This window comes from Pseudomonas azotoformans, from assembly GCF_001579805.1.
Taxonomy (GTDB): domain Bacteria; phylum Pseudomonadota; class Gammaproteobacteria; order Pseudomonadales; family Pseudomonadaceae; genus Aquipseudomonas; species Aquipseudomonas azotoformans_A.
On sequence record NZ_CP014546.1, the window covers coordinates 5881260 to 6338908 of the forward strand.

Here is a 457649-nt window from a genome sequence, read left to right on the forward strand (position 1 = left end):
CATCTGGGAGTCCGGCCCGCGCACGACAAATGTGATCTGCAAGGACGACTACAACCATGGCCGTGAAGAGGTGTATTTCTACGTCAACCCGGCCAACGTGAGTATCGGCACCGGTATCCGCGTGGGCATCCGCTACAACAACCAGCCGATCACCCAGAGCACCGGCAAGGTCGGCACCGGGTTCTTTTCCGACCGGGGCTGCACCGCCAACTGTGTGGGCTGGGACAAGGCGCGCTTTACCCTCAACTTCAGTGTCTTCATCGAGAAATACGACCCTACGCCACCCAGTGGCCAGGCCAGTACGCTGACCTCCTATCGCGTGTTCCAGCTGGACGGCGTGCGTGGCCTCAACTCACGGCCCAACAGCAATTTCAACTACGTGGTGACGGGCATGAACGGCATCCGATTCGTGCCCTGTACGCCGGAGCTGACCATCACCCCCAGCGTGGTCAACTTCCCGACGCCTTCGCGCAAAGCGGCGATCGGTGAAGTCGCCAGCACCGCGAACTTCAGCCTGAACCTGCGCAAGGGTTGCGACACGCCCTACACCGTCAGTGCGCGCTTCGCGACCACGCCGGGCGGTGGCGCAGTGGTCAATGGCCTGCTGGTACCGGACAACAACAACTCCGTGGGCATCGCATTATCCCGCGCGGAGAGCCAGCAACAGCTGCCTTTCAACAACTGGTTTACGTTGCAGGAACTGATGGGGCTGGGCCAGAGCCACGATGAATTCCGTGCCGACCTGAAATGGCGCACCCTGCCGATCCCCGGCGCGTTTGACGCCGCCGTGGTGGTCGATATGTATTACAAATAGCTGACTTTTAAGGATCGTCTTATGCCATCGGTGTCGGCCGGCACTTAAAGTCTGCCGATGCGATTGAAAAGTTATCTGCTCCAGATCAACCCCGTCCTCTCCCGACCCGAAGCTGCCAGAAGGCTGCTGCGTATTTTTGCGACTGTGCTGCTGATCGGCATATTGAGCGGGGTCTACACTTTTCTGCTGTCCACCTTCAACAATGATATTTCCCAGCGCCGCGGCTACATGAGCAGTGCCATCGCCGAGGCCCACACCTTTTTCACCAACCGCGAGGCCTTGCTCGAAAGCCTTAGCCTGTCGGCGGTACGGCGGCCCTCGAAAACACCGGTCTACACCTTCTCTCCGGAAGAACAGCACCTGCAACTCGGCGATTCGCCGGACAACCAGTGGAGCATCTGGCTGACCACGCGGATGCGTGAGTACCTCAAGGCCAAACAGCTCAACTTGTTGTACGTGAACGCGGGGCCCACGCCGCAGGTGACGCGGCTGTACGATGCCACCACCCAGGTGCTGCCAATCTCCAAGTGCCTGCTCAACCGCCTCAAGGCCGTGCAACACGGCGATCCCAGCACACTCAATGAGTTATGGCTGAGTGACAGGACCGAGGGCCATTCGCACCTGTACATCTTTATCCGCCTGGATGAACGCGACCCTGAATCCGGCTGGCTCGGCATGGAGATGGAAAGCCGCGAAGTGTCCTCCGCCCTCAGCGACAAAAGTGCCGGCGAGTTCATGATGCTCAGTTCCCAAGGCATGCTGGTGTTCACCAACAGTGACAACGCACAGCTCAGCCAGCAACGCCTGAGGCCGGGAGAGGACAGCTTTTTCGGGTTTGTCGGCAACGGCTGGTTGCCCGATCACTTGGTGATCCGCAAGCACTTGAAGTCCTCGGACTGGCAATTGATGTACTCCATCGACCTGCGCGCGGTGGTCAGTGGCCTATGGAAGCAGTTGCTAGGCTCGCTGCTGTTCTGCTTGTTCAGCGTGACGCTGATTTGGCTGGTGATGCGCCGGGTTGACCAACGCTTCATCATCCCCTCGATCCATCGCATCCAGGCCTTGATCGAAAGCGAAGCGTTCGGCCGCGATGTGATCCAGACCGCGCCTGTCGCGCTGTGTGTCTTGCGCCGTACCGACGGCCAGGTGGTGTTGGAAAACACCTTGGCGCAGCAATGGCTGGGGGCCGGTCCGGAGCGCGAAGCCTTGCGCGACGGCTGGATCGAGCAAGCCTTCGCGAACGGACCGTCCGAACGCAGCGACTACTTTGAAACCATCGACGGTCGTCACCTCTACCTCAGCAGTGCGCCCACTCGCTACAAAGGCGAAGACGTGTTGTTTTGCGCCTTCAGCGACATCAGCGCACGCAAGCAGGTCGAAGCGGCGCTGGAAGAAGCCCGGCAATCGGCCGATGCCGCCAACGCGGCGAAAACCCTGTTTCTGGCGACCATGAGCCACGAGATCCGCACGCCGTTGTATGGCGTGCTCGGCACCCTCGAACTGCTGGCGCGCACCCAACTGGACACCCAGCAGAAAGACTACCTGCACGCAATCGAAGGCTCCTCCTCGACCTTGTTGCAACTGATCTGCGATGTGCTGGATGTGTCGAAGATCGAAGCCGGGCAACTGGCCCTGGAGTTGAGCGAATTCTCGCCGCTGGACCTGGTACACGAAATCATCCAGGGCTACGCGGCAGCCGCCCAGGGCAAAGGCCTGCAACTCTATGCCTGCTTCGACCCCAAGCTACCGGAACGCTTGATCGGCGACGTGACCCGCATCCGCCAGATCCTGAACAACCTGCTCAATAACGCCGTGAAGTTCACCGACTACGGACGCGTGGTGCTGCGCGTCAAAGTCCTGGGGCGCGACGGCGAGCGTTCCAGCCTGCTGTGGCAGGTCTCGGACACCGGCAAAGGCATCGCCCAGGAAGACCAGGCGCTGATTTTCGAGCCGTTCTACCAGAGCGAAGGCAACACCAACGTGGTCGCCGGCACCGGCCTGGGCCTGCCGATCTGCCAGCGCCTCACCGAGTTGATGAACGGCAATATCCGCATGGTCAGCGAATTGGGCCTGGGCAGCAGCTTCAGCCTGACCTTGCCCCTGGAAGAAGCCCCCACCCCACCCTTGCCAGCCCTGCTGGCCGAAACCATTTACATCGCCTCGCCCATCCCGGAACTGGCGAACGCGATCAGCGGCTGGCTACGCCGCTGGGGCGCACGCGCGCAGACCGCCCTGCCGGCGCAGACCGACGGGCACCTGCTGTTGCAACTGCACCCCGGCAACGTTGACCCGTTGCTGGTCGCCGACTGGGCGGGCCCGGTCATCCATGCCAGCAGCAACGCCAGCAGCCCCCCGCCGGATGAGGCCGGCGCATGGCACGTCAACCTCAACCACCTGAGTGCGATCCATCAAGCGGTCAGCCAGGCACAGGGGTTGTGGGTGGCACGCGCCGACGAACAGACACGCCAGCGCGACCTGAAAAAACTCAACCTGCACCTGCTAGTGGCCGAAGACAACATCATCAACCAGCTGATATTGCGCGACCAACTGGAAGAACTCGGCTGCACCGTGGAGTTGGCCGCCGATGGTCATGAAGCGTTGCAGCTCTACACCGCCGGCACCTTCGACGTGGTGCTGACCGATGTAAACATGCCCCACATCAACGGCTACGAACTGGCGCGGGAACTGCGGCGCCAGGGCTGCCCGTTGCCGATTATCGGGGCCACCGCCAACGCGATGCGCGGCGAGGCAGACCTGTGCCTGGCCGCCGGCATGAACCATTGCCTGGTCAAGCCTTTCGCGTTGCGGGCGCTCTTCAATTCCCTGGCGCCTTATGCACGGATCATTCATGAAGCCCCTTAGTATTTTGATCGTCGAGGACCATCCTCTGCAGCACATCTACTTGCAGCACCTGCTCAGTGAGTTGGGGGATTTCATGCTCGAAGCCGCCCAGGATGGCAAAGAAGCGCTGGAACGTCTTCGCCAACGGGACTTCGACCTGGTGCTCACCGACCTGCTGATGCCCGGCATGGACGGTGTGCAATTCATTCAAAGCCTGGCCAGCCTGCGCTGCAAGCCGGCACTGGCAATCATGAGCGTGGCGTCGCGGCGTATGTTGATGGCCGCCAGCCTGGTGGCCAAGAACCTGGACGTGGAAGTGATCGGGCTGATCTCCAAACCGGTGGCTGCCGACGCCCTGCGTAGCCTGGTCGAGCAACTCAGGCACAAGATGCGCACGCCCTCTCCTCTGCCGACCAAACACCTCGACATCGACCGTCACACGCTGATCCAGGCCATGGGCAACGGCCAGTTGCAAGCCTGGTTCCAACCCAAGAAGTCCCTGGCCAACGGTCGCATCGTCGCCGCCGAAGCACTGGTGCGCTGGATGCACCCCGAGCAAGGCGTGATGTTGCCCGGCGCCTTTCTGGAGGCGATCAAAGCCTTCGAACTGGAAGAGCGCCTGTTGTGGCTGGTACTCAAGCAAGCAATCTACGCGCAAAAACAATGGTGCCTGCGCGGCTATGACATCCCGGTGTCGATCAACCTGCCGACCCATTTACTCAACAGCCATGATCTGGCCGACCGTTTGCTGGAGTTCGTGCTGCTGCACGACGGCATCCCCGGCATGATCTGTTTCGAGCTGATGGAGTGCTCGGTGCCCCAGGACATCAGCAACTTCTACGCCGGTGCCTGCCGCCTGCGGATCAAGGGATTTGGCTTGTCCCAGGATGATTTCGGCAAAGGCTACAGCTCGTACCTCAACCTGGTCTCCACGCCGTTTACCGAACTCAAGATCGACCAGGCGCTGGTCCAGGGCTGCCACGACAACGAAGGCATGGCATCGGCCCTGGCGAGCATCATCAGCCTGGGCCGCAAGCTGGGCCTGACCGTGGTCGCCGAAGGGGTGGAAACCCCACAACAACTGGCCCTGCTGCGCAAGATCGACTGCAACCAGGTGCAGGGGTTCTTGATCTCCCACGCGGTATCTTCCGAACAATTTCAACAACTTCTGAACAATGATGGCCCCGCGACATCTCATTAGGCGCCAGGCACGGATCTTTTGTTGCAGAGAGGGGCTAAGCTCCATCCAGTGCCGATTTTTTCTCCGCCTGCGGACGTCCTTGATGAAGCACAACAACGCGATCCTCGAAGCCTTCACCCGAAGCTCATTGCGCTTGAACAAAGGCCTGATGCTGATGTTCGGGGTCGCGTTGCTGCTGGCCCTCACCAACTACTGGTCGCTGCAACGCGGCGTCGATATCCGCTATGGCGCCATGCGGTTTCACTTCGCCCGACTGATGGAAAACCTGGCGCAGCAGGAAGCGTTCCTCAAGAACTTGGCGCATCCCGGCATCCAGGCCGAATTGTTGCGCGCCACCAACGTCCAAGTCAGCCTCAAAAGCCGTATGGTCGACACTCGTCGCACCTTGTACGAGGGCCAGAAGTACTCATTCTCAGTGCCATTCAGCGTGGCGTTCGATGAGCAGCGCGTGGGTGTCAGCGCCCGGCCGCGGATATTCGCGTTGGGCGCTCATCTCACCAGTTACTACAGTGCCTTTTGGTCCTCCTCGCCGTACGGGGCGCCACAGACGTTCGTGTTCAACCGCCAGGCGAATTACGCCATTGATATCCCCGCCGTGGACTCGCCGCCGGGGCGGGTCAACGCGGTGCAGGAAGCCCTGGCGCAGACGCCGCCGGGCCTGGAACCCGAGCGCGTGTACTGGCAGGCCGGGCCCGCGCCTGAGCATTTGCTGGCCTATATGGGTATTGCGCTCGACGGCCCGGACTCGGCTGTGGTCGGCACGCTGCTGGACCTGGCCCAGGCCGACGACGTACAGCGCGCGCTGGAGCGCTCTGCGTTTGATCGCATCACGTTGATTGCCCCTGACGGTCATCGGCTGATCGGACCGGAAGTCGTTGGAGCGCCGCTCAGCGACGGCGTGCACTTCACCTCGAACGGTTTCGAATTCAAGATTTCCCAAACCGGTGACCAGCCCTGGAGCGCGATCTATGGCTTGAGTTACGCACGTTATTTCCACTACGCCGTGTGGCCGCTGAGCAGCCTGGCCTTGTTCCTGGGCAGCCTGCTGGCGCTGGGATGGGCTGGCAGCCGCTGGTATCGGCGCCAAGTGATTGCACCGGCACGCCTGGCCCACGAGCACATTGCCGAAAGCGTGGCGTTCAGCCGCGTGATCATCGACACCGCCCCCACCGGGCTATGCGTGGTGCGCCGCAGCGACGGCGAAGTGTTGATCGAGAACCAGCGCGCCCAGCAATGGCCGGGCACCGCACGCCTGGTCGCGGCCATGGCCGGCGCCCACGACAGTGCCGAGAGCGGCGAGACACACCTGGAGATCGAAGGCCGTCACCTGCAGATCGGTTTCGTGTCCACACGTTATCAGGCGCAGGACGTGCGCCTGTATGCGTTCAATGACATCACCCGGCACATCGAGGATGCTTCGGCGCTGGAAGACGCACGCCGCGTCGCCGACGCAGCCAACGAAGCCAAGACCCTGTTCCTGGCGACCATGAGCCATGAAATCCGCACGCCTCTGTATGGCGTGCTTGGCACCTTGGAGTTGTTGGGCCTGACCGACCTGGACCCGCATCAGAAAACCTACCTGCACACCATCCAGCGCTCGTCCGCCACGCTGTTCCAGCTGATCAGCGATGTGTTGGATGTGTCGAAAATCGAGTCCGGGCAAATGGCGATCGAGGCCGTGGAATTCTGCCCGCTGGACATGCTCGAAGACACCCTGCACACCTACGCCGCCTTCGCCCAGCGCAAGGGCCTGCAACTCTACAGTTGCATCGACCCGCAGCTGCCGGACAGCGTCATGGGCGACCCGCTGCGTATCCGCCAGATCTTGAACAACCTGGTGAGCAATGCGATCAAGTTCACCGACATCGGCCGCGTGGTGATCCGTGCCAGGGTGCGCGCGCACGACGCTGAGCAGGTGGAGCTGGAATGGCAGGTGACCGACTCCGGCGTGGGCATCGCGCAGGCACAGCAGGCCAAACTGTTCGATCTCTTTTACCAGGCTCCGGACACCGCAGGTGAAGGCGGTGCGGGCTTGGGGCTGCCCATCTGCCGGTGGCTGGCGCAGATGATGGACGGCCAGATCAAGGTCGTCAGCGAGCCCGGACTGGGCAGCAGCTTTACCTTGAAAATCCGCTTGCCGGTGTGTGCCGCTGCGCTGACGAATCTGCCCCTGGTGGAACCCAGCACGACGCCGGTGTATGTGCAGGCGCCGGTGCGTGAATTGGCGCAATCGATGTGCGACTGGCTCAACCGCTTGGGCATTGCAGCCGCCGTGGCTGCGCCGACCCAGGAACCGGTGGCCCATTGCGCCGTGCTGGTGGATATGTTGCCCGATCAACCTGCGCGACCCTGGATCGGCCAACGCGTCATCTGCCTGCCGGGCGCCCACAGCCCACCCTTGCCGACTGAGCAGGGATGGGTGGTCGACATGCACGATGTGCGGGCCATTGCCGCCACCGTATCCCTGGCGCAGCACGGCAAGCACGAACCACCACCGGCGGCCCAGCCACAGAGCGCCGGACGCTTGGGGCTGCGCATCCTTGTGGCCGAAGACAACCCGATCAACCAGGCCATCATCAAGGAGCAACTGGAAGCACTCGGCTGCTCGGTGAGCCTGGCCTCGAACGGCGAACAGGCCTTGCATCTGTGGCAACCGCAGGCCTTCGACCTGGTGCTGACCGACGTGAACATGCCCTTGATGAACGGCTACGAACTCGCCAGGACCCTGCGCGAACACGCGCCCCGCTTGCCGATCATCGGCGTCACGGCCAATGCCATGCGCGAAGAAGGCGTGCGCTGCCTGGCTGTCGGCATGAATGCCTGGCTGGTCAAGCCCCTGAGCCTGCAAACCCTGCGCGCGCAGTTGATCAAGCTGTGCAAGGTAGCACCGCCCACCGAAACCTTTGACGACACCGTGCACCTCTCGGACAAGATGCGCCCGCTGTTTATCAGCAGTGTGCAACAGGACCTGCTGCATATTGGCGAAGCGCTGGAACAGCGCGATGCCCACCGCCTCGGCCAACGCCTGCATTCAGTCGCCGGTGCCCTGGGCGCGGTGCAGGCCAACAGCCTGGCCCAGGCCTGTATCGAACTGGAAAGCGCACTTAACCGTGGCAGCCTCGACACTGCGCTGACGCTCAAGGTGAAGACGGTCATGCAACGCCTCTCGGCCGTCCTGGATACGCTCCAGCCCGGGCCCACTCCCCTCACTTGAACTGGCACTACGGACGGCCCCTTATGAAAACATTCAACGTGGTTATCGCGGACGATCACCCGATCGTGCTGCTCGGGGTGCGCGAACTGGTAGAGCGCGACACGCGCTTCCAGGTCGTGGGCGAAGCCGTCTGTTCGGCCGGCCCTGATCGAGTTGCTGCAGCGCCAGGGTGCCGACATCGTGATCACCGACTACAACATGCCGGGCGACTCGCCCTACGGCGATGGCCTGAAGCTGGTGGAGTACCTGAAACGGCATTTCCCACAGGTGCAGATCCTGATCCTGACGATGATCTCCAACCACCTGATCCTCACCCGTCTGCAGGAACTGGGGGTGGTCGGCATCATCCAGAAAAGCCAGCTGCACACCGAGATCCAGCTGGCACTCAAGGCCATCGCCCAGCAAAGCGCCTATCGCAGCCTGGAACCGCCCAAGACGTCGGTGATCGAGACCCTCACCGCCATCGACGAACGCTTCTCGACGTTGTCACCCAAGGAGTTCGAAATCCTGCGTTTGTTTATCTCGGGCATGAGTGTCAGTGATATTGCGCGCAGCCAGAACCGAAGTTCCAAGACCATCAGCGCACAAAAAATATCGGCCATGCGCAAACTTGAAGTCAGCAGCGATCAAGACCTTCTGGCGTATTGCCTGGCGCGCAACATCTTCAACTAAGCAATCACTTTAAAGCCATTCAAGGACAATGGCTTCCCCCTTTATCTACTGGCCTTGACCTTTCCATAAGTGCAACTAACCCTGCCTCTTCGGCGCTTATAAGAATCGTCTTATTTGCCCGCCCGCCCTCGCCTCTTACTATTTCCCGGCAGTTCAGAAACCGCACTTTCCAACTCACACTTATGGACATCATCATGAAGAAGTTCTCCCTGGCTGTTATCACTTCGGCCATTCTTTGCGCCTCCGGCAGCGCATTCGCCGAAGAGCCGGTTGTACCGAAGCCAACCCTCGGCGGCAGCGGCAAAATCACCTTCACCGGCGTGATCAACAACGACGCTTGCTCGGTGGACGGCGCCAACTCCGACCGCACCATTTCGGTAGACATGGGCAACGTCTCGATCAAGGACATGGGCACTGCCGAGAACCCAACTGCCGGCCGTGTGACCGCCAAAGACTTCAACCTGAACGTCAACTGCAACCAGGGCACCAAAGTCGCGATGATTTTTGACGCCAACAACGGTGGTTCGGGCCTGGTGACGGGCAAGAACGTGCTGGCACTGAACCCAGGTTCGGCCACCGCGCAAAACGTCGGCATCGCCCTGCTCGACAGCAAGGGCACGTTGATCGACCTCAGCTCCCCGGCCACCGCACGTATCGAAAGCACCATGCATGGCCAGGGCACCGAAGGCGGCGACGCCACCCTGAGCTTTGCCGCCGCCTACGTCACCACCGGTGCCGCCGGCGCATCGACGGCCGGTCGCGGTGACGCCACCCTGCCGTTCATCCTGCAATACGAATAACCCCGGCGCCCGAGCACCGAACGCGCGAGGCCCTGCGGCCTCGCCATTCTTTTTCTGATGACACCGGATAACCCTCATGCTGCCTCGTTCTCTCGCCGTGGGCCTCGGGCTGCTGGGCATGCTCATGGCTGCCCAGGCCGCCGCCAGCATTTCATTGAATGCCACCCGTATTGTGTTCGATGGCGACCACAAAGAAGCCAACATCACCGTGCGTAACGGTAACCAGGATGTGTTGATCCAGTCCTGGGTCGACCGCAACGATGCCAGCGGCAGCCGCGCGCCGTTCGCCGTTACCCCGCCGTTGGCACGGGTGTTTGCCAAGGAACAGCAACTGCTGCGCATCTTGTATGAAGGCGCCGGCATGCCCACCGACCGCGAGTCGGTGGTCTGGCTCAACGTGCAGGAAATCCCCAAGGCCAGCGCCGCCGAAAACACCTTGCAGTTGGCCATCCGCCAACGCATCAAGATTTTTTTCCGCCCTGCCGGCTTGCCTGGCAGTGCGTTGCAAGCCCCTGCCCAGCTGGAGTGGGCGCTGACCAAACGCGGCGCGCAAACCCTGCTGAACGTGAAAAACCCGACGCTGTATCACGTGTCCATGGCCGACATAAAGGTGCAGGCGCAACTGGCCAGTGACTCCACCATGGTCGCCCCAGGCGAGGAAAAACAGTTCCCGCTGAACGCTCCGGTGGCCGCTGGCACGGTGCAGTTGTCGTTCTCCAGCATCAATGACTACGGCGCGCAGAACCATTACACCGCCGCCCTGGCGAGTGGCACTGCACACGCCACTGAGTCACGCCTCAAACCCTGAGCACTTCGCCTCACGCTTGCTCGCCCACCCGGGATGCCACAGGTCTTCGCATGTCTTTTCTTTCCAGCAACAGGTCCGCATGTGACGCACTGAAGTTGAAGACGCTGTGGCTGGCGATTGCCGCCTGCCTGCCCGCCTGGGCCATGGCCGACGAGGCTGCGCAGACTTTCAACACCACCTTCCTGCAGGGCTCGCAGTCACCCGTCGACCTGCAACAGTTGCTGTCGGCCAACAGCGTGTTGCCGGGCACTTACCGTGTCGACCTGTACAGCAACGAAGTGCTGGTGGGCCGCCGTGATATCGACTTCAAGCGCAACCCGCAAAACGACCAGGTGCAAGCCTGCCTGACCCTCGACCTGCTCAAGCAACTGGGGATCGACATGGCCCGCTTGCAGGCCCAAGGCAAAATCGATCCGCAGCAGCCGCAGGACTGCTACCCACTGCCAGCACTGATCGAAGACGCCACGGTGCGCTACGACAGCAGCCGCCTGCGCCTGCTTGCAAGCATTCCGCAAGTGGCCATGCAGCGCGGGCTGCGCGGGTATGTCGACCCGCAGCTGTGGGACGACGGCGTGCCGGCCGCGTTCATCAACTATCAGCTCAACAGCAGCCGCACAGCCGGTGACTACGCCACGCGCATCGCCAATAACCTGGGCCTGCGCAACGGCATCAACCTGGGCGCCTGGCGCTTGCGCAACGAATCGAACCTGAGCGGCGGCACCGGGCGCAAGAACACCTACACCAGCAACCGTACCTACGTGCAGCACGACGTGACGGCGATCAAGGGCCAGTTCAGTGCCGGTGAGATTTTTTCCGACACCGACCTGTTCGACAGTGTGCGTTATCGCGGGGTCAAACTGGCCTCCGACGAAGGCATGCGTGCCGACAGCGAACGCGGCTACGCCCCCGTGATCCGCGGTGTGGCGCAGACCAACGCGACGGTGGAGATCCGCCAGAACGACTACATCCTCTACACCGCCAACGTCGCACCGGGGCCGTTCGAGATCAACGATATCTACCCCAGTGGCTCCAACGGCGACTTGCAGATCACCGTGATCGAAGCCGACGGCACCCGTCGTGTGACGATGCAGGCGTTTTCCAGCTTGCCAATCATGGTGCGTGAGGGGCAAGTCAAGTACAGCGTCTCGGCGGGCCGGTTCAATAGCAACACCGAGGGCTTGGCCACTCCGCGTTTCCTGAGCGGCACCCTGGCGTATGGCTTGACCAGCAACCTCAGCGGCATCGTCGGCTTGCAGGCCAGCGAAGACTACAACGCTTTGTCCCTCGGTGCCGGACGCAACACCGCGTTGGGCGCGGTGTCGCTGGATGTCACCCATTCTTCAAGCAAGGCCCAGGGGCAAACCACCCAGGGCAGCAGCGTGCGCGCGTTGTACGCCAAGACGTTTGCCGGCACTGACACCAACTTCACCCTGGCCGCCTACCGTTACTCCACCGAGGGTTATCGCAGCTTCAGCGACCATGTCGAAGACATCAGCGACAGCATCCGCGTGCGCAGCGGCCATTCGAAAACCCGCACCGACCTCACCATCAACCAGAGCCTGGGGCGCAACCGCGAATTTGGCAGCCTGTATGTGAACGCCAGCGACCAGCGCTACTGGAATCGTGGCGGCTCGCAGAGTTTTTCCGCCGGCTACACCAGCAACTGGGGCAACCTGAGCTACAACCTCGGCGTGACCCGGACCAAGCAGATTGTCACGTGGGGTGAGCCGAGCAGTGACACCCAGGTGAACCTGTCCATCTCGTTCCCACTGGGCAGCCAGGCCCGTGCACCCCGAGCGTTTGTCACCACCAGCAGCCAACACGGCGACACCACCACCCAGGCGGGCATCAACGGCTACGTCGCCGACGCCAGCGACACGTTCTACTCGGTACAAGCCGGGCACAGCGACACCAGTGGCGATTCCGGCTCGGTGAACATCAACAGCCGCACCTCGGTGGCGGATGTGAGCCTGGGCTACAGCCAGGGCCAGGGCTATAACTCGCAGAACTTCAACCTTGCAGGTTCGGTGGTGGCCCATGGCGGTGGGATCAACCTGGGGCAGACCGTCAGCGAGACCTTTGCACTGGCTGAGGTGCCGGGTATTTCCGGGGCGAAGATCAGCAGCTACAGCGGTGTGGAGACGGGTTACAACGGCTATGCGGTGATTCCGAATGCGCAGCCTTACCGGGTCAACTGGGTCAGCCTGGACACCCGAGACCTGGGCGGCGATGTGGAAATCACCAACGCCACCCAGCAAGTGGTGCCGCGTCGGGGTGCCATCGTGGTTGCACGCTACAGCGGCACCACGGGGCGACGGGTGTTGTTCGAGTTGTTGGATGCGCAGCATAAGCCGCTGGGGTTTGGGGCTTCGTTGGAGGACTCGACGGGCAAGCAGTTGGCGATTGCTGATCCGAATGGGAATGCGTTGGCGTTGGTGGGGGAGGATCAGGGGACGTTGGTGATCAAGTGGGGTGAGCGCAGTTGCAGTGCTTCGTATGCGTTGGGGGTGCAGAACAAGGCGTTGAATTATGAGCGGCAGGTGTTGGTGTGTGGGCCTTGATGTATTGAGTACATATCCGTTCTTTGGGTAACGGCTGAAATAGGTTCCGCCCTTACGGCGGCTCACTTTTGAAAAGCCGGAATGCCGGCCCAGCCAAAAGTAAGCAAAAGGCTCTTGCCCCAACACTCGGCACCTCGCCTAGGCTCGGTATGCCCGTAATCCGACAGTGATTTGGGGGGCCGCCGCCACGCGCCATCCATGGCGCGGGGCGGCTAAACCGGCATCCCTGCCGGTTTACCCCCCAAATCCCTGCCGAATTCCGGCCAGCGTGTTTGACGGGGCGCCTAAGATCAAAATCAAAAACAAAGCCAGAGCCAGAGCCAGAGCCAGAGCCAGAGCTGAGTTGGATCTGCTTTTCTGTGGGAGCTGGCTTGCCTGCGATGGCATCAACTCGGTGTACCTGATGTACTGAGATGTCTGCATCGCAGGCAAGCCAGCTCCCACATTTGAACCGAGATCGGCTTGCAATACCGGTCGGCTCGAAGGCCGCCGCGGTTGTTTTTGATTTTGATCTTAGGCGCCCCGTCAAACACGCTGGCCGAACGCAGGCTTGAATCCGTGGGTAACCCGGCAGGACGCCGGGTTAGCCGCGCTGGGCCAAGGATGGCCCATCGCGGCGGCCCACGGATTCAAGCCTTCGTTCGGGCACACCGAGCCTAAGCGAGGTGCCGAGTGTTGGGGTAAGAGCGCTTTGGTGGACTTGTTCCCTCAAAACGTACGCCATGAAGCGAGTGTTAAGCAGTTTGCTTCAGTTGCTTTGCGTAGTCATTAGGTGAGCTGTATCCCAGCGCCGAGTGCAGCCGTGCCGCGTTGTAAAACCCATGGATGTAGCTTGCGATTGATGCATGGGCCTGTGCTTTGCTGGGATACACACCGATGGCTTCTTCCTTCTTGAGTGTGGCAAAAAAGCTCTCTGCCACGGCGTTATCCCAGCAATTCCCCTTACGGCTCATGCTTTGCACGAAGCCTCTTTCCGCGATCATGCTACGAAAACCGCTACCGGTGTATTGTCGGCCTCGATCAGAGTGAAAAATCACACCGTGATCCACGGGCGCTCTGGTCCAGGCGTTCATGAACGCCTGTTGTACCAAGCCCTCGGGCATACGATCCGACAGGCTGTAACCCAGCACCTGCCGGGTCTGGATACTCAACACCACAGCCAAGTACAACCAACCCTGGCGGGTCGAAATATACGTGATATCCCCCACCCAGGCGGGTGCTGGGCTTGTCACGGAAAAGCGTCGTTTTAACACGTTGTCAGAAATAGGTTGGATATACCGGTTATCCGTCGAGTGTTTGAAGCGGGCTTTGATTTTTCCTCGCAGCATTTCCTCTCTCATCAGACGAGCTACTCGCTTGTGCCCTATCGCGTACGAGCGGTTATGAAGCGCCTTAACCATGCGTGGACGCCCATAAGTGCCTCGGCTTGCCCGATGAATCGCGCGAATTTCCAAGCGAATCGCCACATCTGGATCAGGACGTTTCTGACGCTTCAAATAGCCGTGAAAGCCCGACACCGAGACCTCCATCACTCGACATAACAGCCTGACTGGAAAGTGAGTCCGTTCACGGGCGACAAAGGCGTATCTCAGTTGGACTCTTTGGCAAAGAACGCCGTCGCTTTTTTTAGGATTTCTCGCTCCATTTTGAGCGTGGCATTTTCAGCTCGAAGCCGAGCCAGCTCGCTTTCCAGGTCAGAGACCGGATGCCGGGCAGGAGAACTGAGAGGACGCCCGTTGCGTGCGGCGTCCAGCCAATTACCTAAGGTTTTGACCGAGATATCCAACTGTCGGGCAGCTTCTCCTCGACCAATGCTTTCAGCGAGTGTCACTGCCTGAGCTTTGAAGTCGTCGGTGTAACTGCGGCGAGTTTGCTGTGCCATAAGTGCCTCCAAGATTGCGATTAAAATATCGCTTCTTGGCGTCCGCTGCGAGGGAACAAGTCCATTGGTTACTTTCGCGCTTTTCGAAAGTGACCCGCCGTAAGGGCGGAACCAATATCCGCCATTACCGCAGCAATGGATATGTACACCACCACCACCACCACCACCACCACCACCACCACCACCACCACCACCCACATTTCGCCCGAGACCAGCGTCGAGAAACCGGTCCACTCTAAGGCCGCCGAGCTTCTGCTTTTGATCTGGGCCGCCCCGTCAGTGGACGACTACGCAGTGTTCGATGTGGCCGGCCGCTACACCACCAGAGTCGGCGATTACGATACTGTGCTGCACCTGACCGTCGACAACCTGTTCCTGGGAGCGCCGCGTACAGCGCGGTTATCCGCCACCGTCAATTTCTGAGGCTGAGTGTTTATGCGTAATCTGATTTACTCCAGTGTGTGCCTGCTCTCCACCGCCCTGGTGGGCTGCCAGCAACAACCGCCCGCCAACGATCAATTGGACGCGGTGCTGTGGACCCAGACCTCCATCGAGCACGAGCTGATTTATCGCCAGGTATTCGCCAGCGCCACCCGCCAGCTGGACACGGCCCTGGCCGACCCGACGTGGGACGCCTTGCCCTTGCCGCCACGCAACCTCGCCGGCCTGCCGCCAGCAGTGGTGGTGGATATCGACGAAACCGTACTCGACAACGTGCCGCTCAACGCGCGGGACATCCGCACCAACCAGGTCTACTCCTACGACCGCTGGAACACCTGGGTTGATCAGGCCAAGGCGCAGGCGCTGCCCGGCGCCGTCGAGTTTTTACAGGCGGCTGACCAGAAGGGCATCACCGTCTACTACATCACCAACCGTGAACACAGCCAGGTCCAGGCCACCGTCAACAACCTGCGCCTGCGTGGCTTCCCGGTAGAACGCAACGAACAGGTACTGGCCGCCAGCACGCCGACCGGTCACTGCGAGCAGGCCGGCTATGGCAAGAACTGCCGCCGCCAATGGGTCGCCAACCACGCCCGTGTGCTGATGCTGGCCGGTGATTCTTTCGGGGACTTCGTGCAAGCCGAACACAACACCCTGGCCGACCAGCGCAAAGCCGCCGCGCCGTACCTGGCGTGGCTTGGCCAGCGCTGGTTCCTGCTGCCCAACCCAACCTACGGCAACTGGTACAGCGCCCCCTATGGCGACCAGGAAAAACTGCCTTTCGAACGCAAGCGCCAACTCAAGCAACAGGCGCTGCACCTGGAAAACTAATGCTTGAGAGAACCCTATGTCGCCGCTGGAAATCGTCGCCGTTTTCTCAACATCGCCGGCGTCTGGCTCACCGCTCCACGGATGCGCTGATGCTGGCCTGGCAACGTGACTTGCGCGAGCAGGAACATATAACCAAAGCGTCGGTTTACAGCGTTTAATATCATTAAACATAAGTGCATCTATCGCGTTTAAATATAAAAAACCCGCTTGGATGCTTTTATGAACTTACGCACTGCCGCCGCCCTCAGCGTCACCCTCCTTTTGGCTAGCCCGGCCGTGTTTGCTGGGCAGACGCTGGACCGCATCACCCAATCCAGGCAATTGGTCGGCGTGTTGATGGAAAATTACCCACCGTTTTCTTTCCTCAACGAACAAAACCAGTTGGACGGCTTTGACGTCGATGTGACCAAGGCCGTGGCCGAAAAGCTCGGAGTGAAGCTCAAGCTGGAAACGCCCTCCTGGGAAGTCATTGCCGCCGGCCGCTGGAATGGCCGGTATGACGTGTGCATCTGCTCCATGACCCCCAGCGCGGCGCGCGGTCAAGTGTTCAACTTCCCGTTCGAGTATTACGCCTCGCCTGCCGTGGTGGTGGTCAATGCCGGTGACAACGCCATCCAGTCGGCGGTCGACCTCACCGGTAAAAAAGTCGGCGTGGGCAGTGCGTCCACCTACGAGGCCTACCTGGCCAAGGACCTGGTGATCGAAGGCGCCAGCAAGCCGATCGACTATCCGTTCAAGGCTGTACAAGCCGTGCCCTATGACAACGAAACCATCGCCTTCCAGGACCTTGCGCTGGGCACCGGCAAACGCCTGGATGCGATGGTCACCAACCTGGTGACCGCCAAGGAACGCATCGAGCACGACCCACGCTTCAAAATCACCGGCGATGTGCTGTACGCCGAACCCAATGTGGTGGCCACCGAGAAAGGTGATCCGCAATGGGATGCCAAGCTGACCCAGATCCTGGCTGAGCTGAAAAGCGACGGCACGCTGGCGAAGATTTCCCAGAAGTGGATCGGCTCAGACATCACCCAATGAGTGTTTTCCCCACCCCACCCTCCACGCTGAAACCGCCGCCGGTCAAACGCGCTCGGCTGTCGTTCCGTGTTCGCCTCTGGCTGACCTGGGGCGTGATGCTGTGCCTGTTCACCGGGATGTTCCTGAGCTTCGATCTGCAGTTCTCTATCGTGGCGGCCAAATGGCAGAACCTGGTCGGTCTGCACCTGTCGCCCCAAGGCTTTTTGCAGGGTGCGGCGCTGACCCTGTTCCTGTGCTTCTGCTCGATCTGGCTGTCGGTGGCCCTGGGGTTCGCCACGGCCCTGGCGCGATTGTCGAGCAGTGCGGTGGCGTTCGGTATCGCCAGTTTTTACGCCTCGTTCTTTCGTGGCACGCCGCTGCTGATCCAGATTTTGCTGATTTACCTCGGCCTGCCCCAATTGGGCGTCGTGCCGGGTGCGATCAGTGCCGGGATTATTGCGTTGTCGCTGAACTACGGCGCTTACCTGAGCGAAATCTTCCGTGCCGGTATCCTCGGCGTGTCCCAGGGCCAGAGCAATGCAGCCGCGGCACTGGGCATGAGCCGCGCGGTGACGTTCTGGCAGATCGTACTGCCCCAGGCCATGCGCACCATTATTCCGCCGACCACCAGCCAGTTCATCTCGATGCTCAAGGACTCATCCCTGGTCTCGGTGATGGGCGTGTGGGAGGTGATGTTCCTCGCACAATCCTATGGTCGATCGTCCTACCGCTATATCGAAATGCTCACCACTGCCGCCGTTATCTATTGGCTACTGTCCATCGGTCTGGAGCTGATCCAGGCACGACTGGAGCGGCATTACGGCAAGGCTTATCTCCACGGGCGCTAGCCCTCTCTTTGTCTGCAGGAAGCACCATGTCCGATCCTACCCCACTGTTATTCGGCCTTTATGAACAAGCCAGTGTCGGCTGCGGCGGCGCGCCCAGCCTGTGGACGCATCCCGCCGATGAAAGGCTAGGGATCAACACGCTCAAGTACTGGTCGAACCTGGCTCGCACGGCGGATGAAGCCAACCTCGACCTGATGTTTTTCGGTGACGTGCTGGGCTTTTACGACGTGTTTGGCGGCTCCGAAGCCATGGCGCTGAAATGGGCGGTGGAAGCCCCGGCCAACGATCCGCTGACGATCATTCCAGCCCTGGTGGCCCTCACCGAAAAGCTCGCTTTTGGCGTGACCGTCACCACCACCTACGAGCATCCGTTCACCCATGCCCGGCGCTTCAGCACCCTGGATCATTTGTCGGATGGGCGGATCGGCTGGAACATCGTCACCTCCTACCTGTCCAGCGCAGCACGTAATTTCGGCCTGGAGCAGATGATCAAGCACGATGACCGCTATGAACGCGCCGAAGAGTTTCTCGACGTGGTGTACAAGCTCTGGGAAGGCAGTTGGGCGGATGACGCGGTGATTGCCGACAAGCTGGCGCAAACCTACGCCGATGGCACACGGGTACGGCCGATCCAGCATGCCGGCGAACATTACCGCGTTGCCGGGCCACACCTGACGTCGCCGTCGCCGCAACGCACGCCATTGCTGATCCAGGCCGGCTGGTCGGCACGCGGCCGGCAGTTTGCGGCCAAGCACGCGGAGTTGGTGTTTATCGCCAAGTCCAACCCGCTGGAAATCCGCCAAGGCCTGGAAGACATCTGGTGCCAGGCCCAAGCCCGTGGCCGACGGGCCGCCGATGTGAAGTCACTGACCGTGCTGCGTATCGTCACCGCGCCCACCGCCATCGAAGCACAGCAAAAATACGACGCCCTGCAAAGCAACTATCACCTGCAGGCACAGCTGGTGAGTTACGCCGGCGACACCGGCATCGACATCAGCCGCTACGCCGACAACGAAGCGCTGTCGACCCACACCGAAGGCATGACCTCCTACGTGATGAGGCCCGATGGCAGCGGTAAACCACTGACGGCCGGTGAAGTGCGCCAGCGCTTTGCCAATGTCACCCGTGGCAGCGACCTGATCCTGGTCGGCACCCCGGAGCAGATTGCGGAAAAGATCGAGGAGCATGCACGTATCTCAGGTACCAGCGGCTATATGCTTAACCCGCTGATCAGCCCCGGCTCGCTGAATGACTTTGTCGAGCACGTGATCCCGGCCCTGCAAAAACGTGGCCTGTACCGCACCACCGCGCAAACCGGCACGCTGCGCTCGCGTCTGAGCGTCGATGGCAGCGATCGCCTGCCACCCTCGGCCCATGGCGCGTCGTTCCGCTTTGCGTAAAGCCTGCGTGGGATCAGGTGACCTGCGCCAACCGTCCCGGAATATCCGCCAACAAACTGCGCGTGTAGTCAGTACCCGGTGCGCTGAAAATCTGCTCGCAATCGCCTTGCTCCACCACCCTGCCCGCGCGCATCACCACCACATGATCGGAAATCTGCCGTACCACTGCCAAATCGTGAGAGATAAACAGGTAGCTTAACCCCAAGCGTTCCTGCAACTGGGCGAGCAATTTCAAGATCTGCCCCTGGATCGACGCATCCAGCGCCGACAACGCTTCATCCAGCACCAGTAACTGCGGTTCCAACGCCAGCGCCCGGGCAATCGCCACTCGCTGCCGTTGCCCACCGGACAACTCCACCGGTCGACTGCCCAGCATCCGCGCCGGCAACTCAACCTGTTCCAGCAAGGTCGCCGCGCGCTGCCGACGCCAGGCGCGGTCGCCAAGGTCAAAGGCCTGCAGCGGCTCGTTGATGATCTGCTCCAGGCTCAACCGTGGGTTCAACGACGCATAGGGGTTCTGATAAACCACCTGGATCCGTCGTCGCAAGGCCAGCCAATCGCGACGTGAAACACGGCTGATGTCCTGCCCCTCAAACACCACACTGCCGCTGTCCAGCTGCTCCAACCCGAGAATCAACCGCGCGGTGGTGGACTTGCCCGATCCCGACTCACCCACCAGGCTGGTGGTGCCATGGCGTGGCAGGTGGAAGGACACATCCTCCACCGCCAACGGCGCCGGATGGCGCCAGGTGGAGAAGTCCTTGCGCAATCCCTGCACCGTCAACAACGGCGTTTGATCCGCTGGCACCCCACTCACTTGCCTGCGACGCTGCACCAACAGGCTCGGCGCCGCCTGCAACAGTTGCCGGGTGTAAGCGTGCTGGGGTGCCTGAAAGACCTGCCTGGCCTCACCGGTTTCGACGATACGCCCCTGGTGCATCACCAGCAGCCGGTCCGCGCGGTCCAAGGCCACGCCCAAATCGTGGGTGATCAGCAACACGGCGGTGCCGCGCTCGCGAGCCAGGTTTTGCAGACGGTCGAGGATCTGCCGCTGCACGCCCACATCCAGCGCGCTGGTGGGTTCGTCGGCGATCACCAGCGGAGGGTCATTGGCCAAGGCGATGGCGATCAGCACGCGCTGACGCATGCCGCCGGACAATTGATGGGGATACCCGCGCGCCACCCGCTCAGCGTCTACCAGGCCGACTTCACGCAACAGGTCCAGGCTGCGTCGGCGCGCCAGCGGTTTGGGCACGCCATGCAGGGTCAAGGCTTCCACCAGTTGCTTGCCGACGCGTTTCACCGGGTCAAGGGACAGCGCCGGATCCTGCGGCACAAACCCCACGCTACGCCCGCGAATGCTTTGCCACTGACGTTCACTGGCGTGGGTCAACGCCTGGCCCGCGAGAAGGATACTGCCCGATTCGATCTGCGCATTACTCGCCAGCAGGCCCACCAGCGCCGCAGCGGTGGTGGATTTGCCGGAGCCGGACTCTCCGACAATTGCCAGGATCTCACCGGCCTTGAGTTGAAAATCGATACCCGCCACACCTTCCGTTCGCCCGTCTTGACCGTGGTAGGCGATGCGTAGGTTGCGTACGTCCAACAAGATTTGCTCGCTCATCGTGTCGCTCCTTGATCCTGTTGCAACGCCCGCGCCAGTTGGTTGGCCGACACCACCACCGCCGCCACTACCAGGCCCGGCAGGCTGGTGTACCACCAGGCGGCAATCATGTAGTTGCGCCCTTCGGCCACCAACAGGCCCCACTCGGGTTGCGGCGGCGGTGCGCCAAAACCGAGAAAGCTCAGGGCCGAGACCGACAACACCGCACTGCCAAACTCCAATGCGGCCAGTGCCAACACCGGAGCGCTGGCGTGCGGCAGGATATGCCGGGCGATGAGGGTCCACGGCCCCACACCACAGGCAGAAGCGGCCTCGACAAAGGTACTGGCGCGCCAACGCAGCACTTCGCCGCGCACCAGGCGCGCGAACGTCGCCACCGACGACAAGCCCACCGCCAGGGCAATGTTCACCGTTCCAAACCCCAGCACCGTGATCACCGCCATGGCCAGCAACAGCGCAGGGATCGCCATCAGCACTTCCACGCAGCGCATCAGCACGGCATCGACCCAGCCGCCGAAGAAACCGGCCAGCACCCCCAACACAATGCCGCTGAACAAGGCGATCAACACCGCCAACAACGTCGCGCGCAATGACAGGCCCGCGCCATACACCGTGCGGCTATACAGGTCGCGCCCAAGATGGTCAGTGCCAAACCAATGGGCCGTGGACGGGCTTTGCAAGGCATTGGCCGGCACACCGAGCAGCGGATCGAACTGCGTGAACAGCTGCGGCCATAAGGCCCAGCCCAACACCAGCAACAATACGATCACGCCCAGCGGCAGCAGCGGACGCCTGCGCAGTACGGTGAAATAACGCGGCCGTGGCAACACGGCAGTCAAGGCAAGGCTCATCGTGCAGCTCCGCGAATACGTGGGTCGAGCAGCGGGTACAGCAGGTCCACCAGCAAGTTGACGGTGATAAAGATCAGCGCCGCCAACACCACCACACCCTGCACCACCGGGATGTCCTGGCTGCTGACCGCGCCTTGGGCCAGGCGCCCGATACCTTCGCGGGAGAACACGGTTTCGGTGACCACGGAACCGGCCAGCAGCGAGCCGACAATCACCCCGCTCAGGCTGAGGATCGGAATCACAGCGTTGTGCAGCACATGGGTCAACAGCACACGCAATGGACTCATACCCTTCGCGCGCAGGGCGTCCACAAAGGGCAAGCGTGAAGTGGCAGCCAGCGAGCGCGCCAACACCTGGGCGATCACGGCACTGGTGGGAATGGCCAGTGTCAGCGTGGGCAGAACCAACGAAGCGAGGCCCTGATTACCCATCGCCGGAAACCAGTGCCAGCCAAAGGAAAACCACTGCAACAGCAACAATCCCACCCAGAACGTCGGCAGCGACACCGCTACCGCCGGCAACCCGAGCAACACATCCCGCAACCAGCGCCGGCGCGTCAGGCTGGCAACCAGCGCCAGCCCCACACCCAACACCAACGACACCAGCAATGACACCAGCGCTAACGCCGCCGTCTTCGGCAGCGCCTCGGCCAACGACGCCGACACCGGCTGGCCACTCTGAATCGAGTCACCAAAATCCAGCTGTACCGCGTGCCACAGCGCGATGCCGTACTGCACCACCAGCGGCTCGTCGAGGTGATACTGCGCGCGCAGTGCTGCCACTTGCTGCTGATTGACCGTGGTCTGCTCGCCGTTCTGATTGAGCATGATGCTCACGGGGTCACTGGGCAGCGCGTACAAAATCACGAACGACAGGCTGAACGCAGCCCATAGCACCAGCAGCGCCTGCCCGCCCCGGGCCAACAGGTAGAACCCCGCGCCCTTCATGGCTTCAACCAGGTGTCGAAGAATTGCAGCCGCGATGACGCTTCGTAATGCAGGCCGTGCACGTGCTTGCCATGGGCCAGGACGGTGGCCAGTTCCACCAGCGCGATCGCGTGACCGTCGCGCAGCAACCGCTCACTGGCCTGGTCGATCAACACCTGGCGCTTCGCGCTGTCGAGGGTTTCGGAGGACTCGCGCAACAGGCGGTCGACTTCGCTGGGTTCACGCTTGTTGATGTTGTAGCCCTGCGCGTAATACACAGTTCGCAGTACGTCCGGATCGGCGCGCGTGAGGTTGAGGAAACGCACGCTGAAATCCCCACTGGCCTGGATTGCCGTGACCTGGCTGATGGTGGATTTATTCAGCTGGAAGTCGATGCCCACGCCCTTCAACTGCTGCTGCACGAGTTCCAGGATCGGCGTCTGCTGCCAGTAATCCAGGCGAAACGACAAGCGCTTGCCGTCCTTGACCCGCACCCCATCGGCGCCCACCTGCCAGCCCGCTTCATCCAACAGTTTGCGTGCACCTTCGGGGTCGTAGGCCAGCAGGCTGGAGAGATCGCGGTACAGCGGCGTGCTGCTGGCCAGTAACGCGGTGGCGGGTTTCTGGTAGCGCGAAATGATGCGCTGCAACTCGGCTCGATCAATTGCCTTGCTTAGCGCCTGGCGCACCTTGATATCGGCGAACAACGGTGTCGACTCATTCAGCGCCAAGTTGAAGACCACCCCCGGATTGGCACGGGTCAGCAGCACCAGGCCCTGGCCTTCGATGCTCGGTTCATCCTGCGGCGCCACGCTGGTGTTCACCTCGATTTGCCCGGACGCCAGACTGCCCAGGCGCACGCCGGATTCGGGAATGATCAGGAATTCGATGCCGTCCAGCCACGCCTTGCCCTTATGGGCCGCCAGGGACGAACCCCAGGCGTAGTCTTCACGACGGGTCAGCGAGACCTTCTGATTATGCACAAACGACTTGAGCACAAATGGCCCCGAGCCGACCAATTGGCCCTGGCAGCGGTCGCCGGAAGGCAGCGCCAGGTTCGCCGGCGACAACAGCCCCAAGGTCATGGTCGAAGTGGCTTGCAGGAATTGCGCATTGGGTTGTTCGAACTCGACGACCACGGTGTGGCTGTCCGGCGTGTCGATGCGCTTGAGCCCGGCCAGGTAGGTCGAGCCCAGTATCGACCGCGCGCCCAACGCCACAATGGCGTGCAGGTTGGCCTTGACCGCCGCCGCATCCACCGCCGCGCCGTCACTGAACGTCACGCCCTGACGCAACACAAAAGTGAAGCGCCGCGAGTCTGCATCCACGTCCCAGCGTTCGGCCAGCCACGGTACGATTTCACCCGTGACCGGGTCCTGGTCGGTCAAGGAGTCCACCAACTGCCGCCCCACGTTCAGCGCCGTGTTGTTACCCGCCTGTTGCGGGTCAACACATTGCGGGTCGCCGTCCAACGCCACGCGCAGTGTGCCTCCGCCCTGAGGTTTGCCGGCTTCCGCCTGGGTGACCTGGTCGGATGGCCCGCCGCACGCCGCCAGCAACAGCGCCAGCATCGCGACTGAAAGCTGCTTCATGAACGCGCCCCTTGATGACGGTTGGTGATGTACGGCAAGCCGAGATTTTCGCGCAGCGTCTGGCCCTGGTATTCACGGCGGAACAAGCCCCGGCGCTGCAACTCCGGCACCACGCCGTCGGCAAAGTCGGTGATGCCTTGATGCAAACCGGAGAACATCACGTTAAAGCCATCGGCGGCACCGCGTTCGAACCACTCCTGGAAGTCATCCGCCACGCTTTGCGGCGTGCCGATGAGGATGCGATGCCCACCGGCCGTGAGCTTGTTGAACAGCTCACGCACGGTCGGGCGTTCGCGGCGGATCAGGTCGAACACCAGTTTCTGCCGGCTTTTATGGGTGTTGGTGTCGAACTGTTCCGGTGGCAACGGCACCAATGAATCGAATGGCAACTCCGACAGATCGAAACCCAGGCTGGTGAAGCGCGAAATGGAACTGAGGAAGGCTTTAGGGTCTTGCAGCTCCTGCAATTGGTCGTACTTGGCCTGGGCTTCGGCCTGGGTGCGACCAATCACGGTGGACACCCCCGGCAGCACTTTCAGGTGCTCGGGGTTACGCCCCAAACCGGCGGCGGTTCGCTTGATCTCCTGGTAGAACGCCTGACCCTGCTCCACCGTGTGTTGAGCGGTGAAGATCAACTCCCCGGCCCGCGCTGCCAGACGCCTGCCGGCATCGGACGAGCCGGCCTGGGCAATCACCGGATAACCCTGCACCGGACGCGCAGCATTGAGCGGGCCTTGCACCTGGAAGTATTTGCCGTGGTGGTTGAGCACCTGCAACTTGTCGGTATCCAGCCACTGCCCGGAGGCTTTGTCCTGGATAAACGCGTCGTCGGCCCAGCTGTCCCACAGGCCGGTAACCACGTCGTAGAACTCTTCGGCACGCTCATAACGGTCGGCATGCCTGATGTGGTCGTCGCGGTTGAAATTCTCGCCGCCGCCCAGGGAAGTCACCAGGTTCCAGCCCACCCGGCCACCGCTGAGGTGGTCGATATTGGCGAACTTGCGCGCAATGTTGTACGGCTCGTTGTAAGTGGTGCTCGCGGTGGCGATCAAGCCGATACGGCGCGTCGCCAACGCCAGCGCCGGCAGCAGCACCAAGGGGTCCCAGCGCACACTGTTGGGGCCGCGCGCCAGGGCGAGCGGGTCGAGGTCGACGTTCACCGTGTCATTGAAGAACAGCGCATGAAAACGCGCGGCCTCCAGTTTCTCGGCGATCCAGCGGTAGTGCTCGAAGTCGCGGAACGAGTCGCTGGCGGCACTCGGGTGGCGCCAGGCGGAACCCATGATGCCGGCACTGGGGATGAAGGCGCCGAGCAGGATTTGTCGGTCTGGTTGGCTCATGTCGCAGTCCTCATCAGAAAGTGTAGGTGGCGCGGGTGTACCAGAACGCACCGTAGGGATCGAACGGCGAAATGCTGCCGAATTTCGGAAAGCCGTTGATATCGCCTTGGGGGAAGGCGTTGTTGTCGGCCTTGACGTTGAGGATGTTGTTGGCGCCCACCGCCAGGTTCAGCGCTTTGGTGAAGTTGTAGGCCACTTCCAGGTCGGTCAGCCATTTGGCGCCGTAGGTCACGTCATACGCGGGGTTGGTGTCGCGGGCGATGACCTTGTCGTAGCGATTGACGGAGGCGTTGATGTCGAAATCGTCGACCTTCCAGTTGGCACTGAGGATCAGCTTGGTCTTGGGGTTGGCCACGGTCAGGTAACCCTGGGCCACGCGGTCGAACAGCACCAGGCTGCTGCCCACGGCAGTGAGGGCGGCCGGCGTCGATTTGATGCTGTCGATCGTGGTTTTGTTGTAGTTGGCTGCCACACCATATTTGACCGTACCCAGGGCGCCGTAGTCGACGCGGTAGTCGGTGACCAGGTCGATGCCGCGGGTGGTGGTGTCGGCGGCGTTGGTGAAGTACTTCACCCGGTAGCCGGGACGGTAACCGTTGGCCTGCAAGATCTGGTCGACGCCGCTGCCGAACAGAAAGCCAGTCTGGGCGATGCGGTCGCTGATCTCGATCTGGTAGGCGTCCAGGGTGATGTTGGCTTCCGGCACAGGCTTGTACGCAAAGCCGATACTGATGTTGCGCGACTTCTCTGGCTTCAGGTCTTCTGCGCCAAGGGCCTGGGCCAGCGACGAATCGACGCGCACCGACTTGGCTTCGACGAATTGCGCGACACCATTGACGGTGGTGTATTGGTTGGCGGTCTGCGCATACACCGACTGCGACAGCGACGGTGCCCGGAAGCCGTTGCTGAGCGTGCCGCGCAGGGCGAATTCCGGGGTGAAGTCATAACGCAGCGAGAGCTTGCCGCTGCTGGTGTTGCCCGAGCTGTCATCGTAATGCTCGAACCGTCCAGCCACGCCCACGTAGAATTTTTCGGTGGGGTTGAGGCCTACGTCCACATAGCTGGCGTAGCTGTTGCGGCTGGCCTGGCCTTCGTCTTCCGGGGTCAGGGTGATCGCGCCCTGGGCACCTACCGCGCCGGGTTGCCCCGCCAGTGGGCCGCTCGGGTAAACGTAACCGCCATTGATGTATGACAGAGGGTTGCCGGACTCGGTCTTGTAGCGCTCATGCCGGTGTTCAAGGCCTGCCGACACCTGCAATGGCTTGCTCAAGCCGACTTCAAAGGCGCGGGTCAGGTCGAGGTTGTTGGTCCACTGGTCGAAGTAGTTAGTGTAGGTGGTGAAGTGCGTGGGGCTCGACGGGCCGAGGGAAGCGTTGAGGGTCTCATCCGCGCCGGCCACCCCTTTGTCACGACCAAACGTCGAACTGAGGTCCCAGTTCCACTCGGCGACTTTGCCTTTGCCCCCGGCGGCGACTTGGTAGTCGGTCTCGCGCAGGGTGTAGAACGGCGCGGTGCCGTCGGGGTAGATCGACGCAATGATGTTGGTCGAGTTGGGCCGCCGGTAGTTCTGCCCGCCCCGCGCATCACGGTTGCTGAGGGTGGAGAACGAATACAGGGTCACATCGTCCAGCGGCAATTCGGCGTTGTAGGCGACGTTGATCGCCTTGATTTTCGGCAGGCCGTTTTTCTGCACATCTTTGTCGTTGGCCTCCCGCGGATCGGCGGAGCCGTCGGGCTGGCGATAGTAGAACGCGCCGGTCGCATCCCGCGCGCGCACGGCGGTCTGCTGGGACTTGGCGTCCAGGGACAGGTTGAAAAAGCCGTCGTTGGGCAGCGCAAAACCATTGTTGAGGGTCTGGCGAATAGTGCCGCCATCACCCTTGGTGTACTCGCCGTAGGAGGTGCTGACCGAACCGCCATTGTCGTTCTGCTTGAGGATGATATTGATCACCCCGGCAATCGCATCCGAGCCGTATTGCGCCGAGGCGCCATCGCGCAGCACTTCAATATGGTCGATGGCGCTGACCGGGATCATGTCCAGGTCCACCGGGTTGGTGCCGTAGGCCGCCGTCGAGTCGAGGTTGATCACCGCGCTGTTGTGACGGCGCTTGCCATTCACCAGTACCAGCACATTGGAACCGTTGAGCCCGCGCAGGCTGTAGGGCCGCGCGATGCTGTCGTTGGACGTGCCAGAGGGACGCTGGGAAAACGATGGCAGGGTTTTCTGCAAGGCGGTGCGCAGGCTGCTGGAGCCGGTTTTTTCCAATTGCTGGGCGCTGATCACATCAATCGGCGACGGGCTGCTGGTGACGGTGCGCGCCTCACTGCCCCGGGAGCCCGTGACGATCACCGTGTCGAGCGTGTCATCAGTGGCGGCGGCATAGGCAGGCAACAGGGTGAAGCTGGCCAGCATCAGTGGGGCGAGTTGCAACGTAGAACGGTAGGCAATGGATTTCATGGCAGGTCAACTGTTCAGAATAGGGTTGAAGTCGTCACGCCATAGCGGTCGTGCATCGACGCGTTGGCGGATCAAATGGTTTTGGTAGAACAGGTCAGCCACCTGTTGCTGGGAGTGAAGGGTGTCGGCATCGGTACCCACCAGGCGGGCGGGTCGGCTGCGCTGCTGGAACTGGCGCAGGTACAGGGCGCGATCGATACCGGTCAGCGCTTCACTGCGCTCGGGCCCAGCGTTCGGGATGGGCGTTGACCCAGGCCCAGGTGGCTTGCTCACGCCGCAAGAAATCGCCTACCTGGCTGCGGCGTCGAGGGTTGGCCAACACCTGTTGCGTGGTCGCAATCACGTAGTTGCCGGAGTAGTAGCGGCTGACGTCCGCCAGCAGCTCGCCATCCATTTGGCTGGTGGCCTGCAACGCGCTGATGCCGCCCGTGGCGATGGCATCCACATGACCATTGCGAAACGCGGTGAGCGCGTCCTGCATGGGCAGCGGCACCGCCGTCACGTCGGCCAGGGACAGGCCGTTCTGATGCAGCAGGTTCAACACGAAATAGTGCGTGTTGGTAGCCCGCACGTAGCTGATGGTCTTGCCTTTGAGGTCCTGGACTGTACGAATGCCACTGTCCTTTTTCACCACCAGGCGGGTGTCGTTCTGGTCGCCCTGGTAGACCGCCACCAGCGCAATCGGCACCTGGGCAATCGAGGCGAAAATCGGTGGGATCTCGCTCATGAATGCATAGTCCAAGTGACCACTGCGCAACGCTTCCAGCACCAGGTTGCCGCCGCTGACATCCACCCATTCCACCGGGTATGGCGTGTCCGCCTGACCGGCGTCGGCGAGAAACGAGGCCGCCGTGCCTTTGTAGCGCCACACACGCAGCGGTTCGACAGCCTCGGCCTGACGCCCCAGCAGGGCACCGGCCGCAAGAACGCCGCTGGCCCGCAGCAATTGCCGACGAGAGAGGGAATGCATGGGCGCGCCTCAGTTGAACAGGTCGGGTTCTTCGGTGCGGATCTGATCCCACAACGGCAAGAAGTTGAGCCAGGCGAAAAACTCGTGCCGCGCCTTGTCGAGCCCCTCCTCCCAGGCATCCGGCGCAGGAATCAGCGGCGTCCCGGCCGAATGCGCCAGCAGGTGCACACGGGCGGTATCTTCGGCGAGGATAAAACGCCACGCGGCGCTTTCCACGGTCTCACCGGTGACCCACAGGCCGTGGTTCTGCCACACCAGCAGGTTGTGTTGACCGAAGGTCTCGACAAAGGCCTGGCTGACGATGTCGCGATCCTGCTCCAGCGCCCCGCTGGCGGTGCGCAAGGCGTGGCGCTGGAAGATCACCTGGTCGCCCTGAAACGCGCCGGACTCGGCGGTGATCGGGTCGAACAGGCGGCCCAACGACGACCAGACCCGGCCATGAAAACCGTGGAAATGAGCGATGCCCACCACCTCCGGGCGCGCCTGCTGCAGGTCGTGGTGCAATTCCAGGGCGCTGGTGTTCAGCAGTCCTTGGCCCTCCACCACTTGGCCTTGGCTATCGACCCGCAGCAAGTGGGAGACCGTGATTTGCGAGAACGGCACGCCCAAAGGGTTGATCCAGTAATGCTCCGGGTGCACCGGGTCACGGGCGGTGAAGTGGCCCGCTACACCCACTTCGAAACCCAGGCGCCCGAACAGACGATAGGCCGCGGCGAGGCGTTGTTTGCGGTGCAGGCGCTCCTGCAGGGGATCGTCGTGCCTGGGCACGGCGCGCAGGGCCAGGCGGTTGTTGTCGTAGGGCAAGGTGTAGATGGTTTGCGGGAATAGCTCTGCGTGGCTCATGACGGGTGCATCCTGATCTTTTTTTAGGCGAACGAGACCGTGGCTCGGCGGGACCGGCGACGAAAACGCAAGGACGGTGTGGCGGTGGGGAAAGCGGTCAGGTCGTCATGATCAGGGGGGCCCTCGCAGGTGGGTGTGGTCAGTGCTCTCCTCCACCATGCGAGGGGTCGGGTCGAGTGTGGTGTCTCTGTACTGAAAGGTATTCGTCTAAGAAACGCCTGTAAAAGTCTTTGTAGTCATATGCTAATAATCAGGTTTTTTTAATATGATTGGCTTATATGATGAGGTAATTGCATTTTTAGATGAGGGGTGGATCCGTTTTTTGGGTAACGGCGGCTTATGGTTCCGCCCTTACGGCGGGTCACTTTGGAAAAGAGACGGAATGCCGGCCCAGCCCAAAGTAACCAAAGGGCTCTTGCCCCAACACTCGGTACCTCGCCTAGGCTCGGTATGCCCGTAATCCGACAGTGATTTGGGGGGCCGCCTAAGATCAAAATCAAAAACAAAGCCAGAGCCAGAGCCAGAGCCAGAGCCAGAGCCAGAGCCGATTGATATCTACCTGATGTAGGAGATCAAAATTGTGGGAGCGGGCTTGCTCGCGAAAGCGGTGGATCAGTTAGAGATGCAATCGCTGACACGCCGCCTTCGCGAGCAAGCCCGCTCCCACATTTGAAACTGAGACTGGCCTCCAGAAACCGGTCGGCTACCAGGCCGCCGCGCTTTTGCTTTTGATCTGAGGCGCCCCGTCAAACACGCTGGCCGAACGCAGGCTTGAATCCGTGGGTAACCCGGCAGGACGCCGGGTTAGCCGCGCTGGGCCAAGGATGGCCCATCGCGGCGGCCCACGGATTCAAGCCTTCGTTCGGGCACACCGAGCCTAGGCGAGGTGCCGAGTGTTGGGGCGAAGACCTTTTGGTTACTTTTGGGGCGTTTGCCAAAAGTGACCCGCCGTAAGGGCGGAACCATAAGCCGCCATTACCGCAAAAATGGATATGTACACCCCCCCGCCACTTCCTAAGCCACCCGCCCCACCGCATACCGATTCACCGGCACCGGCAACCCCAAATGCCCCCGCAACGTGCTGTGACTGTACTCACTGCGAAACAACCCCCGCTCCCGCAACAACGGCAATACCTGATCGGTAAACCGCGCAAAATCCTCCGGCGCGCCCACGTGGATATTGAACCCATCCACCGCACCCTCCACAAACCAACGCTCGATCTCATCCGCCACGGTCTTGGGCGAGCCGACGAAACTGGAAAACGGCTTGGCAAAGCGCAACGCCGCCTGGCGCAACGTCAGCCCCTGTTCACGAGCAACCTGCTTGATGTTCTCCGCATGCCCGCGATACCCGTTACTCCCCAAGTCGCCCAACTCCGGAAACGGCTCATCCAGTGGGTACTGGCTAAAGTCGTGGTAATTGAACGGCCGCCCCAACTGCACCAGCGCCTTGCCAAGATCCAGCTCGCCATTGCGTTCACGATCAATGGCCTGGGCCTGTTCATCGGTATCCGCAATGATCGGTGAAATACCCGGCAGGATGGTGACGTGGTCAGGGTTACGCCCAGCGGCGGCGGTGCGTTTTTTGATGTCGCTGTAGTACGCCTGGGCATCTTCGAAATTGCCCACACCGGCGAAAATCCCTTCAGCATAATTCGCCGCCAGGCTGCGCCCGGATTCGGAGATACCCGCCTGGAAAATCACCGGTTGACCCTGGGCCGAACGGGCAATATTGAGTGGCCCGGTGACCGAGAAAAACTCGCCGTGGTGATCGAGGCGGTGTTGGCGTTGCGGGTCGAGGAACACTTTGGCTTGCTTGTCGCGCACAAAGGCGTCGTCTTCATAGGAATCCCACAGCCCCTGCACCACGTCCAGGTGTTCGGCCGCGCGGCGATAGCGCTCGGTGTGGTCGATGTGTTGCTCACGGCCAAAGTTTCCCGCCGCGCCTTCCAAGCCGGTGGTGACCACGTTCCAACCGGCGCGACCGCCGCTGATGTGGTCCAGGGACGCGAACTGCCGCGCCACGTTGAAGGGTTCGGTATAGGAGGTCGTGAGCGTCGCCACCAGGCCGATTTTCGAGGTCGCCCCGGCGATGGCCGAGAGCAGCGTCAAGGGCTCCAGGCGGTTGAGGAAGTGCGGCGCGGAATCCGGCGTGATGTAGGGGCTGTCGACGATGAACACCAGGTCGAACTTGGCCGCTTCGGCCTGCTGTGCCTGGGCGCGATACCAGTCGATATCCACACTGGCATCGCCGGGGATTTGCGGGTGCAGCCATTCGTTTTGTGCGGTGCCGACGCCGGTGAGAATGGCGCCGAATTTGAGTTGTCGAGGTGAGGTGGGCATCAAGGTATTCCTCCGTGGATGGCCGCAGTGGCCGGTGGAGAATGACCTTAATGCCCGTAGGCAGGGCTTGTGAAAGGCTTTGTAGATCTATGCTAATTATTAAAATTAATGATCTCTAGCAAATATCGTTATCCGAGTACTGCATAACGATCTGTCAGGCTCAGCGACGTGCGCTGACCGCCGAAGCGTCGTTGGACACGATCACTTCCACACGGCGATTCAACTGGCGTGACTGTGCGCTCTGGTTATCAGCAACCGGGAACTGCTTGCCGTAGCCGATGACGGCTATCCGCTCGATCCCCACGCCGAGTCGTTGCAAACCACGCGCGACCGCTTGGGCACGTCGCTCGGACAGGCTCTGGTTGTAGGCATCGCCTCCCACGCTGTCAGTGAAACCCTCTACCCGCACCTGACGCTCCGGGTTCTGCACCAGGAAGTTCGCCAGCCCCTGGAAGTCCCGCTGGCTGCCGGCTTTCAAATCGGCCTTGCCGGTGTCGAACAGCACGTCGCCAAAGGTGATGACCTGGCCACGTTCGGTCGGCTGGGCTTTCATCGCCTGCAAGGCCTTGAGCTGCGCGGTGCGCACGTCGAGCTGCACCTGGGTACGGTCGACCGCGATGTTGTCGAGCTGGGCATCGGTCTTGCGGCCGACGATAGTCTGCTCGGCCAGGGCGATTTTTTGCGTGGCAAGGTAGGCGAGCTGGTCGAGCTGTGGGTCGGTACGGTCGTGCAACGACACCTGGTTGGCGCGGTCCAGCGCGTTGGAAGCGATACGGGTTTCAACCGCCGCCAGGGTGTTGGATTCCGGCTTCTGCTGCAGGCTGGAAAATTGGCTGCGCGCTTGCAGCAATTGCGGGTTTTCCGGCGGCGTGGCGCAACCGGCAAACGCCAGGCTCAGGGCCGAAAGCACAGGGATGAAAAAAATGGCACGCATGGCTGGATCCTCAGTGGGTAGTCGCGGGGGCGTTGAGCATTTCCTGCTTGAGCACCTGGATGCCCTCTCGCGCCTGCTTCAAGACCTGTTGTTTACGCACGGCATTGGCCTTGGCTTCGGCCAGGCTGGCGTCGGCTTCGATCTGGTCGGCCAGGGCGTCCACCTCGACGTACTTCATTTCACCGATGGCCTGGTCCATGCGCGCCAGCTTGTCCTGGGCGGTTTTCATTTCCAGCGGTGCGAACTGGGTCGCTTGCGCCGCTAAGGCGCGCCCCACCGCATCACGGGCCAGGGAGATCTTTACCGCTGGCGGCTGCGGCGTGGCACAACCTGCCAGTACCCCGGCGACAATCACGGCCCAGGCCGAGCGGCGCAGGCGTTGGCTCACACTGGTCATCTTCATGTGTTGACTCCTAAGCATGTTCTTACGGCTGCCGGGCGATGGGAGCAGCCCTGCCGTATCGCTTGTGTTCAAGCGATCGCGCCATCCTAGGAGGAAAAATACGGGCTGGAAGAATGAAAAATCCCACCTAGTTGTGGGATTTTTCTCAGAGCAAGAGCAAGTCCTACGTCGTACGCGCAGCGACCGCCTCAACTTCAATCAACGCGCCGGGTAGCGGCAGCGCCACCACTTGCAACGCCGTACGCGCCGGTTTGTTCGGCTGCTCAGGGGTGCCAAAGAACTGCGTATAGCCCGCCTGCAAGCCAGCGAAATCCAGCTTGCCGCCCGTCTCTTCGGCCCCTACCAGGAACACCCGCAACTGCACGATATCGCCCAGGTCCAGGTCTTGCTGGCGCAGGATCTTGCGCAGCTTGTTGAATACCGACACCGTCTGCACTTCGGTCGTGCCATAGGCGGCTGGCGTGCCCACCGGGGCGTTTTCGTCGTGCAGGTCGGGCAAGGTGCCACTGACAAAAATCAGGCTGGCAGAAGCCGGTACGGTGACGGTCTGCGAGATCGGAAAATCGCCGACGCTGGTGCGTTGAATGCTGTCGCTCATGATGAATCTCCTTATGACGCGGCAAGTGCCGCGCTGTGCTGTTGGTGGGTAACCCGTTCAGCCAGTTGCCCGACCACATGGCGCGCCGAGTTGGCCGCCGATTCCTGCCAGATGCCTACGCCGCTTTGCACCAGTCCATCGCCGGCGAAATACACACGGCCGTGGCCGGCTTCGAGCAAGGCGCTGGCGTCGGCCGGGAAGTGTTCGCGTTGCAGCCACGGGCCTTCGCTGTAGGGGATCTGTTCCCAGGACACTGCCAGCGGGTTGCGCAAGTGTTTGGAATAACCGGGGTGCAGCAGTTCCACGGCCTCTTTCGAGGTGGCGTACTGCTGGTCGAAGGGTTGCGCACCAAATACGTCGGCGCCCTCGCCGGTCACGTAGCCCGCTACCAGCAAGCCTTCGCGGGTATTGAGGTCATTACTCGGGTACCACAGCAGGCGTGCCGGGTGTTCGATCCACGACAGGCCGCCGTAGGTGCGGTAGTCGGTTTCCCAGAATCGCGGTGACTGCCACGCCACTTTGGTCGCCTGGTCGCTGCGGGTGCTGAGCAAGGCGGCCTTGATCGGGTCGCTGACGTCGGTGTCGAGCTTGGCCAGCAGCGGCAGCGGCAAGGTCGAGATCAGGTAATCGGCGCGCACCACCTGTTCGCGACCGCTGAGCTTGTCGTGATACGTCACCGCTACGCCGTCTTCCAACTGACGGATCTGCCGCACCTGGGCGCCCAATTGCACATACCCCTGGACGCGCTGGTAGAAGGCATCCGTGATGCGGTCCATACCACCGACCGGTTGGAACATGGTGGCGGAGAACTCCGGGAATTCCGTGTGCAGTAACGCGCCCCACAGTTCCGGGTGCAGCAGTTGATCGAGTGATAACGGGCGACGGCTGGCGGGCAAGGCGCCGGGATGGACAGGCGACTCCAGGTGCCCCGAACGGATCGTGCCCTCAAAGGCCAGCGCCTGTGACAGGTCGCCATACACCTGCAGGAACGCCAACAGCCGCGTGCGCTCCTCAGCGCTCAACACATCATCGAGGGCATCGCGCTGCACCGCCTTGGCCAGCAACCCGGACACCTGCCCCCGTGCATCATTGATCGCCTGGCCCACCGTGAATGCCGGTTTGCTCACATCTGGCCGCACCTGGGCGCCATGGCTGCTGTTGACCAGCACCTCAAGCGGCACGCCCAACTCGCTGCAATAATCGAGAATGGTGCGGTGCTGGCTGGGAATCCGCGCCGGCCCGGCATTGAAGTAATGCCCTGTGTCGAAGGTGGCGGTTTGCGTGCGGCCGTCCTTGTAATCCACACGATCGCCATTGCGAATGGTCCAAGTGCGGCCACCCACACGGTCACGCGCCTCCAGCACTTGCACCTCGAACCCGGCGCGGGTCAGTTCCAGTGCCGTCACCAGCCCCGCGATCCCGGCGCCCAACACCAGCACGCGGGTGCCCTGCCCCATGCCCGCCTTGAGTTTCAGCGGTTGCGGGCGGCGGTGTGACGACGGGCCCAACCCCAATGCCGCCAATGCCTCCTTGACGGCCTGTTCGCCGCCTACCGCAGCAATGCTCGACAGCGCTTCACGTCGTGTCAGTCCCATGTTCGATGCTCCTTAATCCGGCAGGCCCGGTGGGTTGATCAGCGACGTGTCGACGCGCTCGATATCCAGGCCCCAGCGTTGCAGCACCTGTTCGTATTGACCGCCAGCAATCGCGCCTTCCAGGGCGGTGTGGATCGGCTTGACCAGGCCGTTGTCCTTGCGCGTGGTCACCGCGATATCCGCTTTCAAAGGCCAGCCACCATTGACCGTGCCGACCCGCTTGATACCGCCGGTGATTGCCGCCGAATAGGCGTACACCGAGTTGGGCCCGAACAGCGCATCGCTGCGCCCGGATTGCACCGCCAGTTGCGCGGCGGCCTGGTCGTCGAAGTACTGCAACAGTGCCGGCTTGAGCCCGGCTTTTTCATTGGCGTCGTTCCAGGCCAGCAGGACTTTTTCCTGGTTGGTGCCGGAACCAACAATGATCTTCAGCCCGGCAATGTCCTCGGCCTGCTTGATCGCGCTGATCTTGCTGGTGCTCTTCACATAGAACCCGAGCACGTCCTGGCGATAAGTCGCGAAGTCGAAACGCTTCTTGCGCGCCTCGGTCACCGTGACGTTGCTGATCACCGCGTCGTACTTGCCCGAGCTGACGCCCAGGGGCCAGTCTTCCCAGCTGGTCTGCACCACGTTGAGTTGCAGGCCCAGGCTGTCAGCAACCAACTGCGCCGTATCGGCCTCGCTGCCGATGGTGGTCTTGTCGTCATTGGCCAGCAGCGCCAGCGGCGGCCCGGCCACACCGGACACGGCCACGGTGAACTTGCCCGGTTGGGCAAACTTGAAGCCCGGCGGGATCTGCGCGATGGCCGCTTCGTTACGCGGTACATGAATGCGCGGGCGGTCGGGGCTGAGGTCGACCTGTTGCACGGCGAATGCGCTTTGCGCAGTGCTGACGGCCAGCGTCAACAGGGCGATACGAGCGGTAGAGATAAGCATGGGCAGTCACTCCTTGAACTAAAGCACCTTGCCGAGAAAGGCCACAGTGCGGGGATGTCGGGGTTGGCGGAAAATCTGTTCAGGCGGGCCTTCTTCAATCAACTGGCCGTCGCAGAGGAACACCACGTGGTCGGCCACTTCACGGGCAAAGCCGATTTCGTGGGTGACGATCACCAGGGTCACGCCCAACTGGGTCAGGCCCTTGATCACGTCGAGCACTTCGCCCACCAGCTCCGGGTCGAGGGCCGACGTGGGTTCATCGAACAGCAGCACTTTGGGGTCGAGCGCCAAAGCGCGGGCGATGGCGACACGCTGTTGCTGGCCGCCGGAGAGCTGGCGCGGATAGGCATCGACCTTGTCCGCCAGGCCGACCTTGGCCAGCAGCTCGGCCGCCTTGGTCTGGGCTTCGGACTTACTCCATCGTTTGTGGGCCAGGGGCGCCTCGGCGACGTTCTCCCAGGCGGTGAGGTGCGGGAACAGGTTGAAGTTCTGGAACACAAAACCCACGTCGATGCGGCGCTTGAGAATCTCGCGTTCTTTCAGCTCGTAGAGCAGGTCCCCCTTGCGCCGATAGCCAACGTATTCACCGTCAATGGTGATATGCCCGCTGTCGATCTTCTCCAGATGGTTGATGGTGCGCAGCAAGGTCGACTTGCCCGAGCCGGACGGCCCGAGGATCACCGTGACCTTGCCGGGGTCGATGGTCAGGTCGATGTCTTTCAACACCTGTTGGTTGCCAAAGCGCTTGCCCACGCCCTGGATCTGGATGCGCCCGGCGCGAGCTTCACTCATGGGTTTTCTCCTTGACCCAGCGGCGTATGCGTTGCAACGGCGTGGGCGGCAGCACCCGTGCCGTGCCACGGGCAAAATGGCGCTCGACGTAGTACTGCGCGCTGGTCAGCACGGTGGTGATGATCAAGTACCAGACCGTCGCCACGATCAGCAGCGGGATCACCGCCTGGGTACGGTTGTAGATAACCTGCACGGTGTAGAACAGCTCGGGCAAGGCCAACACGTAGACAATCGAGGTGCCCTTGACCAAACCGATGATTTCATTGAACCCCGACGGCAGGATCGAACGCAGCGCCTGGGGCAGGATGATCCGGAAAATCCGTCGTGAGGCCGGTAAACCCAACGCCGCAGCGGCTTCATGCTGGCCGGCATCGACACCGATCAGCCCGCCGCGAATGATCTCCGCCGCGTACGCCGCCTGCATCAGGCTCAAGCCCAACACCGCCACGGTGAATTGGCTGAGCACGTCTACGGTGGACCACTCAGCGAACACCACTGAGGTGAACGGCACGCCGAGCACGATGTGGTCATACAGGTAGGCAAAGTTGTACAGGATGATCAGCACCAGCAGCGCCGGCATCGAGCGAAAGAACCAGATATAGCCCCAGGCCAACGCCGCCAACAGCGGTGAGCCCGACAGGCGCGCCAACGCCAGCGCCGTGCCGAGAATGATGCTGAACACCGTGCTCAACAGCGTCAGCAGCAGCGTCTGCCCCAGCCCACGCAGCACCGACGGCGAGAAAAACCACTGGCCGAACACGCCCCATTCCCAGCGCGGGTTGGTCGCCAGGGAATGCACGATGGCCAGCAGCACCAGCGCTGCGAAGATCGACCCGGCCCAGCGCCAGGGATGCCGCGCGGGCACCACTTGCAGGGCCTTGATCGGCGTGGAGACACGGGCCTGGCGCACCGGGCTGGGCGAGTCAATCAGGTCATAGGATTTGGCGACGATGGGCATGGTGAATTCCTCGGCCTCAGAAGGCATAGGTCAAGCGGGTGTAGTAGTACCCGCCGGTAAAACCGTAGGGCGAATAGACGCCATAGCTGCTGACCATGGTGCTGCTCGGCACCCCTTGTTTCTTGGGGTAAATGTCGAACAGGTTCTTGGCGCCGACAGCGATGTTCAGGTCTTTGGTGAGGTTGTAGCCAAGGTCGAGGTCGGTGATCCACTTGGCGGCGTAGATACGGTCCAGGTCGCGATTGGCCGACGAGTTGACCTCTTTGTAGGAGCCGTAGCGGGTCAGGGCCAGGTTCACGTTGAAGCGGTCGATGCTCCAGTCGCCACCGAGGATCAGCTTGGTGCTGGGCTGCACGCCGGTGATCAGGTTGCGCGCCTCGCGGTTCATCAACTCGTAGGAGGTGCCCAGGATGTTGGTGGACTCCTTGTAGTTGAGGATTCGCGTCTGGTTCCAGTTGAACGCGGCGGTCCACTTCACCGCACCATACTGGCCGAGGTCCTGGCTGTAGTTACTGACCAGGTCCAGGCCTTTGGTGCGAGTGTCGGCGCCGTTGATAAAGTATTGGCCGCCGGAGGTGGAGTTGATGCCATTGCCTTGCAGCACCTGGGTGATCTCGGAGCCGAGCAAGGTACCGGTGAGGGTGATGCGATCGCGCAGGTTGATCACGTAGGCATCGGCGGTGAAGCTCAAGCGATCAGTCGGCGTGAGGGTGAAACCGAGGCTGAAGTTGGTCGAGCGCTCCGGCTTCAACTCCTGGGCACCGAGCGCCTGGGCGGCACCGGACCCCACGGGCAACACGCCATAGTTGATCGACTGATACACGCCGTCGACCACGCCATAGGTGGTCGAGCGCGCACTGAACAGGCTGTTGGCCAAAGACGGCGCGCGGAAGCCGTTGCTCACCGTGGCGCGCACGGCGAATTGCGGGTTGAAGTCATAGCGGGTGGTCAACTTGCCGCTGCGGGTGGCGCCGACGCCCTGGTTGTAGTGCTCATAGCGAAACGCCGTGCCGACGTACCAGTCCGGCACTGGGTTGAAGCCCACATCGACATAACTGGCCAGGCTGTTGCGCGAGGCGCTGCTTTCTTCATCCGGCGAAATGCCGTTGGTGACCTGCGCGCCCGACGACGCGCAATTGCCCGGCGCCACGCAGTAGCCGCCATTGGCATAGGACTCATAGTCGCCGGCCTGCACCTCGTAGGTGTCGCGCCGATGTTCGAAACCGACGCTCAGGTCCAACGGCTTTTGCAGGCCAATATCGAAGCCGCGCTTGAAGTCGAGGTTGGTGGTCAGCTCGGTGGAAATCCAGGTGCCGGAGGTGAAGTGATTCGGCGTGGCCTCGCCCAGCGATGGGTTCTGGTTGTGGGTGGTGCCCTGCTCCGCGTCGTTGCGCCCATAGGTGGTGGACAGGTCCCAGTCCCACTCGCCTACCGTGCCTTTACCGCCGAATGCGGCCTGGAAATCGTCTTCATCAATGAACCAGGTCGGCGTGTAGCCACCGGGGTAACCGTTCGGCCCGGTGGTGATGGTGTTAGTGATGGTCGGCAGACGGAAGTTCTGGCCCTGCTCGGCCTTGCGGCGAGAATAGGTGGTGAAGGAGTACAGGCTGAAGCTGTCGTCGATCGGCAACTCGGCGTTGTAGCCCAGGGTCAGCAGGTTGGTCTTGGGCGTGCCGTAGCCGCCATACGTCGAGCGTCCGGCTTGCTCGTAGGCTTGCGCGTAGGTGTAGCCGTTGGCGCTGGCCTTGTTGTCGTCATTCTGGCTGCGGGCGTCCAGGGCCAGTTGGACAATGCCGCCGTTGCCGATCTCGAACCCCTTGTTGAGGCTTTGTTGCACGGTCTGTTTCTTGCCGTCATACCCCTGGCCGACGTTGGTCACCGAAGTGCCGCTGGTGTCGGCCTTGAGGATCACGTTGATCACCCCGGCGATAGCATCGGAGCCATATTGCGCGGCGGCGCCGTCGCGCAGGACTTCCACGTGGTCGATGGCGCTGATGGGGATCAGGTCCAGGTCGGCCGGGGCCGCACCGGTATTGATGCCATTGATATTTAGGGTGGCCGCGGTGTGACGGCGCTTGCCATTGACCAGCACCAGCACTTCGGCGGCGCTCAGGCCCCGCAGGTTCGGGGCGCGGGCGATACCGCTGGCGTCCCAGCCGGTTTTTTCCGGCAGGGTCAGCGATGGAATCACGGCGCTCAGGGCTTCCATGAGGCCGGGTTTGCCGGTGTTCTGCAGTTGCTTGGCGCTGACCACATCGATCGGCACCGGGCTGCTGGTGACGGTGCGTTGCTCGGCGCCGCGGTTGCCGGTGACTACGACGGTGGACAGGGTGCTGTCGTCCTGGGCTTGGGAGGTGTTGGCCAGGAGGGCCAGGGCCAGTGCGGCGGTGGGTTGTAGGGCTCGCTTCATAGGTATTCCTGCGTTTCCAAATCGCGGAGTCGGGCAGTCACGCGGGCGGGCGCGGTGCTCGGTTTTTTTTGGGGTGTCGGGCGATTTGGGAAGCTAGGTGTGGGGCGAGGTTTGAATTGGCAACATGCGTTGAACTCCCTTCCAACGATTCTGCTGCGGGGGTGTCAGCGCAGAATCCGAATCTAGATTGGTACCATCCGAGGTCAGGGGTAGGCTGTTGAGTTCAAACATAACGGAATGGATTTTAAAAATATAATGCTATTTGGGTATAAGCTAATATTCTCAGATTTCATTATTTCTTTTTAGAATTATTCTTATTGGTAATGTTTTTTTGCAGCTAGGTACGTGTACATATCCGTTGCTGTGGTAACGGCTACTTATGGTTCCGCTCTTACAGCGGGTCACTTTTGGAAGAGCGCCAAAAGTAACCAAAAACGCTTCGCCCCAACACTCGGTACCTCGCCTAGGCTCGGTATGCCCGTAATCCGACAGTGATTTGGGGGGCCGCCGCCACGCGCCATCCATGGCGCGGGGCGGCTAAACCGGCATCCCTGCCGGTTTACCCCCCAAATCCCTATCGAATTCCGGCCAGCGTGTTTGACGGGGCGCCTAAGATCAAAATCAAGATCTAAAGCAAAGCCAGAGCCAGAGCCAGAGCCAGAGCCAGAGCCAGAGCCAGAGCTGAATTAGATCTGCTTTCTGTGGGAGCTGGCTTGCCTGCGATGGCATCAACTCGGTATGCCTGATGTACCGAGTCGCCTGCATCGCTGGCAAGCCAGCTCCCACATTTGACCGAGTTCGACCAAACAATACCGGTCGGCTCGAAGGCCGCCGCGGTTGTTTTTGATTTCGATCTTAGGCGCCCCGTCAAACACGCTGGCCGAACGCAGGCTTGAATCCGTGGGTAACCCGGCAGGACGCCGGGTTAGCCGCGCTGGGCCAAGGATGGCCCATCGCGGCGGCCCACGGATTCAAGCCGGAGTGAGGGCATGCCGAGCCTAGGCGAGGCACCGAGTGTTGGGGCGAAGGCCTTTTGGTTACTTTTGGGCCTTTCCAAAAGTGACCCGCTGTAAGAGCGGAACCATAGGCCGCCGTTACCCAAATAACGGATATGTACACCAAACAACCTATCTACCAGGCCGCAACAGTTGCATCTGCTGCCGATAATCATCCGTCACCTGCCGCGCCTGCCCACTACTGGTAATCACCTTAGGCGTAATCAACACAATCAACTCCGTCCGATCCTTCGACTTGCTCGTAGTCCCAAACAACCACCGCAACCCCGGCACCCGACCCAGATACGGCACAGCACTCACACTCTCCCCGTTGTCCTGCTTGATCAGCCCCCCCAGCAACACCGTCTGCCCACTCTGCACCGCCACCTGCGTCGACACCGAACGCGTCGAAATGCGCGGATTCACCGGCGTGTCGCTATTGGCACTCTGACTCTCGGCATCACTGACCTGCTGCTGAATATCCATGTACACCAACCCACCCGGATTGATCCGTGGCACCACATCCAGAATCACCCCGGTCTGCACATACTCGACACTGCTCAAGGTGGTGTCCGCATCCCCGGTATTCACCGTCGTCTGGTTGATCGGAATGTTGTCCCCCACCTGAATCTGCGCCGGCTGGTTGTTCATCACCACCAGCGACGGCGCCGACAACACCTGGGTGCGGCCATTGGTTTCCAGCGCATGCAACGCCACCTGCAAATTCGAACTGACGAACGAGTAGAACAACGAATCCGTCGCCCCCAGCCCCGCCCCACCACCGCCCAGCGCGCCCTGGCTGCCGGAAGCATTGGCCACGGTGGTGCTGGAGGAATTGCCCGCAAGACGCCCCAGGTACCACTGCACGCCCAGGTCCAGTTCACCGGTGAGCTTGACCTCAAGAATGCGCGTCTCGATCTGCACTTGCAGCGGCGGATTATCGAGGCGTTTGATTGCTGCTTCGATCTCTTTCCACTGCGCAGGCCGGGTGCGCACCAGCAACTGGTTGCTGCTCTTTTGCGCGGTGATGCGGGTGCCGGCTTCGAGGGCGTTGGTGGGGGCGACTTCCTTCTCTTCCGGCTCCGGCGCTTCGGCGGCAGGTGGGTTGTTCTGCAGGCCGCCGGTATTGAGCGACGACAGGGTCGTCGTGCGCAGGCCTGGCGCGACCTTCGCCGGTGTGTCGTCCTTGATCGCGCCGGTGCCGTAGATTTGCCGCAGGTACTTGGCCAAATCAGCAGCCTTCATGTTGCGCACGTCGTAGACATACATCTGCGGCTCGTTGCCGCCGCCCTCGTCGATGGTGCGGATCCAGTCGCCTACTTCGCTGAGGTACTGCGGCTGGGAAGAAATCGCCACGACCGAGTTGGTCCGCTCAATCGGCAAAAAACGCAGCATGCCGGCCAGGGGCATGCCGCTGTCAGGACCGAACAGGCTTTGCAGCTGGGGCATCAACTCAGCCACGGAAGCCCGTTGCAGCCCGAAGACGCCCACCGACATGCCCTTGAGCCAGTCCACATCAAAGGTGTCGATGGTGTCCTGGTAGTTGGCCAGTTCATCCGGGGTGCCGGCCAGGCTGAGCACGTTGCGGGCTGGATCAACCAGTAAAAATGCATTCTCACGCGCGAACGGCTTGAGCAATTTCTGCATCTCGGTGGCAGCGATGTAGCGCAACGGAAACAGCCGCGCCGACAGGCCGCTGGACGGTTGCGCCACGCTCATCTGCGGCACCAGCTTGCCCGCTACGGCCTGGCCGGCGGGCAGGATCACGTAGCGATCACCCTGTTTGATCATCGCGTTGTCGGTCCAGGACAGCAGGGTTTCGAGGATCGACAGCGCCTGTTGTTTGTCCACCGGCTTGGAGGTGGAAAAGCTCACGTTGCCTTTTACGCCCTGGGTGATGCTGTAGTTTTCGTGCAGCAGGTCGCCCATCACGCTGTTGATCACCGCTTCGATGGGCTGGTCGGCGAAGTTGAAGACGATATCGCCACCCTCCTCTTTCGCCACCGGCTGCGCTGCCGGCGCGCGCACGAACTGTTGGTTGCCACGGATCAGTTGGCGCTGCGTTGGCGTTTTAACCGCAGGCGGTGGACTGTCCGCCACGGTTTGCTCGGTCGGCGGGCGTTGCGAGCCGGTGCCTTGCAGGGCTTCGTGCAGCAGGTCGTCGTCCGGATCGAGGCGGTCGGGGAAGGATCCACAACCACTCAGGACAAGAGCGGTCGCCAGGCAAAACGTTGAGGTGCGCATGTCGATCAAGGGAGAGGCTCGCGGGGCAAAGTAATGGGGGGCCGGGTGGACGGCGGCGGCAGGCGCTTGGCGTAGAAGCTCAAGGTTTGCGTGCGGCCGTCCAGGCTGAATCGGGCGGATTGCGGAGTCAGGTGGTCCAGGCGCCAGCCGTTGGGCAAGGCCTGGCCGAGGCGGACCGTCAGGGCGCGGCCGTCGGCCTGCTTGAGCATGGCCATTTGCAGATTGCCGGTGATCATGATGCCGCTGAGGGTCAGGTTGGCCAGGCTGGTGACCTGGGCTTTGCCCACGACGCGATCCGGGCTGCGATCCGGGCTGAACAACGGCGCCTGCCACGTGGCGGCGAGGTGTTCCAGCGGAACACTCGGCGCGACCTGCACCTGAGCGGTGGGATGGGCGCGTGTGGGCGCGTCAGGCAGCCATTGCGGCTCATCACCGATGCTGCTGAGGATCACCGCCATCAACACGCCCAGCAATCCCGACAAGCCGAGCAGGCCCCACTCCACGGGGCGTAATCTGCTGATCATGGCGTCACCCGCGCCGGTTGCAGGTAACCGCGCACCAGCAGGTGCACCACCAACTTGCCTGCACCGCCATTGGCGGGCGCCTGCTGGCTGCGACGAATACGCAGTTCATCCACGAACAAGAACGGCGGCTGATACTCCAGCTCATGCAACAGCGCTTCCAGGGGTTCGATGGCGCAATCGAGGGTCAGGCTGACCTTGACCTGGCGATACGGCTCGCCGTCGTCCTGCTCCGGCGTGATGGGCTTGCGCTGGGTCAGGCTGCAACCGCCGCCGAGGTTGGCGTGGCTGTTGATCAGGTCGGCAAGGCGCTGCATCAGGTCGGCGGCCACCACGTCGGGGTCATCCCCCGGCAACAGACTGGTGCTGCTGGCGGGGTCCTGGCGGGCTTGCTCAAGCTGTTGGCGCAGCGCATCACGTTGACGCAACACGCCGGCGTAGCGTTGCTGTTGCTCGCGCAACTGTTCGGCCTGTTCGCCCATGTCGCGCAGGGGGCCGGCGAACCAGCTGTCGACCAGCAGCCAGTAGGCCGTGCCGAGCACCAACGCCAACACCAGCAAGGCAGTGCCGCGGCGTTCACGGGGCGTGAGGGGTCGGCGCATCGGCGGCCTCCTGGCGTAGGTGGGCGCGCAAGGCAAACTGGTCCTTGCCGGTGCGGGCATCGGGTTGGATCACCCCTTCGAACTGGGCGTTCTCCAGGCTGCGGCAGCCTTTGATGCGGGTAATCAGTGCGCTGGCCTTGGCGCTTTGACCTGAGAGGGAAATCTCGGCGTCCTTGACGTCCAACTGATCCAGCCAGGTGTCGGCGGGCAGGCAAGTGGTCAGGTCGTTGAGTAGCGCGGCCAGGGGCGGTTGCGCCAGTTTGCGCCGGATGAGGTACTGGGCCGCGCCACGGGTATTGAGCAGTTGCTGGCGCAGGGCATGCACCTCGGCGACCTCGGCTTTCTGTTGCTGGACGCTGGCGTGCATGGCGTCGATGACACGTTGACGGTCGTTGAGCCACAGCAGCATCGCCGCGATCAGCAAGGCCCCGCACAACCACGGCAGGCTGCGTTGCAAACCCATGCCCGGCGGACGCTGGCGCGGGCGCAGCGGCGGCGGCAGCAGGTCGATGCCGAGGTTGGCCGCATCCACGCGATGGGGGTGCAGGCCGAGTGCAGCGCAGTCGGTGAGGATCGGGTCCAGGCGTTCGCGCAGGATCGCCACCAGCGTGACCTCAAGGTGCGTCGGCGTGCGCCGTTCCTGGCGCGCGACGAAGTAGAGTTGGTCGGCCTCGAACGGGGTGTAGCGGTCCAGCTCATAACCCACCACCGCGTTGAGGTTACGCGCGGCGGCCAAAGGCAGTTGCACGTGTTGCAGCAATACGTCATCCGCGCCGAGCATCAACACCTGGCGCGTACTGCCCGCCACGACCGGCGCCGCCAACGGCCAGTGATGGATCTGCTCCGGCGGTTCTGGTCGTGCCAGCCAGCTCGGCACACAGGCGCGCAGCTCCGCGAGCCACAAGCGCCAACCCTGTTGCAGCAGGCTGCCACGCCAGTGCCGGGCGATGGGTTCCAGTCGATTCATTCTTGCCAACGCAACACCCGATAGGGTTGTGCGCTGTCCTCCGTTGGGCTCAATAAAACGGTGACTTGCAGCCGCGCCTGATAACCGCCGGGGCGCTCGGCGCGGCTGTCGACGACGAGTACTTCGCCCGGATCGGCACCTTCGGCGTTCTGGTGCGCCAGGTTCAGTGCCTTGCGCATCAGCGGACTGGCGAAGGCGGGATCGGGGCGATCCAGGTCGCTCCACAAGGTGATCTCGGGCAGCAACTGGCTGTAGAGGGTTTGGGTCATGCCGGGCAGTTGGCGCACTTCTTCCAGCACCCGGAACGGCGCCAGGCCTTGTTGGCGGCGCGCGTCGAGGGCCTTGGACAGTTGCGTCGCCTGGGCCGGGGTGGCGCCGCAGGCCAGAGCCAGGCGGGTGAAATCCTGCGCCTGCGCGTTGATCAGGTAGAGTTTGCCGCGTTCGCTGCGCAGGCTGACGTGCAGCTGGGCATCATCAAACGTCAGGGGGATCTCGCGACCATCGGCCACCCAGCGCCGGTCGGCCATGACCAGGGCGATACCGGCTTCGGCGGCCAGCACGGTCTGTGTGTGCTGGCGCAGCCACAAGGCCTGGCGGCTTTCCAGCTGCACCCAGCCGGCCAGGCCGCCGAGCAACACGCTGAGCAACGCCAGCACCCACAGCACCAGCAGCAGGGCCGCACCGCGTTGGCGCCTCATTCTTCCACGCTCCCGCTGGACAGGTTCAAGCGCAGGGCAATCACCTGGGTCAACCAGGGCACCGGGCCATCGACGTTGGCGGCGATGCGCACGGCCACAGGCAGGCGCCTGGGCCATGGCCAGTCACTGACCCAACCGGTGGGCTGACCTAGCGCAGACACGCCGCGATAACTGAACTGCACGCCCCCGAGGTTGCTCAGCAATACCTGGGGTTCACGCTGAGAAAAACCGACCTGCAACGTCTGTTCGACCCGTTGCAGGCTGAACCGGTGGATCCCACCACCGAGCACACCGGGCAAGGTCGAGACGAATTCCAGCCGCTGCGCCGTGCCGACAAAAAACCCATCGCCCTCACCCACCGCCAGCGGCAACGCCTCGCTGATCGCCGTACGCAAAAACTGTTGGGCGGCGCGCACTTCATCCAGGCTCACGGTATACGCCTGGGCCTTGGACACGGCACGATTGGCACCCAGCAATGCGCCCCCAACCAGCACCAGCAAAACGCCCAACAAACTGAGCACCACGAGGATTTCCAGCAAGGTAAAGCCCTGCTCGCGGCGTTTCACAGGCGCGCCTTCAAGGTGCTGAAACGGGCCTGGTGCGGGCCCTCACTGAGGACCAGGTCGAGGCGAAAAATATGGGTTTGTTGTCGGGTACTGGTCAGTTGCCAGCGGATGCCATCGAGTTCGCCCTGGCTGACGCCGTTGCTCAATCGCCCTGCTGCCTCTTGATCGAAAATCGTCAGCGCCGCATGGGTAAGCCGATCACTGTGGGCCACCTGGGACAACGAGCGCGCGCTTTGGCCGAAGGCAACCAGCAGCACCGTGCTGCACACCGCCATCAGCGTCAGTGCGGCAAGCATTTCCAGCAGCGTGAAACCGCCTTGCCGCTTCATGGCAGCGCCTTGGATTGCACGCTGCCGGTGAGCCAGCCGATATCGATGCGCCAACGCCGGATTCCATTGGCCACCAACAGATTGCCACCGGTGGAGCTGCCGTCGGGATAGAACTCGACGCCAGGGCCCACCTGTTCCGCAGTGTGCAGCGTCACTTGCAGCTCGGACGGCCAACGTTGCAACGCACGCCCCGGCGCCTGGAACGTGCGCTCCGCCAGATCAAACGACGTGCGCGCCGCCTGCCCGCTGACTATCGCCCCGGCCCGCGTGGTGCGCAGCGCCTCCACCATCTGCCCTACCGCACGGCGTTCTTTCGCCGCCTGCAGGCCCTGGCGCACGCCCAGCCCCAGCAAGCTGGCGGCGAGGCTGATCAACAGGATCACCACCAGCATCTCCAGCAGGGTAAAACCGCGCTGGAACATGGCGGCGTTACTCCCAATTGCCCAGGTCGGCGCTATAACCTTCGCCACCCGGTTGGCCATCCTGGCCGTAGAAGATCAGGTCGAAGGCGCCGTGCTCGCCGGGAAAACGATAGCCGAAGGCATGCCCGAACGGGTCCTTGAGGTCTGACGGCTTGGCATAGCCGCCAGGTCTGTCCACCAGCTGTTGCAGGCTGGTGGGTGGCGCGCCGACGTCAAGGGCGTAGCTGTCGATCTTCATGCTCAGGCTGGCCAGTTGCGCCTTGCCCGCGCCGTACTTGCCCTTGTCCACATTGCCGCCGACCTGGCGCACGACGATGGTGGCAACGATGCCCAGCAGCACGATTACCGCAAGCATTTCCAACAGGGTGAAACCGCTTTGGCGGCGGGGTTTTCTCATGGGTCAAGCTCCTTCATATATTGCTGGTCAGGCTCATCAGCGGCAGCATGATCGCCAACATGATCACCGCCACCAGCACCGCCATGACCACGGTCAAAGACGGCACCAGTGCGGCAAGCAGGCGGTCGATACCGCGCTTGGCTTCGACGTCGAAAATGTCGGCCACCTTGAGCAGCATGTGGTCGAGTTCGCCGGCCTGTTCGCCGACTTCAATCATTTGCAGGGCCAGTTCGGGCAACAACGGCTGGCTGCCAAACGCGCTGGCGAGGGTGCCGCCGCCTTTTACCGATTCCGCCGCATGCGCCACCTGAGCCTGCAACGCGCGGTTGGTGCAGACTTGGCGCGCAATTACCAAGGCTTGCAGCAACGCCACGCCGTTGCTGAGCAGCGTGCCGAGGGTACGCGTCAGGCGTGCCGCCTCGACCCGTTGCAGCAACGGGCCGACCACGCGAATGCCGAGCAGGCGTCGATCGTATTGTTCCCGAAATGCTGGATTGCGCAGGCGTACGGCCCAGCCCCCACCGCCTACGATCAGCCCGGCCAACACCACCAGGCCATAGGCGCCGAGGAACTCACCCAAGGCCAGAATCACTTCGGTGATCAACGGAATCGGCACGCCCAGGTCCTGGAAGATCGGCACGAACTGCGGCACCACATACGCCAGCAATAACGCCAGGGAACCGAGCACGCCCACCACCAGGAAGGCCGGATAGATCAGCGCATTGATCACCTCGCCGCGCAGCCGCTCGCTGCGTTCCAGGTAATCGCTGAGCTGACGCAGGGTACTTTCCAGCGCGCCACCGGCTTCACCGGCACGCACCATGCTCAGGTACAACGGTGAGAAGCTGCCGCCCTCTTGTTCCAATGCGGCGGACAGGGGTTTACCCGCCTTGACGTGATCGCGGATGCGCTCGATCAGTGCGCGCACCTGGGGTTGGCCGGGTTGCCTGAGCAGCAGCCCAAGGGAACGCTCAAGGGGCTGGCCGGCGCCCAGCAACGTGGCCAGCTGCTGGGTAAAACTCACCAACGCCGCGCCCTTCAACTGCCCGCGTGGGTTGCGCAGTAACGGGCTGCCGGCCGCCTCAATCTGCAACAGCAGCAGGCCACGCTTGTGCAGGGTCGCGACGGCGGCGACTTGGTCCTTGGCTTCCAGCGTACCGTTGTGCGGCACACCGTGGCTGTCCAGGGCGCGGAACTTGAACAGGCTCACGCGCCGTCCCCACGGGTAACGCGCAGCACTTCTTCCAACGAGGTAATACCCGCCAGCGCTTGGCGCAGTCCCTCTTCATACAGGGTGCGCAAACCGGCGCGGCGAGCAGCCTGTTCCAACGTGGCGGCATCAGCGTGACGCATCAACAGGCCGCGCAGTTCGTCGTTCATTACCAGCAGCTCGGTCAGGGCACTGCGGCCGTGATAGTCACCGCGATAGAGCAGGATCGGCCGTTGTTCGGTCAGACGATCCAGCCCATGTTCTGCGATCAGTTCCGGCGGCGCTTCAAAGGCCACGCGGCTGGCCGGGTCCAGGCGCCGCACCAGGCGCTGGGCGAGAATGCCGCTGACGGTCGAGGCGATCAGGTAGCTTTCCACCCCCATGTCCAGCAGCCGCGTGATACTCGCCGCGGCGCTGTTGGTGTGCAGGGTGGAAAGCACCAAGTGACCGGTCAGCGACGATTGAATGGCGATGCGGCAGGTTTCCAGGTCGCGGATCTCGCCGATCATGATCACGTCCGGGTCCTGGCGCACGATGGAGCGCAGCGCCCCGGCGAAGTCCAGGCCGATGGCGGGCTTGACCTGGATCTGGTTGATGCCTTCGAGTTGGTATTCCACCGGGTCTTCCACGGTGATGATCTTGCGCTCGGCGGTGTTGAGCCGCGACAGCGCGGTGTAGAGCGTGGTGGTCTTGCCGGAACCGGTGGGCCCGGTGACCAGCAGGATGCCGTGGGGCCGTTCCAGCAGGTCGAGGAAAGTGGCCAGGCGCTGGCCGTCGAAGCCCAGGCTCGGGAAGTCGAACTGCACGGTTTGCCGGTCCAGCAGGCGCAGCACCACCGACTCACCGAAACTGGTGGGCACCGTGGACACGCGAAGGTCGAGTTCCTTGCCCTGGATACGCAGCATGATGCGCCCGTCCTGGGGCAGCCGACGTTCGGCGATGTCCAGCCGCGCCATGATCTTCACCCGCGAAATCACCGCCGCCGACGAACTGGCCGGCGGCGCTTCAGCATCGTGCAACACGCCGTCGATGCGGTAGCGCACCTTGAGCTGGCTTTCGAAAGGTTCGATATGGATATCCGAGGCGCGCTGTTCCACGGCGCGCTGCAGGATCAGGTTGACCAGCCGGATCACCGGCGCTTCGGACGCCATGTCCTTGAGGTGTTCGATATCTTCCTGGGTGCCGCCCTGCTCATCGAGGTTCTCGATCAGCGTGCCCATCGCCGAGCGGCCCTGGCCGTAGTAGCGCTCGATCAGGGTGTCGACTTCGTTGCGCGGGCCGATCGCCAGCCACACCGGCACCTGGCACGCATAGGCCAGGGCCTCGAACGGATAATGTTGCGCAGGGTTGGCCGCCAGTACCCGCAGGCCGTTGTGGTTCCAACCCATGGGCACCACTTGATAGTGACGCATGAAGCGTTCGGTCAGTGCAGGCAAGGGATCGAGCAACGGCGGTGCGGCGTCGGCCAGCAGCAGCGGCGCGTCGAGCAACGCGGCCCAGGCACGCGCCAGTTCGACTTCGGAGACCAGGCCCAAGCGCGTCAGCAGGCTCAGCAGGTCGTCCGTGGACAAGCGTCGGGCGCGCTCCAGGTCCACCGTTTTCAGCCCGGCATGCTGCATCAGCCACGCGCACACCTGTTCGGGGTGCGGGATCTGCATCTGGCAGGCATCGATAGGCGCTGACGACATAATGTTCAGGTATCTAGTGTTGCGAGAAAGTATGGCTATTTGAAACTACGGAAACATGCCATTAGTTAGCCACAACCCCGTATAGAGTAAGCCGGGGTTATCGACTGGAAGTTATAGACCTAGTTCCGGAAGGAGGGGAATAAAATAAACATAATCGCCAAGACACTTGCACCAGAGCCTTAGCAGCTAATAGCCATCATCCCACTAGTTGCAATTAGCCACTTAGGCGCTTTCACGCGCAATCAAACGGCACTGCAATAAATTCAAACGCGTTACTTCATCTTCAACAGGCAGCACCCCCAAACTTTCCAGGACACGCGTAGCGGCCAATACACCTATTTCCAATGCGGGCGGTTTGATCGTACTCAGGCTCGGCAGCAGCATTTCGGCGAACGGGTAATCGCCGAAACCGAGCACTGCGCACTTCTCGGGGATCTTCAGTCCGGCCCGCTGCCCAGCCAGCAAACCACCGGCCGCCAGGTTGTCATTGGCGAAGAAGATCGCATCCGGCGGCGTGGCATGGCTCATCAATACTTCCATGGCCTGTTTACCCGCTTCGAAGGGTGCGCGATCTGGGTCAGGAGAGAAGACCCAGGGCTGCACACCCAACGCGGTCAAGGTCGCGGCGAAGCCCTCACCCCGCTCCATGGCGCTGAAGTCCCCGGCTGCACTGTTCTGCACAAACGCAATACGCCGATAGCCTTGGGCATGCAGGTAACGCGCGGCGGTGACGCCCACTTCGTAGTGGGAAAACCCGATCTGCAACGGTGCGCGTTCGGGCACGTAGTCCCAGGTCTCTACCACCGGGATATCCGCGTCGGCGATCATCTTTTCAGTCGCCGCGCTGTGGAAGCGGCTGGTCAGCACCAGCGCCGCCGGCGACCAGCCAAGGAACGCGCGCACCGCACTCTCTTCCTGCTCGGCGCTGAAGTAACTGGACGCCAGCAACAGTTGATAGCCATGCCGGCTGAGGGTGTCGCTGAAGCCCTGGATGGTATTGGCAAAGATCGGCCCCGAGATGTTCGGGATCACCATCGCCACAATGCGCCCACGTGCCGAGGCCAGCCCGCCGGCCACCAGGTTGGGCACATAGCCCAGCTCGGCCACCACCTCGGCGATGCGCTCGCGGCGTTCGGGCGAGACCTGCTCCGGCTGGTTGAAGTAACGCGACACGGTAATTGCCGACACCCCGGCCTGACGGGCCACGGTATTCAAGGTGACACGCCCGGCGCCACGGCGTTTGCGCGGTTTGTCTTCGCTCACGGGATGATCCTGTTAAAAACCAAAAAGAATATAGGACTAATTTTTCAGTATTTGACGTTCTAAAACAGACCTACCAATATGCCGATGTTAGCGCTAACAAAGCGCGTTGTCTGCTACTCGCTCGAGCGAATGCCAAAGACATTTCACAGGCGCTGACGGTCGCAAGAACCGCAGCGGTTCAGGGCATTCTTTTCGAGCGGGCACAGCATGCACAACTTCCAACGCAGCACTTTCCTGATCCTGGCCGGGTTGACCGCCCTTCCCGCCCCCGGTGCCTTTGCGGCCGATGCGCAGGAGCCGACACTCAAATCCGTGACCGTCACCGCCACCCGCCGCGAAGAATCGCTGCAAAAAGTCCCGGTGGCCGTCTCGGTCCTCGATGGCGAACAGCTGGAGCGCGACAACCGCAACAGCGTGGCGAGCATCGCGCAGCAGGTGCCGTCGCTGAACTTCCGCACCGGCGCCTCGAACAAGGACACCTCGTTGTTCGTGCGCGGTGTGGGCACCATTTCCACCTCCCCCGGCGTCGAGCCGACGGTGGCCACGGTGATCGACGGTGTGGTCTACGCCCGCCCCGGCCAGGCCACCCTCGACCTGCTCGACCTGGAACGCATCGAGGTTCTGCGCGGCCCCCAAGGCACGCTGTTCGGCAAGAACGCCTCAGCCGGCGTGCTGAACATCACCAGCAAGGCGCCCACTGCTGAAACCCACGGCTATATCGACCAATCCTTCTACAGCGGCAACGAAAGCCGCACCCGGTTCGGCATCGGCGGCAGCCTGGTGCCGGATGTGCTCAAAGGTTCGATCAGTACGCTGTTCGGCAGCTACGACGGTAATGTCGACAACCAGCACAATGGCCAGGAGGTCAACGGCTACAACCACAAGGGCATTCGCGGCAAGTTGGAATTCACCCCCAACGACGACTTGAAACTGACCCTGATCGCTGACTACATGCAGTCCCACGACGACGCGCCGAATGGCGTGGTCAGCAAGTCCCTGACCCCGGCGTTCGCCAACGCGCTGAGCCCGGTGCGGGCCTCCAGCGACAACCGCGACATCAACACCGACACACGCAGCCATGTGCAAGACATCAACAAAGGCTTGTCCGCCCAGCTGGACTGGAACCTCGGCGACTACACCCTGACGTCGATCACCGCCTGGCGTGGCTGGGACAACACCCAATACCAGGACGGCGACCGCCTTGGCACGGTGACCGCCGCATTCCCCGGTACCGCCGACAAAGGCCAGTTGGAGTTCAACCAGTACTCCCAGGAACTGCGCCTGGCCTCGCCCAAGGGTGAGTTCCTGGAATATGTCGGCGGCCTGTTCTACATGCACGGCAAGGACGAAGAAACCTACCAGCGCACCCTCACGACCACCACACGCACCGACCGTGGCATCGCCGACTACAGCACCACCAACGACAGCTACGCGGTGTTCGGCGAGACCACGCTGAACTTCACCTCGCGCTTTCGTGGCATCGCCGGTCTGCGCTACACCCACGATGACCTGAAATACGATCACCGCCGCGTCTCCACTTCGGCCACCACGGTCAGCGGGATTCAGCCGGCCACGTCCAGTTCCGGCTCGGTGGACGAAGACGGTTGGTCCGGGCGCCTGGGTGTGCAGTACGACATCAGCGACAGCGTCACCAGCTACCTGACCTATTCGCGCGGCTACAAAGGCCCGGCGTACAACGTGTTCTTCAATATGCAGCCGCGTGACACCGACGCGCTCAAGCCGGAAACCTCCAACACCTGGGAAGCCGGGATCAAGGCCACCGCCTGGAACAACCGCCTGACCACCAACCTGGCGGTGTTCCACAGCGATTACGACAACTACCAAGCCAACTTTTTCGACACGGTCGCCGGGCAAGTGGTGACGCGCCTGATCAACGCCGGCAGCGTCAGCACCGAAGGCGTCGAGCTGGATTACGCCTTGCAGGCCACCCAGCAACTCAAGCTGTCCGGTGCCCTGGCCTACACCCGCGCGCGCATCGATGAATTCGCCTGCCCGGCCGGTGCCGCCGCAACCTGCAACGTGAATGGCAAGCCGCTGCCTTTCAGCCCGGACTGGAAAAGCTACGTGCGCGCCGACTACACCATCCCTCTGGATAACGGCTTGGACATCGAGCTGGGCACCGACTACAGCTGGCAGAGCGAAGTGCAGTACGACATCAGCCAGAACCTTGACACCAAACAAGGTGCCTACGGCATCTGGAACGCCAGCGTGGCCCTGGCCGACTACAGCAATGGCTGGCGCGTCGCCTTCCTGGCGAAGAACCTCGCCGACAAATCCTACTCACCGCTGCTGGCCAGCGGCGGCAACTACATTTACCGCGCCGTGCCCCGTGACGATGAACGTTACTTCGGCGTGCAACTGCGCAAGGATTTCTAAGCATGAGCCGTCAACTCAAACTCGGCGCCTTCCTCATGGCCACCGGGCACCACGTCGCCGCCTGGCGCCACCCGGACGTGCCGGCCAATGCCGGGCTGGATGTTGCCCAGTACAAGCACCTGGCGCGGGTGGCTGAAGCGGCCAGGTTCGATGCGCTGTTCGTGGCCGATAGCATTGCGGCGGCCACAAGTGACATCGCCAGCCATATGGCGCGTTCGGATCACTTCGAACCGCTGACCTTGCTTTCGGCGTTGAGTGCGGTGACGGACCACATCGGCCTGATCGCCACTGCGACCACCACCTACAACGAGCCCTACCACGTGGCGCGCAAATTCGCCTCGCTGGATCATCTGTCTGGAGGCCGTGCCGGCTGGAACCTGGTCACCTCGGACGCCGCCGCTGAAGCACAGAATTTCGGCCGCGATGAACACCTCGGCCACGCCGCGCGCTACAGCCGCGCCAGGGAGTTTCATCACGTCGTGACCGGGTTGTGGGACAGCTGGGAAGACGATGCCTTCATGCGGGACAAGGCCAGCGGCAACTACTACGACCCCACGAAGCTGCATGTGCTGGATCACGTCGGTGAACATTTCCGCGTCAAGGGCCCGCTGAACGTGGCGCGCTCACCCCAGGGCCAACCGGTGATCGTGCAGGCGGGCTCGTCGGAAACCGGCCGCGAACTGGCCGCGCAAACCGCCGAGGTGGTGTTTACCGCGCAAACGTCGCTGGAGAACGCCCAGGCGTTTTATGCGGATCTCAAGGGGCGCCTTGAAAGATACGGGCGTGAGCCGGGTTCGCTGAAAATCATGCCGGGGGTGTTCGTAGTGGTCGGCCAGACCGAGGCCGAAGCCCAGGCGAAATTCGAGGCGTTCCAGGACCTGGTCGAGCCCGAAGTGGGGGTCGCCCTGTTGGGACGCATGCTGGGTAATTTCGACTTGTCCGGCTACCCGTTGGACGGGCCGTTGCCGGAGTTGCCGCTGACCGACAGCGGGCAACGCAGCCGTCAACAATTGCTCAGTGACCTGGCCCACCGCGAACAACTGACCCTCGCTCAGTTGGGCCGACGGATTGCCGGGGGGCGCGGGCATTACAGCCTGATCGGCACGCCCGCGCAGATCGCCGATGAGCTACAACGCTGGTTCGAAAACGGCGCTGCCGATGGTTTCAACATCCTGGTGCCGCACCTTCCGGGTGGGCTGGAGGATTTCGCCCAATGGGTCGTGCCGGAGCTGCAACGGCGCGGCCTGTTTCGCACCGAATACACCGGCTCCACCTTGCGTGAAAACCTCGGCTTGGCGCGCCCCGAAAACCGCTTCAAAAAGGACGATGCATGAAGATTCCGGCGCTGTTACTCGCCCTGCTGGCCGTCACTCAAACCGCACTGGCGGCCGACCCCACCACCCTGCGCATCGGTTACCAGAAAGGCTCCATCGCCCTGGTACTCGCCAAGGAGCATGGCCTGCTGGAAAAACGCTTCCCGCAGACCAAAGTGAAGTGGATCGAATTCCCCGCCGGCCCGCAGATGCTGGAAGCACTGAACGTGGGCGCACTGGACGTTGGCTCGACCGGCGACATCCCGCCACTGTTCGCCCAGGCGGCGGGTGCGGACCTGGTCTACATCGGCGCCGAACCGCCCAAGCCCAGCGCCGAAACCATCCTGGTGCGCAACGATAGCCCGTTGCATTCAGTCGCGGACCTGAAGGGCAAGAAAGTCGCCTTCCAGAAGGGTTCCAGTTCCCACAACCTGATCCTGCGCGCCCTGAACAAAGCCGGCCTGAGCTACAAGGATATCCAGCCGGTGTACCTGCCACCTGCCGATGCGCGCGCGGCGTTTGAGCGCGGCAGCGTGGATGCCTGGGCGATCTGGGAGCCCTATTCATCCTTGGCGTTGAGCCAGAGCCCCAGCCATGTGCTGGCCAATGGTGAAGGCCTGGGTTTATCCGGGCCGGTGTATACCGCGCGACGCGACTATGCGAAGACCAATGGCGTGTTTGTACATGACCTGCTAGATGAGCTCAGCGCTGCCGAAGCGCTCACCCGCAGCCAGCGTGAAGACAGTTTGAAGGTGCTGACCGGCTTTATGGGACTGCCTGCTGAGGTGATTGCGCGTTACATGGATAACCGCCCGCCTTCGCCGATCTTGCCGATTGACGACACGATCATCGCGGCGCAGCAGGCGACGGCGGATCTGTTTTATCAGAACCGCCTGTTGCCCAAGGCAATCGACGTGAAGAAAGCAGTGGAAATCAACTGAACTCCCACATTTGACCCGCGTCAGGCTTGAAAACGGGTGCTTTTTTCCACCACGCACATCGGTGTGCCGGACACCGGTTCATTGATGATCTGCACCTGCACATCAAACACCTGCCTCATCAACTCAGCAGTAATCACTGCCTGCGGCGCACCATCAGCCACCAACTTGCCGCCGTGCATCACCGCCAGGTGGTCGGCATACCGACAAGCCTGGTTGATGTCGTGCAGCACCGTGATCACGGTCTTGCCTTCAGCGGCCAGTTCGCCCATCAAGTCCATGAGTTCGACTTGATGGCTGATGTCGAGGTAGGTGGTGGGTTCATCCAGTAACACCACCGGCGCATTCTGCGCCAACACCATCGCCAGCCAGGCGCGTTGACGCTGGCCGCCGGACAGATCGGCCAATGCGCGATCAGCCAACACGTCCAGTTCCAGGCGCTGCATGGCTTGGGTCACGTGAGTTTGATCACTGCCGCTCAAACGCCCCCACAGCGAGTTATGCGGGCTGCGGCCATAGGCGACCAACTGGCGCACGCTGACGCCCTCGGGCACCGGCAGCACCTGCGGCAAGAACGCGATCTGCCGCGCCAACTCGCGGGCAGACAGGCTGGCGTAGGCCTGGCCATCCAGGATCAGTTCGCCCTGGGTCGGTTTGAGAATGCGCGCGAAGGCCTTGAGCAGGGTCGACTTACCGCAGCCATTGGGACCGATCAAGGCGGTGACCTTTCCGGTCGGCGGCGCAAAGGACAGGCCTTGCACGATGCGCGTGGTGCCGTAGCCAATGTCGAGCTGCCGTGCGTGAAGAATACTCATGTGATCAGCCCTTGAACCGTGCCAGCAACCAAAGAAAATACGGTGCGCCAATCACCGCCGTGAGCACCCCGGCGGGGATTTCGCTGGGCGCGATCAACGTGCGCCCCAACGTGTCGGCCAGCACCAGCAGCAACGCACCGATCAGCATCGCCGCAGGTAACAGGTGTTGGTGATGCCCACCCACCAACCGCCGCGCCATGTGCGGCGCGACCAGGCCGATAAAACCGATCGGCCCGATCACCCCCACGCCCAGGCTGGTCAGCAGCACCGCGCAGGCCATCGCCAGCCAGCGTGTGCGACTGAGTGGCGTGCCGAGGCTATGGGCGGCTTCATCGCCGAGGGCGATCAGGTTCAGCGGCTTGGCCAGGCACAGCCCCAACGGGATCAGCACCAGGAACGGCAACATCAGCGCCACATGGTGCCAGTTGCGGCTCCACAGGCTGCCGGTGAGAGCGAGCAACGCGGTGTTGATATCCAGCGGATGGGACAGGATCAGAAACTCGGTAACACTGGACAAAGTCACCGCAATCGCCACCCCGGACAGGGCAAACCGCACACCGGAAAAACTCACCCCGGTGTTGTACAGCGCCAGCAGCAACGCGCCGCCCGCCCCGCCCAGGCAAGCCACCAGCGGCAACCATACAATCGGCAGATGCGGCCAACTGATGATCGCCACGGTCAGCGCCAGCCCGGCGCCTTGGGTCACGCCGAGGATTTCCGGCGAGGCCAACGGGTTGCGGATCACACCCTGCACGATCGCCCCGGCCAGGCCGAAGGCTGCACCTGCAAGGATCGCGATCAGGCTGCGCGGCAGGCGGTGGTTCCAGACTTCGAAGTCGAGGGCGTCGTGGGCCAGCAGGCGGTCCAGCACGGTGTCTGGCGTGAGCCAAACAGTGCCGGCACTGAGGCTGATCAACGTCGCCAGCAGCAACAGGCCCGAGCAGCAGCCACAAACGCAAGGGTGGCCGAGTCATAGGGCGCGCCTGGCAAGAAAGAGGAAGAACGGCGCGCCGATCAGCGCAGTGACCACACCCGCCGGGGTCTCCACCGGAAACGCCACGGCGCGGCTGAGCAGGTCGGCGCCCAGCACGATCACCGCCCCCAATGCCGCGCTCAGCGGGATCAGCCAGCGGTAGTCATTACCGAGAAACTGGCGAAGGATATTCGGCGCGATCAGCCCGACAAACCCGATCGGCCCCACCGCGCAGACGCTCGCGCCGACCAGCAACAGGCTGGCGATGAACACCTGCAAACGCAGGCTGGCAATGCCCACGCCCAGGGAGCGCGCGGCGTCTTCGCCAAGGTTGATCAGGTTCAGGCGCGGCGCGCACCACAGCGCCCACAGGCCGCCGATCAAGGTGCACGGCCACAGCAGTTGCACCTGCGCGGCGCCGACATTGGCCAGGGAACCGGCCAGCCAATTGAGCACGCTTTGCGCCTGGGCCTCGACCAGGATCACCGTGAGCCGGGTCAATGCCGCACACAACGCGGCCACGGCCACACCGGCCAGTACTAGGCGCCCTTGGGCGGTGGTCGGCGACCAGGCGCCGCCGAGGCTGAACACCGTGACCCAGGCCAACGCGCCGCCCAGGCACGTCATCAACAACGCACCACCGGCAAACGGCGGCGCGACCAACCCGGTGGAAAACAGCGCCAAACCCAACGCCGCCCCGGCCGTTACACCAAACAAGGATGGCGAGGCCAGGCGGTTGCGGGTAATGCCTTGCATCAACGCACCGGCCAAGCCCAGGCAGGCGCCGACCAACGCAGCACACAGCGCCCGTGGCACGCGCAATTGGGCGACGATGTAGGCCATATTGCCGCCCACGCTACCCTGGTGAACCAGGCCATTCCACGCATCCGTCGCCGTGATCGTGAACGGCGACCAGCTGTACAGCGACAGCCAGAACAACCCGGCACCCAGCAGCACAATGCCGGCCGCCGCGAGACTTCGCCCCATGCTTATTGGCTCAGTACGGCTTTACCGCCCTTGAGAATCGCCAGCGCGTCTTCGGCGATCTGCTCCGAAGCCAGCACACCGCGATTGCGCGCCCAGCTGTCGCCGTCCACTTCAGCGACCTGTTTATTACGCACCGCGCCCAGCACTTGCCACAGCGGCTGCTTGCTCCAGTTGTCGACGATGCTCGGGCGACGGTAATAACCGACCAGCAACCAACCGGGGTCGAGGGCGAGCAGTTGCTCCAGGCTGACAAACTCGGTGGGCGCGGCGTTGGCGCGCACCGAGGGGACTTTGAGGCCGATGGCTTCGAGCACGCTGCCGGCGTAGGAGTCCGGGCCGTGCACGGAGAAACTGTCTTCACGGGCGACACCAAACAACACGCTGGCGCCGGCCGGGATCTGCTGGGCAATGGCTTTGAGGTTTTCGCGGTTCTTCTGGATGCGCGCTTCCATCTGTTCGCTCTTGCCCAGCGCCTTGCCGATCAGTTCGGCGGATTTCAGGCTGCCCTGGTAATCCTCGCCACGTGACGGCAGCAACAGGGTCGGCGCGATGCTCGCCAGGTCGTTGTACAACGACTGGTGACGGTTGAGGTCAGCAACGATCAGGTCCGGCTTGAGTCGGGCGATTTCCTCGATGCTCGGCTGCGAACGCAGGCCCACGGACTTCCATTGGCCGATGGCCTGGCGCACACGGGGCAACACGCGGTTGGCATCGCCATCATCGGCAGCGCCGACGGGCGTTACCGCGACGGCGGCCAGGCTGTCGAGAAAAGAGAATTCCAGCACCACGACGCGCTTGGGTGCATCGGGCAGATGCACGGCGTGCTGGCCGTCGTTGAGGTCGATGGGCGCGGCGCTCAGCAGGCTTGAAGACAACGCCAACACACAGGCGGCAAGGGAGGGGATGGAGCGCAGCATTCGCATGACAAGGACCTCGGCGTTAAAACACCCCGGCTAGACAGGCTGGGGAAAACGGCGGGTACTATTCCATATCGGGGCGGCGTGATCAAAAAACATTCTCATTAACGCCGAAAATCCAGTGTGAGAGCTGGCTTGCCTGCTCCCACATTTTGATCGACGTACAGCCGTTAGAAGTCGACGGTGGCCGACAGCAGATAGGTGCGCGGCGTGGACAAGGTCAGCCCCGGCTCGCTGTCATCCGAAGCGCCGGCCGAGCTCCAGTAGCGCTTATCAGCGACGTTCTCCACATTCGCCCGCAAGGTGATGTGTTTGTCGTCCACCTTGAACGCGTAGCGCGCACCCAGGTCAACGCGGTTCCAGGCGTCGATTTCCTTGACGTTGGACTGGTCCAGGTACTGCGAGCTAGAGTAGATGCCACGGCTGGTCAGCGTCAGGCCTTCGAGACCCGGCACATCCCATTCGGCGCCAAGGTTAACGTTGTACTTGGGCGTGGCCGGGGCGCGGTTGCCGTCCCAGGTGCCGTTGGTGGTGTCTTTCAGTTCACTGTCGATGTACATCACCCCGCCGAGCAGGCGTAAGCCCTTGAGCGGTTCGCCGAACACACTCAGCTCTACGCCCGAGTTCTCACGTTTGCCATTGGGGCCGAAGAGCCGCGTAGTGGCATTGGTTTCATAGGCTGGCTGCTTGATGCGGAACACGGCGGCAGTCACCGCGAACGCGCCGGCGTCGTACTTGGCGCCCACTTCCACCTGGCGACTGATGAACGGCGGGAAGATCTCGTCTTCGTTTCGCGAGGTGGACGGCGCGATCTTGCCTTGGCTCAGGCCTTCCATGTAGTTGGCGTACAGCGACAATTTGTCGGTGGCCTTGAACAGCAGGCCGCCGGACGGCGAAACCTTTTCTTCGTCGTAGGCCGTGTCGCCTTTGACGCCGTTGCTCCAGTCATCCACCTTCACGCGCTGCCAGCGGGCACCGAGGGTGAGCAACAGGCGGTCGTCGAAGAAGCCCAGGGTGTCGGACAAGGCCACGCCGCTGAATTTGTTTTCGGTGTAGACCTTGGCGTCCTGGCGGGTAGCTGTGGACGGCGTCGGTGTTTGTACCGGGTTGTAGAGATTGCTCGGCGCCGCCCCATAGCGTGCGCCACCGTTGGTGAAGTCCATATCGAAGTAGCTGGCGGCGAGGTTGACCTCATGGGTGACTGGCCCGGTATGGAACCAGTTACGCACGCCAGCGGTGTAGGTGCGCACGTTTTCATCGCGGGTGAAATCCCGTGGCTGCACGCTGAAATCACCGGCCGCATTGGACACGGACACCGCGTGGCGCAGGAAGTCGTGGTTGCTTTTGCGCGCGCCCACGCCGCCGTAGAGCATCACGTTGTCGCTGAGGTCGTACTCGGCATTGACCGTGCCGAACGTGTCGTTGGTGCGGGCCTTGCTCCAGGATTGCGCATAATTGCGGCGCACGTCGTTAGCGCTGGGCACCGGCGCTGCGGCCGCCACCTGCACGCGCTCTTGCGGTGCATCGGTGTCGCGCTCGGTGTGGCCGATGTCGGTGGAAAGGCGCAGGCGTTCGCCACGGAAATCCAGGCCCAGCACGGCCATTTCGCGGTCGACGCTCTGGTGGTCCCAGGCGGTGTCGCCGGACTGCTTCACACCGTTGAAACGGATGCCGTACTGGTTGTCTTCGCCAAAGCGTCGACCAATGTCCACCGCACCGCCGGCCTGGCTGTCGGACGCCCAGTTGCCGGTGAACGAGTTGATGTCCTTGTCGGTGGCGCGCTTGGGCACCACGTTGATCCCGCCGCCCACGCTGCCACGCGGAGAGATGCCGTTGATCAACTGGCTCGGGCCTTTGAGGATGTCGACGCGGTCGGCCATTTCCATGTCGATGGTGTAGGTCGGCAGCACGCCATACAGGCCGTTGTAGGCTACGTCACTGTTGAACAGGCTGAAGCCACGGATGGTGAACTGCTCGTAACGCCCACCGGCGGGGTTGGTCGCGCGCACCGAGGGGTCGGCGGCGATCAGGTCGCCGAGGGTGCGGGCCTGTTGGTTCTTCACCGCATCCGCGGTGTAAGTGGTGATGCTGAACGGGGTTTCCATGAAGTCCCGCGTGCCGAGCATACCTTGGGCCGTGCGGCGCGCCACCTGGCCGCCGGCGTAGGTGTCGCCGTCATACAGGCCGGTGGTGCCGAGGATCGACGTCGGGGCCAACTCCAGCGTGCTGCCGTCCGGCGCCGGCACCAGCATGTAGCTCTGTGCGCCCATCGGTTGCAGTTGCAGGCCAGAGCCTTGCAGCAAGCGCGCAAAGCCCTCCTCCACTCCATATTCGCCGGACAAACCACTGCTGCTGCGCCCGCTGACCAACGCCGGGTCCACCGACAGGTTGACACCCGCCAACCCGGCGAAGCGGGTGAGCGCCGCACTCAGGCTGCCGGCGGGCACCTGATAACTACGGCGGGTGGCGGTGTCTTCGGCATAGCTGACGGCAGCGAAAAACGGGCTGGCGCTGAGACTCAGCAGCAGGCTCAGTTTGAGCAAGGGACGGACGACGGGCATTGGCGGAAGCTCTCGATAGTGTTCACTTGCCTGGAATGACAGGCGAGATGAAAAAAAGGGACAGGCTCCGCCAATTTTTTTCGCTTACCACACGGCGATCGTTGAATCCGCCCTCGGCTCCGTTCCGCCGCACAATACACCACTGACCGGATCACGCAGAATGATCTGCCCACGTCCGTAGTCGGTGAGGTCGCTGGCGATCTGCACCTGATGCCCGCGCCGCGCCAAGGCGTTGGCCAAGTCGCGGGAGGCGCCCTGTTCGATGCCGACCTTCATGTCACCCAGCCATTGCCAGCGCGGCGCATCCAGCGCCGCTTGCGGGTTGAGGCCGAAATCCACCAGATTCATCACCATCTGCAGGTGGCCCTGGGGCTGCATGTAGCCGCCCATCACGCCGAACGGGCCAAGGGCCTGGCCGTCCTTGGTGAGGAAACCGGGGATGATGGTGTGGAAGGTTTTCTTGCCCGGCGCCAGGCAGTTGGCGTGCGTCGGATCGAGGCTGAACTCCTGCCCACGGTTTTGCAGGGCGATGCCGCTGTCGGGCAGCACCACGCCGGAGCCGAAACCGTGGTAGTTGCTCTGGATGAACGAAACCATATTGCCTTCGGCGTCGGCCGTGGCCAGGTACACGGTGCCGCTGGCGTGAGGGTCGCCGGGTTTGGGCGGCTGGGCCTGTTCGCCGATCTGTTCACGGCGACGGCGGCTGTAGTCATCGCTGAGCAGGTCAGCAACAGCCATGCGCATATGCAGCGGGTCGGTGATGTAGTGCAGGCCATCGCTGTAGGCGAGTTTCATTGCCTCCAATTGGCGGTGCCAGGTCTGCTGGCTGTCGCGGTGATCGAAGCTGAAACCTTCGAGGATTTTCAGCGCCATCAACGCTACCAAACCCTGGCCGCTGGGTGGGATTTCCCACACGTCCACCCCCCGGTAATTGACGTGGATCGGCTCCACCCACTCGGCGCGGTAATCCTGGAGATCGCTGGCGCGCAGGTAGCCACCGCTGGCCTTGGAATGCGCGTCCAAGCGTTCGGCCAGCGCGCCGCGATACAGGCTTTCGCAGCGGGTGGCCGCCAGCTCTTCGAGGGTACGGGCCTGGGCCGGGTTGCGAAACATCTCCCCGGCCTGTGGCGCACGGCCGTCGATCAGGAAAGTGTCGAACCAGGCGTCCAGCGCCGCATTGCGATGAGGCGCGAATTCTTCCAGGGTGAGTTGCCATTGATAGGCAACCACCGGCGACAGCGGGAAACCGTCGCGCGCCAGGCGGATGGCCGGTTGCAGCAACTCGGCAAACGGCAACTTACCGAAACGCTGGGAAAGCTCCGCCCAAGCCGACGGGCAACCGGGCACCGTGACCGGCGTCCAGCCATACAGCGGCATCTGGTCATGCCCGTCGGCCTTGACCGCCTCGATGCTCAAGGCCGCCGGCGCATGGCCGTTGCCATTCAAACCGTGCAACTGGCCCTTGCACCAGACCAGGGCAAACGCATCGCCGCCGAGGCCGCAGCCGGTGGGCTCCACCACCGTCAAAGCGGCCGCCGTGGCAATGGCGGCATCAATGGCATTGCCGCCCTTTTGCATGACCTCGATACCGGCCTGGGCGGCCAGGGGCTGGGACGCCGCGACCATGCCGCGCTGGGCAAACACACTCTGGCGCTGCGAGGGATAAGGGTACTCGTGAGCAGAAAATTTCAACATGGCAGAGGCTCTTCGATTCATTGGCCGGACTTGATGCGGTTCCATTCCCGGGTCATCAGACGCTGGATATTTTCCGGCAGGTCGGCGGAGACAAAGGTGTGGTTGATCACGTCATCGCCAGGATAAATACCGGGGTTGCCGCTGACTTTCGGGTCCATCAGTGGCGTGGCGTCTTTATTCGGGTTGGCGTAGCCGACGTAGTCGCTGATCGGCGCGATCACCTCGGGGCGCAACAGGTAGTTGATCAGGGTGTGGGCATTGGCCGTGTTGCCGGCGTCCTTGGGAATCGCCAGCATGTCGAACCACAGGTTCACGCCTTCCTTGGGGATCAGGTAGCGGATGTCGATGTTTTTGCCAGCTTCCTTGGCACGGCTCTGGGCCTGCATCACGTCGCCGGAATAACCGACCGCCACGCAGATATCGCCGTTGGCCAGGTCGGCGGTGTATTTCGAGGAGTTGAAGTAGGTCACCGAGGGCCGCAGCGCCATCAGCCGGGTCGAGGCCTGTTTGTAGTCGTCGGGCTGAGTGCTGTTGGGGTCCAGGCCGAGGTAGAGCATGACCTGCGGGATGATCTTCACCGGGGCATCAAGGAAGGCCACGCCGCAGCTTTTGAGCTTGGCCAGGTTGCCTGGCTCGAAGACCATCGACCAGGAATCCAGCACCGCGTCCTTGCCCAGCACGGCGCGCACTTTTTCTGCGTTGTAGCCGATGCCCACGGTGCCCCACATATAAGGCACGGCGTAGCGGTTGCCGGGGTCGGCGGCTTCCAGGCGCTGCATCAGGCGCGGGTCAAGGTGCTTCCAGTTATCCAGCAAATGTCGCTGCAACGGCTGGTAGGCACCGGCGCGGATCTGCTTGGACAGGAACTGGCTGGAGGGCACCACCACGTCATATCCCGAGTGCCCGGAAAGCAGCTTGGCTTCGAGCATTTCGTTGGTGTCGAAGATGTCGTATTGCACCTTGATGCCGCTGTCTTTCTCGAAGTTCTTCAAGGTGTCGGGGCCGATGTAATCGGACCAGTTGTAGACCTTGACCACAGGTGTGGCAGCCTGGCTCATGGGTACAACGGCGGCGCAGCACAGGGCTGCAAACAAGCTGGATAAACGCATGGCACATTTCCTTGGAAGGGTCATAACACGCGACTGAGAAAGGTTCGGGTACGGGGATGGCTGGGGTGGCTGAAAATCTGTTCCGGTGGCCCCTGTTCGATGAGTTCGCCTTGATCGAGCACCACCACGCGGTCCGCCACTTCACGGGCAAAGCCCATTTCGTGGGTGACCACCACCATGGTCATGCCCTCCTCGGCCAGTTCCTTCATCACCTGCAGCACTTCGCCGACGGTTTCCGGGTCGAGGGCGCTGGTGGGTTCGTCGAACAGCATGGCTTGGGGTTTCATCGCCAAGGCACGGGCGATGGCCACCCGTTGCTGCTGGCCACCGGAGAGCATCGACGGGTAATGGTTGGCCTTGTCCGCCAGGCCGACCCGAGCGAGTAATCCACGGGCCTGTTCCAAGGCTTCGGCGCGGGGTGTGCCGAGTACCTGGATCGGCGCTTCGATGATGTTTTCCAACGCGGTCATGTGGGGGAACAGGTTGAAGCGCTGGAACACCATGCCGATGTCGCGCCGCTGGCGGGCAATGTTGCGCTCCGAGTCGCGTACCAGGCTGCCGTCGCTGCGCTCGCGATAGCCCATGGCGCGGCCGTTGACGCGGATGCGTCCGCCCTGGATGTCTTCGAGCAGGTTGATACAGCGGATGAAGGTGGTCTTGCCCGAACCCGAGGCGCCGATCAGCACCACCACTTCTCCGCGCCGCACTTGCAGCGAAATACCCTTGAGGATCTGCAGCGTGCCAAACGACTTGTGGATATCCAGCGCTTCGATGATCAGTTCTTCACTGTGGTGCGCCATGGTTATCGTCCCCTCAGCAGTTTCAAAGTGCTGCGCCCGAACATGCGGCTGGACGCCGGTGGCGGCGCAGAAGGCCGGTCGGACTGGCCGAAGCGCGCCTCCAGCCAACGCTGGAAGAAGCCCCAGAGCGTGGTGAGCATCAGGAAATAGATCGCCACCACCAGGTACAGCTCAAACACGCGGAACGTCGCCGAGGTGACCATTTGCGTGCTGAGCAGCAATTCCTGCACGCCGATCACGCTGACCAGGGTGGTGTTCTTGAGCATCACGTTGAACTCGTTGCCCAGCGGCGGCACGATCACGCGAAACGCCTGGGGCAGTACGATGCGCCGCATCAGCTTGGCGAAGCCCATGCCCAGGGAGCGCCCGGCTTCGTATTGGCCCTTGTCGACGGCGCCAATGCCGGCGCGGATGATTTCGGCCATGTAGGCGCCTTCGTTGAGGCCCAGGGCGATGATCGCCGCCTGGATATTGCCGGGCACGACCAGGCCGAACAGATCGATGTCCTCAAAGCGGAAAATCCCCCCGGCCGCCAGCGCGGTGTAGAGAAACACGATCTGCACCAGCAGCGGCGTGCCGCGCATCAACCACACGTAAAACCGCACTGGCAGGTGCAGCAGCGGGTTCTTCGACAGGCGCAACAGCGCCGCCGCCAAGCCCAGTACGCAGCCCAGCAACATCGCCGACACCGCAATCAAGCAAGTCAGCCACAGCCCGGTGAGGTAGACCCCGCTGGGCTGCAACAGGTACTGCCAGAACACATCCCAATTGAAGTTCATCGCCGCAAACCTCAGTCGAGAGTGTCACTGCTGACATGCCATTTGTTCAGCAACGCCACATAGCTGCCATCGCTGCGCATGTCGCTGATCACTTGCTGCACGGCGGCGGTGAGCTGCGGGTCGTCCTTGCGCATGCCCAGGCCGGTGAGGATGCGGCTGAAGGCCGGTACACCTTCCTGGAACAGGTCCGGGGCCATCGCGGCGTAGTAGCCGGCGGTTTCCACCGTGGTGCCGTAGGCATCGACCTGGCTGATACGCAGGGCCTGGAAGGCGTCGGTGTCGGTGTTGTAGACCACCAGCTTCATCGGGGGCTTGCCGGCCTTGGTCAGGTTGTCGTTTTGCGCGTCCAGCAGGGTCTTGATGGTGGAGCCGTTGAGCACCGCCACCTTGTGCCCGGACAAGTCATCCAAGGCCTTGATGCCTTTGGGATTGCCTTTGGGCACCACCACCGACTGGCTGGAGTACATGTAGTTGACGATGTCGATCACCTGGCGCCGTTCGGGCTTGTCGAACAGCTGGTCGACGATCATGTCGCACTGCTGAGCAAGCAACGCCGGCACCAGACCGGAGAACGGAATCACCCGCCACTGCACGTGTTTGTCGCCCAGGCGCTGGGCGATCTCGAGCCCGAGGTCGACGGTGAGCCCGCGCGGCTTCTGCGCTTCATCGAAAGACACCAGGGGCGGCGAATCCATCCCCGAGCAATACACCAGTTTATCGACGCTCTTCAGGCGCTCCGGTACCTGGGGCGCGGCAATGGCCCATTGGGTACAGAGGCCGAGGGAGACAGCCACCAGCAAGGCGCGGCGTTTATGCATGACCAGACACTCCAGTTCGTTGGTTAACGGGGCAGGACTCAAAGTCAAAACACAGCAGGTCTTTCTTATTTTTCGGTTTGCAAGAATTGGATCAGCGCTGGCACGGTCCCCTCGATGTGCTCGCGCACCACTGCCTCGGCGCGGGCCGCGTCACCGGAACGGATGGCATCGAGGATCACCGCATGTTCCTGGCGGGCGCTGAGGGGTTTCTCGCCGTGCTGCAACCACAGGCGCATGGGCGCTTCCACCAGCGAGTACAGCGCCGAGATCTGCTTCATCAAGCGCGGACGGCCGCTGAGGCTGCACAGGTATTCGTGGAAAGCGCGGTGGCGGCTGACCCAGGCGGCGCTTTCGTCGCGGTAATCGTCCATCTCGTCGAGCAGGCGCTCCAGTGCGGCCAATTGGCGTTCGCCGATGCGTGCGACCGCCACGCGCACCGCCAGGCCTTCGAGGGCACTGCGCATCTCGAACACTTCGTGTAACTCATCGATATCCAGGCCGCTCACGACGGCGCCACGGTTAGGCCTGAGGGTTACCAGACCTTGGGCATCCAGGCGGCGGAAGGCTTCGCGCACCGGCATGCGGCTCATGCCGATCTCGCTGGCGATATCCTCGGCAATCAACCGGTCGCCTTTGCGATAGCGGCCACTGCAAATGGCGTCGAGCAGGAAGTTGTAGGCCTCCTCCTCGGCGGTGAGGGGCTGGCGGTCAACGTAAGCGGGGGCAAATTGCATCGGCAGCACCTTTTGAATTTTTGTATCCAATTATCCACGAATGCAAAAAAGCAGGATGTGTGCCAACTCATCTGGCGATATAGCAAGTGATTGATTTGGATGGGATAGCGATGAAATTGCGATAATCGCGTGGAGTGCGCGCGCAGGAAGTTGCTACCAAATAGCTCAGAAAACGCACTGTCTGTGGGCGGAAGTAACGGGAGGCGGGCATAAAACGCCGCAGACCGGACCATGAACTTTGCTTTAAGAAGGAACTCAGCCATCCGCCATAGGGTCGGGTGATGTACGAACTTTCTTCTCACTGCACGGTTGGGCCCGATGAAACAGACAGCCTTCGTCGCCATCGAGCATGCTGGTAACGCTCAGCGGGCTTTGTACGCCCCCTTCACAGCCCCTTGGCTTTCGAACAAATACCAACTGGACCTGAGCGATTTTAACGCCTGCCGGAACACCGAGTCGGGCGCGGTCTTCATCATTGCCTCCGGACCATCGGCTAAATCGTTTCCCATCGAGAAATTTGCGCATGTGCCGATGATCACGATGAATGGTGCCATTTCGATGTTTCTCGATACTGGCGTTAAGCCGTACTTTTACGCCTGTACGGACAGAAGTTTCTCCGAACAACAGCCGGAGCTGTTCAAGCAGGCAATGGCGATCAGCCAAAGGGTTGCGCTGTGGGAAGATCACGCACGCTCCTCTCATGCTCGACCGACTGGACGGCTGTACCCATTATCCAAAGCCAAGCGGCCCTCCTGGATGGAATCTGTTCGAGGCAAACACAGTGCGCTGGTCGTCAATCATCCCTTGCTGCCTAGCCGCGAAAGACCGCTGGGATTCAGCAAAGACATGAGCGAGGGCTTTTTTGACGCACGAACCGTGGCCTATCTGGCCATACAGTTGGCATTCCATGTGGGGTTCACCCAGGTCTTTCTGGTGGGCGTTGATCTGGACGAGCGCTCAGGCAGGTTTTACGAAAGTGCTGATTCCACCCACTCACCCTGCGGGCTCGATCAGCACTACTTCACGCGCATACTGCCGTCGTTTGAATTGATGTCCGATAAGGTCATGTGTGATGACTTCATGGTTTACAACCTGTCTGACATCTCACGAATTCCGGACAGAGTTGTTCCTCATGCCACCTTGGCGGATGTTGAGGGCATGCTCGCGTAAGGCTGCGAAAACCAGAAACGAGAAAGGGGTTCCACTACTGACTTAGTGGACCCCCGTGTTGATAGCTCATTGATCAACCTCTACAAATGGCAGATACAAGAAGCCCGGCGCTGGGCCGGGCTTCAATGTGACACCGTCAGAGCCTAACGATGCTTGTTCTTGTGTTTGTGCTTGTTGTTGCCTTTGTGCTTCTTGCCGTCTGATCGATGACCACTCTCATCATCTGCCAGGTTATTCCCCAGCGCGCCGCCTGCGGCACCACCTACACCGGCGCCAATAGTCGACCCCGTTGTGCCTCCGAGACGATTACCAATCAGCGAGCCGCCGGCTGAGCCGATACCACCACCTAGCGCGGCTTCCGCTCGGTTGCCCCTTTGAGCCCCGACAGCACTGCCGGCGGCACCACCCACGCCTGCGCCTACCGCTGCGCCCGTCGAGCCACCGAGCTGTTGACCTACGATATTACCAAGGGCACCACCAACGCCGCCTCCAAGGGCTGCTGTGCCATCTCCGGCTGCCATCGCTCCTTGCGAAATGAGGGCGCCCAAAATCAGGGCGGGTAGTGTCATTTTCATTCTGTGAACCTCTATGGGTTGTCAGCAGGCGCTCACGGTTTGAAACACGCCTGGAATTTGGATGAGAACAGATGACTGAAGTTCTATACCGACTGCACCCTGGGGCGAATCGTTGTAACAAGGTGTGCCGTGATGGTGCGAGGGGGGGGGGGACGATCCTGAGGGGTGAATGTGGTTTTTTCCGGGCATGAAAAAGCCCAACCTGCAAAGATTGGGCTAAGTCATTGAATAATATGGTCGGGACGGAGTGATTCGAACACTCGACCCCTAGCACCCCATGCTAGTGCGCTACCGGACTGCGCTACGCCCCGACTAGGCGTGTTACTGGGTTTGCTTCTTGACGAAGCGATCCGGAATATACCGCAAGCTTTTGAAATGTGGAAGTATTTTAAAAGCTTGAATCACTTCTTCAACACCACCAGCACATCTTCGAGTTCGGCGATCATCTGGCGGATCATTTGCTTGTATTGGGTAGTGTCGTCTTTGGCTTCATCACCGGACATACGCTGGCGCGCGCCGCTGATGGTGAACCCTTGGTCGTACAACAACGCGCGGATCTGTCGGATCATCAGCACATCCTGGCGCTGATAATACCGACGGTTCCCGGTGCGTTTGACGGGGTTGAGTTGAGGAAACTCCTGCTCCCAATAGCGCAGCACGTGCGGTTTTACCGCACAGAGCTCGCTGACTTCACCAATGGTGAAGTAGCGTTTGCCTGGGATGACGGGTAGCTCGTCGTTATGACTTGGTTCCAGCATAAGCCTCAACTCGGGCCTTCAACTTCTGCCCTGGACGAAAGGTGACCACACGGCGAGCCGTGATCGGGATTTCTTCTCCCGTTTTTGGATTGCGGCCAGGCCGCTGGCGTTTGTCCCGCAGGTCAAAGTTGCCGAAACCGGACAATTTGACCTGTTCGTTGTCTTCCAGAGCGTGTCTGATCTCTTCAAAAAACAGCTCAACCAATTCCTTGGCCTCGCGCTTGTTCAGACCCAACTCTTCGTACAGACGTTCCGCCATCTCAGCTTTCGTCAAAGCCCCCATACGTCACTTCCTTAACGTGGCGTTCAACCTTTGTTCGAGCGAGGTGAGGATATTTTGTGTCGTGGTATTCACCTCATCGTCATTAAGAGTGCGCGATGGATGCTGCCAGGTCAAGCCAACTGCAAGGCTTTTTCTATGCGGATCAATACCTTTACCCTGATAGACGTCAAATAGCCTGAGGTCTGTCAGCCATTCCCCTGCATTTTCACGGATTACATCCAGAACAGCAGTGGCGGCCACTTCACGGTCGGCGATCAAGGCCAGGTCACGGCGCACTTCAGGGAAGCGCGACAACTCGCTGAATTTAGGCATTTTGCCAGAAGCCACTTCAGCCAGAACCAGCTCGAACACGAAGACCGGACGGTCGAGACCGAGGGTTTTCGACAATTCAGGGTGAATGGCGCCGACGAAACCGACCAGCCGACCTTCACGCTCAATGCGTGCCGTCTGGCCTGGGTGCAATGCAGGATGGCTGCCCGGCACGAAAGTGAAGGCGTCCAAAGCACCGGCAAAGCCCAGTACCGCTTCCACGTCAGCCTTGACGTCGAAGAAGTCCACAGCGTCGCGACCCTGTGCCCAGCCTTCCGGCAGACGGCTGCCGCAGACCACACCGGCCAGCATCGGCTCTTGCTTCAGGCCGTCCAACTGACCGACGAAACGCAGGCCGCTTTCAAACATGCGCACGCGGTCTTGCTGACGGTTCAGGTTATGGGAAAGGGCTTTCACCAGGCCTGGCCACAGCGAAGAACGCATGGCCGCCATGTCGTTGGAGATCGGATTGGCCAGTAACAGCGGTTCGACGCCTGGGTTGAACAGTTCGAACTGCTTCGGATCGATGAAGCTGTAGGTCACCGCTTCCTGATAACCACGGGCAACCAGCAGGCGACGCAGCTCAGGCAGGTGCGCACGCGCCTCGGCCTTTGGTTGTGGCGCCAGGCGCGCTTGCGGATAACGGACCGGCAGGCGGTTGTAGCCGTAGAGACGGGCCAGCTCTTCGATCAGGTCGACTTCCAGGCTGATATCGAAGCGATGGCTTGGTACTTCAACGTGCCACTGCCCTTCCCCACTCGAGGAAATAGCCAGGCCGAGAGCCGACAGCAGTTGCTCGATTTCAGCCGGCTCGATGACCAGGCCGAGCATTTGCTCGACGCTTTTGGCACGCAGGGTGATCGGTGCAACGGAGGGCAGGAACTGCGCGTTGACGGTTTCGGTGATCGGACCGGCTTCGCCACCGGTGATTTCCAGCAGCAGGCCAGTGGCGCGCTCCATGGCTTCACGGGCGAGGTTCCAGTCCACACCGCGCTCGTAGCGGTGAGAGGCATCGGTGTGCAGGCCGTAGGAACGGGCCTTACCGGCGATGGCGATCTGGTCGAAGAACGCGCTTTCAAGGAACACATCGCGAGTGGTCGCGGATACGCCGCTGTGCTCGCCACCCATCACGCCGGCAATCGCCAGGGCGCGGGAATGGTCGGCGATGACCAGGGTGTCGGCACGCAGGCTGACTTCCTGACCGTCGAGCAGTACCAGCTTCTCGCCTTCTTCTGCCATGCGCACGCGGATGCCGCCGTTGATTTCGGCGAGGTCAAAAGCGTGCAGCGGTTGACCCAGCTCCAGCATCACGTAGTTGGTGATGTCGACGGCGGCGTCGATGCTGCGTACGTCGGCACGGCGTAAGCGCTCAACCATCCACAGCGGCGTTGGCTTGGACAGGTCGACGTTGCGAATCACACGACCCAGGTAACGCGGGCAGGCGTTTGGTGCCAGCACGTCGATCGGGCGTACTTCGTCGTGCACAGCAGGCACGGCGGCAACCACTGGACGGGTGACCGTGGCGTTGTACAACGCGCCGACTTCACGGGCCAAACCTGCCAACGACAGGCAGTCGCCACGGTTCGGGGTCAGGTCGACTTCGATGCTGGCGTCTTCCAACTCCAGGTAAACGCGGATGTCCTGGCCCACTGGCGCGTCGGCCGGCAGCTCCATCAAGCCATCGTTGCCCTCACCGACTTGCAGTTCTGCCTGGGAGCACAGCATGCCGTTGGACTCGACACCACGCAGCTTGGCCTTCTTGATCTTGAAGTCGCCTGGCAGCTCGGCACCGATCATGGCGAACGGGATCTTCAGGCCCGGACGCACGTTTGGCGCTCCGCACACGACCTGGAAGGTTTCCGCGCCATTGCTGACCTGGCATACACGCAACTTGTCGGCATCGGGGTGTTGTTCGGTGCTCAACACCTCACCCACGACCACGCCACTGAAAACACCGGCGGCCGGCGTAACGCTATCGACCTCAAGGCCGGCCATCGACAGACGGGCAACCAGCGCGTCGCGATCTACCTGCGGGCTTACCCAGCCACGCAGCCATTGTTCACTGAATTTCATCCTGCTCTCCTAAAGATTCGTTACGACTAGCGAAATTGCGCGAGGAACCGCAAGTCGTTGTCGAAGAACAGACGCAAGTCGTTCACGCCGTAACGCAGCATGGCCAGACGCTCAACGCCCATGCCGAAGGCAAAGCCCGAGAACTCTTCCGGATCGATGCCGGACATGCGCAGCACGTTAGGGTGAACCATGCCGCAGCCCATCACTTCCAGCCAGCCTGTCTGCTTGCACACGCGGCAGCCTTTGCCGCTGCACATCACGCATTCCATGTCGACTTCAGCGGACGGCTCGGTGAACGGGAAGAACGATGGACGGAACCGTACCGCCAGCTCCTTCTCGAAGAACACCCGCAGGAATTCTTCGATGGTGCCTTTGAGGTCGGCAAAGTTAATGTCGCGATCAACCAGCAGGCCTTCGACCTGGTGGAACATCGGCGAGTGGGTGATATCGGAGTCGCTGCGGTACACACGGCCTGGGCAGACAATGCGGATCGGCGGCTTGTTCGCTTCCATGGTGCGGACCTGTACCGGAGAGGTATGGGTGCGCAACAGCATGTTCGCGTTGAAATAGAAGGTGTCGTGCATCGACCGGGCCGGGTGGTGGCCTGGGATGTTGAGCGCCTCGAAATTGTGATAGTCGTCTTCGACCTCAGGGCCTTCGGCAATGCCGTAGCCGATGTGGGTGAAGAACTGCTCGATACGTTCCAGAGTCCGGGTGATCGGATGCAGGCCGCCCGAGGCCTGGCCGCGACCAGGCAAGGTGACGTCAATGGACTCGGCGGCGAGTTTGGCCGCGAGATCAGCCTCCTCCATGGTCGCCTTGCGCGCATTGAGCACCTCTGTGACACGCTCCTTGGCGACGTTGATCAGCGCACCGACTTGCGGGCGCTCTTCAGCCGGCAAATTCCCCAGGGTCTTCATCACCTGAGTCAATTCACCTTTCTTGCCAAGGTAGTGAACCCGGATTTGCTCCAGGGCATTTACATCTTCAGCGCTTTGCACAGCCTCAAGAGCTTGGGCAACGAGCGCGTCCAGGTTTTCCATGTACAGACTCCAGATACAAAATAGGGGAAGAGCTTGAAGGCTCTTCCCCTATTTAAGACGTTTACCACCTTGGGCTACAGACGTAACCCAGGGTGATTGTCGGGGGTACTTAAGCCAGAGTGGCTTTAGCTTTCTCGACAATCGCAGCAAACACCGCTTTTTCGTTCACTGCCAGTTCGGCCAGAACCTTACGGTCGATCTCGATGGAAGCTTTTTTCAGGCCAGCAATGAAACGGCTGTAGGACAGACCGTTAACACGTGCACCAGCGTTGATACGAGCGATCCACAGAGCGCGGAACTGACGTTTTTTCTGACGACGGTCGCGGTAGGCGTATTGGCCTGCCTTGATTACCGCTTGCTTGGCAACACGGAATACGCGTGAACGCGCGCCGTAGTAGCCTTTAGCAAGTTTCAGAATTTTTTTGTGACGTTTACGGGCAATGACGCCACGCTTTACACGAGCCATGAGTTACTTCCTCTATTCTTGATCCAAAAATTAACGAAGGCGCAGCATGCGCTCGACTTTTGCCACGTCAGACGGATGCAGCAAGCTGCTACCGCGCAGTTGACGTTTACGCTTGGTCGACATTTTGGTCAGGATGTGGCTCTTGAAAGCGTGCTTGTGCTTGATACCGTTAGCAGTTTTCAGAAACCGCTTAGCAGCACCACTTTTAGTCTTCATCTTTGGCATGTTCGGATACTCCGCATTCAGTTGATAAACATAATCAGAAGGCCTGCCGTGCCCTGTTGATTACTTCTTCTTTTTCGGGGCGATGACCATGATCAGCTGGCGTCCTTCCATCTTAGGATGCTGTTCAACGGAACCGTACTCCAGCAGGTCAGCTTCAACCCGCTTGAGGAGTTCCATGCCCAGCTCCTGGTGGGCCATCTCACGGCCGCGGAATCGCAAGGATACCTTGGCCCTGTCCCCATCACTCAGGAAACGTACCAGGTTGCGCAGTTTTACCTGGTAATCCCCTTCCTCCGTCCCTGGACGAAACTTGATTTCTTTTACTTGAATCTGCTTCTGGTTCTTCTTCGCCGCAGCAATCTGCTTCTTCTTTTCGAAGATCGACTTGCCGTAGTCCATCACCCGGCAAACAGGCGGGACTGCGTCGGCGGAGATTTCCACCAGGTCCAATTTGGACTCTTCAGCGATACGAAGCGCTTCATCAATCGAGACGATGCCAATCTGCTCGCCGTCAGCGCCAATTAACCGAACCTCGCGTGCCGAGATATTCTCGTTGATCGGGGCTTTCGGTGCAGCTCGTTTATCTTGTCTCATTTCACGCTTAATAATAATTACTCCGAATCTGGGCGACCACGCCGGGAAACCGCTTGAGCGAGGAACTCAGCGAACTGGGCGACGGGCATCGAGCCCAGGTCAGCACCTTCACGAGTACGCACAGCGACAGTCTGCATCTCGACTTCCCGATCTCCGATAACCAAAAGATAGGGAACCTTGAGCAAAGTATGCTCGCGGATTTTAAAGCCGATCTTTTCATTTCTCAAGTCGGACTTGGCACGAAACCCGCTTTCGTTGAGAGTTTTTTCAACTTCGGCGGCAAAATCTGCCTGTTTATCAGTGATATTCATGATCACTGCCTGGGTCGGAGCCAGCCACGCAGGGAATGCACCCTCGTAGTGCTCGATCAGGATCCCGACGAACCGTTCGAACGAGCCGAGGATCGCCCGGTGCAGCATAACCGGGTGTTTACGGCTGTTGTCTTCGGACACGTATTCGGCGCCCAGACGGATCGGCAGGTTAAAATCGAGCTGCAGGGTACCACACTGCCAGACGCGGCCAAGGCAATCTTTCAGCGAGAACTCGATCTTCGGACCGTAGAACGCGCCTTCACCCGGCTGCAGATCGTACGCAAGGCCCGCACTGTCGAGCGCAGCGGCCAGTGCAGCTTCGGCGCGATCCCACAGTTCGTCGGAGCCAACGCGTTTTTCCGGACGAGTGGACAGCTTCATCTCGACTTCGGTAAAGCCGAAATCGCGATAAACATCCATGGTCAGCTTGATGAACGCGGCGGATTCGGCCTGCATCTGCTCTTCGGTGCAGAAGATGTGGGCGTCGTCCTGGGTAAAACCACGCACACGCATGATGCCGTGCAGCGCACCCGATGGCTCGTTACGGTGGCAGGCACCGAACTCAGCCAGGCGCATCGGCAACTCGCGGTAGCTCTTCAGGCCTTGGTTGAACACCTGCACGTGGCACGGGCAGTTCATCGGCTTGATGGCGTAGTCGCGGTTTTCCGACTGGGTGGTGAACATGTTGTCGGCGTAGTTGGCCCAGTGCCCGGATTTCTCCCAGAGGCTACGGTCAACAACCTGAGGCGTCTTGATTTCCAGGTAGCCGTTCTCACGCTGAACCTTGCGCATGTACTGCTCGAGCACCTGATACAGGGTCCAGCCGTTCGGGTGCCAGAACACCATGCCCGGCGCTTCTTCCTGGAGGTGGAACAGGTTCAGGCGCTTGCCGATCTTGCGGTGGTCGCGTTTTTCGGCTTCTTCGATGCGCTGGATGTAGGCCGCCAGCTGCTTCTTGTCAGCCCAGGCGGTGCCGTAGATCCGTTGCAGTTGCTCGTTCTTCGCGTCGCCACGCCAGTAGGCGCCGGACAGCTTGGTCAGCTTGAACGATTTGAGGAAGCGCGTGTTCGGCACGTGCGGGCCACGGCACATGTCGACATATTCTTCGTGGTAGTACAGGCCCATGGCCTGTTCTTCCGGCATGTCTTCCACCAGGCGCAGCTTGTAGTCTTCGCCACGGGCGGTGAACACGTCGATGACTTCGGCGCGCGGCGTGACTTTCTTAATCACGTCGTAATCTTTTTCGATCAGCTGGTGCATGCGCTGTTCGATCGCAGCCAGGTCGTCCGGAGTAAAAGGACGCTCATAGGCGATGTCGTAATAGAAGCCTTCTTCGATGACCGGGCCGATCACCATTTTCGCGGTTGGATACAGTTGCTTGACCGCGTGGCCAATCAAGTGTGCGCAAGAGTGGCGAATGATCTCCAGCCCCTCTTGATCCTTGGGCGTGATGATTTGCAGGCTGGCATCGCTGGTGATCAGATCGCTGGCGTCGACGAGCTTGCCGTCGACCTTGCCGGCCACGGTGGCCTTGGCCAGGCCTGCTCCAATGGATGCGGCGACCTCGGCTACGGAAACCGAATGATCGAATGAACGTTGACTGCCGTCGGGAAGAGTAATAGTTGGCATGGCGCCTCCTCTCCTAGTGGTGACCCCTACCAAAGGTCACGTGGGTTGGGATGAGCCAGTACAAGATCCAATACCAGGCCGTTCAGTGATGAACGCCTGCCTTACAGCGGCAGGAGCCTTTCGGCCAACCGATAATCGAACCAGAGTGACTGGAGTGAGCTAAAAAGAACATGGCAAGGCGGCAATGGGCGCGCCTGGAAATAGCCAGGCCGAAGATGCTAGCACAGATGAACGGTCATCGTGCCGCCGCTATCTTGCGTAAATACAAATTCCGCCCTTTATAGCTGCAAAAGTGAACTTGGGCTGTACGCCAGCCCTCAAACCCTCCGAGAATCGCCGTTCGTCCTCGACCCAAAGGAGCATCCTCATGATGCGTTTTACCTCTACCCTCGCTCTCGCCGCTTCCCTGACCCTCCTCTCCCTGGGTGCACAAGCTGCTGCCCCGTCGAACTGGCCAGCCGGTGCTCGCGACAGTTTTGTCAGCGACTGCAGCGCCGCCGCCAGCCAGAACGTAGACGTCAAAACTGCCAAAGCCCATTGCGAATGTGGCGCAGACAAGATCAACGCTGAACTGAGCACTGCCGAAATCAAAGAACTCATGACGAACCAGAACGCCAGCCCGGAGCTTAAAAACAAAGCAGTCGCGGCTATTTCGTCCTGCAAAGTCGTGAAGAAAAAGTAAGATTTGCGGCTGATCACACAGCTGTTTTGCCGGAAAAATGGCCCGAAAACTGCCATTTCTCACAAATTACACAGGTTTTACGGCTTTTTTTACCAGCTGATATTTCGAGCTTAAGCCCCGTAAATCGGGGCTTTCAGCCGACCAAGGCACTAAACGCAACGCTATTGATTAGCAAACAATGCCTTGGGGGGGCTCCCAAGCCGAACATTTCGACTATGATAGCCCGGTGTGCCCAGTTGGCCTGAGCAGCACAGCACTACTGAAAATATATGTTTCTTGGAGATACACCATGTCTAATCGCCAAACCGGCACCGTTAAATGGTTCAACGATGAAAAAGGCTTCGGCTTCATCACTCCTCAAGGTGGCGGTGACGACCTGTTCGTACACTTCAAAGCTATCGAAAGCGACGGTTTCAAAAGCCTGAAAGAAGGCCAAACCGTTTCCTTCGTGGCTGAGAAAGGCCAAAAGGGTATGCAAGCTGCACAGGTTCGCGGCGAGTAATTCTCCGCTGAGCTAAAAAAACCCCGTCCATGTGACGGGGTTTTTTATGGGCGTTGCAAAAGCCTGGAGCGGCTTAGCCGCAATTGACTCGCGTGATCACCAGGTTGTCGTCAGTGTTCAGGTTCAAGCGGTCGGAGCGATATTCCAGGGTGATCATGTCGTTAGGCTTGAGGATGCGTGCGTTCTGCGCACCGGCACGGGTACGCGCCTGCTCCAGCAATTGGGGCGAAGCTTTCTGGCCGATCGTGAACTCGGCGGCCTTCGACTCACAGCGGCTATGACCGGCATCGGCCACGGCGGCGTCTTTGGCTGGCTCAGAGGCACCCGGGGTGCTGCAACCCGCCAACGCGAGTGCTGCCAACAAAGTACCGAATGATGCGAGCTTCCAAGGCATGAAGCCTCCTATGATAAAAAATGGACAGAGATCGTGCGACAGCGATTGGGCGGATTGGTTTCAAGACGTAAACCGCCGCAGGGCAAGTCTGCCTGACTCTCGACAGGCATTCGCCCGGTCAATCGTGACCAGATATGAACGAAATCAGTAGATATCGATGTAGTCAAATTCCGGCGTCGGCCAGTTCTGTTTCAGCGCATTGAAAATCTGGGTCACCCAGACTTCGTCACTGGCAGCCACATTTCCCACATACCCTGAGCCTTTTGCCCAAGTCTCCAGGCGAAACAGCAGCCCGTCGATGTCCACACCGCCTACAAGCTTCCCCGAGGAGATATAGGCGATTCCAGCCTTGGTCACCCGCAACTGGGTATGTTCGTCGTCGCTGGCACTGGCGAGCAATTGGCGCACATTGGCCAATGTCAGGTTCTCGGGGTTGTTCAAATCGATCTGCACGTGGTGTCCCCGGCAATTAAACAGGCCGACAGTGTCGCACAGCGCTGCCGTCATTCCGAATCGCCTCATGCCTAAGTATCAGTGCCAAACGCGATACAAAATGGTTAACTGCCCCGGTAAGAACCGCGTTCCAGCGCACTGCCCAGTACTTTTAGCCTCGCGAGACTGTCATGACCACCGTAACGCTCCAAGCCGACATCAAAGCCAAGTGGCCCCAAGGGCAAAGCTCCTACAGCCCCGGTAGCCCCGAGGAATTGGCAATCATTGGTATCGACCTGCTGGTCAAGGAACTGGGCACGCAGGCGGCGCAAGCGTTCATCGGCCAGATATTCGAGAAATACCCGGCCGATCACATGGGGGCACACGACCCCGAGCGGGAATAGGAACCGGCCGGCGAGCGCCGACCGGTAAAGCCATTACTTCAGACGTGCCAGGCGCTCGGTCAACAGATCGAAGAAGCCCTGGGCGTCGCCATTCTCAACCCAAAAGACATTCTTTTGCTGCTTCAGGCCGTCGTACCAATCGACGATGGTCTGGCCGAAGGTCGGGCCCTCACGGCTATCCACTACCATATTGGCCTGACGACCACTGAACAGCGAAGGTTTGAGCAGGTAGGCGATAACGGTTGCGTCATGCACCGGGCCGCCAGGGATACCGTAGTGCTCCATGTCGCCCTTGACGTATTCGTTAAGAATATCGCCCACCACCTTGCTCGCGTTGTTCTTGATGTCAGCGATCTTTTTCAGGCGTGCTTCGCTGGTCAACACTTTGTGGGTGACGTCCAGCGGCAGGTAGGTCAGCTTGACGCCGCTCTTGAGCACAATCTCGGCGGCCACCGGGTCGGCGAACAGGTTGAATTCCGCCACCGGGGTGATATTGCCGCCATTGAAGTGCGCGCCGCCCATCACCACGACCTCCTTGATGCCTTGGGTGATTTCCGGCGCCTGGGTCAGTGCCAGCGCCAGGTTGGTCTGCGGGCCGAGCATGGCAATAGTGATACTGTGCGGCTTGGCGGTGCTCAGGGTCTTGATCAGGTAGTCAACGGCATTGCCGTCCGCCAGGCCCTTCTTGGGCTCATGCACGGTGACACCGGAAATACCTTCCTTTCCATGGATGTTCTCCGCGTAGATCGGCGTGCGCAGCAGCGGGGCTGGTGCACCGGCATACACCGGGATTTCCTCGCGCCCTGCCCACTCGCGGGCCAGGCGTGCGTTGCGAGAGGTTTTGTCCAGGCGCACGTTACCCGCGACGGTAGTCAGCGCACGGATATTCAGCTCATCGGGGGAAGCCATGGCGAACAGCAAGGCCACCACATCATCGGCGCCTGGGTCAGTGTCGATGATCAGATCGATCTTTTCCGCCGCCTGGGCGCTTGCAGCAGTGAGTGCGGACAAAAGCAGAACACTCCGGAACAGGTTTTTCAGGGTTGGGAGACCACGTTGCATAAAACACTCCTTGTCGTTGAGAACGCTAGAACGCTAGAACGTTACGCCGGACACCAGCGCGATATTGCAGTAAGGCTGGCATTCGCCGGTGCGCACCACGGCGCGCGCCTTGCGGCTGAGTTGCTTGAATTCTTCATGGCTGACCAGGCGCCGCTCACCGAGGGCGGCCTGCTCTGTGAGCGTGTTGAGTTCGGCCAGCGCCGGCGGTTGCTTGAGCAGGATTTCTTCGGCCAGCACATGACTCTCCACCTGCATTTCACTGAGCACGATACGCAAGGTGCTGATGAAATCCGGGATGCCCTGGGTCAACGCCAGGTCAATCAGCTCGACGCCCGGCGGCACCGGCAGGCCGGCATCGCCAATCACCAGAATGTCGCCATGCCCCAGCGAAGCGATGACACGCGACAGGGCAATATTAAGCAGAGGTGTCTTTTTCATGAGGGCACAAAACCTTGTACGTCGTGCAGCGTTGGAATAGAGGGTTGCGCGCCGGCACGGGTGACCGACAGTGCCGCCGCGACCTGGCCAAAGCGGATGGCCTCAGCCTCGCTTTTGCCGTTGGCCAGTGCCGCGGCGAAACCGCCGACGAAGGTGTCGCCCGCAGCCGTGGTGTCGACCGCCTTGACCTTCGGCGCCTGCAAGTGCTCGAAGCGCTGGCCGTCGGTAAACAGCGCGCCCTGGGATCCCAGGGTGATGATCACTTTACCGGCTCCGGCCTGGATCAGTTGGGTCGCCGCCACCTTGGCGCTTTCAATTGAGTCGACTGTCACGCCGCTCAGTGCCGTGGCTTCGCTTTCATTGGGAATGAGGTAGTCGATCGACGCGTACCACTCAGCCGGCAATGGACCGCTGGCCGGAGCTGGATTGAGGATCACCGTCTTGCCCAGCTCACGGCCGCGCTTGAGGGTGTAGCCCACCGTATTCATCGGCACTTCCAGTTGGCAGACGATCACGTCGGCCGCTTGCAGCACCGCGTCAAACGCCTGCAACGAGGCAGGTGTCAGTTCGCCGTTACTGCCGGCTACGATCACAATCGCGTTCTGGCTGCTGTCATCCACCACGATCAAGGCCACGCCACTGGAGCCCTCCACCGTGCTGACAGCCTGGCAATCAATGCCCTCCACCAGCAATGCGTCACGCAATTGGGTGCCATAGGCGTCGGTGCCCACACAGCCGATCATCGAAACATCAGCGCCCAGCCGCGCCGAAGCGACCGCCTGGTTCGCGCCCTTCCCGCCAGGCACGGTGGAAAACGTCTGCCCGATGAGCGTTTCACCGGCACGCGGCAGCCGGCTGGCGCGGGTCACCAGGTCCATGTTCAAGCTGCCTACTACCACTACTTTTGCTGGCATACATCAGTACTCATCAATTCGGTTCAGCGGTATTGGGCGAATGTACCGGCGACGGGCGCCGTCGACTCACGCAATACAATGCTCGGCGTCACGATGCGTTGATCGATCGGCATGTGGGGTGTCGCAATTCTTCGCAGTAACAGCTCGGCCGCCGTCTCGCCCAGTTGCACGATCGACTGCCCGACCGTTGTCAACGCCGGGTAGACGTAACGGCCCATTTGAATGTCATCAAAACCGATCACTGACAGCTCGCCCGGCACGCGGATATTGCGCTCGGCTGCTGCGCGCAACACGCCGAAACCGATCATGTCGTTACTGGCAAAAATCGCGCTGGGCGGATTGTGCGCCAATAACTGGACGGCGGCGGCATAACCGCCGGTGCTGGTGAAGTCGCTCTCCTGGGTGCGATTGGATGCCACGTCGACACCCGCCTCTCGCAGCGCGCGGTGATACCCCGCCAGACGCATCTGCGCGACACGGGTATGGGCCGGACCGCCGATGCAGGCGATGTCTCGGTGGCCCAGTTCGAGCAAGTGTCGGGTCGCCAGGTAGGCGCCCTCCTCGTGGTCGATACGCACCAGATCCACGTCAATGCCATCCAGCGCCCGGTCGACGATCACCATGGGCGTACGCACCGCGCTCAAACCGGCGGCAAGACCGCTGTCGTCGCCGCCCACCGAGGTCACGATCAAGCCGTCGATGCGCTTTTCCAACAACACGCGCAAATAGTTACGCTGTTTTTCGGCGTTGTCGTCGGAGTTGCAAAGAATCACGCAGTAGCCATTACGCTCACAGTAATCCTCGATACCCCGGGCCAATTCCGCGAAATACGGGTTGAGGCTGTTGGGCACCAGCAAACCGATAGTGGCTGTGGTCTTGGCCTTGAGCGAACGCGCGACGGCGCTGGGCACGTAGTCGAGCTGCTTGATGGCTGCCTCGACCTTGATGCGTACCGGCTCGCTGACCGGGCGCGTCTTGTTCACCACATGGGACACCGTGGTGTAGGAAATACCCGCGAGCGCTGCCACATCCTTGATCGTTGCCATGGTTCAGCCTCGCCGACTGGCGCGCTGGCTGCGGTAGGTATCGAGGACCACGGCAATCACGATCACGGCACCAGTGATGATGCGCTTCGTGGGCTCCGTGGCACCGATCTGCGCCAGGCCGGCGGCCAATACCGAAATAATCAACACACCAAAAAAGGTACTGATCACTGAGCCGCGCCCGCCCATCAGGCTAGTACCGCCGATCACCACCGCGGCGATCACTTGCAACTCCAGGCCGGAGCCCGCATTCGGGTCCGCCGCTTCCAGCCGCGAAATCTGGAACAGCGCCGCCACACCAGCCAGCAGGCCCATAAGGCTGAACACCAGGATCTTGTAGGGCTTGGGATTGATCCCCGCCAGGCGTACGGCCTCTTCGTTGGTGCCGATACCGATCAGGTAACGACCAAACACGGTACGCGTCAATACAAGCTGCGCGGCGATGATCACCAGCAGGGCGATGATGAACGAGGGCGAGATGCCAAAGGCAATCGGATTGGACAGCCAGGCAAATGAATCACCGATGTAGGCAGTGCGCGAACCGGTCATCTGGTACGCCACGCCACGGGCCATTTCCAGCACGCCAAGGGACACGATGAATGACGGAATGCGCCAGGCCACGGTGATCGAACCGGTGATGGTGCCCGCCAACGCCGCGCAACCCATGCCCAGCACAGCGGCCGGCAACACGCTCCAGCCCCAGCCGAGAATCGCCACGCTGACGGCCGACGCCGCCAGGGCCAGCACCGAGCCCACCGACAGGTCAATACCGCCGATGATCAGGATGAAGGTCATGCCCACCGCCAGCACCATCAAGTCTGGAATCTGGTTGGCCAGGGTGCTGAAGGTGTCATAGGACAGGAAGTGGTCGCTGAGCACCGAGAACAGCGCGATCATCGCCAGCAAGGCGCCCGCCAGGCCCAGGTAAGTACCCAGGCCGTAGAAGTTGCCGCCAGTCTTGCCGGGGGAAGTTGTGGTTTTCATGGGGTATCCCTAAGCACTGCGTCGTTAAGCAGCGCATCACGTTTCTGATAGCCGGCAAAGGCGGCGGCGAGCAATTCGTCCTGGGTCCAGCTGTCGCGCTCGAAAGTCTCGATCAAGCGCCCGGCGGACAACACGCCGATGCGGTCGCAGATCAGCATGAGTTCGCGCAGGTCGCTGGACACCACCACCAACGCTTTGCCCTGACGGGTCAATTCGCCCAGCAAGGCATAAATATCGAATTTGGCACCGACGTCGATGCCACGGGTCGGCTCATCGAACAGCATCACCGAGCAATCGCGCTCCAGCCAGCGGCCAATCACCACCTTCTGCTGGTTACCACCGGACAGCTCGGACACCAACTGCGCCGGGCTGGAACTGCGGATGCGCATGGCATCGATCTGGCGCTTGGCCAATGCGGTTTCATTGCGGCTGTTGACCACGCCACCGCCGGAAATTTCCGGCATGTTACCCAGCGCGATATTGGCGCTGATGGACTGAGTCAGCAGCAAGCCTTCGCCCTTGCGGTCCTCGGTGATCAGGGCAATGCCGTGGCCTACCGCATCGACCGGCGAGCGAATGCTCACCACCTGGGCCGGCGAGCCAAGCGCCACGGTGCCGCTGTCGGCCAGGTCGGCGCCGAAGATCAGACGCAACAGTTCAGTACGACCGGCACCGATCAGGCCGGAAATGCCGTAGATTTCCCCCGCACGCACTTCGAAGGACACATCGCGGACTTTGTCCGAGCGGGTCAGGCCTTTCACCGTCAAGGCCGGACCACCAATGGTGCGCGGGCCCAGGTCGATGTGTTCGCCAAGCTCGCGACCGACCATCAAGGTGACCAATTGCTCGCTGTTGTAGTTGGCCATGGGCTCGACACAGACCAGCTTGCCGTCGCGCAATACCGCAATGCGTTGGGCCACACGGGCCAGCTCTTCCAGCCGGTGTGAAATGTAGATGATCGCCACGCCCCGGGCCTGCAGGCGGGTGATTTGTTCAAACAGCATCTCGACTTCACGGGCGGTGAGCATGGCCGTGGGCTCGTCGAGGATCAATACATGGCAGTCGCCGATCAGGTTACGGGCGATCTCGACCATTTGCTGATGGCCAATGCCCAGGCTGCCGACCAGTGTATCCGGGTCGATGGCATCCAGGCCGACCTGGGCCATGGCCTCGATCGCAGCCTTGCGCAGTTGCTTGCGGCTGATCCAGCCACAATGGCTGGGCAGGTTATCCAGGAACAGGTTTTCGGCGACGGTCAGCGTCGGCAGCAGGTTGAGTTCCTGCATGACCATGCGCACGCCCAGCTCTTCGGCCTGGGTGCGGCTGCCGGGGCGGTAGTCCTGTCCATTGAACTGCATATGCCCGGTGGTCGGCGTGACCAGCCCGCCGATGATTTTCGACAAGGTGCTTTTGCCGGCACCGTTCTCACCGGTCAGCGCCAGCACTTCCCCGCGATTGAGCGTCAGGGTGATGTCGGACAGAACCGGCTGGGCATAGGTCTTGCCGATACCGCTGACCGAGAGGACAGCGTTCGGGGCGGAAGATGACATAGGAAAATCTCCAGGCGCCCGCTCAGGACGAGCGAGCGCTGTTGGGTACTGCCAGGATTACTTCTTGAGGACGAGTTCGACCGGGGTTTCGATCACGCCGTCCTTGGAGTCGACTTTCTCACCCTTGACCAGCTTGAGCGCGTTCTGGATACCGAACACGGCTTGCTGGGCAGCGGCCTGGTCAGCGGTCGCGAGTACGCGGCCGTCTTGCAGCATCGGCTTGATGGCTTCGATGTTGTCGTAGCCTACGACCAGCACTTTGCCAGCCTTGCCTGCCGCACGTACGGCGGAAACAGCACCCAGGGCCATGTTGTCGTTACCGGCCAGCAGGGCCTTGAGGTCAGGGTATTCACTCAACATGGCGGAAGCGACTTTCTGGCCCTGGTCGATTTCCCAGTTGCCGGATTGGGTGGAGACGATCTTCATGCCGGCAGCGTCCATCGCATCCTTGTAGCCTGCGGTACGTTGCTGGGCGTTGGTGGTCGTCGGCACGCCTTCGATGATGCCGACCTTGTCACCCGAGGCCAGTTGCTTGGCCAGGTAGTCGCCCACCAGCTTGGAGCCTTTGCGGTTGTCCGGGCCTACGAACGGAATATCGAGGTTTTTGCTTTTGAGCACGTCCGGGTCCAGGCGGTTGTCGATGTTGACGACCTTGATACCGGCATCCGAAGCCTTCTTCAGCACGGTGACCAGCGCCTTGGAATCGGCGGGTGCGATGACGATGGCATTGACCTTGGCGAGGATCATCTGGTTGACGATATCGATCTGCGCGCTGGTATCGGTTTCGTTCTTGATCCCGTTGGTGATCATGTCGAAATCGGCGGAGTGTTCTTTCTGGTACGTCTTGGCACCGTCTTGCATGGTGACGAAGAATTCATTGGCGAGGGATTTCATGACCAGGCCGACCTTGGGTTTGGCGGCGTCATCGGCAAATGCAGAGGAGAGAGGCAGGGCAGCGGATGCGGCAGCAAGCACAGCGACAGCAAGAAGACGTCCGGCAAATGGCAGCTTCATGGGTTCACTCCGATCTTATGATTATTGTGAGCAACGCTTGCACCGAAGATCGCTTCGGCAGCCCTCCCACCCGGGTGGCTGATACGAGCTGTCACGACACTCAGGGAGCACGCCGTGAAACATCTCGCAAACGTTTGCGTTATTCAAACTATGAGAACCTTGTCGAGATTTGTCAACGGTTGAAAACAGCCTTTCATCCACGCCCTCCCTCGCACCTGACGATAAGGCGCCGTTAAACATCGCACGCTCCCAGTCGTTCTCTAAAACGACAGGCTATGGCGCATTATTCATGCAAAACCCAAGGGCCGGCGTTCAACTTTTTCGGACAACCGAACGCAATAAGGTCCGATGTTCGGAAAGCCGGACGCCCACCTACCCACGCCCCATCAAAATTCAAATTAAATTGTTATAAATCAATAAGTTATTTTATAGCATCGAACACAATCAGCCTGGTACAGATCCTGCTCTACCCCATCACCTCGTGGCATTCAGAACCGCCCGGGTGTTCTAGATGAACCTGCTACAGCACTCATCAAAAACCAGAGAGAAAAATAATGAAATCTGCACTGAAAAACTTTGTTCCGGGCGCGTTAGCCCTTCTGCTGCTGTTCCCCGCTGCCGCCCAGGCAAAGGAAGTTGAATCCAAGACCAAACTGTCCAACGTGGTGATCCTCGCCACCGGCGGCACCATTGCCGGCGCTGGCGCCAGTGCGGCCAACAGTGCCACCTACCAAGCGGCCAAAGTCGGTATCGAGCAATTGATTGCCGGTGTTCCTGAGCTTAGCCAGATCGCCAATGTGCGCGGCGAGCAAGTGATGCAAATTGCGTCCGAAAGCATCAACAATGAAAACCTGCTGCAACTGGGTCGCCGCGTCGCCGAACTGGCCGACAGCAAGGACGTGGACGGCATCGTGATCACCCACGGTACTGACACCCTGGAAGAAACCGCCTACTTCCTGAACCTGGTGGAAAAAACCGACAAGCCCATCGTGGTGGTCGGTTCCATGCGCCCAGGCACCGCCATGTCGGCAGACGGCATGCTTAACCTGTACAACGCCGTGGCCGTGGCAGGCAGCAAAGACGCGCGCGGCAAAGGCGTGCTGGTCACCATGAACGACGAGATCCAGTCGGGTCGCGACGTCAGCAAGATGATCAATATCAAGACCGAAGCATTCAAGAGCCCATGGGGCCCGCTGGGCATGGTGGTTGAAGGCAAATCCTACTGGTTCCGCTTGCCAGCCAAGCGCCACACCATGGATTCCGAATTCGACATCAAAAACATCAAGAGCCTGCCTGACGTTGAAATCGCCTATGGCTATGGCAACGTGAGCGACACTGCGGCCAAAGCCCTGGCCCAAGCTGGCGCGAAAGCCATCATCCATGCCGGCACCGGTAATGGCTCGGTGTCTTCCAAGGTGGTCCCTGCCCTGCAGGAACTGCGCAAGCAAGGCGTTCAGATCATCCGTTCTTCCCACGTGAATGCCGGTGGTTTCGTTCTGCGTAACGCCGAACAACCAGACGACAAGTATGACTGGGTGGCTGCACACGACCTGAACCCACAGAAAGCCCGCATCCTGGCGATGGTTGCCCTGACCAAGACCCAGGACAGCAAAGAGCTGCAACGGATGTTCTGGGAATATTGATTCCCGGTAACACCTCGGCAGGGGCGGTTCTATCCGCTCCTGCCTCTCCCCCCTCGATTAAAACTCCTTCGCCCTACACCAAATTACTCAATTTGCTGTCAGACGGACTTCTTGAAATTTAAGCAGTTGCGAAATTGCCTACAGTTAAATACTGTATGTGCGTACAGCTTATTAAGGAATACTCCGTGGCAAAGTCCTCTTCCGTAGCGCCAACCCCGCCCGATGCCTACGCACGCCTCGCCGTTCGCGTGCAAAAGATCATCAATTCGACCAATGCCCAGAAAGCCAAGGCGGCTTTGATCTTCCGTTTGCCGGACGAACCTGAAGATGAATGGGCGCGTTTGCTGGAAGAAATCGCGGAAAATGACAACGTCACCCTCGCTTATCGCGACGACGGCGGTGTGCAGATTTTCTGGGTTGTGCCGAAGGAAGATTGATTCAATGAGTGTCCGTTTTATCGCGGTGTGTTGCCTGTTTTTTGCCGTCACCGCTCACGCCCAGGCGCCCCGAACTTTCAGCGAAGCCAAGAAAGTCGCCTGGAAGCTCTACGCCCCACAATCCACCGAGTTCTATTGCGGCTGCAAGTACACCGGCAACCGGGTGGATTTGAAAGCTTGCGGCTATATTCCACGCAAAAATGCCAACCGCGCCGCACGCATTGAATGGGAACACATCGTTCCAGCGTGGCAGATCGGCCATCAACGCCAGTGCTGGCAAGAGGGAGGGCGTAAGAACTGCACACGCCATGACGACGTGTTCAAGCGCGCCGAAGCCGACTTGCACAACCTGGTGCCAAGCATTGGCGAGGTCAATGGCGACCGCAATAACTTCAGTTTTGGTTGGTTGCCGGTGCAAAGCGGGCAGTACGGCTCTTGCCTGACCCAGGTGGACTTCAAGGCCAAGAAGGTCATGCCGCGTCCGTCCATCCGGGGCATGATCGCACGCACGTATTTCTACATGAGCAAGCAGTACGGCTTGCGCCTGTCAAAACAGGACCGCCAACTGTACGAAGCCTGGAACAAGACCTACCCGGTGCAAACCTGGGAGCGTCAACGCAACCAGACCGTGGCGTGTGTGATGGGGCGCGGCAATGAGTTTGTCGGCCCGGTGAACCTGAAAGCCTGCGGTTGAATGTGGGCGGGGCGCCCGCCCACTCTGCCTTTACTGGGCGGCGTTGTGCTCAATGATTTCTGACACAGTGTCGGTTTTCTTGGCGCGAGCCATTTTCTCGTTAAGCAGGGTCTGCTTGGCCTCGGCTTCCGCCTTGGTTGCGAACGGCCCCAGCAGGACTTCGTCCTTGCCATCCACTTTCACGATATAAAAATTGAAACCATGCTCCAGCAGCCAGGCTGTGAGGTCGGTGATTGCCTGCAACTTGTGGTCCGGCGGGCCGACCCACACGTCCCATTCCTGGGCAGCAATTGCTCCGGTCTGGGGTTGGCTCTCGGTCACGGCAGGCTTGGGCTTGGGCGTCTCGACGCTTTTGCCTTCACCACAACCGGCCAATGCCAACACCGCAATTGCCATCGCTACTTTACGCACTGCCCTGCTCCTTTGAAGAGAAAGAGGCGACTTTATCATTCACTGTCTATTCTGGCCGTCATAAACGTTGGCTTAAACAATGCGAATCATGTATCGCAGACCTGTATGATGCCGCCATGGGAATTAATGTCGCCTCTATGCGTCCTAAAAGAGGCAGTCACAGGGAAGCGCTTAGCAGTAAGCTACACACATCCGACACCTGCCCTGTCTGAAACATGTGTCCTTAAAAGTAATCAAGGAGAAGTCCATGCTTATACTCACCCGCAAAGTTGGTGAAAGCATAAACATCGGTGATGACATCACGATCACCATCCTGGGCGTAAGCGGCCAGCAAGTACGAATCGGCATCAACGCACCTAAGGATGTTGCCGTGCATCGCGAGGAGATCTACCAGCGCATCCAGGCCGGCCTGACTGCTCCGGACAAAAACCAGACACCTTGAAGCGCCCTCAGTAGCCAGCCTTTTCGTTCACTGTAACGGCTGGCGAAAACTCTTTCGGACTGCTCTGATCGTTGTTGCGTGACTGACGCCGCCCATGCGTTCATCTTCATGGAAAGATGAAACTGTCATCACGCCTGGAACTTGTTGTTTCATTCACGGCCGAATCTCCTGACTGACACTCAGCCATCCGTGTGCATTCAGGAGCACGTCGATGAGGCCTACAACCGCACCACCTTTTGCCTACAAGGCCTGGGTGATCGCCCTATTGATAGGGTTGATCTTCGTGGGGCTGGCCTATGGCTTGAGATACGTAATCGAAGGTGCCAATTCCGCCGATGACCACTCCTGGCTGGACCTGGCGCTGTTGCTCAGTGGCTACCTGTTCCTGTTCTGCCTCAAACCCATCCAGAAAGCCGTGCAGCGTAGGCTGTGCCGGCAAGCCACACGCTGATGTCGCGCTGTTCGTTATCTGATCGCTGGCATTGGAAGCACCACAATACAACCGATGTGTAGGGGCGCATGATCGCAGTGCATCAGCATCACACTGTCGCACGCTGTACGTGCAACAAACCGTCCGTGTCACGCCGTGCCTTTAGCTGTTCATACCCATCAATCGAAGGATGCTCGGTAAGCATGACCGTGTGATGCGTTGACGTCACGACCATCACATCCATCCCTGCCGCCTCTCCTGCGCGAATGCCGACCGTCGCATCTTCAAACACCAGGCAATCCTCTACCGGTACGCCCAGGCGTTGCGCCCCCAGCACGTAGCAGGCGGGGTTTGGCTTGCCGACGGCAACATCTTCGGCCGTGACCATCACCGCTGGCGGTGCGATGCCCGCCGCTTGCAGGCGACGCAACGCAAGCTCCCTGGGTGCCGAGGTGACCAGCGCCCATTGATCGCCCGGCAGGCTACTCAGGAACGTGACGGCCCCGGGGATCGCGACAACGCCCTCTACATCATTGATTTCTGCCTCGGTGATCCACTGCGCTTCGACCTCAGGATCGATGCCAGGCAGTGCCTGGCGCGTGATGGTGTCGATTGCACGGGCACCGTGGATGGTCTTCAAGAACGCTGGCGCATCCAAACCATGGCGCTGCGCCCAGATGCTCCACACGCGCTCCGCGGCAGCAATGGAGTTGAGCAACGTCCCATCCATATCAAACAGAAAGGCACGGTAACGGCGGTTGAACACGGCTGAACCTCGGTTGGACACTGCGTGGCTTCCTCTTGGGTGGTAACAAATGACAGGCCCGATGCAATCTACGGATCACCTCGCTGCTTGTAAACGCTAGGAGCCTGGATTGCATTACAGGTTTGTAATCAAGCTGTAAGTCTTGCCAGCACCCTCACTTCATACAGTGGAGTCGTCAGTCACCCACATCGGATGACGCCACTTCCTACTGATGAAAAGGGTCCACCCATGAAACCTGCAAGCAAACTCTGCCTGGTCGCCGCCAGCCTACTGATGCTGGGCACCGGCACTGCCATGGCCGGCACCGTCGCGCCGGTCAAAGCCAATAACGTGGTGCTGGTACATGGCTCCTGGGCTGACGGGTCGAGCTGGTCCGAGGTGATTACCCGCCTCCAGGCCGCCGGGCTGCACGTCACTGCCGTGCAGAACCCGCTGACCTCGGTGGCCGACGATGTCGCCGCCACCAACCGTGTACTGGATCAACAAGACGGCCCTACCGTGTTGGTCGGCCATTCCTACGCCGGCACCGTGGTCAGCGACGCCGGAGCCAACCCGAAAGTCAGTTCACTGGTCTACGTGGCCGCCCGGGCTCCAGATGCCAACGAAGACTTCGTCGCGCTCTCAGCCAAGTATCCGACCATGCCGGTGCGCGCCGGTGTCGAAGATCACGACGGCTACCTCACCCTGAGCCAGGACGCCTTCCTCAAGTATTTCGCCACCGATGTGCCGCACGCGAAGGCCATGGAGCTGTACGCCGTGCAGCAACCCATCACAAAGGCCCTGTTCAGCGGCCGCACTGTCAATGCGGCCTGGCATACCAAGCCGTCTTGGTACGCGGTGTCCGCAAATGACCAGACCATCAACCCAGACCTTGAGCGCTTTCTCGCCAAGCGCATGAATGCCACCACTGTCGAGCTGCCATCGAGCCACTTGTCACTGGTGTCCCACGCCAAGGAAATCACCGACCTGATCCTCGAAGCCTCGGGCCGCCAGCCTTAAGCCTTGCATTACAAACTTGTCATCATCCTGTTGGTTGGCTGTTCGGGGCCCCTGGTTACTGTGAAGTCACTGCCATGACCTGGCCGCCAACCCTTTAAGAGAGATACCGCCATGAAACTGTTTATCCTCGGCTTTGCCGCTTTGCTCGCTACCGGTTCCGTGCTTGCAGCCGAATCCGTCATCCACGACAAAACCGGCTTTTTCGTCCATCTGGACGTCGCCAAAGTATTGTCGAGCACTGACACCTATGGCCAATGCGGCATCGTCCCCGCACGCCTCAACTACCTCGACAGCCAAGGCCGCGAACACGTGTTGGACTATCAGGTGCAGGGCATCGGTTGCGCCAGTGACAATTGATCGGGCTACACTTGCGCCACGCATTGAGACAGGGCATTTCCCATGAACATCCTCGTAGTCGAAGACGAACCCAAGGCCGGCAATTACCTGCTCAATGGCCTGCAGGAACTGGGCTATTCCGTCAGCCTCGCCCGCGACGGCGTGGACGGTTTGCATCAGGCCCTGGAAACGCCGTTCGACGTGATCGTGCTGGATGTGATGATGCCAAAAATGGACGGCTGGGAAGTGCTGCGCCGCCTGCGCAAGGAAGCCGACACACCGGTACTTTTTCTGACGGCCCGCGATGACATTGCTGACCGCATCAAGGGCCTGGAACTGGGCGCCGACGATTACCTGATCAAGCCGTTTTCCTTCGCCGAACTGGTAGCACGCTTGCGCACCCTGACCCGCCGTGGCCCGAGCCGGGACGAGGAACAACTACAAATCGCCGACCTGCAGATCGACGTGCTGAAGCGTCGCGTTACCCGCGCCGGCACGCGCATTACCCTGACCAATAAAGAGTTCGCCCTGCTGCACCTGTTCGCAACACACCAGGACCAGGTGCTGTCCCGTTCGATGATCGCATCGCGGGTGTGGGACATGAATTTTGACAGCGACACCAATGTGGTAGACGTCGCCGTGCGGCGCCTGCGCTTGAAAATCGACGATCCGTTCCAGCTCAAGCTGATCCACAGCGTGCGCGGCATCGGCTACCGCTTCGATACCCAGCCATGAACAAACATCGTCATTATTCCCTGACGCTGCGTCTGGCGCTGATCTTCGCCCTGCTTGCCTTCGCCTTGCTGGCTACCCTGGGTGTGGCGCTGTACCGCGAACTAGAGCGCGAGCTGATCATGCGCGACGACGCGGCCTTGATCTACCGCATCGACCAATTGCGCAACCTGCTCAATGACAGCAATACCCTGGACCTGATCAAGACCAAGCCGGAACTGTTCCAGAACATGCTGGGCAACCGCGAATCGGTACTGAGCATCGCCGCGCCTGGGCAACAACCCTTGTTGACGGTCAATCCCGGCAATATCGATCTGCCTGCCATCCCCCCAGTGCCCAAAAATCACGAGTTGACGTTTGCTGACGTGCACCATTTCCCTAGCATTAACGGCGCACCCTTCGCGACCGTGGCCGCGTCCATCGACTCCGGCGATCTGGGCAGCCTGCAAGTCACCACCGGACGCCTGATGACCGAGCGCACCGCAGTGCTGGCCAGCTATCGTTTGAGCGTCTATGTCCTGGCGAGCATCGCTGCAATCATTCTGGCGGTGGTCGGTTATCTGCTGGTGCATCGTGGACTTGTACCGTTACGTCGCCTGGCCCGACACGCCCAAGGCATAGGCGTCGGCAATCTCGCCGAACGCCTCGACAGCCACGGCGCACCAAAAGAACTGCTACCGATGATTGATTCGTTCAACACCATGCTGGAGCGGCTGGCCAAAGGCTTTGTCCAACTGGGCCAAGTGTCTACCGACATGGCCCACGAACTGCGCACGCCCATCAACAACCTGCTGGGAGAAACCCAGGTCGCCCTGCAACAACACCGCAGCATCGAGAGCTACCAGCAGTTGCTGGCCTCCAATGTCGAAGAGCTTGAAAGACTGGCACGCATGCTCGACAACATGCTGTTCCTGGCCCGCACCGATCCGGCCAGCGCCCTGCGCCAGCGCCAGGAACTCAATGCTGCAGATGAAGTGGAGCGCATCGCCGAGTACTTCGAAGGCTTGGCGGCGGATAGGGATATCAGCATTCGCGCTGAAGGTGACGGGGTGATCTGGGCGGAGCCGATGTTATTGCGCAGGGCCCTGGCGAACCTGTGTGCCAACGCCATCAAATATGGGGCGCCGAGCACTGAGCTGGTGATACAGGCGACTCCCAATAACGACGGCATTCATCTGAGCGTCAGCAACCACGGCGAGACCATCGCTGCCGAGCATCTGCCGCGACTGTTCGAACGTTTTTACCGGGTGGATGAATCACGAGAACGGTCAGCGCAATCCAACGGGCTGGGCTTGTCGATTGTGGCGACCATCATGCAGTTGCATAACGGGCAATACAGCGTGAGCAGTGAGGCAGGGGTGACGTGTTTTGATTTGTTCTTTCCGAAGCGGGAAGACTGAACAGCCGCCCCCCGGTGTTATTTTGCAAAGGTTTGTCCCTTAACGCTGGACGAAAGCCACACTACTCTTGCTCCCAACGGGCTCAAGGTAGAGCCGGCAACGGTAAAAACAAGGGAGATTCGGGAATGGAACTACGATTAGGTTTACTGGAAAAGGGGCTGGCTGAAATGAACGAGAAGCTGATCACCGTTTCGAGCAAGGCAGACGCCATGGATAAGCACTTCGCTTCCAAGGCAGACCTGGCAACCACTGAACTCAATCTTATCAAGTGGTATGTGGCGACCGCATTTGCAATGACAGGCCTGGCCTGCGCCATTACCTTCGGGCTCACCCGATTGTTTGCAATGTGAGGCTCGTGGGGCAGGTCAGCTGACCTGCCCACCCACTTCCGCTACATCCACAGGTGTTTGCCACGCCGTCAGTAAAGCTGCCTGCAATCCCGTGACCATTTTACCCAGCTCCATTGAAGGCCGCTGCGATCCCGTCACCTGCTCCGGCAGAAAAGGTACATGAATGAAACCACTGCGCACTTGCGACCCAGCGAGAGCATGCTGCAATAGATAAAACACCTGGTTACACACAAAGGTCCCCGCCGTCTGCGAAACGGAGGCCGCGACTCCCGCTTCACGCACGGCCTTGACCATTGCCTTGATCGGCAGCGTCGTGAAGTAGGCAACTGGGCCATCAACGATGACCGCCGTATCGACAGGCTGCTCGCCCAGGTTATCGGGGATACGCGCATCGTTGACATTGATCGCCACCCGCTCGATGGAGATATCGCTACGACCCGGCCCCAGCCCTGTAGCGATCACCATCGCCGGGTGCAATTCGTCGACAAGCCGGGTCAGGCACTCACCCGCAGTGGCAAATGCGCAAGGCAATTGACGGGCAACAATCTGCACACCGGCCTCCAGTTGCACGCCGTCCAATAGGCGCACGGCCTCCCAGGACGGATTAACCAAGTCTTTATCAAAGGGCTCAAAGCCCGTCAGCAATACGGTTTGCATCCTGGCCTCACATCAACAGGTAGAGCAGCACAATATTGACCACCAACATCATCAACGCCGTGGGCAGTTGCGCCTTGATCACCGCGTTCTTGTCCGGCAGCTCCAGCAACGCAGCAGGCACAATATTGAAGTTGGCGGCCATCGGCGTCATCAATGTGCCGCAGTAGCCGGAGAACATGCCAATCGCCGCCATCACCGCTGGATTCCCGCCGTAGATACCCACAAGCACCGGCACGCCGACACCGCCCGTCATCACTGGGAATGCCGCAAAACCATTACCCATGATCACCGTAAACAAAGCCATGCCCAATACATAGACCATCACTGCCACCAACTTGAAATCGAGGTTGATGTAGGTGGTGGTGACATGCGCAACAGCCGTACCGACCCCGGCCTCATTAAACAGCAAGCCGAGCATCGCCAGCATTTGCGGAAGAACCATCGCCCAGCCAAGGGCTTCAGTGAGACGGCGGGATTCGCGCAAGGCTTGCACCGGCGTATCACGGGTGAGCCAGCAGGCCAGGCCAAGTGCGATCAAGCAGCCGATACCGAGGGAAACGAAGGTGGTGTTTTTCGGATCCAGCAGTGGCACGCCGCCAATCTCGGTGTGCTTGAGCAGCACCGAGCCAATGACCGTGGTCAGTGGGATGGCGAGCGCAGGAATGAACAGCTTGTGGCCCAGGCGACCGGCACTGGCGCGAGAGGCCTTGTCATGCAGCTCGACATGCTTGCCACGGCCGACTCCGCCCATGCCGGCAATCAATGCCATCACCACGACGCCAGCGCCGATGGCCACCGACGGCAGGCGCTCGCCGATCAGGAACGGAATAGCGAACAACAGCCAGAACAACGCACTGGACCAACGCTTGGGATGGCTCCGGTCCATCAGAATCATGCCCGCAGTAATGAGCAGCAGAACCCCCGCGAGCCAGTACAGGTATTGAATGGAAATGATCATTGCGCGGCCTCCACTGGCGTAGCGGCAGGCGTCATCTCACGGGTAAGCCTTCGATCAAACCGGTGCAGACGGATCGCATGAATAACAAAGGCACAGATCGCCGTAGGAATGCCCCACACCGCAATATGCAGCGGCTCCACATCAATTCCCGAGCCGAGCAGGAAAGTGTGCATCAATGCGATTGCGCCAAAGGCGACGAAAATGTCTTCACCAAAAAACAGTCCGACGTTATCCGTCGCGGCGCACATGGCCAACACCTTGTGACGTAATTTGTCCGGCAGCTTGCCGTAGCGTTTTTCCGCCGCGCCTTCGGCCATCGGTGCGAGCAGCGGACGCACCATCTGTGGGTGCCCACCCAGGCTGGTCAACCCCATGGCGGCGGTGGATTCGCGTACAAACAGATAGATGATCAACAACCGCCCGACCGTGGCGCGCTCGAACCGTGCAATCCAGTTTTGTGCATGCAGGCGCAGCCCATGACGCTCCAGCAGGCCAATGACCGCCAGGGGTAACAACAGAATTAATTGCAAGGCACGGGTTTGAAGGAAGCCATCGCCCATGGTCGCGAGGATTTTCTCCAGCGGAAAGTGGGCAGCAAGCCCGGTGGCGATAGCGGCGGCGGTGACCACCAACAGCGGGTTGAAGCGCAAGACAAAGCCAACCACGATCACAAGTACGCCGATCAACGGCCATAAGTTCACAACAGTTTGCATGGCGTGAGGTCCTTAAGTGCGCGCTGCGGCGCCATTACAGCAGGATGTGAACAAAGGGTTCACAGCAAGAAGTGGCGTGCAGTCAGCTCGGTTTTTTATTGTTGACCCGAAAGGTCGAGCGTCAGTGGCGGCAACTTTGCTGCCTGGGGGCGGGAGGTGTCCAACAAGAAAAATTGTTGCTGCGAACCAATAATTTTTGTGGGTGGTGAGAGTTTTGCAAATCGCACGGCCACAAAAAAGGGCCCACCTTTCGGTGGGCCCTTCTAGACCGCCCAGCAGAGCGGATTTTGTTTGGTAGGCGCGATTGGACTCGAACCAACGACCCCCACCATGTCAAGGTGGTGCTCTAACCAACTGAGCTACGTGCCTGCTGTGAGGCGGCATTCTACGGAATTCCGGAGGGGTGTCAACATCTTTTTTGCAGCTAACCCTATGAATATGCGAATTTTTTATTTGCGCGGAGCACGCCCGTGGATTTCGGGTGGCTGGCAGGCAATTTTCAACTCAGGTAGGATCGACGCACTCGTAAAAAATATAAAACAGAGGTTCCAGGATGGCGAACACCCCCTACCCCCAGTCGTATTACGCCGCGTCCGCGAATGCCGTTCCACCTCGCCCGGTGCTGCAAGGTGAGGTCGAAACCGATGTATGCGTGATTGGTGCCGGCTACACCGGCCTCTCCAGCGCGCTGTTCCTGCTGGAGAACGGTTTTCGCGTGACGGTGCTGGAAGCCGCCAAGGTGGGGTTTGGCGCCTCGGGCCGCAACGGTGGGCAGATCGTCAACAGCTACAGCCGTGATATCGATGTGATCGAGCGCAGCGTCGGGCCCAAACAGGCACAACTGCTGGGAGAGATGGCGTTCGAAGGCGGCAGGATCATCCGCGAGCGCGTCGCCAAGTACCAGATCCAGTGCGACCTGAAGGACGGCGGTGTATTCGCCGCGCTCAACAGCAAGCACATGGGCCACCTGGAGTCGCAGAAGCGCCTGTGGGAGCGCTACGGTCATACGCAGCTGGAGTTGCTGGACGAGCGCCGTATCCGCGAAGTGGTTGCCTGCGACAACTATGTGGGCGGTTTGCTGGACATGAGCGGCGGCCACATCCACCCGCTCAACCTGGCACTCGGCGAAGCGGCGGCCGTGGAATCTTTGGGCGGCACAATCTACGAGCAATCGGCAGCCGTGCGAATCGAGCGCGGCGCCAACCCAGTGGTGCATACCGCCGAGGGCAAGGTCAGGGCCAAGTTCGTTATCGTCGCGGGCAATGCCTACCTGGGCAACCTGGTGCCGGAGCTGGCAGCCAAGTCGATGCCCTGTGGCACGCAAGTGATCACCACAGCGCCTCTGGGTGACGATCTCGCAAAGACGCTGCTGCCGCAGGATTACTGCGTCGAAGACTGTAACTATTTGCTCGACTACTATCGACTCACCAGCGACAAGCGCCTGATCTTTGGTGGTGGCGTGGTGTATGGCGCGCGTGACCCGGCGAACATCGAGGCGATCATCCGTCCGAAGATGCTCAAGGCGTTCCCGCAGCTCAAGGACGTGAAGATCGACTACGCCTGGACCGGTAATTTCCTGCTGACCCTGTCTCGCCTGCCGCAGGTGGGACGCTTGGGCGATAACATCTACTACTCACAAGGCTGCAGTGGCCATGGCGTGACGTATACGCACCTGGCCGGCAAGGTACTGGCGGAGGCACTCAGAGGCCAGGCAGAGCGTTTTGACGCGTTTGCCGACCTGCCGCACTACCCGTTCCCGGGCGGGCAACTGTTGCGCACGCCGTTCGCGGCAATGGGCGCCTGGTACTACGGGCTACGGGACAAGCTGGGTTTCTGATAGCGCGATGGGTGCCAGCAAGCTGGCGCCCATCATGAACCACCAAATCGCAGACACAAAAAACCCCGGTCTTTCGACCAGGGTCTTTGCTATCGGATCAAAGTAGCCAGAGGCTTGCTTTGTGCTCCAAGGCGTTCAGTGGGCCTTGAGGCAGATATGGCGCAGCGGACGGGACTCGAACCCGCGACCCCCGGCGTGACAGGCCGGTATTCTAACCGACTGAACTACCGCTGCGTATCGCTTGACCGGATGAGCGTAAAACCCTCAACCGTCTTTAAACATCTGATTGATCAGTCTTGGCTGTTCAATCTCAAGCCCGACGAATCAGACTTGGAAAATATGGCGCAGCGGACGGGACTCGAACCCGCGACCCCCGGCGTGACAGGCCGGTATTCTAACCGACTGAACTACCGCTGCGCGTCGGTGCAACCTTTAACGTTGCGTCTTGCCCTGGGGCAAAACTCTCAAGAAGTGGTGGGTGATGACGGGATCGAACCGCCGACCCTCTGCTTGTAAGGCAGATGCTCTCCCAGCTGAGCTAATCACCCTTTGCTTCGTTGAGGCCGCGAAATTTACGCAGGTATCGGACCTAAGTCAATAGCCTGCTTGAAGTTTTTCTGAAAAAGACAAAATTGCTTCAAGACGGCTACCCGCCCTACTCGCTGTAAATCATCTTCTTGCTCATGCCACCGTCCACGACAAACTCTTGCCCGGTGACAAACCCCGCCTGGCGCGACAGCAGCCACGCCACCATCGCCGCCACGTCTTCTACAGTGCCTACCCTGCCCGCCGGATGTTGCGCATGATCAGCGTCACTCAACGGCTCGGCGCGACGCGCAGCCGGATCACGCGCATCGATCCAGCCAGGGCTGACCGCATTGACCCGCACTTCCGGGCCCAAGCTCATTGCCAGGGCGTGCGTAAGGGCCAGCAGGCCACCCTTGCTCGCCGCGTAGGCTTCGGTGTCCGGCTCAGACTGGCGAGCCCGGGTGGATGCCAGGTTGACGATGGCACCGCCATGGGCGCGCAGGTAAGGCGCACAGTGCTTGGCCAGCAACATCGGCCCACTGAGATTCACCGCAAGCACTCGATTCCAGTACGCCAGGTCGAGGCTTTCCAGGGTGATATTGCGCGGGTCAGCCACCGCCGCATTGCAGACCAATGCGTCCAGGCGCCCAAACTGCCCCAATACCTCGGCAACACCTTGGGCCACCTGCTTTTCGTCGGCCACGTCCATGCTGATAAACCAGGCGTTATCACCCAGCACCTTGGACACCTTGGAGCCGCGCTCACGGTCCAGGTCGGTCAACACTACCTGCCAGCCTTCGCTGATCAACCACGCGGCAATCCCAAGGCCAATGCCCCGCGCGGCGCCCGTCACCAGCGCGACACGCCCGTTACTGGCTGCCGCAGCTTCCATGGACCACTCGATCACAAGGCCGCCAGCCCGCGAGCCAGGTCAGCTTGCAAGTCAGCAACATCTTCCAGGCCGACCGCAATGCGGATCAGGCTGTCACGGATACCAGCCGCTTCACGCTCCTGCGGTGCCAGACGACCATGGGAAGTGGTGCTCGGATGAGTAATGGTGGTCTTGCTGTCACCCAGGTTGGCAGTGATGGAGATCAGACGGGTCGCATCGATAAAGCGCCATGCGCCCTCTTTGCCACCCTTCACCTCAAAGCTCACCACCGCCCCGAAACCACGCTGCTGACGCTGGGCCAACTCGTGTTGCGGGTGGCTCTTGAGACCGGCGTAATGCACCTTTTCGATACCGTCCTGCTGCTCCAGCCACTCGGCCAAAGCCTGGGCGTTGGCGCAGTGGGCCTTCATCCGCAGGTTGAGGGTCTCAAGCCCCTTGAGGAAGATCCACGCGTTGAACGGGCTCAAGGTCGGGCCAGCCGTGCGCAGGAAGCCGACGACTTCTTTCATCTGCTCGCTGCGACCCGCGACCACGCCACCCATGCAACGACCTTGGCCGTCGATGAACTTGGTCGCCGAGTGCACGACAATGTCCGCACCCAGCTTCAACGGCTGCTGCAGCGCCGGGGTGCAGAAGCAGTTGTCTACGACCAGCATCGCGCCCTTGGCATGCGCCACTTCGGACAACGCAGCGATATCCACCAGCTCGGCCAATGGATTGGACGGCGACTCGACGAACAGCAACTTGGTGTTGGCCTTGATCGCCGCATCCCAACCGGAAAGATCCGCCAGGGGCACGTAGTCCACTTCGATGCCGAAGCGCTTGAAGTACTTCTCGAACAGGCTGATGGTCGAACCGAACACACTGCGCGATACCAGCACATGGTCGCCGGCACTGCATAGGCTCATCACCACCGCCAGGATCGCCGCCATGCCAGTGGCCGTGGCCACCGCCTGCTCAGCGCCTTCCAGTGCCGCGAGACGCTCTTCGAACGCGCGCACGGTCGGGTTGGTATAACGCGAATACACGTTGCCCGGCACTTCGCCAGCAAAGCGCGCAGCAGCATCGGCCGCCGTGCGGAACACATAGCTGGAGGTGAAGAACATCGGGTCACCGTGCTCAGCTTCCGGGGTGCGGTGCTGGCCGGCGCGCACAGCCAGGGTATCGAAAGCTACGCCATCGAGGTCGCTGTCCAACCGACCGGCATCCCATTCCTGACTCATGCTGCGACTCCTTACTCAATTCTTTATTTAAGATACAAAACCGGCCCCTCAGGGCCGGTTGTCACTCAGTTGTTGTACAGGTCGATGATCGCGCTGACCGCCTGGGTCTTGATCTTCGACGAGTCGTTACGCGCCTGCTCGATCTTGTTCAGGTAAGCCTCATCGACATCACCAGTCACATACTTGCCGTCGAACACGGCGCAGTCGAACTGGTCGATCTTGATCTTGCCACCGCCGACCGCCTCGATCAGGTCCGGCAGGTCCTGGTAGATCAGCCAATCAGCGCCGATCAGGTCGGCCACGTCCTGGGTCGAACGGTTGTGAGCGATCAGCTCATGGGCGCTCGGCATGTCGATGCCGTAGACGTTCGGGTAACGCACGGCAGGCGCTGCGGAACAGAAGTACACGTTCTTCGCGCCGGCTTCGCGGGCCATCTGGATGATCTGCTTGCAGGTAGTCCCGCGCACGATGGAGTCATCCACCAGCATTACGTTCTTGCCGCGAAACTCCAGCTCGATGGCGTTGAGCTTCTGACGCACCGACTTCTTGCGTGCCGCCTGACCCGGCATGATGAAGGTACGGCCGATGTAGCGGTTCTTCACGAAGCCTTCGCGGAACTTGACGCCCAAGTGGTTGGCCAGCTCAAGCGCAGCGGTGCGGCTGGTGTCCGGGATCGGGATCACCACGTCGATGTCGTGCTCAGGACGCTCGCGCAGGATCTTCTCGGCCAGCTTCTCGCCCATGCGCAGACGCGCCTTGTACACCGAGACACCGTCGATGATCGAATCCGGACGCGCCAGGTAGACGTGTTCGAAGATGCACGGGGTGAGTTTAGGTGCCACGGCGCACTGACGGGTGTGCAGCTTGCCGTCTTCGGTGATGTACACCGCTTCGCCCGGCGCAAGGTCGCGGATCAGGGTGAAGCCCAGCACGTCCAGGGACACGCTTTCGGACGCGATCATGTACTCGACGCCTTCGTCGGTGTGACGCTGGCCGAACACGATCGGACGGATGCCATGCGGGTCACGGAAGCCGACGATGCCATAACCGGTAACCATGGCCACCACGGCGTAACCACCGACGCAACGGTTGTGCACGTCAGTGACGGCGGCGAACACGTCTTCTTCGGTCGGCTGCAGCTTGCCGCGCTGGGCCAGCTCATGAGCGAACACGTTGAGCAGCACTTCCGAGTCGGAGCTGGTGTTGACGTGGCGCAGGTCAGATTCGTAAATCTCCTTGGCCAGTTGTTCAACGTTGGTCAGGTTACCGTTATGCGCCAGGGTGATGCCGTAAGGCGAGTTGACGTAAAACGGTTGAGCTTCGGCCGAGGTCGAGCTACCGGCGGTCGGGTAACGCACATGGCCAATGCCCATGTGCCCGACCAGGCGCTGCATGTGACGCTGATGGAACACGTCACGCACCAGGCCATTGTCCTTGCGCAGGAATAACCGGCCGTCGTGGCTGGTCACAATACCGGCAGCGTCCTGGCCGCGGTGCTGGAGGACGGTTAGCGCGTCATACAGCGCCTGATTGACGTTCGACTTACCGACGATACCGACGATGCCACACATGCGACGCAACCCCTACTTAATGAATCTTGACTGAACACAGCTTACTGAGGCGTTTTGGCCGGCAAGAGGTGTTCCTTGAACGGAAGATCAGCGGGTACGCTGATTCCGCTGGCCAGCCACTGACTGCTCCACCCCAAAATGAGGTTCTTGGACCAATCTGCAACCAATAGAAATTTTGGCACGAGTACCGACTCCTGCCACCACGAATCCTGCTGTACCGGCCCCAGGCTCAACAGCCCGACTGCCACGACCACCAGCAACGCGCCACGCGCGGCGCCGAAGGCCATGCCGAGAAATCGATCGGTCCCGGAGAGGCCGGTGACACGTATCAACTCGCCGATAAGATAATTGACCATTGCTCCCACCAGCAGCGTGGCGATGAACATGATGGCGCAGCCCGCGATGACGCGAGCCGAAGGTGTCTCGATGTATCCGGCCAGGTAGACCGACAATGAACCGCCGAACATCCAGGCTACGACTCCTGCGATGATCCAGGTCAGCAACGACAGTGCTTCTTTTACGAAGCCGCGGCTTAGACTGATCAAAGCGGAGATGGCGACGATTGCGACGATCGCCCAATCAACCCAGGTAAATGGCACAGTTCAGCCTACGGACAGATGAGGCGGCGCATTTTAGCAGAGCGTCGGGCTGTCGGTAAGCTGTGATTGTCAGTGCCTTGCAAATCAGTAGTTTGGGGCGAGCGAATCCGATCTCAACCCCACATTTGACCCGCATTTCCAACCGGAATCGGCAGTTACTCAGCCGCGCTCAGGCTGGAAACGGGTGACAAACCCCTTGAGGTTCTGCTGGCGATCCAGCAAGTCTCGCAGGCGATCCGCTTCGGCACGCTCGATCAGCGGGCCGATAAACACACGATTCTTGCCATCGGCGCTGCGGATGTAAGCGTTGTAGCCTTGACTGCGCAGCTTCTTCTGCAAAGCGTCAGCACCTTCGCGATTGCCCAGACTGGCGACTTGAATAGACCAGCTGATCGGCAGGCCATTCGGATCAATACGGCTCTGCCCCACATCCGGCTTGCCCGGTGCCGCCGGTTGCGGCGCTACCGGCTTAGGTGCGGGCGCAGGCGCGGCAGGCTTGGCCGCTACGGTCGGCGCAGGTGCTGGCTTGACCACCGGCACGCTCGGCTGAACCGGCATCGACGGGGCTTGCTGGGCGGCAACCTCCGCATCGGTAGGCACCGGCTCTTCTTCCGGCAAGGCCTGGGGCTCAGGCACCACCACCGGCTCAACCTGTACTTGCGGCACCGCCGGCGCCTGTGGCGCAGCCGGGGCTTCGACGACCACTTGGCGCTCTTCGTCCTGACGCGAGAACAGCATCGGCAGGAAAATCACCGCCAACGCCACCAACACCAGGGCTCCGACCATTCGCTGCTTGTATGCGCTATCCAGTAATGCCATGTGCAGCTTCCTCCGTGGAGCGCCGGGCCAACCACTCGAGCGCCTCGGCAACACAATAAAATGACCCGAACAACAGAATCTCATCATCGGGGGTGGCAACGGCGCACTGCGCTTCAAGGGCAGCGGTCACGCTTGCATACGACGCCACCGGCGCACCAAGGTTCTGCAAGGCCACTTGCAGCTCGGCGGCCGGACGGCTGCGCGAGGTATCCAGGGGCGCTACGGCCCACGCCTGGACATTGTCCAGCAAGGGTGCAACCACACCGTCCAGGTCCTTATCGGCCAGCAAGCCAAAGACTGCAAGGCGACGACCGACCGGCGGCGTGCGCGACAAGCGTTGCGCCAGGTACTCGGCCGCATGGGGGTTATGCCCCACGTCCAGCAACAGGTTCAGGCGCTTGCCTTGCCATTGGAACTCACGACGATCCAATCGCCCGACTACACGTGTCGCCAGCAAGGTGGCGGCAATCTGCTCAGCATTCCACGGCAGATCCAGCAGTAGATAGGCCTGCAGTGCGAGCGCGGCGTTTTCCATTGGCAGGTTCAGCAGCGGCAGGTCGCACAGCTCTACGGCCTGGCCGCGAGCATCGTGCCCACGCCATTGCCAGTGCTGCGCACCGATTTCCAGATTGAAGTCGCGACCACGCAGGAAAAACGGGCAATCCAGCTCGCGCACCTTGTCGAGCAAGGTATGCGGCGGATCCAGATCACCGCACAGCGCAGGCTTGCCCTGGCGGAAGATCCCGGCTTTTTCGTAGGCCACGGATTCGCGGGTATTGCCCAGGTAGTCGGCGTGGTCCACACCAATACTGGTGACCAACGCCAGGTCGGCATCCACCACGTTGACCGTGTCCAGACGCCCGCCCAGGCCGACTTCCAGCACCACCACATCGAGTTGCGCACGCTCGAACAGCCAGAACGCCGCCAGGGTGCCCATTTCGAAGTAGGTCAGGGAAATCTCGCCCCGACCGGCATCGAGCGCGGCGAAGGCTTCGCACAGTTGCTCATCGGTGGCTTCGACACCATTGAGCTGCACCCGCTCGTTGTAACGCAGCAGGTGCGGGGAATTGTAGACGCCGACTTTCAGCCCTTGAGCCTGTAGCAGCGCCGCGACAAAGGCACAGGTAGAGCCTTTGCCGTTGGTGCCGGTCACCGTAATCACACGGGGTGCCGGCCGGCCCAACCCGAGGCGGGCCGCTACCTGTTGCGAGCGCTCCAGGCCCATGTCGATGGCGGACGGATGCAACTGCTCAAGGTAGGCGAGCCATTCGCCCAGGGTACGTTGGGTCATAGGTTTGCAGGCACCGGCGGCACGACGATTGGTTCAACTTTAGGCGCGACGTACACAGGGGTCGGCAGGCCCATCATTTGTGCCAGCAGGTTACCCAAGCGTGGACGCAACTCACCGCGCGGGATGATCAGGTCAATCGCACCGTGCTCCAGCAGGAATTCGCTGCGCTGGAAGCCCTCAGGCAGTTTTTCACGTACGGTCTGCTCGATCACACGCGGGCCGGCAAAGCCGATCAGCGCCTTTGGCTCGCCGACGATCACGTCACCCAGCATCGCCAGGCTGGCGGAAACGCCGCCGTAGACCGGGTCGGTCAGCACGGAGATGAACGGGATGCCTTCTTCACGCAGACGCGCCAACACCGCAGAGGTCTTGGCCATTTGCATCAGGGAGATCAGGGCCTCCTGCATGCGCGCACCACCGGAGGCAGCGAAGCAGATCATCGGGCAACGGTTTTCCAGGGCATAGTTGGCGGCGCGGACAAAGCGCTCACCGACGATGGCACCCATGGAGCCGCCCATGAAGGAGAACTCGAACGCCGACACCACGACAGGCATGCCCAGCAGCTTGCCGCTGACGGAAATCAGCGCGTCCTTCTCGCCGGTCTGCTTCTGCGCGCCGACCAGACGGTCCTTGTACTTCTTGCTGTCGCGGAACTTGAGGCGGTCAACTGGCTCCAGGTCGGCACCCAGCTCGTTGCGGCCTTCGGCGTCCAGGAAAATGTCGATGCGGGCGCGGGCGCCGATACGCATGTGGTGGTTGCACTTGGGGCAAACGTCCAGGGTCTTTTCCAGCTCCGGACGGTACAACACCGCGTCGCAGGATGGGCACTTGTGCCACAGACCTTCAGGAACCGAGCTTTTTTTCACCTCGGAACGCATGATCGAAGGGATCAGTTTGTCTACTAACCAGTTGCTCATGCTTTCTTTCTCCAGTACCGGTGGCTTGAACACAGCCCCGCGTATGCCCTTGAGCTAAATTCATATGTGGCGATGACACATGCTGGACGGGGTCAGACGTTCGACCGGCCTTTTCCCGCATGCCTCCTCAGCCTTCCAGACAACCTGCCAGTGCAGGGTTGCCACTTCGTTTCCAGGCCACCCTCAGGCGGCGCCGGGCTGTTTTACACAGTGGTAGTTATGGACGGCGGCAGACTGCCAGCCGTCACATCCCGCGCACAGCTTGCATAAATGCGCGAATCTTGTCGTGATCCTTGATGCCCTTGCCCTGCTCCACGCCGCCGCTGACATCCACGGCATAGGGGCGCACCTGCTCTATCGCCGCCCCGACATTGCCGGGGTTGAGCCCGCCGGCCAGGATAATCGGCTGGCTCAAGCCAGCAGGAATCAACGACCAATCAAACGCCTCACCGGTACCGCCGGGCACGCCTTCGACATAGGTGTCGAGCAGGATCCCGCGAGCGCCACCATAGGCCGCACACGCTGCCGCGATGTCATCCCCGGCCTTCACGCGTAACGCCTTGATATACGGACGCTGGTAGCTTTCACATTCGTCGGGCGTTTCGTCGCCGTGGAACTGCAGCATGTCCAGCTGTACGGCATCCAGGGTCTCGTTGAGTTCGCAGCGACTGGCGTTGACGAACAGCCCCACGGTGGTCACGAACGGCGGCAAGGCGGCGATGATCGCCCGCGCCTGCAACACGTTCACCGCCCGCGGGCTCTTGGCATAGAACACGAAACCAATGGCGTCCGCCCCCGCCTCGACTGCCGCCAGCGCGTCTTCTATGCGGGTAATCCCGCAAATCTTGCTGCGAACGGCTGACATGTCGTGGAAACCCCAGGGATTGGACCGAGAAAGTCCCGGATGGTAACAAAAGCTTTTCCGGGCGTCAGCCGCCAAGTTCGCTGAAACCTGTGAGGAAGTGTGGCCCGATGAACCGTTCCGGCAATTGGAACTCGTCGCGGTACTCCACATCCACCAGGTAAAGGCCGAACGGATGCGCCGTGACCCCGCCCGTACGGCGGACACGGCTTTCCAGCACTTCCCTGGCCCATTCCACCGGACGCTCGCCGGTGCCGATGGTCATCAGCACCCCGGCAATGTTTCGAACCATATGGTGCAGGAACGCACCGGCGCGAATATCCAGCACGATCATCTTGCCGTGACGAGTCACCCGCAGATGATGGACTTCCTTGATCGGCGACTTAGCCTGGCACTGGCCGGCACGGAAGGCGCTGAAATCGTGCACACCCACCAGATGCTGCGCGGCCTCGGCCATGCGCTCGGCGTCGAGCGGGCGATGGTTCCAGGTGATTTCTTCGTTGAGGTGCGCCGGACGGATCTGGTCGTTGTAGATCACATAGCGATAACGCCGGGCGATGGCCTTGAAGCGCGCATGAAAATGCGCCGGCATGACCTTGGCCCAACTGACGCTGACGTCATGGGGCAAATTGATATTAGCGCCCATCACCCAGGCCTTCATGGACCGTTCAGCCTGGGTGTCGAAGTGCACCACCTGACCACAGGCATGCACGCCCGCATCGGTACGCCCGGCGCACATCAGCGACACCGGCGAATCGGCGACTTTCGACAGTGCTTTCTCCAGGGTTTCCTGCACCGTCAGTACACCAGACGCCTGACGCTGCCAGCCGCGATAGCGCGAGCCTTTGTATTCCACGCCCAGGGCGATGCGGTAAAAGCCTGCGGCCGCCATTTCGGCGGCCGCGTTATCTATATTTGCCAAGAACTGAGAGCCTGATGAGTTGCGCAAAGGCGGCCATTATGCCGATTTGTGCGGGTGCCCACAAAAGCAAAACGGCGACCCGAAGGTCGCCGCTGCATTGACGTATGACGGTCAGGCCAACCGGCCGAGCATTTCCTTGGCCTCGCCGCGCTGAGTTTCGTCGCCTTCGGTCAGCACTTCGCTGAGGATGTCCCGTGCGCCGTCCGCATCGCCCATGTCGATGTAGGCCTGGGCCAGGTCGAGCTTGGTGGCCACCTCGTCTGTGCCAGAGAGGAAGTCGAACTCCGGCTCATCGTCGCCCTTCGCCGCATCTTCTGCGGTGAAGGAAGGCTCGATGGACGGATGTTCCAGGCTCTGGGACAAACGATCCAGCTCGGCGTTGACATCGTCCAACTCGGATGCAAAGGCGTCAGGCTTGGCGGCAGCTTCCGGCTCATCGGCCAGGGACAGGTCGAAGTCTTCCGGCAGGTCGAAGTCATCCAGGGCCGCCGGGGTCAGGGTGGGCGGCTCGACGGCCGGCACATCCTTCATCTGCTCTTCCAAGCCGGAGAGGAAGTCGTCATCCGATTGCGCCGACGCCGGAGCATCCAGCTGCAGGTCCAGGTCGAAGTCCGACAGGTCATCCGGCGTAGCCTGGGCTTCGGTCTGCTGTTGCAGCAGCGATTCGAAGGTCTGCTGATCGTCCTTCACCACGGCTGGGGAGGCTTCTTCCAGTTCATCCAGGCTCAGGTCGAAATCGGTGTCGAAGGCTTCGGGTTCCGCAGGAGTCGGGGCCGGCTTGTCTTCCAGCAAATCCTTGACGTATTGCGCATCCAGGGCAGCTGCGGCGACCGCAGCGCTGACGCCCGCGGCCAGCACGGCCATGGCCGGGAAGCGACTCTTGAGCTGCTCGACCTGGGCATGGTTTTCACCATTGGCCACCAGTTGGCGCTCCTGGGTCACGAAACCGTCCTTGTCGTTTTGCAGGCCGTAGACTTCCATCAGCTTCAAACGCAGGTCGCTGCGCTTGGGCTCCTGTTTGATCGCCTGTTCCAGCACGTCGGCGGCCTGGTTCAGGTGGCCACGGTCGACAAGCGACTGGGCTTGGGCCAGTGCATCGCTGGAGTTCACCGGCGCAACGGCAACCGCCAGCGGCGCCAGTACCGAGGCGACGGTCGGCACGGCGACTGCCGGTTCAACCGCTGGGGCTGGCGCTGGTGCAGCGGCCAGCTTGACGTTTGGCGGCGGCACTTCCAGGCCTTCGAAACTGTCTGGCGGCAGGTCCTGATCGATGTTCGAGGTGAACACCGGTTCTTCAGCCAGGGCACGCGCCATACGCAGGTGTTTTTCTTCTTCGCGACGGGCATTGCGATGGCGCGCCCACAACAGCAGGAGCAGCAGCACCAGCAGGCCGGCGGCACCACCGATCACGCCAAGCACGATCGGATTGGTCAGCAGGTCGTTGAATTTACCTTCGACGCTGGCAGGCGCGGAATCGGCCTTGGCCGGCTCAGGCGTGGCGGGCGCAGGTGTTGCAACGGTGGCATCGGGAGCGGCCGGAGCAGCCGGAGCAGCCGCCGGCTCACCCGCCAACTGCGCAGGCATTGCCGCTGTGGCCGGCGTTGCTGGGGCGCCCTTCTCTGCCTGCAGACGCGCGAGCTGATCGTTTTTCAGTTGAATCAGTTTTTGCAGCTTGTCCAACTGGCTTTGCAGGTCGGCCGCGCGGCTTTTCAGCTCTTCGTTGTCGCGACGGGTGGTGTCCAGTTGCTCCTGGGTCATCGCCAGTTTGTCGCTCAACCCAGCACTATCGCCAGCCTTACCCTTGGCGCCCTTCTTGGCCGCTTCGGCGGAAACCAGGCTCAGGTTGTCCTTGGCGTTAGTGCTCGCCGGGGCATTGCCGGCCTGGGTGCGTTTGGTGGCATCCAGTTGCTGCTTGCCCGCTGCCGGATTGGTGGCAGCGCGTCGGCCCTGTCGCCAGGCGGCATTCTGCGCGCTGACTTCGGCGATCGCCTGGGGTTGCGGCAGCGCGGTGCTTTGTACGGGATCGGGCAGACGCAGGACCTGGCCGGTTTTCAAACGGTTGATGTTGCCGTCGATAAACGCGTCGGGATTCAGCGCCTGGATCGCCAGCATGGTCTGCTGTACCGAGCCGCCATTGCGGTTCTTCGCGGCAATTTCCCACAAGGTGTCGCGGGAGGTGGTGGTGTGCTGTGCCGGTTTGCTTGCAGCTGGCGCGCTGCTGGCCGGTGCCGCCAGACGCGGCGCAGGCGCGGCGGTCGTCGGTGCCGGCTGGTCGAACTTGGCCGGGTCGAGCAACACGCTGTAGTCGCGCATCAACCGGCCATTGGGCCATTGCACCTGCAACAGGAAGCGTACGTAGGAATCGGGCAACGGCTTGTTGGAGGTGACACGCACCACGCTGCGGCCGTTGGGGTTGATAACCGGGGTAAACGTCAGGTCATCGAGGAACGCCTGGCGATCAACGCCCGCATCCACAAAGGCTTGGGAGGACGCCAGGCTCGGCGTGATCTCGGAAGCGGTGAGACCACCGACGTCGAGCAATTCGATTTCCACCGCCAATGGCTGGTTCAACTTCGACTTGAGGGTCATCTCCCCCAGCTGCAGCGCCTGCGCCATACCGGAGGACAGCGCCGAGGCGGCCGCTATTGCTAACACCAGTTTGCGAACTTGAACCATAGCCTCATCCTTTGTTTGAACACTCCCCGGCCTGCGAGAAGGTTGGTAACCGCTGCCATAAGGCATGGCGAGCCGATAGGTCACCGACGCGCAACTTTTCCTGCCTGGGGCCAAGCATAGCGCCTGGCTAGAATCAATCTACAAATTGCCGCCAAGTATCTTTTACGCAAGGCCTTTTATCAACAACTGCGCCAGCTGCACGGCATTCAGTGCGGCGCCTTTGCGTACGTTATCTGACGTCAGCCACAGATTTAGTTCCGCCGGGTCATCCACACCTGCGCGAACCCGCCCTACATAGACCACATCCTGACCGACCGCGTCGCCCACGGCTGTAGGGTAGTCACCCTCCTCAACCCGCTCTATTCCTGGCGCTGTGTCGAGCAAACGGTTCACAGCGGCGAGATCGACCGGTGCCCCCAGTTGCAGCGACACTGTCAGGCTATCGCCAAAAAACACCGGGGCTTGAACGCAGGTTGCGGAAATCTTTAGCAAAGGTAATTCCAGCACTGCGCGCAGTTCGTGTACGAGGCGCTTCTCCAGGGCTGTATGACCTTGGGCGTCTGGCGTACCGACTTGTGCCAGCAGGTTGAAGGCAACCTGCCGATCAAACAGTTTCGGTTCCAGCGGGCGCATGTTCAGCAACTCAGCGGTTTGTCGGGCCAATTCACTGACGGCTTCACGCCCCTGGGACGACATCGCCAGGTTGGCGGTAACGCTCACGCGCTGGATATCCAACAGGCTGCGCAAAGGTGCGAGGACGACCGCCAGGTTGGTCGCAGAGGGGCTTGGACTGCCGAGCTGGAACGGTTTTTTCAAGCCATCAAGCACATGGGCATTGGCTTCCGGCACCACTTGCGGCGCCTGCTCGGCGGGCAAGGCGCCAGACAAGTCAATCACCGCGCAACCCGCCGCCGTAGCGCGCGGGGCGAAACTCAAGGTCACCGCCGGCCCCGCCGCGAAGAACGCGAGTTGCGCCTTATTGAAGTCGAATTCATCGACCTCCTTGACCCGCACGTTTTTGCCACGAAACGGCACCGAGGCACCCGCCGAGTTGTTGCCCGCCAGCAAATACAGGGTGCCCACCGGGAAGTTCAACTCTTCGAGGATCTGCACCAGGGTTTCGCCAACGGTGCCGGTAGCGCCGATCACGGCGATTTCAAAGGTCTGGGTCATGGGGGCTGCCTCGGGCATTGCGGGGGGAGCGGCACTTTACCGGGTGGCTGGGGGTGAGGCCAATAAAAAACCCGCGCCTGTCACCAGAGCGCGGGTTTCTTCATTGCTTCAAGCGATCAACGCTCCAGCAAGATCCGCAGCATGCGGCGCAGCGGTTCGGCCGCGCCCCACAGCAGTTGGTCGCCAACGGTGAACGCGCCCAGGTACTGGGTGCCCATGTTCAGCTTGCGCAGACGGCCCACCGGCACATTCAGAGTGCCGGTGACCTTGGTCGGGCTCAGCTCCTGCATGCTGATGTCGCGGTTGTTCGGCACCAGCTTGACCCACGGGTTGTGCTGGCTGATCAAGGCTTCGATATCGCTGATCGGTACGTCTTTGTTCAGCTTGATGGTCAGCGCCTGGCTGTGGCAGCGCATCGCGCCGATACGCACGCAGATGCCGTCCACCGGGATCGGGCTCTTGAAGCGGCCGAGGATCTTGTTGGTCTCGGCCTGGGCCTTCCACTCTTCACGGCTCTGGCCGTTCGGCAGTTCCTTGTCGATCCACGGGATCAGGCTGCCGGCCAATGGCACACCGAAGTTCTCGGTCGGGTAGGCCTCGCTGCGCATGGCTTCAGCCACACGGCGGTCGATGTCGAGGATCGCGCTGGCCGGGTCGGCCAGTTGATCGGCAACGGCGGCGTGGGTCGCGCCCATTTGCTTGATCAGTTCACGCATGTTCTGCGCGCCGGCACCGGAAGCCGCCTGATAGGTCATGGCGCTCATCCACTCGACCAGGCCAGCCTCGAACAGGCCACCCAAGCCCATCAGCATCAGGCTGACGGTGCAGTTGCCGCCGACATAGTTCTTGGTGCCCGCGTCCAGCTGCTGGTCGATGACCTTGCGGTTCACCGGGTCGAGGATGATCACGGCATCGTCCTGCATGCGCAGGCTCGACGCGGCGTCGATCCAGTAACCCTGCCAGCCGGCTTCACGCAGCTTGGGGAAGACTTCGCTGGTGTAGTCGCCACCCTGACAGGTCAGAATCACGTCGAGGGTTTTCAGCTCTTCAATGTTGTAGGCGTCCTTGAGCGGGGCAATATCCTTGCCCACGGACGGCCCCTGGCCACCGACATTCGAAGTGGTGAAAAACACCGGCTCAATAAGATCGAAATCCTGCTCTTCCAGCATCCGCTGCATGAGCACGGAACCGACCATACCGCGCCAACCGATCAGACCTACACGTTTCATCGCAACTACACCTTGTTAAAAAGTGGGCCGCCTGCAGCAAACTTCTGCAAGGGGGCCCGAGAGATTACAGACTCCGCAGCGCGGCGACTACTGCGTCGCCCATTTCTTGCGTACCGACCTTGGTGCAACCCTGCGACCAGATGTCGCCAGTGCGCAAGCCCTGGTCCAGCACCAGGCTCACGGCCTTCTCGATCGCGTCCGCCGCGTCCGCCAGGTTGAAGCTGTAACGCAGCATCATCGAGACCGACAAAATCGTCGCCAACGGGTTGGCAATGCCCTGGCCCGCGATGTCCGGCGCCGAACCGTGGCACGGCTCGTACATGCCCTTGTTGTTGGTATCCAGGGAGGCCGACGGCAGCATGCCGATGGAACCGGTGAGCATCGACGCCTGGTCGGACAGGATGTCGCCGAACAGGTTGTCGGTGACGATCACGTCAAACTGCTTGGGTGCACGCACCAGCTGCATGGCGGTGTTATCGACGTACATGTGGCTCAGCTCAACGTCCGGGTAGTCCTTGGCCACTTCTTCGACGATTTCACGCCACAACTGGCTGGAGGCCAGCACGTTGGCCTTGTCCACCGAGCAGACCTTCTTGCCACGCACGCGGGCCATGTCGAAACCGACACGGGCGATACGGCGGATTTCGCTCTCGCTGTACGGCAGGGTGTCGTAGGCCTGGCGCTCGCCATTTTCCAGCTCACGCACGCCACGTGGCGAGCCGAAGTAGATACCGCCGGTCAACTCGCGCACGATGAGGATATCCAGGCCCGCGACCACTTCCGGCTTGAGGCTCGACGCGTCAGCCAGTTGCGGGTAGAGGATCGCCGGGCGCAGGTTGCCGAACAGGCCCAGTTGCGCACGGATCTTCAGCAGGCCACGCTCAGGGCGGATATCACGTTCGATCTTGTCCCATTTCGGGCCGCCCACCGCGCCGAGCAGTACGGCGTCGGCCGCGCGGGCGCGGTCCAGGGTTTCATCGGCCAGCGGCACGCCGTGCTTGTCGATGGCCGCGCCGCCGATCACGTCGTGGCTCAGCTCAAAGCCCAGGCTGTACTTGCTGTTGGCGAGTTCCAGCACCTTGACCGCTTCGGCCATGATTTCCGGACCAATACCGTCGCCAGGGAGAATCAGAATCTGCTTGCTCATGCGTTCCTCATTTCATCAAGCGACCCGCCCATGGGCAGGTCGGGAAAAATCAATCAGCGTTCGGCAAAGACCACCAGCACGTCGGTGCTGAAGGTGCCGTCGGCCTGAATTTCGTAATAATCGCGCACTTCCTGGCCCATCGCCTTCTGCAACTCAAGGATGGCTGCGCGCAGAACCTCTGGCGTGCGCATGCGCTCGACCCACGAGGTGTATTCCAGGCGCAGACGCTGGCGACTGCTGGTGCGCACATGCAAACCGGACTCGCTGAGCTGCTGCATCCATTCGGCGGCGGAATAATCACGCACGTGGCTGGTGTCACGCAGCACTTCGACGGTTTGCAGGTAAGTGTCCAACAGCGGGCTGCCCGGTGACAAGACGTCGACGAACGCCGCCACACCGCCCGGTTTGAGTACGCGGCGCACTTCGCGCAGGGCCAGGCCGAGGTCGCTCCAGTGGTGGGCCGAATAACGGCTGAACACGAAGTCGAACTCGCCATCGGCGAACGGCAGGCGTTCGGCGGCGCCGTGGACGGTGCGGATGTTGTCCAAACCGCGATCTGTCGCCGCAGCGGCAACCACGTCGAGCATCTGCTGGGACAGGTCGTAGGCGACCACTTCTTTAGCCAGCGGCGCTACATGAAAGCTGACATGACCGGCACCGCAGCCCAAATCCAACAGTCGCGCATTGCCCTGCCCGGCCAGTTCGGCCTGCAGCAGCGCGAATTCGGTGCCTTGGGCGTGCACGGCACTGCTCAGGTAGGCCGAGGCTTGCTCGCCGAATTGTTTTTGCACGACTTGGGTGTGGGCGGTGCTGGTCATGGTGCTTTTCCTTGGGACTTGTGTTGTGTGTGCTCGCGAAGGGGCCAGTCCTGCTTACATCAAATCAGGCATCGCGAAACAACCACGGCTGGCTCGCCCGGTGCTTGGCTTCAAACGCGGCAATCGCATCGCCGTCCTGCAAGGTCAGGCCGATGTCGTCCAGGCCGTTGATCAGGCAGTGCTTACGGAACGCATCCACTTCAAAGTGATACACCTTGCCATCCGGACGGGTCACGGTTTGCGCGGCCAGGTCAACGGTCAGTTGGTAGCCCTCTTCAGCTTCCACGTGCTTGAACAGCTCGTCGACTTCTGCGTCGGTCAAGATGATCGGCAACAGGCCGTTCTTGAAGCTGTTGTTGAAGAAGATGTCGGCATAGCTCGGCGCGATGATGCTGCGAAAGCCATACTCTTCCAGGGCCCACGGTGCGTGCTCACGGCTGGAGCCGCAACCGAAGTTCTCACGGGCCAGCAATACGCTGGCGCCTTGGTAACGTTCGGCATTGAGCACGAAGTCCTTGTTCAGCGGGCGCTTGGAGTTGTCCTGGTAGGCGTAGCCCACGTCCAGGTAGCGCCACTCGTCGAACAGGTTCGGGCCGAAACCGGTGCGCTTGATCGACTTCAAGAACTGCTTGGGGATGATCTGGTCGGTGTCGACGTTGGCGCGATCCAAAGGGGCGACAAGGCCAGTGTGTTGGGTAAAAGCACGCATCGGGTATTCCTCAGATCAATTCGCGAACGTCGATAAAACGACCGTTGACGGCCGCCGCAGCGGCCATGGCCGGGCTGACCAGGTGGGTACGCCCACCGGCGCCCTGACGCCCTTCGAAGTTACGGTTGGACGTAGACGCGCAATGCTCGCCCGATTCCAAACGGTCCGGGTTCATCGCCAGGCACATCGAGCAGCCTGGCTCACGCCATTCAAAACCGGCTTCGAGGAAGATCTTGTCGAGGCCTTCGGCTTCAGCCTGGGCTTTAACCAGACCGGAGCCTGGCACCACGATGGCTTGCTTGATGGTCGACGCCACTTTGCGGCCCTTGGCGATCACCGCCGCGGCCCGCAGGTCTTCGATCCGCGAGTTGGTGCAGGAACCGATGAACACGCGGTCCAACTGAATGTCGGTGATCGCCTGGTTGGCCTGCAAACCCATGTACTTCAAGGCGCGCTCGATGGAACCGCGCTTGACCAGATCGGCCTCTTTGGCCGGGTCCGGCACATTCTGGTCAACGGCCAAGACCATTTCCGGCGAAGTGCCCCAGCTGACTTGTGGCTTGATCTGGGCAGCGTCGAGTTCAACCACGGTGTCAAACACCGCATCGGCATCGGAGACCAGGTCTTTCCAGGCTTCTACCGCCGCATCCCAATCCGCGCCTGCCGGAGCGAAAGGACGACCCTTGACGTACTCAACGGTCTTTTCGTCCGCCGCCACCATGCCCACACGGGCACCGGCTTCGATGGACATGTTGCAGATGGTCATGCGGCCTTCAATGGACAGGTCGCGAATGGCGCTGCCGGCGAACTCGATGGCATGGCCGTTACCGCCGGCGGTGCCGATCTTGCCGATCACGGCGAGGACGATGTCTTTAGCGGTCACGCCGAACGGCAATTTGCCCTCAACGCGAACCAACATATTCTTCATCTTCTTGGCGACCAGGCACTGGGTGGCGAACACATGTTCCACCTCGGAAGTGCCGATGCCATGGGCCAGGGCGCCAAAAGCACCGTGGGTCGACGTGTGGGAGTCACCGCAGACCACGGTCATGCCCGGCAAGGTCGCGCCCTGCTCCGGGCCGATCACATGCACGATGCCTTGACGTACGTCATTCATCTTGAATTCGGTAATGCCATATTCGTCGCAGTAGTCGTCGAGGGTCTGTACCTGCAAGCGGGAAACGGTGTCGACGATTGCGTCGATGCCGCCCTTGCGCTCCGGCGTGGTCGGCACGTTGTGGTCAGGCGTGGCGATGATGGAGTCGACGCGCCAAGGCTTGCGCCCGGCCAGACGCAGGCCTTCGAACGCTTGGGGCGAGGTCACTTCATGGATGATGTGACGGTCGATATAGATCAGCGACGAGCCATCGTCGCGCCGTTTCACTTCATGGGAATCCCAAAGCTTGTCGTAAAGCGTTTTGCCGGCCATCAGTCGGTCCTCATCAGCGGTGTTTCTCTATGCCGGGCTTTTCAATAACCCTTTGGCTTGTGAGGCTGATGGTATGGCGCTACATTAAATAACTCAAATTCATATTTTTTATGCTTTGGATTACCAACTGGAATACCACAATGGACCTGGCCAACCTCAACGCCTTTATTGCCATCGCCGAGACCGGCAGCTTCTCCGGCGCCGGTGAACGGCTGCACCTGACCCAACCGGCCATCAGCAAGCGCATTGCTGGCCTGGAGCAACAATTGAAGGTGCGCCTGTTCGATCGCCTGGGTCGCGAAGTCGGCTTGACCGAGGCTGGACGGGCCTTGCTGCCGCGCGCTTATCAGATCCTCAACGTGCTGGACGACACCCGCCGCGCCCTGACCAACCTGACTGGCGAAGTCAGCGGCCGCCTGACCCTGGCCACTAGTCACCACATCGGCCTGCATCGCTTGCCGCCGGTGTTGCGCACGTTTACCCGGGAATACCCGAATGTGGCGCTGGATATTCAGTTCCTCGATTCGGAAGTGGCCTACGAAGAAATCCTCCATGGCCGTGCCGAAGTGGCAGTGATCACCCTGGCGCCCGATCCTCACAACCTGGTACGTGCCACCCCGGTCTGGGATGACCCGCTGGACTTTGTGGTCGCGCCGGAGCACAGCCTGATCAGCAACGGCAGCATCAGCCTGGCCGATATTGCCGGCCACCCCGCCGTTTTCCCCGGCGGCAACACCTTTACCCACCATATTGTCAGCCGATTGTTCGAGGCCCAGGGCCTCACGCCAAACATCGCGATGAGCACTAACTATCTGGAAACCATCAAGATGATGGTGTCGATCGGCCTGGCCTGGAGCGTGTTGCCACGCACCATGCTTGATGATCAGGTGGCAAGTATCGCTTTGCCGGGCATACAGCTCAGTCGCCAGCTAGGCTATATCGTGCACACCGAAAGGACGCTGTCGAACGCTGCGCGGGCTTTCATGAGCCTATTGGATGCACAGGTCGATCTGCCAGGGATACCGGCATGAAGCTGTGCGGCCTCAAGGCTTGAATAAAACCGCGCCGAACGCCCATTGAGCCAAGGCCCTTTGATAATGCGCAACCCCGTCGATTCCGTGCCACCCCTGCCCCGCATCTACGCCCTTGACCCTCAAGCGGCGGAACAAAGCTGGGACAGCGCCCCGCAATTGCTGGCAGCGCTCAATGCTGCGCGGCTGGGGGCATGGTGCTGGGAAATCGACACCGGCCGCATCAGTTGGTCACGGGGCACCCAGGCGTTGTTTGGCTTTGACCCACGCCAGCCACTGCCCAAGGACCTGGACTACCTCGACCTGCTGGCTCCTGAAGACAGCGCCCGCGTGGTGCGGGCGTTCCATGCGGTGCTGGCGGGCGAGCCGTTCGAACAGGCCATGCATCACCGTATCCAATGGCCGGATGGCAGCCTGCATTGGCTGGAAATCAACGGCAGCCTAGCGCCGGACAAGGCGGGACGGCGCCGTATGATCGGAGTGATCCGCGAGATCACCCACCAGCGCGACCGCGAAACCGCCCTCAGCCACTCCGAAAAACGCTTCGCCACGCTGTTCCACCTGTGTCCGAACATGGTCCTGCTGACCCGCCAGGCCGACGGGCTGATCAGCGAAGCCAACCAGTATTTCGAAATGCTGTTCGGCTGGCCGCTCACCGACGCCATCGGTCGCACCACCCTGGACCTCGGCCTGTGGCGTCACCCGGAGCAACGCGCGCAGTTGGTCAAAGCCACCCAGCGCAAGGGCGAGCCGATCACCATGGAAGTGCAGTTTTGCGCGAGCAACGGCCAGATCCACGACGGCACCCTCAGCGCGCAGAAGGTCGAGCTGGAAGGCGAGGCCTACCTGATCAGTACCTTTCTGGACACCACCGAGCGCAAAAACGCCGAACAAGCCCTCAAGGACAGCCAGGAACGCCTCGACCTGGCCCTGGACTCGGCGCAACTGGGCACCTGGGACTGGCACATCCCCACCGGCATGCTTTATGGCTCGGCCCGCGCCGCCCAATTGCACGGCCTGCCGCCGGAACCCTTCCATGAGTCGTTCGATGCGTTCTTCGAAGGCATGCCCGATGACGAGCGCGAGAGCATGCGCAACGCCTACCGCACCCTGCGCGAAGGCCCGGCGGGCAACTATCAACTGACGTATCGCGTGCCCATGGAGGACGGCAGCTCGCGCTACCTCGAAAGTCGTGCGCGCCTGTACCGCGACGAGCACGGCGCACCGCTGCGCATGGCAGGCACCTTGCTCGACATCACCGACCAGGTCGAACGCGAACAACGCCTGACCGCCTCCGAAGAAAAATTCGCCAGCCTGTTCCAGGCCAGCCCCGACCCGATCTGCGTCACCTGCCTGGACAGCGGCGCGTTTATCGAGATCAACCCCGCGTTTACCCAGACCTTTGGCTGGACGGCCGCCGAAGTGATCGACAAGAGTGCCGAGCAGATTGGCCTGTGGGACGAATCCAGCAAGCGCCTGCAACGGATCGAGAGGGTGATCCGCGAGCAGGCGCTGAGTAATGTGGCAATTGTGGTGCATCACAAAAATGGCCAGGCGCTGACCTGTGTGATTTCCAGCAGGCTGATTAAAGTGGGCGATCAGCCATGTATCGTCACCACCTTGCGCGACATCACTCAGCAACAGCGCTCGGAAGCCGCGCTCAAGGCCAGCGAAGAGAAATTCGCCAAGGCCTTCCACTCCAGCCCCGATGCGATTTCCATCACTGAGCGCGACACCGGCCGCTATGTGGAGGTCAACGATGGTTTCTGTCGCCTGACCGGCTATCGCGCCGAGGAAGCCATTGGGCCTGACCCTCTACCAGATCGGCATCTGGGCCGACGAGAACCAGCGTGCCGCGCTGCTGGCCGAATTGCAGATCAAGGGTCGTATCCATCACCTGGAAATGCTCTGGCACAACAAACGCGGCGAGTTACTGGCGGTAGAAGTCTCGGTTGAACCCATCACCCTCAACGAAACCCCGTGCCTGCTGCTGACCGCACGGGACGTGAGCCTGCTGAAAAACGCCCAGGCGCAGATCCGTCACCTGGCCTATCACGACCCGCTGACCAACCTGCCCAACCGCGCCCTGTTGATGGACCGCCTGAGCCAGCAGATCGCCTTGCTCAAACGGCATAACCTGCGCGGCGCGCTACTGTTCCTCGACCTTGACCACTTCAAGCACATCAACGATTCCCTCGGCCATCCGGTGGGCGACACCGTGCTGAAGATCGTCACCGCCCGCCTGGAAGCCAGCGTGCGCATGGAAGACACCGTGGCGCGCCTGGGTGGCGATGAGTTCGTGGTGCTGCTCAGCGGCCTGGATGGCACGCGCACGGAAGTCAGCCGCCAGGTCCAGGAACTGGCCGACACCTTGCGCGAGTTGCTGTCGGAGCCGATGTTTCTGGATGGCCATCGCTTACAGGTCACGCCGAGCATTGGCGTGGCGTTGATTCCCGATCACGGCTCCACGCCGGCGGACTTGCTCAAGCGTGCCGATATCGCCCTTTACCGCGCCAAAGACTCAGGGCGTAACACCACGCAGATGTTCCACAACAGCATGCAAAAAACCGCCAGCGAACGGCTGCGTATGGAGACCGACCTGCGCCTGGCCCTGTCGCGCGGCGAGTTCAGCGTGCATTACCAACCGCAGGTGGATGCGCGGGGCAACCGGATCGTCGGCGCCGAGGCCTTGGTGCGCTGGCAGCATCCGCAACTGGGGGCGCAATCGCCCTCCGAATTCATCAAGGTGCTGGAGGACAGCGGCCTGATCCTTGAAGTCGGCACCTGGATCCTCGATGAAGCCTGCGCCGCCTTCCAACAGTTGATCGCGGAAGGCCTGGTCGACCCACTGAATTTCAGCCTGTGCGTGAACATCAGTCCTCGGCAGTTTCGCCAGAACGACTTCGTGGAGCGGGTGGAGCGCAGCCTCAAGCAGCACGAACTGCCATTCAGCCTGTTGAAACTGGAAATCACCGAAGGCATCGTGATCCAGAATCTGGACGACACCATCAGTAAAATGCGCCGCCTGAAAAAACTCGGCGTGAGCTTTGCGATGGATGACTTCGGCACCGGCTATTCATCACTGACCTACCTCAAGCGCCTACCGGTGGACGCGCTGAAGATTGACCAATCCTTCGTGCGTGACGCCACCCATGACCCCAACGACGCCGAGATCATCCGCGCTATTGTCGCCATGGCCCGCAGCCTGAACCTGGAGGTGATTGCCGAAGGCGTGGAAACCCAGGACCAACTGGCCTTCCTGCAGGGCCTGGGCTGCCATTTGTACCAAGGGTATTTGCACAGCCGACCGCTGCCCATGATCGGATTCAGGGAACGCTTGCTCGCGGGAGATGGGCGGGGTTAAACCAGCGTCAAGGCGTGACCGTCCTCTCGCATCCAGTGCGAACCGTTCAAGTCACGCTTGTCTCCATAAGCATCAAGGGCACCGTTTACCACGACAACGGAATGCCCGAAGTTCGCCAGGGTGCCTGGCACGCCTGACGCCAGTTCCTCCACGCTGCTTGCGCGAGTGAATGCATACAAGCCAAGGCGTCGTAACGCATCGCCCGGGACTTCCCCATCATTCAACGTTTTGAGGGCGGCATTGAAGCCAGCGCCGGCGCGAAACTCATGGTTCTCCAGTTGGGCACGCTTGGCACTTGCGCCATACAGGAACACCGCATCCTCAATCAGGCCTTTATCCGTTCCATGGAAGTTGGCAGCCTCTCGTGCCTGGCTCAGCTCGGCATGAGTGAGGCGCACCGTGCAACCATCACGCATGGCGATGCTGAAACCTTCTGGCGTTTCAGTGACACGCTTGAAGATCCCCAGAGGGTTTTGTCCATACTTCATCATCGCGGCCTTGATTGCGGACACCGTGACACAGTTACCCTCCACACCTTGATAGAAACCGCTCCAGATATCCGCGGGCTTGACCCCCACAGGCACCGTCGACAACTGCGCAGGCTTACCGTGGGGGTCGACCGGGACGTCTTCGGCAAGCTGGTAGCCATAGTCCTTGGTGACTGACGCTTGTTCACCGTTGCTATGCTTGATGCCATCCACGACAAGCGCGCCTGAATAGTTGAAGGTAGGGGTGACGCCGACGCTGCGGGGTTCTCGTAGTTTGTCCGGCGGCACAACTCGCAAAAAGCCAGTCAGCCCCATGCCCTTCAAGACGTTGTAAAGGTGCTCTCCGCACAAAGTGCTCGAGAGCACGGCATCAAACTCAGCATTGCCTTCAACCTGTTTGCGCTTGGCAAAGGCCGCCAGCATGAAATTGGCATCGGCGACCTTTTGCACATCTGGCCCGGAAAACCTTGACGCTGCGCCAGTGCGCTGCAACTCCTGCTTTGACAGCGTCACTTCAAACCCGTCTTTCATAGTGACGCTGTACCCCGTAGCGGTCGCCTCGACACGCTCAAACATATCGGAGGGCGACGGGCCAAACCTGAGCATCATCAGCTTGATGACCGCGGCATGGCTGCTGAGGTCAAAGACTTCGCCGAATTTTCGTGGGCCCTCAATGAAGCCCTGCATCACCCCAGCGGCCTCGGGTAGGTCCTTCGAGGTGGCCGGGTCAACCTTGGGTACGACGATAGGCGCAACGGGGGCCGGGACCATGGGAGGCTTCGGTGCGTTATCGCTCATCAACGTATACAGGTAGGCTCGATCCGGTGAGCGCTCCCCGCCAAATTGATGCGCCTTGCCGGCATAAATCAGGGATGAACCTGCGTCATAGCTGTCTGCTACGCCTTCCCCGCCCTCAGCCACAACCGTTGCGGTGGCTACATGCTGAAGATGACGGGATAACCCCATACCTTTGAGCATGTTAAAGGTCGTTTCACCTTGCAGAGACTCCGTCAGCATCGACTGAAAATCGGGTAGATCCGGCGTACTGCCGCGCTCGAGTTGTTTACGCTTGATGAACACTGCCAGCGCAAAATGGGCACTGTCCAACACATCATCACTGCCGGTAAAACGCGATGCAGACGCTGCCTGTTGCAGTTCCTGTTGGGATAGATGCAGCCAATAACCATCTTTCATGGTCACGGCGTAAGCCTCACCGTTGCTCCGTACATTGGTGAACATATCGCCAGGGCTTGGGCCGAACTTGAGCATCATCAACTTGATGACGGCGCTGTGTGAACTCGCGTTGAAATGCTCGCCAAAGCCCCTCTCCGGCACATCAAAAGCTGGAATGCGAGACGCTTCAGGGTGGCTTGATAACTGCTGCGCAAGGGGATTTGAGCGCGCGAAAGCTCCAATTGCAAACGTACTCATATCGTTCACTCTTTTCTGAAACAGTGGGAGAGTTCAAGCCCGGAAGCTCGGATCAGGCGAGGTGATCAGATCAACGCAACGGCCTGTCCATCCCTGGGTCGATTGCCTTTGCGCCCGTATAACTCCTCGCAACCCTCCACGACGGCAACTGAATGTCCGCGCCTATTGACCATACCGATCAAAGACGGGTCAGCGAATTCACTCACCTTGACCCTCTTCATGTGGTCCTTCAACCCTAGCCTCAGGAAGCCTTCGCCAGGCTTGTTCCTGTCTTCGTCTTCTCCATTATTGAGCGTCGTGATCGCCGCATTGAAACTTCTGCTCGCCCATCCGTCGTTGTTCTCCATCTGCGCACGCTTGGCGGAACAGGCAAACAGGAAGTGGGCATCCTTGAGCATTTCTGGATCACTCATGCCCACAAAGTTGGAACCGCGAATAGCCGCCTGCAACTCGGCCTTGCTCAGCGTCAATTCAAACCCGTCACGCATTACAACTTTATAACCCTGCTCATTGGCCTCCACAGACTTATAAATATCCTTTGGGCTTTGACCAAACTTCGCCATCGCCGCCTTGATGGCGGAAATCGTTACGCAATTACCATTACTTCCCTGGCGAAAACCAGTCCAGATGTTGTTGGGCTTTTCACCTTTGCGTTTGTTGGAGAGCCCGGGAATGTGTTCGTTTCGCTTGTCTGTCAGCGTCGCGTCGTCAACGGGTTTCACGTGGGGTTGCGGAATGGGTACGTCGTTGTTTTTCGGCACCGGCGGGCGTACGCCTTTATCCAAGATGGCCTGCAACTGGTTGAAGAACTGCATGAACAAGTCCTTAAGCATACCCAACACGGCCTCGGGGTCTGCGGTATTCCCGATATTCCTAGGCTGCGACGCTGCGGGTGAGGCCTGTGGCGCAGTGCGCAAACTGTTTCGGCTGGCAGAATCGAGTGAAGCGCTACCTGAAAAACCTGACGCGCCATAAGGATCAATAGTGGGTCGTGTAATAGGAAGATGTTTGATCGACAACATGACTTCATACCTCATTGAGGAGGCTCCCTGACCGCATCGGCCAGGGAACGATCATTACAGTGGTGTTTAACGCTTCAAGGCAGCAGGCTCAGAAGCGTGAGCGGAGGCTGGACCTGGAGAACCGGCTATGGGAGTGCCTGGCGAAGTCGTCCGCCAAGTTATCGGGTGCGGGGGATGTAATCTCCGGCGTGGGTTTTGCGTCGATCTTGGGCGTTACCACCGGCGGTGGTGTGGGTTGCGCATCGACCTTTGGCGTTACCGCCGGCTGCGGCGTGGGCTGTGCATCGACCTTTGGCGTTACCACCGACGGCGGCGTGGGTTGTGCATCGACCTTTGGTGCCACCACTGACGGCGGCGTGGGCTGCGCGTCGACTTTCGAGGTGAGCCGGGGTTGTGGCGGGTTTTTTTCGTCCGTATGCGGGCAATGACAGTTCTGCACCTGCACAGTCACGTTGATATCAGACGAAAGCTTATGCTGCTGTGCAACGTCGGTGGGGGTAGTCGTTACCTGCTTGGCATTGAGTTTACCGTCCGGCGTGACAGTCACTTGCGCAGGCCTATCTGGCGTGACGCGTGTATCTGGATTGGGCTCCACCTTTGCCTTGGCGTCTGCTTGCGGCATGACCTTGGGTTGCACTCCCGTATCCATGGCAACCTTGGTATCGGCACCGGGCATCACTTTTGGCTTGGTATCGACTTCGGCTGTGACCTTGGGTTGGACGCCTGCATCCGTAGCAACCTTATTATCAGCAGCTGGCATCACTTTTGGCTTGATATCCGCTGCAGGCGCTCTCTTGCTCTGCGCCGCCGTATCTGCAACGACTTTGGCGTCCGGGCCTGGGTTCACCTGGGGCTGAGCATCCGCCTCACCGGGCAACTTGGGCAGCACCCCCATACCGGCGAGCATGCTACGCATCGCCTTGACCGCGAACTCAAACATGGCAAACAACTTTTCCAACGACTCCTTATTCATCGGCACATGAGTGTCTTTAGAGGCGGGATTAGTGTCCTTCAGAAACTTATTTACACTGTCCATCGAAGGAGACAACTCAGGTGTTTTATCCGTCTGCACAGAGGACTGATTAAGTTGAGCGTAACCTGTATTCATCGGCATGAACTGTTGGGTCGAGACATTAGACATCTTCTTATTCCTATGACTTTGCCCAACTCCTGCGGCGGCAGGAGAAAGACAGCTATTGACAGGGTGTGTTAAACAACGGCGAGTTCGAAAAACTCGTAAGATTCGTGGGGCGTAACGACAATGAGTTCCGAAAAAACGCGGCTTATATAAGGAAACCAATTGACTGCCAGGGGTGTTTACCTATGGACAAACCGAGCAAAACCCAGGCTGCGTAAGCCCAAAGCGCTTCCTGGAGTGGTAACTTAAGGCAACACCCTCTGAGCAAAGTAACTTAAAGAAAACAACACGTTCGCCTTACAAGCGAAACCTATGTTAATTGACGCGCACACAAGTACTTTATTGCACACCAAAAAAATAACAGGAAATTAAAACTTAGTTGCAGTCAAACTCAAACACTCACAGACACTTGCATATATCTCGAAATAACACTTCACCCGCTTTAGCAATACAGCGACTGAAACCTACTCCAGGTGGTAGACAATGACGCCAAACGTACTTTTCAGACAAAAAAAAGGCACCTTTCGGTGCCCTCTATCGCAATGGTTGAAACACTTATATATGTAAACCTAATCTTGCAGCGCGACCGACTGTTCACGCTCACCGGGCATCCCCAGCAAACGCCCGACCTGCTCCAGGTCGGTTTCCCTACGCATCAGCGTAAACAACTCCACCGCCTCAGGGTAATTGCGGGTGAGCATCGCCAGCCATTGCTTCAAACGCCCCGGCGCCTGACGCTCAGTCAGTTGCGCCACCGATTGGGTCCAGAAATCCTGAAGCATGGGTTGCATTTCGGCCCAGGTCATCTCGATCACTTCCTCGCCTGCCCGCGCCGCAGCAATCTGCCGCGCCAGGTCTGGACGCGCAACCAAGCCACGGCCCAGCATGATGTCTTCGGCACCACTGACTTCTCGGCAGCGCTTCCAGTCTTCAACGCTCCAGATATCACCATTGGCGAACACCGGTACCTTGACCACGTCTTGTACGCGCGGGATCCACTCCCAGTGAGCGGGCGGTTTGTAGCCGTCAGTCTTGGTCCGCGCATGCACCACGATATGTGCCGCGCCGCCTTCGGCCAGGGCCGTGGCACAGACCAGGGCGCCGTCCGGGCTGTCGAAACCCAGGCGCATCTTGGCGGTGACCGGAATGTGCGCCGGTACGGCGCGGCGCACGTGTTCGACGATCTGGTTGAGCAGCTCCGGCTCCTTGAGCAGCACTGCCCCGCCACGGGACTTGTTGACGGTCTTGGCCGGGCAGCCGAAATTCAGGTCGATGACCTGCGAGCCCAGCTCACACGCCAAGGCGGCGTTTTCCGCCAGGCACACCGGGTCGGAACCAAGCAATTGCACGCGCAGCGGCACACCGGCGGCGGTATGGGCGCCGTGCAGCAGTTCCGGGGCGAGTTTATGGAAATACGCGGGGGTAAGCAGGCGGTCGTTGACGCGGATGAACTCGGTCACGCACCAGTCAATACCGCCGACACGGGTGAGCACGTCCCGCAGGATGTTGTCGACCAACCCCTCCATGGGCGCCAAAGCAATTTGCATGGAAAACACTCAACAAAAATCGTGGCGCAGTTTACTGGGTTTCCTACAGCAACCGTTAACCCCCTGTCAGGGCGGGGCCATAACCGTCGAGAAATTCTGCAGGCATGCGCTTGGGCTTGCCGGTGGACAGTTCGATGCAGACAAAGGTGGTTTGCGCACGCAGCAGGGTCGCACCATCACGCGGGCGGACCAGCTGAAAGCGCCGGGTCATCTTCAGGCGCTGGTCCCAGTCGACGATCCAGGTGGCCAGTTGCAGCTCGTCGCCTTCATAGCCGGCGGCCAGGTAGTCAATCTCGTGACGCACCACCGCCATGGCGCGGTCCAGGCGGCGGTATTCGGTCAGGTCCAGGCCCAAACGCTGGGAATGACGCCAGGCGCAGCGCTCCAGCCAGGACACATACACCGCGTTGTTGGCGTGCCCCAGGCCGTCGATATCTTCAGGGGCCACCTGCAGATCGATGATAAACGGCGTTGCCAAATCCCAGCCCATGCCTTGCTCCCGGTCGATTAACGTAACCGGGGCAGTGTATCAGGCCGTTTGCCGCGCCTGTAGACGACGACCGGCCAGCAGCACCAACACAGCGTCGATCACGCGCGGATCGGCCAGCACTTTCTGGTGACCGCCCTGCTCCAGGCGCAGCAGACGGCTGTCAAACCAGGCTTCGTGAATAGCTTGAGAGGCTTTGACCGGGACGAACGTATCGTCTTCGGCGTGCACGATCAGGCCAGGGATATTCATCTGGTAATGGGCCACATCCAGATGCTTGAGCGGCATGCCAAAGGTCTGCTCGACTTCCTGGATGAACGCCGAGCGTGCCCGCGCCGGCAAACCGACCATTTTGGTGAAGCCCCGCAACACATCCAGAAAGCGTGACGGTGCGGCAATGCTCACTAACGCCTCGGTGCGCAAGCCCAACTGCACCGCCAGCATCGCACTGGCACCCCCCATGGAATGACCGATCACCGCATGCAGCGGCGGCAACTCGGCAGCGGCTTCGAGCATGGCACGGGCGAACAGCAGCACATGGGCTTCACGCCCTGGCGAACGGCCATGGGCGGGACCGTCGAGGGCAATCACCGAGTAACCGTTGTCGACCAATGCCGTGATCAGGCTGGCGAATTGAGTGGGCCGCCCTTCCCAACCGTGCATCAACAACACCGCAGGCCCCTGGCCCCAGCGCAAGGCGGACAGACCGAAGCGCAAGGTGATGCGCTCCGACTGCGCCAGCAGCGGCAGCTCCCAGTCACGCGGCGGCAGGTCGCGGGGTGTCATGAAGGCGCGGCGCATCTTGTTGGCCACCGTTTGCGGCGCCAGGTGCCCCAGGGTGCCGTTGAAGCGACGAATCCAGGTTAACGTGCCCATCATGACAGCCCTCTTCTAGCGCACGGCCGACTTGGCGGCGCGCAGCACACGGTCAGACAACTCACCCGGCCCCAAGGCGCGGGCCAAGGCCAGGCCACCGATCATCAGCGCCATGTCCGCCAGGGCTTTGTCGGTGTCTTCAGGGCTGGCGGCGAGTTGCGCAGCCATCAGCTCGCAATGCTCGTTCAGCGCCTGGCGGAACTCATCCGGCAGGCGGCTCATCTCACCGACGGTCGCCGGGATCGGGCAGGCCTGGGCGGTTGAGTCACGATGCTTGCGCGACAGGTAGAACGCCGCCACCAGGCTTCTGCGCTCCTCTCCGGTCAACTGGGCGTCCATGTCATCAATCGACGCACGACGCTTGGCCAGCAGCTGAGTGAAGGCCTCCAGCATCAGTGCGTCCTTGCTTTCGAAGTGCGCGTAGAAACCACCGACGGTCAGCCCCGCCGCGCCCATGACTTCACCCACACTCGGTTCGGCCGGGCCGCGCTGGATCAACGCGGCGCTGGCGGCCTGCAGAATGCGCTCGCGGGTTTGCGCTTTTTTATCGCTCATCATTGCCTCCGATGTTCATGGGTTGAATATTATTACCATAATAATATTTGACAAGCCACAAGCGTGACCGCTGGTCAGAAGAGAAGAAGGGGATGGAGGAAAGATTTGGCCAAACGCCAGACAAACAAAAGGGCCATTCAATAATTGAATGACCCTTAAAAATCCCGCAGAGCGGGTAATCGTGGCGTCCCCTAGGGGACTCGAACCCCTGTTACCGCCGTGAAAGGGCGGTGTCCTAGGCCACTAGACGAAGGGGACACAAACCTTCTGTACACTGATCAGGCTGAGACTGATCGATCCAAGGACGGTGTGGCCGGAACCTTGGAACTGTAAATTGGTGGAGCTAAACGGGATCGAACCGTTGACCTCTTGCATGCCATGCAAGCGCTCTCCCAGCTGAGCTATAGCCCCGGATTTTTCGTCTCGCGACGCAGCAGGCCTTGCGAACTGCTTGTTGAAACTGGCGTCCCCTAGGGGACTCGAACCCCTGTTACCGCCGTGAAAGGGCGGTGTCCTAGGCCACTAGACGAAGGGGACAAAACCTTCTGTACAACTGATCAGTGCTGAGAGCTGATCGATTCAAGGACGGTGTGGCCAGACCTTGAACCTGTAAATTGGTGGAGCTAAACGGGATCGAACCGTTGACCTCTTGCATGCCATGCAAGCGCTCTCCCAGCTGAGCTATAGCCCCTCATCGGTGAGGACGGGGCGAATCTTAATGGCGCTTTGGAAGTGTGTCAAATTTATTTTCAACATTTTCCAAAATTTTTTGCCGGGATAACAATCACTTACCGTCGAAACCCCGGAAAACCGGGGTTTCGCCGTTTCAACCGCGTGCTTAAGCGATAGCGCCCAGCAGCTTTTCCCACTCTTTGTTTTCTTTCTTCGACACACCACCAAGCAAATCAAGGGCTTGGCGCAGACGGAAACGGGTCAAGTCCGGGCCGAGGATTTCCATCGCATCCAGCACCGACACCGAACTGGCCTGCCCGGTGATCGCGGCAAACATCAACGGCATGGCATCGCGCAATTTCAGTTCCAGGGATTCCACCACCGCCTGGATCGTCGCGGTGATCGCATCTTTCTCCCACTGGCGCAGGCTTTCCAGCTTCCACAGGATCAACTGCATCAGCTGGCGAACCTGGTCACCGGAGAGTTTCTTCGACTCGAACAGCTTAGGATCCGGATTAACGCCCCCGGCAAAGAAGAAACTGGCCAACGGTGCGACCTGGCTGAAGGTCTCCACCCTGCCCTGCACCAGCGGCGCGATCTTCATCATGTATTCAGGGTTCAGTGCCCACTGCTGCACACGGCTGGCGAATTCTTCCACCGGCAGGTCACGCAGCCACTGGCCGTTGAGCCACGACAGTTTCTCGATGTCGAAGATCGGCCCGCCGAGCGACACACGGGACAGATCAAAATTGTCGACCATTTCCTGCAACGAGAACTTCTCGCGCTCGTCCGGCATCGACCAGCCCATGCGGCCCAGGTAGTTGAGCATCGCTTCCGGCATGAAGCCCATGCGCTCGTAGAAGGTCACCGAGGTCGGGTTCTTGCGCTTGGACAGCTTGCTCTTGTCCGGGTTACGCAGCAGCGGCATGTAGCACAGCTGCGGCTGTTCCCAGCCAAAGTACTCGTAGAGCAGGATCAGTTTCGGCGCCGATGGCAACCACTCTTCGCCGCGCAGCACGTGGGTGATGCCCATCAGGTGGTCGTCGACCACGTTGGCCAGGAAGTACGTCGGCAGGCCGTCGGTCTTCATCAGCACTTGCATGTCCATGCGGTCCCACGGGATCTCGACGTCACCGCGCAGCATGTCCGGCACCACGCACACGCCTTCGCTTGGCACCTTCATGCGGATCACGTGAGGCTCGCCGGCGGCCAGGCGCTGGGCCACTTCTTCTTTCGACAGCAGCAACGCGCGGCCGTCGTAGCGTGGAGTTTCGCCACGGGCCTGTTGCTCGGCGCGCATCTGGTCCAGCTCTTCTGCGGTGCAGAAGCACGGGAAGGCATGGCCCATGTCGACCAGTTGCTGGGTGTACTGCTTGTAGATGTCGCTGCGCTCGCTCTGGCGATACGGGCCGTGCGGGCCACCGACGTCCGGGCCTTCGGCCCAGGTAATGCCCAACCAGCGCAGGGCATCGAAAATCTGCTGTTCCGACTCGCGGGTGGAACGCAGTTGATCGGTGTCTTCGATCCGCAGGATGAATTCACCGCCGTGCTGCTTGGCAAAGCAGTAGTTGAACAAGGCGATGTAAGCAGTGCCGACGTGGGGATCCCCAGTAGGCGATGGCGCGATGCGCGTGCGGACGGTGGTCATGGCAGGTCTCGAATGGGCGATAAAACTGAAAATTGAAACAAGGGGCGAATGGTAACAGCCCGGAGCACCCGGGCTCCAGCCTCACACCGCCAGCAGGCGCTCCCGCAACTTGCCGATCTCGTCCCGCGTCTGCGCTGCCGCCTCGAACTCCAGGTCCCGCGCCAATTGGTACATCTTCTCTTCCAACTGGCGGATGCGCTTGGTGATCTCACTCGGCGAGCGCAATTCGTTCTCGTACTTGGCGCTTTCCTCGGCTGCCTTGGCCATGCCTTTGCGCTTCTTGCTGCGCGAGCCCGGCACGGTGGCGCCTTCCATGATGTCGGCAACGTCCTTGAACACGCCCTTGGGCGTGATGCCATTTTCCAGGTTGAACGCAATCTGCTTGTCGCGACGGCGCTGGGTCTCACCAATCGCCCGTTCCATGGAACCGGTAATGCGGTCCGCGTAGAGAATCGCCCGGCCATTGAGGTTCCGTGCCGCACGCCCGATGGTCTGGATCAACGAGCGTTCAGAGCGCAAAAAGCCCTCTTTGTCCGCATCGAGGATCGCCACCAGCGACACTTCCGGCATGTCCAGGCCTTCACGCAGCAGGTTGATGCCCACCAGCACATCAAAGGTGCCCAGGCGCAGATCGCGGATGATCTCCACGCGTTCCACAGTGTCGATGTCCGAGTGCAGGTAGCGCACGCGCACGCCGTGGTCGGCCAGGTAGTCGGTCAAGTCTTCGGACATGCGCTTGGTCAGCGTGGTGACCAGCACCCGCTCTTCCAGGGCCACGCGCTTGGTGATTTCCGAGAGCAAGTCGTCGACCTGGGTCAGCGCCGGGCGGATTTCGATTTCCGGGTCGACCAAACCAGTCGGCCGCACCAGTTGCTCGATCACGCGGCCGGCATGCTCGGCCTCATAGTTGCCCGGCGTGGCGGACACAAAGATAGTCTGCGGGCTGATGGCCTCCCACTCATCAAAGCGCATCGGCCGGTTATCCAGGGCCGACGGCAAGCGGAAACCGTACTCCACCAGGGTTTCTTTACGCGAACGGTCGCCCTTATACATCGCCCCCACTTGCGGCACGCTGACGTGGGACTCGTCGATCACCAGCAGCGCGTCAGGCGGCAGGTAATCGTAAAGCGTCGGCGGCGGCGCGCCGGATTCGCGGCCCGACAGGTAGCGCGAGTAGTTTTCGATGCCGTTGCAGTAGCCCAGCTCCAGGATCATCTCCAGGTCGAAACGGGTGCGCTGCTCCAGGCGCTGGGCTTCCACCAGCTTGTTATTGGAACGCAGGTACTCCAGGCGTTCGGCCAACTCGACTTTGATGCCCTCAATGGCGCCCATCAGGGTTTCACGCGGGGTCACGTAGTGGCTTTTCGGATAGAAGGTGAAGCGCGGCAGCTTGCGGATCACCTCGCCGGTCAACGGGTCAAAGGCCGACAGGCTCTCGACTTCATCGTCGAACAGCTCGATGCGGATCGCTTCCAGGTCGGATTCCGCCGGGTAGATGTCGATCACATCGCCGCGCACGCGGAAGGTGGCACGGGCAAAGTCCATGTCGTTGCGGGTGTATTGCAGGCTGGTCAGGCGGCGCAACAGCTCGCGTTGATCGAGCTTGTCGCCGCGATCGACGTGCAGCACCATCTTCAGATAGGTTTCCGGGCTGCCCAGGCCGTAGATGCACGACACCGTGGTGACGATGATCGCGTCCTTGCGCTCCAGCAAGGCCTTGGTCGCCGACAGCCGCATCTGCTCGATGTGGTCGTTGATCGACGCATCCTTCTCGATAAAGGTATCGGAGGACGGCACGTAGGCTTCGGGCTGGTAGTAGTCGTAGTAGGAAACGAAGTACTCCACCGCGTTGTTCGGGAAGAACGCCTTGAACTCGCCGTATAGCTGAGCGGCCAGGGTCTTGTTCGGCGCCAGCACCAGGGTGGGTCGGTTGATCTGCGCAATGACGTTGGCGATGCTGAAGGTCTTGCCCGACCCGGTCACCCCGAGCAGGGTCTGGTGCGCCAGCCCGGCTTCGATGCCTTCGACCATCTGGCGAATGGCTTCCGGTTGATCGCCGGCGGGTTCAAAGCGGGTGACGAGCTGGAAATCCGACATAACGTACCTCGTGAAGTCACCCCAGACTCAAAACCGCCAGGGACGAAATAGCTCAGCAACCCGCGAATAATCATCGCAGGTTGCAGGAAAAAACCATGATAGCTGTAGAAGTGGTGGCGAATGTGACGGGTTTCAAGGCAATCGTCCTACACGCCTTTACCGATCAATGTTGCAATAAGACTAACGGTCAGCAAATAAACCGAAAAACTTGGCCGAAAAGCCGTTTCGGCTGTCGCCTCAGGCGGTGATGGTCTCTATACTAACTCCCCGTTTGTGCACCGCTCTAGTGCATTCGGCTGGAGCGCGACACGTCCCTCCTACCCCCCATAGAGCTGCCGCAAAAATGAGCCTGTTCTCCGCTGTCGAAATGGCACCACGCGATCCAATCCTGGGCCTCAACGAAGCATTCAACGCCGATACACGAACCACCAAGGTCAACCTTGGCGTGGGCGTTTACTGCAACGAGGAGGGGAAGATTCCACTCTTGCGTGCCGTTGCCGAAGCGGAAGCCATTCGCGTGGCGCAACACGCCGCACGTGGCTACTTGCCAATCGACGGCATCGCGGCCTACGACAAGGCCGTGCAAACCCTGCTGTTCGGCGCTGAGTCGCCACTGCTGAACGCTGGCCGCGTCACCACCGTGCAAGCGGTAGGCGGCACTGGCGCGCTGAAGCTGGGTGCTGACTTCCTCAAGCAGCTGCTGCCAAACGCCGTCGTCGCTATCAGCGACCCGAGCTGGGAAAACCACCGCGCTCTGTTCGAAACCGCCGGTTTCCCGGTGCAGAACTACCGCTACTACGACGCCGCCACCCACGACGTGAACCGTGCCGGCCTGCTCGAAGACCTCAACGCCCTGCCGCCGCAGTCCATCGTGGTGCTGCACGCCTGCTGCCACAACCCGACCGGCGTCGACCTGAGCCCGGCCGACTGGCAGAACGTGCTGGACGTGATCAAGGCCAAGAACCTGGTGCCGTTCCTCGACATGGCCTACCAGGGCTTTGGCGACGGCATCCACGAAGACGCCGCCGCCGTACGCCTGTTCGCTGAATCGGGCCTGACCTTCTTTGTGTCCAGCTCGTTCTCCAAGTCGTTCTCCCTGTACGGCGAACGGGTGGGCGCACTGTCCATCGTCGGCGACTCCAAGGAAGAAAGCGCGCGCATCCTGTCCCAGGTCAAACGCGTGATCCGCACCAACTACTCCAACCCGCCAACCCACGGCGCGGCGATCGTTGCAGCGGTACTGAACAACCCTGAACTGCGCGCCCAGTGGGAAGCCGAACTGGCCGAAATGCGCCTGCGCATCCGTGGCATGCGCGAGCAGATGGTGGCCGAACTGGCCAAGGCTGCTCCGGGCCACGACTTCAGCTTCGTCGGCCGCCAGCGTGGGATGTTCTCCTACTCCGGCCTGACCGTTGAGCAAGTCACCCGCTTGCGCAGCGAGTTCGGCATCTACGCCCTCGACACTGGCCGTATCTGTGTGGCGGCGTTGAACCAGTCGAACATTGATGCAGTCACAAAGGCAATCGTTCAGGTGCTGTAAACCTGCAGCTGTTGCACCAGAAGGGGAAGCCGATGGCTTCCCCTTTTTCGTCTCCAGCCCCTAGACTGAACCTTGACCGCCCCTTTGCTGTGAGAATGCTATGAGAAACGACGACCTGGACCTGCGCGCCGACCGCGACGAACTGCATGACTACGCTCCACGCGCACCGCAACCCAAGCGCCAGAAGAGCCTGGTGCTGCAAGTGGCACTGGGGGTCTTTCTGGGCGGCCTGGCGCTGTGGCTGGTGCAATTGGGTGCGACCGCACTGATGGCGAAGCTGGCGATGGGTACCCTGCAATTCGGCGGCTAAGCCGCACGAATCGCCCCCTGCTCCTCCAACAACTTCACAAAACTGTTCAAACTCTGCGACACCGTCCCCCGCCGCCAGATCAGCCAGGTGTGCAGGATCCGGAAGTTGTCCGTCAACGGCCACACGCTCACCGCCGTCGACCCCGGCATGCTGTCGAGCATGCTGCGTGGCATCAGCGCCAGGCCCGCGCCGGCGCTGACGCAGGCGAGCATGCCGTGGTAGGACTCGATCTCGAAGATCTTGCCCGGCACCGCGCCGTCCTGTGCAAACCAGCGTTCCAGGTGATGCCGGTATGAACAGTTGGAGCGAAAGGTGTAGATGCTCTCCCCGTTCACGTCCTGCCCACGGGTGATCGGCGCATGGTGCAGCGGCGCAATCACCACCATCTCTTCCTCAAACACCGCCAAGCCTTCCAGGGTTGCGTGCAGCAGCGGGCCGTCGACGAACGCCGCTGTCAACCGCCCGGACAACACGCCTTCGATCATGGTGCCCGAAGGCCCGGTACTCAGGTCCAGCTCGACCTTGGTGTGTTTCTGGTTGTACGCCGCCAGCAACGCCGGGATGCGCACCGCCGCCGTGCTTTCCAGCGAACCCAGGGCAAACGCGCCTTGGGGCTCCTCCCCCGCCACGGTTGCGCGGGCTTCCTGTACGAGGTCGAGGATGCGCCGCGCATAACCCAGGAAATTCCATCCAGCCGGTGACAGGCGCAGGCGGCTTTTCTCGCGGATGAACAATTCCACACCCAAGTCCTGCTCCAGTTGCTTGATGCGCGTGGTCAGGTTCGATGGCACCCGATGAATCAACTGCGCGGCGGCGCTGATACTGCCTTGCTCGGCAACGGCCTTGAAGATTTCCAGCTGCACCAGATCCACATCATTCTCCAATCGTGAACGTATTGCTTAATATTATTCAGTTTCCAGAAAAGAGATAGCCCCGTACGCTGAACCCCACTTAATTCACTCAGCAGGACGGTGCCATGAACGCGACTACCCACGCCCTCTCGATCAACCCGGCCAACGGCGAAATGGTCGGCAGCTACCCGTATGAAACCGCGCAGCAACTGGACGCCGCCCTCGACCGCTCCACCCTCGCCTTCCGCGCCTGGCGCCGCCAGCCCGTCAGCCAGCGCGCCGAACTGCTGTTGAGTTTGGCTTCTGCCCTGCGCGAACAAGCCGAAGACATGGCGCAGATGATCACCCTGGAAATGGGCAAACCCATCGCCCAGGCCCGTGCCGAAATCGAAAAATGCGCGCAACTCAGCGAATGGTACGCCGCCCATGGCCCGGCCATGCTCGCCCCGGAACCGACCCTGGTGGACAACGGCAGCGCGCAGATCGAATACCGCCCGCTGGGCCCGATCTTCGCCGTGATGCCGTGGAACTTCCCGGTGTGGCAAGTGCTGCGCGGCGCCGTGCCGACGATGTTGGCCGGCAACACCTATGTGCTCAAACATGCGCCGAATGTGATGGGCAGCGCCTATCTGATCCAACTGGCATTCCAGAAGGCCGGTTTCGCCGATGGCCTGTTTGAGGTGGTCAACGTGACCAACGAGGGCGTGTCCAAGGCTATTGCCGACCCGCGCATCGCCGCCGTCACCCTCACCGGCAGTGTGCGTGCCGGCGTCGCCATCGGCTCTCAGGCCGGTGCCGCGCTGAAAAAATGCGTGCTGGAGCTGGGCGGTTCCGACCCCTTTATCGTGCTCAACGACGCCGACCTCGACGCCGCCGTGCAAGCCGCGCTGATCGGTCGTTTCCAAAACAGCGGCCAAGTCTGCGCCGCCGCCAAACGCCTGATCATCGAGGAAGGTGTAGCGCAAGCCTTCACCGCCAAATTCCTGGAGGCCAGCCGTGCCATGGTCATGGGCGACCCAACGTCAGCCACCACCTACATCGGCCCGATGGCGCGCTTTGACCTGCGCGACGAGTTGCACGGCCAGGTCCAGGCGACCCTGGAAGAAGGCGCGACACTGTTGCTGGGCGGCAATAAAGTGCCCGGCGCCGGTAACTACTACGAGCCGACCGTGCTGGCAGGCGTCACCGACCAGATGACCTCGTTCAAACAGGAACTCTTCGGCCCGGTCGCTTCGATCATCACCGCACGCGACGCCGACCACGCCGTGGCCCTGGCGAATGACAGCGAGTTCGGCCTCACCGCGAGCATCTTCACCACCGACCCGGCCAAGGCGCGCGATATCGCCAACCAGCTGGAAACCGGCGGTATCTTCGTCAACGCCTTCAGCGTTTCCGACCCTCGGGTGGCGTTTGGTGGGGTGAAAAAGAGTGGTTTCGGCCGCGAGCTGTCGCACTTTGGCGTGCGGGAGTTCTGCAACGCGCAGACGGTGTGGCTGGACCGCAAGTAACACGCTTGGGTGGCGCGGGAAAGGGTCGTGGCTATCGCCCTCCCAGCCCCGCCACCAAGGCTTCCAGCACCACACTGACCTTGGGCAGCGCCTGGCGATTCCTGACCCAGGCCAGCCTGATCGCAGCCCCCTCGGTGGCCAGCTGCGGCAGCACCTCAACCAGCTTGCCTTCCTCCAGCGATGGCCGGACCACCCACGACGGCAGTTGCACGATCCCACAACCGGCCAACGCAGCCTGCATCAAGCCGTCGCCATTGCCGATCACCAGGTGCGGCGCCATCTGCCAATGACGTGAAGTGCCCTGTTCACCGGCGAAGTTCCAGGGGCTGACGCGACCGTCCACCCAGCCGTAGGCGAGACACTGATGCCGTTCAAGCTCACGCTCGCACGTCGGGGTGCCATGGTTCGCCAAGTAATCCGGCGAGGCACACAACGTATGCCATTCGTGCGCGAGCACACGCTGTTCGATCGTTTCTGGCCAGCCCTGCGCTTCACCGACACGCACCACCAGATCCACACCCTCCTTGAAGGGGTCCACTAACCCGTCGCTGAAGGAAATGTGCGGCACCAAGGACGGAAAAGCCTGCAGCAAAGGCAGCAGCACCGGCAACACCCGCACGCGCCCAAACACATTGGGCAGATCAATGCGCACACGTCCACGCGGCTCGCTTTGCTCGGCGCGCAGCGACAGCTCGGCCTCCTCCAGGTCAGCCAGCACCCCCGTACAGGTACGGTAAAACGCCACGCCGGCCTCGGTGAGGGACAAGCGCCGCGTTGTGCGCAGAAACAGTCGAGCGCCCAGGCGCGTTTCAAGCCGCGCGATGCTTTTGCTGATGGCCGAGGCAGTCAGGCTCATTTTCTCGGCAGCGGCGGTAAAGCTGCCGTAGTCCGCAACACACACAAACACATCAATCCCTTTCAAGCGTTCGGAAGAAAACATGCACGCCCCGCATTTGTGAATTCAGGTCAGCCAAGCTGGTAATTAACATCCTAAATCAGAATTCAACTCAACAGTAAGCTAGGGTCAATGAACCCGGTACTGAGGCTCGGATGCTGACCACGCTGAAAAACTACCCCTTGACCGTCAACCTGCTTCTGAGTGCGTCACTGGTGTTGACCCTCGCCAGGGCCATCACCTTGCCCTATCTGGTGATCTACCTGTCGAGCCAGTTCCAATTGGGCGTCGCCGACATCGGCCTGGTGATCGGCAGTTCGCTGATCCTCGGCTCATTGTTGAGCCTGTACGGCGGTTTCCTGGTGGACAGCCAGCCAGGTTACCGCTTGATCCTGGGCTGCTGCGCGGTGTTCACCTGCGGTTTTCTGGCAGCGTTTGCCGCACGGGACCTGTGGGTGTTCTACGCCTGCCTGGTCGCGATCAACCTGGCGTACGCCGTCATTGATATCGCGGTCAAATCAGGATTTGGCCGGCTACTGCCCGTCGATGCGCGCAGTGAAGCATTTTCGATCAAATACACCCTGACCAACATCGGCTACGCCGTCGGCCCTTTTCTCGGTGCGGGACTGGCCGCGCTCGCCATCAGTCTGCCCTTCCTGGCGTCGGCGATACTGGGCGCCGGTTTTTTTATCGTTTACGCCGTGTGGGGTGACAAGCACGCAATGCCCGTGGACACAAGCCAGCCCGGCGCGCCGTTCCTGGCGGTCGGCAAAGTGCTGCTCAGTGATTACCGGCTGGTGTGTTTTACCCTGGGCGGTGCACTCAGTGCCGTGGTGTTCGGCCAGTTCACCGCTTACCTCTCGCAATATCTGATCGTCACCACGACACCCGAAATGGCCTACCGGATAATCAGCAGCGTGGTGGCCACCAACGCGCTGATGGTGATCAGCCTGCAATACGTGATCGGCAAGCGAATCACCCATCAGCACTTGAATCTGTGGCTCGCAGGTGGATTGGCCATGTTCATCGTCGGCCTGGCGGGGTTCGGCTTGTCCACCTCGCTGATGTTCTGGGTGGTATCCATGGCAGTCTTCACGCTCGGAGAGATCATCGTGTTCCCTGCCGAGTACATGTTCATCGACATCATCGCCCCCGATCATCTGCGGGGCATGTACTACGCTGCGCAAAACCTGGGCAACGTTGGCGCGGCCCTGGGCCCGGTGCTGTGCGGGATGGTCTTGGCGACACACCCCGCCCACACCATGTTCTACATGCTCGCGCTGTTCGTTATCGCCGGCGGCTTGCTCTACAGTCTCGGTGCGTCGCTGGCAGGCAGGGTGAACGCTCCCACCTGAACCTCAGCAACGGACATGCCGACGTACGCACTGCACCAACCCGTCCAGCGCCTGCGATTTGACCGGCGCGAGCACGCAAACCGTGTGCTCGCGCTCGTCTTCCTTCACCGTCAGGGTGTAATGCACCTGGCCCGGATTACCGGGCGCAGGTGCATGGCTTTGCGGCAATTGAAAGAAATCGCACGCCTCGACAAGCCGCCGCAGTTCCTGCTGGTCTTGCTCCGGCAGCGCGTCCAACTCCACCGTCTGTGGCTTGGCCAAGCCCGGAAAATAACCGGGGCCGCCGTTTTCCTTGATCGAAATTTGCATGGCCGCTCCTCACGTCAGACAGAAATGCCGACCGCCTTCCAACCGTCCTTGACCGCCTTCTGCTCATCCTTGTTCGCGCCGTAGAGGCGGCCTGCAACATCGTAAGTGATGCGCGCAAAGCGCAGGAACCCCGAGTTGGGCCGCAGCCGCGCATCCCGCAGCGCGTCATACCAGATACGCCCGGCCCGTTCCCAGGCGAACCCGCCGAGCTTGGTCGCCACCTGATAGAACGCATGGTTGGGGATACCGGAATTGATATGCACCCCGCCATTGTCCTCGTAGGTGTGCACAAAATCATCCATGTGCCCCGGCTGAGGGTCCTTGCCCAGCAGTTTGTCGTCAAACGCCGTGCCGGGGGCTTTCATCGAGCGCAGGGCGGTGCCTTTGATCTTTTTGGTGAACAGTCCTTTGCCGATCAGCCAATCAGCGTCTTGCGCGCTTTGCTTCAAGGCATATTGCTTGATGAGCGAGCCGAACACATCCGACAGCGACTCGTTCAGCGCTCCGGACTGATTGAAATACATCAGCTTGGCCTCGTCCTCGGTGACGCCATGGGCCAACTCATGGCCAATTACGTCAAGCGCCACCGTGAAGCGGTTGAACAACTGCGCATCCCCATCGCCAAACACCATCTGGGTCGAGTTCCAGAAGGCATTATTGTAGTTCTGGCCAAAATGCACCGTGGCGTCCAGCGCCATACCGGCGTCGTCGATGGAGTTGCGATCAAAGACCTGGTCGAAAAAATCGAAGGTGGCGCCCAAGCCCTCGTAGGCTTCGTCCACCGCGGCATCACCGCTTGCGGGCTGCCCCTCACCACGCACCAGCGTGCCCGGCAGGCTGTCGGTGCCCTCGGCGCTGTAGATCGAGCGGCGCTTATCGGCGCCCATGGCCAGGGCCATGTGCGCCGGTCCTTTGGCAGGTTCGGCGACCATGCGCAACGAGCGGAAGGTTGTGTCTTTGGCGCGGGTGCGCAAGGCGACCTCACGTTGCGCTTTGTCGCCGTTGCGCGCGATCTGGTCGAGCATATAGGGCGGGATCAGGCAGAAAATCGGATGGCGATGCGGCTGACGAACACACATGGGCTGGCTCCAGCTGGCAGGTGAAAACGTTCGGGTCATCGATTCAGGATAGTCCCCAGGGGTTAACGCATGTCATCAATTGTCATTAACCTATGTTGCAGTCGTGTTTATCCAAGGAGGACTGACCGATGCCAGCACGTAAAACCAAAATCGACCTTGCATACCGCCCCAGGCTCGCTGACCTGCGCCCGTTGATCGCACCGAGCCCCACGTTGTTGGAGGCACGGGCGGCGACGCCACGCGTCACCCCCGCCAAAGACTTGAAGGGCCGGCGCGGCTACGCCGAGGACTTTCTCGGCAGCTTCGGGGTGCCCTGGCCCACGGTGGAAGAGGCCTTGGCGGAGGATGCACAGAAGCGCCTGGACTACACGCACTTCTCGATCACGATGTCACGCGCCAAGCGGCTTGCGCTGTATGTGGGCGTCAACATCGATGGTGGTCAGCACGTCGACATCATTCGCAGCAACGACGCCTGGGCCTATGACGGCCGCTTACCCATCGATGCGCAGGTGGGCGAAGCGCTGTATGCCAGCAATGGCCTGGATCGCGGCCACCTGGTCCGCCGGCAAGACCCCAACTGGGGCGACGAGGCGCAAGCCGCCAACCTCGACACCTTCCATTTCACCAACTGCTCGCCGCAGATGAGCGGGTTCAACCAGAAGACCTGGCTGGAGCTCGAAGACTACATCCTCGATAACACCCAACGCTGGAAAGCCCGCGCCACGGTGTTTACCGGCCCGGTGTTCGCCGACGACGACCGAATGTACCGAGGCGTACAGATCCCCAAGGCGTTCTGGAAAGTGGTCGCTTACCTCAGCGACAACGGCAAGCCTAGCGCGAGTGCCTACATGATTGACCAGAGCCGCGAGCTGGGCCAACTCGACCTGGTGTTCGGCCAGCTCAGGACCTACCAGCGCAGCGTGATCCAGATAGAGCGCCTGACCGGCCTGCGCTTCGGCAACCTGGCCGACTACGACGGCTTCAGCAACGAAGAGCGCGCCACCGGCACGCGGATTGAAGCGCTGATACGAGGGCCTGAAGACATTCGCCTATGACCCTCGCCCTCATTGCGCACTGATGTAATGAAACTGCGCCTGCGACTTCTCGACCGCCGCACGCACCTGATCTTTCTGTGCGTCGGTGCCCGAGTAGTAGATCTGCAAACCCTTCAAATCCTGCCCTTCGACGGCTTTACCGATCACGGCAACATCAACCGGGGTGCCGGCCCCCATGATCAAAAAGAACACATCGCCCAAGCGCTTGGTATTCAGCAATTCGCTCCTGAGGCTGGCCGCGTTTTGGTCACCGGCCAGGGAAATCGCCAGGGTGTCGCCGAACATCCCACTTTTAGGGATGCTCATCGTGTGCAAGCGCAGTTTGTCTGAGTCGGCGGGCATCGACTTGACATAGGCAGTGGAGGCCTCGTCGAGAATCTGCTTTTCAGATTTACCCTGAGTGGCACAACCGGCCAGGGTGGCGATAAGGACGAGCGCGATAACTGATTTCACGGTGTATTCCTTGTGATAAAGCGATCCATGGGCTGCGCATCATAGGAGCCTCACCGCCAGAGAGCTACCGTTGAGTGCACGACCTCCCGTTCAACCGCGTGATCGACTACCATACCGCGCCGGTTCCCAAACGGGACTAATAGGGAATCCGAAGCGCGGTACACCCGCGTCAATCGGAACTGCCCCCGCAACTGTAGGTGCTGAGCCTGCTCCATGATGCCACTGGACCTTGTCCGGGAAGGCCGGAGCCTGGCGACGACGCATCAGTCAGGAGACCTGCCGGCCCAAGCTCAATGACTAACCGGCGGGGTGTCCGGGAAGGACATTCTTGCCTGCCTCTATCCTATCGCAGCGTTCAAGGGTGTATTTCCGAACGGCACGCACGCTTCACTCGGAGATAGCCCCATGCTGCCACGCGTTACCGCCCTGCTTACCGGCCTGGGTTTCTGTGCCCTGGCCCAAGCCGCGCCCACCCACTACCCGCTGACCGTGGAAAACTGCGGCAGCACCCTAACCTTTCAGCAAGCCCCGGCCCGCAGCGTGACCATCGGCCAGGCCGCCACCGAAATGCTCTACGCCCTGGGCGTGGGCGACAAAGTAGTCGGCACTTCGCTGTGGTTCAACAGCGTATTGCCGCAGTACAAGGCGCAGAACGATGGCATTGAGCGCCTGGCCAACAACGAGCCGAGCTTCGAAGCGGTGATCGCCAAGCGCCCGCAGCTGGTGGCCGCCGAGCTGGAATGGGTGGTCGGGCCGCAAGGCGTGGTCGGCACCCGCGAGCAATTCCATGAACTGAAAATTCCCACCTACCTGCTGCCCTCCGACTGCGAAGGCAAGGACAACCTGGTGGGCGCCGACGGCACGCGGCTGGAGCCGTTCCGCATCGAGACGATCTATAAAAGCATCAGCCAACTCGCCGAGATCTTCGACGTGCAGGCGCGTGGCCAACAGTTGAACGACGAACTCAAGGCGCGCCTGGCCAAATCCGTTGCCACCGTGCAAAGCAAGGGCCTCAAGCAAGCCAGCGCGTTGGTGTGGTTCTCCAGTTCCGAGATGACCAGCGACCCCTATGTGGCCGGCCACAAGGGCATTCCGCAATTCATGCTGGAAACCCTCGGTTTGCATAACGTCGTGCAGTCGGACGAAGAGTGGCCCGCCGTCGGCTGGGAAACCCTCGCCAAGGCCAACCCGACCGTGCTGGTGATCGCGCGCATGGACCGCCGCCGCTACCCCGCCGATGACCATGAAAAGAAACTCGCCTTCCTGCGCAGCGACCCGGTGACCCGCAACATGGACGCGGTGAAAAACAACCGCATCATCATCCTCGACGCGCTGGCGCTGCAAGCCAGCATCCGTACGTTCGACGGGCTTGAACAACTGGCCACGGCCATCGACGGCTACGACCTGTCCAAATGATCCGAACCCTACTCGCCCTGGCCCTGCTGCTGGCTGCTGTATTGGCTGGCGTCGCCATCGGCGAAACCGCCATCTCGCCGCAGGTGGTACTTCAAGTCCTCGCCAACAAACTGTGGGCGGCCGGCTACGTGCTCGACCCCATCGACGAAGGCGTGGTGTGGAACTACCGCCTCACCCGTACCCTGGTCGCCGCCGCGTGTGGTGCTGGGCTGGCGACCTGCGGCGTGATATTGCAATCGCTGTTGCGCAACCCGCTGGCCGATCCGTACCTGTTGGGCATCAGCGCCGGCGCCTCGACCGGCGCGGTGCTGGTGGCGTTGATGGGCGTGGGCGGCGGTTTGATCTCGTTGTCGGCGGGCGCGTTTGTCGGCGCCATGGCCGCGTTTGCGCTGGTGATCCTGCTCGCGCGCGCCAGCGGTTCGGCCAGTGGCACCGGCCAGATCATCCTGGCGGGCATTGCCGGGTCGCAGCTGTTCAATGCGCTCACCGCGTTCCTGATCACCAAATCCGCCAGTTCCGAGCAGGCACGCGGCATCATGTTCTGGTTGCTCGGTAACCTCAGTGGCGTGCGCTGGCCTTCGGTGTGGCTGGCGGTGCCGGTGGCGGTCGCAGGCTTGGCGGTGTGCCTGTGGCACCGTCGCGCCCTGGATGCGTTTACCTTCGGCAGCGACTCGGCGGCGTCCCTCGGTATTCCGGTGCGCCGGGTGCAGTTCGTGCTGGTGGGCTGCGCGGCGTTGGTGACGGCGGTGATGGTGTCGATTGTCGGCTCCATCGGGTTTGTGGGGCTGGTGATTCCCCACGCCGTGCGCCTGTTGCTTGGCACCGGGCATTCGCGCTTGCTGCCGGCCAGTGCGTTGGGTGGCGCGTTGTTCTTGATTGCGGCGGATGTGTTGTCGCGCACCTTGATCAAGGGCCAGGTGATTCCGGTCGGCGTGGTCACGGCGCTGGTCGGTGCGCCGGTGTTTGCGCTGATCCTCATTGGTCGGAGGAATGCGCGATGACCGTGCTGAGCTGCACAGGATTGGGTTTCAAAGTGCGCGAGGCGCAGTTGCTGAGCGACATTCATCTGGACGTTCAGCCGGGCGAAACCCTCGGTATCGTCGGGCCGAACGGCTCCGGCAAATCCACCTTGCTCAAGTTGCTCGCCGGGCTGCGCACGCCAGCGTCCGGCGAAGTGCTGCTGGGCGGCCAGCGCCTGGGCAAGCTGTCGCGCCGCGCCATCGCGCAACAACTGGCGGTGGTGGAACAGCAGGCCGACACCGACGACGCCATCCGCGTGTTCGACGCCGTGGCGCTGGGCCGCACACCGTGGTTGTCGGCGCTGAGCCCGTGGTCACCGGAGGACGACGCCATCGTCAACCAGGCCCTGCACGACGTCGACGCCACCCACCTGAGCCACCGCGCCTGGCGCAGCCTCTCGGGCGGTGAGCGCCAGCGCGTGCACATCGCCCGTGCGTTGGCGCAACGGCCGCAGATCCTGTTGCTGGATGAGCCGACCAATCACCTGGATATCCAGCATCAGCTGGGCATTTTGAAGGGGGTGCAAGGGTTGCCCGTCACCACCTTGATTGCCCTGCATGATCTGAACCAGGCGCTGACCTGCGATCGGCTGGCGGTGCTGGATCACGGGCAGTTGGTGGCACTGGGTAAACCACTGGACGTGCTGACGCCGCAGCGTTTGCAAGAGACGTTCGGCGTACAGGCACACTACCTGACAGACCCGTTCGATGGCGCACAGATACTGCGTTTACGCCCGAACTAAGCCTCTTGAAGCGAACGCTGGGTGTGACGTGACAAGGTCACGAACAACTCGGGCACCTGATAGATCAGCGCCTGGCGGATCAGCGGATGGTCCTGGCAAAACGCCTTGAGATTGAAGCCGACCTCACGGCCGAGGTTGGCGTTGATCAGTACCAGGTCAAATGCACGGTCGCCACAGCCGAGCAGCGTCGTCAGCTCGTCCAGGCTCGACACCGGCGCAATGGCGTAATAGCCCTGGTGGTTGAAGTCACGCTCCAGGCGCAGGCGCCGTTCGTGCTGGGTGTCGGCAATCATCACGCGCAAGCCCTTGTTGATCATGACCGGCTCCCGACGGCCGCAGCCGAGTGATGCAACCAGCCCAGCAGATCGCTGCCGCTCATGGGCCGTGCATGCCAATAGCCTTGGCCGAGGGTGCAGCCCAGCGCCAGCAATGCGCGGTGTTGCTCAGCCGTTTCGATGCCTTCGATCACCACCGACATGTCCAGCGCCTCACCCAAGGCCAACGTGCTGCCGATCACCGCCAGGCAGCGCGGCTCATGCTTGAGGTTGCGTACAAACTCCGCATCCAGCTTGATTTCATTGAAGGGCAACTGACACAGGCGCTGCATCGAGGAAAACCCGGCGCCGAAGTCATCGATCGACAAGCGACACCCCATCATCCGCAGGCGCACCAGGCTTTCCAGGCTGACATTCGGGGTTTCGAGCAGGCCGCTTTCGGTGATTTCAAAGGTGACATGGCTGCCCGCCACACTGTGACTCTGCAGGATCTGCTTGATGTTGCCGGCCAGCTCGCGATTGGCCAACTGGCTGGCGCTCAGGTTGAACGCCATGTTCAACAGGCTGCCTTGGCACCTGGCGTGTTCGTGCACAGCCAAGGCCTGGTGCATCTGCAGGTACAAGCCCTCATCCAGCAAACCGTGGCGTTCCAGCGCTGGCAAAAACACGGCGGGCGACACGATGCCTCGCGTCGGATGCTCCCAGCGTGCCAACACTTCTACCCCGCACACGGCGCCGCTGCGCAGGTTGAACTTGGGTTGGTAATACGCCTGCAATTGCTCCTCGGCCAGCGCTCGGCGCATCTGGGCTTCGGTGGCACACGCGGGTGCGTCATCGGGTGGGCAGGCTGCGATAGGCCGGGCATGCAACTGCTTTTTTAGCAATGCTTCCAGCGCCCCCGCCTGCAAAGGTTTTTCCACATCCCCGAGGAACTCCAGCCCCAGCAACGAGACGATCTGGCGCACCGCACGGCGCAAGTCCGGCGACAACGAGCTGCTGATGATGATCGACCCGACCTGCCCGCTGGCGCCGACGCGCTGGATGAACTCAACGCCGTCCATGCCTTCCATCTGCAAGTCACAGAGCGCGATGTCCACCGGGCCTTCGCGGTCCAGCAGGGCCAGGGCCTGGGCACCGTCCGCAGCTTCGAACACCGTGGCGCAGCCCAAGTGTTCAAGCATTTTGACGGCAACGGAGCGCTGGAAAGCATGGTCTTCCAATACCAGGACACGTAGCGCAAAGGTCATGAGGGCGGGACTCGTCTGTAGAGAAGTGCCCCATTGTTTCGCGACTTGGCCTAAGTGGACCTAGGAAACGTCTCTACGCTTGTAGGAAATTTCCCAAGAACGCCCACACCTCACGCCAGGTAATCCTCCAACTGCTCCGCCAAGTGCTCCATCGACTGTTGCAAGGTATCCACGGCCGCCGTCAGCGCCGCCGCGTCCAGCCCTTGGGCCGCCGACTCAAGGGCCTCGCACGCGTGGATCAAGCCGGCGGCGCTGATAATCCGCGCACCGCCCTTGACCCGGTGGGCCAGGTCAGCGAGCCCTTGCACATCGTGCTGGGTAAACAAGCGCATGAGCTTGGCCATGTCGCCGTCATTGCTCACGGCCAGGTCGCCCAGCAGGCGCTTGACCGACGCCTGGTCGCCACGGGCCAGTTGCTCCAGGCTGCTGATGTCGATGTCTTCCAACGGTGGCATGTCGGCCCGCGCGTCGGGTTGAACCACCGCCTGGGGTTTGACTTGCGCCAAGCGTGCACCCAGGTCCTTGAGGCTAATGGGCTTGAACAGGCAGTCGTCCATGCCCGCCTCGACGCAGCGCGCCTTCTCTTCGGCCAAGGCATTGGCGGTAAACCCCAGCACCAGACCGCGATGCAAGCCGCGCGCGGCCTCTTCGGCGCGAATCGCCCGCGCCAACGCGTAGCCATTCATGATCGGCATATTGCAGTCGGTGATGACCACATCGAACAGCTCGTTGCGCCAAGCCCGCAGGCCGTGGGCGCCGTCCTCGGCATCGGTGACCCGGTGGCCCAGGTAACCCAGTTGCTCCGACAACAACAGCCGGTTCGCCGGATAGTCGTCGATCACCAGGATATTCAGGGCCTCGCCAGCCACCTGGGGCTCAACCTCGGCCAAGGGTGCACAAGGTTCCAGGATCGGTGCATCCAAACGCACTTCAATCTGCGTGCCCTGCCCCAACGTGCTGTCCAGGGTCAGGGTACCGCCCATCATTTCGCACAGGGTGCGGCTGATCACCAGCCCCAGCCCCGAGCCGCCACGGGGCGCCTGGCCATGGTTGTCCGCCTGGGTAAACGGGCTGAACAGGCGTTGCTGGTCTTGCGCGGAGATACCGCGCCCACTGTCCTCCACGCGCAAGCACAGGGCCAGGCGTTCCTGCCCCGGCAAGACGTGCGCCCTGGCGACCAGGCGCACCTGGCCGGCATCGGTAAACTTGATCGCATTGCTCAGCAGGTTGGACAACACCTGCTTGAAGCGCTGCGGGTCGATCAGCACCTCGGTACTGATCTGTGCCTCCAGGTCCAGCTGCAAGCGCAGTTGTTTCTGCCGGGCGAGACCATCGAACACCCGCGCCACCGACTCGATCAGTTCACGCAGGTTGGCCCGCTCCGGCGCCAGCGACAGGCGCCCGGATTCAATACGCGCGATATCGAGAATATCGCCAATCAGGTCGAGCAGGCCCCGCGCCGCGCCGGAGGCGACTTCGATGGCCGAACGGTCGAGCACCCCCTTGTCGGCTTTTTTCATCGCCAGTTCGAGCATGCCGATCACCGCATTCATCGGCGTGCGGATCTCATGGCTCATGGTCGCCAGGAACGTGGTCTTCGCCCGGTTGGCGGCGTCGGCATCATCCTTGGCGACTTGGAGTTCCTGCACCAAGCGCTGCCGCTCGCTGAGTTCTTCGCTCAGCGCCCGCTCGGCTTCGCGCCGCTTGCCGATCAACCAGCGCAAATAGCCGATCCAGCCCAAGGCCAGTGCCAGCAGCACCGCCGCAATGGCAAAGCCCTGGAGAATCGCGCTGCGATTGCGCAGCCAATAGCTGTCGTCGATGACCACCTCGTTGCGCCAGCGGTTGGTCAGCTCGTCCATTTCCTCGGGGGTGATGCTGAGCAGTGCCTTATCGAGGATCGAATACAACTCCAGCGCGCCGCGATTGGTCGCCAGGGCGATCCGCGCCGGCATCGTCCCAACGGTGCTGGTGACCTGCAAGCGATTGCGGTACTGCCGGGAGATCATATAGCGCGCACTGATCAAGGAATTGATCGCGCCGTCCACTTCGCCCTTCGCCACCATGGCCATGGCGTCGACGGCGTTCTGTGCGGGCACCAATTGCACCTGGGGGAACTGCTCCACCAGGTATTCGCGCATCACATTGCCCTGGACCAGGGCCAGGCGCTTGCCGGCCATCTGGTCGAGGGTCTGGGGCTTGTCATCGCCGATGGGCGTGACCAGCACAAACGGGTTGGTCAGGTACGGCCGCGTGAAGCGCAAGGCATTTTCACGCTCGGCACTGGGGGTAAACGCGGCCAGCATATCGGCCTTGCCGCTGGTGACCTGGTCGATCAGATCCTGCACCGACTCGGCCCGCTGCAGATCGAATTGCAGGCCGGTGCGCAGGCTGACCTTGGCCAGCACATCGGCGCTGATGCCACGAAAGTTGCCGTCTTCATCGACAAACGTCAGCGGCAGGAAGTTTTCATTGATCGCCACCGTCACCCGTGGATGCTGCTCCATCCAGCGTTGTTCACTGTTGCTGAAGTGCAACGTCTGCCGACCCGGCATACTCGCACCGCCGGCACTCCAGCGACGCAGGATGGTCATGCGCTCCGCCGCCGGGATCGTCGTGAGCGCCGTATTGAGGATGCGCAGCAAGCGCTCGTTGCTGCGGCTGACGGCAAAGGCGAACGGCTGCACTTCCATCTGCGAGAAGTCGCTGAGCTGGACGTTGTTCAGGTAGTTCTTGTTGATCAGGTAGTTGGAACTGATGGAGTCGCCCAGGTAGACATCGGCCTGGCCGAACGCAACTGCGCCAATCGCACTCAAGGTCGACGGAAACAGTTGCACGGTCGCCTCGGGGTAAAACGCCTTGACCGCGTCCGGCGGCAGGTAGTGATAGAGCATCGCCACGTGCTTGCCCGCCAGGTTCGGCGGCAGGTTCTGGCTGTCACCAATCCGCGTGACCAGTACTGGCTGGTCATTGGCATACTCCTGGGACAGGGCCAACTCGGGGTCAGCGGCTTCAAATCCGTTGGCCGTGCCGAGCATGTCGATCTCGCCGCTTTTCAGCGCGGCAATCACCTCGGCGCGCGAGCTGTAGCGGCGCACATCGACCTGCATGTGCAGCAACTGCGCGATCAGTTGTGCATAGTCCGCGGTGATGCCCTGGTAATCGTCACCATTGCCGGTCATGCCGAAGGGCGAGTAGTCCGGGGCCGAAGCGCCTAACACCAGCGTGCGTTTGTGGCGCAGCCAGTTCCAGTCGGGCTCGTCGAGGCCGACCGAGTAATCTTCCACCGTCGAACGCCCGAGCAGATGCAACGACTCGCTAGAGGCCAATACGGGCGGTGCCGCCGCCAGCGCCCCCAGCAACAGCAGGCCGGCCACGTAGGTTCCGAGAAATCGCTTCATCTAGATCAGGCTGTTGCGCTTGGCGAAATCGGCCAGGTACACCACGGACTTCACCTTGAGTTTTTCGATCAGTCGCGTCTTGTAGGTGCTGACGGTCTTGTTGCTGAGCAGCATCGAATCACCGATTTCCTTGTTGCTCAGGCCCAGGGCCAGTTGCTGCAAAATCGTCAGCTCGCGATCGGACAAGCTCTGGATCAACTCCAGGTCCGTCGCATCGGCATCACTGCGCCGCACCGAACTGGTGGCCAGGTTGGGAAAGAAGGTATAGCCGCCCATCACCGCTTTGATCGCCTTGACCAACTCGTCCAGGCCATTGGTCTTGGAGATGAATCCAGCCGCACCGGCCTTCATGCAGCGCATCGAATAGAACAGCGCCGACTGGGAGGTCAACACCAGCACTTTGGTCGGCACGCCCAGGCCGCTGATCCGCGAAATCACTTCAAGCCCGTCCAACTTGGGCATGGTGATGTCCAGCACCACCAGATCCGGCGCATGCTCGCGCACCAGTTGCACCGCGTCGGCACCGTTGTCCGCCTCGGCCACCACTTCAAAGTGTTCCTGGTTGAGCAACATCTTGACGGAAGAGCGAATGAACGGGTGATCGTCCACAACTATCGCTTTATGCATACAGACCTCTGTAAGACAGCCGACGTACGAGCGTGCCAACGCCATGGACGGCATAAGGCCTCATCCATGAAATGCACCCGCCGAAAATACATGAGCATCGCTCAATTGTAGGAAATTTCCTAAGAATTACCGCGCCGTGCAGGGAAGTTTTCACGGCGCAATGACCGCCTTGTCCAGCCACTGCAACAAGTCCCTTCCGGTCATGGGCCGCGCCAGGTGATAACCCTGGCCAACTTCGCAGCCGAGTTCCAGCAAACCCGCGCACACCCGAGGGCTGCTGACGCCTTCGATGACCAGGGTCATATCCAGCGAACGCACCAGCGCCCGTGTACCGGCCACCATCGAGCGGTTACGCAAACGGTCCAGGCGCTGCACGAACTTGCCATGCAGCTTGATCTGGTTGAACGGCAGTTGGCACAGCGACTTGAGCGAGGAAAACCCCAGGCCGAAATCGTCCAGTGACAAACCGCAACCCAGCAGTTTGAGGCGCAGCAGGTTCTCTCGGGTCTGTGGCGCACACACCAGTACGCCGTTTTCCGCCAGTTCGAAGGTGAGTGTCGAACCCTTGAAGCGATGACGTTCCAGGGCCTGCCGGATGTGCTCGACCAACGCCGGGCTGGCCAGTTGCGAGGCATGCAGGTTGAACGCCAGCGTCAGGCTCACGCCCTGGTGACGCAGAATCCCCAGCAACCCCAAACCCTGCTCCAGCAATTGCGTGAACATCTGGTCGATCAAATCATAGGCCAGCACCGCCCCCAGGAAATCGGCCGGCAGTAATACACCGCGCGCCGGATGCTCCCAGCGCACCAGGGCTTCCACTCCGGTGACTGCCTTGCTGTGCAAGTGCAGTTGCGGTTGGAACCAGGCGCGAAACTCACCCAGGGCCAGGCCACGGCGCACCTCGTCTTCGGTGGGTAGAAGGCCACGCTCCCCCGCCTGTTTTTCCAGCACCTGTCCTGGTGGAAAGGTCATCGTCTACCCCATCACTCAACCGAACCGAGAGCCGACATAGTGGCGAGCGAGGTGGACACAGGTCGTAGCTTCTATCCGACCAGGCTGTAGGAAATTTCCGACACAAATCCTCAGTAGTAAATCACCTGCACCACCATCACCGCTTCAAACGGCCCGACCTGCGGGTCGCCCAACGCCACGACGGAGGCGCTGAAGGGCACGTCGATATGGCTGACACTGGCCGCGAACACCGCCAGGGGGAACGGCTCGTTGATCGGCACCCGATTGTTGCGGGCATCGCGGACCTGGATGCCGAACTGGCTGTCCGCCTTCGGCAACACGTTGTAAAGGCCCTGCTGATTGGCCGTCACCAGCGTGGCGCCGATATTCAGGGCGGTACTGCACTTTTTTTCCAGCGCCAGGCTGAACGGCTGGGTAGGGTTGGGCGGCGAGAAACCGGTGGTGGTTTTCTGGATCACGCCGAAATCCACAATGCCCGGCTCCGGGGTCACGGTGACGTCCACCGTGCACGCGGTGCCGACGATGTTCTGCAAACCACTGAGCTGGAAACGGAAGTTGCCATTCGGGTTACTCGGCCCTCCGTTGAGGCCATACAGGCCGTCAAACTGGAACACGTCATAGGTGTCCTGGGACGGCCGTTGCAGCGGTAGCAACCCGCGTTTGCGGATCACCACCTGGAAGGCAATGCTTGGGTTGGCCAGGGAACACGGCAGCATCTCGGCATTGTTGGTCGCGCCAGGGCAGCCACGGGAAATGAATCCAGTGTTCACGCCCTGGGTCGGGTTGGAACTCCAGTCGCCATCCCAAGCGGTGACCTGCCGATAGACCAGGCCGAACTCAATGCCCCAGGCCGTAGCGTTGAGGCCGGCAGGGTTGCCATAGAAGTAAATCGGGTCGTCCTCGTCAAAATGCTGATCGTGCAATTTGAAGCACTTGGCCGGCACCACGTGGGTCTTCGAGCGCCAGATGATCGTGCCGTCTGGCACGGTGTCTGGCACCGACACCGGGCCGATGTACTCGCTCAGGTAATTACCGTCGTTCTCCGACTTGCACAACAGCGCCCATGACGCCTGGGAAAACACCAGCAACAACGCTGCCAGGCACAGCCTCGGGCCCCAACCGGTCATGGCTTCACGGCCTGGCACGCGGTGGCGGTGCAGGTGAACGGCGTGTCGGTCTGCCCGCCGAAATCATTCATGTTCGACACCCGCAACTCGCTGAACCCCAGGCTGGCCAACGGCAAACGTGCGCTGGCATGGGGTGCGATCATCACCGTCTCCACCGGCATCTTGGTTTTCTGCGGGCCCACCAACAGGCCGACCACAGTGATGTGGAACGGCGTCGGGTTGCTCACTTGCAATTGCTTGGCCGCCGGGTCGATCACCAGGCTCAGCCCCTCGGCCATGTCGGCGCCGCGCTCGCGCTTCACCGAGGCTGGGCGATAGAACAATTTGATCTTCGACTGCAAGGCAATCTGCATCGCATTGACCGCCTCGCTCTTGGGCGGGATCTCACGGATGTTGAGGTAGAACACCGATTCACGGTCCGTGGGCAACGTGGTCTGGGGCAATTTCACAATACGCAGCACGCTGCTCTCATTCGGTTCGATACGTTGCAGCGGCGGCAGCACCATGAACGGCGTGGTGATTTTCTTGCCCTGCTCGTCCTCGATCCAGGACTGCACCACAAACGGCAGTTGCAGGTTCTTGTTGCTGACCGTGACACTCACCGAAGTGGCGCTTTCTTCGAAAATCACGCGGGTGCGATCCGGCACCACGGCCGCGTTGGCCAACAACGGCACACACAGCACGGCCAGGCGCGCGATACGGTTGAACATCAATCGAGACATCAGGGAACACTCCAAGTCAACGGATTAGGGGGATCACAAACACCGCACGGGTGTCGGGATATTGGTCACGACGTCTTCCGGCGGCAGCACCGCCAACGCGCAGAGATGGCTGTCGTCCCAGCGTGCCACCAGCTCGGCCCCGGCCTTGGCGCCAAGCAAATACGTGATGCCCGCCTCCCCGACAATGCCGACTTCCTTGTGGGTGTGTTTGTCCTGCACCGAGGCCCCGAACGGCACCACCTGGCCGTTGGCCTGGGTCAGTTCGACATAGGCGTTGTAGCCCTGGGCGGCAGCAAAGTTGACGTAGCCGATGGCGCCCTCAGTCAACGCCAGGCGCTGGATCGGGTTGGACACTTCGGTCTTGAGCGGCAGTTTTTCGATGTTCACCCGCGCCTCATAGGCCTGGAACGCCGGCAGCCCATCCATCACCGTGTAGCCGTCGCGGTTGGAGCGCGCCTGGCCGGTGAAGGCCACGTCCGGCACGCCGTCGGTCGACACCAGCAACCGCGTATCGCCATTAGAGCCATTGCCATGGGCCGTGACGCCGTAGCGGGTCACCACCAACGAGCTGTCGAACTCGCCGGTCAGCGAGCGGTACGTGCTGCCATCGGTGGTGGCCGAGGCATTGGCGCGGTAGGTGGACGCACGCTTGCCGACATAGGCATTCACGTATTTGTTGTCGCCCATGCCGCCGTACACCTGGTAGTTCATGCCTTCGCCATCGTCGTGGCTGTAGCCGACACTGGTTGACGTCGCGCCGGGGCTGGCGCGCTGCACCGTCGCGGACATCATCGAATTGCCCCCAGCGGCACGCTCACCCCCAGGTACAGCTGGGTGTCGCGGTTCTGCGCGTTGCGGGTCTGGAACGCCGACAGGTTGACGTTGATGTTCTTGACGTTGCCCACGGCAAAACTGCGCGCCAGCGACAGGCCGAAACGGTCCGAGGGCGCGGCGTCCCAGTAAGTGGAATGGTCAAACGACAGGCTGGTGGACAGCCACGCAAAGCGCTTGGCCAGCATCACCGAATAGCGCTGCTTGCCGGCATTCAGCGAATAGGCATCCGGATCCCCGACAAACTGTGAGAAGTTGGTGAAGGTGCGGTCGGAAAACCGGTAGCCGAGGAAGCGTAAATCGGTGCCAATCGCATCGAAGTGCTTGGAATAGTTGATGCGGTAGGAGTTGCCCACCACGGTCTCGGCGCTGTTGCGCAACGTGGCCCTGGAGGTGGTGACGTCGGCGGAAATCGCGCCAAACACGCCGAGGTCCTTGCCCAGGCCCACGGCATGGGAGAGATAGCCGCTGGCTGCCAGCACACCGCCGTAGAGTGTCCAGTCCTGGGACAGGCCATAAGCCAGTTCGGACGCCACGAAACCCGGCTCGGTGCCGCCCTTGCCGGTCAAGCGCGGTTGGCCCGCCGACACTTTGTAGCGCAACTCGCCGTCACGGGACAGGAACGGCACCGCCGCCGTGGTCACGGTAAAGGTCTGCTCGGTGCCGTCTTCCTCATGCACGGTCACGTCCAGCGTGCCCTGCACACTGCTGTTGAGGTCTTGGATGCTGAACGCGCCCGGCGTCACCGTGGTGGAATACAACACGCGGCCCTGCTGGGCCACGGTCACCCTCGCGTTGGTGCGCGCCAGGCCGCTGATCAAGGGCGCATAGCCGCGCAGATTGGGCGGCAGCATGCGGTCATCGCTGCTCAGGCTCACCCCGCGCAGGGCGAAGGTGTCGAACACATCGGAGTTGAGATAGTCCTCGCCCACCGAGAGTTTCGAGCGAATCGAAGGCAGCGCACGGTAGGCGTACAGGCGGTTGAGCTGGAACGCCTGCTCATTGCCACGCCCGCCCTGGCTGCCGCTGTCTTGCTGGGCCTGGTAGTCGGCCCGCAGGCGCCAGGCATCGATGTTCAAACCGGCGGTGCCGTAGCTCTGCAATACCGTGGAGTTGCCGCTGGTGGTGGACTGGCGCTGGTTGGCGATCACCCGGTAATCCAGCAGCGCACCGTCCAGCCCGTCGCTCCAGGCGGCGGGCGGGATGTAGTTGGGGTCGTCATATTCGAACGACGCCTGGGGCAGGCTGATCACCAGCCGGCCCAGGTTCTGCGCGTAGTTGATCGAGGCGTTGGTGATCGCGGTAAGGTCCACGCACCGGCCATCAGCAAGGCGCGGCAGGCTTTCGAACAGGTCGGGCTTTAGACCGAAGGTCGCCACCAGCGCTTCGGGCAAGCAGGCATAACTGTCCTGCGCCGAACGTCCCCTGTTGAATTCAATGGAACGTGTTCCGAAATAACGTTGGTTGACCACGATATCCACCACATAACTGCCGGGCACCGTGTAATGCGCTTGGGTGAACTGCCCGAGACTGACGTGATCGTCAGAGTCGATATTCAAGAACTCCGAATTAAACTCCACCGCGAAGGAATAACGCGCGCAGGAAAGTAATACGCAAGACACGAAAAGTTTGCGACAGCCCACGGAAATAACCCTTTTATCAACCAGGCAACAGGCAAGAAAAAAGGGGCTCGCGCCCCTTTTTCATCACAACCGATAAAGCACTATCAGTTGTAAGCCACGGTGAAGTTGGCAACGCTGTCCGCTTCACCGGTGGTCACGGTGGCGGCGGTGGCTTCGTACATGGCGGCGAAGGTCACGGTGTTGTTGCCGTTCTGCAATACCACCGGTGCAACTTGTTCCTTACCGTTGTCGAGCATCTCGCCGGCGCTGGCCTGCAGGCGGATACCGACGTTCTGGGCCAGGCCAGTGGTGGCGAACAGGCCCGGTACCGCCGGGTCTTGCACGCCGCTGAAGGTGAAGCGCGCGTTCTGCTGGGTGGAGGTATCGCACTCGGTCAGGATGATGTCGAACTTGGTCGGCGTGGAGCGATCACCGACGGCGCGGAACTGGTTCGACGGCACCTGGCCCAGGGACACGGTCTGGTCCAGGGAATTGGCGTCGATGCCGCAGGCGCCCGAAACGATCTCACCGATGAAACGCACGGTGCCTGGGTTACCGCTCGCCGGCGTGGCCGCGTTGGCGAAGGAAGCAAGGCCCATGGCAACAGCAGCGGCAGTAACAGCGACAATCTTTTTCATGAGTTCAACTCTAGGGTTAATTATGGTTAGGCCCAGAAACCCGACTTCCCAAACAGACACTACCGACACTTATCTAAATCCCCATCCCGAAGAACAGCGCGCATCCGTTAAAACACGTTAAGTGTTTTGGCTGTTCGCTCAGTTAAAGCGTCGCTAACAACCTGGCTATTGAAGAAGTTCAAACATCTCTATGGCGGGAGGAATCATGAGCGTCGGCCTTAGTTGGAAATGTAAGTTCCTTCTCCGCAAACTGTAGGAATTTTCCCGGCGAATATTCCTTCAGATAAAGCCTCTTCCACTTCAAGGTGCCTTGCAGATCGCCTCCATCACCCGATAGCCATCCACTGGTGCGGTCTGGCTGATATCCAGCTCGACCGTGCAACGCTGCGCAGCTTTCTCGCCCCACTTCATGCTGTAGACCTTGCCCTCGTCGACGGCGATCAGCACCTGCCCGGCCTGCCCGACCACGCCTGCGCTCACGCCCTTGTCGTCGAGCACCGTGGTGCCGAACGGCGGCAGCGAACCGTCCTGCAAGCGCACACTGAGCACGACTTTTTCCGAGCGGCGCGCGGCGAACGCCGCCTTGACCACTGCGCCACGGCGCGGCACCACGTTGGTCACGCCGTCGTCGATGTCGACGCTGGTGTCCAGCTCGCCCGTGTCCAGGGCCACGCGGTTCTTGCGATACGGCGTCACGTAGGGCACCAGCGCATAGCCCTTCTGGTTGGTGAGGGTGCCGGGAGCATTGAGCACGCCGACATTGGGCGTGTCCTTGATTTCCACCAGGGCCACGGTTTCGCTGAGCGCCTGACCAAACTCCACGCCATCGCCATGGGCCAGCACCGAACCCGATGCACTCACCGAGGCCTGCCGGTAGCCATTGCCCACGCTCACACCTGCGCCCAACTGGGCATACGGCGCACGGTAACCGACCAGTGCCGAGCCATTGTTGCCGGCCAGGTCCGAACGGTTGGCATTGACGTTGTACGTCAGGTTGCCGTCGTTGCCGCTGAGGCCGGCACGCTGGTCCAGGCTGCCGTCATTGTTGCGGGTGACCGAGTAGGTGGCGGTGCTGCGGGTCTGGCCGATGGGCATCGACACGGTGAACACCACCTGGTTGTTCTCGCCGTAGTTGTCGGTGAGGGTCTTGCTGGCATACACGCCGTAGGTCACGCCTTTGTGTTGGGTGTTGAAGCCCAGTTGCATCTGTTTGTCCTGGCGCGAAGACCCCCAATAATGCTGCTGGCTCATGTTGAGGTAGAACGAGCCACGGCTGCCCAGGGCCTGATTGACACTGGCCTCGACCTTGCTGCGCTTGGACAGGCCGAAATAGTCGTTGGGGTCCTGCAGGCGCACGGCCTCCTCGAAGTCACGGTAGCCCTCGGTGGAATAGCGATACCCGGCAAAACGCACCGAAGTGCCCGTCTCGAAGGCCTTGCCATAACGCACGCTCACGCTCTGGCCTTTTTGCTGGCCGCCCTGCGCCTGGGGCACATCCGCCTGGGCCTGGGTGACATCCACCGACACCGCCCCCAGGCTGCCCAGGCTCTTGCCGACGCCCACCACCCCGGCGCGGTAGAAATCCGCGCCCAGCAGGCCGCCATACAGCGTCAGGTCAAAAGGCAGGCCGTAGGCCAACGATGCCTGGGCAAATGCGGGGCGCTGGCCACCGTCCACAGCGTTGTATTCACCCAGGGTCATGCTGTAGCGCCAGGTTTTTTCCCGCAGCATATTGCCCAAGGTGGCGTAAGGCTGGGTGAAGCGGCGCTCGCGGCCGTCGGCCTCGGTGATGATGATTTCCAGGTCGCCGCTGCCCGAGGCGGCGTTGAGGTCATCGATCTCGAACGCGCCGGGGGCCACGTAGGTGGTATAGAGGGAAAAGCCGTTCTGGCGCACTTCAACCTTGGCCTGGCTTTCGGCAATGCCACGGATGATCGGCGCGTAACCCTGCATCGAGTCCGGCAACATGCCCATGTCCGACGCCACCTGCACGCCACGGAACGGGATGCTGTCGAACACATCCCCCGGCGTGAAACTCTCGCCCAGGGTCAGGGTGCCCTTGAGTGCGGTGAGGTCCCGTTGCGCGTAGGTGTTGCTGCGCTGCCAATCCTGCTGGCCCTCCTCATCCTGGCGGAATGAAGAGCTGCTGCGAAAACGCCAGTCGCCCAGATTGAAACCGCCATTGGCATACAGGTTGTACTGGCTGCCGCTGCCGCGCCTGTCAGACTGGGTCTGCGCTGCGGAAAACTGATAGTTGAGCATCGCCGCGTTAATGCCACGGTCCCAGTCTTGAGGCGCGACATAACCGGCCGCATCTCGGCGCAGGGCGATCTGCGGCACGCTGATATCGAGGGCCAGGTGGTTGGCGTCGAAACTCACCGACGCGCCCTCGACCATGGCCGCCAGGTCAATGCATGCCGGCAACGCGTCACCCGGCACCTGGAACGCCTCCAGCTTTACACCCAGTTCCTTGAGAAACGCCTCGGACAGACAAACCCGTACTTCACCGCTGGCTTCATCCTTGGCGAAGGTCATGTCGCGGCGGTCGAAAAAACTCTGGTTCAGGCGAATCACCACCGGGTAGGTGCCAGGACCAATGCTGCCGCTGTTGGCGATGGCGTCCAGGTCCAGGTTCGGCCCGGCGCTGGTGCCGCCAAAGGACTGCATGAAACTGGCATCAAACTTCGCCGGCTCTTCGGCAAACGCCACGCCGCCCATCAACGCGGCCAGCACGGCGGCGGACAAGCGCAAAGGCGTGAAGGGCACGGTCAGGCAGTCAAGGTTCAAGGCATAGGTTCGCATGGCAGCACTCAATACGAGGCCATCACGCTGCGGCGGCAACGTGTGGTCAGGTTCGCAAGGGAATGGACGACAGCGTCAGGGGGCGCTGGTGATGGCGACTTTGCTCGGCTCGCTGTAGCCGCCGAAATCATTGATGGCGGAGAACATCACCTCGCCGGTGCGGGCGGTGAACCCCGGCAGTGCGTAGCGCTGGCGGCTCATGGGGGCGACCATTTTCGGCTCGTCCACCTCGACGGTCTGCCCGCCGCCCATGGCCTTCACGCCAATAAACGACACGTGGAAGGCCGACGGGTTGTTCACCTCCAACAGGGTCTTGCCCTGTTCCTGCACCAGGCTCCAGCGCAGTTGCGGCAGTGCATCCAGCGTATTGCCCTGGAGGCCGGCGGGGCGGTAGAACAGTTTGATGCGGGTGCGCATGGCGATCTTCAGGGTGTTCTCGTCGGCCTTGGCGGCCACCGGAATTTCCTGGGCATTGAAATAGAACACCGACTCCCGGTCCTCGGGCAGCGCGCCCGGCACTTTCTGGATGCGCACCATCTGCTCTTTGTGCGGGTCCAGGCGAAACAGCGGTGGCGTGGCCACGAAGGGGGTCGGCGTGGTGTTGTCATCCGCCTCGGTGTTGACCCAGGTCTGCACTGCATAGGGCTGTGCGGTGGTGTTGCCAACGGTGATAGAGGCGTCGCGCTTGTTGCCGTCGAACACGATGCGCGTGCCGCCGAGCATCACACCGGCCTGGCTGATGCCGCTGAGCAGCATCAGGGCAAGTAGCGCCGTGCTTTTGAAAGGCGTGGTTTTGAAAGGGGTCACAAAACGTTTCATCTCGATCCTCCTCTTGGCGCCCCAACCCAAATGGGCCGGGGCGTTGCACAGGGCTTACTGGTAGTCGACGGTGAACGCCGCCTTGGCATTGGCCGGGCCCGCCGTGGCCGCGCCGGTAGCGATGTAGTTGGCGGTGAAGCGCAGCGGCTGGGTGAGGTCCAGGTACGGCGAGGACTCCAGGCCCACTTGCACGTCCTTGCCGGTGGCATCCTTGATCTGCACGGCGACGTTGGTGGCCACGCCGGCTTCCGGCGACAGGCCGATCCACTGGCCGCTGGCACCGGCGTTGCCGCTCAGGGACAGGAACTTCACCACGGCTTTCTTGCCGGTCACGCTGCAGCCTGGGGCGGTGGTGTCGATGGTCAGGGTGAACGCGCCACCGCCTGCCACTTGGCCGGCCGACGCCAGGGACGTCACGGGCACGCTGCCCAGGCCCACATCCCCGGCGCCGGCCGAACCGTTGAGGTCCTCGACTACCACCGGGCAGGTGTTGTCGGTGACGCTGCCGATGAAGTTGATTTCGCCGTCGGCCGCCAGTGCCGCCTGCGAAGTACCTGCCAGAACCAGGGCGAGGGTCAAACCTTTGAGAGCAAACTTTTTCATGATCACATCCACAGTTATGAAGGAGTGTCTGGTGGCCGAATGAAGGCCTTCAGACTCGGCGACGTGGCGGCCCAGGTAAGGGCCAGCGCGTTTCGTCTGGGTTCATTATCGAAAGATGGGCAGTACGGCTATGTAGGAAACGTCGCCTCACTTGTAGGAAAATTCCCACAAAAAAGTTCCGGATTTTCACCCAAAAAAAACCACGCCACAGGCTCGATGAACCGGTGGCGTGGTGGGTATTGCGCTGGGAAAGCTCAGCGATAGGTCACGGAAAAGCTCGCGTAGCCATTCGCTGAACCCGGCGTGGGCGTTGGCCCGTCGGCAGTCTGGATATACCGCGCCTTGAGCGGCACCGTGGTGGTGCCATTGACGATCTGCGTGAGCCGCACCGGCTGGCCCAGGTTCATCGGCGTGTTGTCGTTGCGCAGCACTTGGATGGCCACGCCTTGGGCCGTGGAATCGCTCGACAAACTCAAGATGCCGTTGGCCGCGTCGAGGATGTTCGAGGTCTTGTTGCCATCGATCTGGATATTGGCGTAGTTGCCATTGAAATAGCCGTTGGCGTTGCTCGGATAGTTACTGCCGGCGATGCAGGAGTTGAGCGTGATCGCGAACGGCTGGGCCGGCGTGGTGGAGTTTTTACCGTTGAACACGCGTTTTTCCCAGGTGCCCATGGGCACCGTGATCTGGTCACCCGGCGCCGTCGGCATGGAGCAGCCGGCCACGGTCACGGTGGCGGTGAACGTCAGGTCGAAGATATGACCACGGTCCGAATCGCCCTTGGCCACCAGTTGATTAATAGTGTGGGTGCCGGGGGCAATGTCGCCGGTCTTGATCAATGCATAGCGCATCAGCGCGCCGCTCATGCCGCTGAGGGCGTAGGAAATATTCAGGTTGAGCTCAAACGGGACAAACCGGCTCGGGTTGTCCGCCTGCCCCTGCCACGGGGTGGCAAAACCGGTCATGTAGATCGCCACGCCAATGCCGGGCACATTGGTCTGCAACAGCGAACTGGCTGGCACCCGCACCACATCCACCGGGATATTCGTGGCCACCGGGCCGATCAGCGTGGTGGCGTAACGCGCGACCAGGCCGCACACCAGGCGGTCATTGAACGGCACCGTGCGTATCGGCGCGTTGTTGTTGAGGGTGGTGCCGATGGGCACGTCACGCGGTGCGAACACCGTACCGGCCGCCAGCGTAAGTTGCTTGGGGGTGCCGTTGCCAGAGTCCCAAGTACAGGCCGCCATGGCCGGCGACGCCGCCAGCGCCAGGGCCGATACCGCGAAATACTGTGCGAGGGTTGACTTGATGTTCATGTGTGAAGCCCTGATGAAAGCGACTGCCTGCCAGGGGGGTCGCCTGTTGATCGAGGCCCGGCCCTCAAGCCGGATGAGCCACGATTATCGGCACTGGACATCACCTAACCCGTAGCTTCCTTCCCACCAAGCTGTAGGAAATTTCCCGCGCACAACCTCACACCAAATCGTTACGCCGGGCGAATTCCGCCAGGTACACCACCGACTTGACGTTGAGTTTTTCGATCAGGCGGGTCTTGTAGGTGCTGACGGTCTTGTTGCTGATCCGCAGCGCTTCACCGATCTGCTTGTTGCTCAGACCCAGGGACAACTGCTGCAAGATGCTCAGCTCACGCTCGGACAACCGCGCGATCAACTCGCCGTCCGTGCTTTGCACATCCACGCGCCGCACCGCGTGAGTGGCCAGGTCGGGGAAAAAGGTATAGCCGTCCATCAGCGTCTTCACGCCTTTGACCAGCTCATCCAACGCATCGCACTTGGACAAAAAGCCCGCCGCACCGGCCTTGCGGCAACGGGTGACGTAGCACTGCGCCGATTGCGCGGTCAGTACCAACACCTTGCACGGCGGAGCCAGGTGGGCCAGTTGGGCAATCACCTCCAGCCCATCCAGGTCGGGCAGCAGGATTTCCAGGATCACCAGGTCGGGCGCCCGCTCACTCGCCCATTGCAGCCCCTGTACACCGTTGCCGGCTTCCCACACGACGCCAAAGCCCAGTCCGGCCAGCAACGCTTTGACCGATGCCCGGATAAACGGGTGGTCATCCACCACTAACGCGCGATACATACCGCCTCCTTTCCCCTGTGAGTGCCATCCGTTGCGGCTGAAGAACGCCGAAGGGCATGGATGATCAAGGGAAGGAACAACGGGATAGTTAGGTTTCATCCTTCTGATTCGTAGGATTTTTCCCAGCAAACCCCTAAACCGTCGGCGCGAAGCGGTATTCCATGTGGGTGGTCTGCCAGATAGGGTCGGCTTCGATGTCGATGACGCTGAAGCCTTGGCGCACCCAGAAATCGATGGCACCCGGCAGGAAGGGATGCGTGTGCAGGTAGAGCGCATCGACCCCGTTCTGTCTGGCCAAGGCCTTCAACGCTTGATACAGCTCACCGGCCAATCCGCCACGCCGAAACGCCGGAAGCACGAACAGGCGTACCACCTCTACGGTTTTGGTCGCGTGATAATCCAACTGAGCAAATCGATGGTCGTAGGGCAGATAGCCGATAGCGGCCACGATTGCGCCCCCGTGGCGGGCGATCAGGAATTGGCCGTCGCCCTGCAGGTAGGTGGATTCAAAGTGCGCCAGGTCGGCAGGCGCGCCGGCTGCGCTGAGCTTGGGAAACAGCGCGGCGCGTGCCTGTAGAGTGAAGGCCAGCACCTCGGGGATGTCGGTGAGGGTGGCCGCGCGAATGCTGGGTTTTAGCGTCAAATCACCCTCCCACAGCGTGCCCGTTGGCGATTCCACCTGTCAGTCAGGCGCCAGGAATTCACGGAAGTCGCTCTCCAGCATCTGCGCTCTGTGGGTGTGCTTTTTGAGCGCTGCCTCGAAACCTGAAGAGGCCGCTGTTTCAAGGATGGCAATGGCCTTGGCGCGCTCGGCATCCCCCACGGCTGCCTGCAGGAAACCGTCGCTACCGGTCACCGCATGGTTCGGAAAAATATTCGGCTGCTCAGACACGGCAAAGATGAACAACGCGCCCCATGAGTCATAGAGTGCATCGAAGGGTGGCTTGCTGAAGTCCAAGTCCCGATGCTGGTTCATCAGGTAGAAACGCTCCCAGCCCGACTTGCCGCCGAACCGCCGGTAGTCCGTGTCCATGTGGCTGTTGCGGGCAATCAGTCCTTGGCCTGAAAGGGCGACGGCCATGCCTTCATAAAACCATTTCGGCAGATACTCGAAAGGTTCCCGACCACACAGATGTATTTGGAAGAAGTGCACCAGCTCATGGTGGATCAGTTGCTCCAGCGTAGAAGCGGCAGCTGTCAGATCGGACAGATGCTTCTCATCGGAAAAGGTGAGGTGAATGCCCGAGATATCCCCGGTGTTGCCCACGAAGCCGCCCAAATGAAACCGACAGTGTGGCTGGGCATGGTCATCACGACTGGAGAACTGCAATTTGCACGCGTCAAAAGCCTTGCTGGCCATGGCTCGCAAGCTATCTTGTACTGTCGGTGTAAATCCGTTCGGCGGGTCAAAAGTGCACTGCATGAACTGTCCCAAATGGCAGGTTGGCGTACTGTCAATTTGAGGGCAATTGTAAAAAAAACAAGCGCGCATTTCAGGCGGCGAATGCGCGAAGTCTCAACCCCTTCACTGGCGCAATTCACACACCGCGTTGCCCTTCATGCCCGACGCATGCACGCTCACATGACGCACACGGAAACCGGGCTTCTGGACGAGCTGCTTCTCTTCCCACTGACCCCCGTTCTCGATCTGGTAACCGATAGCGCCATCGGCTTGCCAGGTCAGGCGTAGGGTATAAACGCCGTTCTGGTCGAGGGTTTGATGAATCGCCGTATCAATCACCGGCTTGGCCTTGTTGAACGTGCGCAGGTTGAAAATGCGCTGGTCCGTACCGGCCGGCGAATAACTGGAAAGAAACAACGTATCGTCTTCGGCCGCATCCTCGGCGGCCGCAAGGATGACCGAAGGCACCCACTTCTCGCCACGGTCCTGGGTGTCGGTGGTCACCTTGCACGTCAACTGACCCTTGCCCGTAACGTCCTGACGCCAGGCGGTCTCGAAGTAGCCGTAGGGCACATCGAAACGCAGGGTTTTCTCGGTGACTTGCTCACAGCCGGCCAGCAGGCAAAGCGCCGATAGACCGATGAATCCTTGAAGAACCTTCACGTGCTGTCCTTGGCTTGAATGGGGGGGAGCGCAAGGTTACCCGGACGAAGGAAGATTGAGTACTCCCCCACCGACGCGTTGACTGATCCACCGGCGGCTGCAGGCAAGCACACTCGCCCCCATCGCCACCGGAAAATGAATAAACCCATGGGCCGCCTCCGGCAGCAAATGCGCCTCGGCCCCCGGCCATCGCTCGGCTATCAGCAGCGTGTCATCCTTCAACGGGTCCAACTCACCCACGAACATCAACGCCGGCGGCAAGCCGTCGAAGTCGCCATACAAGGGTGACAACGGCGGCTGGCGTCGCGCCTCATCGCTCAACCCCGGCGTGAGCAGGCGCAGCGCCTCGACCATGCCCGGCCCGTCCAGCAACAAGGTGTCGGGCCCCGCTGTGCGCACGCTGGGTGTGCCGGTCAAGTCGTAGACGCCGTAATACAACACCGCCCCGCTCACCCGCTGGAGCAGCGCTGGCCATTGCTTCAACGCCAGCAAGGTCGCCGCCGCCAGGTGCCCGCCGGCCGATTCGCCGACGACGATCACCGGTAAGCCGGCAAACTCCTCAGTGGTGAGCAGCCACCGCGCCGCCGCCAGGCAGTCGTCCATCAGCCCTTCGACCGGCGTGTCGACCGCCAGCCGATAATCCACCGACACCACCGCCACGTCACAGGCGTTGACCATACCCAGGTTGAGGTCGTCATCCATCTGCGCATTGCCGATCACCCAGCCGCCACCGTGGATATCCAGCACCACGCCCTTGGGCTTGCCGCTGGGGCGCAAGATGCGTACGGGGACGGTGTCGACGTAGTGGGTGTCAGCCAGAGGGGCTTTCTTGATCGTTTGACTGACCCGCAACAGCGCCTGGATCAAACGCGGCGTGACGCGATTGCGGATCTTGAAGCGCGGCAGCCAGGCGAGCTTTTGGTTGAAGCGCCGCATCTCGGCCCGTTCGGGCTCGCTGGCGGGCCATGCTTTAACGGCCATCAGCGGTTATTCCGCAGGATCGAGAAGTTCAGCGCCGCCGCCACACACAGCCACGCCAGGTACGGGAACAGGATCAAGCCGGTGATCAGGTCCAACTGCACCGCCAGCACCACCATCGTCGCCACGGTCAGCCACAACACCGCCAGAATCACCATCCCGGCGAGGATGCGATGGGCGCCGAAAAACACCGGCGTCCACAAGGTGTTCAACGCAATCTGCGCCGCCCACAACGCCAACACGGTTTGGCTGCCCGGAATCAGGCTCAGGCGGTAACCGGCCCAGGCCAGCAGCAGGTAAATAATCGTCCACGCCACCGGGAACAGCCAATTGGGCGGCGTGAAGCTGGGCTTGACCAGGGATTCGTACCAGGCACCCGGTTTGAAGAGCATGCCGGTACTGGCAGCGGCGGCGCAGGCGAGCAGGAAGATGAAGAAGGTCATAGTCGATCCTTGGCTGGGCATTTCAAGCTTGGACGTGCGGGACGCGGGTAAAAGTTCACTGCCATTCAGGGTTCCACTATTTCCAGCCAAGGCCAACGCGCCTGATAACTGCGGGCCTTGTGCATAAACAATGCAGGTTCCGGATGCAGCGGGTTGATGCGCAGCACGCCCTGTGCCACGTCCTCCAGCCCATACGGCGCATACAACTCGCCCGTCGCAACCTCCAAGCCGATGCACGTACCCGCCACCAGGTAACGATCAATCCCCTGCTTGGCCGTGTGCAACTGCGGATAAGGCCGCCCAAAGCGTTCGCCATACCACAGGTGCACCCGCGCCTGGTTCTTTACCTCGACATTGACGCCCAGGTCCTCGAACAACCGCTCGGCCGCCCGGATGACCACGTCTTCGGCCTCGTAGGACAGGTCGGTATCAAAATAGAAAACGTCGTAGTCCTTGACGCCCTGGGCCGCGGGCAAATTCGACTGATGATTCCACACCGCCTGGAACAGGCAGCCCGCCGTGAGAAAGCACTGGTCTACCCCGAGGTCAGGCAGGCGCGCGGTGATTTCGGCGTTGATGGGGTTGGCCATGGCCAGGCTGAGCAAATCGTCGACGGTCAATGTCATGGGCGTTCCTTTCTATCGGGCCAGCGTCAGGCCCCTACTGTAGCGCACCCTCATGACAAGGTTTCTTCGCTATTTTTGCCAGCGGTTGGAATATTCCCCCCACCCCGAACGTTTTGAATTCAACTCGCGCCCTCCTGCGAAGGGGCGCTCGGCACATTGAACGAGCGGGGAATCATCATGGCGATTGTATTGTCGGGACATGGCTTGGCCTGCGGGGACGGGTTCCCGCCTTTTGCACTGCCGAGGGGTTTTACGCTGTATTTCTGGACCGCCGACGGCATTCCCATCCGCGATAACGTGGCGGGCCGGATCGAAGCCGACCCCGCGTCGATGAACCCGCGCCTGGCCCCTAACGTCGTGTCCCGAGGCGGGCTGGTGAAGGATTACTGGTTGCTGGACTCCACCAACCCGCCGCTGACGATCAACCCCACGCCGCCGCCTCACACGCAGTTGATCGCCGGTGCCGGTGACGTCTGGCGGTTGAGCGAGATCATGGCGTCCTATGAAGCCAAGGGCTGGGGCGACATCAATAACCCCACACCGGTGCATTGGTGCGCCTGCCGCAGCAACTTGCCGGCGCCCGCTTGGCAACAGTCGCTGAGGCCGTTTAATCCTGACCCGAAAAAACCTGCCTGGCGCTAACGCCTAGCCCTTCAATTCAGTTGCCCGATTGCTCGCTGCGTCGTCGTAGGCCACATACAGTGACTCGGCGATCTGGCTTTTGATGGCTTTGGTCGACTCCAGCCCCAGCACAAACCCTTCGGCCTTGCCGCCGGCACGGTTGAGTTCTTCATGGGTGGAAGCGCCGGTGATAGCGTCGAGAAGCTTGGTGGCGTGAGGACCGACGCCTTTGGGGAGGGAGATTTGGTCAATGGACATGGGCGATACCTTGCAAGAGGGAGATCGGTAGCGCGTGGAACCACTGCCGGGGTGGGCATGGTAGACCTGTTTGCGCAGATGTCCCAATCCCTCGCATCAACCGGCCCGATCCCGCGCGCCAAAAAAAATCACCCACCGCATGCTGGCCCCGGCACGCCAGCGTCGCTGACGTGCAGCAGCCCTTAAGACCGACCCACAATAACAAAGAGGTTCTTATGCCCGTGCTCCCGCGCTTCAAGCGCCGCGCCCTATCCGTGTTGATCGGCGCCGCAACACTCGCGCTGTCGCTGTCCGCCTGCGCGTCCCCGCCCTACCCCCATGCCCAGGAACCGATTGGCGACGTGCAGGCCATCTACGACGGCAAACTCAGCCCCGAACTGGCGGTGACCACCTTCCGCAATACCGACCGCTTGTTCCCGGTACGCACCATCAAGGCTGGCGGTCATCCGTTCCCGCTGCCGCGCAGCAACCAGCCATTGGCTCCGGTGGCCTTCGACTTCAAAGGCAAGCACTACAGCCTCGACGACTACGTGACGACCAACCGCGTCACCGGGCTGCTGGTGCTCAAGGACGGCAAGATCGTCGATGAACGCTACACCCACGGAAACACCGCCGAAACCCGCTGGATGTCAATGTCGGTGGCCAAATCGGTCACCTCAACCCTGGTGGGCGCAGCCCTACAGGACGGCTCGATCAAAAGCCTGGACGACAAAGTCACCCACTACCTGCCCGCCCTGGCCGGCAGCGCCTATGACCAAGTCACCGTGCGGCAGATCCTGGCCATGCGTTCCGGGGTCAAATGGAACGAGCAATACACCGACCCCACCTCAGACGAACGCCACCTGATCCAACTGCGCAGCGAACAAGTGACCGGCTCCCTGCTCAAGTTCATGGCCACTCTCTCCACCGCCGCGCCACCGGGCACCCGCACCAACTACAGTACCGGTGAAACCCAAGTACTCGGCCAACTGGTCAGCGCCGCCGTGGGCAAGCCGCTCACCCTATACCTCAGCGAGAAAATCTGGGCGCCCTATGGCATGCAGACCGACGCCAAATGGTGGCTCGACGGCGCCAATGGCAACGAAGTGGGCGGCAGCGGCATCAGCGCGACACTTGAGGACTACGGCCGCTTCGGCCAATTCGTACTCAGCGGCGGCAAGGCCGGTGGCAAGCAGGTATTGCCGGAAGGCTGGATGAATTTTGCCAGCGCTGTCACCGGTTCGGACGCCGCCTACGGCGATTTCGCCTCCATGTGGTGGCCCGGCTGGACCGACGCGTCCAAGGCCGATAAAGCCTTCACCGCAGCCGGAACGTTCGGTCAGTACATTTACATCAACCCGACCAAAAACGTGGTGATCGTGGTGTGGCAGGCCCAAACCCAACCCACTGGCGGCAAAGTGATCGACGACATGGTCGCGTTTGACGCGATTGCCAAAGTGCTGCCGTAACTGAACAGGGGGCGGGCCATTCTGACGCTGGCCCGCCCCCTTGATCACCGCCCCAACACCCCTTTTACGAACTCCACAAAACTGCGGACCTTCGGCGTCACCTGCCGACCCGCCGTGTACAGCAAGTTCATCGGCAACACCGGCACGTTGTAGTCCGGCAACAACGCCACCAACGTGCCCTTGCGCAGCGCGTCGTTCACCAACTCCTGGGGCAACAACACCACGCCCAGCCCGGCCACCGCCGCCGAGAGCAGCGGGTCGCCCTGATTAATCGTCAAACGGCTTGTAATCGGCACCTCCACCCGCCCCTCCGGCCCGTCGAACTGCAAGTGCGAGCGCCCATCCGAATAGGCAAACGCCAGGCATTCATGCTCCTGCAAATCCCAAGGGTTGGTGATGCTCGGCCGCCGCGCCAGGTAGGCCGGCGCCGCGCACAACACCATCTGATAAGGCTTGAGGGGCAAGGCGGTCAGGCCGCTGTCGGCCAGCTCGCCGATGCGGAACACCACGTCGTAGCCGTCTTCCACCAAGTCGATCAGCTCGTTGGACAAGGTCAGGTCCACCGACACCTGCGGGTACTTGACCATGTACTCCAGCAAACGCGGCGCCAGGGTGCTGACGCCAAAGGTGACCGGCGCATTGATGCGCAAGCGCCCACTGGGCACGCCACGGGTGACGGCGGCCATTTCTTCGGCGGCGTCCATGTCCGCCAGAATCAGCTTGGCGCGTTGATAAAACGTGCGCCCAAAATCCGTCAGGCTCTGCTTGCGCGTGGTGCGGTTGAGCAGCGACACACCCAGGTGCTGCTCCAGCATCTTCACCTGCTTGCCGATCAATTGCGGCGACAGGTTCAACTCATTCGCCACCGCACTGAACGAGCCCAGTTCCACGGCTTTGACGAAAGTGGCCATCAAGGTAAGGCGGTCCATTGGAAACCCGTTGTTTCTAGTGTTGCGCCATCCTAGACCTTTATCCCACGCCTTCCCAAGCCTAAATTGAACGCCTTATCGATCAACATTGAGGCTCCCCCATGCCACGCATTGTCCGACTCCACGCCTACGGCGACGCCAGCGTCTTGCAACTCGAAGACATCGACGTACCCGCCCCCGCCGCCGATGAAGTGCAAATCGACGTCAAAGCCTTCGGCCTCAACCGCGCCGAAGTGATGTTCCGCAACCACGCCTACCTGCAAGAAGCCGAATTCCCCAGCCGCCTCGGCTACGAAGCGGCCGGCGTAGTCGCCGCCGTCGGCGCCAACGTCACCGACCTGAAGGTGGGCGACGCCGTCAGCGTCATCCCACCGCTCGACATCGCCCGCTGGGGCACCTACGGCGAAGTCGCCAACGTGCCCGCCCACCTCACCGTCAAACACCCACAAAACCTCAACTTCGTCCAAGCCGCCGCCTCCTGGATGCAATACGTCACCGCCTGGGGCGCCCTGGTCGAACAAGCCAAACTCACCACAGGCGACTTCGTATTGGTGACCGCCGCCTCCAGCAGCGTCGGCCTCGCCGCCTTCCAGATCGCCCGCAGCGTCGGCGCCACCGCCATCGCCGTCACCCGCACCCGCGCCAAACAACAAGCCCTGCTCGACGCCGGCGCCCACCACGTCATCGTCAGCGACGAAGAAGACCTGGTGCAACGCGTGATGCAACTCACCGACGGCCAAGGCGCCCGCGTGGTGTTCGACCCCATAGGCGGGCCGGGCTTTGAAGCTCTCACCCAAAGCATGGCCCAGGGCGGGATCTTGCTGGAGTACGGCGCGTTAAGTACCGAGCCGACGCCGTTTCCGCTGTTTACCGTCTTGGGCAAATGTTTGACGCTGAAGGGGTATCTGTACGCCGAGATCGTGGCCGACCCGGCTGCGTTGGCGCGGGCCAAGGCGTTTATTTTGGACGGGCTGGCATCGGGCGCATTGGCGCCAGTGATTGCGAAGACGTTTGCGTTGGATGAGGTGCAGGACGCGCATCGGTATTTGGAAGCGAACCAGCAAGTGGGCAAGGTGGTGGTGACGGTGTGAGGGCGGTGTCCTAGGACATTTCCCAAAGCTGGGCAGTGGGTTGCCCGATTGCCTACGCCTGCGTCAGAATCCGCCGGCTTGTGCGCTGGGGTGGTGGAATCTATGGTTGCGCGGTCGCTGAATTTTTCGGTGATCGGGTTTAGTAGCCTGATGGTTTATCCAGACAAAGTGCACAAGCTTCAATCAGTCAGACGACTCCGTCTGCACTTGATGGTGGCTGTGCGCAGGGCGCCTCCGGGCGCGCCGGCTTTCGTTTGGATTCCCCGGTCTACTAACCTGCGTACAGCTGCCTCCCTTTTGTTTAGTAGCTGAGGGGTGGTGGCCTAAAAACAGGAATGCAAACATGTTTGAAGGTTCACAAGGTTCGAATGCGCTCTTTTACGTCGCTCCAGACGCCAGTAACGAAATCCTCATTACCAACAGCTACGAAACCTTTTCCTCAGTCAGCACGCTCCTGCTTGATCTTTCAGAAGACCTGAGTGGAAAACACCGTGATATCGCCTTGGCAATTTACCAATTGAGTGAATTGGGTGTGCTGCTCACAGCGAAGCTGTTAAATCGTGAGGCGCCTAGCGTCGGCTGATTGCTAGCCATCCAGAGTGCTAGCTCGTTTGGTTGCCAAAGAGCCATTCGAGAAAAGGGACGGATTAGTTAAATCGAAAAATAAATCCGTCCCTCTTTCCCCGTTTTCTGATTGGGCGGGGATTGGGAGGCGGGATTGAATTTCAGAAAGAGGCTACAGGAGCCCCGATCAATGCGTACAGCAATGGCGCAAAAACTCTGCCGCTGCGCCACGCATTTGCGCAGTTGAAGCCGGGATAAGTCCCAAAGCCATCCGGCACCTTGCTCCGGTGCCTACGCCTACGTCAGAATCTGCCGGCTTGTGCGCTGTGGTGGTCGAATCTAAGGTTGCGTGGTCGCTGAATTTCTCGGTGATCGGGTTTAGTAGCCTGATGGGTCAATTACGTTTAGTGCATGAGCATCATCAATCTGACATCCCAGTCTGTGCTTGATGGTGGCTGTACGCAGGGCGCCTTCGGGCGCGCCGGCTTTGCGTAATTCCCCGGTCTACTAACCTGCGTACAGCTGCCACCCTCTCGTTTAGTAGCGATGAGATGGCGGCCCAAATCAGGAATTACGAGCATGTTGAAAGCCACAACAGAACCAACCCGCCTCTTCACCGTCGCTACCGAAGCAAGCACTGAAACCCTCATCACCAACAGCTATGAAACGTTTGCCCCTGTCAGCACCCTGCTGATTGAGCTGTCCGAGGATCTGACCGGCAAACACCGTGATATTGCGTTGGCCATTCATCAACTGAGTGAGTTAGGCGTACTGCTCACGGCCAAGCTTCTAGACTGTGAAGCACCTTGCGCACGCTAATCATCCGAAATACATAGAGCTATCGCCAGTATGAAAAAAAAGGGGCGAATTTATAGGAAAACAAATCCGCCCCTCCCTAACCTCACAGACACTCGGGGAGACTTAGCAGATTGTTCGGCTGCTCACCATCGTTCTGCGTTTTCAGGTATTTATTCCCGGAGGCACTTTTTGCGACGATTACCCAGACGGATTCGCCATTGGCACTAACCCAAAATCTCCACTTACCAGATTCAACACCCGCAATTGCGTCTACAAGGGACAATTTCCATCGTCCACCATCCTCATTGAGTCCTCCAATGCTTTGAATACGCTCATGTGCGCTTTGGCGGTTGGTTTTGTTGATACAGGTGACTCTGTGGTCTGACATTTCTACTTCCTTTTGAATTGTCTAACATTTAATTAAAGGCAATAGCCCGTTCCTGCTATCAAAGCGTACGTTCTTGAGAATATAAGGGGGATATATTTTTAGGAAAATTAATCACCTCATCTCCACTAAAGAAAAAAATTGTGAGACCAGCAAAATTAATGACGGAGACAAAAGGACGGGCTAATTTTCAAAAACTAAATCCGTCCCTTTTTCACGCTCCACCTTGAAAAACCGCCCCTTACAAACGCCACTTAAAAGTCAGTCGCAATTTGATCACTAGTCAATATTCTGGTCGTCAATTTTTCAACCTCCCGCATCGTAAAATTAGCACCTTTCGCAGAACGGAGATGATTAACAAAGTCATTTATCTCACTCTCATCTTTTATTATTATATATTTTATATCATTAGGCTCAAAAGCCAGACGAAGCTTCGAAACACTCTTATTCGCGGCGCGCTTCACACTCTCATCTTTAAACTCTTTAGCCGAATAATACATCTCACAATCATGATCAATATTGGGCACAAAACGCCACTCTCGCTCATCTGAAAATCTGTACAACTTCGGCTCATGCCCTTCCCGCTCCAACATGCCCTCATAGTTTTTTATATATCGTGCAATATCAGACAACTGACGATACGCAGTGACAGCAGAATCATCTTCTGCCCCATCACCCTCATAATAAAGAAGCGACTGCTCATAACTATGAGCAAGACTCGAATCATTCTGTACATAGAGAACCGGATTCAAATGATTTCGAACCGCCCAGTCACGCGTAAGACCAATCCCATAACAACCATAACTCGATATATGATCTTTGATTTGAGACAACGGTATATCACAAAAACTTACCATAGGAACATGGATGGTGGCACGCTTCTCCTTAAACTTTATAGTCTCCTTACAATACTTTACACGAAAAGTATCTATCAGAATCCCTTCGAGCGCCTCACGACTATCAGTAAGATGAATAAGAGAATTTGAACTAATAGGCATTTTATTAAATACTCACACTAATTATAAAAATACATCCAAAACAGCCCAACACAAAAAAATGGCCACTTGCAGGGTTATTATTTACGTCACCGCACTGATTAAACACGCCATATCACAAGTTAAAACGGCACGAATAGTTTCAAATATTATTGGTTTTTCTTGTAGTGAACCAATGCGGGTCTGCATGGCGTGGGTATCCTTGTCTAGATTGAAGGCGCTGAGGCCAATCTTCCTTGAACTGGGCTAGCACGCTGTGCGAATCCAGCAACCAGCCAGCCAAGAGATATCGCTGAAAATACCGGAATCGTGGCAAAAAGCCATCGTATTTTAGTAGGATTCAAAATAGAGGAAAACTGCTGACCGTAGTCCGTCCAATCCCTTCGAACGCACCTACCTCCCCAACAACTCCCTAACCCTCCCCCCCAACACCTCCACCGCAAACGGCTTCGTCAACACCCCCATCCCCGCCCCCAACTGCCCATACCCCATCACCGCATTCTCCGCATATCCCGTAATAAACAACGTCTTCAACCCCGGCCGCAATTCCATCCCCGCCTCCGCCATCTGCCGCCCATTCATCCCCCCCGGCAACCCCACATCCGTCACCAGCAAATCAATATGCACATCCGACCTCAACAGCTTCAGCCCTGCCGCGCTGTCGGCCGCTTCAATCACGGTGTAGCCCAGTTCACCGAGGACGTCGGCAAGCAGCATGCGCACCGTGGACTCGTCGTCCACCAACAGCACGGTTTCGCCGTGTTGGGCGACTTCAATATCCACTTGCCCTGGGGCCAGTTCATCCCCTGGCGCCGCGCCGTGGTGGCGTGGGAGGTAGAGGGACACGCAGGTGCCTTCGCCTTCGGTGGAGTGCAGGTGCACTTGGCCGCCGGATTGTTGGGCGAAGCCGTAGATCATGGACAGGCCCAGGCCGGTGCCTTGGCCGATGGGTTTGGTGGTGAAGAAGGGTTCGAACACGTGGGCCATGACGTCGGGGGACATGCCGGTGCCGGTGTCGGTGACGCTCAGGCGCAGGTACGGGCCTTCGGCCAGGTCGTAGGCGCGGGCGGCGGTGGCGTCGAGCCAGTGGTTGCTGGTTTGCAGTTGGATGCGGCCGCCTTGGGGCATGGCGTCGCGGGCGTTGATGCACAGGTTGAGCAGGGCGTTTTCCAGTTGGCTGACGTCGACGAAGGCGGTCCAGGCATCGGCGACGCCGGTGGTTTCGATCTGGATGCCGGGGCCGGCGGTGCGTTGGATGAGTTCGGCCATGCCGTACATCAGGGTGTTGACGTTGGTGGCGCGCGGTTCCAGGGTTTGCCGGCGTGAGAAGGCCAGCAGGCGTTGGGTGAGGACGGCGGCGCGTTTGGCCGAGCCTTGGGCGGCGACCATGTATTTGTCGACGTCGCTGAGGCGGCCTTGGGTGATGCGGCGGTTCATCAGTTCGAGCGCGCCGGAGATGCCGGCGAGCAGGTTGTTGAAGTCGTGGGCCAGGCCGCCGGTGAGTTGGCCGACGGCTTCCATTTTCTGCGATTGGCGCAGTTTTTCTTCGGCCTGCATGAGCATGGCGGTGCGTTCGGCTACACGCTGCTCCAGGGTTTCGTTGAGGGCGCGCAGTTCAGCCTGGGCGTCGCGCAGGGCTTCGTCGGCGATGGTGCGTTCCAGCAGGTCGGCGGCTTGGCGGGCGAGGATGTCGAGCAGGCGCAGGTCGCGTTCGGACGGCTGGTGCGGCATGCTCCAGTGGGTGGAGATCATGCCGAGCAGGCGGCCATCGCGGGACAACAACGGGGTGGTCTGGGCCGAGCGGATGCCAGTGTTGCGGAAGGCTTGCAGGTCGTCGGTGCCGGCGATGTCGGGCCATTCTTCGAAGTCGGGGATGATGGCGCGCTGGCCCAGTTGCAGGGCCATGGTGCAACTGCTGTAGGCCATAGGGCTCACCCATTGCCAGAACCCGACCGCTTCCGGTGGCAGACCGCGCGAACACAAGAGCTGCAACTGGCCGCCATGGCCGGACGGGTGCCCTTCTGGGCACAGCAGCTGCATGGTGCCGAACTGCGAGCCGGTGATGGACACGGCGGCGTCGACGATCTTGCCGTAGAGGGCTTCGAGGTCTTGCTCGCCGATCAGGTCGAGGCTGATGCGGTGCAGGAATTCGATGTCCGACAGGGCGGTTTCCGAGTCACGAGAAACGCCAAGGGGGAAAGCGGCCGGGAAGGCGGTGCGTAGGGTTTTCATGGGGCTACCAAGGGAATGGCATTGAGCTATTAGCAGGTTATCAGCAAAGCTGTGACCACGCGCAATGGGCAGACGTTCGGTGGCGATCGCTGCCAAGTGCCGTTAGTTCACTGGCTTGACGGTCAGGCGTCGATTATCAGCGCGACTTCAAGTGGACATCCGCCAGCACTTCCCAGGTCTTGCGCCCTTGAGGCAATAGCGGCTCGCCCGCAAATCGATATTCGCCCAGCCCCTTCAGCACCGCCTGGTCCATCGCGCTATCACCCGAACCGTGCTCGATGGACAACTGAGGCAACGCAGAGCCCTGCTGGTATTGCACTTTCACGATGACATGCCTGGCCTCCGGCCCAGGCTTGAAGACGGCTGACACCTCGTCTTGAACACGCCACATCCTGCGCTTGAGCCGACTCTGCGCGGTCCCGACCCAGACTTGGTTGTAACGTTGCTCTTGCTCAGCGCTGAGTGTTACACCACGGGCGCGTAACCGCTGAATACCGTCCCAGGCTTCGCCGAAACTGGATCGGGTCGCGCTCAGGTAAAGCGCCAGTGCGCCCTGCTGATCTTGCGGGCCGCCCTTGCCTTCTTCCATCAGCTTGGCCAAGCCGAGGTCCGCACTGGCGCTGTCCTTGATGGCCGCTGCGCGCCGGTAAAACTGGCGGGTTTTCACATAGTCCGGCGGCCCGTCGAGACCGCTTTGGGCGAGATCAGCCAAGAAGAGGTAAGCCTGTTCATCGACGTCGGCCACCGCCTGGTAAAGCGCCTTGGCTTTCGGGATGTCTCGCGACACGCCATGACCTCTTTCATAGAGGTTGCCGAGCATGATCTTGCACTTCAAGTTGCCTTTGTCGCTGCGGTCCTGGATGTAGTCAACCTGCTTGCGCGTGATGGAGGCTTCATCCCGGAAGGCCCAGCAACGCAGGCCGGCCATAGGATCATCCTGGGTACTGGTGCTTTGGCACCCACTCATCAGCGTGGCGAGTGCCAGCAAAACCAAGGGGAAGCGAACGCCAACCCCGAGAACAGCGGCGCGATTGATCCAGCGATGCAAGGCTCATCTCCTTATGCTTGCGTGAAATTGATTGCATTGTGCCATCTTTCAGCTGATTGGCCTTACCGGAATGTGTGCGTTCGGGCGGCCTTGTCCGCAGCGCGGCGCTCCCTTTCATCCATACGCAGGACCGGGCGTGCTTTCACAGCGCTGAAAAATAGCCTGGCGGTGTTGTAGACTTCCCGGCCTTCAACCCCCTACTTGAGAACATGGACGTGAAAAAACGCCTGCTGCTCGGATGCATCACCTTAACCCTGGGCCGGCTGCACCTTCACCGGCGCCAACGAAGTGGCACCGGGCGAATACATGATCACCAGCCATGGCAGCATCTTCAATTCCCGTGAAGGCCTGCTGGAGAACATCAACCAGAAAGCCGCGAAAGTCTGCGACGGCAAGCCGTATCACCTGGAAGGCGATAGCGGCGCGAACATGGTGGTGAGCACCACCACGCATATTGGGCAGACGCCCACTACCGTGCTGGGCTTGAAGGCGGTGTGCGAAGGTCGCAAAGAATAGCGCTCGTCTTCTTTCGGAGGTTTCCATGGCTCAATCCAAACGCGACAGCACCCGCATCGAACGCCGCCTTGTCGCTGCGCTCACCGACGCCTGCGAAACCGCCAAAGCAGAAATCCCAGGGTTTGAATGGTTGACCCACACGGTCAATTACGCCGACTTCCCAGGCAGCCTGCGTATCACCTGGGTCTTCGACACTCGTGCCAGCCAGGCGCAGGCCGTGGCGGCGGGGTTGGACGCGCGTATCCGCGAGTTGACCGCCACCGCACTGCATGATGCCGAGATCCCGCCCGTGCAATTGGCGCGTTGCGTTCACCTGGATTCTGAAGAAGCCTGCCACGCCCAGCACGGCGGCAATTGGCGTTTGCGCCTGATGCGCTCAGCCAACTAGAGACTGACACCCAACTGCTGGATAATGCCCCCGCCCTGTTCCTCGCCTGCCGATAAGGAAGTCCTGTCCCATGAAGTTGCCGTTTTCCGCTGCCCTGCTCGCGTCTGCCCTGCTGGCGCCGTCCTTTGCCCAGGCCGATGACGCCGCGTTGGTCGACACGCTCAAGGCCTTCACCCGTTGTGACGAGACGTTCTTCAGCCGCCTGAACACCCATCGCGACGCCTGGCAGGCCTATGCGCCGCTCAAGCAGCAAAAGGACTTCACCTGGATCGCGGTGCGCGACCGTACCGAACCCAAGGCCTCGGCCGTGCCGGTGAGTGCGCCGGCCATCGCGGGGTTGAAGCTGCTGTCGTATAACGATGAGGTCAGCGATCTTGGTCCGCTGGGCCTGTATTACTTCTGGGGCTTTACGGTGGACGGCCCGATTGATGAGGTCGCCCCGCGCCTCGCGGCGTTGCTCGACCAACCCGCTGCGCTGCAAAAAGGCGAGGGGCAATACACGCGCAGCGAGTTGAAGGTGGGCAACAGTTGGCAGGCGATCAAGCCGATGCCGGGCAAGGCGCCGGGGCTGCGCAATGTGGAGCGGGTGCTGATCGTGGAGCCGGAGGGCAAGTATTCCCGTGTGAGCTGTTCGGTGCAGGGTGGCGTGAATGCCGGGTTGCTGGCGCTGTTGCGGCCGGACATCGCGCCGGTGGATTACCCGCGCACCGTGGCGGAAACCAACCTCGGCGATGTGCCGGTGCCGCCCAACGTGCTTAAGGGGCTCGACGCGCCGCTGTTGCAGCCCAAGTTCAAGACGTTGAGCTACAGCTACCTGTCGAAGAACGCCGCGGGCAAGGACGCGCCGATCACCATCCGCTTCAAGGCCGAAGACGGTTTGTTGGTGAAGAATGAAGCCTACGGCGCCGCCTTCAATGTGGACCGTTTGATGCTGGCGGACCTGATCCAGCTGAAGTCGAAAATGAACGGCGTGGGCGAAGGCCAGGTGCTGCAGACCCGTGAGGCCGAGGTGAAATTGCCGACGAGCTGGGCGCCGGGCCAGACCCTGAGTGCGCACTTGAAGATGGCCAACGTGCCGGTCAAGCCCACCGACAAACCGCTCGAAACCACCTTGACCTGCAAGGTGGGCGAGCGCTTCCCGGCACGCCAGGTGTTTGCGTCGTTGACGGGCGATGCCATCCGGTTGGCCTGCGAGCAGGACGGTTATGCGTCGTCGCGCGCGTTTATCGAGGACCTGGGCGTGGCGCTGACGCTGGAGTCGACGTCGAGCCAGACCCACTATGTGAATGAAATCCAGACGCTGGACGTGGTGCGCTGACTAAAGCCCCTGCCCCTGCAAAAACGTGTCGACCTGGCGTTCGAAGCCAGGTCGCTCGAACTTCACCAGCGCCATGCGCCACAGGCCTTGCAGGTAGGTAAGGATCACCGAGGCGGTCACCTGCGGGTCGAGGGCGGCTGGCAGCAGGCCCTGGGCCTGATCCTCACCCAGGCGCTCGGCCATGATGCCGCGCACCGCTTCCAACCCCTGCTCGGCGCGCTCGCGCAGTTCCGGGTCTGACAACACCACGTCCGTCACCATCGCGGCCACCATGCACAGGGGCGATGGCATCTGTGCGCCTTCCAGGTCATCAAGGATCACGCTGAAAAATGCGCGAATACCCTCGGCCGCCGTGGGCGCCGATACCAGGGCTTCCAGGCGCCGCGCCACCACATCGTCTTCGTAACGCTGCACGCAAGCCAGGTACAGCTGCTTCTTGCTCTTGAGCGAGTTGTAGAAGGAGCTTTCGCCGATGTCCATGACCTTGAGCAAGTCGCGCAGGCCAGTGGCGACGTAGCCGCGTTGCCAAAACAGCACCTTGGCCTTCTCGACGGCCTGGTCGTAATCAAACGCAATTTTTCTCGCCATGGGTCACCTGCCAATTCTGTATCGGCCGATACAATATCATTGACGAGGGATTTCTGCTCAGGCTATTTTGTAGCGATCGTTACAAACCATTGAACCCTGGAGACAGAAATGCCCGCGACATTCGATTTTTCCGCCCATCGCCCCTTGGTATTGCCGCCGGCCACGGAGGCTGTCACCCCGTTTGAGGTACACGTGCCCCAGGCCGCCATCGAGGATTTGCAACTGCGTTTGCGCATGGCCCGCTGGCCTGATCAGGAGTTGGTGGAGGACTGGTCGCAAGGTGTGCCGTTGGATGCCGCGAAGTCGCTGGTGGACTACTGGCTCAACGGTTATGACTGGCGCACGTTTGAAGCGCGCTTGAACAGCTTCCCGCAGTTCCGCACGCGGATCGACGGCGTGGGTATTTACTTCATTCACGCACGCTCGCCGCACCTGAACGCTACGCCAATTCTGCTGACCCACGGTTGGCCCGGCTCGGTGCTGGAGTTCCTGAATGTGATCGAGCGCCTCACCGATCCGGTGGCGTTCGGCGGCAAGGCTGAAGATGCGTTTCATGTGGTGGTGCCGGCGATTCCCGGCTACGGCTTTTCCGACAAACCCACCGAGCAAGGCTGGAACCCGGCGCGCATCGCCCGCGCCTGGGCGGTGCTGATGACGCAGCGGTTGGGTTACAAGCACTGGGTGGCCCAAGGCGGCGATTGGGGCGCGGCCATCACCACCGCACTGGCCGGCCAGGCACCCGAGGGCCTGATGGCGGCGCACGTCAATTTGCCGATGGTGGTGCCGGCGCAATTACCCGCCAACCCGACCGAAGAAGAGCGTCAGGCCCTTGAGGACATCGAGCGTTACGTCAGCGACAAGGCCGGCTACGCCAACCAGATGAACACCCGCCCGCAAACCATCGGCTATGCCCTGAACGATTCGCCGGTGGCCCTGGCCACGTGGATGTATGAAAAATTCTGGGAGTGGACCGACAACAACGGCCGCCCCGAAGACGCCCTCACCCGCGACCAGATGCTCGACGACATCTCGTTGTACTGGTTCACCGGCACCGGCACGTCCAGCGCGCGCCTGTATTGGGAAGGCGTGGGCGCGACCATTCGTGGGGCGGACTTTTTCTCGTCGGCGCGGGGCGGCGTGGAGCGTATCCAGGTGCCGATGGGCGCGAGCATTTTCCCCGCTGAAACCTTCAAGCCGCCACGGGCGTGGGCAGAAGCGGCGTGGGCCAATCTGTTCTATTGGAATGCGGTGGACAAGGGCGGCCACTTTGCGGCGTTTGAACAACCGCAGGTTTTTGCCGAGGAATTGTGGAAGGCGTTCCGGCCGTTTCGCGCAACCACAGGCTGATCGGCCCCTTGTGTTTTAGCCGTGGCTGCACTCAACTATGTGCCCTCCCCTCTAGCGAGTATCGACATTGGAACGTTATGAATCGCTGGTCATCGGCTTGGGCGCCATGGGTGCCGCCACGGTGTACCAACTGGCCAAGGCCGGCGTGAAGGTCGCCGGGATCGACCGTCATCACCCTCCCCACACGCTTGGTTCCAGCCATGGCGATACGCGGATCACGCGGTTGTCGGTGGGTGAAGGCGCGCAGTACGTGCCCATCGTGCGTAATTCGCATCGCATCTGGCGGGAGTTGGAGGCGCTGTCGGGGGAGTCGTTGTTCGAACAGTCGGGGTTGCTGGTGCTCACCTCCCGTGAGGATTTCGACCCAAGCGATGAAACCGACTTCACCTTGCGCACCATTGGCCTGGCGCAAACCTACGGTATCGAGCATGAGGTGCTGGACGCGGCGCAGATTCGCCAGCGCTTTCGGCAGTTTGCCCAGGTGGTCGACAGCGCTATCGGCTATTACGAACCCGGTGGCGGGTTCGTGCGGCCCGAGCGCTGCATCGAAGTGCAGTTGCGTCTGGCCGAACAACAGGGCGCGACGTTGTACACAGGCGAAACCGTGACCCACATCTGCTCGGACGAGTACGGCGTGACGGTGACCACCGACCAACGCACCTTGCAGGCCGACAAGCTAGTGGTCAGCGCGGGCAACTGGGCGGGGGGGTTGCTGGGGGCGCCGTTTGATCGGTTGCTCAAGGTCTATCGCCAGCAGCTGTTCTGGTTCGAAACGGAGCTGGATGCGGCGCTGGTCGGCGCGTCTCCTACGTTCATTTTTACCCATGGGCCGGGCGAGGGTCACACTAACTACGGCTTCCCGGCGTTGCCTGGCGAGGGCAGTTTGAAAGTGGCGACGGCGCAGTATCACACCGTGTCCACGCCGCAGACGCTCGACCGCACCGTTTCGCCCGCCCAGGAGCGGGAGATGTACGAGCAACAGGTGCAGGGCCGTATCGCCGGGCTGACGGCCAAGGTGGTCAAGTCGGCGGTGTGCGCCTACACGGTGACGCCGGACCATCATTTCATCATCGACCGGCACCCGAGGCTGCAGCACACCTTGGTGGTGTCGCCGTGTTCGGGGCATGGCTTCAAGCATTCGGCGGCATTGGGTGAGGCGTTTGCGCAGTGGTGCGTGAAGGGCGAGAGCGAGTTGGATCTGTCGTCGTTTTCGTTGAAGCGTTTTGAAGGACAATCGTTCTAAGAACGAGGGGCTTCAAAAGCTGCGGACCAACGAACCAAACAGATCACCCTCGGGCATTTTGCTCACTGGGATCTCGGCATTTTCAAACCACTCCCGACTGGCCTCAGGGTGCGGGCCGCTCAGCACCACCACGCCCTTTTCAAAGGTATACCGCGCCGCCGCCACGTCTCCGTTGCGGTAGGTGGCGATGGTTTTATACGACCCTTTCGGAAAGTACGGGCCATCCTGGAAGAACACTTGGTCAGGCTTGCCCGCCCACGTGACCTGCACCGCGGCGTCGGCGATGCCGGGCACTTCGAAACCGGGGCGGCCGGCTTCGCCGTCGAGGTCCTGGGGGATCAGGCCAAGGTTGTTGTCATCCGCCAGGTAGGCGCCCATGCACAAGCCCAGGTAGCGGCCACCGTTGGCGACGTAGCCGCGGATGGCCTCGCTGCGCGCATCACCCAGGCTGCGCAGCGCTGCGGGAATGTCCTGGCCGCCGCCAGGTTGTACGTAGAGGTCGTAGCGCGCCAGGGTTTGTGGCGTGATGTCGATCGACTCATCCGCGCCCACAAAATCGATGTGATAGTTGGGATTGAGTCGTTGCAGGGCTTTCGCCACGTTTTCGGAACAGTCATCACAACCCGCCGGGCCCCGGTAGATGGCGACGTGGGTGATAGGCGTCGCGGCCTCGGCCGGTGACGGCAGCAGCAGCGCAAAAGCAAACAAGGTGGCGGCGGTGGCTCGCAGGTTCATGGCGATGGGCTCCAGGGCGGACACCCCAAAGCCTATAGCGATTGCGCCGTTCAATCCGTTAACAGTTGTAAAAACTCGGCGCCTTGCTACCGCCTTAAGGCGTCACGCCAGTGGCTTCATTGGGCAAACGCATACGTCCCGCCCTGCTCCACCGCCTTGCGATACGCAGGTCGCGCCTGGAATTTCTCCACCCACGCCGCCAAGTTCGGGTAGGCCTGCAACTTGCCCTGGGCCCTGGCGATTTCACCGATAAAGCTCATCTGAATATCCGCGCCGCTCAGCTCATCGCCGAGCAGGTAGGCTCTGCCCGCGAGCACGTCGTTCAGGTAACCGAGGTAGTTGGCGACTTCCGATTCGATCCGCGGATGCAACGGTGCGCCTGCCTCGCCCAGGCGGCCGACGTAGAGGTTGAGCATCAACGGCAACATGGCCGAACCTTCGGCAAAGTGCAGCCATTGCACGTAGTGGTCGTAGGTGGCGCTGGCAGGGTCCGGTTGCAGACGGCCCTGGCCGTGGCGGCGGATCAGGTAGTCGATGATGGCGGCGGACTCGATCAGCACCAGGCCGCCGTCTTCGATCACCGGGGATTTGCCCAGCGGGTTGATCGCCTTGAGCTCCGGCGGTGCGAGATTGGTTTTCGGGTCGCGCTGATAGCGCTTGATCTCGTAGGGCAAGCCGAGTTCTTCGAGCAGCCACAGGATGCGTTGCGAGCGTGAGTTGTTGAGGTGGTGGACGATGATCATTGAAGGCTCCGCAGGGCGAGAGGGGTGTCTTGGAACAGACTACGCCAGCCTTCGGGAGTGCCGACAAATAATTTTCTGCGTGACGGACGCCGTGGTTACCATGGGAATCGATTCGAGAGGAGGCACAGCATGGATCTGAAATTCAGCCACGTCGACATACTGGTCGAAAACCTTGAAGAGGCCTGTGCCTATTACGCACACATTCTCAAGGCACGCATTTCCAAGACGTTCGTGTGGGAACGCGGCGGCCTGCACGTGCGGTATGCCGTGGTGCTGATGGGGCAAGAACGCTTCATGCTGGTCCAGCCGATCGCCGGGAACTTGCGAGAGCTGTTGGACGCCCACGGCGAAGGCATGATTTACCGCCACTGCTACACCACGCCGGACATCGAGATCGCTTATGACGAACTGATCGCCGCCGGTGTGCAGCCGGAGAACGAAAACGGCGTGCCCCTGGCCCGCGAGAACCTGCAATCACCGTCCGGGGGGCGCATTATCTGGCTGCCCAAGCGTTTCGGGCATTTCTCCATGGAGATCCTCGAAGAGGCGACCCTGGAGGCGTTTATTGTGGAGGCGTTTGGCTGATCGAGGCCCACGCCGCCTGCGCCAGCAACGCGGCGTAGTGATTCGGGCTGTGCTTGACCCGGCCGGATAACCACGCACGGGCATAGCTTTCGGCCGCGCCGATGATCAGCGACAGCAGCAGTTCTGCCGGGATATGGCTGAACGCCTCACGGCGGCCTTCGTCGCTCATCCACTCGGTCAATTGCGCGTTGCGCTGTTTGTTACGGGTGAGCAGTTCGTCCTTGTGCGGGCCGTTGGCCACGGCGAAACGGCTCTGGAACATAAAGCGCGCCCATTCGGGTTGCGCATCCACCCACTCCACATAACTGCGCACCAGCGCTTCCACACCAGCCTGGGCGGTTTGCGCCTGTTTGAGGTGTTGCTCCCGCAATGCGGCCTGATCTTCCAACGCGGCAAAAAACAGCGCGGCGACGATGCCTTCCTTGTTGCCGAAGTGATGGTAAATGGCGCCCACGCTGGTCTCGCACCGCGCGCGGATGGTTTCGATATTCGTCGCTTCAATACCCACGTCGTTAAAGCTGGCCAGGGCCTCGCGCAGGATGCTGCGCTTGAGGTCGCTGCGCCGGCCCGGGAAGGTGCGCTCGATCAGGTCAGGTGCGTGCATGAAGTGGCTCGCCAAATGTACGGAGTCTAATGGTACGGCCGCCCGCAGAGAAGGCACGGCTTGACATGGCTGGATTTTACGGAATATTGTTCCGTTACAGAATATTATTCTGTAATCATTATCAAGAGGATTATCCATGAGCCAGTTTCTCAACCTGTTCAACAGCGCAGGCCCTGCAGCGTTTAGCCAAATGGCCTGCCAAGTGGCGCCCTACTTCAGCACCATCAACCCGCAAGTCGCCGAGCTGCGGCCTGGGCACGCAGTGGTCAACGTGCCGTTTCGCAAGGAAATCACCAACCACCTGGCCTCCGTGCATGCCATTGCGTTGTGCAACGCGGCGGAACTGGCGGGTGGGACGATGACGGACGTGTCGATCCCCCAAGGCGCCAAGTGGATCCCCAAGGGCATGACCGTGGAATACCTGGCGAAGGCAAAGTCGAACATCCGCGCCGTGGCGGATGGCAGCGGCATTGATTGGTCCACCGCAGGGGACAAGATCGTGCCGGTGGATATTTTTGATGAGGGCGACGTGAAGGTGTTCACCGCCCGGATCACCATGAATGTGAAGATCGCCTGAGGCCCTGGCGGCTGGCTCGGCAACTGCCGAGCCACGCTTCAGCTCACCATCGACCACAGTGAAGCACCTACGCCGGTGATGCTCTCCCCCGCAATCAAGCCGGCGGCGGCGGTAATTGCAAAGCGTTCGGTGAGGCTCGGCCAGCGGCAGCTCAGCAGCCAAGTCAGTATGGCGCCCAGGGCCATCATCAGCGAGACCGAGGCCGGCAGCACAAAGGCCAGGCCCAGGGCGGCGGCACTCGGGAGGAAGCGGGCACGATGGGCAGGCAAGGTGCTGTCCAGCACACCGAGCACTACGCCAACCAGGCCGCCGATGGCAATCGCCCAGCGGATGCTGGTCGACAGTGAATCCAACCCATGGGTGAGGGTTTGCGCCACGGCTTTCCAGGTAGCGACCGCCGGGGCTGGCCACTCTTCGGTGAGCAGCATGGTTTGCGGATCCGGGATCAACGCCAGGTAGGCGAAGACGCCAACGATACTGCCGATGAAAATCCCCAGGATCTGCGCGATCACCTGCTTATGCGGCGTGGCGCCGATGGCCTTGCCCACCTTGAAATCATTCATCAAGTCGGTGCACTGCCCTGCCGAGCCACCGGCCGTGTTGGCGCTCATCAGGTTGATCGGCACCTGCCCCGGCGCGACGATGCCAAAGCTCAGCTGGGACAGCTGCCCGATGGCGCCAATAGGCGGAATGCCGGTGGCACCCACCACGCGCGCAGCCACGGCGGCGAGGCAGATCGCCAAAGGAATGGTGAGCAAGGCCATGCCGAGATTGATGCCGAACAGCAACGCCTGCAAGCTCACCACCAGCACGATCGCCAACGCAAAACCGGCCGCCGGCCCCGGTTTTGGCACCGTCCAGCTTGATCCGCCGCTGGCGTGAGTGGACCGGTACAACGCCCACAAACGAATCGCCAGCGAGGCCAAGGTGGAACACACCATCAGGCTCACACCCGGCCACAGCAACCACTCCACCAACGCGGCGAACTGCGGGCCGCTGCTGCCCGCAGGCAAGGTCACCAACTGTTGCGCCAGCAGCCAGGGACCCAGGCCACCCCAGGCGAGCAAGGCGCCGAGCAGCAAGGTCAGGCCCACGCGAATGCCGATAATGCCGCCAAACCCCACCAGCAATAGCGAAGGGTCGGCAGTAAACGTCAGGCGCTCCAACGGGGCACTGGGCGACCAGCGCGGGAAGGCCCACATAAAGGTATCCACCCACTTGACCAGCCCGGAGAGTAAGGCGGCGCTGAGCAGCACCTTCAAGCGCGTCGCGGCTTCGCGTCCGTGATTGTAGATGTGCAACAGGGTTTCCAGGGTGGCCATGCCCTCGGGGAATTTCAGCGCCTTGTCATTGAGCAGCGAGGGCCGTAGATACCAGGCGATCCAGATGCCCAGGAAACTCACCGAGAACACCCAGGCGATCATCGGGATGGCGTCCAACTGGTTGCCGGTCAGCAAGGTATAGGCCGGGATCGGCGCCACCAACCCACCCGAAATAATCGACGCGGCGGCTGACGCGACGGTCTGGTTGATGTTGCTTTCGTGCAAGGTCCACGGCAGGTGGTCGGTGGAACGCTTGGCCACGCCTTGAAAGATGGCGTAGCCGATCAGCAGCGCGATGATCGACATGTTGAACGACCAGCCGATCTTCAACCCGGCGTAGACATTGGACGGCGTGAGCAGGATGCCGAGGACGCTGCCGGTGAGGACGGCGCGCAGGCTGAGTTCGCGGGTGACGGGGCCGTGCGGGAGGGTCGTTGGCGGGGCTGAAGTCATGCGGAGTCCTTTCGGCGACGAAACAGAGCGACCTAGTAAGTGAGCCCTGTAGAAGCCGAAGGTTCCTGTGGTGGGAGAGCTTCCTGTGGTGAGCGGGCTTGCCCCGCGTTGGGCTGCGAAGCGGCCCTAAATTCTGGCGACTCGGTTTAACTGACGATGCGCGGTGTTTTTAATGGGGCTGCTTCGCAGCCCAGCGCGGGGCAAGCCCGCTCACTACAGGAAGCCTGATAGCCACAAAAAACCTGCTCAACCCAGGCGAAACCGCGCAGTATTGTCGCTCAATGCCTGGCTGCCTTTGCTCAAGGTGTCGGCCGCCCGGTTCACTGCCCGTGCGCCATCAAGCAAACGCCCGGCCGCCTGGTCCACTTGCTGGATATTGCCGCTCACTTCATCCGCCGTCGCCGCTTGCTCTTCAACAGCGGTGGCGATCTGCGCCAAGGTGTCGGTGACGTGCTGCACCGCACCGGCAATCTCGCCCAAACGCGTGCCCAACCCGGTGACGGATTCAGCATCCGTCAGTGCCTGTTCACACGCGGCGCCCATCAACGTGACCGCTTGGCTGACCGTGGCGCGCAGGCTGTCGACCGTGCCGGCGATCTGCGCCGTGGACGCCTGGGTGCGTTGCGACAGGCTGCGCACTTCATCAGCCACCACGGCAAACCCTCGGCCCTGCTCACCGGCACGGGCGGCTTCGATGGCGGCGTTGAGCGCCAGCAGGTTGGTCTGCTCGGCAATGCCACGGATGGTGTCGACCACCGATTGAATCTGCTGGCCCTGCTGGCTGACCTGCTCCAGCGCATCGGCGGTGTCGGTCAAGCGCAGGTTGAGTTGTTGGATACTGGCCGTGGTGCGCTGGCTGTCGCGGCTGCTGTCTTCGGCGATGCGCCGGGTCTGCTGGGCGCTGCCGGAAGCTTGTTCGCAGCTCTTGGCAACACCCAGGGACGTCGCGGCCAACTGGGTGGCCGCAGCGGCAATCTGGCTGATTTGTTGTTGCTGGTCTTCGACTTCGGTAAGGGTGCTGCCCGACTGGGAGTTGAGGGTCAGCACCGCCGAACCCAGTTGCTGCGTCTCGTGATTGACCCCCAATAGACTGGTGCGCAACTGCACCACCGCCACGTTCAACGCGGTACTGATGGCCGCGAGCTCATCGCGCCCTTCCACCGCCACCTCGACGCACAGGTTGCCGTCCCGCAGCGACTCGGCCAGGGTGGTGATGCCACTGGCGCTACGGCGGATCGAGGCTTGCAGGCAGATGAACAGGTACAACGCGGCCAGCGCCAACAGGCTGAAGGTCGCCGCCACCGGCACGAACTTCTGCAACGAGCGATCACGGTAGTGACCCAGGCGCGCATCCAGCGAATCGAGGGATTGATTGCGCAGCGCGCCCAGGCTGTCGAGCATACCGTCGACACTGGTTTCGAAGGCCGCCGTGTCGAGCTTGATGGTGCCGCCAAACACGCCGTCGTCGAGTACTTTGAGCTCATTGTCCAGGCGTTGCAGGCTGTTGTCGTACTGCACAGTCCAGGGTTCCAGCCCGGCATACTGCTTGGCCTTGAGCGAGGCCGCGGCCTTGACCAACTGGTCCCGCGCATCACCGATGCGGCCGCGCAGGTCACGCATCTGCAAACGGCTCTGCAAGGTGAACTGCCCCGAGGCAATGGACGACTGGCCGACACTGGCCATGCGGCCAATGCGCTCGATCAGGTCGGGGGTGTGCTGGGTAGACATCTGCATCAGCAGGTAGGTTTCCAGCCACGGGTCGAGGATCAACCCGGCGTCCAGGGTGATCTGCTCGCGAAGGGTTTGCATCGCGGTCAGGGCCGAGGTGAAACGGTCGTAACCGTCCGGCCACCAGCCCACGGTGCGCAGGGATTGGGAGTCCATGCCCTTGACTGTCGCCTGCAAGGCGTCGAAGCGCGCGAGGATATCGGCACTGGCGTGCTGGGCTTTGAGCGAATCGCCCAGGGCTTGCAGGCTTTGCAGGATCACCGGGAAGTTGGCATCCACCTTGTCCATTGCCGCTTTCGCCGCCGGAGTGGGCGCGTGCAGGATGTCCGCCGCCTTCCAGCGCGCGGCCAGGTTGCGCTGGGCCGTCAACTGGCCATCCAGCGCATCCAGGGCCAACAGTTGCCGGACGCCGGACTGCTCGCTGGAAATCACGGTTAATTTGTCGCGATAGTCCGAGCCGATCATCCACAGGCTACCCGCCAGGGGCAGCATGAACAGGAAGAACAGGATCTGGAACTTGCGCGCAAAACCAAAACGCCCCAGCAGGCGAATACCCGGTGACAAAAGGCTGTGCATGTCCCACCACTCCCCAAAAACGACCCACGCGGTGCACCGCGGGGTGAAGCCTTGAAATGACTGACGGCAAAATGCCATGTCATTGATTAGCTTGGCTCAAGCAAGATACGGGCCGTTGATAGAAGGACTGGAGACAGACGGGCGCGCCCACTGAGCGTGCACGTGCCGTGCTCGAAAATGGGGCAAAAGCACTCAGTGGCGAAGGGATAGCTGTAACTAATGGCGCAGTGCGTAGGAACAGCGGAATTACTTCCTGCTGATGAGCACTTTTCCTCCCGCTCACACTGAAATCTCCTAATACCACTGGAGATTCATCATGGCACGTGCACTTAACAGCTCCGAACGCAGAACTTTCCGTGCAGCTCGCTATGCCGCGTTGCGCTCACTGGAATTCACCATCCATCACCTGAACGGCGGCAATGCCGATGTCGCTAGGGTGTGGATGGGCGTCCAGCAACCTGGAAACCTGCAAGTCTTGGCTCAACGCCTGTACCGGATTTTTCAGGCACTGCAAAACATTCATGAAGGGCAGGTCAACTGCGAACCCAATGCAGATTGGTATGCGGAGGTCCACCCCAACGACGCGGGACATCACATCACGCTGGGAGGGGCATTCTTCACCGCCCCGACCTATGGCAACGACTCGCGCGCTGGCACGTTGATCCACGAAACCAGCCATTTCAACGATGTGCTGGGCACCGACGACCACGCCTACGGCCAGGAAGCCTGCCTGCGACTGGTGCAACAAGCCGAGCAAGGCGACGGCAACCTGCACACCGTCCTGACCAACGCCGACAACTGGGAATACTTGGTGGAACACACCTACTGAGTTGCGTTTGCAGCACTCGAAAAAGCCTGTTATCGAACAGGCTTTTTTCATCACCCTGTCCCGTCCTGAATAAGGTTTACGCCTTCTGACCTATCTTCAGGAGGAGTCAATGGATTCGGGCAAAAGGCGGAGCCAGCGTGACTACACGCTAGCCTTTAAATTATCGGTCGTAGACCAGGTCGAAAAGGGCGAGTTGAGTTATAAAGAGGCTCAACGGCGCTACGGCATTCAGGGCCGGTCCACAGTACTGGTCTGGCTACGCAAGCACGGCCGGCAGGACTGGAGCCAAGGCGCGTCAATTCGAGAGCCGAGGAGCAGGTCCATGACCGAGCCAACCCTCCCGCTGACCCCCGAGCAGCGGATCAAAGAGCTCGAAGAACAGCTGGCGCTAAGCAATCAGAAAGCGCAATTCTTCGAAGCCGTCGTGAATGTTCTGAAAAATGACTACGGTGTTTCCGTCGTAAAAAAGCGACCCGGCAAGTCCTCTCGCAAGGGCAAATCCAAGGCCTGAGCATCACGAGGGCTTGCCTGTTTATGAGCATTTCGCGCCAAGCGTATTACCAACGCAATCGGGTTTTCGACGAGAGGGCTCGTCAAGATCAAGAGGTCATGGACTTTGTTCTTGAAAAGCGCCGCCGTCAGCCACGGATAGGCACGCGCAAGCTGCATTACCTGATGAGCGTTGAAGTTGGTGCATCAGTTCGGGTCGGCAGAGACCGCCTGTTTAGCATCCTGCGCAACGCTCGAGAACTGGTTGTACGCAAACGGGCATACCACAAAACGACGGACAGCCATCACCGTTTTCGCCGACACCCTAACCTGCTCAAAGCAGGTCATGAGCAGATAGTGGCCAATAGGCCAGAGCAGGTCTGGGTTGCAGACATCACCTACCTGCCGACACAGGAAAGCGTGGCTTATGTGAGCCTGGTGACAGACGCCTACTCGCGCAAGATCGTAGGCCATCATGTGCATGAGAGCTTGCATACCGAGTCGGTAATCAAGGCGATGGAAAAGGCAGTTGGTGAGCGCCGAAGCACGCTGCCACTGATCCATCACTCAGACCGTGGAGCCCAATACTGCTCTGAGCTTTATCAACGCTTGCACGCTAGTCATGGCGTCAGGTGCTCAATGACCGACGGCTATGACTGCTACCAGAATGCTCTGGCGGAGAGGATAAACGGCATTTTGAAGACCGAGTTCCTGCTGTATCGCCCTAAAAATCTGGCGGACGCAGTGAAAATGGTGGATGAGTCGGTGCTGATCTACAACGGGGAACGGCCACACCTGTCCCTGAAATACAAAACGCCCGATGCGGTGCATCGGGCGTTTTGAGACTGAAACAGGTGTAAACCTATTTCAGGACTAGACACCCGCTCTATCAGGAGTTGACCATGGATCGTCGATTACTACGTGCCTTCTCGCTCGCAATGGCGTGCTCACTGGCACCCTCTGCTTACGCACTGAATACCGAGGAAGCCGAACCCCACCTACTCATGGAGTACGCTGTGACCTTGAGTGCCCATGCAGCCAAACATCAGTGGCAACGTTTGTGGCATGCCACGCGTCTGGCCCACTACTTCAACCCGGCTCATACCACGCACTTCACACCGCCCTCGAGTAAAGCAGGCGAGAAGATCGTGCACACGCTGGCCAACGCCACCAGTGTCACGGCATATAAAACCAGCCTGGCAACGTATCGTTATGAGTTCGGCGATAAGGTCGGTATAGAGCGCGGCATTGCTGTCACCGCGATCTGCGTCGATGTCGATTGGCGCAGCCTGCCTGAAGGCACCGACGCTGAAGACGCAAGCGGCATGGGCAGCGTCAGTCTGCTGCTGGCCCGACCTTGCCCGTAACCCAAAAAAAGCCGCCTGGCTAACTTAGCAGGCGGCTGTCCTTCAACTGTTTGATCGGTCATCGGCGGGCTTGTCAGCCCTCATCAACGCCGCCTCCGCTTTGCGACGGTCGTGGTAAATGTCATGAAAGTCTTCCAGGGTAGCGATAGCATCCGCCCATTTGCGCTGCGTCACTTGCCCCCAGAATATTGGCGTGCGGGTCGCAAGGTCTCCGTACTGGAAAGCGACCGAGGCGATGGCAGTCTGCACTCCGGCAGGCAAGTCGGCAAAAGGGATAACCCTCTCGGTGGGCAACTTGGCGAAAAGAAGTGATGTCGCCTTATCGTACTTAGTCATCAGCGTGTGAATGAACTGAGTCTCGTAGGCGTCGTCGATCGCCTTCGCATCGGCCACACTAATCTCCAGCGGATGCTTCTGAAGGAACGCCTTCGCGTCTGCGCCTTTGAGGTGCAGGTAAGGCGTGAGGCGATCACGCAGATCTGCGCGCAGCATATCCAGGTTGCTCTGCTGACCGATGTCAAAGCCGGTCGCGATAGTCACGCCGCTCTGACTTTTATCCGCCAAGGGCACATAGCCCCTGGTTATCGACGCACCTTCCTGCTTGCCGATAAACGCCATATCAACGGCACTTTCTTTCTGGGGTGATTTCTCGTTCATGGTGAGTTTCCTTTGGGTTTTAGGAAACCGCAGTCCATCACCCTCACCGCAACAGTATCAGAAGGTAAAAGTTCCCTACTCTCATAGGTAAAGTTTCCTACTGCTTATCGGCATACGTACCTTCCAAGCTCTGAGCAGCTTCGCACCCCAAGGAGGTATTACCGATGGAACAGAAAGATCTGGAACTCATTGATGTACGGCAACTCCCTCACTCACTTCAGGTGCTGATTGCCTGCGTCGGACTTGAAAGTGCTTTTCGGCTGACGTGCGTGTATGGCGGACGCCCGAAATACATTCCCAAGCATTCTCAACGCACCTCACTGGCACTGGTCCTCTCGCCAGAATCACTGCAAGCCCTGATAGATGCCTTTGCGGGTATCTCGCTGGAAATTCCCAAGTCCGATCATTTCTTTCGCCAGATACGAAACCAGAATATCCAGACCGGTATTTCCGATGGTATTTCACGCAGCGTATTAGCCGAGAAGTACGGCCTGAGCCTGCGGCAAATAGCCAATATCCGGCGCCAGGAAGTTTGCTTTCATCGGTAATAACTTCCTACTGAATCAACCGTTGCGCCATGGATAGATTGAAGTTGCGCACTTTCGCGCACTCTCGATAAGGAAATTAAAAATGCCAGATCCAATTGATAAAGGGCTTATTGGCGGCGTGATTGCCGCACTGCCTCTGGACAAGATGATCAGCGGTCCGCTGATGGCAATGATCCAGGCTCAGGTCGCCGCGAGCAAAGCGTATGCGGACTTCATCATGGGCGTGTGTATCCAGGACGGCAAAGCCGTCTCGGTACAGTTCGACTATGACGAAACCCTGGTCGACGACAAGGGGGTCTTCAAGGGCACGGTCAACAAGACCATGCGCATTCCGCTGCTGGCGGCCATCAGTCACCCGAACATCACCATCGAAGAAGGGACCATCGACTTCGAACTGACCATCAGCCAGATGGCTGAAGACACCAGTTCCAGCGATGTCTCCGGCAGCTTCGAAGCCAAGATGGGTTGGGGCCCGTTCACGGTCACGGCCAAGGGCGCTGCAAGCCACAAGTCGTCACAAACGCGTAAGACCGACACTCGCGCCCGTTACGCCATCCACACAAAGATCGTTCGACAGGACCCACCGGAAGCCTTGATGCGCGTCATCGACTTCCTCACCGAGGCCGCCACCAAACCGATCATCCTCCCATCAGCCGCCCCAACCAGCGCCGATACCCTGCCAACCACCGGCGTGCTGCCTATGCCTGACGCGAAGTCCGACGGCAAAGCCGCATAACAAGAAATGGCCCACCTCGCCCCGCCCGCCACTCAGGCGGGGCAACCCTCTCACGACTTAAGGAGATCACCATGGCACTCTTTTCACGCCCCAAGGAACCCATGTCGGCCAGCGACTTGAGCCACATTACCCGAGGGTTGCACCAGGCAGCGGCGGCCACGCACAACCTGATCGCCCAGCAATACATCACCTTGTTCGACCAGTTCTTCGATTACAACACTGAAGACCTTGGCACCCCGATGAAAGCCAAAATGGTCGAAATCGCCCTGACCGAAGGCCACACCATCAGCGTGCCGCTGATTGCGTTGGTAGCCCCCAAGGGCCTGGCACTGCAAAAGATGGACGTGGAGCTATCGGTGAAGATGCACTCCAGCGAAGTGCAGAAAGCCAACCATGACCTGGAAAACGGAGACCTGCACAGCGAAAAGTTTTTCGTGACCTTCGGCAACTCCAAACGCGAAGGCCAGGACCGTGACCCGGATGAAGTCCAGATCCGCATCGAGTTCAAGGCGTGCGAACCGCCCGAGGCGATCAACCGCATCATCGAGGAATACACCAACCTGATCAGCCCGAAAGTACAAGCACCGATCAACCCGCCGATCCCTGAGCAACCCTTCAACCTGGGTCCGTCAGATTTCGCGCCTTGATGCCTGAACAAGCGACTTCCTCGAACGGTTCGAGGAAGCAGTCCACGACAGCCTACTTAGCCTGCATGTACCGGCTGAAATTATTGATGTGATCATCCAGATTATCCTCAAGCATCATCCGGTACTGGTCACAGAAGTACTTCAACATCGCCTCCCGCGCATCGGCCATTTCCGCGCCGGACTTGAAGTTGCGCGCGCTGGCCCTGGCATTGAAGCGAGTGGTGCCGAACATCATCGAGGCGCTGACCTGGCCGAGGTTTTCGTGAGCCTGAAGTTGCTCGTTCGACAGTTCGATGTGCGCGTCGGCGCGATCGTAGAAGGTGGGGTCAGTGGCGTCGGCCATTATGGGTGTCCTAGGTCATCAGGTTTGAATGAAGGGGTATCAGGCCAGTAACGCGGTAATCCAGTTGGCCTGCTGGGCAATCTCTTGTCGCTTCTCTTGCGGCACGGCCTGCCGAGCTTGTTCGAAACTGGCCAGGGTCTTGTGCTTTTGGCGCAGCATACGTTGCCACTTCGCGATGAACGCCGGGCTGCGCGCCTGCATTTGCAGCGGGCCGAAGTACAGCTGCTCAGCGGTGTAAACCACCGGCCCGGTGCGCTCGGCGACGATGATTTCGTAGTAGAAGCGGTTCTCGCGCAAAAGCTCTTCACTGAGGATCGAGTAACCGTTATCCATCAGCCATTGGCGCAGCGGCTGCTCACCGCCATTGGGTTGCAGGATCAATCGCTCTCGGCCGCTCAGGTGCCGCTTGCCGCTTTCGAGAATGTCACGAATCGTCTCGCCGCCCATGCCGCAGACACTGATCGCGGTGATGCCGTCATGGGCTTCGATGGCCGCCAAGCCATCGGCCAGGCGCACGGTGATCTGGTGCTCCAGGCCGTTGTCGCACACGGTGCGTTGCGCCGCATGAAAGGGCGTGGTCGCGACCTCCCCCGCCACTGCCGCTGTGATCAGCCCGCGACGCATCAATGCCACCGGCAAATAACCGTGATCGGAGCCGATATCGGCCAGGCGCGCGCCTGCCGGTACGTTGGCGGCGACGCGCTCCAGGCGCAGGGATAAGGTGTGTTCGTTCAACGCCCCTGCTCCCCCGAAAAACGGTCCCGGCTGTTGGTCAGGTGCAGCACCATGGCGGCGCGGGCGGCGTCCGGGTCCTGGCGTTTGATCGCGTTGAAGATCGCCTCATGTTCCAGGTTCGCCAATTGACCCAACTGGGCAAAGTCGGCGCCGCCACGTTCATCGCCTTTCACCTGGGTACGCGGGATCATCGCATTGCCCAGGTGCAGCATGATTTCGGTGAAGAAGGTATTACCGGTGGCCTCGGCGATCAGTTGGTGGAAGCGCTTGTCTTCCTCCACGCAGCTGTCGTTGTTGGCCAGGGAGGCCTGGTAGTCGTCGAGTGCCTGGCGCATGTGGGCCAGTTGCAGGTCGGTGCGGCGCACGGCGGCCAGTGCGACGGCTTGCACCTCAAGACCCAGGCGCAGTTCGAGCATGTTGCGCACGCTGGCGACCGTGTCCACATGCAGGCGCAAGCCCTGCTGCGCCTGTTGCGCCAGCACAAAGGTGCCGATCCCGTGACGGGTCTCGACCAATCCCGACGCCTGCAATTTGGAGATCGCTTCGCGCACCACGGTTCGGCTCACGCCATGCTCAGCCACGACGGTGGATTCCGACGGCAGTTTTTCGCCGGGTTTCAACTGGCCGAGCAGGATGCGCTGGGTCAGTGCATCGACCACGCCCTGGGCCAGGTTGGTGGAGCGTTTACGCAGGGGGATTCCACTTTCAATGGGCATTGCAACAGGTCCACGGGGTTGAGCTGGGGGGAGCTTACCACCCAGCCCGGCGTCAGGCCTGGGTTGATTGAAAAAACCCTTAACTTGTATGACAACCAAACTTAAGCCCCTCTCTCACAGATACTCCTCTCACGGTACCCACTGGCAAGAGCCTCGCTCAAAAATCGGCATAAACCCCAGTATATACAGCTTAAATAACCGAAATATCTGTTCTACACACCGCGTTATAAGAAGAAAAACACTCACCCCCCGGATTGCGATCTTGAGAAATATACTTGTATGATGTCTATCAACAAAACGTACAAGCCCGCATAAAAATAATCAGGGGGAGTTTTGAATTGTGACCCATTCAATCCAAGTATCTGCCGCACCCGAAAGTGATCCCGTCCTCGCGCGCGCCGTGAGCAAAGTGAAGCGCCATGTGCTCCCACTGTTCGTGATCATGTTCATCCTCAACTACATCGACCGGGTCAATATCGGCTTTGTGCGCACGCACATGGAGCATGACCTGGGCATCGGCGCAGCCGCCTATGGCTTCGGCGCCGGGTTGTTCTTTATCGGCTACGCCCTGTTCGAAGTGCCCTCCAACATGCTGCTGCAGAAGGTCGGTGCGCGTATCTGGCTGACCCGCATCATGTTCACCTGGGGCATCGTCGCCACGCTGATGGCGTTCATCCAGAACGAAACCCACTTCTACATCCTGCGCTTCCTGCTGGGGGTGGCCGAGGCCGGTTTCTTTCCTGGGGTGATCTACTACTTCACGCGCTGGCTGCCCGGCGTGGAGCGCGGTAAAGCCATCGCGATCTTCTTGAGTGGCTCGGCGGTTGCGTCGCTGATTTCCGGCCCCCTGTCAGGCGTGCTGTTGCAGATCGAAGGCTTTGGCTTCCACGGCTGGCAATGGATGTTCGCCATTGAAGGCTTGGCTTCGGTGGTGATTGGCTTCTTTGTATGGTTCTGGCTGGACTCCAAGCCCCACGACGCCCAGTGGATGACCCGCGACGAACAGGACGCGCTGGTCAATGCCATCGACCAGGAACAGCGCGACCGTGAGGCCCTCACCACGGTCAAACCGACCCTCGGCAAGCTGCTCAAGGACCGCCAGATCCTGCTGTTCTGCGCGCTGTATTTCTGCATCCAGCTGACGATCTACGCCGCCACCTTCTGGCTGCCAAGCATCATCAAGAAGATGGGTGACCTCAGTGATGTGCAGGTCGGTTTCTTCAACTCGATCCCCTGGCTGATCTCGATTATCGCCATGTACGCCTTCGCCTCGTTGTCGGGCAAGTTCAAGTTCCAGCAGGCCTGGGTGGCGGCGGCGCTGTTGATTGCGGCAGCGGGCATGTTCATGTCCACCACGGGCGGGCCGGTCTTTGCCTTTGTGGCGATCTGCTTTGCGGCCATCGGGTTCAAGTCGGCATCGTCGCTGTTCTGGCCGATTCCCCAGGGCTACCTGGATGTGCGTATCGCCGCCGCCGTGATCGCGTTGATCAACTCCATCGGCAATCTGGGCGGTTTCGTTGCGCCCACTACGTTCGGCTTCCTGGAACAGACCACCGGTTCGATCCAGGGCGGCCTCTATGGCCTGGCCGGCACGTCGGTGCTGGCCGCGATCCTGGTGTTCTTCGCCAAGACCACGCCCTCTGCCGTGTTGGCTTCACCGAGCGCCGTGCCCAGCCGCGCCGCCCTCAGCAAACCTCTTTAAGCTTATTCAGGAACTTGCCATGACTACGCCCGTCGTTACTCACTTCCAGGTCATCCCCGTCGCCGGCCACGACAGCATGTTGCTCAACCTCAGCGGCGCCCACGGCCCGTACTTCACACGCAATATCGTCATCCTCAAGGACAGCTCCGGTAATACCGGCGTGGGCGAAGTGCCCGGCGGCGAACGCATCCGCGAAACCCTGGAAGATACCCGCAGCCTGGTGATCGGCCAACCCATCGGCCAGTACCAGCGCATCCTCAACCAGATGCGCAGCACCTTTGCCTCTCGCGACGCCGCCGGCCGTGGCTTGCAGACCTTTGACCTGCGCATCACCATCCATGCCGTCACCGCCATGGAAGCGGCGCTGCTCGACCTGCTGGGCCAATTCCTCGAAGTCCCGGTGGCCGCCTTGCTCGGTGAAGGCCAGCAACGCGATGCGGTAAAAATGCTCGGCTATCTGTTTTATGTCGGCGACCGCAGTGCCACCGACCTGGCCTACCGCAACGAAGCCGACAGCGATGATGAGTGGTTCCGCCTGCGCCACGAAACCGCGCTGACGGCCGACGCCGTGGTGCGCCTGGCCGAAGCCGCCAAAGCCAAGTACGGTTTCAATGACTTCAAGCTCAAAGGCGGCGTGCTGAGCGGCGACGAAGAAATCGAAGCCGTCACCGCCCTGGCCGAACGCTTCCCGGATGCGCGTATCACCCTCGACCCGAACGGCGCCTGGTCATTGAAAGAAGCCATCCGCCTGTGCCGCGACCAGCACCACGTGCTTGCCTACGCCGAAGACCCATGCGGTGCCGAAAACGGCTACTCGGGCCGCGAAGTCATGGCTGAATTCCGCCGTGCCACCGGCCTGAAAACCGCCACCAACATGATCGCCACCGACTGGCGCGAAATGGGTCACGCGATCCAGTTGCAATCCGTCGACATCCCCCTGGCCGACCCACACTTCTGGACAATGCAAGGCTCGGTACGCGTGGCGCAGATGTGCCATGAATGGGGCCTGACCTGGGGCTCGCACTCCAACAACCACTTCGACATTTCCCTGGCGATGTTCACCCAGGTGGCGGCCGCAGCCCCGGGCGACATCACCGCCATCGACACCCACTGGATCTGGCAGGACGGCCAGCACCTGACCAAGGCGCCGCTGAAAATCGAAGGGGGTTACGTGAAAGTGCCGAGCAAGCCAGGCCTGGGAGTGGAGATCGACATGGACGCAGTCGCCCAGGCCCATGAGGTGTACAAAGGCATGGGCCTCGGCGCGCGGGATGACAGCGTGGCGATGCAGTTTCTGATTCCAGGGTGGCGCTTCAACAACAAGCAGCCGTGCCTGGTGCGCTGATTCAGATTTTTGTAGGGGCGGGCTTGCTCGCTCCTACAATCGGCCGCACAGTCAACTCAACCCCTAACGCCAGCATCAGCTTCTGGATCGTTTCATAGCGTGTCTTCGAGCCCCCCTTCAAGGTTTTATACAGGCTCTCCCGGTTCACCCCAGCCGCTTCCGCCACCTTGTTCACACCTTGGGCCTTGGCAACCTCGGCAAGCGCCTTCATGAGTACCTGCGGGTCTTGAGACTTCATGCTTTGCGCCAGATACGCACTGATGGTTTGCGGACTGTCGAGGAAGCGCGACGCTTCATAGACGCTAGTGCCGGACGTATCCAGATCGAGGATCGGCATGTCCTCGGGTTTGAATTTCGATTCGCTCATTTCATCTACCTCTCAGGGCATCAAGAATCTCTTTAGCCCGCTTGATTCCTCTTTTCTGGTCGGTTTTATCGCTCCCCCACAACATCAGGTAGGCAGTGACTCCCGTACGCACGAAATACATCCTGTAGCCGGGCCCGACAAACACACGCATCTCACTCAGACCGTCACCTACGGATTCACAATCCCCAAAATTGTTTTCCTCCGCCCGGTCCAAGCGAGCAAGAATCGCCGTTTTCCCCCAAATATCCCGCATACCGTCGAGCCATGTATCAAACTCCGGCGTCCTGCCGATTGAATTAGTCACAGTATCACTTGTAGCCTACTGGCTACTCCTTGTCGATGCCAGTGGAATTTTGTTTCCGGTGAGCGCCGGAGTCAAAAATCCTAGTTCAGCACCTGTACAAACAGCCCGTGGATACTGTGAGCGCTTATTTCCCCCGCGTTTAAAGCACCCGATCAAACAACGGCGCCACGTCATACCGCTGCTTCAACATCTGTGCATCCACCAGAAAATCCGCCGTGGCCTGGGCCTCGCTGATGATCGTCGGCGAAATCGGCAGCACCTTGATTGCATCGCGCTTGAACCACACCTTGGCGATTTCCGGTGCCGACTGGTTGGCCTTCGACCAGGCTTCGGCATATTCATCAACGTGGGTATTGCTCCACACCCGGGCGCGGGTCAGGCGGGCGATGAAGTCCTTGATGATCGCGCTTTTCTGCGTCAGGGCCGGCTCGTAGGCGACGATATAGGTCGGTGCGCTCATCAGGCCCTTGGCGTTGCGGATCAGGGTGCTGCCTTCTTTTTCCTGCAGCGACACGTAGGGTTCCCAGGTGCCGAAGGCGTCGATGTCGCCCTGGGTCAGTGCCAGGCTGGCCTCGGCCGGCAGCAGGTATTTGAAGTGGACGCTGCTGCGCGGCACACCCGCTTCGTCCAGCGCTTTATAGGCCAGTTGCTGGCTCCACGAACCGTTCCAGATGGCAACGGTCTTGCCCTTGAGATCGGCCACCGACTGAATGCCCTTGCGCGCCACAATGCCCACGCCGTCGAGGCTGGTCTGGGTGCTGGCGACGACTTTGACCGGCGCGCCATTGGCGGCCAGGCTGATCACCGGGGTATCGCCGACGATGCCTACATCCAGCGCACCGCTGGCCACGGCCGAGGCCACCGGGGAGCCGGTGTTGAAGCGTTTGAAGTCGATTTTGTAGGGCAAGTCTTTCAGCTCGCCCGACAGCTCCAGCACGATACGGTTGGAGAAGAACTGGTCCCCCACAGTGAGGGTCAGCGGTTCGGCGGCGCTGGCCGAGGGGCCGTACAGTGCAAGAGAGGCCAGGCCCAGCAAGGACAGCAGTGTTCGACGGTTGATCATGGAAAATCCCACAGGGTTGGAGGGTTGGTTCAACCATCTGTGGGCGTGCAGTCTGGTCGTTTTCCGTAGAAGCTAACGCAATAAAAGCGCGGGGTTTAATACTGTTGGGCACTATCGATAGAACCGTCGTACAGGTCGCTAGCTGCTTTTCGTATTAAAAACTTCGCCGCGCCTGAGTTAGGGTGAGTTCACCAGACCACTGGACCCCAGCACCTGAACCATTTTCTGCAAGGTCCATTGCATGTCGATTCCCGCTTTGAACATCTGGGGCGCACCGCCCACTGCCCGCTACGAACAACTGGCCGCGCCGTTTCGCCCGCTCTTTGCGCAGATTCTCGCGCAGGCGGCCGTGGCGGATCAGACACGCGGCAGCCTCGCCACCGTGATCCAGCAACTGAACACCTTGGGCTTGCCGCGCTGGCGCCTGCCAGCCAGTTACGGCGGCCAGGATGCAACGTTGGTCGAGCTGCTGGCGTTGCTCACGGAACTGTCCGCCGCCGACTCCAACATCACCCAGGCCCTGCGCGGGCACTTCGGTTTCTGTGAGGATGTGCTCAGCGCCAAGGACCTCGACTGGCGCGCCAAGTGGCTGGACCGTCTTGGCCAAGGTGCCCTGCTCTCCCCCGGCAGCACCGAAGTCGGCAACCAGACCCGTGGCGATTTCGAAACCCGCCTGCACCGTGACGAAGCCGGCGCCTTGCGCATCAGCGGCAGAAAGTTCTACACCACCGGCGCGCTCTACAGCGACCTGATCAACACCATCGCCACCGGCGAAGACGGCACGATCTACAGCGTGGTCGTGGACCTCAAGGCGCCCGGCGTGCAAATCGTCGATGACTGGAACGGCTTCGGCCAACGCCTCACCGCCAGCGGCACCTGCCTCTTCGACAACGCGCCTGTGGTGGACGACGAGGTACGCCTCACCCAACAGCGGTTTGGCCACGGCCAGTCGTTCTTCCAGCTCTACCACCTCAGCACCCTCGCCGGCATCGCCCGCCGCGCCGCCCTCAGCGGCGCCGAAGAACTCAGCCAACGCGCGCGCACCTTCACCACCGGCAATGCCGACACCGCCGGCCAGGACGTGCAACTGCTGCAAGTGATCGGCGAAGTCGCCAGCCAGGCCTACGCCGCGCAAGCCATCGCCCAGCAAGCGGCTCAGCGGCTGGAGTTCACCGCGCGGTATGTGATCGCCCATGACCAGCCGTTGCACGATGACGATCCGCAAGTTGCGCTGGCTGAATTGGAAGTGTGCCTGGCAGTGAACCCAGTGGTGGATGCAACACTGGCGGCCACCACGGCGCTGTTCGATGCACTGGGCGCCAGTGCCACCGCCAGCAACAAGGCGCTGGACCGGTTGTGGCGAAACGCGCGGACCTTGGCGAACCACAACCCGCGCGTGTACAAATCGCGGATTGTGGGGAATTACCTGGTGAATGGGATTTTGCCGCCTGCGCAGTGGCGGGTGGGTGTGGCCAAGGATCAGTAATCCCAGAATGCAGCCACCCAACGAAACGCATCCCCCTCCACCACCACCCGCCCCACGGACGGAAACGGCAGGTGGGTAGCCACGAACAACTCACCGCTCGCCGCCGCTTCGTTCATCAGCCGCACGCGCACGCGCACTGACTCTTCGGGGTCGTGTTCGAAGCCGTTGTGCCAATCGGGATGCTCGAACGCAACGGGAAACAGCGCGTCGCCGGCAAAGGTCAACCGCTCGCCGCCAGAGGTCACGTACACCACGCTGTGCCCCGGCGTGTGGCCGCCGGTGAGCTTGGCGACGACACCCGGCGCGACTTCATGCTCATCGTCGAAGGTATGCAGATTGTCCTTGTACAACCCCATGAATTGCTGGGCCGTAGCCCGTAGCACGTCCGGCACCGGCGCAGGCATGTCGGTATAGGTGAAGTCCGGCGACGCCCAGAAATCGACCTCGATGGCCGCCACATGAATGCGCACGTCCGCACGCAACTTGCGTTTCACCTCGTCCACCAGCAGGCCGCCGATGTGGTCCATGTGCATATGGGTGATCACGATATCGGTCACCGAGGACAACGGGATACCGGCCGCTTCCAGGCGCTTGGGAAACTGCCCGGCCCGTGGGAAACCGGGAAACTGCCCACCCAGGCCGGCATCGACCAGAATCACCTGCTCGCCACTGCGCACCACCAGTACATTCAGCGCCCAGTCGAACGCGTCCGGGCCGAGGAACATCTGCTTGAACCAGGCCGCGCGGGCGGCGGGGTCGGCGTTGGTGGACATGGTCTGGGTCGGCAGCGGCAGCACGCCGTCACTGATCACCAGCACATCAATTTCGCCGACGCGCACTGCATAGCGCGATGGCACCAGTTCTTCAGTCGGGACTTTCAGTAGGGTTGTCATGGTCGCTCTCCGGTTGTTTGAAGGCGAATGCATCGCCTGCCAAACAGTGTGCGACGGGGCTACAACGCTCGGAATCCTACCTGGGTATGGGCCGTGTATACCTTAGTTTGAAGGCTGGCTCACAAACCCCAGCACCCGCGCCAGCATCCGATCACAGGCCTGCAACTGCTCCACGCTGATGAACTCGTCCGGCTTGTGCCCCTGCTCCATGCTGCCCGGCCCGCACACCACCGTGGGAATACCGGCTTGGTCGAACAGCCCGCCTTCAGTGCCAAAGGCCACGGTGCCGAATTCCCGCGAGCCGCAGAACTGCGCCACCCACTCGGCGGCCTGGCTTTCCAGCGACGTGGCCAAACCCGGATAGCTGGACAACTCGCTGAGGCTGATCGCCGCTTGCCCGCTCACCGCCCGCATCGCCGGCAGCAGGGTTTGCTCGGCGTATACCTGCAATTGCCGGGCAACTTGCCAGGGATCCTGGGCCGGCAAGGAGCGCACTTCGAAGTCAAAACTGCAATCCTGCGGGACGATGTTCAGTGCCTTGCCACCGTTGATCAGGCCGGTCTGCACCGTGGAAAACGCCGGATCGAAACGTTGATCCAGATGCTGCGGCGCCTTCAGCGCTTCGCCGAGCCGCACTAGCTCGCTGATCAAGCGCGCGGCGTATTCAATGGCATTCACCCCCGCCGGCGCATAGGCCGAATGGCACGCTGCGCCGTGCACATGGCAACGCATTGCCAGCTTGCCCTTGTGGCCGAGCACCGGCTTGAGTTCAGTGGGTTCGCCGATCACGCACAACAAGGGCTTGACCGGCTGATCATGGAATCGCTCGATCAGCGAGCGCACACCCAGGCAGCCGACTTCTTCGTCATACGACAGCGCAATGTGCACCGGCATGCGCAGCGAGGCCTTCACCAAGGCCGGCACACACGCCAACACACACGCGATATAACCCTTCATGTCCGCCGTGCCACGGCCGTACAACTTGCCGTCTTTCTCGGTGAGGTCAAACGGCGCCACGCTCCAGCGCTGCCCATCCACCGGCACTACGTCGGTATGCCCGGACAACACAATGCCGGGCACTTCTGCCGGACCGATAGTCGCGAGCAGATTGGCCTTGCTCTTGTGTTCGTTGTACAGCAGCTCGCAGGCCACGCCGTGGCCCTGCAAATACGTGCGCACAAAGTCGATCATGGCCAGGTTGGATTCGCGGCTGGTGGTGTCGAAACGCACCAGTTGCGCCAGCAGGTCGCGGCTGTTCATCGGTCGTCTCCCGGTACGGCGTAGCCGGGGGCGATCTGTGGGTTGATGGCGCGATCGATGTAGGCCTGCAACTGCCCGCGATAGGCCTGCCAGAGTTGATCGAGGGCGCCGATGGGGTCTTCATCGGCCCAGTCCACGCGCAGATTGACGATGGGCCACAAGAGGTCATCCACCACCACCAGCGCCGCCGAATGCACCGGCCCCGCTTCACCACCGCCTGCCAGACCGGCGTGCATTGCCGCCAGCAGGCGGTCGGCCAGAGGCCCGGAGGCCTGTTCGAAAGCCGCCACCATGGCGTCGATCACAGCAGATTGGGCGAGCATATTCCCCGCCGCCACACACTGCTCGCCACTCACCGCATGGTGGATGCCCAGGGTCTGCGCGCCACTGAAATGTGCGGTGCGGCCCTGGTTATCAATCACCGTGACCTGGCGGTACTCACTGTGATCCTGCCCAGCCAAGGCGGCCAACGCCTCACTTGGCGCCAAGCCCTGCCCCAACAAGTCCAGCACCTGCGGCCCCAGGCTTGGCAAGGTGATGTTCTGCGACGCCACCGCCCCCACGCCGGGCCGCAGCCACGGGCAACGCGCGCCCACGGCAATGCTCGATGAACTGATGGCGATGCCCAACTGGCCCGTCTCGGCGCAGCGGGCGACAACGGAAAACGTCATGTGGAGTCCTCAGTCGAGCACCGAAGGGTCAGCGTCGATCATCAATTGCTTCATTTCTTCAAAGTGCTGGCGCGAGAAATCGGCAATGCCTTCCCAGCCCCGCGCGGTTTTTTCCGCCACTTCATCCGACAACACCCGCAACGGCTGCCCGGTGGACCAGGCGGTGACGAGGATCTGGCAGGCGCGTTCCAGGGTCCAGATATCGTCAAAGGCTTCGCCGATGGAACCCGCCGTGACCATCACGCCGTGGTTGCCCATCAGCAGCCGGCTCTTGCCATCCAGCAACCCGGCCAGGCGTGCGCCTTCGGCCTCGGTGTCGGCCATGCCGCCGTACAGTTCGTCCACCGCCACGCGGTTGAAATAGCGCGCGGTGTTCTGGTCGATCGGCGGGATATGCGGCTTGGCCAGGCACGCCACAGCCGTGGTGTAGACCGGGTGCAAATGCAGCACCGCGCGGGTCTGCGGCAGCAGGCGATGGATCTGCCCGTGGATCGACCAGGCGGTGGCGTCCACGTTTGGGTGATCGGCACAGGACGCATCGTCGGCGTTCAACAGCAGCAGGTCGCTGGCGCGAATGCGCGAGAAGTGCTTCCACTTCGGGTTGAGCAAAAACTGTTTGCCATCGGCCGACACGGCAGCGCTGAAGTGATTGGCCACTGCCTCATGCATGCCCAGGTGCGCGATGATGCGAAAGGTCGCCGCCAAGTCGATGCGCGTCTGTTCTTCGTGGGATAACGCCATGAATCGGTCTCCGCAGGGCGCGGCCGCACGGGTATGCGGCACGCGCTGATGGGTTTACTTCGGCATCAATGCCGCGATGTCGGCATCGGTGGGTGCCTGGAAGTTGTACTTCTTGAGCAAGGCGGCGTATTCCGGCGTGGCGCGGTATTTTTCCAGGCCCTCGATCAGGGCCTTTTTCACCGTGTCATTGCCCTTCTTCACGCCGAAGCCGTTGAGCACCGGGTAGATCAGGGTGTCGGAGGAAATCACCACGCGGCTGCCGAGTTTGTCGATCACGCCACGGGCCACGGCGGCGTCGGTGATCTGCGCTTCAACCGCGTGGGCCAGCAGGGCCTGGGTGGTTTGCGGGTCGGTGCTGTATTCGCTGATCTGGATCGGCTTCAAGCCTTTAGCCACGCAGTACTCGGTGGAAAGCTTGTTCATCTGCGCCAGCCAGGATGTGGCGCCCATGGAGCCGATCTTGTGGCCGCAGAACTCTTCCGGGGTCTTGGGCTGGAAGCTGCTGTCCTTAAGGGTCAGGATCGACTCGCCGCTCTTGAGGTAAGGGATCATGTCGATGACCTTGACCCGCTCCGCCGTGATGTACATCGACGAGTTGGTCACATCGAAACGCCCGGCTTGCAGGCCGGTGATCAGGTTGGGGAACCGCGTGTCGAGGGTCTCGACCTTGCGGCCCATGACCTTGCCCAGGCCGTCCATGAACTCGATGTCAAAGCCTGCGGGCTTGTTGTTATCCATGTACTCATACGGGAAGAACGTTACGTCGGAACCGGCGATGATCTTGCCGTCCTGCTGGAACGCCGAAGCCGCCAACGAAGTCATCGCAACCGCTGCGCCCAGCAGGCACACGGCAAGGGGACGAACACTTTTACGAAACGCTGTCATGGTGATTACCTGCAAGGTTTAGGGGGTTAGGCAGTGGCGCAATCTTGTCCCGCCTGTTGCACGAAGAACGAGGCGCCACGCGGCTTTTGCGGCAAGCGCATGTGGTTTTCGGTGGAACGCACCAAGCCGCTTTCTTCACCGGCCACCAGCAGGCCGGCATGTGCACTGGGCAGAGGGTTTTCGCCGAATGGCAGCGCGTCTTCAGCGGCGTACACGCTGATGAAGAGAGTGCGCGGCAGTTCGGTCTCGTTGGGGCTGGAAGCATGCAGCAGACGGGTGTGCATGAAGCACACGGAGCCCGCAGGGCCGTAGCAGGCCACCGGTTGCTGGCAGTGTTCTTCGACGACCGCGTCGTCCACCGAGCCGGTGAACCGCTGGTGCTGCCAGTGCGACCACAACGGGCCCTTATGGCTGCCGGGGATCACGTTCAGCGGGCCGTTTTCCGGGGTCACTTCGCTGACCATCAGCAAGGCGGTGACGATGTCGTCGTTGCTGTGGGGCGTGAACAGGAAGTCCTGGTGCCACTTCACCTGGGTCGCGGTGTGGGGCAGTTTCGAGTTGATCTTGCTGTGGTGAAAGCGTGTGCCATGGGCGCCGATCAACTGCGCGGAAATCGCCGCCATGCGTGAGTGCAACGCTATGTGCTCATAGGCCGCTGAAATCTCGGTGGGCGAACTCACCCGGCGCAGCGACGGGTGATCGGCGCGGTGATCGCCCTCCAAGTCAAAGCGCTCGCGGCCATCGACGGTGGCACCCCAACCCTGCTCATGGCTGCGGCTTTCTTCGACCCACTGGTCGAAATCGTGTTGCAACGCGGCCACTTCCTCCGGCGACAACACGCCTTCGACCACCAAGAAACCGTCACGCTGGAATTGTTCGATGTGCGCTTGCTCGATCATTGTGTTTTTCCTGAACGTTGAGGGGGTCACGCCAGCGAGACGTCCTTGAGGAACGCCTCCACGCGTGGGTTGTGGCCGCTGCGCAAGGCGCCCGGCGTGTCGTCGCAGACCACGCGGCCCTTCTCCATGAACACGATGCGGTCGGAGACCTTGAAGGCGAAGTTCATCTCGTGGGTGACGATCACCATGGTGATGCCCTCCTCGGCCAGGGCTTCGATGACTTGCAGCACTTCGTTGACTTTCTCTGGATCGAGGGCCGAGGTGGGCTCGTCGAACAGCATGATCTGCGGGCGCATCATCAGGGCGCGGGCGATGGCCACGCGTTGCTGTTGGCCGCCGGACAGCTGGTGCGGGTACTTCCAGGCGTGATCGAGCATGCCGACCTTGTGCAGCAGCGCGTAGGCCTGTTGCTTGAGCTCGGAGGTCGCGCCCAGGCGATGGTATTTGGGCGCCATCAGCAGGTTGTCGAGTACGCTCAAATGCGGGAACAGGTTGAAGCTCTGGAACACCATGCCGATGTTCAGGCGGTGCTCGGCGTGCTCGATGTACTGGGGTTTCTGCGCGCCGACTTTGTTCAAGTGAATGAATGGCTGGCCATTGATCCTGATCTCGCCGTTGTCCAGTTGCTCAAGGCCATTGAGCAGGCGGATCAGCGTGGTTTTGCCAGAGCCGGAAGGGCCGATCACCGACACCACTTCACCGGGCTGGATCTGCAGGTTGACCGAGCCCAGCACCTCGATATCGTTGTAGGCCTTGTGCAGCCGCGCGGCCTGCAACGCAGGTTCGCCGTTGGTGGCCGGGCGCGCCAAGGCGGTGCGCTGTTGGGTGGCCAGGGCCAGCACCGCCGCATCGGGAACACGGGACACGTTGCGCTGGTTGACGTCGAGAAAGCGCTCCAGGCGTTTGAGCAGGAAGTCGAACACCGTGACGATGAACACGTAGAAGAACGCCACCGCCGCCATGGTCTCGATCACCAGGAAGTTCTGCGAATACAGGCGCTGGCCGACCATCAGGATCTCGGTCAGGGAAATCACCGACACCAACGAGGTGAGCTTGACGATGGAAATGTATTCGTTGGCCAGCGACGGCAACGCCACCCGCAACGCCTGGGGAATCACCACGCGCCATTGCGTGCCGAAGAACTTCAGGCCCAGTGCCCGTGCCGCTTCGCCCTGCCCCTTGGGGATCGACAGCAGGCCACCGCGATGGATCTCGGCCACGTAGGCGGTCTCGCAGATCACCAGCGCCAGCAGGCCGGACCAGAACGGGTCGGCCAGGACCGCCGAGGTGCCGGGCAACGCTTGCGGCAGGTTGTAGATAAAGATCAGCAGCACCAGCAGCGGCAGGCTGCGGAACAGCCAGATGTAACCGCGCGCCGGCACGCTGAGCAGGCCATGCTTGGACTGCTTGGCCAGCGCCAGCAGAAAGCCCAGGCCGATGCTCAAGACCCAGGTCAGGGTGCTGAGCTTGATCACCGTCCACGTCGCACGCCAGAACTCGGCATCGCCCAGCAAGCCAAACATGTAATTCCAGTCGAATGTCATCGTCGCTGTGCCCTGAGAAGTTGATCTACATCGATGGGTTCAGAGTCGTGGGGGGAGGCACTTAGGGTCAATTCGTAAAAGCCGGGGCACTGGGTAGGCAGAACCTATGCAGCCCAGAAGGCTGTGTGTGACGAGCGGGCTTGCCCCGCGTTGGGCTGCGAAGCAGCCCCAAAAAGACCCGTTCGCCACTTTTTGGTGCGAACACCTGAGGAAATCAGCTCACCCCACTCAAGACCCGCACCGCATGCGGATCAAAAAAGCTCGGCGGCGCCATGCCGGGGATGTACTGGTCGGACACAAACATGCGGCAGCGCTCGGCAAACGCCGACACCACCCGCGACGGCTGCGTGTTGCAGGCAGTGGCGTAGCCCAGGCGCATCGGCCGGTGTGAACCGGCCAGGCGCAGGCGGATCACCCGTTTGCCGTCCTGGGACAGGTTCGATTTGGGCCGCGCATTCGCGAAGGAATAGCCGATGCCGTTGCCCACCATGGCGCGCACCGTTTCGAGGTTGGTGGAGCGCATGATGATGTTCGGCGTGGTGCCGGCCTGGATAAACAGGCTAAGGAAATAGTCGCGGCTCCACGGCGTGTCGAGCAGCACCACCGGGTAAGCCTCAAGGTCTTGCATGCTGACGGCCGGCGAGTTCGCCAGCGGGTGATACTCGCCGACCATCACATACGGCGGCAGCTGGGCCAGGGGCTGGAAGTCGATGTCCGGGCTGGTCACCAGGTCGTAGGTGAGGGCGATATCCAGCTCACCACTGCGCAGCTTTTCCAGCAGTTCCTCATGGTTGCCTTCGGCTTGCGTCAGCCGCACACCGGGAAACGCACGGCCGAAACCAAACACCAGTTCCGGCGTGATCATCGGCGCCAGCGACGCCAGGCAGCCGACCCGCAACGGCCCGCGCACAGTGTTCAAGGACTCCGAGGCGATGGTGTAGAGGTTGGTCATCTGCTCCAGGATCAGCTTGGCTTCCTGCATCACCAGGCGCCCCACCGCCGTGAGGGAAATGCCCTGGGCGTGGTGGCGGATAAACAGCTGGATGCCCAGTTCGGCCTCCATATGGGTGATCGCCGCCGAAATCGAAGGCGACGACACATGGATGCGTTCAGCGGCCGCACTGATGCTGCCCGCCTCTCCCGACGCAACGAAATACTCCAGTTGACGCTGAGTAATACGACTGAGCATCACGCCTGCCCCTCAACAATGACTGTACCGGGTGCGTTGCAGGGTTCGTGCCGGGTCACGCGCAAACCGATGACCTGCACGGGCTTCGGTTTTTCCTAAGCACTACCCCGCGCAAATGCTGGTTTCGTTGCAATCGGGCCGGTGTGAAGCTGGCTGCATCCCGTTTCCCACGAGTTGCCGTTATGCCGACCCACACTCGCATCCGCATGTTCAACACCCAACAGACCTACCCCAACCAGGCGCTGGACAATGACCTGTGCCAGGCCGTGCGCGCCGGCAACACCATCTATGTGCGCGGTCAGATCGGCACCGATTTCGACGGTAACCTGGTGGGCTTGGGCGACCCGCGCGCCCAGGCCGAACAGGCAATGAAGAACGTCAAGCAACTGCTGGAAGAGGCGGGTTCTGACCTGTCGCACATCGTGAAGACCACCACCTACCTGATCGACCCGCGCTACCGCGAGCCGGTGTACCAGGAAGTCGGCAAGTGGCTCAAAGGCGTATTCCCGATCTCGACCGGACTGGTGATCTCAGGCTTGGGCCAGCCGGAGTGGTTGATGGAAATCGACGTGATTGCGGTTGTGCCGGATGACTGGCAGCCCTGAATAACCTGGAGTACGCCATGACCCACACCGTGTTTTTCCTCAACGGGCCCAACGCCAACCTCTACGGCCTGGACAAAACCGGCACCTATGGCAGCGAGAGCTTCTCCAACATCGAAGCCCGCTGCCAAGACCTCGCCGCGACATTGGGCCTGACCCTGGACTTTCGCCAGAGCAACCATGAAGGCGTGCTGGTGGACTGGATTCAAGAGGCACGCTTGAACGCCGACGCCATCGTGATCAACGCCGCCGGGCTCAGCTACAGCTCGGTGCCGATCCTGGATGCGCTGCTGGCCTTCGACGGCCCGATCATCGAAGCGCACATGAGCAATATCTGGAAGCGCGAAAGCTTTCGGCACCACTCCTACGTGTCCAAGGCCGCCACCGGTGTGATCGCCGGGCTGGGGGCGCTGGGTTACCAACTGGCACTGACGGCCGTGGCCGAATTGCTGGACCAAACCGCCTAATGACTGTGCAGGAACCGCCTATGTCCGTCGAAAAAATCAACACCCTGGTCGTCGGCGCAGGCCAGGCCGGCGTCGCCATGAGCGAACACCTGTCGCTGATGGGCGTGCCGCACATCGTGCTGGAACGCCACCGCATCGCCGAACGCTGGCGCTCGGAGCGCTGGGATTCCCTGGTCGCCAACGGCCCGGCCTGGCATGACCGGTTTCCCGGCCTCACATTCGAGGGCATCTCGCCGGAAGCCTTTCCTCCCAAGGAACGCATGGCCGACTACTTCGAAGCCTACGTGGACAAGTTGCAGGCCCCCGTGCGCACCGGAGTAGAAGTACAGCAGGTAGAACGTCATGTGGGGCGACCCGGCTTCAAGGTGACGACATCGGACGGCGTGATCGAAGCCGCCAATGTGGTAGCAGCCACCGGCCCGTTCCAGCGCCCTTCCATCCCAAACATCGTTCCGACCACCGCGCCGCTGCACCAACTGCACTCGTCCAGCTACAAGAACCCCGGTCAACTCCCTGAAGGCGCTGTACTGGTCGTCGGCGCAGGGGCCTCCGGCTCACAAATCGCCGAAGAACTGCAAAAGGCCGGCAAGACCGTGTACCTCTCGGTGGGCGAACACTACCGCCCGCCCCGCGCCTATCGCGGCCGTGACTACTGTTGGTGGCTGGGTGCGTTGGGCCTGTGGGATGAAGTCAAAATCCAGCCGAAGAAAAAACACGTGGCCTTTGCAGTAAGTGGCTATGAAGGTGGCAAGACCGTCGACTTCCGCCGACTGGCCCACCAAGGGATTCACTTGGTGGGCGTCACCCAGGATTGGAAAGACGGCGTCATGACCTTCCAACCGGGCTTGGCCGGGAACGTGGCTGAAGGGGATCGCGCCTACTTTGATGTGCTGCGCGATGCAGACGCCTATATCGAGGCCAACGGCTTGCCGTTTCCGCCGGAGCCGCAGGCCTGGGAGTTGTTGCCAGATCCTGAGTGCCTGGTGAATCCGATGTTGAGCCTGGATCTGGCTGAAGCGGGCGTGACCACGATTCTCTGGGCCACTGGCTTCACGTTCGATTTCAGCTGGTTGAAGGTCGATGCATTCGATGAGAAAGGCGAGCCGTTCCACAAACGCGGGATCTCCGCGCAGAGCGGCATCTACTTCCTGGGGTTGCCGAATCTGGTAAACCGCGCATCGTCGTTTATCTATGGGGTTTGGCACGATGCGAAGTACGTGGCGGACCATATCGTGCTGCAGAACGAGTACAGGGCGTACGAAAAGCGCTGATCCCCCATCACTACGAAGCCGTTTCTTCGGTTAAAGCCCTGTTTGTGTCAACATTGCGCACTGCGCCACTGCCCTTCCAAAGCTGCGCTATGCCCGGCCTCAATGGCCAATGGATTTACCTGGGAAACACCTCAAGGACGTCTCGATGCGAATCACCCTTTCTCTGCTTACGCTGGCCGTGGTTGGCAGCCTCCTCAACGGCTGTGCATCGACCTCGACGCCTCAGGCCCGTTATTTAAGTTCTGCGCAAAGCGTGGTCTCCGATCGAGCGGATATGGACTTCAAGGATGGCAACGTCTATTTCAAAGTGCCTCACAACGTGTCTTCCGCTACACAGTTCAGCGAAAGCCTGAACACCTGTGTTCAATTTCAGGTCGCTACTTACCAAAAGAATGGCCAGGGTGTGCAGGTCTTTCGCTCCCTGGGCTACACCGAAGCGCAAATCATCAATCAGGGCAGCCGCCTATGCATGGAAAGCAAAGGCTGGGCGCTCTACACAGTGGTCAACAACCAAGTGCAACACGTTGACCGCAGTGAGCGGGTTTATGCCGCCATGTCCGAGCGAGAGCTCGAACTCGCCCGCGACCTGCTTGTCGGTCAACGTGCGTGGTACCTCCAATATGCACCGCAGGTCCTGGCCGTCGGGGATTTAAGGAAATAAGTGAAGGGTCAAGGAGACGATAACGTGGCAACAGAAAAAACCAAGAAAGTGTTTTGGTATTCGGCGTGGGGTTTGCTGTTTGTTGGCTTGGCCGGCGTGCTGATAAAACAGGCCTTCGAAGAAACACCTGAGCCTAGTAAACCCAGCTACCTCAGCGACCTGATCATCCTGACCGCGCGAACGACGGCTCGTAATTGGATGGTCAACGAGGACATCAGGTTCGACCGGGCGGAAGCGGCCAACAGTCACGCGATAAAGTTCTACTACACGCTGGTCAATTACGATACCCAGCCCGATAGCTTTGACCTGGACGCGACATTCTCCGACATCACACAGGCTGTTTGCGCCGCGCAGATGCCTAAAGACTCGTCAATCCTCACACTGGGCGGCACCTTGATTTATATTTTTGGCAGCAAAAACGAAAAAGAAGTGGGGCGGTTCGAAATCGACAAACAGACCTGTGCGGGCTGACCGTGAAGGGGACGGATTGATCCGCCCCCTTCATTTTTTTGCCGTTGCGCTGTCTTAACCGCGCTTCGGCAGCTTCCAGTTCGGCCGGATAAAGTGGCAGGTGTATCCATTGGGAATCCGCTCCAGATAATCCTGGTGCTCCGGCTCCGCCTCCCAAAATGGCCCAGCCGGTTCAATCTCGGTCACCACTCGACCCGGCCACAATGTCGAGGCGTCCACATCCGCTGCCGTATCCTCGGCCACGTCCCGTTGCTGCTCGCTCAGGTAATAGATTGCCGAGCGATAACTCGGCCCACGATCATTGCCCTGTCGATTCGGTGTGCTCGGGTCATGGATCTGGAAAAAGAACTCCAGAATCTGCCGGTAGCTGATCACCGCCGGGTCAAACACGATCTCGATGGCTTCCGCATGGTTGCCGTGGTTGCGGTAGGTGGCATTCGGCACATCGCCGCCGGTGTAGCCGACGCGGGTGTGCAGCACGCCGGGGTAACGCCGCAACAGGTCTTGCATGCCCCAGAAGCAGCCGCCGGCGAGGATGGCGGTTTCGGTTGGGTTGGTCATGGTCGGTTCTTCCGCGCAATGAATACAGGCAAGTTATGGGGCTGTATTGGCAAATACCAAGGGTAAAGGGGGGTACCCAGACGATCGGTTTCAGGTAATGATGCGCGACCAAAATCAAGGAAGATAACAACAATGAAAACCGCCTTGCGCGCCCTGCTTGTGTTTTGCCTGACCACGCCCGCCCTCGCGGCCGAAAGCCCCGTCGGCTTCAAAACCACCACCCTGCCCGACGCGCAGACCAGCCGCCCGCTGGAAATGGTGGTCTGGTATCCCGCTGCAAGCACCGCCAAACCCCAACTGATCGCCGACAACGGGGTGTTCATCGGCGCCCTCGCGGTGACAGATGCACCACCGGCTGCCGGTGAGCATCCTTTGGTCGTGCTCTCCCACGGCTACGGCGGTAATTGGGGCAAACAGGTGTGGTTGGCCAGTGCATTGGCGCACAAAGGGTACATCGTGGCGGCGGTCAATCACCCCGGCACCACCACCAAGGACCGTAGCCCGCAGGCCGCCGCTCAGTTATGGAAGCGCCCGGCCGACCTGAGTCGCGCCATTGACGCGGTCCTGGCCCAGCCCAAGCAATTTGGCGCGGTGGCAAACAATCGCATTGCCGCCGTCGGCCACTCCCTCGGCGGCTGGACCGTGCTGGAGATTGCCGGCGCACGCTTCGATCCCGACCTGTTCACCCAAGCCTGCAACGCACACCCCAAGCTCGGCGGTTGCATTGGCTACCATGAGATGAACCCCGCTGGCACGCCCGAAGGCAAAGCCCACCTGGCCGCTGACTTGAGCGACAAACGCGTCACCGCCATTGTGTCCCTGGACCTGGGCCTCGCACCTGGCTTCACCGACGCCAGTCTCGCCGCCCTTCCGGTGCCGGCTCTGGTGATTGCGGGTGGCGTGCCCACAGAGGACATGGACCCTAACCTGGAGTCCGCCGCGTTGGTCAAGCGCCTGCCCAAAGCCTCGACTCAGTACGTGGAGATCGGCGATGCCACTCACTTCACGTTCATGTCGATCTGCAAGCCTCGCGGCATGGAGTTGATTGAAGAAAGCTCGCCGGGCGATGGCATGATTTGCCGGGATGGTGAGGGCGCTCGGCCGAGGGCGCAAATCCAACTACAGGTGATAGAACTGATCACTGCGTTTCTGCGCCAATCGTCCAGCCATTGATCAATGATTCGAAACGTTAGTCACCCACGGAGCGCGACATGCAAGAAAGCAAAGATTTAAAGGGTCTAAGCGGCTGGCTCATATTGGTCGGGATAGGTCTGTTCATCTCGATTATCCGCCTGAGCTTTAACCTCCTCTCCATTTATTACCCGATTTTCACAAACGGCACATTCACCGCCGTCAGTACGCCGGGATTGCCCCTGTATAGCCCACTGTGGGGGCCGATCCTGATTTCAGAAACGCTGATCAACGGATTGTTTGTGGCCACCTACGCTTATTTGGTCTATCTGTTCTTCACCAAGCATTACCTGTTCCCCAAGGTTTATATCGCCACGGTGATTGCATCGGTTGTGTTCGTGCCTCTTGATGCCTGGGCGTGCTCCTTCGTTCTGGTGGATAAACCCATCTTCGACAACAACACCGCAAAAGAAATGGCACGGGCATTGTTCGCCTTGTTTGTATGGGTGCCTTACATGCTGGTATCCAAACGGGTAAAGGCAACGTTTGTCATGCAAAAGCCGCAGAGCACTGACGCGCACGCGACCGTCACCTCTTGAACACGCATGGCTAACCCCAAGCACCGCGCCTTCGCCTATCAAGCGGTGTATCGCTACCTCGTCGAGTTAATCGAGGCCAGCCCTGCGCAAACCGAGCAAAAACTGCCGTCGCTGCGCCAATTGGCGCAGCGCCTCGGCGTGTCGGTGTCGACGACCAAGTACGCCTATTCGCTGCTGGAGGATGAAGGCCGAATCGTCGCCAAGCCCAAGCTGGGTTATTTCACCCGTTTGACGCCGGCGCCTCTGTCGACTGAACGCTCATCCAACCTGCTCGATCAGGTCTTCGCCACCTCCCGCCAACCGGGCATGCTGGCCCTGAGCGCCGACGTCCCGGCCATCCTGCTGTCGCTGGAAAACCCGTTGCTGATGATCGAGCGGGAACTGGCCCGCCACTACCCGCGCGCCCTCACACCGCAGTACCTGCCCTTCGGCGAGCCCGAGTTGCGCGCGGCATTGGCCGAACGCTACACCCGTGCCACGGACAACTACTGGCAGGCCGATCAGGTGTACATCGGCGCAGACCTGCACAGCGTGCTGGAGCTATCGCTCAATGCCCTGGACCTCGCGGGCAGCGTGGCGCTGGTGGAGTCACCGTGTTCGTGGGCGATCCTGCGCCAGTTGCAGGCGGCGAACATCCGCGTGATCGAACTGCACCTCGACGCCGACGGCCGCTTCGACCTGCGCGTGCTCAATGAACTGCTCGAACGTGAGCCCATCCGCCTGGCGGTACTGTCATCCACCGTGAACATTCCCCACGGCAGCCGCATGCCGGCCGAGGATAAACAGCAGATCTGCCGGTGGCTGGCGGCACGGGCTATCTGGTTGTTCGAAAACGACACGTACGGCGACTTGTATTTCGCGACCCAGCCGGCGCGCTACCGTGACTTTGCCGACCCGCAGAAACTCTTGGTTTTCTCGACGTTCGACAAGGTGATCGGCTCGGAGGCCCCCTACGGTTATGTGCTGTGCCGTGGGTGTGGGCCGCAGTTGCAGCGTGTGTTCCTGGAGCGGGCGTTTCGCCTCTCACCGATCCGTCAGAAAGCGATCGCCAAGCTGTTCACGTCCAAGCGCATCGACGCGCACCTGCACAAACTGAGGGCCTTGTTGCACGACTGCATGACCCGCATGAAAGCCCTGCTGGACGAGTACGCCAATGGCGCGTTTGAGGGGACGATTCCACAGGGCGGCGCATGCTTCTGGCTTGAGGCCACGCACCCGGTCGACATGCCCCGGGTGTTCGAACGCCTGCTGGCCGAGCGCATCGTGATTGCCCCTGGTGAACTGTTCAGCCAGCAAGGCAGCTGGAAACAGCACCTGCGCCTGAGCTTCACCCTCGATTGGAGCAAGAATATCGCCCAGGCCATGGAGCAGTTGTCGCAGGCGGTTCGTCAGAGCCCGTAGCAGTGCCGCGCCTCAGGGAAACGGCCATGGCGTACGTCTTCGGCAAACCGCTCGCAGGCGTCGCGGATCACTGCCCCCACATCCGCGTACTGTTTGACGAAGCGCGGCAGGTGTTCACCGCCCAGGCCCAGCACATCTTCAGTGACCAGCACTTGGCCGTCGCAGGCCGGTGACGCGCCGATACCGATGGTGGGCATTTTTGAGTCGAGGGTGATCTGACGGGCCACACCTTCAGCCACGCCCTCAAGCACCAGGCTGAACGCACCCGCCTGCAGATTGGCCCGCGCGTCCTCGGCAATCCGCGCGCCGGTTTCGGCGGTGAGGCCCTGGGCCTTGAAGCCGCCCATCACATTGACGAACTGCGGCATCAGCCCCACATGCGCCATGACCGGAATTCCCCGCGCCACCAGGAACTCGACGGTCCCGGCCAAGGCCTGGTTGGCCTCCAGCTTCACCGCATCGCAGCCGGTGCGCGCCAACACCTGCGCGCAATTGCGAAAGGCCTGCTCGTTGGATTCCTGATAACTGCCAAACGGCATGTCGGCAATGACACACGCCAGGCGCGTGCTGTCGACCACAGCGCGGGTGTGGCCGATGATTTCTTCAAGCTGCATGCTCAAGGTCGAAGACCGGCCGTAACCGACCATGGCCGTGGAATCACCGATCAGGATGAAATCGACCCACGGGTCGATCAGCTTGGCGATGGTGCTGGAGTAGGCCGTCAGGGAAACGATCTTCTGCTGGCCCTTCATGGCGACCAATTGCGGGACGGTCAGGCGTTTGGTGCGGGTGTGGAGGCTCATCGAGTGTCTTCCGTTGTGCAGTGGAACACCCGATTATTGGCGAAAGGACAGGCGATTCAATGCACAGATCGGCGCTAAAAAGCGACCCAGTGGGCGAAGCTGGTATCATCCCGAGCCTGAACAACCCGGATAGAACCCCATGAACCGCCAGAAAAAACTCCAGCAGCTCTTCAAGGAAAAAGCCAAGAAGGCCAACGCCAAATTGGCGCCGAAGAAAAAGGATAAATACATCAGCAAGGCGGACCGGGAAAAGCTGGCGGCTGAAGCGGCTCAGGCGCCAGACAGTTCCGTTCAGGACTGACTCAGCAACCGCTTAACGCCACCTGCGGCCGCTCACCCGCGAAGAAAAACGGCCGCAACCGCACGCCCACGCTGTTACCAATGAACGCCGCCACCAGCCATACCCAGCCATGCAGGCTGCCCGAGGCGATGCCACTGAAGTACGCGCCGATGTTGCAGCCGTACGCCAGGCGTGAGCCGTAGCCGAGCAACAGGCCGCCGATCACCGCTGCCACCAGCGAACGCGCCGGAATCTTCAGGCTGGGGGCGAAACGCCCGGCCAGGCCGGCGGCCAACAGCGCGCCGAGGACGATGCCGATGTCCATCACGCTGGTGATGTCTTCCCACACCGGCGCAGCCAGCGCCTTGGCGTTGCCCGGCATCTGCCAGAACGCCCAACTGGCCACGTCCACACCCAGGCCGCTGGCAACTTTGGCGCCCCACAACGCAAACGCCGAGGTAATGCCCCATGGCCGACCCGCCAGTGCCAGGGTGGCGTAGTTGAGCAAGGCCAGGCCGATGGCGCCCCACACCAATGGCCACGGGCCGCGCACGAAGCGGCGCAGGCCTTGATGCTCGCTTTTCACCCCCTCTTCCAATTGACCATGACGAGCCTTCTCCAGCCGCACGGTCACCACTGCAATGATCGCAAACACCACCAGGCTCAGGCCCATCGCCGGCACCACGCCGAAGCTCTTGACGATGGACACCGCCGGGAAGGCCGGCAGCGCAAACCACCAGTCCACGTGGTGCGTAGCGATCAGCGAGCCACAGATAAAGAAGAACAATGTCACCAGCATGCGCGCATTGCCGCCGCCCACGGTGAACAGCGTGCCCGACGCACAGCCGCCGCCCAACTGCATGCCGATGCCAAAGATGAACGCCCCAAACACCACCGACACCCCGGCCGGCGCCACCAGCCCGACCACCGGCTGCCCAAACAAACTGCCCGCCCCCAATGCTGGGAAGAACAGCATCACCGCAATCGCCAGCATCACCATCTGCGCACGCAAGCCGGCGCCACGGCGATCATTGATGAACACGCGCCAGGCCGAGGTGAATCCGAAGGCGGCGTGATAGAGGGTCAAACCCAGTGCCGCACCGACCACCAGCAACAACACCTGGTGCGAGCCGACGCTGTTTTGCAGGAACAGGGCGCCCAGCACCAGGATGATAAAGGCCACCAACGGCGCGACGGGCGTGCGCGCGGGAGCGAGAGGAACAGAGGTGTTCATGGGATATCTCGGTAGATTTGAATGGGCGCGAGTATAAACCCCAAGGCAAGACATTGTGGTGAGCGGGCTTGGTCAACTCCGCCCCACGGACCCCAACACCGGAAGATCCCCCAACAACCTGAGCCCGGTGCTCTTCACAAACGTCTCATAATCCATCGGTTTTTGAATGCGCGTCTCGGCATTGGGCAGCACATACGCCCAGGCACGTTTGCTGGAAGCGTCGTACACCAGCTTGAACAGGCGCGTCGGCACCCAGACCTTGTTGGCGCCGATGGTGCCGTAGCCAGGGTCGAACAGCGGGCCGGTAAACACGTACACATCGCCACCGGCGCGCAAGGCGAACTTGCGCACGTCAGCCTCGACCTTGCTCCAGATCTTGCGGTTGTTCGTGGGGTCCTGGGGCACCATGTTCGACAGCGCGAACGACTGCGCCATGGCGTTGGCATTCGGCGCGTCGGCGGCTGGGGATTGGTGGCCACGGTCCACGGCGGGATGCTGGGCGCGATAGTCGCTCAACTCTGCACGGCCACCTTTGGGAATGCGCGGATCGGCGTAGAACTGGTTGGTGCGCTCCTCGCCCTTGGCGTCCTTCAGGAGTGCGGCATTCAGGCGTTCGACCACCACCAGTGGCGTCTTGCTGGTTTGCGAGTAGAGCACGGCGAAATGGTCGGAACACAGGGCCAGGGGTTTCATTGCGGCCGGCACGGTGGCGGTCTTGATCGGGTCGGCGGGGAACAGGTCGGCGCAGCTGTCGAAGCTGAGCTGTTTTTCCTGCTTGGAATAGAGGTCCGGCAAGCTTCGGGCGTTGGCCCCAGAGGAAAGCAAAACAAGGGCGGTCAGCCCAACGGCAATTTTGCGTAGGTACATGCATTAAATCTTCGAAAGGAAGTGAAGCGGCAGGCTCCGCCGAGCGGAGCCAAGTGGATGATATTGCGAGGATTATTGACTAACGAATGTCAGATTAGTGCCCGACCGCTGTAGGTTTTCCCGCATCCCGCGCGCCCGGCGTGAAACCGTGGGCACTGGCCCCCCAGGCGATCACCAGCGATACGCCGATCAACACCAGCATCGCCCATGGAAACGACGCCACGCCCCAGGTGTCCAGCAACACGCCGCCGACCACACCGCTGCCGGCAATCGCGCTGTTCCACGCCACCACATTCAGCGACAGCGCCACGTCCGCGCCATCCCCCGCCGCATCGGCCAGGGCGGTCTGCAGCAGGGTCGCGGCGCCGCCGAAACTCAGGCCCCACACCGCTACGCCGAAATAGATCACCTCGGGCACATTGCCCAGAAAACCGAACACCAGGCTTATCGCCGCGAAGGTCACCAGGCTCACCAGCACGGTCTGGCGCAGCAGTGGCTCGACCAACTTGGCCGTGAGCCAGATCCCCGCCAACGCGGCCACCCCGAACACCAACAGCACCAGGTCAACCCGCTCTGCCAATCCGGCAGGCGCTACGAACGGCGCGATGTAGGTGTAGAGAATGTTGTGCGCCAGCATCCAGCTGATCACCACCGCCAGCACCGGCCGCACGCCCGGCGTGGTCAACACTTTGCCCAGGGACAGCCGTTGGTGCGCCGGTTGAGGCGCGTAGTCCGGGACTTTCACCAGCACCCACGCAATCAGCACCAGGCTTGCCGCCGACATCAGGCCAAAGGTCGTGCGCCACCCCACCAGCCCACCCAGCCATGTGCCCAACGGCACACCCAACGACAACGCAATCGGTGTACCGACCATCGCCAGCGCGAGTGCCTTGCCCTGTTGGTGTGGCGCAACCATGCGCCGGGCGTAACCGGCCAGCAGGCTCCAGGCCAACCCCGCCGCCACACCGGCAAAGAACCGCGCCACCAGTGTCACGCCGTAGTGAGACGACAACGCGGTGATCGAGTTGAACAGCAAAAAGCCGACGATGGTCAGCAGCAACACATTGCGCCGCCGCCAGCCACGGGTGGCGATGGTCATGGGGATCACTGCCAGCACCGAGCCCAACGCATAGGCCGTGACCATCTGCCCGGCCATCGACGGCGAAATCGCCAATCCTTCGCTGATCAACGGCAACAGGCCCGCCGGCAGGGTTTCGGTGACGATGCAGATGAAGCCGGTCATGGCCAGGGCGAGCAAAGCGCCGATGGGCAAGCGGTCGGATGACGCCGATAACGTAAGTGAGGGTGTCACGGAAAACTCCTTGAGCGGGACTTAGATACTGATCGATATAAATGTTGCAGGCGCGCACATCACGTTGTCAACGACTTATGTATCGACTAGTATCTATCTCGCTATCCACCGGAGACCTGACATGGCACAGATGGGCCGCCCCCGCACTTTCGACCGCGAACACGCCGTGGACCAGGCCTTGCACCTGTTCTGGCAGCACGGCTACGACGCCACCTCCCTCGCCCAGCTCAAGGCTGGCCTGGGTGGCGGCATCTCCGCACCGAGTTTTTATGCGGCGTTCGGCTCCAAAGAGGCGCTGTTCGACGAGTGCGTGCAGCGTTACCTGGCGACCTACGCCCAAGTCACCGAATGCCTGTGGGACGAAAGCCTGTTACCGCGTCAGGCGGTTGAAACAGCGCTGCGCCAGTCAGCGCGCATGCAGTGCGAAGACGGCCACCCCAAGGGCTGCATGGTGGCGCTGGGGGTGATGAGCGCACCGAGCCCGGAGAACACAAGGGTGGCGGATGGGTTGACCCAGTCGCGGCGACGCACCCGTGCGGGGATTGTGGCGTGTGTGGAGCGGGCGATCCGTCTGGGGCAATTGCCGCAGACGGTCAACCCGGCGGTGATGGCGACGGTGTTTGACAGCTTCCTGCAGGGAGTTTCGATCCTGGCGCGGGACAACGTGCCCCATGTCACTATCGACGCGGCAATCAGCCAACTCCTGCTGACCTGGGATATCGCGGCCTCTACGGCGCCGCCCATTCGTCCCGACACTGCATCAGGAAATCCACAAACGCCCTAACCCGATGCGGCACATAGCGCCCATGGGGATACAACAAGGTAAACGGCCGCGAACGCCCGCCAAACGGTTGCAATACCTCCACCAGGCTACCGTTTGCCAGTTCCTGTTCGACGATGAACTTGTAGGTCTGAAACAACCCCGCGCCATGCTTGGCCAGGGTCACGCCGCCGAGCACATCGTCGGAACAACTGTACCCCGCCTCCCCCGCATACTCTTGCGGCTTGCCATCCACCTGGAACAACCAGGAGATGCGCCGGCCATTGCTCGGCAGTTCGTACTGGATACATTCGTGGGTGGGCAAATCTTCCAGCGTCTGTGGGATGCCGGCGCGCTTCAGGTAAGACGGCGATGCCACTACTACCAGTTCGCCGTCTTCCAACAGGCGGGCAATCAGCGACGAGTCCGGCTGGGCGCGCACACGGATGGCCAGGTCGTACCCTTCGGCGACAAAGTCGATATTGCGGTTGCTGATGTGGATATCCACCGTGACTTGCGGGTACAGCGCGCGAAACCTGGGCAGCAGCGGCAGCAAGCGGTGATGGGCGTAGGTGGTGGGAATGCTGATACGCAGCAAGCCCGACGGCACGGCCTGCGCGCCCATCACTTCCTGTTGCGCCTCCACCAGTTGGGTCAAGGCCTGGCGGCATTGCTCGAAAAAGGTCCGGCCGCTGTCGGTAAGACGGATGCTGCGGGTAGTGCGCACAAACAGGCGTGAACCCAGGCGTTCTTCCAGGCGCGAGATGCTGCGGCTCACGGCCGCCGGGGTGACACCCGCCACCTGCGCGGCGGCGGTGAAGCTGCTGGCTTCGGCGGCGAGGCAGAAGAGTTCGATACTGCCCAGCTGCAAATCTTCGAAATGGCGCTTCATAGGGGTGACACCGGGTATCCGCTCAAGCCTGCAAAACTATAGCAAGCCCGGCAGGTTGGCCAACAGCGCGTCACTCAAGGCATGGGGCTCACCGCCGAACAGGCGCTGCAGTGGCGCGTCTGTTCCCAGGTGCCGGTATAAATCGGCGCGCTCGGTGTAGTCGCCCGCCAACCGCACCGCCGCCTGCACATAGTCTTCATGGGTGCGCGCTACCGTCCAATCGGGCAACCCCACCCGCCGAAACAAGCCCTCATCGATATGCTCGAACACCTCCGGCCCGGTCTTGCACACACCGGGCAGACCCGCCGTGAAGGCATCGATGATGCCGTTGGTATTGCCGAACGGAAACGGGCTCAGGAACAGGTCGCAGCGGTTCAGCGTGGCCATGTAGTCGGCATAGGGCTGGTGCGGGTACACCGTCGCATCGCCCACATAACGCTCGATCAAGCGCACCAGTTGCGGGAACAACAGCCCTTGGGCCTGACCCACCAGGAAGTGAAAGCGCACGCGCTTGCCGTAGAGGTGCAACGTGCGCACGGCAATCGCCTGGCAGGCGCGCAGGAAGGTGGGGTTGAGTTTCATCGTGGTGGCGGCGATGGCGATGTTGACCCAGGCGTGGTCTTCACGCGTGACGTGCGGCAAGTCGATGGGGATGGCGGACGGCCGATACGGCTGACCATTGGCCGGCAGTTGCAACAGGCGCTCGGTAAAACACGCCGGGTCACCGACAAAATCTTCCTCCACGCTGATCAGGTCGATATGCCGCGACGCCGTGGTCGCCGGATGCCCCAGCGCGGCCACCTGCAACGGCGCAAAACGCAGGTTACTGGCAAACAGCGTGATCTGGAACATGCCGACGCTGGGCATGTAGAACACCTCGGGGCGGCGTGCGCTGGCAAGCGCAGTGAGCTGGCGCAGGCACGCGAACAGGTCATCCGGCTCGCGCAGCTCGATAAATTCATCGAACACCTCGCGACCCAGCGCATCCACATTTGCCGCATACCCCACGGCCACCACCTGGAAATCCCGACGCGCCGCCTGCAGCGTCAGCGAATGGGTGCGGTAGATCGAATGCCCGCCGGAGAACCATTCCAGCAGCACCAGCATCAGCGGCTTGGCGCGCGGCGGCGCCACGGCGACGGGCACGCTGTGGATGCCCAGGCTGGCGAGCTTGCGTTCGATCAAGGTATTGATCGACGCCTTGATGCGATGGCGCTCGGGCAAGTCGGCGTAACTGCAATGCATGTACACGTCATGCAGCACATTGAGCGGCAGTGCATCCAGGCTGTCGAGTTGTTCCAAACGCCCCGGCAACCACGCCAGCAATGCCTCGCGCTTGGAGTGCGCCGCCGGAGTACCGAGAAAGCGCGGCGACAACAATGCCATGAACAGGGCCGCCGCCAACGTCGGGTTCTGCGCCCACAGCAGGTCAACATCCAGCGGTAACTGGGATTCCGGCGAGTACAGCAGGCAGAACTTCACCAGATTCTGCTCGGTGATGCGGTAGTCGCTGCCCTGCGGCCCGAGCAGGTTCAGCGAGCGCAGGATGTGGTCGCCGTTGATAAAGGCACTGGCGGCAAACAACGACGACAGCCAGCGCTGCAAGTTGATCAACTGGCCAAAGCCTCCGGGGCTGAGGCTGAACGTCGGGTCGGAGAACAGCGCCGTGATTGCGCAGGTCAGCCGCGTCAGCACGTGGCTTTCCAGCTCTCCCGGTGTGAGCGCGGGCGACACGCTCAGGGAAAACTGTTCGGACAACTTGCCGTAGTTGCGGTCGATCAATTGCAGCAGGCGCACGAGTTCGCGCGCGCCGCCTTCGTGGTCGCGGCTGTAGCAAAGGAATTCGAAGGCTTCCAGGGAAAAGGGTTGGTCGGTCATAGCGGTTGCACCACGTCGATGCTCACCTCATCGGTGGCCGTGGGTTTGAGCACCTGGCTCCAGGTTCCGCCGACCATCTGGCCCTGATGATACTGGCGGGTCGGTTCGCTGGTCGCCTCCAGCAAGCCGTTGTGGATCAATCCGCCCCGATTGATCAACACCGCTCCATTACCGGTGGCGGTAATCGACGAGGTGCCGTTGCTCTGGCTGATGTAATTGCCCGCTGGCGCCTCCAGGTCCAGGCGCAGGGTACCGTCCACCACTTGCAGGGTGTTGGTGCCGTTGTCGAAGCTCAATGCCGAGCCCCCGGCACTGCGCGCGGTGACGGTAAGGTTGCCGCTGCCGCCGGTCATCACGTTGTTGAAGCCCCGCGCATTGGTGGCGTTGAACGACAACCCCGGCCCCACTCCCAGCGCTATTCCTTGCATGCGGATATCACCGCTGCCGGACAGGATATTCACCCCATTGCCCGCCCCGGAGGCGCCGCTGCGGATGCTCAGGCCTGGCGCACTCGACGCCGCGCCGGCCGTGCCGCTCAGGGACAGGCTGCCATCCTGCGTTGTCAGGTTGATCACCGAGCCGGTGCCCGTGGAATTCACCACCGTGCCGGAGTCGCCTGCGCTGAAGCCGTCGATAGCGAGAGTGCCACCCGCCCCTGCGCTCAGGGTCACCACGCCCGTGGTGGACGCCGCCAGGAACACGCCCTTCCCGGAATCGGCGGTGCCTTGCACCGTCAAGGTGCCGCTGCCTACGCTCAAGGTTTGCGTCGAACTCGTTGCCGTCGAACACACCAGCACGCCGCTGCCCGACACCGCACTGCCGCGCAGGGTGAGGTTGCCGCTGCCGGTGGTAGCGATGGTGTTGCTGGTGCTGAAGATCCGCGTGCCGTTGCCGCTGCCCAGGTTGGTGCTGTCGACGCTGATGGAACCGGCACCCGAGGTGAGAACATTGCTGCCGCCCGTCAGCACAAACGCATCGCCACTGCCGGTGCTGCTGGCCTGCACGGCGGTGATGCTGATGTTACCGCCGCCCGCGTCCAGGGTACTGCGGCTGATGTTGATTGCGGTGGCCGTGGAGCCTGCGGCCAGGCTCGACGAGGTGGCGCCACGCAAGGTGATGTCGCCGCCGCTGGTACTGATACGCGTGCCGTTGGTCATCGAAATGCCCACGCCATTGCTGACGTTGGTGCTCGCCCAGGACGTCGCCGGATCCACCGCGCCGCTGATGGTCAGGTTGCCGCCGTTGGTGCTGATGCTCGCGTTGCTCAACGCCACCGAGCCGTTGCCGCTGTTGTTGAAGTTGGACACCAGCGACACGTTCAGCGTCTTGCCGGTGCCATTGCTGATGCTGGTGTTGGTCATCACGATATTGCGGTGGGCCTGCAACGTCAGGGTGGCGTTGCCGACGCCCTTGACGTTGGACAGCACGTTGATATCCCCCGAAGTGCCGGCGCCCGACGACGTCGTCACGAGAATATTTGCGCCTTCGGACAACGATGCATTAAGGGTCGCCGAACTCAGGTTGGAACTGGCCCCGGCATTCGGCGTGAACGGCGAACTGGTGGAGGTGCCGGTGCTGGCGCCGTTGGTGATATTGATGTTGAACGGGTCGATCAACCAGCTGCCGCCCTGCCCCGACACCGCACTGAGGTCGACAATACCGGCCACATCCAGCGCATGCCCGGAGGTTTCCACCAGCCCGCCACGCCCCTGGTTGCCGGCGCCTCGCACGCTGATGTCGCCGTAGAACCGGGTGCTGTCCTTGGACCACAGGATGACCTTGCCGCCATCACCGCGGCTCAGTGCATTCGCGCTGATGTGCGCATCGCTGCCCATGAACGTGCTGTCGGCCTGATGCAGGTTGCCACTGCCCTGGTAGTCGCCGCCCATCAACACGGTGCCGCCGCCGATGTCGCCATCGGCGTCGATGCGGCCGCTGTCGAACAGGCCGACGTATTGCCCAGTCATCGTCACGTTGCCGCCGTGCTCACCGCTCTGTTTACCCGATACATCCAGCACACCGCTGTTGACCACCACGCCACTGTCGCCGCCATCGAGGATGATGCGGCCGTTGCGCTGTTGCAGGCTGCGTGCCTCGATCACACCTGCGTTGTTCACCACGTTGCTGAGCATGGCCTGGGAGTCGCGGGCGGTCAGGGTCACCGCGCCGCCGTTGGCACTCAGCAGGCCACGATTGATCACGCTGGCGCCGATGGCCGGGTCGTTGACCTCGACATTGATCAGGCCGTCCCCGGTGAAATCCAGGGTGATCTTTTCCCCACCGCCCAGCACCACCGAGCCCAGCCGCGCGACCACCGTGCCTTCGTTGCGCACCTGGGCGCCGAGCAACGCCACGCTGCCGCCGTCCCGCGCACTGATCGTGCCTTGGTTGACCACCGCACCGCCGCCCTGGCCGGCGAACACGTTTTTGCCGGCCATGAAATCGCTGTTGGAAATGTTCAGCGAACTGGCCACCAGCCCACCCACATCCACCATGGAGCCGGCGCCAAACAACACGCCTTGGGGGTTGATCAGGAATACCTGGCCATTGGCATTCAGGTGCCCAAGGATCTGCGAACCGTCGCTGCCGGTCACGCGGTTGAGCGCCACCGACGACGCGCCCGGTTGCAGGAAATTCACCTGGGCGTTCTTGCCGATATTGAAGGTGTCCCAGGTGGCGATCAGGCGGTCGCTGCCCTGGTTCACCGTGAGAACATTGCCGTTGCTGCTGATGACGCCACTGCCGGCAACCACTTGGCCATTGGTGGGCAACGCGTTGTTGTCCAGCGCCAGCGCGGGCATCGGCACCAGGCCGTAGAGGGCGCAGAGCACGGCAAACGTCAGGGGTTTGAGAACATGGGATTGGCGCATGACCGGCTCCTCAGAACGAATAGTTGATGCCAGTGCCAACGGCGCTGATGGTGGTGCCCACGCCGGGCGAATAGCCGGTGGCGGCGGTCACGCCGGTCAAGGCGAAGTTGTAGTTGGCCAGGGACTGGTTCTTCAGCAACACGTACTGGGAGAACAGGTCGATGTTCTTGGTCAGCTTGTAGTTGAAGCCCATCGCGTACTGGGTGGCGCCCATGCCATGGGTGTCGCACTCCACCGGGGTGGCGCGGATCATCTCGCACTTGCCCGCCAGGGCCTTGCCGTAGCTGGCTTTCAAGGTCCAGGCGCCGATCTTGTGGGTCGCGCCCAGCAGGTAGGCGCGGCGACGATAGTGGGACAGGTCGCTGGTGGCCGTACTGTTGTTGATCACGCCATCTTCGGAGTACGACAGGTCATCGGCGATCACCGAGAGCTTGGTCGCACCGAAGTCATAGGCCAGGCCGTAGCGGAAGCTGAAGTCATCCGAAGAAGTACCGTCAGTGACATGGGTGGTGCTGCCCAGGCCACGGGCGTTGCGCCCCAGGTCGGCAATGCCGAAGTAATTGATGTGCCGCTCGGCCGCGACCACCGCCGTGAAGCCGCCGTTGTTGTAGGTCAGGCTGCTGCCGTAGATATAGCCCTTGTCCACATCGCTGGCGGCGCGCATGCCGTTGTTCGAATACGCCAGTTTGAGTTGCAGGCCGTTCCACACCGGCGTCCAGTATTCCACCACGCCAGCCTGGCGCCGGTTGAACGCCGCGTCGCCGTTGACGGCCGTGTCGTTGTAGCTTTGCGGGCCGTTGACGTTGGTCGACAACCCGGCACTGAACCCCGGCGAACCAATGATATTGAAGTACGCCGCGCTGGTCTTGCCGTTGAACGGGTCGAGGCTGGTGGTGGACTCTTTCATCGGCATGTCCCACACCCCATACAGCAGCGTGCCGTAGTCGGTGTTGTTGAACGCCGCACCGGTGTTGCGCAGCTTGGTGCTGGGCGACGCCGAGGTGTTCAGTGTTTTGTCGTTGCTCTCGATGTAGTTCATCGAGATCCCGTATTCGAGCTGCCACAGCAGTTTCCAATCGTCGGTCAAGCCATAGCCGCCGTGCACGCCGATGGCCGAGACGTTGTCGCGGGCCCGCCAGAAACTGGCCATGTTGCGCCCGTTGGGGGTGGCGAGACGGCTCTGGTCGGCGGGCGCGGCCGGAGATGAGCCATGGCGGTCGACGTACTCCGGGATAATGCCGATATTGCCGTAGATCACGGTATCGGTCTCGGCCACTTCGAAGTCTTCGCCCTTTGAACCGATGTCACTGGCCAACCCGGCAAACGCTTGGGGCGAGCCGGAAATGGAGAACCACAGGCGCTTGGCGGCGCGGTCGTCGCTGGTGGGGTCTTCGCCGGGCGAGAAGGCCAGGCTGGCGTTCATCACCAGGTCGCGGTGGTAGAGGTTCAGGCCCACGCCATAGCCGTAGCGCGTCAGGGTGTTTTCGCTGTTGTCCCAGGGGTTCTTGTTGACCGTGACCTTGCCTGCATCCGCAAACAAGGTGCCCTCGGCTATCGCGCCTTTGAAGCGCCCGAGGTATTTGCGCAGCTCCAGGCGGCCGAGGATGCCTTCGTCACCGGCCACTTCACCCACGGGATAGGCGCGCACGCCATTGGGGCCGCCGAGACTGAGTTTTTCCGAGGAATCGAGGTTTTTGTCGGCCCACTGACCGGTCAACGAACCCAACAATGAATAGCCGTTGCCCAGGTATTGCAGGCGACTGAAATTGGCATTGGCTTTCTTGTAGCGTCCGGCTGCATTGGCGGTGAGCGCATCCAGCGCGGCGTCTGCAGCGGTGTTTTTATCCAGGTCGCCGATGCCGTAGGCCAGGCTCCAGCTGTTGTTGCCCTGCCAGGCATCACGCCAGTTGCCATACAGCGTGGCACTGCGAAACACCGCGGATTTGTTCACCGTGAAACCGCCCGCCGAGTCCTCGAAACGCCGATGGTCTTCGGCCAGGTTGAGGCTGATGTTGCTGTCCCGCGAGCGCAGCAAGGCGCTGTTGATAAACACCGAAGACACTTCGGCCGTGCCGTCCGCATCCAGGCCCTTGAGGTTCTTGCCGATGTTGTATTCCAGCTCGGCATAGTTGGCGCCCACCGAGATGCCCGTGGCGCCCAGCGGCTGCTGGTAGCCGACGCCCTTGATGTCCAGGCCTTCGAAAGAGTTCTGTGAGGTGACGGTGAAACTGTCGCCAATCCCCAGCGCGTCATTAAGGCTGACGCTGGAGGTCAGGCGGTTGGCGCCAGTGTAGTAGTTGCCGTAGTTGTCGATGGCGGCGCGGGCGGTCCAGGCGGTCATTTCGCTGAGCTTGAGCACGATGTCGGCGGCGCCCGGTTGCTGCGACGGACGCAGGATGGCGTGTACCGAAACCCCGGTGATGTCCGACAGGCGCAGCAGCACGCGCTCCAGGTCCTGCTCGCGAATGATGGTGCCCGCCGGCAAGGCATTGACGAACTGCTGCTGCACGCCGGGACGCAGGCGCACATTGGAATCCGGCAAGGTGCTGACCTGGCCGATCACCCCTTCGGAAACCGCCACGACGACCTGGCCGTCTTGAATGTCCTGGGCTGGCAGGTAGGCCCGCGCCACCAGGTAGCCCCGCGCCCGGTAAAGCGCGGTGACCTGCGCCGCGGCCTCGCGCAGTCCTTCAAGACCCAGCGTCTTGCCCACATAGGGTTGCAACGCCGACTGCACTTGCCCGTCGTTGAGTTCGCGATTGCCCTTCACCACGAAGCGCTTGACCTGCAGTTGCAGGCTCGAGGTGCTGGCTGTGGGCGCGGGTTCATCACCCTGGCTTTCGATACGCACACTGCCGGGGGGCGCCGGTTGCGCGTTGTCCGTGGGGCGCAGTACCGAGCGGCTGTTATCGAACAAGGTGCCGGACGAAGGCAGCGTATCGGCCTGGGCTTGAGCAGCGATCAGGGCAGCGGCCCAGCAGCGACAACGCGCCAGGCCCCCAGGCGCGGGGCGCCCGGGTGGAGGGGAAGTGTGGGCTCATACAGTTCTCTTATTGTTTTTATCGAGACGCAGCGTGGGGCTAGGCTTAGGGAAACAGCATCCGGGCAACGGCTTTATCGCCGAGCAATCGCGCCGCGTTATGGCCGATCCCGGGGAGGGTGTGCTGTGGATGGCGCAACGGAATCTGCCACTGGCGGGACAGGAACTGCTCGTAGCTCACGTAGTTGAGCTGGCGATCCAACCGCGTGGCGCCTTGGTAATTGGCACCGCAGGAACTGTCGAGTACGCGGCTGGTGGGGTTGTTGTCCTGGGCGCCGACCAGGTAGGTGATGTCGCGCGCGGCATAGCGGGCAAACAACTGGCGGCTGTTGAGGTGCTGGTTGAGCAGGTACGCGGGGGCGCCGTCGATACCGTAGCGATAGCGGCTGTAGCTGGGGCACATCACGGTCACGACGGGCTTGAACACGCCGTCCTGCAGGCGGCTTTCTTCGAAATACACGTAGCTCGACGGGCTGGCAACGACGTAGCGGATGCTCAAGCCGTGGGCCTTGAGGCCGCCATCCAGGTCATTCACCACCGCGTAGCGCTGCATCAATTGCGCGCCCGCCGAGTGGCTGACCATCACGATTTCCTTCAGCGCCGGGTAACGCTGGCGGTCAGACAGGTAGGCGACCACATCGTCCAGTACCTGGAAGGCCGGGATGCCCTTGTGACCGAATTGGGACTCGATGCCGTGCATCCATTTGTCGCGGGGCCACAGCGGCATGTCGTCGCTGATGCCGGCGTCGGTGGGGGTGAGGAAATTCGGCGCCAGCAACAGGGTGTTTTGCAGGTGGGCGTTGCCGAGCAATTTGCGCCCGGTCTTGAAGTACTGGTCACCGTCACGTTGCACGCCATGCACGATCACCACCGCGCGCTCTATTGTGTTGGGCGGGTTGTAGAGATCAGCGTTGGCGTACACCAGGAACGGGTAGGCACTGCCATCGTGGCCCAGGCGCAGGACCTGACGGGCATCGGCCTCGGGTTTGTCGGCGCTTTCGCTATGCACGTCGACCTTGGCGCAACTGGTCAGCGTGCCCATCAAGGCCAAGGTAGCCAGCAAGGTGGTGAAGGGTTTGGTGGACAGGCTTATCGACATGGCCGGGCGCTTCTCTTGTTTTTTTACGAGCCTACCAGTGCTGTCCACCTATGAAAAATATCTAAATAACGGGGTTTGGATACTTTAAAAATATGACTCTCATTGGCTCACCGGCACCGGCTCGGCAATGGTCAACAGCACCAGGAAACTGGCAAAGGAGCCGATCGCCATGAACAGGAACACCTGGGACCAGCCATAACTGTCGAGCAGCAGCCCCACCAGAAACGGCGCTGCCGCACCGCCTAACTGCCCACCCATGTTGACGATGGAACTGGCAATCGGAAAGGTCTTCTTGGTGGCCAAGCCCATCGGGTAAACCATGTAGGACGAGTAACCGATGCTGATCAAGGTGCCGGTGAGGAACAGCAGCGCGGCGTACAAGGTCGGGTCATTCGGTGAGTTGATCAGCGCGTACATGGTGCCGACCGTGGCCAGCGCCGAGAGCATCATGCCGGGCTTGCGCCGCTTGCCCAGCACGCGGTCGGACAGGATGCCACCGAGCAGGTTGCCGCAGATCGCCCCCACCCACGGCGCGGCCGAGACAAAGCCCATGTTCATGATCGAGAACTGCTTGACCGTCATCAGGTAGGTGGGGATCCACGACAACAGCACCATGGTGATGCCCACCTGAAAGCTGTAGCTCAGGGCGCAACCAACCACGTTCCAGGACCGAAACAGCCCGCGGCTGGTGGCGATAGGCTCCACCGGCTTGACGCGGATAAAGGCGTCCAGGCGCTTGAAGTGCCGTTGCGCGCCTTCGGTTTTCTGGGTGATTACATTGTTGGTTTCATCAGTGATATGCGCCAGTTCGCCGGCATTCACAAAGCGGCTTTGCGCCGGCTGGTTGGCCACCAGGAAGTACCAGGCAATGGACAACACAATGCCCGGTACGGCGAAGATGTAGAAGATCTCGCGCCAGCCCCACATCGCCACGATCGCCACGCACAACGGTGGCACGATCACCGGGCCGAACTTCACCGCGGCCAGGAAGATACCAGTGGCGGTGCCCTTCTCTTTGGCCGGAAACCATTGGTTGATAGTCGACGCGATACCAATCGGCAGCGGGCCTTCGGCAATCCCCAGGGCAAAACGGTAGATTTTCAAGGCCAGCACCGAATTGACCGTGCCCATCAAGGCGGTGAACACCGAGGTGGCAATCATCGAAAACGAGAAGATCTTGCGCACCCCGAAACGGCTGGAGGCAAAACCCGAGGGTATCTGCGCCAGGGCATAGGCCAGCAGGAACACACTGAGCAACGCGCCGGCTTCGGCGTTGGTCATCGGGTATTCCTCGCGGATAAACGGCAAGGCCACGCCCAGGTTGGCGCGGTCGGCCGAGGCCACGGTGTACACGAGAAAAAACAGCCCTGCGACGATCCAGCGGAAACGCGACGGTTTTTCAGCGGTGGGGACCTGAATACTCATACGGGATACCTGGTTTTATTATTGGAATGTGCCGTGTGTGTCGAATCCGAGGTGCAGGCTCCCGCTGAGGCAGGTTCAGCCGCCTCAGGTCTGGTGTTTCTTCGGGTCCTTGTGAACGTCAGGCAGGAGTCATTGCCCGGTCTCGTGGCGCCGACTCTAACGCATATTGTTTTAGTTTTGTATTTTTTTATCGACGAACGGGCGACTCACTGCGCCGCGCCATGAAGCGCAGGTAGGCCATGCGGATATGGGTTTGCATGGCGCGCTGGGCCAACTCGCCATCGTTCTGCTCGATGCCATAGGTGATGTCCAGGTGCTGCTGCAGGCTGCGTTCCAGGTCGGCTGGGCGGTAGAGGAAAAACGAACGGGTGATCACCGGCATGTCGATCAAGGTGGCGAGCATCGATTTGAGCCGCTGCGAGCGGGCGATCTCCAGCACCTGGGCATGGAAGGCACGGTTGGCCTCCTGCACGCGCAGGGTCACGTCCGGCCCTTTGCTGGCAATGGCGTCCGCCATCAGCGCGTTGATACGGTGCAGTTCAGCCACGTCCTGCGGGGTCGCGCGCTGGGCGGCGAGCAAGGCTGCGTGGGGTTCGAGCAGCTCGCGTAAGCTGAACATTTCTTCCAGGTCCCACTGGGTCCAGCCGGCGACAAACACCCCACGGTTGGCCTCGATCACCGCCAGGCCGTCGTCCACCAGCTTCTTCAGCGACGCGCGCACCGGCGTGCGGCTCAGGCCGAATTCCTTGCCCAGCGGTTCTTCCTTGAGTTGCGTACCGGGCTCGTACTGGCCGGCGATGATACGGTTTCTCAAGGTCTCGTAGATGAGATCGTTGGCCATGTTTGCCTTCTGTGTCGAGGTGGGTCAGGGCTCTGCCCCGGGGTGCCAACAGCGGATTCTGAGGCTTGTCGCAGGCTAATGACAGAGGACCGTCCGGGCACTTTGTACAAAAATCGTTTGCAATCACTCAAATTGTATTTTAATTGTATTGCCACCTGAATCCGGAGGCGACATGAAAATAACAATCATAGGGCTCGGCGAAGTCGGCCGTTGCTATGCCCAGGCCTTGGCGTCCAATAGCACCGTGAAGTTGCTGCTCTGCGAGCAACGCATCGCACCGGCGGCACAACGGTTGGCGGACGAATTGGGTGTGCAGATCCACCTTGGTGTAGGCGACTGGTTGGCCGAATCGGACTGCGTGCTGTCCTGCGTGGTGGGCACCCAGTCCCTGGAAGTGACCCGCGAATGCCTGGCGTACCTCAAGCCCGGCACGCTGTTTGCCGACCTCACCACCGCCGCCCCCGAGCGCAAGCGCCTGGCCGGTGCCGAGGCCGCACAGCAACGGGTCGACTACGTAGATGTGGCGATCATGGGTGCTATTGCCTACCTGCGCGAAAAGACCCCGCTGCTGTGTTCCGGCGCCAAGGCGGATGCCTTTGTCGAGCTGTTGCTCAGCGCTGGGGCCACCGCGCGCGCCCTGCCCGCCAGCCAAGCCGGCGATGCAATCACGCTGAAAATCCTGCGCAGCGTCTTCACCAAAGGCATGGAAGCACTCGCGGTGGACGTATTGCTGGCGGCCGAACGCCAACAACTGCGCCCCGCCCTCTATGAAGTGCTCAAGGATATCGACCAGGCACCTCTGCCCGCCTTCCTGGAAATGCTTGTGTCCACCCACGTGGTGCACGCCACACGGCGCTTGCATGAAGTCGAGGATGCCCAAAGGCAGTTGGCGCTGCTCGGCATGGCCAGCAGCGTACTCGGCGGCGTGCGCCAGCGCTTCAGCCACAGCAGCGAAGGCCTGGTGCTGGAACCGATCACCGAAGAACAACCAAGCCTTGCCCAAGCATTGGATTGGCTCGGCCGTCACACCCCAACCGCTTGAACAGCCCTTATAAAAACGGAACGCCACCATGCCTGTTACCCAAGACCAACTCGACACCCTCAAACAACTGGGCACCGCCACCATCCACGAAGCCCAGGGCCAGAAAGGCGCTCTGGACAGCGGCCTCCGCCCGGTCGATCCGAGCCTGCGCCTGGCCGGCCCGGCCTTGACCGTAGACTGCCGCCCCGACGACAACCTGGCCATCCACTATGCCCTGACCAAAGCCAAACCCGGCGATGTGCTGGTGGTGGACGCCAAGGGCTTCATGGAGGCCGGCCCCTGGGGCGACCTGCTGACCCTGGCCTCGCAGAAACTCGGGATTGTCGGCCTGGTGATGAACGGCGCCGTGCGCGACGCCAATGCCATCATCGAAATGGGCTTCCCGACCTTTTCCCGCGGCCTGAGCATCAAGGGCACCAACAAATGCCAGCCGGGAAAGGTCAACGTGCCCATCGTGATCGGTGGCGTGAACATCAACCCGGGCGACATCATCGTCGGCGACCGCGATGGGCTGGTGGTGGTGGAACAGGATCGCGTTGAAGAAGTGATCCGATTGAGCCGTAGTCGGGAAGATAAGGAGGATGGGATTCGGGCGGGGCTGGAAGCTGGGAAAAGTACGGTTGACCTGCTGGGGTTGGCGCCGACGCTGGAGAAATTTGGGATGCGCTGATGCAAGCAGGGCAATTTCCCGATCACGTGTAGGATCTGCCTGATTCTCATCAAACGACTGGAGCCCGCGCCACTTTTTCGCTAGATTCCTTCCCAACGCATATGGGCAACCATGTGCCCACCTTCCGAGGCCCGTTGCGAGAAATCGCACGGGCTTTCGTGTTTCTCATGGATGGGGAAATCGAATTTGACTCAATACATTGCTTATCTGGATGAGTTTGGCCACGTGGGCCAATATGTTTCTCGAAAACATCCGATGTACAAAACCAGCCCTGTATTCGGTCTGGGCGGCATGCTGATTCCCGCCCAAGAGGTTCGCGAATTCGCGATCTACTTCTACAAGCTCAAGTGCCAGTTGCTCGCCTGGGACTCAAACACAAAAACCCACAACATTTACCGGCCTACCATTGGGAAAAGAAGGGCTCTGCGCTGTTTACTGTGGACAATGTAAGCAAATATAGAGAGCTGAGAAGGTCTTCATTTCGCCTCCTGAGTCATATCCGCAAAATTGGCGGACACATTTTTTACACCGGTGAGCACAAGCCTACCGAACCCAGCGAACACAACTCGACCGAGACATTCAAGCGAGCGCTGCTCCAGTCCATCCGAAAAATCGATCGCTTTTGCACGTTAAACAATGCCTCGTTCATCGTCCTGCTGGATGAGCAGAAAGCCGGAAATGAATGGCGCGAACGAAACGTTGAAGCTTGTACCTTGGCGATGTTTGAAGACCCGTCGGAAAAATGCCGCACACTCATAGAGCCGCCACTTCAAGGTGAGAGCTATCTATTTCAAACCTTGCAATGCGCTGACTGGCTGTGTGGATTGATTGGCCGACTGACGACTTTTACCGTCGCGCCCGACGAGTTCGAAGACTGGCAGCTCTTCGACATGTATTTCGCCGCGCGCATCGCAGACGTAGCCCTGCCCGGCAGCGGTCTGGAACAAAAGAAATGGGTTAAACTTTCCGAGCGGCTCCCTCAGCTGTCAGCAAATGACTGTTAATCATTGGGCGCCCTAACGGCGCCTACCCCAGGTTTCACACAGTGTTGCGACCATCTGAAGACAGACCGATGCAACGTCGCGCAAGAATTGTGGTGGGGTCCACCAAGGCAACGCGATAGTTGCCGACCCGGAACGACTCACTGTGCGCCAACACCAACGGCAACTCCGTACACCCCAAAATCAACACCCTCGCCCCCTGCTCACACAAATGCTCTGCCGCCAGTAGCAATTGCTCGCGGCAGACGCCCTCGGTAAATCCGGCCTTGATACCCCGCTCGCCGTAAATCGCTTCCATCACCAGCGCTTGGTAATCGAAACCGGGTGTGATGAGTTGCAACCCCGAACGCCGCGCCACCTGGTGATAGACCTGGCTTTGCAGGGTGCCGGAGGTCGCCAGCAGGCCAACCGCCTGGCCACTGCCGTAGGTGCTCACGATCCACTCCACTGTTTCGCTGAGCATGTTGACGATGGGCACGCGCAAATGCGCCTGGATGCGTTCGACAAAAGCATGGGCGGTGTTGCACGGGATCGCGATGGCTTGGGCGCCAGCACTTTCCAGGCGTTTGCAGGTGGCGTACAGCGCCAAGGTGGGGTCGGTTTCGTCGCGCAACAGGTTGGCGGTACGGTCAGGGATCTGTGGGTTCTGTTCCACCACCATCTTGATATGGTCTTGGTCCTTGCCCGCCGGTGTGTGGGCGACCACCTTGCCCATGAAGTCCACGGTGGCCGCAGGACCGACGCCACCGACGATGCCCAGTTTGAACGGCGGCTGGCGCCTCGGGCCGTCGGCCTGGGTGGCGAACTCGGCATAGATCTGGTTGATGTCGAGCACACTGATGTCGCGCCGCTGCAGGTCGCCGCACACCAGCGACAGCTCGGTCATGCCCGGCACGATCACCGTGGCGCCCTGCCCTTGCAATGACAGGCACGCCTGGTACACCGACTCCAGCGGCACACCGTCGAGGTGGCCGTCCTTGATGCCATTGACGCCATACATTGCCTCCATCAACGCGACCTGGGCGTGGTCCTCCGGATACACCAGGTTGAAGTGCTGGCCGAGGTGTTTTTCAAACAAACCAGCGTGGCGCACGAAGTCCGATGCAATCACGCCCAGGGTGGCACCCGGTGCGACACTGCGCAGGATGTGCCGGACGAGTGCCTGCATCATGTCCAGCACGGGAATCCCCAACTCCTGCTGAATTTCCTCGCGGAAAGTCTGGCTGGCGAAACACGGCAGCAGTACCGCATCCACGCCACTGTCTTCAAAGGTCTTGCACACCTGGAACACATAGAATTTGCGCGCGGTCATGCTCGCGTGGCGGTCCAAAGGCAACAACACATCCTTGAAGGGGTGCTGCTCGAACAGGAAGTGATAGCGGCCCTGGTCCTCCAGCACGACTCTGGATTTGACCAGTTTGTAGAACAGATCGCCGCCCGCCAGCGAGCCGAGCCCGCCGACGATGCCCAATCGAGAAGTGGTGGTCATGTGCGCACCCTTTGCGACAGCTCAACAGGCTCTTCCTCAGTCTCGGATTTCGCCACCACCGCCGTGGCGATGCTGTTGCCGACCACGTTGGTGGCGGTGCGCGCCATGTCGAGGAACTGGTCGATGCCAATGATCAGCAGCAGCCCGGCTTCAGGCAGGTTGAACATCGGCAAGGTCGCCGCTACCACCACCACCGAGGCCCGCGCCACGCCGGCCATGCCTTTGCTGGTGATCATCAGCGTCAGAAGAATCAGCAGTTGCTGGGTGAAACTCAAGTCGATGTTGTAGGCCTGGGCGATAAACATGATCGCGAACGCCTGGTACATCATCGAGCCGTCAAGGTTGAAGGAGTAGCCCAGCGGCAACACGAAACTGGAGACGCGCTTGGGCGCGCCGAATTTCTCCAGGGCCTCCATGGTTTTCGGGTAGGCCGACTCGCTGCTGGCCGTGGAGAATGCCAGCAGGATCGGCTCGCGGATCAGCTTGCCGAGGGTGAACACCGAACGCCCAAGAAACAGGTAGCCAGCGGCGAACAGCAACACCCAGAGCAACGCAATCCCCAGATAAAACTCGGCGATGAGCTTGGCGTAATCCGCCAGCAGGCCCAGGCCGTTGGTGGTGATTGCCGAGGCAATGGCGGCAAACACACCGATTGGCGCGAAGGCCATGACGTAATCGGTGATCTTGAACATCACCTTGGCCAGTTCGTCGACGGTGTCGGTGATGCGCGTGTAACCGGCACGCTTGACGCCCGCCAGCGCGAAGCCGAAGAACAGCGAAAACACCACGATCTGCAGGATCTCGTTGTTGGCCATCGCCTCGGCAATACTGCGCGGGAACACGTGACTGATAAAGGTCTTGAGACTGAAGTCCCCGGTGTTGACCGGCACCGCCGCCGTGGCGTGTTGCACCACCTGCATGTTCAACCCGGCACCCGGCTGGAACAGGTTGACCAGCGCCATGCCGAGCATCAGCGAGACCAGCGACGCCGTGACAAACCACAGCATCGCCCGCACCCCAATACGCCCCACCGAACGCGAACTGCCCATGCTCGCGATGCCGCCCACCAAGGTGGCGAACACCAGCGGCGCAATGATCATCTTGATCATGCGCAGGAAGATGTCGGTCACCATCGAAAAGTACCCGGCCAGCGCCTTGGCGGCCTGCTCGCTGCCGGCATAGTGGTGACACGCCCAACCCACCAGCACGCCCAGGGCGATGCCGACTGCAATGCGACGGGGGAGTTTGTTCTTGTTCACAGGTACGGCCCTCGGATGGCTTTTGTTGTATGCCGGGGATTCTAGGGACAGCCCCCGACCACCATGATGAGTAATCCGGCTAACCCCATGCGCTTTTGGAATAGTTTGCAAAAAGCCCAGCCCCGCCTGGGCGCTGCGGCATACACTCAGGGCTCATCGCCTGGAGAGCCAGCATGCAGATCAAATGGTTGGACGACCTCTTGGCCATCGCCGAGTGGAAGAACTTTTCCCGCGCCGCCGAAGTGCGCTGCGTGACGCAATCGGCCTTGTCGCGGCGTATTCGCTCACTGGAAGAATGGGTGGGTGTCGAACTGGTCGACCGTGGCACCTATCCGGTGCAACTTACCGCTGCGGGCGTCGCCTTCTGCAGCGAAAGCCGCGACGCCCTCGCCGGCCTGATGCGCCTGCGCGCCAGCCTGCGCGAAGTGGAACGCATGCCGGGGCGCTCGATCCAGGTGACCGCCGGCCACAGCCTGTCGATGACCTTCCTGCCCAAGTGGCTGGCGCAGTTCCAGCGGCACACTGAGCAATTCAATGCACGGGTGGTGGCGGCGAATATTCATGATGCGGTGATTGCGCTGGAAGAGGGCAGCTGCGACCTGATGATCGTCTACCATCATCCGCTGGCGCCGATCCTGCTGGACGCGGAACGCTTCGGCAGCCTGGCCTTGGGGCATGACGCATTCATCCCGCTGTGCGCCCCGGACAAGCGTGGTCGGCCGCTGTATCGCCTGCCGGGCCACACAGGCAAACCCGTCCCGCATCTGGCCTACACCGCCACCACGTTCCTGGGGCGAGTGGCGGAAATCGTAATCAAGAACGGCCCTGCGCCCGCTGTGCTGGAGCGCTGCTACGAAGCCGACATGGCCATGCTGCTGATGCGCATGGCCATCGAGGGCTATGGGGTGGCGTGGCTGCCCCAGAGCGCGGTGGTGGATGAGTTGGAACGTGGGCTGCTGGTGCGTGCTGGGGGAGAGGAATGGAGTACACGGTTGGAGATTCGCTCGTATTGCGCGGTTGAAAACCAGAACCCGACGATGAGGAAGTTGTGGAGGACGCTGGAAGGTTGGCGCGCAGGAGCGCCCGACACTTGATACGCCCCCATCTTTGAGACGATCAGACAAAAACCTGAGCCTTACGCAACAAGGCTCCCCCCGGCAAAACCGCACACTTCTCCCAAGTTCTCACACACCGTGGAATGACTGGAGAAGTCCTCATGTTGCATTCATTCAACGCCGGCCTGCGTGCGGTCGGCAAGCTCGACACCCTCGGCACCCACCTGATGCGCCTGGCGATTGGCATCGTCTTCCTGTGGATCGGCGCGTTGAAGTTCGCCCCCTACGAAGCCGACAGCATTACTCCTTTTGTCGCCAACAGCCCATTCCTGTCGTTCTTCTACCAGCAGCCGCAGGACTATAAGACACACCTGACTCACGAAGGTGAGCTGGACCAGGACAAACGTGCCTGGCAAACGGCCAACCACACTTACGCCTTCTCTTACGGGCTGGGCACGGTGGAAATCCTGATCGGCCTGCTGGTGCTCTCCAACCCGCTCTCGCGCAAGACCGGCCTGCTCGGCGGCGCCCTCGCCTTTGCCACGCCGCTGGTGACCTTGAGTTTTCTGACCACCACCCCTGAAGCGTGGGTAAGTGCGGCGGGCGATGCCCAGCACGGGTTCCCCTACCTCTCTGGCGGCGGCCGGCTGGTGCTCAAGGATGTGCTGATGCTCGCCGGCGCCCTGCCCATCATGGCCGATTCCGCTCGGCGCTTACTGCAAGAACATTCCCTTTGAATCCTGGAGTCTCCTCATGAAAATGTTAGCCGCGCTTTCCCTTGCTTTCGTATTCAGCAACGCCTTCGCCGCACCTGCCGTCGAAAGCGCCCAGACCGGCGTACCGCTGGATGTGGCCAAAACCATCAGCGTCACCGACACCAGTCAGGCCTGCGGCGTGGTTCCCGTGGAGTGGGTCTACGATGACTCGCAGGGTGTACGGCATATTGCGAGCTATCTGGTGATGGGGAGCGGATGTACAAACTGAAGGAATCAGGGAAATCCTAGAGGCCTGCATCATTGCAGGCTTTCTACATTTCCAGATTGACATATCGGTAAATCTCGATATCCTCACGCCATGGACCTACTCGAAATATTCAAAGCCCTCTCAAACCGGACTCGACTTGAAATCCTGAAAGGTTTGAAGGACCCCGAAAAGAACTTCCCTGCCCAGGATGAAGGGGACGTTCATACGGTGGGCGTTTGCGTCAGCAGTATTCAGGAAGGCGTCGGGCTGTCGCAGTCGACCGTGTCCGATTACCTGGCAACGCTGCATCGAGCCGGCCTGATCGAAACCCGGCGCATCGGCCAATGGACCTACTACAAACGAAACGAAGCAACCATCAGTGCGCTTGCCGAGATCATTGGCAAGGAGCTGTAATTTTTTAACCCAGGATATCGATAATTCCCGATATCCCTTTTTACCGAAACGAGGTAATGCAATGAAAGCGATGAGGCTTAAATCATTTGGCGGCCCGGATTCGTTCGAACTCTGCGAGGTGCCCACGCCGGTGCCGCACACGGGACAGGTCCTGGTGCGGGTACACGCCACTTCCATCAACCCGCTGGATTATCAGGTACGACGCGGCGACTACTCCGACCTGGTGCCCCTCCCCGCCATCACCGGCCATGACGTCTCCGGCGTTGTCGAGGCCGTCGGGCCCGGCGTGACGAACTTCGTGCCAGGCGACGAAGTCTGGTACACCCCGCAGATATTCGACGGCCCCGGCAGTTATGCCGAATACCACGTGGCGGCCGAAAACATTGTCGGGAAAAAACCGCCCACGCTTAGCCACCTGGAAGCGGCCAGCCTGAGCCTTGTAGGCGGAACGGCATGGGAAGCGCTGACCGTGCGCGCAGCGCTTCGGGTGGGAGAAAGCATTCTGATCCACGGCGGTGCGGGCGGTGTGGGCCACGTCGCGATCCAGCTGGCAAAAGCCATCGGTGCCAGGGTGTTCACCACCGTGCGTGAAGCCAACGCTGAGTTCGCACGAAGTCTGGGCGCCGACGTGATCATCGACTACGAAAAGGAAGACTACGTCGACGTGATCATGCGGGAAACAGAGGGGCGCGGCGTCGATGTTATATTCGATACCCTCGGCGGCAACACGCTTTCGCGCAGCCCTGACGCACTGGCGCAACTGGGCCGCGTGGTGTCGATCGTCGACATTGCCCAGCCACAGAACCTGGTGCAGGCCTGGGGCAAGAATGCGAGTTATCACTTCGTGTTCACCCGGCAAAACCGCGGCAAACTCGACGAGTTGAGCACATTGGTAGCACGGGGTCAGTTGCGTCCACACGTCGGCGCCGTCTATGCACTGGCTGACATCGCACTCGCCCATGCCCGGTTGGAGAGCCCCAACAACGGCCTCCAAGGCAAAATCGCGATCGCCATCGAGCCCACCGCAGGAGCCAAGCCATGATCTACGAGATCGCCTTGCTCCCCGTTCACAAAGAACAGATTGAAACGTTCAGACAGGCGTTTGCCGAGGTCGCGCCTCTGCTCACCCGCGCAAAGGGCTACCTGGGCCACATGCTCGCCCAAGGGATCGAAACACCTGAGCGCTTCAACCTGATCGTGCGCTGGGCGTCGCTCGAAGACCATACGCCAGGATTCGAAGCCAGTGACGATCACCAGGCATTCATGCAGGGCCTGGAGGCATACTTTTCTGCAGAACCGCAGGTCTACCACATTGAGGGCACGGCCTTCGCCTGAATAAGCCAACAGTAAAAAAAGCCTGCCGCACGGCAGGCTTTTCTTTATCCGCTGTCTCGTCATGAGTAGGGCTAACGATTCAGTGAAATCAATTCATTTTCACTCAAGCAACCCCTCAGCCTAAACTGTTTGTTAATTAAAGACACTGTAAAGACCTCTGAGTAAAACCAGGCGAGACGTTCTTTCAGGTTTATCTCAGACATCAGGGCGCCAGGGTTATGAGCAAAGCATTCACGTTCAGCATTAAGCGAATTCGTTTCGACGAACATTATCAACCGTCCGAAAATACGCGCATCACGACCAACTTTGCCAATTTGGCGAGAGGCAAGCGTCGTCAAGAGAATCTGCGCAATACCTTAAGGATGATTGACAACCGCTTTAATGCCCTGGCGCATTGGGACAACCCCAAAGGCGATCGCTATACGGTCGAACTTGAAATCATTTCTGTTGAGATGAATATCGATGCCAGCTGCACGGGCAACGGCATCCCCCTGATTGAAATATTGAAATCAAATATTATTGACCACAAGACCCATGAACGTTTTGAAGGCATCGTAGGTAACAACTTCTCCTCCTACGTGCGTGATTATGACTTCAGCGTGGTGCTGTTGGGGCACAACAAGGATCAAGCCGAATTCAGCACGCCGGATAACTTTGGCGATTTGCACGGAAAGCTATTCAAGTGCTTCGTCAACTCCGACACCTACAAACAAAACTTCAATAAACCGCCGGTTATCTGTCTAAGTGTTTCAAACACCAAGACCTACCACCGGACTGAAAACCAGCACCCTGTCTTGGGCATTGAATACCAGCAGGATGAATACTCCTTAACGGATGAGTACTTCAATAAAATGGGTCTGAAGGTTCGCTACTTCATGCCGTCCAACAGCGTTGCGCCGTTGGCATTTTACTTTTCCGGTGATTTGCTCAGTGATTACACCAATCTTGAGCTGATCAGCACCATCAGTACGATGGACACTTTCCAAAAGATCTACCGGCCTGAGATTTACAACGCCAACTCGGCAGCCGGGCAATCCTATCAACCGAGCTTGAAGCATCAGGACTATTCATTAACCCTGATTGTTTATGACCGCGAAGAACGTAGCCAACTGGCTATCGAGCAAGGAAAGTTTGTCGAAGAACACTTCATCAAACCGTACCAGGCTGTTCTTGAGCAGTGGTCCGCTCACTGCGCGCTTTGACTTATTTAGAATACAAGGTCACCCATCGTGAAAAAATTACTACCGACTTCAACGGCTGGCAGCCTGCCTAAACCTGCTTGGCTTGCACAACCTGAAACGCTATGGTCCCCCTGGAAACTGCAAGACGAGGAACTGGTTGAGGGCAAACAGGACGCTTTGCGTTTGTCGTTGCAGGAACAACAACAAGCCGGCATTGATATCGTCAGCGATGGCGAACAAACACGCCAACACTTCGTCACCACCTTTATTGAACACCTTGACGGCGTTGATTTTGAAAAGCGTGAAACCGTCCGGATTCGTGATCGCTATGATGCCAGCGTACCGACGGTTGTTGGCGCGGTTTCTCGCCAAAAGCCCGTGTTTGTTGAAGACGCCAAGTTCTTGCGCCAGCAAACCAAGCAGCCGATAAAGTGGGCGCTGCCAGGCCCCATGACCATGATCGACACGCTGTATGACAACCACTATAAAAGTCGCGAAAAACTGGCGTGGGAATTTGCCAAGATCCTCAATCAAGAAGCCAGGGAACTGGAGGCCGCGGGTGTCGACATCATCCAGTTTGACGAGCCGGCCTTTAACGTCTTTTTTGACGAGGTGAATGATTGGGGCGTTGCCACCCTGGAAAGGGCCATTGAAGGCCTTAAATGTGAAACCGCGGTGCATATTTGCTATGGCTATGGCATCAAGGCCAATACCGACTGGAAAAAGACGCTGGGTTCAGAGTGGCGCCAATACGAAGAAGCCTTTCCAAAGCTGCAAAAGTCCAGCATCGATATCATCTCGCTGGAATGTCACAACTCCCATGTCCCCATGGATTTGATCGAACTCATTCGCGGCAAAAAAGTGATGGTAGGCGCCATTGACGTGGCCAACCACACCATTGAAACGCCCGAGGAAGTCGCCAATACCCTACGCAAAGCGCTTCAATTTGTGGACGCCGACAAGCTCTACCCTTGCACCAACTGTGGCATGGCCCCGCTGCCTCGCCAGGTAGCCAGAGGCAAGCTGAACGCGCTGAGTGCAGGTGCGGAAATCGTTCGAAGAGAGCTCTCGAACTAGTGCTGGGCGAAGGCCGGAAGTGGAGCATGGCAGGGAAGAAAATGCCGCACCACTTTAGGCCTTCACGCTTTCGAACAGCACTCACTATTCAGGATTGACTATGTCACGTCCCAATACCGCTATCGAGCCATTGAGCTTTCGCGAAGCGCTCGGACACTACGCATCCGGTATCACGGTGATCACATCCCATGTGGATGACGAGCCCATTGGCTTCACTTGCCAGTCGTTCCATAGCGTGTCAATGAACCCGCCACTGGTGTCATTCAGCGTCATGTCCAACTCGGGCCAGCTATCCCAAGATCCGCCAGGCAGGAAGGTTCGCAGTCAATATCCTGTCAGCTGAGCAGGTCAGGATTTCCAACCAGTTCGCCCGTCGAGGCACGGATAAATGGCACGACATCGAATGGCAGGTATCGCCGCTGGGTAATCCGGTCATTGCCGGGAGCCTGCACTGGCTGGATTGTGAAATCCACGCCGAGCACGTCGCGGGTGATCACCTGATCGTGATTGGTGAAGTGAAAGCGCTGGATTTAGCCAAAGAGGCTGTTGCGACGCGGCCATTGCTGTATTTCAAAGGGCAATATTGCAACATCGCCACGCATGGCGTGGTTTGAATGGCTAACTAGGCTGCTCTCTTTTTTCAACGCAAAAAAAAGCCTGCATCTCTGCAGGCTTCTCTTTATGTTGCTATCTGGCTCCACGACCTGGACTCGAACCAGGGACCCAATGATTAACAGTCATTTGCTCTACCAACTGAGCTATCGCGGAATGCGCCGTATGTTACTGATTAAAAAGGATAAGTCAAGCCTTCTCCGGCATTTGGCGTGATTAAACCGGATGATCGGTTGAATCGGCGTGTTCCCTGGCCAACTCCAGCCACGCCAGCGCGGCCGGTGGCAGGTGGGCGCTGGTGCGCCAGGCCAGAGCGATGTGCCAGTCGGTGTGGGGTTCGTCCAAGGGAATCAGGGCGATGCCCGCGTGTTGATGCTTGTACGCCAGCATGCGTGGCACAAAGGCCACGCCCAGTCCGGCGGCGACCAGGTCGATGATGAAGTCGATCTGCCCGCTGCGTGCGGTCACCTTGGGGCTGACGCCTTTGCGCTCGCAGGCTGCGAGGATCTTGGCGTTGAGGGCGAAGCCGGCTTCGAACAAGATGAAAGGAGAATCCGCCAGGTCAGTGAAGTCGATGCAGCTGCGTTGGGCCAACGGATGACTGATGGGCAACACGGCCATCAAAGGTTCATTGCGCACGGGCTGGTAATCGAAATCTTCGTCTACCGGCAGCAGCAGCGCCGCCAGGTCGACCTCCCCCGCCTCCAGGCATTCGCGCAACTTTTTGCTGCCGTACTCGGTGAGTTCGATGTCGATATCCGGGTAGCGGCTGCGGTAGGTCGCAAACATCGTCGCAAACAGCACACCGCAACCTACCGGCGGCAGGCCGATGCGCAGCACGCCACGTTTTAAACCACGCAGGTCGTTGATCTCGGCCACCAAATCGTTGCGCTCGGCGAGCAGCACCAAGGCGCGGCGGTAGGCGATTTCGCCGGCGGCAGTGAGTTCGTTGCGATGGCCCAGGCGATTGAGCAGCGGCGTGCCCAGTTCATCTTCCAGGGTCTTGACCGCCTTGCTGACGGTGGATTGGGTCAGTGACACCACCTCGGCAGCCTGGGAAAAACCGCCCTGGCGCACCACTTCGACAAAGGCGCGCAACGTTCTGAGGTTCATCAGTATTCCTTTGGCGACTGGCTGCCAGCGATAAAAGTTGTTTTTATCATGCCAGAGAATTGCCTATCCTGAACCCACCTTGCCTTGTGGAGCCCCCAATAATGATCATCTCGTCCGCCTCCGACTACCGTGCAGCCGCCAAGCGCAAGCTGCCGCGCTTCCTGTTCGACTACATCGACGGCGGCGCCTACGCCGAACACACGCTGCGCGCGAACAGTTCGGACCTGGCCGAGATCAGCCTGCGCCAACGCATCCTGCGCAATGTTGACAATCTGAGCCTGAAGACCACGCTGTTCGGCCAGGCGCTGGACATGCCGGTGATCCTCAGCCCGGTGGGCCTGACCGGCATGTACGCACGACGTGGCGAAGTGCAGGCGGCCAAGGCAGCGGCGAACAAAGGCATTCCGTTCTGCCTGTCGACGGTGTCGGTGTGCCCGATTGAAGAGGTGGCATCGCAGAGCGCGCAGGCGATCTGGTTCCAGCTGTATGTGCTCAAGGACCGTGGTTTCATGCGCAATGCGCTGGAGCGCGCCCAGGCTGCCGGCGTGACCACACTGGTGTTTACCGTGGATATGCCCACGCCCGGCGCGCGTTATCGCGATGCGCACTCGGGCATGTCCGGCCCGTTCGCAGCACAGCGGCGCATGCTGCAAGCCGTCACCAAGCCGCAATGGGCCTTCGATGTAGGACTGATGGGCCGTCCCCATGACCTGGGCAATATCTCCAAGTACCTGGGCAAACCCACACACCTGGAAGACTACATCGGCTGGCTGGCGAACAATTTCGACGCCTCCATCAGTTGGAAAGACCTGGAGTGGATCCGCGAATTCTGGAAAGGCCCGATGATCATCAAAGGCATTCTCGACCCGCAGGACGCCAAGGACGCAGTAAGTTTCGGCGCCGACGGCATCGTGGTCTCCAACCATGGCGGTCGCCAGTTGGACGGCGTGCTATCCACCGCCAAGGCCTTGCCGCCGATTGCCGATGCGGTGGGCGATGACCTCACGGTGCTGGTGGACTCCGGCATCCGTTCCGGCTTGGACGTGGTGCGCATGCTGGCCCTGGGCGCCAAGGCCTGCCTGCTGGGTCGCGCCACGGCCTACGCGTTGGCCGCCGACGGCCAACACGGCGTGGAAAACCTGCTGGACATCTTCGCCAAGGAAATGCGCGTGGCCATGACGCTGACCGGCGTCACCTCCATCGCGCAGATCGACCGCTCTACCCTGGTCTAACCCTGCTGCTCGACGATCCCACGGGCCTTGAGTTGGGCCAGTTGCTCCGCCGACAAGCCCAACCGCTCACCGAGGATGTCGTCGGTGTGCTGCCCCAGCCTCGGCGCCGGCCGCACGTATTCCACGGGCGTGCCGGACATTTTTATCGGGCTGCCGACCATGGCGAAATCCGGGTTCTGCGGGTGTGGAATCTTCACCATCAGGTTACGTGCGATCACCTGGGGTTCTTCCAAAGATTGCGCAATCGAGTTGATCGCCCCCACCGGCACCTTCGACGCATGGATGCACGCCACCCACTCATCGGCGCTGCGCCCCAGGAAGTGCGCCGAGAGCAACGCAACGATCTCTTCGCGATGGGCCACGCGGTCGGCATTGCGACAAAAGCGCGGGTCCTGCGGCAAGTGCGGCAGGCCGATGCTCTGGCACAGGGCGATGAACTGGCTGTCATTGCCGCAGGCGATGATGAAGTCACGGTCGGCGGCGCGGAACACCTGGTAAGGCACGATGTTGGCGTGGGCATTGCCGTAACGCTGCGGCACCTTGCCTGATGCCAGGTAGTTCATGCTCTGGTTGGCCAACGTGGCGACCTGCACGTCCAACAACGCCATATCGATGTATTGGCCAACGCCGGTGCGCTCACGGCTGAGCAATGCGGCCTGGATTGCCACGGTGGAATACAGGCCGGTCATCAGGTCGGAAAACGCAACGCCAACTTTTTGCGGGCCGCCGCCTGGCAAATCATCACGCTCGCCAGTAATGCTCATTAAGCCGCCGATGCCCTGGATGATGAAGTCGTAACCCGGCTCTTCAGCACGCGGCCCGGTCTGGCCGAAACCGGTGATGGAGCAATACACCAAGCGCGGATTGATCTCGGCCAGGGTCGCGTAATCCAAGCCATAACGGGCCAGGGAGCCGGCCTTATAGTTCTCGATCAGTACATCCGAGCTGGCCGCCAATGCGCGTACCAACTCCTGACCTTCGGGCGTGGCCATGTCGATGGCCACGGATAACTTGCCGCGATTGGTCGACTGATAATAAGAAGCCTCACCGGACGATTCGCCGGTGTCGGTCTTCATCCAGGGCGGCCCCCAGGCACGGGTGTCGTCACCGCTTTTCGGGCGTTCGATCTTGACCACTTCCGCGCCAAGGTCGGCCAACACTTGCCCACACCAGGGGCCGGCCAACACACGACTTAAATCCAGCACCCGCAAACCTGTCAATGCACCCATTGTTCTTATCCTGTGAGGTTGGGAAATCAGCCGGCTGTCGGCTCTTCATGGCGCAGGGAAACCCCCAGCATCGCCCGCCGCCGCAGCCAGGGGCTGGGACGGTAACGCGGGTCATGGGTGAGTTCGCTCATGCGCTGCAAAATCGTGAGAATGCGCCGAGGCCCAAGCGCATCGCCCCAAGCCAGCGGACCCTTGGGGTAACCGAGGCCGAGTTGCACGGCCTGGTCGATATCTTCGACGCTGGCGATGCGCTGCTGGGCAATGTCACAGGCCAGGTTGACCACCATCGCCAGGGTGCGCTGGGCGACGAAGCCAACGCTGTCGCCAATCACTGTGACGCCCACGCCGTCCGACGCCAGCAAGGCGTGAGCCGCATCGCGCATGGCGGGCGATGTCAGCGGGTTCTGCATCAAGGTGCGATGGCGCGACAGGTCCGTCAGCAGGTCGATGCACAGGGTGCGCGCAGGGTCGGTATCGAAGCGCACGCAGGCGCTGGTGGCGTCGCGGCCATACGGGGCCAGCAGGCACAACGCCTCGGGCGAAGGTTGCGCAGCGTGTTCCAGGTGGGCGCCCAGGTTGATCACCAGGGCGCTCAAGCGTTCGTAGTCTTCACTGTTTTCCGTGGCGATCCATACCGGCGGTTGTTGTTGCACCGTGGGCACTGGCTGGGGTTGCGGGCCGTTGATGAGCTGGCCGTTTTCATACTGATAGAACCCGTGGCCGGTCTTGCGGCCAAGGCGGCCGCCCACCAGCATCTGCCGGGTCAGGGACGAGGGTTTGTAGCGCGGTTCCTGATAGAACTGGTTGTAGATCGACTCCATCACCGGGTGCGACACATCCAGGCCGGTGAGGTCCAGCAACTCCAACGGCCCCATCCGGAACCCGGCGCCGTCGCGCAGGATGCGGTCGATATCACCGCGCTCGGCAATGCCCTCATCCAGCATCTTCAAGGCTTCGGTGCCATAGGCACGGCCGGCGTGGTTGACGATGAAACCCGGCGTGTCCTTGGCGCGCACACCGCGATGGCCGATGCGTGCAACCAGGGCCAGCAGCGCGTCGCCCACCTTTGGCGCGGTGGCCAAACCATCGATCACCTCCACCACGCGCATCAGCGGCACCGGGTTGAAGAAGTGCAGCCCGGCCACGCGTTCAGGGTGTCGGCAACCGGTGGCGATGGCCGTGACAGACAGCGAGGAGGTGTTGGTGGCGAGGATACAGGTCGGGCTGACGATGCCTTCCAGCTGTTGCAGCAGGCCGCGTTTGGCGTCGAGGTTTTCCACGATGGCTTCGACGACCAGGTCGCAATCGCCCAGGTCATCAATCGCCTCGGCAACCCGCAGGTTGGCCAGCGCCGCCTCCATCGCGGCCTGGCTGATCTTGCCCTTGCTCACCAATTTGGCAAAGGTGCCGCTGAGATTATCCCGAGCCGATTGCGCAGCGCCTTCACGGGCATCGAACAGACGCACCACCACACCGGCCTGGGCTGCGATTTGTGCGATGCCGGCGCCCATGACGCCAGTGCCCACCAGCCCCATCGTATTCAAGGTGTCGGTCATGCTTATTCCCCCCGATAATGCGGCGTGCGTTTCTCGAAGAACGCCGCGGCGCCCTCCTTCTGGTCCTTGGAATCGAACAGCAATTGGAATGCCTTGCGTTCCAGCACCAAGGCGCTTTCCAGCGGCAGGTCGGCGCCGGCCAGCATCACCTCCTTGATCTGCTCCACCGCCAACGGCGGCAATGCGGCAATCTGCGCGGCCAGCTCCAGGGCGCGGGGCAGTGTCTGGTCGTCGCTGACCATTTCGCTGAGCATGCCGATGGCCAGGGCTTCTTTCGCGCTGACCATGCAGCCAGTGAGCGCAATGCGCATCGCCTGGAATTTACCCACCGCGCGGATCAGACGTTGAGTGCCGCCCGCGCCAGGCATCAAGCCGAGCTTCACTTCCGGCTGGGCAAATCGTGCCGACTCGCCCGCCACGATCAGGTCGCAATGCATCGCCAGCTCGCAGCCACCGCCCAGGGCAAAACCGTTGACGGCGGCAATCACCGGCTTGGGGCAACGGCTGATGGCTTCCCACAGGTATTCCGTGTGACGGCGGTACATATCGATTGCGCCCGCACTGGCGAACTCCTTGATGTCCGCGCCGGCCACGAAGAATTGCTCGCCACCGGTCAGCACGATGGCGCGCACATCCTGGCGTCGGGACAGCGCGCGGAAGTGCTCGGCGAGGGCTTCACGCACCTGGGCGTTGAGGGCGTTTTTCACTTCAGGGCGGTGGATACGCACCACGGCCACGCCATTGTCATGGACGTCGAGGGTCACCACGGGTGGGTTAGCGCTGGTCACATTCACTCCTGCTGCACGGTTCTTGTTAGTTGGACTGCCATATGTTTCGCTGTGCGAAATAACATTCCGTATTTGTCGATTAGCATAAGTACCGACCCCGCAGGTGTAAACGAAAAAACCCGAGCAACGCTCAAAACATCGACTAACTCGCTGTTTCAAAGGGATTTATCCTTGGAGAAAATCACAAATCAAAAGGTTGATTAGTTTCGCTGTGCGGAATAGTATTTTGTTTTGTTGATTTTATAAAAAAATGAGGATTACCATGCGCCGTCGAAACCCCGAGCCGGACAGCACCGAAGTTTCCGCTTTCGAGCACGTGTTGATCGACCCGATGAACAACGATGAGGAGGAAGACAAGGACCGCCAGTTCGTCACCGCGCTGGCCCGAGGCCTGGAACTGCTGCGCTGTTTTACGCCGAGCGAGAGCGTATTGGGCAACCAGGAACTGGCGCGCAAGACCGGGTTGCCGAAACCGACGATCACCCGCATGACCCACACCCTGACCCGCCTGGGTTACCTCAAGCACCTGCCGCAGTCGGGCCGGTACCAGTTGGATGTGGGCGTGATGGCCTTCGGTTACGCGATGTTGTCGAACCTGTCGATCCGCGCCGTGGCGCATCCGTTGATGGAGACCATGGCCAAGTACGCCCAGGCGGCCGTCGCGATGGCCACTCGGGACCGCCTCGACGCGGTGTACCTGGACGTGGTCCAGGGCGAAGCGAACATGACCATGCGCCGCCAGGTCGGCACACGGTTGCCGTTGCACTTGAGTTCAGCAGGCCGCGCCTGCCTGGCAGCGATGCCGGAAAACGAGCGGGAGTTCATTCTCGACCATATCCGCCAGCGTCATCTGGAGGACTGGCCGAACATCCGCAAGGGGCTGGAACGCGCCTTCCGGGACTACACCGATTTCGGCTATTGCATGTCGATCGGTGAGTGGCACCGCGATGTCAACGCCATCGCCGTGCCCCTGCGACACGCACAACACGGCTTGCTGGCGTTCAACTGTGGCGGACCGAGTTTCCACCTCTCCCGGGAGAAACTCGAAGACGACATCGGCCCACGCCTCAAGCACATGGTGAACAATATCGAGGCCGCCACCCGCTAGCTGGACCGGTGCATGGCCTCGGCAGATTGACGATAACAGGCCCGCCGAACGGGCCGCTGAGGAATGCACATGATCCGAGACGCACAAACGCTTCATATCCTGGTGGACGCCATTGCGCAGTTCGTCGACGAAGCGCTGATCCCACGGGAAAACGAAGTCGCCGAGACCGATGAAATCCCGGCGGACATCGTCAGCCAGTTCCAGGACATGGGCCTGTTCGGCCTGACCATTCCCGAAGCCTACGGCGGCCTGGGCCCTGACCATGGAAGAAGAGGTGACCATCGCCTTTGAACTGGGGCGCACCTCCCCGGCCTTCCGTTCCTACTTCGGCACCAACAATGGCATCGGCTCCATCGGTATCCTGCTGGATGGCACCGACGCCCAGAAAGAACACTACCTGCCACTGTTGGCCAGCGGCGAGCTGCTCAGCTCGTTCTGCCTCACCGAGCCGGATTCGGGCTCCGACGCCGCCTCGCTGAAAACCACCGCCGTGCGCGATGGCGACCACTACGTGATCAACGGCACCAAGCGCTTTATCACCAACGCACCCCACGCCGGGATTTTCACCGTAATGGCACGCACCGACCCGGCGATCCGTGGCTCGGCCGGAATCAGCGCGTTCATCATTGAACGTGACACGCCCGGCCTGTCCCTGGGCAAGCGCGACCACAAGATGGGCCAGCAAGGCGCCCACACCAGCGACGTGATCTTCGACAACGTGCGTGTGCCCGCCAGCCAATTGATCGGCGGTGTGGAGGGCGTGGGTTTCAAGACTGCCATGAAGGTCCTCGACAAAGGCCGCCTGCACATCGCCGCCGTCAGCGTGGGTGCTGCCGAGCGCATGTTGAACGACGCGCTGAACTACGCAATCGAACGCAAGCAATTTGGCCAGCCGATTGCCGAGTTCCAGTTGATCCAGGCCATGCTCGCCGACAGCAAGGCCGAGATCTACGCCGCGCGTTGCATGGTGCTCGACGCCGCCCGCAAGCGCGACGAAGGTCAGGACATCGGCACCGAGGCGTCGTGTTCGAAGATGTTCGCCACCGAAATGTGCGGCCGCGTCGCTGACCGTTGCGTGCAGATCCACGGCGGCGCTGGCTATATCAGCGAGTACGCCATCGAACGTTTCTACCGGGATGTGCGCCTGTTCCGCCTGTATGAAGGCACCACGCAGATCCAGCAACTGGTGATTGCCCGCAACATGATTCGCGCGGCGCAGCGCTAGGACTCACCGCACCACCATACCCAATGCCCTAACAACTACAAGCAAGGTATCGCTATGGAAGTCGCCGCATCGGCGGGCGCGTTGTCGCCTGCAAAAAGCAAACTGTGGATCGTCGTTTTCATCTTCTGCTTCCTCGGCCTGTTGATCGATGGCGCGGACCTGATGTTGCTGTCCTACAGCCTCAGCAGCCTCAAGGCCGAGTTCGGCCTAACCAGCGTCGAAGCCGGCAGCCTGGGCAGCTTCACCTTGGCCGGCATGGCCATCGGTGGTATCTACGGCGGCTGGGCCTGTGACCGTTTCGGCCGGGTGAAAACCGTGGTGTGGAGCATCGTGCTGTTCTCCGTGGGCACGGCCATCCTGGGCATGACCCACAGCTATTGGCAGTTTGCAGCCACCCGGTTTTTCGCCTCCCTCGGTCTGGGCGCGCTGTATGTGGCGTGCAACACCTTGATGGCCGAATACGTGCCGACCCGCTACCGCACTACTGTGCTCGGCACCCTGCAAGCCGGTTGGTCGGTGGGCTACATCGTCGCCACCTTGCTGGCGGGATGGATTCTTCCGGAGCACGGCTGGCGCTGGTTGTTCTACGTGGCCATCATCCCGGTGATCCTCGCCGTGCTGATGCAGCGCTTGGTGCCTGAGCCTCAGGCCTGGTTGACCGCACGCGCCGAGCGGGCGAAAGACAAAGCCAACGGCAGCCAGCACGCCCTGAAGAAAAAGCCCGACGGCATGTTCAAGCTGATCTTCAGCGATCCCAAGGCCAGCCGCATGTTCCTGCTCTGGGCCCTGACCGCAGGCTTCCTGCAATTCGGCTACTACGGCGTGAACAACTGGATGCCGTCGTACCTGGAAAGCGAATTGGGGATGAACTTCAAGTCGATGACCAGCTACATGGTCGGCACTTACGCGGCGATGATCTTCGGCAAGATCCTCGCGGGCCTGGCGGCGGACCGCCTTGGACGTCGCGCGGTGTTCGCGTTCGGCGCCCTGGGCACGGCGATCTTCCTGCCGGTGATCGTGCTGTTCCAGAGCCCCGAGAATATCCTGTGGATGCTGGTGGTGTTCGGCTTCCTGTACGGAATTCCCTACGGCGTGAATGCCACCTACATGACCGAAAGCTTCGAAGCGAAGTTTCGCGGTTCGGCGGTGGGCGGTGCGTACAACATCGGTCGTATCGGCGCAGCGGTGGCGCCCGCGGCGATCGGTTTCCTGGCGTCCCATGGCTCCATCGGCATGGGCTTTTTGGTGATGGGCGGTGCGTACTTTATCTGCGGTGTCATACCTGCGTTGTTTATTCGCGATAAGCAGTTCGATCCGCAGAAACAGTAAGGCCACCGCTGAGTTGCCAAATAACTGGCGTCATCGTTCAGCGACTGTTTTTAGCGATAAAAACAGTCGCTTGATTTATAAGGCTTTTTATTAATTTTAAGCCATTTGGCATGAATCTCGCTCTAACCTCATTCAAGCAGGTTAAGCGATGACAAGACGTGCGGCAGCGCCCAGGGGTTATAACCCTGTGTAAAGCGGTCTAAACTGTTACTCATGTTTTACGGAACTGACGGAACAGTAAGACGCTTGGCACTCGCCACTCTCATCGAGCCTGTAAGACAGCCAAGTGCTTAGAGGCCGATCGCTTATGAAAACACCTACCCAGACCAACGCAATTGACTTTGACAGTGCCAAATTGCAACGCCTGGGGTTTGGTCAGCCATCCCTCCTCCCACGCCGCCCTACTACCCTTGCTCAACTTCGCCAGCAGTTGGGCCTGCAATTGCAGACCAGCCTGGAGCCGGAGCGCATCCTCGGTGTGTTCTTCCGTGAGATCCAACGCCTGGTGCCCCTGGATGCCTTGCAATACCGTCATCAAGCCAGCGACTTGCGCCTGGAATTCGGCCATCGCGGCCACCACTCAGTGAGCTATAGCCTGAGCCATGAAGGCGAGCACCTGGGCGAGCTGATCTTTCGTCGCAACCAGCGCTTGGCAGAAGAAGAACTCGGCCAACTCGAATCCTTGCTGGCCACCCTGCTCTACCCGATGCGCAACGCCCTGCTCTACCGCGCCGCCACCCGCAGCGCCTTGCGCGACCCGCTGACCGAGACCGGCAACCGCATTGCCATGGACCAGACCCTGCAACGGGAAATCGACATGGCGCGCCGGCACCTCAACCCGCTGTCTTTGCTGATGCTGGACATCGATCACTTCAAGACCATCAACGACACTTACGGCCACGCCGCTGGCGATAAGGTGCTGCGCGCCGTCGCCGGGGCGATCAAGAGCCAGTTGCGTAACGTGGATATGGTGTTCCGGTTTGGCGGGGAAGAGTTTCTGATCCTGCTGTCCAACACGGGTCGCGATGCGGCGGCGATGGTCGGTGAACGACTGCGCCAAGCGGCACAGGCCCAGGACTATTGGGCGGATGACACGCGGATCGAATTGACGGTGAGCCTGGGTTGCTCGACCTTGCTGGCCGCCGAGTCCGCCGAAAGCCTGCTACGCCGGGCCGACAGCGCCTTGTACGTGGCCAAGCGAGAGGGTCGCAACCGCCTGGCAATGGCGGGGTAAAGCCCCGCCACTCCCGTTACATCACGCTTCGCTGGCGACCCGCGCCTGGCGCTCGCGCGCCACGGCTGGGGCTTTTTCTTTCTCCAGGCGCATGCAGCTTTCCAGGAACAGGTACATGTAGTCGTAGCTCTTGCACACGGCCCTGGCGCAGCTCGGTCTGCAGTTCCTTGGTCGGGTTCATGCCGGCCAGGGTGCAGATGATTTCCAGCGCTTCCCACGGGTGGGCATCATCGTACTGCGCGTGCATCTTCAGCCACTTCATCGCACGCTTGCGCTCTTCCTCTGGGAAGGCCGCCGCATAGACACCGGTAGAACACACCACGGCAGACCATTCCCCGGTAGCCCCTTCGATCGCATAGTTGGTCGCGGCGATGGCCACGATCAGCGAGTCGGCAGAGCTGGTGTGCCAGCACCAATGGCTCAGTGCATGCAATTCCGGCGGTACGTTCTGGGACTGCAATTCCTCCAGGCTCACGCCGTGGGCACGGGCCCAATGCACCCAATAGTCGGCGTGGTTGAGTTCCACACGAATATTGCGCATCAGCCAGCGGCGCGCCATGTCCTCCCCAGGATGGCGGGCAAATTTGGTCTTGGTGAGGTTCTGTGCCATGTACAAGGCAAACTGTTCCACCACGGGCCATCCACCAATCAGGTAGTGGCGCATGGTCTTGGCGCTGAGGGTGTTGTCGCGCATACGCTGGTACAGTTCATGTTCGACAACGCGGCGCTTGCTCTCGCTACAGTCCAGGATCAGTTTCTGAGCCCAGGCGGGGTAACTGGAGGCTTCCATAAGCGGGCCGGTTCTGATGAATGTGTCGATCACTGTTAAGGCTCCTTTTTAAGTGTGATTGTACAGACCAGCAAATGTTTCAGCGGAATGTGCCGGGCGCCTTGAATAACAGAGGCTGCGGCCGCACAGGTCGACACTGCAAGCTATCAAAGGTAAACAATTGCGGTCGTTCAATCAGGTAGCCCTGAGCGTAATCCACACCAATTTCGAGTAATGCCTGTTCGATTTGCGGTGTCTCGACAAATTCAGCAATTGTGCGCTTACCCATGACATGGCCGATGTGGTTGATCACTTCGACCATCGCGCGGTTAATCGGGTCGTCCAGCATATCCTTTACGAAACTTCCATCGATCTTCAGGAAGTCTACAGGTAAATGTTTAAGATAGGCGAATGAGGACATTCCGGCACAAAAGTCATCCAACGAGAAATGACAGCCTAAGGCTTTGAGTTCATTAATAAAGCGGATCGCACTGCCTAAGTTTGCGATAGCACTGGTTTCAGTTATTTCAAAACAGATCATGCCCGGCGGAATACCGTATGTATGAAACTTCTCACGTAAAAACCCGAGGAAGTCATCGTCACCAATAGTGATGCCTGACAAATTGATCGCACACATGGCCATGGGGCGCCCCGGCCGCTCCTGCATGCATCGGTTGATGATCTTGAACACATTCTCGACCACCCAACGGTCCAGGGACGTCATCAAGCCATAACGCTCGGCCGCCGGGATAAAGCTGTCGGGCAGGATGATGCGACCCGCCTCGTCATGCAGGCGCAACAGGATCTCGATATGCCCATTGCCCGCGTCGGTATGCCCCAGGGGCGAAATCTCCTGTGCGTACAGGCAGAAGCGGTTCTCCTCCAACGCCATGTGCAGACGCTGCACCCAAGCCATTTCGCCAAACCGCAGGGACAGTTCCGAGTCATCGGCGTGGTAAACCTGCACGCGGTTGCGGCCTTTTTCCTTGGCCATGTAGCAGGCCATGTCGGCGGCGCGCAGTGAGGTTTCCAGCGTCGTCGGGGTTTGCCCCAGATGCACCAGGCCAATGCTGACGGTGGTCATGAACGGCCGCCCCTTCCATACAAAGTGCAGGCTTTGCACGGTATGGCGCAGGCTCTCGGCGATCTTTTCCGCCACCGCTGCCGGGCAGTTCTCCAACAGGATGCCGAACTCATCACCGCCCAGCCGCGCCAGGGTATCGCCCTCGCGCAGGTCCGACTGCAGCAGCGCGCAGATATGCCGCAGCAATTCATCACCGGCCGCGTGGCCACAGGTGTCATTGACCAGTTTGAACTGGTCCAGGTCAAGAAACATCAACGCATGCCGCTCGCCCAAATGCTGCGATGTGGGGTGCAGCACCTGCTCCAGGCGGAATTCGAATTCGCGGCGGTTGGCCAGGCCGGTCAGAGCGTCATGGGTCGCCTGCCAGGACAGGTTGGCGATGTATTGACGCTCCTGGGTCATGTCATGCAATACCAGCACCGCCCCCGTGACCTTGCCGGCGCTGCGGATCGGCGCGCCCACCAGGGTCACCGAGACCGTGCTGCCATCCAGGCGCTGGATGGTCTTGGAGTGTTCGCTGCCACCGCTGAGTTGGCCCTTGACGATGTGTTCGATCAGGGTGAAGCCATCCGGTTGGGCATTGTCATCCAGCAGGTTGAACAGCGCCGCCAGGGGCAACCCCTGAGCCTGGGCCGAATTCCAGTGGGTCAGCGCCTCGGCCGCAGGGTTCATGTAAGTGATGGCGCCGTCGACGTCAGTGGTGATCACCCCATCGCCAATCGATTCCAGGGTGATCTGCGCACGCTCCTTTTCTTCTTGCAGGGCATCGGCAAACGCGTGGCGCTGGGTCAACAGCTTATGGGTTCGTAGCAGTGCCAGTACGATGAGGCCGAGGGCCGTGGCCAGGTTGGTAATCAGCAGCAACCTCAGGATCATCCGCGAGCCTTCGCCCAAGGCATCACTGAAAGCCTTGGCCGCCGGGGTCACCCCTTCGTTGATGGCGATGATATGGGCTTTCCACTGACGCACATCGTTGGCGCTCACCTGGTCGCGGGTGATTGAGCTGTGCATCTCCCGCGCAAGGTCATCCAATTGCACCAGGTAGCTATCGCCTACGGTCCACAGCTCGATGGCTTTTTCCAGGTAGCTGAAATGGCGGAAATTGAGGTACAGCCAGATCAAACTGGAGACGTCATCCGGGTGGTTGCCCCCCTTGAGGATGCCCAGGCGGGCAGCGTTGAGGTCTGGCGTGGATTGGTCCAGCGCAACGCGCAGTTCGTGCCCGCCCTGGGGCACGGCGATAGCCTGCTGATATTTGAGGTAGGTGGCTTCGTCGCGGTTGTCAGCGTAAAGCGTCAGGTAATAGATGGCATCTTTCTGGCCCTTGGACCACAGGCTTTCGCCTGCCACATAGCCCCGCACTGCCGAGAGCACGTAGAGACTGACGCAGCCTAACAATGCCTGGAACAGGACGACGGCGATAAAAGGCCAGACAATGCCCAACAGCCGTGGCGTTCCGAGAGTCCGCTTTTGCTTCATGAAGCCCCTTGCACATGCACCGCTGGTTACGCACGCGAAAAACCGCTTCCGATAGCTCAGCCTAGGCTAAATCAACGAACTTGTTGCAAGTGCCCGTAGAGTTTGGCGTACAACCCACCGTCAGCGATCAGCTGCTGATGGTCGCCGTCCTCGGCAATGTGACCGCCGTCAAACACCAATACTCGATCAGCCTGCTTAACCGCCGACAGACGGTGGGCGATAATCAGTGTAGTACGGCCGCTGAGGAACCGCGCCAGCGCCTGGTGCAGGTTGTATTCGGTGGCAGCATCGAGGGCGGAAGTCGCCTCGTCGAGGATCACCACTTTCGGTTCGGCCAATACCATCCGTGCAATCGCCAGGCGCTGACGCTGCCCACCAGAAAACCGCACCCCGGAACGCCCCACCACACTGTCCAGGCCCATGGGCAATGCCTTGACGGTAGCCTCCAGTTGGGCGATTTCCAGTGCCTGCCAGCAGGCCTGGTCACTGCGTTCACGGCCCATGGTCAGGTTGGCGCGCACCGTGTCGTTGAACAGTGCCGGGTGTTGCAGCACCACGGCGACGTTTTCTCGAATGGTCTCCAGGCCGATTTCCTGCTGAGTGGCGCCACCGAAGCGGATAGTTCCAGCCTGTGGCGTATAAAGTCCGAGCAACAGTTGCACCAGGGTACTTTTGCCGCCGCCGCTCGCGCCGACGATGGCCACCTTTTCGCCGGGCGCGATGGCCAGGTTCAACTGGTCGAGGACCAAGTCTTCGCCATAACCAAAATTGAGGCCGCGTACTTCGATGCCGACGGTCTCACGCCCCACGAAGGGATCTTCGCCACCGGCGTATTGCGGCTCATCGGCACGCGCCAGCAGCTCGTTGATCCGCGTCAGCGCGCCGCCCGCCGCGTAGTAGGCGTATTGCAGGTTCAGCAACTGCTCCACCGGACCGATCATGAACCACAGGTAACTGAACACCGCGAGCATCTGGCCGATGGACAGGTCGGAGAACAACACGGTGAGCATCGCCGCAGCGCGGAAGATGTCGATACCGAACTGGAACAGCAAACCACTGGCGCGGCTGGAGGCGTCGGTTTTCCACTGGGAGTGGATCGCGTAGTCGCGCACTTCCTGGGCACGCTGGCCCAGACGCCCGAGGAAGAAACCCTGGCGGTTGCCGGCGCGGACTTCCTGGATTGCGTCCAGGGTTTCAGTCAGGGCCTGGGTAAACCGTGAGGTGCTGTCGTTTTCCAGCTTCTTCAGGTGTTTGACGCGCTTGCCCAACTGCACCGTGGCGTAGATCACCAGCGGGTTGAACAACAGGATCAGCAGCGCCAGTTGCCAATGCATCCACACCAGGATCGCCGAGGTGCCCACCAGCGTGAGCATGGCCACCAGGAAGCGGCTGAGGGTTTCGCCGACGAATTTGTCCAGCGTGTCGAGGTCGGTGACCAGATGAGTCGTGACCGTGCCGCTGCCCAGGCTTTCGTACTCGCCCAGGGAGATACGCTTGAGCCGCTCGATCAGGCGCACGCGGATGCGGTACACAATGTCCTTGGCCAATCGCGCAAACAAGCGCGCCTGCACTACGTTGAACACCAACGCACCACAGCGCAGGAACAGGGTCACCAGCAGCATCAGGCCGATATAGCCAGCCGCCTTCTGCCAGCCCAGCGGCAATGCATGATTCATGACCTTGAGCGCAGCGTCGCCATGGCCCAGCAGGACTTCGTCCACCAGCAGCGGCAACAGCAACGGGATCGGCACGCTGCACAGGGTCGCCAGCACGGCGACGCCATTGGCGATCCACAGGGATTTCTTGTGACGCAGGGCCAGGCGGCGAATCTCCGCCCAGGTCAGGCGATCGGTGCGCTGGGCGGGTTCATGCACAGGTGGCTCGCTCCAGCCATCGGCCCAGTAGAGGCGATAGCTCGGACAGCGGCTGGTAACCGTTGGTCAGCAAGGCCAATTGACCATTGCGCTCGGCCAGCAGCGTCGGGAAACCAGCGATGCCCAAATCCTGCACCCAGGTGAAATCGGCCGCCGTAGCCGCATGCTGCTCAGCGCGGTCAAACTCGCCAGCAAACTCGATACGCGGGATACCCGCTTGTTCCGCCAGTTCCACCAGCACGCTGGCGAGGGTCACGTCGCGGCCTTCCACATAGAACGCACGCTGGATCAGCCCCAGCAGCTTCCAGGCGCAGTCCGGCGCCAGGCTACGGGCGGTGACAATGGCCCGGCACGCCGGCTCCGTGTCATACACAAAACCGTCGGGCAACGCACCTTCGCGCTTGAACGGCTGGCCGGTGGCGTCGGTGACTGCCTGCCAGTGTTCCAGGATATAGCGCCGAGTGGTCGGCTCCAGCGCCGCGCCGCTGCCGGTGCGCAAGCCGCCCACCACCAGGTGCAGTTCCACGCCGGCCGCCTGGGCCTGCTCCACCAACGCCTCGGCCACCGGGGCAAACCCCCAGCACCAGGAACACATCGGGTCCATTACATAGAGCAGGCGCGCGGACATGGATCAGGCCTCGGAAGGAGTTTGCTTGTAGTTGAAACCAATCGGGTGCGGCATGTTACGGGCCTTGGCCAGCTCGATCTGCTTCTGGCGGTCGATCGCGCTGCGACGGGTCTTCTCCGGCAGCTTATCCCAGCAATGCGGGCAACTGATGCCAGCCACATAGTGCTCGGAGGCACGGTCTTCGACACTGACCGGTGTGCGGCAAGCATGACATTGATCGTAGTCGCCTTCGCTCAGGTCGTGGCGCACGGTCACGCGATTATCGAAAACAAAGCAGTCGCCCTGCCATTTGGTTTCGGCCTGCGGCACCTCTTCGAGGTACTTCAGGATGCCGCCCTTGAGGTGGTAGACCTCATCGAAGCCTTCGCTGAGCATGTAGCTCGACGCCTTCTCGCAGCGAATACCGCCGGTGCAGAACATCGCGACCTTCTTGTGCTTGGCCGGGTCGAAGTTGGCTTTGATATAGTCGGGAAATTCGCGAAAACTGGTGGTTTTAGGGTCGATCGCGCCTTCAAAGGTGCCGATGGACACTTCGTAATCGTTACGGGTGTCGATCAACAGCACTTCCGGGTCGCTGATCAGCGCGTTCCAGTCCTGCGGGTCGACATAGGTGCCGACTTTCTTGTTCGGGTCGACGCCTTCGACGCCCAGGGTCACGATCTCTTTCTTGAGCTTGACCTTGGTGCGGTAGAACGGCTGGTCGTCGCAGTAGGATTCTTTGTGGTCGATGTCGACCATGCGCGGGTCGTTCTTCAACCAGGCCATCAGGCCGTCAATGCCTTCGCGGCTGCCGGAAACGGTGCCGTTGATGCCTTCTTCGGCGATCAGCAAAGTGCCTTTGATGCCGTTGTCGACCATCGCCTGCAGCAGTGGCTCGCGCAGGGCGACGTAGTCTTCGAGGGTGACGAACTTATACAGTGCCGCCACGACAATCGGTTGAGTCATGGGTGTTCTCTCCAGGTGGCTACCCTCGTAAAGGGTGAACCGGATGCAAAAAAAACGCGCCGGCTAAGCGGCGCGTTGCGGATTCTAACAAATGCCCGGTGTCAGAGACACCCGATCATCAGTCATGTCCGCCAGCGCAGGTCGGCGAGGCCGGGGCTGCGTCGATTTTCGCCCATTCCTCAGGCGTGTAGGTATGCAGCGCCAGCGCATGAAATTCGCTCATCAGGTCACCCAGGGTGGCGTAGACCTTCTGGTGGCGCTTGACGCGGTTGAGCCCCTCGAACTGCGGACTGACCAGCACGGCCTTGAAGTGGGTCTGCAACCCACGGCTGTGCATATGGCTTTCGTCCAGCACGCTCAAGTGGTCGGTGCCCAGGGCGGCAAGCGCCGTTTCGATACGCTGTTGCATGGTCATTCCTGCTTACTTCTTCTTGGCCGGAGCGGCGGCTTTAGGCGTCAGCTCGTTGGTCATGTCTTCGAGCAGCTTGTTGACCACTGGCACGGCGCTTTCCAGCTTGGCTTGGGTCATCTGGGCCGATTGCTGGGTCAGCTGCGGCATTTTTTCCAGGACTTTCTTGCCCAATGGCGACTGGTAGAAGGCAACCAGGTCCTTGAGTTCGGATTCGCTGAAGTTGCTGGTGTAGAGCTTGACCATGTCCGGTTTCAGCTTCGGCCAGCCGATAGCCTGGTCCAGGGCGGCGTTGGCCTTGGCCTGGTAGCTGTCCAGTACGGACTGCTTGGCGGCAGGCGCCTTGGTCTGCTCGAAACGCTGGGCGAACATTTGCTGCACTTGCATGTACACCGGGGTACCCAGCTTGTCGGCATGGGCCAGGGTAAGGAAGGCTTCGGCACTGGCGTTGTGGCTGGCGGTATCGGCAAAGACTTGGCCGCTGGCGCAAACCAGAGCAACCGCGGTACAGATGGCACGAAGACGAGTCATCGAGTTTCCTTTTCTAGCAGGCGAGGTCGAACCCCAAGGGCGCCCATTCTGCGCCTAAAAAACCTTATGGCTCAACCCCAAGCCATGTAGGACAAGGATTCTCGAGGGATGAACCCGATGAAAAGTCTTTTAGGGAACCCCACCGGTCGATCAAGGCCTAAACTGCGCAAACAGACCTGAAGGAGTGTGCCCGATGAGCCGTATCGAAACCGACAGCCTGGGAGAAGTCCATGTCCCGGATGACGCTTACTGGGGCGCCCAGACCCAACGTTCGCTGGTGAACTTTGCCATTGGCGAACAGCGCATGCCGCTGGCGGTGTTGCACGCCCTGGCCCTGGTCAAGAAGGCCGCAGCACGGGTCAACGACCGGAATGGCGACTTGCCCGCCGACATCGCCCGCCTGATCGAACAAGCCGCCGACGAAGTGCTCGACGGGCAACATGACGACCAATTCCCCCTGGTGGTGTGGCAGACCGGCAGCGGCACCCAGAGCAACATGAACGCCAACGAAGTGATCGCCGGCCGCGCCAACGAACTGGCGGGCAACAAACGTGGCGGCAAGAACCCGGTGCACCCCAACGATCACGTCAACCGTTCCCAGAGTTCCAATGACTGCTTCCCCACCGCCATGAGCATCGCGGCGGTCCAGGCTGTGCATCAGCGTTTGCTGCCGGCGATTGCCACGCTTTCCGGCGGCCTGGCTGAACAAGCTGCCAAACATATGAAGCTGGTGAAGACCGGCCGCACCCACATGATGGATGCCACGCCGATTACCTTCGGCCAGGAACTCTCGGCGTTCATCGCCCAACTTGATTACGCTGAACGCGCCGTGCGCGCCGCCCTGCCCGCCGTGTGCGAGCTGGCCCAGGGTGGCACTGCGGTCGGCACCGGGCTGAATGCGCCCCACGGTTTTGGCGAGGCGATTGCCTCCGAGCTGGCTGCGTTGTCAGGGTTGCCGTTCGTCACCGCGCCAAACAAATTCGCCGCCCTTTCCGGCCACGAACCGTTGGTGACCCTGCACGGCGCGCTGAAAACCCTGGCCGTGGCCCTGATGAAAATCGCCAACGACCTGCGCCTGCTCGGCTCCGGCCCACGCACCGGGTTGGCCGAAGTGAGGCTGCCGGCCAACGAGCCCGGCAGTTCGATCATGCCGGGCAAGGTCAACCCGACGCAGTGCGAAGCACTGTCAATGCTGGCCTGCCAAGTGTTGGGCAACGACGTGACCATCGGCATCGCCGCCAGCCAAGGGCACTTGCAGTTGAATGTGTACAAGCCGGTGATCATCCACAACCTGCTGGAATCCATCCGCCTGCTGGCCGATGGCTGCAACAACTTCCAGGAACATTGCGTGGCCGGGCTTGAGCCTGACCCTGTGCAGATGGCCGAGCACCTGGAGCGCGGGCTGATGCTGGTGACCGCGCTCAACCCGCACATCGGCTACGACAAGTCGGCGGAAATCGCCAAGAAGGCCTACGCCGAAGGCTTGACCCTACGCGAGGCCGCACTGGACCTGGGCTACCTCACCGATGCGGAGTTCGACCAGTGGGTTCGCCCGCAGGACATGCTCGGTGCCTAGGAGGCCATGCGCAACCGTCGGGCCTTGAGCCCGGCGAGCAACGACGGCGCAAGCGCCACGGTCGCCGAGCCCAACACCACCACCAACGCCCCGGCATAGCCCAGGGCGTTGATCTCTTCGGCCTGCACATAGTCAGGCCACAGCCACGCCGCGAGGGCCACCGCCACGAAAGTCACCAGGGGTGTCAGCGCCAGGGTCGCACTGACCCGCGATGCTTCCCAGTGGGCCAACGCTTCGGCAAAGGCGCCATAGGCCACCAGGGTATTCATGCAGCACGCCAGCAACAGCCAGCCTTGCAGCGGGCTCAGGTCCAAGGCCTCAAGGGGATGCGCCCAAGGCGTGAGCAATAAGGCGCAGGTGAGGTAGATCACCATCATCACTTGCAGCGAATTCCACACCGTCAGCAGTTGCTTCTGGCCCAGGGCGTAGAACACCCAGATCGAAGTGGCCAACAAGATCGTCAGCACGCCGGCGGTATAGGCGCCAAGGGACGTCAGTAACTCCTCCAGGCGCTGGTTGAAGAACAGGCCAAAGCCTGCGATCAACACGAACAACCCGAGCACCTGCCCGCGACTGAACCGCTCCTTGAACACAAACACACTGGCGATCATCAAGAAGATCGGCCCCATCTGCACTACCAGCTGCGCGGTGCCGGGGCTGAGCATCTTCAGGCCCACCAGGTACAACACGTAGTTGCCCACCAGGCCGCACACCGCCATGCCCACCAGCCAACCGCCCTTGGGGCCCAATACCTTGCGGCTGGGCAAGCGTTTGGTCAGCGCCAGGTAGATAAACAGACAACTGCCGGCCACGATCAGGCGAAACCAGGTGACGGTGATCGGGTCCATCACCTGCAGCACTTGCTTGAGTTTGATCGGCAGAATGCCCCAGAGCAGCGCGGTCAGCAGGGTCAGGAGAAAACCGTAGACCCAGCGGCCGGAAGAGATGTGCATGAGTGCCCCAGAAGCCAGAGGAAGTGGAGCCGCATTCTAGGGGCACCCGACGCACTTTGTGTAGCGAAGATCAGCGCACCGCTTCGAACAACCCGGTGGCGCCCATGCCACCGCCCACGCACATGGTGACGATGCCGTAACGCAGATTGCGCCGCTGCAACTCACGTACCAGATGCCCCACCTGCCGCGAGCCGGTCATGCCGAATGGGTGGCCGATGGAGATCGAGCCGCCGTTGACGTTGTACTTGGCGTTATCGATTTCCAGGCGATTACGCGCATACAGACACTGGGACGCGAAGGCTTCGTTGAGTTCCCACAGGTCGATGTCCGCCACTTGCAAGCCCTTGGCCTTGAGCAACTTGGGCACCGAGAACACCGGGCCGATGCCCATCTCGTCCGGCTCGCACCCGGCTACCGTGAACCCACGGAAAAATGCCTTAGGCTTGAGCCCCAATTCCAGGGCTTTTTCCAGGCTCATCACCAGGGTCATCGAGGCGCCGTCGGACAGCTGCGACGAGTTACCCGCCGTCACCGAACCGTCCTCGGCAAACACTGGCTTCAGGCCTTGCAGGCTGGCCAGGGTGGTGTCCGGGCGGTTGCAGTCGTCACGGTCAACCACGCCTTCGAGCACCTGCACTTCACCGGTGTTCTTGTCTTCAACCTTGTACTTGACCGCCATCGGCACGATTTCATCGTTGAACAAGCCGTCGGCCTGGGCCTGGGCAGTGCGTTGCTGGCTTTGCAGGGCGTAGAGGTCCTGCTCTTCGCGGCTGACGCTGTAGCGACGCGCGACGATTTCGGCAGTCTGGCCCATGGGGAAGTAGATACCCGGCACCTGCTCTTTCAGCAGCGGGTTGATCAGGTTGTCGGTGTTGACGCTTTTCATCGTCAGGCTGATGGATTCGACGCCACCGGCAACGATGATGTCGCTGCAACCGGAGGCAATCTGGTTGGCCGCGATGGCAATCGCCTGCAAGCCCGACGAGCAGAAACGGTTGAGGGTCATCCCGGCCGTGCCGGTGCCCAGTTGCGACAACACTGCCACGTTGCGCCCGATGTTGTAGCCCTGTGCGCCCTCGTTGGAGCCGGCGCCGACGATGCAGTCCTCCACCGTCGCCGGGTCGATGCCGTTGCGGGTCAACAGCGCGTTGACGCAATGGGCCGCCATGTCATCCGGGCGGGTCTGGTTGAACTTGCCGCGAAAGGATTTGGCCAGGCCGGTTCGCACGCTGTCGACGATCACTACTTCACGCATGGGCTACCTCGATCTTGTGATTGTTGGGAGATGGATCGAGGATAGATCCAGCTTTCGTCAACCGCGACGATCATTCATCCCGGATATACAAAACCATGGCGGCCCCCCTCATTGTGGTGAGCAGGCCCTACTTCTTCTTACCTTTCTTGTCGTGCTTGTCGGATTTGTCGAACGCGTCCTCCAGCGCCCGGTTGATGGTGCGCAGCACCTTGACCCTTGCCCAGCGCTTATCGTTGGCTTCCACCAAGGTCCAGGGTGCGATTTCGGTGCTGGTGCGGTCGACCATATCGCCCACGGCGGCGCGGTAGTCGTCCCACTTGTCGCGGTTGCGCCAGTCGTCTTCGGTGATCTTGAAGCGTTTGAATGGGATTTCCTCGCGGGCCTGGAAACGCTCCAGTTGGGTCTGCTTATCGATGGCCAACCAGAACTTGACGACGATCACACCCGCATCACGCAGTTGCTCTTCAAAGTCGTTGATCTCGCCATAGGCGCGCATCCAGTCCGCCGGGGTGCAGAAGCCCTCGATGCGCTCCACCAGCACGCGGCCGTACCAGGAGCGGTCGAACACGGTGAACATGCCCCGCGCCGGGATCTTTTGCCAGAAACGCCATAGATACGGTTGAGCGCGTTCATCTTCACTCGGCGCGGCAATCGGCACGATGTGGTACTGCCGCGGATCCAGCGCCGCCGCCACCCGACGGATAGCCCCGCCCTTGCCCGCCGCGTCGTTACCCTCGAACACCGTGATCAGCGCGTGCTTGCGCATGCGTTTGTCGCGCATCAGCCCGGAGAAACGCGCCTGCTCGGTGATCAGTTGTTCTTCGTAATCGTCCTTGTCCAAACGTTGCGTCAGGTCGAGGCTGTCCAGCAGGCTCTTCTTGTCCACGGAGGCGATCAACGGCGCCGGGTTCATGCCGCTGGCCTTGCCCTTGGGCAGCTTCAGCGCATTTTGCAGGCCTTCGAGCAGCAGCTTGCCCACGGTAAGGCTGCGATAGTTGCTGTCCACCCCTTCGATCACATGCCACGGCGCATAGTCGCGGCTGGTGCGGCGCAACACGCGCTCGCCGAAATGCACGAACTTGTCGTAGGTCTCGGACTGCTGCCAGTCCAACGGGCTGATGCGCCAGCTGTGCAGCGGGTCGTCAGCCAGGGCCTTGAGCCTTGCCTTCATCTGCTTCTTGGAGAGGTGGAACCAGAATTTGAAGATCAACGCGCCTTCATCGCAGAGCATCTTTTCCAGGCGCTCGGCACCGGCAATGGCCTGGTCGAGTCTTGCGTCCTTGATCTGCCCGTGCACGCGGGCCTGCAGCATCTGGCTGTACCAATTACCGAAGAAAATCCCCATGCGGCCCTTGGCCGGCAGTTGCCGCCAGTAGCGCCAGGCCGGTGGCCGCGCCAGTTCTTCGTCGGTCTGCTGGTCGAAAGTGCGCACTTCGATCAGGCGCGGGTCCATCCATTCATTCAGCAGCTTGACGGTCTCGCCCTTGCCGGCGCCTTCGATGCCGTTGATCAGGATGATCACCGGGAAGCGCTTCTGCTGTTGCAGTTCGTACTGCACCTCTAGCAGGGCCTCACGCAGGGCCGGCACTTCGGCGTCGTAGGTGTCTTTGTCGATGGCGTGACCGATTTCGGCGGATTCGAACATGGGCAGCTCCGTTTCAAGATGGCTCAAGACTAGCGGATTGGGCAGCAATACGCGGGAGGAAATTCCATCGGCGCTTGCCGTGGGTCAATTCATTGCCGGTTGATCGGCTAGAATGGCCGCCTTGTGTTTACCGAGCCGCCCATGAACCCCATCACCCACGCCCAGCTCGACTGGGATGACCAAGGTCGCCCGCATTCGCGGGTGTTTGACGACGTGTACTTCTCCGATAAGTCGGGCCTGGAAGAAACCCGTTATGTGTTCCTCGAACAAAACCGACTGCAGGAGCGTTTTGCCGCCTTGCCGGTGGACGGGCGGTTGGTGATTGGCGAGACCGGTTTCGGCACCGGATTGAATTTTCTGTGCGCCTGGCAACTGTTCGAACAGCACGCGGTGGAGGGTGCGCGCCTGCATTTTGTCAGTGTGGAAAAGTACCCGCTGAGCCACGCCGACCTGCAACGCGCCCTCGCCCTCTGGCCAGAGCTGCAATCCTTTGCCGAACAACTGCTGGCGCAGTACATCGCGATCCATCAAGGCTTCCAACGCCTGGTACTGGATAACGGTCGCGTGACCCTGACCCTGTTGATCGGCGACGCCCTGGAGCAACTGCCACAACTGGAAGCGCAGGTCGACGCGTGGTTCCTCGACGGTTTCGCCCCCGCGAAAAACCCGGATATGTGGACCGCCGAACTGTTCGCCGAACTGGCACGCCTGGCCGCGCCGGGTTCGACCATCAGCACCTTCACCAGTACCGGTTGGGTGCGACGGCTGATCAACGCCGCAGGCTTCAAGATGAAACGCACGCCGGGCATCGGCCACAAGTGGGAGATCCTGCGCGGCGAGTTCCTCGGTTGGCCCGCCGAAACACCTGCACCGGCCGCCGCCAAACCCTGGTTTGCGCGGCCACCGGCGATTGAAGGTGAGCGCCACGCCATGGTCATCGGCGGCGGCCTCGCCGGTTGCGCAACGGCCGCCAGCCTCGCCGCCCGGGGCTGGCGCGTCAGCCTCCTGGAGCGACATGCCGCACTGGCCCAGGAGGCTTCGGGCAACCCCCAGGGCGTACTCTATTTAAAGCTCTCGGCCCATGGAACGGCGTTATCGCAGTTGATCCTGAGCGGTTTCGGCCACACCCGGCGCCAGTTGGAACACCTGCATCGCGGGGTCGACTGGGATGGTTGCGGCGTGCTGCAACTGGCCTTCGATGCCAAGGAAGCCGAGCGCCAGGCAAAACTGGCCGAAGCCTTTGCGCCTGAGTTGCTGCACGTGTTGGATAAAGATCAGGCCCAGCAACGTGCCGGTATCCAACTGGAACAGGGCGGGTTGTTTTTCCCCGAGGGCGGTTGGGTGCATCCGCCGGCGTTGTGCCAATGGCAAACAGCGCACCCTATGATCAGCGTGCTTCCCCATCACCACGCGGTTGAGCTGCGGCACGTCGATAACCAGTGGCAAGCCCTCGACGGCAATCGGCTGTTGGCCAGCGCCCGCGTGGTGGTGCTGGCCGGCGCAGCCGACATCAAGCATTTTCCGGCGAGCAGCGAGCTGCCGCTCAAGCGCATCCGCGGGCAAATCACCCGATTGGCGCAAACCCCGGCGAGCGAAGCACTGGCGACCGTGGTCTGCGCCGAAGGCTATGTCGCCCCGGCCCGCTTGGGCGAACACACTCTCGGCGCCAGCTTTGACTTTAACAGCGACGACCTCACGCCCACCGCCGCTGAACACGCCGGCAACCTGGAGATGCTGCGGGACATCTCCGAAGACTTGCTGGTCCGCCTGGGCGCCGACCACCTCGACCCCGAGGGGCTGGAAGGCCGCGCCGCCTTCCGTTGCACCAGCCCCGACTACCTGCCCATTGTCGGGCCGCTGGCCGATCTCGCGCTGTTCAACCAAACCTATGCCGTGCTGAGCAAGGACGCCCGACAAGTGCCGGACACGCCCTGCCCCTGGCTGCCAGGCCTGTACATCAACAGTGGCCACGGGTCGCGCGGACTGATCACCGCGCCGTTGTGCGGCGAATTGGTGGCTGCCTGGATTGATGCTGAACCGCTGCCGCTGCCGGCCAGCGTGGCCGAGGCGTGCCATCCGAATCGGTTTGCCTTGCGCGCGTTGATCCGGGCCAAGTCGACCGCATCTTGATCAACCCGCCGGCGCTTCACACACATGCTGGTCGTCACTGCGCAATGCGGCCTTGGTCAGCCGCTCGATCTCGACGGCTTCGGCCTGCTCCCTTTCCAGCCTGATCTGATTCATCAGGCGCTGGAATTCGGCGCTCGACAGCTCTTCACGTTGCTCATAGACCTCATCGGCGCGCAGGCTGAAGGGGGCGTTCAACGTGTCAAAACGGCTGGCAAAAGCGAGTTTCAGGTAGTGCTCCCAAAACGGCAGCTTGACGATATAGGCCAGTAACTGTGGCGATAATTCAGCACGCTTGAGTTCCAGCTCTGCTTGACTGAGCTTCACTTCGGTGACGCCTGCCAGGTCCGGGAACAACATGCCGCTTGGCTGGCCTGGCAAATAGACCTGACGTGCCAGGGCCTGCACGGTAAGCCAGCTCCACTTCCAAGGGGTCGTAGGTCGGATTTTCGCTACTGTGGCGAGCCGCAATTTTGCGCAACTGGTCGAGGCGAAAAAGCCCCTTGGCAACTTTCAACCGGGATCGGGCAGCCAATGGCTCACTGGCGTTCTCGCGGGAAACCTCATCGATCTCCACCAGCACTTCCAGATCACTGAAGTTCATCGCGGTCGAATCGTCGCAATTGAACGGTGCACCGGCCCGCTCAAACACCTGCTTGCGCAGCGCTGCATGGGCAGCCGTGGCATTCAGTACCCGCCATACCCGTCGCTCCAAATCATCACGCACTTTGGTGGCATCCGCGGTATTGACCAACTCGGCGAGCAAATTAAACAGCTCCCCACTGTCTGGCTCATTCTTCAGTCCGGTCCATACCCGGTTCTTCTCGACATAGTCAGCGACACGCTCATCCGCCAACCAGTTCTCTCGCGCCCTCTGTTCGGTCAAACGGGGTATGTCGTCCTCAAGAAACCCCATGCCAACGCCCACGCGATCAAGATAAACCTTCAGGGCCGCTGCGCTTTCACCCGACAACGCGTTTAGGCGCAGGTTGTAGGCCTGCCCAGCCCGGCGAGGCAGCAGAAACAGCCAATCGGGCAATGTGGTGATCAAATTGCCGCGCAAGTCCACAAGATCCAGATACTGCAGGCCCCCGACACCGACAGGAAACTCCTCAAGCCCGCAATCGCGCAACCGCAACCGGCGCAAATCATGCTGATGCGTCACATCGGGCGCATTGAGCAAAGGGTTATGGGCCAGGTTCAGGGTTTTGAGCCGACGTATCTCACCGAGTTTCTTGCGTGTGTGTTCGGTGAGTTGCAAGCGATTGCGCGGCAAATACAAATATGTCAGGTCAGGCATCAACGACAGGGCTTCGGGCAAGCGCGTGATTTGGTTGTGCGACAGATCAAGGGTGTGCAGATTGTTGAAGTGCTTGAGAAAATACGCCACCTCATCGTTCAAGCCCATGTTACGCAGAGACAACTGTTTGACCTTTTCGAAGCGTATCTGGGCGGGCAAAGTCGGCAGTTTTCCCACGGCCATCTCGTCCAACGCCAGGCTGGGGACACTGCGCTGCTCTGGGTCCCTGAGCATAGTCAGCCCGCGCCAGCTGCATTCGATGGCCTCCCGGACCTGGGAACGGCTGAGGCGATAATCCCAATAAGGGATGACCTCAGGCACATAGTCCGTACGGTCACTGACCCAGCGTTTCAGCGCCTGCTGAAGTGCCTTGAACTCCTGTTCAAGCGCCTTGACCGCCTTGGCACGGCTCAAGTGGTCGGCGCCCGCGTCCTGCAGAAAATGTAAGACTTGCGCGCCATCCATCGCCGGGTAGAGCTTTCTGACTTTGCGCACCAACGCCATTGAAAAATCCGCAAGTACCGGTGCGGCCAGTTCCCGCACCTGCGCGGGTGCGCAAGCCGGCAGTTGCTCCTCTACGGTCGGACGCTGCGTTCGCAAGTAGCGCCGCATACGCGGACGTTCGTCCTGACTCTTAAAGCGTAACTGGCTGCGCAGGCGGTCCACTGCTTGATCGCCCTCCATGCCCATCCGCTTCCTTTGCGCAGTCGACAGGCAATCCACCACCGCCCGAAGCAATCCATCAGGGCCGCTGACACGGGTATTCACATCCTTGCCTTGCTCATCGAAGGCCTGAAAACCCTGTTCATCTCGAACGATGGTGCGTTGCACCGAAGCGCCAGAAGTCCCAACCTGCTCAAGGACATCCCCGGTCACGCCACCTTCACGTAGTTGTATACATATATCCTGCGGCCAATGCGCCAGCCCCCCGAGCAAGCCGAAGATCACGCGTCGCGTTCCGCTACCGGCCAGGGGCGGCCAGGACAAACCCATCAGGGCGTCGTCTTCGTCCATCTGCTCAATCGCTTCGCGACAGCGCTCTTCTAATGTCAACGACACACGATTGTCCTTGCGCAAATAGCGGCGATCCAAGGTGCGCGCTTCGGACAGTTGCTCCCACGCAAATCGGCGCGGCAAGCCCGGAAAGCGCGCGCACAGCGGCGCCAGGTCACCGGTGGCGACGCCGTTATAATCGTCATACAACCGCTCATAAAGGACGCGATGCTGTGCATTCACAGCCTCCAGCAAACGACGCTTGAGCAGCGGCTGGGCGTCCTCTAACGGTACGCTGGCGCCAAGCAACGTGCTGCGTTCTTCCTCGCCCAAGGCTTGCAGCAACGTCTCCATCACTTGGCCATCCTTGAGTTGCTGCTCGGTGATATGAATGCTCAGGTCTTCATAGTTGAGGGGAGACAGATCCGGGTAGCTCTCAAGGAGGTTGCCGTCAGCGTCCAATAGCTCGAAAAAGCGCCCTTTGGGCCAACTGGGTATCAGCGGCAAGGCGAGCATCTGGCTGCGGGCGGTGGCGGGTGTGAGAGCCTGCTCGGGCTCCAGCGCCTGGATCAGGTCAAGCATTTTGCGGTGCTGGCGAAACCGCGCCACCCCGTCCTGGAAGCGTTCCGGCAGGGCTGTGTGCGCCTGAGCCAGCTGGCGCAACATAGGCAGGTCCATTTGATTAATGGCAGCGATACTTCGTAGGTCGTCCGACGGCACCTCGGCCAGGCCAGGGTCAATGCGATGGAGAATGTTCAACGGCTCAGCCCATTCCCGCGGATGCTCATAATCATGTTGCCAGCCACCCTGGAAATTATGTTGCAACGGCGGCCGATACGCGGTCGGCCGTTGAGGGTGGATGATTCGCCATCGCCCGAGGTTGGCGTCAAAAGCAATGGCATACGGCTCGCCCGCCAGTTGGATATAGAGGCTTTCGTTGGCCAGGTACACTCCCTGCGAATTACGCGTCACCGAATCGGTCATCTCCATCGCTTGGCGATAGGCCGCCAGCCGTGGCCGCCACAACCTTGGTTGGGAATCACGTAGCTTGACGGCCTCGACTTTGTCGAAAAACTCTGCCGACGAGGCCAACTTGCGCTTGAGCGACCCCACCACGCGCCCGCCTGCCGCGAACAGCACCATGGCGGCAAGGTTTTCCGCCACATTGACCAGATGCTTGAGCGCCTCGGCGTTGTCGCCATGCCTCCAGTCCTCGACCCCGTCGAACACCTCCCCCAGCAGTTGACCGATGGCAACACCCATCATCAGTTGCCCGAGTACCGGCACCACGAAGGCTGCAACATTGAGGACATCCAGCCCGAAGTTGAGGTAATCCCACAGGCGCTGTTGCCGCGCGTCTTCATCCACTTGAGCCTTGGGCACGGCCAATACCCGCGCATCCAACTGGACTTTGCCGACGCAGGCGCGGAAGAAAAAATCGCTGAAATTGTCGTTTACCGGTATTGCTTGCAGCGAACCCAGCGCACCACCGGCTTGAAAGTGGTTGAGAAAGTCCACGCGCTCGGATTCATCCAGATAGCGTACGAACGCCTGCCGGTAGGACGCCACTTGCAACTTGAACGTGAGGTAGCGCTTGAAGTCCGCCAGGGTCGGGTATTCGTACCAGGGACGCAGCGGTTCGTCGGGCATGTAGACGATCAGGCTATCCTCGGCCAGCTCACCGGCCTGCGCCTCAGAAAACACCAACACACTCCACAGGCAGGCCTTGTCCAGGTTAAGGCCCTGCCAGATCAGGCGTTTCTGGGTGAACTCCGAATCGGCATGCCGGGCGGCTGGCAAGTCGGCCTTGATCAACTTGAGCAGACGAGCATGGGTGGCCTGGCTGATAGCTTGCCTGGCCAGGGCAAGGTGCAGGTCTGTCAGCATATCGGCGCGCTTGCCCCGCCCCACATCCAGTGCGGCAAGGTTGTAGCTCAGGGGCAGCGCCGATTCGCCTGGGGCAGGCAGGCTGAAGATGTCGCGTAAATGCGCCTGGTAGGCGTTGCCCAGATCCAGATCACGGCAATAGCCCACGAATTGATGCGCAGTGAGACCCGACACAACGCTGTCGTCAGCTCCCCGGCGAATCAGGGACTTTTTAGGCAAGCCGTCGGGTTCGGCCTCGGCTTCGGAAAAATTCTGCATGGCCGCCTGCACCAGGCTGTGTTTTTCCAGAGTGGTCGAAAAAATCGGAATACCGCTCACGTTAGGCGCAATTTCGAACGGTTCGCTCCTGGGGCGCTCCAGATAGTCCTGGCGAACATTCAGCCCCGCATGCCCTTTGCCGACCAGATATTCCTGCAGTTTTGCCGTGCAGAACTCATGCAACGGCTGCAGCCGGCCAAGGCGCTGCTCAAGGCGTTGGCGCGGGGCCTCACTGTCGAGGTAGGCCTGCTCGACGGCCGCCAGGCTGCCCGGCGGCGCGTCGAGCATCCAGTGCGGCAACGTCTGGTGCAACACCTGTACCTTATCCAGATCGCCGGTCATATCGAGTAAGGCGGCGTCCAGCTCATCGCGCGTTACGGGGGCAACCTCTTCATATAAACCCTGTGTTTCAGTCATTCCAACCCTCCCTGATGCAATCAATGATGGCTGGAGACGATAAACCCGCGGCCCGTGGAAAAAGGTTCAAAAACCGCAGCATTCAAGGGCTGAAACGCCGCAGATTTTGCGGCAAAACCGGCTTCTTGTACCACCACTGGCACGCAGCCCGCGCACGGCCGACAGAGTCCACGCCGAGATTGCGGCTATTTGCCTTATAACTTATCGGTCTAAAACTCCACGAATAGCCCCGTGTCAGTTTCTGGGTACGCGCCCTTCAGGGCGTATTGAGTGTTTCCCCTCCCCAACGGAAAAACCGGTAAGGAATTTATGTGCGGATTAGCTGGAGAATTACGTTTCGATGCCCAACCTGCCGACCTGGCAGCCATTGAGCGCATCACCCATCACCTGGCTCCCCGTGGCCCAGACGCCTGGGGTTTCCATGCCCAAGGGCCGATTGCACTCGGCCACCGGCGCCTGAAAATCATGGACCTGTCGGACGGCTCAGCCCAACCGATGGTCGATTCGCAGCTTGGCCTGTCATTGGCCTTCAACGGCGCGATCTATAACTTCCCGGAGCTGCGAGAAGAGCTGGAGGCCCTGGGCTACGCCTTCTATTCCGGAGGCGACACCGAAGTGCTGCTCAAGGGCTACCACGCCTGGGGCGAGGCACTGCTGCCCAAGCTCAATGGCATGTTCGCGTTTGCCATCTGGGAGCGCGATGCTCAGCGCCTGTTTATCGCCCGTGACCGGCTTGGCGTGAAGCCGTTGTATCTGTCGCGCACCGGTCAGCGTTTGCGCTTCGCCTCGGCCTTGCCGGCACTGCTCAAGGGCGGTGATATCAACCCGATCCTCGATCCGGTGGCGCTTAACCATTACCTGAACTTCCACGCGGTGGTGCCTGCGCCGCGCACCTTGCTGGCCGGCATCGAAAAAATGCCGCCCGCCAGTTGGATGCGCATCGACGCCAGCGGCAAGACCGAGCAGAAAGTGTGGTGGACCCTGCCCTACGGCCCACACGACGACGAAAAAAACCTGACCCTGGAAGACTGGACTGACCGCGTCCTCGACAGCACCCGCGAAGCCGTGGCCGTTCGCCAACGGGCGGCGGTGGATGTCGGCGTGCTGCTCTCCGGTGGTGTCGATTCGAGCATGCTCGTGGGCCTGCTGCGCGAAGTCGGTGTACAAGACCTGTCGACGTTTTCCATCGGCTTTGAAGACGCCGGCGGCGAAGCGGGCAACGAGTTCCAATACTCCGACCTGATCGCCAAGCATTACGGCACCCGTCACCACCAGTTGCGCATCGCCGAAAGCGAGATCATCGAGCAACTGCCCGCCGCCTTCCGTGCCATGAGCGAGCCGATGGTCAGCCACGACTGCATCGCCTTCTACCTGCTGTCGCGGGAAGTGGCCAAGCATTGCAAGGTGGTGCAGAGCGGCCAGGGCGCAGATGAGCTGTTCGCCGGGTACCACTGGTACCCGCAGGTGGACGGCGCCAGCGATCCGCACGCGGCCTATCGCGATGCGTTTTTCGACCGCAGCTACGACGATTACGCGGCGACTGTCGCGCCAAAATGGCTGACCGCCAATGACGCCGCCGGTGACTTCGTGCGCGAGCATTTCGCCATGCCCGGCGCCGACGCTGCGGTGGACAAAGCCCTGCGGCTGGACAGCACGGTGATGCTGGTGGACGACCCGGTCAAACGCGTCGACAACATGACCATGGCCTGGGGCCTGGAAGCGCGCACGCCGTTTCTCGATTACCGCCTGGTGGAACTCTCCGCGCGGGTGCCGGGTAAGTTCAAGCTGCCCGATGGCGGCAAACAGGTATTGAAAGAAGCCGCGCGCCGCGTGATCCCAAGCGAAGTCATCGACCGCAAAAAAGGCTACTTCCCGGTACCTGGCCTCAAGCATTTGCAGGGCGACACTCTGAACTGGGTGCGTGAACTGCTGCTCGACCCGAGCCAGGATCGCGGCCTGTTCAACCCCGCGATGCTTGACCGTTTGCTCACCGACCCGCAAGGCCAATTGACTCCGCTGCGCGGCTCCAAGCTGTGGCAACTGGCGGCGCTGAACCTGTGGCTCAGCGAACAAGGAATCTGATTGATGAAACCCCATGCAGCGGCTTACAGCCAACGTTTGCTGAAGGGCCAGGCACCGTCATACGAGCGTCTGCAAGCCCGGCTGGCGGAAGATGGCAGCCCATTGGCGGCCGAACCGATTGCCGTGCATTGCGGTTGGGGCCGGTTGTTGATCGGTCATACCTTTCCAGACCCTGCCAGCCTCGCCCAGGAGTTGCTCAACGAGCAGGCGGGCGAGCGGGATATCGCGCTTTACGTCGCGGCGCCCCAGCAGATCCTGGGGATCGACCCGCAGCAATTGTTCCTCGACCCTTCCGACACCCTGCGCCTGTGGTTCACCGACTACCGCCCCGCCACTCGCGTGTTCCGCGGCTTTCGCATTCGCCGGGTGCAGACCGAGGCGGATTGGTTGGCGGTGAACCAGTTGTATCAGGGACGGGGCATGTTGCCGGTCGACGCAGAACGCCTCACGCCGCGCCATCAAGGTGGCCCGGTGTATTGGTTGGCGGAAGACGAAGACAGCGGCGCGGTGATCGGCAGCGTCATGGGTCTGAATCACCAAAAAGCCTTTCACGACCCGGAAAACGGTTGCAGCCTGTGGTGCCTGGCGGTCGACCCGCAATGCACGCGGCCAGGCGTGGGCGAAGTGCTGGTGCGCCATTTGGTGGAACACTTCATGAGCCGTGGCTTGAGCTACTTGGACCTGTCAGTGCTGCACGACAACCGCCAGGCCAAGAACCTCTACGCCAAGCTTGGCTTTCGCGCGCTGACCACCTTTGCGATCAAGCGCAAGAACGGCATCAACCAGCCGCTGTTTCTCGGCCCGGGCCCGCAGGCGGGGTTCAATCCCTATGCGCGGATCATTGTCGAAGAGGCGCATCGTCGTGGTATCGACGTGCAGGTGGATGATGCGGATGCCGGGTTGTTCACCCTGAGCCATGGCGGGCGTCGTGTGCGTTGCCGTGAGTCCTTGAGCGACCTGACCAGCGCCATCAGCATGACCCTGTGCCAGGACAAAAGCCTGACTCACAAAGTGCTGAAAGCTGCCGGTTTGAAACTGCCTTCACAGCAACTCGCGGGCAGCGCGGATGACAACCTGGAGTTCCTCGACGAACACCAGCGCATCGTCGTCAAGCCGCTGGACGGTGAGCAAGGCCAAGGCGTGGCAGTGGACCTGCAGAGCATCGAAGAGGTGCAGCAGGCCATCGAAGCGGCGCGGCAGTTCGACAGCCGTGTGCTATTGGAGAGCTTTCACGAAGGGTTGGACCTGCGCATCCTGGTGATCGGTTTCGAGGTGGTCGCCGCTGCGATTCGTCGCCCTGCCGAAGTGACCGGTGACGGCCACCATTCCATCGGCGCGCTGATCGAAGCCCAAAGCCGGCGCCGCCAGGCCGCCACCGACGGCGAAAGCAAAATCCCCCTGGATGCCGAAACTGAACGCACCTTGAAAGCCGCCGGTGTCGACTACAACAGCATCCTGCCCCGTGGCCAGACCCTGGCCGTGCGCCGCACCGCCAACCTGCACACCGGCGGGTGCCTGGAAGATGTCACCGCCATCCTCCACCCGACGCTGGTGGACGCCGCCGTGCGCGCCGCCCGCGCCCTGGACATCCCCATGGTGGGCCTGGACCTGATGGTGCCCGCCGCCGATCAACCCGAGTACGTGTTTATCGAAGCCAACGAACGGGCCGGCCTGGCCAATCATGAACCGCAGCCTACCGCGGAGAAATTTGTGGATTTGCTGTTTCCCCATAGCTGAACGATCCGAACCCCAGGAGTCTTTATGAGCCGAACCATCCCCGAACCGGATCTGAATTACCTGCAAAAAGTCCTGCTGGAAATGCTCGCCATTCCCAGCCCCACCGGGTTTACCGACACCATCGTGCGCTACGTGGCCGAGCGCCTGGAAGAACTGGGCATCCCGTTTGAGATGACCCGTCGCGGCACCATCCGCGCGACCTTGAAAGGCCAGAAAAACAGCCCCGACCGCGCCGTGTCCGCGCACCTGGACACCATCGGCGCCGCCGTGCGTGCGATCAAGGACAACGGCCGCCTGAGCCTGGCGCCGGTGGGCTGCTGGTCGAGCCGCTTTGCCGAAGGCAGCCGCGTCAGCCTGTTTACCGACAATGGCGTGATCCGCGGCAGCGTGTTGCCGCTGATGGCCTCCGGGCATGCCTTCAACACCGCCGTGGATGAAATGCCGGTGAGCTGGGACCACGTGGAGTTGCGCCTCGACGCCTACTGTGCGACCCGCGCCGATTGCGATTCCTTGGGCATTGGCATCGGTGACTACGTGGCCTTCGACCCGCTGCCCGAGTTCACTGAGAGCGGGCATATCAGTGCCCGCCACCTGGATGACAAAGCCGGTGTCGCCGCCCTGCTCGCGGCGCTCAAGGCCATTGTCGACAGTGGCGAACCCTTGCTGATCGACTGCCATCCACTATTCACCATCACCGAGGAAACCGGCAGCGGTGCAGCCGCCGCCCTGCCCTGGGACGTCAGTGAGTTTGTCGGCATCGATATCGCCCCGGTCGCCCCCGGCCAGCACTCCAGCGAGCACGCGGTGAGCGTGGCGATGCAGGATTCCGGCGGGCCGTATGACTATCACCTGTCGCGACATCTGCTGCGCCTGGCGTCTGACAACGAATTGCCAGTGCGTCGCGACCTGTTCCGCTATTACTTCAGTGATGCGCACTCGGCCGTCACCGCCGGCCACGATATCCGCACCGCCTTGCTGGCGTTCGGTTGTGATGCGACCCACGGCTACGAGCGCACCCATATCGACAGCCTCGCGGCGTTGAGTCGTCTATTGGGCGCTTACATCCTCAGCCCGCCGGTGTTCGCCAGCGATGCACAGCCGGCCCAGGGCTCCCTGGATAGGTTCAGCCATCAGATCGAGCACGAGACGCAGATGGAGAGCGACACCCGCGTGCCGTCGGTGGACAGCCTGGTAGGCAACAAGTCCTGAGGCTGGCAACTATGATCCCGGCGCAGTAGCATCGCCGGGATCCATCACCCGAGGCCTGTATGCTGATTCCCTACGACGCACTTGAAGTCGACACCCTGACCCGTCTCATCGAAGATTTTGTCACCCGCGACGGCACCGACAATGGCGACGACACGCCCCTGGAAACCCGCGTGTTGCGCGTGCGCCAGGCGCTGACCAAGGGCCAGGCACTGATCGTGTTCGACCCCGAGAGCGAGCAGTGCCAGTTGATGCTCAAGCACGATGTGCCCAAGCATCTGTTCGACTGAGCGGGTTTTCAGGGGTTGGGCACAGGCACCGGATGGGTTCTGGCGTCTTGGCGCTCGAGGATCTTCTGGTACACCTCCGCGCGATGAACATGCACCCCGGCCGGCGCTTCAACGCCGAACTTCACCTGGTTACCGTTCAACTCAAGGATGTGCACGGCGATGTCATCGCCGATGGAGATGACTTCGCCTACAGCGCGGCTTAAGACCAGCATGGCGGTTGTCCTTTTAACAGTGAAAGGACCTCGACCATGCGCGCTGGGGGTGGACCGCAGCAATGGCTTGCCGCGAAATCAGGCCATACCTACAAACGCAGGTAAATTGCCTGACAGACTACTACCTGATCAGCCCTTGGCCGCCTGCGCTTTAGCGCGCATTTTGTCAGCCATGGTGGTCATCTCGTCATAGAGCAGTTGCGGGTTCTTCTGCTTCAACGCCCACGCCATCCGCCCTTGTTCATGGGGCAAGATCATGAACTCGCCTTCTGCCACGCGCTGGTAGATGTAGTCGGCAATGTCCGCCGCCGAGATCGGCGAGCTCTCAAGCAACTTGCCTACCTGGGCCTTCATCGCCGGGGTCGGCCCACGGAACGAATCCAACAGGTTGGTCTGGAAGAATGACGGGCATACCACGTGCACGCCGACTTCCTGCTGCTTGAGTTCCACCAGCAGGCTTTCCGACAGTGCGACCACGCCGGCCTTGGCCACGTTGTAGTTGCTCATCGCCGGGCCCTGCATCAACGCCGCCATGGACGCGATGTTGATAATGCGGCCCTTGCTCTTTTCCAGCAGCGGCAGGAACGCCTTGCAGCCCTTGACCACGCCCATCAGGTTGATCGCGATTTGCCAGTCCCAGTCTTCCAGGGACAGTTCGGCAAAGAACCCACCGGAGGCCACCCCGGCATTGTTGACGATCACATCGATGCCACCCAGTTTCACTTCGCACGCCTGGGCGAACGCGGTGAGTTGGCTGTAGTCACGCACGTCGCAACGCTGGATAAACCCGTCGCCACCCGCCTCGCGTACGAGCTTGAGCGTTTCCTGCAAGCCTGGTTCGCTGACGTCTGACAAGGCCAACTGCCATCCTTCACGGGCCCAGCGCAAAGCGATTTCGCGGCCCAGGCCCGACCCGGCGCCAGTGATCATCATGCGATTTTGCATAGGAGGTAGCCTTGTGGTTCACGGAAGAAGTGACCGGCAGTGTAGCGAAGGTCTTTCCTGCCCCCATCCACCATCAGATTGCTGAATGCCCCTGGCAAACCGTCAGCCGGGTCGGAGGTTCGCGTATAGCCTAAGTTCAATATTTTTCAACTAACAACGTATATTTGCGAACGCATTAAAAGAAATAAGCAAGTGTGCGAAATGCTTTAAAAAAATACTGAATTTTCCGCAGCGGGCAACAGTCGGAGTTGTTAAGGCGTTCGTGAATCAACTAGCGGGCCTATCGTTAATAACCGGTCTTTGCAGAAGGCCAATAAGGAAAAAAACCATGAGCCTCATTCTGATCATTATCCTGATCCTCCTGCTGGTCGGTGGTCTGCCAGTATTCCCTCACTCACGTAACTGGGGTTATGGCCCGTCGGGTATTCTGGGTGTTGTGCTGGTCGTCCTGCTGGTGCTGTTGTTGCTCGGCCGGATATAAAAGCCGGACAAAAAAAGAGGCCTTTAAAGGCCTCTTTTTTATTGCCGTTTAATTAGTCCGGCTTTCCGTCAACCACGCCAGCGGTGTTATCCAACAGGCTCTTGGTTGCCGTCTGCAGGAACGACTCCAGTTTCTGCCTTAATGCACCTTCGTCCGGCGATTCTGCGATCACCTTACCGGTCGGGTTGGCGCCCAGCTCATATTCCCACAGCTTCGGCGGCATCTCCTTCGGCAGCACCAGGATGCGATCGCCGGTGACCAGCGCCACCGTCTGGTCGCTGCCCGACGGTTTGATCACGCCAAAGCCCTTGTCGCCTTCCGGCAGGTTCAGCAGGTCGCGGCCCCAGCACTGGTGAAGGGTCTCGCCACCGAGGCGGCCCATGATGGTCGGCACGATGTCGATCTGCGTACCTACGGTGTGGTCACGCTCGCCGAACTTCTCCTGCATGCCCGGTGCAATCATCAGCATCGGCACATTGAAGCGACCCAGGTCCATTTCAGTAATTTGCTGCTCGTTACCAAAACCATGGTCGCCCACGATGACAAACAGGGTTTCCTTGAAGTACGGCTCCTTGCGCGCCTTTTCAAAGAACTGGCCCAGGGCCCAGTCGGAGTAGCGCATCGCCGTCAAATGCTCGTCGAGGCTGCCACGGCCCGTGACCTTCTCCACCGGCAATGGCGTCGGCAAGGCATACGGCGTGTGGTTGGACAGGGTTTGCAGCAAGGCATAGAACGGCTTGCCGCCTTCGCGGGCCTTCAACTCTTCCAGGCCACGGTTGAACATATCCTGGTCGGATACGCCCCACGTCGGGTCGGAGAACACTGGGTCGACGAAGTCGTTACGCCCGATGAAGTTGGTCATGCCCTGGTTGCTGAAGAAGCCCGACTGGTTGTCCCAGGCAAAATCGCCGTTGTAGACATACACGTCGTCAAACTTGCGCGCGCTGAGCAACTGCGGCAGGCCCGACAGCTTGTGGCTGCCTTCCGGGGTCTGCATCAGGTATTCGAACGCCGGCAGGTTCGGGAAGCACGCCATGGTGGCGAACATGCCTTGGTGGGTGTGCGTGCCGTTGGAGAAGAAGCGGTCGAACAGCAGGCCTTCCTTGGACAGTTTGTCGAAGTACGGCGTGATATTACCCGGACGCCCCAGGGCGCCGACCGAGTGACCGGCGAAGCTTTCCATCAGGATCACGACGACGTTCTTGATCGGCAGGGTTTTCTCGGCCGGCGGGGTGAACTCGCGGCGCACGGCGGCGGTGTCGGTATCCACCAGTTTTTCGGTCGGCAGCACCAGCATGTCACGTACGGTCTGGGTTGCCAGCGGCTGCTCCAGCGTGGCTTTCCAGGTGTTATCACGGTGCTCGGAGAAACGTGCCTTGGCCGCGCCGATCAACGACAGCGTGCCATTGAGGCCCAACTGGTTGGCGAAGTTCGAGTCGGTGGTGTACACGTCACCCCAACGCAGCGGCGGGCCCTGGCGCAGGGTGCCGCGAATGGCGACCACGGCGATCAGCAGGCAGACCACAAACACCGCAATACGCGTGTACCACGGCGCCACTTGGCGGGTGCCGATGCTGCCACCGCTGAACGGGCCACGCGGGCGCGTTGCACGGTCGGCGCCTTTGAAGGCGATGCTCAGGATCAGCGTACCCACGGCCCAGGCCAGCAGGTAGCGCACCACCGGGAAACCGTACCAGAGCATGCTCATCACGGTTTTCGGATCTTCCTTCACATACTGGAAGACCAGGCCGTTGAGGCGCTGGTGGAACTCGCGATAGAAGTCCATTTCCATCAGGCCCAGAAACAGGGCAATGCTGGACGCGACGGTCAGCCACAAACGGAAGAACCCACGCGCAGCCATGGCGCGGACGCTGAACAGAGCCAGCAGCAGCGGAACCAATGCGTACATCACAAAGCGGATGTCGAAGCGCGTGCCATTGCCGAACGCTTCCAGGAAGGTCGAAGCCGGCGTGTCAAGGATCATTTCGCGGTTGTACACCAGCAGCGCGAGGCGCAGCAGGGAGAACATCACCATCATGACCAGTGCGCAGAGCAGCGTGTACGCCAGATGGGATTTGACGGTCGGTTGCAGCAAGCGATTTGAAGCGCGCTGCTGATTCAGGGCGTCCGGGTTTGCCATGTCGTTTTAGGACCCATTGGAAGTTTAAGTTGCGAAATATTGCAGCGGCATCCTGCCCACGCCCAGCGTGTAGGAACAGGGGGGTTAGCGCGTTGGCGCAAATGGTGCCCGATGAATGCCATCAACGCTATTGATTACTGAGGGAAAACACGTCTTTGTGGTGCTTTTCCAGGCCTTTGACAGACCTATCCTACAAGGAAGCAAAGCGAAGGGAATTGTCCAAAACGCTGTGTGAAAATTCTGTGTAGCGAATATTTGGACACAAAAAAATGTGGAAGAAGGCTTGCCCCTCTTCCACATCGATTAAGCGTTGCGGGGTCAGATCCGCACGTTACCGCGCGGCCCGGCGATTGCCCAAATGATCAAGCCCAGCACCGGCAACAACAGGATCAGCAAAATCCACAGCACCTTGGCGCCCGTGCTCGCGCCGCTTTTGAACACGTTGATGATCGCCCAGATATCCAGGGCCAGGATGATCAGCCCGATCAAGCCATTAAAAGTGGAACCCATGGTGTCGCTCCTAAAGTGGGGGCATGCACTTGTAGGATAGCCAGCCCTGGAGGGGGTTCCGTTTTATTTCAGACGTGAACGGCGATCTTCAGCGCTTCCAGGGACGGCTCGCCCTTGATGCCCACCTCGGCGCACAGTTCCAGCACACGCGGCAAGTCGTTGCCATAGACCAGCACGGCCTGGATCTCGTCATCCAGCAGTTGGCTGAAGTTAAGCAGCACATAGCCACCATCTTCCGGGCTCAGGGCACTCATCTGGATCTGGATGCGGTTCAGTGCCGTGAGGTCCTCAGTCTTCGCCAGCTGCTTGGGCTTGAGGTTGAACGCCACGCCAGGACCGAACGAGGCGACGATTTGCGCGAACAGATCGCCATAGGTGTCGGCCTGGAACAGCACGGTCTCCGGCAGGCTGCCGACGACGACCCACTCGCCCAACGGAATCGGGAAGCTGTCGTCGTAGTTGATATCCGGGTTGGCCGCCAGAAACGCCGCAGGGTCCGCGTAGGCCTGGGTCGCTTCATCGGCAATGCGCGCCACGTCGTCCTCGCTCATGACACCCGCGCTGATTTTGCTGATGAGTTCGACGAGGGCGGTTTTCATGGGTGTGGTCCTGTGGCGGGCGGTTTTCGAGGGCGCGTAGCCTACACCAGTTTTTGCAACTTCGCCGCCGTATCCACTGCACCCATGGTGTGTGCCGCCGCCAACGCGGTTGCGCCTTGGGCGTCAGCGGCCTTGGGATCGGCGCCCTGGCCGAGCAGATAGTCGAGCATTTCCACGCGGTTGAACATCGCGGCCATCATCAGTGCCGTACGGCCATCGGAGGACGACGCGTCCACTGGCACACCGCCTTCGATCAGTGCCTTGACCACCTCCAGGTTGCCTTTGAACGCCGCGCCAGCCATTGGCAGCTGGTTCTTGTCGTTGGCAATCAGCGGGTCAGCCTTGAACTCCAGCAACACTTTTACTGCCTCGACATGACCGTGGTAGGCCGCGAGCATCAGCAAGGTGTCGCCATTGTGATTACGAAAGTTGGCTGGCAAGCCCTTGGCCAGCAGCGCGGCAAGCATGGCGGCGTCGCCTTTGCGGGCGACGTCGAACACCTGTTCGGCAAATTCTGCGGCTTCGTCATCGGTCATTTGTTTGGCTTGGTCTGACATGTGGGGCTCCTTGTCTGGTCCTCTATATGGTGCCCAGTGTCGCGAGGGAGTTCCCACCTGTCATGGCTTTTTTGTCAAAAGCCTCCATAGGCATATTCAATAGCCCGGCCTAATAACGAAAGTGTCCGCCCTGGATCTGCGCCAATAGCTGTCCAGTGACCGGCACATAGCAGTCCGAACCTGGCAACCAGGCATAGACCGGATCATTGCCTGCCCTCTCCGGATCGAATGCCTCCTCCTTGAGTTTCACCTTTTGGTATTTGAACGTGCCGGTGGTCTCCATCTTGACCTTGATGCGCAGGAACAGCGGGACCGCGTAATGCGGCAACTGGCCGTGGGCGAATTGCAGCAACTCGCGCATATCCAACGAGGCCAGCGATTCGCTCGGGGTGATGGCAACCATCCCGGCGCGGCCGTTGGTGTTTTCGATTTCCACACCGTAGGCCACCACTTCAGCGATCTGCGGATGTTGCAGCAGCACGTTCTCCACCTCGGTGGTGGAGACGTTTTCACCCTTCCAGCGATAGGTGTCCCCCAGGCGGTCGACGAACTGCGCATGACCGAAGCCGATGCTGCGCACCAGATCGCCGGTATTGAAGTAGCGGTCGCCTTTCTCGAATACGTCGGTGAGGATCACCTTGCGGTTCTTTTCCGGGTCGGTGTAGCCATCATAGGGCGACTTTTCATCGATCCTGGCCAGCAGCAAACCTTGCCCGCCAGTCTTCACTTTGTGCATGAAGCCATCGCGGCCACGAATCGGCTCGCCGGTGTCGTGGGCGTAGTCCACCAACGCCCAGTGCTGCAGGCAAAAGCCGACGGTGTTGTCGAAGTTCAAGACGTTGGTGAAGCCGATGTTGCCGTCGCTGGCTGCATACAACTCGCAGACATGCTCAACCCCATACCGCGCCTTGAACTGCGCCCACACGCCGGGACGCAGGCCATTGCCGACCATCTTGGTCACGCGGTGATCGCGGTCGTTGAGGTTGGCGGGTTGATCGAGCAGGTAACGGCACAATTCGCCGACATAACCGAGGGTGGTCGCCTTGAAGCGGCGAGCGTCATCCCAGAATTGGCTGGCGCTGAACTTGCGCCGGATGGCGAACCCTGACGCCCCGACAATCGCCGAGCCCCAGCACACGCAAAGGCCGGTGGCGTGGTAAAGCGGCAAGGTGCAATAGAGGACGTCGTCCGGGCCCATGTCCAGGGCGATGCTGCCGAAGCTGACGGCGGTCTTGGTCCAGCGGCCATGTTTCATGATGCCGGCCTTGGGCAAGCCGGTGGTACCAGAGGTGTAGATATAGAAGCAGGGATCGTTGAAGAAGATCTGCGCGCTGCTAACCGGGTTATCCACCGGGGCGTCGGCGCTGGCGGCCATCAGGTCGACATAACCCTCTGGCGTCACAACGGCCTGCGGCTCCGGGATAAACCAGGACCGTGCAGTGGGAATGTCCACTTGATCGCGTACGGCATCATAGGCAGCCACCAATTCCGCGCCCACTACAATCGCCACCGGGCTCACCAGGTTCAGGCTGTGCACCAGCGCCGCTTGGGTCTGCGCCGTATTGAGCATGGCGCAGATGCCGCCCAGCTTGGCCACGGCCAGCACGTTCAGCAGCAACTCGGGACGGTTTTCGATAAACATCGCCACTACATCGCCCTTGCGGATGCCCTGGGCCTGCAAGTGGTGGGCGATACGGTTGGCGGATCGGTTGGCCTCGGTGTAGCTGAGCACGCGGTCGGCGTACAACAATGCGGCGCCATCCGGATTGCGCTGGGTGGCTTGCTCGAAGTGCCAGCCCAGGCCGCAGGGCTGCTGAGGGTCGGTAACGTTGGCGGCACGCATGCCGCGCACTACCCGTGGCAGGGCGCGAACAATGGCGGGCACCTTACGCAGCATCATGCCCCAGGTAATCATGTCGTTTGGCGATTGGCTCATGGGAACATCCTTTTTCTTATTCTTCGTAAACCTTGCAGGAAAGTACGTCAGCCTCTCTTCGGCTGTACACGCAGGATTTGAAAAGTTTTGTATCCCGATGAACGACCGCCGAAAAAAGGAATTCAGCGACGCCAGGTCAGTCTGTAGGAGTAATGGCGGGCCCGTTCGACCCCGTCGGGCCACGCAAAATGCAGGATGCATGATGGCCATTCATGCAAATTGCACGAAATCGAAAATTTGCATTTTTTATATCTTATTGATTTATAACGATATTTTATAAAACCAATAGCTGGCACAATCACTGCACCTATCACTCCATGCTTGCCAACTTGAGCCAACGGAGCTGATAGACATGAGCCTGATCCAAGATAAATTCGCTTCAGTATTCTCCAACTACGACGTCACCACCCAGCCACGTCCCGACGGTGGCATCCTTTTGACCCTGCGTAATAGCGAAGGCAAGCAGGTCAAGCGTTCGATCTCGTACCAGCAGTTGCACACGGCCGACCAATTGACTTGGGTGATCAGCGCCATCCGCCGCGACTTGGCCGAACAAGCCAGCGACCTGCCACAGATTTCGATGCTGCAAAGCCAGAACCGCTTTGCCCTGCCGACTTACCATTCGGCTTAAGTACCTGATAAAGAAAAGGGCCGCGACACACACGGGTGTCGCGGCCCTTTTTTCATGCATTCAGCAAAGCCCCTTGCGCGCCGCTTCATTCATTGCCTGGACGCGGTTACTGACTTCCAACTTGCCGTAGATATTGCGCAGGTGGAATTTCACCGTGGCTTCGGACGTGGCGCGTATCTGGCTGATCTCCCACACGGTCTTGCCTTCCGAGGCCCAACGCAGTATTTCCAGCTCCGTGCGCGTCAGGCTCTTGCCCGCCAGATTAATGCGCCGCCTGACAGCGTTGGGCACCGTATACGGTGCCAGAAACGATTCCCTTGGGCCTCTCATTAGTTTCTCTCCTTTATTATTGGCTGACGCCCTATCACCCTTCGGATTCCTCCTATTGACGGATGATATAAACGCTATTGCCGAAGAGAGTTACATAAGGCGTGGGATTAAGGCGCACCCATGAGAATAAACAGCAAGCCCCTACATAAGCTTAAGTTTATTCCCACAATAACTTCCAACATGCGGGGGTTGAAGTTTCTGATAGCTCGCGATTAATCATCCAATCCGGGAAAACGCCGGGCGATATCGTCACCGGTGAACTCGGGCACCCACCCTTTCTCGGTGTTGTATAAACGCAACGCCACGAAGTGCGGGTTCTCACCCATGTCGAACCAATGCATCACACCGGCCGGGATCACCAGCAGGTCGTTTTTCTCGCAACGTATGGCGTATACGTAATCGCCAATGTGCAGCGCGAACAGGCCCTGGCCGGCAAGGAAAAAACGCGCATCGTCTTCGCTGTAGCGGCGCTCATCGAGAAACTGCCCACGTAATTCGGCGTTCTGCGCGGGGTCGCCGGCATCCCTCATCACCCCGGCTGCGCGGTAGCCGAGCTGATCAATTTGCGCCTGGCAGGCGGCAATCAACTCGCTATCGCTGGCGCCCTTTTCGACCGGGCCGGGCTGCCAGCGCTCAAAACGCACGCCCTGCTCTGCCAGGGTGGCGGCGATGTCGTCAAAATGGGTCAGGACCTTGTTCGGCGTATCCGGTGTAGCGACGGAGTAGACAGCGACATAACTCATTGAAGGGTTCCTTGGTTCTGCTCTTGCAATCGAAAACCGATGATAACGGCGGCTGCCAGGGCGGCGACGCTGGCGATGCTGAAGGTCAGGGTCGGCCCCAACAGGTTCCAACTGTAGCCCGAATACAGGGCGCCCAATGCGCCACCGGTGCCGGCCAACGCGGCATACAGCGCCTGGCCCTGGCCTTGTTGCTTGTCGCCGAAACTGCGCTGCACAAAGGCAATCGCCGCCGCATGGAAACTGCCAAAGGTAGCGGCGTGCATCACCTGCGCCAGCAACAGCACCCAGAAAAACTCGGCAAATGAGCCCAGCAGCAGCCAGCGCAGCGCCGCCAGCAGGAAACTCGCCAGCAGCACCCGGCGTACCGAAAAGCGCGAAAGGATGCGGCTCATGGCCAGGAACATCAGCACCTCCGCCACCACGCCCAACGCCCACAACATCCCGATCACACCGCGGCTGTAGCCCAAATGTTCAAGGTGCAGGGTGAGAAAGGTGTAATACGGGCCATGGCTCATCTGCATCAGCGCCACGCAGGCATAAAACGCCAGAACGCCGGGGCTACGCAACTGTTTGAGGAAGCCCTCGCCCGCCAGGCGATTGCCGTGGCTGGCAGGTTGCGCATTCGGCACCCACAGGCTGGCTCCGATGATGCCGGCCATGATCACCACGACCACCACCGGGTAGATGTCCAGGCTCAGCCAGTCGAATAGGCGACCCATGATCACAACGGTAAGGATGAAACCGATGGAACCCCACAGGCGGATCTGGCTGTAGCGCGAGGTTTGTTTTTGCAGGTGTGCCAGGGTGATGACTTCAAACTGCGGCAGTACCGCATGCCAGAAGAACGCATGCAGGGCCATGACCAGGGCCAGCCAGGCGTAGGTATGGCTGATGAAGATCAGCGAAAAACTCGCCAGGGTGCACACCGCGCCAAAACGTACGATGGCCAGGCGCCGGCCGGTGTAGTCACCCAGCCAGCCCCACAGGTTGGGCGCCACGCAGCGCATCAGCATAGGGATGGCCACCAGCTCGCCGATGCGCGCGCTGGAGAAGCCCAAGTGGTCGAAGTACAGCGCCAGGAAGGGTGCGGTTGCACCCAGGAGGGCGAAGTAGAAGAGGTAGAAGCTGGAGAGGCGCCAGTACGGAAGGGCTGTCACAGCCGAGCCGTCACAGCTGGCCCAGCACCGGCGTACTCACGCGAACATCGGCATTCTGGCCACGATTGCGCAGCAGGTGGTCCATCAACACGATGGCCATCATCGCTTCGGCAATCGGCGTGGCGCGGATGCCGACGCACGGGTCGTGGCGACCCTTGGTGATCACGTCCACCGGGTTGCCGTGCACATCAATCGAACGGCCCGGCGTGGTGATGCTCGACGTCGCCTTGAGCGCCAGGTGCGCCACAATCGGTTGACCCGAAGAAATACCACCGAGGATGCCGCCCGCGTTGTTACTGAGGAAACCTTCCGGGGTCAGCTCGTCGCGGTGCTCGGTGCCACGCTGGGACACACACGCAAAACCGGCACCGATTTCCACGCCTTTCACCGCGTTGATGCTCATCAGCGCATGGGCCAGTTCCGCGTCGAGGCGGTCGAAGATCGGTTCACCCAGGCCAGGTTTCACGCCCTCAGCGACCACAGTGATCTTGGCGCCAACGGAGTCCTGGTCGCGGCGCAACTGGTCCATATAGGCTTCCAGTTCCGGCACTTTGTCCGGGTCGGGGCTGAAGAAGGCGTTGTCTTCGACGCTGTCCCAGGTCTTGAACGGGATTTCAATCGGGCCCAGCTGGCTCATGTAGCCACGGATCACAATGCCTTGGGTCGCCAGGTATTTCTTGGCGATGGCACCGGCCGCCACGCGCATCGCGGTTTCGCGCGCCGAGCTGCGGCCGCCGCCACGGTAGTCGCGCTCGCCGTATTTGTGGTGATAGGTGTAGTCGGCGTGGGCCGGGCGGAACAGGTCCTTGATCGCCGAGTAGTCCTTGGACTTCTGGTCAGTGTTGCGGATCAGCAGGCCGATGGCGCAACCGGTGGTGCGGCCTTCGAACACGCCGGAGAGGATCTCGACTTCATCGGGCTCCTGGCGCTGGGTGGTGTGGCGGCTGGTGCCGGGCTTGCGGCGGTCGAGGTCACGCTGCAGGTCTTCCAGGGACAGCTCGAGGCCGGGCGGGCAGCCGTCGACAATGGCGACCAACGCCGGGCCATGGCTTTCGCCCGCGGTGGTGACAGTGAACAGCTTGCCGAAGGTATTGCCGGACATGCAGGGCGCTCCGTGAAATCAGTTGAATCAAGTCAACCGTAATAACTTAAGGCGGCCAGTATACGCAGGCTAACCGAGTAGTTCATCCTCGAAACCTTAGCGGTAGACCTTGGTCCAACCGGCACCTTCCCAATGATGGCGCGATGATGCTGCGAGTTCTGCTTTTGACCCTCACCCTGTTTTCCAGCCTGGGCTTCGCCGCCTCCCCCGTGGTGTTGCAACGGCCTATCAGCCTGGACACCGGCAGCGGCGAGCTGTTTGGCTCACTCTTGTTGCCCAAATCCGACAAACCCGTGCCGGTGGTGTTGATCATCGCCGGTTCCGGGCCCACCGACCGCAACGGCAACAGTGCCGACGGCGCGCGCAACGACAGCCTCAAGCGCCTGGCCTGGGTGCTGGCGCGGCATAACATCGCCAGCGTGCGCTACGACAAGCGCGGCGTGGCGGCCAGCCTGGCGGCCACCCCCGACGAACGCAACCTGACCCTGGACGCCTACGTCGCCGACGCCGTGGCCTGGGGCAAACTGCTCAAGGCCGACAAACGCATGGGCCCGCTGATTGTGTTGGGCCACAGCGAAGGTGCACTGGTGGCCGCCCTCGCCGCGCCGCAGCTGGACCCGGCAGGCGTGGTCTCGTTGTCCGGCAGCTCGCGCCCGGTGGATCAAGTGATCCGCCAACAGTTGGCCGATCACCTGCCCCCTGCCCTGCTGCTGCGCAGTAACCAAATCCTCGATCACCTCAAGGCCGGCCAAGTGGATGCGGATGTGCCTGGCCCGCTGGAAGGCATTTTCCGACCCAGTGTGCAGCCATATCTGATCAGCCTGTTTCGTGCCGATCCGTCGGCAGCCTTTGCCAAATTGAACATGCCGGCACTGATCATCCAGGGCACCAACGATATCCAGGTCGGTGTGGGCGATGCCCAGCAACTTAAAAAGGCCAAGCCCGACGCGCAGCTTGTGCTGATTGAGGGCATGAACCACGTGATGCGCATCGTGCCCAACGATGTGAAGCAGCAATTGGCCTCCTACAACGACCCGCAACTGCCCCTCGCCGCCGAGCTGGGCAACCGCCTGGTGCGCTTTATCGACGGACTTCAACCCCGTTAAGCGACAATTTGCCTCCAGTCCTGGGGAAAGCGGCCGATAAGCCCAGAGTCGACAGTAAAAAGACTGTCGACTCGCTGGGCTTGGACAGGATCGCGCCGCATGACAACCACTGAAGCAACACCGGAATCCACCGCCGACACCCCGGCTGACAAAACCGAGGCCGTCGACGCGGCGCCCCTCCCGTGGGCGGATGTCCAGGCTGAGCATTTCAAGATGCTGCGCCTGGCGCCCCTGGCCACCGACCGCGCCACGGGCGTGCGGCCTTTGCGCTTCGTGCAGTTCGGCTATGCCGAGCGCAACGACAAACACCACAGCCTGCTGCGCATGGTCATCCAGTTGCCCGGCCAGCGTGTGCGCCGTGAACAGAATCATCTGGATATCTGGATCGACCACGACACGCACCGCGTGCACTTCGGCCCTGGCAACAGCCTGGAGATCGAACCGGCCAACCGTGGCATCGGGCGCTTCCTGGTGGCCCAAGGCGCTGCCTGGGCGAAAAAGAAATGGTCGCACTACCGCGTCGACGGCGTTGACCTGGCCAACAAAGATGCACTGAACGAAGCCACCCGCCTGCGCCGCGATCACTTCCTGCGCATCCAGGGTTTTGATGTGGCTTACGCCGATGTGCAGCACCTCAAGGGTAACGTGCAGCCGGGCAAGGTCAGTGATGTGCTGGACAGCTGGAACACCGAGAAGGTGCAGTTCGTAGAAATCCTGGAAGCGGCGCAGATGCTGCAACAGGCAGAACAGAACCTGGCAGAGCAGGAAGTGAAGCTGCGCAAGGAAGAGGAAAAGGTCACCAAGTTCAAGCGTGAGGACAGCGGATTGCGCTTTACCATCACCTGTCTGGTGGCATTTACGGTGTTTCAGGCGGGGTTGTTGATCTGGATTGCAACTCACCGCTGAAACACATTCGCACTATGAAATGCGGTCATTGACCGCACTCCTACCGCTAGTACAGGTTAAACGCGGGCAGCAAATGCAGCCTGATGTTGACGGCACTGCTCAGCCGTCAACATGAACACCCCATGGCCGCCGCGCTGGAAGTCCAGCCAGGCAAAGTCCACTTCCGGGTACAGTGCCTCGACGTGCACTTGGCTGTTGCCCACTTCAACAATCAGCAACCCCTTCTCGGTCAGGTGGTCCGCCGCTTCGGCCAGCATGCGCCGCACCAGGTTCAAACCGTCGTCGCCACAGGCCAGGCCCAGCTCAGGTTCGTGCTGGTATTCGTCAGGCATATCGGCGAAGTCTTCGGCATCCACATACGGCGGGTTGGACACGATCAAGTCAAAGCGCTGGCCCGGCAGGCCGTCGAAACCGTCACCCTGCACGGTATAGACACGCTCATCGACGCCATGGCGCTCGATGTTCTGGTTGGCCACTTCCAGGGCTTCGAAGGACAAGTCCCCCAGCACCACTTCGGCGTCCTGGAACTCATAGGCGCACGCAATGCCGATGCAACCGGAACCGGTGCACAGGTCGAGGATGCGTGCCGGTGGCTGCGCCAACCAGGGTTCGAAGCGGTTTTCGATCAGCTCGCCGATCGGTGAGCGCGGGATCAGCACGCGCTCATCGACGATAAACGACATACCACAGAACCAGGCTTCACCAATCAGATAGGGTGTCGGCACGCGTTCGTGGATACGGCGATGCAACAAGCGTTGCAGGTGGGCGACTTCCTCTTCTTCCAGGTTGCAGTCGAGGTAGCTGTCGGCAATTTCCCACGGCAAATGCAAGGCACCGAGCACCAGTTGCCGGGCATCGTCCCAGGCATTATCGGTGCCATGGCCAAAAAACAGGTCTTCCCCATGGAAACGGCTGACAGCCCAACGGATATGGTCGCGCAAGGTGCGCAGGCGGGAAGTGGTCACGGGGGCAAGCTCCTGGAAAAAACGACTGGCGATTCTAACAGCCTTCACCTGTACCGACGATGTACGAAAACCCGTCGCCACCCGTCGGATTTCATCCAAATTGCCATCATTGTGTTAAACAGGCCCACCTCTTGACATGGCTGCACGTCAACAACGGCGTACCTTACGATGGTAGCGATTCACAGAACCGCTCAGCCAGTGGACAATGTCGCAAAAGCCCCCCTCACAGGAGCCCCAGAATGTCCGTTCCAAAGACGATGTTTCAACTCAGCGGTCGTGGTTACGCAGCAGCGAACCTCAGCCATGCGACCCTCGTGATCATCGACGCCCAGAAGGAATACCTCAGCGGCCCCCTCGCCCTCTCGGGCATGGACGCGGCCGTCGGCAACATCAAGCAACTTGTGTCCGCCGCCCGCAACGCTGGGCGTCCGATTGTACATGTGCGTCACCTGGGCACCGTGGGTGGCCTGTTCGACCCACAGGGCGAGCGTGGCGAATTCATTCCAGGGCTTGAGCCTGAAGGCGACGAAACCATCATCGGCAAGCTGCTGCCCAGCGCCTTCCATGGCACCGGCCTGGAAAAACACTTGCAGGACCTCGGTTCCCTGGACCTGATCGTCTGCGGTTTCATGAGCCACTCCAGCGTCAGCACCACCGTGCGCGCCGCCAAGAACCTGGGCTTTCGCTGCACCTTGGTGGAAGACGCCTGCGCCACACGTGACCTGCCTTACAAAGGCGGCATCCTCAGCGCCGAGCACGTGCAGCAGACCGAAATGGCCATCATGGCCGACAATTTCGCCACCCTGGCGCTGACCAAAGATCTGATCTGATCAACCTTCTGATGAGCGGCGCAGCCTGTTTTACGGCCCCGCTCATCCGCAGAGCCCTCTCATTTGGCGCATTTACCCCTCCCCCCGGAACAACCTGTGTATTGTCCGGTCGAAGGGCCGATACCCTGGAGGAAAGGTCGGAATGAAGATATCCGATGGTTTTGACGCTCGTCGCTTGCGCCCCAAGGGCCCGAGCAATTGGCGTCTGCGCCTGGTGGCCGGCATTGCCGCGTTGCTGGCGATAGTTGGTGTGCTGTTGGCTGGCGCTGGTGGTGCCGGTTTGTTGGGTCACTCGCCGGCCCTTGGTGAATTGAATGCCAGTCCTGGTGGCTCGGCGATTCTGTTGGTGATCGGGCTGCTGGTGCTGTGGTTGGGCGTATGGTTATGGCGGCGCAGCCGTCGGAAAATGCGTCAGCCGTTGTCGCTGAACATCGCTTCTCACCTGATGAAAAAGCACGACTGATGGCGCTTGGATAGCGTTTCCTGCGCCCTGGCCGCCGCGATTTAGGTAAACTGCCCGCCCTTCGCGGAGGCCAACATGCAAGACGACGATTTTTCCCTGTTCAAAAACGAGCTGCGCGGCGTCAAGCCGATCAAGCACGACCGCGCCGACACCGGCAAACCCAAGGCCGACCGCGCGCAGATCGCCAAGCTGCGCCAGGCCGCGACCGTGCGCACTGCCGCCACCACCGTGGACGGCCTGTCGGACCAGTTCGTGATCGATGTCGGCCCTGAAGACGAGCTGATGTGGGCCCGCGATGGCGTGCAGGAAAGCCAGATGCGCAAGCTCAAGGCCGGCCAGATCCCGTTCGAAGGCAGCCTTGACCTGCATGGCATGAACGTGGAAAAAGCCCGGGAAACCCTGTGGGCCTTCCTGGCCGAAGCCACTAAATTCGAAATCCGCTGCGTACGCGTCACCCACGGCAAGGCCGTGCGGCTGGACGGCAAGCGCCCGATGATCAAAAGCCACGTCAACACCTGGCTGCGCCAGCATGCCCAGGTCCTCGGCTTTACCTCATGCCAGGCCCGCCACGGCGGCGCGGGGGCGGTGTATGTGATGCTCAAGCGTACGATGATGGAAGGGCGCGACGAGTAACAACTGCCATCGTCAGGCTTGCAGCGATGTGCCCGCCACCGTAACCTTGCGCTTTGCGAAAATCCCACAGGTAGTTTCATGTCCCTGGAACAGAATTACACCGCGATCCTCGGCCAACTCGGCGAGGACGTTTCCCGCGAGGGCCTGCTCGACACGCCAAAGCGTGCCGCCAAGGCGATGCAGTACCTCTGCCGCGGCTATGAGCAGACTCTGGAAGAAGTCACCAACGGTGCCTTGTTCAGCTCCGACAACAGCGAAATGGTGCTGGTCAAGGACATCGAGTTGTACTCGCTGTGCGAACACCACCTGCTGCCGTTCATCGGCAAGGCCCACGTCGCTTATATCCCAAGCGGCAAGGTGCTGGGCCTGTCCAAGGTTGCGCGGATTGTCGACATGTACGCCCGCCGCCTGCAGATCCAGGAAAACCTCAGCCGCCAGATCGCCGATGCCGTGATGCAAGTGACCGGCGCCCTGGGCGTGGCCGTGGTGATCGAGGCCAAGCACATGTGCATGATGATGCGCGGTGTGGAAAAGCAGAATTCGTCGATGATCACCTCGGTGATGCTGGGTGAGTTCCGCGAAAACGCAGCCACCCGCAGCGAATTCCTCAGCCTGATCAAGTAACCGGCTGCGGACGAAAAAACCGGCGTTCATCGCCGGTTTTTTTTCGCCTGCAAAATTGAGGTAAGCTGCGGCCCCTTCTTCATGGGCAAGAGGTTTCAGCCATGTTCGTCAAAGCACTTCGAGTGGGCCTCGGCCACGTCATCATCGCGGGCGACTTTCTTACCCGCCCACGCAAAAAGCAGCGTTCCGCCGAGCAACAGGCACAGGTGAATGCAGCGGCCAAGGAGCTGACGCTGTATCAGTTCCACGCTTGCCCATTCTGCGTGAAGACCCGCCGCACCCTGCACCGCCTGAATGTGCCCGTCGCGCTGAAAGATGCGAAAAACAACGAACAGGACCGCCAGACCCTGCTTGAGCAAGGCGGCAAGATCAAGGTGCCGTGCCTGCGTATCGAAGAGAATGGCCAGACCACCTGGATGTACGACTCCAAGGTGATCATTGATTATCTGGACAAGCGTTTCGCCGGGGTTTGACCGCCTACTGCTGAATCGACAGTTCCAGTAGCGCCGAGCCCAGGCACTTGCCATGGGCATCCAGCGCCAGCGAGCGGGTGACTCCACCGCGCAGGATGCCCGGCAACACGAAGTTCAGCGCCTGCACATTCGGCAATTCATAGCGCCGCACAGGCGCTGCGTCGGGCTCACGCAACCCCGCGAAAAATTCGGCCACGCGTTCAGCGGTCAGTTGCTCGCATAGCAATGGGTAGTCTTCAGCACGATAGGCAATGATCGAAATGTTCGACGTGTCGCCTTTATCCCCAGTGCGGGAATGGGCCAGCCTCTGCAGCTTCATGCTTCGATCCTCGGGTTGACCACATCACGCGGCAGCAACAACGACGCCACCGCTACCACTTGCCGCACGCTTTTGCTCGCGCCGCCGCCGCCCGACGGGCCGTTGGTGTAGAGGGTTTCCACTTCATTGCCGACGCGCACCGCCTCATCGCGCGCCTCACAGCGCGCCGCCACGCGCAGGCGCACTTCCCAGGGCTCGACCGCGCTGCGCGGGCCGTGAAGCGAGTCCATGCCGATCAGTTCGGCACGCACGTCCTGCATCTTCACGCCCATCAACTCAAGGCGCTTGAGGACCACATCCCGCGCCAACTGCGCCCGTGCGACAGCACCGGGGCCACCGTAGGACATCTGCCCCTCTCCAATCCAACCGTCCAGATAGCCGACGCTGACCTTCAGCTGTTCGGGGCGCGCGCGACCGTCTGCACCTTGGGTGCGAACGCGATCAACGCCCTCCTCCACAAACCCCACCTGGGAAAAGTCCGCCGTCACGTCAGGCGTGAGGTACGCCGCCGGGTCGTGCACTTCATAGATCAGCTGTTCAGTGCAGGTCGCACGGCTGACCCGCCCGCCGGACCCAACCACCTTGGTAATCACTGCCTCACCGTCCGCAGTGATCTCGGCCAGAGGGAAGCCCAGGCGCGCCAGGTCTTCCACATCCTTGAAACCCGGATCGGCGAAATAGCCGCCGCTGACTTGCCCGGCGCATTCAAGCAGATGCCCCACCAGCGTGCCACGCCCCAAACGCTGCCAATCGTCCGCCGCCCAGCCGAATTCAAACATCTGTGGCGCGAGGAACAGCGAAGGGTCGGCCACGCGCCCGGTGATCACCACGTCCGCATCCGCGTGCAACGCCTGCAGAATGCCGTCGACACCCAAGTAGGCATTCGCGGAAATCAGCCGTTCGCCCAAGGCACCGACCGTCTGGCCGTTATCCAGCAGAAAGTCAGGCTTCAACACCTCCAACACGTCATCGCCGACCACCGCGACGACCTTGAGCGCAAGGCCCAATTCACGCGCAATTCGCCGCACTTCATTGGCCGCCGACACCGGATTGGCCGCCCCCATATTGGTGATCACCCGCAGGCGACGACGCCCGGCCTTTACGCCCACAAACGGCAGCACGCGACGCATGCGCTCACTCAGCAGCGGGTCGTAACCGCCCTCTGGAGCGCTGATGCGTGCCTGTTGCGCCAAAGCAATCGTGCGTTCGGCCAGGCATTCGAACACCAGGTAATCCAGTTCGCCCTGCTCGGCCAGTTCCACGGCAGGTTCGATACGGTCGCCGGAATAGCCGGCGCCGGAACCGATGCGCAAGGTTTTCATTTCAAATTACTCCCAGGAGCAACGCGGTCAGGGTCATCAACACCGACGCGGCAAACAGAAACGGAATGGTGAAGCGCTGGTGATCGGCCAGTTCGATCTTGCACAGGCCCACCAGCAGGAAGGTCGCGGGGGTCAGCGGGCTGACCGGGAAGCCGGTGGTGTGCACACCCAGCAACGAGGCCTGGGCCACTTGCAGCGGATCGACGCCCAGAGCCTTGCCGACTTCGGCGATCACCGGCATCACGCCGAAATAGTAGGAATCCGGGTCAAACAACATGCTCAGCGGCATGGAGATAAAGCCCACCACCGCCGGGATCAACTTGCCGTGGCCGGCCGGAATCTGCGCCACCGCCACTTCGGCAATCGCCTTGAGCATGCCGGTGCCCTGCATGATCCCGGTGAACACCCCGGCGGCGAGCAAGATGCTGGCCATGGTCAGGGCGGTCTTGGCGTGGGCGTCGATGCGGGCGCGCTGAGCGTCGACGTTCGGGTAGTTGATGCACAGCGCCACCACGGTGCCGAGCATGAACATCACCACGGGGTCGACCCAACCGGCAATCATCACCACCATCACCAGCACGGTCAGGATCAGGTTGACCCAGAACAGCCGCGGACGACGTAGCTTGATGTCGTCGTCGCTCAGTACCCGTTGCGGCACGGCGTCCACGGTGGAGCCGGCGCCGAGGCCCAGGCGTTTTTCTTCGCGACGGCCGAGCCACCAGGCGCAGGCGAAAACGAAGACCAGGCCGACGATCTGCACCGGGATCAGCGGTTGGAACAGGTCTGCCACCGGCACGTGCAGAGCCGCCGACGAGCGCAATACGGGCCCGGTCCACGGCAGAAAGTTGACCCCGGCTGCCATCGCGCAAACACAGGCCAGGATGCGTTTATCGATACCCAGTCGTGTATACAGCGGCAGCATCGCCGGCACCGTCACCAGAAAGGTCACCGCGCCGGAACCGTCCAAATGCACCAGCAGCGCCAGGGTCGCGGTGCCTACGACAATGCGTGTAGGACGCGTGCCGACCGTGCGCAGGATGCGGTCAATGATGGGATCGAGCATGCCGGCATCGGTCATGATCCCGAAAAACAGGATCGCAAACACAAACATGCCCACCACGGGGGCGACGTTCTTGATACCGGTGATGATGAAGGCACTGGTTTGCAGGCCGAACCCACCGAGCAACGCGGCGATGATCGGCAAGGCGATCAGGGCCACCAGCGGCGAGAGGCGTTTGCTCATGACGGCAGCGAGCAGGCACAGGATGGTGATGACACCCAGGGTAGCGAGCATGGGTTACTCCAGAGCGGCCTTGATGGCCGGTTATTGTTTTCCCTGGAGTATTGGAAGCGGGTTAGTCTTTGTAAATTGGAATATTCACCCGCTAGTGTTCGGAAAAACAAAATGAAGAACAGTATCCAACACATTCAGGCATTTCTTGCCGTGGCTCGCACTGGCAGCTTCACCAAGGCTGCCAATGAGCTGCATCTGTCACCTTCGGCGCTGACGGTGCAGGTGCAGCAACTGGAAGACTGGCTCGGCGTCGCCCTGCTCGACCGCAGCCCGCGCCACGTCAGCCTCACCGCCGCCGGCCAGGACGCGCGCGGCCCCATGGAAAAACTGCTGCTGGACCTGGACAACATCGTCACCGGCTCCCGCGACCTTGCCGCCTTGCGCCGGGGCGTGGTCACCATCGCCGCCCTGCCCTCGGTGTGCGCCGGCAGTTTGCCGCCGGTTCTACGCTTGTTTCGCGAGCGCTTTGCCGGAATCGAGGTACGCCTGCATGACTTGGTAGCCCATCGCATTCATGCCCAGGTGCGTTCCGGCGAGGTGGATTTCGGTATCGGCGTGCGTGCACGGCTCAGCCATGGCCTGGAATTCGTGCCGGTGTTGAATGATCGCCTGTGTGCGTTTGTACCGGTAGATCATCCGCTCACCCGCCATCGCCAACTGACCCTGGAGCAATTGGCCGACCAGCCGATCATCCTTACCGGGCGCGACAGCAGCGTGCGCGAGCAAGTGGATGCGCTGTTCGATGAGACACGCCTGACAATGAACGCCGGCATGGAGGCCAACTACATGTCGACGGTATTGGCCCTGGTGCGCCAGGGGCTGGGAATCAGTGTGCTGCCGGAGTCGGCGGCGGACAGTTTGGAGGGATTGAAGCGCATCAACATCGATCATCCCGGCGTAAACCGGGAGATCGGCTTGATCAGTCGCAGTGGGATGGGCTTGAGCCCGGCAGCGCAGCGGTGTTTCGAGTTATTGAGCAACGAATTGCGCGGGTGATCAATCCAGCATCGCCACATGTTTGGGATGGCTGGCAACACGCTTCAACCACGCCTGCACACCCGGATAAGCCTCCAACTCAAAACCACCCTCATTCGCCACATGGGTGTAGGCATACAAGGCCACATCGGCGATAGAGAACTGATCGCCCACGAGGTAAGGCGTCAGCTGCAATTGGCGCTCCATGACCTTGAGCGCTTTGTAACCGCCCTTGTGCAGCTTCTTGTATTCCTCCAGGCGATCCTCGGGCAGCCCCAGGTAAAACTGGATAAACCGCGCCACCGCAATGTACGGCTCGTGGCTGTACTGCTCGAAGAACTGCCATTGCAGCACTTGGGTGCGCAGGCGCGGCTCGGACGGCAGGAATTCACTGCCATCGGCCAGGAAATTGAGGATCGCGTTGGACTCCCACAGGCAGGTGCCGTCTTCCAGTTCCAGCACGGGGATCTTGCCGTTGGGGTTCTTCGCCAGGAATTCGGCGGTCTGGGTGTCACCCTTGAGGATGTCCACATCGATCCATTGATACGGGATGCCCAGCAGGCTGAGCATCAATTTGATCTTGTAGCAGTTGCCCGACTTGTAATCGCCATAAACCTTGTACATGGGGCTCCCCTTATGCCGCTTGCGCGTGCTGTGCTTGACGGACCACCGCGGCCAGGCGCTTGAGACCTTCGTCGAGGCGGGCCGGGTCGATATGGCTGAAATTGAGGCGCAACGAACCGTGATGGTGGTCCGGCTCGGAAAAGAACGGTTCACCGGGCATGAACGCGACGTTCTGTTCCAGCGCTTGCGCCAACAAGGTGCGGGTGTCGAGTGGCTGTTTCAAGGTCAGCCAGAAGAATAATCCACCTTGGGGCACTTGCCAGTCGGCCAGATCGGCGAAATGACACTGTAGCGCCGCCTGGAATGCATCGCGGCGCTGGCGGTAAAAACTGCGCAGTTCCACCAGGTGCTGCTGGTATTTTTCGCTGCCGATCCACTGCATCGCCTGCCATTGGCCGACGCGGTTAGTGTGCAGGTCAGCCGATTGCTTGAGCTTGAGCAGGTGCGGGAACAGGTCCGGGCTGGCGATCAGGTAGCCGACGCGCAGGCCGGGCAACAGGGTCTTGGACACGGTGCCGGTGTAGATCCAGCTGGCCTTCTTCAGGCGCCCGGCGATGGGTTTGGCACTGCCGCCGTCGAAGGTCAGTTCGCGGTAGGGCTCGTCTTCGATCAGGGTCACGCCGAACTCATCGAGCAACGCGGCGACGGCTTCGCGCTTGGCTTCGCTGTAGCGCACGGCCGACGGGTTCTGGAAGGTCGGGATCAGGTAGATGAACGCCGGGCGATGGCGTTCGAGGCTGGCACGCAACGCGCTCAGGTTCGGGCCGTCGGCCTCCAGTTGCACGGTGAGGCAATCGGCGCCGAACAGTTGGAAGATCTGCAACGCAGCCAGGTAGGTCGGGCCTTCCAGCAGGATCTGCGTGCCTTTGTCGATGTACAGCTTGGCCGCCAGGTCCAGGGTTTGCTGGGAGCCGCTGACCACCAGCACCTGGCTGGCCTGGCACGGCACACCGAGTGCGCGGGCTTCGGCGGCGAGCTGTTCACGCAACTGCGGCTCGCCTTCGCTCATGCCGTATTGGCCGATATTGAGGGGCATGTCGTCCCAGTTCAGCGCGGGCAGCATGGCTTCGGCCGGCAGGCCACCGGCGAACGACATCACTTCCGGGCGCTGGGCTGCCGCGAGGATTTCACGGATCAAGGAGCTTTTGAGGCGCGTAACACGTTCAGAGAAGGCCATAAGGTCACCGGTAGCAAAGCCTGTGGGAAATACGTCAAACTGGTTGACCGAAATTACGACGACTCACACGGATACGTCAATATGCTTGACCTTAAAAAACCCACCGCCCAGCAAACCGCCATGGAAGCGTTCTTCTTCGGCTACCAGGCGTTTACCGCCAAGGCCGATGAGATGCTTGAGCGCCGCGGCCTGAGCCGGGTGCATCAGCGCATCGTGTTTTTTATCGCGCGCTACCCGACCTTGAGCGTGAAGGAACTGCTGGAATTGCTCGGTGTGAGCAAGCAGGCGCTGAACATCCCATTGCGGCAACTGCAGGAAATGCACCTGGTGAACAGCGTTGCGTCCGAGACCGACAAGCGCAAACGCCTGCTCGAATTGACTGAGGAAGGCCTGCGTTTCGAACAGTCGTTGCGCCGTGAACAGGTAAAACTGTTGCAACGTGCGTTCAGCGAGGCGGGCGAAGAAGCGGTGGCAGGATGGCTGGCGGTCAATCAGGCATTGAGCGCGAACTAGCCCTTCGCACCGCTATTCGAAAACATTATTTGCTTTATTTGTATACAAAAGCATAATTCGCCTCGTGCGAGTTCCTGACCTATTGGTCAACAAAACCCGCCAGTACCTCAAAGCGCTGTTGCCCACATCCGTGACCGGCGCTGGAAATAACAATAAAACTCTTGAGGAGTACTCGCTGTGGATAGCCGCAAATCCGAAGCCCCTACGCTGGACATCGCCCCGCCTAATAACAGTTGGCTAGAACGCCTGTTCAAGCTCAGCTTGCATGGCACCACAGTGAAGACCGAGCTGATCGCCGGCCTCACCACCTTCATCACCATGGCCTACATCATCTTCGTCAACCCCAACATCATGGCAGACGCTGGCATCGACCATGGCGCGGCATTTGTCGCCACCTGCATCGCCGCCGCGCTGGGTTGCCTGCTGATGGGGCTGTACGCCAACTGGCCAGTGGGCCTGGCGCCGGGCATGGGCTTGAACGCGTTTTTCACCTACACCGTGGTCGGCACCATGGGCTACACCTGGGAAACCGCGCTGGGTGCGGTGTTTATCTCTGGCGTGCTGTTCATGGGCCTGACCCTTTCCCGCGTGCGCGAATGGTTGCTCAACAGCATCCCCGTGAGCCTGCGTCATGCCATGGGCGCGGGCGTGGGTTTATTCCTCGGGGTGATCGGCCTGAAAACCGCCGGGATCATCGTCGAGAGCCCAGCCACGTTGATCAAGCTCGGTTCGCTGCATGAGCCCGCGCCACTGCTGGCGGCAGTGTGTTTCCTGCTGATCGCCATCCTCAGCTACCACCGCGTGTTCGGCGCGATCCTGATCAGCATCATCGCCGTCACCTTGGCTGGCTGGGGCCTGGACCTGGTGCATTACAACGGCATGGTGTCTACACCGCCGAGTCTGGCACCGACCTGGATGGCCATGGATATCAAAGGTGTATTCAATGTCAGCATGATTAGTGTTGTATTTGCATTTCTTTTTGTACACATGTTCGACACCGCAGGTACACTGATGGGCGTCGCGCAACGGGCCGGGCTGGTCAATGCCGATGGCAAGATCGACAACCTGTCCCGCGCATTGAAGGCCGACAGTGCCTCCAGTGTGTTTGGTGCGATGGTCGGTGTGCCACCGGTGACGAGTTATGTGGAAAGTGCGGCTGGCGTGGCCGCTGGCGGGCGCACCGGGCTCACTGCCGTGACCGTGGGCGTGCTGTTTGTGGCGGCGATGTTTTTTGCGCCGCTGGCAGGGATGATTCCGGCGTATGCCACTGCGGGCGCGCTGATTTATGTCGCGATGCTGATGATGGCAAGCATGGCCCATATCAATTGGGATGAAGCCACCGACAGCATTCCGGCGATCGTCACCGCGATCATGATGCCGCTGACCTTCTCGGTTGCCGACGGTATCGCCCTGGGCTTTATCACTTACGTGGCGCTCAAGGCCGGCACCGGCAAGTACCGCGAGATTTCCGTCAGCCTGTGGGTGCTGTGCGCGATCTTTATCGCCAAATTCATATTTCTATAAAGGAGTAACGGATGAACCTGGAAACCTGGCTACTGTTCAGCGGCGCGGCATTGGTGGTGATCCTGATCCCGGGACCCCTGTCATTGCTGATGATCAGCAACAGTCTCAACTACGGCCTGCGCCGCTCGTATCCAGCGTTTCTTGGTGGGGTGTTTGCCTCGATCTGCCTGTTGAGCGCCTCGGCCCTGGGCCTGGGCGCGCTGCTGCTGGCGTCAGAGCAATTGTTCAGCGCCTTGAAGATCGTCGGTGCGGTGTACCTGTTCTACCTCGCGTGGCAGAGCTGGCAGCAATCACGGCAACCGGCCAAGGCGGCAGAGGTGCCCTACAGCGCACCGGTGCCACGCTTTCGTGCGCTGTTTGGCCGAGCCTTTGTACTGGGCGCCAGCAACCCCAAGGACATCCTGTTTTTTGCCGCGTTCCTGCCGCAATTCCTCAACAGTGACCAGGCCTTTTTGCCGCAGTTGCTGATCATGATCGCCACCTGGACCGCACTCGACCTGCTGTGCAAATTGTTCTACGGCCTGAGTGCCCATGGTGCGGCGCGTTACCTGCGCAGTGGCAAGGGCCAGGGTTGGTTCAACCGCGTCAGTGCCGCCCTTTTCGCAGGGGCAGGCATGATGGCGCTGCTCAAGGCCAGGTCGGGCTCACTTTGACAAAATAGACACTGGGTTCGACGTTGCGCTCGCGAGCCCATTGAATGCCCGCCATGATGCGCTCCAGACGCCCCTCTCGCATGGCGCGCTTGACGCCCGTGAACAGGGGCTTTTGCAGGTTTCTCTCGATAGCGACATTCACCCAGCTATCAACCAGCCGAGTGTCGATGGCGAACGACGGCCTATCAAACCAATGGAGTGCGACGTAGTACATTTTATTGGAGGGTGATTCGGGGTGAACGGCGATCAATTCATAGGTAAAGGTTTTACCCCGCGTCATTGGCACTTCATGAACAATGAAGCCTTGCCCTTCCAACACTTCTCTGACTGCTGCGCGCTGCACCGTGTCTCTCACATCCGTAACCGCTGCGTTGCCGATATTGGACCGCAACGAGCGGTCCAATTTCGGCGCCTTGAAGTCGACGCGGGTAAAGCCCTCTGTCGTACCGTCGTAACCGATATACAGGGCTCTGCCCTTCCTGTGGAGGGACGTTAGCATTTTCAGCAAGTCATCCGTTTGCCCCACCCCCTTGAGCGTGCGGGTCAACCAATTGTCCAGCGTTGCCCGTATGGTGAGCAGATGAGTGGCCGTTGGGTAGCGCGATGAGTTTGCCAGTTGAACCAGCCTGGCGACGACTGCCGCTCGGCTGGCAGTCGTCATGGTGGGGAAAGCTGTTTTTACATACTGCTCCAACGGTTTTTCGAACAGCGGCGTATGCAGTTGCCACTCCCCCGTCAGCGTGCGTGATACCGGGATGGGCTGCTCCCTACGTGCGGTGGTTGTCCAACGTTCAATCTCCAAAAGAGCGGGTAAATCCATCGATTTATCCCTGGTGATAAACGCGATGCCGCTGTGCGGTGCGTTGTCACCTTGCGCAAGCAACCTGTAATACCCGATGCCCGATGCCGTTACAGTGTCGTAGGTTGTACCCACTAAGATGACATTGTAGGAAGCCCCTGGGGGAGCCACCTGCACTTTGAATACCCCTTCATCCGAAAACGTCGATAAACGCTCCGTGGAAACGTCAGCTCTCCATTCAAACCAATAGTTAGCCGGTGCAGAGGACCTGCGAATGCTGCTTTCGGTGCCCGCACGTATTGTGGGTGGCTGCCATTCCCGAAGCACTGGCACCGGTTCGCGCCAAGGGTTGAGCGCGCCCGAACTGGGCCCCGGTTGAGGTGCATCGGCGCCCAGCGACCATTCGCGGTCTTCCCGGATGTAGAGCAGCAGTTCTCCCTCGGCCTCGCCACCCGGGCTCTTTACTCGCAACGCCGACTCATCGCCACGTCGATACACGGGATAGCGGTGCTCGCCGTCAACCAAAAACAGCTCGCCGTTTTTTACATACACGCCCTTCTCTCCCAGCCCTTGCAGCGGTAAGGCGCCTTCGGTGGAAAGGGGCTTGCTGAGGCGCTCCAACACCTTGACCGGGCGCGGCGCCGGCGGCAGTGACAAGTGGCTGCCCCGTCGATGCAGCTGGTTCAACCCACTGCGCACGCCTGCGGTCTTGGACGTTTTGGGCCCCGGTACGAATAAGCTCAGCAGGTCGATAAACACCATCAACGTCAGGAACGCCACATCCACCGCGTCCTCGGGGCGCCGGCTGTGGTGGTAGCGCTTGGCGGCCAGAAACAGTTCATACAGCCCGATCACCGTGCCAAGCAGTGGCACAAAAGACAGAATGCCACGCAACGAGGCGTTCCATTGATCGCCAAGGCGCTGTTCACGGTAACGCGCCAGCGTCGCACTGGACGTGGCGCGGGCATGGGCGCGTTGTTGGATTTCGAGCATGTGGGCGTGGGCGAGCAGTGCCTGGATATCGCTGTGTGCGGCTGGAACGAAATCCAGCCATGCCGTGGGGGCAGCGTCGATTTGCTCCTGGATATGAGCCTCGATGGCCTGCACGTCGGCAACGGGCAGCGTGTGTTTGATCTTGAATTCGCGGAAAAGCCGGCCAATCGCCTCGACTGCCGCGAGTACGCTGTCGTGAGCCTCAGGCGTGGGCAGAAACCTGGTCAAGTGCCTTGAAGGCATGGGCAAGGCCCCGCGCCCCGGATAACTGGCAAGCGCCTCATGCTCCCAGCCGGGCGCCACCCTCCTTGCCAGGTCTTTGATACCACCAGGCATGGCATTCAATTGATGCAATGCCGTCCTCGCCCGCTCCCACGTGCTGAATTCGGCCAGCACCGGAAAAACCGTCGCAGCCGGCCAATACACCAGACACAGCAGGTTGAGCTGATCGATGATCACCAGCACACCGGCGATATGCCGATCATGTTCCATCGTGTAGCCGCGCAGGCGCACAAAGGACAGGCTGATCTGGTGGCCGTTTTTGTCTAGGTCGGCAGGTAAACGTGCCGACAATCCCGTGTTGAACAGGCTTTGGCCTGCCGACGAGAGGCCTCGCCGCGCGGTCGAATACACCTGCATATAAGCCAGGTGCTGCGTAGCGCGGTCAATCAACGGCCGGAAAAGCCCGGTGGGCGCCGGACTGAATGCGCGCTGGATCAATGCGTCGTAGTGGCCACCAATGTCCAGTGCCGACAATGTCTTGATCAAATAGCGCGGATTCAATCGTTCTTTCCACTCAGGCTGCAGGTAGCGGGCCCGGTTCAAACGCCATTCCGTCCAGGGCGCCAGGGCATCGAGATTATGCAGGGCCAGTTCCATCAGACTAAAGGTGGTGTGTTCAGAGCTGACGATCTTTTTGACGTGACGATCACCCACCACGCATTGACTGGAAAACCAGCCGCAGTATTGAGCGCCGACATCGTCGGGCATATCCAGCAGAGGCTTATCCACATCCAGTTCCGAGAAACCATCCTGTTTGAGTTGGGCCATCAATAACCCGCGAGCAAACGCATGCAACGGCGGCAGGATTTGCCAAAGGCGGCTTTCCAGCGCCAGCGCGCTGGATACATAGCGGCGCTGCAAGCGCTTATAGGGTTTACGCTGGTCCGCCGTGGCGGTGGCAAGCCACGCCGGTTGGCTTTCCCCCTGCTCGGCGGCGAACCGCATGAACGCCACATTGGCCAGGGCCAGCGTGCGGCTCTGATTGATCGGTACGCTCAAATGCTCGCGTAGCTCTTGTGCCAAGAGCTGTCGCCCGAGGGCCACGTCACTCACCTCACTGAACAACCGGCCAGGCTCATCCAGGCGTTTGTGCAGCCGGGCATGGTGTTCGACCTGTGCCTTGAAATCCTCATACAGCACATCGTGGTCCACAGCGCTGTAGCCCACGTGCACCGACTTGGCCAGGCTAAAGCGTGCGGCAGAACGTACATCTCGTCCGATGTAACGCCACAACACCGAACCGTCACGGCTACCGAAGCTGGCGCGCAGCCCTTGGGACAAACGCTCCAGATGCTCGAATACCGCCAGCCCGCCGAACTCGCCGCCCACCACCAGCATGACCGGCTGGCGCAGGTTGGGCTCGGCCAGGGCACGGACAGTGGTGACCACAAACACGCTCATCAGGCGGTAGGCATTGTCTGGATGATTGCCCACTGATACCTGCAACACCCGCGTGTCACTGTTGCCGCGCTGCGTCGCCAAGGGTGTGTTGAGCACCTCCAGCAACCGATCCAGATGCGTCTGCTTGATCAATCCCAATTGGTGTTCAAGTTGCGCCGCCTGACGCAATGCCCGCCGCTGGGCGTTCAGGATCAGTAATGCGCGCTTATGGGTACCGCTGGGGCGCTCAAGCCAGAAGCTCACGTTGAATAACTTCACGTCTTCGCACTGGAGCCATTGGTTCACGATCTCAGCCTGGGCCTGGTGGTCTTTTTCAAGGGCCAGGATGGCTTGGTAGGCCTCGCTGGGCTGGCGCAGATCATTGTTTACCCACAGCGCCAGCACCGCGCTTGCATAACGGCGCAGCTCTCGATCACACGCCTTGAGCGGCAGGTCAGAGGACTGGCTCCCCAATACAATCTCGTGCTGACGGCGCTGGCGGTCCCACTCCAGCAAGGCATCCAGACTCTTTCCGAACGGCAGGCCACGGCTCATGCGCTTGCGGCCCTTTTCGATAAACCCCAGCAACCGTGAGGCCCTGCGGCTCGGCAGCGGGGTTCCCGGCGCTGACGGCGCGGTGTAATCGAGCGACAACACCGCCCCCCATTCATTGTTCCATTGCTCGTCGAGCAAGGCTTGCGCACTGTGCGCCAGGGCGTCCCCCTGCACCATCACACCCGGCTGCAGCGGGATGTTCGCCTGACGCTTGAGCGGCAGGTAGTGCCAGGACTCACTCAGCAACGACCTCTGCACCCGTTCAGGCAAGTCCTGCTGTGCCTGACGCCAGGAACGGAACTCATGAAACGCACACAGCAACCCCGGCAGGTAAATAACCTGGGGCCCGTCCGCCGCCCCCGTTCGGTAAATGTGCAACGCTCCGGGAATCGCCAGCGCACCGACGCTGGCATGGGGCCAGGCCAGCGTCCCCACTTGCACCGTGGCCCAGGCGCCGCCCGCACGCTGCCGCGCTTCGGCGCTGGGCGCGTCCACCAGTTGCTTGACCATCGCGTAGCCAACTGTGGAGAGTTGAAACACCTGGTGGGCGAGAAAAGCCTGGTCGGCAAACGCGGTCTTGCGCAATTCAGCCCAGCGCTCCCCACGTGAGCGCCAGGAGCCAGGGGCAAGATGCTCCCAGTAACCTTTCATGGCGGCGTTGGTCCTGGCTGGCAGATTGAGCTTGCTGACACGGGACAGCGCCTCCCAGGCATTGAAGGGCAATGCGCGCTCGGGATCACCGGCAAGGCTCAGCGCCGTGAAGTGATGGAGGTTGATCGGCACACCAGGGTCACGAAACAGTGCCAGGGTTCGATCCATCAGGTTGTCGACCTGGCGCGCGGGCTGCGGCGGTAGCGGCTCGCGAAACAGCAGGGTGTCCGGGTCCAGGGCAAACGCTTCGCGCAAGGCGTGGCGGATCACCGAGAGAATGCGCGGCGCCCGCCCTGCCAGCTCACCCAACTGTTTTGTGGTGTGCAGATAGCGCGCCTGGGTGGCATGCCACTGATTGATCGAGCGACTGGGCTGGGCCGCGCTGTCCAGGCGCCGCGTCAACCGCGTGCGAATCGCCGTCAGGCGTTCGTCCTGGGTAATGTCAGGGTCGTCGAAATCAAAGGGCGCAGGATCGGGTGTTTCGGTGCTCATGGCGGCATCTTCACGGCTGAAAAAAAACCGAGCCTAGGTAATCACCGTTTTGTCGGTGCGTTACATAAGTGCCAGACGAAAAAAAGCCCGCAGTGTGGGCGGGCGAAAAACCAACGAAGAGCTTTGGGGGTGTGAAGCGAGGTGACGCTAGCTACCGCGATAGGTGGAGTAGCTGTAGGGCGAAATAAGGAGCGGGACGTGGTAGTGATCCTGTTCGGCGCTGATGCCGAAGCGCAGAACCACTACATCCAGGAAGGCCGGTTCGGGCAGCTGCACACCACGGGCGCGGTAGTAGTCACCGGCGCTGAATTGCAGTTGGTACACGCCGCTGCGGTAATCATCGTCTTGCAACAAGGGCGCGTCGCAGCGGCCGTCGCTGTTGGTCAGCGTGGTGGCGACCAGTTCCAGCTGCGCGCCTTCAACGCGATACAGCTCAACCTTGATCGCGCTGCCGGGGCAGCCATGTGCGGCATCCAAAACGTGTGTGGTCAAACGTCCCATGGCGTCTACGCGCCTCCCGTAGTCAGTAGAAGAGTGATCCGCACTTTTTCAGGGCAGCGAAAAAGCCGGCGATGACTGATTAAGACACTTTTTAAAAAAATTGTACACAATAAAAATCACAAACCTTTGAAGTCTCCCGGCGCCATTGCTTAATGGAGCAATCGGCCAGTCATCCTTGCTTTTAAACGACCTTTTGTCCATTAGCTGACCAACCAGGCAAGTTTCTTGCTACACCAGTCATCTAGAGCCTTGCAGAAAAAATGCAGAAATGTAGGCTTACAAAGTGCGCGATAAGTTGTATACAATCACTCATCGCTAACACGACGAACAAGAAGGAAGACTGCAGTGAGCGCTGACTACCCACGCGACCTGATCGGTTACGGCAGTAACCCTCCTCACCCCCACTGGCCGGGCAAGGCGCGTATTGCGCTGTCTTTCGTACTCAACTACGAAGAAGGTGGCGAGCGCAATATCCTGCACGGCGACAAAGAATCTGAAGCCTTCCTGTCGGAAATGGTTTCGGCCCAGCCGCTGCAAGGCGCACGCAACATGAGCATGGAGTCACTGTACGAGTACGGCAGCCGTGCCGGCGTGTGGCGCATCCTCAAGTTATTCAAAGAATTCGATATCCCGCTGACCATCTTCGCCGTGGCCATGGCCGCCCAGCGTCATCCGGATGTAATCCGCGCGATGGTCGAGGCCGGTCATGAGATCTGCAGCCACGGCTACCGCTGGATCGACTACCAGTACATGGACGAGGCCCAGGAACGCGAGCACATGCTCGAAGCCATCCGCATCCTCACCGAGCTGACCGGCGAACGCCCACTGGGCTGGTACACCGGCCGCACCGGCCCGAATACGCGCCGCTTGGTGATGGAGGAAGGTGGCTTTCTCTACGACTGCGACACCTACGACGACGACCTGCCCTATTGGGAACCCAACAACCCCACCGGCAAGCCGCACCTGGTGATCCCCTACACCCTGGACACCAACGACATGCGCTTCACCCAGGTGCAGGGCTTCAACAAGGGCGATGACTTTTTCGAATACCTCAAAGACGCGTTCGACGTGCTCTACGCCGAAGGCTTGGATGCACCGAAGATGCTTTCCATCGGCCTGCACTGCCGCCTGATCGGCCGCCCGGCACGCCTGGCGTCGTTGAAACGCTTCATTGAATACGTCAAAGGTCACGAACAGGTGTGGTTCACTCGCCGCGTGGATATTGCCCGTCACTGGCATGACACCCACCCTTTCAAGGGAGCCGCCAAATGACTGCGTTCCAGACCCTGAAACCCTCGACCCTGAGCCGCGACGAATTCGTCGCAGCCTTCGCCGATATCTACGAACATTCGCCATGGGTGGCCGAAAAGGCCTTCGACCTGGGCCAGGATGCTTCGATCGACCAGATCGAAACCCTGCACCAGCGCATGAGCGACATCCTGTTGAGCGCCGATCATGCCAGCCAGCTGGCCCTGATCAACGCTCACCCGGACCTGGCCGGCAAAGCTGCCGTCCAGGGCCAACTCACCCAAGCCAGCACTGATGAACAGGCTGGCGCGGGGATTCACCAATGCACGGCCGAAGAGTTTTCTCGCTTCACCGAGCTGAACGATGCCTACAAGGCCAAGTTCAAGTTTCCCTTCATCATGGCGGTAAAAGGCAGCAACCGGCACCAGATCCTGGCCGCATTCGAAACGCGCATCCACAACTCGGTGGACACCGAGTTCAAGTGTGCACTGGCCGAGATCAACAAGATCGCGTTGTTCCGCTTACTGACCCTCTAAACGACCATCCCCAGCCACTCTCTTTAAGGCAGACAAGAAGAATGAAAGCTTACGCCGTACCTTTCGAAAAGTTCGTCAACCTGGCCGACGCCCGCCTGGGCACCAAGATCATTTCCGTCACCGATGACTGGTTCGCCGACGCCAACCGCCTGTTCCAGCCGACCCCGGCCGTGTGGAAGGAGGGCGTTTTCGATGACAACGGCAAGTGGATGGACGGCTGGGAGTCGCGCCGCAAGCGCTTCGAAGGCTACGACAGCGCTGTGATCCGCCTGGGTGTGCCGGGCAGCATCAAAGGCGTGGACATCGACACTTCATTCTTCACCGGCAACTTCCCGCCGTCGGCTTCCCTGGAAGCCTGCTTCCTGGCTTCGGGCGAGCCGGATGACAACACCCAGTGGGTGGAAGTGCTGTCGGCCGTCGAGCTGCAAGGCAACAGCCACCACTACCACGAGATCAACAACGACCAGGCATTCAGCCACCTGCGTTTCAACATCTACCCGGATGGCGGCGTGGCCCGTCTGCGTGTGTACGGCGTGCCGTTCCGCGACTGGTCCTCGGTGGGCGACAACGAACAGGTCGACCTGGCTGCTGCACTCAACGGTGGTCGCGCCCTGGCGTGCTCCGATGAACACTTCGGGCGCATGAGCAACATCCTCAACCCAGGCCGTGGCATCAACATGGGCGACGGCTGGGAAACCGCGCGTCGTCGTACACCAGGCAATGACTGGGTGATCGTCGCCCTGGGCCATCCGGGCGAGATCGAGAAAATCATCGTCGACACCCTGCACTTCAAGGGCAACTACCCGGACACCTGCTCAATCCAAGGCGCTTTCGTGAAAGGCGGCACCGACAGCCAGATCGAAACCCAATCGCTGTTCTGGCGCGAACTGCTGCCGGCGCAGAAGCTGGAAATGCACGCTGAACACACCTTCGCAGAGCAGATCAAGGCACTGGGGCCGATTACCCACATCCGCTTGAATGTGTTCCCGGATGGCGGTGTGAGCCGCCTGCGGGTCCTGGGCAAGGTCGCCAAGTAAGCGGTGAACCCTGTGGCGAGGGAGCTTGCTCCCTCGCCACAAAAGCACAACCAACAACAGCATTCGGATAAGAAGACAGCCATGCGCACACTGATGATCGAACCCCTGACCAAAGAAGCCTTCGCCCCTTTCGGAGACGTTATCGAAACCGATGGCAGCGATCACTTCATGATCAACAATGGGTCGACCATGCGCTTCCACAAGCTGGCAACGGTGGAAACCGCCAAGCCTGAGGACAACGCCATCATCAGCATCTTCCGCGCCGACGCGCAGGACATGCCGCTGACTGTGTGCATGCTGGAACGACACCCGCTGGGCAGCCAGGCTTTCATTCCGCTGCTTGGCAACCCCTTTCTGATCGTGGTCGCGCCACTTGGCGATGAACCTGTATCGGGCTTGGTCCGCGCCTTCGTTACCAACGGCAGGCAGGGCATTAATTACCATCGCGGCGTCTGGCACCACCCGGTGCTGACGATCGAAAAGCGGGATGACTTCCTGGTGGTTGATCGCAGTGGCACAGGCAATAACTGCGATGAGCATTTTTTCAAAGAGGATGAGCGTTTGATCCTCGCCCCCCACCAATAAGAGAAGGTCTGATCACCCGACAACAAGGGTGACAGGCGAGAGGTAAAGACTGTGGAAGCACATTTGATGGAATGGCTGAACCTGAGCGTGCGCTGGGTTCACATGATCACGGGCGTCGCGTGGATCGGCGCTTCTTTCTACTTCGTCTGGCTGGAAAACAACCTCAATCGCGTCAACCCCAAGAGCGGCCTGGCCGGTGACTTGTGGGCGATCCACGGTGGCGGTATCTACCACTTGGAAAAATACAAACTGGCCCCGCCAACCATGCCGGACAACCTGCACTGGTTCAAATGGGAAGCCTACTTCACCTGGATGTCGGGCATTGCGCTGCTGTGCGTGGTGTTCTACTGGAACCCGACCTTGTACCTGCTGGCTCCGGGCAGCAGCCTCAGTGGTCCGGAAGGCGTGTTGCTGGGCATTGGCTCACTGTTCGCCGGCTGGTTCATCTACTCCTTCCTCTGCGACTCGGCCCTGGGCAAGCGCCCTGCCCTGCTCGGTTTCATCCTGTTCGTGCTGTTGATTGCCGCCGCGTACGGCTTCAGCAAAGTGTTCAGCGGCCGTGGCGCCTACCTGCACGTGGGTGCAGTGATCGGCACCATCATGGTCGGTAACGTGTTCCGCATCATCATGCCGGCGCAACGCGCGTTGGTGGCGGCGATCGCGGAGAACCGCACGCCGGACCCGGCACTGCCGGCCAAGGGCTTGCTGCGTTCGCGCCACAACAACTACTTCACCTTGCCGGTGCTGTTCATCATGATCAGCAACCACTTCCCGAGCACCTACGGCAGCCAATACAACTGGCTGATCCTGGCCGGTATCGCGGTGGCGGCCGTGTTGGTACGGCATTATTTCAACACCCGTCACAACAGCCAGAAGTATGCGTGGACCTTACCGGTAGGCGCGTTGGCGATGATCAGCCTGGCCTACGTCACCGGACCAAAACCGGTGTCGACTTCGCCAGAAGTCGCCAAGGCGCCTGCCGCCATCGAGTATCAGCCATTGCCGGAAACGGCGTTGGGCGGTGGCTTGAAACCTGCTGTGCCTGCCGCACCCGCCGCTCCTACGGCTGAACCGGTACCGGCCCAGGCCAGCACGGATTTCGGCCAGGTACACAGCGTGATCGAGCAGCGCTGCACCGTGTGCCATTCGGCCAAGCCCACCAGCCCGCTGTTCAGCACCGCGCCGGCCGGAGTGATGTTTGATACACCGGCCCAGATCCAGCAACAGGCCGCGCGTATTCAAGCGCAGGCCGTGGCGAGCCAGATCATGCCGTTGGGCAACATCACCCAGATGACCCAGCAGGAACGGGATTTGATCGGCACCTGGATCAACCAAGGAGCCCGTACTAACTAACGATGTCCTGTAGTGAGCGGGCTTGCCCCGCGCTGGGGGGCAAGCCCGCTCACTACAAAAGCTCCCCGCTACACAATTGTTGAAACAACAAAAATAAAAAAGATCCGAGGTGTTGCATGACCGAGTTAGCCGAACCGCAGATTCCTGCCGCGCCCGCCATGGTGCGGCTGCCCCTCTTGCAACTGATTCTGGTAGGCCTGCAACACGTCTTGCTGATGTACGGCGGCGCCGTCGCCGTGCCCCTGATCATTGGCCAGGCCGCCGGCTTGAGCCGTGAAGAAATCGCATTCCTGATTAACGCCGACCTGCTGGTGGCCGGTATCGCCACCATGGTGCAGTCGTTCGGCATCGGCCCGGTGGGCATTCGCATGCCGGTGATGATGGGCGCCAGCTTCGCCGCCGTCGGCAGCATGGTCGCGATGGCCGGCATGCCGGGCATCGGCTTGCAGGGAATCTTCGGCGCGACCATCGCCGCCGGGTTCTTCGGCATGCTCATCGCGCCCTTCATGTCCAAGGTCGTGCGCTTTTTCCCGCCATTGGTGACCGGCACCGTGATCACCGCAATTGGCCTGTCGCTGTTCCCCGTGGCCGTGAACTGGGCCGGAGGCGGCAGTGCTGCCGCCACATTCGGCTCACCGATCTACCTGGCAATTGCCGCACTGGTACTCGCCACCATCCTGCTGATCAACCGCTTCATGCGCGGCTTCTGGGTGAATATCTCGGTGCTGATCGGCATGGGCCTGGGCTACGCCTTGTGCGGTACGCTCGGCATGGTCGACCTGAGTGGCCTAGCCATGGCGCCGTGGGTGCAGGTGGTGACGCCGCTGCACTTCGGCATGCCCAAGTTCGAGTTGGCGCCGATCCTGTCGATGTGCCTGGTGGTGGTGATCATCTTTGTCGAGTCCACCGGAATGTTTCTCGCCCTGGGCAAGATCACCGGCCAGGATGTCACGCCGAAGATGCTGCGCCGTGGCCTGCTGTGTGATGCCGGCGCGTCGTTCTTCGCCGGTTTCTTCAACACCTTCACCCACTCCTCGTTCGCCCAGAACATCGGCCTGGTGCAGATGACCGGCGTGCGTTGCCGCTCGGTGACGATCATGGCCGGGGTCTTCCTGATTGTGCTGAGCCTGTTGCCCAAGGCCGCCTACCTGGTGGCGTCGATACCACCAGCGGTGCTGGGCGGCGCGGCCATCGCCATGTTTGGCATGGTGGCGGCGACTGGGATCAAGATCCTGCAGGAAGCCGACATCGCCGACCGTCGCAACCAGTTGCTGGTGGCAGTGAGTATCGGCATGGGCCTGATCCCCGTGGTGCGCCCGGAGTTCTTCGCGCAGCTACCGCTGTGGATGAGCCCGATTACCCACAGTGGCATCGCCATGGCCACGCTCAGCGCGTTGTCGCTGAATATCCTGTTCAACATTCTCGGTGGCGCTGAACGCCCTGAAGTCGCTCATACGCATTGATTCCTTCGTTCAAACAAAAACAATAACGAAACGGGAATAACCACATGCACACCCTTCACCTGGGGCCGGCCACAAGCCGTGCCCCATTCTCGCCCCACGCGCTCTTTAACAGCGCACTTGAGCCACGGCATAAGAGCCAGTATTCTCCGCGCCCGCTCGAATCGACTCAAAAAAAAACAGCGAATGTAAAAGCTGACTGCAAGGCCAACTTATCCCGGCCTTATGTCTGCGGCCAAAGTGCGCAAAAGTCCTCTGAATTCGACTGCATCCGATGCAGCCGACGGGGATTTTTTGGCTTTTTAAACACCTTGGCGCAGCTCTTGCTAAAAGCACTAAAGCTGACCGAACAGACGATTTTTGCAGCGAACCAAAAGGCGCCACACCAGAGCGCCTGCGTAGAAGAAAAACCATAAAACTTTAACTCGGGAGCAACCGAATGAAACCTATGTTCAAAGGCCTGATGCTGGCGGGATCCCTGCTGGCCGGTGGCCAAGCCGTGGCCGGTGACCTGTTGCAGTGGCAGAACAACAGCCTGACTTACCTGTGGGGCAAGAGCTTTACCGTCAACCCGCAGATCCAACAAACCGTCACGTTCGAACATGCCGATGCGTGGAAGTATGGCGACAACTTTATCTTCGTCGACCGCATCTTTTACAACGGCAAGGAAGACGGCAACGTCGGCCCCAGTACTTATTACGGTGAAATAAGCCCGCGCCTGTCGTTCGGCAAGATCTTTGATAAAGACCTGTCGTTTGGCCCGATCAAAGACGTGCTGCTGGCATTCACTTACGAGTTTGGCGAAGGCGATAACGAGTCGTACCTGCTCGGCCCAGGCTTTGACCTGAACATCCCCGGCTTCGACTACTTCCAGTTGAACTTCTACCAGCGCCAGACCGAAGGCAATCGTCCGGGTGACGGCGTCTGGCAGATTACTCCGGTCTGGTCCTACACCATCCCGGTGGGCAACTCCGACGTGTTGATCGACGGCTTCATGGACTGGGTCACGGACAACGACAAGAACGCCCGTGGCACCTACCACGCCAACCTGCACTTCAACCCACAGGTCAAATATGACCTGGGTAAAGCGCTGCATTGGGGTGACAAGCAGCTGTATGTCGGCTTCGAATACGACTACTGGAAGAACAAGTACGGGATCGAAGATTCGGGCGCGTTCAAGACTAACCAGGACACCGCGAGCTTCCTGGTCAAGTATCACTTCTGACCGTCAGGCCAGGCCGAGGAATTTCGACAATTCCTCGCGCTTGGCCAACGCGTCGCGGCGCCCCAACTCGATCAACTCGCTGCAATACCCCGCCTCGAACAGCAAGTAACTCAAGACCCCCGCCCCACTCGTCTTGGTCGCCCCCGGCCCACGCAAAAACAAGCGCAATGCCGCCGGCAATTCCTGACGGTGCCGCGCTGCGATTTCGTCGATCGGCTGGCTGGGCGCAATCACCAGCACTTCTACCGCCGCAACGCCAGGCGCGGCATGGCTGAACTGATTCAAGCGCTCCAGCAACTCGATATCGCTTTCCAGGCTGTCAATGAACGTGCTGTTGAGCATGTGCCCACCAATCTGTGCCAACGTCGGCTCTTGCCCGGTAAAGGTACGTTGCGCCGCCGGCTCATTGCCGCGCGGGTTGCCACTGACCCCAACCACCAGCACACGGCTGGCGCCCAGGTGCAACGCCGGACTGATCGGCGCCGACTGCCGCACGGCGCCGTCGCCGAAATATTCCTGGTCGAGTTTAACCGGGGCGAACAGCAAGGGAATCGCGGAGCTGGCCAGCAGGTGTTCAACCGTCAATTGGGTGGGCATGCCGATACGGCGATGGCGCAACCAGGCGTCGATGGTGCCACCACCCTGATAGAAGGTCACTGCCTGGCCGGACTCGTAACCAAAGGCCGTCACCGCCACCGCGTGCAGATGTTTGTTGCGGATGGCTTCGTCGATGCCGGCCAGGTGCAGCTTGTCTTTGAGCAGCGCCTTCAGTGGCGTGCTGTTGAGCAACGCCACCGGCACCTGCGCACCAAGACCGAGGAGGCTGTGAATAAAGAAGCGGCTCGCCTGGCGGATCACCCCCGGCCAATCACTGCGCAGCACCAAGTGGCTGCGAAAGCCCTGCCAGAAGGCGGTCAGGCGTTGGATCGCGGCCCTGAAGTCCGTGGCGCCACTGGCCAGGCTCACCGCATTGATCGCACCGGCCGAGGTGCCGACGATCACCGGAAACGGATTGGGCGCCCCCGGCGGCAACAGCTCGGCAATCGCCGCCAACACCCCCACCTGATACGCCGCTCGCGCCCCGCCGCCGGAAAGAATCAAGCCTGTAACCGGTTCAGCTGGGCGCATTGCGTCACTCCATGTGGGGAAATGTCTGTCTTATCGACGGCGTTTTTCGTACAACTTTGGCTCACCCGGTGGCCGGCTCTTGAAGCGGCGATGGGTCCACAAGTATTGCTCCGGGCATTCACGCACCGAGGCTTCGACCCACTGGTTGATGCGCAAGCAGTCGGCTTCATCGCTCTCGCCGGGAAAGTCGGTGAGCGGCGGATGGATCACCAGGCGATAACCGCTGCCATCGGCCAAGCGTTGTTGAGTAAACGGCACCACCAACGCCTTGCCCAGCTTGGCGAACTTGCTGGTGGCCGGCACGGTGGCGGCCTGGATGCCGAACAGCGGCACGAAGATACTTTGCTTGGCGCCGTAGTCCTGGTCCGGTGCGTACCAGATCGCGCGACCGGCGCGCAGCAGCTTGAGCATGCCGCGCACGTCTTCACGCTCCACGGCCAGGGAATCGAGGTTGTGGCGTTCGCGGCCACGGCGCTGGATGTAGTCGAACAACGGGTTGCCGTGTTCGCGGTACATGCCATCAATGGTGTGCTTCTGCCCCAACAGCGCGGCGCCGATTTCCAGGGTAGTGAAATGCAGGGCCATGAGGATCACGCCCTTGCCGTCCAATTGGGCCTGCTTGAGGTGTTCCAGGCCTTCGACGTGGGCCAGGCGCGCCAGGCGCTGGCGCGACCACCACCAGCTCATGGCCATTTCGAAGAAGGCGATGCCGGTGGAGGCAAAGTTTTCCTTGAGCAGTTGCTTGCGCTCTTGGGCGGATTTTTCCGGGAAGCACAGTTCCAGGTTTCGCGCAGCAATGCGGCGACGTTCGCCGGCCACGCGGTACATGCCGGCGCCCAGCAGGCGACCAATGGTCAGCAGCGCACGGTACGGCAGCTGGGTGACCAGCCACAACAGGCCGAGCCCCAGCCATAACAGCCAGAAACGCGGGTGAAAAAATACAGCTCGAAAACGCGGGCGATCCATTACAGATTCCGGTAAAGACAAGGGCCGCGCATTCTACAACGGTTCGACTCGGCTTGCGGCGGGTGAGTGTTCTCGTTATAAGTCTCGACACTTTTCGTGACAAGCCGCTTTTGCCGACCATGAGCCAAACCGAACCGCTAGACCAAGATCCCGTGTTCCAGCTGAAAGGCAGCATGCTCGCCATCACCGTGCTGGAACTTGCCCGTAACGACCTCGACGCCCTGGACCGCCAGCTCGCCGCCAAGGTCGCCCTGGCTCCCAACTTTTTCAACAATGCCCCGCTGGTGCTGGCCCTGGACAAATTGCCCGCCGGCCAGGGCAGCATCGACCTGCCCGGCTTGATGCGTGTATGCCGTTCCCACGGTCTGCGCACCCTGGCGATTCGCGCCAGCCGTATCGAAGACATTGCTGCGGCGATCGCTATTGAACTGCCAGTACTGCCACCGTCCGGTGCGCGCGAGCGTCCGCTTGAACCATTGGTCGGTGAAGAGAAGAAAAAACCGGAAAAACCGCCTGAGCCTGCGATCAAGCCTACAAAGATCATCACCTCGCCCGTACGCGGCGGGCAGCAGATTTACGCCCAGGGCGGCGACCTGGTAGTGATCTCCTCGGTCAGCCCAGGGGCGGAACTTCTCGCCGATGGCAACATCCATGTATACGGCCCGATGCGCGGACGTGCCCTCGCCGGCATCAAGGGTGATACCAAGGCCCGTATTTTTTGCCAGCAGTTGACCGCTGAGCTAGTGTCCATCGCAGGCCAGTACAAGGTTTCAGAAGATTTGCGCCGTGATCCGCTGTGGGGGGCTTCGGTGCAGGTCAACCTGTCGGGCGATGTGTTGAACATCATCCGTCTTTAACGGATACTGCCGCATTTTCCAAGCATCTCTAGACTCTGATAGCACAGCGAAACCGGCATTACTTATGTAGGAATTATTTTTTCCTACAAGGCTGTCCGCCTGCAGCGAGTTCCAAGAGATGTTTTTCAGGGACCGAAACGTCCTTCTTCCTTAGGGGTGAAACACCTTGGCCAAGATTCTCGTGGTTACATCCGGCAAGGGTGGTGTGGGTAAGACCACCACCAGCGCCGCTATCGGTACCGGTCTCGCTCTGCGCGGCCACAAGACAGTTATTGTCGACTTCGACGTCGGCTTGCGTAACCTCGACCTGATCATGGGCTGCGAACGCCGCGTGGTGTATGACTTCGTCAACGTGGTCAACGGTGAAGCCAACCTGCAACAGGCCCTGATCAAGGACAAGCGCCTTGAGAACCTGTACGTGCTGGCCGCCAGCCAGACCCGTGACAAAGACGCGCTGACCAAAGAAGGCGTGGGCAAAGTCTTGGCCGAGCTGAAGGAAACCTTCGAATACGTGGTCTGCGATTCGCCGGCCGGTATCGAAACCGGTGCTCACCTGGCCATGTACTTCGCGGATGAAGCCATCGTCGTGACCAACCCGGAAGTCTCCTCCGTACGTGACTCGGACCGCATGCTGGGCCTGCTGGCCAGCAAATCCAAGCGCGCCGAAGAAGGCCAGGACCCGATCAAGGAGCACTTGCTGCTCACCCGCTACAACCCTGAGCGCGTCAGCAACGGCGAAATGCTCGGTGTTGAAGACGTGAAGGAAATCCTCGCAGTGACCCTGCTGGGCGTGATTCCAGAATCCCAGGCGGTCCTGAAGGCTTCCAACCAGGGTGTTCCGGTGATTCTTGACGACCAGAGCGACGCCGGCCAGGCGTACAGCGATGCCGTCGATCGCCTGCTGGGCAAGACCGTGGAACATCGCTTCCTCGATGTTAAGAAGAAGGGATTCTTCGAGCGTATCTTTGGAGGCAACTAAACAATGAAATTTCTCGACTTCTTTCGCGCCAACAAAAAGCCAAGTACCGCGTCGGTAGCGAAAGAGCGTCTACAGATCATCGTGGCGCACGAACGCGGCCAACGCAGTACACCGGATTACCTGCCAGCCTTGCAGAAGGAACTGGTCGAGGTGATCCGCAAGTACGTCAATATCGGCAACGATGACGTGCATGTCGCCCTGGAAAATGACGGCAGCTGCTCGATTCTGGAACTCAATATCACCCTGCCTGATCGTTGATCGAACAGGCGGCCGCCACGGCGGCTCGTTCACCCTGATCCCTTTTTGGGGACCGGGTGGGCGAGCCGCCGTTGGCGTTTGTTACGAGGCTGTTTAATGCCGCTGTCCAATATTCATATCTTGCATCAGGACGATGCCGTCCTGGTGGTGAACAAGCCCACCCTGTTGCTCTCGGTGCCTGGCCGCGCCGACGACAACAAGGACTGCCTGATCACCCGCCTGCAGGAAAACGGCTACCCCGAAGCTCGCATCGTGCATCGCCTGGACTGGGAAACCTCAGGCATCATCCTGCTGGCCCGTGACGCCGACACCCACCGCGAACTGTCCCGCCAGTTTCACGACCGTGAAACCGAAAAGGCCTACACCGCCCTGGCCTGGGGCCAACCGGAACTGGACAGCGGCAGCATCGACCTGCCCCTGCGCTACGACCCGCCGACCAAACCACGGCATGTGGTGGACCACGAATTCGGCAAGCACGCGCTGACCTTCTGGAAGGTGCTGGAGCGTTGTGGGGATTGGTGCCGCGTGGAGCTGACGCCGATTACCGGGCGTTCGCATCAGCTGCGCGTGCACATGCTTTCCATCGGCCACCCCTTGCTGGGTGATGGCCTGTATGCCCATGAGCAAGCCCTGGCTGCCTGGCCGCGCCTGTGCCTGCATGCAAGCATGCTGAGCTTCACCCATCCGCAAAGCGGCGAGCGTTTGCGTTTCGAGTGCCCTGCGCCGTTCTGAAGAATAAATACGGTAAACTCGCGGCACTGCTGTCTGGAGCTATTTATGCGCGAAGCGTTGAATCAAGGCCTGATCGACTTCCTCAAGGCCTCCCCTACTCCTTTTCATGCCACTGCCGCCCTGGCCCAGCGCCTGGAAGCGGCCGGTTACCAGCGTCTCGACGAGCGCGAGACCTGGACCACCGAGGCCAACGGTCGCTATTACGTGACCCGCAACGATTCGTCGATCATCGCCTTCAAGCTCGGCCGTCATTCGCCGCTGCAGGGCGGTATCCGTCTGGTCGGCGCCCATACCGACAGCCCGTGCCTGCGGGTCAAGCCCCAGCCTGAGCTGCAACGCCAGGGTTTCTGGCAACTGGGTGTGGAAGTCTACGGCGGCGCACTGCTGGCACCGTGGTTCGACCGCGACCTGTCCCTGGCCGGCCGCGTGACCTTCCGCCGCGACGGCAAGGTCGAAAGCCAACTGATCGACTTCAAGCTGCCCATCGCTATCATCCCCAACCTGGCCATTCACCTGAACCGTGAAGCCAACCAAGGTTGGGCGATCAATGCCCAGACCGAGCTGCCGCCGATCCTCGCGCAATTTGCCGGTGACGAGCGCGTGGACTTCCGCGCCGTGCTCACCGAGCAGCTGGCACGGGAACATGGCTTGAACGCCGATGTGGTGCTCGACTACGAGCTGAGCTTCTACGACACCCAAAGCGCTGCGGTCATCGGCCTGAACGGCGACTTCATCGCCGGCGCGCGCCTGGACAACCTTCTGTCGTGCTACGCCGGCCTGCAAGCCTTGCTCACCAGCGATAGCGAAGAGACCTGCGTGCTGGTGTGCAACGACCACGAAGAAGTCGGCTCCTGCTCGGCGTGCGGTGCCGATGGCCCGATGCTGGAACAGACCCTGCGTCGCCTGTTGCCGGAAGGGGATGAATTCGTACGTACCATTCAGAAATCCCTGCTGGTGTCTGCGGACAACGCCCACGGCGTGCACCCGAACTACGCCGAGAAGCATGACGCCAACCATGGCCCCAAGCTCAACGCCGGCCCGGTGATCAAGGTCAACAGCAACCAGCGCTACGCCACCAACAGCGAAACCGCCGGGTTCTTCCGCCACCTGTGCATGGCCCAGGAAGTACCGGTGCAGAGCTTCGTGGTACGCAGCGACATGGGTTGCGGCTCCACCATCGGCCCGATCACCGCCAGCCATCTGGGCGTGCGCACCGTGGACATTGGCCTGCCGACGTTTGCCATGCACTCCATTCGTGAACTGTGCGGCAGCCATGACCTGGCGCATCTGGTCAAGGTGCTCGGCGCGTTCTACGCGAGTCACGACTTGCCCTGATGTGGCATGGGGTTGATGTGTTTCTGATACACATCAACCCCACTTCCTGCAATCCGACCTAGACTTGTCAGTATTCCCACTCCGACAAGGCCGTCGCACCATGATCTCCATGTCCTCCTTCCACGCCATGCTGATCCCGATCCTGATCGGCATGATCATGCTCGCCGTGGGTTTCAACTTCCGTGACAAGCCCCTCGGCGTATTTGGCATGTGGATCGGCATGCTGCTGATCCTGGGCACTGTGGTGTACAAGATCCTCGCAAAACTGGCTGAATGACGATTGCGCTCGTACACTCGGTCAACTCGTCGTTTCCAAGGTTGACCGCCTCGTGCTTTCCCGCCTGTTTGCCCTGCCCTGCTATTGCTTGATCGCCCTGCTGACGCTGCTGCCGCTGACGCCTGCCCATGCCGTGGGCTTGCCCGGCCTGCTCGGCAACACCAACAAGACCCAGCCCCAGGCCGAAGTGCCGCTGGGGCAGTCGTTGGACGAGGTGATCAAGACCCTGGAGAACGACCAGCAACGTACCCAGTTGCTAAGCGACCTGAAAAAGCTGCGCGAAGCCACGAAAAAAGCCCAGCCGGCCGCCGAAGAAGGCGTGCTGGGGTTGATCGGCGGCACCCTGGCCAACCTGGAAGCACAGTTTTCTGGGGCCGATAGCCCACTGGGGCGCTGGTCCAATGAAATCGACCAGGCCAAGGAAGAACTCAGTGCGCTGATACTGCCGGCCAACGAATGGCTGCCGATCATTTTCGGTTTTGCCCTGATCCTTGCCGTGTGGAGCCTGCTCGCCGCCGCGCTGATCTGGCTCAGCCACCGCGTACGCGAACGCTTCGGCCTGCCCGAAGAATTGCCGCAACACCCGCGTACCTGGGACATGGTGCGCTTTGCCCTGCGTAAACTTGGCCCATGGCTGATTGCCCTGGTGATCACGGTGTACCTGAGTTATGCCCTGCCTTCGTCCCTGGGCAAATCCCTGGCGATGGTATTGGCTTATGCGTTGGTGGTGGGCACCTGTTTCTCGGCGATCTGCGTGATTGCGTTTTCCGTGCTCGACGGTCCGCATCGCCATCGTGCGTTGTACATCCTGCGTCACCAGGCGTTCCGCCCGCTATGGTGGATCGGCAGTTTTGCCGCCTTCGGTGAAGCCTTGAGCGACCCGCGACTGGTGGCAGCACTGGGGCAGCACTTATCCCATACCGCCGCGACCATCGCCAATGTGATGGCGGCGTTGTCCACTGGCGTGTTCATCCTGCGCTTCCGCCGCCCCATCGCCCACCTGATCCGCAATCAGCCGCTGTCGCGCCGCCTCACACGCCGCGCCCTCAGCGACACCATCGAAATCATCGGTTCCTTCTGGTACATCCCCGCGCTGCTGTTGGTGGGTATTTCGCTATTCGCTACCTTCGTCTCGGCGGGCGATACCAGCACGGCATTGCGTCAATCGCTGCTGTGCACGGTGCTGCTGGTGCTGTGCATGGTGATCAACGGCCTGGTCCGCCGTCACGCCCTCAAGCCGCAACGGGGGCACAAGCGTCATGCGCTGTACTCCGAGCGCCTGAAAAGCTTCGTCTACACCCTGGCCCACCTGGTGGTGTGGCTGGTGTTTATCGAGCTGGGCTTGCGGGTGTGGGGGCTGTCGCTGATCCGCTTTACCGAAGGCGACGGCCATGAAGTCAGCGTCAAGCTGTTCGGCCTGGCCGGGACCCTGCTGTTTGCCTGGTTGATCTGGATTCTCAGCGACACCGCGATCCATCACGCCCTCACCCGCTCGCGCAAAGGCCTGGCCAATGCCCGCGCGCAGACCATGATGCCGCTGATCCGCAACGTGCTGTTCGTGACCATCTTCATCATCGCCGCCATTGTCGCCCTGGCGAACATGGGCATGAACGTCACGCCGCTGTTGGCGGGTGCGGGTGTGATCGGCCTGGCCATCGGTTTCGGCGCGCAGTCACTGGTGGCGGACTTGATCACCGGCCTGTTCATCATCATCGAAGACTCCCTGGCCATCGATGACTACGTGGATGTCGGCGGTCACCTCGGCACCGTCGAAGGCCTCACCATCCGTACCGTGCGCCTGCGTGACATCGACGGCATCGTGCACACCATCCCGTTCAGCGAGATCAAGAGCATCAAGAACTACTCGCGGGAGTTCGGCTACGCGATCTTCCGCGTGGCGATCCCCTACAACATGGAGATCGACGACGCCATCAAGCTGATGCGCGATGTCGGCCAGAAGATGCGCAACGACCCGCTGCAGCGCCGCAATATCTGGTCGCCGCTGGAGATTCAAGGCGTGGAGAGTTTCGAGTCGGGCAGCGCGATTCTGCGCGCACGCTTCAAGACCGCGCCGATCAAGCAGTGGGAAGTGTCGCGGGCGTTCAACCTGTCCCTCAAGCGCCATCTGGACGAGGCCGGGCTGGACCTGGCCACGCCGCGCCTGAGCGTGCAGGTGGTAACCGCTGGCACTGTGCAGGAGAAAGATCAACAACAATAAACTCAGGAGAGGTCCTTATGCGTTTAACCGGTCTGACACACCCGTGGATTTTTGGCATGTTGTGCGGGGTCGCCAGCAGTGCCGTGATAGCCGCCAGCAGCGGCCAGGACAGCGCCCGGGAGGAAATTGCCGCGCAGGCAAAAGCCCTTGAGCCGGCGCTGCTGGAAACCCGACGTGACATCCACGCCCACCCGGAACTGGGCAACACCGAAACCCGCACCGCCGAGCTGGTCGCGAAACAATTGCGCGACCTGGGCCTTGAGGTAAAAACCGGCGTCGCCCGTACGGGCGTTGTTGCTGTTCTGAAAGGCGCCCTGCCCGGCCCCACCGTCGCCCTGCGCGCCGACATGGATGCGCTGCCGGTGAAGGAAGTCGCCGACCTGCCCTTCGCCTCCAAAGCCAAAGGCACCTACCTGGGCAAGGAAGTCGACGTGATGCACGCCTGCGGCCACGACGCCCACGTCGCTATCCTACTGAGCACCGCGAAAATCCTGACCGGCATGCGCGAACGCTTGCCGGGCACCGTGGTGTTCTACTTCCAACCGGCCGAGGAAGGCCCGAGCGATTTCATCCCCGACGGCAAAAACACCTGGGGTGCCAAAATGATGGTGCAGGAAGGCGTGATGAAGGCGCCCAAGCCGGACGCGGTGTTCGGCCTGCACGTGTGGGCCGGTGTGCCCGCCGGCCAGATTGCCTACCGTCCGGGACCGACCCTGGCCAGCTCGGACGATCTGCGCATCAAGATCCTCGGCAAGCAGACCCACGCCGGCCGTCCTTGGGATGGCATCGACCCGATCACCGTGGGCGCGCAGACTATTGTCGGCCTGCAGACCGTGGTCAGCCGCCGCACCGATATCTCGTCATTCCCGTCGGTGGTGAGCATTGGCACCATCAATGGCGGCACGCGCTACAACATCATTCCGGAGTCGGTGGACATGACCGGCACCATTCGCTCCTACGACTATGGCATCCGCCAGAAGCTGCACGCGGACGTGCGCCAGACCGTGGAGAAAATCGCTGAAAGCGGCGGCGCCAAGGCCGAAGTCACCATCATCGAGAAGTACGATCCGACCATCAACAACCCGGCGCTGACCGAGAAGATGTTGCCGAGCCTGCGCTGGGCGGCCAAGGATGACGTGGTGCAAGGCCCGCTGGTGGGCGGTGCCGAGGACTTCTCGTTTTATGCCAAGGAGGCACCGGGGCTGTTTGTGTTCCTGGGGGTGACGCCGAGGGATCAGGACATGAGCAAGGCAGCGCCGAACCACAATCCGGGGTTCTTCGTGGATGAGTCGGCGTTGGTGGTGGGAGTGAGGACGTTGGCGTCGTTGGCGACGGATTACCTATACACCAACTAATCGCCGAGATGGTTTTCTGTGGTGGGCAGGGTTGGCGTGATGAGCGGGCTTGACCTGTGGTGAGCGGGCTTGCCCCGCGCTGGGCTGCGCAGCAGCCCCTAAAAAGCCGGGAGCGCTTCGCACTCCAGCGCGAGCAAGCTCGCTCACCACAGAAGCCCGCTCACCACAGTAAGCCCACCCGTCTCAGCCCGCGAGCGCAGCCCCATCCATCTTCTGGCGCAAGCTCAACGGACGCATATCGGTCCAGACTTCTTCGATGTAGGCCAGGCATTCTTTCTTCAGGCCGCTCTTGCCTACGGTGCGCCAGCCTTCTGGCACGGCCTTGTAGTCGGGCCAGATGGAATACTGTTCTTCGTGGTTGACCACTACCTGAAACAGGATGTCGTCGCGGTCAAATACTGAGGTCATTGCTGTTCTCCATCGCTGAAAGACTGGCTGCGCACCGCGCGCAGCACTGATATCTGTAGAAACGTACCAAGCGTGCAAAAAATTAGAGGCTGGCGACCGCCGCCGCCAACGCGCGCCCGAAGATGTCCGCCACCTGGTCGACTTCAGCCGCAGTAATCACCAGCGGCGGCAGGAAACGCACCACGCTGCCGTGCCGGCCACCGAGTTCCAGGATCAAGCCGCGCTTGAGGCATTCACGCTGCACCAGCGGCGCCAGTTGGCGGTGCACGGGAGGATGGCCCTGGATATCTAGTGGGCCATTCGGGTCTACCAGTTCCACACCCAGCATCAGCCCACGACCGCGAATATCGCCCAGCTGTGGAAAGTCGCGTTGCAGGATACGCAGGTGTTCGCCCAAACGTTCGCCCATGGCGGCCGCGTGACCGGCCAGGTCATGCTCCTTGAGGTAGCGCATCACCGCCGAGCCTGCCGCCATCGCCATCTGGTTACCCCGGAAGGTCCCGGCATGGGCGCCCGGCAGCCAGGTGTCGAGCCAGTCGCGATACACCACCACCGCCAACGGCAGGCTGCCGCCGATGGCCTTGGACATCACCACCACATCCGGAATGATGCCGGCGTGTTCGAACGCAAACATCTTGCCGGTGCGACCGAAACCGCTCTGAATTTCATCAACGATCAACGCCACGCCCGCCTGCTCGGTGATACGGCGCAGGCCGCGCAGCCAGTCGAGATCCGCCGGGATCACGCCGCCCTCGCCCTGCACCACTTCGACGATCACCGCCGCCGGCAATAGCACGCCCGCTTCGGGATCATTCAGCAAATTCTCCAGGTAATGCAGGTTGACCCGCACCCCTTCGGCGCCACCCAGGCCAAACGGGCAACGGTAGTCGTAGGGGTACGGCAGAAACTGCACGCCATTGCCGAGCAAGGCCCCCAAGGGTTTTTTCGGCCCCAGGCTGCCCATCAGGCTCAACGCGCCCTGGCTCATGCCGTGGTAACCGCCCTGGAAAGACAGTACGGTGCTGCGCCCGGTGGCGGTGCGTACCAACTTCAATGCCGCTTCCACCGCATCCGTGCCAGTAGGGCCGCAGAACTGGATTTTCGCTTCCCGCGCCAACGCAGGCGGCAACAGGCCGAACAGGTCCTGTACAAACTGATCCTTGACCGGCGTCGTCAGGTCCAGGGTGTGCAGAGGCAATTCATCGGCCAGCACTTGCTGGATCGCCTCGATCACCACCGGGTGGTTATGCCCCAGCGCCAACGTACCCGCACCGGCCAGGCAGTCGATGAAACGGCGGCCTTCCACGTCTTCCACGTAGAGGCCCTTGGCACGTTTGAGCGCCAGGGGAATGCGCCTAGGGTAGCTGCGGGCGTTGGATTCCTGCTGGCGCTGACGGGCGAGCAGCGGGGTTTCGTCGAACTGGTAAAGCGTTTCATGCACCTGGACGTCTTCGATACGGCTGGTAGCGACTGACATTTCTCGATCCCTCAATACGCTGATGATGGTGACCAAACTGCCGATCCGCTGGCGTCTGGCCCAAGGGGCATGCGCACGGATTTCCTGTTCTGGAAACGCACCAGCGTCAGGAGGATTTACTCCTCCGGTCGCGAAAATCCCTCAACCGCATAGCCCCTGGTACTTTTCATTCAACGCATAAAGAATCGCGCAGGTTTCAGCATCCAGAAACCCACGATAATCCCGTGGACGAAAGTGCATCTGAAACGCTCGCGTGCGCTGTTCAAAGCCCTGCCGATTCTTCGCCGGCGCATACCCGTAGCGCTGAAACGCCCGCTCCACTTCGACTTCCGACGGCAGCCCCAGGCAGAAGCGGCGTTGATACATCGTCTGGGACGTCTCATCAAACCAGGCCCCTACTCCGGCGTCATACAAGCGCCGCCACGGCAGTTGCGGCCCTGGATCGCTCTTACGGCTGAACGCCACGTCCGAATGCCCGAGAATGTCGGTAGGCCCAATCTGTGGATAACGTCCGAGAATGTCGCGCACCAGGGCAATCAACACGTCGACTTGTTCCTCACCGTAGGCGGGAAAGGTGAACACACCGCCGTCATCCCTTGCCAGGTTGACGATCTCGATACCGACCGAGCGGCTGTTGAGGTTGTCGCGCCCTGCCCAATGACTCACCCCGGCATGCCAGGCGCGCTTGTCCTCTTCCACCAACCGGAACACCCGCAACTCTTCGTAGCCTGCGGCGCGGTAGCTGGGGTCGCCGGGGTCGGGCAGCAGGTAGTGCGCACTCACGCCATCCTGGGTCAGGGTGCGCAGGGAGGAGCCAAAAGGTGCCGCGGTGTAATGCAGGATCACCTGCCGCACGGGCTCGCCGTTGCGTTCGTTGAAGCCTTTGGCAGGGAAGCTTGTATCGATGACCAACATAAGAACCGTCCTTTTCAATACAGGCCGAGTCGTTCAGCCCTTTCAAGCGCAAAAAATTACCGCCATCCTGAAGGCTTGATCCTCAGGAGGGCGGTAACTATGTGGCACTTGAAAGAAAAGTGATCAGCGCCGCAGCGGCATGCCCAGGTCGACGCGCAGGCCATCCGGCTGGCTGTCGAACTTCAGCGAGCAGGAGCAGCGCTGCACGATTGCTTGCACAATCGCCAGGCCCAGGCCGCAGCCTTCGCTGCTGCCATTGCGCCAGAAGCGTTGGGTCAGGTACTGCAGGTCCTCCGGCGAAATCTGCTGGCCGTGGTCACGCACGCGGAACACCACGTTATCCGCCTCGATCAATACGCGCAGTTCCACCCGTGTGTCAGCAGGGGTATGGCGCAGTGCATTGTCCAGCAGATTGCGCAGGGCTGCGACCGCCAGGCCCACCGGCATTTCCACCGGGGTAGCGGACAGATTGTCCGGCAGGATCAGGTCGATACGCGCGTTATCGCCGGCATTGGCATCCTGGATGGCCAGCCGTGCCACGTCCTCGGCGCTGGAGTGCATGCCATCGTCAAATGAGAGGTTGCCCTCCACCCGCGCCAGCAGCAGCAATTGCTCCAGGGTGCGATGCAGGCGGTCGGCGCCCTCCTCGGCGTGGGCCAGGGATTGGTCGCGGGCTACGCCGTCGGTCATGCGCGCCACTTGCAGGTGGGTCTTGATCGCTGTCAATGGGCTGCGCAGTTCGTGGGCGGCGTCGCCGGTGAGGCGGCGTTCACGTTCGATGGTCTTGGCGATGCGTTGCAGCAGTTGATTCTGGGTATCGAGCAGTGGCTTGAGCTCGCTGGGCAACGGGTGGATCTGCAACGGTTCCAGGGAATCGGCACTGCGCCGCATTAAGGCGTCACGCATGCGGTTGAGCGGCAGCAGGCTCTGGCCGATGCCCAGCCACAGCAGGCACAGGCAGCCAAGCATTGCCACGCCGACCGGCACCGAAGCGGCCAGCAGGATCGACAGATTCAACGCCTCACGCTCCACCTGACGGTCGGCGGTGGTGATCAACAGGTCACCACGGGACAGGGTGAAACTGCGCCAGTTCACACCATCGATCACCTGGTCACGAAAGCCACTCTGGCGCGACTCCAGGCCTTCATCCGGCGTGGCATGACTGCGCGCCAGCACTTCGCCACGCAAGGAGCTGACCTGACACGCCATGCCACCTGGCACATTCAGTTGTGCCCCATGGAAATGCGCACCGCCGCTCACACTGGCCAGGCCCGGCATCTGCTCGGTCAGCCCCGCCACCATGCGCGCCGACGCCACCAGGCGTTGGTCGAGGGAGAACATCATCTGGTTACGCAGGTCGTTGAGCATCCAGGCCGCCGCCAGCGCCCAGATCAACACAAAAGCGGCGCCCAGCTTGAACGTCAGGCGCAGGCGCAGGCTTTTCACGATGCGTCCTCGCCCCCGTCAGCCGGGCCCAGGCGGTAGCCGAGGCCGCGCACGGTCTCGACGATGCCGTTGCCCAATTTGCGCCGCAGGTGGTGGATATGCACGTTGAGAGCGTTGCTTTCCAACTCGTCATTGAAGCCGTAGACGCTGTCCTTCAGTTGTTCACTGGACAGCACCCGGCCTTTGTTATGCAACAGGGCCTGCAACAGCGCCTGCTCGCGGCGCGACAGGTCCACCGGCTCGCCGCCCAGGAAGGTTTCGCGGCTGCTGGGGTCGTAGGCCAGGCGGCCATGTTCGATCAGGTTGACGCTGCGCCCCGCCACCCGACGCAGCAGGGTTTGCAGGCGGGCGGCGAGTTCGCGCAGGTCGAAGGGTTTGAGCAGGTAGTCATCGGCGCCGGCTTGCAGGCCGTCGACACGGTTGGTTACCGAGTCGCGTGCGGTGAGGATCAGCACCGGAATCTCCAGGCCCTGGCTGCGCTGTTGCTGCAACAGCTTGAGGCCGTCCTCGTCCGGCAGGCCGAGGTCGAGCACCATGATGTCGAACGTGGCCGCCCTGAGCATCGCGCGCGCGGCACCGGCCGAGGCCACACGCTCCACGGTAAAACCCTGGGCGGTCAGGCCGGCCACGATGCCGCTGGCGATCAGTTCGTCGTCTTCACAGACCAGTACGTGCATGGTGAACCCTTCATGAAAGATGGGGTGATTAAAAGTGCCGTGGATTAACTGCAGATTATGCCGCTAAACCCCCCACACTCAATCTAGAATAGCCTCGGTTAATCATCGGTTAATCAACGCCACACATTGTGTGCCTACTTGCATCGAACTAAGGCTTGACCATGCGGCATCTGTTTACCTTTCTGCTGGTGTTGTTCGCGGGGTTTGCCCAGGCCGCGCCGGGCAACCCATTTGAGACCAAACCCGATTTCCTTCCGGTGGGCAAAGCCTTCACCTTTACCTCCGAACGTCTTGAAAGTGGCGAGACCCAGCTGTATTGGCAGATTGCCGACGGTTACTACCTCTACAAGCAACGCATGAAATTCGATGGCCTGGCCGAAAAGCCCGCGTTGCCGCAAGGCGAGGCCCATAGCGATGAATTCTTCGGTGACCAGGAGGTGTATCGCCAGGGCCTGGAGGTGAAGATCCCGGCCGGCGCCACCGGCCAGGTCAAGTTGGGCTGGCAGGGCTGCGCCGATGCGGGCCTGTGCTATCCGCCGCAGTCGATCACCGTGGACCTGGGGGGCAACCCGGCCGTTGCCGCGACCGCCGAAGCCCAGGATCAGAGCCTGGCCAGTGGCCTGCAACAGCGCAGCCTGGGTTGGAGCCTGCTGCTGTTCTTCGGCCTCGGCCTGTTGCTGGCATTTGCCCCGTGTTCATTGCCGATGCTGCCGATTCTCGCCGGTCTGGTAGTCGGCAGTGGCGCCAGCCCGCGTCGTGGGTTTGCCTTGGCCAGCAGCTACGTGGTGTGCATGGCGCTGGTGTATGCCGCACTGGGCGTAGTGGCCGCGCTGCTCGGCAGCAACCTCGCCGCGCTGCTGCAAACTCCATGGATCCTCGGCAGTTTCGCCGCGCTGTTCGTCATTCTTGCCCTGCCGATGTTCGGTTTCTTCGAACTGCAACTGCCGGCCTTCCTGCGTGATCGCCTGGACAATGTCAGCCGCCAGCAAAGCGGCGGCAGCCTGGTCGGTGCGGGAATTCTCGGCGCACTGTCCGGCCTGCTGGTGGGCCCGTGCATGACCGCCCCCCTGGCCGGCGCCCTGTTGTATATCGCCCAGAGCGGCAACGCCTTGCACGGCGGCCTGATCCTGTTCGCCATGGGCATTGGCATCGGCATTCCGCTGTTGCTGTTGGTGACCGTGGGCAATCGCTTCCTGCCCAAACCGGGCACCTGGATGAACGTGCTCAAGGGCGTCTTCGGCTTCCTGTTCCTCGGCACCGCCGTGCTAATGATTCGCCCAGTGGTCGATGAAAGCCTGTGGATCGGCCTGTGGGGCGCACTCGCGTTGGTGATGGCCTACTGCGGCTGGAGCCTGGCCCGCGAATACGGCCTGGCGGCCAGAGTGTTTGGCGCCGGTTCCCTGGTACTCGGCCTGTGGGGCGCGGTGCTGGTAGTGGGCGCAGCCGGTGGCAGCGATGACCTGTGGCAACCGCTGAAGGTCTACAGCGGCTCGCGGACCGCCGCCGCACCGAGCGCTCACAACGCCTTCATGACCCTCAGCGACCCCGCCGTGCTGCAAAGCCAGCTCGACAGCGCCAAGGCCCAAGGCCAGTGGGTGCTGGTGGACTACTACGCCGACTGGTGCGTGTCGTGCAAGATCATGGAAAAACAGGTGTTCGGCAAACCCGAGGTAATGGACGCCCTGAAAGACGTACGCCTGCTGCGCCTGGACGTTACCGCCGACAACGCCGCCAGCCGCGAGCTGCTCGGCCGCTACAAAGTCCCCGGCCCACCGAGCTTCGTGTGGATCGGCCCGGACGGTGAAGAACGCCGCGCCCAACGCATCACCGGCGAAGTGGATGCCGCCGCTTTCCTGCAACGCTGGACGCAAACCCGGGACGCCCTCTGAATGCTGACCCTGACCATCGGCACCTTCGCCATCGCCCTGAATCACATCCTGCTGATCAGCGCGCTGATTCTCGCCACCCTGGTGGGCTGGCGCGTGGCCAAGCGTGGTGGTGAAAACCCGGAATCGGTGCTGTTCAGCCTGTTCCTGCTGGGCATGCTGGTGGCCCGCGTCAGCTTTGTGCTGATGTATTGGAGTGACTACAGTCACGCGCCGCTGCAAATGGTCGACCTGCGCGACGGTGGTTTCCTCGCCTGGCCTGGCGTGATCGCGCTGATCCTGGGTGCGCTGCTCTATGGCTGGCGCCGCCCGGCCCTGCGCACGCCGCTGGGTGCCGGGGTAATCACCGGCCTGGTGTTCTGGGGCCTGACCAGTCTGTCCCTGAGCCTCTACGACAAAGGCTCGCAGCTGCCAGACATCACCCTGCGCAACGCCAATGGCGACGTGGTGCAACTGAGCGACTACAAAGGCGGCCCGCTGGTGATCAACCTGTGGGCCACCTGGTGCCCGCCGTGCCGTCGCGAGATGCCGGTGCTGGAACGTGCCCAGCACCAACGCCCCGACGTGACCTTCCTGTTCGTCAACCAGGCCGAAAGCATGCAGAGCGTCAGCACCTTCCTCGCCACCCAGGGCCTGACCCTCGACAACGTTTTATTCGATGCCAGCGGCCGTCTCGGCCAAGCCGTGGGCTCGATGGCCTTGCCGACGACGCTGTTCTATAGCGCCGACGGGCGCCTGATCAACAGCCATCTCGGCGAACTGTCCCAAGCCAGCCTGGCCCGTGCCATGGAACCCTTCGACACCGCCCCACAAAGGAAACCGACATGCCTCGCCTCCGCCACCTGCTGACCCTGCTGCCGCTGACGCTCGCGGCCACCCTGGCCCAGGCCGAAGACTGGCCGGCGCCGATCAAACAGATCGAGGCCAAGGGTGCCAAGATCCTCGGCAAATTCGACGCCCCCAGCGGCCTCACCGGCTACGCCGCGCAATACCAGAACCGTGGCATGGCCCTGTACCTGACCGCCGACGGCAAAAGCGTGATCGCCGGTAACCTGTACGACGCCCAAGGCAACGACCTGAGCAGCGCGCCGCTGGAGAAACTGGTCTACGCACCCATGGCCAAGGAAGTCTGGGCCAAGATGGAAAAAAGTAGCTGGATCCAAGACGGCGACGTAAAAGCCCCGCGCATCGTCTACCTGTTCAGCGACCCCAACTGCCCTTACTGCAACATGTTCTGGGAACAGGCGCGTCCGTGGGTAAAGGCCGGCAAAGTGCAGCTGCGCCACATCATGGTCGGCATCATCCGCGAAGACAGCCCAGGCAAATCCGCTGCGCTGTTCGCCGCCAAGGACCCGCAAAAAGCCCTGGAAGAACATGAGGCTGCCGGCAAAGGCAGCAAGTTGCAGGCGCTGGACAAGATCCCGGCGGATATCGAGGCCAAGCTTAATGGGAATATGAAGCTGATGGATGAGCTGGAATTGTCGGCGACGCCGGCGATTTTCTATCTGGATGACAAGGGTGGGTTGCAGCAACAGCAGGGGGCGCCTTCGCCGGAGAAGTTGGGGAAGATTTTGGGGCCGAGGTAAGTTACCCAACGGATTAACGAAAAAGGCCCCCACACAGTGGAGGCCTTATCTTCGCAATACCCCATGGAATCTGAGTTATTCAAACACCCTGATCCCAGTGACTGCAAAGTCATTGGCGGGATCTATTCCCATCCGGCGATTATCAATGCCGAGTCTGACCGTGCTTGAAGTGGCGACAAACGTGCCTTTCAGTAACTCCCAAGCTGTTCCAGGTTCTCTCACTGCGGTTACATCCTTTCCATCTGCTGTTAACACCATACGAGGCGGCAAGGGTATGCCGACATCATCGCGTATCCAGGCTTCGTATGTGTATGTACGCCCTGCGTCCAAACCGATGAAAATCTTGAACATCTTCTCGCTCTGCGTGGCCGGGTTGGATGTATTGGTATATCCCCAGTCACGCAACCAATAACCCAAGCCCCAAGGTAAGGGACCACTCACCAGTACCAGATCCCTGGGATCAGTAGCGCCCGCCCCCCTCTGCCAGCCATTCCAGCCACCGTCGGCTGGATCGAAGCTGGTGTGATCATAGAAGGGAACTCGAATGATCAACACCCGCGACGGGCACACTATTGCATTGCTCTCAAGCCCACTACCGTCCGTGACCACACTGAATGTGAGGGTCATTGAAGACTGATCCTTCGCCTTGTCCAACTCGGACCGCAACACAGCTGCTGCCACCTCTACTGCTGCCGCTTCTTCACCCGCTGTAATCGTTCGCGCCGCATAAATAACAAAACTGTAGGGAGCCCCTGTCTTGTCAATTGCGGTCGCCCGGAGCCAGCACTTCTGCCCTGCTCGCAGGAACCACATCCAATCTATGAAGGATTCGGCATTCCCGGTGAATGTGCGCGTATCCAGTATGGCATTTTGCGTTCTGGGAGGCGTGGCCTGCCGCACGTTCGGCGTTTCCAGTCGCACCGGCAAACTGATGTTCAAGTTCAAAGGCGATGAGGTCTGCACCTTGCAGGCGGTGGTGACGGTGTAAATGATCTCCACCACCTTACCCATGCTCTCGATCACGGCTTCCGGCGGTAGAGTAAAGATGACCGACCCCGAAGCACTGCCGGGCTTGGATGCCAAAGGCCAGCAAGTACCATCAGGCTTTTTCCAGCAGACGCTGAGGGTGTGCTTGGGGTTATTGCCGACATAATTCACTTCAACATGTACGCCATTGCGCCCGTTGTAAGCGGTCAATTGGTCAAGCACCGCTTCCGTCACTTTTGGCTCAACCAGTACCAGAGGTTCCTGCTCTATTTTGAATCCCTGGGTTGGGAATTCAATCGCAGTAGCCCGATTGCATTTGCCATCAAAACCCACAGCGAAATGCAGTTGGAACTCAGTGCAATCCGCCAGTGCCTTCAGCTTAGCCCTTGAGATTAACGTATCGACGCCCTTCGCCACCCAGTCTGCGGTAAGCGGTTCATCTCCCAATATATCGAACTGATAGACGCTGCCATTCTCAAGCTCACCGGTTACCCACATCCAACAGCATTGACCCTCAGCGGCGTAGTCAAAGATCGGAACGCTACCTGTGGCGTCACCGACAAATGTGCTGAGGTCCAGCGTACCCGAAGTTGCTTCTTCAATGTTCGTCCGTGGAAGCTGGGGTGCCAGCACGTCGATGTTTCGCTGAGGCGAAGACTGCGGCGCGTAATGATTGAATTGCAGGGTGTAATCTAGCGTCAGCGTCTTATTGAATAGCGCAGCGAGGACCTTGGGAGGGACGTCAAACGACAAGCTGCTTTCACCCGCTTTCACTTTCTGACAACCGAGCGCTATAGGCCCATAGTTGCGTCCTTGGGCCTGGGCGCAAACCAGATCGCCTTCAGCCATGCCGGCATAATTGACGACCGCATGCCCGCCCTTGACGGTGTTGGTTGGGTTGACCTGCCAGTGACCGGGAGGCAGCTCGACCGACTCTAGCAGATGTGAAGGATTCAAATCCTGGTACGGGTCCACTTGCAGCAGCGTGGTGGTACGCAAGTGGAAATCCTGGGCGTTGATAGGCAGTGGGTTTTCAAGTAGAGGGTCGCCTGCATCAGGGTAGACAGGGCTGGTTCCATCCCAAATGACACCCAGGTGGGCCGTCAGCGCCGAATAGTCATCCAGCCTGGACATCCATGGGCGTGAAAGAGGGAACCTGAAGACATAACCCGTATGAGCCTCATGGGGCTGTACCACATGATCCAGCGCAACCCAGATGAATCGGTATGGCGCGGTGTGCTGGTTACCGGCGACCGTGATAAACAACCGTTGCCCAGGAAAGATAAAGGGCCAGGCCTCGACTTCGACCGTTTCATCACCAGCAAAACTCTGCATCCTCAGCCACCAAGTGTTCCACTCGTTCTTGGAGTGCTTAAACACAGGCCTCGATACAACCAGATCCTCCTCCCTCAATAACTGAACTTCCAGCTCCAGCACCAGGGAAGTTTCCTCCTTTGCGCCCGCGAACGCCGTGCACCACATCAGCACCGTATGCCCAATCATCAAACTGAGTAACTGCGCAGAAATCGGTACTACATCATCGCCATCCTCAACAAAGATGGGCTCAAATGCAGGCTCGGCCTGGCCCTTGATCGCGATGAAAAATGTGCAGTCCGTCGCCCCCGCAGGCAGTGTCAGCTTGGCTTCAGTCCCATTGATCGCCTCCATGGGGTAAAGCACGCTGTTATTGGCTGCGAACTTGACAATAGGAAAGGGAAATTGCGCCTTGGGCTTTTTCGGCGGGCGAGGCGGAGTTTTGGCGGGTTGGAGAGACGAGGTTTTTTTAGAGATCGGTTTTTTAGCCACGATAAGACTCCTGTCCAACGTTAGATAACCGTCGAGGCTGGCCATGCCAGCCAAAAGCTTCGGTTATCTAACGCTCGGATCAGAAATCTTGCCTACTGTCAGATCTGACAGTTCTGACAAGTGGCGCGCTTAAAGTCCCTCCAACTCCGCCATCAAATCACTCAACCGATCCACCTTCTCGGCACTGATCTCATTGGCCGCCAACCCATCGATATACTCAGCCAATTCCGCCACCGTGCTGCACTCGAACATCGCCCGCAGCGGCACATCCCGCTGCAAGGTCTTCTGCACCCGCGAGGCAATCTGCGTGGCCAGCAACGAGTGCCCGCCCAGTTCAAAGAAGTTGTCTTGCACCCCCACCCGCTCGACCTTCAGCACTTCGGCCCAGATCGCGGCCAAGGTGCTTTCCAGTTCGTTGCGTGGCGCCAGGTAGTCCTGGCTGTGCAGCTGGCCGATCTCCAGGGCCGGCAGCGCCTTGCGGTCGAGTTTGCCGTTGGCGTTGAGCGGCAGGCGGTCGAGCCAGAGCCAGTGCAGCGGCACCATGTATTCCGGCAGTTCGGCGCGCAGGCGCTGCTTGATGCGATCCAGGCGTTCGCTTGGGTTCAGTGCATCATCCGCCGCCACCAGGTAGCCGACCAGGTGCTTGCCATTGACGCCTTCATGCACACCTACCGCCGCGTCGCGCACTTCCGGTTGTTCGTGCAGGCGCGCTTCGATTTCACCCAGTTCGATGCGGTAGCCACGAATCTTCACCTGATGGTCGACACGCCCGACGTACTCCAGCACGCCGTCGCTGCGACGGCGTGCGAGGTCGCCGGTGCGGTACAGGCGTTCGCCCGGAGCGCCGAAGGGGTTGGGCACAAACACCGGCGCGGTGCGCAGCGGATCGCTGACGTAGCCGCGACCGACACCGGTGCCTGCGACGCACAACTCACCCACCGCGCCTTGCGGCACCAGTTCCAGCGCGCCATCGAGCAGGTACAAACGGTTGTTGTCGGTCGGTGTACCAATCGGCAGATAGGTGCCACGGGTAGACGCCAGGTCGACGCGGTAGAACGCCACATCGTCCGAGCATTCCGCCGGACCATAAGCGTTCACCAGCCCAATCTGCGGATAACGCAGCAACCACTGATGCGCCAACTCCGGCGGCATCGCTTCGCCGGTCGGCAGCATCCAGCGCAGGCCATCCAGGCTGATGCGGTCCTGGGCGAGCATGCCCTGAATCAGCGAAGGAACGCTCTCCAAGACGGTGATCCCTTGAGCCTGGACATGCTCCAGCAAGCCCTGAGGATCATGGGCGATGGCATTCGGCACGATATCCACCCGTGCGCCAAACAACGGCGCAGCGAGGAACTGCCACACGGAAATATCGAAGCTCTGCGAAGCGGTCTGCGCAATCACATCCGCGTCGCTCAAGGCCAGGTACGGCACCTTGCTCAACTGGTTGTTGAGCATGCCGCGCTGTTCCACCATCACACCCTTGGGCAGGCCGGTGGAGCCCGAGGTGTAGATCACGTAGGCGAGGTTGTCCGGGCCACTGTAGAGGCCAGGGTTTTCGCCACGTGCCGGTATCTCTTCCCACACCAGCAACTGGCAGTCGAAACCCTCCAACAACTCGATGGCCTGCTCGCGGGATGCCTCGGTGCAGACCAGCAATGGCGTGCGACTCAGGTCGATGATGCTGCGCAGGCGCTGGCTTGGCAGGCCAGGGTCCAGCGGCAGGTAACCGGCACCGGCCTTGAAGCTGCCGATGATCATGCCCAGCAGGTCGAGATTACGTTCGGCGAGCAACGCCACCGGCTGATCCAGGCCGACACCCGCTGCGATCAGCGCGTGGCCCAGGCCGTTGCTGCGGCGGTTCAGTTCCTCGTAAGTCCACTGCTGGTCTAGGCAATTGGCGGCAATGCGTTGCGGGTGCGCGGCGACCTGCTCTTCGAACAGTTCGATGTAGCTGCGCTCCAGCGGGTAAGCATGCTCACTCTGGTTGCAGCCCTCCACCAGGAACCCGCGCTCCTGCTCGCCAATCAGCGGCAAGTCGGCCATGTCGCCATGGAAGCCTTGGACCAACGCCAGCAGCAGGCGCTTGAACTCACCGAGCATGCCTTGCACGGTGGTTTCGTCGAAGTAGCGCTGGTCGTAGGACAGGTGCAGGCCCAGGTCATCGCCCGGATAACACACGGCCGTCAGCGGGAAGTTGGTGTGGGTACGGCCGGAATCCGAGGTGGCATTCAGGCTTTGTGCGCGGTCCAGCACCGAGACTTCCACCGGGGCGTTTTCGAACACGAACAGGCTGTCGAACAGCGGCTGGCCCTTGGGCAGTTCGCTGTGTTCCTGGATCGTCACCAGCGGCAGGTATTCGTACTCGCGCAGTTGCATATTGCTGTCGAGCAAGCCGCTCAGCCATTGGCGCACGCTGCAACGCTGGTCATCCTCGGGCAGTTTCACCCGCAGCGCGATGCTGTTGATGAACAGGCCGACGGTGCGCTGCATCTCCGGCATTTCCACCGGGCGCCCGGCCACGGTCACACCGAACAACACGTCGCGATCACCGCTCAGACGGCGCAGCACCAGCGCCCAGGCCGCCTGAGCGAAGGTGTTGACGGTCAGTTGGTGAGCCTGGGCCAGTTCGCGCAGTTGCGCACCGTCGCGGGCATCGAGGCGGGTGTAGCAATCGCCCACCACCATGCCGCCGCTGTGGCCCGCGTGTTCACGCAGGAACGGCCGGTCGCTCGGGATCGGCGTGGTGCGCTCGAAACCTTGCAGGTTCTGCTGCCACCACTGGCGCGCTTCGTTGAGGTTCTGGCGTTGCAGCCAGGCGATGTAGTCGCGATAACGCGGCGGTGTCGCCAGTTGCGCGTCGCGGCCTTCACCCAGGGCCATGTAGAGTTCGAAGAAGTCATTCATCAGCAACGAACGGCACCAGGCATCGATAAGGATGTGGTGGTTGCTCATCATGAACCAGTAGCGCTCGGCACCGACGCGGATCAGGCGCAGGTGGAACGGTGCCTGGTTGAGCAGATCGAAACCGGCTTCGCGCTCTTGCTTGAGCAGCGCTTGCAGACGCGGTTCCTGTTCGCTTTCCGGCGCGTTGCTCCAGTCCAGGTATTCAATCGGCGTGCTGCCCGGTTTGTGGATCACTTGCAGCATGTCTTCGCCGACGTTCCAGCAGAACGAGGCGCGCAGGGCTTCGTGGCGGGCGATCACCGCCTGCCAGGCCTGGGCGAAACGCTCCGGGTCCAATGCGCTGTTGATGCGGTAGCGGTCCTGCATGTAGTAGAGGCCGGTGCCGGGCTCCAGCAGGGTGTGCAGCAGCAGGCCTTCCTGCATCGGGGTCAGCGGGTAGACGTCTTCGATGGCGCTGGCGGCAATCGGCAGGCTATCGAGTTGCGCTTGGGTCAGGTGCGCCAGCGGGAAGTCGGACGGCGTGAGGCCTCCGGCATCGTCCTGCAGGCAATGCGCGACCAGGCTTTGCAGCTCAGCGAGGTAGGCATCCGCCAGTTCATGGATGCTCTGTTGATCGTGACGCTCGCGGCTGAAGGTCCAGCGCAGCACCAGTTCACCGCCGTACACCTGGCTGTCGACGCTCAACTCGTTGGGCAGCGGCGCGTCCGGGTCATGGGCCAGGCCGGCGGACTCGTCCAGCGGGTGGAACAAGGCATCGGCACCGAAGCTCTGGTCGAACTGGCCGAGGTAGTTGAAGGTGAGCTGCGCGCTCGGCAGCGCGGCCATGGTCTGCTTGCACAGGTCATCGGCCAGGTAGCGCAGCACGCCATAGCCCAGGCCTTTATGCGGTACGGCGCGCAGTTGCTCCTTGATCGCCTTGATCGAATCGCCCTGCCCGGCGTGCGGGGTCAGGCGCAGCGGGTAAGCACTGGTGAACCAGCCGACGCTGCGGGTCAGGTCGATGTCATCGAACAGGGTTTCACGGCCATGGCCTTCCAGTTGGATCAGCGTCGAAGCGTGGCCGCTCCAGCGGCATACCACGCGGGCCAAGGCGGTCAGCAGCAGGTCGTTGACTTGGGTGCGGTAGGCGCTTGGCGCCTGTTGCAGCAACTGGCGGGTGTGTTCGGCATCCAGGCGCACGCTGACGGTGTCGGCGTCGCGGTTGCGCAGCGAGCCTTGTGGACGGGCCACTGGCAATACGGTTTCCGGCCCAGCCAATTGGTCTTGCCAGACGCTCAACTCTTCACGCAGGGATTCGCTGCCGGCATAGGCCTGCAAACGTGCGGCCCAATCACGCAAGGCGCTGGTCTTGGCCGGCAGGCTGACGGACTGGCCTTCGCTGAGTTGGCGGTAGACGTTTTGCAAGTCTTCCAACAACACGCGCCAGGACACGCCGTCTACCACCAGGTGATGGATCGCGATCAACAGGCGTTGCTGTCCCTCGGGTCCGTCCACCAGCAAGGCGCGCAGCAGCGGGCCGTGTTGCAGGTCGAGGCTGCGCTGGGTGTCGGTGAACAGCGCGGTGCACTGCGCCATGTCACGCACTTGCGCCTGCATCAGCACGCCGCCGTGCGGCACGGCTAAATGCTCGGCGTGCCATTGCGCGTCGCGCTGGCAGAAGCTCAGGCGCAGGGCGTCGTGGTGTTCCAGCACCGCCAGCAGTGCTTGTTCCAGGCGATGGGGGTCGAGCAGTTGCAGTGGTTTGAGGACCAGCGCCTGGTTCCAGTGCTGACGGTTCGGGATCTCGGTGTCGAAGAACCAATGCTGGATTGGCGTGAGGCCCGAGCTGCCGGTCAGCACGCCCTGCTCTGCCGTGACCTGCTCGGAGCGCGTGGCCACGGCGGCTAGGGTCTGCACGGTTTGGTGCTGGAACAGGTCACGGGGGCTGAAGTGAATCCCGGCCTGTCGCGCACGGCTGACCACCTGGATCGACAGGATCGAGTCGCCACCCAGCTCAAAGAAGTTATCGTCCAGGCCGACTTGCTGCACGTTCAGCACGGCGCACCAGATGGCGGCCAGGGTGCTTTCCAGTTCGTTACGGGGTGCCACGTACTGCTGGCGGTTCGCCTCGGGGTCCGGTTGCGGCAAGGCGCGGCGGTCGAGTTTGCCGTTGGCGGTCAGCGGCATGCTGTCCAGCACGATCAGGTGCGCGGGCACCATGTAGTCCGGCAGTTGCGCCTTGAGATGGGCCTTCAGCGCATCACGCAGCGCGCCGTGCTCGGCATCGCTGACCAGATACGCCACCAGCTGCTTGCCGCTCGGCGAATCCAGCGCCAGCACCACCGCTTCGCGCACGGCCGAGTGTTCCAGCAGGCGGGTTTCGATCTCGCCCAGTTCGATACGGAAACCACGGATTTTCACCTGATGGTCGATCCGCCCCAGGTACTCCACCAGGCCATCGGCGCGTTGGCGCACCAGGTCACCGGTGCGGTACAGGCGCCCACCGTTGCGCGCAAACGGGTCGGCGACAAACCGCTCGGCGGTCATGCCCGGACGCTGGTGATAACCCTGGGCCAGACCGGCGCCGCCGACGTACAACTCGCCGGTCGCGCCTTGTGGCACCAGGGCCAGGTCGGCGTCGAGAATGTACGCCACGCGGTCACCGATGATGCTGCCGATCGGCACGCTGGCGGCGCCCTCCTCCAACTGCTCAGGCGCGAGGCTGGCCAGCGGCATCACCACGGTTTCAGTCGGGCCATAGGCGTTGAAAAATACCTGCGGCTGGAACGCGGCACGGATGCGCTGCAAATGTTCGCCGGTCAGGGCTTCGCCGCCGGTGATGCACATGCGTACCGGCAAGGTTTGTTGTTGAGTCGCCAACCACTGCGCCAACTGGCTGCCGTAGCTCGGCGTGAAACCCAGGATGTTGATGCCATGGGTGCGGATCAGCCCGCAGATTTCTTCTGCATCCCACTGGCCCTGCGCCCGCAACACCACCTGCGCACCACTGAGCAGCGGCACCAGCAGGCGCTCGGTGGCGGCGTCAAAGTTGATCGAATAGAAGTGCAGCTCGCAGTCCTCCGCGCGCATGCCAAACCGCTCGATCACCGCCGCGCAATGCATGGCGATTTCACCGTGGGACACCACCACGCCTTTCGGCTTGCCGGTGGAACCGGAGGTGTAGATCAAGTACGCCTGGTGTTGCGGCAGGCTGATAAATGGCAGCGCATCAGCCGGGTAGTTGGCCAGCACCGGCAAGTCATCTTCCAGGCACCAGCACGCCACGGTGGCCGGCAACTCGCCGAGGGCTTCGAACATCGCCGCATCGCTGAGCAGCAGGCCGATGCCGCTGTCTTCGATCATGTAGTGCAGGCGGTCCAGCGGGTATTCCGGGTCCAGCGGCACATAGGCGCCGCCGGCCTTGAGGATCGCCAGCAGGCCGATGACCATTTCCAGGGAGCGCGGCAACGCCAGGCCGACACGCACCTGCGGGCCGACGCCACGTTCGCGCAGCATCCAGGCCAGGCGGTTGGCGCGTTCGTCGAGTTCGCGGTAGCTGAGGGTGACGCCAGCAAAGGTCAGCGCCGGCGCATCGCCACGGGCTGCCGCCTGCTGGCTGAACAGTGGGTGGATGCACTGATCGAGACGGTGCTCGCCTTTCTCAATGCCCAGGCTGTCTTGCAACACACGCTGTTCTTCGGCGCCCAGCAACGGCAATTCGCTGAGACGCTGCTGCGGGTTGGCGATCAACGCTTCCAGCAGGTTGCGCCAATGCTCGGCCATGCGCGCAATGCGCGGCTCGTCAAACAGGTCGGTGCTGTAGGTCAGGCAGCAACCCAGGCGATGGTCGAGGTCGGTGACTTCCAGGTTGAGGTCGAACTTGGTCGCGCGGGCATCGTTGGCCAGGTATTCAACGGTCATGCCGGCCAGTTGGCGGCTCTGCTGGAACTCCCAGCGCTGCACGTTGCACATCACCTGGAACAGCGGGTTGTACGCCGCGCTGCGCGGCGGTTGCAGCGCTTCCACCAAGTGGTCGAAGGGCAAGTCCTGATGGGACTGGCCCTCGATCACGGTGTGACGTACCTGCTCGAAAAGTTCAGCAACGTTCATCTGCCCATTGAGCTGGCAACGCAGCACCTGGGTGTTGAGGAACGCGCCGATCAGGCCTTCGCTTTCCGGGCGAATGCGGTTGGCCACCGGAGCGCCGATACGCAGGTCGGTCTGGCCGCTGTAGCGGTAGAGCAACACGGCCAGGGTGGCGGTCATGGTCATGAACAGGGTCAGGCCGCGCTCGGCATTGAAAGCACGCACGCGGGCTGCGAGATCGTCGCTTAAATCGAAACGGTACAGCTCGCCCTGGTGGCTTTGCACGGGTGGGCGTGGACGGTCGCCGGGCAGTTCCAGCAGCGGGTGTTCATTGCCCAATTGTGCGATCCAGTAATCCAGCTGGCGCTGACGCTCGCCGGATTCCAGCCACTGGCGCTGCCACACGCTGTAGTCGAGGTATTGCACCGGCAGCGGCGCCAGCGGCGAGTCGCGCTCGTCGATAAAGGCTTCGTACAAGGCACTGAGTTCACGGGCAAAGATGTCCATGGCCCAGCCTTCGGTGACGATGTGGTGCAGGGTCAGGACCAGGTAGTGTTCCTGCTCGCCGGCCTTGACCAGGCACGCACGCAGCAGCGGCCCGGTTTCCAGGTTGAACGGCGTGTGCGCCTCGTGATCGGCCAGTTGTTGCAGGCGCGGTTGGCGTTCGGCTTCGCCCAGCGCGGAGAAATCCTGCCAGTCCATGCGCAAGCCGGTCTGCGGCGAGACCTTCTGATAGGCCACACCGTCGACGCTCGGGAACGTCGTACGCAGGGTTTCATGACGCATGATCAGCGCTTGCAGCGCCGCCTCGAAACGCCCCACATCCAGCACGCCACGCAGGCGCGCCATGCCGCCGACGTTGTAGGCCGGGCTGTCCGGTTCCATCTGCCACAGGAACCACATGCGCTGCTGGGAATAGGACAACGGCACCGGTTGGCTGCGGTCGACCTTGGCGATGGCAGTCTGTTGGTTGCGCTGGCCTGAAGCCTGGATCAGGCCGACCTGCTCGACAAACGCTCCCAACTCACTGGCTTCAAACAAGGTGCGCAACGGCAGCTCGACGTCACAGGCCTGGCGGGTGCGGGAGATGATCTGCGTGGCCAGCAACGAGTGACCGCCGAGGGCGAAGAAATCATCGCGCAGGCCAATGCCTGGCAGGCCGAGGACTTCGCGCCAGATGGCGGCGATCTGCTGTTGCAGCGGGGTTTCGGGTTCGACATGTTCACGCACTTGCCACACCGGTTCGGGCAACGCGCGGCGGTCCAGCTTACCGCTGGGGCTCAGCGGCATGGCGTCCAGGCGCATCAACAGCGCGGGCACCATGTACTCCGGCAATTCGGCGGCCAACGCAGTTTTGACCTGCTGTTCGTCCAGGCTGCCCTGGGCGGTGAAGTAGCCGATCAACTGCCCGTCACGCACCTGCACCACCGCTTGGGCGATGCCTTCCAGGCCAAGCATACGCGCTTCGATTTCTTCCGGTTCCACACGGAAGCCGCGCAGCTTGACCTGCTGATCGAGGCGACCGAGGTACTCGATCACGCCGTCGGCATTCCAACGCGCGCGGTCACCGGTGCGGTACAAGCGTGCGCCGGCTTCACCAGAGGGATCGGCAACAAAACGCTCCGCCGTCAGCCCGGCACGCCCGAGATAACCGCGGGCCAGGCCGATACCGCCGATGCACAGCTCACCCGGTACGCCCAGCGGCACGGGGTTGAGCTGTTCATCCAGCACACGGCAAATCACATTGCCCAGCGGCCGACCAATCGGCGAGCGCTCGCCGTCTTCGGCGCTGCAGTGCCAGTGGGTCACGTTGATCGCGGTTTCGGTCGGGCCATAGCGGTTGTGCAACTGCACCACCGGCAACTGCGCCAACACACGATTACGCAACTCGGCGGGCAAGGCTTCACCACCCGAGAACAGGCGACGCAGGCTGGTGCATTCGGCCACCAACGGCTCGTCGATAAACAACTGCAACAACGGCGGCACGAAGTGCAGCGTGGTCACTCCGTGTTCCTGCACCAATTGCGCAATGCGATGCGGGTCGCGATGCTCACCGGGGCCAGCCAGCACCAGACGACATCCTGTGATCAGCGGCCAGAAGCACTCCCACACCGACACGTCGAAACTGATCGGCGCCTTTTGCATCAGCACGTCGGTTTCATTGAGTTGATAAGTGGCCTGCATCCACTGCAAGCGCTCGGCCAACGCGGCGTGCGTATTGCCCACGCCTTTGGGTTGGCCGGTGGAGCCGGAGGTGTAGATCACGTAGGCGAGGTTATCGCCGTGCAGGTGCAGGCCGGGCGGCTGGGTCGGCCAGCTATCGAGGTGCAGGCTGTCCATGGCGATCACGCAAACGCCGTCGCTACTCGGCACCTGTTCCAGCAGCGCGGTCTGGGTCAGCAACAGGTGAACGCCACTGTCCTTGAGCATGTAGGCCAGGCGTTCGGCGGGGTAATCCGGGTCCAGCGGCACGTAGGCGCCACCGGCCTTGATGATCGCCAGCAAGCCGATCAACAGTTGCGGCGAACGCTCGGCGGCGATGGCCACGCACACGTCCGGGCCGACGCCCTTGTCACGCAGGTAATGGGCCAAGCGGTTGGCCTGGGTGTGCAGCTGGGCGAAGCTCAGGTTGCCGCCATCCCAGACCAGCGCGGTGGCGTCCGAGGTCTGCTGGTTGAGCAGTTCGGGCAGCCACACTTGGGCCGGTGCGCAGGGTGCTTCGCTGTAAAGCGCCTGTTCGTCGTGCTGCGTCAGCGCAAGGTCGCCGATGGCTTGCTGGGGCTGCTCGCAGACGGCGTGCAACAGGTTGATGTAGTGCTCGGGCCAGGCGCTGGAGGGTCGCGTTTTCGAACAATTCATCGGCGTAGTCGAACGACAGGCTCAGGCGCCCGTTACGGTCTTCTTCGGTGTGCAGTTGCAGGTCGAACTTGGCTTCGCGGCTGTGCCACGGCAATTCGTCAGCGAGCATGCCGGGCAGGCGGCGCAAGGCGCTGAGGTCGCGTTGCTGATGGTTGAACATGACCTGGAACAGACCCTGTTCGCGGGCCTGCGGGAAGGCTTCGAGCAGTTGTTCGAACGGCAGGTCCTGATGGGCCTGGGCACCCAGCGCCGCCTGACGTGTCGCGGCCAACAGCTCGTTGAACGGCAGGCGTGCGTCCAGCTCGGCACGTAACACCAGCGTGTTGATGAAGAAGCCGACCAGGCCTTGGGTTTCCTGGCGCGGGCGGTTGGCGTTGGGCACGCCGATGCGAATGTCGCGCTGGCCGCTGTAGCGATGCAGCAGGCTCTGGAACGCTGCCAGCAACAGCATGAACGGCGTGGATTCGTTGGCCTGGGCTGTCTGGCGAATCGCTTCGCTGAGGCTCGCGCCAAGGCGCACGGTGTGGCGTGAGGCACTGTGGCGGTGGTGTGCCGAGCGCGGGTGGTCGGTCGCCAGGCTGAGGGTGGGATGCTCTTCACCCAGCTGTGCTTTCCAGTACGCCAGTTGACGCTGGCCTTCACCTTCGGCCAGCCATTGGCGCTGCCAACTGCCGTAGTCGGCGTATTGCAGGGCCAGGGGCGGCAGCTCCAGGGTTTGGCCCTGGGCTGCGGCGGCGTACAGGCGCGAGAATTCATCGATCAAAATGTTCAGCGACCAGCCGTCGGCGATGATGTGGTGCAGCGTCACCAGCAGCTGGTGATCTTCATCGTCCAGGCGCACCAGGGTCACCCACAGCAGCGGGCCTTTTTCCAGGTCGAACTGAGTGCGTGCTTCGTCTTCGCGGATCTGTTGCGCACGGGCTTCGCGCTCGGCAACAGGCAGGTCGCTGAGGTCGATGACTTGCAGGTCGAAATCCGCCTTGGCGTCAACACGCTGGAAGGCCTGGCCGTCGCGCTCGTAGAAGCGGGTACGCAGGGCTTCGTGGCGCTGGATCAGTTGCTGGAAGCTGGCGCGCACGGCGTCTTCATCCAGCTCGCCGCGCAGGCGCAGGGCGCCGGGGATGGTGTAGGCGCTGCTGTGCGGGTCCAGTTGCCAGGTGATCCACAGGCGGTTCTGTGCCAGGGATTGAGGCAACTCCTCTTGGCGTGACAGGCGCTGAATCGCGCCTTGGGCGACGCCACCGTCTTGCTGCAACTGCGCAACGTTGGCGGCAAAGCCTTCCAGGGTCGGCGCTTCGAATAGCATGCGCAGGTTCAGCTCCAGGCCGAGAGTTTCGCGCAGGCGTGCGACCACCTGGGTGGCGGTGATGGAGTTGCCGCCGAGCAGGAAGAAATGATCATCGGCAGCAACGCTGGCGACTCGCAGTTGTTCACACCAGATCGCCGCGATCTGGCTGTGCAACTCGGATTCCAGCGCACCTTCGCGCACCTGCGTTTGCAGGTCGGGGAACTGCGCATAGCTGTCCAGGCTGCCGTCCTTGTGGCGCAGCGCACAGGCTGCGCGCTGTACTTTGCCGCTGGAGGTCTTGGGCAAGGCGCCGGGGTTGAGCAGTACAACTACGCTTGGCGCCTCTTGATACGCCTCGGCAACGGCTTGGCGGATCGCCTTGATCAACGCTTCGGGCGGCAGGATTTTCTGCACGCTGCGGCTGATTTCGGCGGCAATGCCGATGCCTTCCAGGCCCTGCTCAGTCACCGTAAATGCAGCGACCCGGCCTTTGCGCACCACTTCCACTTCGCGCTCGATGGTCTGCTCGATGTCCTGGGGATACAGGTTGTGGCCGCGCACGATCAGCAAGTCCTTGAGGCGACCAGTGATGTACACCTCGCCGTCACGAATGAAACCCAGGTCGCCGGTGCGCAGCCAGGTACGGCCGGCGTGCTGCACGAAGGTCTTGGCGGTGGCTTCGGGGTTGCGCCAGTAGCCGTGGGCGATGCTCGGGCCAGTAGCCCAGAGTTCGCCGACGCTGTTGTCGGGCAGCTCGGTGAGGGCCTGCGGGTCCGCGATCAGCACCGCGTGTTCGGGCTGGCTGGTGCCGCAGCTCATGATCGCACTGCCCTGCCCCGGTTCGGCGCGGTTGGCGGCCAAGGCTTGCTCGTCGACGCGCAGCGCCGGGATGCCATGACCACGGGTGCCACCGGCGACAAACAGGGTCGCCTCGGCCAGGCCGTAGGAGGCAAAGAAATTGTTCGGGGTAAAACCGCAGGCGGCGAACTTCTCGGCGAAGCGCTCCAGGGTGTCGAGGCGGATCGGTTCGGAACCGGAATAGGCCACGCGCCACCGGCTCAGATCCAGGCGCTCCAGGGCTGAGTCGCTGACCCTTTCGCTGCACAGGCGATAAGCGAAATCCGGGCCACCGCTGATGGTGCCGCCGTATTCGCTGATCGCTTCCAGCCAGCGCAATGGCCGACCCAGGAAGTAGGCCGGCGACATCAACACGCAGGGCACGCCACTGAAGATCGGTTGCAGCAAGCCGCCGATCAGGCCCATGTCGTGGTACAGCGGCAACCAGCTGACGATCACATCATCCGGGTTCAGGTCGATACCGAAACCGCGACGGATCAGTACTTCGTTGGCGACCAGGTTGCCGTGGCTGACCTGCACGCCCTTGGGTAATGCGGTGGAACCGGAGGTGTATTGCAGGAAGGCGATGTCGTCCGGGCGCAGGTCGGGGGCGACCCAATGGCCGAGGTTTTCCAGGCGATCGACGCTCAATACCGGCGGCGCGTTTTCGATCTGTGACAAGCCATCGGCGAGGCTGGCGATGGTCAGCAACAGGCGCGGCTCGGCATCGCTGATGATCGACAGCAGGCGCTCCTGGTGATGACGGCGGGTGGACTCCGGCGGATAGGCCGGCACCGCGATCACACCCGCGTAGAGGCAACCAAAGAACGCCGCGACGTAATCCGGACCGCTGGGAAACAACAGCACGGCACGGTCGCCCAGGTTCGCATTGGCTTGCAAGGCGGCGGCGATGGTGCGGGCGCGCTGGTCCAGGTCGCGGTAACTGAGTACGACGCTGTGCTCGGCGGATTCGGCGAGGAAGCGCAGGGCGACCTGGTCCGGGGTCTGCGCGGCGCGACGTTGAAGGGACTGGACCAGGGTGCGGGGAAGTTCGAAGGCGTCCATCATGGGGTTCCTGCCTGAAATCGGCTTACGGGAAATTCAAGAATTCGGGGGGCTTGCTCAGCCGACGGCGAGTGGCCGTGCCGCGCCATTGCGCCAGCGGGCCAGGTGTTCGTCGGCGTAACGCCGCATGCAGCGCAGCACGGCGCTTTCGTGTTGCATGAGGAAGAAGTGGTGACCGTCGAACATGTCCAGGGAAAAACCGCTGGCGGCGTCGAGTTGCCAGTCGAGCAACTGGTCGGCGCGCACGCTGTCCTGCTTGCCACCGAACACGTGGATCGGCATGCCCAACGGTGCGCGCTCGCCGTAGGTGAAGCTGCCGCACAGCAGGAAATCGGCGCGCAGGATCGGCAGCATCAACTGCATCAACTCGGGGTTGGCCAGGGCTTCCTCGGCGGTGCCTTGCAGTTCGCGCAGGCGGGCGATCAGCTGTTCGTCAGTTTTTTCGACGGCGTATTCGCTGACGTCGCGACGCGCCGGCCCGGCCGTGCCGGAAGCGAACAGGGCCAGTGGCGGCGGCACATTGCGCGCACGCAATGCATGCGCCAACTCAAAGGCCAGCAGGCCGCCGAGGCTGTGGCCGAACAAGGCGTAGGGGCCGTTCAAGTCGCGGCCGATTTCGTCCGCAAGCTGGGCAGCCAACACCTTGATATCGCGCTGCAGCGGCTCGTCCATGCGCATGCCACGCCCGGGCAGTTCAAGCGGGCACACCTGCAACCACTCAGGCAAAGAGCGGCGCCAGCGCGCGTAAACCATGGCGCTGGCGCCCGAATAGGGCAGGCAGAACAGGCGCAGTCGGGTCGGCGTACTCATCGAGTGACGACTCCAAACTGAAACACGCTGTATGCACGATAGAAACCCATTTCGTCCTCCTGCGGGTGCTGATCCTTGGCCGTTTCGCTAACGGACCTGTCACCCAGAAGAACGGACGGCACCGGCAAATAATTAGTCGCCGGCTACGCGCGAGACGTGGTTCACACCTAACAAGAAAGCATAAGATTAGTTCGCCTTCTCATTTGACAATCATTATCATTCAGCATAATTTGTTGCCCGATGTGTAGGAGGCCTCAGCAAGGACGCCCTCCCCTAACCTCTTTTGCGACAAGGTGATTTCCATGACGGAACAAGTATCCACAGGCAGGTGCGACTCACCGCTTCTCCAGGCATTCGTCGATAATCGGCTGATTCTGGTGAAGATCGCGGCACGCATTACCGGCTGCCGCTCCCGCGCCGAAGACGTAGTGCAGGACGCCTACTTCCGGTTGCAGTCGGCGCCGACGATCACGTCATCGTTCAAGGCGCAATTGAGTTATCTGTTCCAGATCGTGCGCAACCTGGCCATCGATCACTACCGCAAGCAGGCCCTGGAGCTCAAATACTCAGGGACGGAAGAGGAAGGCTTGAATGTGGTTATTCACGGCGCTTCACCGGAAACCTCGCACATCAATTTCAACACTCTGGAAAACATCGCCGACGCCCTGACGGAGCTGCCGCAACGCACCCGCTACGCGTTCGAGATGTACCGCCTGCACGGCGTGCCGCAAAAGGACATCGCCAAGGAACTCGGCGTGTCGCCGACCCTGGTGAACTTCATGATCCGGGATGCGCTGGTGCACTGCCGCAAGGTGTCGGGCAGCCATAGTGATACTTTTGCGCGACGGGTGTGACACACCGCTGTAGGAAATGTGGGAGCGGGCTTGCTCGCTCCCACACTCAGGGCACCGCCGTCACATCAATGCGATACGGCTCGAAAATCTTCAGCATCTCGCCATCATCGCGCAAGCGCTTGAGCAACGCGGCAAACGCCTCCCCCGTAATCGGCGCTTTCGGGCGCAACAGCGCAAAGTGGTGATACACCTGATCGATGCGTTCCGACACCAGGAACTGCCCGGCCATGTCCGCGTTGCGCACCATGAAATCACTCAAGTACGAACGCGTCACCAGGGCGATGTCGGCACGCCCGCGCGCGACCATCAGCAAGTTGCTGTCATGGGAATAGGTCAACGTGGCGTTGAAGTGCTCGGCCATGTACTTGGGGTCGGGGTTGAAGTTGGCGAAGGCGTAGTGATAACCACTGAATACCGCCAGGCGCTTGCCGTTCAGGTCAGCGAAATAAGCCTGGTCACGGCCGGGCTCACGCTGGGCGACGAAGATTTCGGCGTCTTCCAGGCCCATGTCGACGCTGGTGTGGGGAATCTTCTGCCAGCCCCAGGCGGGGTTTTCGAAGATGGCCATATCGACTCGGCCCTGCTCGAAATCGCGGAAACGCCGAGGGATTGAGGTGGGCACCAACACGAACTGGTAATCGGTTTGCGCGGCGTTCAACGCCTCGACCAGTTGCGGCAGCAAACCGGTATCGGCGCCCTGCTCCGGGCGCACGGTGTAGGGCGGAAAGTGCGCCGCGCCGATGCGCACCAACTGCGCAGCCGACGCCGGCACCCACCACGCGGTGCCCAGTGCCCAAAAGGTAAGTCCTGCAGCCAGCCGCCATGGCAAAAACATCAAGGCACACACCGTTCAAAAACGCTAATGGCGATAAGCTAGGCGTTTTTGTCTGGCGAGACAACTTTCTACCGGCAAATTAATAGCTTGCACCTCAATCGGCTTTCAGAACCATGAGCAGGGCTTCTTCGGCCAATTGCTCAAGCGTCAGGCTGCCCTCGGCGCGAAACCAAGTGGTGGTCCAGGACAGGGCACCGGTCAGGAAACGTCGCGTAATAAATACGTCGCCACGGATATAGCCAGCGTCCTTGGCCTCGCCCAGCACTTGCAGCCAGAGCGCCTCATACACGTCACGCAGGGCCAGCACCTGGGCCTGGCCGTCGGCCGACAGCGAACGCCATTCGTACACCAGCACCGCCATCGCCTCACCGCTGCCGCCCATGATCGACTGCAATTCGCAGCGGATCAGCGCCAGCACGCGCTCGCGCACGTTAGTGGCTTCCTCAAGGGACGCGCGCATCATCGCGGTGTTGTAGTGGATGGTTTCTTCCATCACTGCGCGCAGGATCTCATCCTTGCTCTTGAAGTGATGAAAGATGCTGCCGGACTGGATGCCCACGGCGCTGGCCAGGTCGCGCACGGTGGTGCGCTCGAAGCCCTTGTTGCGAAACAAGTGGGCCGCGGTCTGCAGCAGCTTGCCCCGAGCGCTGTCGGGGTCGGTCAATTGGCCGCCGTCGACCATGGTGCGCATCACCCGCAGGGCTTTATGCTCATCCATGCCTCTCTCCTCTACTTCCACGGACGTCTTGGCCGGCAATTTAGGCCGTGGCGGCCACCCAAGCAAGCGCTTGGCTAAAACTTGTGACTGGAGTTTACAAACCAAGCGCTTGCTTGGTAGTCTCGCCCACAGCCATTCGAGGAAGGATTTCTCATGAGCAAGACGGTTCGTATCGGCTGTGCCAGCGCCTTCTGGGGCGACACCTGCACCGCCGCCGCCCAACTGGTGCACGGCGGCACACTGGATTACCTGGTGTTCGACTACCTGGCGGAAGTCACGATGTCGATCCTCGCCGGCGCGCGCATGAAGGATCCCCAGGCGGGTTACGCCACGGACTTTGTCGACGTGCTCACGCCGTTGCTGGCAGATATCCAGCGCCAGAGCATTCGCGTGATCAGCAACGCCGGCGGGATCCATCCCCAGGCCTGCGCCGCCGCACTGCAAGCGGCCTGCGATAAAGCCGGTGTCGAACTCAAAATCGCCGTGCTGCTGGGCGATGACCTGCTGCCCCAACTCAAGCAACTGCACGGCATCACCGACATGTTCAACGGCACGCCGTTGCCGCCCGCGTGCGTGTCCGCCAATGCCTACCTCGGTGCGCCGGGCATCGCACAGGCGCTGGCATTGGGTGCGGATATCGTCATCACCGGCCGCGTGGTCGACAGCGCCGTGGTCAGCGCGGCGCTGGTGCATGAATTCGACTGGTCCTGGCAGGATTACGACCGCCTCGCCCAGGCCGCCTTGGCCGGGCATATCATCGAATGCGGCGCGCAGTGCACCGGCGGTAATTTCACCGATTGGCGCGACGTGCCGGACTACGCACACATCGGCTTTCCCATCGTCGAAGTCAGCGCCGACGGGCAGTTCACCGTCAGTAAGGTCGACGGCACCGGTGGGTTGATCAGCGAACTCAGCGTCGCCGAACAGTTGCTGTATGAAATCGGCGACCCGCGCGCCTATCTGCTGCCAGATGTGATCTGCGACTTCAGCCAGGTCAAGTTGCAGCAGCAGGGCAAACACCGTGTGCGCCTGCACGGCGCCAAGGGCTTGCCCCCCACCGATCAGTACAAAGTCAGTGCGACCTACCCGGACGGCTTCCGTTGCACCGCCAGTTGCCTGATCGCCGGAATCGATGCGGTGGCGAAGGCCGAACGGGTCAGCCAGGCGATCATCGACAAGACCTCGGAGCTATTCAGCCAACGCGGCTGGGCGCCGTACACCGAGGTGAACATCGAACTGCTCGGCAGTGAAGCGACCTACGGCGCCCACGCAAGGCGCCAGGACTGCCGCGAAGTGGTGGTGAAACTGGCGGTGCGTCACCCGAGTAAGCCGGCGCTGGTACTGTTCGCCCGAGAGATTGCCCAAGCTGCCACTGGCATGGCGCCGGGCCTGACCGGGATCGTCGGCGGACGGCCGAGCGTGTACCCGGTGATCCGGCTGTTTTCGTTCCTGATCGATAAATCCGCCTGCGAGCTGCTGATCGACTTCCAGGGCGAACGCCATGCCTGCACCCTGCCGATTGCCGACGCCCCCGCCCTGCCCGAAGCATCGATTGACCCGCCCAAACCCCAAGGCCGCGCCGACGCCAGCGTGCCGCTGGTGAAACTGGCCGTGGCGCGCTCCGGCGACAAGGGCAACCACAGCAATATCGGCGTGATCGCCCGCGATCCCGAGTATTTGCCATGGATCGCCGAAGCGCTGACCCCGGAAGTGATCGTCGACTGGATGAGCCACGTGCTGGACCCCCTACACGGTCGCGTCGAGCGCTGGTATTTGCCCGGCAGCCACAGCCTCAACTTCCTGCTGGAAAATGCCCTGGGCGGCGGCGGTATCGCCAGCCTGCGCATCGACCCGCAAGGCAAGGCCTTTGCCCAGCAACTGCTGGAAATCCCCATCGCCGTGCCGCAGCACATCGCAGATTCACTCACCTGACAGGAGCCTTGCCGTGGCCTTCGACTCGATCTTCAAAGCCGACCTGTTCCAAGGGCATACCGTGATAGTCACCGGCGGCGGCAGCGGTATTGGCCGCTGCACAGCCCATGAACTGGCGGCCTTGGGTGCCAAGGTGATACTGGTGGGACGCAAGCCGGAAAAACTGCAAAACGTCGCGATCGAGATCGCCGAGGATGGCGGCAGCGCCGCGTGGCAGGCCTGCGACATTCGCGATGAAGAGGCGGTCAAGGCGCTGGTCAAACACATCATTCATGAGCACGGCCCGATCCACGGCCTGGTCAACAATGCGGGTGGCCAGTACCCGTCGCCGCTGGCCGCGATCAATCAAAAAGGCTTCGAAACCGTACTGCGCACCAACCTGGTCGGCGGTTTCCTGGTGGCACGGGAAGTGTTCAACCAGTCCATGAGCAAGCACGGCGGCGCCATCGTCAACATGCTCGCGGACATGTGGGGCGGCATGCCCGGCATGGGCCACTCGGGTGCAGCGCGCGCCGGCATGGACAACTTTACCAAGACCGCCGCCTTCGAATGGGGCTACGCCGGGGTGCGGGTCAACGCCGTGGCGCCGGGCTGGATCGCCTCCAGCGGCATGGACACCTACGAAGGCGCGTTCAAGGCGGTGATTCCGACGCTGCGCGAACACGTGCCGCTCAAGCGTATCGGCACCGAATCGGAAGTCAGCGCGGCCATCGTGTTCCTGCTCAGCCCCGCCGCTGCCTTTATCAGCGGCAGCACCCTGCGCATCGACGGCGCAGCCAGCCTGGGCAGCCGCGCCTGGCCGTTGCACAAGGCGCAGGCGCCGAGCGAGCCCTTCAATGGCTTTCACCGCGCCTACCTGCCGGATGTGCTCAAGGCGGAGCAATAGACCATGCCGGTGATTGAATCCCTGATCGACCCCCACAGCGCCCAGTTCGCGCAAAACCGCGAGGCCATGCTCGCGGCCATCGCCCAGCTTCACCAGTTGGAATCCAACCTGCTCGCCAAGGCTCAGGAAGCCAAGCCCAAGTTCGACAAACGCGGCCAACTGCTGCCCCGCGAGCGCCTCAACTTGCTGCTGGACCCCGGCGCGCCGTTCCTGGAACTGGCCAGCCTGGCCGGCTACAAGCTGCACGACGACAAGGACGGCAGCGCCGCCGGCGGTGGGTTGATCGCCGGCATCGGCTATGTCAGCGGCGTGCGCATGCTGGTGGTGGCCAACAATAGCGCGATCAAGGGCGGCACCATTTCCCCCACTGGCCTGAAGAAATCCCTGCGTCTGCAACAGATCGCCCTGGAGAACAAGCTGCCGGTGGTGACCCTGGCCGAAAGCGGCGGCGCCAACCTCAACTACGCCGCCGAGATTTTCGTCGAAGGCGCGCGCAGCTTCGCCAACCAGGCGCGGATGTCGGCCATGGGCTTGCCGCAGATCACCGTGGTACATGGCTCGGGCCACGGCCGGCGGCGCGTATCAGCCGGGGCTGTCGGATTACGTGGTGGTAGTGCGTGGCCGGGCCAAACTGTTCCTCGCCGGGCCGCCACTGCTAAAGGCCGCGACCGGTGAAGTAGCGACGGATGAGGAGTTGGGCGGCGCCGAGATGCACGCACAAATCGCCGGCACGGCCGAATACCTGGCGGAAAACGATGCGGACGGCGTGCGCATCGCGCGGGAGATCGTCGGCCTGTTGCCCTGGAATGATCGGCTGCCACTGACGCCAAAACGGACCTACGCAGAGCCGCTGTATCCGATTGAGGAAGTGCTGGAGCTGATCCCCGACGACCCGAAAAAACCCTACGACGTCCGCGAAATCCTCGCGCGCCTGGCCGACGGCTCGCACTTCCTCGAATTCAAAGGCGAGTTCGACGCCCACACCGTCTGCGGCCACCTGCACATCCAGGGCCGCGCCGTCGGCGTGATCGGCAACAACGGCCCGATCACGCCCAAGGGGGCGAGCAAGGCCGCGCAGTTTATCCAACTGTGCGACCAGAGCCGCACGCCGCTGCTGTTCCTGCACAACACCACCGGTTTCATGGTAGGCACCGAGTCGGAGCAACAAGGGGTGATCAAGCACGGCGCGAAGATGATCCAGGCGGTGGCCAATGCACGGGTGCCTAAACTGACGATAGTGGTGGGCGGTTCTTATGGGGCTGGCAACTACGCAATGTGCGGGCGCGGCCTGGACCCACGCTTTATCTTCGCCTGGCCCAACAGCCGCACGGCGGTAATGGGCGGCGCGCAGGCGGGCAAAGTCCTGCGCATTGTCACCGAGGCCAAGCAATTGAAGGATGGTCTGGTGCCGGATCCCAAAGTGCTCGACATGCTGGAACAGGTCACCGCGCAGAAGCTCGACAGCCAGTCCACCGCACTTTATGGCAGCGCGAACCTGTGGGATGACGGGCTGATTGATCCACGGGACACGCGGACCTTGCTGGGCTTTCTGCTGGATATCTGCCACGAAGCCGAGGTGCGTGAGTTGCAGGCCAATACCTTCGGTGTAGCGCGTTTTTAGGAGAACCATAAAAATGATCTTTACCCAGGAACACCAGGAATTGCGCCGCACCGTCCGCGCCTTTGTCGACCGCGAGATCAACCCCCATGTGGACGAATGGGAAAAGGCCGGACGCTTTCCCATCCACGATATTTTCCGCAAGGCCGGTGACCTTGGCCTGCTGGGCATTTCCAAGCCAGAGCAATTCGGTGGCATGGGCCTGGACTACAGCTACTCCATCGTCGCCGCCGAAGAGTTCGGCACCATCCGCTGTGGCGGCATCCCCATGTCCATCGGCGTGCAGACCGACATGTGCACCCCCGCCCTCGCCCGCTTCGGCAGCGATGAACTGCGCGACGAATTCCTGCGCCCGGCCATCAGCGGCGAGCAGGTCGGTTGCATCGGCGTCTCGGAAACCGGCGCCGGCTCCGACGTGGCCGGACTCAAGACCCACGCGCGCAAGGACGGCGACGACTACGTGATCAATGGCAGTAAAATGTGGATCACCAACTCGCCCAGCGCCGACTTCATCTGCCTGCTCGCCAACACCTCCGACGACAAGCCGCACATCAACAAATCGCTGATCATGGTGCCGATGAACACCCCTGGCATCAGCATCAGCCCACCCCTGGAAAAACTCGGCATGCACAGCTCCGAGACCGCCCAGGTGTTCTTCGACGGCGTGCGGGTACCCCAGCGCAACCGCATCGGCCACGAAGGCGCGGGGTTCATGATGCAGATGCTGCAATTCCAGGAAGAACGCCTGTTTGGCGCGGCCAATATGATCAAGGGCCTGGAGCATTGCATCGACAGCACCATCGAATACTGCAAAGAGCGCCAGACCTTCGGCAAGGCGCTGATCGACAACCAGGTCATCCACTTTCGCCTGGCTGAACTCGCCACCGAAATCGAATGCCTGCGCGCGCTGGTCTACCAGGCCACCGAGCAATACATCAAAGGCCAGGACGTGACGCGCCTGGCCTCCATGGCCAAGCTCAAGGCCGGGCGCCTGGGCCGCGAAGTCAGCGACAGTTGCCTGCAATATTGGGGCGGCATGGGCTTCATGTGGGACAACCCCGTGGCCCGCGCTTACCGGGACGTGCGCCTGGTCTCGATCGGCGGCGGCGCCGACGAAATCATGCTGGGCATCATCTGCAAATTGATGGGCACCTTGCCGGGTAAAAAATCATGAATACCCTGCTGCTTGAACCGCATAACGGCGTATTGCACATCACCCTCAACCGACCGGAAAGCCGCAACGCGATGAGCCTGGCAATGGTCAATGAACTGCGCAGCGTGCTGGCACAGTTGGACAGCCAGACGCGGGCCGTGGTGATCAGCGGCGCGGGCGGGCACTTTTGCGCCGGGGCGGACGTGAAGGACCTGGTCACCGCAGACAATCAACTGCAAGCGCTGAACCGGGCATTCGGCACCTTGCTGCAGGCAGTGGAAGCCGTGCCGCAAGTGGTGATCGTGGTGCTGCAAGGCGCGGTGCTGGGCGGCGGTTTCGGCCTGGCGTGCGTGAGCGATATCGCCATCGCCGATCACCAGGCGCAATTCGGCCTGCCGGAAACCAGCCTGGGCTTGTTACCGGCGCAGATTGCACCCTTTGTGGTGAAGCGGATTGGCCTGACCCAGGCACGCCGCTTGGCGCTGACCGCCGCGCGCTTTGATGGCGTAGAGGCGGAGCGACTGGGCGTCGTGCACTTTACCGAGCGCGATCCACAGGCGCTGGCAGAACGCTTGGATGAAGTATTGAGCCAGGTCCTGAAGTGTGCGCCAGGCGCCAATGCACGGACTAAAGCGCTGCTGCTTGCGAGCGTAGATGAGCCGCTGGAGGCGGTGCTGGATCGCGGAGCGCAGTGGTTTGCCAAGGCGGTGAGGAGTGAGGAAGGGATTGAGGGGACGCAGGCGTTTGTGCAGAAGCGGAAACCGAAGTGGTGCAGATGACGCCTTCGCGGGCAAGCCCGCTCCCACATTTGGACCCAGTACGGCACGTACAAACCGGTCGGCTCTAAGGCCGCCGCGCTTTTGATTTTGATCTGGGGCGCCCCGTCAAACACGCTGGCCGAACGCAGGCTTGAATCCGTGGGTAACCCGGCAGGACGCCGGGTTAGCCGCCCCGCGCCATGGATGGCGCGTGGCGGCGGCCCACGGATTCAAGCCGGAGTGAGGGCACACCGAGCCTAGGCGAAGTGCCGAGTGTTGGGGCGAGGACCTTTTGGTTACTTTTGGCTGGGCCGGCATTCCGGTCCTTCCAAAAGTGACCCGCTGTAAGAGCGGAACCGCCAGCAGCCGCTACCGCAGAAATGGATATGTACCCGAGGACCGCAGCAATGCCGCAGCTAACAAAAATCCTGATCGCCAACCGCGGCGAAATCGCCTGCCGCATTCAGCGCACCGCCCAGGCCTTGGGCTATCGCACCGTGGCCATCTACAGCGAAGCCGACGCCCAGGCCCTACATGTGCAGATGGCCGACGAAGCCGTCCCCATCGGCCCGGCCCCCGTCCACCAGTCATACCTCAACATCGAAGCCATCCTCAACGCCGCCAAACGCACAGGCGCCGACGCCATCCACCCCGGCTACGGCTTCCTCTCCGAAAACCCCGACTTCGCCCGCGCCTGCCAACACGCCGGCCTCACCTTCATCGGCCCCAGCGCTGAGGCCATCGAACTGATGGGCAGCAAACGCCTGTCCAAACTCGCCATGCTCGACGCCGGCGTGCCCTGCATCGCCGGCTACCAAGGCAGCGCCCAGGACGACCTCACCCTGCAACAGGAAGCCGACCGCATCGGCTACCCGCTGATGATCAAGGCCAGCGCCGGCGGCGGCGGTCGCGGCATGCGCCTCGTGCACCAATCGAAAGACCTGCTGGACAACTTGCACACCGCCCGCTCGGAAGCCAAAAACGCCTTCGGCAGCGACGAACTGATCCTCGAACACGCCCTGGTCGACCCGCGCCACGTCGAAATCCAGCTGTTTGGCGACAGCCACGGCCACCTCATTTACCTCGGCGAGCGCGACTGTTCGATCCAGCGCCGCCATCAAAAGGTCATCGAAGAAGCCCCCTGCCCTGTCATGACGCCCGAGTTGCGCCAAGCCATGGGCGAAGCCGCGCTGAAGGCTGGACGTGCGGTGAACTACGTCGGCGCTGGCACCGTGGAGTTCCTGCTCGACCGCCACGGCCGTTTCTACTTCCTGGAAATGAACACACGCCTGCAAGTGGAACACCCAGTGACCGAACTGATCACCGGCCTCGACCTGGTGGACTGGCAGCTGCAGATCGCCGCCGGCCAGCCGCTGCCCCTGACACAAGCCGACGTCACCCTCAGTGGCCACGCCATGGAAGTGCGCCTGTACGCCGAAGACCCGACCCAGGGCTTCCTGCCGCAAACTGGCGATGTAGTGCGCTGGGAGCCAGCCACTGGCGTGCGTATCGACCACGGCGTGATCGAAGGCCAACGCATCAGCCCGTTCTATGACCCGATGCTGGGCAAGCTCATCGCCCATGGCGCCACCCGCGAAGAGGCGCGTCGCAAATTGCTCCGGGCGGTGGAAGACACGGTGTTGCTGGGCGTCGCGACCAATCAGCCGCTGCTGGTGAGTTTGCTCAAGCATCCGGACTTTGTTGGCGGCGATTTCAGTACCGGGTTTATCGCTGAGCACTTCAGCGATATCCCAACCCTGACGCCGTTACCCGAACAACTCGCCCTGGCCGCCGCGCTGTTTTACCAGCACAGCGCCAACCAGCATCCCCAAGGCCTGGCGGGGTGGCGCAACAACGCCAGCGCGCCTTGTATTTATCGCTTGGAGATCAACGGAGACATCCACACCGTCAGTGCCGAACCCCTGCAACTCACCACCGACGGCCGCCACGCCACCCTGGTATTCAACGGTATCCGCCGCCGCACCGCCTATCACCTTGACGGCAACCAACTGTGGCTACCCGGTCTCAGGGTGATCGACTGCACCCAGCAAGTCGCCAGCCGCCAGGCCGACGCCAGCAGCGGCACAGTCAAGGCGCCGATGGACGGCGCAATCGTCGATGTGCGGGTCAGCGCCGGCGACAGCGTGACCAAAGGCCAACTGCTACTGGTGCTCGAAGCCATGAAAATGGAGCATCCGCTGACAGCCGGTATCGACGGCGTGATCAAAGGCGTGCAAGTGATTGCCGGTGATCAGGTGCGCAATCGTCAGGTTCTGCTGGAGATCGTCTGACCCCTAGGCGGAACTACAGGGCCGGGCTACGCTCTATCCCCAACAGAAAGGGAAGAGTACGGGAACCTGCACGATGCCTCATTGGCTGATTATTGACCTTGAAGCCACAACGGATGAAGGCGGCTGGCCCGTGACGGAGATGGAAGTCATCGAGATCGGCGCGAGCCTGGTCAACCGCCAGGGCCGCGAACTGGACCACTTCCAGCGCTTTGTGCGGCCGCTGCGCCGGCCATTGCTGACGCCCTTTTGCCGCCAACTGACGCACATCACCCAGGCCAACATCGATGGTGCGGCGCCGATTACCGAGGTGTGGCCGCTGTTCGAGCGCTGGCTGGGCCAGCATCAGCCGCGCCTGGAAGGCTGGGCCAGCTGGGGCGACTATGATCGCCGGCAGCTGGAACTGGAATGGCAACGCCATGGCCTGGCCAGCGCCCTCGCCACCACGCCCCATGTGAACCTCAAGCAGCGCTTCGCCAAGGCTCGGCGCCTGGACAAGCCCCTGGGGCTCAATGGCGCCCTGCAATTGGCGGGGATGCAGTTCCATGGCCAGCAACATCGGGCGCTGGAGGATGCACGCAATACGGCGCGTCTGCTGCCGCTGATATTGCCGGTCTAGGCAGCTTCCCTGCCCTTGGGCATACTGGCCGACCTTTCCAGACCCTTTTCCGAGGAATCGCCCATGTTTAAAGTCAACGAGTACTTCGACGGCACCGTCAAGTCGATCGCTTTCGGCACCGCAGAAGGTCCGGCGACCATCGGCGTCATGGCCCCCGGCGAATACGAGTTCGGCACCGCTCAGCGTGAAATCATGCACGTGGTGTCCGGCGCCCTGACCGTCAAACTGCCGGATGCCAGCGAGTGGGAAACCTTCGCCGCCGGCAGCCAGTTCAACGTGCCGGCCAACAGCAAGTTCCAGCTGAAGGTTGCCGTGGACACCGCTTACCTGTGCGAATACCGCGGCTAAGGGTTTCCCGGAAGCAAAAAAATGCCCGTCTCGCAGGAGACGGGCATTTTTTATGCGTGAAGAAAACTATTCCAGGATCGTCACCGGCATCCCGACTTCCAACTGCCCAATGCCATCGTTGACCAGGTTCTGGCCGAAAATCGCGCCGTCTTCTGTCTTGCGGTAAGCCTCCAGCGTGGCGAAGGGTTCGCGGTCTGCGCTGCGCTCGCCGGTCTGCGGGTCAATGGTGGTGAGGATGCAGCGCGAACACGGCTTGACCGCACGGAACTCCACGTCGCCAATGCGCAGGCGCTTCCAACCATCTTCGGCGAAGGCTTCACTGCCTTCGATGACCAGGTTGGGACGAAAGCGCAGCATTTCCATGGGACGACCGATGCGCCGGGAAAGATCGTCCAGCGACGCCTGGCCGATCACCAGCAGCGGGTAACCGTCGGCAAACGCGACCTGGTCGTCGTCCTTGCCGTAACCGGCCTGGGTGGTGCGGGCACGCTCGACGGGGATTTGCACCAGCCGCGTCGGCTTGCCGATGAAATCGCTGACCCAGGCCGCCGCCGCGTCGCCCGCATCGGGCACGCGCAAGGTGTCGCGCCAGATGGTCACGCCACGCAACTCGGCGTCGTTGCCGGGCAGCGCCACGTCCAGCGGCGTGTAGCCCGGCGAGCTCAAGGTGAGGCCGCCACTGCTGTTCCACAGCGCCGACAGTTGGCTCATCTTCGCCACGGCACGCTGCGTGAGGAAACGCCCACTGCCTTCATCCACCAGCATCCAGCGTCGGTCCCCGTCCACCCCGAGCTTATCCAGGCCGACCTGTTGCAGGGTTTCGGCCTTGCCGGACTTCAAGGGGTAACGGTACAACGCGCTGAGACGAAGCATGGGCCTGCATTCCTGAGGGGCAAAGCCATCACCCTAAGGTCAAGCGGGCACTTCGTCCAGCATCAGACGCTGACGCACCACATCCACCAGCTTGTCGGGCTGGAATTTGGACAGGAAGTTGTCGCAGCCGACCTTCTTCACCATCGAGTCGTTGAAGCTGCCCGACAACGAGGTGTGCAGCACCACATACAGGCCACGCAGGCGCGGGTCGTTGCGGATCTCGGTGGTGAGGCGATAGCCGTCCATCTCGGGCATTTCCGCGTCGGTGAAGATCATCAGCAGCTTGTCGGTCATCACCTGGCCGCTGTCGGCCCAGGCCTTGAGCATGTTCAGCGCCTTGAGGCCGTCGCTGGCGATGTGCATCTTCACCCCCAGTTGACCGAGGGTGTCGCGCAGTTGCGAGAGAGCCACATTGGAGTCGTCCACCAGCAGCACTTCGCGGCCACGGGCACGCTCCAGCACCGGGTCTTCGAGTTTTTCACGGGAGACCTTGGCGTTGTACGGCACGATCTCGGCCAGGACTTTTTCCACGTCGATGATTTCCACCAACTGGTCGTCGACTTTGCTGATGGCCGTGAGGTAATGCTGGCGACCGGCGCTGGTCGGCGGCGGCAGGATGGCTTCCCAGTTCATGTTAACGATGCGGTCCACGCCGCCCACCAGGAACGCCTGCACCGAGCGGTTGTACTCGGTGACGATAATGGTGCTGTTGGGGCCCGGCACCAGCGGGCGCATGCCGATGGCCTGGGACAGATCGATTACCGGCAAGGTCTGGCCCCGCAAGTTGACCACGCCACACACGAACGGATGGCGCTGTGGCATCAAGGTCAGCTTGGGCAGTTGCAGCACTTCCTGCACCTTGAACACGTTGATCGCGAACAGCTGACGCCCGAACAGGCGGAACATGAGGATCTCCAGGCGATTCTCACCCACCAGTTGCGTGCGTTGATCTACCGTGTCGAGAATGCCGGCCATTAAAAGCTCCTGATGCGCTAAGGGATTGTGCAGCTCACTTAAGGCTTGTTATCGGCGGCAAGCGCCAGACCTTGACCCGTGTAAAATGCCACGTAAATTCATTGATGTCACACTGACATCATGGTTTACTGCGCTGGCCTCTCCAGAGAGGGGTACAGCGACGTTGCGCGACATTCAATTCGACGCAAGGTTCCGCCATGTAAGGGATTCCCCTACACACAATCAGGCCCAACCTGATATTCGCAATATCTAATAGCCATTAATGTGACGCCATTCTCAATGCATGAATGGAGTCAGGCTTTTGTTTGCCATCCCAAGCCCTCGGCCCACGGGCCTTCCAGACATTCAACTGTCGGCAATTGAAGGTGTGCAATTGACCCCGCTCATGAGGGCCGCGCACAGCCGTCGCCATCACTCTAATAAGCTTCCTACTGATTATTCAGAAGCGACCTACAGATTCCAGTCATATTTCAGCGCTAGTTTTAAGCCATTCACCCGGTGCGACATCTCATCACCCGACCTTATGTTGTGGAGACTTGCATGATGAACGACGGTAACGAGTGGCAACTTGCACTTCCCGAATTCCTTCAGGAAGCTGAAAAGCTGCTGATCAAATCGGAAGAGTGCCTGAGCCACCTGCATTTGATCCGAAACGACAGTGACGCTATCGACTGCATGAAAATCAGCCTGATCAAGCTCGCCGAAAGAGCAGATTGCCTTGCCCTGCAGGCCATCAGCGAATTCTCGCGGCACATCCAGTACCTGATCGCCAATGCCGAAAGCCCGCTGCAACTGCATGATCAAGCCTTGGACGCCTTGGAAGAATGCCTGAAGTTACTGGCCTGGCAGTTGGAGTTGATTGATGTAAAGACAGGCCAACTGGCATTGGATGAAGCGGAGCAAACGACATTGATCGCCACAGTGACACTGCATATTCCGCAGAAAGACTTCGCCTTTAAACCGCAGCAGCGGGTGCATCACGTGTCTTGAGCGGATATCAGGTCGCATTTAAATCAAAAGTTATCTGAAAACGACTCATCCAGTGGAATTGAATCACGCAGGCAAAGATATCAATTAGCCATTAACGGTAATAACGATACAACCGAACAGAAATAATATAACTACCCCACTCCATGAACTCTGGGAATACCGCCCGGAGCATTTGCGCGGCTAATAACCCAGTCGGACACAGCACCAGGCGACCAACGGTAATAGTGGTGGTACTATGCCCCGCTCGAAGTGACTCAACTTCATCATGCATAAAAACGATTCGATAACGCATTCCAAACAGAGCCCTGTCAGCGGCCGTGACCGGACTTCCCGCAGCGAACCTTCATTGGCTCCATCCGCTATGTACGCCTACCTCAAGACACTCATCGCAAGGTCCGCGTCCCGCAGCAATGCACGCCGTCTGATCCTCGCCCTGTGCCTTGGCTCGCTGCTGCTGAGCCTGTGGGCCTACAGTTTCTCCGCCGCCTTGCCGTTGCTGGTGCTGCTCAACCTGGCCACGCTGCTGGTGGTTGGCCTGCAACAGTGGCACTCGCGCAAATCCATCAAGTTCCAGCCTCAGGAACTGGCCGATCGCCTGTTGCAAGTGCAGGAAAACGAACGCCACCGCCTGAGCCGTGAGCTGCATGACGATATCGGCCAACTGCTCACCGCCGCCAAGCTGCAAAGCGAATGGCTCAAGCGCCGCCTGCCCGAAGACCTGCAAAGCCAGTGCACAGTGCTGTGCAACACCCTGAATGAAACCCTGGCCAAGGTGCGTGACGTCTCGGCCATCCTCAACCCTCGCCAGCTGGCCAGCCTGGGCCTGGAAGCCAGCCTGCGCGCGCACCTGCTCAAGACCCTGGAAAACACCCCGATTCACTGGAGCCTGGAATGCCAACAGCGGCTGACCGGCATCCCGGAAGAAATGGCCGTTGCGGCCTTTCGCATCACCCAGGAAGCGGTGACCAACATGCTACGCCACGCCCAGGCGCGCAATCTGTTGGTACGCCTGCAACGCCTGCCCGAGGGCCTGTCGCTGAGTATCTGCGATGACGGCCAGGGTTTTTCGCCGGCCATCAACCCGGGCCTGGAAGGCCAGCGGGGCATGGCCGGCATGTCAGAGCGGATTGATCAGCTTGGCGGTTCGTTATCCGTCAACAGCCAACCAGGCAAAGGGACACGGATCGACGCGCTTTTCCCCTGGGCGCCACGCGCCCTCGAACGGGCCAGTTCCCCTAAGGTTCTCGAGTGACCTGCACATTACTCCTGGTGGATGACCATGCACTGATCCGGGCCGGCGTACGCGCGCTGGTCCAGGACATTCCCGGCTACACGGTGGTCGGTGAGGCCAGCGATGGCGCACAGTTGCTGGAGCAGTTCAGCGCCCTGCTGCCCGATATCGTGCTGTTGGACCTGTCGATGAAACACACCGGCGGCCTGGATGCCCTGCAGCAACTCAAGCGCGCCTACCCCAAGAGTCGCGTGCTGATCCTGTCGATGCACACCGACCCGGAACTGATCATGTGCGCGCTGGAGTCCGGCGCCCATGGCTACCTGCTCAAGGACACCACCGCCAACGAGCTGGAACATGCGCTGCTGGCCCTGCGCAACAACGAGCGCTACCTGAGCCCGGCGATTGCCCACACCGTGATCAACCAGGCGCTGGTACGCAGCCAGGGCCCCACTACCCCGGCTGGCCACAGCCACAACCTTACGGCTCGGCAGTTGGAGATCCTGCGGTTGATTGTGCGCGGCAAGTCCACCCGGGAAATCGCCCACGGCTTGGGCTTGAGCATCAAGACCGTGGAAGCTCACCGCTCGCAGATCATGAAACGCCTGCAGATTTTCGACGTGGCCGGCCTGGTGTTATTCGCGGTGCGCGAGCAGATCATCAGCCTGGACGACTAACGGCGAATCCACCGGCAGGTGCACGCGCAAGGCCTTGGGCAGGGCCTCGAAGTGCAGGTCATCACCCTCCAGCGGTTCGCCATCCAGGTTGATGTACAGGCCCTGTGCGACCTTGATATTCACCCACGGCAGGCGCGCCCGGACGAACATGGTGTCCAGGCCCCAGCCGTTGTTCATCAACTCACGCAAGGTACCGACCACCTCCTGGGGCGCGGGCAGGATGCTGACATCCAGCAAGCCGTCATCGGCCATGGCGCCGGGGCATAGCTCATGGCCGCCGCCCGCTTGGCGACCGTTGCCGATGCCCAGGGCGAGCAGCTCGCCTTTCCAGTGGAAATCGGGGCCATCGAGTTCGGCGTAGGCAGCCTTCAGCTCGCTGAAACGGGTCAAGCCGGTGAACAGGTAGGCGGCGCCGCCGAGGACTTTCTTCAAATCTTCGGAGGTGTTGGCGGTGACTTGGCTGCCGAAACCGCCGGTGGCCATGTTGAGGAAGATTTGCCCGCCGACCTGGCCGAGGTCGATGGCCCTTGGCGGTACATCCAGCAGCGCCAGCGCCTGGGCGGGTTCGAGCGGCACGCCGGCGGCCTTGGCGAAGTCGTTGGCGGTGCCCAGTGGCATCAGCACCAGGCTGGCGTCGGTCTTGGCCTGGGCCATGGCTTCGGCGACGTCGCGCAAGGTGCCGTCGCCGCCGCCGGCGATGATATGGGTGTAGCCGTCTGCCAGGGCTTCGTTGACCAGGCGTTGGGCATCGCCGCCTTCCCATGTGACCCGCACCGCCAACTCGCCGCCCTGCTTGCGTCGGGCCTGCACGGCAGAGCGTACGTCCTCGTTGAGGGCTTGCTTGCCGTGGAGGATCAACAGGGCTTTGGGGGTGGTCATTGAGGGAATCTCCTGATTCAAGGGTGCTTGGAGGATGTGGACCTTGGGCGGGGAGAAAAAAGCCATTGGGGTTGGAAATTATTTGTTGGTCTTTGGGTACATATCCGTTATTTGGGTAACGGCTGAAATTGGTTCCGCCCTTACGGCGGGTCACTTTGCAAAAGCGGCAAAGTAACCATGGACTTGTTCCCTCAAAACGTACGCCATGAAGCGAGTGTTAAGCAGTTTGCTTCAGTTGCTTTGCGTAGTCATTAGGTGAGCTGTATCCCAGCGCCGAGTGCAGCCGTGCCGCGTTGTAAAACCCATGGATGTAGCTTGCGATTGATGCATGGGCCTGTGCTTTGCTGGGATACACACCGATGGCTTCTTCCTTCTTGAGTGTGGCAAAAAAGCTCTCTGCCACGGCGTTATCCCAGCAATTCCCCTTACGGCTCATGCTTTGCACGAAGCCTCTTTCCGCGATCATGCTACGAAAACCGCTACCGGTGTATTGTCGGCCTCGATCAGAGTGAAAAATCACACCGTGATCCACGGGCGCTCTGGTCCAGGCGTTCATGAACGCCTGTTGTACCAAGCCCTCGGGCATACGATCCGACAGGCTGTAACCCAGCACCTGCCGGGTCTGGATACTCAACACCACAGCCAAGTACAACCAACCCTGGCGGGTCGAAATATACGTGATATCCCCCACCCAGGCGGGTGCTGGGCTTGTCACGGAAAAGCGTCGTTTTAACACGTTGTCAGAAATAGGTTGGATATACCGGTTATCCGTCGAGTGTTTGAAGCGGGCTTTGATTTTTCCTCGCAGCATTTCCTCTCTCATCAGACGAGCTACTCGCTTGTGCCCTATCGCGTACGAGCGGTTATGAAGCGCCTTAACCATGCGTGGACGCCCATAAGTGCCTCGGCTTGCCCGATGAATCGCGCGAATTTCCAAGCGAATCGCCACATCTGGATCAGGACGTTTCTGACGCTTCAAATAGCCGTGAAAGCCCGACACCGAGACCTCCATCACTCGACATAACAGCCTGACTGGAAAGTGAGTCCGTTCACGGGCGACAAAGGCGTATCTCAGTTGGACTCTTTGGCAAAGAACGCCGTCGCTTTTTTTAGGATTTCTCGCTCCATTTTGAGCGTGGCATTTTCAGCTCGAAGCCGAGCCAGCTCGCTTTCCAGGTCAGAGACCGGATGCCGGGCAGGAGAACTGAGAGGACGCCCGTTGCGTGCGGCGTCCAGCCAATTACCTAAGGTTTTGACCGAGATATCCAACTGTCGGGCAGCTTCTCCTCGACCAATGCTTTCAGCGAGTGTCACTGCCTGAGCTTTGAAGTCGTCGGTGTAACTGCGGCGAGTTTGCTGTGCCATAAGTGCCTCCAAGATTGCGATTAAAATATCGCTTCTTGGCGTCCGCTGCGAGGGAACAAGTCCACCAAAACGCTCTTGCCCCAACACTCGGCACCTCGCTTAGGCTCGGTGTGCCCGTAATCCGACAGTGATTTGGGGGGCCGCCGCCACGCGCCATCCATGGCGCGGGGCGGCTAAACCGGCATCCCTGCCGGTTTACCCCCCAAATCCCTGCCGAATTCCGGCCAGCGTGTTTGACGGGGCGCCTAAGATCAAAATCAAAAGCAAAAGCACAGCGGCCTGACAGCCGGCTTGAGTGGTGTAGAGCATCTGGATAAACACGGCGTCCTCACGTTTTTCGCCGGCAAGCCGGCTCCTACAGAGGACAAAAAACGTATCCACGATGCGAAGCGAGTCGCTCTTGATCTTGATTTGAGGCGCCCCGTTAAACACGCTGGCCGAACGCAGGCTTTGGAGCATGGGTAACCCGGCAGGACGCCGGGTTAGCCGCGCTGGGCCAAGGATGGCCCATCGCGGCGGCCCACGCTCCAAAGCCGGAGTGAGGGCACACCGAGCCTAGGCGAGGTGCCGAGTGTTGGGGCAGAGACCTTTTGGTTACTTTTGGGGCGTTTGCCAAAAGTGACCCGCTGTAAGAGCGGAACCATAGGCGGCCGTTACCTAAATAACGGATATGTACTCAATCAACTCTTATGCAACTTACTCATCAGTTGCGCCTCAGCCTGAGTCAACCCACAAGACTGCGTCAACTCATCCACCGTAGCCCCCATCCCCACCAGCTTGGCAGCCTGGGCAAACGAAAGACTCGAAGGATCCCGCTGCTCAATCTGCGCCAGTTTGTCAGGCAACGGCGCAAGAATCGCGCGCAATTCATGCACCTCGTCCCCGACCTTCACCGCACTCTGCTGAAAGTGATCAACCCGCTTCACCAACTCCAGCATCCGCCGATCACGCACAGCATCACGCTCAGCCTGCTGCAACAACAGTTCACGCTGCTGACGCACATAGCGCAACAGAAATGCCAAAGTCCCAGCCCACAGCAGGGCCAGGACAATCACCGCGGCCTCAAGGAACAATCAGATGCTCTCCAGTTCCGACCATTCTTCTTCGCTCATCATCTTGTCCAGCTCAACCAGAATCAGCAGCTCGCCGTTCTTGTTGCACACGCCCTGGATGAACTTGGCGGACTCTTCGTTACCCACGTTCGGCGCGGTTTCCACTTCCGATTGGCGCAGGTAGACCACTTCGGCCACGCTGTCGACCATGATCCCGACCACTTGCTTGTCGGCCTCGATGATCACGATACGCGTGTTGTCATTGACTTCAGTCGGCACCAGGCCGAAACGCTGGCGGGTGTCGATCACCGTCACCACGTTGCCGCGCAGGTTGATGATGCCCAGCACGTAGCTCGGCGCACCCGGCACCGGGGCGATCTCGGTGTAGCGCAGCACTTCCTGCACGCGCATCACGTTAATGCCGTAGGACTCGTTGTCCAGTTTGAAGGTCACCCATTGCAGGATCGGATCATCCAAACCTTGTGCGGACGCTGACTTGTTCATACCCCTGACCCCTTCAAATGCCGCATGACACGGCGTGTGTGCTTCACTGACCGCATTCGCATGCGGCCCTTATTGTTCAATCAACTGTGTTTGTTCAGTGGCATCGACTTGACGGCACCGCTGGCGATCAACTCGGCCAGTTCGGCGACGTCGAGCAACGCGCACATGTGCTCGATCACGGTGCCTGCCAGCCAAGGCCGTTGGCCGCGGTGGCTGCGCCATTTGATTTCGTTCGGGTCCAGGCGCAACGAGCGGCTGACTTGATGCACCGCCAGCCCCCACTCGTAGCCCTGCACCGAGATCACGTATTGCAGGCCCTGGCGGAAGTCATCGCGGTAGCGGTCGGGCATGACCCAGCGTGCGGTATCCAGCACTTTGAGGTTACCGGCCTGGCTGGGCAGGATGCCGAGGAACCACTCCGGTTGCCCGAACAACGGCGTCAGCTCCTGGCCTTCCAGCGAATAGATCGAGCCCAGGCACACCAGCGGCACCGCCAGGGTCAAGCCGGCGACGTCGAACAGCAGGCATTCGAACGGTTCGGCAGCCCAGCTTGGGCGGCCATCACCGGTCACCGGCGGCGGCGTGATGCTCGGCGGCAAATGCACTTCCACCACCGGCTCGACCACGACAGGAGCAGGGGCAACCACCACAGGCGCCACCACTACCGGCGTAATCGGCACTACGACCTGCGCATCACGGGCTTGTTCTTCCAGCACCGCCAACTGGAATTCATCCAGCGCGGCTTCGGGTTCAACAGCCGGTTCCAGCACCAGGATCGGCTCCGGCAAATCTTCGGCGGTCGCATCTTGCAGCAGGGCATCCAGGTAGGATTCCAGCGCCAGTTGCGGCCGGGTCTTGAGTTCGACAGGACGGTTCATCACGCCACCTGCGCCACAAGCTGTTGCGACAACAGGTGCTTGAGCAGCGCGCGGTAGGCGAGTACGCCACGGCTCTTGCCATCGAACTGCGACGGCGCAAGGCCCGCGCGGCTGGCGTCACGCAGGCGCGTGTCCACCGGGATGTAGCCGTTCCAGATGGTGTCCGGGTAGGCATCGCGCAGCACGCGCAGGGTGCCAAGGGACGCTTGGGTGCGGCGGTCGAACAGGGTCGGCACGATGCTGAACGGCAGCGCTTGTTTGCGCGAACGGTTGATCATCGCCAGGGTGCTGACCATGCGCTCCAGGCCTTTGACGGCCAGGTGTTCGGTCTGCACCGGGATCACCAACTGCTGGCTCGCCGCCAAGGCGTTGACCATCAACACGCCCAGCAACGGCGGGCTGTCGATGATTGCGTAGTCGAAGTCCTGCCACAGTTGCGCCAGGGTCTTGGCGATCACCAAGCCCAACCCGCTCTGCCCCGGCGACTGACGCTCAAGGGTGGCCAGGGCGGTGCTGGACGGCAGCAGGGAAATGCTTTCGTTGCTGGTAGGCAGCAGCAGTTGCCCCGGCAGATCAGCCGGTACGCTGCCCTTGTGCAGGAACAGGTCGTAGTTGCTGTGCTCCAGCGCGTCCGGGTCGTAGCCGAAATAGCTGGTCATGGAGCCGTGCGGGTCCAGGTCCACCACGACCACGCGCTTGCCCGCCTCGGCCAGCAAGCCGGCTAAGGCGATGGAAGTGGTGGTCTTGCCGACCCCACCTTTTTGATTGGCAACTGCCCAGACTCTCATTCGGTTGGTTCCTCCCGGCAGGCACAGGCGCGACCGAGACATTGCATAAGGTTATTGAGCCGGCGACGGAGAATTGACGGCGCTCTGACGAACCGGCGGTTTTACAGGGGGCGGTGCAGTTTGTGTGCCAGCCCGCTTCAAGGCGGCATCCGGTGCTGCATTGGCGGTGCCGGTGCCGGTCAGGCTGCGGCGCACATCCAGGTTGCGCGACACCACCAACACCACCCGGCGGTTCTTTGCGCGGCCCTCTACGGTGGCGTTATTGGCCACCGGCTGGAACTCGCCATAGCCTACCGACGCCAGGCGACCTGGGTTCACGCCCTGCATCGCCAGCATGCGCACGATGCTCGCGGCACGCGCTGACGACAGTTCCCAGTTGGTCGGGTACTGCGCCGTGCTGATCGGAAAATTGTCGGTAAAGCCTTCGACATGGATCGGGTTCTCGAACGGCCGCAGAATCGCCGCCACCTTGTCGATAATGGTGAACGCCTGGTCGCTGGGCATCGCATCGGCACTGGCGAACAGCAGGCTGGAATTGAGCTCGATCTCCACCCACAACTCGTTGCCGCGCACGGTCATCTGGTTGGAGCTGATCAGGTCGCCAAACGCCGCGCTGATGTCATCGGCGATGCTTTTCAGCGGATCGCTGGTACCGCCCACGCCGGCAGCGGTTTCGTCGCTGTCGTTGACCAGCGGCTTGGCTGGGGTCACGGTCTTGGGCCGCTCTTCACCGATGGGAATCGGCTTGAGCGAGCGGTCGGCGTCGTTGAACACGCCGATCAACGCCTGGGAAATAACCTTGTACTTGCCTTCGTTGATCGACGAGATGGAGTACATCACCACGAAAAACGCGAACAGCAAGGTGATGAAGTCCGCGTAGGACACCAACCACCGCTCGTGGTTGACGTGTTCTTCAGGCTCGCGACGGCGACGGCTCACAATGAATACCTCCCATCAATCCATGAAGCCCTGGAGCTTCAATTCGATGGAGCGCGGGTTCTCGCCCTCGGCAATCGACAAGATGCCTTCGAGCAACATCTCGCGGTAACGCGACTGGCGCATGGCAATCGACTTGAGTTTGCTCGCCACCGGCAACAACACCAGGTTGGCACTGGCCACGCCATAGATAGTGGCGACAAACGCCACGGCAATACCGCTGCCCAGTTGCGAAGGGTCGGCCAGGTTGCCCATGACGTGGATCAGGCCCATCACCGCACCGATGATGCCGATGGTCGGCGCGTAGCCGCCCATGCTTTCGTAGACTTTGGCGGCGTTGATGTCGCGGCTTTCCTGGGTGTAGAAATCCACTTCAAGGATGCTGCGGATCGCTTCCGGTTCGGCACCATCGACCAGCAATTGCAGGCCTTTGCGTGCGTAGCTGTCGGGTTCCGCATCGGCCACGCCTTCCAGGCCCAGCAGGCCTTCCTTGCGCGCGGTGAGGCTCCAGTTGACCACACGGTCGATGCCACCCGGCAAGTCGACACGCGGCGGAAAAATGATCCAGATAAGGATCTGCATGGCGCGCTTGAACGAGCTCATGGGCGACTGCAACAATGCCGCGCCCACGGTGCCGCCGATCACGATCAACGCGGCCGGACCGTTGGCCAGGGCGCCGAGGTGACCGCCTTCGAGGTAGTTGCCGCCAATGATCGCGACAAACGCCATGATGATACCGATCAGGCTCAAGACATCCATTAGAGGCAGGCCTCCACCAGATGCTTGCCGATGTCGTCCAGGCTGTAGACGGCGTCGGCCAGATCGGCCTTGACGATGGCCATGGGCATGCCATAGATCACGCAGCTGGCTTCGTCCTGGGCCCAGATGGCGCTGCCGCCCTGCTTGAGCAGGCGCGCGCCTTCACGGCCGTCGGCGCCCATGCCGGTGAGCACCACCGCCAGAACTTTGTCGCCGTAGGACTTGGCCGCCGAACCGAAAGTGATATCCACGCACGGCTTGTAGTTCAGGCGCTCATCGCCCGGCAGGATTTTGATCGCGCCACGGCCGTCCACCATCATCTGCTTGCCACCCGGCGCCAGCAACGCCAGGCCCGGACGCAGGATGTCGCCATCCTCGGCTTCCTTGACGCTGATGCGGCACAGCTTGTCCAGGCGCTCGGCGAACGCTTTGGTGAAGGCTGCGGGCATGTGCTGGATCAACACGATCGGCGCCGGGAAGTTGGCCGGCAGTTGGGTCAATACGCGTTGCAGGGCCACCGGGCCGCCGGTGGAGGTGCCGATAGCCACCAGCTTGTAGGCTTTGCGTTTCGGCGCGGGCGAATGGGCAGCCGCAGGCGCAGCGGCGCGAACCGGTGCGACGGCAGGCCGTACAACCGGCGCAGGCGCTGGGCGAGCAAACGATGACGTCGGCGCAGCCGGTGCCGCAACCGGTGCAGGCGTCGGCGCGGGCGCGCTGAACAAGCTGCGACGGTTGCTGCGCGAAATGCTGTGCACTTTCTCGCACAGCAGTTGCTTGACCTTCTCGGGATTGCGCGAGATGTCTTCGAAATTCTTCGGCAGGAAGTCCACCGCACCAGCGTCCAGCGCATCCAGGGTGACCCGGGCGCCTTCGTGCGTCAGCGAGGAGAACATCAATACCGGGGTCGGGCAGCGTTGCATGATATGCCGGACTGCGGTGATGCCATCCATCATCGGCATCTCGTAGTCCATGGTGATCACGTCCGGTTTCAACGCAATGGCTTGATCAATCGCCTCTTTGCCGTTGGTGGCCGTGCCGACCACCTGGATCGTTGGATCGGCGGAAAGAATTTCCGAGACGCGGCGGCGGAAGAAACCCGAATCGTCCACCACCAGGACCTTGACTGCCATAAACACTCCGTTAGGCGGGGCGGGCAATACCGCCCTGCCCCACCAGAATCAAATACGCCGAGCGGCGTAACGCTTGAGCATGCTCGGAACATCGAGAATCAGCGCGATCCGACCGTCACCGGTGATGGTCGCACCCGACATGCCCGGGGTTCCCTGCAGCATTTTGCCCAAAGGCTTGATGACCACTTCTTCCTGGCCCACCAGTTGATCGACCACAAACCCGATGCGCTGGGTGCCCACGGAGAGAATCACCACATGGCCTTCGCGCTGCTCTTCATGCTTGGCCGATGCCACCAGCCAGCGCTTGAGGTAGAACAGGGGCAACGCTTTGTCGCGCACAATCACCACTTCCTGGCCGTCCACCACGTTGGTGCGCGACAGGTCGAGGTGGAATATCTCGTTGACGTTGACCAGCGGGAAGGCGAACGCCTGGTTGCCCAGCATCACCATCAGGGTCGGCATGATCGCCAAGGTCAACGGCACCTTGATGACGATCTTCGAGCCCTGGCCCTTGGTCGAGTAGATGTTGATCGAGCCATTGAGCTGGCTGATCTTGGTCTTCACCACGTCCATGCCGACGCCACGGCCGGACACGTCGGAAATCTCGGTCTTGGTCGAGAAGCCCGGGGCAAAGATCAGGTTGTAGCACTCGGTGTCGGTCAGGCGGTCGGCGGCGTCCTTGTCCATCACTCCACGCTTGACCGCGATGTTGCGCAGGATGGTCGGGTCCATGCCTTTACCGTCGTCAGTGATCGACAGCAGGATATGGTCGCCTTCTTGCTCCGCCGCCAGGATCACTTTGCCGCCACGGGACTTGCCCGAGGCTTCGCGTTCTTCCGGGGTTTCCACGCCGTGGTCAACGGCGTTGCGCACCAAGTGGACCAGCGGGTCGGCCAGGGCCTCGACAAGGTTCTTGTCGAGGTCGGTTTCTTCACCCACCAGTTCCAGGTTGATTTCTTTCTTCAGCTGACGCGCCAGGTCGCGGACCAGGCGTGGGAAGCGGCCGAAGACTTTCTTGATCGGCTGCATCCGCGTTTTCATCACGGCGGTCTGCAGGTCGGCTGTCACCACGTCGAGGTTCGACACGGCCTTTTGCATGGCTTCATCGCCGCTGCTCAGGCCCAGGCGCACCAGGCGGTTACGCACCAGTACCAGTTCGCCGACCATGTTCATGATGTCGTCCAGGCGTGCGGTATCAACCCGTACGGTGGTTTCGGCTTCACTGGCAGGCTTCTCGGCAACCGGAGCGGCGGCGGCGCGTGCCGGAGCAGGCGCTGCTACAGGCGCTGGCTTGGCGGCCGGAGCCGGCGCAGCGGCTTTGGCGGCAACCGGTGCAGCCGTGGCCACCGCTGCGGCCGGGGCCACTTCGCTGAACTTGCCCTTACCGTGCAATTCATCCAGCAGCGATTCGAACTCGTGATCGGAGATCAAACCATCGCCAGCCGGTGCTGCACTGGCAGCGGCAGGCGCTGCGGCCGTGGCGGCGACTTCCGGCAAGGCGTCGGCCACGAAGGTGCCCTTGCCGTGCAGTTGGTCGAGCAACGCTTCGAATTCGTCGTCGGTAATGTCGGTGCTGGCTTTAGCAGCAGGCGCCTCGGGCGCAGCGGCCGGTGCCACAGCGTCGGCCGCGAACTGGCCTTTGCCGTGCAACTGGTCGAGCAGGGATTCGAACTCAGCGTCGGTGATGTCTTCGCTGGTTGGCGCAGCGACAGGCGCCTTTGGCGCTTCTGCCTCGGCCTTCACGGCACTGAGGGAGTTGAGCAGCTGTTCGAACTCGCTGTCGGTCACATCCGGTTCGGCTTCGGCCACAGGCTCGGGCGCCGCCTCGACCACAGGCGCAGCCGAGGTGTCGGCCGGTTCCGCCAGGCGCGCCAGGGCGGCCAGCAGTTCCGGGGTGGCGGCAGTGATCGGTGCACGGTCGCGCACCTCGCTGAACATGCCGTTGACCGCATCCAGTGCTTCGAGAATCACGTCCATCAATTCCGAATCAACGTGACGCTCACCCTTGCGCAGGATGTCGAACACGTTTTCGGCGATGTGGCAGCACTCCACCAGCTCATGGAGCTGGAGGAAGCCGGCGCCCCCTTTTACAGTGTGAAAACCGCGAAAAATTGCATTGAGCAGGTTCGCATCATCCGGTCGGCTTTCCAGCTCGACCAGTTGCTCGGACAACTGCTCTAAAATTTCGCCGGCCTCTACAAGGAAATCCTGAAGGATTTCTTCATCGGCGCCGAAGCTCATGTGGGTGCTCCTTAGAAGCCTAAACTGGATAACAGGTCATCGACATCATCTTGACCCGATACAACGTCTTCACGTTTATCGGCATGAATCTGCGGACCTTCACCCTTGGCGAGATGTTTTTGTGGATCTTTTTCCGAGAGGATCGCTTCGCGGTCATGTTCAATGCCGGCAAAACGGTCTACCTGGCCTGCCATCAGCACTAATTTGAGCAAGTTGCTTTCCACTTCGGTGACCAACTGGGTCACACGCTTGATCACCTGACCGGTGAGGTCCTGGTAATCCTGGGCGAGCAGAATGTCGTTGAGGTTGCTGGAAACCGTGCGGTTTTCCTGCTCGCTGCGTGACAAGAACCCTTCGACCCGACGCGCCAATTCACGAAACTCTTCAGCGCCCACTTCGCGGCGCATGAAACGGCCCCAGTCGTTGCTCAGGGCCTGGGCTTCGTTGGCCATGCCGTTGACCAGGGGCGTGGCGTTTTCCACCAGGTCCATGGTGCGGTTGGCCGCCGCCTCAGTCAGCCTGACCACATAGGACAGGCGCTCGGTGGCATCGGTGATCTGCGAGATTTCCTCGGCCTGGGGCATATGCGGGTCAATCTGGAAATTGACGATCGCACTGTGCAGCTCGCGTGTGAGCTTGCCCACTTCCTGGTACAGGCCGCGGTCACGGGTCTGGTTGAGCTCATGGATTAACTGCACCGCGTCGCCGAACTGGCCTTTTTCAAGGCTGTCGACCAATTGGTGAGCATGCTTTTTCAGGGTCGACTCAAAGTCTCCCTGTGACGTTTCTTTATGCTCCATAGCTCCCCCGCGATGGCATTAGCCGTGGATGCGTTCGAAGATTTTCTCGATCTTCTCTTTCAAGGCCAATGCAGTGAATGGCTTGACCACGTAACCGTTTACCCCGGCTTGGGCGGCTTCGATGATCTGCTCACGCTTGGCTTCGGCGGTCACCATCAACACAGGCAGGCTGCGCAGTTTTTCGTCGGCGCGCACGTGGCGCAGCAAGTCGATACCGGTCATGCCCGGCATGTTCCAGTCCGTTACCAGAAAGTCGATGCTCCCGCTGTTGAGGATCGGAATCGCCGTAATGCCGTCATCCGCCTCGACCGTGTTAGTGAACCCAAGGTCACGCAACAGGTTTTTTATGATCCGCCGCATCGTTGAGAAGTCATCAACGATGAGGATTTTCATGTTCTTGTCCAATTCGACCTCCAAGCAGTCTTAAACGCGCCCAGCACCTGGACGCGCCATTTCAATCAACAGGCATTACACAAAAAGGACTGCCGGGGCACCACGGGTCGAACCCGCAAAGGCTGGTTGCCCTCGCGGTCTCGTCTGCAGTGTCCCCACACTGCCTGTCAGCGCGCTCGCCACTCTCCCAAACGCCCCCGCAAGCGGGCTGCGCACTGGCTGTGCAACTGGCTGACCCGCGACTCGCTGACCCCCAGGACCTCACCGATTTCCTTGAGGTTCAGCTCTTCGTCGTAGTACAGCGCCAACACCAGCCGCTCACGCTCCGGCAAATTGGCAATCGCGTCCGCCAACGCCCCCTGGAAACGCTCATCTTCCAGGTCACGCGATGGCTCCATATGAGCGCTCGCGCCGTCCTCGTGCAGCCCTTCGTGTTCGCCGTCCTGCAACAGGTCGTCGAAACTGAACAGGCGGCTGCCCAAGGTATCGTTCAAAATCCCGTAGTAATCGTCGAGACTCAATTGGAGTTCGGCCGCAACTTCGTGATCTTTAGCGTCGCGACCGGTTTTTGCTTCAATTGCCCGAATTGCGTCACTGACCATGCGTGTATTGCGATGCACCGAACGCGGCGCCCAATCACCTTTACGCACTTCATCGAGCATCGCGCCACGGATACGGATACCCGCATACGTCTCGAAACTCGCACCCTTGCTCGCGTCGTACTTGGTCGACACTTCGAGCAGGCCGATCATGCCCGCCTGGATCAGGTCTTCGACCTGGACGCTGGCGGGTAGGCGTGCCAGCAAGTGATAGGCGATACGCTTGACCAAGGGCGCGTAGCGCTCGATCAACTCGCCCTGACTGTCACGGGCAGACTTCTTGTACGCGTTGTAGCCAGTCGCTGTCATAGCACGGGTCCTGCGCTCGTCTGATGCACCAATCGCTCGACGAAAAACTCCAGATGCCCCCGAGGGTTGGCAGGCAACGGCCAGGTATCGACCTTCTGGGCAATAGCCTTGAACGCCAATGCGCATTTGGAACGAGGGAACGCTTCGTAGACTGCACGCTGCTTTTGCACAGCCTTGCGCACACACTCGTCGTAGGGAACTGCGCCGACGTATTGTAAGGCGACATCGAGGAAGCGATCCGTGACCTTGGTCAACTTGGCGAACAGGTTGCGCCCTTCCTGCGGGCTCTGGGCCATGTTGGCCAGGACGCGGAAGCGGTTCATGCCGTAGTCACGGTTAAGCAGTTTGATCAGGGCGTAGGCGTCGGTGATCGAGGTGGGTTCATCGCAGACCACCAGCAACACTTCCTGCGCGGCGCGCACGAAGCTGACCACGGACTCGCCGATCCCGGCGGCGGTGTCGATCACCAGCACGTCGAGGTTGTCGCCGATATCACTGAACGCCTGGATCAGGCCGGCATGCTGCGCCGGGCTCAGGTGCACCATGCTCTGGGTGCCGGAGGCGGCCGGCACGATACGGATGCCACCGGGCCCCTGCAGCAGCACATCGCGCAGCTCACAGCGGCCTTCGATCACATCGGCAAGCGTATGTTTGGGCGTCAGCCCCAGCAGAACGTCGACGTTCGCCAGCCCCAGGTCAGCATCCAGCAGCATGACGCGACGGCCAAGCTCTGCCAGGGCCAGGGACAAATTCACTGACACGTTAGTTTTCCCGACGCCACCTTTGCCGCCGGTCACCGCGATCACCTGTACGGGATGCATGCTGCCCATTTTATTTCTTTACCTTGTCTTGCTTAGACGCAGGCTACATGGCTTGGCCGCGTGAATCGCTTGCAGACCATCGATGTAGATACATTTCACGGTGTTCATCCTGCCTCAACCCACCCGTTTTGCCGGGTTGTGGTAGAGGTCGGCGAACATATCGGCCATCGCTTCCTCGCTAGGCTCTTCTTGCATTTGCACGCTGACTGCACGGCTGACCAACTGATGACGGCGCGGCAGATGCAGATCATCCGGAATCCGCGGCCCGTCGGTCAGGTAGGCGACCGGCAGTTCATGACTGATGGCCAGGCTCAGCACCTCGCCCAGGCTCGCGGTTTCATCGAGCTTGGTGAGGATGCAACCGGCCAGGCCGCAGCGTTTGTAGCTGTGGTATGCAGCGGTAAGAACCTGTTTCTGGCTGGTGGTTGCAAGCACCAGGTAATTTTTCGACTTGATGCCACGCCCGGCCAGGCTTTCCAGTTGCATGCGCAATGCCGGGTCGCTGGCTTGCAGGCCGGCGGTGTCGATCAAGACCACGCGTTTGCGCAGCAGCGGGTCGAGGGCGTTGGCCAGGGACTGGCCCGGGTCTACATGGGTCACCGACACATTGAGAATGCGGCCCAACGTCTTGAGCTGTTCCTGGGCACCAATACGGTAGCTGTCCATGCTCACCAGCGCGATATTCTGCGCGCCGTATTTGAGGACGTAGCGGGCCGCGAGCTTGGCCAGGGTGGTGGTCTTGCCCATGCCGGCAGGGCCGACCATGGCAATCACACCGCCTTCTTCCAGGGGTTCGATTTCCGGGGTGACGATCATCCGCGCCAGGTGGGCCAGCAACATGCGCCAGGCCTGGCGAGGTTCTTCGATTTCGGTGGTCAGCGCCAGCAGGTCGCGGGACAACGGGCCGGACAGGCCGATGCGTTGCAGGCGACGCCACAGGTTGGCTTGTTGCGGCTTGCTGCCTTGCAGCTGGTTCCACGCCAGCGAGCCCAACTGCACTTCCAGCAGTTCACGCAGGCCGTTGAGTTCAAAACGCATCGAATCGAACACCCGCTGGTCAACCGCAGGCGCCGGAGCAGGCGCAGCAGGACGCGGCGGTTCTTTGAAGGTCGGCTCGACCAGCGGCTCGGCAGCGGTCAGCGGCAAGCCGGCGAACAACTGGCGATTGGTGGTGGCATCGCTGTCGCCGCGCATGCTCAGTTCAGCCTGGGCCGAGACAATGCGCGAAGCGGTCTTGCGCAGCTCGTCTTCGAGCTCCATGTTCGGCACACGCGGCGCCAAGGCCTGGGGGGTGTAATCCAGGGCAGCCGTCAGCTCGACACCGCCGGCAATACGACGGTTTCCGATAATCGCGGCGTCGGCGCCCAGCTCATCACGCACCAGTTTCATGGCCTGACGCATATCGGCGGCGAAAAAACGCTTCACTTGCATAACCCACTACCCTCAGCCGTTGGGCCCTACTGTCGCGACGATAGTCACTTGCTTGTTGTCAGGAATTTCCTGATAAGCCAAAACGTGCAAATTCGGTACTGCCAGGCGTCCAAACCGCGACAACATCGCCCGGACGGGGCCTGCCACCAGCAGAATCACCGGTTGGCCCTGCATTTCCTGGCGCTGTGCGGCGTCGATCAACGAGCGCTGCAGCTTCTCAGCCATGCTTGGCTCCAGCAGAACGCCCTCTTCCTGGCCTTGTCCTGCCTTCTGAATACTATTGAGCAATATTTGTTCCAACCTTGGCTCCAAGGTGATCACAGGCAGCTCGGAGTCAAGCCCTACAATGCTTTGGACGATTGCGCGCGACAATCCGACGCGCACCGCGGCCACCAGGGCGGCAGTATCTTGACTCTTGGCGGCATTGTTGGCGATGGCCTCGGCAATGCTGCGGATATCGCGGACCGGCACCTGTTCGGCCAGCAGTGCCTGCAACACCTTGAGCAATTGCGACAGTGACAGAATGCCCGGCACCAGTTCTTCGGCGAGTTTTGGCGACGCTTTGGCCAGCAACCCCATCAATTGCTGGACTTCCTCGTGGCCAATCAGCTCGTGGGAGTGCTTGTACAGGATCTGGTTGAGGTGCGTCGCGACCACGGTGCTGGCGTCCACCACCGTGTAGCCGAGGGATTGTGCCTGGCTGCGCTGGCTGATTTCGATCCATACCGCGTCCAGGCCAAAAGCCGGATCTTTGGCGGTGATGCCGTTGAGGCTGCCGAACACCTGCCCAGGGTTGATCGCCAGTTCGCGGTCCGGGTAGATCTCGGCTTCGGCCAGGATCACGCCCATCAGGGTCAGGCGGTAGGCACTCGGCGCCAGGTCGAGGTTGTCGCGGATGTGCACGGTGGGCATCAAGAAGCCCAGGTCCTGGGACAGTTTCTTGCGCACGCCCTTGATCCGCGCGAGCAGTTGGCCGCCCTGGTTGCGGTCCACCAGTGGGATCAGGCGGTAGCCGACTTCCAGGCCGATCATGTCGATTGGGGTAACGTCATCCCAGCCAAGCTCCTTGGTTTCCTGGGCGCGGGCCGGGGATGGCAGCAGTTCCTGCTGGCGTGCGATTTCCTGCTGGGCAATCACTTTGACCTGGTTCTGCTTCTTCCAGAACAGGTACGCAGCACCGCCAGCCAGGGCCGCCATGCTCAGGAATGACACGTGCGGCATGCCCGGCACGATACCCATGATCGCCATGATGCCCGCCGCTACGGCCAGCGCCTTGGGCGAAGCGAACATCTGCCGGCTGATCTGCTTGCCCATGTCCTCGGAGCCCGAAGCACGGGTCACCATGATGGCCGCCGCTGTTGATAACAACAGTGATGGCAATTGCGCCACTAAACCGTCACCGATGGTCAGCAAGGCGTAGACCTTGCCCGCATCGCCAAAGGTCATGCCGTGCTGGAAGATACCCACGGCCATGCCGCCAATGAGGTTGATGAACAGGATCAACAAGCCGGCGATGGCGTCACCGCGCACGAATTTGCTGGCACCGTCCATGGAACCGTAGAACTCGGCTTCCTGGGCCACTTCCAGGCGGCGCGACTTGGCCTGGTTCTGGTCGATCAGGCCGGCGTTGAGGTCGGCGTCGATAGCCATCTGTTTGCCGGGCATCGCGTCGAGGGTAAACCGCGCGCTCACCTCGGAAATCCGCCCGGCGCCCTTGGTCACCACCACGAAGTTGATGATCATCAGGATCGCGAACACCACGATACCAACCACGTAGTTACCGCCGATCACCACCTCACCGAAGGCCTGGATCACCTTACCGGCAGCGGCATGGCCGTCCTGGCCGTGGAGCATGACCACACGCGTCGACGCCACGTTCAGCGCCAGGCGCAATAGGGTCGCCACCAGCAGAATGGTCGGGAATACCGCGAAATCCAATGGCCGCAGGGCGTATACGCACACCAGCAAGACCACGACGGACAGGGCAATGTTGAAGGTAAAGAACACGTCCAGCAGGAACGGCGGCATCGGCAACATCATCATTGCCAGCATCACCAGCAACAACAACGGCACACCCAGATTGCCTCGCGAGAGGTCAGTCAGGGTGCTGCGGGCGTTGCCGAGCATTTGAGAGCGATCCACCACCGGTATTCCTCGTGTCCTTTGAAGCAAAGTTTTGACGCCTGGAGGCGTCCTGGAGGCGGTATTGCAAGAAGCCTTCCAACTTTTGCTCTAAGGGTCAGATCGCTCTCAGACATTGCCTTGAAAGCATCGATGAGGACGAAACTACAAGGGTTTGACGTTATCGGCCTGTGGGCCTTTTGGACCTTGAACGATGCCGTATTCGACTTTCTTGCCTTCTTCGAGGGTTCTGAAGCCATCGATTTTTATCGCGGAATGGTGGACAAATACATCTGCACTTCCATCGTTCGGCGAAATAAACCCAAACCCCTTCGCTGCGTTAAACCATTTCACCGTACCTGTTGCCATTGCCGTTCTCCTGACTTACGGGATAACGCGAACGTCGGATGCATAGACCGCGTCAGGCCCATGGACTCTCCGGACTTCCACCCGTAGGCCCACGGCTAGCCGAATGCCTCGCGAACCGATGAAATTCACTCGCACGTCATCTTCGCCATTTTCCAGGACAATCAAACCCACCCCGGATTGCTGGTTGTAATATTTGACAGCGCCTCTGACCGCCTTCAAAACCTCTCTCCCTGCATCTCATCTACAGCTTTCGCGCAGTGCTTCAGGCAATAGAACCGCGAGAACGGCCCTGTGACTACTGTCAAAGTTGACAGGTAGACAGGCATTCACGACGGGTGGTAGGGAGTAAGAAATCAGAAATCGCGGCGCAAATCCGGCGGAATCGGCAGATCCTTGAGCGGATCCGGCCGCTTGCCCTTGCCCGCGCGGTACTGGCGAATCTGATAGACATACGCCAGCACCTGGGCCACGGCCAGGTAAAGCCCGGCCGGGATTTCCTGGTCCAGGTCGGTGGAATAGAAAATCGACCGCGCCAATTCCGGCGACTCCAGCAACAGGATGTCGTTGGCCACCGCAATTTCACGGATCTTCAGCGCCGTAAAGTCACTGCCCTTGGCCAACAGCATCGGCGCGCCGCCCTTCTCCGGGTCGTATTTGAGGGCCACGGCGTAGTGGGTCGGGTTGGTGATGACCACGTCGGCGTCGGGCACCGCGCCCATCATCTTGCGCTGGGACATTTCCCGTTGCAGCTGGCGAATACGCTGTTTGACCTCGGGACGGCCCTCCTGGTCCTTGTGCTCATCGCGCACTTCCTGCTTGGTCATCAGCAGTTTCTTGTGGCTCTCCCACAACTGAATCGGCGCATCCACTGCGGCAATGATGATCAGCCCGGCGGCCATCCACAGCGCGCTCCAGCCCACCACCTGCACGCTGTGGATGATCGCCGACTCAAGCGGTTCATGGGCGATGCGCAGCAGGTCGTCGATGTCGGACGACAACACCATCAACGCCACAAACAGGATCAGGATGAATTTGGCCAGGGCCTTGAGCAGCTCCACCAAGGCCTTGGCGGAAAACATGCGCTTGAGCCCTGCAGCCGGGTTCATGCGGCTGAACTTGGGCGCCAGGCTGCCGGCGGCGAAAAGCCAGCCACCGAGGGCGACCGGGCCGATCAGCGCGGCCAGCAGCAAAGTGATCAGGATCGGCTGCACCGCCAGGATCGCGATCTTGCCCGAGTGCAGCAGGTACTGGCCCATGGCATCGGGGTTGAGCAGTACTTCACGGGGCAAGGTGAAGTTGTGTTTCATCAACTCCATCAAGTCCAGCGCCAGGCCACCGCCGTAGATCAGCAAGGCGCCAGCGCCGGCCATCATGGTCGCCACGGTGTTCAGCTCTTTGGAGCGCGCAATCTCGCCCTTTTCCCGGGAGTCCTTTTTGCGTTTCTCCGTGGGGTCTTCTGTTTTGTCCTGACCACTCTCGCTCTCGGCCATGGCTCAGCGCGCCCGTGCCAGATCACGTAAGAACTGCAAAGCGTCGGTCGCCAGCGGTTGATACTGATTGAGAATGTCGGCCAGGCCGATCCAGAAAATCCCCATGCCCAAGACCAGGGTCAACGGGAAACCAATCGAGAAGATGTTCAGCTGCGGCGCCGCACGGGTCATCACGCCGAACGCGATGTTGACCACCAGCAACGCGGTAATCGCCGGCAACACCAGCAACAGCGACGCGCCGAAGACCCAGCCCAGGCGCCCGACGATTTCCCAGAAATGATTGACCACCAGCCCCGAGCCCACCGGCAAAGTAGTGAAGCTTTCAGTCATCACCTCAAACGCCACCAAGTGGCCGTTCATCGCCAGGAACAACAAGGTCACCAGCATGGTCAGGAATTGCCCGATCACCGCCGCCGACACACCGTTGGTAGGGTCGACCATGGAGGCGAAGCCCATGCCCATCTGGATCGAGATGATCTGGCCGGCCACCACGAAGGCCTGGAAAAACAGCGTGAGGGAAAAGCCCATTAGTGCGCCGATCAGGATCTGTTCGGCAATCAGCAGCAAGGCGCTGAGGTCAATGGCATTGACCGGCGGCATCGGCGGCAAACCCGGCACGATCACCACGGTAATCGCCACCGCGAAGTACAGGCGCACGCGACGTGGTACGAGGGTGGTGCCGAACACCGGCATGGCCATCAACATCGCCGTCACGCGAAACAGCGGCAGGATGAAGGACGCCACCCAGGTGCTGATCTGGGTGTCGGTCAATGCCAGCAACGACTGCATCCGGTCAGCCGATCAACTGCGGAATACTGCCGTACAACTGCAGGATGTATTCCATGAAGGTCTGTACCAGCCACGGGCCAGCCACGATCAGGGTGACCAGCATCACCAGCAGGCGCGGCAAAAAGCTCAAGGTCTGTTCGTTGATCTGGGTCGCGGCCTGGAACATCGCCACCAGCAGGCCCACCAACAGGCTGGGCACCACCAGCACGGCGACCATCACGGTGGTCAGCCATAGCGCTTCGCGGAACAGGTCGACAGCTACTTCTGGCGTCATCGCGCTATACCCCGCCGAAACTGCCGGCCAACGTGCCGATAATCAGTGCCCAGCCGTCCACCAGCACAAACAGCATGATCTTGAACGGCAACGAGATGATCAGCGGCGACAGCATCATCATACCCATGGCCATCAGCACGCTCGCCACCACCAGGTCGATGATCAGGAACGGGATGAAGATCATGAAGCCGATCTGGAACGCGGTTTTCAATTCGGAGGTGACGAACGCCGGCACCAGGATGGTCAGCGGCGCCTGATCCGGGGTGGCAATGTCGGTGCGCTTGGACAGGCGCATGAACAGCTCAAGGTCGCTGGAGCGGGTTTGCGACAGCATGAAGTCCTTGATCGGGCCCTGGGCCTTGTCGATCGCGTCCTGGGCGGTCATTTTCTCCGCCAGGTAAGGTTGTAGCGCTTGCTGGTTCACCTTGTCGAACACCGGCGCCATGATGAACAGCGTCAGGAACAAGGCCATGCCGGTGAGGATCTGGTTCGACGGCGTCTGCTGCAGGCCCAGGGCCTGGCGCAGAATCGAGAACACGATGATGATCCGCGTGAAGCTGGTCATCAGCATGACAAACGCCGGGATAAAGCTCAGCGCGGTCATGATCAGCAGGATCTGCAGGCTGACCGAATATTCCTGCGCGCCGGCCGCGTTGGTCCCCAGCGTGATCGCCGGGATCGACAACGGATCGGCGCCAAACGCCAATGGCGCGGCCAACAACAGCATGAGCGTCAATAAAACGCGCATTACTTCTTATCCTTCTGATCCTTGCCCAGCAACTCCATCAGGCGCTGGGCGAATTCTGGCGTGGCGGACTGGCTCTGATCCACGCTCACCGGGGTCTTGAGCACGTGCAGCGGGGTGATGCGACCGGGCGTGATGCCCAGCAGGATCTGCTCCTCGCCGACTTGCACCAGCACCAGCCGATCACGCGGGCCGAGGGCGCGGGAACCGATCATCTCGATTACCTGGCCATTGCCCGGCCCCACGCGCTGCACGCGGCGCAGCAGCCAGGCCAGTGCGAAGATCAAACCCACCACCAGCAACAGGCCCAGCACCAACTGGGTCAATTGCCCGCCGATGCCGCTGCTCACCACCGGCGTTGCGGCTGCGGTGGCTTGCGCAACCGGCTCAGCCGCCAGGGCGCTCAATGGCAGCGCCAGAAACAGTCCCGCCATCGAATACTTCATCTCAGCGCAACTTCTTGATGCGTTCGCTCGGGCTGATCACGTCGGTCAGGCGGATGCCGAACTTCTCGTTGACCACCACCACTTCGCCGTGGGCAATCAGGGTGCCATTGACCAGCACGTCCAGCGGCTCGCCGGCCAGGCGGTCCAGCTCGATCACCGAACCCTGGTTGAGTTGCAGCAGGTTGCGGATGTTGATTTCGGTGCTGCCGACTTCCATGGAGATCGACACCGGAATGTCGAGGATCACGTCCAGGTTCGGGCCATCGAGGGTCACCGGGTCGTTGTTCTTCGGCACGCTGCCGAATTCTTCCATCGGCAGGCGGTTGCCGGCCGGGGCGGTGGCGGCATCAGCGGCCAGCAGCGCATCGATGTCGTCCTGGCCGACATCGCCGGTTTCTTCCAGGGCAGCCGCCCATTCGTCAGCCAGGGCCTGGTCTTCGGCGGAAGTGTTTTCGTGTTCGGTAGCCATTACATGTCCTCGGCGGAGCAGAAATTAGTGTTGATCAGCGACGATTGATCGGTTCAACCACTTGAAGAGCTAAGTTGCCTTTGTGGGAACCGAGCTTGACCTTGAATGACGGCACGCCGTTGGCGCGCATGATCATTTCGTCCGGCAATTCGACGGGGATGATGTCCCCCGGCTGCATGTGCAAAATATCGCGCAGGCGCAACTGGCGACGGGCCACGGTGGCGCTCAGTGGCACGTCGACGTCCAGCAAGTCTTCGCGCAGGGCCTTGACCCAACGCTCGTCCTGGTCGTCCAGGTCGGACTGGAAGCCAGCGTCGAGCATCTCGCGCACCGGCTCGATCATCGAGTACGGCATGGTCACGTGCAGGTCGCCGCCACCGCCATCGAGTTCGATGTGGAAGGTGGAGACCACAATGGCTTCGCTGGGGCCGACGATGTTGGCCATGGCCGGGTTCACTTCCGAGTTGATGTACTCGAAATTGACTTCCATGATCGCCTGCCAGGCTTCCTTCAAGTCGATGAAGGCCTGCTCCAGCACCATGCGCACCACCCGCAATTCGGTCGGGGTGAACTCACGACCTTCGATCTTGGCGTGACGGCCGTCGCCGCCAAAGAAGTTGTCCACCAGCTTGAACACCAGCTTGGCATCCAGGATGAACAGCGCGGTGCCGCGCAGCGGCTTGATCTTGACCAGGTTGAGGCTGGTGGGCACGTACAGCGAGTGCACGTATTCACCGAACTTCATCACCTGCACGCCGCCCACCGCCACGTCCGCCGAGCGGCGCAACATGTTGAACATACTGATGCGGGTGTAGCGGGCGAAACGTTCGTTGATCATCTCCAGGGTCGGCATGCGTCCACGGACGATGCGATCCTGGCTGGTGAGGTCATAACTTTTGACGCTGCCGGGCTCGGCAGCCATTTCGGTCTGTACCAGACCATCGTCGACGCCATGCAGCAGCGCGTCGATCTCATCCTGGGACAGCAGGTCTTGCACGGCCATGTCGTGATCCTACTGCAATACGAAGTTAGTGAAGAGCGCCTGCTCGACCACGACTTTGCCGAGTTCCTTCTGGGCCACTTCCTGCACGCTGGCGGTGACCTTCTGGCGCAGCATTTCCTGGCCCACCGGGGTGGCAAGTGTGTCGAAGCTCTGGCTGGAGAACAGCATCACCAGGTTGTTACGGATCACCGGCATGTGCACCTTGAGGGCGTCCAGGTCCGAGGCATTACGCGCCAGCAAGGTGATGCTCACCTGCAGGTAGCGTTGGCGGCCGTTCTGGTTGAAATTGGCGACAAAGGCCGGAAGCATCGGCTCGAAGATTGCCGGTTGCTTGACGTTACTGGCGGTTTCGGCGGCAGGTGCCGGCTTGCTGGCACTGCTGTGCATGATGTACCAGGTGCCGCCGACCGAGGCGCCGATGGCCAGGAGCAGGCCCAGGACTATCAACAGGATAAGCTTGAGCTTACCTTTGCCTGCGGGTGCTTTTGCTGCGTCGTCGCTCTTCGCCATGCCAATAATCCGTCACTATTCGGGGATTCATAGATCTACGGAAAGGCAAGAGCAAGTGTTATGCCAGAGTTGTATGGGAGAAAGGGACACATGTCACGCTGGAGATCCCATGTGGGAGCGGGCTTGCTCGCGAATGGGGTATGTCAGTTGATACATCTGTCACTGATCCACCGCATTCGCGAGCAAGTCGAGTCGTCGCACCGCCGCTCCCACATTTAGGCCTGTGCAGGGCTCGAGTCAGGCGTAGTAGTCGACGGCGCTGGAGCCGATCACAGTAGAGGTCACGGGTGCCACGGCTTCAGCCACGTCAACGTGCGCGCCGCTGTCGCCGCTGTCACTACGTCCGCCGCTGCGGCTCACGCCACCGGTCTGGGCCTGCTGCTGTTGTTGCTCCTGGCCACGGGACTGGTCGGACACGTTCACATCCACCTGCCCCATGCCCTGTTGGGCGAACATCTCGCGCAAACGGCCGGACTGGCTTTCCAGCGCCTCACGCACCACCGGGTGAGCGCTCATGAAGTTGACCTGGGCTTGCTGGTCGGCGGTCATGTTGACCTTGATATCCAGGCGACCGAGCTCGGCCGGCTGCAACTGGATCTCCGCCGACTTGAGGTTGGCGCTGGACAGGTACATCACGCGGTTGACGATTTCGTCGGTCCAGCCGCTCTGGTGCATGGCCAACGGCGCATTGGTCACCGGCGGCAAGGCGTTGGCGGTTTTTGGCGTGGCGGCCTGGGTCAATGCCGCCAGGCGGTTGGCGAAGTCATCGACACGGGTGTCGCTGCTGGCGTTCTTCAGGTCCTTGAGGCCGTCTTCGATCAGCCCGCCGAAGGCCTTGTCACCGCCCGTGTCAGTGCTGTCCTTGGTGGCTTGCTGGTCGACCATATTGGCCAGGCCGGCGGCAAAGTTCTGTGCGGCGGTGGGTTGATCCTGGGTCGGGGCCGGGGCGGTTTTGGCCTGGGCCTGACTGCTGGCCGAGACGTGACCGCCCTGCTCCATCGCCAGGCGCACGGCGGGCATGGCGTCCAATGGGTCGGCTTCCGGGTCAAAGACTGGCTTGGCTTCCTCGGTCGCCGCTACCGGTGCTGCGACTACCGGCTGGGCCTTGTCATCCTTGACCGTGGTGACTGGCGCCGCCGGGGTTTCCACCGGCACTGGCACGGCTATCGGAGTGACGGTGGCAATCAGGGCCGGGTCGACCACCGGGTCAGCCGGAGGCTGCTGCACCAGGGTCGGGTCGGTTGGCGCGTCATCATCTTTGCTGGCGCTGTCGTCGGTCTTGGCCGGTGGGGTGGCAGGCAAGGTATTGCCGCTATCGGCAACGGCTGGCGTGCTGGCGGCAGGTTTGTCGCTGCTGGCCGCTGGCTTGACGCTGGCGTCGGAGGACTTGCCGGCGGTGGGCTTGGGCGAGTTGTCGTCGGGCTTGACCGTGGGTTTGGAAGCCTGGTTGGCGAACACTTGAGCGAAGCCAGGGCCCTTGTCCCGTGGGTCCGCAGCCACTGCCGGTGGGTTGGCGGCGGGCGCTTGAGGCTTGGCCGCGGGGGCAGCCTGAAGGAGCGAATTCGGGGCGACTGGCATAGGTAAAGGTCTCCACTGCATGGGGGTCGGGGATGCAGTATTGGGAGGTAGAGCAAGAGTTGGGCCAGGTTTGGGTTTTGGTGTGTATATCCGTTTTTTGGGTAACGGCTGGTATGGGTTCCGCCCTTACGGCGGGTCACTTTGGAAAAGCCGGAATGCCGGCCCAGCCCAAAGTAACCAAAGGGCTCTTGCCCCAACGCTCGGTGTGGCCGAACGCAGGCTTTGGAGCGTGGGTAACCCGGCAGGACGCCGGGTTAGCCGCGCTGGGCCAAGGATGGCCCATCGCGGCGGCCCACGCTCCAAAGCCGGAGTGAGGGCACACCGAGCCTAAGCGAGGTGCCGAGTGTTGGGGCGAAGACCTTTTGCTTACTTTTGGGTCTTTCCAAAAGTGAGCCGCCGTAAGGGCGGAACCCTAAGCAGCCGTTACCGCAGCAACGGATATGTACTCAACAAATCGTCAAATCTGAAACCGCTGCCGCTCCGTCTCATACAACGGCTTCACCAAAGCAAACTCCCGATCAATCTGATCCACCAACTCCCCCAGATCCCCAACCGCAGACCCAACAGACTCAGCCTCCAACCGCTGACACAACTGCGCCAACCGCACCGCCCCAAGGTTCCCACTGCTCCCCTTGAAACTATGCGCAATCCGCCCCAACGCCTTCGCATCATCCCTAGCCTTGCGCAACGCCTCGACGCGCTTCTGGGAATCATCAAGAAAGGTATCCAGCAACTTCGGATACTCGCCTTCCATGACTTCCTGCAAACCCGACAGCACCTGCGGGTCCAGATGTAGATCAACCACTTGCTCGCTCCCTGATCAAGAATCGGCGAATTATGCCAGAGCCCCCCAGCAAAACTCCACGCACACACTGCGCCCGCCATCCGACCAGCCTACATGGCTGCTCAACTGACGGACCAGGCTCAAGCCCCGGCCAGACAGACGGTCGATATCCAGCGGCCGCGCCAGCACCTGGTCCACATCAAACCCCGGGCCGCTGTCTTCGATACGCAGGGTCATCCTCCCGCCCGCCTCAGTCGGCACCACCTGCACATGCACCCGGATATACCCGCTGTCGAGTTGCGCCAGGCGGTCATTACGCTGGCGGTAATACTCGGCAAACCCCAGGGCATCACGCTTTAGCCGCGAATCCAGCCCCAGCACCCCATGCTCAAGGGCATTGGAATACAACTCGGCCATCACGCTGTACAACGCCCCGCTCTGCTCGCGCAGGCCATGGATCTCCAACAACAGTTGCAGCAGATACGGCAACGGGTTGTAGCGTTTCAAGGTTTCGGCGCGGAACTCGAAACTCACCGACCAATCCAGCGGGCACGACTGCCCACTGTCCGCATACAACGGCCCGGAGGCACGCAGTGGCTGGCCAGGCTGCAAGGTGATTTCCACCAGGCTCACGTCATCGCGCACTTCACCGCGAAATGCCGCCAGGGCCTGTTCGATCTCTCCAAACAAACGATCAGGCTCGCGATTGGTGGCAAACACCTGCTGCAAACGTTCGGCGCCGAACAGTTGGTCGTTGGCATCGGCGGTATCCAGCACCCCATCGGACAACAGGAATACCCGGTCGCCCAGGGCCATCGGCCAGACTTCAGTACGATCATCAAAGGCTTCGGCCGAGAGCACCCCCAACGGCAAATGCCGCGATTCCAGCGGCGTGCGTTTGCCGGTGGCGATTTCATGCACGTAGCCTTCGGGCATGCCGCCGTTCCACACCTCCACGACTCGCCGCTGCGTGCTCAGGCACAACAGGGTGGCGCAGCAGAACATGTCCACCGGCAGGATGCGCTTGAGCTTGGCGTTCATCTCGCGCAGGGTCTGTGCCAGGCCGTAGCCCTTGGCCGTCATGCCGTAGAACACTTCAGCCAGGGGCATGGCCCCCACTGCCGCCGGCAGGCCATGGCCGGTAAAGTCGCCGAGCATCACGTGCATGTCACCGGACGGCGTATAGGCCGCCAACAGCAAGTCACCGTTAAACAGCGCATAGGGCGATTGCAGGTAACGGATATTCGGCGCGGCATTGATGCAGCCCGAATGCGCGACCTTATCGAACACCGCCTTGGCTACCCGCTGCTCGTGCAGAAGATAGTCGTGATGCTTGGCGATCAGGTCGCGCTGCTGCAGGACCGTGGCCTGCAACCGGCGCAGGCGGTCCATGGCGTTGATCTTCGCCGCGAGAATCAGCTGGTTGTAGGGTTTGGGCAGGAAGTCATCGCCGCCGGCATCCAGGCACTGGGCCAGGGCTTCGCTCTCGCGCAGGGAGGTGAGAAAAATCAGCGGCACCAGCTCTTCACCCGCCAACTGCTTGATCCGGCGTGCCGCTTCAAAGCCGTCCATCACCGGCATCAGCGCGTCCATCAACACCAGTTGCGGGCGCTCACGGGTAAACACTTCGACTGCCTCAGCGCCGTTAGTGGCCGTGAGCACCTGATGACCCTGGCGCCGGATGATGGTCGACAGCAACAGCAGGTCGGCGGCGCTGTCTTCGGCGATCAGGATCGTCAGCGGTTCGATGATCGGGGCCAGGGCGCTCAACTGATGTCGAACAGTTTGTCGAAGTTGGAGATGGCGAGGATCTTGCGCACGTCGGAGTTGCTGTTGATCACCTGAACTTCAGCATTATCGCCACCGGCATGGTCGCGCAACAGCAGGAGCATGCCCAGGGCGGAACTGTCCATGTAGGTGGCCTCTTTCAGGTCGACGACGTACAACTCAGGCACTTTATAGAAACGCTCGTAGGCATCACGAAATGCCTGATGGCTGCCGAAATCAAACCGGCCCTTGACCGCTATCGTCAACTTCGTCCCGTCCAGGGATACTTCTGACTCGACTGACATGCGACTGCTTCCTTGTCATTGGCAATGACACAAGGTTTAGCAGGAGAAGGACATGTGGGCAACTCTCAATAGACGTCTTTGCGCGGCATGCGCTGAGACAGCTCGTCGAGCAACTTCTGCTCGCGCTTGTCTTCCAGTGCCCGCGCTTCGTCGATATAACGCTGTACCAGCTTGCGCAGGCCTTCAACCCGTGCAAACGCGGCCTGCCAGCTTTCGCGGGCTTTATCGAGGTTGTTCTGGTGCCAGGCCAGGCTTTGGCGCTGCTGGCCGACGGCCGTTTCCAGTTGGTTGAGAAAGCCCTGGTAGCCCATCAGCCACTGGCCCGAGACACCATTAGAGCCCCGCTCGATCCACTGCTGTTGGTATTCGCCACGAAAGCGCTCGAGATCGCCCAGCTTGCTTTCCGCCAGGCGCACCTGGCCCTGGAAGTAACCCAGGCGCTGCACGGCGGTTTTCTCGGCCTTTTCGGCCATGTCCACCACCGGTGCCAGGCGCGCGGCGCGGCTGTTGGCCATGGCTTAGCCGCCCGGCGCCGGGGCGAAGATCGACTGCAGGTGCGCTTCGCTTTCGCCCATGCTGATCTTGTCGTTGAGGCCCTGGCGCAGGTAGGTCACCAACTGCGGTTGCAGGGCAATGGCCAGGTCGGTGTCGCGATCGCCGCCCGCCACGTAGGCGCCGACGCTGATCAGGTCGCGGCTCTGTTGGTAGCGCGACCACAGCTGCTTGAACTGTTGTGCACGGATCATGTGTTCCGGCGTCACCACGGCCGGCATCACCCGGCTGATGGACGCTTCGATATCGATGGCCGGGTAGTGCCCCTCTTCAGCCAAGCGCCGCGACAGCACGATGTGACCGTCGAGCACGCCCCGCGCCGAGTCGGCAATCGGGTCTTGCTGGTCATCGCCTTCGGACAGCACGGTGTAGAACGCGGTGATCGAGCCGCCCCCGGCTTCGGCGTTACCGGCACGCTCCACCAGTTTGGGTAGCTTGGCGAACACCGACGGCGGATAGCCCTTGGTCGCGGGCGGCTCGCCGATGGCCAGGGCAATCTCCCGCTGGGCCTGGGCGAATCGGGTCAGCGAGTCCATCAGCAACAAGACATTCTTGCCCTTGTCGCGGAAATATTCGGCGATGCGCGTGCAGTACATGGCGGCGCGCAGGCGCATCAGCGGCGCATCGTCCGCCGGGGACGCAACGACGACCGAGCGCTTGAGGCCCTCTTCACCGAGGCTGTGCTCGATAAATTCCTTTACCTCGCGGCCCCGTTCGCCGATCAGCCCGACCACGATGATGTCGGCCTCGGTAAAGCGCGTCATCATGCCCAGCAGTACTGATTTACCTACGCCGGTACCGGCAAACAGGCCCAGACGCTGGCCACGGCCGACCGTCAATAATCCGTTGATGCTGCGAATGCCCACGTCCAGCGGCACGCTGATGGGGTTACGGTTGAGCGGGTTGATGGTGGGGCCGTCCATCGGCACCCAGTCTTCGGCCTTCATGCCGCCTTTGCCATCCAGCGCGCGACCGGCGCCGTCAAGTACACGGCCGAGCATGCTCATGCCCATCGGCAGGCGGCCGGTGTCGGCCAAGGGCACCACGCGGGCGCCGGGGGCAATGCCCGCCAGGCTGCCCACGGGCATCAGGAAAATCTTGCTGCCGGAGAAGCCCATCACTTCGGCTTCGACCTGCACCGGGTGGTAGCTGTCGTCGTTGATCACCATGCAGCGGCTGCCCATGGCCGCGCGTAGACCCTCGGCTTCGAGGGTCAGGCCGACCATGCGCAGCAGGCGCCCTTCAAGGATCGGCTGGCCAGGCAACTCGGCGGCTTCGGCATAACCGCTCAAGCGCTTGGCGAAACTGGTGCGATCAAGGCGCATCGGGGGCGTCCAGGTCCACGCTCAGGTCAGGCTCGGCAGGGTTCAACACCTGCTCATGGGCCTGATCCAACAGCTTGGCCATGATCTGGCTGATGCGGGTTTCCACCGTGGCATCGATGCGGCTGTGTTCGGTCTCGACGCGGCAACCACCGGGTTGCAGCGACGCGTCCTCGACGATGCGCCAGGTTTCTTCATGGCGCTCGCGCAGGGCTTTGACCTGTTCGAAATCCTGCGGATTGATGTACAGCCGTACATTGCCGACGCCCAGGGGCAGCAGCTTGAGGGCTTCGCGCATCACGCTTTCGATATGGCTGGAGTCCAGCACCAGCTCACGCTGGATCACCTGGCGGGCGATGTGCTGCACCAACTCGACCATGGCTTTTTCGATCTGCGAGTCCTGCTCGGCGATGGGGTCGAACAGCCCGCCCATCAAGCGTTCAAGGCTGACCAACTTGACGCTCAGCGCCTCCTCGGCTTCCTGGCGGACCTTGAGGGTGGTGCTGCGAAAACCATCTTTTTCACCTGCCGCGAAGCCCTCGTTGTAGGCCTCCTGGCGGATGGCTTCCAACTCTTCCAGGGTCAGTGGCTGGACTTCATCCAGCGGCACTTCTTCCATTTCCGCCGGTGGCTCTTCAACCGGTTCAGGCTCGGGCTCGGGCACATGCGGATCGAAGCTGGGCAACGACCAGATGTCGAACCCACCGACGTCCCGTGCGCGAATCAGATCGCTGGGCGCCTCATCTTTGTTCGACATGAGAGGCGCCTTAGATCATTTCTTCGCCGCCCTTCCCGCCGAGAACGATTTCTCCGGCTTCGGCCATACGGCGGGCAATGGTGAGGATTTCTTTCTGCGCGGTTTCCACGTCGCTGACGCGTACCGGGCCTTTGGCTTCCAGGTCGTCGCGCAACAGTTCCGAGGCGCGCTTGGACATATTCTTGAAGATCTTTTCCTTGACGCCTTCGTCCGATCCCTTGAGGGCCAGCACCAGCACATCGGAGGACACTTCGCGCAGCAACGCCTGGATGCCACGGTCGTCGACATCGGAAAGGTTGTTGAACACGAACATGAGGTCTTCGATCTGGCCGGACAGGGTGTCGTCGATCTCGCGGATCGAGTCCATCAACTGGCCTTCGACCGAGCTGTCGAGGAAGTTCATGATGTCGGCCGCGCGCTTGATACCGCCCAGGGTGGTACGCGAGGCATTCGAGTTGCCGGAGAACTGCTTCTCCAGAATCGTGTTGAGTTCTTTCAGGGCCGCCGGCTGCACGGTGTTCAGCGACGACACACGCAGGATGATGTCCAGGCGCACCTTATGGTCGAAGTGGCCAAGCACTTCACCGGCCTGGTCCGGGTCGAGGTAGGCCACAACGATCGCCTGGATCTGCGGGTGCTCGTAGCGGATCACATCGGCCACGGCACGCGGTTCCATCCATTTCAGGCTGTCGAGGCCGCTGGTGTTGCCACCGAGCAGGATGCGGTCGATCAGGCCGTTGGCCTTGTCTTCGCCCAGGGCCGAGGTGAGCATCTTGCGGATGTAGCTGTCGGAGCCGACGCCCAGGCTGGTCTGGTCGCCGACGATCTCGACGAACTCGCTCATCACCTGCTCGACTTGCTCGCGGTGCACATTGCGCATCTGCGCCATGGCCACGCCGACGCGCTGAACCTCTTTGGGGCCCATGTGGCGCAGCACTTGGGCGGCGTCGGTTTCACCGAGGGACAGCAGCAAGACTGCGGCTTTGTCGACCTTGGTGAGCTTGGCAACAGCGGCTCGATTATCACTCATCTGCGTTGATCCACTCTTTCACGACCTGGGCCACACGGCCCGGGTCTTCTGCCACCAGACTCTTGATTGCGTTCAGCTGAGCGTCGTAACCCTCGCTCGGGCTTGGCAACAGGATGCTTTGCGGGCCGCCAAGGCTGACGCGGTCGTTGGCCAGTTCGCCGTCGAGGCCGCCCATGCCACCCAATTCCACGTCGCCACCGGCCAGGGCCAGCTGTTTCTTGCCGTTGCCGGTGATGTTGTTGAGCACCGGACGCAGCACACCGAACACCAGCACCAGGATGAACAACACACCCAGCACTTGCTTGACGATGTCCCAGAACCACGGCTGCGAGTAGAACGACGGTTCAGCGATCACTTCGCCACGCTCGGCGGAGAACGGCATGTTGATCACGCTGACACTGTCACCCCGGCTGGCGTCAAAACCGACGGCGTCCTGCACCAGGCGAGTGAAGCGCGCCAATTCGTCGGCGGTCCAGGGGGCACGGGTAACGGCGCCATCGGCGGCATTGACCTTGACCTGGTCATCCACCACCACCGACACCGACAGGCGATTGACGCGGCCCTGTTGTTGCTTGGTGTGGCTGATGGAACGGTCGAGCTCGAAGTTCTTGGTGGACTGGTTACGTTTGTCCGCCGGGTACGGGGCGAGCATCGGCTGGCCGGTGGCCGGGTCCATGATCTGCTGACCGTTGGCGTCCAACAATGGCTGGCCTGGCTGGATCGCGCCAGCGCTGGCAGCGGTGCCACCGGTGGTTTGCGGGGCCGAAGCCGGGGCTGGCGGCTGGTTGCTCAAGGCGCCGGGCACACCTTGCGGCGGACCATTGGCGGCGGTGCGTTGTTCGCTGGTGGACTGCTCGCTGCGCAAAGCAGGCTGGTCCGGGTTGAATTGCTCGGAGGTCGACTCGACGGCGCTGAAGTCCACGTCGGCGGACACTTCAGCCTTGTAGCGGTCGTTGCCCAGCACCGGTTGCAGGATGTTGTGTACACGCTGGGTGAGCATGCTTTCCACACGACGACTGTAGTCGAACTGCTTGCCAGCCTGGGTCAGCGCGGAGTTTTCGCCCTGATCGGACAGCAGGTTGCCCTTCTGGTCCACCACGGTGATCTGCGATTTGCTCAGTTCGGGCACGCTGGTGGCGACCAGGTTGACGATCGCCAGGACCTGGCCAGGCTCCAGAGAGCGGCCGGCAAACAGCTCAACCAAGACCGAAGCACTTGGCTTGCGCTCGTCGCGCACAAACACCGAGCTTTTCGGAATGGCCAGGTGCACGCGGGCACCCTTGACGTTGTTCAGGCTGGAGATGGTGCGCGCCAGTTCGCCTTCCAGGCCGCGACGGTAGCGGGTGGCTTCCATGAACTGGGAAGTCCCCAGGCCCTGGTCCTTGTCGAGGATCTCGAAACCGATATTGCTGTCGGACGGGGTCACGCCAGCGGCGGCGAGTTTCATGCGCGCACGGGCCACGTCGTCGGCCTTGACCAGCAGGGCCCCGGAGTTGGGCTCCACGGTGTAGGCGATGTCGGCGGCGGCCAGGGTTTCCATGATCTGCTTGGAATCCATGCCCGCCAGGCTGCCGTACAGCGGCCGGTAATCGGGTTGCTGCGACCACAACACCACGGCAAAACCAATCGCCACGCTCGCTGCCAGGCCGACCATCAGGCCCACCTGACGCAGCATGGTCATTTCGGAGAGGTTTTCCAGGAACGACAGGCCAAACAGCGGCGGCTTGCCGTCTGCCTTGGCGGGTGCGTTGTCCACGACTGCTTCTGCCATGACTTAAATCTCGTCCTTAAACCGGCATCTGCATGATGTCTTGGTAGGCCTGAACCAGCTTGTTACGCACTTGGGTCAGGGCCTGGAAGGAAACGCTGGCTTTTTGCGAGGCGACCATCACATCGGTGAGGTCCACGCCGCTTTTGCCGATTTCAAAGGCGTTGGCCAACTGGCTGGAGGCTTGCTGGGTGTCACTGACTTTGTTGATGGCCTGGCCGAGCATATCGGCGAAGCTGCTTTGGCCCAATTCCGGCGCTGGCGCGACGGATTTCGGTTGAGCCATGGCATCCATTTGCATGGAGCGCATATCCAACATCAACCGATTGAACTCAATACCCTGGCTCATGAACTTCTCTCTCCGACAACCCGCATGTTTTTTGACGCTACGCCGCAATTACTAGGGGAGGTAGCAACAAGGGTGCCAGCTCTGTACCAACTCGTAAGAAAAGGCGACAAACCTTGTCGACCTTGTTACCGGTTATGTGGCGAATAGATACGCTTCCACATCCATCCCGGCATCACGCATCTGCGCCAGCTTGTAGCGCAAGGTGCGCGGGCTGATACCCAGACGTTCGGCAGCCTCTTTGCGACGGCCGCGCTCGGAGCGCAGGGTGTCGATGATCATCTGGAATTCACGGCGACGCAGGTCGTCGCCCAAGGCGCCAGCGGTCTCGGTTTCGACCACCACGGGCGCCGGCGCCAGGGTCGGCAGCGGTGCGACACCACTGCCCATGGCCAGGCAGAAATCCTGGGGCTGGATCAACCCGCCCTGTTGCAGGATCAACGCGCGCTGGATCGCGTTATCCAGTTCACGCACGTTGCCCGGCCATGGATAGGCGATCAGGCAGGCTTGGGCCTCGGCCGACAGGCGCGCCTGGGCATGCTTCATTTTTTTGACGTGGTTGTTCAGCAGGCGCTCGGCCAGCGGAATGATGTCTGCCGGGCGTTCGCGCAACGGGCGCCAGGCCAGCGGGAACACCGAGAGCCGGTAGAACAGGTCTTCACGGAAACGCCCCGCCGCCACTTCGCCCGCCAGGTCACGGTTGGTGGTGGCGACTACACGGATATCCAACTGGATCGGCTTACGCGCGCCGACGCGCTCAACCTCACGCTCCTGCAGCACCCGCAGCAACTTGGCTTGCAGGCCCAGGGGCATTTCCGAAATCTCATCGAGCAGGATGGTGCCGCCGTCGGCCTGTTCGAACTTGCCTGCCTGGGCTGCGATGGCGCCGGTGAACGAACCCTTTTCATGACCGAACAGTGTGGCTTCGAGCATGTTGTCGGGGATCGCCGCGCAATTGATCGCGATAAACGGCTGCTTGGCGCGGGTCGATTGCTGGTGGATGTAACGCGCCAGCACCTCTTTGCCCGTGCCGGACTCGCCGGAAATCAGCACCGTGGAATCGCTGCGCGCCACGCGCGCCGCCAGTTCCAGCAACTGCGCGCTGGCCGGTTCAAAGGCAATCGGACCTTCGCCTTCACTGGCCGAGATCACGCCCAGGGCATGCCGCGCGACCAGTTCGATCAGGGCCTTGGGTTCGAAGGGTTTGACCAGGTAATCCGCCGCGCCCTGGCGCATGGCGTCGACCGCACGCTCGACGGCGCCGTGGGCGGTCATCAGCAGCACCGGCAACTGCGGCTGACGCGCACGCAGCAGACCGAGCAATTGATGACCGTCCATGCCCGGCATATTCACATCACTGACCACCAGGCTGAAGGACTCCTGCTCCACCGCCTCCAAGGCGTCCTCGGCAGAACCGACCGCCCGGTAGTCATGGCCCGCCAACAGCAGCGTGTCAGCCAATGCTTCACGCAGGGCGCGATCGTCTTCCACCAACAGAACCTTGATAGCCATAACTACTCCGCGCTTGCCGCGCTGGAAAACAGCGGCAAGGTCATCAATGCACAGGTGCCACGCCCGACACGGGAATGCAGCTGCAATTCTCCCTGATGGGCACGTGCCACTGCCTTGACCACGGTCAGGCCCAGGCCCGTACCGTTGGTCTTGGTGGTGAAAAACGGCTCGCCCAGGCGCTGCAACACAGCGGGCTCGATACCACTGCCGCTGTCGCTGATGCACAGGCGCAGGTTTTGCCCGCGGTTGTACAGGTGCACCTTGAGCCGCGCGCCGGGGCCGCTGGCCTGGGTGGCGTTTTCGATCAGGTTGAGCAGCGACCCCACCAGCGTGTCGCGGTTGCACAGCAACTCACCGAGATGGCTGTCGCACTGCCAGCGCACCTGGACGTCCTGAATATGGGTGGCAGCCGCCGCTTGCAGGGCCTGCATCAACGCGGACGGCGTGATGCGGTCGGTGAGCGGCAATTCGCCACGGGCAAACACCAGCATGTCGCGCACCTGGTGCTCCAACTCATGCAGACGCTCCTTGAGGCGACCGGCAAACCGTTGATGGGTGGCGGCGGGCAATTGCTCATCAGTCAAATGACTGGCGTAGATCAAGGCAGCCGACAGCGGCGTGCGGATCTGATGCGCCAAAGAAGCGACCATGCGCCCCAGGGAAGACAAACGCTCATGCCGGGCCAACTGGTCTTGCAGGTGACGGGTTTCAGTCAGGTCGTTGAGCAGCACCAGCTGACCCGGCTCCGCGTCCAGGGAACGGGTGGCGATGGACAAGCGGCGGCCGTCTTTCAGGGAAATTTCGTGACCGTCATCTTCACGCGGCGCAAAGCAGCGGGTGATGACATGCCGCCACAGCTCGCCTTCCAGCGGCAGGCCCAGCATGTCGCAGGCAGCCGGGTTGGCTTCGCGCACACGGCCTTCTTCGTCGATGACGATCACACCGCCGGGCAGCAGTGACAGCAGGTTTTGCAGACGGTTGGCCAGGCGCTCTTTCTCGGCCAGCTCTTCCATGCGCTGTGCGCTGACCACCGCCAACTCGCCTTTAAGCTCGGACACCCGGGCTTCAAGCAGGCTGTAGGAATCGGTCAATTGGCTGGACATCTGGTTGAACAGCGAAAAGGCCTGTTCCAGGCCCTGACGACTTTGCTGTTCGACAGAAGGAACCAGCCCCGCAATGGCAGGACTGGAAGAATGTTGGGCGGCGTGGGGCATCATGCTCTCTCGCTTGGCTGACCGTCAGTTAAACGGAACGTTGCGAGGGCTGTAGCAATACTTGTGCCGAAAAAAAAGCCGCTGATAAATCAGCGGCTTGAAAAACAGGCGTCAATCATCCGCCTGTTCATCACCTTCTTTGCGGCTCATACCGTACTTGCGCATCTTCTCCACCAGGGTGGTTCGGCGAATGCGCAGGCGCTCGGCGGCACGGGCGACGATGCCGTTGGCGTCGTCCAGGGCCTGTTGGATCAGGCCTTGTTCCAGGTTGCCGAGGTAGTCCTTCAAGTCCAGGCCTTCGGGCGGCAGCATGGCAGTGGAACCGAAGTCCGGGGTATGGCCGTTGATGGCTACCCGTTCTTCCATATCGCTGCGCAGGCTGTCGACCAGCTGCTCGTCTTCGTCGTCGACGTAGCGGAACTTCTTCGGCAACTCGACCACGCCGATCACGCCGTAGGGGTGCATGATCGCCATGCGCTCCACCAGGTTGGCCAGCTCGCGGACGTTGCCCGGCCAGCCGTGGCGGCACAGGGACATGATCGCGGCAGAGTTGAAACGGATAGAGCCGCGCTTTTCGTGCTCCATGCGCGAGATCAGCTCGTTCATCAGCAGCGGGATGTCTTCCACGCGCTCGCGCAGCGGGGCCATCTCGATCGGGAATACGTTGAGGCGGTAGTACAGGTCTTCGCGGAAGCTGCCGACCTCGATCATGCTTTCGAGGTTCTTGTGGGTGGCCGCGATGATGCGCACGTCGACGCTCTGGGTCTTGTTGCTGCCCACGCGCTCGAAGGTGCGTTCCTGCAGTACACGCAGCAGCTTGACCTGCATCGGCAGCGGCATGTCGCCGATTTCGTCAAGGAACAGCGTGCCACCGTTGGCCAACTCGAAACGCCCGGCACGGCTGGTGATCGCACCGGTAAAGGCGCCCTTCTCGTGGCCGAACAGTTCGCTTTCAAGCAGCTCTGCCGGGATCGCCCCGCAGTTGACCGGCACAAATGGCCCGTCGCGGCGCTTGGAGTGATAGTGCAGGTTGCGCGCGACCACTTCCTTGCCGGTGCCGGACTCGCCGAGGATCAGCACGCTGGCGTCGGTGTCGGCCACCTGCTGCATCATCTGGCGCACGTGCTGGATGGCACGGCTGGTGCCGACCAGACTGCGGAACAAGTTGGGTTCGCGATGGCGACCGCGCTCGCGGGCCTGGTCGTACATCTCACGATAGACCTGGGCACGGTGCAGGGAGTCGAGCAATTTGCTGTAGCTGGGGGGCATTTCCAGGGTGGAAAGCACCCGGCGGCGCTGGTCTTCGGGCAGGTCGACGGAAGAAATATCGCCCATTAGCAACACGGGAAGGAACTCATCCCAGGTTGACAGTGTCTTTAACAAGCCCAAAACAGCGCCAGGAGCGTTTACCGTCCCGATCAGCACACAAATGACTTCACGGCTCGATGACAATGAGCTGACCGCCTGCTGCCAATCATGGCTGCCGCAGGGCAGATTTTCTTCGCCAAGAAAATTCAAAATCACCGCTAAATCGCGGCGGCGGACGCTATCGTCATCAATCAGCAGAATTTTGGTTTCACGCCACATGCAATAGCAACTTCCCTAGTTAACTCAAATGCCCTCGAGTCGGGGCAATCTAGATAGCTGTAGGCTTTTTCTGCCTGCAGCCGTCTGAATTCTGAAAACAGCACTAGTTAAGTCAAAAAATCGCGCGCAGTCAAATTTATGACGCGCGTTCGGATTAACTGAGCCAGTTCAGCCGAACAGATGGTAAACCTTTGACGCATTTTTCGCTTGGTTGATCTGCGACATCTCTTCGAAAATCGCCTGGCGTTCTCCAGTCGTCACCTCAAGCAACTGCTGATAAACCGCCAGCAGGCTTTCAAGCTTTTCGCGCAACGCATCCTCATCGACCGGCGCTTCACTGAGCACCTGCTCGATGACGTCGCGACAGCCCATGTCCAGTTCGCCGATGGCGTCCCAGTTACGGTCCGCCAGCGCGCCCATCAGCGCCTCACGGGTTTCATCAATGCGTTGCAATGCTTGACTCATGACGTGTTCCTCAAGGCCAATGGCCTTATTGTGCGGCGCCTTGCGGTGCCGCAATGGCATCCCAGCCTTCTTTTACGGTAATCAGCAAACGGGCGACTTCGTCGATCATGTCAGCATCGTTGTGCAGATTTGCTTCCATCAAGCGGTTGGTCATGTACGCGTACAGACTTTCCAGTTGCTGGACATAGGCTGGGTTTTCGCTTTTTTCGGCATCCAGTCCGTCGCGCAAGCCAATAATAATGTCCACAGCTTTGCCAAGCATCAGGCCCTTCTGCGCAACATCTCCACGAGCCAATGCACCTTTAGCCTGCGCCATGCGGTCAAGGCCGCCTTCCATCAGCATTTGCACCAGGCGATGCGGACTAGCCTCAGAGATCTGGGCATGGGAATTGACCTTCTGGTATTGGCGAAGGGCTCTCATGGGATTCATGTATCTACCTCGTGACAGGCATATCGAAAAAGTTTTCTGTTACCAATATGTCGTCCGGAGCATAAAAAGCTTTAGGTGGCTCTCTAAGCGATGCTAATGACTCCGGAACAATATCAATTGTTCTTCTGATTGTTCAAAGCGTTGAGCGTCCCAAGGATGTTGTTACTTTGCTGGCGAATTTGCGCAACCAGGGTGTCCATGGCGTTGTACTTGTCCTGCAGACTCTTTTGCAAAGCAGTCATCCGCTCATCCAAAGCCGACTGCTGGGTCACCAAGTCTTTCAGACTGTCGGACAAGCTCGTCGAACGCGTAGCAAGAATACCCGTTGCAGGCTTGGCGTAATCATCGGTTGCCGTCTTCAGGCGAGCGAGCAGGCCGGTCTTGCCAGTGAAGATACTGTTGATATCGGCTGCGTTATTAACCATGGCAGCGTCCCACTTTTTGTCATCCATCACCAACTGGCCAGTGGTCGAGTTGGTACTGATGCCAAATTGAGCCAGGGACTTCAGCGCCCCAGTCCCGCCCAGCGAATTGAATTCATTGCGCAGCGCTGTCTGCAGGGTACGCATCGTCGAATCGCCGGTGAGTGTTGACGCCGTGGTTGTGCCATCCGGGTTTTTCGTAACCTTAGTCTCTGCCGTCATCGCCGTCAGCAAGGCATTGTAGGTGTCGACAAACCCTTTGACCCCAGATTTGAGTGTCGCAGTGTTAGTGCTCACCGTGATCAGCGTGGCAATAGGTTTGCTTGTATCACCGGTTGTCGGGAACGGAGACGGCGAGAGCAATTTGATGCTTACACCACTTAACGCATCGGAGATGTCGTTGGTCTTGGACGTCGCTGGAATACCGTCGATGCTGTATTTGGCGTCTTTTGGCGTATCAACCACCGTGGAGCCGACGTCCAGGCCGGAATTACCGGACAATGTCAGGTCCGACCCAACCCCCATGGTGGTGGACGTCAGGATCAGACGCGAGCCACTGGAGTCAGTCAGGACGTTGGCACTCAAGCCTGCCGTCGCGAATTGAGTGTTGATGGAATCACGCACTTGTTGCAGGGTCGCTCCTGGCGGCACACTCACATCGAACTTCTTGCCCGACTGCGTGATCGTCAGCGTTGTCGCCTGATCACTTGCGTTGACGACAGATTGAGGGCCCGCCGCAAACGTCTTGCTTGACAACTTGGAAGCCACTGCCAGGTTATCGACTACCAGCCTGAAACTACCGTTGGAGGCAGTATTACTCGCCTTCATGGTGGCGACCTTTTCATCCGAAGATGAACCGGTAAGACCAGTAAAGCTGGCACTATTGGTCATTGTGTCTAGAGCGCCGCGGAAAGCATCCAGAGCAGCCTGAATTTTGCCGATCGAAGACAGCGTGGTGGTCGCTTTCTGCGTTTGGGTATTGATCTGAGTCTGCTTGGGCGCTCTCTCGGAGTCCACCAAGGACTTCACAATCGCTTGCGTATCGATATTCGAACCAATACCGCTAACCGTTGAACCCGCCATCATCTTTCTCCTAATCGGTGGCTGCCGTTTTCTTGACTAACAACACTTCAAGCATCGACAGCAACAAGTTTCATGCCAGCTCAGGCTTTGTCATCAAACAACACATGGCTTGCACTGGATAGGCTCTGAGCCAGTTTCAATGCTGTTTCCGAGGGGATCTGGCGGATCACTTCACCGCTTTCAGTGGCAATGACCTTGACCACAACCCGATGGGTGGAATCATCAATGGTAAAATCCAGTTTACGCTGGGCCGCTTGTACGAATTCGCGTATGTCGGTCACCGCTTTTTCCAGATCGGCTCGCTCAGGCTCGCCTCCAGATGGTGCTACCGCCTCTACTTTTGCCTTCTCTTTGTCAGCAGCAATGACAGGTGTCACTGCACTCTGAGGTGCAACCGGTGGATAAGACTGGTTCAACTTCACACTCATGTCCATGTCCAATCTCCTCTACAACTGAAAAGACGAAAGGGCACGTAAACGCGCCCTTCCGTCAGTTACCAAGCGCGCTGGTTACTGAAGCAGTTTCAGTACAGCGGATGGCAGTTGGTTAGCCTGCGACAGGATCGCAGTGGAAGCCGACTGCAGGGTTTGTTGCTTGGTCAGTTCGGCGGTTTCAGCAGCGAAGTCGACGTCCTGAACGGTGGAACGTGCAGCGGTGGAGTTCTTCTGAATGTTCTGCAGGTTATCTACAGTAGTGGTCAGACGGTTCTGGGTAGCACCCAGACCGGAACGCACGCCGTCGATGGTGCCGATGGCTTTGTCGATAACAGCCAGGGCATTCTGAGCACTGGTAGAGCTAGTGACGTCAGTCTGAGCAACGCTGGTTTTGGTCGATGCGGTAACGGCACCGAACACACCAGCAGCGCTTGTACCGGTCAGCGAGTAGCCGCTGGCCGAATCCAGGTTGACAGCACCGGTAGCGATCACGGCGTTGGCAACAGCCACGTCGGCACCGAACTTGCCCGAACCATCTTTGGTAGCGACGGTCACCGAGCCACCAGCAGTCACACCGCTGAACGCGATGTTCTCACCCGAGTCGGATTTTACAGTCAGTACATCTTTGGACTGATCGTAGCTAACACTGATGCCCAGTTTCGCAGCGTTGGACTTCAGTTGGTCAGCCAGGTTGGCGTTGCTGGTAACACCGATGAAGTCGACCTTCTGGCCACCCACATCCATGGTGAAAGTAGCAGGAGTAGCAGTAGCAGTAGCCTTGTCGACCTTGAACTGAGCTTCAGTGCTGGCAGTAGCGGTCAGGCCACCGATCGCGCCGTTCATGCCTTTGGCGATGTCTTTAGCCGAAGCGTTGGCAGCAACGTCAACGTCTGCGGTTTGACCGTTACCAGTCACGGTGATTTTGCCAGCTACAGCCAGGATGGTACCGGACTTGATTTGCTGCGAACCGATGTTGTTCGCTGCAACGTTGTCCAGGCTCAGGTTGATGGTTTCGTTAGCGTTGGCGCCAACCTGAATAGCTTTGGTACCGTACGAACCGTCCAGCAGCTTCTGGCCACCGAAAGTAGTGGTTTGCGAGATACGGGTCAGTTCCGAAGTCAGAGCCTGGTATTCGTCGTTGTTCGACTTACGGTCGTCAGCGCTCAGGGAACCGGTAGCGGAAGACAGAGCCAGGGTACGCATTTTTTGCAGGATGTCGGTCGAAGCCTGCATCGCGCCTTCAGCGGTCTGAGCGATGGAGATACCATCGTTGGCGTTTTTAACTGCTTGACCCAGACCGTTGATTTGGCTGGTCAGGCGGTTGGAGATCTGCAGGCCGGCAGCATCATCTTTGGCGCTGTTGATACGCAGACCGGAAGACAGGCGCTGCATGGAAGTGGCCAGGGAGCCGCCAGCTTTGTTCAGGTTGCCCTGAGTAGTGATCGAAGCAATGTTGGTGTTTACTGTTAAAGCCATGACGAAATCCTCGTTGGATGGATACTGCGGCTTCCGGCCCTGGCAACCGCCGGGTGTGGCCTGAGAACCTACGTAATAGTTATCGTCGTGGTGGCCGGTTGCTTGAGGATTTTTTTTGATTTTTTTACTGGCGCCGTGCCACCCCTTGCAATTCAAGGGTTTAGGTGGGTGTGAACCCCCGTTTTCACTGGGTTTTCTGGCGTCAAATAAAAAACGCCGAGAGTCTTTCGACCCTCGGCGTTTTTTATGGAAGCTATCAAGGCATCAAGGGCGATAGAGAATCGCCGAACCCCACGACAGGCCCACACCAAAACCACTGATCGCTACGCGCTTCCAAGAGGCGTCCATCACGTGCTTTTCCAGCAGCAGCGGAATGCTCGACGACACGGTATTACCGGTCTCGACCATGTCCTTGATGAACTTGTCCACGGGTGCATCTTCAAAACGACGCGCCACGGCGTCGACAATCGCCGCACTGCCCTGGTGGATGCAGAACGCGTCAATCTCGTCAGCCTTGAGGTCCGACTCATTGAGCAGCTCATGCAAGTGAGCCGGGACCTTGAGCAAGGCAAAGTTGAAGACCTGGCGGCCATTCATGAAGAACACGCCATCACTGACCTTCAGGTGCGGCGCACCGGAACCGTCGGTGCCGAACTTCGACTTGCCCAGCAACCACGGCGCGTCTTCGCCCATCCAGGTGGCAGTTGCAGCATCGCCAAACAGCATGGTGGTGTTGCGATCTTCCGGGTCGACAATCTTCGAATACGGATCGGCGGTGATCAACAGGCCGTTTTTCAGGCCCGCGGCTTCCATGAAGCCCTTCATCGCGTAGATGCCGTAGACGTAACCGGAACAGCCCAGGGAAATATCGAAGGCCGCCACGTGGGTCGGCAGGCCGAGTTTGTCCTGGACGATGGCCGCTGTGTGCGGCAAGCCCTCTTCATCACCGTTCTGGGTGACGACGATCAGCGCGTCGATCGACTCGCGCTTCAAATCCGGGTTGTTGGCAAACAAAGCGTTGACCGCCTCGACACACAGATCGGAAGTTTCCTGCGCGGCTTCCTTGCGCGGCAGGAACGCCGAACCGATCTTGCCAATGATGAATTCTTCATCCTTGGCGAATTTGGCACCCTGGGCGTAGTTATCGATCCCGTCTGCCGGCACGTAACTGGCGATGCTTTTTATGCCAATCATTGTGGCTTCCCAATACTAAATAGCTGGAGAACACCCCTGGGCCACGCCCGGAGTGCTGACAATAAAGGGGATAACCCCATAAAAATCTCGCTGAAAGCCGCCTCGCAAGGACCCTGTGACGACTTATCCTTTTCACACGATACAGTGAAGATGCGCTTTATGACTCACAGGTCACTCAATTTTGTGTGCTTTGTGCAAAACCTTCAAACAATTAAATCCCAGAAACGACAACGGCCCGCCCTGTTTCCAGAGCGGGCCGCTTGACGTAGTGCCACTTACATCTTGTTGAAGAGGCTCAACTGGGCGATTTTCACAAAAGCCAGCTGCGAGGCTTGGAGCATGGTTTGCTGCAATGCCAGGTTGATCGCTGCTTCGCCCATGTCGATGTTGGCCAGGTCGCTCATGGTGCTCTTGTTGGCCGTGCCAATACTGGTATTTTCCGCAGATTGGATATCCAGTGCGTTCATGCGCGCACCGATGGAGCCGCGCACGTTATCCAGTTGTGTGCGGGAGTTGGCAAGGTTGCTCAAAGAAGCATCCAGAGTGTCCTTGAGCTTGACCTGTGCCGCCGGGTTACCGTCCGCCGGCTCTTCCAGGGCCTGGCGCAATTGGCTGAGGGTGTCCAAGGCACTCTGTGTTTTTTTGGTGCTGGCCCCCACTGCGAACTGATCGCCGGCAGACGGCGTTCCCGGAGGAGTGCCACCACTTATATCAAACGTGATGCCGGCTGCAGTAACGGTGGTCGCCCCTCCGGTGTCACCACTGGCAATCGCCTTGCTGTTGGTTGTGTAGGGCTGGGCATACACTTCATAGGCGGTGGAACTGGTGAATTTGATCACCGCACCGCTATTAGGGAAAGTGCTGGCATAGTCTGCCTGACTACTGACTCGGGCACCTGTCAACTGGACGGTTGAGAGGTTGCTCGGGGTTCGTGAAACACTGAAGGTATCCGGCTTGGTCTCCAGGGTAAAGGCACGATCCTTGACCAACGCATCAGATTCCGCACCAGGCGTGACACCTTTGAGGTTCAAGGAGATATCAAACTTCACACCACGCAGCGCAACAGTGGAACTGCCTTCTTTGGTGGAGTCGAATGTGCCGTTGCCGGGAATTTCAGAGGTGACGTCGTTGCCATCTTTGTCCGACACCTTGTACTGGGTACTGCTGGTAAAGGTCAGCTTGTAGGGTTGGCCATCAGCAAATTTGCGGGTGTAGTCAGTGCCCGAGGTGACCAACCCAGCGGACAACGAAACCTTGTTGTCATTGACCGCTGGCGGAGCCGGCGGGACAGTAGCCGGCTGAATCCACTTGGCTTGCGTACGCCCAGAGTTGACCGCACCTTCCAGGACATTTTTACCGGTGTCACCTGCAGCGACGTTCAGGGTGTCAGACACTTGCAGGCTCAAGGGCGTTTCGTCGCCTTGATAACTGTAAGTACCATCGTTGTTACGAGAATACGGCGGTGTCTGAGTCTTTGACCCGGAAAATATATAGTTGCCAGATGAGTCCTTGCTGTTGAGCAGACCTAATACCTGATCCTCGATGGCACCGACTTCACTGGCAATGGACTTGCGATCGGCGTCACTGATTGAACCGCCCGCACGGAGCGCCAACTCACTGGCGCGCTGCATGGCGTCGTTGATTGCATCAAGCACACTTTGCTCGTTTGTCAGCGAGTTTTTCAAGCTGGTGATGTTGCCATTGAACTGACCCAGCATGTCCTTCTGCTGCTGCAACATCAGCAGGCGCGCCGCTGCAACCGGATCATCCGCAGCAGTTTGCACGCGTACGCCGGAACTCGCCTGATCCTGAGCCTTAACCACACCGGAGTAGTTCTCCGTGTACTTGGCGGAGCTGGTTTCAAAATACTGCTGTGTAGAAATACGCATCGTCCCAGACTCCTTTAAAGGGCATTGATCAGTGTGCTGAAGGTTTCTTGCGCAGCTTTGATGATCTGCGACGACGCGGTGTAGTACTGCTGAAACTTGATCATGTCGCCCGCCTCTTCATCCAGGTTGACCTGGGAGACCGAGTTGCGCGCATTCTTGTTGGCGGTCAGCAGTGCATTGGTCGCGGTGCTGTCCGTACCTGCGGCAGCAGCTTTGGCGCCGACGGTTGATACCAGCTTGCTGTTGGCGCCTATCAGGCTGGTGCCGCCACTGCCATCCGCAGCCGTACCAACAGTCGCCTTGGTCTGCAGGTTGAGCAGTTCCTGAGCATTGCGGTTGTCGGACTTGCCGGAGGCGTTGAAGGAAAAGGTGGTGCTATCACCGCCAGCTGGCGAGCCACCCACTGTAGTGTCGAAGCTGAAACTTTTGGCCGGCGTCACCAGCGCACCGTTGGCATCGCGCATAGGGACGTTGATCGTAATTTTATTGGCCTGTCCGGGGACAATGCTGCCGGTGCCGATCGGATTGCCCTGCGCATCATTGACCGTATACGACTGGGTGCCGTCGGCGGCCGGCTTGCCAAACACCATCTTCACCGGCATCGAATGCTCGATACCAGTACGCAATTGAGCGGAGTTGGCACCACCGTAGATGTCCACGGGCAGGGTCAGGGTCGGCGGCGTGAAGGTACCGGTACCCGAATTGGTCTTGCTGGCTTCACCCAGCAATGGCGCAGCAAACGCGATCTTGCTCGGGTCAGTGAGCACCGTGCCAATGTCCTTGGCACCATTAGCCGTCGGGCTGACTTTGAAGCTGTCACCCGTGGCCATCGGGCCCTTGCCATCGAGTGCCAGAGTAAAGCCATCGATCACTGCCGGTGGGGTGGCGTTGATATTGAACGTACCCATGGCCTTGCCATCGGAACGCACCACGGTGACGTTGTTCGGGTTGGCGCTGTCGCTGAAGGTGACTTTGTAATCGAAGTTGGTCAGCTTGCTGCTGTCCTTGATCGTCACGTTGAGGTTGCCGGAACCCGCACTGTTGCCACTTGACGCCTGGCTGCGCTGGGCAATGGCAGCAGCACTGTTAATGTCCTTGAACAGCGAGGCACCGAACTGGCCGTTGAGGTCCAGGCCTTGGCCTAACTGCTTGTTAACCGTGTCTGCAGTGACAACTGCAATACGGCCTAGGTCATTGATGGCCGGCATCAGCACATCGCTGCGATAACGCAACAGACCACCGATGCTGCCACCGCTGATCACGCCGCCCAGGTCGAGCGACTCGCCACCGCCCACGTTGAGCTGAATGGTGAACTGACTGGTGTCGCTCTTGCTCGGCACAGCGGAAATGGTGTTGGACTGATCGCCCAGTACCAGCGATTGGCCGGAACCGGTGCTGACGCTGAACACGCCGTTCTTTTCAGTGGCAGTCACGCCGACCAATTCATTCAGCGAGCGCACCGCTTCGGCACGCGCATCCAGCAGATTGGCCGGGGCCGAGTTCGACGAGCCCTGCACCTGGGCAATCTGTTTGTTGAGGGACGCAATCGAAGAGGTCAATTTGTTGACCTGATCGCTCATCGACGTCAGCTGACTGTTGATAGTTTCTTTCTGCTGGCCCAACTGGGTCGAAATCGAATTGAAACGATTGCTCAACGTCTGCGCGCTGGTGAGCAAGACCTGGCGGGCCGAGTTATCGCTCGGGTTGGCCGAGGCGGTCTGGACGGCAGCGAAGAACGCGCTGAGTACCGCCGACATACCGGTGGTCTTATCCGACAAGGTTTTGTCGACGGCACTGACCTGATCCAGATAAGCCTTGGCATCGCTGTTGAGCGAGGTGCTGTTCTGGTACGCCGCGTCGAGGAACTCGTTATACACCCGGCGCACATCAGCCAGGGTGGTGCCACTGCCAATGAACACACCACCGAACTGGTTCGCCGCGTTGGCATTCTGGGTAGTCTGCTGCCGTGAGTAGCCAGGCGTGTTGGCGTTGGCAATGTTGTTACTCAAGACCGACAGCGATCCTTGAGAGGCGTTGAGCCCCGACATCCCGATACTGAGCAAACTCATGGTTCAGACCTTATAAATGTGTGGTTGCGCCAGCGGCAGCGTAGTTCTGGTAACTGTCCATCGTTTTGGCGATCTGCGAAATCTTGCTGGCATAGGCCGGGTCGGTTGCGTAACCGGCTTTTTGCAACTCGCGAACAAACTGTTCCGGGTTGTCGGCCGACTTCACAACTTCTTTATAGCGATCATTGCTTTGCAGCAACGTCACCAGGTCGTGGAAGCTGTCCTGGTAAGAGTCGTAGGAACGGAACTGCGCCGTTTCCTTGACCATCGCGCCATCGCGGAACTCACTGGTGATCGCGCGTGCCTGGCCGCCCTGCCAACTCTGGCCGGCCTTGATGCCGAACAGGTTGTGGCTGCTGCTGCCGTCTTCGGCGCGCATCACCGATTTACCCCAACCGGTTTCCAGGGCGGCCTGGGCCACCAGGTACTTCGGATCGACACCAATCCGCGCGGCGGCCGCCTTGGCCATCGGCAACATGGTGGCGACAAATTCATCCTGCGAACTGAAGGCTTTCTTCGCCGGCGCCAACGGTGGCTGGGCCACGGCGCGGCCGTAGACCTGCATGCGCCCGCTCGGCACGGCGAAGGTACGCGCCGCACTGTTGACGACGTTATCGTCAGCGGCGCTGTTGCGCAGTGGCGCGGCCTTGGCTTCGCCGGTCACCTGGGTGCTAGGCACGATGCCAGCCAACAGGCGATCGGTCAGCTTGCTCGGCAAGGCGATGCGCCGCTGGTTCATCAATTCCATGTCATTGCTGTGGGCCGACGGGGCACCCGCCTGTGGCTCAGCCACGCGGTAAGCCCACAGCGGACGCTGGCCGTTGGAGCGGCCCAACGGGCCATCGGCCTGGGTGCCCGCGGCAATTTCTGTCGGCACATCAACTTTCTTCACAGGCTCAGCCGCCGCCGGGCCTTGCAAGGTGGCGGCCTGAGCCTCCACCGGTTTGTTCTTCTGCATCTGGCGCATCAGCACGTCGGCCAAACCGATACCACCGCCTTCGCGGGACATCGAGACCGCCAGTTGCTGGTCATACATTTCCTGGTACTGCTTGGCGGCCGGCGTGTTCATCGGGTTGTCCTTGCCCAACGCCTCGGTGGCCGAACGCATGGACTTGAGCATCTCGCTCAAGAACAACGACTCGAACTCCTGCGCCACTTTGCGCATATTGCCTTCGCTGTTCTTGTCGGCACCGACCTTGAGCTGGTTAAGCCGGTTCAGGTCGGAGTAGGACCCCGAATCCGCCGTGCTGCTGATGCCGCTCTTGCGCATATCCATGGCCATGGCCTCAGATCACGATCAGGTCGGCTTGCAAGGCGCCGGCCTGTTTCAATGCTTCGAGGATCGCCATCAAGTCGCCGGGCGCTGCGCCCACCTGGTTCACCGCGCGGACAATCTCATCCAGGGTGGTGCCGGGGCCGAACTTGAACATCGGCTTGGCTTCTTGCTGGGCATTCACACGCGAACGCGGCACCACCGCCGTCTGGCCGTTGGACAACGGCCCAGGCTGGCTGACGATCGGGTCTTCGGTGATGGTCACGGTCAGGCTGCCGTGGGTCACCGCAGCGGGTGACACCTTAACGTTCTGACCAATCACGATGGTGCCGGTCCGCGAGTTGATGATGACTTTGGCGACAGCCTGGCCTGGGTCCACTTCTAGGTTTTCCAGGATCGACAGGTAGTCGACGCGCTGGCTTGGGTCCAGCGGCGCGGTCACACGGATGGAGCCGCCGTCGATGGCCTGGGCCACACCTGGGCCGAGCATGTCGTTGATCTTGTCGACCACGCGCTTGGCGGTGGTGAAGTCAGAACGGTTGAGGTTCAAGGTCAGGCTGTTGCCTTGGTTGAAGCCGCTTGGCACGGTGCGTTCAACCGTGGCGCCACCTGGGATCCGACCGGCCGACGGCACGTTGACGGTAATCTTCGAACCGTCACGACCTTCGGCGTCAAACCCGCCCACCACCAGGTTGCCCTGGGCGATGGCGTAGACGTTACCGTCGATACCCTTGAGCGGCGTCATCAGCAAGGTGCCGCCGCGCAGGCTCTTCGAGTTACCGATCGACGACACCGTGATGTCCACTACCTGGCCCGGCTTGGAGAACGCCGGCAAGTCAGCACTGATCGACACCGCCGCGACGTTTTTCAGCTGCACGTTGCCCGACCCCGCCGGCACCTTGATACCGAACTGCGAGAGCATGTTGTTGAAGGTCTGCAGGGTGAACGGGGTCTGGGTGGTCTGGTCACCTGTACCGTTGAGCCCCACCACCAGGCCATAGCCGATCAACTGGTTGGAACGCACGCCGGAGATGCTGGCGATGTCCTTCAGGCGTTCGGCCTGGGCGACAGCGCTCAAGGAAAGCAGGAGTGCGGCCGCCATCAGCTGTTTGAGTTTCAAAGTGGCCACCTAGAAAGGGAACAGCGGGCTAAGGAAGAAACGGTCGAACCAGCCCGGCTGGCTCGCGTCAGCAAACGAACCCGTACCCGAGTAGGTAATGCGCGCGTCGGCGATTCGCGTCGACGGCACGGTGTTGTCAGTGGAGATGTCATCGGCGCGGACCATGCCGGCAATGCGCACCAGCTCGTCACCGGTATTAAGGGTCATCCACTTTTCACCGCGTACGGCGATGATGCCGTTGGGCAATACGTCGGCCACGGTCACGGTGATAGAGCCGGTCAGGCTGTTGCCCTGCCCTGCCGCGCTCTTGCCGTTGGTGGCGCGGTCGCCGCTGTAGCCGGCGCTGAGGCTGAGATCACCGTCACCTAGCGGGTTATTGGTGTTGGGCACTGCGCCGAACAACGAGGTCAAACCGATGTTGGCCTTGCTGGTCTTGCCGATCTGAGAGTTGGCGTTCTTGCTCGCCTGGGTACGCTCGTTCAGGGTGATGGTGATGATGTCACCGACCCGGAACGCCTTGCGGTCGCTGTACAGGTTCTGTTCGAAACCGGCCTGGTAGATCGAGCCATTGTTGGCGGCCGCCGGCAACGGCGTGCGTGGCAACACCGGCGCGTAGTACGGGTCATTGGGTTTTGGCGTCGGGGCGACACAGCCCGCGAGCACGGCAATCCCACTCAATGCCAGAACAGAAACATAGCGATTCATGACCCTTACCTCACGGTGTTGCAGGCGCCCTCAAGAGCGCCCCATAGACTTGATTACAGATTCTGCGTTACGAACGAAAGCATCTGGTCGGCGGTGGAGATCACCTTGGAGTTCATCTCGTAGGCGCGCTGGGTGGTGATCATGTTGACCATCTCCTCAACGGTGCTCACGTTGGAGGTTTCCAGGGTGCTTTGCAGCGTGGTGCCGAAACCGTTCAGGCCAGGGGTGCCGATTTGCGGCGCGCCGCTGGAGGCGGTTTCCAGGAACAGGTTGTTGCCCATGGCTTGCAGGCCGGCCGGGTTGATGAAGTCGGCGGTCTGCAGGTTGCCGATTACTTGCGACGCGGGGTTGCCGGCCACGGTGATGGACACGGTGCCGTCGTTGCCGACGGTGAAGGTTTTGGCGTCGGCGGGAACGACCACGGCCGGCTCCAGGGCAAAACCGTTGGCGGTGACGATCTGGCCGTTGGAGTCCAGGTGGAAAGTACCGTCACGGGTGTAGGAAGTGGTGCCATCCGGTTGCAGGATCTGGAAGAAACCACGGCCGTTGATGGCCATGTCCAGCGGCTGGCCGGTCTGTTGCAGGTTACCGGCGCTGAAGTTCTTCTGGGTGCCGACGATCTGCACACCGGTACCCAATTGCAGGCCCGACGGCAGTTCGCTGTCCTGGGTCGACTGGGCGCCTGGCTGCTTCTTGATCTGATAGAGCAAGTCCTGGAACTCGGCACGATCACGCTTGAAACCCGTGGTCGACACGTTGGCCAAGTTGTTGGAAATGGTGGTCAGGTTGGTGTCCTGGGCGGACAGACCGGTTTTGGCAACCCATAGAGCCGGAAGCATGCTGTTCTCCTCTGCGCGCCTGTTTGTTGGCGCTACATCACAAATTAATTAGTGGGCTGCAATCAGCTCATCTGCATGACGCGGGTCATGGCCTGGTCGTCTTCCTTGGCGCTGTTCATCATCTTGATGTGCAGCTCGAACTGCTTGGAAAGCGCCAGCACTGCGGTCATTTCTTCCACCGCATTGACGTTGCTCGCCTGCAGGAAGCCCGAGGTCAGCGTGACCGTCGCGTCAGCCTGGGCCGGCTGGCCATCCTTGGTGTGGATGGTGCCGTCGAGGCCTTTATTCATGTTCTTCAGGTCCGGCTGGACCAGCTTGATGCGGTCCACTTCCGCCATCACGCGCGGGCCTTCACCCATGGCGCGAATGCTGATGGTGCCATCAGCCCCGACTTCGATCTTCTGCTGGGGCGGCACGGCAATCGGGCCACCGTTGCCCATGATCGGCATGCCGTTGCCGGCGCGCAGCACACCCAATGCATCGACGTTCATGCTCGCGCTGCGCACGTAGGCTTCGCTGCCGTCCGGGGTCTGCACGGCCATCCAGCCATTGCCGCTGACGGCAACGTCCAGGTCACGGCCCGTCTCGATCATGGCGCCAGGCGTGAAGTCGGTGGCTGGACGCTCGGTCATGGCAAACGCGCGCGCCGGAAAGCTGTCACCGAACACCGGCATCGAACGCGCCTGCTCCAGGTCACGTTGGAAACCATTGGTGGAAATGTTCGCCAGGTTGTTGGCATGGGCCTTCTGCGCCAGAGCATTCTGGCTGGCGCCGGTCATTGCCACATAAAGGTACTTGTCCACGCTCTTTCCTCTTTCTGACGGACGCTTGCCGCCCACCGCTGTACTGATGAGGCTTAAGCAATTTGCGAACCAACTTTTTAAAAGAGGATGAAGTGCAGGCGGGGCGGGGGTTTGCGGGCGGGCGTCAAGAAATGACGCCCTCTCGATAGTCGAAAAAACGGCGGACTACTGCCGCCTGCGGCAAGCGCAGGTTACTTGTCGGCCTTGATCACTTCGTAATCGCGCAGCTTATTGGCGATGGTGGTATGAGACACCCCCAGGCGCTTGCCCAACTGTCGGCTGCTGGGGTGCTCGGCGTACAAGGCTTCCAACACCGCCTTCTCGAATCGACCAACGATGTCTTCCAGGCCGCCCTCCAGGGAAAAATCGCCAAGGGGCTGACGCACGCCATAATCCGGCAGCCGAATATGTTCGGCCTTGACCGTCCCGCCGTCACACAACGACACCGCCTGGAACAGCACGTTTTCCAACTGCCGTACGTTGCCCGGCCAGTGGTAGTGGCTCAGGCGGTCCATGGCGGCCGGCGCCAGCTTGGGCAACGGGCAGCCGATCTGGCGACTGGCCTGGTCGAGAAAGTGATCAACCAGCGGCGCAAGCCCGTCGAGACATTCACGCAGCGGTGGAATATGCAGGGACAGCACGTTGAGGCGGTGATAGAGGTCTTGGCGGAATTCGCCACGAGCGCACAGCTCGGACAAGTCCACCTGGGTCGCGCAGATCACCCGCACGTCCAGGTACACCTCTTCATCGCTGCCTACGCGACGGAAGCAACCGTCCTGCAAAAAGCGCAGCAATTTCACCTGCAAGCGCGCGCTCATCTCCCCGACGCCATCGAGAAACAATGTACCGCCCGCTGTCAGTTCCAACAGACCGAGCTTGCCTTCGGCCCGTGCACCTTCGAACGCGCCAGGGCCGTAGCCGAAGAGCTCGGTCTCGGCCATCGACTCGGGCAGGCCCGCGCAGTTGAGTGCCATCAACGGCGATTGCCCACGCGGGCTGGCCAAGTGACAGGCGCGCGCCAGCAGTTCCTTGCCGGTGCCGGTTTCGCCTTCTATTAATAGAGGCGCATCCAGCGGCGCCATACGACGGGCTTCGCGCACCACGGCGGCCATGACTTTGGAGCTTTGGAAAATGCTGTCAAAGCCACGCAGCTCCTGCTTGCGCACGTTGTAGATGCGCTCACCGACGCGGTCGGCGCGGTGCAGGGTCAGCACAGCGCCGGCCATGGCCTCGCTGTCGTCATGTTCGGAGGATTGCAGCGGTGCGATGTCCGCCAGGAACACGTCACCCTTGACCTTGACCCGCAGGCCGTTGATCCGCGATTTGCTGGCGCGCACCAGTTCCGGCAAATCGAAGTCCTCGGCATACCGAGACAACGGAATGCCTGGCACCTCATCCACCCGCACCCCGAGCAGCTGTGCCGCCGCGCGGTTGGCGGCGACGATGGAGCCGCCCATGTCGATCGACAGCACCGGAAATTCCAGGGCGCCAAGCAACGCATTGAGCTCCATATGCCGACGCTCGCTGGGCATCAGCCCTACCCTTTTGACGCCGAATACTCCGGCAATCGCCTCGAACTGCGGGCGCAACGCCTGGAACTGCATATTCACTAGGTTCGGGCAAAACAGGTAGATGGCATTCCCATGCTCACCACCCACCTCGCCCTTGGCGACGTTGACGCCGTATTCCACCAGCAGGTTGAGAATGTCCCGCAGGATGCCGATGCGGTTCTGGCAATGCACTTTGATACGCATGAAGAGGCCCGAAAAGTGGGGAGGCGCCGCGTCTTTTTGTCGCTGGGCGCAGATAGTCGTCAAGATTATGTGACAGCTTGTGGGCTTTTCCCAGCCCAAGACAACGGCCACCCTCATAAGCGTAACGAATACTTTACGAAAACCGGTAAGTTTTCCTACGTAAAGGCGTTTTAAACAGATGGAATCTGGCCGCGCACGGGTTATCAATAAGCTCATCGCAGGACATAACAAGAACGAATGCCTAGCAGGAGAGCCGTATGAAGCAGACGCAGTACGTGGCCCGCGAGCCCGATGCGCAAGGTTTTATCCACTACTCGCAGGAAGAACATGCGGTGTGGAACACCCTGATCACTCGCCAGTTGAAAGTGATCGAGGGGCGCGCCTGCCAGGAATACCTGGACGGCATAGACAAGCTCGGCCTGCCCCATGACCGCATTCCGCAACTGGGCGAAATCAACAAAGTGCTGGCCGAGACCACCGGTTGGCAGGTCGCCCGCGTGCCGGCGCTGATCCCCTTCCAGACTTTTTTCGAATTACTCGCCAACAAGCAGTTTCCTGTGGCGACGTTTATCCGCACCCGCGAAGAACTCGACTATCTGCAAGAACCGGATATTTTTCACGAGATCTTCGGCCACTGCCCATTGCTGACCAACCCTTGGTTCGCCGAATTCACCCACACCTACGGCAAGCTCGGCCTGGCGGCCACCAAGGAGCAACGCGTGTACCTGGCGCGCCTGTATTGGATGACCATCGAATTCGGCCTGGTGGACACGCCCGAAGGTCGACGCATCTACGGTGGCGGCATTCTGTCGTCGCCCAAGGAGACGGTGTACAGCCTGTCGTCCGAGCCCGAGCATCAAGTGTTCGACCCGCTGGAGGCGATGCGCACGCCGTATCGCATCGACATCCTGCAACCTTTGTACTTCGTGCTGCCAGACCTCAAGCGCCTGTTCGAAGTCGCGCAGGAGGACATCATGGGCATGGTGGAACGTGGCATGCAGCTGGGTCTGCACGCACCGAAGTTTCCACCCAAGCCCATAGCGGCTTGAACCTTACATCTTGAGGCCAGGTGAGTCTGTTCCCTGGCCGCGCGTTGCTTTAGGGTAACGCTACTGATCTTCATACCTTCGAATTCAGGACACCCTCATGACCACCTTGAACCAAGCCCACTGCGAAGCCTGCCGTGCCGATGCCCCTCAAGTCAGCGACGAAGAACTGCCGATGCTGCTCAAGCAGATCCCCGACTGGAACATCGAAGTCCGCGACGGCGTGATGCAACTGGAAAAGGTTTTCCTGTTCAAGAACTTCAAATTCGCCCTGGCCTTCACCAACGCCATGGGTGACATCTCCGAAGCCGAAGGCCATCACCCTGGCTTGCTCACTGAGTGGGGCAAGGTCACCGTGACCTGGTGGAGCCATTCCATCAAAGGCCTGCACCGCAACGACTTCATCATGGCCGCGCGCACCGACGAAGTGGCCAAGGACGCCGAGGGCCGCAAGTAATGCATTTCGATGCCATTGGCCGCGTGCCCGGCGACCCGATCCTCGGGCTGATGGACCTGTACGCCCAGGACAGCAACCCGAACAAATTCGACCTGGGCGTTGGCGTCTATAAGGATGACCAGGGCCTTACCCCGATTCCGCACTCGGTGAAGCTGGCCGAGCAGCGTCTGGTGGACACGCAAACCACCAAGACCTACATCGGCGGCCACGGCAATGCAGCGTTCGGCAAGCTGATCAGCGAGCTGGTGCTTGGCGCCGATTCGGCGCTGATCCGCGAGCGCTGCGCCGGCGCCACCCAGACACCGGGCGGCACCGGGGCCCTGCGCCTGAGCGCCGACTTTATCGCGCACAACCTGCCCGGTCGCGGCGTCTGGTTGAGCAACCCGACCTGGCCGATCCACGAAACCATCTTTGCCAAGGCCGGGATCCCGGTCAGCCATTACCCCTACGTGGGTGCGGACAATCGCCTGGACGTGGCGGCCATGCTGGCGACCCTGTCCAGGGTACCCAAGGGCGACGTGGTGCTGTTGCATGCCTGCTGCCATAACCCGACCGGTTTCGACCTGTCCCAGGACGACTGGCGCCAGGTGCTGCAGATCGTGCGCGAGCGCCAGTTGCTGCCGCTGATCGACTTTGCTTACCAAGGCTTTGGCGATGGTTTGGAGCAGGACGCCTGGGCCGTGCGGTTGTTTGCAGCCGAGCTGCCGGAAGTGCTGGTCACCAGTTCATGCTCGAAGAACTTCGGCCTGTACAGCGACCGCGTCGGCGCGTTGATCGTGTGTGCGGCGGATGCCGAAAAGCTCACGGATGTGCGCAGCCAGTTGGCCAATACGGCGCGCAACCTGTGGTCGACGCCGCCGGACCATGGTGCTGCGGTAGTGGCGACCATCCTGGGGGATACCGAGCTGAAAAAGCGCTGGAGCGACGAGGTCGAAGCCATGCGCTCACGGATCGCACACCTGCGTTCCGGCTTGGTGGAGGCGTTGGCGCCGCACGGCCTGTCGGAGCGGTTTGCGCATATCGGAGCGCAGCGTGGGATGTTTTCCTATACCGGCTTGAGTGCCGAGCAGGTGAAGCAACTGCGCGAAAAGCACAGCGTGTATATGGTGAGTTCGGGGCGGGCCAACGTGGCGGGCATTGATGCGACACGCCTGACGTTGCTGGCTCAAGCGATCGCCGACGTCTCCAACTGAAGAAACATAGTCAAACTGTGGGAGCTGGCTTGCCTGCGATAGCGGTGTGTCAGCCCCACATTTTTTGACCGTGTGAATCCCTCAACCTGCGACCATCTCTGCTTTCAGCAGTGCCTCTTTCGCCTGCGCATCCGCCAACCGATACAACTCGATGCTCCCATCCCAGTGTTCGATCAACGCCGTGCACGACTCCACCCAATCTCCGCAATTAAGGTAATCCACCTCGCCCACCTTGCGAATCTCCGCATGGTGGATATGCCCGCAGACCACGCCATGCAACTCGCGCTTGGTCACCTCGTGGGCGATAGCTTCTTCAAAATCACTGATGAAGTTCACCGCCGTCTTGACCTTGTGCTTGAGGTACGCCGACAGCGACCAATAGCCATAACCGTAGCGCGCACGCCAGTGGTTCAGCCAGCGGTTCAGCGTGAGGGTGAACTCGTAGGCCGAGTCACCGAGGAACGCCAGCCAGCGGTGGTAACGGGTGATCACGTCGAACTGATCGCCGTGGATCACCAGAAGATGCCGGCCGTCGGCAGTCACGTGGATTGCTTCGTCGACCAGCTGGATATTGCCCAGGATCAGCTTGGAATAGCGACGCAGGAATTCGTCGTGGTTGCCGGTGACGTAGATCACCTCGGTGCCGCGCTTGGCCATGGTCAGCAAGCGGCGGATCACGTTGGTGTGGGCCTGGGGCCAATACATGCCGCCGCGCAGTTTCCAGCCGTCGATGATGTCACCGACCAGGTAGACCTTGTCAGCGTGATAGCCCTTGAGGAACTGCGACAAATGTTCGGCCTGGCAATCCCGGGTGCCCAGGTGCACATCGGAAATCCACAGGGTACGAACCCGTTGCTTGCGGCTGGGCTTGGCGAACTCGGCACTGGTCATGGGCATCCCTCGACGGTGTTTTCGCGAGCTTGCGCCCTGGCGATTAATAGCCCATGACAACTGTGCGTCAGTCTGATGACAGCGCTCACGGCCCGCAAAGCGTTGTAGACTGCCAGCTCGCCGCCCAGGAGACCGCAATGGGACCCACCCTCACCCTACGCCACTACGTCGAAGCGCCCCTCGCCCACAGCCATGACCATGCGCAGTTGGTGTTCGGCCTGTCCGGGCACCTGGACCTGGAAGTGGACGGCCGTGGCAGCCAGGTGCGCGAAAGCAGCGTGATGGTGCTGCCCTTCTCGGCCCACCATGCGTGCGGCAGTCGCGATGGCAGCCGTTGCCTGGTGCTGGATGTGCCGACCGAGCACTGGGTGCTGCAATCGCTGGGCGAGCATGCCGATGCCAGTCGCCGCCTGCTCGACCAGCCCGCGCGGCTGACCCTGGACTCGCGGCAAAGCCAGCTGGTGCAATGGCTGGCACACAGCCCGGTGCATGACCCATTGATCGTGCAGCAAGGCGCGGTGCTGTTGCTGGCCAGCCTCAATCATCCGCTGGCCCCACCGCAGCCGGGCCGACGCCTGCCGTACGCAGCCTTCAATCAACATATCGAGCGACACCTTGCGCATCCGCTGCAGGTGGCTGACCTGGCGCGTATCGCTGACTTGTCAGTGGCGCGCCTGCACGCACGGTTCATGGCGGAATGCGGGCAAACACCGATGGACTACATCCGTAGCCGTCGCCTGCACATGGCCCTGGACCTGTTGCGCAAAACACCGCTGCCTATCGGTGAAATCGCCGATCGCGTCGGTTACGCCTCGCAAAGTGCCTTCGCCGCTGCAATGCTGCGGGAATTTGGCGCCTCGCCGGGTGCTTTACGGCGTAAGCCGTAGGAAGAGTCTCGCGATAAACATCGCGAGCCGGACGACAGACACCGATGCGGGCCACCCACTAGACTGCGGTTCTGTCACACCAAGACTCAAGGATCGCAATGACTCCCCGCTCAGCCCTCGGCGCCCTGCATATCGGCGCACTGATGTTTGGCCTCACCGGCGTATTCGGCAAACTGGCGGCCGCCTCCCCGGCCATCATCGTCTTTGGTCGCGCGGTGTTTGCCGTGGTGGCTCTGGCGGTCTTTGCACGGTTCGCCAGCAGCACCGCCTGGAAAACCCTGGAATTGCGCGACTGGCGCCGGCTGCTGGTCAGCGGCGTATTGTTGGCGGCGCACTGGGTGACCTTCTTTATTGCCGTGAAAGTCGCCGGCGTAGCGGTTGCGACCTTGGGCTTCACCGCATTTCCAGCTTTTACCGTGATCCTCGAGGGGCTGATTTTCCGCGAGCGCATCCGCGCCAACGAAGTGGTCCTGGTCGTGCTGGTCAGCGTCGGCCTGGTGTTGGTTACCCCGGACTTCAACCTTGCCAGCGAAGCCACCGGCGGATTGCTCTGGGGCATCGCCTCGGGGTTGCTGTTTTCCCTGTTGTCACTGAATAACCGCGCCAGCTCCGGACGTATCCCGGCGGTGCAGGCGGCGCTGTGCCAGAACGTGGTGGTCGCCGTGTGCCTGTTGCCCGTGGCGGCGCCCGGTCTGACAGAGGTGCGCGCAATCGACTGGTTGTGGATCGGTTTGCTCGGCGTGTTCTGCACCGGCCTGGCCCATAGCCTGTTTGTTGCCAGCCTCGCGGTGATCAAGGCGCGTACCGCTTCGGTGGTGTTCGCCATGGAGCCGGTCTACGGCATCACCGCGGCTTGGCTGCTGTTTGCCGAAACCCCGACCCTGCGCATGCTCTTGGGCGGTGTGTTGATCATCGTCGCGATCGTGCTGTCAGGGTTGATGGGCGGTGCCAGCCAGGCCAAGCAGCCCGCAACCACGGCCTGATCTATACTTTAAACATCCGCAACAGTCTGCAGTCGTTCAACGGATAACCGACAGCTCGACGACAGCCTGGGTGCGTTCTGAAGTTGCTGCACGCGAGTGGTCACAACTCAACGCGATGCGGGAGCTTTACCATGGAAATGCTCATCAATTTGTTAGTGCAGATCATCAGCGGGGCCGTCGGCGGCAACATTGCCGGTATGACCAAACAGAGCCTCGGGACCGGGCTCAATACACTGATCGGTGGTGTCGGCGGGCTGGTGTTGGGCCAGGTCGTCGCGGCACTCACCGGCACCTCGGGCGGTGAAGCGCTGGATGTGGCGGCGGTTGGCAGCAACATTGTCGGGGGAGGTGTCGGCGGCCTAGTGTTGACGTGGCTGATAGGTTTCATCAAACAAAAGATGGCCGCCAAATAGGACTGCGCTGCAGGGTCACCGCCTTTACAAGGCGGTGACTTTCACTGTGTGCGGTCGTTATGCCCCAGGTCCCTCTGCGGGTCGATCTGATCGCGCACGCGCTGCTTGAGTACCTTGGCCTCGGGAAAACCGCCGTCGACCTTGCGCTCCCAGATCTGCACGCCATCACAGGTGATGCGAAATGCGCCACCGGTGGCCGGTTCCAGCGCCACTTTGCCCAGGTCATCAGCAAACGTACTCAACAGTTCCTGCGCCAACCACGCGGCGCGCAGCAACCACTGACACTGGGTGCAATAGGTGATGACGATCTCGGGTTTGATCAGCGACATGATTTGAAAGGCTCCTGGCGTAACGGGCTAGGCGGATCGAGTGGCTATAATACCGGCCTTTATCGCCCAGCCTCGAGATTCATGATGCGCCGCCTGCTGTCCTGCCTGTTTCTGTGCTTGCTCCCCCTTGTCGCTGATGCCATTGAACCGCCACGCCCGAAGATCGGCCTGGTGCTGTCCGGCGGCGCCGCCCGTGGGTTGGCACATATCGGTGTGCTCAAGGCGCTGGAAGAGCAAGGCATCCAGATCGATGCGATTGCCGGTACCAGCATGGGCGCGGTGATCGGCGGGCTGTACGCCTCGGGCTACAAGATCGATGAGTTGGAAAAACTGGCGCTGAGCATCGACTGGCAACAGGCACTGTCCGACGCACCGCCGCGGGAAGACGTGCCGTTCCGGCGCAAGCAGGATGACCGGGATTTCCTGGTCAAGCAGAAACTCAGCTTTCGCGACGACGGCAGCCTGGGCCTGCCACTGGGCGTGATCCAGGGCCAAAACCTGGCGTTGCTGCTGGAAAGCATGTTCGCCCATAGCAGCAACACGCGTAACTTCGACAAGCTACCGATCCCCTTCCGCGCGGTAGCGACCGATATCACCACCGGCGAGAAAGTGGTATTCCGCAAGGGTCACCTGCCCCAAGTGATCCGCGCCAGCATGTCGATCCCGGCGGTGTTCGCGCCGGTTGAGCTGGATGGCCGACTGCTGGTGGACGGTGGCATGACCGATAACATCCCGCTGGATGTAGCACGGGAAATGGGCGTGGATATCGCCATTGTCGTCGACATCGGCACCCCGCTGCGCTCGCGCAAGCAACTGGCGACGGTGGTGGACGTGCTCAACCAGTCGATCACCCTGATGACCCGGCGCAACTCCGAAGAACAACTCAAGGACCTGCACCCCAAGGACGTGCTGATACAGCCGCCCCTCGCCGCCTATGGCGTGACCGACTTCGGCCGCGCCAAGGACATGATCGACGCCGGCTATCGCGCCACCCGCGTCCTCGATGCCCGGCTGGCCCACCTGCGCCCCGCCGAGCCGATCGACCCACAACTGGTGGCCGCCCGCACACCCGGCGAACGCACGCCGGTAATCACTGCCATCAACGTGGAGAACGACTCGAAAGTCAGCGACGACGTGATCCGCTACTACATCCGCCAACCCTTGGGCGAGCCGCTCAACCTAGGGCGCCTGCAAACCGACATGGGCACCTTGTACGGCCTGGATTACTTCGAGCAGGTGCAATACCGCGTGGTGAAAAAGGGCCAGGACAACACCCTGGTGATCAGCGCGCGCGGCAAACGCAGCGGCACCGACTACCTGCGCCTGGGCTTGAACCTGTCGGATGACATGCGCGGCGACAGCGCGTTCAACCTCGGCGCCAGCTACCGCATGAACGGCATCAACCGCCTCGGCGCCGAATGGCTGACGCGGGTGCAGATTGGGGATCGACAAGAGCTGTACAGTGAGTTCTACCAGCCGATGGACACGGGTTCGCGTTACTTTGTCGCGCCGTACATCAGCGCCCAGGCCCAGAACGTCGAGCTGATCCTGGACAACGACCCCATCTCCGAATATCGCCTGGAACGCTACGGTTTCGGCTTGAACGTCGGACGGCAGATCGGCAACAGCGGCGAGATCCGCTTCGGCGTCGGCGAAGCCTGGGGCAAGGCAGATGTGCGCATCGGCGACCGGGATCTGCCCAGCGTGAGTTTCAGCGAAGGCTTCTATGAACTGAAGTACTCCTTCGACTCCCTGGACAACGTGTACTTCCCCCATACCGGCGAAGACATCGGCCTGGCCTACCGCGAATTCGAACCGGGACTGGGCTCGGACCAGCGTTACCGCCAGTGGGAGTTCAAGCTCGACAAGGCCATGAGCCACGGCCCGGACACCCTGGTGCTGGGCGGGCGTTACGGGCGCACCCTGGATGATTCGGACGTGGTGATTTCCAGCTTCCTGCTGGGTGGTGCGCGGCAGCTGTCGGGCTTCCGCCAGGATGCAATCTCGGGGCAGAACATCAGCCTGATGCGCGCGGTGTACTACCGTAGGCTCACACCGCGTTCGTACCTGCCGCTGGATTTCCCGCTGTACCTGGGCGCGTCACTGGAACGCGGCCGCGCGTGGAACAATGACAATGAATTCGACAGTGGGTATATCAACGCGGCGAGTATTTTCCTGGGGTTTGATACACCGTTGGGGCCGCTGAACTTCAGCTATGGGTTCAATGATGATAATCAGAAGGCGGTATACCTGAACCTGGGGCAGACGTTCTAAAGCTGCCACAGCACGAATGTCTGGGCTTTTTGTGGCGAGGGAGCTTGCTCCCGCTGGGGCGCGAAGCGGCCCTGAAAAGATTAACGCGTTTTTTCAGATAGACCGGGGCTGCCATAGGGCTGCTGCGCAGCCCAGCGGGAGCAAGCTCCCTCGCCACAACAAGCCCCATTATCAATCCGCGGTATCAGGACTTTTCCAGATTCGACAGGATGTGTGCATGCACACGCATGCACACGCTCAAGTCGGCTTCGTCCACGCCTACAAACAGCTCATGGCGCAGGGCGGTGGCGATGGTTTCGATCTGTTCGATCAAGGGGCGGGCGGTGTCACACAGCAAAATGCGCTTGGCACGACGGTCTTCCACCACGGCCTGGCGTTGCACCAAGCCCTGGCCTTCCAGGCTGTCCAGCAGGCGGGCCAATGTCGGCCCTTCTACACCCACACTCTGCGCCAACTCACGCTGGGTGGGGGCCTCTTCAAAACGGGCCAGGTGCAGCAGCACCAGCCAGCGCGCCTGTGACAGGCCAAGCCCAGCCAGACGGCGATCCAGCTCGGCGCGCCAACCACGGGACATTTGCGCCAATTGCATGCCAAATCGGTGTTGATCGGTTAACGGCATAAAAAACTCATGTTTTAGACTGAAAATAAAGTGTGGCTAATTATTAGTCAGCTAAGCATGAGCTTTGCCCGTAGGCAAGAGTTGCTATGTACTGATTCGTTACATTGTCGTAATTGGCGCACTAAATTTCGAATTCAGACTGCAAAGCCGCCCGTACGCAGTACAAAACACCTTCAGGAACGCGCCCGGTGAACAGCGGGGCAATCTCAGCCACAGGTGGCAATTCGCCCTCTCCGTCCAGGAATGCATCCTGGATTTCGCCGAGCAGATCCTCGGGTAAATCAAGGGCTTGCTCCAACGATAACTGCTGCTTGCCGATGGATTCAGCGAGCAAGGTGTAGACGTTCTTTTCAGAGCATTGCAACTGGCCGGCGATCTGGATCGGAGTCATGCCGGCGCGTGCCAGGCTGATCAGTTCGTGGCGGATATCGGCGACTTCCTTGGGCGCTTCGGCCTGGCCGCCGAGTACCTCAAGGAAGGCCTGGCCGTAACGCTCCAGCTTGCGCGCGCCCACACCACTGACCCGCGCCATCTCGGCCATGCTGGTGGGTTGCTCGCGCAGCATCTCCAGCAGGGTGGAGTCGGGGAAAATAACGTACGGCGGCACGCTGTGTTCCTGCGCCAGTTTGCGGCGCAGGGTGCGCAAGGCTTCCCACTGCTCGCGTTCTTCGCCACGTACAAGCTGGCTGGCCTGGCTGGTGCTGGTCTTGGCGGTGGTCTGCGGCTTGAGGTCACGGCGCAGCTCCAGACTGACTTCGCCCTTGAGCAACGGCCGGCAGCTGTCATTCAGGCGCAGGCCGCCATAGCCTTCGATGTCGATGTCCACCAGGCCGCGCGCCACCATCTGCCGGAACAGCGAGCGCCACTCGCCTTCGGCGCGGGCCTTGCCGACACCATAGACCGAGAGCTTTTCATGGCCGAAGCTGCGCACCTTCTCGTTGTCCTTGCCCAGCAACACATCCACCAAGTGACCGACGCCATAACGCTGGCCGGTGCGATAGATGGCGGACAAACCCTGGCGCGCCGGCTCAGTGGCGTCCCAGGTCTGCACGCCGTCGACGCAGTTGTCGCAATGGCCGCACGGCTCGGGCATGTCTTCATCGAAATAGGCCAGCAAGGTCTGGCGACGGCAGCGGGTCTCTTCACACAGCGAGAGCATGGCGTCGAGTTTGTGCTGTTCCAGGCGCTTGTGGCGCTCGTCGCCCTCGGAGTTCTGCAGCATCTGCTTGAGCATCACCACGTCTTGCAGGCCGTAGACCATCCACGCATCCGCCGGCAAACCGTCACGGCCGGCGCGCCCTGTTTCCTGGTAGTAGGCCTCGAGGGATTTGGGCAGGTCCATGTGCGCAACGAAGCGCACGTTGGATTTGTCGATGCCCATGCCGAACGCGATTGTAGCCACCATGATCAGGCCTTCCTCGTTGAGGAAGCGCTTCTGGTGAGCTGACCGTGTTTCGTTGGGCAGGCCGGCGTGATACGGCAGCGCCGGGTAGCCTTGTTCACAGAGAAACGCGGCCACCTCATCGACCTTCTTGCGCGACAGGCAATAGACGATGCCCGCATCGCTGCGCCGCTCGGAAAGGAACGCCAGCAGCTGTTTGCGCGGCTGCTCCTTGGGCACGATGCGGTAGAAAATGTTCGGACGGTCAAAGCTCGACAGGAAGCGCTCGGCGTTCTGCAGGTGCAGGCGCTCGACGATTTCTTCGCGGGTGCGCTTGTCGGCCGTGGCGGTCAGGGCAATGCGCGGCACATCGGGAAACAGCTCTGCCAATTGGCCGAGCTGCAAATACTCGCGACGGAAGTCATGACCCCATTGGGAGACGCAGTGGGCTTCGTCGATGGCAAACAGGGCGATTTCCAGGCTTTGCAAAAAAGCCAGCATGCGCGGCTGCACCAGACGCTCGGGGGCCAGGTACAGCATCTTCACTTCACCGCGCTTGATCCGTGCCGCCAGGTCGCGCTGCTGCTCGGCACTGAGGGTGGAGTTCAACGACGCGGCGGCGACGCCGAGTTCTTCAAGGGTGGCCACCTGGTCGTCCATCAGGGCGATCAGCGGCGACACCACCACGGCCAGGCCATTGCGCAACAGCGCCGGCACCTGGAAGCACAACGATTTACCACCGCCAGTAGGCATCAGGACCAGTGCGTCACCGCCATTGGCCACGCGCTCAATGATCGCACCCTGGCGGCCACGAAAACTGTCGTAGCCGAAGATGTCCTTGAGGACGCGTTGTGCCTGCTCGAGCATGTAAAACTCCAAAATAGTGCCGAAATCCCTCTGTACAGGCTGGCCGAAAAAAACCGCTTTCACGGGAAATAATCCGTAAGCGAAGTTTTCGCGCACTGGCGCTTGGCCTGCAAGGGCATCACAAAACGCGGCAGTATACCCGAGCGCTACCCGGCAAAGGGCGCCACTGACGAACAGCGAGCGCTATCTAAAACCTGGCAAATATGCAGTGCGGCTGGCCTGGGCGCTCAAGAAAGCCTAGAATTCAGCATCGTTTATTCCCAAGGTAGTCCTTCAATGTCCTTCGCTGAGCAACTAACCCGCCTGCAAGCCTTCCTCGACGCCGATGAGCTGCATGACGAGGCGCTGGACTACGTGGCCGCCCACGGCTACCTGACCGCCCTGTCGATCTGCTCCGACGTCGTCCCCGACCGTGAATGGATCGATGCACTGTTCGCCGAAGAGCCGCACTACACCGACGCGGCCCAACGCGAAGAAATCGAATCCACCCTGCTGGCCCTCAAGGCCCACATCGGTCGCCAACTGGCTTCCGACGAAGAGTTCGAGCTGCCGTGCGAACTGGACCTGGGCGAAGAGCCGGATGACTCCGACCTGCGCGGCTGGTGCATCGGCTTCATGGAAGGCGTTTTCCTGCGCGAAGCCGCGTGGTTCGAAACCGCCGAGGAAGAAGTCAGCGAAATGCTGCTGCCGATCATGGTCGGTTCCGGCCTGTTCGACGACCAGCCTGAATTCGCCGACATCGCCGCCGACGCCAACCTGATGGACGACATGATCGTTCAGATCCCGGAAGCCCTGACCGCGCTGTACCTGCTGTGCAACGCACCTGACGAAAAACCGGCGATCCTCAAACCACGTCACCACTGAGTCGCTTGCCCGTGACACCCATGGGCAATCGTCCTCTGCTCCTGCGCTACCTGTTGCTGGCCATCGGCTGGCTCAGTGTGGCGTTGGGGGTGATCGGGATTTTCCTGCCGGTATTGCCGACGACCCCCTTCCTGCTGCTCGCTGCCGCCTGCTTCGCCCGAAGCTCCCCACGTTTCTACCATTGGCTGGTGCAACACCCGCGCCTGGGGCCGTGGATCCGTGATTACCTGGATGGCAATGGCATCCCCCTCAAAGCCAAGGTCTACGCCATCGGCTTGATGTGGCTGAGCATCGGCGTGTCCTGTTACCTGGTGCCACTGCCGTGGGCGCGGGGTTTCATGCTGACCAGCGCGGTGCTGGTGACTATTTACATTCTGCGCCAGAAAACCCTGCCACCCCGCTAGGCCGCGACATCACGTCGCGCTCAGACCTTGGTCGACACTGACTAACCTCAAGCATTCTGCGAGACTGTCCAACCGGGCCTGGAATGCCCGGGTGTTCTTATGCGCGGAGTTACCATGACGTTGTCCAGCGGGCTGATCGCCGCCGTTGCCCTGGCCTATATGGCCATTATGTTTGCCATCGCCTTCTACGGTGATCGCCGCCGTGCGCCGCTGCCGCCGCGTATGCGTGCCTGGGTGTACAGCCTGTCGCTGGCCGTTTATTGCACCAGTTGGACATTCTTCGGCGCCGTAGGCCAGGCTGCCGAACAGTTGTGGGCGTTTTTACCGATCTACCTGGGACCGGTGTTGTTGCTGGTGTTGGCACCTTGGGTGCTGCAGAAGATGATCCTGATCAGCAAGCAGGAAAACATCACCTCCATCGCCGACTTTATTGCGGCACGCTACGGCAAATCCCAATCCCTGGCCGTGGTGGTTGCACTGATCTGCCTGGTCGGCGTGCTGCCTTATATCGCGCTGCAACTCAAAGGCATCGTGCTGGGCGTCAATCTGCTGATCGGCGCTGGCGCCGACACCACCGGCACCCGCGCCCAGGACACGGCGCTGATTGTGTCGCTGGTGCTGGCGCTGTTCACGATTGTGTTTGGTACGCGCAACCTCGATGCCACGGAACACCACCGGGGCATGGTGCTGGCAATTGCGTTTGAATCTCTGGTCAAACTGCTCGCGTTTCTCGCGGTCGGCGCGTTTGTGACCTACGGGCTGTACGACGGTTTCGGCGATCTGTTCAGCCAGGCCATGCTCGCGCCACGGCTGGAGGAATACTGGAAAGAGACCGTCAACTGGCCCTCCATGGTGGTGCAGACCGGCGTGGCCATGATGGCGATCATCTGCCTGCCCCGGCAGTTCCATGTCACGGTGGTGGAAAACATCGATCCCCAGGACCTGCGCCTGGCCAAGTGGGTGTTTCCCGCCTATCTGATTCTTGCCGCACTGTTTGTAGTACCTATCGCCCTGGGCGGCAAGATGATGCTGCCCAGCTCGGTACTGCCGGACTCCTACGTCATCAGCCTGCCCATGGCCGAAGCCCATCCGGCACTGGCCGTGCTGGCCTTCATCGGCGGCGCGTCGGCTGCGACCGGCATGGTCATCGTGGCGAGCATCGCCCTGTCGACCATGGTCTCCAACGACATGCTGCTGCCCTGGCTGCTGCGTCGCTCCAGTGCCGAGCGGCCGTTCGAAGTGTTCCGCCACTGGATGCTCTCGGTACGCCGCGTAAGCATCGTGATCATTCTGTTGCTGGCCTACGTCAGCTATCGCCTATTAGGCTCCACCGCGAGCCTGGCGACCATCGGCCAGATCGCCTTTGCTGCCGTGACGCAACTGGCTCCCGCCATGCTCGGTGCGTTGTATTGGAAACAAGCCAACCGACGCGGGGTATTTGCCGGGCTGGCAGCCGGTACTTTCCTGTGGTTCTACACCTTGGTCCTACCGGTGACGGCGAAAAGCCTGGGCTGGTCCCTCAGCCTTTTCCCAGGGCTGACATGGATGCATTCCCACCCGCTAGGCCTGTCTGTCACCTCATTGACCTTGGGTACCGTGTTTTCCCTGGCCGGCAACTTCACGCTGTTTGTGTGGGTGTCGATGCTGTCGCGCACGCGCGTGTCCGAACACTGGCAAGCCGGGCGTTTCATCGGCCAGGAAATCAGCCAACGTGCCAGCGCCCGTTCGATGTTGTCGGTGCAGATCAGCGACTTGCTCAGCCTGGCGGCGCGCTTTGTCGGTGAAGAACGCGCCCAGCAGAGCTTTATCCGTTTCGCCTATCGCCAGGGCAAAGGCTTCAACCCCAACCAGAATGCCGACAACGATTGGATTGCCCACACCGAGCGATTATTGGCCGGCGTACTGGGCGCCTCGTCGACACGTGCAGTGGTAAAAGCCGCCATCGAAGGTCGGGAAATGCAGTTGGAGGACGTAGTCCGCATCGCTGACGAAGCGTCGGAGGTGCTGCAATTCAACCGCGCATTGCTGCAAGGGGCCATCGAGAACATCACCCAGGGCATCAGCGTGGTCGACCAGTCCCTCAAGCTGGTGGCCTGGAACCGGCGTTATCTGGAGCTGTTCAATTACCCGGACGGGCTGATCAGCGTTGGCCGACCGATTGCCGACATCATCCGCTACAACGCCGAACGCGGGCTGTGCGGGCCGGGCGAGGCCGAAGTGCACGTGGCGCGACGCCTGCACTGGATGCGCCAAGGCCGTGCACACACGTCCGAACGTTTATTCCCCAATGGGCGGGTGATCGAGCTGATCGGCAACCCGATGCCGGGCGGCGGTTTTGTCATGAGCTTCACTGACATTACCGCGTTCCGCGAAGCCGAGCAGGCACTCACCGAGGCCAACGAAGGCCTGGAACAACGGGTGACCGAGCGCACCCATGAACTGTCCCAACTCAATGTGGCACTCACCGACGCCAAGGGCGTGGCCGAGTCCGCCAGCCAGTCGAAGACCCGCTTCCTGGCGGCGGTCAGCCATGACTTGATGCAACCTTTGAATGCTGCGCGCCTGTTTTCCGCCGCCCTCTCCCACCAGAACGACGGCCTCTCCACCGAAGCCCGGCAATTGGTGCAGCACCTGGACAGCTCCTTGCGCTCCGCCGAAGACCTGATCAGCGACCTGCTGGATATCTCGCGCCTGGAAAACGGCAAGATCAATCCGCAGCGCCAGCCCTTTGCACTCAACGAACTGTTCGACACCTTAGGCGCAGAGTTCAAGGCGCTGGCCAACGAGCAAGGTTTGCGTTTCCGCCTGCGCGGCAGTCGCTTGCGCGTCGACAGCGATATCAAATTGCTGCGGCGCATCCTGCAGAATTTTCTCACCAACGCATTCCGTTATGCCGACGGCCCGGTGCTGCTCGGCGTACGCCGACGCAAGGGCGAGCTGTGCCTGGAAGTGTGGGACCGTGGCCCCGGCATCCCGCTGGATAAACAGAAGGTGATCTTCGAAGAGTTCAAACGCCTGGACAGCCACCAGACCCGCGCGGAGAAAGGCTTGGGACTGGGCCTGGCAATCGCCGATGGCTTGTGCCGCGTACTCGGCCATCGGTTGAGCGTACGCTCGTGGCCAGGCAAAGGCAGCGTATTCAGCGTGCGCGTGCCGTTGGCGCGCAATCAAGTCAGCGCGTCGATCAAGACACCCCAGGAAACCGGGCTACCGTTGAGCGGCGCACAGGTGCTGTGTGTGGATAACGAAGAGAGCATCCTGATCGGCATGCGCAGCCTGTTGACCCGCTGGGGCTGCGAGGTGTGGACCGCCACCGACCAGGCGCAATGCGCGGCGTTGCTCGCCGACGGCGTGCGTCCGCAGTTGGCCCTGGTGGATTACCACTTGGACCATGGCGAAACCGGAACTGAGCTGATGGGGTGGCTGCGCGCACAATTGGCCGAGCCGATTCCCGGTGTGGTGATCAGCGCCGACGGCCGCCCGGAGATGGTGGCCGAAGTGCATGCGGCGGGGTTGGATTACCTGGCCAAGCCGGTGAAGCCAGCGGCGTTGCGGGCATTGTTAAGCCGACATCTTCCCTTGTAACTCAGTTACTCGGGTAGGTGCGCGACACCGTCTGAATCCGTCATCGCCCGCTCGAGCAAATCCGCCGGCAGGCTTTTACTCGCCCGCGCCCCCAGCAACCTCAATTGCTCGGTGCGGCTGACCAGATTTCCGCGTCCATCTGTCAGCTTGTTTCGCGCCGCACTGTAAGCCTTATCCAACTGCTGCAAACGGTTACCCACTTCATCCAGGTCCTGGATAAACAGCACAAACTTGTCGTACAGCCAACCGGCGCGCTCGGCGATTTCCCGGGCGTTCTGGCTCTGGCGTTCCTGTTTCCACAGGCTGTCGATCACACGCAGGGTCGCGAGCAAGGTGGTTGGGCTGACAATCACGATATGACGGTCGAACGCTTCCTGGAACAGGTTGGGCTCAGCCTGCAACGCAGCGGAAAATGCCGCTTCGATCGGCACGAACAGCAACACGAAATCCAGGCTGTGCAGGCCTTCCAGGCGTTTGTAATCCTTGCCGGCCAAGCCTTTGACGTGGTTTCGCAGCGACAGTACGTGCTGCTTCAGGGCCGCCTGGCCGATCACTTCATCGTCTGCTGCCACATACTGTTGATAAGCGGTGAGGCTGACCTTGGAGTCCACCACCACCTGCTTGTCGCCGGGCAACATGATCAGCACGTCGGGCTGGAAACGCTCGCCGTCCGGGCCCTTGAGACTGACTTGGGTCTGGTACTCACGGCCCTTCTCCAGCCCGGCGTGCTCCAGCACCCGCTCAAGGATCAGCTCACCCCAGTTGCCCTGGGTTTTCTGGCCCTTGAGCGCGCGGGTCAGATTGGTGGCTTCGTCCGACAGACGCAGGTTCAACTGCTGTAGGCGCTCCAGCTCCTTAGCCAGAGAAAAACGCTCACGTGCCTCGTTCTGGTAGCTTTCTTCCACGCGCTTTTCGAAGGACTGGATGCGCTCCTTCAGCGGGTCGAGCAATTGACCCAGGCGCTCCTGGCTGGTTTCGGCGAAGCGCTGTTCACGCTCGTCGAAGATCTTGCCGGCCAACTCGGCGAACTGCGCACGCAGCTCATCACGCGAGCCTTGCAGGTCGGTAAGGCGTTGTTGATGACTGTCCTGTTGTTCACGCAGTTCGGCGCGCAGAGCGGCCGACAAGGCATCGAGGCGGCGTAGCTCGACTTCCTTGGCGCTGCGGTCGAGGTTCCAGGCGTGGGCGGCGTCGCGGGCATTGTCGCGGTCGATCTGCAGCAACTCGACTTCGCGACGCACAGCGGCCAAGTCAGCCTGCTTGGCGGCGTTGGCCTGGCTCAAGTCGCTGATCTCGTCGCGGCTGGCATCCAGCTGAGCGGCCAGACCTTCCTGGGCCAGCTGTGCAGTGGCCAGGCGCTCCTCGAGCAGTTCCCAGCCGGTCATGCGTGCGCTCAGGCGTCGCTGGAGCTGCCAGCACACGGCCAATAACGGCACGGCAGCGCCAGCCAGGCCCAAGGCAATACTGGTCCAGTCAAAAACCATAGACATGTCTGCCATCACCGAAAAAAACCAAGGTTAGCGGAGCACAAGGCCTGAGGACAGCTCAGTCTTCGACCTGGCCCAGTTCGCGCTGGGCGCGGCGGTCACCGGCGCGGGCGGCCAGGCGTAGCAGGTCGTGGCCGATGCGGCGGTCGCGGGCATTCCCGCATTCGCGGCACATCAGTTGGCCCAGGCGGCTTTGCGCGGCAACCACACCCTCACGGGCCGGCTGCTTGAGCAAACGCCCGGCGAAGTGCTTGACGTTGGTGTTGTGACCCAGGCGCGGACTGTCGAGCAACCACAAGGCAACTTTCAACGAGAAGCGCTTGGGGGCGGTAACAGTTTGAGGGGTGTCGGTAACAGAAGGTGATACTGAGCGAAACTTCATAAAGCACTGTGGGACAGAACGGAAGGCGCGCCACTCTACTCTTTTTTTCGTACAGGTAAAGCTGAAAAAACTCGGCACGCCCGTTCTAGAGCAAGCGCTCGGGACAATCCACAGAAGCTGTGGATAACTCAGTGGACAACCCCCCTTTAACTCGCGCAAAGCCCCATGGAATGGGGGCCGCAGTCAAACTGACGATTTTTTCACCAATAAAAAAAAGCCAGATTTTTCATTGACTTAAATTTCCATTACAGGCAAATGGCAGCCTCGCAGTGCAGTTGACAGCGCGGTTACACACGACGCAACTAATGTGCACAAGTACCCATCCGATGGTTATATCCCCGGCTTTTTTGAAGCGACTCGCTGCAAAAATGTTACCGCGAGGGCAAAGCGGGGACTTTTCAAATCTTTCCCGGCTCGCCACACTCCCCCACCTACATCGCAACGGTGGGTGGGTTGATGAAAGGGATTCTGTTATTCGCCGTGTTGCTGCTGGCCATCTGCGCCGTTTCCTTGGGGATCAATGCCGCACTGCCGTCACCGGATGGGGCGCTGTTCGCCATCGCGATCCTGCTGTCGGCGGCGTTCACGGCCGTGAGCCTGTGCATCGAACTGGGTGAAGGCCGGATAAACGACATGGGCGACGTGATGAAGGTGGTAGAAACCGGTCAATCCCTACGCCTGACGCTTGCCGCCTACGGGCTGGGCTGCTCCCTGGCGGCAGCGACCACCGTACTGGTCTATCGCGGCCTGTTGGGCGGCTGATGAAAGTTTTTTTGGCTAACACACTTCCCTTACCTGTTTCAATCCGTTACTATCCGCGGCGTTAGTACCAAGCTGAAAGTCAATTCTGGTCGAACGACTCCCCTGTCCAACACGGGATCGACCACCTCGATGGTTTCCAGGTATCACTTGCGACGACACGGCCTTTGAACAAGCAAAGGGTGCCGCGAAGTTTCCATACTCTGACCGAACCAACCTGCAAATTGATCAGGATCTTCACCCCGGGCCCAGAACCTTTGCCCCTGTTGTGTTGCCTGCCCTCCTAAGTACCTACCTGCCAGCCCAAGCGCGCCTAACTTATCAGCGCTTCAAACTGGCTGCTTTGTTCCAGTCGGTTTCTTCGTTCGATCAATAGTGGTCAACGTCGCTGGAACGTTTTAATACGGCACGGTTCTTATCCGTGTCATTTGTAGGAACACCAATAATATGAACGCTCAAATCCATACTCAGGATGCCATTCGCACCCTCACCAACGCTTTTGCTCCAATGAACTGCCTGATAATGGCCGCTCGCAAAGGCTGCTTCAGCTTCACCCTGGTCAACGAACACGGCATCGCTCGTCACAGCGAACGCCTGTACCCCGATCAATACTCCAGCGCAGAACCGCTGCAGGCCGTGATCGAGCGTACCCGTCAGGCGCTGACTGCCTGATCGACCCGAGTCGCTGAAACACAAAAACCCTGTTTGAAAAGCAGGGTTTTTTATTGCCCGGAATTTGCTTATTGAGCTTTTGCACTAAGTTCGAATAGATATAAACGTTATAACTAAATGAAGAAGATGTTTTAAAAACAGTCCTTTACATCACAAATATGACACTACACTTCAACTCAAGCGGCATGATCCGCTTCCGGCGAGCCTGAGATCCGATCCACTGCTGCCAAGCCCCCACCTTCTCAGGCTTCGTCGACCACTTTCACGGATTGAGGCGTGTATGGGTATCGCTGCCAGCGAATTGTGTCGTTATGTGATCCGGCCGACCTTGATGTACCTCGGCCGCCATAACCCGACGGCCGAGTCCCTGCTGCTGGGCATTGCCGCCAGCCAGTCGGAACTCGGTTCCGCGCTGCACGACCGCCGTGGGCATGGCCTGTACAGCATCACCGAACCGCGCCACCGCGCCTTGTGGGATAACTACCTGGCGCTGGACCCCGAGCGCGCCAGCCTGGTACGCGGGCTTGCGAGCCAGCACGCGTTCCTCAGCGCCCCGCAATTGGAGCTCACCGTCAACCTGCGTTACGCCACCGCCATTGCCTGGTTGTTGGTCGAACAACACACCCCCGCACTGCCTCCGCCCGGTGACGTACTGGCCATGGCGCGTATCTGGAAAGAAATTTTTCATCCACAAGGAAGGCTGCGCGATTTCACTCAAGCCTGGCAAACCTGTGTTTCACCCATGAATCAGGTGGTTTGCTGACCGGGCAATTTGCAAGATTCGCCAAAAACCCTGGAATTTGGTCGGATTGTCCTACAAAACCGCTCTATCTCCTACATTACAGCCTATAGCGCGATCTTAAAATTATTGTTACTTTCCGCAGCGGTGATCACCACGGAGTTCTAATAATGAAAAAAGTAATGCTCAAGACCACACTTAGCCTCGCCGTTGCCATGGCATCCTCCCACCTGTTCGCAAGCGGTTTCGCACTGAACGAACAGAGCGTCAGCGGGATGGGTACGGGTTTCGCAGGTCGCTCTTCTTCTGCCGATGATGCAAGCACTGTTTACGGTAACCCTGCCGGTATGTCTCGCCTGAATGGCCAGCAAATCACCGGTGGTGTCGCTGCGATTGATGCTTCGACCGATATCAAAGATGCAAGCGGCCGCCCAAGCGGCTCCAACAAAGGTGACATGGTTCCGTTCACCGCGGTGCCATTTGGTTTCTACACCAACAAACTCAATGACCAGTGGGCTATCGGCTTCGGCGTTTATGCTCCGTTCGGCCTGGTGACCGACTACGAAAGCGGCTTCCAGGGCCGTGGGTTCGGCAGCAAGAGCGAAGTGAAGGTCATGACCTTCCAGCCAACTGTCAGCTATGCGTTCAACGATCGAGTATCCATTGGCTTTGGTCCGACGATCAACCGTATTTCCGGTGTGCTCGAGTCGGATAAAACACTGGTGATTGGTGCCCCGTTCGGTGACACCAACGTCAAGATCAAGGGTGACGACACTGCGCTCGGCTTCAACTTCGGCGTATTGGTCCAAGCGACCGACACCACCCGCGTCGGCCCTGACCTACCACTCGAAGGTCAAGTACAAGCTGGAAGGTCACACCACCGTCAGCGGCCCGGCCCAAACTCAAACGGCCCTGCGTAACAACCGTTACGATGCCTCCTTGAAAATCGACACCCCAGAATCCTATGACCTGTCGGTGACGCAAGACCTGACTGACGCATGGAAACTGTACGGCGGTGCGACCTGGACACGCTGGAGCCGCCTGAAAGAAATCACCGTCAAAAACGAAGGCGTGACTGCCGTAAACGGTGGTGGCTTGGCCCCAAGCCGAATCAGCAACATCACCGAAGAGCAAAACTGGCATGACACCTGGGCTTACGCCGTGGGTACTTCGTACCAGTTGACCAAGCAGGTAGTGCTGCGTACCGGCCTGACCTTCGACCAGTCGCCAACCAACAACAAAGATCGCTCGCCACGTATTCCTACCGGCGACCGTACGATCTTCAGCGTGGGTCTTGGCTACAAAGTGATGGATAACATGACCGTCGACCTGGCTTACTCCTACCTCAAGGAAGAAGACGTCAAGGTCAACAACACCTCCCTTCCGTCGAACTACCAAGCCAAATACCAAAACAGCGCCAACGGTTTCGGCCTGGGCATGACTTACACCTTCTGATCCAGACCGGTGTAAAAAAGCCCCGCTCTCCTGCAAAGGAGGCGGGGCTTTTTAATGGCTGGCGATCAAGGCTTGGACGCTATCGCCTCCTCCACTGCCTTGATCATGTCCGGACTGTCCGGCTTGGTAAGGCTGGAAAAATTGGCAATCACCTTGCCCTGCCGATCCACCACGTACTTGTAGAAATTCCACTTCGGCGGTGCGTCGGTCTGCTGCGCCAATACCTTGAACAGGTGCACCGCATCCGGTCCCTTGACCTTCTGTGGCTCGGTCATGGTGAAGGTCACGCCGTAATTCACGTAGCAGACCTTGGCGGTTTCTTCGCCGGTCTTGGCTTCCTGCTTGAAGTCATCTGACGGCACGCCGATCACTTCCAGCCCTTCGCCCTTGTAACGCTGGTACAAGGCTTCGAGGCTTTTGAATTGTGGAGCGAACCCGCAAAAGCTGGCGGTGTTGACGATGACCAAGGGCTTGCCGGCGAAGCGCTGGCAAAGGTCGATGGATTCCTTGGCGCGCAGCTTGGGCAATTGGCCGTCCAACAGCGGCGGGCAACTGGCAGCCATGGCGGCACTGCCAATGGCCATCAGGACGGGTACAGCGAGCCAGCGCATCTGCATGTGGTGTGTCCTTGAAAGTATTCAGACCACGAACTTAACAGATCGACATGCCCAGTTGCATCAATGCCAGCCCGCCGTTTTGCCAGCCCCACCAGGCCAGCAACATCAAAACCAACACTGCAGCGAATATCACACCGCGTACCGCTATGCTCATGCCGCCTCCATCTGCGCCTGCAATCGCGCCACTGGCCGCTCGCGTACCGGCCAATTCAGGGCCGCGGCGAGCAGACTCAACAGGATCGCCACCTGCCAGATCAAATCGTAGTTGCCAGTTCGATCATAGACCACCCCGCCCAACCAGCCGCCCAGGAACGAACCGAGCTGGTGGAACAGGAACACGATCCCACCGAGCATGGAGAGGTTTCGCACACCAAACAACGTAGCGACGGTACCGTTGGTCAGCGGCACGGTGGACAGCCACAGGAAGCCCATCGCCATGCCGAACAGGTAGGCCGTGACCTCGGTGACCGGCGCCCACAGGAACAGCACGATCACCACCGCACGCAGCAGGTACAAACCAGTCAACAAGCGCGGCTTGGACATGCGCCCACCGAGCCAACCGGCGGTGTAGGTGCCGAAGATGTTGAATAGCCCAATCAACGCCAGCACCGTTGTACCGACGGTGGCCGGCAAGTGCTGGTCCACCAGGTAGGCTGGCAAATGCACGCCGATAAACACCACCTGGAAACCGCAGACAAAAAAGCCGAAGGCCAACAGCCAGAAACCGGAATGGGAACAGGCTTCCTTCAAGGCTTCGCGCAAGGTTTGCTGACCGGCCAGCACCGGCAATGGACGATCCTTGAGCATGGCGACCAGCGGCAGAATCAGTGCCACCATCAGCCCCAGCGCCAGCAGTGCTGCGGACCAGCCCAACCAACTGATCAAACCCAGGGTGCCCGGCACCATGGCGAACTGGCCGAACGAACCTGCAGCACTCGCGATGCCCATGGCCATGCTGCGTTTTTCCGGCGCCACGGCCCGGCCGACCACGCCGAGAATCACCGAGAACGACGTGCCGGACAGGCCGATACCAATCAGCAGGCCCGCACTGAGGGACAGCGACCACGCCGAATCGGACATACCCATCAACACCAGGCCCGCCGCGTAAAGGACGCCGCCGACAAACACCGCTTTAGTCGCACCAAAACGGTCGGCCAGGGCGCCGGTGAACGGCTGCGCCAGGCCCCAGATCAGATTCTGCAAGGCGATGGCAAAGGCGAAGGTCTCACGGCCCCAGCCGAATTCGCTGCTCATCGGCGCCAGGAACAGGCCAAAACCGTGCCGCACGCCCAACGACAACGCCAGGATCAGCGCACTCCCTACAAGAATCCAGCCACTGGTGCGCCACATCGAGGTCATTTCTTATTCTCCGCTCGCGGGTATATACCCGCTTGTATTCGAACCAACCCGCGCTCAGGCGAGTTCGTCCAGCAAGGCCAACAAGGTTTCGCGTTTTTCCGCGCCGAGTTGATCGATCAATTTCTGCTGCGCCGCTTCCCAGGCGGGTAATGCCGCGGCCAGTCGTGCTTCACCGTCCTCGGTCAACATCACCAGACGGTTGCGCAGGTCATCGCCTTCTACCAACCGCACCAGGCCCTCGCCTTCCAGCACCCGCAGGTTACGCCCCAACGTGCTGCGATCCAGGCCCATGGCTTCCGCCAGGCTGGAAATGCTCGGCTGATCGAGGCGCTGCAAGTTACACAGCAAAGAATACTGGGCGACATTGATCCCGAAGCCATCAAGAGCGCCGTCGTAATGCCTGCTGACGCCACGGGCGGCACGTCGCAGGTTGGTACACAAACATTGGGAGGCAAGCATGGAAGGTGTATATACCCGCGATTGAGGGAATGCAAGAAAGTGTTACAGCGCCAGGCCAACCAGAACCGCGACTTCCAGCAGCTCCAGCAAGGCGCCTGCGGTATCACCCGTGGTGCCGCCCAGGCGGTTGACCATCAAATGGCGCAGCCCGATAAAGCAGATCGCAGCGAGCAATACAGCCATCCCACCGCTGAAGCCGCCGATAAGAATGCAGGCCAAACCACTGAGGATCAGTACCTGTTGGCCGACGATTCTCGGTAAATGATCCGACAATGCCTGACCCAATCCACCAGCACGCACATAGCGGGTGGTAAGAAACAGCGCCAGCATCGAGGCGCGGCCGATCAGCGGCGCCAGGATCAGTGCGGCGCCGTTGCGCTGCTCGATCAAAGCCACCAACGCGGTGAACTTGAGCAGCAGCACCAACCCGAGCGTGACCACGGCAATCGGACCGCTGCGGGGGTCCTTCATGATCGTCAGTGTGCGCTCGCGGTCGCCAAAACCGCCGAGCCAGGCATCGGCGCTGTCCGCCAAGCCGTCCAGGTGCAGGCCACCACTGAGCAACACCCAGGCCGTCAGCAACAATGCGGCGTGCAGCAGCAACGGGGCGCCCATCAATACCGAATTCAAGCCCCACAACAGCACGCCGAACAACAAACCCACCACCGGATAAAACAGCAGTGAGCGTCCCAACTCCTGAGGCTGCGGCATACCCGGCAGGCGAATCGGCAGGCTGCTGAGAAATTGCAGGGCGATCCAGAAGGGCAGCATGTCTACACGCCTTCCGTCAGTGTGCCGTCAGCATCGACGTGCAGGCTGAACAACCCGCCATGGCCCACTTCGACATTCAACAGTTGCTCCCTTGGCAGACCACGCGCTCGCGCCAGTAACAGACGCATCACTCCGCCATGACTGATCAACAGCACACGCTCACCGGAATAGGCCTGATGCAAGCGTGCGACAGCGCCCAGGACCCGCTCGGAAAAGGCGCTGACAGGCTCGCCC

The 457649-nt window shown here is 61.0% G+C and carries 417 protein-coding genes, 10 tRNA genes, 9 pseudogenes and 1 riboswitch (2 of these 437 cut by a window edge); of the genes and pseudogenes, 154 read left to right on the top strand and 282 right to left on the bottom strand.

What is annotated here, in order from left to right:
• The 8 genes and pseudogenes from AYR47_RS26950 to AYR47_RS26985 all read left to right on the top strand — a co-directional run.
• A protein-coding gene (locus tag AYR47_RS26950; RefSeq protein ID WP_061449026.1) for a fimbrial protein crosses the window boundary here: on the top strand, positions 1 to 814 show its 3' portion. The gene continues 167 nt to the left of window position 1, outside the view; only the last 814 of its 981 coding nucleotides appear in the window; its start codon lies beyond the left edge, outside the window; it ends in the stop codon at positions 812 to 814.
• A gap of 57 nt (positions 815 to 871) precedes the next feature.
• Positions 872 to 3676, top strand: a complete 2805-nt coding sequence (locus tag AYR47_RS26955) for an ATP-binding protein (RefSeq protein ID WP_061449027.1) — start codon at positions 872 to 874, stop codon at positions 3674 to 3676.
• Positions 3663 to 4856, top strand: a complete 1194-nt coding sequence (locus tag AYR47_RS26960) for an EAL domain-containing response regulator (protein ID WP_061449028.1) — start codon at positions 3663 to 3665, stop codon at positions 4854 to 4856. Before AYR47_RS26955 ends, AYR47_RS26960 begins: the two co-directional genes overlap by 14 nt.
• Positions 4857 to 4938: 82 nt before the next feature.
• Positions 4939 to 8070, top strand: coding sequence for a hybrid sensor histidine kinase/response regulator (locus tag AYR47_RS26965; protein WP_061449029.1), 3132 nt, complete (start codon positions 4939 to 4941; stop codon positions 8068 to 8070).
• A 23-nt stretch (positions 8071 to 8093) separates the two neighbouring features.
• Positions 8094 to 8742: pseudogene (locus AYR47_RS26970) on the top strand (response regulator).
• A gap of 194 nt (positions 8743 to 8936) precedes the next feature.
• Positions 8937 to 9542, top strand: coding sequence for a fimbrial protein (locus AYR47_RS26975; protein ID WP_061449030.1), 606 nt, complete (start codon positions 8937 to 8939; stop codon positions 9540 to 9542).
• Between the two features lie 76 nt (positions 9543 to 9618).
• Positions 9619 to 10350: a fimbrial biogenesis chaperone gene (locus AYR47_RS26980; protein WP_061449031.1), complete on the top strand. Its 732-nt coding sequence runs from the start codon at positions 9619 to 9621 to the stop codon at positions 10348 to 10350.
• Between the two features lie 50 nt (positions 10351 to 10400).
• Positions 10401 to 12911, top strand: coding sequence for a fimbria/pilus outer membrane usher protein (locus AYR47_RS26985; protein ID WP_061449032.1), 2511 nt, complete (start codon positions 10401 to 10403; stop codon positions 12909 to 12911).
• Between the two features lie 734 nt (positions 12912 to 13645).
• On the opposite strand, the gene AYR47_RS26995 is transcribed toward AYR47_RS26985, so the two are convergent.
• Positions 13646 to 14503, bottom strand: coding sequence for an IS3 family transposase (locus AYR47_RS26995; RefSeq protein WP_033901970.1), 858 nt, complete (start codon positions 14501 to 14503; stop codon positions 13646 to 13648).
• Entirely contained in the window at positions 14500 to 14793 is a 294-nt protein-coding gene (locus AYR47_RS27000) for a transposase (RefSeq protein ID WP_033901971.1), read from the bottom strand. The genes AYR47_RS26995 and AYR47_RS27000 overlap by 4 nt, the downstream gene beginning before the upstream one ends.
• 135 nt (positions 14794 to 14928) lie before the next feature.
• On the opposite strand from AYR47_RS27000, the gene AYR47_RS32810 reads away from it, so the two are divergent.
• The 5 genes from AYR47_RS32810 to AYR47_RS27025 all read left to right on the top strand — a co-directional run bounded on the left by AYR47_RS32810 (position 14929) and on the right by AYR47_RS27025 (position 19330).
• The gene (locus tag AYR47_RS32810; RefSeq protein WP_208603953.1) at positions 14929 to 15216 is read left to right on the top strand and encodes a hypothetical protein; all 288 of its coding nucleotides are present in this window, start codon (positions 14929 to 14931) and stop codon (positions 15214 to 15216) included.
• Positions 15217 to 15228: 12 nt separating this feature from the next.
• Entirely contained in the window at positions 15229 to 16065 is an 837-nt protein-coding gene (locus AYR47_RS27010; RefSeq protein ID WP_061449035.1) for a 5'-nucleotidase, lipoprotein e(P4) family, read from the top strand.
• Positions 16066 to 16284: 219 nt separating this feature from the next.
• Positions 16285 to 17103, top strand: a complete 819-nt coding sequence (locus AYR47_RS27015; RefSeq protein ID WP_038849547.1) for a transporter substrate-binding domain-containing protein — start codon at positions 16285 to 16287, stop codon at positions 17101 to 17103.
• Positions 17100 to 17930, top strand: a complete 831-nt coding sequence (locus tag AYR47_RS27020) for an amino acid ABC transporter permease (protein WP_061449036.1) — start codon at positions 17100 to 17102, stop codon at positions 17928 to 17930. Before AYR47_RS27015 ends, AYR47_RS27020 begins: the two co-directional genes overlap by 4 nt.
• A 26-nt stretch (positions 17931 to 17956) precedes the next feature.
• Positions 17957 to 19330 carry an LLM class flavin-dependent oxidoreductase gene (locus AYR47_RS27025; RefSeq protein WP_061449037.1) on the top strand — a complete coding sequence of 458 codons (1374 nt, stop codon included), beginning with the start codon at positions 17957 to 17959 and terminating at the stop codon, positions 19328 to 19330.
• A 13-nt stretch (positions 19331 to 19343) separates the two neighbouring features.
• On the opposite strand, the gene AYR47_RS27030 is transcribed toward AYR47_RS27025, so the two are convergent.
• The 30 genes from AYR47_RS27030 to AYR47_RS27170 all read right to left on the bottom strand — a co-directional run bounded on the left by AYR47_RS27030 (position 19344) and on the right by AYR47_RS27170 (position 52805).
• Entirely contained in the window at positions 19344 to 20954 is a 1611-nt protein-coding gene (locus AYR47_RS27030) for a dipeptide ABC transporter ATP-binding protein (RefSeq protein WP_061449038.1), read from the bottom strand.
• Complete coding sequence (locus AYR47_RS27035) at positions 20951 to 21805, bottom strand: ABC transporter permease (protein WP_152514748.1); 855 nt, start codon at positions 21803 to 21805, stop codon at positions 20951 to 20953. Before AYR47_RS27035 ends, AYR47_RS27030 begins: the two co-directional genes overlap by 4 nt.
• Entirely contained in the window at positions 21802 to 22752 is a 951-nt protein-coding gene (locus AYR47_RS27040) for an ABC transporter permease (RefSeq protein ID WP_061449039.1), read from the bottom strand. The genes AYR47_RS27035 and AYR47_RS27040 overlap by 4 nt, the downstream gene beginning before the upstream one ends.
• Positions 22749 to 24323: an ABC transporter substrate-binding protein gene (locus AYR47_RS27045; protein WP_061449040.1), complete on the bottom strand. Its 1575-nt coding sequence runs from the start codon at positions 24321 to 24323 to the stop codon at positions 22749 to 22751. The genes AYR47_RS27040 and AYR47_RS27045 overlap by 4 nt, the downstream gene beginning before the upstream one ends.
• The gene (locus AYR47_RS27050; RefSeq protein ID WP_038849532.1) at positions 24320 to 25663 is read right to left on the bottom strand and encodes an LLM class flavin-dependent oxidoreductase; all 1344 of its coding nucleotides are present in this window, start codon (positions 25661 to 25663) and stop codon (positions 24320 to 24322) included. Before AYR47_RS27050 ends, AYR47_RS27045 begins: the two co-directional genes overlap by 4 nt.
• Before the next feature lie 13 nt (positions 25664 to 25676).
• Complete coding sequence (locus AYR47_RS27055) at positions 25677 to 28121, bottom strand: TonB-dependent receptor plug domain-containing protein (RefSeq protein WP_061449041.1); 2445 nt, start codon at positions 28119 to 28121, stop codon at positions 25677 to 25679.
• A gap of 6 nt (positions 28122 to 28127) precedes the next feature.
• Positions 28128 to 28394 carry a hypothetical protein gene (locus AYR47_RS33075; RefSeq protein WP_237142510.1) on the bottom strand — a complete coding sequence of 89 codons (267 nt, stop codon included), beginning with the start codon at positions 28392 to 28394 and terminating at the stop codon, positions 28128 to 28130.
• Complete coding sequence (locus AYR47_RS27060) at positions 28333 to 29091, bottom strand: ABC transporter substrate-binding protein (protein WP_237142511.1); 759 nt, start codon at positions 29089 to 29091, stop codon at positions 28333 to 28335. The genes AYR47_RS33075 and AYR47_RS27060 overlap by 62 nt, the downstream gene beginning before the upstream one ends.
• 9 nt (positions 29092 to 29100) lie before the next feature.
• Positions 29101 to 29934 carry a class II aldolase/adducin family protein gene (locus AYR47_RS27065; protein ID WP_061449042.1) on the bottom strand — a complete coding sequence of 278 codons (834 nt, stop codon included), beginning with the start codon at positions 29932 to 29934 and terminating at the stop codon, positions 29101 to 29103.
• A gap of 1014 nt (positions 29935 to 30948) precedes the next feature.
• Entirely contained in the window at positions 30949 to 32277 is a 1329-nt protein-coding gene (locus AYR47_RS27070) for an LLM class flavin-dependent oxidoreductase (protein ID WP_033900067.1), read from the bottom strand.
• 160 nt (positions 32278 to 32437) lie between these two features.
• Positions 32438 to 33211, bottom strand: coding sequence for an OmpA family protein (locus AYR47_RS27075; protein ID WP_038846319.1), 774 nt, complete (start codon positions 33209 to 33211; stop codon positions 32438 to 32440).
• A 10-nt stretch (positions 33212 to 33221) separates the two neighbouring features.
• A complete protein-coding gene (locus AYR47_RS27080; RefSeq protein WP_033900064.1) occupies positions 33222 to 33614 on the bottom strand; it encodes a DUF4398 domain-containing protein in 393 nt (130 codons plus the stop codon).
• A gap of 163 nt (positions 33615 to 33777) precedes the next feature.
• Positions 33778 to 34212 (bottom strand): RidA family protein, encoded by a 435-nt coding sequence (locus tag AYR47_RS27085; protein WP_061449043.1) that lies wholly within the window; start codon positions 34210 to 34212, stop codon positions 33778 to 33780.
• A gap of 11 nt (positions 34213 to 34223) precedes the next feature.
• On the bottom strand, positions 34224 to 35807 hold the full coding sequence (locus AYR47_RS27090; RefSeq protein ID WP_061449044.1) for a flavin monoamine oxidase family protein: 1584 nt from the start codon (positions 35805 to 35807) through the stop codon (positions 34224 to 34226).
• A 12-nt stretch (positions 35808 to 35819) separates the two neighbouring features.
• Positions 35820 to 36743: an ABC transporter substrate-binding protein gene (locus tag AYR47_RS27095; RefSeq protein WP_061449045.1), complete on the bottom strand. Its 924-nt coding sequence runs from the start codon at positions 36741 to 36743 to the stop codon at positions 35820 to 35822.
• An 18-nt stretch (positions 36744 to 36761) separates the two neighbouring features.
• Positions 36762 to 37535 carry an amino acid ABC transporter ATP-binding protein gene (locus AYR47_RS27100; RefSeq protein ID WP_061449046.1) on the bottom strand — a complete coding sequence of 258 codons (774 nt, stop codon included), beginning with the start codon at positions 37533 to 37535 and terminating at the stop codon, positions 36762 to 36764.
• Positions 37528 to 38493 carry an amino acid ABC transporter permease gene (locus AYR47_RS27105; RefSeq protein ID WP_033900055.1) on the bottom strand — a complete coding sequence of 322 codons (966 nt, stop codon included), beginning with the start codon at positions 38491 to 38493 and terminating at the stop codon, positions 37528 to 37530. The genes AYR47_RS27100 and AYR47_RS27105 overlap by 8 nt, the downstream gene beginning before the upstream one ends.
• Positions 38494 to 38509: 16 nt before the next feature.
• On the bottom strand, positions 38510 to 40903 hold the full coding sequence (locus AYR47_RS27110) for a TonB-dependent receptor plug domain-containing protein (RefSeq protein ID WP_061449047.1): 2394 nt from the start codon (positions 40901 to 40903) through the stop codon (positions 38510 to 38512).
• Positions 40904 to 42030: 1127 nt separating this feature from the next.
• Positions 42031 to 44142, bottom strand: a complete 2112-nt coding sequence (gene gspD / locus AYR47_RS27115; RefSeq protein WP_061449048.1) for a type II secretion system secretin GspD — start codon at positions 44140 to 44142, stop codon at positions 42031 to 42033.
• 5 nt (positions 44143 to 44147) lie between these two features.
• A complete protein-coding gene (locus AYR47_RS27120) occupies positions 44148 to 44666 on the bottom strand; it encodes a hypothetical protein (protein WP_061449049.1) in 519 nt (172 codons plus the stop codon).
• Positions 44663 to 45265, bottom strand: a complete 603-nt coding sequence (gspM, locus tag AYR47_RS27125) for a type II secretion system protein GspM (RefSeq protein WP_033903056.1) — start codon at positions 45263 to 45265, stop codon at positions 44663 to 44665. Before gspM ends, AYR47_RS27120 begins: the two co-directional genes overlap by 4 nt.
• The gene (locus AYR47_RS27130; RefSeq protein ID WP_061449050.1) at positions 45240 to 46232 is read right to left on the bottom strand and encodes a PilN domain-containing protein; all 993 of its coding nucleotides are present in this window, start codon (positions 46230 to 46232) and stop codon (positions 45240 to 45242) included. The genes gspM and AYR47_RS27130 overlap by 26 nt, the downstream gene beginning before the upstream one ends.
• Positions 46229 to 46930 (bottom strand): hypothetical protein, encoded by a 702-nt coding sequence (locus tag AYR47_RS27135; protein ID WP_033901696.1) that lies wholly within the window; start codon positions 46928 to 46930, stop codon positions 46229 to 46231. Before AYR47_RS27135 ends, AYR47_RS27130 begins: the two co-directional genes overlap by 4 nt.
• Positions 46927 to 47496: a prepilin-type N-terminal cleavage/methylation domain-containing protein gene (locus AYR47_RS27140; protein WP_033901697.1), complete on the bottom strand. Its 570-nt coding sequence runs from the start codon at positions 47494 to 47496 to the stop codon at positions 46927 to 46929. The genes AYR47_RS27135 and AYR47_RS27140 overlap by 4 nt, the downstream gene beginning before the upstream one ends.
• On the bottom strand, positions 47493 to 47825 hold the full coding sequence (locus AYR47_RS27145) for a type II secretion system protein (RefSeq protein ID WP_061449051.1): 333 nt from the start codon (positions 47823 to 47825) through the stop codon (positions 47493 to 47495). Before AYR47_RS27145 ends, AYR47_RS27140 begins: the two co-directional genes overlap by 4 nt.
• Entirely contained in the window at positions 47822 to 48247 is a 426-nt protein-coding gene (locus AYR47_RS27150) for a pilus assembly FimT family protein (RefSeq protein ID WP_033901699.1), read from the bottom strand. Before AYR47_RS27150 ends, AYR47_RS27145 begins: the two co-directional genes overlap by 4 nt.
• Before the next feature lie 7 nt (positions 48248 to 48254).
• Positions 48255 to 48644 (bottom strand): type II secretion system protein GspG, encoded by a 390-nt coding sequence (locus AYR47_RS27155; RefSeq protein ID WP_016978124.1) that lies wholly within the window; start codon positions 48642 to 48644, stop codon positions 48255 to 48257.
• Positions 48645 to 48657: 13 nt separating this feature from the next.
• On the bottom strand, positions 48658 to 49854 hold the full coding sequence (gspF, locus tag AYR47_RS27160; protein WP_061449052.1) for a type II secretion system inner membrane protein GspF: 1197 nt from the start codon (positions 49852 to 49854) through the stop codon (positions 48658 to 48660).
• A complete protein-coding gene (gene gspE, locus AYR47_RS27165; protein WP_420492078.1) occupies positions 49851 to 51512 on the bottom strand; it encodes a type II secretion system ATPase GspE in 1662 nt (553 codons plus the stop codon). Before gspE ends, gspF begins: the two co-directional genes overlap by 4 nt.
• A 252-nt stretch (positions 51513 to 51764) precedes the next feature.
• Complete coding sequence (locus AYR47_RS27170; protein WP_061449054.1) at positions 51765 to 52805, bottom strand: LacI family DNA-binding transcriptional regulator; 1041 nt, start codon at positions 52803 to 52805, stop codon at positions 51765 to 51767.
• A gap of 207 nt (positions 52806 to 53012) precedes the next feature.
• Between AYR47_RS27170 and AYR47_RS27175 the strand changes: the two genes are divergently transcribed.
• Genes AYR47_RS27175 through AYR47_RS27185 form a run of 3 tightly spaced genes read left to right on the top strand, consistent with a single transcriptional unit; the run spans position 53013 to position 57456 of the window.
• Positions 53013 to 55202: a TonB-dependent receptor gene (locus AYR47_RS27175; protein ID WP_061449055.1), complete on the top strand. Its 2190-nt coding sequence runs from the start codon at positions 53013 to 53015 to the stop codon at positions 55200 to 55202.
• 2 nt (positions 55203 to 55204) lie between these two features.
• Positions 55205 to 56536: an LLM class flavin-dependent oxidoreductase gene (locus AYR47_RS27180; RefSeq protein ID WP_033901705.1), complete on the top strand. Its 1332-nt coding sequence runs from the start codon at positions 55205 to 55207 to the stop codon at positions 56534 to 56536.
• Positions 56533 to 57456: a sulfonate ABC transporter substrate-binding protein gene (locus AYR47_RS27185; protein ID WP_033901706.1), complete on the top strand. Its 924-nt coding sequence runs from the start codon at positions 56533 to 56535 to the stop codon at positions 57454 to 57456. Before AYR47_RS27180 ends, AYR47_RS27185 begins: the two co-directional genes overlap by 4 nt.
• Positions 57457 to 57476: 20 nt before the next feature.
• On the opposite strand, the gene fecE is transcribed toward AYR47_RS27185, so the two are convergent.
• From fecE to AYR47_RS27240, 11 genes and pseudogenes are all read right to left on the bottom strand, one after another.
• Complete coding sequence (gene fecE, locus AYR47_RS27190) at positions 57477 to 58268, bottom strand: Fe(3+) dicitrate ABC transporter ATP-binding protein FecE (RefSeq protein ID WP_033901707.1); 792 nt, start codon at positions 58266 to 58268, stop codon at positions 57477 to 57479.
• 4 nt (positions 58269 to 58272) lie between these two features.
• A pseudogene (locus AYR47_RS27195) lies at positions 58273 to 59242 on the bottom strand (iron chelate uptake ABC transporter family permease subunit).
• Positions 59239 to 60228, bottom strand: coding sequence for an iron-dicitrate ABC transporter permease FecC (gene fecC, locus AYR47_RS27200; protein WP_033901709.1), 990 nt, complete (start codon positions 60226 to 60228; stop codon positions 59239 to 59241). Before fecC ends, AYR47_RS27195 begins: the two are co-directional and overlap by 4 nt.
• Before the next feature lie 2 nt (positions 60229 to 60230).
• A complete protein-coding gene (locus AYR47_RS27205; protein WP_420492079.1) occupies positions 60231 to 61145 on the bottom strand; it encodes a Fe(3+) dicitrate ABC transporter substrate-binding protein in 915 nt (304 codons plus the stop codon).
• 170 nt (positions 61146 to 61315) lie between these two features.
• On the bottom strand, positions 61316 to 63706 hold the full coding sequence (locus AYR47_RS27210; RefSeq protein ID WP_033901711.1) for a TonB-dependent receptor: 2391 nt from the start codon (positions 63704 to 63706) through the stop codon (positions 61316 to 61318).
• An 84-nt stretch (positions 63707 to 63790) separates the two neighbouring features.
• Entirely contained in the window at positions 63791 to 65401 is a 1611-nt protein-coding gene (locus AYR47_RS27215; protein WP_033901712.1) for a gamma-glutamyltransferase family protein, read from the bottom strand.
• A gap of 17 nt (positions 65402 to 65418) precedes the next feature.
• Complete coding sequence (locus AYR47_RS27220; RefSeq protein ID WP_033901713.1) at positions 65419 to 66510, bottom strand: polyamine ABC transporter substrate-binding protein; 1092 nt, start codon at positions 66508 to 66510, stop codon at positions 65419 to 65421.
• Positions 66511 to 66530: 20 nt separating this feature from the next.
• Positions 66531 to 67310, bottom strand: coding sequence for an amino acid ABC transporter ATP-binding protein (locus AYR47_RS27225; RefSeq protein WP_061449057.1), 780 nt, complete (start codon positions 67308 to 67310; stop codon positions 66531 to 66533).
• Positions 67311 to 67312: 2 nt separating this feature from the next.
• Positions 67313 to 68089 carry an amino acid ABC transporter permease gene (locus AYR47_RS27230; protein ID WP_010209179.1) on the bottom strand — a complete coding sequence of 259 codons (777 nt, stop codon included), beginning with the start codon at positions 68087 to 68089 and terminating at the stop codon, positions 67313 to 67315.
• A gap of 11 nt (positions 68090 to 68100) precedes the next feature.
• Complete coding sequence (locus AYR47_RS27235; protein WP_061449058.1) at positions 68101 to 68907, bottom strand: ABC transporter substrate-binding protein; 807 nt, start codon at positions 68905 to 68907, stop codon at positions 68101 to 68103.
• Between the two features lie 65 nt (positions 68908 to 68972).
• A complete protein-coding gene (locus tag AYR47_RS27240) occupies positions 68973 to 69641 on the bottom strand; it encodes a GntR family transcriptional regulator (protein WP_061449059.1) in 669 nt (222 codons plus the stop codon).
• Between the two features lie 318 nt (positions 69642 to 69959).
• Between AYR47_RS27240 and AYR47_RS27245 the strand changes: the two genes are divergently transcribed.
• Complete coding sequence (locus AYR47_RS27245; RefSeq protein WP_082781549.1) at positions 69960 to 70811, top strand: lipopolysaccharide biosynthesis protein; 852 nt, start codon at positions 69960 to 69962, stop codon at positions 70809 to 70811.
• A gap of 143 nt (positions 70812 to 70954) precedes the next feature.
• Here the strand turns inward: AYR47_RS27245 and AYR47_RS27250 are convergent, their stop codons facing one another.
• The 10 genes from AYR47_RS27250 to thrS all read right to left on the bottom strand — a co-directional run bounded on the left by AYR47_RS27250 (position 70955) and on the right by thrS (position 79077).
• Positions 70955 to 71386 carry a hypothetical protein gene (locus AYR47_RS27250; protein WP_033901718.1) on the bottom strand — a complete coding sequence of 144 codons (432 nt, stop codon included), beginning with the start codon at positions 71384 to 71386 and terminating at the stop codon, positions 70955 to 70957.
• Between the two features lie 234 nt (positions 71387 to 71620).
• A tRNA-Pro gene (locus AYR47_RS27255) sits at positions 71621 to 71697 on the bottom strand.
• 90 nt (positions 71698 to 71787) lie between these two features.
• Positions 71788 to 72144, bottom strand: a complete 357-nt coding sequence (locus AYR47_RS27260; protein WP_010209127.1) for a MerR family transcriptional regulator — start codon at positions 72142 to 72144, stop codon at positions 71788 to 71790.
• Positions 72125 to 72427: an integration host factor subunit alpha gene (gene ihfA, locus AYR47_RS27265; RefSeq protein WP_002553164.1), complete on the bottom strand. Its 303-nt coding sequence runs from the start codon at positions 72425 to 72427 to the stop codon at positions 72125 to 72127. Before ihfA ends, AYR47_RS27260 begins: the two co-directional genes overlap by 20 nt.
• Positions 72428 to 72430: 3 nt before the next feature.
• The gene (gene pheT, locus AYR47_RS27270; RefSeq protein WP_033901720.1) at positions 72431 to 74809 is read right to left on the bottom strand and encodes a phenylalanine--tRNA ligase subunit beta; all 2379 of its coding nucleotides are present in this window, start codon (positions 74807 to 74809) and stop codon (positions 72431 to 72433) included.
• A gap of 26 nt (positions 74810 to 74835) precedes the next feature.
• Positions 74836 to 75852, bottom strand: coding sequence for a phenylalanine--tRNA ligase subunit alpha (pheS, locus tag AYR47_RS27275; protein WP_010209123.1), 1017 nt, complete (start codon positions 75850 to 75852; stop codon positions 74836 to 74838).
• A gap of 109 nt (positions 75853 to 75961) precedes the next feature.
• Positions 75962 to 76318 carry a 50S ribosomal protein L20 gene (gene rplT / locus AYR47_RS27280; RefSeq protein ID WP_003174975.1) on the bottom strand — a complete coding sequence of 119 codons (357 nt, stop codon included), beginning with the start codon at positions 76316 to 76318 and terminating at the stop codon, positions 75962 to 75964.
• A gap of 30 nt (positions 76319 to 76348) precedes the next feature.
• Positions 76349 to 76543 carry a 50S ribosomal protein L35 gene (rpmI, locus tag AYR47_RS27285; protein WP_002553160.1) on the bottom strand — a complete coding sequence of 65 codons (195 nt, stop codon included), beginning with the start codon at positions 76541 to 76543 and terminating at the stop codon, positions 76349 to 76351.
• 60 nt (positions 76544 to 76603) lie between these two features.
• A complete protein-coding gene (gene infC, locus AYR47_RS27290) occupies positions 76604 to 77155 on the bottom strand; it encodes a translation initiation factor IF-3 (protein ID WP_169850653.1) in 552 nt (183 codons plus the stop codon).
• Positions 77155 to 79077, bottom strand: a complete 1923-nt coding sequence (gene thrS, locus AYR47_RS27295) for a threonine--tRNA ligase (protein ID WP_033901721.1) — start codon at positions 79075 to 79077, stop codon at positions 77155 to 77157. Before thrS ends, infC begins: the two co-directional genes overlap by 1 nt.
• A gap of 367 nt (positions 79078 to 79444) precedes the next feature.
• Between thrS and AYR47_RS27300 the strand changes: the two genes are divergently transcribed.
• Together AYR47_RS27300 and AYR47_RS27305 are read left to right on the top strand one after the other, a co-directional pair.
• Positions 79445 to 79759: a hypothetical protein gene (locus AYR47_RS27300; protein ID WP_016978147.1), complete on the top strand. Its 315-nt coding sequence runs from the start codon at positions 79445 to 79447 to the stop codon at positions 79757 to 79759.
• 289 nt (positions 79760 to 80048) lie between these two features.
• The gene (locus AYR47_RS27305; RefSeq protein ID WP_003234260.1) at positions 80049 to 80261 is read left to right on the top strand and encodes a cold-shock protein; all 213 of its coding nucleotides are present in this window, start codon (positions 80049 to 80051) and stop codon (positions 80259 to 80261) included.
• 73 nt (positions 80262 to 80334) lie between these two features.
• On the opposite strand, the gene AYR47_RS27310 is transcribed toward AYR47_RS27305, so the two are convergent.
• Together AYR47_RS27310 and AYR47_RS27315 are read right to left on the bottom strand one after the other, a co-directional pair.
• Positions 80335 to 80655, bottom strand: coding sequence for an I78 family peptidase inhibitor (locus AYR47_RS27310; protein ID WP_025857833.1), 321 nt, complete (start codon positions 80653 to 80655; stop codon positions 80335 to 80337).
• Positions 80656 to 80799: 144 nt separating this feature from the next.
• Positions 80800 to 81108 (bottom strand): hypothetical protein, encoded by a 309-nt coding sequence (locus AYR47_RS27315; RefSeq protein WP_033901826.1) that lies wholly within the window; start codon positions 81106 to 81108, stop codon positions 80800 to 80802.
• Positions 81109 to 81278: 170 nt separating this feature from the next.
• Here AYR47_RS27315 and AYR47_RS27320 point away from each other — a divergent pair, with 170 nt between their 5' ends.
• A complete protein-coding gene (locus AYR47_RS27320) occupies positions 81279 to 81491 on the top strand; it encodes a hypothetical protein (protein ID WP_010209115.1) in 213 nt (70 codons plus the stop codon).
• A 33-nt stretch (positions 81492 to 81524) separates the two neighbouring features.
• Here AYR47_RS27320 and AYR47_RS27325 read toward each other — a convergent pair whose 3' ends face one another.
• Genes AYR47_RS27325 through AYR47_RS27355 form a run of 7 tightly spaced genes read right to left on the bottom strand, consistent with a single transcriptional unit; the run spans position 81525 to position 88496 of the window.
• Positions 81525 to 82553 (bottom strand): nucleoside hydrolase, encoded by a 1029-nt coding sequence (locus AYR47_RS27325; RefSeq protein WP_033901722.1) that lies wholly within the window; start codon positions 82551 to 82553, stop codon positions 81525 to 81527.
• Between the two features lie 33 nt (positions 82554 to 82586).
• On the bottom strand, positions 82587 to 82991 hold the full coding sequence (gene rbsD / locus AYR47_RS27330; RefSeq protein WP_016978152.1) for a D-ribose pyranase: 405 nt from the start codon (positions 82989 to 82991) through the stop codon (positions 82587 to 82589).
• Positions 82988 to 83905 carry a ribokinase gene (rbsK, locus tag AYR47_RS27335; RefSeq protein ID WP_033901723.1) on the bottom strand — a complete coding sequence of 306 codons (918 nt, stop codon included), beginning with the start codon at positions 83903 to 83905 and terminating at the stop codon, positions 82988 to 82990. The genes rbsD and rbsK overlap by 4 nt, the downstream gene beginning before the upstream one ends.
• Positions 83906 to 83928: 23 nt before the next feature.
• The gene (locus AYR47_RS27340) at positions 83929 to 84951 is read right to left on the bottom strand and encodes a LacI family DNA-binding transcriptional regulator (protein ID WP_061449060.1); all 1023 of its coding nucleotides are present in this window, start codon (positions 84949 to 84951) and stop codon (positions 83929 to 83931) included.
• Between the two features lie 3 nt (positions 84952 to 84954).
• Positions 84955 to 85932: an ABC transporter permease gene (locus AYR47_RS27345; protein ID WP_010209107.1), complete on the bottom strand. Its 978-nt coding sequence runs from the start codon at positions 85930 to 85932 to the stop codon at positions 84955 to 84957.
• Positions 85929 to 87482, bottom strand: coding sequence for a sugar ABC transporter ATP-binding protein (locus AYR47_RS27350; RefSeq protein ID WP_016978156.1), 1554 nt, complete (start codon positions 87480 to 87482; stop codon positions 85929 to 85931). The genes AYR47_RS27345 and AYR47_RS27350 overlap by 4 nt, the downstream gene beginning before the upstream one ends.
• Positions 87483 to 87539: 57 nt before the next feature.
• A complete protein-coding gene (locus tag AYR47_RS27355) occupies positions 87540 to 88496 on the bottom strand; it encodes a sugar ABC transporter substrate-binding protein (protein WP_061449061.1) in 957 nt (318 codons plus the stop codon).
• A 554-nt stretch (positions 88497 to 89050) separates the two neighbouring features.
• Between AYR47_RS27355 and AYR47_RS27360 the strand changes: the two genes are divergently transcribed.
• From AYR47_RS27360 to AYR47_RS27370, 3 genes are all read left to right on the top strand, one after another.
• Positions 89051 to 90139, top strand: a complete 1089-nt coding sequence (locus tag AYR47_RS27360; protein WP_033901727.1) for an asparaginase — start codon at positions 89051 to 89053, stop codon at positions 90137 to 90139.
• A 185-nt stretch (positions 90140 to 90324) separates the two neighbouring features.
• Positions 90325 to 90576 (top strand): DUF1654 domain-containing protein, encoded by a 252-nt coding sequence (locus AYR47_RS27365; protein ID WP_033901728.1) that lies wholly within the window; start codon positions 90325 to 90327, stop codon positions 90574 to 90576.
• Between the two features lie 4 nt (positions 90577 to 90580).
• On the top strand, positions 90581 to 91270 hold the full coding sequence (locus tag AYR47_RS27370; protein WP_033901729.1) for an endonuclease: 690 nt from the start codon (positions 90581 to 90583) through the stop codon (positions 91268 to 91270).
• A gap of 30 nt (positions 91271 to 91300) precedes the next feature.
• Here AYR47_RS27370 and AYR47_RS27375 read toward each other — a convergent pair whose 3' ends face one another.
• Entirely contained in the window at positions 91301 to 91666 is a 366-nt protein-coding gene (locus AYR47_RS27375) for an SPOR domain-containing protein (RefSeq protein WP_061449062.1), read from the bottom strand.
• 262 nt (positions 91667 to 91928) lie between these two features.
• Between AYR47_RS27375 and csrA (AYR47_RS27380) the strand changes: the two genes are divergently transcribed.
• Both csrA (AYR47_RS27380) and AYR47_RS27385 read left to right on the top strand, forming a co-directional pair.
• Positions 91929 to 92123 carry a carbon storage regulator CsrA gene (csrA, locus tag AYR47_RS27380; RefSeq protein WP_003192511.1) on the top strand — a complete coding sequence of 65 codons (195 nt, stop codon included), beginning with the start codon at positions 91929 to 91931 and terminating at the stop codon, positions 92121 to 92123.
• A 211-nt stretch (positions 92124 to 92334) separates the two neighbouring features.
• The gene (locus AYR47_RS27385) at positions 92335 to 92574 is read left to right on the top strand and encodes a hypothetical protein (RefSeq protein ID WP_033901731.1); all 240 of its coding nucleotides are present in this window, start codon (positions 92335 to 92337) and stop codon (positions 92572 to 92574) included.
• A gap of 88 nt (positions 92575 to 92662) precedes the next feature.
• Here the strand turns inward: AYR47_RS27385 and AYR47_RS27390 are convergent, their stop codons facing one another.
• Entirely contained in the window at positions 92663 to 93340 is a 678-nt protein-coding gene (locus AYR47_RS27390) for an HAD family hydrolase (RefSeq protein ID WP_061449063.1), read from the bottom strand.
• Between the two features lie 207 nt (positions 93341 to 93547).
• Here AYR47_RS27390 and AYR47_RS27395 point away from each other — a divergent pair, with 207 nt between their 5' ends.
• The 5 genes from AYR47_RS27395 to AYR47_RS27415 all read left to right on the top strand — a co-directional run bounded on the left by AYR47_RS27395 (position 93548) and on the right by AYR47_RS27415 (position 97136).
• Positions 93548 to 94318, top strand: coding sequence for an alpha/beta fold hydrolase (locus tag AYR47_RS27395; protein WP_033901734.1), 771 nt, complete (start codon positions 93548 to 93550; stop codon positions 94316 to 94318).
• 111 nt (positions 94319 to 94429) lie between these two features.
• Entirely contained in the window at positions 94430 to 94675 is a 246-nt protein-coding gene (locus AYR47_RS27400; protein WP_061449064.1) for a DUF2790 domain-containing protein, read from the top strand.
• 42 nt (positions 94676 to 94717) lie between these two features.
• A complete protein-coding gene (locus AYR47_RS27405; protein ID WP_033901736.1) occupies positions 94718 to 95389 on the top strand; it encodes a heavy metal response regulator transcription factor in 672 nt (223 codons plus the stop codon).
• Entirely contained in the window at positions 95386 to 96786 is a 1401-nt protein-coding gene (locus AYR47_RS27410) for a heavy metal sensor histidine kinase (RefSeq protein WP_033901737.1), read from the top strand. Before AYR47_RS27405 ends, AYR47_RS27410 begins: the two co-directional genes overlap by 4 nt.
• 125 nt (positions 96787 to 96911) lie before the next feature.
• Complete coding sequence (locus AYR47_RS27415; RefSeq protein WP_033901738.1) at positions 96912 to 97136, top strand: hypothetical protein; 225 nt, start codon at positions 96912 to 96914, stop codon at positions 97134 to 97136.
• 15 nt (positions 97137 to 97151) lie between these two features.
• Here AYR47_RS27415 and pcp read toward each other — a convergent pair whose 3' ends face one another.
• From pcp to AYR47_RS27435, 4 genes are all read right to left on the bottom strand, one after another.
• Positions 97152 to 97793: a pyroglutamyl-peptidase I gene (pcp, locus tag AYR47_RS27420; RefSeq protein WP_061449065.1), complete on the bottom strand. Its 642-nt coding sequence runs from the start codon at positions 97791 to 97793 to the stop codon at positions 97152 to 97154.
• A 7-nt stretch (positions 97794 to 97800) separates the two neighbouring features.
• Positions 97801 to 98751, bottom strand: coding sequence for a DUF979 domain-containing protein (locus AYR47_RS27425; RefSeq protein ID WP_033901740.1), 951 nt, complete (start codon positions 98749 to 98751; stop codon positions 97801 to 97803).
• The gene (locus AYR47_RS27430; RefSeq protein WP_061449066.1) at positions 98748 to 99464 is read right to left on the bottom strand and encodes a DUF969 domain-containing protein; all 717 of its coding nucleotides are present in this window, start codon (positions 99462 to 99464) and stop codon (positions 98748 to 98750) included. The genes AYR47_RS27425 and AYR47_RS27430 overlap by 4 nt, the downstream gene beginning before the upstream one ends.
• Positions 99465 to 99756: 292 nt before the next feature.
• Positions 99757 to 99833, bottom strand: a tRNA-Val gene (locus AYR47_RS27435).
• A gap of 184 nt (positions 99834 to 100017) precedes the next feature.
• Between AYR47_RS27435 and AYR47_RS27440 the strand changes: the two genes are divergently transcribed.
• Entirely contained in the window at positions 100018 to 101301 is a 1284-nt protein-coding gene (locus tag AYR47_RS27440) for an NAD(P)/FAD-dependent oxidoreductase (protein ID WP_033901790.1), read from the top strand.
• A 157-nt stretch (positions 101302 to 101458) separates the two neighbouring features.
• Here AYR47_RS27440 and AYR47_RS27445 read toward each other — a convergent pair.
• The 19 genes from AYR47_RS27445 to leuC all read right to left on the bottom strand — a co-directional run bounded on the left by AYR47_RS27445 (position 101459) and on the right by leuC (position 120106).
• Positions 101459 to 101535: transfer RNA gene (locus AYR47_RS27445), tRNA-Asp, on the bottom strand.
• Positions 101536 to 101641: 106 nt separating this feature from the next.
• Positions 101642 to 101718, bottom strand: a tRNA-Asp gene (locus AYR47_RS27450).
• A 55-nt stretch (positions 101719 to 101773) separates the two neighbouring features.
• Positions 101774 to 101849 (bottom strand) — tRNA-Val (locus AYR47_RS27455).
• A 107-nt stretch (positions 101850 to 101956) separates the two neighbouring features.
• Positions 101957 to 102721, bottom strand: a complete 765-nt coding sequence (locus tag AYR47_RS27460) for an SDR family oxidoreductase (RefSeq protein ID WP_033901791.1) — start codon at positions 102719 to 102721, stop codon at positions 101957 to 101959.
• 11 nt (positions 102722 to 102732) lie between these two features.
• Positions 102733 to 103944: an O-succinylhomoserine sulfhydrylase gene (locus tag AYR47_RS27465; protein ID WP_033901792.1), complete on the bottom strand. Its 1212-nt coding sequence runs from the start codon at positions 103942 to 103944 to the stop codon at positions 102733 to 102735.
• Between the two features lie 65 nt (positions 103945 to 104009).
• Positions 104010 to 105515, bottom strand: coding sequence for an amidophosphoribosyltransferase (gene purF / locus AYR47_RS27470; RefSeq protein WP_015884965.1), 1506 nt, complete (start codon positions 105513 to 105515; stop codon positions 104010 to 104012).
• A gap of 41 nt (positions 105516 to 105556) precedes the next feature.
• Positions 105557 to 106114: a CvpA family protein gene (locus tag AYR47_RS27475; RefSeq protein ID WP_003192538.1), complete on the bottom strand. Its 558-nt coding sequence runs from the start codon at positions 106112 to 106114 to the stop codon at positions 105557 to 105559.
• Positions 106115 to 106273: 159 nt separating this feature from the next.
• On the bottom strand, positions 106274 to 106933 hold the full coding sequence (locus AYR47_RS27480) for an SPOR domain-containing protein (protein ID WP_033901794.1): 660 nt from the start codon (positions 106931 to 106933) through the stop codon (positions 106274 to 106276).
• Entirely contained in the window at positions 106917 to 108224 is a 1308-nt protein-coding gene (gene folC, locus AYR47_RS27485; RefSeq protein ID WP_061449067.1) for a bifunctional tetrahydrofolate synthase/dihydrofolate synthase, read from the bottom strand. Before folC ends, AYR47_RS27480 begins: the two co-directional genes overlap by 17 nt.
• On the bottom strand, positions 108221 to 109141 hold the full coding sequence (gene accD, locus AYR47_RS27490; RefSeq protein WP_016976632.1) for an acetyl-CoA carboxylase, carboxyltransferase subunit beta: 921 nt from the start codon (positions 109139 to 109141) through the stop codon (positions 108221 to 108223). The genes folC and accD overlap by 4 nt, the downstream gene beginning before the upstream one ends.
• A 244-nt stretch (positions 109142 to 109385) precedes the next feature.
• Entirely contained in the window at positions 109386 to 110006 is a 621-nt protein-coding gene (locus AYR47_RS27495) for a phosphoribosylanthranilate isomerase (RefSeq protein WP_033901797.1), read from the bottom strand.
• A gap of 64 nt (positions 110007 to 110070) precedes the next feature.
• The gene (gene truA / locus AYR47_RS27500) at positions 110071 to 110895 is read right to left on the bottom strand and encodes a tRNA pseudouridine(38-40) synthase TruA (protein WP_033901798.1); all 825 of its coding nucleotides are present in this window, start codon (positions 110893 to 110895) and stop codon (positions 110071 to 110073) included.
• A gap of 141 nt (positions 110896 to 111036) precedes the next feature.
• Entirely contained in the window at positions 111037 to 113601 is a 2565-nt protein-coding gene (locus AYR47_RS27505; protein ID WP_061449068.1) for a FimV/HubP family polar landmark protein, read from the bottom strand.
• A 162-nt stretch (positions 113602 to 113763) separates the two neighbouring features.
• Entirely contained in the window at positions 113764 to 114774 is a 1011-nt protein-coding gene (locus tag AYR47_RS27510) for an aspartate-semialdehyde dehydrogenase (RefSeq protein WP_033901800.1), read from the bottom strand.
• A gap of 116 nt (positions 114775 to 114890) precedes the next feature.
• Positions 114891 to 116003, bottom strand: a complete 1113-nt coding sequence (asd, locus tag AYR47_RS27515; protein WP_033901801.1) for an aspartate-semialdehyde dehydrogenase — start codon at positions 116001 to 116003, stop codon at positions 114891 to 114893.
• 64 nt (positions 116004 to 116067) lie between these two features.
• Entirely contained in the window at positions 116068 to 117150 is a 1083-nt protein-coding gene (gene leuB / locus AYR47_RS27520; RefSeq protein ID WP_061449069.1) for a 3-isopropylmalate dehydrogenase, read from the bottom strand.
• A 53-nt stretch (positions 117151 to 117203) separates the two neighbouring features.
• Entirely contained in the window at positions 117204 to 117968 is a 765-nt protein-coding gene (locus AYR47_RS27525) for a class I SAM-dependent methyltransferase (protein WP_033901803.1), read from the bottom strand.
• A 64-nt stretch (positions 117969 to 118032) separates the two neighbouring features.
• Positions 118033 to 118677: a 3-isopropylmalate dehydratase small subunit gene (gene leuD, locus AYR47_RS27530; RefSeq protein WP_061449070.1), complete on the bottom strand. Its 645-nt coding sequence runs from the start codon at positions 118675 to 118677 to the stop codon at positions 118033 to 118035.
• Positions 118678 to 118687: 10 nt separating this feature from the next.
• Positions 118688 to 120106: a 3-isopropylmalate dehydratase large subunit gene (leuC, locus tag AYR47_RS27535; protein WP_061449071.1), complete on the bottom strand. Its 1419-nt coding sequence runs from the start codon at positions 120104 to 120106 to the stop codon at positions 118688 to 118690.
• A gap of 140 nt (positions 120107 to 120246) precedes the next feature.
• On the opposite strand from leuC, the gene AYR47_RS27540 reads away from it, so the two are divergent.
• Positions 120247 to 121137, top strand: a complete 891-nt coding sequence (locus AYR47_RS27540) for a LysR family transcriptional regulator (RefSeq protein WP_038845586.1) — start codon at positions 120247 to 120249, stop codon at positions 121135 to 121137.
• A gap of 66 nt (positions 121138 to 121203) precedes the next feature.
• Positions 121204 to 124501, top strand: a pseudogene (locus tag AYR47_RS27545) (EAL domain-containing protein).
• Here the strand turns inward: AYR47_RS27545 and AYR47_RS27550 are convergent.
• The 13 genes from AYR47_RS27550 to uvrB all read right to left on the bottom strand — a co-directional run bounded on the left by AYR47_RS27550 (position 124498) and on the right by uvrB (position 136462).
• Positions 124498 to 126420 (bottom strand): hypothetical protein, encoded by a 1923-nt coding sequence (locus AYR47_RS27550; RefSeq protein ID WP_061449072.1) that lies wholly within the window; start codon positions 126418 to 126420, stop codon positions 124498 to 124500. The pseudogene AYR47_RS27545 and the gene AYR47_RS27550 sit on opposite strands and share 4 nt — an antisense overlap.
• 65 nt (positions 126421 to 126485) lie before the next feature.
• Complete coding sequence (locus AYR47_RS27555) at positions 126486 to 127442, bottom strand: hypothetical protein (RefSeq protein ID WP_237142512.1); 957 nt, start codon at positions 127440 to 127442, stop codon at positions 126486 to 126488.
• An 88-nt stretch (positions 127443 to 127530) separates the two neighbouring features.
• Entirely contained in the window at positions 127531 to 128583 is a 1053-nt protein-coding gene (locus AYR47_RS27560; RefSeq protein ID WP_061449074.1) for a hypothetical protein, read from the bottom strand.
• Between the two features lie 566 nt (positions 128584 to 129149).
• Positions 129150 to 130127 (bottom strand): tRNA dihydrouridine synthase, encoded by a 978-nt coding sequence (locus tag AYR47_RS27565; RefSeq protein ID WP_061449075.1) that lies wholly within the window; start codon positions 130125 to 130127, stop codon positions 129150 to 129152.
• 55 nt (positions 130128 to 130182) lie between these two features.
• Positions 130183 to 130617, bottom strand: coding sequence for an acyl-CoA thioesterase (locus AYR47_RS27570; RefSeq protein WP_033901813.1), 435 nt, complete (start codon positions 130615 to 130617; stop codon positions 130183 to 130185).
• A 39-nt stretch (positions 130618 to 130656) separates the two neighbouring features.
• Positions 130657 to 131490 (bottom strand): alpha/beta hydrolase, encoded by an 834-nt coding sequence (locus tag AYR47_RS27575; RefSeq protein ID WP_033901839.1) that lies wholly within the window; start codon positions 131488 to 131490, stop codon positions 130657 to 130659.
• Between the two features lie 15 nt (positions 131491 to 131505).
• Positions 131506 to 132045, bottom strand: coding sequence for a TetR/AcrR family transcriptional regulator (locus AYR47_RS27580; RefSeq protein WP_010209050.1), 540 nt, complete (start codon positions 132043 to 132045; stop codon positions 131506 to 131508).
• A gap of 182 nt (positions 132046 to 132227) precedes the next feature.
• Positions 132228 to 132303 (bottom strand) — tRNA-Glu (locus AYR47_RS27585).
• A gap of 77 nt (positions 132304 to 132380) precedes the next feature.
• Positions 132381 to 132456 (bottom strand) — tRNA-Ala (locus tag AYR47_RS27590).
• 50 nt (positions 132457 to 132506) lie between these two features.
• Positions 132507 to 132582, bottom strand: a tRNA-Glu gene (locus AYR47_RS27595).
• 78 nt (positions 132583 to 132660) lie between these two features.
• Positions 132661 to 132736: transfer RNA gene (locus AYR47_RS27600), tRNA-Ala, on the bottom strand.
• 147 nt (positions 132737 to 132883) lie between these two features.
• Complete coding sequence (gltX, locus tag AYR47_RS27605; RefSeq protein WP_015884987.1) at positions 132884 to 134365, bottom strand: glutamate--tRNA ligase; 1482 nt, start codon at positions 134363 to 134365, stop codon at positions 132884 to 132886.
• Positions 134366 to 134446: 81 nt separating this feature from the next.
• Positions 134447 to 136462, bottom strand: coding sequence for an excinuclease ABC subunit UvrB (uvrB, locus tag AYR47_RS27610; protein ID WP_010209048.1), 2016 nt, complete (start codon positions 136460 to 136462; stop codon positions 134447 to 134449).
• Between the two features lie 343 nt (positions 136463 to 136805).
• Between uvrB and AYR47_RS27615 the strand changes: the two genes are divergently transcribed.
• Positions 136806 to 138002 carry an amino acid aminotransferase gene (locus AYR47_RS27615; RefSeq protein WP_016979489.1) on the top strand — a complete coding sequence of 399 codons (1197 nt, stop codon included), beginning with the start codon at positions 136806 to 136808 and terminating at the stop codon, positions 138000 to 138002.
• 100 nt (positions 138003 to 138102) lie between these two features.
• Positions 138103 to 138312 (top strand): hypothetical protein, encoded by a 210-nt coding sequence (locus tag AYR47_RS27620; protein WP_028617133.1) that lies wholly within the window; start codon positions 138103 to 138105, stop codon positions 138310 to 138312.
• Here the strand turns inward: AYR47_RS27620 and ptrR are convergent.
• Positions 138309 to 139184 (bottom strand): putrescine utilization regulator PtrR, encoded by an 876-nt coding sequence (gene ptrR, locus AYR47_RS27625; RefSeq protein ID WP_033901815.1) that lies wholly within the window; start codon positions 139182 to 139184, stop codon positions 138309 to 138311. The genes AYR47_RS27620 and ptrR overlap by 4 nt on opposite strands.
• Positions 139185 to 139288: 104 nt before the next feature.
• Between ptrR and AYR47_RS27630 the strand changes: the two genes are divergently transcribed.
• Positions 139289 to 140671: an aldehyde dehydrogenase family protein gene (locus tag AYR47_RS27630; RefSeq protein WP_061449076.1), complete on the top strand. Its 1383-nt coding sequence runs from the start codon at positions 139289 to 139291 to the stop codon at positions 140669 to 140671.
• Between the two features lie 31 nt (positions 140672 to 140702).
• Here AYR47_RS27630 and AYR47_RS27635 read toward each other — a convergent pair whose 3' ends face one another.
• Positions 140703 to 141611, bottom strand: coding sequence for a LysR family transcriptional regulator (locus tag AYR47_RS27635; RefSeq protein ID WP_061449077.1), 909 nt, complete (start codon positions 141609 to 141611; stop codon positions 140703 to 140705).
• 110 nt (positions 141612 to 141721) lie between these two features.
• Here AYR47_RS27635 and AYR47_RS27640 point away from each other — a divergent pair, with 110 nt between their 5' ends.
• Positions 141722 to 142921 carry an MFS transporter gene (locus AYR47_RS27640; protein ID WP_061449078.1) on the top strand — a complete coding sequence of 400 codons (1200 nt, stop codon included), beginning with the start codon at positions 141722 to 141724 and terminating at the stop codon, positions 142919 to 142921.
• A gap of 3 nt (positions 142922 to 142924) precedes the next feature.
• On the opposite strand, the gene AYR47_RS27645 is transcribed toward AYR47_RS27640, so the two are convergent.
• Together AYR47_RS27645 and AYR47_RS27650 are read right to left on the bottom strand one after the other, a co-directional pair.
• Positions 142925 to 143230, bottom strand: a complete 306-nt coding sequence (locus tag AYR47_RS27645; protein WP_033901819.1) for a protealysin inhibitor emfourin — start codon at positions 143228 to 143230, stop codon at positions 142925 to 142927.
• A 14-nt stretch (positions 143231 to 143244) separates the two neighbouring features.
• A complete protein-coding gene (locus AYR47_RS27650) occupies positions 143245 to 144309 on the bottom strand; it encodes a M4 family metallopeptidase (RefSeq protein WP_061449079.1) in 1065 nt (354 codons plus the stop codon).
• A 128-nt stretch (positions 144310 to 144437) separates the two neighbouring features.
• Here AYR47_RS27650 and AYR47_RS27655 point away from each other — a divergent pair, with 128 nt between their 5' ends.
• Positions 144438 to 145364 carry a DNA/RNA non-specific endonuclease gene (locus tag AYR47_RS27655; RefSeq protein ID WP_061449080.1) on the top strand — a complete coding sequence of 309 codons (927 nt, stop codon included), beginning with the start codon at positions 144438 to 144440 and terminating at the stop codon, positions 145362 to 145364.
• Positions 145365 to 145373: 9 nt separating this feature from the next.
• Here the strand turns inward: AYR47_RS27655 and AYR47_RS27660 are convergent, their stop codons facing one another.
• The gene (locus AYR47_RS27660) at positions 145374 to 145817 is read right to left on the bottom strand and encodes a hypothetical protein (protein WP_061449081.1); all 444 of its coding nucleotides are present in this window, start codon (positions 145815 to 145817) and stop codon (positions 145374 to 145376) included.
• 103 nt (positions 145818 to 145920) lie between these two features.
• A riboswitch (cobalamin riboswitch) is annotated at positions 145921 to 146115 on the top strand.
• 107 nt (positions 146116 to 146222) lie between these two features.
• Between AYR47_RS27660 and AYR47_RS27665 the strand changes: the two genes are divergently transcribed.
• From AYR47_RS27665 to AYR47_RS27675, 3 genes are read left to right on the top strand one after another with little or no spacing between them, the layout of a single operon-like run.
• Positions 146223 to 147233 (top strand): ABC transporter substrate-binding protein, encoded by a 1011-nt coding sequence (locus AYR47_RS27665; RefSeq protein WP_061449082.1) that lies wholly within the window; start codon positions 146223 to 146225, stop codon positions 147231 to 147233.
• On the top strand, positions 147230 to 148234 hold the full coding sequence (locus AYR47_RS27670; protein WP_033901824.1) for a FecCD family ABC transporter permease: 1005 nt from the start codon (positions 147230 to 147232) through the stop codon (positions 148232 to 148234). The genes AYR47_RS27665 and AYR47_RS27670 overlap by 4 nt, the downstream gene beginning before the upstream one ends.
• Positions 148231 to 148995, top strand: coding sequence for an ABC transporter ATP-binding protein (locus tag AYR47_RS27675; protein WP_061449083.1), 765 nt, complete (start codon positions 148231 to 148233; stop codon positions 148993 to 148995). Before AYR47_RS27670 ends, AYR47_RS27675 begins: the two co-directional genes overlap by 4 nt.
• Here the strand turns inward: AYR47_RS27675 and AYR47_RS27680 are convergent.
• From AYR47_RS27680 to AYR47_RS27775, 21 genes are all read right to left on the bottom strand, one after another.
• Entirely contained in the window at positions 148992 to 149312 is a 321-nt protein-coding gene (locus AYR47_RS27680; protein ID WP_061449084.1) for a hypothetical protein, read from the bottom strand. The two genes, AYR47_RS27675 and AYR47_RS27680, sit on opposite strands and share 4 nt — an antisense overlap.
• Positions 149309 to 150517 (bottom strand): EAL domain-containing response regulator, encoded by a 1209-nt coding sequence (locus AYR47_RS27685; protein WP_061449085.1) that lies wholly within the window; start codon positions 150515 to 150517, stop codon positions 149309 to 149311. Before AYR47_RS27685 ends, AYR47_RS27680 begins: the two co-directional genes overlap by 4 nt.
• Positions 150518 to 150627: 110 nt before the next feature.
• Positions 150628 to 153918 (bottom strand): transporter substrate-binding domain-containing protein, encoded by a 3291-nt coding sequence (locus AYR47_RS27690; RefSeq protein ID WP_061449086.1) that lies wholly within the window; start codon positions 153916 to 153918, stop codon positions 150628 to 150630.
• On the bottom strand, positions 153919 to 154545 hold the full coding sequence (locus tag AYR47_RS27695; protein WP_033897124.1) for a response regulator transcription factor: 627 nt from the start codon (positions 154543 to 154545) through the stop codon (positions 153919 to 153921).
• A gap of 150 nt (positions 154546 to 154695) precedes the next feature.
• Positions 154696 to 155517, bottom strand: a complete 822-nt coding sequence (locus AYR47_RS27700) for an EAL domain-containing protein (RefSeq protein WP_061449087.1) — start codon at positions 155515 to 155517, stop codon at positions 154696 to 154698.
• A gap of 110 nt (positions 155518 to 155627) precedes the next feature.
• A complete protein-coding gene (locus AYR47_RS27705; RefSeq protein WP_061449088.1) occupies positions 155628 to 156644 on the bottom strand; it encodes a fimbrial protein in 1017 nt (338 codons plus the stop codon).
• Positions 156641 to 157366 carry a fimbrial biogenesis chaperone gene (locus AYR47_RS27710; RefSeq protein WP_061449089.1) on the bottom strand — a complete coding sequence of 242 codons (726 nt, stop codon included), beginning with the start codon at positions 157364 to 157366 and terminating at the stop codon, positions 156641 to 156643. Before AYR47_RS27710 ends, AYR47_RS27705 begins: the two co-directional genes overlap by 4 nt.
• 33 nt (positions 157367 to 157399) lie before the next feature.
• Positions 157400 to 158158: a fimbria/pilus outer membrane usher protein gene (locus AYR47_RS33140; protein ID WP_208603916.1), complete on the bottom strand. Its 759-nt coding sequence runs from the start codon at positions 158156 to 158158 to the stop codon at positions 157400 to 157402.
• Positions 158155 to 159756 (bottom strand): fimbria/pilus outer membrane usher protein, encoded by a 1602-nt coding sequence (locus AYR47_RS27715; RefSeq protein WP_208603917.1) that lies wholly within the window; start codon positions 159754 to 159756, stop codon positions 158155 to 158157. The genes AYR47_RS33140 and AYR47_RS27715 overlap by 4 nt, the downstream gene beginning before the upstream one ends.
• A gap of 167 nt (positions 159757 to 159923) precedes the next feature.
• Positions 159924 to 160457, bottom strand: a complete 534-nt coding sequence (locus AYR47_RS27720) for a fimbrial protein (RefSeq protein ID WP_061449090.1) — start codon at positions 160455 to 160457, stop codon at positions 159924 to 159926.
• Between the two features lie 300 nt (positions 160458 to 160757).
• A complete protein-coding gene (locus AYR47_RS27725; protein ID WP_061449091.1) occupies positions 160758 to 163259 on the bottom strand; it encodes a fimbria/pilus outer membrane usher protein in 2502 nt (833 codons plus the stop codon).
• 75 nt (positions 163260 to 163334) lie between these two features.
• The gene (locus AYR47_RS27730; RefSeq protein ID WP_082461418.1) at positions 163335 to 164078 is read right to left on the bottom strand and encodes a fimbrial biogenesis chaperone; all 744 of its coding nucleotides are present in this window, start codon (positions 164076 to 164078) and stop codon (positions 163335 to 163337) included.
• Positions 164079 to 164132: 54 nt separating this feature from the next.
• The gene (locus tag AYR47_RS27735; RefSeq protein ID WP_061449092.1) at positions 164133 to 164681 is read right to left on the bottom strand and encodes a fimbrial protein; all 549 of its coding nucleotides are present in this window, start codon (positions 164679 to 164681) and stop codon (positions 164133 to 164135) included.
• Positions 164682 to 164935: 254 nt separating this feature from the next.
• Positions 164936 to 166000, bottom strand: coding sequence for a fimbrial protein (locus AYR47_RS27740; RefSeq protein WP_061449093.1), 1065 nt, complete (start codon positions 165998 to 166000; stop codon positions 164936 to 164938).
• A gap of 157 nt (positions 166001 to 166157) precedes the next feature.
• A complete protein-coding gene (locus tag AYR47_RS27745) occupies positions 166158 to 166784 on the bottom strand; it encodes a response regulator transcription factor (protein WP_061449094.1) in 627 nt (208 codons plus the stop codon).
• A 133-nt stretch (positions 166785 to 166917) separates the two neighbouring features.
• Entirely contained in the window at positions 166918 to 167427 is a 510-nt protein-coding gene (locus AYR47_RS27750; protein WP_082781550.1) for a GNAT family N-acetyltransferase, read from the bottom strand.
• Positions 167428 to 167466: 39 nt separating this feature from the next.
• Positions 167467 to 168207 carry a hypothetical protein gene (locus AYR47_RS27755; RefSeq protein WP_208603918.1) on the bottom strand — a complete coding sequence of 247 codons (741 nt, stop codon included), beginning with the start codon at positions 168205 to 168207 and terminating at the stop codon, positions 167467 to 167469.
• A gap of 102 nt (positions 168208 to 168309) precedes the next feature.
• Complete coding sequence (locus AYR47_RS27760) at positions 168310 to 168849, bottom strand: hypothetical protein (protein ID WP_051421948.1); 540 nt, start codon at positions 168847 to 168849, stop codon at positions 168310 to 168312.
• A gap of 36 nt (positions 168850 to 168885) precedes the next feature.
• Positions 168886 to 169830: an alpha/beta hydrolase fold domain-containing protein gene (locus tag AYR47_RS27765; protein WP_061449096.1), complete on the bottom strand. Its 945-nt coding sequence runs from the start codon at positions 169828 to 169830 to the stop codon at positions 168886 to 168888.
• Complete coding sequence (tspO, locus tag AYR47_RS27770; RefSeq protein WP_033897135.1) at positions 169830 to 170270, bottom strand: tryptophan-rich sensory protein TspO; 441 nt, start codon at positions 170268 to 170270, stop codon at positions 169830 to 169832. Before tspO ends, AYR47_RS27765 begins: the two co-directional genes overlap by 1 nt.
• 65 nt (positions 170271 to 170335) lie before the next feature.
• Positions 170336 to 170896, bottom strand: a complete 561-nt coding sequence (locus AYR47_RS27775) for a nucleotidyltransferase family protein (RefSeq protein WP_061449097.1) — start codon at positions 170894 to 170896, stop codon at positions 170336 to 170338.
• Between the two features lie 177 nt (positions 170897 to 171073).
• Between AYR47_RS27775 and AYR47_RS27780 the strand changes: the two genes are divergently transcribed.
• Positions 171074 to 171538: a putative adhesin gene (locus AYR47_RS27780; protein ID WP_061449098.1), complete on the top strand. Its 465-nt coding sequence runs from the start codon at positions 171074 to 171076 to the stop codon at positions 171536 to 171538.
• 3 nt (positions 171539 to 171541) lie between these two features.
• Here AYR47_RS27780 and AYR47_RS27785 read toward each other — a convergent pair whose 3' ends face one another.
• Complete coding sequence (locus tag AYR47_RS27785) at positions 171542 to 171775, bottom strand: hypothetical protein (RefSeq protein WP_061449099.1); 234 nt, start codon at positions 171773 to 171775, stop codon at positions 171542 to 171544.
• 215 nt (positions 171776 to 171990) lie between these two features.
• On the opposite strand from AYR47_RS27785, the gene AYR47_RS27790 reads away from it, so the two are divergent.
• On the top strand, positions 171991 to 173223 hold the full coding sequence (locus AYR47_RS27790; protein WP_061449100.1) for a serine hydrolase domain-containing protein: 1233 nt from the start codon (positions 171991 to 171993) through the stop codon (positions 173221 to 173223).
• A gap of 44 nt (positions 173224 to 173267) precedes the next feature.
• Here the strand turns inward: AYR47_RS27790 and AYR47_RS27795 are convergent, their stop codons facing one another.
• Positions 173268 to 174152, bottom strand: a complete 885-nt coding sequence (locus tag AYR47_RS27795; protein WP_061449101.1) for a LysR family transcriptional regulator — start codon at positions 174150 to 174152, stop codon at positions 173268 to 173270.
• 101 nt (positions 174153 to 174253) lie between these two features.
• Between AYR47_RS27795 and AYR47_RS27800 the strand changes: the two genes are divergently transcribed.
• From AYR47_RS27800 to AYR47_RS27810, 3 genes are all read left to right on the top strand, one after another.
• The gene (locus tag AYR47_RS27800) at positions 174254 to 175243 is read left to right on the top strand and encodes a zinc-dependent alcohol dehydrogenase family protein (protein ID WP_061449102.1); all 990 of its coding nucleotides are present in this window, start codon (positions 174254 to 174256) and stop codon (positions 175241 to 175243) included.
• Positions 175244 to 175586: 343 nt separating this feature from the next.
• The gene (locus tag AYR47_RS27805) at positions 175587 to 175826 is read left to right on the top strand and encodes a DUF6124 family protein (RefSeq protein ID WP_061449103.1); all 240 of its coding nucleotides are present in this window, start codon (positions 175587 to 175589) and stop codon (positions 175824 to 175826) included.
• 560 nt (positions 175827 to 176386) lie between these two features.
• Positions 176387 to 176626, top strand: coding sequence for a DUF6124 family protein (locus tag AYR47_RS27810; protein WP_061449104.1), 240 nt, complete (start codon positions 176387 to 176389; stop codon positions 176624 to 176626).
• Positions 176627 to 176708: 82 nt separating this feature from the next.
• Here the strand turns inward: AYR47_RS27810 and AYR47_RS32355 are convergent, their stop codons facing one another.
• The 4 genes from AYR47_RS32355 to AYR47_RS27830 all read right to left on the bottom strand — a co-directional run bounded on the left by AYR47_RS32355 (position 176709) and on the right by AYR47_RS27830 (position 181265).
• Positions 176709 to 176993, bottom strand: coding sequence for a DUF3892 domain-containing protein (locus tag AYR47_RS32355; RefSeq protein WP_082781551.1), 285 nt, complete (start codon positions 176991 to 176993; stop codon positions 176709 to 176711).
• 251 nt (positions 176994 to 177244) lie between these two features.
• Positions 177245 to 177988, bottom strand: coding sequence for an abortive infection system antitoxin AbiGi family protein (locus AYR47_RS32360; protein ID WP_082781552.1), 744 nt, complete (start codon positions 177986 to 177988; stop codon positions 177245 to 177247).
• A 390-nt stretch (positions 177989 to 178378) separates the two neighbouring features.
• The gene (locus AYR47_RS27825; protein ID WP_061449107.1) at positions 178379 to 180217 is read right to left on the bottom strand and encodes an ATP-binding protein; all 1839 of its coding nucleotides are present in this window, start codon (positions 180215 to 180217) and stop codon (positions 178379 to 178381) included.
• A 136-nt stretch (positions 180218 to 180353) separates the two neighbouring features.
• On the bottom strand, positions 180354 to 181265 hold the full coding sequence (locus AYR47_RS27830; protein ID WP_156487835.1) for a tetratricopeptide repeat protein: 912 nt from the start codon (positions 181263 to 181265) through the stop codon (positions 180354 to 180356).
• 306 nt (positions 181266 to 181571) lie between these two features.
• Here AYR47_RS27830 and AYR47_RS27835 point away from each other — a divergent pair, with 306 nt between their 5' ends.
• From AYR47_RS27835 to AYR47_RS27845, 3 genes are all read left to right on the top strand, one after another.
• Positions 181572 to 181781, top strand: coding sequence for a hypothetical protein (locus AYR47_RS27835; protein ID WP_208603919.1), 210 nt, complete (start codon positions 181572 to 181574; stop codon positions 181779 to 181781).
• 25 nt (positions 181782 to 181806) lie between these two features.
• Positions 181807 to 182169 carry a hypothetical protein gene (locus AYR47_RS27840; RefSeq protein WP_061449108.1) on the top strand — a complete coding sequence of 121 codons (363 nt, stop codon included), beginning with the start codon at positions 181807 to 181809 and terminating at the stop codon, positions 182167 to 182169.
• Positions 182170 to 182239: 70 nt separating this feature from the next.
• Positions 182240 to 183487, top strand: coding sequence for a hypothetical protein (locus AYR47_RS27845; protein WP_061449109.1), 1248 nt, complete (start codon positions 182240 to 182242; stop codon positions 183485 to 183487).
• Here AYR47_RS27845 and AYR47_RS27850 read toward each other — a convergent pair whose 3' ends face one another.
• The gene (locus AYR47_RS27850) at positions 183488 to 184075 is read right to left on the bottom strand and encodes a TetR/AcrR family transcriptional regulator (protein ID WP_016976475.1); all 588 of its coding nucleotides are present in this window, start codon (positions 184073 to 184075) and stop codon (positions 183488 to 183490) included.
• Positions 184076 to 184183: 108 nt separating this feature from the next.
• Between AYR47_RS27850 and AYR47_RS27855 the strand changes: the two genes are divergently transcribed.
• Complete coding sequence (locus tag AYR47_RS27855; RefSeq protein WP_061449110.1) at positions 184184 to 185422, top strand: epoxide hydrolase family protein; 1239 nt, start codon at positions 184184 to 184186, stop codon at positions 185420 to 185422.
• 67 nt (positions 185423 to 185489) lie between these two features.
• Positions 185490 to 186665 carry an N-methyl-L-tryptophan oxidase gene (gene solA, locus AYR47_RS27860; RefSeq protein ID WP_082781554.1) on the top strand — a complete coding sequence of 392 codons (1176 nt, stop codon included), beginning with the start codon at positions 185490 to 185492 and terminating at the stop codon, positions 186663 to 186665.
• A 12-nt stretch (positions 186666 to 186677) separates the two neighbouring features.
• Here the strand turns inward: solA and AYR47_RS27865 are convergent, their stop codons facing one another.
• Both AYR47_RS27865 and AYR47_RS27870 read right to left on the bottom strand, forming a co-directional pair.
• Positions 186678 to 187400 (bottom strand): BPL-N domain-containing protein, encoded by a 723-nt coding sequence (locus AYR47_RS27865; RefSeq protein ID WP_061449111.1) that lies wholly within the window; start codon positions 187398 to 187400, stop codon positions 186678 to 186680.
• A gap of 116 nt (positions 187401 to 187516) precedes the next feature.
• Positions 187517 to 188143, bottom strand: a complete 627-nt coding sequence (locus AYR47_RS27870) for a glutathione S-transferase family protein (RefSeq protein ID WP_033901062.1) — start codon at positions 188141 to 188143, stop codon at positions 187517 to 187519.
• 129 nt (positions 188144 to 188272) lie between these two features.
• On the opposite strand from AYR47_RS27870, the gene AYR47_RS27875 reads away from it, so the two are divergent.
• Positions 188273 to 188728, top strand: coding sequence for a VOC family protein (locus AYR47_RS27875; RefSeq protein WP_033901055.1), 456 nt, complete (start codon positions 188273 to 188275; stop codon positions 188726 to 188728).
• On the opposite strand, the gene AYR47_RS27880 is transcribed toward AYR47_RS27875, so the two are convergent.
• A complete protein-coding gene (locus AYR47_RS27880) occupies positions 188706 to 189332 on the bottom strand; it encodes a TetR/AcrR family transcriptional regulator (protein ID WP_033901054.1) in 627 nt (208 codons plus the stop codon). The genes AYR47_RS27875 and AYR47_RS27880 overlap by 23 nt on opposite strands.
• A 136-nt stretch (positions 189333 to 189468) precedes the next feature.
• On the opposite strand from AYR47_RS27880, the gene AYR47_RS27885 reads away from it, so the two are divergent.
• A complete protein-coding gene (locus tag AYR47_RS27885; protein WP_061449112.1) occupies positions 189469 to 189909 on the top strand; it encodes a hotdog fold domain-containing protein in 441 nt (146 codons plus the stop codon).
• A gap of 38 nt (positions 189910 to 189947) precedes the next feature.
• Here the strand turns inward: AYR47_RS27885 and AYR47_RS27890 are convergent, their stop codons facing one another.
• A complete protein-coding gene (locus AYR47_RS27890; protein WP_061449113.1) occupies positions 189948 to 191684 on the bottom strand; it encodes an OPT family oligopeptide transporter in 1737 nt (578 codons plus the stop codon).
• A gap of 246 nt (positions 191685 to 191930) precedes the next feature.
• Positions 191931 to 193988: a methyl-accepting chemotaxis protein gene (locus tag AYR47_RS27895; protein ID WP_061449114.1), complete on the bottom strand. Its 2058-nt coding sequence runs from the start codon at positions 193986 to 193988 to the stop codon at positions 191931 to 191933.
• A 316-nt stretch (positions 193989 to 194304) separates the two neighbouring features.
• Here AYR47_RS27895 and AYR47_RS27900 point away from each other — a divergent pair, with 316 nt between their 5' ends.
• The 3 genes from AYR47_RS27900 to AYR47_RS27915 all read left to right on the top strand — a co-directional run bounded on the left by AYR47_RS27900 (position 194305) and on the right by AYR47_RS27915 (position 196673).
• Positions 194305 to 194817 (top strand): M35 family metallo-endopeptidase, encoded by a 513-nt coding sequence (locus tag AYR47_RS27900; protein ID WP_061449115.1) that lies wholly within the window; start codon positions 194305 to 194307, stop codon positions 194815 to 194817.
• 109 nt (positions 194818 to 194926) lie between these two features.
• Positions 194927 to 196149 (top strand): IS3 family transposase gene (locus AYR47_RS27910; RefSeq protein ID WP_167351249.1). Its coding sequence is split into 2 segments (ribosomal slippage): positions 194927 to 195278 and positions 195278 to 196149, totalling 1224 coding nucleotides; the frame shifts between segments, so codons are not numbered across the junction.
• A 59-nt stretch (positions 196150 to 196208) separates the two neighbouring features.
• Positions 196209 to 196673, top strand: coding sequence for a hypothetical protein (locus AYR47_RS27915; RefSeq protein WP_025999744.1), 465 nt, complete (start codon positions 196209 to 196211; stop codon positions 196671 to 196673).
• Between the two features lie 42 nt (positions 196674 to 196715).
• Here the strand turns inward: AYR47_RS27915 and AYR47_RS27920 are convergent, their stop codons facing one another.
• Positions 196716 to 197330, bottom strand: a complete 615-nt coding sequence (locus tag AYR47_RS27920; RefSeq protein ID WP_061449116.1) for a pesticin C-terminus-like muramidase — start codon at positions 197328 to 197330, stop codon at positions 196716 to 196718.
• 164 nt (positions 197331 to 197494) lie between these two features.
• On the opposite strand from AYR47_RS27920, the gene AYR47_RS27925 reads away from it, so the two are divergent.
• The 3 genes from AYR47_RS27925 (at position 197495) to AYR47_RS27935 (ending at position 199261) form a co-directional block, all read left to right on the top strand.
• On the top strand, positions 197495 to 197878 hold the full coding sequence (locus AYR47_RS27925; RefSeq protein WP_016976461.1) for a transcriptional regulator: 384 nt from the start codon (positions 197495 to 197497) through the stop codon (positions 197876 to 197878).
• Between the two features lie 82 nt (positions 197879 to 197960).
• Positions 197961 to 198614, top strand: a complete 654-nt coding sequence (locus tag AYR47_RS27930) for a DUF2589 domain-containing protein (protein ID WP_016976460.1) — start codon at positions 197961 to 197963, stop codon at positions 198612 to 198614.
• Positions 198615 to 198685: 71 nt separating this feature from the next.
• Positions 198686 to 199261: a DUF2589 domain-containing protein gene (locus tag AYR47_RS27935; RefSeq protein ID WP_061449117.1), complete on the top strand. Its 576-nt coding sequence runs from the start codon at positions 198686 to 198688 to the stop codon at positions 199259 to 199261.
• 52 nt (positions 199262 to 199313) lie between these two features.
• Here AYR47_RS27935 and AYR47_RS27940 read toward each other — a convergent pair whose 3' ends face one another.
• Genes AYR47_RS27940 through AYR47_RS27950 form a run of 3 tightly spaced genes read right to left on the bottom strand, consistent with a single transcriptional unit; the run spans position 199314 to position 201055 of the window.
• Positions 199314 to 199604, bottom strand: coding sequence for a DUF3144 domain-containing protein (locus AYR47_RS27940; RefSeq protein ID WP_061449118.1), 291 nt, complete (start codon positions 199602 to 199604; stop codon positions 199314 to 199316).
• A gap of 39 nt (positions 199605 to 199643) precedes the next feature.
• Positions 199644 to 200339, bottom strand: coding sequence for a tRNA (adenine(22)-N(1))-methyltransferase (locus tag AYR47_RS27945; protein ID WP_061449119.1), 696 nt, complete (start codon positions 200337 to 200339; stop codon positions 199644 to 199646).
• Positions 200336 to 201055 carry a FadR/GntR family transcriptional regulator gene (locus tag AYR47_RS27950; RefSeq protein WP_061449120.1) on the bottom strand — a complete coding sequence of 240 codons (720 nt, stop codon included), beginning with the start codon at positions 201053 to 201055 and terminating at the stop codon, positions 200336 to 200338. Before AYR47_RS27950 ends, AYR47_RS27945 begins: the two co-directional genes overlap by 4 nt.
• Before the next feature lie 400 nt (positions 201056 to 201455).
• Between AYR47_RS27950 and AYR47_RS27955 the strand changes: the two genes are divergently transcribed.
• Entirely contained in the window at positions 201456 to 202757 is a 1302-nt protein-coding gene (locus AYR47_RS27955; protein ID WP_420492049.1) for an MFS transporter, read from the top strand.
• 19 nt (positions 202758 to 202776) lie between these two features.
• On the top strand, positions 202777 to 204102 hold the full coding sequence (gudD, locus tag AYR47_RS27960; protein WP_061449122.1) for a glucarate dehydratase: 1326 nt from the start codon (positions 202777 to 202779) through the stop codon (positions 204100 to 204102).
• A 1-nt stretch (position 204103) separates the two neighbouring features.
• Here gudD and AYR47_RS27965 read toward each other — a convergent pair whose 3' ends face one another.
• The 3 genes from AYR47_RS27965 to AYR47_RS27975 all read right to left on the bottom strand — a co-directional run bounded on the left by AYR47_RS27965 (position 204104) and on the right by AYR47_RS27975 (position 205836).
• Positions 204104 to 204469, bottom strand: coding sequence for an addiction module antidote protein (locus tag AYR47_RS27965; RefSeq protein ID WP_033901039.1), 366 nt, complete (start codon positions 204467 to 204469; stop codon positions 204104 to 204106).
• A 1-nt stretch (position 204470) separates the two neighbouring features.
• Entirely contained in the window at positions 204471 to 204773 is a 303-nt protein-coding gene (locus AYR47_RS27970; RefSeq protein ID WP_033901037.1) for a type II toxin-antitoxin system RelE/ParE family toxin, read from the bottom strand.
• A 139-nt stretch (positions 204774 to 204912) separates the two neighbouring features.
• The gene (locus AYR47_RS27975) at positions 204913 to 205836 is read right to left on the bottom strand and encodes an ABC transporter substrate-binding protein (protein WP_033901036.1); all 924 of its coding nucleotides are present in this window, start codon (positions 205834 to 205836) and stop codon (positions 204913 to 204915) included.
• Between the two features lie 241 nt (positions 205837 to 206077).
• Between AYR47_RS27975 and AYR47_RS27980 the strand changes: the two genes are divergently transcribed.
• A complete protein-coding gene (locus tag AYR47_RS27980; protein ID WP_033901034.1) occupies positions 206078 to 207322 on the top strand; it encodes an acyl-CoA dehydrogenase family protein in 1245 nt (414 codons plus the stop codon).
• On the opposite strand, the gene AYR47_RS27985 is transcribed toward AYR47_RS27980, so the two are convergent.
• The 8 genes from AYR47_RS27985 to AYR47_RS28020 form a co-directional block, all read right to left on the bottom strand.
• The gene (locus AYR47_RS27985; RefSeq protein ID WP_235165390.1) at positions 207316 to 208215 is read right to left on the bottom strand and encodes an MBL fold metallo-hydrolase; all 900 of its coding nucleotides are present in this window, start codon (positions 208213 to 208215) and stop codon (positions 207316 to 207318) included. The genes AYR47_RS27980 and AYR47_RS27985 overlap by 7 nt on opposite strands.
• A gap of 102 nt (positions 208216 to 208317) precedes the next feature.
• Positions 208318 to 209475 carry an acetylornithine deacetylase gene (argE, locus tag AYR47_RS27990; protein WP_061449123.1) on the bottom strand — a complete coding sequence of 386 codons (1158 nt, stop codon included), beginning with the start codon at positions 209473 to 209475 and terminating at the stop codon, positions 208318 to 208320.
• Complete coding sequence (locus AYR47_RS27995) at positions 209472 to 210146, bottom strand: DUF1028 domain-containing protein (protein WP_061449124.1); 675 nt, start codon at positions 210144 to 210146, stop codon at positions 209472 to 209474. The genes argE and AYR47_RS27995 overlap by 4 nt, the downstream gene beginning before the upstream one ends.
• Positions 210147 to 210155: 9 nt before the next feature.
• Positions 210156 to 210887 (bottom strand): class II aldolase and adducin N-terminal domain-containing protein, encoded by a 732-nt coding sequence (locus AYR47_RS28000; RefSeq protein WP_033901027.1) that lies wholly within the window; start codon positions 210885 to 210887, stop codon positions 210156 to 210158.
• A 54-nt stretch (positions 210888 to 210941) separates the two neighbouring features.
• Entirely contained in the window at positions 210942 to 211772 is an 831-nt protein-coding gene (locus AYR47_RS28005; RefSeq protein ID WP_061449125.1) for an ABC transporter substrate-binding protein, read from the bottom strand.
• A 26-nt stretch (positions 211773 to 211798) separates the two neighbouring features.
• Positions 211799 to 212671, bottom strand: a complete 873-nt coding sequence (locus tag AYR47_RS28010; protein ID WP_061449126.1) for a phytanoyl-CoA dioxygenase family protein — start codon at positions 212669 to 212671, stop codon at positions 211799 to 211801.
• A 26-nt stretch (positions 212672 to 212697) separates the two neighbouring features.
• Positions 212698 to 214215 carry an amino acid ABC transporter permease/ATP-binding protein gene (locus tag AYR47_RS28015; protein WP_033901021.1) on the bottom strand — a complete coding sequence of 506 codons (1518 nt, stop codon included), beginning with the start codon at positions 214213 to 214215 and terminating at the stop codon, positions 212698 to 212700.
• A 214-nt stretch (positions 214216 to 214429) separates the two neighbouring features.
• A complete protein-coding gene (locus AYR47_RS28020) occupies positions 214430 to 215404 on the bottom strand; it encodes a LysR family transcriptional regulator (protein WP_033901019.1) in 975 nt (324 codons plus the stop codon).
• 182 nt (positions 215405 to 215586) lie between these two features.
• Between AYR47_RS28020 and AYR47_RS28025 the strand changes: the two genes are divergently transcribed.
• The 5 genes from AYR47_RS28025 (at position 215587) to AYR47_RS28045 (ending at position 218876) form a co-directional block, all read left to right on the top strand.
• Positions 215587 to 216009 (top strand): RidA family protein, encoded by a 423-nt coding sequence (locus tag AYR47_RS28025; RefSeq protein WP_016969985.1) that lies wholly within the window; start codon positions 215587 to 215589, stop codon positions 216007 to 216009.
• Positions 216010 to 216026: 17 nt separating this feature from the next.
• On the top strand, positions 216027 to 216473 hold the full coding sequence (locus AYR47_RS28030; protein WP_061449127.1) for a type II 3-dehydroquinate dehydratase: 447 nt from the start codon (positions 216027 to 216029) through the stop codon (positions 216471 to 216473).
• 20 nt (positions 216474 to 216493) lie between these two features.
• Positions 216494 to 217744, top strand: coding sequence for a flavin-containing monooxygenase (locus AYR47_RS28035; protein WP_061449128.1), 1251 nt, complete (start codon positions 216494 to 216496; stop codon positions 217742 to 217744).
• Between the two features lie 145 nt (positions 217745 to 217889).
• Positions 217890 to 218405 (top strand): hypothetical protein, encoded by a 516-nt coding sequence (locus AYR47_RS28040; RefSeq protein ID WP_156487836.1) that lies wholly within the window; start codon positions 217890 to 217892, stop codon positions 218403 to 218405.
• A gap of 24 nt (positions 218406 to 218429) precedes the next feature.
• Positions 218430 to 218876 (top strand): hypothetical protein, encoded by a 447-nt coding sequence (locus AYR47_RS28045; protein ID WP_061449496.1) that lies wholly within the window; start codon positions 218430 to 218432, stop codon positions 218874 to 218876.
• 54 nt (positions 218877 to 218930) lie between these two features.
• Here the strand turns inward: AYR47_RS28045 and msrA are convergent, their stop codons facing one another.
• Positions 218931 to 219437: a peptide-methionine (S)-S-oxide reductase MsrA gene (msrA, locus tag AYR47_RS28050; protein WP_016976437.1), complete on the bottom strand. Its 507-nt coding sequence runs from the start codon at positions 219435 to 219437 to the stop codon at positions 218931 to 218933.
• A gap of 132 nt (positions 219438 to 219569) precedes the next feature.
• On the opposite strand from msrA, the gene AYR47_RS28055 reads away from it, so the two are divergent.
• The 3 genes from AYR47_RS28055 to AYR47_RS28065 are packed head-to-tail and all read left to right on the top strand — an operon-like array spanning position 219570 to position 222568.
• Positions 219570 to 220610, top strand: a complete 1041-nt coding sequence (locus AYR47_RS28055) for an alpha/beta hydrolase family protein (protein ID WP_061449130.1) — start codon at positions 219570 to 219572, stop codon at positions 220608 to 220610.
• 38 nt (positions 220611 to 220648) lie between these two features.
• Positions 220649 to 221167, top strand: coding sequence for a DUF2569 domain-containing protein (locus tag AYR47_RS28060; protein ID WP_061449131.1), 519 nt, complete (start codon positions 220649 to 220651; stop codon positions 221165 to 221167).
• Positions 221168 to 221173: 6 nt separating this feature from the next.
• Positions 221174 to 222568, top strand: a complete 1395-nt coding sequence (locus AYR47_RS28065) for an aminotransferase-like domain-containing protein (protein ID WP_061449132.1) — start codon at positions 221174 to 221176, stop codon at positions 222566 to 222568.
• Here AYR47_RS28065 and panB read toward each other — a convergent pair.
• Positions 222556 to 223371 (bottom strand): 3-methyl-2-oxobutanoate hydroxymethyltransferase, encoded by an 816-nt coding sequence (gene panB, locus AYR47_RS28070; RefSeq protein ID WP_033901002.1) that lies wholly within the window; start codon positions 223369 to 223371, stop codon positions 222556 to 222558. The genes AYR47_RS28065 and panB overlap by 13 nt on opposite strands.
• A 139-nt stretch (positions 223372 to 223510) precedes the next feature.
• On the opposite strand from panB, the gene AYR47_RS32365 reads away from it, so the two are divergent.
• On the top strand, positions 223511 to 223672 hold the full coding sequence (locus AYR47_RS32365) for a DUF2986 domain-containing protein (protein ID WP_080642368.1): 162 nt from the start codon (positions 223511 to 223513) through the stop codon (positions 223670 to 223672).
• A 1-nt stretch (position 223673) separates the two neighbouring features.
• Here the strand turns inward: AYR47_RS32365 and AYR47_RS28075 are convergent, their stop codons facing one another.
• The 3 genes from AYR47_RS28075 to AYR47_RS28085 form a co-directional block, all read right to left on the bottom strand.
• Positions 223674 to 224885 carry a YeeE/YedE family protein gene (locus AYR47_RS28075; RefSeq protein ID WP_033900999.1) on the bottom strand — a complete coding sequence of 404 codons (1212 nt, stop codon included), beginning with the start codon at positions 224883 to 224885 and terminating at the stop codon, positions 223674 to 223676.
• A 72-nt stretch (positions 224886 to 224957) separates the two neighbouring features.
• Positions 224958 to 225752, bottom strand: a complete 795-nt coding sequence (locus AYR47_RS28080; protein WP_033900997.1) for a DNA/RNA non-specific endonuclease — start codon at positions 225750 to 225752, stop codon at positions 224958 to 224960.
• Positions 225753 to 225846: 94 nt separating this feature from the next.
• Complete coding sequence (locus tag AYR47_RS28085; RefSeq protein WP_033900996.1) at positions 225847 to 227064, bottom strand: MFS transporter; 1218 nt, start codon at positions 227062 to 227064, stop codon at positions 225847 to 225849.
• 121 nt (positions 227065 to 227185) lie between these two features.
• On the opposite strand from AYR47_RS28085, the gene AYR47_RS28090 reads away from it, so the two are divergent.
• Positions 227186 to 227848: a TetR/AcrR family transcriptional regulator gene (locus tag AYR47_RS28090; protein ID WP_033900994.1), complete on the top strand. Its 663-nt coding sequence runs from the start codon at positions 227186 to 227188 to the stop codon at positions 227846 to 227848.
• On the opposite strand, the gene AYR47_RS28095 is transcribed toward AYR47_RS28090, so the two are convergent.
• The 7 genes from AYR47_RS28095 to AYR47_RS28125 form a co-directional block, all read right to left on the bottom strand.
• Positions 227793 to 228716, bottom strand: coding sequence for a LysR family transcriptional regulator (locus AYR47_RS28095; protein ID WP_016976427.1), 924 nt, complete (start codon positions 228714 to 228716; stop codon positions 227793 to 227795). The two genes, AYR47_RS28090 and AYR47_RS28095, sit on opposite strands and share 56 nt — an antisense overlap.
• Before the next feature lie 36 nt (positions 228717 to 228752).
• On the bottom strand, positions 228753 to 230594 hold the full coding sequence (locus AYR47_RS28100; protein WP_061449133.1) for a peptide transporter: 1842 nt from the start codon (positions 230592 to 230594) through the stop codon (positions 228753 to 228755).
• Positions 230591 to 233464 (bottom strand): beta strand repeat-containing protein, encoded by a 2874-nt coding sequence (locus tag AYR47_RS28105; RefSeq protein WP_061449134.1) that lies wholly within the window; start codon positions 233462 to 233464, stop codon positions 230591 to 230593. The genes AYR47_RS28100 and AYR47_RS28105 overlap by 4 nt, the downstream gene beginning before the upstream one ends.
• A gap of 10 nt (positions 233465 to 233474) precedes the next feature.
• A complete protein-coding gene (locus AYR47_RS28110) occupies positions 233475 to 236381 on the bottom strand; it encodes a porin (protein WP_237142513.1) in 2907 nt (968 codons plus the stop codon).
• 169 nt (positions 236382 to 236550) lie between these two features.
• The gene (locus AYR47_RS28115) at positions 236551 to 237603 is read right to left on the bottom strand and encodes a hypothetical protein (protein WP_061449135.1); all 1053 of its coding nucleotides are present in this window, start codon (positions 237601 to 237603) and stop codon (positions 236551 to 236553) included.
• Positions 237604 to 237702: 99 nt separating this feature from the next.
• Positions 237703 to 239028 carry an MFS transporter gene (locus tag AYR47_RS28120; protein ID WP_038844317.1) on the bottom strand — a complete coding sequence of 442 codons (1326 nt, stop codon included), beginning with the start codon at positions 239026 to 239028 and terminating at the stop codon, positions 237703 to 237705.
• A 187-nt stretch (positions 239029 to 239215) separates the two neighbouring features.
• Positions 239216 to 239869, bottom strand: coding sequence for a GntR family transcriptional regulator (locus tag AYR47_RS28125; protein WP_061449136.1), 654 nt, complete (start codon positions 239867 to 239869; stop codon positions 239216 to 239218).
• A 172-nt stretch (positions 239870 to 240041) separates the two neighbouring features.
• Between AYR47_RS28125 and AYR47_RS28130 the strand changes: the two genes are divergently transcribed.
• The 4 genes from AYR47_RS28130 (at position 240042) to AYR47_RS32370 (ending at position 242585) form a co-directional block, all read left to right on the top strand.
• Entirely contained in the window at positions 240042 to 240911 is an 870-nt protein-coding gene (locus AYR47_RS28130; protein ID WP_061449137.1) for an NAD(P)-binding domain-containing protein, read from the top strand.
• 28 nt (positions 240912 to 240939) lie between these two features.
• Positions 240940 to 241581 (top strand): 4-carboxy-4-hydroxy-2-oxoadipate aldolase/oxaloacetate decarboxylase, encoded by a 642-nt coding sequence (locus AYR47_RS28135; protein ID WP_016976423.1) that lies wholly within the window; start codon positions 240940 to 240942, stop codon positions 241579 to 241581.
• Positions 241582 to 241752: 171 nt separating this feature from the next.
• A complete protein-coding gene (locus AYR47_RS33255) occupies positions 241753 to 242031 on the top strand; it encodes a DUF3800 domain-containing protein (RefSeq protein WP_335340615.1) in 279 nt (92 codons plus the stop codon).
• Positions 241929 to 242585 (top strand): DUF3800 domain-containing protein, encoded by a 657-nt coding sequence (locus AYR47_RS32370; RefSeq protein WP_237142514.1) that lies wholly within the window; start codon positions 241929 to 241931, stop codon positions 242583 to 242585. Before AYR47_RS33255 ends, AYR47_RS32370 begins: the two co-directional genes overlap by 103 nt.
• A gap of 34 nt (positions 242586 to 242619) precedes the next feature.
• Here AYR47_RS32370 and AYR47_RS28150 read toward each other — a convergent pair whose 3' ends face one another.
• Both AYR47_RS28150 and AYR47_RS28155 read right to left on the bottom strand, forming a co-directional pair.
• The gene (locus AYR47_RS28150; RefSeq protein WP_061449139.1) at positions 242620 to 244071 is read right to left on the bottom strand and encodes an amino acid racemase; all 1452 of its coding nucleotides are present in this window, start codon (positions 244069 to 244071) and stop codon (positions 242620 to 242622) included.
• Positions 244068 to 245330, bottom strand: a complete 1263-nt coding sequence (locus AYR47_RS28155) for a dicarboxylate/amino acid:cation symporter (protein WP_061449140.1) — start codon at positions 245328 to 245330, stop codon at positions 244068 to 244070. The genes AYR47_RS28150 and AYR47_RS28155 overlap by 4 nt, the downstream gene beginning before the upstream one ends.
• Before the next feature lie 173 nt (positions 245331 to 245503).
• Here AYR47_RS28155 and AYR47_RS28160 point away from each other — a divergent pair, with 173 nt between their 5' ends.
• The 9 genes and pseudogenes from AYR47_RS28160 to AYR47_RS32375 all read left to right on the top strand — a co-directional run bounded on the left by AYR47_RS28160 (position 245504) and on the right by AYR47_RS32375 (position 251969).
• On the top strand, positions 245504 to 246424 hold the full coding sequence (locus tag AYR47_RS28160) for a LysR substrate-binding domain-containing protein (protein ID WP_033900976.1): 921 nt from the start codon (positions 245504 to 245506) through the stop codon (positions 246422 to 246424).
• A 122-nt stretch (positions 246425 to 246546) separates the two neighbouring features.
• Complete coding sequence (gene rclC, locus AYR47_RS28165; protein WP_061449141.1) at positions 246547 to 247122, top strand: reactive chlorine resistance membrane protein RclC; 576 nt, start codon at positions 246547 to 246549, stop codon at positions 247120 to 247122.
• A 16-nt stretch (positions 247123 to 247138) separates the two neighbouring features.
• Positions 247139 to 247369, top strand: coding sequence for a DUF2790 domain-containing protein (locus AYR47_RS28170; RefSeq protein ID WP_061449142.1), 231 nt, complete (start codon positions 247139 to 247141; stop codon positions 247367 to 247369).
• A gap of 90 nt (positions 247370 to 247459) precedes the next feature.
• Positions 247460 to 247762: an ArsR/SmtB family transcription factor gene (locus tag AYR47_RS28175; RefSeq protein WP_033900970.1), complete on the top strand. Its 303-nt coding sequence runs from the start codon at positions 247460 to 247462 to the stop codon at positions 247760 to 247762.
• 61 nt (positions 247763 to 247823) lie between these two features.
• Positions 247824 to 248804 (top strand): zinc-dependent alcohol dehydrogenase family protein, encoded by a 981-nt coding sequence (locus AYR47_RS28180; protein ID WP_033900968.1) that lies wholly within the window; start codon positions 247824 to 247826, stop codon positions 248802 to 248804.
• Positions 248801 to 249097, top strand: coding sequence for an antibiotic biosynthesis monooxygenase family protein (locus AYR47_RS28185; protein WP_061449143.1), 297 nt, complete (start codon positions 248801 to 248803; stop codon positions 249095 to 249097). Before AYR47_RS28180 ends, AYR47_RS28185 begins: the two co-directional genes overlap by 4 nt.
• A 218-nt stretch (positions 249098 to 249315) precedes the next feature.
• Positions 249316 to 250299 carry a DUF1852 domain-containing protein gene (locus tag AYR47_RS28190; RefSeq protein WP_033900964.1) on the top strand — a complete coding sequence of 328 codons (984 nt, stop codon included), beginning with the start codon at positions 249316 to 249318 and terminating at the stop codon, positions 250297 to 250299.
• A gap of 27 nt (positions 250300 to 250326) precedes the next feature.
• The gene (locus AYR47_RS28195) at positions 250327 to 251355 is read left to right on the top strand and encodes a methionine synthase (protein ID WP_191983014.1); all 1029 of its coding nucleotides are present in this window, start codon (positions 250327 to 250329) and stop codon (positions 251353 to 251355) included.
• Positions 251356 to 251455: 100 nt separating this feature from the next.
• Positions 251456 to 251969, top strand: a pseudogene (locus AYR47_RS32375) (flavin reductase family protein).
• Between the two features lie 78 nt (positions 251970 to 252047).
• Here the strand turns inward: AYR47_RS32375 and AYR47_RS28200 are convergent.
• A tRNA-Asn gene (locus tag AYR47_RS28200) sits at positions 252048 to 252123 on the bottom strand.
• Between the two features lie 60 nt (positions 252124 to 252183).
• Complete coding sequence (locus AYR47_RS28205) at positions 252184 to 253080, bottom strand: LysR family transcriptional regulator (RefSeq protein WP_061449144.1); 897 nt, start codon at positions 253078 to 253080, stop codon at positions 252184 to 252186.
• Positions 253081 to 253181: 101 nt separating this feature from the next.
• Here AYR47_RS28205 and lldD point away from each other — a divergent pair, with 101 nt between their 5' ends.
• Positions 253182 to 254312, top strand: a complete 1131-nt coding sequence (gene lldD, locus AYR47_RS28210; protein ID WP_033900956.1) for an FMN-dependent L-lactate dehydrogenase LldD — start codon at positions 253182 to 253184, stop codon at positions 254310 to 254312.
• Here the strand turns inward: lldD and AYR47_RS28215 are convergent.
• The 3 genes from AYR47_RS28215 to AYR47_RS28225 are packed head-to-tail and all read right to left on the bottom strand — an operon-like array spanning position 254309 to position 257885.
• Complete coding sequence (locus AYR47_RS28215) at positions 254309 to 255541, bottom strand: CaiB/BaiF CoA transferase family protein (RefSeq protein WP_033900954.1); 1233 nt, start codon at positions 255539 to 255541, stop codon at positions 254309 to 254311. The genes lldD and AYR47_RS28215 overlap by 4 nt on opposite strands.
• 26 nt (positions 255542 to 255567) lie before the next feature.
• Positions 255568 to 257097, bottom strand: coding sequence for a 3-hydroxyacyl-CoA dehydrogenase (locus tag AYR47_RS28220; protein WP_033900952.1), 1530 nt, complete (start codon positions 257095 to 257097; stop codon positions 255568 to 255570).
• 2 nt (positions 257098 to 257099) lie between these two features.
• The gene (locus AYR47_RS28225) at positions 257100 to 257885 is read right to left on the bottom strand and encodes an enoyl-CoA hydratase (RefSeq protein ID WP_033900950.1); all 786 of its coding nucleotides are present in this window, start codon (positions 257883 to 257885) and stop codon (positions 257100 to 257102) included.
• 262 nt (positions 257886 to 258147) lie between these two features.
• Between AYR47_RS28225 and AYR47_RS28230 the strand changes: the two genes are divergently transcribed.
• The 4 genes and pseudogenes from AYR47_RS28230 to AYR47_RS28245 all read left to right on the top strand — a co-directional run bounded on the left by AYR47_RS28230 (position 258148) and on the right by AYR47_RS28245 (position 262781).
• Complete coding sequence (locus AYR47_RS28230; RefSeq protein ID WP_156487837.1) at positions 258148 to 258993, top strand: IclR family transcriptional regulator; 846 nt, start codon at positions 258148 to 258150, stop codon at positions 258991 to 258993.
• A 69-nt stretch (positions 258994 to 259062) separates the two neighbouring features.
• Positions 259063 to 260218, top strand: a pseudogene (locus tag AYR47_RS28235) (acyl-CoA dehydrogenase family protein).
• A gap of 54 nt (positions 260219 to 260272) precedes the next feature.
• Positions 260273 to 261547 (top strand): MFS transporter, encoded by a 1275-nt coding sequence (locus tag AYR47_RS28240; RefSeq protein ID WP_033900945.1) that lies wholly within the window; start codon positions 260273 to 260275, stop codon positions 261545 to 261547.
• 307 nt (positions 261548 to 261854) lie between these two features.
• On the top strand, positions 261855 to 262781 hold the full coding sequence (locus AYR47_RS28245; protein WP_016976404.1) for a GGDEF domain-containing protein: 927 nt from the start codon (positions 261855 to 261857) through the stop codon (positions 262779 to 262781).
• A gap of 21 nt (positions 262782 to 262802) precedes the next feature.
• Here the strand turns inward: AYR47_RS28245 and AYR47_RS28250 are convergent.
• From AYR47_RS28250 to AYR47_RS28280, 7 genes and pseudogenes are all read right to left on the bottom strand, one after another.
• Positions 262803 to 263571, bottom strand: a pseudogene (locus tag AYR47_RS28250) (TenA family transcriptional regulator).
• 79 nt (positions 263572 to 263650) lie between these two features.
• Entirely contained in the window at positions 263651 to 266113 is a 2463-nt protein-coding gene (locus AYR47_RS28255) for an EAL domain-containing protein (RefSeq protein ID WP_061449145.1), read from the bottom strand.
• 71 nt (positions 266114 to 266184) lie between these two features.
• Positions 266185 to 267987 (bottom strand): ABC transporter ATP-binding protein, encoded by a 1803-nt coding sequence (locus AYR47_RS28260; RefSeq protein ID WP_061449146.1) that lies wholly within the window; start codon positions 267985 to 267987, stop codon positions 266185 to 266187.
• On the bottom strand, positions 267980 to 268582 hold the full coding sequence (locus AYR47_RS28265) for a DsbA family protein (RefSeq protein ID WP_174890965.1): 603 nt from the start codon (positions 268580 to 268582) through the stop codon (positions 267980 to 267982). The genes AYR47_RS28260 and AYR47_RS28265 overlap by 8 nt, the downstream gene beginning before the upstream one ends.
• A gap of 36 nt (positions 268583 to 268618) precedes the next feature.
• A complete protein-coding gene (trhO, locus tag AYR47_RS28270; RefSeq protein WP_033900937.1) occupies positions 268619 to 269560 on the bottom strand; it encodes an oxygen-dependent tRNA uridine(34) hydroxylase TrhO in 942 nt (313 codons plus the stop codon).
• Between the two features lie 118 nt (positions 269561 to 269678).
• Positions 269679 to 269975, bottom strand: coding sequence for a BolA family protein (locus AYR47_RS28275; protein ID WP_038847405.1), 297 nt, complete (start codon positions 269973 to 269975; stop codon positions 269679 to 269681).
• Between the two features lie 6 nt (positions 269976 to 269981).
• Complete coding sequence (locus AYR47_RS28280) at positions 269982 to 270500, bottom strand: DUF2059 domain-containing protein (RefSeq protein ID WP_010567461.1); 519 nt, start codon at positions 270498 to 270500, stop codon at positions 269982 to 269984.
• A 193-nt stretch (positions 270501 to 270693) separates the two neighbouring features.
• Between AYR47_RS28280 and AYR47_RS28285 the strand changes: the two genes are divergently transcribed.
• The gene (locus tag AYR47_RS28285; protein WP_033900918.1) at positions 270694 to 272076 is read left to right on the top strand and encodes a class II fumarate hydratase; all 1383 of its coding nucleotides are present in this window, start codon (positions 270694 to 270696) and stop codon (positions 272074 to 272076) included.
• Here AYR47_RS28285 and AYR47_RS28290 read toward each other — a convergent pair.
• The 3 genes from AYR47_RS28290 to pap form a co-directional block, all read right to left on the bottom strand.
• Positions 272073 to 273029 (bottom strand): DMT family transporter, encoded by a 957-nt coding sequence (locus AYR47_RS28290; RefSeq protein ID WP_061449147.1) that lies wholly within the window; start codon positions 273027 to 273029, stop codon positions 272073 to 272075. The genes AYR47_RS28285 and AYR47_RS28290 overlap by 4 nt on opposite strands.
• Positions 273030 to 273099: 70 nt before the next feature.
• Positions 273100 to 274284, bottom strand: coding sequence for a thiolase family protein (locus tag AYR47_RS28295; RefSeq protein WP_061449148.1), 1185 nt, complete (start codon positions 274282 to 274284; stop codon positions 273100 to 273102).
• Between the two features lie 127 nt (positions 274285 to 274411).
• On the bottom strand, positions 274412 to 275929 hold the full coding sequence (pap, locus tag AYR47_RS28300) for a polyphosphate:AMP phosphotransferase (RefSeq protein WP_033900906.1): 1518 nt from the start codon (positions 275927 to 275929) through the stop codon (positions 274412 to 274414).
• A 141-nt stretch (positions 275930 to 276070) separates the two neighbouring features.
• Between pap and mnmC the strand changes: the two genes are divergently transcribed.
• Positions 276071 to 278059 (top strand): bifunctional tRNA (5-methylaminomethyl-2-thiouridine)(34)-methyltransferase MnmD/FAD-dependent 5-carboxymethylaminomethyl-2-thiouridine(34) oxidoreductase MnmC, encoded by a 1989-nt coding sequence (gene mnmC, locus AYR47_RS28305; RefSeq protein WP_061449149.1) that lies wholly within the window; start codon positions 276071 to 276073, stop codon positions 278057 to 278059.
• Here mnmC and AYR47_RS28310 read toward each other — a convergent pair whose 3' ends face one another.
• Positions 278060 to 278416, bottom strand: coding sequence for an NEL-type E3 ubiquitin ligase domain-containing protein (locus AYR47_RS28310; RefSeq protein WP_082781555.1), 357 nt, complete (start codon positions 278414 to 278416; stop codon positions 278060 to 278062).
• Entirely contained in the window at positions 278343 to 282911 is a 4569-nt protein-coding gene (locus tag AYR47_RS28315) for a dermonecrotic toxin domain-containing protein (RefSeq protein ID WP_061449151.1), read from the bottom strand. The genes AYR47_RS28310 and AYR47_RS28315 overlap by 74 nt, the downstream gene beginning before the upstream one ends.
• A 309-nt stretch (positions 282912 to 283220) precedes the next feature.
• Between AYR47_RS28315 and AYR47_RS28320 the strand changes: the two genes are divergently transcribed.
• From AYR47_RS28320 to AYR47_RS28335, 4 genes are read left to right on the top strand one after another with little or no spacing between them, the layout of a single operon-like run.
• A complete protein-coding gene (locus AYR47_RS28320; RefSeq protein WP_061449152.1) occupies positions 283221 to 284993 on the top strand; it encodes an N-acetylglutaminylglutamine amidotransferase in 1773 nt (590 codons plus the stop codon).
• A 3-nt stretch (positions 284994 to 284996) separates the two neighbouring features.
• Complete coding sequence (ngg, locus tag AYR47_RS28325; RefSeq protein ID WP_061449153.1) at positions 284997 to 286730, top strand: N-acetylglutaminylglutamine synthetase; 1734 nt, start codon at positions 284997 to 284999, stop codon at positions 286728 to 286730.
• Positions 286731 to 286754: 24 nt separating this feature from the next.
• A complete protein-coding gene (locus tag AYR47_RS28330) occupies positions 286755 to 287939 on the top strand; it encodes an osmoprotectant NAGGN system M42 family peptidase (RefSeq protein WP_010208883.1) in 1185 nt (394 codons plus the stop codon).
• A 59-nt stretch (positions 287940 to 287998) separates the two neighbouring features.
• Complete coding sequence (locus AYR47_RS28335; protein WP_003192759.1) at positions 287999 to 288226, top strand: YheU family protein; 228 nt, start codon at positions 287999 to 288001, stop codon at positions 288224 to 288226.
• 8 nt (positions 288227 to 288234) lie between these two features.
• Here the strand turns inward: AYR47_RS28335 and csrA (AYR47_RS28340) are convergent, their stop codons facing one another.
• Together csrA (AYR47_RS28340) and AYR47_RS28345 are read right to left on the bottom strand one after the other, a co-directional pair.
• The gene (gene csrA, locus AYR47_RS28340) at positions 288235 to 288438 is read right to left on the bottom strand and encodes a carbon storage regulator CsrA (RefSeq protein ID WP_038847428.1); all 204 of its coding nucleotides are present in this window, start codon (positions 288436 to 288438) and stop codon (positions 288235 to 288237) included.
• A 129-nt stretch (positions 288439 to 288567) separates the two neighbouring features.
• Complete coding sequence (locus AYR47_RS28345; protein WP_016976386.1) at positions 288568 to 289383, bottom strand: SDR family oxidoreductase; 816 nt, start codon at positions 289381 to 289383, stop codon at positions 288568 to 288570.
• Positions 289384 to 289711: 328 nt separating this feature from the next.
• On the opposite strand from AYR47_RS28345, the gene AYR47_RS32380 reads away from it, so the two are divergent.
• Positions 289712 to 289864 (top strand): DUF3309 family protein, encoded by a 153-nt coding sequence (locus AYR47_RS32380; RefSeq protein ID WP_015885095.1) that lies wholly within the window; start codon positions 289712 to 289714, stop codon positions 289862 to 289864.
• A 52-nt stretch (positions 289865 to 289916) separates the two neighbouring features.
• Here the strand turns inward: AYR47_RS32380 and AYR47_RS28350 are convergent, their stop codons facing one another.
• From AYR47_RS28350 to AYR47_RS28370, 5 genes are all read right to left on the bottom strand, one after another.
• Positions 289917 to 292004, bottom strand: a complete 2088-nt coding sequence (locus AYR47_RS28350) for an LTA synthase family protein (RefSeq protein WP_061449154.1) — start codon at positions 292002 to 292004, stop codon at positions 289917 to 289919.
• A gap of 318 nt (positions 292005 to 292322) precedes the next feature.
• The gene (locus tag AYR47_RS28355) at positions 292323 to 292514 is read right to left on the bottom strand and encodes a PLDc N-terminal domain-containing protein (protein WP_003172956.1); all 192 of its coding nucleotides are present in this window, start codon (positions 292512 to 292514) and stop codon (positions 292323 to 292325) included.
• Positions 292515 to 292582: 68 nt separating this feature from the next.
• Complete coding sequence (locus tag AYR47_RS28360; protein WP_033900894.1) at positions 292583 to 293113, bottom strand: hypothetical protein; 531 nt, start codon at positions 293111 to 293113, stop codon at positions 292583 to 292585.
• A 41-nt stretch (positions 293114 to 293154) separates the two neighbouring features.
• The gene (locus tag AYR47_RS28365) at positions 293155 to 293670 is read right to left on the bottom strand and encodes an ankyrin repeat domain-containing protein (RefSeq protein ID WP_033900893.1); all 516 of its coding nucleotides are present in this window, start codon (positions 293668 to 293670) and stop codon (positions 293155 to 293157) included.
• Between the two features lie 109 nt (positions 293671 to 293779).
• Positions 293780 to 295606: a long-chain-acyl-CoA synthetase gene (locus tag AYR47_RS28370; RefSeq protein WP_033900891.1), complete on the bottom strand. Its 1827-nt coding sequence runs from the start codon at positions 295604 to 295606 to the stop codon at positions 293780 to 293782.
• Between the two features lie 352 nt (positions 295607 to 295958).
• Here AYR47_RS28370 and AYR47_RS28375 point away from each other — a divergent pair, with 352 nt between their 5' ends.
• Positions 295959 to 296237 (top strand): DUF3509 domain-containing protein, encoded by a 279-nt coding sequence (locus AYR47_RS28375; protein WP_010208870.1) that lies wholly within the window; start codon positions 295959 to 295961, stop codon positions 296235 to 296237.
• Positions 296238 to 296297: 60 nt separating this feature from the next.
• Here the strand turns inward: AYR47_RS28375 and AYR47_RS28380 are convergent, their stop codons facing one another.
• The 4 genes from AYR47_RS28380 to aroC form a co-directional block, all read right to left on the bottom strand.
• Complete coding sequence (locus AYR47_RS28380) at positions 296298 to 296567, bottom strand: response regulator transcription factor (protein ID WP_033900889.1); 270 nt, start codon at positions 296565 to 296567, stop codon at positions 296298 to 296300.
• A 212-nt stretch (positions 296568 to 296779) separates the two neighbouring features.
• On the bottom strand, positions 296780 to 297310 hold the full coding sequence (locus AYR47_RS28385) for a 1,2-dihydroxy-3-keto-5-methylthiopentene dioxygenase (protein WP_061449155.1): 531 nt from the start codon (positions 297308 to 297310) through the stop codon (positions 296780 to 296782).
• Positions 297307 to 298467, bottom strand: coding sequence for an MFS transporter (locus AYR47_RS28390; protein ID WP_033900884.1), 1161 nt, complete (start codon positions 298465 to 298467; stop codon positions 297307 to 297309). Before AYR47_RS28390 ends, AYR47_RS28385 begins: the two co-directional genes overlap by 4 nt.
• 10 nt (positions 298468 to 298477) lie before the next feature.
• Positions 298478 to 299569: a chorismate synthase gene (aroC, locus tag AYR47_RS28395; protein WP_016976377.1), complete on the bottom strand. Its 1092-nt coding sequence runs from the start codon at positions 299567 to 299569 to the stop codon at positions 298478 to 298480.
• 143 nt (positions 299570 to 299712) lie between these two features.
• Between aroC and AYR47_RS28400 the strand changes: the two genes are divergently transcribed.
• Together AYR47_RS28400 and AYR47_RS28405 are read left to right on the top strand one after the other, a co-directional pair.
• Positions 299713 to 300675 (top strand): alpha/beta hydrolase, encoded by a 963-nt coding sequence (locus AYR47_RS28400; RefSeq protein WP_061449156.1) that lies wholly within the window; start codon positions 299713 to 299715, stop codon positions 300673 to 300675.
• 99 nt (positions 300676 to 300774) lie between these two features.
• On the top strand, positions 300775 to 301581 hold the full coding sequence (locus AYR47_RS28405) for a hypothetical protein (protein WP_061449157.1): 807 nt from the start codon (positions 300775 to 300777) through the stop codon (positions 301579 to 301581).
• 56 nt (positions 301582 to 301637) lie between these two features.
• Here AYR47_RS28405 and prmB read toward each other — a convergent pair whose 3' ends face one another.
• Positions 301638 to 302546, bottom strand: coding sequence for a 50S ribosomal protein L3 N(5)-glutamine methyltransferase (prmB, locus tag AYR47_RS28410; protein ID WP_033900879.1), 909 nt, complete (start codon positions 302544 to 302546; stop codon positions 301638 to 301640).
• Positions 302547 to 302785: 239 nt separating this feature from the next.
• Here prmB and AYR47_RS28415 point away from each other — a divergent pair, with 239 nt between their 5' ends.
• From AYR47_RS28415 to AYR47_RS28435, 5 genes are all read left to right on the top strand, one after another.
• Entirely contained in the window at positions 302786 to 303376 is a 591-nt protein-coding gene (locus AYR47_RS28415) for a cysteine hydrolase family protein (protein WP_010208860.1), read from the top strand.
• Between the two features lie 142 nt (positions 303377 to 303518).
• A complete protein-coding gene (locus tag AYR47_RS28420) occupies positions 303519 to 303839 on the top strand; it encodes a hypothetical protein (RefSeq protein WP_033900878.1) in 321 nt (106 codons plus the stop codon).
• 75 nt (positions 303840 to 303914) lie between these two features.
• Entirely contained in the window at positions 303915 to 304472 is a 558-nt protein-coding gene (locus AYR47_RS28425; RefSeq protein WP_061449158.1) for a Smr/MutS family protein, read from the top strand.
• 78 nt (positions 304473 to 304550) lie between these two features.
• Positions 304551 to 305096, top strand: a complete 546-nt coding sequence (gene folE / locus AYR47_RS28430) for a GTP cyclohydrolase I FolE (RefSeq protein WP_003442011.1) — start codon at positions 304551 to 304553, stop codon at positions 305094 to 305096.
• A 101-nt stretch (positions 305097 to 305197) separates the two neighbouring features.
• Positions 305198 to 305569: a glutathione S-transferase N-terminal domain-containing protein gene (locus AYR47_RS28435; RefSeq protein WP_016976368.1), complete on the top strand. Its 372-nt coding sequence runs from the start codon at positions 305198 to 305200 to the stop codon at positions 305567 to 305569.
• Between the two features lie 4 nt (positions 305570 to 305573).
• Here AYR47_RS28435 and AYR47_RS28440 read toward each other — a convergent pair whose 3' ends face one another.
• The 3 genes from AYR47_RS28440 to AYR47_RS28450 are packed head-to-tail and all read right to left on the bottom strand — an operon-like array spanning position 305574 to position 308504.
• Entirely contained in the window at positions 305574 to 305888 is a 315-nt protein-coding gene (locus AYR47_RS28440; RefSeq protein WP_033900873.1) for an AtuA-related protein, read from the bottom strand.
• Positions 305885 to 307210, bottom strand: a complete 1326-nt coding sequence (locus AYR47_RS28445) for an acyclic terpene utilization AtuA family protein (protein WP_061449159.1) — start codon at positions 307208 to 307210, stop codon at positions 305885 to 305887. Before AYR47_RS28445 ends, AYR47_RS28440 begins: the two co-directional genes overlap by 4 nt.
• A 1-nt stretch (position 307211) precedes the next feature.
• On the bottom strand, positions 307212 to 308504 hold the full coding sequence (locus AYR47_RS28450; RefSeq protein WP_033900869.1) for a CitMHS family transporter: 1293 nt from the start codon (positions 308502 to 308504) through the stop codon (positions 307212 to 307214).
• Positions 308505 to 308615: 111 nt separating this feature from the next.
• Here AYR47_RS28450 and AYR47_RS28455 point away from each other — a divergent pair, with 111 nt between their 5' ends.
• The gene (locus AYR47_RS28455; RefSeq protein WP_033900868.1) at positions 308616 to 309500 is read left to right on the top strand and encodes a LysR family transcriptional regulator; all 885 of its coding nucleotides are present in this window, start codon (positions 308616 to 308618) and stop codon (positions 309498 to 309500) included.
• Here the strand turns inward: AYR47_RS28455 and AYR47_RS28460 are convergent, their stop codons facing one another.
• Positions 309501 to 310103 carry a glutathione S-transferase family protein gene (locus AYR47_RS28460; protein ID WP_016976364.1) on the bottom strand — a complete coding sequence of 201 codons (603 nt, stop codon included), beginning with the start codon at positions 310101 to 310103 and terminating at the stop codon, positions 309501 to 309503.
• Positions 310104 to 310113: 10 nt separating this feature from the next.
• The gene (locus AYR47_RS28465; protein WP_033900867.1) at positions 310114 to 311280 is read right to left on the bottom strand and encodes an aminotransferase-like domain-containing protein; all 1167 of its coding nucleotides are present in this window, start codon (positions 311278 to 311280) and stop codon (positions 310114 to 310116) included.
• A gap of 81 nt (positions 311281 to 311361) precedes the next feature.
• Here AYR47_RS28465 and AYR47_RS28470 point away from each other — a divergent pair, with 81 nt between their 5' ends.
• From AYR47_RS28470 to AYR47_RS28480, 3 genes are all read left to right on the top strand, one after another.
• On the top strand, positions 311362 to 311793 hold the full coding sequence (locus tag AYR47_RS28470) for a MarR family winged helix-turn-helix transcriptional regulator (protein ID WP_033900866.1): 432 nt from the start codon (positions 311362 to 311364) through the stop codon (positions 311791 to 311793).
• A gap of 177 nt (positions 311794 to 311970) precedes the next feature.
• On the top strand, positions 311971 to 313317 hold the full coding sequence (locus AYR47_RS28475) for an NCS2 family permease (protein WP_033900865.1): 1347 nt from the start codon (positions 311971 to 311973) through the stop codon (positions 313315 to 313317).
• Positions 313318 to 313328: 11 nt separating this feature from the next.
• Entirely contained in the window at positions 313329 to 313970 is a 642-nt protein-coding gene (locus tag AYR47_RS28480; protein WP_061449160.1) for a LysE family translocator, read from the top strand.
• Here the strand turns inward: AYR47_RS28480 and AYR47_RS28485 are convergent.
• Both AYR47_RS28485 and uraH read right to left on the bottom strand, forming a co-directional pair.
• Complete coding sequence (locus AYR47_RS28485) at positions 313945 to 319122, bottom strand: dermonecrotic toxin domain-containing protein (protein WP_061449161.1); 5178 nt, start codon at positions 319120 to 319122, stop codon at positions 313945 to 313947. The two genes, AYR47_RS28480 and AYR47_RS28485, sit on opposite strands and share 26 nt — an antisense overlap.
• Positions 319123 to 319269: 147 nt before the next feature.
• A complete protein-coding gene (gene uraH, locus AYR47_RS28490) occupies positions 319270 to 319623 on the bottom strand; it encodes a hydroxyisourate hydrolase (RefSeq protein WP_033900857.1) in 354 nt (117 codons plus the stop codon).
• A gap of 345 nt (positions 319624 to 319968) precedes the next feature.
• Here uraH and puuE point away from each other — a divergent pair, with 345 nt between their 5' ends.
• The 8 genes from puuE to AYR47_RS28525 all read left to right on the top strand — a co-directional run bounded on the left by puuE (position 319969) and on the right by AYR47_RS28525 (position 327067).
• Complete coding sequence (puuE, locus tag AYR47_RS28495) at positions 319969 to 320895, top strand: allantoinase PuuE (RefSeq protein WP_033900854.1); 927 nt, start codon at positions 319969 to 319971, stop codon at positions 320893 to 320895.
• Positions 320892 to 321407: a 2-oxo-4-hydroxy-4-carboxy-5-ureidoimidazoline decarboxylase gene (gene uraD / locus AYR47_RS28500; RefSeq protein WP_033900851.1), complete on the top strand. Its 516-nt coding sequence runs from the start codon at positions 320892 to 320894 to the stop codon at positions 321405 to 321407. The genes puuE and uraD overlap by 4 nt, the downstream gene beginning before the upstream one ends.
• Before the next feature lie 41 nt (positions 321408 to 321448).
• Complete coding sequence (gene alc, locus AYR47_RS28505) at positions 321449 to 322444, top strand: allantoicase (protein WP_010208835.1); 996 nt, start codon at positions 321449 to 321451, stop codon at positions 322442 to 322444.
• A gap of 81 nt (positions 322445 to 322525) precedes the next feature.
• Positions 322526 to 323029 carry an ureidoglycolate lyase gene (locus AYR47_RS28510; RefSeq protein ID WP_028617272.1) on the top strand — a complete coding sequence of 168 codons (504 nt, stop codon included), beginning with the start codon at positions 322526 to 322528 and terminating at the stop codon, positions 323027 to 323029.
• A 51-nt stretch (positions 323030 to 323080) separates the two neighbouring features.
• Complete coding sequence (locus tag AYR47_RS28515; RefSeq protein ID WP_061449162.1) at positions 323081 to 324382, top strand: urate hydroxylase PuuD; 1302 nt, start codon at positions 323081 to 323083, stop codon at positions 324380 to 324382.
• A gap of 116 nt (positions 324383 to 324498) precedes the next feature.
• Positions 324499 to 325845 (top strand): nucleobase:cation symporter-2 family protein, encoded by a 1347-nt coding sequence (locus AYR47_RS28520; protein WP_061449163.1) that lies wholly within the window; start codon positions 324499 to 324501, stop codon positions 325843 to 325845.
• Positions 325846 to 325889: 44 nt separating this feature from the next.
• Positions 325890 to 326258 (top strand): hypothetical protein, encoded by a 369-nt coding sequence (locus AYR47_RS32635; RefSeq protein ID WP_152514674.1) that lies wholly within the window; start codon positions 325890 to 325892, stop codon positions 326256 to 326258.
• A 23-nt stretch (positions 326259 to 326281) separates the two neighbouring features.
• Positions 326282 to 327067, top strand: coding sequence for an outer membrane protein OmpK (locus tag AYR47_RS28525; protein WP_028617274.1), 786 nt, complete (start codon positions 326282 to 326284; stop codon positions 327065 to 327067).
• Between the two features lie 3 nt (positions 327068 to 327070).
• Here the strand turns inward: AYR47_RS28525 and AYR47_RS28530 are convergent, their stop codons facing one another.
• The gene (locus tag AYR47_RS28530) at positions 327071 to 328195 is read right to left on the bottom strand and encodes a patatin-like phospholipase family protein (protein WP_033900847.1); all 1125 of its coding nucleotides are present in this window, start codon (positions 328193 to 328195) and stop codon (positions 327071 to 327073) included.
• 30 nt (positions 328196 to 328225) lie between these two features.
• Positions 328226 to 329161, bottom strand: a complete 936-nt coding sequence (locus tag AYR47_RS28535) for a lipid A biosynthesis lauroyl acyltransferase (RefSeq protein ID WP_061449164.1) — start codon at positions 329159 to 329161, stop codon at positions 328226 to 328228.
• Between the two features lie 119 nt (positions 329162 to 329280).
• On the opposite strand from AYR47_RS28535, the gene minC reads away from it, so the two are divergent.
• From minC to AYR47_RS28570, 8 genes are all read left to right on the top strand, one after another.
• Positions 329281 to 330018 (top strand): septum site-determining protein MinC, encoded by a 738-nt coding sequence (gene minC, locus AYR47_RS28540; RefSeq protein ID WP_033900844.1) that lies wholly within the window; start codon positions 329281 to 329283, stop codon positions 330016 to 330018.
• Between the two features lie 166 nt (positions 330019 to 330184).
• Positions 330185 to 330997, top strand: a complete 813-nt coding sequence (minD, locus tag AYR47_RS28545; RefSeq protein WP_003175251.1) for a septum site-determining protein MinD — start codon at positions 330185 to 330187, stop codon at positions 330995 to 330997.
• A 3-nt stretch (positions 330998 to 331000) separates the two neighbouring features.
• Positions 331001 to 331255 carry a cell division topological specificity factor MinE gene (gene minE, locus AYR47_RS28550; RefSeq protein WP_003175252.1) on the top strand — a complete coding sequence of 85 codons (255 nt, stop codon included), beginning with the start codon at positions 331001 to 331003 and terminating at the stop codon, positions 331253 to 331255.
• A 96-nt stretch (positions 331256 to 331351) separates the two neighbouring features.
• Complete coding sequence (locus AYR47_RS28555; RefSeq protein WP_005789965.1) at positions 331352 to 331987, top strand: RluA family pseudouridine synthase; 636 nt, start codon at positions 331352 to 331354, stop codon at positions 331985 to 331987.
• A gap of 45 nt (positions 331988 to 332032) precedes the next feature.
• The gene (locus tag AYR47_RS28560; RefSeq protein ID WP_025854984.1) at positions 332033 to 333322 is read left to right on the top strand and encodes a M18 family aminopeptidase; all 1290 of its coding nucleotides are present in this window, start codon (positions 332033 to 332035) and stop codon (positions 333320 to 333322) included.
• 100 nt (positions 333323 to 333422) lie between these two features.
• Entirely contained in the window at positions 333423 to 333599 is a 177-nt protein-coding gene (locus AYR47_RS32765; RefSeq protein WP_010208820.1) for a hypothetical protein, read from the top strand.
• Positions 333600 to 333651: 52 nt separating this feature from the next.
• Positions 333652 to 335817, top strand: coding sequence for a mechanosensitive ion channel family protein (locus AYR47_RS28565; protein WP_033900837.1), 2166 nt, complete (start codon positions 333652 to 333654; stop codon positions 335815 to 335817).
• Positions 335818 to 335834: 17 nt separating this feature from the next.
• Complete coding sequence (locus AYR47_RS28570) at positions 335835 to 337172, top strand: amidohydrolase (protein ID WP_038841724.1); 1338 nt, start codon at positions 335835 to 335837, stop codon at positions 337170 to 337172.
• Positions 337173 to 337355: 183 nt separating this feature from the next.
• Here the strand turns inward: AYR47_RS28570 and AYR47_RS28575 are convergent, their stop codons facing one another.
• The 5 genes from AYR47_RS28575 to AYR47_RS28595 all read right to left on the bottom strand — a co-directional run bounded on the left by AYR47_RS28575 (position 337356) and on the right by AYR47_RS28595 (position 342095).
• Entirely contained in the window at positions 337356 to 337580 is a 225-nt protein-coding gene (locus tag AYR47_RS28575) for an MbtH family protein (RefSeq protein ID WP_038841721.1), read from the bottom strand.
• Between the two features lie 82 nt (positions 337581 to 337662).
• Positions 337663 to 339057 (bottom strand): aspartate aminotransferase family protein, encoded by a 1395-nt coding sequence (locus AYR47_RS28580; RefSeq protein WP_038841719.1) that lies wholly within the window; start codon positions 339055 to 339057, stop codon positions 337663 to 337665.
• A gap of 141 nt (positions 339058 to 339198) precedes the next feature.
• Positions 339199 to 339972, bottom strand: a complete 774-nt coding sequence (locus AYR47_RS28585; protein ID WP_033900827.1) for an N-acetylmuramoyl-L-alanine amidase — start codon at positions 339970 to 339972, stop codon at positions 339199 to 339201.
• A gap of 123 nt (positions 339973 to 340095) precedes the next feature.
• Positions 340096 to 341418 carry an ATP-binding protein gene (locus tag AYR47_RS28590; RefSeq protein ID WP_061449165.1) on the bottom strand — a complete coding sequence of 441 codons (1323 nt, stop codon included), beginning with the start codon at positions 341416 to 341418 and terminating at the stop codon, positions 340096 to 340098.
• Entirely contained in the window at positions 341415 to 342095 is a 681-nt protein-coding gene (locus AYR47_RS28595) for a response regulator (RefSeq protein ID WP_010208813.1), read from the bottom strand. The genes AYR47_RS28590 and AYR47_RS28595 overlap by 4 nt, the downstream gene beginning before the upstream one ends.
• Before the next feature lie 161 nt (positions 342096 to 342256).
• Here AYR47_RS28595 and dsbD point away from each other — a divergent pair, with 161 nt between their 5' ends.
• From dsbD to dsbG, 3 genes are read left to right on the top strand one after another with little or no spacing between them, the layout of a single operon-like run.
• Positions 342257 to 343984, top strand: a complete 1728-nt coding sequence (dsbD, locus tag AYR47_RS28600) for a protein-disulfide reductase DsbD (RefSeq protein WP_061449166.1) — start codon at positions 342257 to 342259, stop codon at positions 343982 to 343984.
• The gene (locus AYR47_RS28605) at positions 343985 to 344830 is read left to right on the top strand and encodes a TlpA disulfide reductase family protein (protein WP_061449167.1); all 846 of its coding nucleotides are present in this window, start codon (positions 343985 to 343987) and stop codon (positions 344828 to 344830) included. It begins immediately after the preceding gene.
• Positions 344806 to 345567 (top strand): thiol:disulfide interchange protein DsbG, encoded by a 762-nt coding sequence (gene dsbG, locus AYR47_RS28610; protein ID WP_061449168.1) that lies wholly within the window; start codon positions 344806 to 344808, stop codon positions 345565 to 345567. Before AYR47_RS28605 ends, dsbG begins: the two co-directional genes overlap by 25 nt.
• Before the next feature lie 75 nt (positions 345568 to 345642).
• Here the strand turns inward: dsbG and AYR47_RS28615 are convergent, their stop codons facing one another.
• From AYR47_RS28615 to AYR47_RS28625, 3 genes and pseudogenes are all read right to left on the bottom strand, one after another.
• Positions 345643 to 348360, bottom strand: a complete 2718-nt coding sequence (locus AYR47_RS28615) for a hypothetical protein (protein WP_061449169.1) — start codon at positions 348358 to 348360, stop codon at positions 345643 to 345645.
• A 129-nt stretch (positions 348361 to 348489) separates the two neighbouring features.
• Positions 348490 to 361381: pseudogene (locus AYR47_RS28620) on the bottom strand (non-ribosomal peptide synthetase).
• Between the two features lie 54 nt (positions 361382 to 361435).
• Positions 361436 to 362188 (bottom strand): thioesterase II family protein, encoded by a 753-nt coding sequence (locus AYR47_RS28625; RefSeq protein WP_033900816.1) that lies wholly within the window; start codon positions 362186 to 362188, stop codon positions 361436 to 361438.
• A gap of 302 nt (positions 362189 to 362490) precedes the next feature.
• Here AYR47_RS28625 and AYR47_RS28630 point away from each other — a divergent pair, with 302 nt between their 5' ends.
• The gene (locus AYR47_RS28630) at positions 362491 to 363042 is read left to right on the top strand and encodes an RNA polymerase factor sigma-70 (protein WP_005789991.1); all 552 of its coding nucleotides are present in this window, start codon (positions 362491 to 362493) and stop codon (positions 363040 to 363042) included.
• Between the two features lie 46 nt (positions 363043 to 363088).
• Here AYR47_RS28630 and AYR47_RS28635 read toward each other — a convergent pair whose 3' ends face one another.
• Together AYR47_RS28635 and AYR47_RS28640 are read right to left on the bottom strand one after the other, a co-directional pair.
• Entirely contained in the window at positions 363089 to 363877 is a 789-nt protein-coding gene (locus AYR47_RS28635) for a substrate-binding periplasmic protein (RefSeq protein ID WP_033900813.1), read from the bottom strand.
• Positions 363878 to 363971: 94 nt separating this feature from the next.
• Positions 363972 to 364595, bottom strand: coding sequence for a TetR/AcrR family transcriptional regulator (locus AYR47_RS28640; RefSeq protein WP_033900811.1), 624 nt, complete (start codon positions 364593 to 364595; stop codon positions 363972 to 363974).
• A gap of 153 nt (positions 364596 to 364748) precedes the next feature.
• Here AYR47_RS28640 and AYR47_RS28645 point away from each other — a divergent pair, with 153 nt between their 5' ends.
• The 8 genes and pseudogenes from AYR47_RS28645 to ppnP all read left to right on the top strand — a co-directional run bounded on the left by AYR47_RS28645 (position 364749) and on the right by ppnP (position 374197).
• A complete protein-coding gene (locus AYR47_RS28645; RefSeq protein ID WP_061449170.1) occupies positions 364749 to 366527 on the top strand; it encodes an acyclic terpene utilization AtuA family protein in 1779 nt (592 codons plus the stop codon).
• 13 nt (positions 366528 to 366540) lie between these two features.
• A complete protein-coding gene (locus AYR47_RS28650; protein WP_061449171.1) occupies positions 366541 to 367413 on the top strand; it encodes an SDR family oxidoreductase in 873 nt (290 codons plus the stop codon).
• A gap of 3 nt (positions 367414 to 367416) precedes the next feature.
• Positions 367417 to 369034 (top strand): annotated as a pseudogene (gene atuC / locus AYR47_RS28655) (geranyl-CoA carboxylase subunit beta).
• Positions 369035 to 369047: 13 nt separating this feature from the next.
• Positions 369048 to 370205, top strand: a complete 1158-nt coding sequence (atuD, locus tag AYR47_RS28660) for a citronellyl-CoA dehydrogenase (protein WP_061449172.1) — start codon at positions 369048 to 369050, stop codon at positions 370203 to 370205.
• Positions 370202 to 370963: an enoyl-CoA hydratase/isomerase family protein gene (locus AYR47_RS28665; RefSeq protein WP_061449173.1), complete on the top strand. Its 762-nt coding sequence runs from the start codon at positions 370202 to 370204 to the stop codon at positions 370961 to 370963. The genes atuD and AYR47_RS28665 overlap by 4 nt, the downstream gene beginning before the upstream one ends.
• 386 nt (positions 370964 to 371349) lie before the next feature.
• Complete coding sequence (locus AYR47_RS28670) at positions 371350 to 373233, top strand: acetyl-CoA carboxylase biotin carboxylase subunit (RefSeq protein ID WP_061449174.1); 1884 nt, start codon at positions 371350 to 371352, stop codon at positions 373231 to 373233.
• Positions 373234 to 373306: 73 nt separating this feature from the next.
• Complete coding sequence (locus tag AYR47_RS28675; protein WP_033900803.1) at positions 373307 to 373849, top strand: exonuclease domain-containing protein; 543 nt, start codon at positions 373307 to 373309, stop codon at positions 373847 to 373849.
• A gap of 63 nt (positions 373850 to 373912) precedes the next feature.
• Positions 373913 to 374197 (top strand): pyrimidine/purine nucleoside phosphorylase, encoded by a 285-nt coding sequence (gene ppnP, locus AYR47_RS28680; protein WP_010208796.1) that lies wholly within the window; start codon positions 373913 to 373915, stop codon positions 374195 to 374197.
• 66 nt (positions 374198 to 374263) lie between these two features.
• Here the strand turns inward: ppnP and AYR47_RS28685 are convergent, their stop codons facing one another.
• Together AYR47_RS28685 and AYR47_RS28690 are read right to left on the bottom strand one after the other, a co-directional pair.
• Positions 374264 to 375070, bottom strand: a complete 807-nt coding sequence (locus AYR47_RS28685) for an MOSC domain-containing protein (protein WP_061449175.1) — start codon at positions 375068 to 375070, stop codon at positions 374264 to 374266.
• Between the two features lie 39 nt (positions 375071 to 375109).
• Complete coding sequence (locus AYR47_RS28690; protein WP_010208794.1) at positions 375110 to 376045, bottom strand: chemotaxis protein CheV; 936 nt, start codon at positions 376043 to 376045, stop codon at positions 375110 to 375112.
• A gap of 540 nt (positions 376046 to 376585) precedes the next feature.
• Between AYR47_RS28690 and AYR47_RS28695 the strand changes: the two genes are divergently transcribed.
• The 3 genes from AYR47_RS28695 (at position 376586) to AYR47_RS28705 (ending at position 378943) form a co-directional block, all read left to right on the top strand.
• The gene (locus AYR47_RS28695; RefSeq protein WP_177076911.1) at positions 376586 to 377035 is read left to right on the top strand and encodes a hypothetical protein; all 450 of its coding nucleotides are present in this window, start codon (positions 376586 to 376588) and stop codon (positions 377033 to 377035) included.
• 361 nt (positions 377036 to 377396) lie between these two features.
• The gene (locus tag AYR47_RS28700; protein ID WP_033900800.1) at positions 377397 to 378287 is read left to right on the top strand and encodes a sensor histidine kinase; all 891 of its coding nucleotides are present in this window, start codon (positions 377397 to 377399) and stop codon (positions 378285 to 378287) included.
• Positions 378284 to 378943, top strand: coding sequence for a response regulator transcription factor (locus AYR47_RS28705; RefSeq protein ID WP_061449176.1), 660 nt, complete (start codon positions 378284 to 378286; stop codon positions 378941 to 378943). The genes AYR47_RS28700 and AYR47_RS28705 overlap by 4 nt, the downstream gene beginning before the upstream one ends.
• On the opposite strand, the gene yegS is transcribed toward AYR47_RS28705, so the two are convergent.
• The 54 genes from yegS to AYR47_RS28985 form a co-directional block, all read right to left on the bottom strand.
• Complete coding sequence (gene yegS / locus AYR47_RS28710; RefSeq protein ID WP_038844345.1) at positions 378902 to 379822, bottom strand: lipid kinase YegS; 921 nt, start codon at positions 379820 to 379822, stop codon at positions 378902 to 378904. The genes AYR47_RS28705 and yegS overlap by 42 nt on opposite strands.
• Before the next feature lie 217 nt (positions 379823 to 380039).
• Positions 380040 to 380897, bottom strand: a complete 858-nt coding sequence (locus AYR47_RS28715; RefSeq protein WP_033901970.1) for an IS3 family transposase — start codon at positions 380895 to 380897, stop codon at positions 380040 to 380042.
• Positions 380894 to 381187: a transposase gene (locus tag AYR47_RS28720; RefSeq protein WP_033901971.1), complete on the bottom strand. Its 294-nt coding sequence runs from the start codon at positions 381185 to 381187 to the stop codon at positions 380894 to 380896. The genes AYR47_RS28715 and AYR47_RS28720 overlap by 4 nt, the downstream gene beginning before the upstream one ends.
• Positions 381188 to 381382: 195 nt before the next feature.
• Complete coding sequence (locus AYR47_RS32770) at positions 381383 to 381646, bottom strand: hypothetical protein (protein WP_061449177.1); 264 nt, start codon at positions 381644 to 381646, stop codon at positions 381383 to 381385.
• A 221-nt stretch (positions 381647 to 381867) separates the two neighbouring features.
• Positions 381868 to 382260 (bottom strand): DUF2802 domain-containing protein, encoded by a 393-nt coding sequence (locus AYR47_RS28730; protein ID WP_033900790.1) that lies wholly within the window; start codon positions 382258 to 382260, stop codon positions 381868 to 381870.
• A complete protein-coding gene (locus tag AYR47_RS28735) occupies positions 382261 to 382743 on the bottom strand; it encodes a chemotaxis protein CheW (protein WP_010564003.1) in 483 nt (160 codons plus the stop codon). It lies immediately after the preceding gene.
• Between the two features lie 80 nt (positions 382744 to 382823).
• Entirely contained in the window at positions 382824 to 383621 is a 798-nt protein-coding gene (locus tag AYR47_RS28740) for a CheW domain-containing protein (protein WP_061449178.1), read from the bottom strand.
• The gene (locus AYR47_RS28745) at positions 383621 to 384409 is read right to left on the bottom strand and encodes a ParA family protein (protein WP_028617310.1); all 789 of its coding nucleotides are present in this window, start codon (positions 384407 to 384409) and stop codon (positions 383621 to 383623) included. The genes AYR47_RS28740 and AYR47_RS28745 overlap by 1 nt, the downstream gene beginning before the upstream one ends.
• A 51-nt stretch (positions 384410 to 384460) precedes the next feature.
• Positions 384461 to 385348 (bottom strand): flagellar motor protein MotD, encoded by an 888-nt coding sequence (gene motD, locus AYR47_RS28750; RefSeq protein ID WP_061449179.1) that lies wholly within the window; start codon positions 385346 to 385348, stop codon positions 384461 to 384463.
• 15 nt (positions 385349 to 385363) lie between these two features.
• On the bottom strand, positions 385364 to 386104 hold the full coding sequence (locus tag AYR47_RS28755; RefSeq protein ID WP_033900785.1) for a flagellar motor protein: 741 nt from the start codon (positions 386102 to 386104) through the stop codon (positions 385364 to 385366).
• On the bottom strand, positions 386104 to 387234 hold the full coding sequence (locus AYR47_RS28760) for a protein-glutamate methylesterase/protein-glutamine glutaminase (RefSeq protein WP_061449180.1): 1131 nt from the start codon (positions 387232 to 387234) through the stop codon (positions 386104 to 386106). Before AYR47_RS28760 ends, AYR47_RS28755 begins: the two co-directional genes overlap by 1 nt.
• A 48-nt stretch (positions 387235 to 387282) precedes the next feature.
• Entirely contained in the window at positions 387283 to 389475 is a 2193-nt protein-coding gene (locus AYR47_RS28765) for a chemotaxis protein CheA (RefSeq protein WP_061449181.1), read from the bottom strand.
• 11 nt (positions 389476 to 389486) lie between these two features.
• The gene (locus AYR47_RS28770; protein ID WP_033900779.1) at positions 389487 to 390275 is read right to left on the bottom strand and encodes a protein phosphatase CheZ; all 789 of its coding nucleotides are present in this window, start codon (positions 390273 to 390275) and stop codon (positions 389487 to 389489) included.
• 18 nt (positions 390276 to 390293) lie between these two features.
• On the bottom strand, positions 390294 to 390668 hold the full coding sequence (locus AYR47_RS28775) for a chemotaxis response regulator CheY (RefSeq protein ID WP_015885173.1): 375 nt from the start codon (positions 390666 to 390668) through the stop codon (positions 390294 to 390296).
• A gap of 167 nt (positions 390669 to 390835) precedes the next feature.
• Complete coding sequence (fliA, locus tag AYR47_RS28780; RefSeq protein ID WP_016976604.1) at positions 390836 to 391576, bottom strand: RNA polymerase sigma factor FliA; 741 nt, start codon at positions 391574 to 391576, stop codon at positions 390836 to 390838.
• A complete protein-coding gene (fleN, locus tag AYR47_RS28785) occupies positions 391573 to 392406 on the bottom strand; it encodes a flagellar synthesis regulator FleN (protein WP_003192912.1) in 834 nt (277 codons plus the stop codon). The genes fliA and fleN overlap by 4 nt, the downstream gene beginning before the upstream one ends.
• A 105-nt stretch (positions 392407 to 392511) precedes the next feature.
• Positions 392512 to 393828, bottom strand: a complete 1317-nt coding sequence (flhF, locus tag AYR47_RS28790) for a flagellar biosynthesis protein FlhF (protein WP_033900777.1) — start codon at positions 393826 to 393828, stop codon at positions 392512 to 392514.
• 12 nt (positions 393829 to 393840) lie between these two features.
• The gene (gene flhA, locus AYR47_RS28795; protein ID WP_420492080.1) at positions 393841 to 395955 is read right to left on the bottom strand and encodes a flagellar biosynthesis protein FlhA; all 2115 of its coding nucleotides are present in this window, start codon (positions 395953 to 395955) and stop codon (positions 393841 to 393843) included.
• Positions 395956 to 396114: 159 nt separating this feature from the next.
• Positions 396115 to 396318: a cold-shock protein gene (locus tag AYR47_RS28800; protein WP_061449182.1), complete on the bottom strand. Its 204-nt coding sequence runs from the start codon at positions 396316 to 396318 to the stop codon at positions 396115 to 396117.
• Positions 396319 to 396671: 353 nt separating this feature from the next.
• The gene (gene flhB / locus AYR47_RS28810; protein ID WP_061449183.1) at positions 396672 to 397808 is read right to left on the bottom strand and encodes a flagellar biosynthesis protein FlhB; all 1137 of its coding nucleotides are present in this window, start codon (positions 397806 to 397808) and stop codon (positions 396672 to 396674) included.
• 3 nt (positions 397809 to 397811) lie between these two features.
• A complete protein-coding gene (fliR, locus tag AYR47_RS28815) occupies positions 397812 to 398597 on the bottom strand; it encodes a flagellar biosynthetic protein FliR (protein WP_016976564.1) in 786 nt (261 codons plus the stop codon).
• A gap of 4 nt (positions 398598 to 398601) precedes the next feature.
• Complete coding sequence (gene fliQ / locus AYR47_RS28820) at positions 398602 to 398871, bottom strand: flagellar biosynthesis protein FliQ (RefSeq protein ID WP_010208761.1); 270 nt, start codon at positions 398869 to 398871, stop codon at positions 398602 to 398604.
• Between the two features lie 4 nt (positions 398872 to 398875).
• On the bottom strand, positions 398876 to 399619 hold the full coding sequence (fliP, locus tag AYR47_RS28825) for a flagellar type III secretion system pore protein FliP (protein ID WP_016976565.1): 744 nt from the start codon (positions 399617 to 399619) through the stop codon (positions 398876 to 398878).
• On the bottom strand, positions 399619 to 400062 hold the full coding sequence (fliO, locus tag AYR47_RS28830) for a flagellar biosynthetic protein FliO (protein ID WP_033900767.1): 444 nt from the start codon (positions 400060 to 400062) through the stop codon (positions 399619 to 399621). Before fliO ends, fliP begins: the two co-directional genes overlap by 1 nt.
• A gap of 1 nt (position 400063) precedes the next feature.
• A complete protein-coding gene (fliN, locus tag AYR47_RS28835) occupies positions 400064 to 400531 on the bottom strand; it encodes a flagellar motor switch protein FliN (protein ID WP_033900765.1) in 468 nt (155 codons plus the stop codon).
• A 34-nt stretch (positions 400532 to 400565) separates the two neighbouring features.
• Positions 400566 to 401534 carry a flagellar motor switch protein FliM gene (fliM, locus tag AYR47_RS28840; protein ID WP_027603859.1) on the bottom strand — a complete coding sequence of 323 codons (969 nt, stop codon included), beginning with the start codon at positions 401532 to 401534 and terminating at the stop codon, positions 400566 to 400568.
• 9 nt (positions 401535 to 401543) lie between these two features.
• Positions 401544 to 402044 (bottom strand): flagellar basal body-associated protein FliL, encoded by a 501-nt coding sequence (gene fliL, locus AYR47_RS28845; RefSeq protein WP_033900763.1) that lies wholly within the window; start codon positions 402042 to 402044, stop codon positions 401544 to 401546.
• A gap of 237 nt (positions 402045 to 402281) precedes the next feature.
• A complete protein-coding gene (locus tag AYR47_RS28850) occupies positions 402282 to 403622 on the bottom strand; it encodes a flagellar hook-length control protein FliK (protein WP_033900762.1) in 1341 nt (446 codons plus the stop codon).
• Between the two features lie 457 nt (positions 403623 to 404079).
• Entirely contained in the window at positions 404080 to 404427 is a 348-nt protein-coding gene (locus AYR47_RS28860; RefSeq protein ID WP_061449185.1) for an Hpt domain-containing protein, read from the bottom strand.
• Positions 404428 to 404457: 30 nt separating this feature from the next.
• Entirely contained in the window at positions 404458 to 406176 is a 1719-nt protein-coding gene (locus AYR47_RS28865; RefSeq protein WP_061449186.1) for an ATP-binding SpoIIE family protein phosphatase, read from the bottom strand.
• Positions 406173 to 406478 carry an STAS domain-containing protein gene (locus tag AYR47_RS28870; protein ID WP_033900756.1) on the bottom strand — a complete coding sequence of 102 codons (306 nt, stop codon included), beginning with the start codon at positions 406476 to 406478 and terminating at the stop codon, positions 406173 to 406175. The genes AYR47_RS28865 and AYR47_RS28870 overlap by 4 nt, the downstream gene beginning before the upstream one ends.
• 65 nt (positions 406479 to 406543) lie before the next feature.
• Positions 406544 to 406993 carry a flagellar export protein FliJ gene (fliJ, locus tag AYR47_RS28875; protein WP_061449187.1) on the bottom strand — a complete coding sequence of 150 codons (450 nt, stop codon included), beginning with the start codon at positions 406991 to 406993 and terminating at the stop codon, positions 406544 to 406546.
• Positions 406994 to 406996: 3 nt separating this feature from the next.
• On the bottom strand, positions 406997 to 408355 hold the full coding sequence (fliI, locus tag AYR47_RS28880; RefSeq protein ID WP_010208746.1) for a flagellar protein export ATPase FliI: 1359 nt from the start codon (positions 408353 to 408355) through the stop codon (positions 406997 to 406999).
• Positions 408345 to 409109 carry a flagellar assembly protein FliH gene (gene fliH, locus AYR47_RS28885; protein ID WP_033900754.1) on the bottom strand — a complete coding sequence of 255 codons (765 nt, stop codon included), beginning with the start codon at positions 409107 to 409109 and terminating at the stop codon, positions 408345 to 408347. Before fliH ends, fliI begins: the two co-directional genes overlap by 11 nt.
• Positions 409110 to 409119: 10 nt before the next feature.
• Positions 409120 to 410139: a flagellar motor switch protein FliG gene (fliG, locus tag AYR47_RS28890; RefSeq protein WP_010563975.1), complete on the bottom strand. Its 1020-nt coding sequence runs from the start codon at positions 410137 to 410139 to the stop codon at positions 409120 to 409122.
• The gene (gene fliF, locus AYR47_RS28895) at positions 410132 to 411910 is read right to left on the bottom strand and encodes a flagellar basal-body MS-ring/collar protein FliF (RefSeq protein WP_033900752.1); all 1779 of its coding nucleotides are present in this window, start codon (positions 411908 to 411910) and stop codon (positions 410132 to 410134) included. The genes fliG and fliF overlap by 8 nt, the downstream gene beginning before the upstream one ends.
• Before the next feature lie 16 nt (positions 411911 to 411926).
• Positions 411927 to 412256: a flagellar hook-basal body complex protein FliE gene (gene fliE, locus AYR47_RS28900; protein ID WP_015885194.1), complete on the bottom strand. Its 330-nt coding sequence runs from the start codon at positions 412254 to 412256 to the stop codon at positions 411927 to 411929.
• A 132-nt stretch (positions 412257 to 412388) separates the two neighbouring features.
• Complete coding sequence (locus AYR47_RS28905; protein ID WP_061449188.1) at positions 412389 to 413765, bottom strand: sigma-54-dependent transcriptional regulator; 1377 nt, start codon at positions 413763 to 413765, stop codon at positions 412389 to 412391.
• A gap of 2 nt (positions 413766 to 413767) precedes the next feature.
• The gene (locus AYR47_RS28910; protein ID WP_061449498.1) at positions 413768 to 414979 is read right to left on the bottom strand and encodes a sensor histidine kinase; all 1212 of its coding nucleotides are present in this window, start codon (positions 414977 to 414979) and stop codon (positions 413768 to 413770) included.
• A 111-nt stretch (positions 414980 to 415090) separates the two neighbouring features.
• Positions 415091 to 416566, bottom strand: a complete 1476-nt coding sequence (locus tag AYR47_RS28915) for a sigma-54 dependent transcriptional regulator (protein WP_033900748.1) — start codon at positions 416564 to 416566, stop codon at positions 415091 to 415093.
• Between the two features lie 168 nt (positions 416567 to 416734).
• Positions 416735 to 417031, bottom strand: a complete 297-nt coding sequence (fliT, locus tag AYR47_RS28920; RefSeq protein ID WP_028617332.1) for a flagellar protein FliT — start codon at positions 417029 to 417031, stop codon at positions 416735 to 416737.
• Between the two features lie 25 nt (positions 417032 to 417056).
• Positions 417057 to 417461 carry a flagellar export chaperone FliS gene (fliS, locus tag AYR47_RS28925; RefSeq protein WP_033900747.1) on the bottom strand — a complete coding sequence of 135 codons (405 nt, stop codon included), beginning with the start codon at positions 417459 to 417461 and terminating at the stop codon, positions 417057 to 417059.
• A 113-nt stretch (positions 417462 to 417574) separates the two neighbouring features.
• Positions 417575 to 418966 carry a flagellar filament capping protein FliD gene (gene fliD, locus AYR47_RS28930; protein ID WP_033900746.1) on the bottom strand — a complete coding sequence of 464 codons (1392 nt, stop codon included), beginning with the start codon at positions 418964 to 418966 and terminating at the stop codon, positions 417575 to 417577.
• A gap of 80 nt (positions 418967 to 419046) precedes the next feature.
• Positions 419047 to 419400: a flagellar protein FlaG gene (locus AYR47_RS28935; protein WP_033900745.1), complete on the bottom strand. Its 354-nt coding sequence runs from the start codon at positions 419398 to 419400 to the stop codon at positions 419047 to 419049.
• Positions 419401 to 419475: 75 nt separating this feature from the next.
• Positions 419476 to 420876, bottom strand: coding sequence for a flagellin N-terminal helical domain-containing protein (locus AYR47_RS28940; RefSeq protein ID WP_033900743.1), 1401 nt, complete (start codon positions 420874 to 420876; stop codon positions 419476 to 419478).
• Between the two features lie 264 nt (positions 420877 to 421140).
• Complete coding sequence (locus AYR47_RS28945) at positions 421141 to 422070, bottom strand: ketoacyl-ACP synthase III (RefSeq protein WP_033900741.1); 930 nt, start codon at positions 422068 to 422070, stop codon at positions 421141 to 421143.
• Between the two features lie 275 nt (positions 422071 to 422345).
• Positions 422346 to 423959, bottom strand: coding sequence for a flagellar hook-associated protein 3 (locus AYR47_RS28950; RefSeq protein WP_033900740.1), 1614 nt, complete (start codon positions 423957 to 423959; stop codon positions 422346 to 422348).
• Positions 423960 to 423973: 14 nt separating this feature from the next.
• On the bottom strand, positions 423974 to 426028 hold the full coding sequence (flgK, locus tag AYR47_RS28955) for a flagellar hook-associated protein FlgK (RefSeq protein WP_033900739.1): 2055 nt from the start codon (positions 426026 to 426028) through the stop codon (positions 423974 to 423976).
• A 10-nt stretch (positions 426029 to 426038) separates the two neighbouring features.
• Positions 426039 to 427310: a flagellar assembly peptidoglycan hydrolase FlgJ gene (gene flgJ, locus AYR47_RS28960; protein ID WP_061449189.1), complete on the bottom strand. Its 1272-nt coding sequence runs from the start codon at positions 427308 to 427310 to the stop codon at positions 426039 to 426041.
• A gap of 4 nt (positions 427311 to 427314) precedes the next feature.
• The gene (locus tag AYR47_RS28965; protein ID WP_033901075.1) at positions 427315 to 428403 is read right to left on the bottom strand and encodes a flagellar basal body P-ring protein FlgI; all 1089 of its coding nucleotides are present in this window, start codon (positions 428401 to 428403) and stop codon (positions 427315 to 427317) included.
• 27 nt (positions 428404 to 428430) lie between these two features.
• A complete protein-coding gene (flgH, locus tag AYR47_RS28970) occupies positions 428431 to 429126 on the bottom strand; it encodes a flagellar basal body L-ring protein FlgH (protein WP_033900737.1) in 696 nt (231 codons plus the stop codon).
• A 53-nt stretch (positions 429127 to 429179) separates the two neighbouring features.
• Positions 429180 to 429965 carry a flagellar basal-body rod protein FlgG gene (gene flgG, locus AYR47_RS28975; RefSeq protein ID WP_005790105.1) on the bottom strand — a complete coding sequence of 262 codons (786 nt, stop codon included), beginning with the start codon at positions 429963 to 429965 and terminating at the stop codon, positions 429180 to 429182.
• Positions 429966 to 430027: 62 nt separating this feature from the next.
• Positions 430028 to 430768 (bottom strand): flagellar basal body rod protein FlgF, encoded by a 741-nt coding sequence (locus tag AYR47_RS28980; RefSeq protein WP_038847726.1) that lies wholly within the window; start codon positions 430766 to 430768, stop codon positions 430028 to 430030.
• Between the two features lie 191 nt (positions 430769 to 430959).
• The gene (locus AYR47_RS28985) at positions 430960 to 432522 is read right to left on the bottom strand and encodes a sigma-54-dependent phenylalanine hydroxylase transcriptional regulator PhhR (protein WP_033900735.1); all 1563 of its coding nucleotides are present in this window, start codon (positions 432520 to 432522) and stop codon (positions 430960 to 430962) included.
• A gap of 257 nt (positions 432523 to 432779) precedes the next feature.
• On the opposite strand from AYR47_RS28985, the gene phhA reads away from it, so the two are divergent.
• The 3 genes from phhA (at position 432780) to AYR47_RS29000 (ending at position 435218) form a co-directional block, all read left to right on the top strand.
• Positions 432780 to 433571: a phenylalanine 4-monooxygenase gene (phhA, locus tag AYR47_RS28990; protein ID WP_061449190.1), complete on the top strand. Its 792-nt coding sequence runs from the start codon at positions 432780 to 432782 to the stop codon at positions 433569 to 433571.
• A gap of 97 nt (positions 433572 to 433668) precedes the next feature.
• Positions 433669 to 434025 carry a 4a-hydroxytetrahydrobiopterin dehydratase gene (locus AYR47_RS28995; protein ID WP_061449191.1) on the top strand — a complete coding sequence of 119 codons (357 nt, stop codon included), beginning with the start codon at positions 433669 to 433671 and terminating at the stop codon, positions 434023 to 434025.
• Positions 434025 to 435218, top strand: coding sequence for an amino acid aminotransferase (locus AYR47_RS29000; protein ID WP_061449192.1), 1194 nt, complete (start codon positions 434025 to 434027; stop codon positions 435216 to 435218). The genes AYR47_RS28995 and AYR47_RS29000 overlap by 1 nt, the downstream gene beginning before the upstream one ends.
• 81 nt (positions 435219 to 435299) lie before the next feature.
• On the opposite strand, the gene AYR47_RS29005 is transcribed toward AYR47_RS29000, so the two are convergent.
• Positions 435300 to 436109 carry a UDP-2,3-diacylglucosamine diphosphatase gene (locus tag AYR47_RS29005; RefSeq protein ID WP_061449193.1) on the bottom strand — a complete coding sequence of 270 codons (810 nt, stop codon included), beginning with the start codon at positions 436107 to 436109 and terminating at the stop codon, positions 435300 to 435302.
• A 137-nt stretch (positions 436110 to 436246) separates the two neighbouring features.
• Between AYR47_RS29005 and AYR47_RS29010 the strand changes: the two genes are divergently transcribed.
• The 3 genes from AYR47_RS29010 (at position 436247) to AYR47_RS29020 (ending at position 438392) form a co-directional block, all read left to right on the top strand.
• Positions 436247 to 436996 carry an AraC family transcriptional regulator gene (locus AYR47_RS29010; protein WP_033900730.1) on the top strand — a complete coding sequence of 250 codons (750 nt, stop codon included), beginning with the start codon at positions 436247 to 436249 and terminating at the stop codon, positions 436994 to 436996.
• 98 nt (positions 436997 to 437094) lie between these two features.
• Positions 437095 to 437979, top strand: a complete 885-nt coding sequence (locus tag AYR47_RS29015) for a DMT family transporter (RefSeq protein ID WP_033900729.1) — start codon at positions 437095 to 437097, stop codon at positions 437977 to 437979.
• Between the two features lie 131 nt (positions 437980 to 438110).
• Positions 438111 to 438392 carry a hypothetical protein gene (locus AYR47_RS29020; RefSeq protein ID WP_061449194.1) on the top strand — a complete coding sequence of 94 codons (282 nt, stop codon included), beginning with the start codon at positions 438111 to 438113 and terminating at the stop codon, positions 438390 to 438392.
• Between the two features lie 41 nt (positions 438393 to 438433).
• Here the strand turns inward: AYR47_RS29020 and AYR47_RS29025 are convergent, their stop codons facing one another.
• Positions 438434 to 438721 carry a SelT/SelW/SelH family protein gene (locus AYR47_RS29025; RefSeq protein ID WP_033900727.1) on the bottom strand — a complete coding sequence of 96 codons (288 nt, stop codon included), beginning with the start codon at positions 438719 to 438721 and terminating at the stop codon, positions 438434 to 438436.
• An 84-nt stretch (positions 438722 to 438805) separates the two neighbouring features.
• On the opposite strand from AYR47_RS29025, the gene AYR47_RS29030 reads away from it, so the two are divergent.
• Positions 438806 to 440995 (top strand): patatin-like phospholipase family protein, encoded by a 2190-nt coding sequence (locus tag AYR47_RS29030; protein ID WP_061449195.1) that lies wholly within the window; start codon positions 438806 to 438808, stop codon positions 440993 to 440995.
• Between the two features lie 184 nt (positions 440996 to 441179).
• Here AYR47_RS29030 and AYR47_RS29035 read toward each other — a convergent pair whose 3' ends face one another.
• Positions 441180 to 441614, bottom strand: a complete 435-nt coding sequence (locus tag AYR47_RS29035; RefSeq protein ID WP_010208708.1) for a MarR family transcriptional regulator — start codon at positions 441612 to 441614, stop codon at positions 441180 to 441182.
• Between the two features lie 121 nt (positions 441615 to 441735).
• A complete protein-coding gene (gene recQ / locus AYR47_RS29040) occupies positions 441736 to 443862 on the bottom strand; it encodes a DNA helicase RecQ (protein ID WP_061449196.1) in 2127 nt (708 codons plus the stop codon).
• 276 nt (positions 443863 to 444138) lie between these two features.
• On the opposite strand from recQ, the gene AYR47_RS29045 reads away from it, so the two are divergent.
• From AYR47_RS29045 to AYR47_RS29055, 3 genes are all read left to right on the top strand, one after another.
• Positions 444139 to 444726, top strand: a complete 588-nt coding sequence (locus AYR47_RS29045; protein WP_016976541.1) for a UPF0149 family protein — start codon at positions 444139 to 444141, stop codon at positions 444724 to 444726.
• A 20-nt stretch (positions 444727 to 444746) separates the two neighbouring features.
• Positions 444747 to 445130: a YbaN family protein gene (locus tag AYR47_RS29050; protein ID WP_038849156.1), complete on the top strand. Its 384-nt coding sequence runs from the start codon at positions 444747 to 444749 to the stop codon at positions 445128 to 445130.
• A gap of 114 nt (positions 445131 to 445244) precedes the next feature.
• Positions 445245 to 448715: a hybrid sensor histidine kinase/response regulator gene (locus AYR47_RS29055; protein ID WP_061449197.1), complete on the top strand. Its 3471-nt coding sequence runs from the start codon at positions 445245 to 445247 to the stop codon at positions 448713 to 448715.
• A gap of 5 nt (positions 448716 to 448720) precedes the next feature.
• Here AYR47_RS29055 and rmuC read toward each other — a convergent pair whose 3' ends face one another.
• Both rmuC and AYR47_RS29065 read right to left on the bottom strand, forming a co-directional pair.
• Complete coding sequence (rmuC, locus tag AYR47_RS29060) at positions 448721 to 450085, bottom strand: DNA recombination protein RmuC (protein WP_177112173.1); 1365 nt, start codon at positions 450083 to 450085, stop codon at positions 448721 to 448723.
• A gap of 175 nt (positions 450086 to 450260) precedes the next feature.
• Positions 450261 to 450584, bottom strand: coding sequence for a hypothetical protein (locus AYR47_RS29065; RefSeq protein ID WP_025855837.1), 324 nt, complete (start codon positions 450582 to 450584; stop codon positions 450261 to 450263).
• Between the two features lie 456 nt (positions 450585 to 451040).
• Here AYR47_RS29065 and AYR47_RS29070 point away from each other — a divergent pair, with 456 nt between their 5' ends.
• From AYR47_RS29070 to AYR47_RS29085, 4 genes and pseudogenes are all read left to right on the top strand, one after another.
• A complete protein-coding gene (locus AYR47_RS29070) occupies positions 451041 to 451346 on the top strand; it encodes a hypothetical protein (RefSeq protein ID WP_028617356.1) in 306 nt (101 codons plus the stop codon).
• A gap of 444 nt (positions 451347 to 451790) precedes the next feature.
• Positions 451791 to 452015, top strand: coding sequence for a hypothetical protein (locus AYR47_RS29075; RefSeq protein WP_005790139.1), 225 nt, complete (start codon positions 451791 to 451793; stop codon positions 452013 to 452015).
• Positions 452016 to 452295: 280 nt separating this feature from the next.
• On the top strand, positions 452296 to 452778 hold the full coding sequence (locus AYR47_RS29080) for a hypothetical protein (protein ID WP_033900718.1): 483 nt from the start codon (positions 452296 to 452298) through the stop codon (positions 452776 to 452778).
• 146 nt (positions 452779 to 452924) lie between these two features.
• A pseudogene (locus AYR47_RS29085) lies at positions 452925 to 454209 on the top strand (OmpP1/FadL family transporter).
• Between the two features lie 65 nt (positions 454210 to 454274).
• On the opposite strand, the gene AYR47_RS29090 reads toward AYR47_RS29085, so the two are convergent.
• From AYR47_RS29090 to cobC, 5 genes are all read right to left on the bottom strand, one after another.
• Complete coding sequence (locus AYR47_RS29090; protein ID WP_061449198.1) at positions 454275 to 454826, bottom strand: glutathione peroxidase; 552 nt, start codon at positions 454824 to 454826, stop codon at positions 454275 to 454277.
• 150 nt (positions 454827 to 454976) lie between these two features.
• Positions 454977 to 456176: an MFS transporter gene (locus tag AYR47_RS29095; protein WP_161630248.1), complete on the bottom strand. Its 1200-nt coding sequence runs from the start codon at positions 456174 to 456176 to the stop codon at positions 454977 to 454979.
• Between the two features lie 63 nt (positions 456177 to 456239).
• Positions 456240 to 456644 (bottom strand): MarR family winged helix-turn-helix transcriptional regulator, encoded by a 405-nt coding sequence (locus AYR47_RS29100; protein ID WP_038847945.1) that lies wholly within the window; start codon positions 456642 to 456644, stop codon positions 456240 to 456242.
• A gap of 42 nt (positions 456645 to 456686) precedes the next feature.
• On the bottom strand, positions 456687 to 457415 hold the full coding sequence (locus tag AYR47_RS29105) for an adenosylcobinamide-GDP ribazoletransferase (protein ID WP_061449199.1): 729 nt from the start codon (positions 457413 to 457415) through the stop codon (positions 456687 to 456689).
• Positions 457416 to 457417: 2 nt separating this feature from the next.
• On the bottom strand, positions 457418 to 457649 hold the 3' portion of the coding sequence (gene cobC / locus AYR47_RS29110) for an alpha-ribazole phosphatase family protein (protein WP_061449200.1). It continues 344 nt past the right edge of the window; only the last 232 of its 576 coding nucleotides appear in the window; the start codon falls outside the window, past its right edge; it ends in the stop codon at positions 457418 to 457420.

Excerpts from the sequence above, each read along its gene's own strand:
- accD (WP_016976632.1), bottom strand. The coding sequence starts at position 109,141 with ATGAGCAACTGGTTAGTAGACAAACTGATCCCTTCGATCATGCGTTCC.
- AYR47_RS27745 (WP_061449094.1), bottom strand. The coding sequence starts at position 166,784 with ATGTATCGCGCGTTAGTGGTGGATGACCACCCGTTTATCCGGGCATCG.
- AYR47_RS29035 (WP_010208708.1), bottom strand. The coding sequence starts at position 441,614 with ATGCCGTTAACCGATCAACACCGATTTGGCATGCAATTGGCGCAAATG.
- thrS (WP_033901721.1), bottom strand. The coding sequence starts at position 79,077 with ATGCCAACTATTACTCTTCCCGACGGCAGTCAACGTTCATTCGATCAT.
- AYR47_RS27895 (WP_061449114.1), bottom strand. The coding sequence starts at position 193,988 with ATGCACAGCCTTTTGTCACCGGGTATTCGCCTGCTGGGGCGTTTTGGT.
- AYR47_RS28230 (WP_156487837.1), top strand. The coding sequence starts at position 258,148 with ATGCGCCGTCGAAACCCCGAGCCGGACAGCACCGAAGTTTCCGCTTTC.
- AYR47_RS28315 (WP_061449151.1), bottom strand. The coding sequence starts at position 282,911 with ATGACTGAAACACAGGGTTTATATGAAGAGGTTGCCCCCGTAACGCGC.
- AYR47_RS27215 (WP_033901712.1), bottom strand. The coding sequence starts at position 65,401 with ATGTTGAAATTTTCTGCTCACGAGTACCCTTATCCCTCGCAGCGCCAG.
- AYR47_RS28215 (WP_033900954.1), bottom strand. The coding sequence starts at position 255,541 with ATGGGTGCATTGACAGGTTTGCGGGTGCTGGATTTAAGTCGTGTGTTG.
- trhO (WP_033900937.1), bottom strand. The coding sequence starts at position 269,560 with ATGACTCAACCGATTGTCGTGGCGGCACTGTATAAGTTCGTCACCCTC.
- fecE (WP_033901707.1), bottom strand. The coding sequence starts at position 58,268 with ATGAGTATTCTTCACGCACGGCAGCTCGACATTGGCTACGGCACCACG.
- AYR47_RS27305 (WP_003234260.1), top strand. The coding sequence starts at position 80,049 with ATGTCTAATCGCCAAACCGGCACCGTTAAATGGTTCAACGATGAAAAA.
- AYR47_RS27930 (WP_016976460.1), top strand. The coding sequence starts at position 197,961 with ATGCCAGATCCAATTGATAAAGGGCTTATTGGCGGCGTGATTGCCGCA.
- AYR47_RS32380 (WP_015885095.1), top strand. The coding sequence starts at position 289,712 with ATGAGCCTCATTCTGATCATTATCCTGATCCTCCTGCTGGTCGGTGGT.
- AYR47_RS27795 (WP_061449101.1), bottom strand. The coding sequence starts at position 174,152 with ATGGACCGCCTTACCTTGATGGCCACTTTCGTCAAAGCCGTGGAACTG.
- AYR47_RS28030 (WP_061449127.1), top strand. The coding sequence starts at position 216,027 with ATGACCCACACCGTGTTTTTCCTCAACGGGCCCAACGCCAACCTCTAC.
- AYR47_RS28125 (WP_061449136.1), bottom strand. The coding sequence starts at position 239,869 with ATGGCCAACGATCTCATCTACGAGACCTTGAGAAACCGTATCATCGCC.
- AYR47_RS27180 (WP_033901705.1), top strand. The coding sequence starts at position 55,205 with ATGAGCCGTCAACTCAAACTCGGCGCCTTCCTCATGGCCACCGGGCAC.
- AYR47_RS28665 (WP_061449173.1), top strand. The coding sequence starts at position 370,202 with ATGAATACCCTGCTGCTTGAACCGCATAACGGCGTATTGCACATCACC.
- AYR47_RS27995 (WP_061449124.1), bottom strand. The coding sequence starts at position 210,146 with ATGACGTTTTCCGTTGTCGCCCGCTGCGCCGAGACGGGCCAGTTGGGC.
- AYR47_RS28485 (WP_061449161.1), bottom strand. The coding sequence starts at position 319,122 with ATGAGCACCGAAACACCCGATCCTGCGCCCTTTGATTTCGACGACCCT.
- AYR47_RS29025 (WP_033900727.1), bottom strand. The coding sequence starts at position 438,721 with ATGTCGCTGATCAAACCCGAGATCGTCATCACCTATTGCACCCAGTGT.
- AYR47_RS27415 (WP_033901738.1), top strand. The coding sequence starts at position 96,912 with ATGGAACTACGATTAGGTTTACTGGAAAAGGGGCTGGCTGAAATGAAC.
- AYR47_RS27095 (WP_061449045.1), bottom strand. The coding sequence starts at position 36,743 with ATGCTTATCTCTACCGCTCGTATCGCCCTGTTGACGCTGGCCGTCAGC.
- alc (WP_010208835.1), top strand. The coding sequence starts at position 321,449 with ATGAAAGCTTACGCCGTACCTTTCGAAAAGTTCGTCAACCTGGCCGAC.
- AYR47_RS26975 (WP_061449030.1), top strand. The coding sequence starts at position 8,937 with ATGAAGAAGTTCTCCCTGGCTGTTATCACTTCGGCCATTCTTTGCGCC.
- AYR47_RS27350 (WP_016978156.1), bottom strand. The coding sequence starts at position 87,482 with ATGTCATCTTCCGCCCCGAACGCTGTCCTCTCGGTCAGCGGTATCGGC.
- AYR47_RS27950 (WP_061449120.1), bottom strand. The coding sequence starts at position 201,055 with ATGCCCATTGAAAGTGGAATCCCCCTGCGTAAACGCTCCACCAACCTG.
- AYR47_RS32360 (WP_082781552.1), bottom strand. The coding sequence starts at position 177,988 with ATGCCTATTAGTTCAAATTCTCTTATTCATCTTACTGATAGTCGTGAG.
- atuD (WP_061449172.1), top strand. The coding sequence starts at position 369,048 with ATGATCTTTACCCAGGAACACCAGGAATTGCGCCGCACCGTCCGCGCC.
- AYR47_RS28370 (WP_033900891.1), bottom strand. The coding sequence starts at position 295,606 with ATGAGCCAATCGCCAAACGACATGATTACCTGGGGCATGATGCTGCGT.
- dsbD (WP_061449166.1), top strand. The coding sequence starts at position 342,257 with ATGCGGCATCTGTTTACCTTTCTGCTGGTGTTGTTCGCGGGGTTTGCC.
- AYR47_RS29010 (WP_033900730.1), top strand. The coding sequence starts at position 436,247 with ATGGGACCCACCCTCACCCTACGCCACTACGTCGAAGCGCCCCTCGCC.
- AYR47_RS28450 (WP_033900869.1), bottom strand. The coding sequence starts at position 308,504 with ATGCTCGCTACCCTGGGTGTCATCACCATCCTGTGCCTGCTCGCTGCC.
- AYR47_RS27430 (WP_061449066.1), bottom strand. The coding sequence starts at position 99,464 with ATGCAAACTGTTGTGAACTTATGGCCGTTGATCGGCGTACTTGTGATC.
- AYR47_RS27340 (WP_061449060.1), bottom strand. The coding sequence starts at position 84,951 with ATGGCAACGATCAAGGATGTGGCAGCGCTCGCGGGTATTTCCTACACC.
- tspO (WP_033897135.1), bottom strand. The coding sequence starts at position 170,270 with ATGACCTTCTTCATCTTCCTGCTCGCCTGCGCCGCCGCTGCCAGTACC.
- AYR47_RS27740 (WP_061449093.1), bottom strand. The coding sequence starts at position 166,000 with ATGAACATCAAGTCAACCCTCGCACAGTATTTCGCGGTATCGGCCCTG.
- AYR47_RS27210 (WP_033901711.1), bottom strand. The coding sequence starts at position 63,706 with ATGCCCGTCGTCCGTCCCTTGCTCAAACTGAGCCTGCTGCTGAGTCTC.
- AYR47_RS27425 (WP_033901740.1), bottom strand. The coding sequence starts at position 98,751 with ATGATCATTTCCATTCAATACCTGTACTGGCTCGCGGGGGTTCTGCTG.
- AYR47_RS27640 (WP_061449078.1), top strand. The coding sequence starts at position 141,722 with ATGCTGACCACGCTGAAAAACTACCCCTTGACCGTCAACCTGCTTCTG.
- AYR47_RS28950 (WP_033900740.1), bottom strand. The coding sequence starts at position 423,959 with ATGCGTATTTCTACACAGCAGTATTTTGAAACCAGCTCCGCCAAGTAC.
- AYR47_RS29000 (WP_061449192.1), top strand. The coding sequence starts at position 434,025 with ATGCATTTCGATGCCATTGGCCGCGTGCCCGGCGACCCGATCCTCGGG.
- csrA (WP_038847428.1), bottom strand. The coding sequence starts at position 288,438 with ATGCTGGTCTTAAGCCGCGCTGTAGGCGAAGTCATCTCCATCGGCGAT.
- mnmC (WP_061449149.1), top strand. The coding sequence starts at position 276,071 with ATGAACCCCATCACCCACGCCCAGCTCGACTGGGATGACCAAGGTCGC.
- AYR47_RS27635 (WP_061449077.1), bottom strand. The coding sequence starts at position 141,611 with ATGTTTTCTTCCGAACGCTTGAAAGGGATTGATGTGTTTGTGTGTGTT.
- AYR47_RS28245 (WP_016976404.1), top strand. The coding sequence starts at position 261,855 with ATGAAAACACCTACCCAGACCAACGCAATTGACTTTGACAGTGCCAAA.
- AYR47_RS28995 (WP_061449191.1), top strand. The coding sequence starts at position 433,669 with ATGACCACCTTGAACCAAGCCCACTGCGAAGCCTGCCGTGCCGATGCC.
- AYR47_RS27880 (WP_033901054.1), bottom strand. The coding sequence starts at position 189,332 with ATGCACGCACCTGACCTGATCGAGCGCACCTTCCCGGGCCGGCGCAGC.
- AYR47_RS27410 (WP_033901737.1), top strand. The coding sequence starts at position 95,386 with ATGAACAAACATCGTCATTATTCCCTGACGCTGCGTCTGGCGCTGATC.
- AYR47_RS28525 (WP_028617274.1), top strand. The coding sequence starts at position 326,282 with ATGAAACCTATGTTCAAAGGCCTGATGCTGGCGGGATCCCTGCTGGCC.
- uvrB (WP_010209048.1), bottom strand. The coding sequence starts at position 136,462 with ATGTCGGATTTCCAGCTCGTCACCCGCTTTGAACCCGCCGGCGATCAA.
- AYR47_RS27090 (WP_061449044.1), bottom strand. The coding sequence starts at position 35,807 with ATGGGACTGACACGACGTGAAGCGCTGTCGAGCATTGCTGCGGTAGGC.
- AYR47_RS28330 (WP_010208883.1), top strand. The coding sequence starts at position 286,755 with ATGAGCCGAACCATCCCCGAACCGGATCTGAATTACCTGCAAAAAGTC.
- AYR47_RS29105 (WP_061449199.1), bottom strand. The coding sequence starts at position 457,415 with ATGCTGCCCTTCTGGATCGCCCTGCAATTTCTCAGCAGCCTGCCGATT.
- AYR47_RS27900 (WP_061449115.1), top strand. The coding sequence starts at position 194,305 with ATGGCACGTGCACTTAACAGCTCCGAACGCAGAACTTTCCGTGCAGCT.
- AYR47_RS28185 (WP_061449143.1), top strand. The coding sequence starts at position 248,801 with ATGATCTACGAGATCGCCTTGCTCCCCGTTCACAAAGAACAGATTGAA.
- AYR47_RS28745 (WP_028617310.1), bottom strand. The coding sequence starts at position 384,409 with ATGAGAGTCTGGGCAGTTGCCAATCAAAAAGGTGGGGTCGGCAAGACC.
- AYR47_RS29100 (WP_038847945.1), bottom strand. The coding sequence starts at position 456,644 with ATGCTTGCCTCCCAATGTTTGTGTACCAACCTGCGACGTGCCGCCCGT.
- AYR47_RS28060 (WP_061449131.1), top strand. The coding sequence starts at position 220,649 with ATGCAAGAAAGCAAAGATTTAAAGGGTCTAAGCGGCTGGCTCATATTG.
- AYR47_RS28090 (WP_033900994.1), top strand. The coding sequence starts at position 227,186 with ATGGCACAGATGGGCCGCCCCCGCACTTTCGACCGCGAACACGCCGTG.
- AYR47_RS28645 (WP_061449170.1), top strand. The coding sequence starts at position 364,749 with ATGAGCAAGACGGTTCGTATCGGCTGTGCCAGCGCCTTCTGGGGCGAC.
- argE (WP_061449123.1), bottom strand. The coding sequence starts at position 209,475 with ATGAACAGCCGCGACCTGCTGGCGCAACTGGTGCGTTTCGACACCACC.
- AYR47_RS28555 (WP_005789965.1), top strand. The coding sequence starts at position 331,352 with ATGCCGCTGTCCAATATTCATATCTTGCATCAGGACGATGCCGTCCTG.
- minE (WP_003175252.1), top strand. The coding sequence starts at position 331,001 with ATGAAATTTCTCGACTTCTTTCGCGCCAACAAAAAGCCAAGTACCGCG.
- AYR47_RS27920 (WP_061449116.1), bottom strand. The coding sequence starts at position 197,330 with ATGAACGAGAAATCACCCCAGAAAGAAAGTGCCGTTGATATGGCGTTT.
- AYR47_RS33255 (WP_335340615.1), top strand. The coding sequence starts at position 241,753 with ATGGGGAAATCGAATTTGACTCAATACATTGCTTATCTGGATGAGTTT.
- AYR47_RS27120 (WP_061449049.1), bottom strand. The coding sequence starts at position 44,666 with ATGATCAGCAGATTACGCCCCGTGGAGTGGGGCCTGCTCGGCTTGTCG.
- AYR47_RS29075 (WP_005790139.1), top strand. The coding sequence starts at position 451,791 with ATGAACGCTCAAATCCATACTCAGGATGCCATTCGCACCCTCACCAAC.
- recQ (WP_061449196.1), bottom strand. The coding sequence starts at position 443,862 with ATGCTCGAGCAGGCACAACGCGTCCTCAAGGACATCTTCGGCTACGAC.
- AYR47_RS27025 (WP_061449037.1), top strand. The coding sequence starts at position 17,957 with ATGTCCGATCCTACCCCACTGTTATTCGGCCTTTATGAACAAGCCAGT.
- AYR47_RS29090 (WP_061449198.1), bottom strand. The coding sequence starts at position 454,826 with ATGCAGATGCGCTGGCTCGCTGTACCCGTCCTGATGGCCATTGGCAGT.
- flhA (WP_420492080.1), bottom strand. The coding sequence starts at position 395,955 with ATGCTCGGCAACGCCCGCAGCACCCTGACTGACCTCTCGCGAGGCAAT.
- AYR47_RS28630 (WP_005789991.1), top strand. The coding sequence starts at position 362,491 with ATGACGGAACAAGTATCCACAGGCAGGTGCGACTCACCGCTTCTCCAG.
- AYR47_RS28025 (WP_016969985.1), top strand. The coding sequence starts at position 215,587 with ATGCCGACCCACACTCGCATCCGCATGTTCAACACCCAACAGACCTAC.
- AYR47_RS28400 (WP_061449156.1), top strand. The coding sequence starts at position 299,713 with ATGATGCTGCGAGTTCTGCTTTTGACCCTCACCCTGTTTTCCAGCCTG.
- AYR47_RS27580 (WP_010209050.1), bottom strand. The coding sequence starts at position 132,045 with ATGAGCGATAAAAAAGCGCAAACCCGCGAGCGCATTCTGCAGGCCGCC.
- AYR47_RS27615 (WP_016979489.1), top strand. The coding sequence starts at position 136,806 with ATGAGCCTGTTCTCCGCTGTCGAAATGGCACCACGCGATCCAATCCTG.
- AYR47_RS28360 (WP_033900894.1), bottom strand. The coding sequence starts at position 293,113 with ATGAAAACCGCCCTCGTCGAACTCATCAGCAAAATCAGCGCGGGTGTC.
- AYR47_RS27805 (WP_061449103.1), top strand. The coding sequence starts at position 175,587 with ATGTTTGAAGGTTCACAAGGTTCGAATGCGCTCTTTTACGTCGCTCCA.
- AYR47_RS32810 (WP_208603953.1), top strand. The coding sequence starts at position 14,929 with ATGGATATGTACACCACCACCACCACCACCACCACCACCACCACCACC.
- asd (WP_033901801.1), bottom strand. The coding sequence starts at position 116,003 with ATGAAACGTGTAGGTCTGATCGGTTGGCGCGGTATGGTCGGTTCCGTG.
- AYR47_RS28375 (WP_010208870.1), top strand. The coding sequence starts at position 295,959 with ATGAGCCTGATCCAAGATAAATTCGCTTCAGTATTCTCCAACTACGAC.
- flgH (WP_033900737.1), bottom strand. The coding sequence starts at position 429,126 with ATGAATCGCTATGTTTCTGTTCTGGCATTGAGTGGGATTGCCGTGCTC.
- AYR47_RS27665 (WP_061449082.1), top strand. The coding sequence starts at position 146,223 with ATGCTGCCACGCGTTACCGCCCTGCTTACCGGCCTGGGTTTCTGTGCC.
- AYR47_RS28040 (WP_156487836.1), top strand. The coding sequence starts at position 217,890 with ATGCGAATCACCCTTTCTCTGCTTACGCTGGCCGTGGTTGGCAGCCTC.
- pheT (WP_033901720.1), bottom strand. The coding sequence starts at position 74,809 with ATGAAATTCAGTGAACAATGGCTGCGTGGCTGGGTAAGCCCGCAGGTA.
- AYR47_RS28115 (WP_061449135.1), bottom strand. The coding sequence starts at position 237,603 with ATGTCGATAAGCCTGTCCACCAAACCCTTCACCACCTTGCTGGCTACC.
- AYR47_RS28255 (WP_061449145.1), bottom strand. The coding sequence starts at position 266,113 with ATGAAGCAAAAGCGGACTCTCGGAACGCCACGGCTGTTGGGCATTGTC.
- AYR47_RS28945 (WP_033900741.1), bottom strand. The coding sequence starts at position 422,070 with ATGATTGGCATAAAAAGCATCGCCAGTTACGTGCCGGCAGACGGGATC.
- AYR47_RS27780 (WP_061449098.1), top strand. The coding sequence starts at position 171,074 with ATGGCGATTGTATTGTCGGGACATGGCTTGGCCTGCGGGGACGGGTTC.
- AYR47_RS28405 (WP_061449157.1), top strand. The coding sequence starts at position 300,775 with ATGACAACCACTGAAGCAACACCGGAATCCACCGCCGACACCCCGGCT.
- AYR47_RS27205 (WP_420492079.1), bottom strand. The coding sequence starts at position 61,145 with ATGCTGCGCTCCATCCCCTCCCTTGCCGCCTGTGTGTTGGCGTTGTCT.
- AYR47_RS27785 (WP_061449099.1), bottom strand. The coding sequence starts at position 171,775 with ATGTCCATTGACCAAATCTCCCTCCCCAAAGGCGTCGGTCCTCACGCC.
- AYR47_RS28800 (WP_061449182.1), bottom strand. The coding sequence starts at position 396,318 with ATGGCAACAGGTACGGTGAAATGGTTTAACGCAGCGAAGGGGTTTGGG.
- fliG (WP_010563975.1), bottom strand. The coding sequence starts at position 410,139 with ATGAGTGATAATCGAGCCGCTGTTGCCAAGCTCACCAAGGTCGACAAA.
- yegS (WP_038844345.1), bottom strand. The coding sequence starts at position 379,822 with ATGACCACCCCCAAAGCCCTGTTGATCCTCCACGGCAAGCAAGCCCTC.
- AYR47_RS27755 (WP_208603918.1), bottom strand. The coding sequence starts at position 168,207 with ATGCAGTGCACTTTTGACCCGCCGAACGGATTTACACCGACAGTACAA.
- AYR47_RS27525 (WP_033901803.1), bottom strand. The coding sequence starts at position 117,968 with ATGACCAGCACCGCCCACACCCAAGTCGTGCAAAAACAATTCGGCGAG.
- AYR47_RS27710 (WP_061449089.1), bottom strand. The coding sequence starts at position 157,366 with ATGTCTCGATTGATGTTCAACCGTATCGCGCGCCTGGCCGTGCTGTGT.
- AYR47_RS27080 (WP_033900064.1), bottom strand. The coding sequence starts at position 33,614 with ATGAAGATGACCAGTGTGAGCCAACGCCTGCGCCGCTCGGCCTGGGCC.
- msrA (WP_016976437.1), bottom strand. The coding sequence starts at position 219,437 with ATGACCAACCCAACCGAAACCGCCATCCTCGCCGGCGGCTGCTTCTGG.
- AYR47_RS28080 (WP_033900997.1), bottom strand. The coding sequence starts at position 225,752 with ATGTACCTACGCAAAATTGCCGTTGGGCTGACCGCCCTTGTTTTGCTT.
- aroC (WP_016976377.1), bottom strand. The coding sequence starts at position 299,569 with ATGTCCGGCAATACCTTCGGCAAGCTGTTCACTGTCACCACCGCGGGC.
- leuC (WP_061449071.1), bottom strand. The coding sequence starts at position 120,106 with ATGGCCGGCAAAACGCTTTACGACAAGCTTTGGGATTCCCATGAAGTG.
- AYR47_RS28065 (WP_061449132.1), top strand. The coding sequence starts at position 221,174 with ATGGCTAACCCCAAGCACCGCGCCTTCGCCTATCAAGCGGTGTATCGC.
- AYR47_RS27565 (WP_061449075.1), bottom strand. The coding sequence starts at position 130,127 with ATGCAAATTGCTTTGGCGCCCATGGAGGGGTTGGTCGACAACATCCTG.
- fliH (WP_033900754.1), bottom strand. The coding sequence starts at position 409,109 with ATGTCGAACAAAGATGAGGCGCCCAGCGATCTGATTCGCGCACGGGAC.
- AYR47_RS28510 (WP_028617272.1), top strand. The coding sequence starts at position 322,526 with ATGCGCACACTGATGATCGAACCCCTGACCAAAGAAGCCTTCGCCCCT.
- AYR47_RS27800 (WP_061449102.1), top strand. The coding sequence starts at position 174,254 with ATGCCACGCATTGTCCGACTCCACGCCTACGGCGACGCCAGCGTCTTG.
- fliE (WP_015885194.1), bottom strand. The coding sequence starts at position 412,256 with ATGAGCCAGGGTATTGAGTTCAATCGGTTGATGTTGGATATGCGCTCC.
- AYR47_RS28465 (WP_033900867.1), bottom strand. The coding sequence starts at position 311,280 with ATGGCCTTCTCTGAACGTGTTACGCGCCTCAAAAGCTCCTTGATCCGT.
- AYR47_RS27240 (WP_061449059.1), bottom strand. The coding sequence starts at position 69,641 with ATGCAATTTGCCCCCGCTTACGTTGACCGCCAGCCCCTCACCGCCGAG.
- AYR47_RS29080 (WP_033900718.1), top strand. The coding sequence starts at position 452,296 with ATGGGTATCGCTGCCAGCGAATTGTGTCGTTATGTGATCCGGCCGACC.
- AYR47_RS27510 (WP_033901800.1), bottom strand. The coding sequence starts at position 114,774 with ATGACCCAGACCTTTGAAATCGCCGTGATCGGCGCTACCGGCACCGTT.
- AYR47_RS27320 (WP_010209115.1), top strand. The coding sequence starts at position 81,279 with ATGACCACCGTAACGCTCCAAGCCGACATCAAAGCCAAGTGGCCCCAA.
- fliA (WP_016976604.1), bottom strand. The coding sequence starts at position 391,576 with ATGACAGCGACTGGCTACAACGCGTACAAGAAGTCTGCCCGTGACAGT.
- AYR47_RS27850 (WP_016976475.1), bottom strand. The coding sequence starts at position 184,075 with ATGGCGAGAAAAATTGCGTTTGATTACGACCAGGCCGTCGAGAAGGCC.
- AYR47_RS28480 (WP_061449160.1), top strand. The coding sequence starts at position 313,329 with ATGAACCTGGAAACCTGGCTACTGTTCAGCGGCGCGGCATTGGTGGTG.
- AYR47_RS27130 (WP_061449050.1), bottom strand. The coding sequence starts at position 46,232 with ATGAATCGACTGGAACCCATCGCCCGGCACTGGCGTGGCAGCCTGCTG.
- AYR47_RS27965 (WP_033901039.1), bottom strand. The coding sequence starts at position 204,469 with ATGAGCGAATCGAAATTCAAACCCGAGGACATGCCGATCCTCGATCTG.
- AYR47_RS28560 (WP_025854984.1), top strand. The coding sequence starts at position 332,033 with ATGCGCGAAGCGTTGAATCAAGGCCTGATCGACTTCCTCAAGGCCTCC.
- rpmI (WP_002553160.1), bottom strand. The coding sequence starts at position 76,543 with ATGCCAAAGATGAAGACTAAAAGTGGTGCTGCTAAGCGGTTTCTGAAA.
- AYR47_RS28915 (WP_033900748.1), bottom strand. The coding sequence starts at position 416,566 with ATGTGGCGTGAAACCAAAATTCTGCTGATTGATGACGATAGCGTCCGC.
- AYR47_RS28585 (WP_033900827.1), bottom strand. The coding sequence starts at position 339,972 with ATGTTGGTCATCGATACAAGCTTCCCTGCCAAAGGCTTCAACGAACGC.
- AYR47_RS27835 (WP_208603919.1), top strand. The coding sequence starts at position 181,572 with ATGATCACCAGCCATGGCAGCATCTTCAATTCCCGTGAAGGCCTGCTG.
- AYR47_RS28870 (WP_033900756.1), bottom strand. The coding sequence starts at position 406,478 with ATGTCAGTCGAGTCAGAAGTATCCCTGGACGGGACGAAGTTGACGATA.
- AYR47_RS28175 (WP_033900970.1), top strand. The coding sequence starts at position 247,460 with ATGGACCTACTCGAAATATTCAAAGCCCTCTCAAACCGGACTCGACTT.
- uraH (WP_033900857.1), bottom strand. The coding sequence starts at position 319,623 with ATGGGACGTTTGACCACACACGTTTTGGATGCCGCACATGGCTGCCCC.
- AYR47_RS27355 (WP_061449061.1), bottom strand. The coding sequence starts at position 88,496 with ATGAAGCTGCCATTTGCCGGACGTCTTCTTGCTGTCGCTGTGCTTGCT.
- AYR47_RS27975 (WP_033901036.1), bottom strand. The coding sequence starts at position 205,836 with ATGATCAACCGTCGAACACTGCTGTCCTTGCTGGGCCTGGCCTCTCTT.
- AYR47_RS26965 (WP_061449029.1), top strand. The coding sequence starts at position 4,939 with ATGAAGCACAACAACGCGATCCTCGAAGCCTTCACCCGAAGCTCATTG.
- AYR47_RS28435 (WP_016976368.1), top strand. The coding sequence starts at position 305,198 with ATGTTCGTCAAAGCACTTCGAGTGGGCCTCGGCCACGTCATCATCGCG.
- panB (WP_033901002.1), bottom strand. The coding sequence starts at position 223,371 with ATGAGCCTCCACACCCGCACCAAACGCCTGACCGTCCCGCAATTGGTC.
- AYR47_RS27940 (WP_061449118.1), bottom strand. The coding sequence starts at position 199,604 with ATGGCCGACGCCACTGACCCCACCTTCTACGATCGCGCCGACGCGCAC.
- AYR47_RS27045 (WP_061449040.1), bottom strand. The coding sequence starts at position 24,323 with ATGAAGCAGCTTTCAGTCGCGATGCTGGCGCTGTTGCTGGCGGCGTGC.
- leuB (WP_061449069.1), bottom strand. The coding sequence starts at position 117,150 with ATGAGCAAGCAGATTCTGATTCTCCCTGGCGACGGTATTGGTCCGGAA.
- AYR47_RS27885 (WP_061449112.1), top strand. The coding sequence starts at position 189,469 with ATGAGCCAGTTTCTCAACCTGTTCAACAGCGCAGGCCCTGCAGCGTTT.
- AYR47_RS27235 (WP_061449058.1), bottom strand. The coding sequence starts at position 68,907 with ATGCATAAACGCCGCGCCTTGCTGGTGGCTGTCTCCCTCGGCCTCTGT.
- AYR47_RS27000 (WP_033901971.1), bottom strand. The coding sequence starts at position 14,793 with ATGGCACAGCAAACTCGCCGCAGTTACACCGACGACTTCAAAGCTCAG.
- AYR47_RS27075 (WP_038846319.1), bottom strand. The coding sequence starts at position 33,211 with ATGCGTGCCATTTTTTTCATCCCTGTGCTTTCGGCCCTGAGCCTGGCG.
- fliI (WP_010208746.1), bottom strand. The coding sequence starts at position 408,355 with ATGCGCCTTGATCGCACCAGTTTCGCCAAGCGCTTGAGCGGTTATGCC.
- AYR47_RS28625 (WP_033900816.1), bottom strand. The coding sequence starts at position 362,188 with ATGAGTACGCCGACCCGACTGCGCCTGTTCTGCCTGCCCTATTCGGGC.
- AYR47_RS27845 (WP_061449109.1), top strand. The coding sequence starts at position 182,240 with ATGAAGTTGCCGTTTTCCGCTGCCCTGCTCGCGTCTGCCCTGCTGGCG.
- gspE (WP_420492078.1), bottom strand. The coding sequence starts at position 51,512 with ATGCAGATCCCGCACCCCGAACAGGTGTGCGCGTGGCTGATGCAGCAT.
- rbsD (WP_016978152.1), bottom strand. The coding sequence starts at position 82,991 with ATGAAAAAGACACCTCTGCTTAATATTGCCCTGTCGCGTGTCATCGCT.
- AYR47_RS28720 (WP_033901971.1), bottom strand. The coding sequence starts at position 381,187 with ATGGCACAGCAAACTCGCCGCAGTTACACCGACGACTTCAAAGCTCAG.
- AYR47_RS28695 (WP_177076911.1), top strand. The coding sequence starts at position 376,586 with ATGATGAACGACGGTAACGAGTGGCAACTTGCACTTCCCGAATTCCTT.
- fleN (WP_003192912.1), bottom strand. The coding sequence starts at position 392,406 with ATGGGCAGCATGCATCCCGTACAGGTGATCGCGGTGACCGGCGGCAAA.
- AYR47_RS27650 (WP_061449079.1), bottom strand. The coding sequence starts at position 144,309 with ATGTGTGTTCGTCAGCCGCATCGCCATCCGATTTTCTGCCTGATCCCG.
- AYR47_RS27440 (WP_033901790.1), top strand. The coding sequence starts at position 100,018 with ATGGCGAACACCCCCTACCCCCAGTCGTATTACGCCGCGTCCGCGAAT.
- AYR47_RS27155 (WP_016978124.1), bottom strand. The coding sequence starts at position 48,644 with ATGAGAAAACCCCGCCGCCAAAGCGGTTTCACCCTGTTGGAAATGCTT.
- AYR47_RS27220 (WP_033901713.1), bottom strand. The coding sequence starts at position 66,510 with ATGCGTTTATCCAGCTTGTTTGCAGCCCTGTGCTGCGCCGCCGTTGTA.
- folE (WP_003442011.1), top strand. The coding sequence starts at position 304,551 with ATGTCCCTGGAACAGAATTACACCGCGATCCTCGGCCAACTCGGCGAG.
- AYR47_RS27875 (WP_033901055.1), top strand. The coding sequence starts at position 188,273 with ATGGATCTGAAATTCAGCCACGTCGACATACTGGTCGAAAACCTTGAA.
- AYR47_RS28075 (WP_033900999.1), bottom strand. The coding sequence starts at position 224,885 with ATGAACACCTCTGTTCCTCTCGCTCCCGCGCGCACGCCCGTCGCGCCG.
- AYR47_RS29095 (WP_161630248.1), bottom strand. The coding sequence starts at position 456,176 with ATGTGGCGCACCAGTGGCTGGATTCTTGTAGGGAGTGCGCTGATCCTG.
- AYR47_RS27385 (WP_033901731.1), top strand. The coding sequence starts at position 92,335 with ATGAGGCCTACAACCGCACCACCTTTTGCCTACAAGGCCTGGGTGATC.
- AYR47_RS32770 (WP_061449177.1), bottom strand. The coding sequence starts at position 381,646 with ATGCTCCAAAGCCTGCGTTCGGCCAGCGTGTTTAACGGGGCGCCTCAA.
- AYR47_RS29055 (WP_061449197.1), top strand. The coding sequence starts at position 445,245 with ATGACGTTGTCCAGCGGGCTGATCGCCGCCGTTGCCCTGGCCTATATG.
- AYR47_RS27465 (WP_033901792.1), bottom strand. The coding sequence starts at position 103,944 with ATGAGTCAGGAATGGGATGCCGGTCGGTTGGACAGCGACCTCGATGGC.
- AYR47_RS28280 (WP_010567461.1), bottom strand. The coding sequence starts at position 270,500 with ATGACTCGTCTTCGTGCCATCTGTACCGCGGTTGCTCTGGTTTGCGCC.
- AYR47_RS26980 (WP_061449031.1), top strand. The coding sequence starts at position 9,619 with ATGCTGCCTCGTTCTCTCGCCGTGGGCCTCGGGCTGCTGGGCATGCTC.
- AYR47_RS28135 (WP_016976423.1), top strand. The coding sequence starts at position 240,940 with ATGCCTGTTACCCAAGACCAACTCGACACCCTCAAACAACTGGGCACC.
- AYR47_RS27375 (WP_061449062.1), bottom strand. The coding sequence starts at position 91,666 with ATGGCAATTGCGGTGTTGGCATTGGCCGGTTGTGGTGAAGGCAAAAGC.
- AYR47_RS27790 (WP_061449100.1), top strand. The coding sequence starts at position 171,991 with ATGCCCGTGCTCCCGCGCTTCAAGCGCCGCGCCCTATCCGTGTTGATC.
- AYR47_RS28635 (WP_033900813.1), bottom strand. The coding sequence starts at position 363,877 with ATGTTTTTGCCATGGCGGCTGGCTGCAGGACTTACCTTTTGGGCACTG.
- AYR47_RS28240 (WP_033900945.1), top strand. The coding sequence starts at position 260,273 with ATGGAAGTCGCCGCATCGGCGGGCGCGTTGTCGCCTGCAAAAAGCAAA.
- AYR47_RS27230 (WP_010209179.1), bottom strand. The coding sequence starts at position 68,089 with ATGAACTTCAATTGGGATGTGTTCTGGCAGTACCTGTTGCAGCCCAGC.
- AYR47_RS27110 (WP_061449047.1), bottom strand. The coding sequence starts at position 40,903 with ATGAAGCGAGCCCTACAACCCACCGCCGCACTGGCCCTGGCCCTCCTG.
- AYR47_RS27460 (WP_033901791.1), bottom strand. The coding sequence starts at position 102,721 with ATGGAAGCTGCGGCAGCCAGTAACGGGCGTGTCGCGCTGGTGACGGGC.
- AYR47_RS28345 (WP_016976386.1), bottom strand. The coding sequence starts at position 289,383 with ATGCAAAATCGCATGATGATCACTGGCGCCGGGTCGGGCCTGGGCCGC.
- AYR47_RS32365 (WP_080642368.1), top strand. The coding sequence starts at position 223,511 with ATGAACCGCCAGAAAAAACTCCAGCAGCTCTTCAAGGAAAAAGCCAAG.
- truA (WP_033901798.1), bottom strand. The coding sequence starts at position 110,895 with ATGGCGGCCGCAGGCTTTTACCGCATCGCCCTGGGCGTGGAATACAAA.
- AYR47_RS27735 (WP_061449092.1), bottom strand. The coding sequence starts at position 164,681 with ATGAAAAAGTTTGCTCTCAAAGGTTTGACCCTCGCCCTGGTTCTGGCA.
- AYR47_RS27730 (WP_082461418.1), bottom strand. The coding sequence starts at position 164,078 with ATGAAACGTTTTGTGACCCCTTTCAAAACCACGCCTTTCAAAAGCACG.
- AYR47_RS27705 (WP_061449088.1), bottom strand. The coding sequence starts at position 156,644 with ATGACCGGTTGGGGCCCGAGGCTGTGCCTGGCAGCGTTGTTGCTGGTG.
- fliF (WP_033900752.1), bottom strand. The coding sequence starts at position 411,910 with ATGGCAGAAGCAGTCGTGGACAACGCACCCGCCAAGGCAGACGGCAAG.
- flgK (WP_033900739.1), bottom strand. The coding sequence starts at position 426,028 with ATGAGTTTGCTCAGTATCGGGATGTCGGGGCTCAACGCCTCTCAAGGA.
- AYR47_RS28010 (WP_061449126.1), bottom strand. The coding sequence starts at position 212,671 with ATGATCGAGCAAGCGCACATCGAACAATTCCAGCGTGACGGTTTCTTG.
- AYR47_RS27185 (WP_033901706.1), top strand. The coding sequence starts at position 56,533 with ATGAAGATTCCGGCGCTGTTACTCGCCCTGCTGGCCGTCACTCAAACC.
- AYR47_RS28935 (WP_033900745.1), bottom strand. The coding sequence starts at position 419,400 with ATGGACATGAGTGTGAAGTTGAACCAGTCTTATCCACCGGTTGCACCT.
- AYR47_RS28605 (WP_061449167.1), top strand. The coding sequence starts at position 343,985 with ATGCTGACCCTGACCATCGGCACCTTCGCCATCGCCCTGAATCACATC.
- AYR47_RS28350 (WP_061449154.1), bottom strand. The coding sequence starts at position 292,004 with ATGGCAAACCCGGACGCCCTGAATCAGCAGCGCGCTTCAAATCGCTTG.
- AYR47_RS27260 (WP_010209127.1), bottom strand. The coding sequence starts at position 72,144 with ATGCTGGAACCAAGTCATAACGACGAGCTACCCGTCATCCCAGGCAAA.
- AYR47_RS28445 (WP_061449159.1), bottom strand. The coding sequence starts at position 307,210 with ATGAAAACCTTGCGCATCGGTTCCGGCGCCGGCTATTCCGGCGACCGT.
- flhB (WP_061449183.1), bottom strand. The coding sequence starts at position 397,808 with ATGGCCGAGAGCGAGAGTGGTCAGGACAAAACAGAAGACCCCACGGAG.
- AYR47_RS27865 (WP_061449111.1), bottom strand. The coding sequence starts at position 187,400 with ATGAACCTGCGAGCCACCGCCGCCACCTTGTTTGCTTTTGCGCTGCTG.
- AYR47_RS28290 (WP_061449147.1), bottom strand. The coding sequence starts at position 273,029 with ATGCACATCTCTTCCGGCCGCTGGGTCTACGGTTTTCTCCTGACCCTG.
- leuD (WP_061449070.1), bottom strand. The coding sequence starts at position 118,677 with ATGCGTGCTTTTACCCAACACACTGGCCTTGTCGCCCCTTTGGATCGC.
- AYR47_RS28580 (WP_038841719.1), bottom strand. The coding sequence starts at position 339,057 with ATGTCAGTCGCTACCAGCCGTATCGAAGACGTCCAGGTGCATGAAACG.
- AYR47_RS27680 (WP_061449084.1), bottom strand. The coding sequence starts at position 149,312 with ATGATCAACAAGGGCTTGCGCGTGATGATTGCCGACACCCAGCACGAA.
- AYR47_RS27405 (WP_033901736.1), top strand. The coding sequence starts at position 94,718 with ATGAACATCCTCGTAGTCGAAGACGAACCCAAGGCCGGCAATTACCTG.
- ngg (WP_061449153.1), top strand. The coding sequence starts at position 284,997 with ATGAAACCCCATGCAGCGGCTTACAGCCAACGTTTGCTGAAGGGCCAG.
- AYR47_RS27620 (WP_028617133.1), top strand. The coding sequence starts at position 138,103 with ATGAGAAACGACGACCTGGACCTGCGCGCCGACCGCGACGAACTGCAT.
- pap (WP_033900906.1), bottom strand. The coding sequence starts at position 275,929 with ATGTTCGAATCCGCCGAAATCGGTCACGCCATCGACAAAGACACCTAC.
- AYR47_RS28355 (WP_003172956.1), bottom strand. The coding sequence starts at position 292,514 with ATGGGTTCCACTTTTAATGGCTTGATCGGGCTGATCATCCTGGCCCTG.
- AYR47_RS26960 (WP_061449028.1), top strand. The coding sequence starts at position 3,663 with ATGAAGCCCCTTAGTATTTTGATCGTCGAGGACCATCCTCTGCAGCAC.
- AYR47_RS28105 (WP_061449134.1), bottom strand. The coding sequence starts at position 233,464 with ATGCGCCAATCCCATGTTCTCAAACCCCTGACGTTTGCCGTGCTCTGC.
- ppnP (WP_010208796.1), top strand. The coding sequence starts at position 373,913 with ATGTTTAAAGTCAACGAGTACTTCGACGGCACCGTCAAGTCGATCGCT.
- AYR47_RS28455 (WP_033900868.1), top strand. The coding sequence starts at position 308,616 with ATGAAGAACAGTATCCAACACATTCAGGCATTTCTTGCCGTGGCTCGC.
- AYR47_RS28740 (WP_061449178.1), bottom strand. The coding sequence starts at position 383,621 with ATGAACCGTCCTGTCGAACTCAAGACCCGGCCGCAACTGGCGCTGGAA.
- AYR47_RS27175 (WP_061449055.1), top strand. The coding sequence starts at position 53,013 with ATGCACAACTTCCAACGCAGCACTTTCCTGATCCTGGCCGGGTTGACC.
- AYR47_RS28385 (WP_061449155.1), bottom strand. The coding sequence starts at position 297,310 with ATGAGTTATGTCGCTGTCTACTCCGTCGCTACACCGGATACGCCGAAC.
- pheS (WP_010209123.1), bottom strand. The coding sequence starts at position 75,852 with ATGGAAAACCTGGACGCGCTCGTTGCCCAAGCTCTTGAGGCTGTGCAA.
- AYR47_RS27630 (WP_061449076.1), top strand. The coding sequence starts at position 139,289 with ATGAACGCGACTACCCACGCCCTCTCGATCAACCCGGCCAACGGCGAA.
- AYR47_RS28295 (WP_061449148.1), bottom strand. The coding sequence starts at position 274,284 with ATGCGTGAAGTAGTGATCGTCGACAGCGTGCGAACCGGCCTGGCCAAA.
- gspD (WP_061449048.1), bottom strand. The coding sequence starts at position 44,142 with ATGCGCACCTCAACGTTTTGCCTGGCGACCGCTCTTGTCCTGAGTGGT.
- fliL (WP_033900763.1), bottom strand. The coding sequence starts at position 402,044 with ATGGCGAAGAGCGACGACGCAGCAAAAGCACCCGCAGGCAAAGGTAAG.
- AYR47_RS26985 (WP_061449032.1), top strand. The coding sequence starts at position 10,401 with ATGTCTTTTCTTTCCAGCAACAGGTCCGCATGTGACGCACTGAAGTTG.
- AYR47_RS28285 (WP_033900918.1), top strand. The coding sequence starts at position 270,694 with ATGAGCCGTATCGAAACCGACAGCCTGGGAGAAGTCCATGTCCCGGAT.
- AYR47_RS28335 (WP_003192759.1), top strand. The coding sequence starts at position 287,999 with ATGCTGATTCCCTACGACGCACTTGAAGTCGACACCCTGACCCGTCTC.
- AYR47_RS27685 (WP_061449085.1), bottom strand. The coding sequence starts at position 150,517 with ATGACCTTTGCGCTACGTGTCCTGGTATTGGAAGACCATGCTTTCCAG.
- AYR47_RS27060 (WP_237142511.1), bottom strand. The coding sequence starts at position 29,091 with ATGCATTCCCTCTCTCGTCGGCAATTGCTGCGGGCCAGCGGCGTTCTT.
- AYR47_RS28575 (WP_038841721.1), bottom strand. The coding sequence starts at position 337,580 with ATGACCTCAGTATTTGACCGCGACGACATCCTGTTTCAGGTAGTGGTC.
- AYR47_RS33140 (WP_208603916.1), bottom strand. The coding sequence starts at position 158,158 with ATGATGTCCGCGACGGTGCAGCGCGCCAGCCCCGGCGCGACGTCAACC.
- fliM (WP_027603859.1), bottom strand. The coding sequence starts at position 401,534 with ATGGCCGTGCAAGACCTGCTGTCCCAGGATGAGATCGACGCGCTGCTG.
- gudD (WP_061449122.1), top strand. The coding sequence starts at position 202,777 with ATGACTACGCCCGTCGTTACTCACTTCCAGGTCATCCCCGTCGCCGGC.
- AYR47_RS28770 (WP_033900779.1), bottom strand. The coding sequence starts at position 390,275 with ATGGAGCATAAAGAAACGTCACAGGGAGACTTTGAGTCGACCCTGAAA.
- AYR47_RS28035 (WP_061449128.1), top strand. The coding sequence starts at position 216,494 with ATGTCCGTCGAAAAAATCAACACCCTGGTCGTCGGCGCAGGCCAGGCC.
- AYR47_RS28910 (WP_061449498.1), bottom strand. The coding sequence starts at position 414,979 with ATGCCCCACGCCGCCCAACATTCTTCCAGTCCTGCCATTGCGGGGCTG.
- AYR47_RS28170 (WP_061449142.1), top strand. The coding sequence starts at position 247,139 with ATGAAAATGTTAGCCGCGCTTTCCCTTGCTTTCGTATTCAGCAACGCC.
- AYR47_RS27890 (WP_061449113.1), bottom strand. The coding sequence starts at position 191,684 with ATGACTTCAGCCCCGCCAACGACCCTCCCGCACGGCCCCGTCACCCGC.
- AYR47_RS29050 (WP_038849156.1), top strand. The coding sequence starts at position 444,747 with ATGGGCAATCGTCCTCTGCTCCTGCGCTACCTGTTGCTGGCCATCGGC.
- AYR47_RS28015 (WP_033901021.1), bottom strand. The coding sequence starts at position 214,215 with ATGACATTCGACTGGAATTACATGTTTGGCTTGCTGGGCGATGCCGAG.
- AYR47_RS27020 (WP_061449036.1), top strand. The coding sequence starts at position 17,100 with ATGAGTGTTTTCCCCACCCCACCCTCCACGCTGAAACCGCCGCCGGTC.
- AYR47_RS28675 (WP_033900803.1), top strand. The coding sequence starts at position 373,307 with ATGCCTCATTGGCTGATTATTGACCTTGAAGCCACAACGGATGAAGGC.
- AYR47_RS28365 (WP_033900893.1), bottom strand. The coding sequence starts at position 293,670 with ATGTCAGACCAAGCCAAACAAATGACCGATGACGAAGCCGCAGAATTT.
- AYR47_RS28420 (WP_033900878.1), top strand. The coding sequence starts at position 303,519 with ATGAAGATATCCGATGGTTTTGACGCTCGTCGCTTGCGCCCCAAGGGC.
- AYR47_RS27225 (WP_061449057.1), bottom strand. The coding sequence starts at position 67,310 with ATGGCGCACCACAGTGAAGAACTGATCATCGAAGCGCTGGATATCCAC.
- AYR47_RS27675 (WP_061449083.1), top strand. The coding sequence starts at position 148,231 with ATGACCGTGCTGAGCTGCACAGGATTGGGTTTCAAAGTGCGCGAGGCG.
- AYR47_RS28985 (WP_033900735.1), bottom strand. The coding sequence starts at position 432,522 with ATGCGTATCAAAGTGCATTGCCAGAACCGCATCGGCATCCTGCGGGAC.
- AYR47_RS27695 (WP_033897124.1), bottom strand. The coding sequence starts at position 154,545 with ATGCATAAAGCGATAGTTGTGGACGATCACCCGTTCATTCGCTCTTCC.
- AYR47_RS28595 (WP_010208813.1), bottom strand. The coding sequence starts at position 342,095 with ATGCACGTACTGGTCTGTGAAGACGACGAACTGATCGCCAGCGGCATC.
- AYR47_RS28470 (WP_033900866.1), top strand. The coding sequence starts at position 311,362 with ATGCTTGACCTTAAAAAACCCACCGCCCAGCAAACCGCCATGGAAGCG.
- AYR47_RS28765 (WP_061449181.1), bottom strand. The coding sequence starts at position 389,475 with ATGAGCTTCGGCGCCGATGAAGAAATCCTTCAGGATTTCCTTGTAGAG.
- fliO (WP_033900767.1), bottom strand. The coding sequence starts at position 400,062 with ATGAAGTATTCGATGGCGGGACTGTTTCTGGCGCTGCCATTGAGCGCC.
- AYR47_RS27870 (WP_033901062.1), bottom strand. The coding sequence starts at position 188,143 with ATGATCATCGTCCACCACCTCAACAACTCACGCTCGCAACGCATCCTG.
- AYR47_RS29015 (WP_033900729.1), top strand. The coding sequence starts at position 437,095 with ATGACTCCCCGCTCAGCCCTCGGCGCCCTGCATATCGGCGCACTGATG.
- rplT (WP_003174975.1), bottom strand. The coding sequence starts at position 76,318 with ATGGCTCGTGTAAAGCGTGGCGTCATTGCCCGTAAACGTCACAAAAAA.
- lldD (WP_033900956.1), top strand. The coding sequence starts at position 253,182 with ATGATCATCTCGTCCGCCTCCGACTACCGTGCAGCCGCCAAGCGCAAG.
- AYR47_RS27010 (WP_061449035.1), top strand. The coding sequence starts at position 15,229 with ATGCGTAATCTGATTTACTCCAGTGTGTGCCTGCTCTCCACCGCCCTG.
- AYR47_RS29070 (WP_028617356.1), top strand. The coding sequence starts at position 451,041 with ATGAAAGGGATTCTGTTATTCGCCGTGTTGCTGCTGGCCATCTGCGCC.
- AYR47_RS27050 (WP_038849532.1), bottom strand. The coding sequence starts at position 25,663 with ATGAGCCAACCAGACCGACAAATCCTGCTCGGCGCCTTCATCCCCAGT.
- AYR47_RS27540 (WP_038845586.1), top strand. The coding sequence starts at position 120,247 with ATGGACCTGGCCAACCTCAACGCCTTTATTGCCATCGCCGAGACCGGC.
- AYR47_RS28190 (WP_033900964.1), top strand. The coding sequence starts at position 249,316 with ATGAGCAAAGCATTCACGTTCAGCATTAAGCGAATTCGTTTCGACGAA.
- AYR47_RS27495 (WP_033901797.1), bottom strand. The coding sequence starts at position 110,006 with ATGTCAGCCGTTCGCAGCAAGATTTGCGGGATTACCCGCATAGAAGAC.
- AYR47_RS28150 (WP_061449139.1), bottom strand. The coding sequence starts at position 244,071 with ATGACCACCACTTCTCGATTGGGCATCGTCGGCGGGCTCGGCTCGCTG.
- AYR47_RS27065 (WP_061449042.1), bottom strand. The coding sequence starts at position 29,934 with ATGAGCCACGCAGAGCTATTCCCGCAAACCATCTACACCTTGCCCTAC.
- AYR47_RS27725 (WP_061449091.1), bottom strand. The coding sequence starts at position 163,259 with ATGCGAACCTATGCCTTGAACCTTGACTGCCTGACCGTGCCCTTCACG.
- AYR47_RS27480 (WP_033901794.1), bottom strand. The coding sequence starts at position 106,933 with ATGGCATTACTGGATAGCGCATACAAGCAGCGAATGGTCGGAGCCCTG.
- AYR47_RS28180 (WP_033900968.1), top strand. The coding sequence starts at position 247,824 with ATGAAAGCGATGAGGCTTAAATCATTTGGCGGCCCGGATTCGTTCGAA.
- AYR47_RS27150 (WP_033901699.1), bottom strand. The coding sequence starts at position 48,247 with ATGTTCCAGCGCGGTTTTACCCTGCTGGAGATGCTGGTGGTGATCCTG.
- rclC (WP_061449141.1), top strand. The coding sequence starts at position 246,547 with ATGTTGCATTCATTCAACGCCGGCCTGCGTGCGGTCGGCAAGCTCGAC.
- AYR47_RS28760 (WP_061449180.1), bottom strand. The coding sequence starts at position 387,234 with ATGGCAGTCAAGGTCCTGGTGGTGGACGATTCGGGTTTCTTCCGCCGC.
- AYR47_RS26955 (WP_061449027.1), top strand. The coding sequence starts at position 872 with ATGCGATTGAAAAGTTATCTGCTCCAGATCAACCCCGTCCTCTCCCGA.
- flgG (WP_005790105.1), bottom strand. The coding sequence starts at position 429,965 with ATGCTTCCGGCTCTATGGGTTGCCAAAACCGGTCTGTCCGCCCAGGAC.
- fliR (WP_016976564.1), bottom strand. The coding sequence starts at position 398,597 with ATGCAGTCGTTGCTGGCATTGACCGACACCCAGATCAGCACCTGGGTG.
- rbsK (WP_033901723.1), bottom strand. The coding sequence starts at position 83,905 with ATGCCAGCAAAAGTAGTGGTAGTAGGCAGCTTGAACATGGACCTGGTG.
- AYR47_RS28320 (WP_061449152.1), top strand. The coding sequence starts at position 283,221 with ATGTGCGGATTAGCTGGAGAATTACGTTTCGATGCCCAACCTGCCGAC.
- AYR47_RS28520 (WP_061449163.1), top strand. The coding sequence starts at position 324,499 with ATGACCGAGTTAGCCGAACCGCAGATTCCTGCCGCGCCCGCCATGGTG.
- AYR47_RS28310 (WP_082781555.1), bottom strand. The coding sequence starts at position 278,416 with ATGTTGTTCCCGGACCTGGCAGGCGTCACCGAAGTGAAGCTCAGTCAA.
- uraD (WP_033900851.1), top strand. The coding sequence starts at position 320,892 with ATGACTGCGTTCCAGACCCTGAAACCCTCGACCCTGAGCCGCGACGAA.
- AYR47_RS27985 (WP_235165390.1), bottom strand. The coding sequence starts at position 208,215 with ATGACAACCCTACTGAAAGTCCCGACTGAAGAACTGGTGCCATCGCGC.
- AYR47_RS27555 (WP_237142512.1), bottom strand. The coding sequence starts at position 127,442 with ATGTTGTCGATCAAACATCTTCCTATTACACGACCCACTATTGATCCT.
- AYR47_RS27135 (WP_033901696.1), bottom strand. The coding sequence starts at position 46,930 with ATGAGGCGCCAACGCGGTGCGGCCCTGCTGCTGGTGCTGTGGGTGCTG.
- AYR47_RS32635 (WP_152514674.1), top strand. The coding sequence starts at position 325,890 with ATGCACACCCTTCACCTGGGGCCGGCCACAAGCCGTGCCCCATTCTCG.
- AYR47_RS28100 (WP_061449133.1), bottom strand. The coding sequence starts at position 230,594 with ATGACCGACCAACCCTTTTCCCTGGAAGCCTTCGAATTCCTTTGCTAC.
- fliQ (WP_010208761.1), bottom strand. The coding sequence starts at position 398,871 with ATGACGCCAGAAGTAGCTGTCGACCTGTTCCGCGAAGCGCTATGGCTG.
- AYR47_RS28570 (WP_038841724.1), top strand. The coding sequence starts at position 335,835 with ATGCGTTTAACCGGTCTGACACACCCGTGGATTTTTGGCATGTTGTGC.
- AYR47_RS27360 (WP_033901727.1), top strand. The coding sequence starts at position 89,051 with ATGAAATCTGCACTGAAAAACTTTGTTCCGGGCGCGTTAGCCCTTCTG.
- AYR47_RS27245 (WP_082781549.1), top strand. The coding sequence starts at position 69,960 with ATGAAACAGACAGCCTTCGTCGCCATCGAGCATGCTGGTAACGCTCAG.
- AYR47_RS27310 (WP_025857833.1), bottom strand. The coding sequence starts at position 80,655 with ATGCCTTGGAAGCTCGCATCATTCGGTACTTTGTTGGCAGCACTCGCG.
- gltX (WP_015884987.1), bottom strand. The coding sequence starts at position 134,365 with ATGACCACCGTCCGCACGCGCATCGCGCCATCGCCTACTGGGGATCCC.
- AYR47_RS27700 (WP_061449087.1), bottom strand. The coding sequence starts at position 155,517 with ATGACCTTTCCACCAGGACAGGTGCTGGAAAAACAGGCGGGGGAGCGT.
- AYR47_RS28275 (WP_038847405.1), bottom strand. The coding sequence starts at position 269,975 with ATGACCATGCAACAGCGTATCGAAACGGCGCTTGCCGCCCTGGGCACC.
- AYR47_RS27825 (WP_061449107.1), bottom strand. The coding sequence starts at position 180,217 with ATGAAAACCCTACGCACCGCCTTCCCGGCCGCTTTCCCCCTTGGCGTT.
- AYR47_RS28670 (WP_061449174.1), top strand. The coding sequence starts at position 371,350 with ATGCCGCAGCTAACAAAAATCCTGATCGCCAACCGCGGCGAAATCGCC.
- AYR47_RS28425 (WP_061449158.1), top strand. The coding sequence starts at position 303,915 with ATGCAAGACGACGATTTTTCCCTGTTCAAAAACGAGCTGCGCGGCGTC.
- fliD (WP_033900746.1), bottom strand. The coding sequence starts at position 418,966 with ATGGCGGGTTCAACGGTTAGCGGTATTGGTTCGAATATCGATACGCAA.
- AYR47_RS28735 (WP_010564003.1), bottom strand. The coding sequence starts at position 382,743 with ATGAACAAGTCAGCGTCCGCACAAGGTTTGGATGATCCGATCCTGCAA.
- AYR47_RS27935 (WP_061449117.1), top strand. The coding sequence starts at position 198,686 with ATGGCACTCTTTTCACGCCCCAAGGAACCCATGTCGGCCAGCGACTTG.
- folC (WP_061449067.1), bottom strand. The coding sequence starts at position 108,224 with ATGACCCAACGTACCCTGGGCGAATGGCTCGCCTACCTTGAGCAGTTG.
- AYR47_RS28685 (WP_061449175.1), bottom strand. The coding sequence starts at position 375,070 with ATGCTTCGTCTCAGCGCGTTGTACCGTTACCCCTTGAAGTCCGGCAAG.
- AYR47_RS27030 (WP_061449038.1), bottom strand. The coding sequence starts at position 20,954 with ATGAGCGAGCAAATCTTGTTGGACGTACGCAACCTACGCATCGCCTAC.
- AYR47_RS27765 (WP_061449096.1), bottom strand. The coding sequence starts at position 169,830 with ATGGCCGTTAAAGCATGGCCCGCCAGCGAGCCCGAACGGGCCGAGATG.
- AYR47_RS27145 (WP_061449051.1), bottom strand. The coding sequence starts at position 47,825 with ATGAAGCGGCAAGGCGGTTTCACGCTGCTGGAAATGCTTGCCGCACTG.
- AYR47_RS27105 (WP_033900055.1), bottom strand. The coding sequence starts at position 38,493 with ATGCCCATCGTCGCCAAATCCTATGACCTGATTGACTCGCCCAGCCCG.
- fliN (WP_033900765.1), bottom strand. The coding sequence starts at position 400,531 with ATGGCTACCGAACACGAAAACACTTCCGCCGAAGACCAGGCCCTGGCT.
- AYR47_RS27325 (WP_033901722.1), bottom strand. The coding sequence starts at position 82,553 with ATGCAACGTGGTCTCCCAACCCTGAAAAACCTGTTCCGGAGTGTTCTG.
- fliJ (WP_061449187.1), bottom strand. The coding sequence starts at position 406,993 with ATGGCCAACAGCCGCGCCGCGCGCCTGGCACCGGTGGTGGACATGGCC.
- AYR47_RS28700 (WP_033900800.1), top strand. The coding sequence starts at position 377,397 with ATGTACGCCTACCTCAAGACACTCATCGCAAGGTCCGCGTCCCGCAGC.
- AYR47_RS28775 (WP_015885173.1), bottom strand. The coding sequence starts at position 390,668 with ATGAAAATCCTCATCGTTGATGACTTCTCAACGATGCGGCGGATCATA.
- AYR47_RS27720 (WP_061449090.1), bottom strand. The coding sequence starts at position 160,457 with ATGAAAAAGATTGTCGCTGTTACTGCCGCTGCTGTTGCCATGGGCCTT.
- AYR47_RS29005 (WP_061449193.1), bottom strand. The coding sequence starts at position 436,109 with ATGACCAGTGCCGAGTTCGCCAAGCCCAGCCGCAAGCAACGGGTTCGT.
- fecC (WP_033901709.1), bottom strand. The coding sequence starts at position 60,228 with ATGGGGCGAAGTCTCGCGGCGGCCGGCATTGTGCTGCTGGGTGCCGGG.
- AYR47_RS27670 (WP_033901824.1), top strand. The coding sequence starts at position 147,230 with ATGATCCGAACCCTACTCGCCCTGGCCCTGCTGCTGGCTGCTGTATTG.
- AYR47_RS29030 (WP_061449195.1), top strand. The coding sequence starts at position 438,806 with ATGCGCCGCCTGCTGTCCTGCCTGTTTCTGTGCTTGCTCCCCCTTGTC.
- AYR47_RS27645 (WP_033901819.1), bottom strand. The coding sequence starts at position 143,230 with ATGCAAATTTCGATCAAGGAAAACGGCGGCCCCGGTTATTTTCCGGGC.
- ihfA (WP_002553164.1), bottom strand. The coding sequence starts at position 72,427 with ATGGGGGCTTTGACGAAAGCTGAGATGGCGGAACGTCTGTACGAAGAG.
- minC (WP_033900844.1), top strand. The coding sequence starts at position 329,281 with ATGAGCCAAACCGAACCGCTAGACCAAGATCCCGTGTTCCAGCTGAAA.
- AYR47_RS27070 (WP_033900067.1), bottom strand. The coding sequence starts at position 32,277 with ATGCCCACCTCACCTCGACAACTCAAATTCGGCGCCATTCTCACCGGC.
- csrA (WP_003192511.1), top strand. The coding sequence starts at position 91,929 with ATGCTTATACTCACCCGCAAAGTTGGTGAAAGCATAAACATCGGTGAT.
- phhA (WP_061449190.1), top strand. The coding sequence starts at position 432,780 with ATGAAGCAGACGCAGTACGTGGCCCGCGAGCCCGATGCGCAAGGTTTT.
- AYR47_RS27400 (WP_061449064.1), top strand. The coding sequence starts at position 94,430 with ATGAAACTGTTTATCCTCGGCTTTGCCGCTTTGCTCGCTACCGGTTCC.
- AYR47_RS28130 (WP_061449137.1), top strand. The coding sequence starts at position 240,042 with ATGAAAATAACAATCATAGGGCTCGGCGAAGTCGGCCGTTGCTATGCC.
- fliT (WP_028617332.1), bottom strand. The coding sequence starts at position 417,031 with ATGAGTCAAGCATTGCAACGCATTGATGAAACCCGTGAGGCGCTGATG.
- AYR47_RS28640 (WP_033900811.1), bottom strand. The coding sequence starts at position 364,595 with ATGGATGAGCATAAAGCCCTGCGGGTGATGCGCACCATGGTCGACGGC.
- AYR47_RS27100 (WP_061449046.1), bottom strand. The coding sequence starts at position 37,535 with ATGAGTGAAGCTCGCGCCGGGCGCATCCAGATCCAGGGCGTGGGCAAG.
- AYR47_RS27775 (WP_061449097.1), bottom strand. The coding sequence starts at position 170,896 with ATGACATTGACCGTCGACGATTTGCTCAGCCTGGCCATGGCCAACCCC.
- AYR47_RS28530 (WP_033900847.1), bottom strand. The coding sequence starts at position 328,195 with ATGCGCCCAGCTGAACCGGTTACAGGCTTGATTCTTTCCGGCGGCGGG.
- gspM (WP_033903056.1), bottom strand. The coding sequence starts at position 45,265 with ATGCGCCGACCCCTCACGCCCCGTGAACGCCGCGGCACTGCCTTGCTG.
- AYR47_RS28205 (WP_061449144.1), bottom strand. The coding sequence starts at position 253,080 with ATGAACCTCAGAACGTTGCGCGCCTTTGTCGAAGTGGTGCGCCAGGGC.
- AYR47_RS29045 (WP_016976541.1), top strand. The coding sequence starts at position 444,139 with ATGTCCTTCGCTGAGCAACTAACCCGCCTGCAAGCCTTCCTCGACGCC.
- AYR47_RS27345 (WP_010209107.1), bottom strand. The coding sequence starts at position 85,932 with ATGAAAACCACAACTTCCCCCGGCAAGACTGGCGGCAACTTCTACGGC.
- AYR47_RS27575 (WP_033901839.1), bottom strand. The coding sequence starts at position 131,490 with ATGGGCACGTTAACCTGGATTCGTCGCTTCAACGGCACCCTGGGGCAC.
- AYR47_RS27035 (WP_152514748.1), bottom strand. The coding sequence starts at position 21,805 with ATGAGCCTTGCCTTGACTGCCGTGTTGCCACGGCCGCGTTATTTCACC.
- fliS (WP_033900747.1), bottom strand. The coding sequence starts at position 417,461 with ATGAATCCCATGAGAGCCCTTCGCCAATACCAGAAGGTCAATTCCCAT.
- AYR47_RS27655 (WP_061449080.1), top strand. The coding sequence starts at position 144,438 with ATGCCAGCACGTAAAACCAAAATCGACCTTGCATACCGCCCCAGGCTC.
- pcp (WP_061449065.1), bottom strand. The coding sequence starts at position 97,793 with ATGCAAACCGTATTGCTGACGGGCTTTGAGCCCTTTGATAAAGACTTG.
- AYR47_RS27915 (WP_025999744.1), top strand. The coding sequence starts at position 196,209 with ATGGATCGTCGATTACTACGTGCCTTCTCGCTCGCAATGGCGTGCTCA.
- AYR47_RS28850 (WP_033900762.1), bottom strand. The coding sequence starts at position 403,622 with ATGCCAGTCGCCCCGAATTCGCTCCTTCAGGCTGCCCCCGCGGCCAAG.
- AYR47_RS28095 (WP_016976427.1), bottom strand. The coding sequence starts at position 228,716 with ATGAAGCGCCATTTCGAAGATTTGCAGCTGGGCAGTATCGAACTCTTC.
- AYR47_RS28020 (WP_033901019.1), bottom strand. The coding sequence starts at position 215,404 with ATGCTCAGTCGTATTACTCAGCGTCAACTGGAGTATTTCGTTGCGTCG.
- AYR47_RS28055 (WP_061449130.1), top strand. The coding sequence starts at position 219,570 with ATGAAAACCGCCTTGCGCGCCCTGCTTGTGTTTTGCCTGACCACGCCC.
- dsbG (WP_061449168.1), top strand. The coding sequence starts at position 344,806 with ATGCCTCGCCTCCGCCACCTGCTGACCCTGCTGCCGCTGACGCTCGCG.
- AYR47_RS28160 (WP_033900976.1), top strand. The coding sequence starts at position 245,504 with ATGCAGATCAAATGGTTGGACGACCTCTTGGCCATCGCCGAGTGGAAG.
- AYR47_RS27925 (WP_016976461.1), top strand. The coding sequence starts at position 197,495 with ATGGAACAGAAAGATCTGGAACTCATTGATGTACGGCAACTCCCTCAC.
- AYR47_RS32765 (WP_010208820.1), top strand. The coding sequence starts at position 333,423 with ATGATCTCCATGTCCTCCTTCCACGCCATGCTGATCCCGATCCTGATC.
- AYR47_RS27370 (WP_033901729.1), top strand. The coding sequence starts at position 90,581 with ATGAGTGTCCGTTTTATCGCGGTGTGTTGCCTGTTTTTTGCCGTCACC.
- flhF (WP_033900777.1), bottom strand. The coding sequence starts at position 393,828 with ATGCAAGTGAAGCGTTTTTTCGCCGCCGATATGCGTCAGGCCATGAAA.
- AYR47_RS29065 (WP_025855837.1), bottom strand. The coding sequence starts at position 450,584 with ATGAAGTTTCGCTCAGTATCACCTTCTGTTACCGACACCCCTCAAACT.
- flgJ (WP_061449189.1), bottom strand. The coding sequence starts at position 427,310 with ATGGCCATGGATATGCGCAAGAGCGGCATCAGCAGCACGGCGGATTCG.
- AYR47_RS28005 (WP_061449125.1), bottom strand. The coding sequence starts at position 211,772 with ATGACAGCGTTTCGTAAAAGTGTTCGTCCCCTTGCCGTGTGCCTGCTG.
- AYR47_RS28690 (WP_010208794.1), bottom strand. The coding sequence starts at position 376,045 with ATGGCCGGCATTCTCGACACGGTAGATCAACGCACGCAACTGGTGGGT.
- AYR47_RS28440 (WP_033900873.1), bottom strand. The coding sequence starts at position 305,888 with ATGAAGCTGCAGAGGCTGGCCCATTCCCGCACTGGGGATAAAGGCGAC.
- AYR47_RS27550 (WP_061449072.1), bottom strand. The coding sequence starts at position 126,420 with ATGAGTACGTTTGCAATTGGAGCTTTCGCGCGCTCAAATCCCCTTGCG.
- AYR47_RS28460 (WP_016976364.1), bottom strand. The coding sequence starts at position 310,103 with ATGTACAAGGTTTATGGCGATTACAAGTCGGGCAACTGCTACAAGATC.
- purF (WP_015884965.1), bottom strand. The coding sequence starts at position 105,515 with ATGTGTGGCATCGTCGGTATCGTCGGTAAGTCGAACGTCAATCAGGCG.
- AYR47_RS27505 (WP_061449068.1), bottom strand. The coding sequence starts at position 113,601 with ATGGTTCAAGTTCGCAAACTGGTGTTAGCAATAGCGGCCGCCTCGGCG.
- AYR47_RS27980 (WP_033901034.1), top strand. The coding sequence starts at position 206,078 with ATGTCGATTCCCGCTTTGAACATCTGGGGCGCACCGCCCACTGCCCGC.
- AYR47_RS27085 (WP_061449043.1), bottom strand. The coding sequence starts at position 34,212 with ATGAGCGACAGCATTCAACGCACCAGCGTCGGCGATTTTCCGATCTCG.
- AYR47_RS28415 (WP_010208860.1), top strand. The coding sequence starts at position 302,786 with ATGTCCGTTCCAAAGACGATGTTTCAACTCAGCGGTCGTGGTTACGCA.
- AYR47_RS28000 (WP_033901027.1), bottom strand. The coding sequence starts at position 210,887 with ATGGCGTTATCCCACGAAGAACAGACGCGCATCGACTTGGCGGCGACC.
- AYR47_RS27040 (WP_061449039.1), bottom strand. The coding sequence starts at position 22,752 with ATGAAGGGCGCGGGGTTCTACCTGTTGGCCCGGGGCGGGCAGGCGCTG.
- AYR47_RS27250 (WP_033901718.1), bottom strand. The coding sequence starts at position 71,386 with ATGAAAATGACACTACCCGCCCTGATTTTGGGCGCCCTCATTTCGCAA.
- fliP (WP_016976565.1), bottom strand. The coding sequence starts at position 399,619 with ATGCGCGTTTTATTGACGCTCATGCTGTTGTTGGCCGCGCCATTGGCG.
- AYR47_RS28940 (WP_033900743.1), bottom strand. The coding sequence starts at position 420,876 with ATGGCTTTAACAGTAAACACCAACATTGCTTCGATCACTACTCAGGGC.
- AYR47_RS28380 (WP_033900889.1), bottom strand. The coding sequence starts at position 296,567 with ATGAGAGGCCCAAGGGAATCGTTTCTGGCACCGTATACGGTGCCCAAC.
- AYR47_RS27840 (WP_061449108.1), top strand. The coding sequence starts at position 181,807 with ATGGCTCAATCCAAACGCGACAGCACCCGCATCGAACGCCGCCTTGTC.
- AYR47_RS27855 (WP_061449110.1), top strand. The coding sequence starts at position 184,184 with ATGCCCGCGACATTCGATTTTTCCGCCCATCGCCCCTTGGTATTGCCG.
- AYR47_RS27690 (WP_061449086.1), bottom strand. The coding sequence starts at position 153,918 with ATGAAGCGATTTCTCGGAACCTACGTGGCCGGCCTGCTGTTGCTGGGG.
- AYR47_RS28120 (WP_038844317.1), bottom strand. The coding sequence starts at position 239,028 with ATGAGTATTCAGGTCCCCACCGCTGAAAAACCGTCGCGTTTCCGCTGG.
- AYR47_RS28965 (WP_033901075.1), bottom strand. The coding sequence starts at position 428,403 with ATGGCGGCCGCACTCCTGCTTTCCTTGAGCGCTGTCGCCCAGGCCGAA.
- AYR47_RS27015 (WP_038849547.1), top strand. The coding sequence starts at position 16,285 with ATGAACTTACGCACTGCCGCCGCCCTCAGCGTCACCCTCCTTTTGGCT.
- AYR47_RS28535 (WP_061449164.1), bottom strand. The coding sequence starts at position 329,161 with ATGGATCGCCCGCGTTTTCGAGCTGTATTTTTTCACCCGCGTTTCTGG.
- AYR47_RS27570 (WP_033901813.1), bottom strand. The coding sequence starts at position 130,617 with ATGGGCTGGGATTTGGCAACGCCGTTTATCATCGATCTGCAGGTGGCC.
- AYR47_RS28755 (WP_033900785.1), bottom strand. The coding sequence starts at position 386,104 with ATGGATGTCTTGAGCCTGATCGGTATCATCATGGCGTTTGTCGCGATC.
- AYR47_RS28265 (WP_174890965.1), bottom strand. The coding sequence starts at position 268,582 with ATGTGTTCCTGGTGCTGGGGGTTTGCCCCGGTGGCCGAGGCGTTGGTG.
- AYR47_RS27300 (WP_016978147.1), top strand. The coding sequence starts at position 79,445 with ATGATGCGTTTTACCTCTACCCTCGCTCTCGCCGCTTCCCTGACCCTC.
- AYR47_RS27810 (WP_061449104.1), top strand. The coding sequence starts at position 176,387 with ATGTTGAAAGCCACAACAGAACCAACCCGCCTCTTCACCGTCGCTACC.
- AYR47_RS28220 (WP_033900952.1), bottom strand. The coding sequence starts at position 257,097 with ATGACCGACACCTTGAATACGATGGGGCTGGTGGGCACTGGCGTCATG.
- AYR47_RS29020 (WP_061449194.1), top strand. The coding sequence starts at position 438,111 with ATGGAAATGCTCATCAATTTGTTAGTGCAGATCATCAGCGGGGCCGTC.
- AYR47_RS27560 (WP_061449074.1), bottom strand. The coding sequence starts at position 128,583 with ATGTCTAATGTCTCGACCCAACAGTTCATGCCGATGAATACAGGTTAC.
- AYR47_RS27395 (WP_033901734.1), top strand. The coding sequence starts at position 93,548 with ATGAAACCTGCAAGCAAACTCTGCCTGGTCGCCGCCAGCCTACTGATG.
- AYR47_RS27055 (WP_061449041.1), bottom strand. The coding sequence starts at position 28,121 with ATGAAATCCATTGCCTACCGTTCTACGTTGCAACTCGCCCCACTGATG.
- AYR47_RS32355 (WP_082781551.1), bottom strand. The coding sequence starts at position 176,993 with ATGTCAGACCACAGAGTCACCTGTATCAACAAAACCAACCGCCAAAGC.
- AYR47_RS28905 (WP_061449188.1), bottom strand. The coding sequence starts at position 413,765 with ATGGCTATCAAGGTTCTGTTGGTGGAAGACGATCGCGCCCTGCGTGAA.